General features: G+C 42.2%; 308 protein-coding genes, 6 tRNA genes, 3 rRNA genes and 1 pseudogene (2 of these 318 only partly in view). 198 read left to right on the forward strand and 120 right to left on the reverse strand.

Annotated elements, in window-relative coordinates; translation table 11 throughout:
* The 17 genes from NQ505_RS09230 to NQ505_RS09310 all read left to right on the forward strand — a co-directional run.
* Positions 1 to 1062 carry the 3' portion of a ComEC/Rec2 family competence protein gene (locus NQ505_RS09230; protein ID WP_009000106.1) on the forward strand. Its footprint begins 324 nt before the window's first position, so the window shows 1062 of its 1386 coding nt (coding positions 325-1386); the start codon falls outside the window, past its left edge; it ends in the stop codon at positions 1060 to 1062.
* Positions 1062 to 2336, forward strand: coding sequence for an FAD-dependent oxidoreductase (locus NQ505_RS09235; RefSeq protein WP_009000105.1), 1275 nt, complete (start codon positions 1062 to 1064; stop codon positions 2334 to 2336). The genes NQ505_RS09230 and NQ505_RS09235 overlap by 1 nt, the downstream gene beginning before the upstream one ends.
* A 40-nt stretch (positions 2337 to 2376) precedes the next feature.
* Complete coding sequence (locus NQ505_RS09240) at positions 2377 to 4614, forward strand: histidine phosphatase family protein (protein WP_032853739.1); 2238 nt, start codon at positions 2377 to 2379, stop codon at positions 4612 to 4614.
* Complete coding sequence (locus tag NQ505_RS09245) at positions 4601 to 5923, forward strand: mannitol dehydrogenase family protein (protein ID WP_009000103.1); 1323 nt, start codon at positions 4601 to 4603, stop codon at positions 5921 to 5923. Before NQ505_RS09240 ends, NQ505_RS09245 begins: the two co-directional genes overlap by 14 nt.
* A gap of 21 nt (positions 5924 to 5944) precedes the next feature.
* Complete coding sequence (locus NQ505_RS09250; RefSeq protein WP_009000102.1) at positions 5945 to 7030, forward strand: SGNH/GDSL hydrolase family protein; 1086 nt, start codon at positions 5945 to 5947, stop codon at positions 7028 to 7030.
* Positions 7027 to 8055: a zinc-dependent alcohol dehydrogenase gene (locus NQ505_RS09255; protein WP_009000101.1), complete on the forward strand. Its 1029-nt coding sequence runs from the start codon at positions 7027 to 7029 to the stop codon at positions 8053 to 8055. The genes NQ505_RS09250 and NQ505_RS09255 overlap by 4 nt, the downstream gene beginning before the upstream one ends.
* A gap of 4 nt (positions 8056 to 8059) precedes the next feature.
* Complete coding sequence (locus NQ505_RS09260) at positions 8060 to 8926, forward strand: carbohydrate kinase family protein (protein ID WP_009000100.1); 867 nt, start codon at positions 8060 to 8062, stop codon at positions 8924 to 8926.
* A gap of 289 nt (positions 8927 to 9215) precedes the next feature.
* Positions 9216 to 9806, forward strand: a complete 591-nt coding sequence (locus NQ505_RS09265; RefSeq protein WP_004307060.1) for an RNA polymerase sigma-70 factor — start codon at positions 9216 to 9218, stop codon at positions 9804 to 9806.
* A 71-nt stretch (positions 9807 to 9877) separates the two neighbouring features.
* Complete coding sequence (locus tag NQ505_RS09270; RefSeq protein WP_009000099.1) at positions 9878 to 10891, forward strand: FecR family protein; 1014 nt, start codon at positions 9878 to 9880, stop codon at positions 10889 to 10891.
* Positions 10892 to 11158: 267 nt separating this feature from the next.
* Positions 11159 to 14524, forward strand: a complete 3366-nt coding sequence (locus tag NQ505_RS09275; protein ID WP_009000098.1) for a SusC/RagA family TonB-linked outer membrane protein — start codon at positions 11159 to 11161, stop codon at positions 14522 to 14524.
* A 10-nt stretch (positions 14525 to 14534) separates the two neighbouring features.
* Positions 14535 to 16190, forward strand: a complete 1656-nt coding sequence (locus NQ505_RS09280) for a RagB/SusD family nutrient uptake outer membrane protein (RefSeq protein ID WP_009000097.1) — start codon at positions 14535 to 14537, stop codon at positions 16188 to 16190.
* A 31-nt stretch (positions 16191 to 16221) separates the two neighbouring features.
* On the forward strand, positions 16222 to 17220 hold the full coding sequence (locus NQ505_RS09285; RefSeq protein ID WP_009000096.1) for a family 43 glycosylhydrolase: 999 nt from the start codon (positions 16222 to 16224) through the stop codon (positions 17218 to 17220).
* A gap of 26 nt (positions 17221 to 17246) precedes the next feature.
* Complete coding sequence (locus tag NQ505_RS09290; RefSeq protein WP_009000095.1) at positions 17247 to 19295, forward strand: DUF5125 domain-containing protein; 2049 nt, start codon at positions 17247 to 17249, stop codon at positions 19293 to 19295.
* A gap of 135 nt (positions 19296 to 19430) precedes the next feature.
* A complete protein-coding gene (locus tag NQ505_RS09295; protein ID WP_009000094.1) occupies positions 19431 to 21542 on the forward strand; it encodes a beta-galactosidase in 2112 nt (703 codons plus the stop codon).
* Between the two features lie 16 nt (positions 21543 to 21558).
* Entirely contained in the window at positions 21559 to 23838 is a 2280-nt protein-coding gene (gene bglX / locus NQ505_RS09300; protein ID WP_259828270.1) for a beta-glucosidase BglX, read from the forward strand.
* A gap of 68 nt (positions 23839 to 23906) precedes the next feature.
* Positions 23907 to 25004: a cellulase family glycosylhydrolase gene (locus NQ505_RS09305; protein WP_009000092.1), complete on the forward strand. Its 1098-nt coding sequence runs from the start codon at positions 23907 to 23909 to the stop codon at positions 25002 to 25004.
* Positions 25005 to 25119: 115 nt separating this feature from the next.
* On the forward strand, positions 25120 to 27114 hold the full coding sequence (locus NQ505_RS09310) for a glycoside hydrolase family 97 protein (protein WP_032853737.1): 1995 nt from the start codon (positions 25120 to 25122) through the stop codon (positions 27112 to 27114).
* Between the two features lie 154 nt (positions 27115 to 27268).
* Here NQ505_RS09310 and NQ505_RS09315 read toward each other — a convergent pair whose 3' ends face one another.
* Positions 27269 to 28477, reverse strand: coding sequence for a hexokinase (locus NQ505_RS09315; protein ID WP_004307069.1), 1209 nt, complete (start codon positions 28475 to 28477; stop codon positions 27269 to 27271).
* A gap of 1384 nt (positions 28478 to 29861) precedes the next feature.
* Here NQ505_RS09315 and NQ505_RS09320 point away from each other — a divergent pair.
* From NQ505_RS09320 to der, 11 genes are all read left to right on the forward strand, one after another.
* On the forward strand, positions 29862 to 30209 hold the full coding sequence (locus NQ505_RS09320) for a hypothetical protein (protein ID WP_004296294.1): 348 nt from the start codon (positions 29862 to 29864) through the stop codon (positions 30207 to 30209).
* 865 nt (positions 30210 to 31074) lie between these two features.
* Positions 31075 to 32599 (forward strand): 16S ribosomal RNA (locus tag NQ505_RS09325).
* 184 nt (positions 32600 to 32783) lie between these two features.
* Positions 32784 to 32860, forward strand: a tRNA-Ile gene (locus NQ505_RS09330).
* 58 nt (positions 32861 to 32918) lie between these two features.
* A tRNA-Ala gene (locus NQ505_RS09335) sits at positions 32919 to 32995 on the forward strand.
* A 157-nt stretch (positions 32996 to 33152) separates the two neighbouring features.
* Positions 33153 to 36032, forward strand: a 23S ribosomal RNA gene (locus tag NQ505_RS09340).
* 77 nt (positions 36033 to 36109) lie between these two features.
* Positions 36110 to 36220, forward strand: a 5S ribosomal RNA gene (gene rrf, locus NQ505_RS09345).
* The 16S, 23S and 5S rRNA genes sit together here with 2 tRNA genes alongside, the layout of an rRNA operon.
* Positions 36221 to 36426: 206 nt before the next feature.
* Positions 36427 to 37005 carry a YceD family protein gene (locus NQ505_RS09350; protein WP_004297143.1) on the forward strand — a complete coding sequence of 193 codons (579 nt, stop codon included), beginning with the start codon at positions 36427 to 36429 and terminating at the stop codon, positions 37003 to 37005.
* Between the two features lie 12 nt (positions 37006 to 37017).
* The gene (gene rpmF, locus NQ505_RS09355; RefSeq protein WP_004296852.1) at positions 37018 to 37203 is read left to right on the forward strand and encodes a 50S ribosomal protein L32; all 186 of its coding nucleotides are present in this window, start codon (positions 37018 to 37020) and stop codon (positions 37201 to 37203) included.
* Positions 37204 to 37290: 87 nt separating this feature from the next.
* Positions 37291 to 38298: a beta-ketoacyl-ACP synthase III gene (locus NQ505_RS09360; protein WP_004323568.1), complete on the forward strand. Its 1008-nt coding sequence runs from the start codon at positions 37291 to 37293 to the stop codon at positions 38296 to 38298.
* Between the two features lie 86 nt (positions 38299 to 38384).
* Complete coding sequence (era, locus tag NQ505_RS09365) at positions 38385 to 39266, forward strand: GTPase Era (protein ID WP_004297147.1); 882 nt, start codon at positions 38385 to 38387, stop codon at positions 39264 to 39266.
* Positions 39267 to 39314: 48 nt separating this feature from the next.
* Positions 39315 to 40628 (forward strand): ribosome biogenesis GTPase Der, encoded by a 1314-nt coding sequence (gene der, locus NQ505_RS09370; protein WP_004297149.1) that lies wholly within the window; start codon positions 39315 to 39317, stop codon positions 40626 to 40628.
* 106 nt (positions 40629 to 40734) lie between these two features.
* Here the strand turns inward: der and lptB are convergent, their stop codons facing one another.
* Positions 40735 to 41496 carry an LPS export ABC transporter ATP-binding protein gene (gene lptB, locus NQ505_RS09375; protein WP_004297152.1) on the reverse strand — a complete coding sequence of 254 codons (762 nt, stop codon included), beginning with the start codon at positions 41494 to 41496 and terminating at the stop codon, positions 40735 to 40737.
* Positions 41497 to 41571: 75 nt separating this feature from the next.
* Between lptB and NQ505_RS09380 the strand changes: the two genes are divergently transcribed.
* Complete coding sequence (locus NQ505_RS09380; protein WP_004297154.1) at positions 41572 to 42315, forward strand: MlaE family ABC transporter permease; 744 nt, start codon at positions 41572 to 41574, stop codon at positions 42313 to 42315.
* Complete coding sequence (locus tag NQ505_RS09385) at positions 42312 to 43082, forward strand: ABC transporter ATP-binding protein (RefSeq protein ID WP_004324648.1); 771 nt, start codon at positions 42312 to 42314, stop codon at positions 43080 to 43082. The genes NQ505_RS09380 and NQ505_RS09385 overlap by 4 nt, the downstream gene beginning before the upstream one ends.
* Before the next feature lie 65 nt (positions 43083 to 43147).
* On the opposite strand, the gene NQ505_RS09390 is transcribed toward NQ505_RS09385, so the two are convergent.
* Positions 43148 to 43393: an RNA recognition motif domain-containing protein gene (locus NQ505_RS09390; protein WP_004297160.1), complete on the reverse strand. Its 246-nt coding sequence runs from the start codon at positions 43391 to 43393 to the stop codon at positions 43148 to 43150.
* 441 nt (positions 43394 to 43834) lie between these two features.
* On the opposite strand from NQ505_RS09390, the gene tig reads away from it, so the two are divergent.
* The 13 genes from tig (at position 43835) to NQ505_RS09455 (ending at position 63593) form a co-directional block, all read left to right on the forward strand.
* Positions 43835 to 45190 (forward strand): trigger factor, encoded by a 1356-nt coding sequence (gene tig, locus NQ505_RS09395; RefSeq protein WP_004297162.1) that lies wholly within the window; start codon positions 43835 to 43837, stop codon positions 45188 to 45190.
* A 143-nt stretch (positions 45191 to 45333) separates the two neighbouring features.
* Positions 45334 to 45996, forward strand: a complete 663-nt coding sequence (clpP, locus tag NQ505_RS09400; RefSeq protein WP_004297164.1) for an ATP-dependent Clp endopeptidase proteolytic subunit ClpP — start codon at positions 45334 to 45336, stop codon at positions 45994 to 45996.
* A 2-nt stretch (positions 45997 to 45998) separates the two neighbouring features.
* Positions 45999 to 47243, forward strand: coding sequence for an ATP-dependent Clp protease ATP-binding subunit ClpX (clpX, locus tag NQ505_RS09405; RefSeq protein ID WP_004297166.1), 1245 nt, complete (start codon positions 45999 to 46001; stop codon positions 47241 to 47243).
* Between the two features lie 168 nt (positions 47244 to 47411).
* Positions 47412 to 49592: a DNA helicase RecQ gene (gene recQ / locus NQ505_RS09410; protein ID WP_004324651.1), complete on the forward strand. Its 2181-nt coding sequence runs from the start codon at positions 47412 to 47414 to the stop codon at positions 49590 to 49592.
* A gap of 86 nt (positions 49593 to 49678) precedes the next feature.
* Positions 49679 to 51157, forward strand: coding sequence for an IMP dehydrogenase (guaB, locus tag NQ505_RS09415; RefSeq protein WP_009000238.1), 1479 nt, complete (start codon positions 49679 to 49681; stop codon positions 51155 to 51157).
* Between the two features lie 103 nt (positions 51158 to 51260).
* Positions 51261 to 52805: a peptidylprolyl isomerase gene (locus tag NQ505_RS09420; RefSeq protein WP_009000239.1), complete on the forward strand. Its 1545-nt coding sequence runs from the start codon at positions 51261 to 51263 to the stop codon at positions 52803 to 52805.
* A gap of 54 nt (positions 52806 to 52859) precedes the next feature.
* The gene (locus NQ505_RS09425; protein ID WP_032853778.1) at positions 52860 to 53705 is read left to right on the forward strand and encodes a hypothetical protein; all 846 of its coding nucleotides are present in this window, start codon (positions 52860 to 52862) and stop codon (positions 53703 to 53705) included.
* 9 nt (positions 53706 to 53714) lie between these two features.
* Positions 53715 to 55097: a peptidylprolyl isomerase gene (locus NQ505_RS09430; RefSeq protein ID WP_004297172.1), complete on the forward strand. Its 1383-nt coding sequence runs from the start codon at positions 53715 to 53717 to the stop codon at positions 55095 to 55097.
* A 22-nt stretch (positions 55098 to 55119) separates the two neighbouring features.
* The gene (locus tag NQ505_RS09435; RefSeq protein WP_004297173.1) at positions 55120 to 56883 is read left to right on the forward strand and encodes an OstA-like protein; all 1764 of its coding nucleotides are present in this window, start codon (positions 55120 to 55122) and stop codon (positions 56881 to 56883) included.
* Position 56884: 1 nt separating this feature from the next.
* Entirely contained in the window at positions 56885 to 57184 is a 300-nt protein-coding gene (locus NQ505_RS09440) for a hypothetical protein (protein ID WP_004297174.1), read from the forward strand.
* 17 nt (positions 57185 to 57201) lie between these two features.
* A complete protein-coding gene (gene mutL / locus NQ505_RS09445) occupies positions 57202 to 59103 on the forward strand; it encodes a DNA mismatch repair endonuclease MutL (protein ID WP_009000241.1) in 1902 nt (633 codons plus the stop codon).
* Between the two features lie 103 nt (positions 59104 to 59206).
* Complete coding sequence (locus tag NQ505_RS09450; RefSeq protein ID WP_004305595.1) at positions 59207 to 60394, forward strand: OmpA family protein; 1188 nt, start codon at positions 59207 to 59209, stop codon at positions 60392 to 60394.
* Between the two features lie 856 nt (positions 60395 to 61250).
* Entirely contained in the window at positions 61251 to 63593 is a 2343-nt protein-coding gene (locus NQ505_RS09455) for a DUF2339 domain-containing protein (RefSeq protein WP_009000242.1), read from the forward strand.
* 90 nt (positions 63594 to 63683) lie between these two features.
* Here the strand turns inward: NQ505_RS09455 and trpS are convergent, their stop codons facing one another.
* Entirely contained in the window at positions 63684 to 64778 is a 1095-nt protein-coding gene (gene trpS / locus NQ505_RS09460; RefSeq protein WP_004297181.1) for a tryptophan--tRNA ligase, read from the reverse strand.
* A 203-nt stretch (positions 64779 to 64981) separates the two neighbouring features.
* Here trpS and NQ505_RS09465 point away from each other — a divergent pair, with 203 nt between their 5' ends.
* Positions 64982 to 65569: a hypothetical protein gene (locus tag NQ505_RS09465; protein WP_009000243.1), complete on the forward strand. Its 588-nt coding sequence runs from the start codon at positions 64982 to 64984 to the stop codon at positions 65567 to 65569.
* A gap of 274 nt (positions 65570 to 65843) precedes the next feature.
* Positions 65844 to 69065 carry a carbamoyl-phosphate synthase (glutamine-hydrolyzing) large subunit gene (gene carB / locus NQ505_RS09470; protein WP_009000244.1) on the forward strand — a complete coding sequence of 1074 codons (3222 nt, stop codon included), beginning with the start codon at positions 65844 to 65846 and terminating at the stop codon, positions 69063 to 69065.
* A 101-nt stretch (positions 69066 to 69166) separates the two neighbouring features.
* On the opposite strand, the gene NQ505_RS09475 is transcribed toward carB, so the two are convergent.
* Positions 69167 to 71149, reverse strand: coding sequence for a family 20 glycosylhydrolase (locus NQ505_RS09475; RefSeq protein WP_009000245.1), 1983 nt, complete (start codon positions 71147 to 71149; stop codon positions 69167 to 69169).
* Between the two features lie 138 nt (positions 71150 to 71287).
* Between NQ505_RS09475 and yaaA the strand changes: the two genes are divergently transcribed.
* From yaaA to tsf, 21 genes are all read left to right on the forward strand, one after another.
* Positions 71288 to 72061, forward strand: coding sequence for a peroxide stress protein YaaA (yaaA, locus tag NQ505_RS09480; protein WP_009000246.1), 774 nt, complete (start codon positions 71288 to 71290; stop codon positions 72059 to 72061).
* Between the two features lie 3 nt (positions 72062 to 72064).
* Positions 72065 to 72610, forward strand: a complete 546-nt coding sequence (locus tag NQ505_RS09485) for a sugar O-acetyltransferase (RefSeq protein ID WP_009000247.1) — start codon at positions 72065 to 72067, stop codon at positions 72608 to 72610.
* Positions 72611 to 72796: 186 nt separating this feature from the next.
* Positions 72797 to 72871: transfer RNA gene (locus tag NQ505_RS09490), tRNA-Val, on the forward strand.
* 35 nt (positions 72872 to 72906) lie between these two features.
* Positions 72907 to 72981: transfer RNA gene (locus NQ505_RS09495), tRNA-Val, on the forward strand.
* Between the two features lie 142 nt (positions 72982 to 73123).
* Positions 73124 to 74470 (forward strand): adenylosuccinate lyase, encoded by a 1347-nt coding sequence (purB, locus tag NQ505_RS09500; protein ID WP_008650420.1) that lies wholly within the window; start codon positions 73124 to 73126, stop codon positions 74468 to 74470.
* A gap of 73 nt (positions 74471 to 74543) precedes the next feature.
* Positions 74544 to 75992 (forward strand): pseudouridine synthase, encoded by a 1449-nt coding sequence (locus tag NQ505_RS09505; protein ID WP_009000248.1) that lies wholly within the window; start codon positions 74544 to 74546, stop codon positions 75990 to 75992.
* Positions 75993 to 76096: 104 nt separating this feature from the next.
* Complete coding sequence (gene asnS, locus NQ505_RS09510) at positions 76097 to 77500, forward strand: asparagine--tRNA ligase (RefSeq protein ID WP_009000249.1); 1404 nt, start codon at positions 76097 to 76099, stop codon at positions 77498 to 77500.
* A 140-nt stretch (positions 77501 to 77640) separates the two neighbouring features.
* A complete protein-coding gene (locus NQ505_RS09515; protein WP_009000250.1) occupies positions 77641 to 78132 on the forward strand; it encodes a DUF4488 domain-containing protein in 492 nt (163 codons plus the stop codon).
* 257 nt (positions 78133 to 78389) lie between these two features.
* Positions 78390 to 79598 carry a glycoside hydrolase family 88 protein gene (locus NQ505_RS09520; protein ID WP_009000251.1) on the forward strand — a complete coding sequence of 403 codons (1209 nt, stop codon included), beginning with the start codon at positions 78390 to 78392 and terminating at the stop codon, positions 79596 to 79598.
* 197 nt (positions 79599 to 79795) lie between these two features.
* The gene (locus NQ505_RS09525; protein ID WP_009000252.1) at positions 79796 to 83893 is read left to right on the forward strand and encodes a hybrid sensor histidine kinase/response regulator transcription factor; all 4098 of its coding nucleotides are present in this window, start codon (positions 79796 to 79798) and stop codon (positions 83891 to 83893) included.
* An 800-nt stretch (positions 83894 to 84693) separates the two neighbouring features.
* Entirely contained in the window at positions 84694 to 87297 is a 2604-nt protein-coding gene (locus NQ505_RS09530) for a DUF4962 domain-containing protein (RefSeq protein ID WP_032853780.1), read from the forward strand.
* 26 nt (positions 87298 to 87323) lie between these two features.
* On the forward strand, positions 87324 to 88061 hold the full coding sequence (locus tag NQ505_RS09535; protein ID WP_009000254.1) for a DUF3575 domain-containing protein: 738 nt from the start codon (positions 87324 to 87326) through the stop codon (positions 88059 to 88061).
* Between the two features lie 37 nt (positions 88062 to 88098).
* Entirely contained in the window at positions 88099 to 89109 is a 1011-nt protein-coding gene (locus NQ505_RS09540; protein WP_009000255.1) for a DUF6562 domain-containing protein, read from the forward strand.
* A 48-nt stretch (positions 89110 to 89157) separates the two neighbouring features.
* Positions 89158 to 90708, forward strand: coding sequence for a hypothetical protein (locus tag NQ505_RS09545; RefSeq protein ID WP_009000256.1), 1551 nt, complete (start codon positions 89158 to 89160; stop codon positions 90706 to 90708).
* Positions 90709 to 90835: 127 nt separating this feature from the next.
* Positions 90836 to 93382 carry a DUF4962 domain-containing protein gene (locus tag NQ505_RS09550; RefSeq protein ID WP_009000257.1) on the forward strand — a complete coding sequence of 849 codons (2547 nt, stop codon included), beginning with the start codon at positions 90836 to 90838 and terminating at the stop codon, positions 93380 to 93382.
* A gap of 40 nt (positions 93383 to 93422) precedes the next feature.
* Entirely contained in the window at positions 93423 to 96638 is a 3216-nt protein-coding gene (locus tag NQ505_RS09555) for a SusC/RagA family TonB-linked outer membrane protein (RefSeq protein WP_009000258.1), read from the forward strand.
* Positions 96639 to 96659: 21 nt separating this feature from the next.
* On the forward strand, positions 96660 to 98354 hold the full coding sequence (locus NQ505_RS09560) for a RagB/SusD family nutrient uptake outer membrane protein (protein ID WP_259828307.1): 1695 nt from the start codon (positions 96660 to 96662) through the stop codon (positions 98352 to 98354).
* A gap of 203 nt (positions 98355 to 98557) precedes the next feature.
* Positions 98558 to 99019 carry a 50S ribosomal protein L13 gene (rplM, locus tag NQ505_RS09565; RefSeq protein ID WP_004297202.1) on the forward strand — a complete coding sequence of 154 codons (462 nt, stop codon included), beginning with the start codon at positions 98558 to 98560 and terminating at the stop codon, positions 99017 to 99019.
* A gap of 6 nt (positions 99020 to 99025) precedes the next feature.
* Positions 99026 to 99412 carry a 30S ribosomal protein S9 gene (gene rpsI, locus NQ505_RS09570; RefSeq protein WP_004297203.1) on the forward strand — a complete coding sequence of 129 codons (387 nt, stop codon included), beginning with the start codon at positions 99026 to 99028 and terminating at the stop codon, positions 99410 to 99412.
* Between the two features lie 121 nt (positions 99413 to 99533).
* Positions 99534 to 100370: a 30S ribosomal protein S2 gene (gene rpsB, locus NQ505_RS09575; protein ID WP_004305566.1), complete on the forward strand. Its 837-nt coding sequence runs from the start codon at positions 99534 to 99536 to the stop codon at positions 100368 to 100370.
* Between the two features lie 121 nt (positions 100371 to 100491).
* Entirely contained in the window at positions 100492 to 101484 is a 993-nt protein-coding gene (gene tsf, locus NQ505_RS09580; RefSeq protein ID WP_004305564.1) for a translation elongation factor Ts, read from the forward strand.
* Positions 101485 to 101605: 121 nt separating this feature from the next.
* Here the strand turns inward: tsf and NQ505_RS09585 are convergent, their stop codons facing one another.
* A complete protein-coding gene (locus NQ505_RS09585; RefSeq protein ID WP_009000259.1) occupies positions 101606 to 102115 on the reverse strand; it encodes a TlpA family protein disulfide reductase in 510 nt (169 codons plus the stop codon).
* A 17-nt stretch (positions 102116 to 102132) separates the two neighbouring features.
* Positions 102133 to 102483, reverse strand: a complete 351-nt coding sequence (locus NQ505_RS09590) for a translation initiation factor (protein WP_004305562.1) — start codon at positions 102481 to 102483, stop codon at positions 102133 to 102135.
* A 165-nt stretch (positions 102484 to 102648) separates the two neighbouring features.
* Between NQ505_RS09590 and NQ505_RS09595 the strand changes: the two genes are divergently transcribed.
* From NQ505_RS09595 to NQ505_RS09610, 4 genes are read left to right on the forward strand one after another with little or no spacing between them, the layout of a single operon-like run.
* On the forward strand, positions 102649 to 103299 hold the full coding sequence (locus NQ505_RS09595) for a redox-sensing transcriptional repressor Rex (RefSeq protein WP_008650453.1): 651 nt from the start codon (positions 102649 to 102651) through the stop codon (positions 103297 to 103299).
* Positions 103299 to 103913 (forward strand): fumarylacetoacetate hydrolase family protein, encoded by a 615-nt coding sequence (locus NQ505_RS09600; RefSeq protein WP_009000260.1) that lies wholly within the window; start codon positions 103299 to 103301, stop codon positions 103911 to 103913. The genes NQ505_RS09595 and NQ505_RS09600 overlap by 1 nt, the downstream gene beginning before the upstream one ends.
* Positions 103914 to 103951: 38 nt before the next feature.
* On the forward strand, positions 103952 to 104434 hold the full coding sequence (gene ispF / locus NQ505_RS09605) for a 2-C-methyl-D-erythritol 2,4-cyclodiphosphate synthase (protein WP_009000261.1): 483 nt from the start codon (positions 103952 to 103954) through the stop codon (positions 104432 to 104434).
* A 19-nt stretch (positions 104435 to 104453) separates the two neighbouring features.
* Positions 104454 to 105461, forward strand: coding sequence for a metallophosphoesterase family protein (locus NQ505_RS09610; protein WP_009000262.1), 1008 nt, complete (start codon positions 104454 to 104456; stop codon positions 105459 to 105461).
* Here NQ505_RS09610 and NQ505_RS09615 read toward each other — a convergent pair.
* Positions 105451 to 106314, reverse strand: coding sequence for a hypothetical protein (locus NQ505_RS09615; protein ID WP_009000263.1), 864 nt, complete (start codon positions 106312 to 106314; stop codon positions 105451 to 105453). The two genes, NQ505_RS09610 and NQ505_RS09615, sit on opposite strands and share 11 nt — an antisense overlap.
* A 110-nt stretch (positions 106315 to 106424) precedes the next feature.
* On the opposite strand from NQ505_RS09615, the gene mnmA reads away from it, so the two are divergent.
* The 8 genes from mnmA (at position 106425) to NQ505_RS09655 (ending at position 114272) form a co-directional block, all read left to right on the forward strand.
* Complete coding sequence (gene mnmA / locus NQ505_RS09620) at positions 106425 to 107510, forward strand: tRNA 2-thiouridine(34) synthase MnmA (protein WP_009000264.1); 1086 nt, start codon at positions 106425 to 106427, stop codon at positions 107508 to 107510.
* A 24-nt stretch (positions 107511 to 107534) separates the two neighbouring features.
* Positions 107535 to 108899: a S8 family peptidase gene (locus tag NQ505_RS09625; protein ID WP_009000265.1), complete on the forward strand. Its 1365-nt coding sequence runs from the start codon at positions 107535 to 107537 to the stop codon at positions 108897 to 108899.
* Positions 108900 to 108911: 12 nt separating this feature from the next.
* Positions 108912 to 110201, forward strand: a complete 1290-nt coding sequence (xseA, locus tag NQ505_RS09630) for an exodeoxyribonuclease VII large subunit (protein WP_009000266.1) — start codon at positions 108912 to 108914, stop codon at positions 110199 to 110201.
* Positions 110202 to 110261: 60 nt separating this feature from the next.
* Positions 110262 to 110471 carry an exodeoxyribonuclease VII small subunit gene (gene xseB, locus NQ505_RS09635; RefSeq protein WP_004297216.1) on the forward strand — a complete coding sequence of 70 codons (210 nt, stop codon included), beginning with the start codon at positions 110262 to 110264 and terminating at the stop codon, positions 110469 to 110471.
* 38 nt (positions 110472 to 110509) lie between these two features.
* On the forward strand, positions 110510 to 111541 hold the full coding sequence (locus NQ505_RS09640) for a branched-chain amino acid aminotransferase (protein ID WP_255299315.1): 1032 nt from the start codon (positions 110510 to 110512) through the stop codon (positions 111539 to 111541).
* 45 nt (positions 111542 to 111586) lie between these two features.
* On the forward strand, positions 111587 to 112210 hold the full coding sequence (locus tag NQ505_RS09645; RefSeq protein WP_009000267.1) for a DUF975 family protein: 624 nt from the start codon (positions 111587 to 111589) through the stop codon (positions 112208 to 112210).
* Positions 112211 to 112322: 112 nt separating this feature from the next.
* Complete coding sequence (gene trmB, locus NQ505_RS09650; RefSeq protein WP_009000268.1) at positions 112323 to 113081, forward strand: tRNA (guanosine(46)-N7)-methyltransferase TrmB; 759 nt, start codon at positions 112323 to 112325, stop codon at positions 113079 to 113081.
* A 90-nt stretch (positions 113082 to 113171) separates the two neighbouring features.
* Positions 113172 to 114272: an Mrp/NBP35 family ATP-binding protein gene (locus NQ505_RS09655; protein ID WP_004297220.1), complete on the forward strand. Its 1101-nt coding sequence runs from the start codon at positions 113172 to 113174 to the stop codon at positions 114270 to 114272.
* A gap of 117 nt (positions 114273 to 114389) precedes the next feature.
* On the opposite strand, the gene NQ505_RS09660 is transcribed toward NQ505_RS09655, so the two are convergent.
* From NQ505_RS09660 to NQ505_RS09670, 3 genes are all read right to left on the reverse strand, one after another.
* Positions 114390 to 116303, reverse strand: a complete 1914-nt coding sequence (locus tag NQ505_RS09660) for a TlpA family protein disulfide reductase (protein WP_009000269.1) — start codon at positions 116301 to 116303, stop codon at positions 114390 to 114392.
* Between the two features lie 189 nt (positions 116304 to 116492).
* Entirely contained in the window at positions 116493 to 118310 is a 1818-nt protein-coding gene (locus tag NQ505_RS09665; protein WP_009000270.1) for a M56 family metallopeptidase, read from the reverse strand.
* An 18-nt stretch (positions 118311 to 118328) separates the two neighbouring features.
* Positions 118329 to 118694 (reverse strand): BlaI/MecI/CopY family transcriptional regulator, encoded by a 366-nt coding sequence (locus NQ505_RS09670; protein ID WP_004305524.1) that lies wholly within the window; start codon positions 118692 to 118694, stop codon positions 118329 to 118331.
* A 398-nt stretch (positions 118695 to 119092) separates the two neighbouring features.
* Between NQ505_RS09670 and NQ505_RS09675 the strand changes: the two genes are divergently transcribed.
* Positions 119093 to 119680 (forward strand): porin family protein, encoded by a 588-nt coding sequence (locus NQ505_RS09675; protein WP_009000271.1) that lies wholly within the window; start codon positions 119093 to 119095, stop codon positions 119678 to 119680.
* A 154-nt stretch (positions 119681 to 119834) separates the two neighbouring features.
* On the opposite strand, the gene NQ505_RS09680 is transcribed toward NQ505_RS09675, so the two are convergent.
* The 5 genes from NQ505_RS09680 to mdh all read right to left on the reverse strand — a co-directional run bounded on the left by NQ505_RS09680 (position 119835) and on the right by mdh (position 126055).
* Entirely contained in the window at positions 119835 to 121094 is a 1260-nt protein-coding gene (locus tag NQ505_RS09680) for an ABC transporter permease (RefSeq protein WP_004297229.1), read from the reverse strand.
* Positions 121095 to 122276, reverse strand: coding sequence for an ABC transporter permease (locus NQ505_RS09685; protein WP_004297230.1), 1182 nt, complete (start codon positions 122274 to 122276; stop codon positions 121095 to 121097).
* 2 nt (positions 122277 to 122278) lie between these two features.
* Positions 122279 to 123271, reverse strand: coding sequence for an HlyD family secretion protein (locus NQ505_RS09690; protein ID WP_004297231.1), 993 nt, complete (start codon positions 123269 to 123271; stop codon positions 122279 to 122281).
* Between the two features lie 106 nt (positions 123272 to 123377).
* Entirely contained in the window at positions 123378 to 124841 is a 1464-nt protein-coding gene (locus NQ505_RS09695) for a TolC family protein (protein ID WP_004305509.1), read from the reverse strand.
* Between the two features lie 272 nt (positions 124842 to 125113).
* Complete coding sequence (gene mdh, locus NQ505_RS09700) at positions 125114 to 126055, reverse strand: malate dehydrogenase (RefSeq protein WP_004297234.1); 942 nt, start codon at positions 126053 to 126055, stop codon at positions 125114 to 125116.
* 634 nt (positions 126056 to 126689) lie between these two features.
* Here mdh and NQ505_RS09705 point away from each other — a divergent pair.
* From NQ505_RS09705 to NQ505_RS09745, 9 genes are all read left to right on the forward strand, one after another.
* Positions 126690 to 127280, forward strand: coding sequence for an RNA polymerase sigma factor (locus NQ505_RS09705; RefSeq protein WP_009000272.1), 591 nt, complete (start codon positions 126690 to 126692; stop codon positions 127278 to 127280).
* 144 nt (positions 127281 to 127424) lie between these two features.
* Positions 127425 to 128567 carry a FecR family protein gene (locus tag NQ505_RS09710; protein WP_009000273.1) on the forward strand — a complete coding sequence of 381 codons (1143 nt, stop codon included), beginning with the start codon at positions 127425 to 127427 and terminating at the stop codon, positions 128565 to 128567.
* A gap of 287 nt (positions 128568 to 128854) precedes the next feature.
* On the forward strand, positions 128855 to 132124 hold the full coding sequence (locus NQ505_RS09715; RefSeq protein WP_232293039.1) for a TonB-dependent receptor: 3270 nt from the start codon (positions 128855 to 128857) through the stop codon (positions 132122 to 132124).
* 6 nt (positions 132125 to 132130) lie between these two features.
* Positions 132131 to 133981: a RagB/SusD family nutrient uptake outer membrane protein gene (locus tag NQ505_RS09720; RefSeq protein ID WP_009000275.1), complete on the forward strand. Its 1851-nt coding sequence runs from the start codon at positions 132131 to 132133 to the stop codon at positions 133979 to 133981.
* A 20-nt stretch (positions 133982 to 134001) separates the two neighbouring features.
* On the forward strand, positions 134002 to 135462 hold the full coding sequence (locus NQ505_RS09725; protein WP_009000276.1) for a DUF3823 domain-containing protein: 1461 nt from the start codon (positions 134002 to 134004) through the stop codon (positions 135460 to 135462).
* Between the two features lie 103 nt (positions 135463 to 135565).
* Complete coding sequence (locus tag NQ505_RS09730; protein ID WP_032853783.1) at positions 135566 to 137779, forward strand: alpha-N-acetylglucosaminidase; 2214 nt, start codon at positions 135566 to 135568, stop codon at positions 137777 to 137779.
* A complete protein-coding gene (locus tag NQ505_RS09735; protein WP_009000278.1) occupies positions 137766 to 139634 on the forward strand; it encodes a hypothetical protein in 1869 nt (622 codons plus the stop codon). The genes NQ505_RS09730 and NQ505_RS09735 overlap by 14 nt, the downstream gene beginning before the upstream one ends.
* A 33-nt stretch (positions 139635 to 139667) precedes the next feature.
* Positions 139668 to 141362: a hypothetical protein gene (locus tag NQ505_RS09740; RefSeq protein WP_009000279.1), complete on the forward strand. Its 1695-nt coding sequence runs from the start codon at positions 139668 to 139670 to the stop codon at positions 141360 to 141362.
* 174 nt (positions 141363 to 141536) lie between these two features.
* Positions 141537 to 142409: a hypothetical protein gene (locus tag NQ505_RS09745; protein WP_009000280.1), complete on the forward strand. Its 873-nt coding sequence runs from the start codon at positions 141537 to 141539 to the stop codon at positions 142407 to 142409.
* Between the two features lie 632 nt (positions 142410 to 143041).
* Here NQ505_RS09745 and NQ505_RS09750 read toward each other — a convergent pair.
* Positions 143042 to 143911: an NAD kinase gene (locus NQ505_RS09750; protein WP_032853871.1), complete on the reverse strand. Its 870-nt coding sequence runs from the start codon at positions 143909 to 143911 to the stop codon at positions 143042 to 143044.
* A gap of 148 nt (positions 143912 to 144059) precedes the next feature.
* Between NQ505_RS09750 and NQ505_RS09755 the strand changes: the two genes are divergently transcribed.
* The 14 genes from NQ505_RS09755 to folE all read left to right on the forward strand — a co-directional run bounded on the left by NQ505_RS09755 (position 144060) and on the right by folE (position 155804).
* Positions 144060 to 144776, forward strand: a complete 717-nt coding sequence (locus NQ505_RS09755) for a pyridoxine 5'-phosphate synthase (RefSeq protein WP_004297247.1) — start codon at positions 144060 to 144062, stop codon at positions 144774 to 144776.
* On the forward strand, positions 144773 to 145489 hold the full coding sequence (locus NQ505_RS09760) for a MotA/TolQ/ExbB proton channel family protein (RefSeq protein WP_004297248.1): 717 nt from the start codon (positions 144773 to 144775) through the stop codon (positions 145487 to 145489). Before NQ505_RS09755 ends, NQ505_RS09760 begins: the two co-directional genes overlap by 4 nt.
* A gap of 7 nt (positions 145490 to 145496) precedes the next feature.
* Positions 145497 to 145913: an ExbD/TolR family protein gene (locus NQ505_RS09765; RefSeq protein WP_004305499.1), complete on the forward strand. Its 417-nt coding sequence runs from the start codon at positions 145497 to 145499 to the stop codon at positions 145911 to 145913.
* 6 nt (positions 145914 to 145919) lie between these two features.
* Complete coding sequence (locus NQ505_RS09770) at positions 145920 to 146795, forward strand: cell envelope integrity protein TolA (protein ID WP_009000282.1); 876 nt, start codon at positions 145920 to 145922, stop codon at positions 146793 to 146795.
* A 27-nt stretch (positions 146796 to 146822) separates the two neighbouring features.
* Entirely contained in the window at positions 146823 to 147374 is a 552-nt protein-coding gene (locus NQ505_RS09775; protein ID WP_004297251.1) for a DJ-1 family glyoxalase III, read from the forward strand.
* Positions 147375 to 147381: 7 nt separating this feature from the next.
* Positions 147382 to 148041 (forward strand): 2-C-methyl-D-erythritol 4-phosphate cytidylyltransferase, encoded by a 660-nt coding sequence (locus NQ505_RS09780; protein WP_009000283.1) that lies wholly within the window; start codon positions 147382 to 147384, stop codon positions 148039 to 148041.
* Positions 148042 to 150138 (forward strand): ATP-dependent DNA helicase RecG, encoded by a 2097-nt coding sequence (gene recG, locus NQ505_RS09785; protein ID WP_009000284.1) that lies wholly within the window; start codon positions 148042 to 148044, stop codon positions 150136 to 150138.
* 223 nt (positions 150139 to 150361) lie between these two features.
* Positions 150362 to 150826 (forward strand): nucleoside-diphosphate kinase, encoded by a 465-nt coding sequence (ndk, locus tag NQ505_RS09790; RefSeq protein WP_004305483.1) that lies wholly within the window; start codon positions 150362 to 150364, stop codon positions 150824 to 150826.
* A gap of 20 nt (positions 150827 to 150846) precedes the next feature.
* Positions 150847 to 151719 (forward strand): peptidoglycan DD-metalloendopeptidase family protein, encoded by an 873-nt coding sequence (locus tag NQ505_RS09795; protein WP_004297256.1) that lies wholly within the window; start codon positions 150847 to 150849, stop codon positions 151717 to 151719.
* Between the two features lie 122 nt (positions 151720 to 151841).
* Positions 151842 to 152384, forward strand: coding sequence for a DUF1599 domain-containing protein (locus NQ505_RS09800; protein ID WP_004297257.1), 543 nt, complete (start codon positions 151842 to 151844; stop codon positions 152382 to 152384).
* Positions 152374 to 153732, forward strand: coding sequence for a BT_3928 family protein (locus NQ505_RS09805; RefSeq protein WP_009000285.1), 1359 nt, complete (start codon positions 152374 to 152376; stop codon positions 153730 to 153732). The genes NQ505_RS09800 and NQ505_RS09805 overlap by 11 nt, the downstream gene beginning before the upstream one ends.
* 106 nt (positions 153733 to 153838) lie before the next feature.
* Entirely contained in the window at positions 153839 to 154594 is a 756-nt protein-coding gene (gene tpiA, locus NQ505_RS09810; protein ID WP_004297259.1) for a triose-phosphate isomerase, read from the forward strand.
* Between the two features lie 168 nt (positions 154595 to 154762).
* Positions 154763 to 155206, forward strand: a complete 444-nt coding sequence (locus NQ505_RS09815; RefSeq protein ID WP_004297260.1) for an SPOR domain-containing protein — start codon at positions 154763 to 154765, stop codon at positions 155204 to 155206.
* Positions 155207 to 155213: 7 nt separating this feature from the next.
* A complete protein-coding gene (gene folE, locus NQ505_RS09820; RefSeq protein ID WP_004297261.1) occupies positions 155214 to 155804 on the forward strand; it encodes a GTP cyclohydrolase I FolE in 591 nt (196 codons plus the stop codon).
* A 29-nt stretch (positions 155805 to 155833) separates the two neighbouring features.
* Here the strand turns inward: folE and dnaG are convergent, their stop codons facing one another.
* From dnaG to recJ, 8 genes are all read right to left on the reverse strand, one after another.
* A complete protein-coding gene (gene dnaG, locus NQ505_RS09825; protein WP_004305478.1) occupies positions 155834 to 157915 on the reverse strand; it encodes a DNA primase in 2082 nt (693 codons plus the stop codon).
* A 106-nt stretch (positions 157916 to 158021) separates the two neighbouring features.
* On the reverse strand, positions 158022 to 158795 hold the full coding sequence (locus tag NQ505_RS09830; RefSeq protein ID WP_004297263.1) for a prephenate dehydrogenase: 774 nt from the start codon (positions 158793 to 158795) through the stop codon (positions 158022 to 158024).
* Positions 158796 to 158950: 155 nt separating this feature from the next.
* Positions 158951 to 160012: a bifunctional 3-deoxy-7-phosphoheptulonate synthase/chorismate mutase type II gene (locus NQ505_RS09835; protein ID WP_004297264.1), complete on the reverse strand. Its 1062-nt coding sequence runs from the start codon at positions 160010 to 160012 to the stop codon at positions 158951 to 158953.
* A gap of 87 nt (positions 160013 to 160099) precedes the next feature.
* Complete coding sequence (locus tag NQ505_RS09840) at positions 160100 to 161278, reverse strand: pyridoxal phosphate-dependent aminotransferase (protein WP_004324712.1); 1179 nt, start codon at positions 161276 to 161278, stop codon at positions 160100 to 160102.
* A complete protein-coding gene (locus NQ505_RS09845) occupies positions 161253 to 162101 on the reverse strand; it encodes a prephenate dehydratase (RefSeq protein ID WP_004297266.1) in 849 nt (282 codons plus the stop codon). The genes NQ505_RS09840 and NQ505_RS09845 overlap by 26 nt, the downstream gene beginning before the upstream one ends.
* 300 nt (positions 162102 to 162401) lie before the next feature.
* On the reverse strand, positions 162402 to 163364 hold the full coding sequence (locus NQ505_RS09850) for a tetratricopeptide repeat protein (RefSeq protein WP_004297267.1): 963 nt from the start codon (positions 163362 to 163364) through the stop codon (positions 162402 to 162404).
* A gap of 40 nt (positions 163365 to 163404) precedes the next feature.
* Complete coding sequence (locus NQ505_RS09855) at positions 163405 to 165315, reverse strand: ATP-dependent DNA helicase RecQ (RefSeq protein ID WP_004324713.1); 1911 nt, start codon at positions 165313 to 165315, stop codon at positions 163405 to 163407.
* Positions 165308 to 167026, reverse strand: coding sequence for a single-stranded-DNA-specific exonuclease RecJ (gene recJ, locus NQ505_RS09860; protein WP_004305474.1), 1719 nt, complete (start codon positions 167024 to 167026; stop codon positions 165308 to 165310). The genes NQ505_RS09855 and recJ overlap by 8 nt, the downstream gene beginning before the upstream one ends.
* Positions 167027 to 167258: 232 nt before the next feature.
* Here recJ and NQ505_RS09865 point away from each other — a divergent pair, with 232 nt between their 5' ends.
* The 6 genes from NQ505_RS09865 (at position 167259) to NQ505_RS09890 (ending at position 177319) form a co-directional block, all read left to right on the forward strand.
* On the forward strand, positions 167259 to 167789 hold the full coding sequence (locus tag NQ505_RS09865; protein WP_009000286.1) for an RNA polymerase sigma-70 factor: 531 nt from the start codon (positions 167259 to 167261) through the stop codon (positions 167787 to 167789).
* A gap of 179 nt (positions 167790 to 167968) precedes the next feature.
* Positions 167969 to 168904, forward strand: coding sequence for a FecR family protein (locus tag NQ505_RS09870; protein ID WP_009000287.1), 936 nt, complete (start codon positions 167969 to 167971; stop codon positions 168902 to 168904).
* Positions 168905 to 169077: 173 nt separating this feature from the next.
* On the forward strand, positions 169078 to 172635 hold the full coding sequence (locus tag NQ505_RS09875) for a TonB-dependent receptor (protein ID WP_009000288.1): 3558 nt from the start codon (positions 169078 to 169080) through the stop codon (positions 172633 to 172635).
* 21 nt (positions 172636 to 172656) lie between these two features.
* The gene (locus tag NQ505_RS09880) at positions 172657 to 174405 is read left to right on the forward strand and encodes a RagB/SusD family nutrient uptake outer membrane protein (protein WP_004324718.1); all 1749 of its coding nucleotides are present in this window, start codon (positions 172657 to 172659) and stop codon (positions 174403 to 174405) included.
* 11 nt (positions 174406 to 174416) lie between these two features.
* On the forward strand, positions 174417 to 176417 hold the full coding sequence (locus tag NQ505_RS09885) for a phosphodiester glycosidase family protein (protein WP_009000289.1): 2001 nt from the start codon (positions 174417 to 174419) through the stop codon (positions 176415 to 176417).
* A gap of 41 nt (positions 176418 to 176458) precedes the next feature.
* Positions 176459 to 177319 (forward strand): phosphodiester glycosidase family protein, encoded by an 861-nt coding sequence (locus NQ505_RS09890; protein WP_009000290.1) that lies wholly within the window; start codon positions 176459 to 176461, stop codon positions 177317 to 177319.
* Positions 177320 to 177596: 277 nt separating this feature from the next.
* Here NQ505_RS09890 and NQ505_RS09895 read toward each other — a convergent pair whose 3' ends face one another.
* The 24 genes from NQ505_RS09895 to NQ505_RS10010 form a co-directional block, all read right to left on the reverse strand.
* Positions 177597 to 178337, reverse strand: a complete 741-nt coding sequence (locus tag NQ505_RS09895; protein ID WP_004323596.1) for a hypothetical protein — start codon at positions 178335 to 178337, stop codon at positions 177597 to 177599.
* Positions 178338 to 178354: 17 nt separating this feature from the next.
* Positions 178355 to 178924, reverse strand: coding sequence for a hypothetical protein (locus tag NQ505_RS09900; protein WP_009000291.1), 570 nt, complete (start codon positions 178922 to 178924; stop codon positions 178355 to 178357).
* Between the two features lie 56 nt (positions 178925 to 178980).
* Complete coding sequence (locus NQ505_RS09905; RefSeq protein WP_004311051.1) at positions 178981 to 180276, reverse strand: phenylacetate--CoA ligase family protein; 1296 nt, start codon at positions 180274 to 180276, stop codon at positions 178981 to 178983.
* Positions 180260 to 181957 (reverse strand): C45 family autoproteolytic acyltransferase/hydolase, encoded by a 1698-nt coding sequence (locus NQ505_RS09910; protein ID WP_009000292.1) that lies wholly within the window; start codon positions 181955 to 181957, stop codon positions 180260 to 180262. The genes NQ505_RS09905 and NQ505_RS09910 overlap by 17 nt, the downstream gene beginning before the upstream one ends.
* Positions 181950 to 183440: a phytoene desaturase family protein gene (locus NQ505_RS09915; RefSeq protein WP_009000293.1), complete on the reverse strand. Its 1491-nt coding sequence runs from the start codon at positions 183438 to 183440 to the stop codon at positions 181950 to 181952. Before NQ505_RS09915 ends, NQ505_RS09910 begins: the two co-directional genes overlap by 8 nt.
* A gap of 1 nt (position 183441) precedes the next feature.
* On the reverse strand, positions 183442 to 187299 hold the full coding sequence (locus NQ505_RS09920) for a trifunctional MMPL family transporter/lysophospholipid acyltransferase/class I SAM-dependent methyltransferase (RefSeq protein ID WP_009000294.1): 3858 nt from the start codon (positions 187297 to 187299) through the stop codon (positions 183442 to 183444).
* Positions 187296 to 188486 (reverse strand): DUF2062 domain-containing protein, encoded by a 1191-nt coding sequence (locus NQ505_RS09925; protein ID WP_032853787.1) that lies wholly within the window; start codon positions 188484 to 188486, stop codon positions 187296 to 187298. Before NQ505_RS09925 ends, NQ505_RS09920 begins: the two co-directional genes overlap by 4 nt.
* Positions 188483 to 188947, reverse strand: coding sequence for a 3-hydroxylacyl-ACP dehydratase (locus NQ505_RS09930; RefSeq protein WP_009000296.1), 465 nt, complete (start codon positions 188945 to 188947; stop codon positions 188483 to 188485). Before NQ505_RS09930 ends, NQ505_RS09925 begins: the two co-directional genes overlap by 4 nt.
* A 3-nt stretch (positions 188948 to 188950) precedes the next feature.
* Entirely contained in the window at positions 188951 to 189529 is a 579-nt protein-coding gene (locus NQ505_RS09935; RefSeq protein WP_009000297.1) for a hypothetical protein, read from the reverse strand.
* Positions 189504 to 190139: a LolA family protein gene (locus tag NQ505_RS09940; protein WP_009000298.1), complete on the reverse strand. Its 636-nt coding sequence runs from the start codon at positions 190137 to 190139 to the stop codon at positions 189504 to 189506. The genes NQ505_RS09935 and NQ505_RS09940 overlap by 26 nt, the downstream gene beginning before the upstream one ends.
* Before the next feature lie 12 nt (positions 190140 to 190151).
* A complete protein-coding gene (locus tag NQ505_RS09945) occupies positions 190152 to 190832 on the reverse strand; it encodes a polysaccharide deacetylase family protein (protein WP_009000299.1) in 681 nt (226 codons plus the stop codon).
* A complete protein-coding gene (locus NQ505_RS09950; RefSeq protein WP_009000300.1) occupies positions 190829 to 191827 on the reverse strand; it encodes a beta-ketoacyl synthase chain length factor in 999 nt (332 codons plus the stop codon). The genes NQ505_RS09945 and NQ505_RS09950 overlap by 4 nt, the downstream gene beginning before the upstream one ends.
* Positions 191828 to 191851: 24 nt before the next feature.
* A complete protein-coding gene (locus tag NQ505_RS09955; protein ID WP_009000301.1) occupies positions 191852 to 193042 on the reverse strand; it encodes a beta-ketoacyl-[acyl-carrier-protein] synthase family protein in 1191 nt (396 codons plus the stop codon).
* A 3-nt stretch (positions 193043 to 193045) separates the two neighbouring features.
* Entirely contained in the window at positions 193046 to 193327 is a 282-nt protein-coding gene (locus NQ505_RS09960; RefSeq protein WP_004305456.1) for a phosphopantetheine-binding protein, read from the reverse strand.
* Positions 193320 to 195092, reverse strand: a complete 1773-nt coding sequence (locus NQ505_RS09965; RefSeq protein WP_009000302.1) for a beta-ketoacyl synthase N-terminal-like domain-containing protein — start codon at positions 195090 to 195092, stop codon at positions 193320 to 193322. The genes NQ505_RS09960 and NQ505_RS09965 overlap by 8 nt, the downstream gene beginning before the upstream one ends.
* Positions 195077 to 195520 (reverse strand): acyl-CoA thioesterase, encoded by a 444-nt coding sequence (locus NQ505_RS09970; protein ID WP_009000303.1) that lies wholly within the window; start codon positions 195518 to 195520, stop codon positions 195077 to 195079. Before NQ505_RS09970 ends, NQ505_RS09965 begins: the two co-directional genes overlap by 16 nt.
* Positions 195517 to 195954, reverse strand: coding sequence for a hypothetical protein (locus NQ505_RS09975; RefSeq protein ID WP_004324734.1), 438 nt, complete (start codon positions 195952 to 195954; stop codon positions 195517 to 195519). The genes NQ505_RS09970 and NQ505_RS09975 overlap by 4 nt, the downstream gene beginning before the upstream one ends.
* The gene (locus NQ505_RS09980; protein WP_009000304.1) at positions 195951 to 197021 is read right to left on the reverse strand and encodes a class I SAM-dependent methyltransferase; all 1071 of its coding nucleotides are present in this window, start codon (positions 197019 to 197021) and stop codon (positions 195951 to 195953) included. The genes NQ505_RS09975 and NQ505_RS09980 overlap by 4 nt, the downstream gene beginning before the upstream one ends.
* A gap of 25 nt (positions 197022 to 197046) precedes the next feature.
* On the reverse strand, positions 197047 to 197958 hold the full coding sequence (locus tag NQ505_RS09985; RefSeq protein ID WP_009000305.1) for an acyltransferase: 912 nt from the start codon (positions 197956 to 197958) through the stop codon (positions 197047 to 197049).
* Positions 197959 to 197960: 2 nt separating this feature from the next.
* The gene (locus NQ505_RS09990) at positions 197961 to 198212 is read right to left on the reverse strand and encodes an acyl carrier protein (protein ID WP_009000306.1); all 252 of its coding nucleotides are present in this window, start codon (positions 198210 to 198212) and stop codon (positions 197961 to 197963) included.
* 21 nt (positions 198213 to 198233) lie between these two features.
* Positions 198234 to 199457 carry a beta-ketoacyl-[acyl-carrier-protein] synthase family protein gene (locus NQ505_RS09995; protein ID WP_009000307.1) on the reverse strand — a complete coding sequence of 408 codons (1224 nt, stop codon included), beginning with the start codon at positions 199455 to 199457 and terminating at the stop codon, positions 198234 to 198236.
* A gap of 26 nt (positions 199458 to 199483) precedes the next feature.
* Positions 199484 to 200212, reverse strand: coding sequence for a 3-oxoacyl-ACP reductase FabG (fabG, locus tag NQ505_RS10000; RefSeq protein WP_004324738.1), 729 nt, complete (start codon positions 200210 to 200212; stop codon positions 199484 to 199486).
* A gap of 1 nt (position 200213) precedes the next feature.
* Positions 200214 to 201737 carry a histidine ammonia-lyase gene (hutH, locus tag NQ505_RS10005; RefSeq protein WP_004324740.1) on the reverse strand — a complete coding sequence of 508 codons (1524 nt, stop codon included), beginning with the start codon at positions 201735 to 201737 and terminating at the stop codon, positions 200214 to 200216.
* A 184-nt stretch (positions 201738 to 201921) separates the two neighbouring features.
* Positions 201922 to 202353 (reverse strand): acyl-CoA thioesterase, encoded by a 432-nt coding sequence (locus NQ505_RS10010; protein ID WP_004324741.1) that lies wholly within the window; start codon positions 202351 to 202353, stop codon positions 201922 to 201924.
* A 489-nt stretch (positions 202354 to 202842) separates the two neighbouring features.
* On the opposite strand from NQ505_RS10010, the gene NQ505_RS10015 reads away from it, so the two are divergent.
* The 21 genes from NQ505_RS10015 to NQ505_RS10115 all read left to right on the forward strand — a co-directional run bounded on the left by NQ505_RS10015 (position 202843) and on the right by NQ505_RS10115 (position 241033).
* On the forward strand, positions 202843 to 205869 hold the full coding sequence (locus NQ505_RS10015) for a SusC/RagA family TonB-linked outer membrane protein (RefSeq protein ID WP_009000308.1): 3027 nt from the start codon (positions 202843 to 202845) through the stop codon (positions 205867 to 205869).
* Positions 205870 to 205893: 24 nt separating this feature from the next.
* Entirely contained in the window at positions 205894 to 207519 is a 1626-nt protein-coding gene (locus tag NQ505_RS10020) for a RagB/SusD family nutrient uptake outer membrane protein (protein WP_009000309.1), read from the forward strand.
* 202 nt (positions 207520 to 207721) lie between these two features.
* Positions 207722 to 208285 carry an L-threonylcarbamoyladenylate synthase gene (locus tag NQ505_RS10025; protein WP_004297304.1) on the forward strand — a complete coding sequence of 188 codons (564 nt, stop codon included), beginning with the start codon at positions 207722 to 207724 and terminating at the stop codon, positions 208283 to 208285.
* Positions 208286 to 210079 (forward strand): chloride channel protein, encoded by a 1794-nt coding sequence (locus NQ505_RS10030; protein WP_004324749.1) that lies wholly within the window; start codon positions 208286 to 208288, stop codon positions 210077 to 210079. It begins immediately after the preceding gene.
* A gap of 71 nt (positions 210080 to 210150) precedes the next feature.
* A complete protein-coding gene (gene fmt / locus NQ505_RS10035) occupies positions 210151 to 211122 on the forward strand; it encodes a methionyl-tRNA formyltransferase (RefSeq protein WP_032853872.1) in 972 nt (323 codons plus the stop codon).
* A 98-nt stretch (positions 211123 to 211220) separates the two neighbouring features.
* A complete protein-coding gene (gene rpe, locus NQ505_RS10040) occupies positions 211221 to 211871 on the forward strand; it encodes a ribulose-phosphate 3-epimerase (RefSeq protein WP_009000311.1) in 651 nt (216 codons plus the stop codon).
* 8 nt (positions 211872 to 211879) lie between these two features.
* Positions 211880 to 213973 (forward strand): ComEC/Rec2 family competence protein, encoded by a 2094-nt coding sequence (locus NQ505_RS10045; protein ID WP_009000312.1) that lies wholly within the window; start codon positions 211880 to 211882, stop codon positions 213971 to 213973.
* 46 nt (positions 213974 to 214019) lie between these two features.
* On the forward strand, positions 214020 to 215057 hold the full coding sequence (locus NQ505_RS10050) for a DHH family phosphoesterase (protein WP_004311034.1): 1038 nt from the start codon (positions 214020 to 214022) through the stop codon (positions 215055 to 215057).
* Positions 215058 to 215175: 118 nt separating this feature from the next.
* A complete protein-coding gene (locus NQ505_RS10055) occupies positions 215176 to 215871 on the forward strand; it encodes a DUF4827 domain-containing protein (protein WP_009000313.1) in 696 nt (231 codons plus the stop codon).
* Positions 215872 to 215913: 42 nt separating this feature from the next.
* Positions 215914 to 217302 carry a phosphoglucosamine mutase gene (gene glmM / locus NQ505_RS10060; protein WP_004305440.1) on the forward strand — a complete coding sequence of 463 codons (1389 nt, stop codon included), beginning with the start codon at positions 215914 to 215916 and terminating at the stop codon, positions 217300 to 217302.
* 974 nt (positions 217303 to 218276) lie between these two features.
* Positions 218277 to 222221, forward strand: a complete 3945-nt coding sequence (locus NQ505_RS10065) for an AraC family transcriptional regulator (RefSeq protein ID WP_009000314.1) — start codon at positions 218277 to 218279, stop codon at positions 222219 to 222221.
* A 240-nt stretch (positions 222222 to 222461) separates the two neighbouring features.
* On the forward strand, positions 222462 to 225614 hold the full coding sequence (locus NQ505_RS10070) for a SusC/RagA family TonB-linked outer membrane protein (RefSeq protein WP_009000315.1): 3153 nt from the start codon (positions 222462 to 222464) through the stop codon (positions 225612 to 225614).
* 22 nt (positions 225615 to 225636) lie between these two features.
* A complete protein-coding gene (locus tag NQ505_RS10075; protein WP_009000316.1) occupies positions 225637 to 227601 on the forward strand; it encodes a RagB/SusD family nutrient uptake outer membrane protein in 1965 nt (654 codons plus the stop codon).
* Between the two features lie 54 nt (positions 227602 to 227655).
* Complete coding sequence (locus NQ505_RS10080; RefSeq protein ID WP_009000317.1) at positions 227656 to 229182, forward strand: C2 family cysteine protease; 1527 nt, start codon at positions 227656 to 227658, stop codon at positions 229180 to 229182.
* A 25-nt stretch (positions 229183 to 229207) separates the two neighbouring features.
* Complete coding sequence (locus tag NQ505_RS10085; protein WP_009000318.1) at positions 229208 to 230446, forward strand: hypothetical protein; 1239 nt, start codon at positions 229208 to 229210, stop codon at positions 230444 to 230446.
* A gap of 186 nt (positions 230447 to 230632) precedes the next feature.
* A complete protein-coding gene (locus NQ505_RS10090) occupies positions 230633 to 232918 on the forward strand; it encodes a GH92 family glycosyl hydrolase (protein ID WP_009000319.1) in 2286 nt (761 codons plus the stop codon).
* A gap of 6 nt (positions 232919 to 232924) precedes the next feature.
* Positions 232925 to 235270: a GH92 family glycosyl hydrolase gene (locus NQ505_RS10095; RefSeq protein ID WP_009000320.1), complete on the forward strand. Its 2346-nt coding sequence runs from the start codon at positions 232925 to 232927 to the stop codon at positions 235268 to 235270.
* Positions 235271 to 235282: 12 nt separating this feature from the next.
* On the forward strand, positions 235283 to 236080 hold the full coding sequence (locus tag NQ505_RS10100; protein WP_009000321.1) for a basic secretory family protein: 798 nt from the start codon (positions 235283 to 235285) through the stop codon (positions 236078 to 236080).
* Positions 236081 to 236089: 9 nt separating this feature from the next.
* Positions 236090 to 238423 carry a GH92 family glycosyl hydrolase gene (locus tag NQ505_RS10105; RefSeq protein ID WP_032853792.1) on the forward strand — a complete coding sequence of 778 codons (2334 nt, stop codon included), beginning with the start codon at positions 236090 to 236092 and terminating at the stop codon, positions 238421 to 238423.
* 61 nt (positions 238424 to 238484) lie between these two features.
* Entirely contained in the window at positions 238485 to 240431 is a 1947-nt protein-coding gene (locus tag NQ505_RS10110; RefSeq protein ID WP_009000323.1) for a glycoside hydrolase family 97 protein, read from the forward strand.
* Between the two features lie 59 nt (positions 240432 to 240490).
* The gene (locus NQ505_RS10115; RefSeq protein WP_009000324.1) at positions 240491 to 241033 is read left to right on the forward strand and encodes a glutathione peroxidase; all 543 of its coding nucleotides are present in this window, start codon (positions 240491 to 240493) and stop codon (positions 241031 to 241033) included.
* Here the strand turns inward: NQ505_RS10115 and NQ505_RS10120 are convergent.
* From NQ505_RS10120 to NQ505_RS10130, 3 genes are all read right to left on the reverse strand, one after another.
* Positions 241011 to 241529 (reverse strand): NUDIX hydrolase, encoded by a 519-nt coding sequence (locus NQ505_RS10120; protein WP_009000325.1) that lies wholly within the window; start codon positions 241527 to 241529, stop codon positions 241011 to 241013. The two genes, NQ505_RS10115 and NQ505_RS10120, sit on opposite strands and share 23 nt — an antisense overlap.
* 46 nt (positions 241530 to 241575) lie before the next feature.
* The gene (locus tag NQ505_RS10125; RefSeq protein ID WP_032853874.1) at positions 241576 to 242796 is read right to left on the reverse strand and encodes an S-adenosylmethionine:tRNA ribosyltransferase-isomerase; all 1221 of its coding nucleotides are present in this window, start codon (positions 242794 to 242796) and stop codon (positions 241576 to 241578) included.
* A gap of 57 nt (positions 242797 to 242853) precedes the next feature.
* Positions 242854 to 242927 (reverse strand) — tRNA-Pro (locus NQ505_RS10130).
* A gap of 475 nt (positions 242928 to 243402) precedes the next feature.
* Here NQ505_RS10130 and NQ505_RS10135 point away from each other — a divergent pair.
* On the forward strand, positions 243403 to 244272 hold the full coding sequence (locus NQ505_RS10135) for a helix-turn-helix domain-containing protein (protein ID WP_009000327.1): 870 nt from the start codon (positions 243403 to 243405) through the stop codon (positions 244270 to 244272).
* Positions 244273 to 244378: 106 nt separating this feature from the next.
* Here the strand turns inward: NQ505_RS10135 and aroB are convergent, their stop codons facing one another.
* Positions 244379 to 245440 (reverse strand): 3-dehydroquinate synthase, encoded by a 1062-nt coding sequence (gene aroB / locus NQ505_RS10140; RefSeq protein ID WP_009000328.1) that lies wholly within the window; start codon positions 245438 to 245440, stop codon positions 244379 to 244381.
* 79 nt (positions 245441 to 245519) lie between these two features.
* Between aroB and NQ505_RS10145 the strand changes: the two genes are divergently transcribed.
* From NQ505_RS10145 to cls, 3 genes are all read left to right on the forward strand, one after another.
* Positions 245520 to 245924: a hypothetical protein gene (locus tag NQ505_RS10145; protein WP_009000329.1), complete on the forward strand. Its 405-nt coding sequence runs from the start codon at positions 245520 to 245522 to the stop codon at positions 245922 to 245924.
* An 83-nt stretch (positions 245925 to 246007) separates the two neighbouring features.
* Entirely contained in the window at positions 246008 to 248932 is a 2925-nt protein-coding gene (locus NQ505_RS10150; protein WP_009000330.1) for a TonB-dependent receptor, read from the forward strand.
* A 132-nt stretch (positions 248933 to 249064) separates the two neighbouring features.
* A complete protein-coding gene (gene cls, locus NQ505_RS10155) occupies positions 249065 to 250504 on the forward strand; it encodes a cardiolipin synthase (protein ID WP_009000331.1) in 1440 nt (479 codons plus the stop codon).
* Positions 250505 to 250528: 24 nt separating this feature from the next.
* On the opposite strand, the gene NQ505_RS10160 is transcribed toward cls, so the two are convergent.
* The 3 genes from NQ505_RS10160 to NQ505_RS10170 are packed head-to-tail and all read right to left on the reverse strand — an operon-like array spanning position 250529 to position 252509.
* Positions 250529 to 251062: an RsmD family RNA methyltransferase gene (locus tag NQ505_RS10160; protein WP_009000332.1), complete on the reverse strand. Its 534-nt coding sequence runs from the start codon at positions 251060 to 251062 to the stop codon at positions 250529 to 250531.
* Entirely contained in the window at positions 251053 to 251823 is a 771-nt protein-coding gene (locus NQ505_RS10165; protein ID WP_009000333.1) for a DUF3822 family protein, read from the reverse strand. Before NQ505_RS10165 ends, NQ505_RS10160 begins: the two co-directional genes overlap by 10 nt.
* Positions 251823 to 252509: a hypothetical protein gene (locus NQ505_RS10170; RefSeq protein WP_009000334.1), complete on the reverse strand. Its 687-nt coding sequence runs from the start codon at positions 252507 to 252509 to the stop codon at positions 251823 to 251825. Before NQ505_RS10170 ends, NQ505_RS10165 begins: the two co-directional genes overlap by 1 nt.
* A 95-nt stretch (positions 252510 to 252604) precedes the next feature.
* Between NQ505_RS10170 and NQ505_RS10175 the strand changes: the two genes are divergently transcribed.
* Positions 252605 to 254023 (forward strand): ATP-dependent RecD-like DNA helicase, encoded by a 1419-nt coding sequence (locus tag NQ505_RS10175; protein ID WP_009000335.1) that lies wholly within the window; start codon positions 252605 to 252607, stop codon positions 254021 to 254023.
* Between the two features lie 106 nt (positions 254024 to 254129).
* On the opposite strand, the gene NQ505_RS10180 is transcribed toward NQ505_RS10175, so the two are convergent.
* The 11 genes from NQ505_RS10180 to alaS all read right to left on the reverse strand — a co-directional run bounded on the left by NQ505_RS10180 (position 254130) and on the right by alaS (position 275449).
* Complete coding sequence (locus NQ505_RS10180) at positions 254130 to 256097, reverse strand: BT_3987 domain-containing protein (protein WP_009000336.1); 1968 nt, start codon at positions 256095 to 256097, stop codon at positions 254130 to 254132.
* Between the two features lie 31 nt (positions 256098 to 256128).
* Positions 256129 to 257295 carry a DUF1735 and LamG domain-containing protein gene (locus NQ505_RS10185; RefSeq protein ID WP_009000337.1) on the reverse strand — a complete coding sequence of 389 codons (1167 nt, stop codon included), beginning with the start codon at positions 257293 to 257295 and terminating at the stop codon, positions 256129 to 256131.
* Positions 257296 to 257303: 8 nt separating this feature from the next.
* A complete protein-coding gene (locus tag NQ505_RS10190) occupies positions 257304 to 258332 on the reverse strand; it encodes a glycoside hydrolase family 18 (protein ID WP_009000338.1) in 1029 nt (342 codons plus the stop codon).
* A gap of 29 nt (positions 258333 to 258361) precedes the next feature.
* Complete coding sequence (locus NQ505_RS10195; RefSeq protein WP_009000339.1) at positions 258362 to 259987, reverse strand: SusD/RagB family nutrient-binding outer membrane lipoprotein; 1626 nt, start codon at positions 259985 to 259987, stop codon at positions 258362 to 258364.
* An 11-nt stretch (positions 259988 to 259998) separates the two neighbouring features.
* Entirely contained in the window at positions 259999 to 263382 is a 3384-nt protein-coding gene (locus NQ505_RS10200; RefSeq protein WP_009000340.1) for a TonB-dependent receptor, read from the reverse strand.
* Positions 263383 to 264038: 656 nt separating this feature from the next.
* The gene (locus tag NQ505_RS10205) at positions 264039 to 266309 is read right to left on the reverse strand and encodes a GH92 family glycosyl hydrolase (RefSeq protein WP_009000341.1); all 2271 of its coding nucleotides are present in this window, start codon (positions 266307 to 266309) and stop codon (positions 264039 to 264041) included.
* Positions 266306 to 268585, reverse strand: coding sequence for a GH92 family glycosyl hydrolase (locus NQ505_RS10210; protein WP_009000342.1), 2280 nt, complete (start codon positions 268583 to 268585; stop codon positions 266306 to 266308). Before NQ505_RS10210 ends, NQ505_RS10205 begins: the two co-directional genes overlap by 4 nt.
* A gap of 44 nt (positions 268586 to 268629) precedes the next feature.
* Positions 268630 to 269637 (reverse strand): FecR family protein, encoded by a 1008-nt coding sequence (locus NQ505_RS10215; RefSeq protein WP_032853793.1) that lies wholly within the window; start codon positions 269635 to 269637, stop codon positions 268630 to 268632.
* Between the two features lie 37 nt (positions 269638 to 269674).
* A complete protein-coding gene (locus tag NQ505_RS10220; RefSeq protein ID WP_009000344.1) occupies positions 269675 to 270229 on the reverse strand; it encodes an RNA polymerase sigma-70 factor in 555 nt (184 codons plus the stop codon).
* A 25-nt stretch (positions 270230 to 270254) separates the two neighbouring features.
* Positions 270255 to 272492 (reverse strand): GH92 family glycosyl hydrolase, encoded by a 2238-nt coding sequence (locus tag NQ505_RS10225; protein ID WP_009000345.1) that lies wholly within the window; start codon positions 272490 to 272492, stop codon positions 270255 to 270257.
* A 338-nt stretch (positions 272493 to 272830) separates the two neighbouring features.
* Complete coding sequence (gene alaS / locus NQ505_RS10230; protein WP_009000346.1) at positions 272831 to 275449, reverse strand: alanine--tRNA ligase; 2619 nt, start codon at positions 275447 to 275449, stop codon at positions 272831 to 272833.
* A gap of 107 nt (positions 275450 to 275556) precedes the next feature.
* On the opposite strand from alaS, the gene NQ505_RS10235 reads away from it, so the two are divergent.
* Positions 275557 to 276525 (forward strand): M23 family metallopeptidase, encoded by a 969-nt coding sequence (locus NQ505_RS10235; RefSeq protein ID WP_009000347.1) that lies wholly within the window; start codon positions 275557 to 275559, stop codon positions 276523 to 276525.
* Positions 276526 to 276545: 20 nt separating this feature from the next.
* Complete coding sequence (locus tag NQ505_RS10240; protein WP_004301384.1) at positions 276546 to 276890, forward strand: MerR family transcriptional regulator; 345 nt, start codon at positions 276546 to 276548, stop codon at positions 276888 to 276890.
* 123 nt (positions 276891 to 277013) lie between these two features.
* On the opposite strand, the gene NQ505_RS10245 is transcribed toward NQ505_RS10240, so the two are convergent.
* The 5 genes from NQ505_RS10245 to NQ505_RS10265 all read right to left on the reverse strand — a co-directional run bounded on the left by NQ505_RS10245 (position 277014) and on the right by NQ505_RS10265 (position 283211).
* Complete coding sequence (locus tag NQ505_RS10245) at positions 277014 to 279254, reverse strand: RelA/SpoT family protein (RefSeq protein ID WP_008776780.1); 2241 nt, start codon at positions 279252 to 279254, stop codon at positions 277014 to 277016.
* A gap of 72 nt (positions 279255 to 279326) precedes the next feature.
* Positions 279327 to 280622, reverse strand: a complete 1296-nt coding sequence (locus NQ505_RS10250) for a lytic transglycosylase domain-containing protein (protein WP_009000350.1) — start codon at positions 280620 to 280622, stop codon at positions 279327 to 279329.
* A 34-nt stretch (positions 280623 to 280656) separates the two neighbouring features.
* Positions 280657 to 281544: a DUF5683 domain-containing protein gene (locus tag NQ505_RS10255; protein ID WP_009000351.1), complete on the reverse strand. Its 888-nt coding sequence runs from the start codon at positions 281542 to 281544 to the stop codon at positions 280657 to 280659.
* On the reverse strand, positions 281545 to 282435 hold the full coding sequence (locus tag NQ505_RS10260) for a ParB/RepB/Spo0J family partition protein (RefSeq protein ID WP_009000352.1): 891 nt from the start codon (positions 282433 to 282435) through the stop codon (positions 281545 to 281547).
* An 11-nt stretch (positions 282436 to 282446) separates the two neighbouring features.
* Positions 282447 to 283211, reverse strand: coding sequence for a ParA family protein (locus NQ505_RS10265; protein WP_009000353.1), 765 nt, complete (start codon positions 283209 to 283211; stop codon positions 282447 to 282449).
* Positions 283212 to 283567: 356 nt separating this feature from the next.
* On the opposite strand from NQ505_RS10265, the gene surE reads away from it, so the two are divergent.
* From surE to NQ505_RS10280, 3 genes are all read left to right on the forward strand, one after another.
* On the forward strand, positions 283568 to 284335 hold the full coding sequence (surE, locus tag NQ505_RS10270; RefSeq protein WP_009000354.1) for a 5'/3'-nucleotidase SurE: 768 nt from the start codon (positions 283568 to 283570) through the stop codon (positions 284333 to 284335).
* Between the two features lie 43 nt (positions 284336 to 284378).
* Positions 284379 to 285515, forward strand: a complete 1137-nt coding sequence (gene lpxB, locus NQ505_RS10275) for a lipid-A-disaccharide synthase (RefSeq protein WP_009000355.1) — start codon at positions 284379 to 284381, stop codon at positions 285513 to 285515.
* 93 nt (positions 285516 to 285608) lie between these two features.
* Positions 285609 to 286391 (forward strand): NigD-like protein, encoded by a 783-nt coding sequence (locus tag NQ505_RS10280; RefSeq protein ID WP_009000356.1) that lies wholly within the window; start codon positions 285609 to 285611, stop codon positions 286389 to 286391.
* 101 nt (positions 286392 to 286492) lie between these two features.
* Here the strand turns inward: NQ505_RS10280 and NQ505_RS10285 are convergent, their stop codons facing one another.
* The 3 genes from NQ505_RS10285 to rsfS are packed head-to-tail and all read right to left on the reverse strand — an operon-like array spanning position 286493 to position 289877.
* Complete coding sequence (locus tag NQ505_RS10285; RefSeq protein ID WP_009000357.1) at positions 286493 to 287341, reverse strand: phosphatidate cytidylyltransferase; 849 nt, start codon at positions 287339 to 287341, stop codon at positions 286493 to 286495.
* A 16-nt stretch (positions 287342 to 287357) separates the two neighbouring features.
* A complete protein-coding gene (gene ftsH / locus NQ505_RS10290; RefSeq protein WP_032853878.1) occupies positions 287358 to 289508 on the reverse strand; it encodes an ATP-dependent zinc metalloprotease FtsH in 2151 nt (716 codons plus the stop codon).
* Positions 289509 to 289517: 9 nt separating this feature from the next.
* Complete coding sequence (gene rsfS, locus NQ505_RS10295; RefSeq protein WP_004301405.1) at positions 289518 to 289877, reverse strand: ribosome silencing factor; 360 nt, start codon at positions 289875 to 289877, stop codon at positions 289518 to 289520.
* Between the two features lie 264 nt (positions 289878 to 290141).
* On the opposite strand from rsfS, the gene NQ505_RS10300 reads away from it, so the two are divergent.
* A tRNA-Gln gene (locus NQ505_RS10300) sits at positions 290142 to 290212 on the forward strand.
* Positions 290213 to 290457: 245 nt separating this feature from the next.
* Here NQ505_RS10300 and NQ505_RS10305 read toward each other — a convergent pair.
* The 3 genes from NQ505_RS10305 to rsmA form a co-directional block, all read right to left on the reverse strand.
* The gene (locus NQ505_RS10305) at positions 290458 to 292311 is read right to left on the reverse strand and encodes a DUF349 domain-containing protein (protein ID WP_009000359.1); all 1854 of its coding nucleotides are present in this window, start codon (positions 292309 to 292311) and stop codon (positions 290458 to 290460) included.
* A gap of 85 nt (positions 292312 to 292396) precedes the next feature.
* Positions 292397 to 293737, reverse strand: a complete 1341-nt coding sequence (mgtE, locus tag NQ505_RS10310; RefSeq protein ID WP_009000360.1) for a magnesium transporter — start codon at positions 293735 to 293737, stop codon at positions 292397 to 292399.
* Between the two features lie 65 nt (positions 293738 to 293802).
* Positions 293803 to 294603: a 16S rRNA (adenine(1518)-N(6)/adenine(1519)-N(6))-dimethyltransferase RsmA gene (gene rsmA / locus NQ505_RS10315; RefSeq protein WP_009000361.1), complete on the reverse strand. Its 801-nt coding sequence runs from the start codon at positions 294601 to 294603 to the stop codon at positions 293803 to 293805.
* A 70-nt stretch (positions 294604 to 294673) separates the two neighbouring features.
* Here rsmA and NQ505_RS10320 point away from each other — a divergent pair, with 70 nt between their 5' ends.
* The 6 genes from NQ505_RS10320 (at position 294674) to meaB (ending at position 307002) form a co-directional block, all read left to right on the forward strand.
* Positions 294674 to 295660, forward strand: coding sequence for a lysylphosphatidylglycerol synthase transmembrane domain-containing protein (locus tag NQ505_RS10320; RefSeq protein ID WP_004301414.1), 987 nt, complete (start codon positions 294674 to 294676; stop codon positions 295658 to 295660).
* A 121-nt stretch (positions 295661 to 295781) separates the two neighbouring features.
* Complete coding sequence (locus tag NQ505_RS10325) at positions 295782 to 297239, forward strand: aminoacyl-histidine dipeptidase (protein WP_009000363.1); 1458 nt, start codon at positions 295782 to 295784, stop codon at positions 297237 to 297239.
* An 883-nt stretch (positions 297240 to 298122) separates the two neighbouring features.
* Positions 298123 to 298293: a hypothetical protein gene (locus NQ505_RS10330; protein WP_004301421.1), complete on the forward strand. Its 171-nt coding sequence runs from the start codon at positions 298123 to 298125 to the stop codon at positions 298291 to 298293.
* 566 nt (positions 298294 to 298859) lie between these two features.
* Positions 298860 to 304595: an alpha-2-macroglobulin family protein gene (locus NQ505_RS10335; RefSeq protein ID WP_009000364.1), complete on the forward strand. Its 5736-nt coding sequence runs from the start codon at positions 298860 to 298862 to the stop codon at positions 304593 to 304595.
* A 236-nt stretch (positions 304596 to 304831) separates the two neighbouring features.
* Positions 304832 to 305899 carry a DUF1573 domain-containing protein gene (locus tag NQ505_RS10340; RefSeq protein ID WP_032853795.1) on the forward strand — a complete coding sequence of 356 codons (1068 nt, stop codon included), beginning with the start codon at positions 304832 to 304834 and terminating at the stop codon, positions 305897 to 305899.
* 11 nt (positions 305900 to 305910) lie between these two features.
* Positions 305911 to 307002 carry a methylmalonyl Co-A mutase-associated GTPase MeaB gene (meaB, locus tag NQ505_RS10345; protein WP_009000366.1) on the forward strand — a complete coding sequence of 364 codons (1092 nt, stop codon included), beginning with the start codon at positions 305911 to 305913 and terminating at the stop codon, positions 307000 to 307002.
* Between the two features lie 86 nt (positions 307003 to 307088).
* Here the strand turns inward: meaB and NQ505_RS10350 are convergent, their stop codons facing one another.
* Positions 307089 to 308009: a DMT family transporter gene (locus NQ505_RS10350; protein WP_009000367.1), complete on the reverse strand. Its 921-nt coding sequence runs from the start codon at positions 308007 to 308009 to the stop codon at positions 307089 to 307091.
* Positions 308010 to 308131: 122 nt separating this feature from the next.
* On the opposite strand from NQ505_RS10350, the gene NQ505_RS10355 reads away from it, so the two are divergent.
* The 7 genes from NQ505_RS10355 (at position 308132) to NQ505_RS10385 (ending at position 319601) form a co-directional block, all read left to right on the forward strand.
* On the forward strand, positions 308132 to 308986 hold the full coding sequence (locus NQ505_RS10355; RefSeq protein WP_009000368.1) for an AAA family ATPase: 855 nt from the start codon (positions 308132 to 308134) through the stop codon (positions 308984 to 308986).
* Entirely contained in the window at positions 308964 to 309980 is a 1017-nt protein-coding gene (locus tag NQ505_RS10360; protein ID WP_009000369.1) for a DUF4435 domain-containing protein, read from the forward strand. The genes NQ505_RS10355 and NQ505_RS10360 overlap by 23 nt, the downstream gene beginning before the upstream one ends.
* Before the next feature lie 37 nt (positions 309981 to 310017).
* The gene (locus tag NQ505_RS10365) at positions 310018 to 311358 is read left to right on the forward strand and encodes a mechanosensitive ion channel family protein (RefSeq protein WP_085938580.1); all 1341 of its coding nucleotides are present in this window, start codon (positions 310018 to 310020) and stop codon (positions 311356 to 311358) included.
* Positions 311359 to 311384: 26 nt separating this feature from the next.
* On the forward strand, positions 311385 to 312281 hold the full coding sequence (locus tag NQ505_RS10370; RefSeq protein ID WP_009000371.1) for an AraC family transcriptional regulator: 897 nt from the start codon (positions 311385 to 311387) through the stop codon (positions 312279 to 312281).
* Between the two features lie 350 nt (positions 312282 to 312631).
* Entirely contained in the window at positions 312632 to 315346 is a 2715-nt protein-coding gene (locus NQ505_RS10375; protein ID WP_009000372.1) for a TonB-dependent receptor, read from the forward strand.
* 43 nt (positions 315347 to 315389) lie between these two features.
* A complete protein-coding gene (locus NQ505_RS10380; RefSeq protein WP_009000373.1) occupies positions 315390 to 316598 on the forward strand; it encodes a hypothetical protein in 1209 nt (402 codons plus the stop codon).
* A gap of 192 nt (positions 316599 to 316790) precedes the next feature.
* Positions 316791 to 319601: an ATP-binding protein gene (locus NQ505_RS10385; RefSeq protein ID WP_032853796.1), complete on the forward strand. Its 2811-nt coding sequence runs from the start codon at positions 316791 to 316793 to the stop codon at positions 319599 to 319601.
* A 99-nt stretch (positions 319602 to 319700) separates the two neighbouring features.
* On the opposite strand, the gene NQ505_RS10390 is transcribed toward NQ505_RS10385, so the two are convergent.
* From NQ505_RS10390 to NQ505_RS10440, 11 genes are all read right to left on the reverse strand, one after another.
* On the reverse strand, positions 319701 to 321140 hold the full coding sequence (locus tag NQ505_RS10390) for an NADH-quinone oxidoreductase subunit N (RefSeq protein WP_009000375.1): 1440 nt from the start codon (positions 321138 to 321140) through the stop codon (positions 319701 to 319703).
* Positions 321141 to 321177: 37 nt separating this feature from the next.
* Entirely contained in the window at positions 321178 to 322662 is a 1485-nt protein-coding gene (locus tag NQ505_RS10395; protein ID WP_009000376.1) for a NuoM family protein, read from the reverse strand.
* 13 nt (positions 322663 to 322675) lie between these two features.
* Positions 322676 to 324607, reverse strand: a complete 1932-nt coding sequence (gene nuoL / locus NQ505_RS10400; protein WP_009000377.1) for an NADH-quinone oxidoreductase subunit L — start codon at positions 324605 to 324607, stop codon at positions 322676 to 322678.
* Between the two features lie 55 nt (positions 324608 to 324662).
* On the reverse strand, positions 324663 to 324971 hold the full coding sequence (gene nuoK / locus NQ505_RS10405; RefSeq protein WP_004301460.1) for an NADH-quinone oxidoreductase subunit NuoK: 309 nt from the start codon (positions 324969 to 324971) through the stop codon (positions 324663 to 324665).
* Positions 324972 to 325004: 33 nt separating this feature from the next.
* The gene (locus NQ505_RS10410) at positions 325005 to 325517 is read right to left on the reverse strand and encodes an NADH-quinone oxidoreductase subunit J (RefSeq protein ID WP_009000378.1); all 513 of its coding nucleotides are present in this window, start codon (positions 325515 to 325517) and stop codon (positions 325005 to 325007) included.
* A 2-nt stretch (positions 325518 to 325519) separates the two neighbouring features.
* Positions 325520 to 326008 carry a 4Fe-4S binding protein gene (locus NQ505_RS10415; RefSeq protein WP_009000379.1) on the reverse strand — a complete coding sequence of 163 codons (489 nt, stop codon included), beginning with the start codon at positions 326006 to 326008 and terminating at the stop codon, positions 325520 to 325522.
* 12 nt (positions 326009 to 326020) lie between these two features.
* A complete protein-coding gene (gene nuoH / locus NQ505_RS10420; RefSeq protein ID WP_004301463.1) occupies positions 326021 to 327097 on the reverse strand; it encodes an NADH-quinone oxidoreductase subunit NuoH in 1077 nt (358 codons plus the stop codon).
* Between the two features lie 22 nt (positions 327098 to 327119).
* The gene (locus NQ505_RS10425; RefSeq protein ID WP_009000380.1) at positions 327120 to 328712 is read right to left on the reverse strand and encodes an NADH-quinone oxidoreductase subunit D; all 1593 of its coding nucleotides are present in this window, start codon (positions 328710 to 328712) and stop codon (positions 327120 to 327122) included.
* A 27-nt stretch (positions 328713 to 328739) separates the two neighbouring features.
* Positions 328740 to 329342 carry an NADH-quinone oxidoreductase subunit B gene (locus NQ505_RS10430; RefSeq protein WP_004301465.1) on the reverse strand — a complete coding sequence of 201 codons (603 nt, stop codon included), beginning with the start codon at positions 329340 to 329342 and terminating at the stop codon, positions 328740 to 328742.
* Entirely contained in the window at positions 329333 to 329683 is a 351-nt protein-coding gene (locus tag NQ505_RS10435) for an NADH-quinone oxidoreductase subunit A (protein ID WP_004301466.1), read from the reverse strand. Before NQ505_RS10435 ends, NQ505_RS10430 begins: the two co-directional genes overlap by 10 nt.
* 118 nt (positions 329684 to 329801) lie before the next feature.
* Positions 329802 to 330179: a hypothetical protein gene (locus tag NQ505_RS10440; protein WP_009000381.1), complete on the reverse strand. Its 378-nt coding sequence runs from the start codon at positions 330177 to 330179 to the stop codon at positions 329802 to 329804.
* Positions 330180 to 330441: 262 nt separating this feature from the next.
* Between NQ505_RS10440 and NQ505_RS10445 the strand changes: the two genes are divergently transcribed.
* The 17 genes from NQ505_RS10445 to NQ505_RS10525 all read left to right on the forward strand — a co-directional run bounded on the left by NQ505_RS10445 (position 330442) and on the right by NQ505_RS10525 (position 358917).
* A complete protein-coding gene (locus tag NQ505_RS10445; protein WP_032853881.1) occupies positions 330442 to 332046 on the forward strand; it encodes a DUF6377 domain-containing protein in 1605 nt (534 codons plus the stop codon).
* Positions 332047 to 332237: 191 nt separating this feature from the next.
* Positions 332238 to 332762, forward strand: coding sequence for an RNA polymerase sigma-70 factor (locus NQ505_RS10450; protein WP_009000383.1), 525 nt, complete (start codon positions 332238 to 332240; stop codon positions 332760 to 332762).
* A 71-nt stretch (positions 332763 to 332833) separates the two neighbouring features.
* Positions 332834 to 333064 carry a hypothetical protein gene (locus NQ505_RS10455; protein ID WP_009000384.1) on the forward strand — a complete coding sequence of 77 codons (231 nt, stop codon included), beginning with the start codon at positions 332834 to 332836 and terminating at the stop codon, positions 333062 to 333064.
* 10 nt (positions 333065 to 333074) lie between these two features.
* Positions 333075 to 335612 carry a glycoside hydrolase family 38 C-terminal domain-containing protein gene (locus NQ505_RS10460; protein WP_009000385.1) on the forward strand — a complete coding sequence of 846 codons (2538 nt, stop codon included), beginning with the start codon at positions 333075 to 333077 and terminating at the stop codon, positions 335610 to 335612.
* 36 nt (positions 335613 to 335648) lie between these two features.
* Entirely contained in the window at positions 335649 to 337988 is a 2340-nt protein-coding gene (locus tag NQ505_RS10465) for a GH92 family glycosyl hydrolase (RefSeq protein ID WP_009000386.1), read from the forward strand.
* Between the two features lie 119 nt (positions 337989 to 338107).
* The gene (locus NQ505_RS10470) at positions 338108 to 341251 is read left to right on the forward strand and encodes a SusC/RagA family TonB-linked outer membrane protein (protein WP_009000387.1); all 3144 of its coding nucleotides are present in this window, start codon (positions 338108 to 338110) and stop codon (positions 341249 to 341251) included.
* Between the two features lie 15 nt (positions 341252 to 341266).
* Positions 341267 to 342778, forward strand: a complete 1512-nt coding sequence (locus NQ505_RS10475; protein WP_009000388.1) for a RagB/SusD family nutrient uptake outer membrane protein — start codon at positions 341267 to 341269, stop codon at positions 342776 to 342778.
* A 63-nt stretch (positions 342779 to 342841) separates the two neighbouring features.
* A complete protein-coding gene (locus NQ505_RS10480; RefSeq protein ID WP_232293041.1) occupies positions 342842 to 344194 on the forward strand; it encodes a DUF5005 domain-containing protein in 1353 nt (450 codons plus the stop codon).
* 80 nt (positions 344195 to 344274) lie between these two features.
* Positions 344275 to 344742: a hypothetical protein gene (locus NQ505_RS10485; RefSeq protein ID WP_009000391.1), complete on the forward strand. Its 468-nt coding sequence runs from the start codon at positions 344275 to 344277 to the stop codon at positions 344740 to 344742.
* 11 nt (positions 344743 to 344753) lie between these two features.
* Positions 344754 to 345770, forward strand: coding sequence for a DUF4961 domain-containing protein (locus tag NQ505_RS10490; protein WP_009000392.1), 1017 nt, complete (start codon positions 344754 to 344756; stop codon positions 345768 to 345770).
* Between the two features lie 166 nt (positions 345771 to 345936).
* A complete protein-coding gene (locus tag NQ505_RS10495) occupies positions 345937 to 347343 on the forward strand; it encodes an SGNH/GDSL hydrolase family protein (RefSeq protein WP_009000394.1) in 1407 nt (468 codons plus the stop codon).
* Positions 347344 to 347369: 26 nt separating this feature from the next.
* Complete coding sequence (locus NQ505_RS10500; protein WP_009000395.1) at positions 347370 to 350060, forward strand: family 78 glycoside hydrolase catalytic domain; 2691 nt, start codon at positions 347370 to 347372, stop codon at positions 350058 to 350060.
* 168 nt (positions 350061 to 350228) lie between these two features.
* Complete coding sequence (locus NQ505_RS10505; RefSeq protein WP_009000396.1) at positions 350229 to 352511, forward strand: GH92 family glycosyl hydrolase; 2283 nt, start codon at positions 350229 to 350231, stop codon at positions 352509 to 352511.
* Positions 352512 to 352584: 73 nt separating this feature from the next.
* Positions 352585 to 354693: a GH92 family glycosyl hydrolase gene (locus NQ505_RS10510; RefSeq protein WP_009000397.1), complete on the forward strand. Its 2109-nt coding sequence runs from the start codon at positions 352585 to 352587 to the stop codon at positions 354691 to 354693.
* Positions 354694 to 354734: 41 nt separating this feature from the next.
* Positions 354735 to 355868, forward strand: a complete 1134-nt coding sequence (locus NQ505_RS10515; protein ID WP_009000398.1) for a glycoside hydrolase family 130 protein — start codon at positions 354735 to 354737, stop codon at positions 355866 to 355868.
* Positions 355869 to 355879: 11 nt separating this feature from the next.
* Entirely contained in the window at positions 355880 to 357421 is a 1542-nt protein-coding gene (locus tag NQ505_RS10520) for a family 43 glycosylhydrolase (RefSeq protein ID WP_009000399.1), read from the forward strand.
* A 113-nt stretch (positions 357422 to 357534) separates the two neighbouring features.
* A complete protein-coding gene (locus NQ505_RS10525) occupies positions 357535 to 358917 on the forward strand; it encodes an SGNH/GDSL hydrolase family protein (protein WP_259828322.1) in 1383 nt (460 codons plus the stop codon).
* A gap of 370 nt (positions 358918 to 359287) precedes the next feature.
* On the opposite strand, the gene NQ505_RS10530 is transcribed toward NQ505_RS10525, so the two are convergent.
* The 3 genes from NQ505_RS10530 to dxs form a co-directional block, all read right to left on the reverse strand.
* On the reverse strand, positions 359288 to 360739 hold the full coding sequence (locus tag NQ505_RS10530) for a TrkH family potassium uptake protein (RefSeq protein ID WP_009000400.1): 1452 nt from the start codon (positions 360737 to 360739) through the stop codon (positions 359288 to 359290).
* A gap of 99 nt (positions 360740 to 360838) precedes the next feature.
* The gene (gene trkA / locus NQ505_RS10535) at positions 360839 to 362179 is read right to left on the reverse strand and encodes a Trk system potassium transporter TrkA (RefSeq protein WP_009000401.1); all 1341 of its coding nucleotides are present in this window, start codon (positions 362177 to 362179) and stop codon (positions 360839 to 360841) included.
* 1 nt (position 362180) lies between these two features.
* Positions 362181 to 364085, reverse strand: coding sequence for a 1-deoxy-D-xylulose-5-phosphate synthase (gene dxs / locus NQ505_RS10540; protein ID WP_009000402.1), 1905 nt, complete (start codon positions 364083 to 364085; stop codon positions 362181 to 362183).
* Between the two features lie 167 nt (positions 364086 to 364252).
* Between dxs and NQ505_RS10545 the strand changes: the two genes are divergently transcribed.
* On the forward strand, positions 364253 to 365272 hold the full coding sequence (locus NQ505_RS10545) for a GSCFA domain-containing protein (protein WP_083852338.1): 1020 nt from the start codon (positions 364253 to 364255) through the stop codon (positions 365270 to 365272).
* Positions 365248 to 367788, forward strand: a complete 2541-nt coding sequence (locus tag NQ505_RS10550) for a bifunctional UDP-N-acetylmuramoyl-tripeptide:D-alanyl-D-alanine ligase/alanine racemase (RefSeq protein ID WP_009000404.1) — start codon at positions 365248 to 365250, stop codon at positions 367786 to 367788. The genes NQ505_RS10545 and NQ505_RS10550 overlap by 25 nt, the downstream gene beginning before the upstream one ends.
* A 1-nt stretch (position 367789) precedes the next feature.
* On the opposite strand, the gene NQ505_RS10555 is transcribed toward NQ505_RS10550, so the two are convergent.
* From NQ505_RS10555 to NQ505_RS10565, 3 genes are read right to left on the reverse strand one after another with little or no spacing between them, the layout of a single operon-like run.
* Positions 367790 to 368485, reverse strand: coding sequence for a LytR/AlgR family response regulator transcription factor (locus tag NQ505_RS10555; RefSeq protein WP_009000405.1), 696 nt, complete (start codon positions 368483 to 368485; stop codon positions 367790 to 367792).
* Entirely contained in the window at positions 368482 to 369510 is a 1029-nt protein-coding gene (locus NQ505_RS10560) for a sensor histidine kinase (protein ID WP_009000406.1), read from the reverse strand. Before NQ505_RS10560 ends, NQ505_RS10555 begins: the two co-directional genes overlap by 4 nt.
* Before the next feature lie 18 nt (positions 369511 to 369528).
* Positions 369529 to 371694: an outer membrane beta-barrel family protein gene (locus NQ505_RS10565; protein ID WP_009000407.1), complete on the reverse strand. Its 2166-nt coding sequence runs from the start codon at positions 371692 to 371694 to the stop codon at positions 369529 to 369531.
* Positions 371695 to 371968: 274 nt separating this feature from the next.
* Here NQ505_RS10565 and tatA point away from each other — a divergent pair, with 274 nt between their 5' ends.
* From tatA to NQ505_RS10580, 3 genes are read left to right on the forward strand one after another with little or no spacing between them, the layout of a single operon-like run.
* The gene (gene tatA / locus NQ505_RS10570; protein ID WP_004301497.1) at positions 371969 to 372190 is read left to right on the forward strand and encodes a twin-arginine translocase TatA/TatE family subunit; all 222 of its coding nucleotides are present in this window, start codon (positions 371969 to 371971) and stop codon (positions 372188 to 372190) included.
* A gap of 17 nt (positions 372191 to 372207) precedes the next feature.
* Positions 372208 to 373056 carry a twin-arginine translocase subunit TatC gene (gene tatC, locus NQ505_RS10575; RefSeq protein ID WP_009000408.1) on the forward strand — a complete coding sequence of 283 codons (849 nt, stop codon included), beginning with the start codon at positions 372208 to 372210 and terminating at the stop codon, positions 373054 to 373056.
* Positions 373019 to 376477, forward strand: coding sequence for an AAA domain-containing protein (locus NQ505_RS10580; RefSeq protein WP_009000409.1), 3459 nt, complete (start codon positions 373019 to 373021; stop codon positions 376475 to 376477). The genes tatC and NQ505_RS10580 overlap by 38 nt, the downstream gene beginning before the upstream one ends.
* Positions 376478 to 376800: 323 nt before the next feature.
* On the opposite strand, the gene NQ505_RS10585 is transcribed toward NQ505_RS10580, so the two are convergent.
* From NQ505_RS10585 to NQ505_RS10595, 3 genes are all read right to left on the reverse strand, one after another.
* A complete protein-coding gene (locus NQ505_RS10585) occupies positions 376801 to 378318 on the reverse strand; it encodes an MFS transporter (protein WP_009000410.1) in 1518 nt (505 codons plus the stop codon).
* A 266-nt stretch (positions 378319 to 378584) separates the two neighbouring features.
* Positions 378585 to 379505 carry a 5-dehydro-4-deoxy-D-glucuronate isomerase gene (gene kduI / locus NQ505_RS10590; RefSeq protein ID WP_032853889.1) on the reverse strand — a complete coding sequence of 307 codons (921 nt, stop codon included), beginning with the start codon at positions 379503 to 379505 and terminating at the stop codon, positions 378585 to 378587.
* 24 nt (positions 379506 to 379529) lie between these two features.
* Positions 379530 to 380936, reverse strand: coding sequence for a PTS galactitol transporter subunit IIC (locus NQ505_RS10595; protein ID WP_009000412.1), 1407 nt, complete (start codon positions 380934 to 380936; stop codon positions 379530 to 379532).
* Positions 380937 to 381237: 301 nt separating this feature from the next.
* Here NQ505_RS10595 and NQ505_RS10600 point away from each other — a divergent pair, with 301 nt between their 5' ends.
* The 4 genes from NQ505_RS10600 (at position 381238) to NQ505_RS10615 (ending at position 389947) form a co-directional block, all read left to right on the forward strand.
* Positions 381238 to 382437, forward strand: coding sequence for a glycoside hydrolase family 88 protein (locus NQ505_RS10600; RefSeq protein ID WP_032853800.1), 1200 nt, complete (start codon positions 381238 to 381240; stop codon positions 382435 to 382437).
* 9 nt (positions 382438 to 382446) lie between these two features.
* Positions 382447 to 383418, forward strand: a complete 972-nt coding sequence (locus tag NQ505_RS10605) for a pectinesterase family protein (RefSeq protein ID WP_032853802.1) — start codon at positions 382447 to 382449, stop codon at positions 383416 to 383418.
* A gap of 88 nt (positions 383419 to 383506) precedes the next feature.
* Entirely contained in the window at positions 383507 to 385246 is a 1740-nt protein-coding gene (locus NQ505_RS10610) for a pectinesterase family protein (RefSeq protein ID WP_009000413.1), read from the forward strand.
* 165 nt (positions 385247 to 385411) lie between these two features.
* Positions 385412 to 389947, forward strand: a complete 4536-nt coding sequence (locus tag NQ505_RS10615; protein ID WP_009000414.1) for a two-component regulator propeller domain-containing protein — start codon at positions 385412 to 385414, stop codon at positions 389945 to 389947.
* A gap of 144 nt (positions 389948 to 390091) precedes the next feature.
* Here the strand turns inward: NQ505_RS10615 and NQ505_RS10620 are convergent, their stop codons facing one another.
* From NQ505_RS10620 to NQ505_RS10650, 7 genes are all read right to left on the reverse strand, one after another.
* Positions 390092 to 391588 carry a pectate lyase gene (locus tag NQ505_RS10620; protein WP_009000415.1) on the reverse strand — a complete coding sequence of 499 codons (1497 nt, stop codon included), beginning with the start codon at positions 391586 to 391588 and terminating at the stop codon, positions 390092 to 390094.
* A 35-nt stretch (positions 391589 to 391623) separates the two neighbouring features.
* Complete coding sequence (locus NQ505_RS10625; protein ID WP_009000416.1) at positions 391624 to 393285, reverse strand: pectate lyase; 1662 nt, start codon at positions 393283 to 393285, stop codon at positions 391624 to 391626.
* 31 nt (positions 393286 to 393316) lie between these two features.
* Positions 393317 to 394894 carry a pectate lyase gene (locus NQ505_RS10630; RefSeq protein ID WP_009000417.1) on the reverse strand — a complete coding sequence of 526 codons (1578 nt, stop codon included), beginning with the start codon at positions 394892 to 394894 and terminating at the stop codon, positions 393317 to 393319.
* Between the two features lie 93 nt (positions 394895 to 394987).
* Entirely contained in the window at positions 394988 to 396616 is a 1629-nt protein-coding gene (locus tag NQ505_RS10635) for a pectinesterase family protein (protein ID WP_004324882.1), read from the reverse strand.
* A gap of 84 nt (positions 396617 to 396700) precedes the next feature.
* The gene (locus NQ505_RS10640) at positions 396701 to 398578 is read right to left on the reverse strand and encodes a DUF5123 domain-containing protein (protein ID WP_032853804.1); all 1878 of its coding nucleotides are present in this window, start codon (positions 398576 to 398578) and stop codon (positions 396701 to 396703) included.
* A 15-nt stretch (positions 398579 to 398593) separates the two neighbouring features.
* Positions 398594 to 400501, reverse strand: coding sequence for a RagB/SusD family nutrient uptake outer membrane protein (locus NQ505_RS10645; protein WP_004301514.1), 1908 nt, complete (start codon positions 400499 to 400501; stop codon positions 398594 to 398596).
* A 25-nt stretch (positions 400502 to 400526) separates the two neighbouring features.
* Positions 400527 to 403784, reverse strand: coding sequence for a SusC/RagA family TonB-linked outer membrane protein (locus tag NQ505_RS10650; RefSeq protein WP_004301515.1), 3258 nt, complete (start codon positions 403782 to 403784; stop codon positions 400527 to 400529).
* Positions 403785 to 404130: 346 nt separating this feature from the next.
* On the opposite strand from NQ505_RS10650, the gene NQ505_RS10655 reads away from it, so the two are divergent.
* From NQ505_RS10655 to NQ505_RS10710, 12 genes are all read left to right on the forward strand, one after another.
* A complete protein-coding gene (locus NQ505_RS10655) occupies positions 404131 to 404925 on the forward strand; it encodes a LiaF transmembrane domain-containing protein (protein ID WP_004301517.1) in 795 nt (264 codons plus the stop codon).
* Positions 404926 to 404928: 3 nt separating this feature from the next.
* Positions 404929 to 405747 (forward strand): LytTR family DNA-binding domain-containing protein, encoded by an 819-nt coding sequence (locus NQ505_RS10660; RefSeq protein ID WP_004301518.1) that lies wholly within the window; start codon positions 404929 to 404931, stop codon positions 405745 to 405747.
* Between the two features lie 118 nt (positions 405748 to 405865).
* Entirely contained in the window at positions 405866 to 407395 is a 1530-nt protein-coding gene (locus NQ505_RS10665; RefSeq protein WP_009000419.1) for a pectate lyase, read from the forward strand.
* A gap of 395 nt (positions 407396 to 407790) precedes the next feature.
* A complete protein-coding gene (locus NQ505_RS10670) occupies positions 407791 to 408675 on the forward strand; it encodes a hypothetical protein (RefSeq protein ID WP_004305286.1) in 885 nt (294 codons plus the stop codon).
* A 12-nt stretch (positions 408676 to 408687) separates the two neighbouring features.
* Positions 408688 to 410493 carry a DUF5123 domain-containing protein gene (locus tag NQ505_RS10675; protein WP_008650719.1) on the forward strand — a complete coding sequence of 602 codons (1806 nt, stop codon included), beginning with the start codon at positions 408688 to 408690 and terminating at the stop codon, positions 410491 to 410493.
* Positions 410494 to 410527: 34 nt separating this feature from the next.
* A complete protein-coding gene (locus NQ505_RS10680; protein ID WP_009000420.1) occupies positions 410528 to 412915 on the forward strand; it encodes a BACON domain-containing protein in 2388 nt (795 codons plus the stop codon).
* 44 nt (positions 412916 to 412959) lie between these two features.
* A complete protein-coding gene (locus NQ505_RS10685; protein ID WP_004305284.1) occupies positions 412960 to 416172 on the forward strand; it encodes a SusC/RagA family TonB-linked outer membrane protein in 3213 nt (1070 codons plus the stop codon).
* Positions 416173 to 416197: 25 nt separating this feature from the next.
* Positions 416198 to 418099, forward strand: a complete 1902-nt coding sequence (locus tag NQ505_RS10690; protein WP_009000421.1) for a RagB/SusD family nutrient uptake outer membrane protein — start codon at positions 416198 to 416200, stop codon at positions 418097 to 418099.
* A gap of 20 nt (positions 418100 to 418119) precedes the next feature.
* Complete coding sequence (locus NQ505_RS10695) at positions 418120 to 419772, forward strand: DUF5123 domain-containing protein (protein ID WP_009000422.1); 1653 nt, start codon at positions 418120 to 418122, stop codon at positions 419770 to 419772.
* Between the two features lie 55 nt (positions 419773 to 419827).
* The gene (locus NQ505_RS10700) at positions 419828 to 421684 is read left to right on the forward strand and encodes a fimbrillin family protein (RefSeq protein ID WP_009000423.1); all 1857 of its coding nucleotides are present in this window, start codon (positions 419828 to 419830) and stop codon (positions 421682 to 421684) included.
* A 41-nt stretch (positions 421685 to 421725) separates the two neighbouring features.
* Positions 421726 to 424137 carry a pectinesterase family protein gene (locus NQ505_RS10705; RefSeq protein WP_009000424.1) on the forward strand — a complete coding sequence of 804 codons (2412 nt, stop codon included), beginning with the start codon at positions 421726 to 421728 and terminating at the stop codon, positions 424135 to 424137.
* A gap of 25 nt (positions 424138 to 424162) precedes the next feature.
* Positions 424163 to 425737, forward strand: coding sequence for a glycoside hydrolase family 28 protein (locus NQ505_RS10710; protein WP_009000425.1), 1575 nt, complete (start codon positions 424163 to 424165; stop codon positions 425735 to 425737).
* Positions 425738 to 426459: 722 nt separating this feature from the next.
* Here NQ505_RS10710 and xyl3A read toward each other — a convergent pair.
* Positions 426460 to 429051, reverse strand: coding sequence for a xylan 1,4-beta-xylosidase (gene xyl3A, locus NQ505_RS10715; protein WP_009000426.1), 2592 nt, complete (start codon positions 429049 to 429051; stop codon positions 426460 to 426462).
* Positions 429052 to 429388: 337 nt separating this feature from the next.
* Here xyl3A and NQ505_RS10720 point away from each other — a divergent pair, with 337 nt between their 5' ends.
* Both NQ505_RS10720 and NQ505_RS10725 read left to right on the forward strand, forming a co-directional pair.
* Positions 429389 to 431395: a family 43 glycosylhydrolase gene (locus NQ505_RS10720; protein ID WP_009000427.1), complete on the forward strand. Its 2007-nt coding sequence runs from the start codon at positions 429389 to 429391 to the stop codon at positions 431393 to 431395.
* A 223-nt stretch (positions 431396 to 431618) separates the two neighbouring features.
* Entirely contained in the window at positions 431619 to 432386 is a 768-nt protein-coding gene (locus NQ505_RS10725) for a class I SAM-dependent methyltransferase (RefSeq protein WP_009000428.1), read from the forward strand.
* A gap of 133 nt (positions 432387 to 432519) precedes the next feature.
* On the opposite strand, the gene NQ505_RS10730 is transcribed toward NQ505_RS10725, so the two are convergent.
* The gene (locus NQ505_RS10730) at positions 432520 to 436860 is read right to left on the reverse strand and encodes a hybrid sensor histidine kinase/response regulator transcription factor (RefSeq protein ID WP_009000429.1); all 4341 of its coding nucleotides are present in this window, start codon (positions 436858 to 436860) and stop codon (positions 432520 to 432522) included.
* A gap of 476 nt (positions 436861 to 437336) precedes the next feature.
* On the opposite strand from NQ505_RS10730, the gene NQ505_RS10735 reads away from it, so the two are divergent.
* The 3 genes from NQ505_RS10735 to nagB are packed head-to-tail and all read left to right on the forward strand — an operon-like array spanning position 437337 to position 440430.
* Entirely contained in the window at positions 437337 to 438314 is a 978-nt protein-coding gene (locus tag NQ505_RS10735) for a TIGR01212 family radical SAM protein (RefSeq protein WP_009000430.1), read from the forward strand.
* Between the two features lie 58 nt (positions 438315 to 438372).
* Complete coding sequence (locus tag NQ505_RS10740) at positions 438373 to 439569, forward strand: FprA family A-type flavoprotein (protein ID WP_004305272.1); 1197 nt, start codon at positions 438373 to 438375, stop codon at positions 439567 to 439569.
* A gap of 48 nt (positions 439570 to 439617) precedes the next feature.
* Positions 439618 to 440430 (forward strand): glucosamine-6-phosphate deaminase, encoded by an 813-nt coding sequence (gene nagB, locus NQ505_RS10745; RefSeq protein ID WP_004301540.1) that lies wholly within the window; start codon positions 439618 to 439620, stop codon positions 440428 to 440430.
* 102 nt (positions 440431 to 440532) lie between these two features.
* On the opposite strand, the gene NQ505_RS10750 is transcribed toward nagB, so the two are convergent.
* The 6 genes from NQ505_RS10750 to NQ505_RS10775 form a co-directional block, all read right to left on the reverse strand.
* Positions 440533 to 442659, reverse strand: coding sequence for a GDSL-type esterase/lipase family protein (locus tag NQ505_RS10750; RefSeq protein ID WP_009000431.1), 2127 nt, complete (start codon positions 442657 to 442659; stop codon positions 440533 to 440535).
* 145 nt (positions 442660 to 442804) lie between these two features.
* Positions 442805 to 443419 carry an L-threonylcarbamoyladenylate synthase gene (locus NQ505_RS10755; protein ID WP_009000432.1) on the reverse strand — a complete coding sequence of 205 codons (615 nt, stop codon included), beginning with the start codon at positions 443417 to 443419 and terminating at the stop codon, positions 442805 to 442807.
* A 19-nt stretch (positions 443420 to 443438) separates the two neighbouring features.
* Complete coding sequence (locus NQ505_RS10760) at positions 443439 to 445967, reverse strand: AsmA-like C-terminal region-containing protein (protein ID WP_009000433.1); 2529 nt, start codon at positions 445965 to 445967, stop codon at positions 443439 to 443441.
* 370 nt (positions 445968 to 446337) lie between these two features.
* The gene (locus tag NQ505_RS10765; protein WP_009000434.1) at positions 446338 to 448332 is read right to left on the reverse strand and encodes a tetratricopeptide repeat protein; all 1995 of its coding nucleotides are present in this window, start codon (positions 448330 to 448332) and stop codon (positions 446338 to 446340) included.
* Positions 448333 to 448334: 2 nt separating this feature from the next.
* The gene (locus NQ505_RS10770; RefSeq protein ID WP_004301545.1) at positions 448335 to 449120 is read right to left on the reverse strand and encodes a Cof-type HAD-IIB family hydrolase; all 786 of its coding nucleotides are present in this window, start codon (positions 449118 to 449120) and stop codon (positions 448335 to 448337) included.
* 200 nt (positions 449121 to 449320) lie between these two features.
* Positions 449321 to 449467 carry a hypothetical protein gene (locus NQ505_RS10775; RefSeq protein ID WP_004301546.1) on the reverse strand — a complete coding sequence of 49 codons (147 nt, stop codon included), beginning with the start codon at positions 449465 to 449467 and terminating at the stop codon, positions 449321 to 449323.
* 332 nt (positions 449468 to 449799) lie between these two features.
* Here NQ505_RS10775 and NQ505_RS10780 point away from each other — a divergent pair, with 332 nt between their 5' ends.
* Positions 449800 to 450789 (forward strand): hypothetical protein, encoded by a 990-nt coding sequence (locus tag NQ505_RS10780; protein ID WP_009000435.1) that lies wholly within the window; start codon positions 449800 to 449802, stop codon positions 450787 to 450789.
* Between the two features lie 185 nt (positions 450790 to 450974).
* Positions 450975 to 452147, forward strand: coding sequence for a MalY/PatB family protein (locus NQ505_RS10785; protein ID WP_009000436.1), 1173 nt, complete (start codon positions 450975 to 450977; stop codon positions 452145 to 452147).
* Positions 452148 to 452493: 346 nt separating this feature from the next.
* On the opposite strand, the gene NQ505_RS10790 is transcribed toward NQ505_RS10785, so the two are convergent.
* The 6 genes and pseudogenes from NQ505_RS10790 to NQ505_RS10815 all read right to left on the reverse strand — a co-directional run.
* Positions 452494 to 455259, reverse strand: a complete 2766-nt coding sequence (locus tag NQ505_RS10790) for a glycosyl hydrolase (protein ID WP_009000437.1) — start codon at positions 455257 to 455259, stop codon at positions 452494 to 452496.
* On the reverse strand, positions 455256 to 456659 hold the full coding sequence (locus tag NQ505_RS10795) for a glycoside hydrolase family 28 protein (RefSeq protein ID WP_009000438.1): 1404 nt from the start codon (positions 456657 to 456659) through the stop codon (positions 455256 to 455258). The genes NQ505_RS10790 and NQ505_RS10795 overlap by 4 nt, the downstream gene beginning before the upstream one ends.
* Entirely contained in the window at positions 456656 to 457258 is a 603-nt protein-coding gene (locus tag NQ505_RS10800) for a DUF4450 domain-containing protein (protein ID WP_004309133.1), read from the reverse strand. The genes NQ505_RS10795 and NQ505_RS10800 overlap by 4 nt, the downstream gene beginning before the upstream one ends.
* Positions 457209 to 458744: a glycoside hydrolase family 28 protein gene (locus tag NQ505_RS10805; protein ID WP_009000439.1), complete on the reverse strand. Its 1536-nt coding sequence runs from the start codon at positions 458742 to 458744 to the stop codon at positions 457209 to 457211. Before NQ505_RS10805 ends, NQ505_RS10800 begins: the two co-directional genes overlap by 50 nt.
* A gap of 48 nt (positions 458745 to 458792) precedes the next feature.
* Positions 458793 to 460021: pseudogene (locus NQ505_RS10810) on the reverse strand (rhamnogalacturonan acetylesterase).
* 128 nt (positions 460022 to 460149) lie between these two features.
* Positions 460150 to 461373: the final stretch of a sugar-binding domain-containing protein gene (locus NQ505_RS10815; protein ID WP_032853806.1), read on the reverse strand. It continues 1653 nt past the right edge of the window; the window shows 1224 of its 2877 coding nt (coding positions 1654-2877); the start codon falls outside the window, past its right edge; it ends in the stop codon at positions 460150 to 460152.

Below are 461373 nucleotides of genomic sequence, written 5' to 3' on the forward strand. Positions count from 1 at the left end.
CCAACCTTAACTTCTACCCGTGGCTCACAAATTATAGCTGATTACATTCGTAAGTGTATGGCATGGACAGGTAACAGTACGATAGATTATGCGGTACTTACCCACTTCCATAATGACCACTTCGGTGGTTATAATACATCCTTGCCGAAATCTTCCAATTCCGATACCTATTCGTTGATAGGTTATGCCGAGATCTTTGACAATTTTAAAATTGGCACGCTTCTCGATCGTGGTTACCCCGATTATAACTATCCGTTCGACATGGCGACAATGGCAGATAATGCTTCAAGTTGTAACAACTATATCAATGCGGTGAAATGGAATGTTGCTAATAAAAAGTTCGAGGCTGCGATATTTAAAGCAGGGGCAAATAATCAAATAGTTCAGAAGTACAATTCAGCGAAGTATCCTACTGCAAAGGTGCAAAATGTTGCTGTGAATGGAGAAATTTGGACAGGTTCGGGCACTGCCACAAAGAAGACATTCCCTGAACTCTCGGAGATTTCATACAAAAACAGCAAAGACATTACAGCCAGTGACAATTGTCCGCCGGAGAACATAACCAGTTGCGTGATGAAAGTCTCGTATGGCAACTTTGACTTCTTTGCCGGTGGTGATCTTCAGTATAACGGGCGCTCGAGTTATGCATGGAAAGATGCCGAATTGCCATGCGCAAAAGCCGTAGGCCAGGTAGAATTGATGAAAGCCGACCATCATGGTGTAACCAACACCAATCAGGCCGATGCTCTGAAAGCGCTCAATCCACAAACGATTGTTGTTAATTCATGGGTTGATTGTCATCCCCGCACCGATATATTGAATTCGATGGAGACAACACTCCCTGCGTGTGATATATTTATCACTAACTTCTGGCAGGGCGATCGTCCCAGTGGAGTAGACGACCGGGTAACGGCAGAAGAGGCTGCGAGAGTAAAGGGATATGATGGACATATTGTAGTTCGTGTGACCGATGGAGGAAACAAATATAGAGTAATGACAACCACAGATTCTGATGGGGCAATGACTGTTAAGGCTGTTTCCGGTCCATATACAAGCAGATAATGAATACAAAATATTATGATGTATTAGTAGCAGGTGCAGGGCCTGCCGGAATATGTGCGGCTGTAGCCGCTGCCCGGCAGGGGGCACATGTTGCTCTTATCGAAAGATATGGAGTCATTGGAGGTAATCTGACCGCTGGGTATGTCGGTCCTATTCTCGGTAGTGTAGGTAAGAACACTATGCGCGATGAGGTTTGTTCTATTCTTGGCGTCAAAGACAATGACTGGATTGGGGAGCATGGAAAAGCTCACGATTTTGAAGAGGCAAAACTTACATTGGCAGAATTTGTTGCGAAGGAAAAGAATATTGATGTCTTTTTGCAATGTTGTGTGTCGGATGTTATTCGTGACGGAAAGGTGATAAAAGGCATTGAGTGCGCAAGTAACGAGGGGACACTTTGTTTTGAGGCTGCAGTTACCATAGATTGCACTGGCGATGCAGTGGTGTCTTTTCTTGCCGGTGCAAAAATAGAAAAAGGGCGCGATGACGGACTTATGCAGCCTGTAACCCTTGAATATACTATTGACGGAGTAGATGAATCAAAGGGGCTTATTTGCATTGGAGATGTAGATGATGTTCAACTTAATGGCGAGCGTTTCCTTGATTGGTGCAAAAAGAAAGCTGACGACGGTAAACTTCCCCCAATTCTTGCTGCTGTACGTTTGCATCCATCAGTCAGACCGGGTTGCCGTCAAGTAAATACGACACAGGTCAATAGAGTGGATATAACTTCAGTAGGATCTATTTTCACCGCTGATCTTGAACTTAGACAACAGATACGTCTCCTGACTCAATTTTTGAGAGAAAATTTGCCGGGTTACGAGAACTGTAGAGTGATCGGAAGTGGTACAACAACTGGAGTGCGTGAAAGCCGCAGAGTGATGGGCGACTATGTGATTGATGCCGATGAGATGGCGGAAGGCTGCCGCTTTGCTGATGTGGTAGTACATAAAGCATTGTTCATTGTCGATATACATAATCCTGACGGAGCCGGACAGGCGGAACCGAGCATACAATATTGCAAACCATACGATTTGCCGTATCGTTGTTTTCTCCCGTTGGGCTTAGAAGGGCTTCTTGTGGCGGGACGGTGCATATCGGGTACTCACAGAGCCCACGCTTCATACCGTGTCATGAGTATTTGCATGGCAATGGGAGAGGCTGTTGGTATTGCTGCTGCCATGAGTGCATCGCAGAATTGTACTCCGCGTGCTCTCGATGTAGGAGAGTTGCAGCGACGGCTTGAATCGTTAGGCGTAGAGCTATTCGATTAACGTAGAACATAATCATACTTTAAATTTATAGAGCATACTTATGAAAAAAATATATTTGTCTGTCGTGTGCTTATTGGTCTCTATTCCCCTTATCGCCCAGTTGTATGTTGAGCCGGAGAAGGAAGTAGAGTGCTCTGTCTTCTTGGCAAAGGAAGGACGGGGGCGAGCACAGCAAGGACTTGAAATATGGGATGATTACATATTCTCGTGCGAGGATGGAGGGCATGTGAATATATATGATTTCAAAAGTGCAGATTCGAAACCCTTAGCAGGCTTTGAACTGGCTTCCTCCCATCCTGACAACCATGTAAATAATGTATGTTTTGGTGTTGAGACAAAACGAGGAGCATCATTTCCTTTACTATATATAACAAATGGCAAGGTAGGAAGTGAATTGGAATGGTTGTGTTTTGTAGAGAGTATAACTCGCCGTGGGAAACGTTTTAGCAGCGAAATCGTACAGACAATCGAACTAGATGGTTCGAAGTGGGCGGAGAAAGGGTATGTCTCTATCTTCGGAGCGCCGAGTTGGCTGGTCGATCGGGAACGTGGCTTTATATGGATATTTTCGGCACGTAAGCGTACGGTAGCGAAAGTGACAAAGAATGCATGGGAGAACCAGTATGTCGCCACCAAGTTCCGCATACCATCGTTAAGTGAGGGTGCAAAGGTGCGGCTTGACCAAAATGACATTCTTGATCAGGTGGTGTTTCCCTATGATGTATGGTTCACGCAAGCGGGCTGTATGCATGATGGTAAAATATACTATTGCTTCGGAGTTGGGAAGCAAGATGACAACCGTCCTTCCTGCATCCGGGTGTATGATACTGATACGCGGACAATTACTGCACGATACAATGTGCAGGAACAAGTCATTTACGAACCGGAAGATATTGTGATAAAAGATGGAGCCATGTATGTCAATACCAATACAAACGCAAAAAAGACATCCGACCTTCCTTGCATATTCAAACTCTCTCTTCCAAAAGAAAAGCGGATAGGGGAAAATCCTCTCGATGAGATACGCCAGGATCCGGAACGTGCAGGTGGCGTGTATTATGTGACCGATCTTTCACATACGGTTACGCCGACCCCTAAAGGGTATAAACCTTTCTATATAAATGGCTATTTCCGTCACGGAGCTCGTCAGATAGACGATACGGTAACTTACCCTGCCATATACGGCGTATTGGAGAAAGCTCATGATACGAACAACCTTACAGACTTCGGGAAGGCTCTATACGAACGCCTTGAACCGTTCAAGATGAATGTGTTCTATAAAGAAGGTGATCTGACGCAGATCGGTTATCGCCAGACGCGGGAAATAGGCCGAAGAATGGTACAAAACTATCCTGAAGTATTTGAAAACCATCCTTATTTGAAAACTAACGCGACAAATGTACTTCGAGTGGCAGCTACAATGCAATCGGTGAATTCGGGGATTTTGTCACTGAAACCCGAGCTTGAATGGGCAGAGATAGACAACTCTCGTTCGTTTCTTACCACACTGAATCCTTATGGCAATGTATGTCCCGATAGAAGTACGCTCGATAAGTATATACTTGGTAAGGAAAATAGTTGGTATAAAAAATATCGTTCGTACATAGATGAAAAGTTGGATGTTGATGTTTTTTTCACAAGGCTGTTTATAGACATTACACAAATAGAAAGCGAGTATGATAAATATGACCTTGTCCATCGCTTCTGGTTAATGGCGTCACTTATGCAATGTCTCGACCGGCAAGTGCCTATCTGGGATATCTTTACAGAAAAGGAAATATTGGCTTGGGCAGAAATCGAAAACTATAAGTATTTTGCGCAGAAGGGGCCTGAGCCTGTATCCCACGGGCGGAGTTGGGGGCTTGCATCGCGCACGTTACGCCATTTATTAGACGAATCTGCCGAAGATATTGCCCGTAAACGTCATGGTATAAATCTCAACTTCGGACACGATGGTGTTCTTATGGCCATCTTGACAAATCTACAGGTTGGGACGTGGGCACGTGAGGCAAGTAATTCCAAAGAAGCTTTGCAGAGCTGGAAGTATTGGGATATTCCGATGGGGGCGAATCTTCAGATGATATTTTATCAATCGGAAGATAATTCGGATATTCTAGTCAAGTTTATGCTGAATGAAAAAGATCTTCAGCTACCGCTTGAAGCGGTTGAAGCATCTTATTACAAATGGAACGAGGTTTATAAATTCTATATCGAACATTGCGACAAGGTTGAAAGATCACTTGCCGAAACACTGAAATTATCGTATGAAGACTTTTAATTACAATCGTGCCGAAATTAAGGCTGGAATAGTACATTTCGGCGTTGGGAACTTCCACCGTGCGCATCTCGAAGCTTATACAAATCTTTTGCTTGAAGATCCGTCGCAAAAATGCTGGGGTGTGTTTGGAGCAATGATTATGCCTACAGACGGGATACTGTTCAATGCTCTCAAAGAAGAAAATGGTATATATCAGTTAACGACCTGCAGCCCTTCCGGCGAACGGCATAATATGTTGATTGGCTCGCTTGTCGAACTTGCATGGGGAGAAATAGATAGTGAACCAATCATTGCTAAAATAGCATCGGAGGAGATAAAAATCATTACTTTGACCATAACTGAAGGGGGGTATAAGGCTGATTTAGATAAGCCGCGCACAGTATTCTGGTATGTAGCCGAAGGACTTAAACGTCGAATGGAGCAAGATTTGCCGATTACGATTCTTTCGTGCGATAACATGCAACAGAATGGCAATGCTGCAAAATGTGCGTTTATGTCATACTTCGAAGCGAAATATCCTGAGGTGGCAGCGTGGGCAGAAAAGAAAGTGACGTTCCCCAATTCGATGGTGGATAGAATCACTCCTGCAACAAAATCGGGGAAGATTACTAATGTGTGCTGTGAAGATTTCATACAATGTGTCGTTGAAGATAATTTCATTGCAGGCCGCCCTGCATGGGAGAAAGTGGGAGTTACATTCACGGACGATGTGACCCCGTATGAAATCATGAAATTAAGTCTTCTCAATGCATCGCATACACTTCTGTCTTATCCTGCCTATATGGAGGGATTTAGGAAGGTTGATACTGTATTGGCAGATGAGAGGTACCGCACAATGATAAAGTTGTTTATGAACAGGGACGTCACTCCTTATGTTCCGGTTCCCGAGGGTGTTGATCTTGAAGCGTATAAAGATTTGCTTATCAAACGATTCTCAAACAAGGCGATAAGCGATCAAGTATCGCGACTTTGCGGTGATGGCATCGCGAAGTTTGCAGTCTATGTAGTACCCATACTCAAACAGATGTTACGGGATGGAAAGGATATTTCGATAGAGGCTTTCCTGGTAGCTGTTTATTGCAAATATCTTATAGGTGCACACACGGAGTCTGGGGAGAATATAACTATTTTCGAACCTCACATTACTCCGGCGGACAAGATGCTGATTTCCGGAGGATCACCAGTTGAGTTCTTGAAAATATCGCCTTTTGTGTCATTGGAACTAGACAAATATCCTGTATTTATGGAAAAGTATGAGCTGTTTTATGGCATGAGCGTAGCAGAAGGATTAAAGGTCTTATTGCAGTAAACAACTAAAAACAACAAAACCATGAAGAAGTTTTTTATTCCGGTTGTTCTGTTACTGTTGTGTGTAGTATCGGTTTCGGCACAAAAACAGATTGAAGCATCTACACTTAACCTGATAGGTAAGCCGTTTGAATTGACCCCAAATCCATATCATAGAGTCGATACATTGGTTTATAAAGGTTTTAATCGGACGGAGAATCGGCAAGTTCGTTGCCCGGCTGGTATGGCTGTACTGTTTAAAACAAACACGCGTAATATACATATTACGACAAAGTGGGGGTATGTATATTCGAGTAACTCGACAATGCCAATCTCTTATAAGGGATACGATCTTTATATCAAAAATGCGGACGGACAATGGCAGTATGCGGCAAGTGGTTCATCGAAAGCGTATAAAAGCGAACGTATTGAGACGTTTGCACTTATAGAGAATATGGATGGTACAATGCACGAATGCATGATGTATATGCCGATGTATTCAGAGGTTATTTCTTGTAAGATAGGGATAGATGACGACGCTGTTATCGAGCCGTTGAAGTCGGACTTTCGTCATAAGATAGTGGTATATGGCTCTTCATTTACGCAAGGAGTAAGTACGGATCGGTCCGGCATGAGTTATCCTATGCAATTTATGCGCAATACGGGCTTTCAAATCGTGTCGCTTGCAACAAGCGGACGTTGTTTGATGCAACCTTACATGACCGATGTCCTTGTGGAAGTAAGAGCTGATGCTTTTATATTCGATACCTTTTCGAATCCTGATGCAGAATTGATTAGAGAGCGCTTGATACCGTTTATCAATCGGCTCATAGCAGCGCATCCGGGCACTCCGTTGATATTTCAGCGTACTATCTATCGTGAACGACGCACATTCGACACAGTTCTTGATGCGAAAGAACGGGCTAAAGCCGCAACTGTAGAAGAGTTGTTTGCAAAGATCCTTGTTGACCCGAAATACAAAGATGTTTATCTAATCACGCCTAATGCTTCCGATGCACACGAGACATCGGTTGATGGAACTCATCCTAATAGTTATGGATATACACTTTGGGCTAAGTCGATAGAGGCTCCGGTAATAGAAATCTTAAGTAAATATGGAATAAAATGAGACAAGCTGTATTGGTAGAACCGAAACATATAGAGTTTCGTGAGGTCGAGGCACCTAAAGCGTCAGACCTGAAAGAACATCAGGTTCTTCTGAATATAAAACGAATAGGTATTTGCGGAAGTGAAATACATTCTTATCATGGATGTCATCCGGCAACCTTCTACCCGGTAGTTCAGGGACATGAATATTCGGCAGTGGTAGTCGCTACAGGTCCGGCGGTCACAATATGTAAGGCAGGTGATATTGTCACTGCACGTCCGCAACTTGTGTGTGGGAAGTGTAAGCCTTGTAAAAGAGGAGAGTATCATATTTGTGAAGAACTGAAGGTACAAGCCTTTCAGGCAAATGGAGCCGCGCAAGACTTTTTTGTAGTAGATGATGACAGGATTGCGGTGTTACCTAAAGATATGTCACTTGACTATGGCGCTATGATAGAACCGGTGGCAGTTGGTGCGCATGCAACAATGCGTGGCGGTGACTTAAAAGGTAAAAATGTAGTTGTTTCGGGTGCTGGAACGATTGGAAATCTCGTGGCACAGTTCGCAAAAGCCAGGGGAGCTAAACAAGTTCTAATTACCGATGTGAGTGACTTCAGACTTGAAATGGCCCGTAAATGTGGCATAGAGGATACGCTTAATGTTGCTAAGACGCCATTTAAGGAAGGGATTAAGAGTGTTTTTGGTGATGAAGGTTTCCAAGCCGCATTCGAAGTCGCCGGGGTTGAGTCGAGTATTTGTTCGCTCATGGAATGTATTGAGAAAGGGAGTACCATCGTTGTGGTGGCGGTATTTGACAAAGATCCTTCGCTTAGTATGTTCTATTTGGGAGAACACGAATTAAAGCTGAATGGAACGATGATGTATCGCCATGAAGATTATCTTGCAGCTGTCGATATGGTAAGTTCGGGAGCTATCCATCTCGAACCGCTTATCTCGAATCGCTTCCTGTTTGAACAGTATGATGAGGCATACAAATTTATAGATGAGAATCGTTCGACATCCATGAAAATAATTATTAAATTATAAAACCATGAAAATAATAGGTATAGGAGAAGTTGTTTGGGACTGCTTCCCGGAAGGCAAAAGACTTGGCGGAGCACCTATCAATTTCTGTTTTTTTGCAAAAGAGTTGGGAGCAGATTCGTATCCTGTTACGGCAATAGGCGAAGATGAACTGGGTGATGAAACGATTGTGGTGCTTAAAAAGACCGGACTTGATTTAAGATATGTTTCTCGTAATTGTTTGCCGACGGGAAAAGTGCTAGTGTCGTTGAATGAGGCTGGCGTTCCGCAATATAACATTGTTGAGAATGTTGCTTGGGATGCAATCGAGTGTAGTCGTGCAACAATGGAACTTGTTAGCGATGCAGATGTGGTTTGTTGGGGCTCTTTGGCACAGCGAAGTGAAAAGTCGCGTACTGCAATCTTGAGGTTTATAGATGCAGTGCCGAATACCTCCTTGAAGGTATTCGATATTAATATCAGGCAACATTTTTATTCGACAGAGTTAATTGTGGAATCATTGCAAAAGGCCAATGTTCTCAAATTGAATGAAGACGAGTTACCGTTGCTGATTTCTCTTCTTTCTCTTTCGACAGATTTTGTTGAAGCTATCGCAGAGCTTATTTCTCGTTTCTCACTTAAGTACGTCATATTTACGCAAGGCGCAATGTGTAGTGGAATATACGATGTAAGTGGGGAAGTTTCATCCATTGACACGCCCAAGGTCGAGGTAGCCGATACTGTAGGTGCAGGCGATTCGTTTACCGCTACCTTTGTTGTTAACATACTTAGAGGTGAATCGGTGGCGGAATCGCATCGTAGAGCAGTTAATGTCTCGGCATATACTTGTACGCTACGAGGAGCTATCAATCCGTTGCCGGATAGTCAAAAGTAATAAGATAAAAAGAATGAGATAAGTGTAATTAAAGTACTTATCTCATTTTTTTACTTTAAACAGAAGTATGGTATTATAAAAAATATCAGTAGTTCTTTCATAATTTAATTTTCACGTTTTAGAAACAGCTCTTTTGAATTGGTCCTTATTTTTCGTTTTTTAGGGCTGAATATGATAGGGGATGTGCATTATAAATGCTCTGATTATTCTCTTGGAGATACTTATATAGATATTAGGTTAATTAGGACAAATTCTCTAAATTTGTGCCATTAACTTGACTAATACATCCATGGAGCATACTGAAACTTTAATAGTGGAGCAGTTGAAGACAGGCAATGAGGATGCCTATCAATACATCTATGACCGTCACTATGCCCTGTTGTGTCATGTCGCGAATGGCTATGTAAAAGATCAATTCCTCGCGGAAACTATCGTCGGAGATACTATTTTTCATTTATGGGAGATTCGTGAAACGCTGGAGATTTCCGTTTCCATCCGTAGCTATTTGTTGAGAGCCGTCCGTAATCGTTGTATCAACTATCTTAATTCAGAATGGGAAAAGCGCGAGATTGCGTTTTCATCTCTAATGCCCGATGAGATAACAGACGATAAAATGACGATATCCGATTCGCATCCGTTGGGGACATTGCTGGAGCGTGAACTGGAAGAGGAAATATATAAAGCCATTGATAAATTGCCGAACGAATGTCGTCGCGTGTTCGATAAAAGCCGTTTTGAAGGAAAATCATACGAAGAAATTTCTCAAGAGTTAGGCATCTCTGTCAATACGGTTAAGTATCATATAAAGAATGCATTAGCATCTTTACAAACGAATCTAAGTAAATATCTGATTACTCTACTTTTATTTTTTTTCGGGTAAAAACGAAAAAAAGTCATTTTTAGACTACCCTCAATTAAAAATCTACTGTCTCCTTTATAGAACGCAGAAAAATGGAAGAAGAAAAGAAACATATTGATGAATTGATTGCAACCTATCTGACCGAAGGTTTGGACAAAAATGCTTTAGCCGAACTAAAAGCATGGATAGCTGCATCACCTGAAAATGAGGATTATTTTATTCAGCGACGGGAAGTCTGGTTCTCTGCCGTGAGCCGTGAAGCCGCGTCGAAATACAATAAAGACAAGGCATTTGATACCTTTAAGAATCGTATCGGGAGCCGGAAGCAAGTGGAGAAAGCTCCTCGCCAGGAATTCCGTTTGTCGGCGTTGTGGCGTTATGCCGCGATTATCGCAGTCATACTTGCAGTAGGATGCTTCTCATATTGGCAGGGAGGAGTGAATGTAAAAGACACTTTTGCAGATATATCCGTAGAGGCTCCTTTAGGATCAAGAACGAAACTTTATTTGCCTGATGGTACATTGGTTTGGTTGAATGCCGGTTCACGAATGACCTACTCACAAGGCTTCGGAGTAGATAACCGTAAAGTAGAATTAGAAGGCGAGGGATATTTTGAAGTCCAACGGAATGAGAAACTCCCTTTCTTTGTAAAGACCAAAGATTTGCAATTGCAGGTATTGGGAACAAAATTTAATTTCCGCGATTATCCGGAAGATCATGAAGTAGTAGTATCCTTGTTGGAAGGGAAAGTAGAATTAAGTAATTTACTGAAAAAAGAGAAAGAAGCTTTCCTTGCACCTGACGAGAGAGCGATATTAAACAAAGCGAACGGATTGATGACCGTAGAAACTGTCACAGCTTCCAATGCCTCCCAATGGACGGATGGCTATCTGTTTTTTGATGAAGAACTTTTGCCGGACATCGTGAAAGAACTGGAACGTAGCTACAATGTGAATATCCATATAGCTAATGATTCATTAAATAAATTCCGGTTCTACGGAAACTTCGTCCGTCGGGAACAAAGTATTCAGGAAGTGTTGGATGCATTGGCATCTACAGAGAAAATACAATATAAAATTGAAGAGCGCAATATAACTATCTATTAACCGGTTACCAGAGATTATAATACTATGATTGTTTAACCTTATAATTGAAGAATATGAGTAAAGGAAATAATACTGAATAGTCTTTAGTGAATGATAAGGAGAGAAAAATAAAAACCGGAAGATCTCGAACATCTTCCGGCTCCTGAATCTCTTCTTTAACAACTTTCAAACGTGAGCATGTTTTCAAAAGAGATTATGCAAAGTTAGCAAAATACATCTCTTTTAAAACGAGTTATTCAAGTTTTAATTAAATAATTTGTTTATTTTATGAATTACAGGAAGAAGGCCATATTAATGGTCGTGGCTCTCTTTTGCCTTAACATAGCAATGCTAGCCCAGGCCGTTTCATTGAAAATGAATAATGTTTCAGTGAAAGAAGCAATGACGCAATTGAAGAATAAAAGCGGATATTCTTTCGTATATAAAGTGGGAGACCTGGATACCAGGAAGATTGTAAGTGTAAAGGCAAAACAATTGAATGAAGCTATCGATCAGATATTGTACGGGCAAGAAGTTGTTTATGAGGTAAAGGGCAAGAATATTATTGTCCAAAAAGGGCAAGCGCGGCAGAATACCTCTAAAGACACTAAAAAGCGTAAAGTCACAGGTACAGTGAACGATGCCAACGGTGAACCGATCATCGGTGCTACCATCAAGGAAAAAGGAACAACCAACGGAACCGCATCTGATTTGGATGCTAAGTTTTCCCTGGAAGTGTCACCGGGAGCTGTATTGGAAGTCTCCTATATCGGTTATCAGACACAGGAAGTAAAGGTGGGCGACCGGGTATCTTTATCTGTCACCTTGGCTGAAAATCAGCAAATATTGGACGAGGTGGTAGTGGTGGGGTATGGTACAACCTCCCGTAAAAACCTGACTACTTCTATCGCTACCGTAAAAACAGAAAAAATATCCAAAGCGGCTACTAGCAATATCTCCGGAATGTTGCTGGGACGTGCTGCCGGTTTGCAGGCAACCGTTGCCAGTCCCCAGCCGGGAGGAGGTATTAATATCTCCATTCGTGGAGGCGGTACACCAATTTATGTGGTGGATGGAGTAGTTATGCCTAGCGGCTCTTTTGAAGTCGGCACGGGAAGTACGTCACTTCCTTCTTCCGTCAATCGTGCCGGACTGGCCGGATTAAACCCCAATGATATTGAATCCATTGAAATCCTGAAGGATGCTTCTGCAGCAATTTATGGTATCGGAGCAGCGGATGGTGTTATTCTGGTGACTACCAAAAAAGGAAAAGAGGGAAAACCGACCATCGTGTATGAAGGAAGCTATTCCGTGCAAAAACATTATCCTTACCTGGATGTATTGAGCGGACCCGAACTGATGAACATGGTGAATGTATTCAGTAAAGAGAATTATTTATATGACAAAGGTCAGTATCCTTATGGAAACGCCGCTTATGACGATAAATGGACACCTATCTTTACACCGACACAAATAGCCAATGCCCCGACTACGGATTGGCTGGACAAGGTACTGAAAACAGGTGCAGTGACCAATCATAATCTGACGATTAGCGGTGGTTCGGAAAAGTTTAAATACTATCTGGGCGTTAACTACTATAAAGAAGACGCTACCGTTTATAATTCGGATATGGAGCGATACTCCCTGCGTACAAACATCACATCCCAGCTGACTAATTTCCTGAAACTGACAACCATTGTCAACTTGAATCAGAATAATTACACGAACTCTACTGTCGGCGGAGATGTCGGAAACTTAAGAGATCAGGGAGCCGGAGCACTTTTCGGGGCAATCTTCTATCCCTCTTATCTTCCCGTGTACGATGCCGAAGGACAATATAATGTATTCAGCCGGACGCCTAATCCCGTTTCCATGCAAGATATTAATGACAAATCCGAGCAAAATGGTTACTACATGAACTTCTCACTGGATGTCGATATTATCAAGAATATGCTTTCAGCCAAAGTATTGTATGGCTTGAACAAGGAAAATACCTCTCGTGATTCTTACATTCCTTCTGATATTTACTACGCATTGCAACGTAAATCCAGAGGAAACTTAGGATATGGAAAAAGGCAGCAAAGCACTCTCGAAGGTACATTAACATTCCAACATAAATTTGGAGAGTTATTGGATATGAATTTGATGGCCGGTATGGGACGTTATCTTGATAGTGGCGATGGTTCGGATATATCTTATGAAAATGCCAATGACCATATACAGGGAAGTAGCGTAGGTATGGCAGACGGTCCTTTCTATCCGACTTCCTATAAATATAAGAATGAAAAGAGATCACAGTTTGTCAGAGGAAGTTTCGACTTATTCGGACGCTATGTAGTATCCGCTTCATTGCGTCGTGACGGTACGGATAAATTCTTTCCCAGTAAGAAATACGCCCTCTTTCCATCTGTTTCTCTTGCATGGAAGATGAACGAAGAATCATTTATAAAGAATATCTCTTGGATTAATATGTTGAAATTAAGAGCCAGTTACGGTGAAACAGGTAGCGATAACCTGGGTACAACACTATACGGTATTGTAACGACAACCCGCGAGGATGTTCAATTCAATAATAATTCGGTAACTTACATTCCCTACATATTGTCCGGCGCTAACTATGAAGATGTCACCTGGCAAAAGACAGTCATGAAAAATATCGGATTGGATTTTTCTATTTTTAGAGATCGAATCTGGGGTAGTGTAGATGTATTCCGTAACGACGTAACCCATTTGTTGGGAACAGCGCCGACAGAATTATTGGGAATGCACGGAACACGTCCAATTAATGGAGGGCATTATAAACGTACCGGAGTAGATGTAAGTCTAAACTCATTGAATCTCCAGACACATGATTTTAAATGGACCTCTCAAATTACGATGTCCCATTACAATGCAGTATGGATCGAACGTATGCCTAACTATGATTATCAGAAATATCAGAAAAGGAAAAATGAACCGATGAATGCATTCTATTATTATAAAACGACCGGTATTATTGATGTGGATAAGAGTAATATGCCCGAATCGCAACGTTCATTGGGACCTGCCGCCTGTATGCCGGGTTATCCTATTGTCGAAGATAAAAACGGTGATGGAATCATTGACGTGAATGACTCTTACATGGATAACATGCTTCCTAAATTTTATTTTGGTTTTGGCAATACGTTTACATGGAAAAACTTTGATCTGGATATATTTATGTACGGACAACTAGGTGTAAAGAAATGGAATGACGCATATAGTTATAGTGCAGATGCCGGAAATCTCTCCAGGGGAGTGGATGCGCACAATGTGGGTATCTATTCTTATAACATCTGGAATACCCAGACAAACACGAACGGACATTTTCCGGGTATTGCAATCAGTAAATCAGTGGCTTTACCCGAAAATCTGGGCTTTGATTATACAAGAGAAAATGCCTCTTATATACGTGTGAGAAACATCACACTGGGATATAACCTGGGCCCCAAAGAATTATCCGTATTTAAAGGATATATTAGAGGAATACGTGTGTTTGTTGACTTTCAGAATCCTTTGACCTTTACCAAATACAAAGGATATGACCCTGAAATCAACACTTCCTCTTCGAATCTGACCGGAGGACAATATCCTCAAATGAGAGTTTATTCAATAGGTGCAAAATTAACCTTCTAAACTTCAAGCTATGAAATCTAACAAATTATGTCGTATGAAAAAGAAGTTCTTTTTACCGATGCTTGTTTCCTTGCAACTCTTATTCGGTAGTTGTGAGAATAATTTTGATCCTTATATTTACGGAGCTTTGTTGCAGGGAGAATATCCTTCCACAGAGCAGGAGTATGTTTCCTATATGATGGTTTGCTACCTGCCTTATACTACGGTTTGGACGTATGATATGGGTTCGGGTGGTTTGCAACATGGTATTCATATACAGTCTGGAGGAGCGGTGCGTATGTTTGATTCTGCTTCTGATATATGTGCGCCTGCTACCACAGTAGGTGCAGACTGGGAACGCCTTAGTAAAGGAGATTATAGTAATTGCTTTTATTACTGGCGCGGAAATGTAGACGACGGTGGTAACTTGAATCATTTCCCGAAAACAGCCCAGGTAACCCGTATGACTGAAGTGATTGGAACGTTGGAAAAAGCTCCCCTGACTGCTCTTACAGAAGAAAAGAAGAATAATTTACTTGGAGAAGCACGCTTGTGTCGTGGATTGATGATGTACTTCCTGTTGCATGTTTACGGTCCCGTACCGGTAATCCTGGATCCCGAAAAAGTAATTGATCCGGAAGCGTTGTCGAATACCGTGCGTCCTTCTTTGGATGAAATGACTCAATGGATTACGGATGATCTGGAATTTGCCGCAAAGAATGCTCCCGAAGTAGCCCCGGATTTGGGACGCTATACGCGTGACTATGCCCGTTTCTGCCTGATGAAACACTGTCTGAACGAGGGTGAACACATGGAAGGTTATTATCAGAGAGCGATTGATATGTATAATGAACTCAATACGGGCAAATATGATTTGTTTAAAACCGGAAGTACTCCGTACGTTGACCTGTTTAAGAATGCCAATAAATTCAATAAAGAAATGATTATGGCTGTCAGCTGTAGCCCGACTGCCGATGGTAACCCGAAACATGGAAATGCGAATCCTTTCCTGATGTGGGCTTTACCTTCTGATGTGGCAAAAGGGGATCCTTTTCCAATGGGAGGCGGATGGCTCCAGGCTTTCAGTATGGATAAAAAATACTACGATGCTTTCGAAAGCAACGACGGTCGTCTGAAGACCATTGTAACCAGTTATAAGGATAAGAATGGTGTCGTTATCAACAAAGATAATCTGGGAGTGAGATGGAACGGATATATTATAAATAAATTCCCGCAGGAGACGATGACTACTTTCCAGGGTACCGATATTCCTTTGGCAAGATGGGCCGATGTATTATTGATGTATGCAGAGGCAGAAGTGCGTAAAACAGGAACTGTACCTTCCGTAGCTGCTATAAATGCGGTGAATCAGGTGAGAAAAAGAGCCGGGCTGTCGGACTTGCCGAGTGTGACAACCAATACAAAAGACGCTTTTTTAAACGCTATTCTGATAGAGCGGGGACATGAATTTTTCTATGAAGGTAATCGAAAGATTGACTTGATCCGCTTTAATAAATACGCGCAAGAAATGTATAAGGCGAAAGGCATAATGCCGACGCATCAATACATGCCGATTCCTAACTATGCAGTCGAACAGGCCATTTCTTATGGAAAAGAGCTGAAGCAGACTTGGGAACGTCCGGGTTGGGCGGAGGATAAGAGCAAAGCGCAGCAAAGTATAAATTAAACCTATTAACTGAATAAAAGATATGAAACGTATGAGTTACTATATAATTGGTCTATTATTGTCTTTAATGAGTTGGTCGTGTTCGGATGATGCAGAAACAGGCAGAGAAGAAATTCCGGTGGAAACTGATGGCGGATATTTGTTCGCTCACATGACTAATGCGAATTATGGAAAGTTGTATTATGCTGTTTCCCGGGATGGCATCAATTGGGAAACGCTGAATAAAGGTCGGATCATCAATAGCGCTTACATTGGACATCCTGATATTTGTCAGGGACATGACGGAGCTTTCTATATGATTGCAGTCAATCCGTTGGCTTTGTGGCGTTCGGAAAATCTGGTGACATGGACATCTACCCAGTTGAATGAAATGATTTTTAATCGTAGCAATGCACAGGGATTCTATACTACCTATTATTGGGGAGCACCCAAAATGTTTTATGACAAGGATAGCGAACTGTACATTATAAGCTGGCATGCCTGCAACGACCCGGATAAGGACGATTGGGACAGTATGCGCACTCTCTATGTGTTGACAAAGGATTTCGAGACCTATACGGAACCACAGAAATTATTCAATTTTACCGGTACGGATGAGAATATGGCTATTATCGATGCTATTATCCGTAAAGTAAACGGTGTTTATTATGCGATTATGAAAGACGAACGCGATCCGGCTGTTGCCCCGGAAACAGGGAAAACAGTCCGTATTGCCACCTCTTCCAATCTGACTGGTCCCTACACTAATCCGGGAGCACCTGTCACTCCGAATGATATGATGCGTGAAGCACCTATTTTTATCGAACGGCCGAATCATAGCGGTTGGTTTATTTATGCGGAATCTTATGCAGCCAAACCTTATGGGTATCATTTGTTTCAGTCGACCTCTATGGACGGCCCATGGAAAGAGCGTACTTTCTCCGGACCTAATGTAAAGGATGGTACGGACAGGCCCGGCGCACGACACGGCTGCATTGTAAAGGTGAACGAAACAGTTTATCAGGCTCTGCTGAAAGCATATAAAAAATAAATGTATAATCTTAATATGACTGCATTATGAAATATTATATATATACGGTTCTTCTGTTGCTGTTAACGGCATCTTGCAGTGATGACGTACAGAAATGGGATCAATGGCCGGAATGGAAACTTGCCTCTCCTCTTTCTGTAGGAGGTCAAGTGTTGGATGAAGAGATTTACTCTAATTTTCAGGGAAAAAAGCTTCATCTGGAAAAAGGACAGGAAGTCGAGTTTTCGGGGGTTGACGAAATAGAATCCATTCTTTCACCGGATTACTTTGAATATGTGTCCGAAAATAAGGCCCGTTTCAAAGGAGAGACGGCTGATTATAGTGTGCTTTATGATCCTGCTAATGAGCTTTTGTACATAGAAAAAGCCGGGGCGACCTATCCGGACGGATTATGGCTCTGCGGAGCCAACTGGGGACATCCTCAAGCGAGGCTGGTTACCACAAGCGGCTGGAGTATGGACGGACCCAACAATGTGCTTTATTGCTATAAAAGTGCCGACAATGTTTTTCAACTGACTCTCTATCTGGCTAATAACTTCTCATTTAAGTTTTTCAAGCATAGAGGTTGGGGAGAAGGAGACAATGAGATCACTACTCTTCCCGAAGATAATATCACTCTAACTACCCCTTTCCTGGTTGCCGGAAAGACGGGAGGAGATTTTATTCCGGGACCTCTGTTCCAACCCGGAGTTTATCTTATCACGCTCGATTTGAACAATAACACTTGTGCTTTTGAAGCGAAAGATGAGAATATTCAAGAACAATCCTTCCTGGTTAACGGTCAGGAAATGGGTATATTAGAAGAGGCTTCATCTTTTCTGGGCATTGCTTTGGAACTTCATAAAGGTGATGAAGTGACTTTCAGCAATTTTGGTGATGTGAGAAAGATGCTTCAACCGGATTTCTTTGAAAATATAACAAAAGATAAAGCCACATTTATCGGAGTAGACGGAAACTATAAATTGTATTATGATCCGATAAACAAACTGACATATCTGGAAAACCGCTCGGTGAATTATCCGGATGGGTTATGGGTTTGCGGATCCAGTTTCGGACATCCTCAAGCCGGACGGGTGACTGTCGGTGCATGGACTTTCAACTTGCCGAGTGATGCATTCCAGTGTGTGAAGGTAGCAGACAATATTTTTGAAACCACTCTTTATCTGGTTAAAGATTTCCAGTTTAAATTCTACAAACAACGTCCTTGGGGAGGTGAACTGGCTAGTACTATTGTCAATACGCAACCTGTTAATTTATTGGGTAAGGGATGGTATTACAGTGATCCGGCAACAGGTGGCACTGGTGGCGGACATTTTACCGGTGATTTTGTAGCCGGACCGGATTTCACACCGGGAGTATATCGTGTCCGGATAGATTTGAATAAGAATATATGTATGTTTATTGATAAGGTGGATGAAGGACAACTTGGACCGGAATCTTATAAAATAAATGGTACGGAACTGACTCAATCTACTAATCCAAGCTATATCGCTGTAGAGTTAAACCTCACGAAAGGACAAGTGGTCGATTTCGAAGGATTTAGTTATCTGGACTATATGCTTCAACCGGAATACTTTACGAATGAAAATGGACAATATAAGTTTAACGCTCCGGACGGTAAGTATCGGATTTCATATAATAAGGATAGAGAACTTATATATGTAGAGAAAACGACCGATACGGAATTCCCGGAAACAGTATGGATAACTGGAGCTGCCTTCGGCCATCCTAGAATCAGCGGACTCCTTCCCGATGACATTGGAAATTGGGGATGGGATAATCCAAAAGACTTTATTTGTTGTGTGAAGACCGGAGATCGTGTATATGAAACTAACCTCCTTCTGAACAACGATTTCATGTTCAGATTTTATAAAAGAAAAGGTTGGAATAATGAAATTACTTCGTTTGATGTGACCATCGTATCTGAAGGTGATTTAATAGCCCGGGGCGGTTATTGGGATGGAGATCAATGGAAGGAAACAGAGAACTTCGGACCGGGAAATAATTTCAGAGCCGGTATATATCATGTCAAACTGGATATGAATACAAATACCTGTACGTTTACAAAGAGATAATAGTCTGACATAGGTATTAGTGTTACATAAGATAAAGAGGCCGGGTTTCACCGAAACACGACCTCTTTATACAAATAGCAATGTGGCTTTTTCTTTCAGAAATGTCTTATCATATAGATTCTAAAAATAATATCCATGAAGAATTTCCTATTTGTCTTAACTTTATTGTTTTCATTATCATCCTTTTCCCAGTCTCCGGTCGATAAGTCTTTTCCTCCGGAAGAGTTGTTTGCTTTGGGCTCTTACTATTATCCCGAGCAATGGGAGTCCTCCCAATGGGAGCGTGATTTGAAGAAAATGTCGGAAATGGGCATCAAATTCACCCATTTTGCAGAGTTTGCCTGGGCTATGATGGAACCGGAAGAGGGAGAATATCATTTTGAATGGCTGGATCGTGCAGTCTCTCTGGCGGAGAAGTATGGTCTGAAAGTAATCATGTGTACACCTACCCCCACGCCTCCCGTCTGGCTGTCGAAAAAATATCCCGACATACTGATTCAACGGGATAATGGAGTGACCATTCAACACGGACGACGTCAGCACGCTTCCTGGAGTAGCGATCGCTACCGTCATTATGTAGAAAATATAGTTTCCCGCCTGGCAATACATTATGGCAATAATCCAACTGTTATCGGCTGGCAGATTGACAATGAACCGGGACACTACGGGGTGGTAGATTACAGTGAAAATGCACAAGCCAAATTCCGTATCTGGTTACAGAAGAAATACGGCACTATTGACAAACTGAATGATACTTGGGGTGCCTCTTTCTGGAGTGAAACCTATCAGAACTTCGAGCAGGTTCGCCTTCCCAACCAGCAGGAAGTACCTGATAAGGCCAATCCTCACGCCATGCTCGATTTGAACCGCTTTATGGCGGACGAACTGGCAGGCTTTGTCAATATGCAGGCAGACATCCTTCGGCGGCATATCCACAAAGACCAATGGATCACTACCAACCTGATACCTATTTTCAATCCGGTCGATCCGGTACGGATCGATCATCCGGATTTCCTGACCTACACCCGCTATCTGGTGACCGGACATAATCAGGGAATAGGCAGCCAGGGTTTCCGGATGGGTATTCCGGAAGATCTCGGTTTCTCAAACGACCAGTTCCGTAATCGCGTAGGTAAAGCCTTTGGAGTTATGGAACTCCAACCCGGGCAGGTGAACTGGGGAATGTATAACCCCCAACCTTTACCCGGTGCCATCCGTATGTGGGTGTATCACGTCTTTGCAGGTGGTGGGAAATTCGTATGCAATTACCGTTTCCGTCAACCTCTGAAAGGCAGTGAGCAATATCATTACGGTATGATAATGACCGATGGAGTAACTCTTTCTCCGGGCGGTGAAGAATATGTACGCATTACGCAGGAGATGAAAAAACTGCGTGCCGCCTACGATAAGAAAAATCGTATGCCCGGTCAACTGGCCTCCCGGCGTATTGGTTTACTTTTCGATATGAGTAATTATTGGGAAATGGAGTTTCAGCGGCAGACGGATCAATGGCGGACGATGGCTCACGTGCATAAATATTACAATCTGCTAAAATCTTTTGCAGCTCCCGTAGACGTGATTTCGGAGAAAGAGGATTTTTCCGGTTATCCTTTCCTGATAGCTCCTGCCTATCAGTTGCTTGACAACAAGCTGGTGGAACGTTGGACTGAATATGTGAAGAAGGGAGGACATCTGATCCTGACTTGCCGTACCGGTCAGAAAGACCGTGACGCCAAACTGTGGGAGGCTCCTTTGGCTGCTCCGATCCATCAACTGGCCGGAATAAATAGCCTGTATTATGACCATCTGCCACACAATCTGTACGGAAAGATCGATTTCGAGGGTAAGGAATTTGCCTGGAATAATTGGGGAGACGTACTGACACCGGCTGCCGGAACAGATGTGTGGGCTGTCTATACAGACCAGTTTTATAAAGGAGCCGCTTCCGTGATACACCACAAACTGGGTAAGGGAACGGTTACTTATATCGGAACGGATACCGATGACGGCAAACTGGAAAAAGAGGTGGTACGTCGTGTATATACAGAAGCAGGCGTATCGACCGAAGATTTGCCGTACGGAGTAGTGAAAGAATGGCGTGACGGTTTTTACATCGCCTTGAATTATACGTCGGACATTCAGGAAATAGTCATTCCCGATGAGGCGGAGGTACTGATTGGCAGTGCACGCCTTGAACCTGCGGGAGTAGTGGTGTGGAAAGAAAAATCGGACAACAAGCATAAATAACCCAATAACAAGAAAAATGAAGATAAAAAATCTTATATCTTGTGCCCTTTGCGGGCTTACTCTCTTTGCCTGCTCACCGTCCGGGGGAGGGAAAGATGCGGAAATGGACTGTTTCATTACCGACTTAATGGAGCGGATGACTCTCCGTGAGAAACTCGGACAACTGAACCTGCCTTCGGGCGGTGATCTCGTGACAGGTTCGGTGATGAACGGTGAACTTAGCGATATGATTCGCAAACAGGAAATAGGCGGTTTCTTCAATGTCAAGGGTATTCAGAAAATCAATGCCCTGCAACACCTTGCGGTAGAAGAAAGCCGGTTGAAAATACCTCTACTTGTAGGTGCAGACGTTATCCACGGTTACGAAACTATTTTCCCGATCCCATTGGCGCTTTCTTGCAGTTGGGACACTCTGGCCGTCGAACGTATGGCACGCATCTCTGCCATTGAAGCCAGCGCAGATGGTATTAACTGGACATTCAGCCCGATGGTCGATATTTGTCGTGACGCCCGTTGGGGACGTATCGCAGAAGGGAGTGGAGAAGATCCTTACCTGGGTTCTTTAATGGCTAAAGCGTATGTGCGTGGTTATCAGGGAAACAATATGCAGGGCAACGATGAAATACTTGCCTGTGTGAAACATTTTGCACTTTATGGAGCGTCTGAATCAGGACGTGATTATAATGTGGTGGATATGAGCCGCCTGCGTATGTATAACGAATATCTGGCTCCTTATAAAGCTGCCGTTGATGCCGGTGTAGGTAGTGTCATGAGTTCTTTTAATATCGTTGACGGTATTCCTGCCACGGCCAATAAATGGTTACTGACCGATCTGCTTCGAGATGAATGGGGTTTCGGGGGACTATTGGTGACAGATTATAATTCGATAGCCGAAATGTCCTCCCACGGTGTCGCCCCTCTGAAAGAAGCTTCCATACGTGCTTTGCAGGCAGGGACAGATATGGATATGGTTTCCTGTGGTTTTCTGAACACACTGGAAGAATCCCTGAAAGAAGGAAAAGTGACGGAAGAACAGATAAATGCGGCCTGCCGTCGTGTCCTGGAAGCTAAATATAAATTGGGGTTATTCTCCGATCCGTATAAATATTGTGATACTCTGCGTACCCGGGAAAAACTTTATACGGCCGAACATCGTTCTTCCGCCCGTACGATTGCAACTGAAACTTTTGTTTTGTTGAAGAACGATCGTCATCTGCTTCCTTTGGACATAAAAGGAAAGATTGCCCTGATCGGTCCGATGGCAGATGCACGTAATAATATGTGTGGAATGTGGAGTATGACATGTACTCCTTCCCGGCACGGAACGTTACTGGAAGGAATCCGTTCGGCAGCGGGTGATAAGGCTGAAATACTGTACGCGAAAGGCAGTAACATATATTATGATGCAGAAACGGAAAAGGCTGCTACAGGTATTCGGCCGCTTGAATGTGGAGACAACCGGCAGTTATTGGATGAGGCTTTGCGTATAGCTGCCCGTGCTGATGTGATTGTAGCTGCTTTGGGTGAGTGTGCGGAAATGAGTGGTGAATCGGTTTCACGTACCAATCTGGAGATACCCGATGCTCAACAGGACTTATTAAAAGCTCTGGTGAAGACGGGCAAACCTGTCGTACTTCTTTTGTTCACGGGTCGTCCTTTGGTTTTGAACTGGGAGGCTACAAATGTACATTCCATCTTGAATGTCTGGTTTGGAGGTAGTGAAACGGGGGATGCGGTTGCTGACGTACTGTTCGGCAAGGTAGCTCCAAGCGGTAAACTGACAACGACTTTCCCGCGTTCGGTGGGACAGTTGCCATTATTCTACAATCATCTGAATACCGGTCGTCCTGATCCTGACAATCGTATATTTAATCGTTATGCCAGCAATTATCTGGATGAGAGTAATGAGCCTCTGTATCCGTTCGGATATGGTTTGAGTTATACAGACTTTGTTTATAGTGATCTTCAGATTAGCTCGGAAACTTTACCTAAAAACGGTGAGTTAACGGTTTCTGTGACTGTTACCAATAAAGGAAACTACGACGGTTACGAGACAGTGCAGCTATATCTTCGTGATATATATGCAGAGATTGCCCGTCCGGTAAAGGAGTTGAAAGGCTTTAAACGTATTTTCCTGAAGAGTGGTGAAAGTCGTGACATTAACTTCGTTATCACGGAAAATGATCTGAAATTCTATAATTCCGGTTTGGAATATATCTATGAACCAGGAGAATTTGATGTCATGGTAGGATCGAACTCCCGTGATGTACAAACCAAGCGGTTTAGAGCTGAATGATGGATACAGTATAACTCAAAGGTGAAAATTAAAATAAATAGACTTGTATATTAATCAATTGAAATAGCATGAAAAATAAATGGTGTGTTAGTGTTGCATTTTTATTCTTTTTAGTGGGGATATGTATAAATGCTTGTACGCAGGAGTGCAACTCCTCAAACAATGATCGTTGGTCAGAAGAGAAAATACAGAAATGGTATGACGACCAGGATTGGCTGATAGGTTGCAATTATATTCCGGCAACAGCAATCAATCAGATAGAAATGTGGAGTGCGGATACTTTCAATCCTAAACAAATAGATAAAGAACTGTCATGGGCACATGATCTGGGTTTTAATACCTTACGGGTTTTCTTAAGCAGTGTAGTGTGGAAAAACGATGCGAAAGGCATGAAAAAACGTATGGATGAATTTCTGAATATTTGTAAGAAGTACTCAATTCGTCCTATGTTTGTATTCTTTGATGACTGTTGGAATGCTGAATCTGCTTATGGCAAACAACCAGAACCGAAGCCGGGCGTTCATAATTCCGGATGGGTACAGGACCCTTCATGCAGCTTGCGCAAGGATACACTGACTTTGTATCCTTTTCTACAAGAGTATGTCAAAGATATTGTACGCACTTATGCTCATGATGACCGGATATTGATGTGGGATTTGTATAATGAACCCGGAAATAGTAAACACGAAGAAACCTCTTTGTCTTTATTGACTAATGTTTTTCGTTGGGTACGCGACTGTAAACCGTCACAACCGATTACTGCCGGTGTCTGGGACTATAATTCTCCCCGCAAGAATGTTCTGAATGCATTTATGCTGAATCATTCGGATATTATCTCTTATCATAATTACGATAATGAGACACAGCATGCCGAGTGCATCAAGTTTCTAAAGATGCTTAACCGTCCGTTGATCTGTACCGAATATATGGCCCGCCGCAATGACAGCCGTTTTTGCAATGTCCTTCCTCTGATGAAAAAAGAAAAGACCGGAGCTATTAATTGGGGATTTGTTGCAGGAAAGACAAATACTATTTTTGCTTGGGATGAAGTGATTCCGTCGGGAGAAGAGCCGGAGTTATGGTTCCATGATATTTATCGTTCTAACGGAGTACCTTTTCAGCAGGAAGAAGTCGATTGCATAAAATCTCTGACAGGAAAAAGATAGAATCTCGTATTCATTTTTCATTTCTGTTTTTTAGTTTTCATATAGGTTACTATAATATATTATTTTATTTTTGCATCATTCTTCTTATGATTTGATAACTACTATAATTAAAACCATGAAAAAACTGAAGATTTTATTATTTCTATGTGTTGTCGCATGTACGCTTACGGTACAAGCACAAAAACAATTTACCTTGAACTCTCCGGATGGGAAACTCCAAACAACTATTACCGTCGGTGATAAGTTGACTTATGACATCCATTGTGACGGACGTCAGATACTGGCTTCTTCTCCAATTTCAATGACATTGGATAATGGAGAAGTTTGGGGAGAGAAAGCAAAGTTGGCCGGCACTTCCGGGAAAAAAGTAGATCAGATGGTTCCTTCTCCTTTCTATCGCGCCAACGAACTAAGAGATTACTATAATGAACTGACTCTCCGGTTTAAGAAAGATTGGAACGTAGAGTTTCGTGCTTACAATGATGGTATTGCATATCGCTTTGTCAGCCGGTCGAAGAAACCTTTCAATGTAGTGGATGAAACTGTAGATTACCGTTTCCCATCCGATATGGTAGCCTCTGTTCCGTATGTAAAAGCGGGGAAAGACGGTGATTACGAATCCCAATATTTCAATTCTTTCGAGAACACTTATACTACTGATCGATTATCGAAACTGAATAAAAAACGTTTGATGTTTCTGCCGTTAGTAGTGGATGCTGGTGAAGGTGTCAAGATTTGTATCACAGAATCCGGTTTGGAGAATTATCCCGGTCTCTATTTATCTGCTGCTGAAGGGGAAAACCGGTTGACGGGTAAATTCGCTCCCTATCCCAAGAAGACGGTGCAGGGCGGACACAATCAACTTCAGATGTTGGTGAAAGAGCGTGAAGCTTACATTGCCAAAGTAGATAAACCCCGAAGTTTTCCATGGCGAATGAGCATTGTTACCACTTCCGATAAAGATTTGGCGGCAAGCAACTTGAGCTATTTGTTGGCTGCTCCTTCCCGTCTGACGGATATTTCATGGATCAAACCCGGTAAAGTGGCATGGGATTGGTGGAATAACTGGAACTTGGATGGCGTTGATTTTATCACCGGAGTAAATAATCCGACTTATAAAGCATATATTGATTTTGCTTCTGCAAACGGAATAGAATATGTAATCCTTGATGAAGGTTGGGCAGTCAACCTGCAGGCGGATTTGATGCAAGTAGTGAAAGATATTAATCTGAAAGAACTGGTAGATTATGCAGCTTCCAAAAATGTAGGTATCATTCTTTGGGCTGGTTATTATGCCTTCGATCGTGATATGGAGAACGTTTGCCGTTATTTTGCCGACATGGGAGTCAAAGGCTTTAAGGTCGATTTTATGGATCGTGACGATCAGTATATGACAGCATTCAATTATCGGGCTGCCGAAATGTGTGCTAAATATAAATTGATTCTCGATTTGCATGGAACGCATAAACCGGCCGGCTTGAATCGTACCTATCCGAATGTGTTGAACTTTGAAGGGGTTAATGGCTTGGAACAGATGAAATGGAGTCCGGCTTCGGTCGATCAGGTGAAGTATGACGTACTGTTGCCTTTCACCCGTCAGGTTTCCGGTCCGATGGATTACACCCAAGGCGCGATGCGTAATGCTTCGAAAGGTAACTATTATCCTTGTAACTCGGAACCTATGAGCCAGGGAACTCGCTGTCGCCAACTTGCTCTGTATGTGGTATTCGAGTCTCCTTTCAATATGCTGTGCGATGCGCCAAGCAACTATATGCGCGAACTGGAATCGACCGAATTTATTGCCAATATTCCGACCGTATGGGATGAAAGTATCGTGCTTGATGGCAAAATGGGAGAGTACATCGTAACGGCACGCCGGGCAGGAAATGTCTGGTATGTAGGTGGAATTACCGATTGGACGGCACGTGATATTGAAGTAGATTGTTCCTTCTTGGGCGACAAGACATACGATGCTACATTATTTAAGGATGGAGTGAATGCCCACCGGGTTGGACGTGATTATAAATGTGAATCTTTCCGGATAAAGAATGACAGTAAGTTGAAGATTCATTTGGCACCCGGAGGCGGTTTTGCACTGAAGATCAAATAATAGCTACTTTAGGTTCTATATTCTATCTAAATATTGAACCGGATTTAATAAGTCTGAAATAGGTTCGATGCTGTATCAGTAAATTTGATACAGCATCGAATTTTTATGAACAGGCCGATTGAGGACCTGCCGTGCAATGACAAATTAGAACGTGTCAGGATAATGCCGCAATACCTGTTCCTATCAGATTGGCATTATTCATACTTTTTATGTCGATCTCTACGTCTTCCAAACCAAATAAACTGAAAAGTTCCCGTAATTTCTCCATGACAATCATATTATAGTTTTTATCTTTTCTGTTCTTGCTCCAGAAAAGACTTCCTTCGGCAACCAGGCAAATTCTCCTTATCTCCTTATTGTATGACTTTAGCAACATGATAAGCCCTGTAAGTGAAGCTGCAACCAATTGCGCCGATCTGCCATATATCCACTGTGCTACCTGCACATACACTTCTTTATAAATATCGGGATAGTTCATGATAGAGGTAAGCTTTTGTGCATCGAATTTTTCTTCAAATTCTTCCAGAGGGAAAGTCGCTTTTAGAATGTCTCCCAAGTACATGCCGGATACAGCTTTCTCGAAACGTTGTCTTCCCGGATTGTCGGAGATTACATCTACCGTATTATCTACTGCGGTGAGGAATGGCGGATGGAAGTTCCCCGACTCCAGATTAACGGGAATCAATCCATCGACCTTATGTGACGGACTTAACTTCTTAATTTTGTCAGCCGGAATAAAAGTAGCCATATTGGTGCCTGTTCCCACAATCAGACCTATATATGCATCGTAACTGCTGTCGGTAAGTCCTGCAAATAAACTGGCTACGGTGTCATTAAGCACTTTTATATTCGTAAACTTGATTTTATTTCTTTCGTTTAGATAGTCCAGTAAAGGCTTCCCTACCACTTCTCCGATCATCTCTTTTATGTCAACTCCTTTTGTCCAGCGTAAGAGTTTGGCATCTCCGCTTGGCACAGACTCTGTCGGATAAGAAAAGCAATATCCGATTGGCATTTCTTTCTCCCGTTTTATTCCGGTAATCATGTCTGCCAATTCTTTGAATAACTCCTCGCGGGTATAGCCGGGAGATTTCATAACCGACATGTCTTTCTTCCAACCATTGTTGGGGTGAATGGTTGGAGGAACTTTACTGAAGTCAACGATTGCCACCCGATAATTGGTTCCTCCCAAATCAAGCACTAACGATTTACCATTAATACTACTTGCTTTCGGAGTGATAAAAGTTGGAATGCATTGTATCTCTGCATTTTCAGTGTTCAATCCCTCTTCTACTTTTGCTTTGAATGAACGGGCAATTTCTTTGAGTTGCTCATTATCTAACTGAAAAATATTCTTCTCCATGATATTGACTTTTATTGTGTATACTATGATATATATGAATAACAACTGAAAAGGAATTTTGCTCGGTCGGTCGGTATACGGTATATGGATTCGGCCGGATTCCTGATTTATCTCTTTCTTTTTTGCTCTTTCCTAAAAAATAACCTTTCGTTGAATTCAAGTTCTCCTGCAAATGATTTTTCATTTTCATTTCTCATGTTCTCATAAGTGGTATGGTATTTGTTTGTAAATCAATAATATAATGCTATGAGAAATAAACTGTAAAATGGTATTTCTCATAGTATTTCCATCATTTATCCTTAAAAAAGCTGCATTTCTCATCGGTTTCAACTCATTTCTCCTCTTATTCTCATACTCCTTTTATCTATTTTGCTCATTTCTCATGCATGATGGCTGTAGCTTTTTCCGGACTCTCGCCGGACTTACGATTATTCCTTTCCTTGTGTTGTTTATTAATCAACTTCCTATTGTTTACTGCTTTCCTGTGTATCATTCACCTTATATCTTACTGTTTTCCCTTACTCATTGCCATTTCTTCCTGCTACTATCTGTATCGTTCCACTCCAGTGAACAGGCTTGTGCACTAGAGTGAAAAGAACCGTCCACTCGAGTGGAACGATCTGTTCACTGGAGTGGAACGATACAGATGCAGGTAGGAAAATATACAAATGTCCGCTCTATATACTTTCAATAAGCACTGGTAATATATTGTAAAGCAGTGTATAGTCTGGTATTCTACTTGGTCTTTAGCTTAGAATCTGGCTTGATAATTTATAGGATAAATGGTTAAAATACTATGAGAAATACCTTGAAAAGGTATGAGAAATGCGTTGTTTTATGGACAAAATGCTGGTAATACTATGAGAAATGCTATTTTCTATTTTATTTCTCATAGTGTTATGTCTTTGATTTACAAGATATTATTATGTGCGTTATGAGAACATGAGAAATGAAAATGAAAAATCGTTTCTAGTAGAATGTCAGATACGTGTTTTTTTATATGATATAGACTAGATTAATTGATAAAGCATATTTTTTTCTGTCAAAATTGTTTGTTTAATAGATATTTATTTCTACTTTTGTGATAACTTACTTTCGAGCGAAGGAAGTAGTTTTTTAATAATTTTATTGAGAACGGTTATTTGTTACATTCATATATAAAATCCGCTAAATTTTAACTTTCGTGAATGGAATGAATGACAGGTCTCACGCACTATTGTCTGTATAACCTTGTTATATATCCAATTGGGCGTGGGGCTATCATTCATGTTCACGAAAGGGGTCTTAGCGGATACCTATATATGGCATGAATAGATAGTTTCCACGCTCTCTTTTTTTATAACCCTCGCACCACCGGGAACTGATGCGGTAATAAACGCAACCTATGTACGGAGACTTTAATCGAATTGTTGTTCAGCTGACTCAGCATCCTGTTATGTACAAACCTCTCTCGGATTTAACCTATACGGAATGTGAACTAGCCTATGCTTTGATACGGGAGTTGATTGATTTGTCAATCGAAGGGGATTATACTTTATTGGACTATATCCAAATGGCCCGGCTGGAATACTATCTGGGTGAACTGTCTTGTAAGATAAGCTGTAGTAGGGAGGAGACTGCCCTTCATTATGCGGGCGCCCTTCATCTGTTAGAAAAAGGCGGCTTTGATTTGGGCATAAAGAAGTGGGTTGAACTTGTCAGCCTGCGAATAGAGAACTCTAAAAAAGAATGACATTCTGATTTTATAGTTAGAATCTGATTAGTACCCACTCTGTATTTATCCGATCTATACCTATGGAATAGTCAACCGTTAGACCGCTTAGAAAAAGTATTCTGACGGTTGATTCTAAATCCTCTTGCTTTTTTTTAATATCTATTTTCTTGTAGTTTTCTTTTTCGTCTTTTTTTTTTTCATTCTCTTTTCACGCCTTTGCTCGCCCGCGTGTGATATAATAATGTGTATCCCTCTCGTCGTTTCCGCACACAATTCCCCCATACATAAAAAATATGTTCTACAACATCGTTATGCATCAGCACTTTAGCAAATGTATTCAAAAATAATTAGAAAAAATAGTTTGATATATTTGGAGTGTATACGAAAAGGGCGTACTTTTGCACCCGCTTTCCAAGAGAAGAAAGCCTTGAAAAATTGACTTAGTGAAAAAGTGGAATTATACTTAAAGAAAAGAACAAAAAACTTCCGAAAAAGTTTGGATTATAATAAATAAAGTTCTTATCTTTGCAGTCCGATTCGCAAAGAAAATAGGCAAGAGTTATTCTTTCATACATTCTTTCCCTTTCGCATAGAGAGCCAGAGAAATTGAGTAAAAAGAAAAACTAAAAAAAACTTCCGAAAAAGTTTGGTAGTTAAAAATAAAGCCCTTACCTTTGCACCCGCTTTTAAAACGAAAGCAACAAGTTCTTTGAAATATTGATAAACAATACAAGTAGTACAAGTAAAAAAATAGAACCGTCAATACTTGTCTTATTCAGTAGCGATACAGTTAAGACTAATAGGTATTTGAATAAGGTCAATAAATTTACGGCGTCCTGAACAGAGCAAAAAGTCATCTTAACGGATGATAAAAAATACTTTTACAATGAAGAGTTTGATCCTGGCTCAGGATGAACGCTAGCTACAGGCTTAACACATGCAAGTCGAGGGGCAGCATTTTTCTAGCAATAGAAGAGATGGCGACCGGCGCACGGGTGAGTAACACGTATCCAACCTACCGATAACTCCGGAATAGCCTTTCGAAAGAAAGATTAATACCGGATAGTATACGAATATCGCATGATATTTTTATTAAAGAATTTCGGTTATCGATGGGGATGCGTTCCATTAGTTTGTTGGCGGGGTAACGGCCCACCAAGACTACGATGGATAGGGGTTCTGAGAGGAAGGTCCCCCACATTGGAACTGAGACACGGTCCAAACTCCTACGGGAGGCAGCAGTGAGGAATATTGGTCAATGGGCGCAGGCCTGAACCAGCCAAGTAGCGTGAAGGATGAAGGCTCTATGGGTCGTAAACTTCTTTTATATGGGAATAAAGTTTTCCACGTGTGGAATTTTGTATGTACCATATGAATAAGGATCGGCTAACTCCGTGCCAGCAGCCGCGGTAATACGGAGGATCCGAGCGTTATCCGGATTTATTGGGTTTAAAGGGAGCGTAGGTGGATTGTTAAGTCAGTTGTGAAAGTTTGCGGCTCAACCGTAAAATTGCAGTTGAAACTGGCAGTCTTGAGTACAGTAGAGGTGGGCGGAATTCGTGGTGTAGCGGTGAAATGCTTAGATATCACGAAGAACTCCGATTGCGAAGGCAGCTCACTAGACTGTTACTGACACTGATGCTCGAAAGTGTGGGTATCAAACAGGATTAGATACCCTGGTAGTCCACACAGTAAACGATGAATACTCGCTGTTTGCGATATACAGTAAGCGGCCAAGCGAAAGCATTAAGTATTCCACCTGGGGAGTACGCCGGCAACGGTGAAACTCAAAGGAATTGACGGGGGCCCGCACAAGCGGAGGAACATGTGGTTTAATTCGATGATACGCGAGGAACCTTACCCGGGCTTAAATTGCAAATGAATATGTAGGAAACTATATAGCCGCAAGGCATTTGTGAAGGTGCTGCATGGTTGTCGTCAGCTCGTGCCGTGAGGTGTCGGCTTAAGTGCCATAACGAGCGCAACCCTTATCTTTAGTTACTAACAGGTTATGCTGAGGACTCTAGAGAGACTGCCGTCGTAAGATGTGAGGAAGGTGGGGATGACGTCAAATCAGCACGGCCCTTACGTCCGGGGCTACACACGTGTTACAATGGGGGGTACAGAAGGCAGCTACACGGCGACGTGATGCTAATCCCAAAAACCTCTCTCAGTTCGGATCGAAGTCTGCAACCCGACTTCGTGAAGCTGGATTCGCTAGTAATCGCGCATCAGCCATGGCGCGGTGAATACGTTCCCGGGCCTTGTACACACCGCCCGTCAAGCCATGAAAGCCGGGGGTACCTGAAGTACGTAACCGCAAGGAGCGTCCTAGGGTAAAACTGGTAATTGGGGCTAAGTCGTAACAAGGTAGCCGTACCGGAAGGTGCGGCTGGAACACCTCCTTTCTGGAGCGATGTCGTAACTGTCACAAACGTGGCAGCCACTTATAGACTTTAAAGGTTCTGTTTTTTGTACTACTGGTACTTGTTTATTTATAACATATAGATCAACCATCTATAGAAGTATAGATAGAGATAAACAAGAGAAAAAAGAAGCCGAGTCTAACATACAGGTAGACAAGGTTGAACTAGTCCTATAGCTCAGTTGGTTAGAGCGCTACACTGATAATGTAGAGGTCGGCAGTTCAACTCTGCCTGGGACTACCAAGCTCAAGAACGAAGGAATGACGCGTCAGCGGAATGCAGCAATTCTTGATAACCTCTTGGGGGATTAGCTCAGCTGGCTAGAGCATCTGCCTTGCACGCAGAGGGTCAACGGTTCGAATCCGTTATTCTCCACCATCTCTGAAAAAGAGAAACGATCTTTGACATGATGTACAAAAAGTAAAATTTTAGTAAGAGCTAAAAGTATATATCAAACCGTACGTGTTCGAGTACGCAATATTGATAGAAGGAAGCAATTCCCATACCAATACCAGTACACGAATAAAACGTTTGAAAGAAAGTAAGCAAGGGCGCATGGCGGATGCCTTGGCTCTCGGAGGCGATGAAGGACGTGATAAGCTGCGATAAGCTTCGGGAAGGTGCAAATAACCTTTGATCCGAAGATTTCCGAATGGGACAACCCGTCATTCTGAAGGAATGACATCTTGCATAGCAAGAGGCTAACACAGGGAACTGAAACATCTTAGTACCTGTAGGAAAAGAAAATAATAATGATTCCCCTAGTAGTGGCGAGCGAACGGGGATTAGCCCAAACCAATGTTGTTACGGCAATATTGGGGTTGTAGGACCACGATATCGCAAGAACTTTAGTGAGAAGAACCCTTTGGAAAATGGGACCATAGACGGTGATAGTCCGGTATTCGAAGCTAAACGAAGCGTAGTGGTATCCTGAGTAGCGCGGGACACGAGGAATCTTGCGTGAATCTGCCGGGACCATCCGGTAAGGCTAAATACTCCCGAGAGACCGATAGCGAACCAGTACTGTGAAGGAAAGGTGAAAAGCACTTCGAATAGAAGAGTGAAATAGTCCCTGAAACCGTGCGCCTACAAGCGGTCGGAGCAACTTCGGTTGTGACGGCGTGCCTTTTGCATAATGAACCTACGAGTTACTTTTTCCGGCAAGGTTAAGTGTCTTAAGACATGAAGCCGAAGCGAAAGCGAGTCTGAACAGGGCGATTAGTCGGAAGGAGTAGACGCGAAACCAAGTGATCTACCCTTGGTCAGGTTGAAGGTTAGGTAACACTAACTGGAGGACCGAACCGATAAGCGTTGAAAAGCTTCCGGATGAACTGAGGGTGGGGGTGAAAGGCTAATCAAACTTGGAGATAGCTCGTACTCCCCGAAATGCATTTAGGTGCAGCCTTGGGAATTACTACTGTGAGGTAGAGCGACTGATAAGATGCGAGGGCTTCACCGCCTATCAAGTCTTGATAAACTCCGAATGCGCAGTAGTTCGATCCCAGGAGTGAGGGCATGGGTGCTAAGGTCCATGTCCTAAAGGAGAAGAATCCAGACCATCAGCTAAGGTCCCCAAATAATTGCTAAGTTGAACTAACGAAGTCAGATTGCTAAGACAGCTAGGATGTTGGCTTGGAAGCAGCCATTCATTTAAAGAGTGCGTAACAGCTCACTAGTCGAGGAGTTTGGCGTGGATAATAATCGGGCATCAAGCAATTTACCGAAGCTATGGGATCCGTAAGGATCGGTAGGGGAGCATTCCACTCTGCGTCGAAGGTGAAGCGTGAGCTTTGCTGGAGCGTGTGGAAAAGCAAATGTAGGTATAAGTAACGATAAAGGGGGTGAGAAACCCCCTCGCCGAAAGACTAAGGTTTCCTGATCAACGCTAATCGGATCAGGGTTAGTCGGGTCCTAAGGCTCAGCCGAACGGTGAGGCCGATGGCAGAACAGGTTAATATTCCTGTACTACCTTAAAGAGTGACGTGGAGACGGAGGAGTGACAGCGCCGCGGACTGACGGAATAGTCCGTTGAAGGGTGTAGATGTTGATTATCCCAGGCAAATCCAGGATAAGAGTCGAACCTGATAGTATACCAAATTCCTCGGAATAAGGTAATAGTGCGTGTAAACATACTCCCAAGAAAATCCGCTAAACTTAATCTTTAAGGTACCCGTACCGTAAACGGACACACGTAGTCGGGTTGAATATACTAAGGCGCTTGAGTGATTCACGGTTAAGGAACTAGGCAAATTGACCCTGTAACTTCGGGATAAAGGGTCCCAACGAGAGTTGGGCGCAGAGAATAGGTCCAGGCAACTGTTTAACAAAAACACAGGGCTGTGCCAAATTGAAAGATTACGTATACAGCCTGACACCTGCCCGGTGCTGGAAGGTTAAGAGGAGATGTCATCGCAAGAGAAGCATTGAATTGAAGCCCCAGTAAACGGCGGCCGTAACTATAACGGTCCTAAGGTAGCGAAATTCCTTGTCGGGTAAGTTCCGACCTGCACGAATGGTGTAATGATCTGGACACTGTCTCAACCGTGAGCTCAGTGAAATTGTAGTATCGGTGAAGATGCCGATTACCCGCGATGGGACGAAAAGACCCCGTGAACCTTTACTATAGCTTAACATTGAATTTGGGTAATTGATGTGTAGGATAGGCCGGAGACTTTGAAGCAGGTACGCCAGTATTTGTGGAGTCGCTGTTGAAATACGGCCCTTTGATTATTTGAGTTCTAACTCGTAGAAACGAGGACACTGTTTGGTGGGTAGTTTGACTGGGGTGGTCGCCTCCAAAAGTGTAACGGAGGCTTCTAAAGGTGCCCTCAGGACGATTGGTAACCGTCCGTAGAGTGTAATGGCATAAGGGCGCTTGACTGGGAGACAGACAAGTCGATCAGGTAGGAAACTAGAGCATAGTGATCCGGTGTTTCCGTATGGAAGGGACATCGCTCAAAGGATAAAAGGTACTCCGGGGATAACAGGCTGATCCCTCCCAAGAGCTCATATCGACGGAGGGGTTTGGCACCTCGATGTCGGCTCGTCACATCCTGGGGCTGGAGAAGGTCCCAAGGGTTGGGCTGTTCGCCCATTAAAGTGGCACGCGAGCTGGGTTCAGAACGTCGTGAGACAGTTCGGTCTCTATCTATCGTGGGCGTATGAAATTTGCGTGGCTCTGACACTAGTACGAGAGGACCGTGTTGGACTGACCGCTGGTTTACCAGTTGTGCCGCCAGGTGCATTGCTGGGTATCTAAGTCGGGATTGGATAAGTGCTGAAAGCATCTAAGTACGAAGCCAGCCACAAGATTAGATTTCTTAGGGTCGTCAAAGACGATGACGTTGATAGGATGCAGGTGTAAAGGTGGTAACATCAAAGCCGAGCATTACTAATTGCCCGTTCACTTTCTTTCGAACATGTACCGGTTGGGTATATACGTTTAGCTTGCTAGATACTGAATTTTTACTTTTCATCATGTCATAACCTTATTCAGGTGGTTATAGCACGAGGGTTCCACCTCTTCCCATTCCGAACAGAGAAGTTAAGCCTCGTCACGCCGATGGTACTGCGTAACAGTGGGAGAGTAGGTAGCCGCCGTTTTTAAGAAGCCTCGCTTGTCTATTGGACGGGCGAGGCTTTCTGTTTTTTATTACTTTGGTATTTATATCGCCGTTTTTAACAGATACAAACCTCATAATACCTATTAAAAAAGTGAATATTTACTGATAATTTGTATGTTATGAGGATATTTATTTGTATCTTTGTCGCCCGAATTGTAAGCTAACGATTTAAAAAAGAGAGAAGCTTTGGGAAAGTTTGATAAATACAAAATTGACTTGAAAGGAATGCAAACAGACTCTGCTAAGTATGAGTTTGTATTGGATAACCTTTACTTCGCTCACATTGATGGTCCTGAAGTTCAGAAAGGAAAGGTGAATGTTACATTGACCGTGAAAAGAACCTCTCGTGCTTTCGAGCTGAGTTTTCAGACTGAGGGAATGGTATCAGTACCATGTGACCGTTGTCTGGATGATATGGAGCTACCTATCAGTTCTTCTGATAAACTGATGGTAAAGTTTGGACATGAATATGCAGAAGAAGGTGACAACCTGATTGTGATTCCCGAGGAAGAAGGGGAAATCAACGTTGCATGGTTCATGTATGAGTTTGTTGCGCTCTCTGTACCCATGAAGCATGTACATGCTCCCGGTAAGTGCAATAAAGCGATGACTGGTAAATTGAACAAGCATTTGAAAACAAATGCGAATGAGGATAGCGATGATACTTTCGACACAGGTGGAGATGACATCGTAATTGAGGAAGAAGTGGAGGAACAAATTGATCCCCGCTGGAATGAATTAAAAAAAATATTAGATAATAATTAAAGTTTTAAGAAAATGGCACATCCTAAGAGAAGACAATCAAGTACGAGACAAGCGAAGAGAAGAACTCATGATAAGGCAGTAGCTCCTACATTGGCTATTTGTCCGAATTGCGGTGAATGGCACGTTTACCACACTGTATGTGGTGCTTGTGGCTATTACAGAGGCAAGCTCGCTATTGAGAAAGAAGCAGCTGTATAATTAGTACAGTTATACTGAAAACAGCCTGGGGGTGAAACTCTCCGGCTGCTTTAAGTATTATAGTATTGCTAATTTAAAATAGGTTTGATGGAAAAAATAAATGCAGTAATCACAGGAGTCGGCGGGTACGTACCCGATTATATCTTGACTAACGACGAGATATCAAAAATGGTGGATACCAACGACGAATGGATTATGACTCGTATCGGAGTAAAGGAAAGACATATTCTGAATGAGGAGGGATTAGGTAGTTCATACATGGCACGCAAAGCTGCCAAACAGTTGATGAAGAAGACTGGTGCTAATCCTGATGATATCGATTTGGTTGTTGTTGCTACCACTACTCCTGACTATCACTTCCCTTCTACAGCTTCTATTCTTTGTGATAAACTCGGACTAAAGAATGCTTTTGCCTTCGACTTGCAGGCTGCTTGTAGCGGATTCCTGTATTTGATGGAGACAGCTGCTAATTTCATCCGTTCGGGAAGATATAAGAAAATTATCATTGTCGGTGCCGATAAGATGTCGTCAATGGTTAACTATACAGATCGTGCTACATGCCCTATTTTCGGTGACGGTGCTGCTGCCTTTATGGTGGAACCCACTACGGAAGATTACGGAATCATGGATTCGATACTGAGAACAGATGGCAAAGGTTTGCCTTTCCTCCACATGAAAGCTGGTGGTTCGGTTTGTCCTCCGTCTTATTTCACAGTAGACAATAAAATGCACTATTTGCACCAGGAAGGAAGAACAGTATTTAAATATGCTGTATCCAACATGTCGGATGTCTCTGCTGCAATCGCAGAAAAGAATGGTCTGACGAAAGATAGTATCAACTGGATTGTTCCGCATCAGGCGAATGTCCGTATTATCGAGGCTGTGGCTCACCGTATGGATGTGCCAATGGATAAAGTGTTGGTAAATATTGAGCATTACGGTAACACGAGTGCCGCTACACTTCCTCTGTGTATCTGGGATTATGAAGATAAACTCAAGAAAGGCGATAACATCATTTTCACTGCATTCGGTGCCGGATTTACTTGGGGCGCAGTATACGTGAAATGGGGTTATGATGGAAAGAAGGAATCGTAACGTAAGTTACTGAACTATAACACTCAAAAACGCATCCTATTTCGATTCGATGCGTTTTTTTGTCTCAACCAATAAAATAAAGAGAAATGCATAAAGCAGGTTTTGTAAACATCGTAGGAAATCCGAATGTCGGAAAGTCGACATTGATGAATGTCTTGGTGGGCGAACGTATTTCGATCGCTACCTTCAAAGCGCAGACTACTCGTCACCGGATTATGGGAATCTATAATACGGATGAGATGCAGATTGTTTTTTCTGATACTCCGGGTGTGTTGAAGCCCAATTATAAGCTACAGGAGTCTATGCTGAATTTTTCTACTTCGGCATTGACGGATGCGGATATCTTGCTTTATGTAACGGACGTGGTGGAGACGCCGGATAAGAATAATGAGTTTATGGAAAAGGTGCGTCAGATGACGGTGCCTGTTCTCTTGCTCATCAATAAGATAGATCTTACAGATCAGGAAAAACTGGTAAAGCTGGTGGAAGAATGGAAAGAGTTGCTTCCCCAAGCCGAAATTATTCCGATTTCTGCTACATCAAAGTTCAATGTAGACTATGTGATGAAGCGGATCAAAGAACTGCTGCCCGATTCTCCTCCTTATTTTGGAAAGGATCAGTGGACGGATAAGCCTGCCCGTTTCTTCGTGAATGAGATTATCCGGGAAAAGATTCTGCTCTACTACGATAAAGAGATCCCCTATTCGGTGGAGGTTGTTGTGGAAGAGTTTAAGGAAGAACCGAAGAAGATTCATATTCGGGCGGTGATTAACGTGGAACGTGATTCGCAGAAAGGAATCATTATCGGTAAACAGGGAAAGGCGTTGAAGAAGGTGGCTACCGAGGCTCGCCGTGAACTGGAACGTTTCTTTGGAAAGACTATTTTCCTCGAAACGTATGTGAAAGTGGATAAGGATTGGCGTAGTTCGGATAAGGAACTCCGCAATTTTGGTTATCAGTTAGATTAAGAGTATTCATGCGACTGTGATAGTCGTGAAAAAACAAGGTATTGAACTATGGGTAATTTAGTTGCAATTGTAGGACGCCCGAATGTGGGCAAGTCTACCTTATTTAACCGTCTGACGAAGACTCGTCAGGCTATTGTGAATGAAGAAGCGGGTACAACCCGCGACAGACAATATGGCAAGTCTGAGTGGCTGGGCCGTGAATTCTCTGTGGTTGACACCGGTGGATGGGTGGTCAACTCGGATGATGTCTTTGAAGAGGAAATCCGTAAGCAGGTATTATTGGCTGTGGAAGAAGCGGATGTCATTCTGTTTGTAGTGGATGTGATGAATGGAGTGACTGACTTGGATATGCAGGTAGCTGCTATTCTGCGTCGTGCTAATAGTCCGGTGATTATGGTTGCCAATAAAACGGATAACCACGATTTACAATATAACGCTCCCGAATTCTATAAACTGGGATTGGGCGATCCGTATTGCGTTTCTGCCATGACAGGAAGTGGTACGGGTGATTTGATGGACTTGATTGTCAGCAATTTCAAGAAAGAATCATCAGAAATCCTGGATGATGATATTCCCCGTTTTGCTGTGGTAGGACGTCCGAACGCCGGAAAGTCTTCCATTGTAAATGCATTTATTGGGGAAGAACGTAATATCGTAACAGAGATTGCCGGAACTACCCGCGACTCTATCTATACTCGTTACAATAAATTCGGATTTGATTTTTACCTGGTGGATACAGCGGGTATCCGTAAGAAAAACAAGGTAAATGAAGACTTGGAATATTATTCAGTCGTTCGTTCGATTCGTTCTATCGAAGGTTCGGATGTTTGTATTCTGATGTTGGATGCTACAAGAGGTGTTGAGGGGCAGGACTTGAATATCTTCTCTCTGATTCAGAAGAATCAGAAAGGTCTGGTAGTTGTTATAAATAAGTGGGATTTGGTGGAAGATAAATCTGTGAAAGTACAGAAAGCGTTTGAGGAAGCTGTTCGCTCGCGTTTTGCTCCGTTTGTCGATTTCCCGATCATCTTTGCTTCTGCACTGACTAAGCAACGTATTCTGAAAGTGCTTGAAGAAGCACGTAGTGTGTATGAGAACCGGACGACAAAAATCCCGACCGCACGTTTGAATGAAGAAATGCTTCCGTTGATCGAGGCTTATCCGCCTCCTTCAAATAAAGGTAAGTATATCAAAATTAAATATATCACACAGTTGCCGAATACACAGGTGCCTTCATTTGTATATTTCGCCAACTTACCGCAGTATGTGAAAGAGCCATACAAACGTTTCCTCGAAAATAAGATGCGTGAGAAATGGAATCTGACAGGTACTCCGGTTAATATTTATATTCGACAGAAGTAAATAAAAAAGATACGGATTGTCTCAATTATATAGAATATATATAGAGACAATCCGTGTCTTTTTATAAATATATCTCTGTGAGATCTTGTATTACTTTGTAGTAGACTTATTTTTCCAACTGGAAATCTTTTCGGCGTAACACGAAGCTGTTACTCAAGTATTTTTCACGTACAATCTGATTTTCCGATAATTCTTCCGGTGTTCCCTGGAAAAGGATCTTTCCTTCGAACAGCAGATAGGCGCGGTCTGTGATACTAAGCGTTTCCTGTACGTTGTGGTCGGTAATCAGGATTCCGATATTCTTGTCTTTCAGTTTCCATACAATTTGCTGGATATCTTCTACGGCAATCGGGTCGACACCGGCAAAAGGTTCGTCAAGCATGATGAATTTGGGGTCGATGGCAAGACAACGGGCAATCTCTGTACGGCGGCGCTCACCTCCCGACAACTGGTTACCTTTATTTTTGCGTACCTTTTGCAGACGGAACTCTGCAATCAGGCTTTCGAGTTTCTCTTTTTGATATTCTTTGGGCTTGTTGGTCATTTCCAGTACAGAGGCGATATTATCTTCCACGCTCATCTGGCGGAAAACGGATGCTTCCTGTGCAAGGTAGCCGATTCCCGTTTGTGCGCGTTTGTAAACCGGATATTTGGTAATTTCCAGGTCATCGAGGAAAATACGTCCTTCATTAGGAGTAATCAACCCTACAGTCATATAGAATGAAGTCGTCTTACCGGCACCGTTCGGTCCCAGCAAACCTACAATCTCACCTTGCTTCACATTGATGGAAACGTGGCTTACAACGGTTCGTTTACCGTACTTCTTAACCAGGTCTTCCGTGCGGAGCACCATCTTGCTTTCTTCCATATTCTAGTTATTTTGCGGCAAATGTAGTAAAAATAAGCTGAAATAATGTACATTTGCAGACAAATAGTGTGAGTTATGATAAAAGCATTGAGAACCGTCGGGAGATATTTCATGCTGATGGGACGGACTTTTTCCCGCCCCGAACGTATGCGTATGTTCTTCCGGCAATACCTTAACGAGTTGGAGCAGCTAGGTGTGAACTCCATCGGTATTGTGCTGTTGATTTCGTTTTTCATCGGCGCAGTGATTACCATCCAGATTAAGTTGAATATCGAAAGTCCATGGATGCCCCGCTGGACAGTGGGATATGTGACACGTGAAATTATGTTGCTGGAATTTTCTTCCTCCATCATGTGTTTGATTCTTGCCGGAAAAGTCGGGTCGAATATCGCTTCGGAATTAGGAACGATGCGGGTGACGCAACAGATTGATGCGCTCGAAATTATGGGTATCAATTCGGCGAACTACCTGATTTTGCCTAAGATTACGGCGATGGTGACTGTTATCCCTATTCTAGTGACATTTAGTATCTTTGCCGGAATCATCGGTGCCTTTTGCACGTGTTGGTTTGCCGGGGTTATGAATGCTGTCGATCTCGAATATGGTTTGCAGTATATGTTTAACGAATGGTTTATCTGGGCGGGTATCATCAAATCCCTCTTTTTTGCGTTTATCATTGCAAGTGTGTCCGCTTTCTTCGGATACACGGTAGAGGGAGGTTCGATTGCTGTAGGAAAGGCTTCTACGGATGCCGTAGTATCCAGCAGTGTATTGATTCTGTTTTCAGACTTGATATTAACTAAACTTTTGATGGGATGATTGAGATTAAAGGACTTTATAAATCATTTGATGACAAGACAGTATTGAGTGATATCAATGCTGACTTTGCAAATGGAAAGACAAACTTGATTATCGGTCAGAGTGGTTCCGGTAAGACGGTGTTGATGAAATGTATTGTAGGATTGCTAACTCCGGAGAAAGGGGAAGTCTTGTATGACGGGCGTAACCTTGTCCTGATGGGGAAGAAGGAGAAGAAGATGCTTCGCAAGGAAATGGGAATGATTTTCCAGAGTGCGGCTCTTTTTGACTCTATGACCGTATTTGATAATGTGATGTTTCCACTGAATATGTTTAGCAACGATATCTTGCGTGACCGGATCAAACGGGCGATGTTCTGTCTGGATCGTGTGAATCTGGGGGAAGCGAAAGATAAGTTTCCGGGAGAAATCAGTGGTGGTATGCAGAAGCGTGTGGCTATTGCGCGTGCGATTGCCTTGAATCCGCAATATCTGTTTTGCGATGAACCGAACTCGGGGCTGGACCCGAAAACGTCGTTGGTGATTGATGATCTGATCCACGATATTACGCAGGAATATAACATGACGACCATTATCAATACGCATGATATGAACTCTGTATTGGGAATCGGTGAGAAGGTGATTTATATTTATGAGGGACATAAAGAGTGGGAAGGTACGAAAGATGATATCTTTACTTCTACCAATGAACGACTGAATAACTTTATCTTTGCTTCCGACTTGCTCCGTAAGGTGAAGGACGTGGAAGTGCAGGGAATGGAAGGGTAATAAAAAAACTTCTGTCATCGGGTGACAGAAGTTTCTTTTTTTCTTAGCTATGTTAGCGTCGGCAATTAAGCTCTAGGTCTAGCTTCTTTAACTACCATTGTACGGCCCATGTATTCAGCTCCGTTCAATTCAGCAATAGCTTTTGCAGCTGCAGCGTCGTCTTCCATTTCGATGAAAGCGAATCCTTTGGATTTACCGGTTTCACGGTCCATAACAACTTTAACTGATGATACTGCTCCGTAATCTTCCATCACTTGTTGCAGATCTCCTTCCTTAACACGGTAGTTAAGGTTTCCAACATAAATGTTCATAATGAAAATGATAAAAAATAAATAAATGAATAAAACTCTCTGGATAGATGGTTACTAATAAAAAGATTAAAACGACAGAGAGTTTACAAATGCGTTTTGGTAACGGAAGTAAAAACCTTGTAATCAAATCGAGAAACTAATGGTCCATCAATCCGCAACAAAGAAAAGAATAATTTTTGGATTAACCATCTTTTTGGAAAGTTAATTTGCGGATTATCAGAAAAAAAGTAGGCCGGGGGAACCTGGCGGGGTGGGTGTTGATGGTGATTTTATCTTGTTTATAGATGGAATATCAGTGAAATATCGATAAAAGATGTGTGAAAGATGGGTGGCGTTGCTGAAATAAATCTGCAATGTCTTTTGAAATTTGAAAGATTAGCACTAATTTTGCACCCTCTTTGAGTATAGAACAAAGTATAAATCAAATAAATAATTGTCAGAATGAACGTTTCATTACAAAACATTGACAAAGTAAGCGCAGAGCTTACTGTAAAGCTTGAGAAAGCCGATTATCAGGAGAAAGTAGACAAAGAGTTGAAGTCACTCCGTCAGAAGGCACAGATTCCGGGATTCCGTAAAGGTATGGTTCCGACAAGTCTTATTAAAAAGATGTATGGTAAGTCGGTAATTGCAGAGGTTGTGAATAAGGCACTGCAAGAAGCTGTTTACAATTATATTAAAGAAAATAAGGTGAATATGTTGGGCGAGCCGTTGCCTAACGAAGAAAAGCAACAGAATATTGATTTCGATACAATGGAAGAATTCGATTTCGTATTCGACATCGCTTTGGCACCTGAATTTAAAGCAGAAGTAAGTGCTAAAGATAAAGTAGATTATTATACTATCGAAGTTTCTGACGAAATGATCGACAACCAGGTGAAGATGTATACTCAACGCACTGGCAAGTATGATAAGGTAGACGCTTACGAAGATAATGATATGCTGAAAGGTCTGCTGGCACAGTTGGACGAAGAAGGCAACACAAAAGAAGGTGGCATTCAGGTAGAAGCTGCTGTGTTGATGCCTGCTTACATGAAGAACGACGATCAGAAAGCTATTTTTGCTAATGCAAAAGTAAATGATGTATTGGTGTTCAATCCGAATGTGGCTTATGACGGACATGCTGCCGAACTGGGTTCTTTGTTGAAGATTGACAAGGAAATTGCAAAAGACGTGAAGTCTGATTTCAGCTTCCAGGTAGAAGAAATCACTCGTTTTGTTCCGGGTGAATTGACTCAGGAAGTATTCGACCAGGCATTCGGCGAAGGTGTTGTGAAGACTGAAGAAGAATTCCGCGCTAAGATTAAAGAAGAAATCGCAGCTAGATTTGTGGCTGACAGCGATTATAAATTCCTGATCGACATTCGCAAGGTGATGATGGAAAAAGTAGGTAAACTGGAATTCTCTGATGCCCTGCTGAAACGTATCATGTTGCTGAACAACGAAGAAAAGGGAGAAGAATATGTTGCTGAAAACTATGATAAGAGCATTGAAGAACTGACTTGGCACCTGATTAAGGAACAGTTGGTTGAAGCAAACGATATCAAAGTAGAACAGGAAGATGTTCTGAAGATGGCTAGAGAAACAACAAAGGCACAGTTTGCTCAATACGGTATGTTGTCTATTCCTGACGATGTGCTTGACAACTATGCACAGGAAATGTTGAAGAAGAAAGAAACTATCAATAATTTGGTAAGTCGTGTGGTAGAAGTGAAGCTTGCTGCTGCTCTGAAAGCGCAGGTTACTTTGGAAAACAAGAACGTTTCGATCGAAGAATTCAATAAAATGTTTGAGTAATCATTCGGTTGAATAAAATATAAAGTCACAGAAACACAGAGTTTTTATAAAATTATAACTCTGTGTTTTTTTGTGTCTCTGTATTCTTTTTCGTTTCTTTGTACTTACGTTTATTTTTAATTTATAAGAAAGGAACAATTAACATGGATGATTTTAGAAAATACGCAACCAAGCATTTAGGAATGAATGGCATGGTATTGGATGATGTGATTAAGTCGCAGGCCGGGTATTTGAATCCCTATATTCTGGAAGAAAGACAGTTGAACGTAACTCAACTCGACGTTTTCTCCCGTTTGATGATGGACCGCATCATTTTCCTTGGTACACAAGTTGATGACTATACAGCTAATACGCTCCAGGCACAGTTGTTGTATCTGGATTCTGTGGATCCGGGTAAGGATATCTCTATCTATATCAACTCTCCGGGCGGAAGTGTATATGCCGGACTGGGCATTTATGATACGATGCAGTTTATTTCAAGCGATGTTGCTACCATCTGTACAGGTATGGCAGCTTCAATGGCAGCCGTATTGCTGGTTGCCGGTGCTGAAGGCAAACGTTCTGCATTGCCTCACTCACGTGTGATGATTCATCAGCCGATGGGTGGTGCGCAGGGACAAGCATCGGACATTGAAATCACAGCTCGTGAGATTCAGAAATTGAAGAAAGAACTTTATACGATTATCGCCGATCATTCGCATACTGATTTCGATAAAGTATGGGCGGACTCTGACCGTGACTACTGGATGACAGCTCAGGAAGCGAAAGAGTACGGTATGATTGATGAGGTATTGATTAAGAAATAAAAATGGCTGATTCAAAAACAAAGAAAAGGTGTAGCTTCTGTGGACGGTCGGAGAATGAAGTCGGATTCCTGATTACGGGAATGAACGGTTACATCTGCGACAGCTGTGCTACCCAGGCTTATGAGATCACTCAGGAAGCATTGGGAGAAGGCAAGAAAAGTGCAGGAGCTACCAAGCTCAACTTAAAAGAACTGCCCAAACCGGTAGAAATCAAGAAATTCCTCGACCAGTATGTGATCGGGCAGGATGATGCGAAACGCTTCCTTTCCGTATCGGTCTATAACCATTATAAACGTTTGTTGCAAAAAGACAGCGGTGATGATGTGGAGATTGAAAAGTCGAACATTATTATGGTGGGTAGTACCGGAACCGGGAAAACGTTGCTCGCACGCACGATTGCTAAGTTACTGCACGTGCCGTTTACTATTGTAGACGCTACAGTGCTGACGGAGGCCGGTTATGTGGGCGAAGATATCGAAAGTATTTTAACCCGTTTGCTTCAGGTGGCAGATTATAATGTACCTGAAGCTGAACAGGGTATCGTTTTTATCGACGAGATCGACAAAATTGCCCGTAAAGGAGATAATCCTTCCATCACTCGCGACGTGAGCGGTGAAGGCGTACAGCAGGGATTACTGAAATTGCTCGAAGGTTCTGTGGTGAACGTACCTCCCCAGGGAGGCCGTAAACATCCGGACCAGAAGATGATTCCGGTAAATACCAAGAATATTCTCTTTATCTGCGGCGGTGCGTTCGACGGTATCGAGAAGAAGATCGCCCAACGGTTGAACACCCATGTCGTAGGTTATACGGCATCGCAGAAAACAGCGACGGTAGACAAGAATAACATGATGCAGTACATCGCTCCACAGGATTTGAAGTCATTCGGACTGATTCCCGAAATTATCGGACGTCTTCCGGTATTGACTTATTTGAATCCGCTGGACCGGGATGCGCTTCGTGCGATCCTTACCGAACCGAAAAACTCAATCATCAAACAGTACATCAAACTGTTTGAAATGGATGGTATCAAGCTGACATTTGAAGATGATGTCTTCGAATATATCGTCGACAAGGCGGTAGAATATAAGCTAGGTGCCCGCGGATTGCGCTCTATTGTGGAAACAATTATGATGGATGTCATGTTTGAAATCCCTTCAGAGAACAAAAAAGAGTATAAGGTGACGCTGGATTATGCAAAGATGCAACTGGAAAAAGCGAATATGGCACGACTACAAACCGCTTAAAATCAAAGAGTAAGGCTACAGAAAATGATCGTAACTGTATTTTCTTGAAAATATTAGTCGCATTTTGCTTGGTAATTACGAAGTTGTTTATAACTTTGTTTGGCTCTCTTGAAGAAGAGAACATACTTAAAGTTAAACCATGAACTGAATAAAACAACCTTAGTTAAGATGGCAGGGAAGATTAATTTAACAGATGAACTGAAAAAGTATTTCGGATTTAATAAGTTCAAGGGAAACCAGGAAGCGATCATTAATAACTTGCTCGATGGTAAAGATACCTTTGTACTGATGCCTACCGGTGGCGGGAAATCTTTATGCTATCAGCTACCTTCGGTCTTGATGGAAGGTACGGCAATCGTAATTTCTCCGCTCATTGCGTTGATGAAGAATCAAGTGGATGCAATGCGCAATTTCAGTGAAGAAGATGGCGTCGCCCATTTTATCAATTCTTCATTAAATAAAGGCGCGATAGACCAAGTGAGGTCGGACATCCTTGCCGGAAAGACAAAATTGCTATATGTAGCGCCGGAGTCGCTGACGAAAGAAGAAAACGTAGAGTTTTTGCGTTCGGTAAAGATTTCGTTCTATGCAGTGGATGAAGCTCACTGTATTTCTGAATGGGGCCATGACTTTCGACCGGAATACCGGCGGATTCGCCCTATTATCAATGAAATAGGTAAAGCTCCGTTGATTGCGCTTACCGCAACGGCGACACCGAAGGTGCAGCATGATATCCAGAAAAATCTGGGAATGGTAGATGCTCAAGTCTTCAAATCTTCGTTCAACCGTCCGAACCTTTATTATGAGGTACGTGCGAAGACCGCTAATATTGACAGGGATATTATCAAGTTTATCAAAAACAATCCGGAGAAATCGGGCATTATCTATTGCCTTAGCCGGAAAAAAGTGGAGGAACTTGCTGAAATCCTGCAGGCAAACGGTATCAATGCGCGTCCTTATCATGCTGGAATGGATTCGTTGACCAGGACCAAGAATCAGGATGATTTCCTGATGGAAAAAGTGGACGTTATTGTAGCAACTATCGCTTTCGGTATGGGAATTGACAAGCCGGATGTGAGGTTCGTGATTCACTACGATATTCCAAAGAGTCTGGAAGGGTATTACCAGGAGACCGGGCGCGCCGGTAGAGATGGCGGTGAAGGTCAGTGCATAACCTTTTATACAAACAAAGACCTGCAGAAACTGGAAAAGTTCATGCAAGGAAAACCTGTGGCAGAGCAGGAAATTGGCAAGCAGCTTCTGTTGGAAACCGCTGCTTATGCCGAATCTTCCGTATGCCGACGCAAGACGTTGCTGCATTATTTCGGTGAAGAATATACGGAAGAAAATTGTGGAAATTGTGACAACTGTTTAAACCCTAAAAAACAAGTGGAGGCTCAAGAGTTATTGTGTGCCGTGATTGAAGCGATTATCGCGGTGAAAGAAAATTTTAAGGCAGATTATATTATAGACATACTACAAGGTAAAGAAACTTCCGAAGTACAGGCGCATTTGCATGAAGACCTCGAAGTCTTCGGCTCCGGTATGGGTGAAGAGGATAAGACATGGAACGCAGTGATTCGTCAGGCGCTGATTGCAGGTTACTTGAGCAAAGATGTGGAGCATTACGGACTCCTGAAAGTGACGGAGGAAGGACATAAGTTCCTGAAGAGACCGAAGTCATTCAAGATTACCGAGGACAACGATTTCGAAGAGACGGAAGAAGAAGTTCCGGCACGCGGCGGTGGCTCCTGTGCAGTAGACCCGGCTCTTTATTCCATGTTGAAGGACTTGCGGAAGAAACTCTCGAAGAAACTGGAAGTACCGCCTTATGTGATCTTCCAGGACCCGTCTTTGGAAGCAATGGCTACCATTTATCCGGTGACATTGGACGAGTTGCAGAATATACCTGGCGTAGGTGCCGGAAAAGCAAAACGTTATGGTGAAGAGTTCTGTAAATTAATCAAACGCCACTGTGAAGAGAATGAGATAGAACGTCCGGAAGACCTGCGGGTACGTACGGTTGCCAATAAATCTAAGATGAAGGTAGCTATTATTCAGGCTATCGACCGTAAAGTGGCGTTAGATGATATCGCTCTTTCCAAAGGGATTGAATTTGGTGAACTGTTGGACGAGGTAGAAGCGATCGTTTATTCGGGAACCAAACTGAATATAGATTACTTCCTGGAAGAAATCATGGATGAAGATCATATGCTTGATATCTACGATTATTTCAAGGAATCTACCACTGATAAGATTGATGATGCGCTTGACGAATTAGGCGATGACTTCACGGAAGAGGAAGTTCGTTTGGTACGTATTAAGTTCATCTCTGAAATGGCTAATTAAAAAAGCGAAAAAAATAGGCGTGCAGGTATGCGGTTTTGAATAAAAACCGTATATTTGCACGCAATAATTTTTAAACGCATAGCCCTATGTCATTTATTGCTGATAAGATTGTAATGGATGGGTTGACTTACGACGACGTATTGTTGATCCCCGCTTATTCTGAAGTTTTACCGCGCACTGTCGATCTCTCGACTAAGTTTTCAAAAAACATTGAGTTAAAAATTCCTTTTGTGACGGCTGCCATGGATACGGTTACCGAAGCGAAAATGGCTATTGCCATTGCTCGTGAAGGTGGTATCGGTGTGATTCACAAAAATATGTCTATCGAAGAACAGGCAAGACAAGTTGCTATCGTAAAGCGTGCCGAAAATGGTATGATTTATGACCCTGTAACGATCAAAAGAGGTTCTACTGTTCAGGATGCACTGGACATCATGGCGGAATATAAAATCGGTGGTATCCCTGTGGTAGATGATGAAGGTTATTTGGTGGGTATTGTTACCAACAGAGATTTGCGTTTCGAAAGAGACATGGCAAAACATATTGATCTTGTCATGACTCCGAAAGAAAGATTGGTGACTACTAACCAGTCTACTGACTTGGAATCTGCTGCACAGATTCTTCAGAAACATAAGATTGAGAAACTTCCGATTGTCGGAATGGACGGAAAGTTGATCGGTCTTGTCACTTATAAAGATATTACAAAAGCAAAAGATAAACCGATGGCTTGCAAAGATGCCAAAGGTCGTCTGCGTGTAGCTGCCGGTGTAGGTGTTACTGCCGATACGCTGGATCGTATGCAGGCATTGGTGGATGCCGGTGCAGATGCAATCGTGATTGATACAGCTCACGGACACTCTAAGTTTGTGATTGAAAAACTGAAAGAAGCAAAGAAACGCTTCCCGAATATTGATATTGTGGTAGGTAACATTGCTACCGGAGAAGCTGCCAAAGCTTTGGTGGAAGCTGGTGCGGATGCTGTGAAAGTAGGTATCGGTCCGGGTTCTATCTGTACAACTCGTGTGGTTGCCGGTGTAGGTGTTCCACAGTTATCGGCTGTCTATGATGTAGCGAAAGCGTTGAAGGGTACAGGTATTCCTTTGATTGCCGATGGTGGTTTGCGTTATTCGGGCGACGTGGTGAAAGCATTGGCTGCCGGAGGATATTGCGTAATGATCGGATCATTGGTTGCCGGAACAGAAGAATCTCCGGGTGACACTATTATCTTCAATGGTCGTAAATTCAAATCCTATCGTGGTATGGGTTCATTGGAAGCAATGGAGAACGGTTCGAAAGACCGCTACTTCCAGAGTGGAACTGCTGATGTGAAGAAGCTTGTTCCCGAAGGAATCGCTGCCCGTGTTCCTTATAAAGGTACGCTTTTCGAAGTTGTGTATCAGCTGACTGGCGGTTTGCGTGCAGGTATGGGATACTGTGGCGCTGCTAACATTGAGAAACTTCATGACGCTAAGTTTACCCGCATTACCAATGCAGGTGTAATGGAAAGTCATCCGCACGACGTGACGATTACCAGTGAATCGCCTAACTATAGCCGTCCGGAATAATAGATAGATACGGTGAACTATTAACGGTGAACGGTGAACAGGCTGTATAATCAGCAGGGTGTTCACTGCTCACCGTTTGTTGTTTGAAAAATAAAAATTGATGATGAAAAGAAGCCTGTTGTTGGGATGTATTTCTCTCTTTGTAGTCGCGGTCTTTGCACAGGAAGATCCGGTATTGATGCGTGTTAACGGAAGAGAGATACTCCGTTCGGAATTTGAATATGCATACCGCCGTTATGCGGAACGTTCAAATGCCAGACTTTCGTCCAAAGAGTATGCGGCACTTTTCGCTCAATCGAAGTTGAAAGTGGAAGCAGCCAGGGCTGCCGGACTTGATACGACCTCTGTTTTTCGTAAACAACAGGAGAAATGCCGGACCGAGTTGGTGGAATCTTATCTGATAGACAGGCAAGTGATGGATAGTTGTGCCCGTGCTATCTATCAGAAGATGGGATTGAAAGCACGTAGCGGCAGGGTACAAGTGATGCAGATTTTCAAACGTTTGCCACAGACAATCACTTCCCGGCATTTAGAAGAAGAAAAAACGCGGATGGATTCTATATACCGGATGATACAGAATCAGCCGGATTTGAACTTTAACCGTTTGGTCGAAATATACTCGGATGATAAGCAAAGTAGATGGATCGAATGTCTGGAAACAACGAGCGAGTTTGAGAATGTTGCTTTCTCTCTGGCAAAAGGTATGGCATCGCAGCCCTTTTTCACTCCTGAAGGGATTCATATCTTGAAAGTGATGGATCGGGAGGAAACAGCTGCTTACGAAAATGTCAGTGCCAGGTTAATGGAACGGTTACGGCGCAAGGAGATTTTGGACAAAGGTGCAGGTGCGGTGCTCGAACGCTTGAAAAAAGCATGGCAGTATGCTCCCAATCAGGCGGCAATGGAAGAACTGCTGGCGAAAGGCCGTACAGAACAAACCCTGTTTACGATTGACGGACAAGCATACACCGGAACTATGTTCACGCATTTTGCCTCTTCTCATCCTCAAGCTGTTAAACGGCAGTTGGAAGGATTTATAGCTAAGTCATTGCTGGATTATGAAAGCCGGAATATCGATAAAAAGCATCCGGAAATTCCTTATGCCTTGCGGGAATCTGATGAAAACTATTTGGTGGAAGAGATAACACGTCAGAAAATAGATTTGCCCGCAGCTAATGACCGGGCGGGATTGGCTACTTATTTTAAATTTCATTCGTCGGATTATCGGTGGGAGAGCCCCCGGTATAGAGGAGTCGTGCTTCATTGCGTTGATAAAAAGACGGCAAAGCAAGCCAAAAAAATGCTGAAGAAAGTGCCGGAAAAAGAGTGGGCGGACAAGCTTCGGCAAACTTTTAATACATCCGGGGAGGAAAAGATACAAGTTGAACAAGGAATTTTTGCCGACGGAGACAATAAATATATAGATAAACTGGTTTTTAAGAAGGGTGATTTTGATCCTTTGATGTCTTATCCTTTTACTATTGTAGTAGGCGAAAAAATGAAAGGTCCGGATGATTATCGGGAAGTAATTGATCGGGTTCGAAAGGATTATCGAAGCTATCTTGACACGTGTTGGATGCGGGAATTGAGTGAGTCCGGTAAGGTTGAAATAAACCAAGAGGTTTTAAAAACAGTTAATAATAACTGATGTAACCGATTATTCACTATCTTCGTACCTTAAATAAGTAGATTTTAGTTGCCGATGCGAATATTAGTCCTCTTACTGATTACCCTTCTTGGTTGTGGAGCGTGCAAGGAACAGCACGACCACAAAGGAAAGACTCCTTTGGTAGAGGTGGACGGTAACTTTTTATATAAAGAAGATTTGATGTCCGTGCTTCCGGTCGGATTGTCAAAAGATGATAGCATTCTCTTCACCGAGCACTATATTCGTAGTTGGGCGGAAGAGATTTTATTGTATGAGAAAGCTGCGAACAATATCCCCGATAATGTGGATGTAGACAAGCTGGTGGAGAATTATCGGAAAGCGTTGATAATGCATACTTATCAGCAGGAGTTGATTAACCAGAAGTTGACGAATGATATTTCCGAACACGAGATAGCAGAGTATTACGGCAAAAACAAGGAATTGTTTAAACTGGAAAGTCCGTTGATTAAGGGATTGTTTATTAAAGTGCCGTTGACAGCTCCCCAGTTGAACAATGTGCGCAGATGGTATAAGTCGGAAAAACAGGATGCTATCGAGAGCCTGGAAAAATATAGTTTGCAGAATGCGGTGAAATATGAATATTTCTATGATAAATGGGTGTCCGTGACCGATGTCTTGGACATGATTCCGTTGAAAGTAGAGGCACCGGAAGAGTACGTAAACAAACACCGTCAGGTAGAATTGAAAGATACGGCTTATTATTATTTCCTGAATGTGAGCGATTTTCGCGGAGTTGGTGAGGAGAAACCGTATGAATTTGCCCGCTCGGAAGTGAAAGACTTACTGGTAAATCAGAAACGGGTGAGCTTTATGGAACAGGTAAAGAACGACTTGTATCAGCAGGCGGTAAGTAAGAAGAAGATTATATATAATTATTAAATACAAAGAATGAAGAAGTTTGTGAACTTTAGATTTGTTGTTACCCTTGTCCTGGCAATATTTGCTAATGTGGCAACCTATGCACAAGATAATGTGGTTGATGAAGTAGTTTGGGTAGTAGGTGACGAAGCTATTTTAAAATCAGATGTAGAAGAGGCCCGTATGGATGCCTTGTATAATGGACGCAGATTCGAAGGCGATCCTTATTGTGTAATTCCTGAAGAGATTGCCGTGCAGAAGTTATTCCTGCATCAGGCAAAGTTGGACAGTATCGAGGTTTCCGAAGCGGAAATCATCCAGCGTGTGGATATGATGACCAATATGTACATCCAGCAGATCGGTTCCAGAGAGAAAATGGAGGAGTATTTCAATAAAACATCCACCCAGATTCGTGAAACTTTGCGTGATAATGCACGTGACGGATTGACGGTTCAGAAGATGCAGCAGAAACTGGCAGGAGATATCAAAGTGACTCCGGCAGAAGTACGCCGTTACTTCAAAGACCTTCCACAGGATAGTATCCCTTACATTCCTACACAGGTGGAAGTGCAGATTATTACTTTGCAACCCAAAATACCCGTTTCGGAAATCGAGGATGTAAAGAGGACACTGCGTGATTATACGGATCGTGTGACAAAAGGAGAAATCGACTTCTCTACATTGGCCCGTTTGTATTCTGAAGATAAGGCTTCTGCCATTAAAGGTGGTGAATGTGGATTTATGGGACGTGGTATGATGGACCCCGCTTATGCGAATGTGGCATTCAGCTTGCAGGACCCGAAGAAAGTTTCCAAAATTGTAGAATCGGAATTTGGTTTCCATATTATCCAGTTGATTGAGAAGCGTGGTGACCGTGTTAATACCCGCCATATCCTGTTGCGTCCGAAAGTATCGGAAAAAGAACTGACCGAGGCTTGTGCCCGTCTGGATTCTATTGCAGATGATATTCGTGCTAACAAATTCACATTTGATGATGCCGCTGCCGTTATCTCACAAGATAAGGATACCCGCAACAATCACGGTATCATGGTGAACATCAATGAACATTCAGGTATCACTACTTCTAAGTTCCAGATGCAGGATCTTCCTCAAGACGTTGCTAAGGTAGTGGATAAGATGAATGTTGGCGAGATTTCCAAAGCTTTTACAATGATTAATGAGAAAGATGGAAAAGAAGTATGCGCTATCGTGAAATTGAAAACCAAAATCAATGGTCATAAAGCAACCATCGCGGAAGACTATCAGGATCTGAAAGAAATCGTAATGGATAAGCGTCGCGAAGAGGTGTTGCAGAAATGGATTCTGAATAAGCAAAAACACACTTATGTACGCATCAACGAAAACTGGCAGAAGTGTGACTTCAAGTATCCGGGTTGGGTCAAGAATGACTGATATAACCTTGCTTTGACTTTATATGCTGAAAAAGAATAAGAAAAATAAACAACAAGACAGGCATAGATGGCTCCTTATAGGCTTTCTATGCCTGTTTGGTGTATGTCTTGTGGCACAAGTGAGGCCGACGGGACAGAAACCCACGGCAGGGGCTTCGACAAAATCGACTGCGGATACGTCTAAGACGGCTCCCAAAACCAAAACGCCGGCGGGTAATAAGAAACAATCGGACAACAAGAAGCAACCGGAGAATAAAAAGACCAAAGTTTACTTGCTTCATGCTGACGAAGGACAGGCGGATAAGCTGGCACGTCCGGATGTGCAGGTGTTGATTGGTAACGTGAAGTTGCGTCATGACAGTATGTATATGTACTGTGACAGTGCACTGATTTTTGAGAAAACCAACTCCGTAGAAGCCTTCAGTAATGTGCGTATGGAACAGGGAGACACCTTGTTCATCTATGGTGATTATCTTTATTATGACGGAATGACGCAAATTGCACAACTTCGTGAAAATGTGAAGATGATTAACCGGAACACGACCCTGCTGACGGACAGCTTGAACTACGACCGTCTCTACGATCTCGGATATTATTTCGAGGGGGGAACTTTGATGGATGAAGAGAATGTACTGACCTCCGACTGGGGCGAATATAGCCCTGCAACGAAACAGTCGGTATTCAACCATGATGTGAAGTTGGTGAACCCTAAGTTTGTGTTGACCTCCGATACATTGAGGTATAATACCGAAAACAAAATAGCAGTGATTCTCGGACCTTCCAATATTGTCAGTGATAATAATCATATCTATTCGGAACGGGGATTCTATAACACATTGACCGAACAAGCGGAATTGTTGGACCGTTCGGTCCTGACCAATCAGGGGAAGAAACTTGTAGGCGACAGTCTGTTCTATGACCGGATAATCGGTTACGGAGAAGCATTCGATAATGTGAAGATGACAGACTCCATCAATAAGAATATGCTGACGGGCGATTATTGTTTCTATAATGAATTGACGGACTCCGCGTTTGCAACAAAACGTGCTGTTGCTATCGATTATTCACAGGGAGACAGTCTTTATATGCATGGGGATACTTTGCAGATGGTGTCCTATAATCTGAATACCGATTCTTTGTACCGGTTGATGAAGGCTTACCATAAAGTACGTATGTATCGTACAGATGTTCAGGGAGTATGTGACTCACTGGTCTATAATTCGAAAGATTCCTGTATGACCATGTATACTGACCCTATTCTTTGGAATGACGGACAGCAACTGCTTGGTGAGCAGATCAAGATTTATATGAATGACAGCACGATTGACTGGGCGCACATTATCAACCAGGCGTTGACAGTGGAGATGAAAGACTCTATTCACTATAATCAAGTGTCCGGCAAGGAGATGAAAGCCTATTTCGTTAATGGAGATATGCGCCATATTGAAGTGATCGGTAATGTGCTGACAGCTTTTTATCCTGAAGAGAAAGACAGTACGATGACCGGATTTAATTGTCTGGAAGGTAGTATGCTGCATCTTTATATGAAGGATAAGAGAATGGAAAAAGGACTTTTTATCGGTAAATCCAACGGAACGATGTATCCGATGGACCAGATACCGCCTGATAAACTGCGTCTTCCTACTTTTGCCTGGTTCGATTATGTCCGTCCGCTAAATAAGGACGATATTTTCAACTGGCGCAGCAAGCGTGCGGGAGAAACATTGAAGCCGACTACCGACCGGCGACCAAAGACAGAAAAGCGAAACTTAATAAATATGAAGTAGTATGGGAATGTTTAACTCAATGAGAAAGCCCCGGGGCTTTAATCATCAATACATTTATGTAGACGAGCGGAAAGAAAAGCTCGCTAAGATGGAGGAGAACGCCAAACGTGACTTGGGGATGCTGCCGGAGAAAGAATTTAATCCGGAAGATATTCGCGGTAAATTCGTCGAAGGTACTACACATTTGAAAAGAAGAAAAGCAAGTGGCCGCAAACCGGTTTCTTTCGGAATCATACTGATAATCATTGCCTTCCTTCTCTATCTGTGGCATTATTTAGCAACAGGAAGCTGGAGTTTTTAATTGTTAATTTACGAAGTATGAGCGATATCATTCATTTGTTACCTGATTCGGTAGCTAACCAGATTGCTGCCGGTGAAGTGATACAACGTCCGGCATCTGTTATCAAGGAGCTAGTGGAGAATGCGATTGATGCAGATGCGCAAAATATACATGTGTTAGTGACTGATGCGGGTAAAACCTGTATTCAGGTGATTGATGATGGAAAAGGAATGTCCGAAACGGATGCCCGTCTCTCTTTTGAGCGGCATGCTACTTCCAAGATACGGGAAGCTGCGGACTTGTTTGCTTTGCGTACCATGGGATTTCGTGGGGAAGCATTGGCATCCATCGCAGCAGTGGCGCAGGTAGAACTGAAGACGCGTCCGGAATCGGAAGAACTGGGAACGAAACTGGTGATTGCGGGTTCTCAAGTGGAGAGCCAGGAGGCTATATCCTGTTCTAAAGGAAGTAACTTCTCTGTAAAGAACCTGTTCTTTAATGTGCCTGCCCGTCGTAAATTTTTAAAGGCTAATTCCACTGAATTGAGCAACATCCTTGCCGAATTTGAGCGTATCGCTTTGGTGCATCCGGAAGTTGCCTTTTCGCTGTATAGTAATGATTCGGAGCTCTTCAATCTTCCGGTATCACAGTTACGTCAGCGTATTCTTGCTATTTTCGGTAAGAAGCTCAACCAGCAATTACTGAATATAGACGTGAACACTACCATGGTGAAAATCTCCGGATACGTAGCCAAACCGGAGACTGCCCGTAAGAAAGGAGCCCATCAGTATTTCTTTGTCAACGGACGTTATATGCGCCATCCTTATTTTCATAAGGCAGTCATGGAGGCTTATGAGCAGTTGATTCCCGCCGGTGAACAGATTTCCTATTTTATCTATTTTGATGTAGATCCGGCTAATATTGATGTGAATATTCACCCGACAAAGACCGAGATCAAGTTTGAGAATGAGCAGGCCATCTGGCAGATACTTTCAGCATCCGTTAAGGAATCGTTGGGTAAGTTCAGTGCTATCCCTTCCATTGATTTTGATACGGAGGATATGCCTGACATTCCGGCATTTGAGGAAAAGATATCTTCCGAACCTCCGAAGGTACATTATAATACAGATTATAATCCGTTTAAAGTCTCTGCCGGTGGCGGTGGTAGCGGATCGTATAGTCGTTCGAAGGTAGAATGGGAGGATTTGTACGGAGGGCTGACAAAAGCCAGTAAGATGAATAATCCGCAGCCGGAACCCGAAATGGATTGGGAGGATTCTTCTATTGGAGGCGAACCGGCCTTCGTGGAAGAAAAGATAGAGACGGTGACATCCGCCGCTTCTTCTACTTTGTATGCCAACGAACCGGTGATGGAAAAAGGAAATCAGCATTTGCAGTTTAAAGGGCGGTTTATTTTGACTTCAGTTAAATCGGGTCTGATGCTAATCGATCAACACCGGGCACACATACGGGTGCTTTTTGATCGCTATATGGTACAGATTCAACAGAAACAGGGAGTATCTCAGGGCGTTCTCTTCCCGGAAATATTACAATTACCGGCTTCAGAAGCTGCTGTTCTTCAAAGCATTATGGATGATTTGTCGGCAGTCGGCTTCGATTTGAGCAATCTGGGAGGCGGTAGCTATGCCATCAATGGCATCCCTTCGGGTATTGAAGGACTGAATCCGGTCGAACTGGTGCGTAATATGCTACATACAGCGATGGAAAAAGGGAATGACGTTAAGGAAGAAATCCAAAATATTCTGGCAATCACATTGGCGCGGGCAGCGGCTATTGTCTACGGACAGGTGTTGAGTAATGAAGAAATGGTAAGCCTTGTAGACAACCTTTTTGCCTGTCCCTCACCGAATTACACACCCGATGGGAAAACCGTTTTGACAACCATTAAGGAGGAGGACATCGAAAGATTATTCAAATAAAACAAATAAATTCATCTTTTCCTAAAACCTTTTAGTTCAGTTCGTGTTATTTAAATAGTTCAACAAAGAAAAAGATTTAAATAACCACTTAACTATTAGGTATATGAAAAAGATTCTGATGTTGCTGGCATTTGCCGGCGTTGCGTCTGTCGCTTCTGCGCAGCAGACAATGACTGTAACTGAATACGAAGTGATTCAGGTGCAAGATAAATATCAAGTAATAACTAATCCTTTCTGGAGTAACTGGTTCTTCTCTGTAGGAGGAGGTGCCCAGGTATTGTATGGAAACAATGACCATATCGGTAAGTTCAGAGATCGTGTTGCTCCCACATTTAACGTGTCTGTTGGTAAATGGGTAACTCCGGGATTCGGATTGCGTTTGCAGTACAGCGGATTACAAGCCAAAGGATTTACCACCAGCGAAAATGCTAATTATGTGGTTGGCGGTCCGAGAGAAGATGGTTCTTACAAACAAAGATGGGACTACATGAACTTGCATGGTGATTTGATGATTAACCTGAATGCACTTTTCGGTGGATACAATCCGAACCGTGTATATGAAATTATCCCTTATATTGGTGCCGGTTGGGCTCATGCTTATTCTCGTCCTCACACTAACTCCGCTACTTTCAATGCAGGTATTATCAACCGTTTCCGTTTGTCGAATGCTGTTGACTTGAATCTGGAATTGAGTGCAACAGGTCTGGAAGGCAAGTTTGACGGAGAGCACGCAGGTAAACCTGACTACGATGGTATCTTAGGTGCTACTATTGGTGTAACTTATTATTTCCCAACTCGCGGATTCCAACGTCCGGTTCCACAGATTATCTCTGAACTTGAATTGAACCAGATGCGTAACCAGATGAATGCAATGGCAGCAGCTAATATGCAATTACAACAGCAGTTGGCAAATGCACAACAACCGGTTGAAGTAGAAGATACTGAAGAAGTTGTTATAACAGATACTAACATTGCTCCACGTACTGTATTCTTCAAGATCGGTTCTGATAAATTGTCTCCGCAGGAAGAAATGAACTTGTCATATCTTGCCAGCAAGATAAAAGAATCTCCGAACGCTACATACACAATCAACGGATATGCAGACTCTGCAACAGGTACTCCGGCTTTCAACCAGAAGTTGAGTTTGGAACGTGCACAAGTTGTTAAAGACCTGCTCGTTAAGAAGTATGGCATCTCTGCCGATAGATTGAAAGTTGCAGCCGGTGGTGGTGTTGACAAATTCGGTCAACCGATTCTGAACCGTGTAGTATTGGTCGAATCAGCACAGTAATCATATAATTTCAGTATTCGGCGATTCTTTGTGATCGCCTGCTGAAAGAGAGAAGGCGGCTGAAAGCGAATCCTGAAATAAGGTATTTTCGCTTTCAGCTGCCTTTTTATTAGTTTGGTAGAGAATGTGAATGCGAGTTGTAATATGTGAAGTTTACAAACTTGTGAACTTTTGATTCTATACTTGATTGGTATATGAAAACGCTTCCGCTGATTATAAATATAGGTTGTTTTAGCTTGAAAAAGCATAGCTTTAGGGAATGGAAAGCATAGCTTTAGCCTACCTAAAGCTGTGCTTTAGAGCATTGATAAGGGTACTCTGCATTTCTTCTACAAAGAACTAATTTTTTCATCCCCTTCACCTTTCTTCTGAACTCTCGATGAATACACTGTTTGCGGGTGAAAGGAGTCCTTTTCATTACTGTGTTCATCACATTACATATCAAAAAAATATTATTATAGTGTTTTCTAAAATCATTGCATTAATTGCAGAAAACACTGCAATGTTTTTTTTAATCATCTCAATGAAAAAAATAATCTATTAGCATATTTGTTTTTGCTATTAGCATATTCCTGTTAGCTATAATGATATTCTGATTAGCTATAATGATATTGCATACAAAGCAAAGTGAAAGACTGGTGTAAGAGTCGCCATTCACCCATAAACTCTTTATTCATCGGGAGTTTGGGATAAAGGTGAAGGGCGATTCTATCTTCAGATTTTGAGATCTGTAGTCTGATTTGTGTAATTGATGTAAGCTTACATTATTGAGATAATCTAAATAATTTAATAACAATTGATTGAGGCTATTAATTATTATCTATATTTGTGATATCGAACTTAAATCTGGAATATTATGGACGATTTTAATACTGTATATGCGCTACTTGTTTTAGTTATGCTATTTGTGCTATGGAGTAGGTTGGATAATCGCTTCGGGAAAATAGAAAAGGAATTGAATGAGATAAAGAAACGAATGGACGATTATCTCAAGCTTCAGCAAAAGACTGCTACTGAAGAGCATAAACCTAAAGAGGAAATATTAGTAAAAGAAACAGAAGATGTTCCTTTGATGTCTCAAATGACAGAGCATGTTACGGTAGTCAAGGCTGCACAACAAGGGACAGTTGTTCAGGAAAAACAAGAATCGGTTATTGAAACAGTCCGTGAGGCACTGGAAGAAACACCTGAAAAGACGGCTGAAACAGAATTGGAAGATGTTTGTGTTGAGGCTGTTCCAAGACAAAAGAAACAAGTGAACTATGAGAAGTTTATCGGTGAGAATCTCTTCGGAAAGATCGGTATCCTTATATTCGTCATCGGTGTAGGCTTCTTTGTGAAGTATGCTATTGATAAGAATTGGATCAATGAGACTTTTCGTACCGTACTTGGTTTCCTGACGGGAGCTGTATTGCTGGCCGTTGCCGAACGGTTGCAAAAGAAATATCGCACATTTAGCTCGTTACTTGCGGGTGGCGCTTTTGCTGTATTCTATCTTACGGTTGCCATTGCATTCCATTATTATCATATCTTCTCGCAGACTATGGCGTTTATTATTCTGATAGGCGTCACTGTATTTATGTCTGTTCTGTCTGTGGTGTACAATCGGCGTGAACTGGCTATCATTTCACTTGTCGGAGGATTTCTTGCACCTTTCATCGTAAGCAGTGGAGAGGGAAGTTATCTGGTACTGTTCACTTATGTAAGTATCCTGAATCTCGGTATGTTTGGACTTTCCATTTATAAGAAGTGGGGTGAGCTTCCGATTATCTCATTTGTCTTTACCTGGCTGATAATGGGAATCTTTCTTTTATTTAGCTATACCTCCAGTTCTACAGTTATTTCGGGACACTTGTTTTTGTTTACCACTCTGTTTTATTTTATCTTTCTGCTTCCGGTGTTCTCTATTCTTCGTGGGGAAGATATGCGAACAATGAGTCGGGGACTGGTATTCGTCATTATAACGAATAACTTTATTTATCTGCTTTCGGGAGCTTTGTTCTTGCGGAATATGGGATGGCCTTTCAAAGCAAGCGGTTTGTTGAGCCTGTTCATTGCTCTTGTTAATTTAGGACTGGTGCTTTGGTTATGGAAGAGCCGGAAAGACTATAAATTCTTGGTGTATACCACTCTGGGGCTTGTGTTGACATTTGTCTCTATTACCGTTCCGATTCAGTTGGATGGAAATTATATAACATTAGTTTGGGCGTCAGAAATGGTGTTATTGTTATGGCTTTATATCAAGTCGAGAATCCGGGTATATGAATATGCGGCAAAGATACTGGTGGGACTCACCTTTATTTCTTACCTGATGGATATATATAATGTAGTAATGCATGAGCATCATGCTGTCAGCACTATTTTCCTGAACAGTTCATTTGCCACCTCTTTGTTTGTAGGGCTGGCTACGGGAGCATTTGCTCTGTTGATGGGGTATTATAGACCATTCTTCTCTACAGCCCGTCAACTGAAATATGGTTTCTGGAATCCTTTCATGCTTTTTGTCTCTGTAGCCATACTTTATTATACATTTATGATGGAATTCCATCTGCATTTTGAGGGAGCTACGAGGAGCGGAGCAATGTTCTTGTTTACTGCCATTGCCATTTCGAGTGTTTGCTATGCTTTTAGAAAACGATTCCCGATCACCCAATATCTGACTTTCTATATGTTAGCTATTGGGATAAATACGCTTGTATACATCATAAATATATGGGGAGATCAATGGGAGAACATGGCTCTTGTGCCTGTTGTACTGCGATGGTTCACGGCAGCATTTGTAATAGCGAATATATACTATGTGGCACGCCAATACTATCTATTAATCGGCATCAAGAGTCGTTTCACTATTTATCTCAATATTCTGGTCACTCTTCTTTGGGTGACAATGGTACGCTCTTTCCTCTGGCAGGTAGGAGTGGATGATTTCAGTGCCGGACTTTCGCTTTCATTAAGCATTGCCGGATTTGTTCAGATGGGGCTAGGGATGCGTTTGCATCAGAAAGTCATGCGCATGATAAGCCTTTCGACTTTCGGAATCGTTCTGCTTAAACTTGTATTTGATGATTTGTGGGCAATGCCTACTATCGGTAAGATCATTGTATTCATCATTCTCGGACTGATATTACTGATACTTTCATTCCTTTATCAGAAATTAAAGGATGTATTATTCAAGAATGATGAAGATGAAGTTAGCTAAATCTTAAATTATATATTATAATAAAGGCTGCCATTCTTTCTTAGAGTAGGCAGCCTTTACTTTATATGATACGTTTTTATGCAAACTTCCTTATTCCTGTGAGAAACGTTTTACCTGTTCCTCGATTAACTCCTTGTCATCGAAATAATTAATCTTCATTGCTTTTTTCACATCTGCCAAAGTCTCGGCAGCAGCAGCTCTGGCTACTTCGCATCCTTGCTGAAGCATGTCATAGATAGCCGGAATATCTTTGCTGAACTCTTTACGACGATTACGAATCGGTTCGAGTATTTCTTGCATAATAGAGTTCAGGAAACGTTTCACTTTTACGTCGCCCAGTCCGCCGCGTTGATAATGTGCTTTCAATTCTGCCAGATTCGGATAATCCGGTAAGTAGCGTTCGAAATGTTCGGGGAGGCAGAAAGCGTCAAGGTAAGTGAATACGGTGTTACCTTCAATCTTTCCCGGGTCTTGTACACGGAGATGTCCCGGATCGGTATACATACTCATAATCTTCTTCTGGATTTCTTCCGGTTCTTCCGAAAGGTAGATACAGTTTCCGAGTGATTTACTCATTTTAGCTTTACCGTCAGTTCCCGGAAGACGCAGGCAGGCTGCATTGTCCGGCAACAGGATTTCCGGTTCTACCAATGTCTCACCATATATATAGTTGAAACGGCGAACGATTTCACGAGCTTGTTCAAGCATTGGTTCCTGGTCTTCACCCACAGGGACAGTTGTTGCACGGAATGCTGTGATGTCCGCTGCCTGGCTGATAGGATAAGTGAAGAAACCTACGGGAATACTTGCTTCAAAGTTACGCATCTGGATTTCCGATTTCACAGTCGGGTTACGTTGCAGGCGGGATACGCTTACAAGGTCCATATAATAGAAACTAAGCTCGCATAATTCCGGAATTTGCGACTGTATGAAGATGGTAGCTTTAGACGGATCTATGCCACAAGCCAGATAGTCAAGGGCTACTTCAATTACATTCTGACGCACCTTTTCCGGATTGTCTATATTGTCTGTCAATGCCTGCGAATCGGCAATGAAGATAAACATCTTGCTATAATCACCTGCATTTTGCAGGTCAACTCTGCGTTTCAACGAGCCTACATAGTGACCGATATGAAGTCTTCCGGTAGGACGGTCTCCCGTCAATATGATTTTTTCTTTTCCCATATTTTATTACCTTATTATATAATGGCGACAAAGATAAGGATAAAAACTGAAAGATACATCAAAATGTAGTTACTTCATGATTAATGCTTACTACTGTTAGTCTTGAAAATGAGCTTTCTATTAGAAGAAACAATTATTAAAGAAAATATTCTGTTTACCGGATTAATTCAATATCTTTGTCGGTATCTAAAAACTTTTATATTATGAAAACAGGAAAACTACTAGGAATGTTGCTATTCGTTTTAGGTATATTCAGCCTGATGGGTTGTAATGATGAAATGACTGATGAGGAAGAAGGCTGGTATGATAGCATCCCGGATGGAAATTTCTTTTCGAGAGGAAATACGGTACGATTCTACTATATAGATGGGAATGGAAACAGTCTGATAAATCCGGAGGATAAAAATACACTCCCTGTGTCATGGCGTGAAGAATTAGTTAATCCGATAGAACGTACAGAAGACTATAATGCGGAGCATGGTAACTATAATGGTAATCATAACTGGGTTGTTTATGATGAGGAAGAGGGGTTGTATTATTGCACAGTGAGCGCTTATGGAGATGAAAGACAGAGCACTTATTCTTTTCCAATTTATGTAAATGGCGAAAAGGATGCAATGCAAATTACCTATAAATATACGGATAGAGACGTTATCGGCGGTAAATATTGGGCGAAAATGATATCCTGGAAATATAATGGCGTGCATGTTTACTCGGACGACGACGAACCATACAAGAAAGTATTCATTAAAAAAGCCAATGGAAAAACAACCGTTTCATTAACGCGGTAAACTATTTCGGTAAAAAAGTGAACGTTTCTTTTTGTCATGTGCAAAATATGTCGTTACTTTGCACAAATTTTGGAATCGACAATGAATCAACAGGAAATCAGAAGTAAGTATTATCTACATTCGGATGTTTTGCACCCGGAAACGGCAGACTTCTTCTCTTTTCTCCAAAAACGATATTTTAGTTCTTTGGTAATGCGTTAATCCTTTTTTGAGGGTAACGCATTTTTTTTATGGACGAACTTAGAAATAACAACTTATTATAACAACAAAAGAAATGGAAAAGGAAATCAAGAAAGTTCTCGTTTTGGGTTCTGGAGCACTCAAAATCGGACAAGCCGGAGAGTTCGACTACTCTGGTTCACAAGCACTGAAAGCTTTGAAAGAAGAAGGTATCAGCTCAGTATTGGTAAACCCGAACATCGCAACCATTCAGACTTCTGAAGGTATTGCCGATAAAGTGTATTTCCTTCCCGTAAATACTTATTTTGTAGAAGAAATTATCAAGAAAGAACGTCCTGATGGTATCTTGCTGGCATTCGGCGGACAAACTGCGTTGAACTGCGGTGCGGAACTCTACACACAGGGTATTCTTGATAAATACGGAGTAAAGGTGCTTGGTACATCGGTAGAAGCTATCATGTATACAGAAGACCGTGATTTGTTCGTGAAGAAACTGAACGAAATCGAGATGAAGACTCCGGTTAGCCAGGCAGTAGAAAACATGGAAGATGCCATTGCTGCTGCACGCAGAATCGGTTATCCTGTCATGGTGCGTTCTGCTTATGCATTGGGTGGTCTTGGTAGCGGTATCTGTGCCGACGAAGAAGAATTCCTGAAATTGGCTGAAAGTTCCTTTGCTTTCTCTAAACAAATTCTGGTAGAAGAATCTTTGAAAGGCTGGAAAGAAATCGAATTTGAAGTGATCCGTGACGCTAACGACCATTGCTTCACAGTAGCCAGCATGGAAAACTTTGACCCGCTGGGTATTCACACCGGTGAATCAATCGTAGTGGCTCCTACCTGTTCACTGGATGATAAAGAATTGACTCTGTTGAAGGAACTTTCTACTAAATGTATCCGTCACCTCGGTATCGTGGGTGAGTGTAACATTCAGTATGCTTTCAACTCTGATACGGACGACTACCGTGTGATTGAAGTAAATGCCCGTTTGAGCCGTTCTTCTGCATTGGCGTCTAAAGCTACCGGTTATCCGTTGGCATTCGTTGCTGCTAAAGTAGCACTCGGCTATACACTCGACCAGATCGGTGAAATGGGTACTCCGAATTCTGCATATTCAGCTCCTGAACTTGACTATTATATCTGTAAGATTCCTCGTTGGGACTTGACTAAGTTTGCCGGTGTATCTCGTGAAATCGGTTCAAGCATGAAGTCGGTAGGTGAAATCATGTCTATCGGCCGTTCTTTCGAAGAAATCATCCAGAAAGGTCTTCGTATGATTGGTCAGGGTATGCACGGTTTCGTAGGTAACGACGAACTGCACTTTGACGATTTGGATAAAGAACTTTCCCGCCCGACTGACTTACGTATCTTCTCTATCGCACAGGCCATGGAAGAAGGTTATACTATCGAACGTATCCACGACCTGACTAAGATCGATCCCTGGTTCCTTGGCAAACTGAAAAATATCGTAGACTACAAAGCTAAATTGTCTGCTTATAATAAGGTAGAAGATATTCCGGCTGACGTGATGCGTGAAGCGAAAGTATTAGGTTTCTCTGACTTCCAGATTGCTCGTTTCGTATTGAACCCGACTGGAAATATGGAGAAAGAAAATCTGGCTGTACGTGCTCATCGTAAGGCTCTGGGTATTCTTCCGGCTGTAAAACGTATCAATACCATCGCTTCCGAACATCCGGAACTGACTAACTACCTGTATATGACTTATGCAGTAGAAGGTTATGATGTAAACTATTATAAGAATGAAAAATCAGTAGTGGTACTGGGCTCGGGTGCTTACCGTATCGGTAGCTCGGTTGAATTTGACTGGTGTTCGGTAAATGCCGTTCAGACAGCCCGCAAATTGGGTTACAAATCTATCATGATTAACTACAACCCTGAAACAGTTTCTACTGACTATGATATGTGCGACCGTCTGTACTTCGACGAGCTTTCGTTCGAACGTGTACTCGACGTAATCGATCTGGAACAACCTCGCGGTGTGATTGTCTCTGTAGGTGGACAGATTCCGAACAACCTGGCTATGAAACTTTACCGCCAGTCGGTTCCTGTATTGGGTACTTCTCCGATCTCTATCGACCGTGCTGAAAACCGTAACAAGTTCTCTGCTATGCTTGACCAACTGGGTATCGACCAGCCGGCATGGATGGAACTTACCAGTCTCGAAGAGGTGAAAGGATTCGTAGAAAAAGTAGGCTATCCGGTATTGGTTCGTCCTTCTTACGTTCTTTCGGGAGCTGCTATGAATGTTTGCTACGATGACGAAGAATTGGAAAACTTCCTGAAGATGGCTGCCGAAGTTTCTAAAGAATACCCGGTAGTTGTTTCTCAATTCCTTGAAAATACAAAAGAAATTGAATTTGATGCTGTTGCCCAGAATGGTGAGGTGGTGGAATACGCTATTTCTGAACATGTGGAATTTGCCGGTGTTCACTCCGGTGACGCTACACTGGTATTCCCGGCACAGAAGATTTACTTTGCAACGGCACGCCGTATCAAGAAAATCAGCCGTCAGATTGCTAAAGAACTTAATATCTCCGGTCCGTTCAATATCCAGTTCCTGGCTCGTAACAACGAAGTGAAAGTAATCGAATGTAACTTGCGTGCTTCTCGTAGTTTCCCGTTTGTTTCTAAAGTACTGAAACGTAACTTCATCGAAACAGCTACCCGCATCATGTTGGATGCTCCGTACTCACGTCCGGATAAATCTGCATTTGATATCGACTGGATTGGTGTAAAAGCATCTCAGTTCTCTTTCTCTCGTCTGCACAAGGCTGACCCGGTATTGGGTGTGGATATGTCTTCTACAGGTGAAGTTGGATGTATCGGTGATGATTTCTCTGAAGCATTGCTGAATGCAATGATCGCTACCGGATTCAAGATTCCTGAAAGAGCAGTTATGTTCTCTTCCGGTGCTATGAAGTCGAAAGTGGATTTGCTGGATGCCAGCCGTATGCTGTTTGCTAAGGGATATCAGATTTATGCTACTGCCGGAACTGCTGCATTCCTGAATGCTCATGGAGTAGACGCGACTCCGGTTTACTGGCCGGATGAGAAACCAGGTGCAGAGAATAATGTAATGAAGATGATCGCTGACCATAAGTTTGACCTGATCGTAAACATTCCGAAGAATCACAGCAAACGTGAATTAACGAACGGCTATCGTATCCGTCGTGGTGCAATCGATCACAACATTCCATTGATTACAAATGCTCGTCTGGCAAGTGCCTTTATCGAAGCATTCTGCGAATTGAAATTGGGTGATATTCAGATCAAGAGCTGGCAGGAATATAAATAAACAGCTTTAGCTGTTTATCAAAATAGAAAGAACTCCCTCTTTGGAATGCCAAAGGGGGAGTTTTTTGTTTAAGTTGTCTTGTTGCGAATAGATGTTTTCTGTTATTTGCTTACACGATAATTGTGTACTTTCAGATTCTCTATTCGGCTATTGAAGTTTCCGGCTTTCTCGAGCGGGAAAACCAATGTGCGTATATAACTCATAGAATCTTTTCCTGCATTGAAATAACATTTCTGTATGTTCATTTCTTCAACAACCTTTCCGTTTACTCTGAGTGTGGTACTACGATGATCGCCTTCAATCTGAATGGTCGCTTTCTCTCCCGGATTCACTTTATATGGGAACGTATTCAAATAACCATCGCGTGCAAAACCCATCATCCCTCGAATTGGATCTGCTAGATAGAATACGGCATTGGGTGAACGGAACAATTCTGTTCCGCTTTTCTCTGGTGCTCCGGTAATGTCGAAGCTGACTGTATAATTATAGCCGATTTCCGGGTAAGTGGAAGTGCTGCCGGGAGCGACGGTAGAACGCTCATATACCAATGCCGGACTCTTGCCGATTCTTCCCAATTGATTGACTCCGGGGGCTTCACTGATAGCACTACGCTTTTCATTATACACTTCGAATGGCAGACTGGTTTCTTTCCCTGTCCATGTCTTTACTGCTAGAGTTTGTAACGCAGGGAATACACGGTGATGAATGTCTTTCACGGAAATTCCATTACCTGCATGGTCGTTCCAAATGGCAAACATGCCACCGAGAATAGCAGGGTGCTTTTCTTCGAATACGGCTTTCCCGATATGTGCCGGTGTCCATTCTTTATATAAAAATGCCTCGTTAAGATAATCCTGATAGTAACCGGCTAATGGAACAATATAAACCATTTCATCCGGGATACTGATTAGCTGGTAGCCGTCTTTTATCATGGTTGCTGGGTCGGCATATCCGTTATACCAGGCATTCATAATGATGTTTTCTGATTTGACAGGGGTGTCTCCTTTTGCATGAGTGAGAGCGCCCCATATCACGGCTTGTTTGCCAAAGCCTTCTACCAGCCGGATATAATGGTCGGTGAAAGCCCGGAATTTTTCTACTACCTCTTTCTTGGCATTCGAGTATTCGTCGGTACCGATATGCACACGCTTGCCCACGAATACAGGGTCGTCACCTTTCAGGTATTCTTTGAACAGATCGTCTGCAAATTGATAGGTTTCCGGTTTGAATAAGTCAAGATGATCCATTCCGTACTCCTTGCTCCCAATTTCCGGTTTGTAATGAGTGAATGCTAGTGAATGTGCCGGAATATCAATTTCCGGTATAATCTCTACAAAGTTGGTTGCAGCTTGTTTCTGAAAATCAATAAATTCTTTTTTAGAATAAGAACCGTCGCGGGCTGTCAGTCCCGGATAAGTTTCGGACTCCAGACGGAAAGCAGCGTAAGTCTTGTCCCAGTTGTTATCAAAATATTGCTTGAATCCATTATCATTCAGATGGACTTGCAGGGTATTCATCTTGTAATAAGCCATTATTTTTACCAGATCCTGAAGATAGCTCATCGGAATGAATTTACGACCGCAGTCTATCATGAATCCCCGGATGGAGTAGTCGGGATAGTCGCGGATTATTCCTTTGGGAAATGAGTGCTCCTGGCTTTGTTCTGCTATTTGCAAGAGGGTACGTGTGCTCCAGTAAAGCCCTGTCGGGGTGGGAGCAGAAGTCGTGATCCGATCGGTAATCTTGATTTCATAACCCTCTTCTCCCAGCTTTTTGTCAGCTGACAGTGATAGGATGAAGTCTCCGGGTGTGGCTTTGCCTTGAGTTACGCTTAATGTTTTTCCGAACATTTGCTGATAATCGTCGGCAAACATTTGGGCTATTCGCAGTAATTCTGGATTTGCAGAGGTGCATACTATCTTCGCATTTGTTTTCGGAGTGAAATTACCATCTTTTCCTGTCCATTGTTTGAGTTCGGGGACAACAAAAGGTTTAGAGTTTACGCTGGCATAGGATAAACTGCCATACAAACAGAAGATTGTCAATAAGCATAACACTTTCAGGGGGATTAGTGTGTGTGTCATAATGGGGGTGTTTTTGTTATTAATAAATGATTAAAGTTAATTATTGGCTGAATTTAGGGATAATCTGTCTATTAGCCAGCAAGAGAAGCGATTTATTTTTTATTTTTGTTTTTCGAAAAGATAAAATCAGATTTAACAATGTTAGTACTTCTATCTTGTGCCAAGACTATGAGTGAAACTTCAAAGGTGAAAATTCCTTTGAAGACGGTTCCGCGATTTCAAAAAGAGGCTTCCGGGATTGCTTTGCAGATGTCGCAGTTTTCGGTGGACGAACTGGAACGCCTGTTGCGTGTGAATGCTAAAATAGCTGTGGAAAATTACAAGCGTTATCAGGCTTTTCATGCGGAGGGTGCACCGGAACTGCCTGCTTTATTGGCTTATACCGGAATTGTGTTCAAACGGTTGAATGCAAAAGATTTCTCGAAAGAAGAATTTGAATATGCACAGGAGCACTTGCGGCTGACTTCTTTTTGTTATGGACTGTTGAGGCCTTTGGACGTTATTCGTTCCTATCGGTTGGAAGGAGATGTAGTGCTGCCTGAACTGGGTAATCAGACGATGTTTTCTTATTGGCAGTCCCGTTTGACGGATGTGTTCATTGAAGACATCAAGAAAGCCGGCGGCATACTTTGCAATTTGGCCAGTGACGAGATGAAAAGCTTGTTTGATTGGAGGCGGGTGGAAAAAGAGGTGCATGTCATCACTCCCGAATTTCAAGTATGGAAGAATGGAAAATTGGCTTCGATAGTGATATATATCAAAATGTCCCGTGGTGAAATGACACGGTTCATTCTGAAGAATCGAATTGAAAATCCGGAGGATCTGAAAAGCTTCTTTTGGGAAGGGTTTGAATTTAACGAATCTCTTTCGAACGAAAAGAAGTTTGTATTTACTAACGGCAAAGAAATATAAGGTATGACGGAAGTTGAGAAGATGCGTAGTAGCCAGTTGGCTGATATGTCTGCACCGGAATTGCAGGTACGTTTTGAACATGCCAAAAAACTATTGGCACGTATGCGGGGAATGAGTACGTACGATGAGGGTTATAGGGAATTATTGGATAAGTTGGTACCGGGGATTCCTGAAACTTCCATTATATGCCCGCCTTTCCATTGCGATCACGGAGACGGAATCAAGTTGGGTGGACATGTGTTTGTTAATGCCAATTGCACTTTTCTGGATGGAGGATATATCACAATTGGTGCTCATACACTGGTCGGTCCTTGTGTGCAGATTTATACGCCTCATCATCCGATGGATTATCAGGAAAGAAGAGGCTCTAAGGAATATGCTTATCCGGTGACGATTGGCGAAGACTGCTGGATTGGTGGCGGTGCTATTATCTGTCCCGGTGTGACGATTGGTAATCGTTGTGTGATAGGAGCGGGGAGTGTTGTGACGAAAGATATTCCCGACGACAGTGTTGCAGTCGGGAATCCGGCACGGGTGATTCGTAAATAAGTTGCTTTATCTGGTAGACGGACTGGACGAAGTGAAAGTTGCGAGAAAAAAACTTTTTTGTATTATTTGTTGATAATCAGAGCTTTTCTTTATTAGGCAAAAACTTTCTTGAAAAATAATGCATGAAATGTTTGCAGAATTCAAAAAATGCCGTACCTTTGCATCGCTTTTGAAACGGAAGTGTACGGGCGCTTAGCTCAGCTGGTTCAGAGCATCTGGTTTACACCCAGAGGGTCGGGGGTTCGAATCCCTCAGCGCCCACACTAAAAAAACGAAACACTTCCGGCTCTTTAAAAGGGCGCTTAGCTCAGCTGGTTCAGAGCATCTGGTTTACACCCAGAGGGTCGGGGGTTCGAATCCCTCAGCGCCCACACCAAAAAGGAAGTCTTACGAAGCAATTCGTGAGACTTTTTTTATTTCTTACCGCTTTTATACAAACTTTCTCTATCCTTTTGCTCTATAACTCAGGAAAAAGAGTTAATTTTGCAGTCTGATAATTATCTAAGAAAACGTATGGAACTTGATGTATTAACGGCCATATCTCCGATTGATGGTCGATATAGAGGCAAAACTAAAGCTTTGGCAGCTTATTTCTCTGAATTTGCACTGATTAAATACCGTGTACAGGTAGAGGTGGAATACTTTATTACCTTGTGCGAACTCCCTTTGCCGCAATTAAAAGGAATCGATAGCAATGTGTACGAAACTTTACGGAATATCTACCGTAACTTCTCTGAAGCAGACGCACAGCGCATTAAAGATATCGAAAGTGTAACTAACCACGACGTGAAGGCCGTAGAATACTTCCTGAAAGAAGAATTTGACAAGATGGGCGGAATGGATGACTACAAAGAGTTTATCCACTTCGGACTGACTTCTCAGGATATTAACAATACGTCTGTTCCTCTTTCTATCAAAGAAGCATTGGAACAGGTTTACTATCCGTTGATTGAAGAACTGATTGCACAGTTGAAAACTTATGCAACAGAATGGGCTAACATTCCGATGCTTGCCAAAACTCACGGTCAACCGGCTTCTCCTACTCGTTTAGGCAAGGAAGTGATGGTATTCGTTTACCGTCTCGAACGTCAACTGGCTATGTTGAAGGCATGTCCGATTACCGCTAAGTTTGGTGGTGCTACCGGAAATTACAATGCACATCATGTAGCTTATCCTCAATATGACTGGAAACAATTCGGTAATCGGTTTGTTGCAGAGAAACTGGGATTGGAGCGTGAAGAATATACTACACAGATTTCGAACTATGATAACCTTTCTGCTGTTTTTGATAGTATGAAGCGTATCAATACGATTATGGTCGATATGAATCGTGACTTCTGGCAGTACATCTCTATGGAGTATTTCAAGCAGAAGATTAAAGCCGGAGAAGTGGGATCGAGTGCCATGCCGCATAAAGTGAATCCGATTGACTTTGAAAATGCGGAAGGTAACCTGGGTATAGCAACGTCTATCCTGGAACATTTGGCGGTGAAACTTCCTGTTTCCCGTTTGCAGCGCGATTTGACAGACTCGACAGTGCTGCGTAATGTAGGTGTGCCTTTCGGTCATATCGTGATTGCCATTCAGAGTTCTTTGAAGGGATTGCGTAAACTGTTGCTGAACGAACCGGCTATCTATCGTGACTTGGATAACTGTTGGAGCGTAGTGGCAGAAGCTATTCAAACCATTCTGCGCCGTGAGGCTTATCCGCATCCGTATGAAGCTTTGAAAGCTTTAACCCGGACCAATCAGGCTATTACAGAAAGTTCTATTAAAGAGTTTATCGAAGAATTGAATGTAAGCGAAGATATTAAAAAAGAGTTAAGAGCAATCACTCCCCATACTTATACGGGGCTTTAATTGTTTACTTATATAATAAACGTGTTTTTAAATAGGCCGTGAGGCCAAAGTCTAATTTTATTCGAATAAAAAAATGAGCACAGAAAACGAAGAATGGCGCGAAAATTCTTTCAATGAAGAGAATACAGGTGCCGGCCGTGATGGTAACAGGTCTTACAACAGAGAAGGTGGAGAACGTCCGTATCGTCCTTCTTACAACCGTGAAGGCGGGGATCGCCCGTATCGCCCGCGATTTAATGCCAACAATGAAGGAGGCGAACGCCCACAGCGTTCGTATGGTGACCGCTCTTATGGCGATCGTCCTCAACGTCCTTCTTACAATCGTGAAGGTGGCGATCGTCCGTATCGTCCTCGCTTCAATAACAATAATGAAGGAGGCGAACGCCCGCAACGTCCTTACAACCGCGAAGGTGGTTCTTATGATCGTCCTCAACGTCCTTCCTACAACCGTGAAGGTGGTTCTTATGACCGTCCCCAACGTCCCCGTTTCAATAGCGGCGAAGGTGGCGACCGTCCTTACCGTCCCCGCTTTAATAACGGCGAAGGTGGCGACCGTCCTCAACGTCCTTCTTACAACCGTGAAGGTGGTGACCGTCCATATCGTCCCCGTTTCAATAACGGTGAAGGTGGTGGCGGCTATCGCAGCAACAACGGTGGTGGCGGTGGCGGCTATCGTCCGAGATACAACAATGACCGTTCACAAGGAGGCTATCGTCCTCGTCCGCGTACCGGCGATTATGATCCGAATGCTAAGTATAGCGTAAAGAAACAGATCGAGTACAAGGAACAGTTTGTTGATCCGAATGAACCGATCCGTCTGAATAAGTTCCTGGCTAATGCTGGTGTTTGTTCACGTCGCGAGGCTGATGAATTTATCACAGCAGGTGTGGTTTCTGTAAACGGTGAAGTAGTAACGGAATTGGGTACAAAGATCAAGCGTTCGGATGTGGTTAAGTTCCACGATGAACCGGTAAGCATCGAACGTAAGGTATATGTATTGTTGAATAAGCCGAAAGATACGGTTACTACATCGGATGATCCACAAGAACGCCGTACAGTAATGGATTTAGTGAAAGGCGCTTGCAACGAACGTATCTATCCCGTAGGACGTCTTGACCGTAACACGACTGGTGTACTCTTGCTGACGAATGACGGTGATCTGGCTTCCAAGCTGACACACCCGAAATTCCTGAAGAAGAAAATTTATCATGTTCATCTGGACAAGAACCTGACCAAAGCAGATATGGATCAGATTGCAGCTGGTATTCAGTTGGAAGACGGTGAAATCCATGCAGATGCGATCAGTTATACAGATGATTTCAAGAAAGACCAGGTAGGTATCGAAATTCACTCCGGAAAGAACCGTATCGTTCGCCGTATTTTCGAATCACTGGGTTATAAAGTAGTAAAACTCGACCGTGTGTTCTTCGCCGGACTGACCAAAAAAGGTCTGCGTCGCGGAGACTGGCGTTACCTGTCGGAAGCAGAAGTAAACTACCTCCGCATGGGATCGTTTGAATAATAAGTCAATAAATAACAACTTGACAGAGGACGAGGAAAGAGAGCGGGAAAAATGAATCCTGTAATTGAAACCTCGTCTTCTTGTATCTAAAAAGAAAAAGTTAAATGGAAAAGATTGGTAGAACAAAAATTGTTGATCTGTTGAAGCGCACAGATATTGGCGCGATGGTCAATGTGAAAGGATGGGTTCGCACCCGCAGAGGTAGCAAACAAGTAAACTTTATCGCACTGAATGACGGTTCTACAATAAATAATTTGCAGGTCGTAGTAGATTTGGCTAATTTCGATGAAGAGATGCTGAAACTGATTACTACCGGCGCTTGTATTAGCGTGAACGGAGAAATGGTAGAGTCAGTAGGTTCCGGTCAGAAAGTGGAAGTACAGGCTCGCGAAATCGAAGTGCTGGGTACTTGCGATAATACATATCCATTGCAGAAGAAAGGTCACTCCATGGAGTTTCTGCGCGAGATAGCTCACTTGCGTCCGCGTACGAATACGTTTGGTGCTGTGTTCCGCATCCGTCACAACATGGCGATTGCTATTCACAAGTTCTTTCATGAAAAGGGCTTCTTCTATTTCCATACGCCGATCATTACGGCTTCCGATTGTGAAGGTGCCGGACAAATGTTCCAAGTGACTACCATGAACCTGTATGACTTGAAGAAAGACGAGAGAGGTTCTATCTCTTATGAAGATGATTTCTTCGGTAAGCAGGCGAGTTTGACCGTTTCCGGTCAGTTGGAAGGTGAATTGGCTGCTACTGCTTTGGGAGCTATCTACACATTCGGTCCTACGTTCCGTGCCGAAAACTCCAACACTCCCCGCCACTTGGCAGAGTTCTGGATGATTGAGCCGGAAGTGGCTTTCAACGACATTACAGACAACATGGACTTGGCAGAAGAGTTCATCAAATATTGTGTGAAATGGGCGTTGGATAACTGTGCGGATGATGTGAAGTTCCTGAACGATATGTTCGACAAAGGCTTGATTGAACGTCTGCAAGGTGTATTGAAAGATGATTTCGTATGTTTGCCTTATACAGACGGTATCAAGATTCTTGAAGAAGCTGTTGCGAAAGGACATAAGTTCGAATTCCCGGTTTACTGGGGTGTGGACCTGGCTTCCGAACACGAACGTTTCTTAGTGGAAGAACACTTCAAACGTCCGGTGATTCTGACTGACTATCCGAAGGAAATCAAAGCCTTCTATATGAAGCAGAACGAAGACGGTAAGACTGTACGTGCCATGGACGTTCTTTTCCCGAAAATTGGTGAAATTATCGGTGGTTCCGAACGTGAAGCCGACTATAACAAGCTGATGACCCGTATTGAAGAAATGCACATCCCGATGAAGGATATGTGGTGGTATCTGGATACCCGTAAGTTCGGTACTTGTCCTCACTCCGGTTTCGGATTAGGGTTCGAACGTCTGTTATTGTTTGTAACAGGTATGGCGAATATCCGTGACGTGATACCGTTCCCACGTACGCCAAGAAATGCTGATTTCTAATATTTCGGTATATTTATGTAAAACTCGCATAATCTTCAGGTTATGCGAGTTTTTTTTATGCTCTGAATTGCTGTATTCTCAAAATAAATCTTTATATTTGGAAATACGCATTCGAGAGTGTTAACTAAAATAATACAACAATGAAAAAGCTCTATTTCTTTACCATGCTTTCAATAATGTTGTTAGCGGTAACAGGTGCGACGGCCCAGAAGAAAACCAAATTCAAAGCGGCCGATTTGAAAGGTATTTGGCAGCTCTGCCATTATGTCTCCGAATCTCCCGGTGTTCCGGGAGCGTTGAAACCCAGTAATACATTTAAAGTATTGAGTGATGACGGACAAATCGTTAACTTTACCATTATTCCCGGTGCGGATGCGATTATTACTGGATATGGTACTTATAAACAACTCACGGACGATTCTTATAAGGAAAGTATCGAGAAGAACATTCATCTCCCGATGCTGGACAATCAGGACAATATTTTGGAATTTGAGATTAAAGACAATGATTATCTCCATCTAAAATATTTTATCAAGAATGATTTGAATGGAAATGAGTTGAACACCTGGTATTATGAAACCTGGAAGAGGGTGGAAATGCCGGCTAAGTTTCCGGAAGATATTGTGAGATAAAAGAGCGTGTACTTTTTAGTGGAGGCACGGATTTTGCAAAAGGCTGCATAGTTGTTTGGTTATGCCTGACAACAGCTTATTTGGTAAAATCCGTGCCTGTTTTTCTATAAAAGATAAAAACAAAGCACTTTTGGACAAAATCAAAGTCCGTAGAAATAGAAACGAAAATGAAAAAATAGATTTGCAAAGGGGCTGTTCGCGACTTGCTCTAACTTTGTTGCCAGTAATAGAATACAGTAACAAAATAAAGTGGAACAATGAAAAACAAACTTTTACTGGCGGTAGGGAGTATGGCGCTCCTGACTGCTTGCGATGCTTCAAAAGGAAATGAGATGGGATGGTTCGACCATGCAGTGAAAACAGCGGGACATCAGTTGCTCTATATGGCAGAACAATTGAAGAATGAACCGGATACCGCCTGTTTTCCCCGTTCTATCAAAGAAGGAAAGTACAGACTGGAGCACCCCACAGATTGGACGAGTGGTTTCTATCCCGGTTCCATGTGGCTGGCATACGAGTTGACCGGTGATGAGGCTCTCGCAAAAGAGGCGCGTAAATATACGAACCGTCTGCAGGATATGCAATATTATACGGGTAATCACGATTTGGGTTTTATGATGTTTTGCAGTTATGGGCAGGGCATCCGTTTGAAACCGGAGCCAACGGACAGTTTGATTCTGATTCATTCTTCAGAAAGCTTGTGCTCCCGTTTTCGTCCGGAAGTCGGACTGATTCGTTCGTGGGATTTCGGTGATTGGAGCTATCCGGTGATTATTGATAATATGATGAACCTTGAAATGTTGTTCTGGGCTTCGGAGCAAACCAATAATCCGAAATATCGTGAAATAGCCATCTCTCATGCTAACAAAACGTTGAAGAATCACTTCCGGGAGGACATGACTTCCTATCATGTGGTAAGTTATCTGGCGGATAGCGGTGAAGTAGAGTCGAAAGGAACCTTTCAGGGATATGCCGATTCTTCCGCTTGGGCGCGTGGACAGGCTTGGGGAGTGTATGGATATACCATGTGTTATCGCTTCACCAAGCAACAGAACTATCTGGATGCCGCTCATAAAATAGCACGGTTCATTATCGATCACCGTCCGTCCGAATATGACTATGTACCTTATTGGGATTATGATGCTCCCAAGATTCCGAATGAACCGCGGGATGCTTCTGCGGCTGCCGTAACAGCTTCTGCATTGCTGGAGTTGAGTGGTTATGGCGACAAGAAACAAGGGGAAGAATATTTCCGTTATGCGGAGCATATCCTGAAACAGTTATCCTCTGATGATTATTTGGCCCAAGAAGGAGAAAATCATGGTTTCGTCCTGTTACATTCGGTTGGTAGTTTCCCGCACGACAGTGAAATTGATACTCCGCTCAATTATGCCGATTATTATTATCTGGAAGCCTTGAAACGTTATAAAGATCTGAAAGAAAAATCAGAAAATCCGTCTTACTAACTTGAAGAGAAACCGTAAAAAAAAATTAAAGTTCAGGGCAATTGCGTCTAAAATATGAATTCATAACTGTCGGACTTTGGCGCGGTTGTCCTGTTTTGAGCCGATACCGGTCCTTTATATGAGTTAAAAAACGGGATTCATTTATCAGATTGAATTGAAAATACTTATCTTTACGATAAATTCTTCAATATTAGCTCATGAAAGACCGGCATTTGCTATTTAAGTACCTATTCGGATTAACCGTTTGCATTTTATTTTTTCCTTTGGCGGTATCGGCCGCCGACAGCTTCATTCATTTTAAGCGATTATCCGTGGATGACGGGCTGTCGCAAAATACTGTGCTTGCTCTGACACAAGATCATAATAATAAGCTTTGGGTAGGCACCATAGACGGACTGAACTGGTATGAAGGTTCCCGTTTCGTTTCGTATTATAAAGCGCCGGATGATACGACCAGTCTGGCAAACAATCATGTCTATTCACTTCATACCGATTCGAAAGGTACGGTATGGGTAGGTACACAGGTCGGTTTATCCCGTTATAATATAGTAGGGAATAATTTCACCAATTATTCTTCACCGGACAATCAGCCGATGCAAGTATTGGCTATCGGAGAACCGGAGGAAGGCGACCGGCTTTTGCTTGCTACCAATATCGGTCTGGTGGTTTTTGATAAAAAGACCGGGCGGATGAAAGTGCTGCCGGAACTTGCCGGAAAAACGATCTATTCAGTTTGCCGGATGAATGACGGTTTCCTGTTGGGAACTTCGGAAGGTGTCTATTTCTATTATGTACGCAACGAAAACGTGACCCGGCTTCTTCTCCAATTGAAAGGAGAAACCATCTCCGATATGCTCTATGACGACAAAACTGGCAACTGTTGGCTGGCTTCATTGACAAACGGGGTGTATTGTGTGGATAACAACTTTCAAATAAAACATCATTATAACAAGCAAAATACTCCTGCTTATTTCCTTACGAACTCGGTCAGGACATTGTCCGGAGATGATAAAGGAAGGGTTTGGATAGGAACCATGGAAGGTTTGCTTATCCTTGAACCGGAGACGGGAACTTTTCGTATCTGCCGTTTTTCTCCTGAAGATCCGACTACTTTGGGGCATAATTCCATCCGCTCTATCTTGAAAGACAATCAAGGGGGAATGTGGATCGGTACATTTTATGGCGGGCTTAATTATTATCATCCCCTTGCTCCGGCATTCGGACGCTTGCAACATTCCGCCTGGCGGAATTCGTTAAGTGATAACACGGTGAGCTGTATTGCCGAAGACCCGGATAATGGCAATCTCTGGATCGGCACGAACGACGGCGGATTAAATTATTATAACCGGAAAACCGGAGTCTTTTCATATTACCGGACGGGTACTTCCGCCAACGCTTTAAAGTCGGACAATATAAAATGTATATGGACGGACAAGGATGGAAGTGTCTATATCGGCACTCATGGAGGGGGAATGAGCCGTCTGCGTCATCAGAGTGGCAGGATAGAAACATATTCCTTTCCCCATTCTACTTCCCTGACTAACAGTTGTTACTCCTTATTAGACGGAACAGATGGAACACTTTGGGTAGGCGGCATGAGCGGGCTTTACCTTTTCGACAAACAGACCAGCGAACTTTCGCAGCATCCGTTGGCTAAAAAGCATAAAAAGTTGGAGAATGTATTGATATATACGTTGTTCCGTGATTCCAAAGGAAGAATCTGGATCGGTACGGAAGAGAGCCTGTTTTTGTATGCCGGCGGGAAACTGGAAGAACTGCATCTTTCCTCTTCGGCTTATCTGCATGGGTTGATACAGGCTTTCTGTGTACAGGAGGATAGCCGTCATGAAATCTGGATTGGTTCTTCCACAGGATTATATTGCTATAAGGAAGGAGTACCGACTGCCTGGAAACACTATACGATGAAAGACGGTTTGCCAAACGACTTTATTTATAATATACTGGAAGATGAACGGGGGCGTTTATGGTTGACAACTAACAAGGGACTGGCTTGCTTCAATACGGAGGAGGGTACTTTCCTCAACTATTCAAAGCAGGACGGATTGCCTCACGATCAGTTTAACTATTTCGGAGCTTGCAAAGCGCACGATGGTACATTCTACCTGGGGTCTCTTGGGGGCGTTGCCTATTTCAAGCCATACGAATTGGGTGATAATCCATATTCCCCGGATGCGGTGGTAACAGGAGCCGTTGTCTTAAATCAGGTGATTACGGATATGAAAAGTGAACGGGTGCGTTATTATCAGGACGAGCAAGGGCGGATGCTGGGTATGTCGTTCCCTTCCGATCAGAAACTTTTTAATATCCGGTTTGCCGTTATCAACTATTTGGCTGGCAAGCGGAATCAGTTCGTTTACAAATTGGAAGGCTTTGAAACCGAGTGGAACTACTCCCGTCATGTTTCCTTTGCACGGGCGAGTTATTCTAATCTTCCGCCCGGTGAGTATGTGTTTAAGGTGAAGGCATGTAACAACAATGGAAAGTGGAGCGAGGCGACCACTGAATTTTTTGTGCATATCATTCCGATGTGGTATCAGACTTGGTGGGCAAAGACACTTTTCATTTTCTTTTCTTTAGGGCTTCTCGTCTTTGTGATCTATTTCTTTATTGCCCGTGCCAAAATGAAGATGCAAGTCCGGATCGAACAGATAGAACGAAACAAGATAGAAGAAATCAGTCAGGAGAAAGTACGTTTTTACATGAATATGTCTCATGAGTTGCGTACTCCGTTGAGTCTGATACTGGCTCCGTTGGAGGAACTCTTGGGGCAGAGCAATCTAAAAGGTACTCCGGTACAACAGAAACTAGATTACGTTTATAAGAACGGTCGTAAGTTGTTGCACATTGTCAACCAGTTACTGGATTTCCGTAAAGCTGAAGCAGGTGCAATGCCTATTCATGTTGCGCAGGTAAATGTGGAAGAACTGTTGCAAGATGCTTTTGCCCTGTTTAAAGAAAATGCGCAGAAACGTGCTATCAGCTTTCATATAAAATCCGATCTGGAAGGACGATTGTTTCCTGCGGACCGGACGTATGTAGAGACCATCTTGATGAACCTGCTGTCTAACGCCTTTAAGTTTACACCGGATGGCGGAAGTATTTCGCTTTCCTTATGGACAGAGGGAGATACCTATGGTTTCACGGTAAGAGATAGCGGAATCGGTATGTCTCCGGAACAGCTAACCCGCATTTTCGAACGTTTCTATCAGGTAGACGGTCAGCGAAAGGGGACGGGTATCGGATTGTCATTGGTGAAGATGCTGGTAGAAAAGCATCACGGCACTATTACGGTAGCAAGCGAACCTGCTCAATATACCGAATTTAAAGTCACGCTACCTGCTGATATGGCTGCCTTCACGGAGAAAGAACGTGAATTGCCGGCACATGAAGTCGAAACATCTGCTTCTCTCCGGGAGCTTCCGGTGGCTGATGAATATTTCTCTGGTGATGCGTCGGCTGTGGTTTCAGAAGAGAAATCGGACGACGATCAGATAGAAGTTGGCAGCGAGGAAGAACGGCCTACTATCTTGTTGGTAGATGACAATAAAGAGATGGTGGATTACCTGAAAGATAATTTCCGGCAGAACTATGTGACGCTTACCGCCGGAAACGGCGAAGAAGCATTGGCTATTATGAAAGAGCACCGTGTGGATATTGTTCTTTCCGACGTGATGATGCCGGGTATTGACGGTATCAAACTTTGCCAGCTTATTAAACGAAATCTGCAAACCTGCCATATTCCCGTCCTGCTGTTGTCTGCCAAAGGAAGTGTCGATGCACAGACGGAAGGCATTCAGGCTGGAGCGGATGATTACATTGCCAAACCGTTCTCGATTCATTTATTGAAAGGAAAAATTGCTAATCAACTGAAAGCACGCCAGCGGTTGAAACACTATTATTCGAATACGATTGATATAGATACTGCTAAAATGACTTCGAATAATCTGGATGAGGAATTCATGAGCAAAGCTATTCAGGTGGTAGAAGAAAATATCAGTAATGAAGACTTCACCTCTGATGAGTTGGCCAGCCAGCTTTGTATGAGCCGTTCGTCACTGTATCTCAAGATGAATTCCATATCCGGTGAACCGCCTGCCAACTTTATCCGGCGCATCCGTTTTAATAAAGCGTGTAAATTGTTGCTTGAAGGGCGCTACTCCATTTCGGAGATTAGCGGAATGGTAGGCTTCGGATCTTCTTCTTACTTCTCTACCAGTTTCAAGAAGTATGTCGGTTGTCTGCCATCGGAGTATGTGAAGCAGCATACTAAGTAATTGCTTTGCGGTTATGCATTTGTTCACCACAGAGGACGCGGAGGGCACAGAGGTGAATCTTGTTCATGCCTGCACCGAAATGAGCCAAAGACACTATCGCTGACAATAACTCGTCAACATACAGCTTTTATTTCTTTCAATTGCTTATATTATTCTTTCAATTGCCCAACAAGTTTTCGTTTGACAGTTGTTGAACGAACGCTTGACATATGTTGAACTATCGCTTGACAATTGTCAAACGCAAATTTGTTAGGCAATGAAATAGCTATCAATAGGTAAACGATTGCTTAAAAGTAACTAAGAAACTTATTAGTAACAATAAGTTCATAACCGTACGAAAATGAGCCAAATCTGTTATTATTGGTTATAACCAGTCACGGTGCAGCTTTTATTTCTTCCTATTACCTATATTATTGTTCTGATTGCCTAATAAGTTTTCGTTTGACTTAAGTTAAACGAAAACCTGCTAGGCAATGAACTATTTCCGAGTGGCATAAGAGTTACTTAAAACCTCGACAAAAGTTATAAATCATAGTGGCTCATTTCCGTGCAAAAAGGAACTAAACAAGAACTAATAACCTTCATCTTTTTATCAGTTTCAGTCATTCTGTTTTTAGGCTATTTTACCCTTTTACCCTCTTTGTAGCCTCCTGTAACGCTTGTTTTGGACGAATTTTAAGTTGAAATGAACGAAAACAAAGTCCTGTTAGACAGTATCAGAGAAGGAAGAAATGAATTGAAAGTTCCGTTTCGGACGGTTTATCTACATTTGCCTACAGAAAAACCAATCATTTGATATCATGAAAAAAGTATTATTGATTTCATTCGTAATCTTGTCTGTGACTGCACAGATGACACATGCGCAAAAACAAGCAGTCATTAAGCTGACGGAGAAGACATTGATGCACGAAATGCGTGCCACTCCTTATCCTCTTGATAAAGCGGTGGTTAATGACCGCGCGGTTTCTTTCCAATGGCCGCTCCGTTCGGACATGAACTCGCAGGACAGTCCGTTGGATGGATTCGAACACAAAGTAAAGAAGGTAGATAAAACGAAGGTTACCTATCGGTTACGTTATTCGCAGGATGCCGGATTGAAGTCGGGAGTTGTTCAAGTGGAAACTCGCTGGCCGTTCTATAATCCGGAACAACCGCTTGCACCGGGTGTGTGGTACTGGCAGTTCGGTTACGTAGAAAACGGACAAGTGACTTGGGGAAGCACACAGCAAGTCACCGTAGAAGATCGTCCGGGCAAATTCTGTCCGCCTTCATTGAAAACAGTGTTGGCAAAACTACCTGCCGACCATCCGCGTGTGTGGATCATGAAGAACGAATGGAAGGACTTTATAAATCACAGCAAACAAAAGGCAGAAAGACAATGGTATCTTGAGCGTGCAGATCAGGTAATTCAGACTCCAATGAAATCAGTGAAAGATATTAATGTCTCGCAGGTGAAGAATCTGAAGAACGAGATGCAGATAAATTCATACCTCACTCGTGAAAGCCGTCGCATCATCGATGCGGAAGAAGGCAACACCGAAGCATTGATACGGGCTTGGTTGCTGACGCAGGATACTAAATATGCTGACGAAGCCATCAAACGGGTATTTATCATGGCCGACTGGGATAAAGATAAGAATGTGAAAGGAGATTTTAATGCTTCTAGCTTATTGTCTCTCTGCTCTATGGCTTATGATTCTTTCTACGACCGGTTGAATACATCACAAAAGAAAGCATTGCTGGAAGCCATCAAAAATAAAGGTGGTGAAATGTATGAGAATTTTAATAACCGGATGGAAAATCACATCGCCGACAATCATGTGTGGCAGATGACACTTCGCATCCTTACAATGGCAGCATTCAGTGTATATGGCGATCTGCCCGAAGCCAACACATGGGTGGATTACTGTTATAACGTCTGGTTGGCACGTTTCCCCGGATTGAACAAAGATGGTGGCTGGCACAATGGCGATTCTTACTTTACGGTCAACACCCGTACATTAGTAGAAGTACCTTACTATTATAGCAAACTGACCGGTTACGACTTCTTTTCCGATCCTTGGTATCAGGGAAATATCATGTATACCATCTTCCAGCAACCTCCTTTCTCCAAATCCGGAGGAAACGGAAGCTCTCATCAGAATGTGGGACGTCCAAACAGTATCCGTATAGGATATTTGGATGCGCTGGCACGCCTTACCGGAAACACTTATGCCGCTGATTTCGTACGCCGCACATTGAAAGTGGAACCGGATTATATGAAGAAAGCCTTATTGAATAAGCCCGGTGATCTTGCCTGGTTCCGCCTGCAATGTGATAAACCTCTGCCGGAAGGTGAAGGATTGACTGCACTCCCTGCAGGATACGTCTTCCCCGCAACAGGACTTGCCTCTTTCCAGACGAACTGGGACAGAGTAGGTGGAAATGCGATGTGGAGTTTCCGGTCAAGTCCTTATGGTTCTACCTCTCATGCACTTGCCAATCAGAATGCTTTCAATACGTTCTATGGTGGAAAACCATTATTTTACAGTAGTGGACACCACATTGAGTTTACCGACGTACATAGTATGTTGTGCCATCGTGCCACACGTGCTCACAATACGATTCTGGTGAACGGTATGGGACAACGTATCGGTACGGAAGGATATGGATGGATTCCCCGTTATTATGCCAGCGAGAAGATCGGGTATGTGCTGGGTGATGCTTCCAATGCTTACGGAAAAGTGATTTCACCGCTTTGGCTGACACGCGGCGAACAGTCGGAGGTGCATTATACGCCCGAAAATGGCTGGGATGAGAATCATGTGAAAACTTTCCGCCGTCACATTGTCAATTTGGGAAAGACAGGACTCATCTTTATCTATGACGAACTCGTGGCAGACGAACCTGTAAACTGGAGTTATTTGCTGCATACCACAGAAAATCCCATGACAGTAGATAAATCGAATCATCGCTTCGTGCATATTCAAGCCACGAACCGCGGAGGAGCATCAGACGCTTATCTTTTCTCCACCGGAACACTGCAGACTGATACAACGAGCCGTTTTTTCTATCCGGCAGTCAACTGGCTACGTGCTGATGACAAAGGGGTATTCAAGAAGTATCCTAATCACTGGCATTTCACCGCTACATCGGAAAAGGCACAAGTATATCGTTTTGCCACTGTCATCAATACACATGCACTGAAATATCCTGCCAAAGATCCCGAAATCTTGTCCGACGGACGTATCAAAGTAGGCGGATGGCTGATTAGTGTAAACCTGAAATCCGACGGTGCTCCCTCGTTCTTTATCCGCAGCACTCAAGAGAAGGTGAATATCACTTATAAAGGTGAAGCTACTGTCATTAATGAGGATGGGTACGAAACGGTAATGAGGGATACGGTGCCCGAACTGGAAATCTAATCAATGAACATGAAAGATACGAATATATGAGACACTCTACTTTTAATATGAGAACTATATGTCTGTTGGCTGCATTATCGGGCATAACCGTCTTGTCGGCACAGACTCCCGGTAAACCCCGTGTACAGACTTCGGCAGCTCCGGAGGAAACTACGGTTTACAAGCCCGGCGGGAAAAAGCAGGAAACAGCAGTTGCGACTTCTTCAAAAAAGGAGGAGGATAAACGCCAATCCGGCAAAGAGAATACAGGAAAGAAAGCGGCTGCCTTTGATAGTCAACGCTATCTGGCACTGAAAACGAATGTAATATATGATGCTTGTGCTTTGTTAAACCTTGCCGTGGAAATGCAGGTACATAAAAAGATCACGGTAGAGTTGCCGTTGACTTGCAGTTTGTGGGACTTGGGAGATAAGCGCGGCGTGCGTACGGTAGCATTGCAACCTGAAGCCCGCTGGTGGATAGGAAATGAGACAGGACGGGGACACTTTGTCGGACTACACGCCCACGTGGCATGGTTTAACGTAAAGTGGAACGATGACCGTTATCAAGATACTGATCGTCCGCTGTTGGGAGCCGGAATAAGCTACGGTTACAAACTCCCCCTTTCCAAACACTGGGGAGCGGAATTTAATCTGGGAGTGGGATATGCCAACATGAAGTATAACACCTATTATAATGTAGACAACGGCGCACTGCTGGATACGCGTGTCCGTCATTACTGGGGGATAACCCGTGTGGGAGCATCGTTGGTCTACCGCTTCTAACCTTAGATAGGAACATACATATAAATAAGATAACAATATGAGAAGAAATTTATATATACTGGCGCAGTGCACTTTCCTGTTGTTCATCACCCTGCTGGTGAATGGATGCAGCCTGCACGAAGAACCGGAAATGACTCCCGAAGGAGAACTGGGAGTGGACCCGACAGCTGTAACACTCAACCTTAATCTGGCAATGAATCTAAGTTTGGCAGAAAGAGCACCGGTAACCATCACCCGTGCGTCGGAAACCAACTATCTGCGTCGTTTCATCGTAGAAGCCTATCTGGATAGACAGGTGGCGGCACGGCAAACGGTATATGAAGAGGATTTTAACCGTGCCAGTCTGTCTGTTAGTATGAAGCTGCACGCCCGTAATTACCGCATCCTGGTGTGGGCCGATTATGTGAATGCGGAGACACCGGAACAGGGACTTGTTTACGATGCCGGGAATCTGGCTTTTATCCTTCCTGCCGGAAAATATATAGGGAATAGCCGCTATAAAGATGTTTTTGCTGCTTCTACTATGGCAGACCTGACTTCTTTCCGCAATCATTGGGGAGCTGAAACAAGTCTTGACGTTGAACTGTATCGCCCCGTAGCACGCTATGAGCTGGTGGCTAAAGATGTGGCTACGTTTCTCAATAAACTATCCACAGGCGGACTGAAAGGTGAAAGTTTTACCGCTCGTGTGAAGTACAGTGATTATTTGCCTACCGGCTACAATTTGTGGGACGATGTACCCAAGAACTCGCTCATGTACATGGAATATAAAGTGGCCTTTGAACGCCCTGCCGATGGTACGAAAGAACTGATACTGGGATTCGACTATGTGTTGACCGATGCCGGAGAAACCGTTTCCATCCCTGTAGAGCTCGAAATCTTGAATGAGAAGAATGAAGTGCTGGCACATACAGCTTTCCGTATTCCTTGTGAACGGGGCAAAAACACAACGGTACGCGGTAACTTCCTGACTTCCGATGCCAATGGAGGAATAGGGATCGACCCCGATTATGACGGTGATCTGGAGGTAGACCTTGGAGAATTATAAAATAGACAAATCAATTAAGAATTGCTTAACCATAAAACAATTAAGATCATGAAAAAGAACTTATTTTATTCGCTAATGGCTTTGTTCGTAGTGCTTTTTGCATCCTGTGGACAAGAAGAAATCGTTTCGGACAACGGAACAGAAATCAATGCTCCTGTTACCATCTCTGTACAGGCTCCTGTAAATAACGTATTTAGCCGTGCGGTTACCATCCCTGACGGTTATACGATGCAATGTATCATGCAATTACTGAATGCTGATGGCGATAAGATAGGCGATCAGGTAACTAAACCGGTTACAGACGGTAAGGTATCTTTCACTATTTCCGTAGATGAACAAAAAGAAGTGTCGAAAGCATTGTTCTGGGCTGAATACGTACCGGAAAGTGGTGCCGCTAATAAAGTATATAACACTGCTGATTTGAGAGCAGTAGGATATAATACTGCATCATTCGATCTGACAAATGATGCGTTGATGGCAGCCAGCGACGCTTTCTGCGGAAAATTGGAAACGATTGGCAATGCCAGTGTGACATTGAAGCGGCCGTTTGCCAATGTGAGCGTAAAACCGAAGAATCCGGAAGTAGCTGCGGCAGCTAATAAGCTGGAAATAACATACAACGCTTTGAGCGGATATGATATTTTAGAGGGTAAATGTTCTGCTACGACTCCTGTGACTTATACAAATGCAAATTTTGCTTCTGCGGATGGTAATTGGTTCGCTAATTTCTTTTTTGCTCCTTCAAATGTAGGTAAATTTACGGAAGAAATAACCATGGCATTGAGTGGCGGATATAGTAAAGAGATTAAAATACCGGCAAATACATTACCTTTGGACGCTAATATGCAGATTATGGCTAAATTTGAAATCGGCGATGGCAACTTTGACATTGAAGTAGGAGTGGATCCGGATTATGAAGCGTTGGAAATGAAGGTTGGTAGTTATATCAATGCAGAAGGTAAAGTGGTACGTGATGCAGCGGATGCTGTCGGTATTGTTTTCAAGATGGAGGCTATTGGTGATGATGTGCCGGCTAATTATCCTGTAGCACTTCAGGGTAAGACAATAGCCGGATATGCAGTAGCGATTGAAAATGTGGCGACTGGTCGTCAAACTCTTAATACTGAATTATTGACTACTTTGACCGAAACAGCTGCAGGTATGACAAATGGAACACAGACTACGGACGTTTTATTAACAGGTCTTGGAGATGTTACGTTTAAAACAACTTATGAGAAATGGGTGGGAGAACATGCTTCTGCTAGTGAGAATTTGAGTGCATGGTATATTCCTACATTGTCGCAATTGAGTGCGTTTATGGGTACATTGTTTACAATGAAAGAGGTGCCTGCTACTGGTAGTGAGGACTTTAAAAATATTCCGGAGTTTGAATTTGTCAATGGCAAAATGTTTGATAGAGAAACGATTGCTACAGTGAATTATGCTTCTAGTACTATCAATAACCAAGGTAATGTTTCTGGTGTACGTATTAATGTAGCTGATGGTGTTGTTACTAATGCACAAGAGGCGGGTATCAGTGTTAAGACAGCTCTTAATCAACAAGCTCTTTGCCGTCCAATGATTACGATTTTTAAATAGTCACTATTCGACCTTACTCAATAGAAATTCAAGGAAAGTGGGATCCCCCCCATCCCGCTTTACCTTCTTCTTACATTGAAACTTTTGAAAATAGCCCTCTAATCTTATACCTAGAAAAGAAAATAATATGCACACCACATTTCGCCTATCGGTTTTTCTTTTGTTCATTGTACAGCTGTTCTGTAGCTGTACATCTGACTCGCTGCCCGAACCGGACAGTACGCAGCCAGAGACGCCTGCCGGAATTCCCGATGCCTATCAGGATAAGATACGGACACAACCTTATCCCAAAGCAGATAATGAATTGTATCTGAATCCTGCTCCTCTTATTGTTCCTCAAGCCATGAAGACGGGCGAAAGACTGCAATTTTCCCTTTCGCGCACTGAAGATTTCAGCAGTTCCGAAACGCTACTTTCCGAACCGCAGGAATGGTGTATGTATAATCTTCATCGTCGTTTGGAGGTCGGCACATGGTATTGGCGCTTTCGTTCCACCAACCTTAATGGAACTACGCCCGGTGAATGGAGTGCTATCTATCGTTTTGAAGTGAAGAATGATACACCGGAATTTGTAACACCTCCTTTTCAGACATTCTTAGCAAATGCTCCCCGTCTGCATCCTCGTATTTACTGTTTTTTAGACGACCGTATCGGAGAGGCTCGTAACCGTGTCACTTCGCACCCTGAATATACAGAATTACAAAGTCGTGCTTCTCAGGCATTGAAAGCCGAATACACCGGAATGACTGATTTATATAATCGTGCCGAAGAGCTCCGGCAACATGCCACTTATCTTTATCAGGCCTATCATCTAACCCAAAAAGAAATTTATGCCGAAAAGTTACGTCAGCTTCTCGAAGCGTTGATTGTCGCTCCCCCTGCTGATGGACAACTTTTTGCATCCAACTTTACTGCCAGCAACATCGCATGGTGTCTTGTTGCAGCCTACGATCTGCTTTATAATAACTTGTCTGCTTCCGATCGTACTGCTGCCGAAGAACTGATGATGCGTGTGGCACGTTACTATTACAAGGTAAATTGCGGTTTTCAGGAAAACCATCTCTTTGATAATCATTTTTGGCAGCAGAATATGCGCATCCTCTTTCAAGTGGCTTTGTCGCTTTACGACAAACCGGCCTATTCTTCCGAAGTGCTGCCCATGATGGAGTATTATTATGAATTGTGGACAGCTCGAGCTCCTGCCTCCGGCTTCAATCGTGACGGTATATGGCACAATGGCACAGGCTATTTCAGTGCCAATATATTGACTTTGGCGTATATGCCGTCTCTTCTTTCATTCATCAGTCAGTACGATTATCTATCGCATCCGTGGTATCAGAATGTCGGACGCTCGCTGGTTTATACTTGTCCGCCGGGATCGAAAAGCAATGGCTTTGGTGACAATAGTGAAAAGGGTAGTGAACCCAACCGTCTGGTTGCCGCCTTTGCTGACTATCTGGCGTGTGAAACGGGTGATCCCTATGCCGGATGGTATGCCGGAGAATGTCGGGAGCTGTTGCGCCGGGATTATGAATTGCGTCTTTACCGGATGTGCACTGAACAGGATTACAACACAGCTTTTCCTGCCGGGGCTGATAAAATGGTGTGGTATAAAGATGCCGGTGAAGTAGCCATGCACAGTGCACCGGAAGATGTAGAAAAAGATCTTGCACTCTCGTTCCGGTCCAGTACATTCGGATCCGGCAGTCACACTACTGCCAGCCAGAATGCTTTTAATCTGTTGTATAAGGGTGTCGATGTGTATCGCAGTACAGGCTATTATCAGAATTTCAGCGATGCTCACAATCTGATGTCCTATCGCCATACGAGGGCGCATAATTCACTGTTGGTAAACGGCATCGGGCAACCTTATTCTACCGAAGGTTATGGCAGTGTGATGCGTGCTATGGGCGGACAGCATATTAGTTACTGTTTGGGAGATGCTTCACATGCTTACAGAAGTATCAGCAATGACCCGATGTGGGTTGACTACTTCAAGCAGGCAGGTATTGAGCAGACGCCTGAAAATGGATTCGGTGCCACTCCGTTGACTAAATACCGTCGGCACGTGTTGATGCTTCATCCTCATACAGTAATAGTGTATGATGAATTGGAGGCATCGGAGGCTGTCCGCTGGGAGTGGCTGTTGCATAGTCCTACGGAATTTAAGATTGATGCGGTAAAGAAAACGTTGTCTACAGATAATAAGACCAAAGGATGGGTGGCTGTGACACAACTTTTTGGAGGACATGTTTTTACGCTGTCCCAAACGGATCGTTTTGTAGTGCCGCCCGCCATCACCGGAGCAGAGTATCCCAACCAGTGGCACTTGACTGCACGGGTTGACGGTTGTTCTGCCACCCGTTTCCTGGCTATTATTCAGGTAGGAGATGAGGCTGTTTCTATTATTAACCGTGACGGTGATACCTTTAACGTAGGCGACTGGACGATCAAAGCGGTTTTGGATGCTTCCAAGGCACCGGAACTGACAGTGAGTCATCGCACCGAACAAGCAGTATTTAGTTATGGAACAGACAATCCTGCGTTGAATGGCAATTTTTACTCTCGACAATATACGGGTTCCTCGTTGCTTTACGACGAGATAGACGGAGCTTATCAGGTGGTAGAAATGACCGACCGGAGTCCTATATCTACCCGGGTAGTAAATCAATGATAAACAATGAAATATAGTGAATATAAATAACAAACGGAATATGATGAAAAGTAGAATTATTTGCATTTTGTTGCTTCTTGTCGGTGTATCCGGCATTTATGCCCAGAGTTTGACCGTTACCGGTAAGGTGGTGGACAACGAAGGCTTGGAAGTGATTGGAGGAAATGTGACCGTGAAAGGAAAACAAAACACGGGTACCATTACCGATATCAATGGTAAATACACCATTACCGTTAGTGATCCGCAGAAAGATGTCTTGGTTTTCTCTTTTATCGGACTGGAAAATATGGAAGTAGCCGTGAAAGGAAGGAAACAGATTGATGTGACCATGAAGGCTGCGTCAGTATTGTTGGATGAGGTGGTAGCTATCGGTTATGCAACAGTAAAGCGTAAAGACCTGACCGGTTCCGTGGCTTCTGTGAGAAGCGACGATTTGCTCAAAGTTCCTTCGTCTGATGTAACCCAAGCTTTAGCGGGACGTATGGCAGGGGTACAGATTATACAGACAGACGGTCAGCCCGGTGCTACGATGTCAGTGCGTGTTCGTGGCGGTATATCAATTACGCAAAGCAACGAACCGCTTTATATTATCGACGGATTTCCGACGGAAGATGGTATGTCCAGCCTTGATCCTGCCGATATTGAAAGTATCGATGTGTTGAAAGATGCTTCGGCAACAGCCATCTACGGCGCCCGGGGAGCGAATGGCGTAGTGGTAATCACCACCAAAAGCGGTGCGAAAAGTGAAGGGAAAGCGACTCTTACTTTCGATTCTTATGTCGGTGTGCGTACGCTTGCCAAGCGGTTAGATGTATTAAGTGTAGAGGAATTTGTGTTGGCGGATTATGAAAGAACATTAGGAGATGCTACTGATCCCGAGGAAAGTATGCGGTCATGGCAGAATCGTTATGGTGGTTTTGTCGATCTTCATGAGAACTATGGCAATCGTAAAGGTATCGATTGGCTGGATCGTACGATGGGACGCACTACCGTTACGCAAAATTACCGGGTAGGCGTCAACGGTGGTAATGATAAGTTGAACTACAATATGTCTTATGGTTACTTCAAGGATGAAGGTGCGATGGTATATAGCGGCAGCGACAAACATAATATTGCGCTTAGCGTGAAAAGCGAAGTGAATAAGCGGCTCTCCGTTACAGGACGTATCAACTTCGATTATCTGAAAGTGTATGGAGCTGGTGTTGCCGGAAATGGAACGAATGAAGGCGGAAGCAATGTAGATGCAAAGTTTAATAAAATGGTTCAGATTTTGCAATACCGTCCTACTATTGGTATACGTGGTAGTGATTCGGATTTGTTGGCAGGAGAAGATCCTGTATTAAGCGATGCGGATGGAAACGTGATGCAGAATCCATTGATTGCCGCCGCTGAAGAAAAGGATAATAAGGAAACACGCACTTTGCAAGCCAATGGCGGACTGACTTTCAAAATCATCAAAGGATTGACCTTCCGCAACAATACGGGTATGCGTTATCAACTTTATCGCCGGGAGCTTTTCTATGGCGACCAATCTATAATGGGAAGACGCAACGGTATTTACGGCTCTATCAGGAATACGGAGACCGGAAGTTTTCAAACCTCTAACGTCCTGACTTATGACAAACGTTTTCAGAAAAAACATAAAGTAGTGGTACAATTGGGACAGGAATTTGTAAAACGCTGGACTCGTGTGCTCGAATCCGGTGTCAGTGGGTTGCCTACCGATGAGTTCATTTTGGGAGATATGAGTCTGGGTACTCCGTCCGTTGCTTCGTCCGATGAAAATTATGATGATAATCTGCTCTCTTTTTTTGCTCGTCTCAATTATGACTTTACGGATAAGTACTTGTTTTCCGCAACTTTCCGTGCGGATGGGTCTTCTAAATTCGGAAAGAATAATAAATGGGGATACTTTCCTGCTGTATCGGCAGCATGGCGTGTAGGTGAAGAGGATTTTATAAAGAAACTGAATGTTTTTTCCGACTTGAAATTCCGTATCGGATACGGTTTGGCGGGGAACAACAGAATTGGTAGCTATAACAGCCTTGCTTTGATGTCTTCTATCACCACAGCTATGGGAGATCAGCTTACTCCCGGTTATGCTTCCAAGCAGATACCGAATCCCGATCTGAAGTGGGAAGCGAACAAGACTTTTAATATGGGGGTCGATTTAGGATTTCTGAATCAACGCATTACCATTTCACCCGAATTCTATATAAATAGGAGTAGTAACTTGCTGCTTAACGCCCAGCTGCCTTATTCTTCCGGTTATCAGAGTATGTTGATTAATGCCGGAGAAACGAAGAATGTAGGTGTGGAACTGACTGTGAATACTGTGAATTTCTCTACAAAGAAGTTTAGTTGGAACACTACATTGACGCTGTCGCACAATAAAAATTCCGTGAAAGCATTGACCGGTGAGGCGGTGCAACTCTATGAAGCCAAGTTCGGCTTTAATCAAAATACCCATCGTATTGCTGTCGGAGAACCATTAGGACAGTTCTATGGTTACATCACCGAGGGGCTGTATCAGGTAGATGATTTCAATTATGATGCTTCTACGCAGGCCTATACCCTGAAAGATGGTATACCTTATCATGGTGATAAAGGTCAGATTCGTCCGGGCATGTGGAAGTTTAAGAACTTGACCGGAGATGATAATGTGATTGATGAAAATGATAAAACGGTCATTGGTAACGCTCAACCGAAATTTTATGGAGGCTTGAACAATTCTTTTACTTACAAAGGATTTGATTTAAGTATATTCCTGACTTTCAGCTATGGCAATGAAGTTCTGAATGCAACTAAGATGGTCGCTAGCAAGGTAGGTAGTCAGAACTACAATGCATTGGATGTGATGAGTAGTTCCAATCGTTGGATGACGATCAATTCCGAAGGACAGAAAGTAACTGATCCCGGAGAATTGGCAGCTTTGAATATTGGTAAAACCGTAGCCGCTTATTATGATGCTCAGCAAGGAGATAATTATATTCATTCATGGGCAGTAGAGGATGCTTCCTATTTGAAATTAAGTAATGTGACTTTGGGATATACATTCCCTAAAAATCTGATTGCAAGGGTGGGATTGAAAAACTTGCGTTTGTATGCCACTGGTAATAATCTGTTGACTTGGACCAAGTATTCAGGTTTCGATCCGGAAGTCTCTACGATGAAAAGCGGTTTGACACCGGGTGTTGACTTCGGAGCGTATCCGCTTAGCCGTTCTTTTATTTTTGGTCTCAACGTAGCATTTTAATTCTTCAAATACATAGTAATCATGAAAAAGATACATCTATTATATGCCGTATTCGCCTTGTTGGCAACAGGATTTTCCTCTTGCGAGGATTTGCTAACGGAAGAACCTAACTCAAAATATGACCGGGACCGCTATTTCGATTCGGAAGATAAAGCGGAAATGGCAGTGATGGGAATATATAGTTCATTGTCGGACTTTAATCATTACGGTTGGTACGAAATGGCTTCTCCCGCATCGGACGATACCTATTATACGGCTCGTACGCAGTCTGACAATCAGGTTCACGATATTGCACATTATCAGCTAAACTCCACGAACACATGGATTGAAAGTATCTGGAAACTGAAATATGAGGGAATCGACCGGGCTAACCTCACCATTGACGGAATCTGTGGCATGACAGGATACGCAGAAAATACCCGCCTGAAAGCATTGGAAGCAGAAGCTCGCTTTCTGCGTGCTTTCCTCGCATTTGATTTGGTGAGATATTGGGGAGATGTGCCTTTCAAAACATCTTATTCTTCATCCTACGAATCTGCTTTTGGTGAACGTGTGGACAGGGAAGTGATTTATGACGAGATTATATCTGACCTTACTTTCGCTAAGAACAATCTGGATTGGGCAACTGCTTCTTCCAGTCCCGAACGAGTGACGCAAGGAGCTGCCCGTGCATTGCTGATGCGTGTCTATTTGCAGCGTGCAGGATATAGCCTTCAGTCGAATGGACAGTTGAAACGTCCGGAGGACAGTAAGCGAATGGAATATTTCGATGCAGTGATAGAAGAGTGGGAGGCTTTTGAAAAGAAAGGGTACCATGATTTTTATGACAGTGGTTATGAGGCACTCTTTAAAAGCTACTCGCAGGGGGTACTGAATAATAAGGAGAGTCTTTGGGAGATTGCTTTCTATCATTCGCAAGGACGTCGTAATGGTGGAGCATGGGGGATTTATAACGGTCCGCAGGTGGCGGAACCTACCGGAGTTTCCGCATCCGAGGCAAATCAGTATATGGGACGTGCCAACGGCTTTTTTATAGTGGTTCCCGAATGGCGTAACTTTTTCGAAGCGAGCGATAAACGCCGTGATGTTGCTATTTGCACCTATCGTTATACCTGGAATGGTACTAAAAAAGAGCATGTAAAAGAAGAAAGAAGTGCAGGAAGCTGGTATGTGGGAAAATGGCGCCGGGAATGGATGCCGAAAGAGTCATGGAACAAGAATATCAATTATGCGGATGTGAACTATTGCCCTTTGCGTTATGCTGACGTGGTATTGATGGCTGCAGAGGCGTATAATGAAACAGGAGCAGACAGGCAAAAAGCATGGAGTTTGCTAAATAGCGTACGTACACGTGCTGAAGCAACTTCTATAACAGAAACAAATTATGTTGAAATGATGAGTGCACGCAAAAAGACACACAACTTGACTTTCATTGACGATTCTACACCAGAAGGAAAGTTTCGCACAGTTCTTTACTGGGAACGTGGCTTTGAACTGGCTTTTGAAGGACAACGCAAATATGATCTGATACGTTGGGGAGTGCTGGGCAAGGCTCTGAAACTATTTGGAGAGATCAGTTCCGTAAATCAAAAAGAGAACAAACCATATCCAGCCTACCGTAATTTTACGGAGGGCAAACATGAACTTTTCCCTATCCCTCTGAAAGAGATACAAAGTAATCCAAAACTCAATGGAATGAATAATAACGGGTATTAAGAAGACTCTCAATAGAATAGGCGGCTGGAAAAATATACAAAAATAGTTTGCCAATTCAAAGAAAAGCCGTACTTTTGCAAGCCGATTATTATCACAAAATGATAAGAGATTAATTCATAGCAAGTTAGTATTCCTTTGTCCGGGGAAGACTAATGAGTGGTGAAGAAAATTTTTAGTAGTAACATTTAAAAAACAAAATTAGAGTGGATACTTTAAGTTACAAGACCATTTCTGCAAACAAAGCGACTGTAACCAAAGAATGGGTTATCGTTGACGCTACAGACCAGACTTTAGGTCGTCTGGGAGCAAAAGTTGCAAAATTGCTGAGAGGAAAGTACAAACCAAACTTTACTCCTCACGTAGACTGCGGTGATAACGTTATCATCATCAATGCAGACAAAGTAAAACTGACTGGTAACAAATGGAATGACAGAGTTTATTTGTCATATACTGGTTATCCTGGTGGTCAGAGAGAAATGACTCCTGCCCGTTTGATTACAAAACCGAACGGTGAAGAGAGATTACTGAAAAAAGTAGTGAAGGGCATGCTTCCTAAGAATATCCTGGGAGCTAAATTGCTGAACAACTTGTATGTTTACGCTGGTAGCGAACACAAACAGGCTGCACAGAACCCGAAAATGATTGATATTAATTCATATAAATAAGATATAATGGAAGTAGTAAATGCATTAGGCAGACGTAAACGTGCTATTGCACGCATATTCGTAAGCGAAGGTACAGGAAAGATTACTATTAACAAGAGAGACCTTGCAGAGTACTTTCCATCAACTATTCTTCAGTATGTTGTAAAACAACCATTGAACAAGCTGGGTGCTGCTGAGAAGTATGACATCAAGGTGAACTTGTGTGGTGGTGGTTTCACTGGTCAGTCTCAGGCATTGCGTTTGGCAATCGCTCGTGCACTGGTTAAGATGAACGCTGAAGATAAAGCCGCTCTTCGTGCAGAAGGCTTCATGACTCGTGACCCTCGTTCTGTTGAACGTAAGAAACCGGGACAGCCGAAAGCTCGTAGAAGATTCCAGTTCAGCAAGCGTTAATGTGCTGCCTGATAGAGGAATATGTTTAGTATCTAAACTACTGGGACTCTGCTCATAGACTACCCAGCGGTTGGTTTAGAAAAAACAAAAAAGAAAGTAAACGATTTAAAGAAAAAACAAGATGTCAAGAACAAATTTTGATACATTATTGGAGGCTGGTTGCCACTTCGGACACCTTAAGAGAAAGTGGAACCCTGCAATGGCTCCTTATATTTTCATGGAACGCAATGGTATTCATATCATTGACCTCCACAAAACAGTTGCAAAAGTAGACGAAGCTGCTGAAGCTTTGAAACAGATTGCCAAATCTGGCAAGAAAGTTCTTTTTGTTGCTACTAAAAAACAAGCTAAACAAGTTGTAGCTGAGAAAGCTCAATCTGTTAATATGCCTTATGTAATCGAGCGTTGGCCGGGTGGTATGTTGACTAACTTCCCGACTATCCGTAAGGCTGTGAAGAAAATGGCTACTATCGATAAATTGACTAACGATGGTACATATTCTAACCTCTCTAAGAGAGAAGTTCTTCAAATTTCTCGTCAACGTGCAAAATTGGACAAGACTTTGGGATCTATCGCTGATCTGACTCGTCTGCCGTCTGCATTGTTCGTAATCGACGTAATGAAAGAAAATATCGCAGTTCGCGAAGCTAACCGTTTGGGTATCCCTGTATTTGGTATCGTTGATACTAACTCTGATCCTTCAAACGTGGATTTCGTAATTCCTGCTAATGATGACGCTACTAAATCAATAGAAGTTATCCTGGATGCTTGTTGCGCTGCAATGATCGAAGGTTTGGAAGAAAGAAAAGCTGAAAAGATCGACATGGAAGCAGCTGGTGAAGCTCCTGCTAACAAAGGCAAGAAGAAATCAGTAAAAGCTAGACTCGACAAGTCTGACGAAGAAGCTATCAACGCAGCTAAAGCTGCTGCTTTCATCAAGGAAGACGAAGAGGCTTAATATATAAAATGTGCCAATTTGCTAATGTGCAAGGGTATTGTTATACACTTGCATCTTGATTGGCAGATTGGCACATTTTTTGTTTCGAAAATTATTATTCATTTAAATAAAGGAAATTATTATGGCTGTAACTATGGCTGATATTACCAAGCTGCGCAAAATGACCGGAGCTGGTATGATGGATTGCAAGAATGCATTAACAGAGGCTGATGGCGATTACGACAAGGCAATGGAGATTATCCGTAAGAAAGGACAAGCTGTTGCTGCTAAGCGTTCTGAACGTGAGGCTTCTGAAGGTTGCGTTTTGGCTAAGACTACTGGTGACTATGCCGTTGTCATTGCTTTGAAGTGCGAAACTGACTTCGTAGCTCAGAATGCTGACTTTGTGAAACTGACTCAGGATATTCTTGATCTTGCTGTGGCTAACAAATGCAAGACATTGGACGAAGTAAAAGCATTGCCGATGGGTAACGGTACTGTACAGGATGCAGTGACTGACCGTAGCGGTATCACAGGTGAGAAAATGGAACTTGATGGTTACATGACTGTAGAAGGCGCAAGCACTGCTGTTTACAATCACATGAACAGAAATGGTCTTTGTACGATTGTTGCTTTTAACAAGAACGTTGACGAGCAGTTGGCTAAGCAAGTAGCTATGCAGATTGCTGCCATGAATCCGATTGCTATTGATGAGGATGGTGTTTCTGAAGAAGTGAAGCAAAAAGAAATCGAAGTAGCTATCGAAAAGACAAAGGCTGAACAGGTACAGAAGGCCGTAGAAGCTGCTCTGAAGAAAGCTAACATCAACCCGGCTCATGTAGACAGCGAAGATCACATGGAAAGCAATATGGCTAAAGGTTGGATTACAGCTGAAGATGTAGCGAAAGCAAAAGAAATCATTGCTACTGTTTCTGCTGAAAAGGCTGCACATCTGCCTGAACAAATGATTCAAAACATCGCTAAAGGTCGTCTGGCTAAGTTCTTGAAAGAAGTTTGCCTGCTGAACCAAGAAGATATTATGGACGCTAAGAAGACTGTAAGAGAAGTGTTGGCTGCTGCTGATCCTGAACTGAAGATTGTTGACTTCAAGCGTTTCACTTTGAAAGCTGAATAATCTGATTCAAATCTTGTTAAGTACTACTTACAAAGTCAGATTTATTATATGTAAAATTTGGGAAAAGAGTTCGGTGTTGCACCGGACTCTTTTTCTTTAAGGCATATCTTAGGGATAGGGACTATTTCAGTGCTTTATCTATTTGCTTTATCAGCGTATCTATGGCTCCATCTTCATAGCCGGTAGTGGCTGATATTACTTTTCCTTCTTTGTCTATTAAATAACTTCTGGGAATCATTTTGGTGGCAAATTTACCTGTAACTTCCCGTTTGGGATCCGGGTAGAGGGGAAATGTAAACCCTTTTCTTTTATTGTATTCCGCTAATTGGTCGTCTGTATGCTCGCGACCGATCACTAACATACAGAAATCCTTGTTGTTTTTATATTTAGGCCAGAGTATTTTCTGAACTTCAGCCAGTTCGCTTTGGCAAGGGCCGCACCAGGTAGCGAAAATATTGATTAATACAACTTTCCCTTTTAGATCTGTAGAGTTTACGGTGCCGTTTGCTGTTGAATGAAGGGTGAAAGCAGGCATATTGTCACCTACCTTTACAATATCCGCGTCACTTTCTTGTGCGAATGACAACAGTGAGAATAGTGTTGCCGCACAGAATAATATTACTTTTCTCATTTCTTGTATTATTTAATTTAACCTCCTATGCCTTTGGTTTTAGTATATCCTTCTTTGATGAGTAGATCTATGATCTTGGTCTTGAAATCTCCTTGTACCATTATCTCTCCGTCTTTAGCTGAACCGCCTACTCCACATTTGCTTTTCAGTAACTTGCCCAGCTCTTTCAAATCATTATCCGTACCCACAAATCCGGTAATTAATGTTACCACTTTACCACCCCGGTTCTTTTTGTCAATGGAAACCCGCAGGTTTTGCTTGTCTTTGTCGAGGGTAACCTGTTCTTCATCGTTATCCATTTCATAGCCGAAGTCCGGATTCGTGGAGTACACAACGTTCAATCTATCTTTCCAATCATTATTTTTCATACTTGTCATTTTTAATCCTTTTCAAAAGTATTAAACTTATCGAAAAGAGCAAAATTTGAGTCTCTTTTCATCGTTTTGTTTAATCTCTATTAAGGTTTTCTGTTATAGGGTTGTCAGTCTCAAAAAATAATGTACTTTTGCAAAATACCAAATTTTGTAAGAAGTATGAGCACTTATATACGAAAAGAGGCGGATAAAGTGCCGGAGCCTACCTTGCGCAGACTTCCCTGGTATCTGTCCAATATAAAACTAATGAAAGAAAAAGGGGAGCAGTATGTCTCTTCTACACAAATCTCTAAGGAAATAAATATTGACGCTTCTCAAATCGCCAAGGATTTGTCATACGTCAATATCTCGGGGCGTACGAGGGTGGGATACAATATTGATGCGCTGATTGAGGTGTTAGAGAGCTTTCTTGGATTTACCAATATGCACAAAGCCTTCTTGTTTGGTGTAGGTAGCCTGGGGGCTGCTTTGCTTCGGGATTCTGGTTTGCATCATTTCGGACTGGAGATTGTGGCTGCTTTTGATGTGAATCCGGAACTGGTGGGAAAAGACCTGAATGGCATTCCTATTTTTCATTCCGATGACTTTGAAGCAAAGATGAAAGAATACGATGTAAATATCGGTGTATTGACCGTACCTATTAATATTGCTCAGGAAATTACAGATAAGATGGTAGACGGAGGTATAAAAGCCGTATGGAACTTTACTCCTTTCCGAATCCGTGTACCCGAGAATATAGTGGTGCAGAATACGTCTCTATATGCTCATTTGGCTGTTATGTTTAACCGATTGAATTTTAACGAGAAATAATGAAGATTATTGCAGTAGGAATGAACTACGCCCAGCATAACAAAGAACTGGGACATACACAAGTAAATACGGAGCCGGTGATTTTTATGAAGCCTGATTCTGCTATTCTGAAGGATGGCAAACCGTTTTTCATTCCCGACTTTTCTAAAGAGATACATTATGAAACGGAACTGGTGGTCCGTATCAACCGATTGGGGAAAAATATAGCTCCCCGCTTTGCTAACCGTTATTATGATGCAGTGACTGTGGGTATCGACTTTACGGCTCGTGACCTTCAGCGAAAGTTCCGTGAACAGGGTAATCCCTGGGAGCTTTGCAAAGGTTTTGATTCGTCGGCTGCTATTGGAACTTTTGTTCCGGTGGAGCACTATAAGGATATTCAGAATCTTGACTTTCATTTGTTGATCGACGGTAAGGAAGTGCAGCGTGGCTGTACGGCAGATATGCTTTTCAAGATAGATGATATAATCGCTTATGTAAGCCAGTTTGTAACTTTGAAAATTGGTGACTTGCTCTTTACTGGGACTCTTGTAGGGGTAGGTCCTGTTAGTATCGGACAGCGTTTGCAAGGTTATCTGGAGGGAGAAAAACTGCTGGATTTCTATATTCGTTGATCTTTTTTATTCATTAGTACTCATTTGTTATATAAAATATGAAGATAAGAGTAGGCTTTGGTTTCGACGTGCATCAGTTGGTCGAAGGACGTGAGTTATGGCTGGGTGGCATTCTTTTGGAACACACAAAAGGATTGCTGGGGCATTCGGATGCTGATGTATTATTGCATGCTGTTTGCGATGCTCTGTTGGGGGCGGCGAATATGCGTGATATTGGCTATCATTTCCCCGATACGGCAGGAGAATTTAAAAATATAGATAGCAAGATACTGCTGAAAAAAACAGTGGAGTTGATTGCTACCAAAGGATATAAAGTGGGCAATATCGATGCAACTATTTGTGCCGAACGCCCGAAGTTAAAAGCGCACATTCCTTTGATGCAGGAGACGATGGCAACTGTTATGGGGATTGATATGGGTGATATTTCCATTAAGGCGACTACTACCGAGAAACTCGGTTTTACAGGTCGTGAAGAAGGTATATCGGCTTATGCTACTGTGCTGATAGAGAAGATTGCTTAACCCCCTAAAACAAATAATTATGATTCGTCTTTTAAAAATTTACTTAACATTTGCCTTTTTATTGGTAACGACTTTTTGTATGGCTCAGAAGAGTGAACTGAAATTTAGCAAAGATGGTAAATTCAAGATTGTGCAATTTACCGATGTGCATTTTAAATGTGGAAATCGGGCTTCAGATATAGCTCTGGAACGTATTAATCAGGTGCTTGATGATGAACGTCCGGATTTGGTGATATTTACCGGTGATGTTGTTTATTCTGCTCCGGCGGATTCCGGAATGTTGCAGGTACTGGAACCGGTAGTTAAACGTAAACTACCTTTTGTGGTCACTTTTGGTAACCATGACAATGAACAGGGAATGACACGGGAACAGTTATATGATATCATCCGTCAAGTTCCCGGCAATTTATTGCCTGATCGCGGAACGGTTTTGTCGCCGGATTATGTGTTGACAGTGAAATCGTCTTCCAATCTAAAGAAGGATGCTGCTTTGCTATATTGCATGGATTCTCATTCTTATTCTCCTTTAAAAGATGTGAAGGGGTATGCATGGCTTACATTCGACCAGATAAATTGGTATCGTCAACAGAGTGCGGCTTATAAAGTACAAAACGGCGGACAGCCTTTGCCGGCTCTTGCTTTTTTCCATATTCCTCTTCCTGAATACAATGAAGCTGCCCGTAGCGAAAATGCAATTCTTCGTGGAACTCGTATGGAGGAAGCCTGTGCGCCTAAATTGAATACAGGAATGTTTGCAGCGATGAAAGAAGCTGGTGATGTGATGGGTATGTTTGTAGGACACGACCATGATAATGATTATGCAGTGATGTGGAAAGATATCCTTCTGGCTTATGGACGCTTTACCGGTGGAAATACGGAATATAACCATTTGCCGAATGGTGCGCGTATCATCGTATTGGATGAGGGTACCCGTACATTCACATCCTGGATTCGTCAGAAAGACGGTGTGGTGGATAAAATCTCTTATCCCGCAAGTTTTGTCAAAGACGATTGGACTAAACGTTGAGACTTGCGAACTTCACGTGGCTAAGGCGCGTGTATTTTGAACCATAGCTTTCGTATCGGCGCGATACTTTCGCCGATGCAACGTAGATAATATCTCCCAGTCGGTATTCATGTTCTATCCCGGATAAAGTGCATGAAACCGCACTGGGATTTTTTGATGGAATACTCATGGTGACTAAGTTTCCACTGGCATCGGTCAAAGTCAGTACCTGCTTGACAAAAAACTGTGGGGTAGTGCCGTTCACTCTTGTTTTGTATGGATCATCTTCCAATCTTACCCGGGTGACTTTTAATTTAAAGTCTGTCAGCTTTTCTCCTAATTCTCCCAGATAACGGCTGGATGAACGCTTCTCCCTCGATTTTCTTATCATTATATCCAGGTGTATGGAATGATAAGCTTGTGCTATTTTGACGAAACGTTCCTGTTTCGGTATTTTGGGAATGAATTTGTATGCTACCCAACTTAGGTAGGCGGGATCTATCTTGAGGATTTCATGGAGAAAATGTCCCCGGTATTTTCCGAAGAAGATAAGGTCGTCACCATTACTCTGCATTCTTTTCTCATTGTAATCTACCAGGATGATGCAACGCTTCGAATAATAAAACATCGTGCTGGCCATCCGCATGGATTCGTTGATATCCGGTGACAGGTCATGTATATAAAGAATGGATTGCTTTTCGGGCAGAGGAGAGTACAGCCAAAGGGAATAGTTTGGTTTCCCCGTTCGGGGCAACACCACCAGGTAGACTCCTACCTCTTTAAAAGAGGCTCTGCCCCGGTTGTATTCATTCAATTTGGCATACAATAAGGCTTGCTCATTTTCGGAAATGCCCGGTAATCTAGGGTTAGCCATAATTGTTCTCGCTTTTGGTATATTTCAAATATAAGGATTTTCTTTCAGAAAAGCAACTTTTCTCTTTGAAATCTCGTACATTTGTATCCATGTAAATTTTCAAAATTCGAATGGAAGAACGAAATAAGAGAGTATTGGTAGGTATGAGTGGTGGCATAGACAGCACCGCTACTTGCTTGATGCTGCAAGAACAAGGATACGAGATTGTAGGAGTTACTATGCGTGTGTGGGGAGATGAACCGCAGGATGCCAGAGAGTTGGCTGTACGGATGGGGATTGAACATTATGTGGCAGATGAACGTATTCCTTTTAAAGAGACCATTGTAAAAAACTTCATAGACGAATATAAGCAGGGGCGTACGCCGAATCCGTGTGTGATGTGCAATCCGTTGTTTAAGTTCCGTGTTTTGACGGAGTGGGCGGATAAGCTGAATTGTGCATGGATTGCTACCGGACATTATTCACGGTTGGAAGAGAAAAACGGATACACGTATATAGTAGCTGGTGACGATGATAAGAAAGACCAGTCATATTTCCTTTGGAGATTGGGACAGGAGGTGCTGAAGCGTTGTATCTTTCCATTGGGAGATTATACGAAAGTGAAGGTTCGCGAGTACCTTGCGGAGAAAGGTTATGAAGCAAAGTCGAAAGAAGGGGAAAGTATGGAAGTCTGCTTTATTAAAGGAGATTACCGTGATTTTCTTCGTGAGCAGTGTCCTGAAATGGATAGTGAAATTGGGCCGGGATGGTTTGTCAATTCTGAAGGAGTGAAGTTGGGGCAACATAAAGGGGCGCCTTATTATACAATCGGTCAGCGTAAAGGATTGGAGATTGCTTTAGGAAAGCCCGCCTATGTATTGAAAATCAACCCGCAGAAAAATACGGTGATGCTTGGAGATGCCGACCAATTAAACACAGAGTACATGCTGGCGGAGCAGGATAAGATAGTGGATGAACAGGAACTGTTTGGATGTGAGAATCTGACAGTACGGATTCGTTATCGCAGTCGTCCAATCCCCTGCCGAGTGAAAAGATTGGAAGACGGGCGTCTGTTAGTACGTTTTCTCGAAACGGCTTCGGCCATTGCTCCGGGACAGTCTGCTGTGTTTTATGACGGAAGAAGAGTGCTGGGAGGAGCTTTCATTGCTTCTCAAAGAGGAATTGGGCTGGTGATTATAGAAAATGAAGGATTATGATTGATTAAAAAAGAAAGATAACTTATGAAGAAGTTTATAGTATTGATTCTCGCTTTAAATATGTATCTGGGTGTGTTTGCTCAGTTTACTCCGGAAGATACCTTAAAATATCGAATTAGCCTGAAAGACAAGGCAGCTACAGAGTATTCCTTACAGAAACCGGAAAAGTATTTGTCTATAAAATCTATAGAGCGCCGAAAAAAACAAGGATTACCCATTGATTCCACCGATTTACCGGTTTGTAAGAAATATGTAGATGCCATACGGAAGACGGGTGTCCATGTACTCGTGACTGGGAAATGGGATAATTTTGTCACTGTTTCTTGCAATGATAGTACTCTGGTTGACGAAATAGCAAAATTGCCTTTTGTACGTTCCACGGAAAGAGTGTGGAAAGGTATCACACAAAGAGCCTTTCAAAGAGATTCGTTAATAAATAAACCGGTGCGTACCGATAGCCTTTACGGTCCTGCAATCACACAGGTGGCAATGAGCCGTGTTGATCTTCTGCATGATGCGGGCTTTAAGGGACAGGGAATGACTATTGCCGTGATTGATGCCGGATTCCATAATGTAGATAAGATTGATGCAATGAAAAATATCCGTATTCTTGGGGTGCGTGACTTTGTGAATCCAGAAGCGGATATTTATGCTGAAAGTATTCATGGAATGTCTGTATTATCCTGTATGGCCATGAATCAGCCGAATGTGATGATTGGCACAGCTCCTGAAGCTTCTTATTGGTTGCTGCGTAGTGAGGACGAATATTCGGAGAATCTGGTAGAACAGGATTACTGGGCGGCAGCTATTGAGTTTGCCGATAGTGTAGGAGTGGATTTGGTGAATACATCGCTTGGATATTACTCTTTTGATGATCCTTCGAAGAATTATAGATATCGTGACTTGAATGGTCATTATGCATTGATGTCTCGTGAAGCTGCGAAGGCAGCCGATAAAGGAATGGTCGTTGTTTGCAGCGCTGGAAATTCGGGTGCAGGTTCGTGGAAGAAGATTACTCCTCCGGGAGACGCAGAGAATATAATAACGGTAGGAGCTGTCAATAAAAGGGGAGAACTGGCACCATTTTCTTCTGTTGGAAATACGGCTGACGGACGTGTGAAACCGGATGTAGTGGCTGTCGGTCTGAATTCGGATGTGATGGGAACGGATGGTAATCTTCGCCGTGCCAACGGAACCTCTTTTTCTTCTCCGATTATGTGCGGTATGGTAGCTTGTCTGTGGCAGGCTTGTCCGAAGCTGACAGCGAAGCAGATTATAGATTTGGTACGTCAATCGGGTGATAGAGCCGATTTCCCGGATAACATATATGGATATGGTATTCCCGATTTGTGGAAGGCTTATCAGTCCTTTTCCAAGGAAAAGAAATAAGGTAACTGTTGTATGATAAACGCTATAAACAAGTCGAAGCAATCTGGTTCCCTCTCTTTGGGAGAGGGTGGGGAGAGGCTTTCTCTTTTAGAGCTGAATGCACTCGTCCGCCGTAGTCTGGAGCAATGCCTGCCCGATGAATATTGGATACAGGCAGAGTTGAGCGATGTTCGTTCCAATACGACAGGGCATTGTTATCTGGAATTCGTGCAGAAAGATCCTCGCAGCAATAATCTCGTAGCCAAGGCACGCGGTATGATTTGGAATAATATCTACCGCTTGTTGAAACCTTATTTTGAGGAAACCACAGGGCAGCTATTTACTTCCGGCATTAAGGTGTTGGTGAAAGTAACAGTTCAGTTTCATGAGCTATACGGTTATAGTCTGACGGTACTTGATATTGATCCTGCTTATACGTTGGGAGATATGGCTCGTCGCCGTCGGGAAATATTATTGCAGTTGGAAGAGGAGGGAGTGTTGACGCTGAATAAAGAGCTTGAAATACCGGTTCTTCCCCAGCGTATTGCTGTCGTTTCTTCGGCTACTGCGGCCGGATATGGGGATTTCTGTCATCAGTTGCAGCACAATTCGGGCGGGTTCTTTTTTTATACGGAGCTTTTTCCGGCTTTAATGCAGGGAAATCAGGTGGAGGAATCTGTGTTGGCAGCTTTGGATCGTATTAATGCCCGTATCAATGAATTTGACGTAGTAGTCATCATTCGTGGTGGTGGAGCTACTTCCGATTTGTCCGGCTTTGATACTTATCTATTGGCAGCTGCATGTGCGCAATTTCCATTACCTATTATTACCGGTATTGGGCATGAACGCGATGATACAGTGCTTGATTCCGTGGCTCATACCCGGGTAAAAACTCCTACGGCTGCTGCCGAACTCCTGATTCACCGGGTAGCGGAAGTCGCGGAGCATCTGGAAGAATTATCTATACGGATTCAACAGGGAGCTTATATGCTTCTTGATCTGGAACGACGAAGGTTGGAAACTCTCCAAACCCGTATTCCCAATCTTGTTCATCGCAAACTTGCGGACGCCCGTTTTTCTTTGCTGGCAGCAAAGAAAGATTTGTCACAGGTGACGAAAGCATTGGTGGCCCGTCAATCTCACCGGTTGGAACTTTTGCAACAACGAATAGCGGACGCTTCTCCGGATAAACTCTTGAGTCGGGGATATAGTATTACGATAAAGGATGGGAAAGCGGTGACGGATGCTTCTTCACTGAAGCCGGGAGACCATTTGATAACCCGGCTATCGAAAGGAGAAGTTCGATCGGTGGTAGAAAAGTAACTATCCGCCAAACGTGTATTTGTAAAAACATTCATCATTAACCATTAAATATCAATCATCGTGGCAGCAAAAAAAGAAACATATTCCCAAGCGATGGAACGTCTTGAAAAGATCGTTCGCCAGATAGATAACAACGAACTGGATATCGACATTTTGAGTGAGAAAATAAAAGAAGCGAATGAAATTATTGCCTTTTGCAAGGATAAACTGACAAAAGCCGACCGGGAAGTCGAAAAATTATTGCAAGAAAAGAGGCAATCTGAAGAATAAAAGTTATTTTTGCGTTTCAATGCATAGAAAATAAACTAATACATAACAATATGAAAGAAATAGACTGGGCGAATCTGTCGTTCGGATATATGAAGACAGATTACAATGTGAGAATCAATTTCCGTAATGGTGCATGGGGAGAACTGGAGGTAAGCAGTGAAGAACACCTTAATTTGCACATGGCGGCAACCTGTTTACATTATGGTCAGGAAGCCTTTGAAGGGCTGAAAGCATTCCGTGGAAAAGATGGAAAAGTTCGTATTTTCCGTTTGGAAGAAAATGCTGCCCGTTTGCAATCTACTTGCCAGGGAATTCTGATGGCAGAACTTCCGACAGAACGGTTCAAAGAAGCAATCCTGAAAGTGGTGAAGCTGAATGAACGTTTTATTCCTCCTTATGAAACCGGTGCTTCTCTTTACATTCGTCCGTTGTTGATCGGAACAAGTGCCCAGGTAGGCGTGCATCCTGCAGAAGAGTATATGTTTGTGGTATTCGTAACTCCGGTAGGACCGTACTTCAAAGGTGGTTTCTCTACCAATCCGTACGTTATCATTCGTGAGTTTGACCGTGCTGCTCCTCATGGAACAGGTATTTATAAAGTGGGTGGTAACTATGCAGCCAGTCTCCGTGCTAACAAGAAAGCACACGATTTGGGCTATTCCTGTGAGTTCTATCTCGATGCGAAAGAAAAGAAATATATTGATGAATGTGGTGCTGCCAACTTCTTCGGTATTAAGGATAATACATATATCACTCCGAAATCATCTTCTATTTTGCCTTCTATTACCAATAAGAGCTTGATGCAGTTGGCAGAGGATATGGGTATCAAGGTAGAACGCCGTCCGATACCGGAAGAAGAACTGGAAACATTTGAGGAAGCAGGTGCTTGTGGTACTGCTGCAGTAATCAGCCCGATTCAACGTATTGATGATTTGGAAAATGGAAAATCTTATGTGATCTCTAAAGATGGTAAGCCGGGACCAATCTGTACAAAATTGTATAATAAGCTCCGTGGAATTCAGTATGGTGACGAACCGGATACGCATGGCTGGGTGACAATTGTGGAATAACTGTATATTATGAAATAACACATTTATCAATTAATATTATTCACTATGTTAAAACAAAATTCAGAACTACGTGCCCAGGCGCGTGAGGCACTTCGAGGCAAGTGGCCTATGGCAGCCGTTGCTGCACTTATTTATTCAGCAATTGTCGGTGGATTATCTGCTATCCCTATGATTGGAAGTTTATGTTCCTTGTTTGTCGGACTTCCGGTTGCATACGGTTTTACTATTGTAATGCTTGGTGTATGTAGAGGCAAAGAGATTGACTTTGGTGTTTTGTTCGAAGGTTTCCAGGATTATGGACGTATTTTTGTAACTATGTTGCTTCAGGCTGTCTATACAGCTTTGTGGTCACTGTTGCTGGTTATACCGGGTATCATTAAGTCTTATTCTTATGCAATGACATCCTTTATTTTGAAAGATGAACCGGAAATGAAAAACAATGCAGCTATTGAGAAAAGTATGGCTATGATGGAAGGAAACAAGATGAAATTGTTCATGCTTGATCTAAGCTTCATTGGCTGGGCTATCCTTTGTATTTTCACTTTGGGTATTGGACTTCTTTTCCTGCAACCGTATGTTGCTATTTCCCGTGCTGCTTTCTATGAAGATTTGAAAGCACAACAAGGTGGAAATGTAGAGGTAAACGTTGAAGTGAATGTTGAGATTTGATAAGACGAATCATTCAGTACTATAGAAGAATGGAGCATGGAGAAATCTGTGCTCCATTTCTTTTTGTCGGTTGCATCAAAATCAGTACCTTTGCGACCTAATCAGGATTGATATGGGAAAGAATAAATTAGAAAAGTTTGCCGATATGGCGAGTTATCCACACGTGTTCGAATATCCTTATTCGGCGGTAGATAACGTGCCTTTTGACATGAAAGGGAAATGGCATAAGGAGTTTTTTAAAAACGATCATCCGATTGTGCTCGAGCTGGGTTGCGGACGTGGTGAGTATACCGTCGGCCTGGGTAAGATGTTCCCCGAAAAGAACTTTATAGCAGTGGATATAAAAGGTGCCCGTATGTGGACAGGAGCAACGGAGTCATTACAGGACGGAATGAAGAATGTCGCTTTCCTGCGTACCAATATTGAAATCATCGAGCGTTTTTTTGCCGAAGGAGAAGTGAGTGAAATATGGCTAACCTTCTCTGATCCGCAAATGAAGAAAGCAACCAAGCGACTGACCTCTACCTATTTTATGGAAAGGTATCGCAAATTCTTGCAACCGAATGGTATTATCCACCTGAAAACGGACAGCAACTTTATGTTTACCTATACAAAATACATGATTGAGGCAAACAAACTTCCGGTTGAGTTTATGACTGAAGATCTATATCATTCTGATCTGGTAGATAATATTCTCGGTATTAAAACCTATTATGAACAACAATGGCTGGATCGTGGTTTAGATATTAAGTATATCAAATTTCGGCTTCCGCAGGAAGGTAAACTGCAAGAGCCGGATGTAGAAATAGAGCTTGATCCCTATCGTAGCTACAATCGCAGCAAGCGTAGCGGTCTAAGCACAAGCAAATAGCTTGCCGGGACAATCATCCTAAAGTGAACCGGCAGCCACCTGAACAGTGACTTTAAATTGTAAATTGTAAATCGTCAAATAGTAAATAAAATGACTCTCTATCCTAAATTGATATTGGATGCATTGGCAACGGTGCGTTATCCCGGTACGGGAAAGAATTTGGTGGAAGCGGAGATGGTTGCCGATAATCTCCGTATTGATGGTATGACTGTCAGCTTTTCATTGATCTTTGAGAAACCGACTGATCCGTTTATGAAATCAATGTTGAAAGCTGCGGAAACAGCTATTCATACGTATGTTTCTCCTGATGTGCAGGTAACAATCACAGCAGAGAGTAAGCAAGCCGCTCGTCCGGAAGTTGGCAAGCTCCTTCCACAAGTGAAGAATATAGTGGGTATATCTTCCGGTAAAGGTGGAGTTGGTAAGTCTACGGTGTCTGCGAACCTGGCAGTTGCTTTGGCTAAATTAGGCTATAAGGTTGGTTTGCTTGATGCTGATATATTCGGTCCTTCCATGCCTAAGATGTTTCAGGTGGAGGATGCACGTCCCTATGCTGAACGTATAGATGGTCGTGACATGATTATTCCGGTAGAGAAGTATGGAGTAAAATTATTGTCTATCGGTTTCTTTGTCGATCCGGATCAGGCAACTTTGTGGCGTGGCGGAATGGCAAGTAATGCGTTGAAACAGTTGATAGCTGATGCAGCCTGGGGAGATTTGGATTATTTCTTGATAGACCTTCCTCCCGGAACTAGTGACATTCATTTGACGGTTGTTCAAACATTGGCCATGACAGGAGCGATTGTTGTCAGCACTCCGCAAGCGGTTGCTTTGGCAGATGCCCGTAAGGGAATCAATATGTTCACCAACGATAAGGTAAATGTACCTATTCTCGGTTTGGTTGAGAATATGGCTTGGTTTACTCCCGCCGAACTTCCCGAAAATAAATACTATATCTTTGGTAAAGAAGGTGCCAAGAAACTGGCTGAAGAAATGAATGTTCCTTTGTTGGGACAGATTCCTATCGTGCAAAGCATCTGTGAAGGAGGAGATAATGGTACTCCCGTTGCGTTGGATGAAGACTCCGTGACCGGACGCGCTTTCTTATCTTTGGCTGCCAGTGTCGTTCGTCAGGTAGATCGCCGGAATGTAGAGATGGCTCCAACTCAAATTGTAGAAATGCATAAATAAAGATAACGGGTTGTTTGGAGGACTTTTGGCCTCCCCGCTCGTAGGATAAAAAAGAGCCTCCGCAGTCTTTGCAAAGACTATGGAGGCTCTTCTCTTTATTGATTTATTAGGTTTGAATTACTTATTCATAGCCTTCATTAACTGTTCTTTCATCGTGTCTACTCCCGGAAAACCTGTTTGCTTAAAGGTGATATTACCTTCCGGATCAACAACAAAGTAAGTAGGAACTCCCTGTATGTTGAAATTGGACATCAGAAAACTCCATTGTTCATTTGTCACACGGAAATGCTCACCATGAATATCGGTAATCATATTTTCCCAAGTACCTTTGGGAGAAGTCTCACCTGTGATGTAGAGGTAGATAATATCCATATCTTTTAATTCCTCTTTCATGGGAAGAATTGCTTTATTAGCCGTGCGACAAGGGCCACACCAAGTTGCCCAGAAATCAACTAACAATGTGTGTCCCCGGAATTTAGAGATAATGGAGGGGAATAAATCCTCATTGGAGACTTGTCCGGCTTCGTTCACTGTGAATCCTGTCTTTCTTTTGTTCAATTCAATTTTCTTTATGATTTCTTTGTTCGTTTGGGTAAGCATCTCAGCATAAACCGGAGAAGAAAAAGTTTTTAATTCGGCATTCTGCTCTGTTGTTAACGGGGTAAAATCCTTTATGGATTGATACAGCTTATTAAATTTAATGTTATCGAATAAGGGTCCCTGTCCCGTTCCCAGTGTCTCTTTAAGTATATCTAAAGAATTTGGCAGAAAACTTATCAAGTATATTGTTGATGCGTAATATTTACCGTATAGCGCTTTCAGGGTGTTGATAGAAGTGAACTCTTTCAATATGTCATAGTATCCTGCAGGAATATCAATGCGTGTATTGTAGAAATAGTCGTCAGTCTGTTCTTTATTCAGTTTATTAACAGCAATATGTGCTGATTTTAGTTCTCTCTCCGTCATAGCGATTTTGCCAGTCGCTGCCAGATCTACCTGGATATTTAATAGCTCTTTACATGCATTGCTGTATTGGGATTGCGCGATTTCTTTTCGAATAGATGGAAGGCGCTCAAGTACATAAGCTTTATATTCATCTGCACTTTTCCCGACAATGTCGTTGTACATATCCATGTAATAAACGCTTTTTAATACAATATCTATATCTACTGAAGCTAATTCTTGTTGTAGACTAGCCAGATAACCATTGAAGTATACAGGCTCTCCATACGTTTTATCTTTTCTTTGCAGATGTGCTTGTCTGCGGCAAAGTTCCTTTGTATTTATAATGAGTGATGTCTCTTCATTGGGAGCTATCAGACATTCAATCCAACCAAAAGGAAATTCCAATGCTACGCTTGTAACAGATACAACCTTTACTTCCGCCAGGAAAGTGCCGTCCTCCTTGATTTTTATGATATTCTGTTCATTGTGGATATTCAATGCAGGACTTTCTATGTGCATCTTCACTTGCTTTATCATCTCTTTTTGATAGTCCAGTATTTTTCCTTTAAGGGTAGCAGTACCATAGACTAACTTAGGAGTCGGCAATATCGCTTTTTTATTTATTTTGTGCACGACTGCTTCTTTGGGAAGTTTCTGTTTATAGAATGCGTCCTTATCCAGTTGTATGCCCCATATCTTATATGCTCCGTCAAAATCCCCTTCCGAGAAATCCAGACTGGTTACATTTTCGGGTATGGGAGGAAATTGTAATTGGAATTCCGCTTCTCCTGATTCCGGCATCCAGAACTCTTTATCTAATGTGATTCCAACTCCTCTTCGAATGGGATAAAGCATTCCATTGTTGTCTTTCAGGAAGCTGCCCGTAGCTATTTTTATCCAATATTTAGGATGATAAAAAGCCTTTATATACACTGTTGTCACTGTATCACTCATGACAATTTTATCGACCTCAATACTGTTGGAGCTCCATGCTAGAAAAGGAGGACGCTCAATCACTCTGTCTTTGGCTTGTATGGTGCAGGTTATGCAGAATATCAAACCGATAATCCATACGAATCTTTTCATGTGAATAATGTTTTATTACACGAACAAATATAAGGATCTTTTTATAACTATCCTTGTAAAAAACTAAAAAAGAAATGATTTTTTGGTACTGGAGAAAGATACGTCCGGTACCGGGGAGAAGGGTGTTTTCCCACCGATGAACGCCCCGGTCCTCACTGATGAGGAAGGGAGCGGCACCGGGGGGAGAAATTACTGTAACCTGAATACGATAGGAATGGTATACTTGACAGAAACAGGTTGTCCTTTTTGCATTCCTGGTTCCCATTTAGGCATATTACCCACTACGCGTACGGCCTCTGCATCCAGTGACGGAGATACACTGCGTAAGACTTTGATATTCGACAAACTTCCGTCTTTACTAATAACCATCTGTATGATGACTCTGCCTTGCTCCTTACTTTTTTGAGCGATGACGGGATATTTGATGCTTCTAGCCAGATATTGGAACAGACCGGCTTGTCCTCCCGGAAATTTAGGCATTGCTTCTACCATGGTGAATACTTCATCTTCATTTTCTCCTTTTACACTGCCTCCCTCTGGAGTTGGATCATCTTTTGCAGCATAGCCCACCACCACTACTTCATCCATATCGGACTGCTTTACTTCTTCTGCTTTGGGAAGTTCAGGACCGGATAGTCGGAAAGCAACAGGAACTGTAAATTTCACGTTCACTGCTTCCCCTCTTTGTTTACCGGGTTTCCATTTGGGCATGGCGGCAATTACACGCATGGCTTCCTTGTCGAGATACGGATTGACACTTCGCTCCACTTTCGTATCGGCTATACTTCCGTCCTTTTTAACAGTAAAGCTTACAATCACACGTCCTTGTGCACCGATTGCATGTGCTTCAGCCGGATATCTGACGTTCTTCGATAAGTAGTCCATCAGTGCCTGTACTCCTCCCGGAAAATCCGGCATTTCTTCTACAACCTGGAAGACAACGGAATCTGGTACACTTTTGATTTGAGTTTCCGCCATTTCCTTTTCTTGCTTATCCCGTGGAAGTGTAGTTCCTTGAATATCTTCTGTAGGAAGTTCCGGAATATCCGTAGTTTCAGCTTGCATGGCAACTTCTTCTGTTGCTTGTCCCATCATTTCTTTGGCAAATTTTTCAGTGGTACGTGCTACCATTTCGATGTTACTGACAATCATTAAGATAGCAGCCAAGGGAAGAAACATCAGATATTTTGTCCTTCCTATTTCTTTCGTTCTTCGTTTATTCATCATTTTAATACGATTTTTGAGTGGTAAAACATTGAAACTATTTGATAAATTTGCTGCAGCCTTGTGATGTGCCAGTCCCAACAAATGATACTGGTATGATTTACTATCATGCCCCGTCTCTAATACACGGTGATCTGCCATGTATTCGAGGTTTCCTCTGACTTCCCGTTTCATCAGCCAGATAAATGGATTGAACCAGCAAAAGATACACATTATCTCGCTGATAAGCACGTCTACCGAATGGTATTGACGGGCGTGGGTCTCTTCATGAGTAATAATTTCACTGATTTCAGATTCCGTATGTGATTGTGGGTGTATGAATATCCAGTGGAAGAAAGAAAAAGGGCCGGTTTCTTTCTTTAATAGATGTATGCGAACTCCTTGTATCTTGCTTTTTGAGCATTGGAAGTGTAACCGGATGATGCTGCCCAGTTGTACGAAGAAACGTGTGGCTAGTAATAACATTCCGCTCCAATAGATAACTTTCGCGAGCTGCATGATAAACTCTTGCCAGTTCATTACAGGCTCTTGTAAAGGAGTAACTACTTGCTCCGGAAGGATGATGGTTGCATAAAGATCTGCCATTGCCACCATTGGTTCGTGAGCTTTTATCCATCCCTGAATATTCAGTAAAGGATAAAGCATGGAGATGGCAAAGAAACATAGCAAAGCCATCCTACGCCAATGGAAGAAGGTGTCTTTATGGAAAAACAACCGATAGAATGCATAGAACAGAGCTATCGCTACATTTATCTTTAGAAAATAAGCTAGTTCCGGAGTCATGGTGATGAATGTTTTCTATTAATTTTCTTTTCCTTTTTCAATGAGTTCGATAATATCTTTGAGATCATCGGTCGAAATTTTCTGGTCTTTGGCAAAGAAAGAAACCATTTCTTTGTAAGAGTTCTCAAAGTAGTTACGAACTACGCCACTCATAAAATGGCGTTTATATTCATTTTCGCGAATGGCAGGAGTATATTGGTAGGTATTACCCACACGTTTCGGTGTGACATATCCTTTCCGCTCGAGGTTTTTTACGATAGATGCTACTGTGGTATAAGGAGGTGCCGGTTGCGTATACTTTGCAACAATGTCTTTTACGAAACAGCATTGTAACTCCCAAATGTAGATCATTACTTCTTCTTCTTGTATAGTTAACTTTTCCATGGAGATGTTGTTTAATTACGAATACTTCGCAAATCTACGAATATTTCGTAAACGAGCAATAGCTAGTCGGTTAATAATTGTAAATGTATAAATCTTGCAAGAATATTTTAATTGCATTGTTATTCGGAAATTATTTAAGCATAAAAAAAGACCGGATGAACATTATTTTTTTCTATATAGTCACTCTTTAATAACCTTTATGCAAAAAATAGACTATCAAGGATTTTTTTATATAAAATAAATGAAATATATTTGCGGCTACAAAACATACGTTAAATACGGAAGGGTGTGTTTCAATACTTTAATCGGTTGCGAATAATTCCCCACACTTCAAACAGAACTATTAACTAACAATGCCAACCAAAGGGAAGAGGAAGGCAAACTAAAAAATGAATGATATGAAAAAAGGTTTGATTTTTGTGCTATTTGCACTTGTTTCTATCGTTTCTTATTCTCAGATGTCTTGGAATGCCAAAGTAGGAATGAACATGAGTAACATCACTGATTCTGAAATGGATATGAAGATTGGTTTTCAAGCTGGGGTAGGAATGGAATATGCATTTTCTGATATGTGGTCTATTCGTCCATCATTGATGTTTACTACTAAAGGTGCTAAAGTTAGTGAAGAAGGTGTAGACGTAACATACAATCCGATGTATTTGGAATTGCCGATTATGGCTGCTGCTAGCTTTGCTATTGCTGATAATCAGAATATCGTAGTAAAAGCAGGTCCTTATTTTGCTTATGGAATTGCTGGTAAGGCAAAATTTTCTGCTGGTGGAGAGTCTGAAAAAGTCGATCTTTTCGGTGATGGAGAGGATCAAATGGGTATGAAGAGATTTGATGCAGGTATTGGCGTAGGCGTTGCTTATGAAATTAACAAATTTTTCGTTGACCTGACTGGTGAATTTGGTTTGGCTAAATTAGGTGATGAGGGTTCTTCGAAGAACATGAACTTCTCTATTGGCGTAGGTTACAAGTTCTAAACTTATTATACTCTCTTTATAATATCTCTAAAATCCCTCGTTCTATACTCTCTTGGAACGGGGGATTTTTTTATATCCTTATTAATAAAAAGAAAAACGGCATATCCCATTGAAAGGATACACCGTTAATTCTCTCTCTTGTAATTCTTACTCATTAATCACTTATCTGCTTGGATAAGTTTGCTTTCTCTTTTAATTCTTTGTATCTCTCTATTGCATGTTTGCGACTCATCAGTATTTGCCAGCGGTATACCCAACAAGTGGTTAGGAAATAAATACCAGCTTGTAGCCATAAAGCTTTATATTCAAAAGCTACTTCACTAAGAGTGGCTCCCATATTGTTGATTTTTACAAAGCCATTAATTCCAAACGTTGAGGGGAAGATGTAGGATACATACTTCCAAAACGGAGGAATAGCTGCTCCCGGCCAGGAAATTCCTGAAATAAATAACAGGGGGACTGATGTGAATACAAAAATCAGCATACACGTTTCCCGGTTACGAATGGCAATAGAAGCTGTCATCGCAAAGAAAATACAAGCCGCAAGATAGGGGACAACGAATAATATTAATGAACTGGGTTGCCCAATTTGGTTGAGGCTAAACAATCTTGGAACTACATAAAGTACGTAGAAAGCTACCAATATATAAACCAGGAAATAACTCAATCCTTTTCCTAATACGATTCGTAACGTTCCGTTGTAGTGACGGTTAATAGGTACAAGATCCTTAAACCTGTTGTTCTCACGAGCAGTTCCTGCAGCGAGACCGATGCCGAGCAATAATGTCTGTTGGATAATCAATACCAATACAGCAGGAATCAGGAAAGCGGCGAACCCGGCAGTGGGGTTGAAGATGGAGATTTCTTCATATTCTATCGGATAAGCAGTGATTTCATCCTGACGGTCGGTCGTGTTTCCGCTACGTGCAATTTTGATATCCCTGTTCATATCCAGAGAAACGGCAGTGTTGGCAAGAAGCATCGATTTATAGTATAACAATCCGCTCATGTCGCAATAGATACTGACTTGTGTCTGTTTTCCTTTGGCAATATTGTCGCTGAAATCCGAAGGGATATAAATGATACCATACGCACGCCGGTTCTTTAGCATTTGTTTGGCTTCTTCCATATCAGCACAGTAAGAGACGATTTGAATATCGGGTGTGGCATCTACCTTACGGAGATATTCACGACTAAGAGATGAATGTGAATCGTCTACAACAACGGCAGGAACTTCACGCACTACTTCGTTGTCATAAATGAAACTATACAACAACGGATAACCTAATGGGACGAGTATGAAAAATATCAGCACCCCCTGGTCGCGGAAAGTTGTCTGAAACTCCCGCTTCCAGATATAAAACAGGTCATTGATGCCTTGGGCTATCTTGTCTTTTAATTTTATATCTTTCATTTAGGGTATATATTTATAGTAAACCAATGCTTCCTTCAGGCGATGAACCACAAAGAAGGGGAGCATCATAAATATTAATAGTGCCATATAGTTGGTCCATGAGTAAGCCATACTATATCCGTTGAGTGCTTGATCGACGTAAATCAGGAAATAATGCCGCAACGGGAATAGATTACTCAAAGCCTGTAGAACAGGGTGCATAGCCATGACCGGGAATGAAAATCCGGAAATGGAGAACGATATGACTCCCCACAGGGAGGCAAAACTTAATCCGAGTCGTAGAGTCGGCAGAGTTCCTATCATAACAATACCACAACATTGAGATGCCAGTACGAGACACAGTGTGGCGAATATCATCGGGAATATGCCGCTGTTGCAAGGAAAATGCAGAAATCCATACAGGTATACATTATAAAATATACCCATAATGAAAAAGACTATTGTGTGGGGAAGCAGTTTTCCTGCCAATGCAATGTAAATGGAGTTGTTACTCATTCGTAGCCATTCGCGGGCAGTGCGATCCTTGATTTCCACACCGATTGAATAAACGGTAACCATAAATATTAATAGCATGAGTACTCCCGGTATCAGTGTATTACATAAGTATACCGAATAATTCAGCCACGGATTATTTAGTGGGTGTGTATCAATTACGATCGGTTGCAGATAAGCCATAGCCTGATCCTCTGTCGCACCTTTGGCATACAGCATCGTCCGGGCTGCAGCTCCGGAGGTGAGTTCTCCCATCATTTTCATATCCCTGAACAATAGAGAGCCTGCAATCAGGTATGAGTAATTGGTATAGAAAGAGATCGTTGGCTGCCGTTGGCTTTGTGCCTCTGCCGATAAACCCTTGGGGAGATAGAAGAAGCCGTAGATTTTTCCCTCCTGCATGGCAATACGTGCATCTGTTACATTGCTGTAATGAGCTACAACCCCTGTCTGCGAAAAAGCATCCAGATTGCGGACAATATTACGGGAAGTAGACGAATCATCCATGTCCACCACTCCCGCAGGAAGATCCTTGGGAAGCCCCGAATCCATTAAAGTGGTGAAGAATATATAACAAAACAGCGGGGCAATGACCATACAGAAGAGATAGAGCGGGCGTGATACCAATCGCCGGCACTCTCTTTGCATAACCTGCCACAAAGCTATATATTTCTTTTCTCTCTCTTTCATGGTTACTTGTCAATGATAACAGACATACCCGGACGGAGATTTTCCACTTTCTCTACCGGAGAAGCTTTCACCTCGAATGTTTTCAGATCAAATTGTCCGGTCGTTTTGGTTGCTTTCCAGGCAGCATAAGTGCCTAAGTCTTTCAGATAATATACTTTGAGCTGGATCTTTTTATTATCCAGAGCAGGAATGATAGCTTCGAACTCCGACCCCATCGTCAGGTTCTTGAGCAAATCTTCGCGTACATTGAATGTTACCCACATATCGTTGAGTTCAGCAATATTCATGATAGGAGCACCGGTACCAACCAATTCGCCTACCTTCGGGAATATTTCAGAAACTTCCCCGGCAGCCGGAGCAATGAGATAAGTCTCCTTAATATACGATTCAACTTCGGCAACAGCTCCTTTCGCCCGGTTTACCAAAGCTTCCGCAGCCATCTTATCTTCACGTTCCGCTCCATTCTTCGCCATGGTATATTGTGCTTTGGCAGCTTTCTCTGTTGCAATACTTGCGTCCCGTTGCGCAGTCACTTCATCCAGCTTCTGTGCAGGCATCACTCCCTGTTCGTAGAGATTCTTGATGCGTTGATATGATTTCTCGGCAATGGTAACGCCTGCCTGGGCTTTTTGCCACATTTCGTATGCCGCCTGGATTTGTTCCTCACGCGCGCCTTTGATTGCTTTTGCGTTTTGTGCCTGTGCGGCAGCTTCAGCAGCACGTGCCTGTTCCATTTTTGCTACCACGTCAGGAGCTTCCAAAATGGCCAGCGTATCCCCGGCATTGACACTTTGGCCTTCTTTCACGCGAAATTCCAGTATACGTCCCGGAACTTTACTTGAAACGCGATATTCGGTAACTTCAGCCTGTCCCTGTATAATTTCAGGACCCTTGCGGAGCATGAAGAAACCGACGACTGCAACGATTGCAATAACTCCCAACAGAGTAAGGAATGCAAGAAGCATATTGCTGTTTTGTGATTTTATAGGTGCCATATGATTTATGAATTATGATTTATGGATTGTGATTTATAGATTGTGAGTTGGTTAGAGATTGGGTTGTTTCTGATTGGGTTCTTAACTTTATTTTTCCGAATCTTATTTATTTCAGCGTTCCCAAAGACTTCTTCAGATAGATTTCCGTTAGCTTCACATCTATTTGCGCGTCAATCTTTTCTGAATGAGCAGACAACCATGCTGTTTGTGCTTCAAGAACATTGCTGGTGGCAATCACTCCTTCTTTAAAACCAAGTGTTGCATAGCGTAGATTTTCTTCCGCTTTTTCCATGTTTTTAGAAGACATTACCAGTTTCTTACCAGCTTCTTTTACCTTGAATGCAGCCTGATTGACCTGCAACTCTATTTTTTCACGAGCATCCTGAAGTTGGTACTGTGCAATACGAGCTTCGGCTTTTGCCGCTCTGGTTTTATAAATACCTTCTCCCCAGTGCCATATAGGTATCTGTACCATAACTCCCACATTCCACATACCTTTGAACTTGTTTTCAAAGCTGTTGAAAACTGAGGGATTGGTTACCATATAATTCCCCATCAATGCGATGGATGGAAGATGCTCCGCACGGGTTACATTTACTTTCTGTTTATAAATCTGCGTTGCCAATTCGAGGCTACGTATCTCCGGACGATTCTCATAAGCGGTGGATAGATCGAAATGAGGGTCCGTTGTCAGTAATGGAATGTCTTCCATATTTTCGTCTGCCAGTGTGATGGGAGAACTAAGATCAATACCACATAGTTGACACAGCAACATTCGCGCAAGACTCAATCCGTCTTCCACTTTAGTCAGTGTCATTTCGGCTTCATTTACCTTGACGCGTACAGACAAACCATCCGCTTTGGTGGCTACTCCTTCATTAATCATTTTCTCTACATCGCTGTCCAGCTGTTGCAGAAGCTTTAGATAACCTTCCGCCAACTTCTTCTTATTAACCAGTGAAATGACTTGCCAATAGGCTTGGTCCGTACTCATGATTACTTCCTGCATACCGCCGTGATGTTGTTCTTGAGCCAACTCTTCGGCATACTTTGTTATTTTGTTGTACGCCCGGATTTTCCCGCCCATGTATAAAGGTTGTGTCAATGTAATGGCACCTGCATAGACATTTCGGGTGTCTGTACGGAGTGCATCCACTAAAGAGTTTCCCGCTTGATCGAGGGCGGGCAGCACCGCTCCTAATTTTCCACTTAAGGAAGAAATAAGTGGTGCCAAGTCAGGATGTGCTGTTGCAATCTCGGTTGCAGCTTGTTGGATGGGGCCAGCCAGATTCGTTCCTAACCCTGAAAGCGCGGCTTTCTGGTCATTGTTTAATAATGAAAACTCTTTCTGGTTCCTCATGTAAGCTCCCGTTGCCGAGAAATTAGGCAAATAATTTGTAAATGCAGCTTTCCGTTGATAATGAGCCGCACTTATTTTTTCATTGCTTATCAACAAATCTTTGTTGTTGGCAAGAGCTAATGCGCGGCAACTATCCAGACTTAGAAAGCTCTGCGCTTTTACTGTAAAAGTGAAACTTAACAGAAATGTCAGAAGAAAAACTTTTTTCATCGCATCTTGCATATTAATAAGGTGGTACTTCTATTTTAAATAACCCTGTTCTTATGCAATTTGTTTATTAAAGTAGTCTGTTTTTTTGTACTTGTTTACTTAAATAATAATTGCATAAACAACGATGCAAATGTATGTGCTTTCTGTGAGAACTCAAAACGAATTAGCTTTTTTTAGAAATATAGTGGGGATGGATTCTGTTGAAAAGAAAGAAGGCTATTCCTCATGGCGAGGAACAGCCTTTCTTGATATATAAAGTAAGGGGATTTTAATTACAGAGCACCTACTTCTTTCAAAGCAGCGTTAGTTCCGTGAACAGCTTTTGCGCTAGCTGCGAACTTAGCTTTTTCGTCTTCGTTCAGGTTCAGTTCAACGATCTTTTCGATACCGTTCTTGCCAAGGATTACAGGAACACCGATGCAAAGATCTGATTCGCCGTATTCACCTTCCAATAATACAGAACAAGGAACCATCTTCTTTTGGTCGTGAAGGATAGATTCAACTACGAATGCTCCTGCTGCACCCGGTGCATACCATGCAGAAGTACCCAGCAATTTAGTCAGCGTAGCACCACCTACCATAGTAGCAGCAGCAACTTCTTCAAGCTTTTCTGCAGAGATGAAATTAGCTACAGGCATACCTTTGTAAGTAGCGAAACGAGTCAAAGGAATCATAGTAGTATCACCGTGACCACCGATAACCATACCTTCTACTTCGTTAGCGTTGCAACCGATAGCTTGAGACAAGAAATATTTGAAACGAGAGCTATCCAAAGCACCACCCATACCGATCACACGGTTTTTCGGCAAGCCCAAAGCTTTCAATGCCAAATAAGTCATTGTATCCATCGGGTTAGAGATAACAACGATGATAGCGTTAGGAGAATATTTCAACAGGTTTTCTGCTACCGATTTAACGATACCAGCGTTCACACCAATCAATTCTTCACGAGTCATACCCGGTTTACGAGGAATACCTGAAGTAATCACAACAACGTCAGAGTTAGCAGTTTGAGCATAGTCGTTCGTGCAGCCTACCAATGTAGTGTCGAAACCCAACAATTGAGCTGTCTGCATCATATCCATTGCTTTACCTTCTGAAACGCCTTCTTTAACGTCCAGCATTACTACTTCGTCTGCTACTTCATTAAAAGCAAGTACATTTGCACATGTAGCACCTACGTTACCTGCGCCTACTACGGTTACTTTTGACATAATACTATATATTTAAAAAGTTGATAATTTGTTTTATCTTTTAGCGCGACAAAATTACAACGATAATCCTAATTAAAGAAATTTTTCCGTAATAATTTTAGTTAAAGGTCGAAGTTCCCGATAATATATAGGTATGATAAAAAGTTTGAGTGGAAGAAGCTGTTTTTTGCATGGTTATATACAGAATGTAGCTGCGTAAGAATGTACTATTATGGCAAATGATTCATTCAGCTATTTTTTTATAATTGCTTGCCTATTCGGAGTTACTTCGTTAGTTACTGTTACTTCGTTCCACTATAGTGTTCCGCAAGAATAACTATAGTGTCCCTTACGGATAACTATAGTGGAACGCAAGAGTAACTATAGTAGAACGAAGTAATAATAAGCAATGAGATTAATAATATTAGGCAGAGAAAGAAATAACGATAGTATCTTGATGGAGAATTTTTGGCAATACCTTTCAACCGTATGCTTGATTCATTTTTGTGTGGAAAAATAAGATGCCAGTTAAAGTGACGGGAAACCTGGCAAGTTTTTTAAATAATGAACGAATAAAGTCCGAAAGCTTATTATCTTTGTGCCAATCTGTTAATTGAAAGTTTAATGAACTGCTGAAAATATCGAAAATATCAAAATGAAGTTCTGGGAATCAAATCATCAATCTGTTCAGGAAGGGGATATGCAATTTATTGCACTTTACAAATTCTACTATCAAGATTTGTATGCTTATGGAGTGAGTTTGGGGTTCAATACCGAAGATGTGAAAGATGCAATTCAAGAAGTATATCTAAAATTGTATTTCAATGAGCGCCTGTGTATTGATGAGAAGAAAATAAAATTTTATTTGTTGCGTTCGGTTAGGAATCAGCTGATTGATTGGGAGCGTACAAAGAAAGATACATCTTCTATAGAAGAAGAGGAAAGGAGTTTTAAATTATCCGTATCCGTTGAAGAAAGCTTTATTTCTGATGAAGAAGACTTATTACTGAAAAAAAGGGTGAATAGAATTCTTGATTTGCTGACAGATCATCAGCGGGAAATAGTCTATTTACATTTTATAGAGGAAATGCCTTATGAAGAGATTGCGGTAATGCTGGATATGAAAATTCAAACGGTGCGCGGACAAGTCTTTAAAGCGATGGAGAAATTAAGAAAACTGGATTCAAAAGATTATTTTCTGTTTTTTCTTATCTTATACCTGCATGGCGTTTCTGACTTTAAATAATTGAAAAAGAGTATTGTATACGGAAGGCGGGGAGCGTAAACCTATACCTCTCTGCTTTTTTATTTATTTTTTCCTTGAAAAAAGGAGATGAAAGGCATACGAATCTCGTATATATAGTAAACAGGTCTTTAATTGAAATAAATAATGAAAGAATATTCATCATATACTACAGCTGATTTTTTGAACGATGATTTATTTCTTTTCTGGTATTATTCCGGAGAAGGAGATTATTATCGAAAAATCATTGCCGATTGTCCCGATCGTGAGCCGTATTTAAAAGAAGCGATGGAGAGACTGGCGGCGTTAAAGTGGGAAAAGCCGGTTTTACCCCCAAAAGAAGTGGATAATGCTTGTTTGAAACTGGAACAAGCCATTCAAAATCGGAAAATGTCTCAACGTAAATATCGATTGTATAAGATGAGATGGTGGAGCGCTTCAGTTGCGGCAGCTATTCTTATCCTGTTTGTTTCGGTAGAGGTTATTTGGAAAAGTGCTCCGGCAATTGATTATCTAGCTTTGTTGCAAGTGAATGACTCTGTGTTTATGAGTGGTAAAACGCAGCTTTTTGTTGACGATCAGTTGAAAGAAACTTTTGAAGGTAATCTGGATTTGGCTTACGATCAAATGGCGACAGATGCTGGTGAAGGGGAATTTAATAAATTAGTTGTTTCGTATGGCAAACGTGCCCGTGTCACTCTTTGCGATGGTACGAAAATATGGGCGAATGCAGGAACGGTGCTTCTATATCCAACACATTTTGAGGATAAGAAGCGTGAAATATATGTAGATGGAGAAATATATATTGACGTGACTCCTAATCCGGAGAAACCTTTTATTATTAAGACGTCGGATATGGGAGTAAAAGTGTTGGGGACTTCTTTCAATGTTTCGGCTTATCGGGAAGATGTAGAGAAAAGTGTTGTGCTGGTTACAGGTAAAGTGGAGGTAACAGCATCTAATGGAGAATCTGTACGTATTTTACCCAATGACCGGTTCAGGCAATCCACTGATAAATATGTGGTAGATAAAGTGAATGTGGAGGATTATGTGTCGTGGAAGGAGGGACGATTATCGTTTAAAAACACAGAGCTTGGCGGAATACTCAAACAACTGTCCAGATACTATAACGTAAGAATTGATTATGATAAACAACAACAAATCACTTGTAGCGGAAAACTGAATTTGGACGATACGATCGAACAGATATTGAATACTATCACAGAAACGGCTCCTGTGGTAATAAGTAAGGAAAACAATGTTTATAAAGTAACAATAAAGAAAAAATAGCCTATGATTAATATGTGAAAAACCATACTCTAATTTATCCTTTTGAGAGGGAAAGGATACCAGCCAGTTTTATTCGTAATAGAATAGCCTTAAAATATTGAAGTATAATTTTAATTCTTAAACAGATGAATGAAAAACATCAAAAAAAGAATCACACTTGCCTAAGTGTGAGAAGGCCCTTTATATGCTTTTTTCTAGCATTGGGTGTGTTTCTGCTATCCGCTTTTCCTACTGAATTGTATGCCCAGAAGAAAACAATTACTTTGGACTATAAAGAGTTGGGACTAATGGAACTTTTTAAGAAGATAGAAGAAAAGAGTGATTATGTCTTTTTCTACTATGACGTATTGATAGATAAGGATGTGAAGGTTCCTGCACGTTTCAAAAACATGACAGTAGAGCAAATTCTGGATAAAGTTTTTGCTAACATGGAGCTTACCTATAGCATTAATAAAAAACAGATAACTATTAAAAAGAAAGTATTGCAGGAAAAAACGAAGAAAGAAGGTCAAAGCTCTATTGTAAAAGGAGTGGTATTCGACCAGTCTCGTGAACCGTTGCCCGGAGTTAGTATTGTAGTGCAAGGTACTAATATCGGGACCGTCAGTGATCTTAATGGAGCTTATTCCATTCATGTGCCTTCGGATGATTCGAAGATTATTTTCTCCTATATAGGTTTCGCTCCTGTGACTTATTCGGCAAAAGAAATGAATAAGCTGTCAGAAGTGGTGTTGGTTGAAGATACAAAAACAATTGATGAAGTGGTTGTGGTAGGATATACGACCCGTACACGTGAGAAATTAATCAGTTCCGTCTCGACTATAAACAATCAGGAACTAGTTAAGTCTACAGTCCCCAATCTGGAGAATGCGTTGACAGGGCGTGTGTCCGGAGTCTTTTCCCGTCAGACTAGTGCTGAACCGGGTTCAGATGGTGCCGATTTGAAAATTCGCGGTTTTGGTTCTGCTTTGGTGGTAGTAGATGGTATTCCGGGAAGAAATTACAGTGATATCGATCCTTCCGAAATTGAGTCCGTTTCCGTATTGAAAGATGCATCGGCTGCCGCTGTTTATGGGATGCAGGGAGCAAATGGAGTTATTCTTGTAACGACTAAAAGAGGAGGAAAAAACAAACCGACGACATTGGATATCAATACGCGCTTCGGATTGCAAATGCCTCATAACTATCCACAGCCTGCATCAACCCCGCTGTGGCAGACATTAGTTGGTGAATATTATGCTAATATGAAATTGATTAATGATAAGAACGCGGTAATTACTCCCGCTGATATGGCTACACGTGACTATGCTTATAATACCAATTGGTATGAGGAAATGATAAAGAACGCTCCCATCACCCAGTCCAATATCAATATTTCGGGAGGCACAGATAAAGTCAGTTATTTTATTTCAGCCGGCTATTTATATCAGGGAGGTATTTGGTCAACAAATTTTACTGATAAGAATCGTTTCAATTTCCGTAGTAATTTGGATGCGGATATACTGAAAAACTTGAAGTTATCTGTCGGAGTGGGAGCTGTCATTAACAGTCTGAATTATCCGAGATCCGCTTCGTATGAGATAGCCCGCAAAATGAAAGATATGGCTCCGAATATTCCGGTAAAGTGGCCGGGGCATGACGACTATTATGCTTTTGGTGGGGAAGGTACGGTGAATCCGATGGCATTGGCGGATAAAGAGGCATCCGGATATTCCAAGAAAATAGCCAAGAATCTGAATGTGGATTTTTCTTTAGAGTATAAGGTTCCCTTTGTAGAGGGGCTTTCTTTGAAGGCTACGATGGGATATACGCAATCTGATTCGTGGAATAAGAACTGGAATATGAATATCGTTTATATGGGCTATCGGGAGGATGCGCAGGAATATTATGAGAGTGCTTCCGCCTCTAATGCCAATAAAGCAAGTTTGAGTTTGGAAGATGGTTTTTCCTATAATATAACCGGACAAGGTTTTATCAATTATATCCGTTCGTTCGGGAATCATAATATAAACAGCGGACTGGTCTTTGAATTTTCGGATGCGGAAAACCGTTCTACTGTTACGTCTCGTGGAGAATTTCCTTCTACTGTGTTGGATATGATGGCGGGTGGAATTGCCAATAAACAAGTGACAAATAGTGAAGTTTTCCGTAAATACAGGACGGCTTCTTTCATCGGTCGTTTCTCTTATGATTACCGTTCCAAGTATTTTGTCGATTTCAACTTTCGATATGATGGTGCCCAGTATTTTGCCGATAAGTGGGGTTTCTTTCCCTCTGCCTCTGTAGGATGGATGCTGACAAACGAAGAGTTTATGAACCCGTTGAAGAAAGTCTTGAATGAGTTTAAAATTCGTGCCTCCTGGGGAGAATTGGGTGACTTGTCGGCTGCCAGTCAATATTATGCTAATAATGAGCAATACTATTTTCAAAGCGGCTATCAATATCCGGGTACTCCGATGAATTTTGGTGACCGCACCATTTATGGATTAAATCCCACCTTGAATCCTAATCCGGATTTTACATGGGCTACCTCGTCAATGATAAATGCGGGTGTTGATTTTAAGTTGTGGAATGGCTTGCTTAGCGGATCGGCAGATGTGTTCTATCGTCAGCGTAAGGGACTTCCGGCACAAAAGGCCAATGATAATGCAGGAGCATTGGCTACTTGGTATAACTTAGACCATGACAACACCCGCGGTTTTGAGTTCTCATTGAATCATCAATATAAAATAGGAGAAGTCAACTATTTTGTCGGAGGAAACATGTCGTGGTCCAGAACCCGGAAAGGGAACATTGAGCACGGAAGATTTACAAGCGGTTATGACGAATGGAAATGGAACACTGAAGGACATTGGAATAACGTACGTTGGGGATATAACTGTATTGGACGTTATCAGTCGTATGGAGAAATAGCCAATGCACCCATGCATAATAATTCGAATAATAACAGTGCCATATTGCCGGGTGACTTAAAGTATGAAGACTGGAATGGCGATGGCTATATTGACAATTATGATCAACGTCCTATCGGAAGAAATGCTTATCCGGAGTTGGTATATGGTATTAATCTGGGACTTTCCTGGAAGGGAGTTGATTTCTCCATGTTCTGGCAGGGAGGGGCATTGTCGGACTTCCAGATCGGTGCCTTCGATATGGATGCTTTCCAGGAAGGAGCTACTAACTTGAACACTTGGGAATATTTTGGCGATCGTTGGCATCGTGCCGATTATACTGATCCGAATTCTGAATGGATACCCGGGTATTTTCCTGCGGTCCGGGATTTTACATCAGTAACGATCAATCGTCTAAGTTCTAATTTTTGGATGTGGAATGGAAGTTACATCCGTCTGAAAAATGTGGAATTGGGATATACTTTGCCACAACGAATTACCCAGAAGGCTAATATCAAACAGTTGAGGATTTATGCGAATCTTTATAACTGCCTGACCTTCTCCTCACAGAAATTCTTTGATCCGGAACAGCTTGAAAGTCAGTATTCGTTTGCCAGCTATCCGCAAATCATGTCATTTAATGTAGGTATAAATCTTAAATTCTAACAGGTTATGAAAGTAAAATCTATCATATATATGGTATTGGCATTGAGCTTGTGCTGTGGATGTAGCGATTGGCTTACTGTCGATTCGAAAACCATTCTTAGTGAAGAGGACATTGCCAAATATCCCGAACTGGCAGAAGCACAGTTCTTATCCAATTATGCGGAATTACGTAAATCAATTCATTGTATCGGTGACGGAGCAATGTCGTATAGGCAACATCATCTGGATGCTTTTACCGATGATGGAGCGAGCAATATTACCTACGAGAATGGGGTCATGAGAAATAACACTCCGGGTACTGTTTTTGGAGGAGTCTTTTCTCAAAGCAAAGGTGAAATATTTGAGGCGGTATGGAATTATAAGACAATCAATATTGTTAATAAGTTTATCGCCACTTATAAGAATTCGGATAATGAAGGGGTGTTGAGTACAGTCGGTGAGGCTTATTTTATTCGTGCTTATCTGTATTTTGAGATGGTGAAACGATATGGGGGCGTGCCTTTGTATTCAAGTCCGTTGGATGATGTAAGCTCCATCAACAATCGTTCTACAGAGGAAAAATCCTGGGATTATATAAAAGATAACTTGGACTCGGCTCTTGTATTGCTTCCGAAAGTACAGCGTATTGCATCAGAAGATCGTGACCGTGCCAATCGGTATACAGCTTTGGCGTTGAAGTCGAGGGCTATGTTGTATGCGGGGACTATTGCTAAGTATGGAAAAGTTTCAAATAATAGTTTCCAGGGAATCCGCAAAGAAATGGCGAAAACATATTTATTGGAAGCGGCAAAAGCAGCAAAGGAAATCGTTGATGATGGTAAGTATGCGCTCTCTACTGAATTTGGCGATTTGTTTAATGGAAAAGATGAAAATAATAATGAGATAATTTTCCGTTTTGCTAACGTTGCCAAGACAGGAGTAGCTGTATATGAAGATTACTGGTACCAATCTTATCGTATCAAACGGTCTAGTTATTGTGCCTTTATGGTTCCTCCTTTAGATGTTGTCGAACAATTTGAAACATTAGACGGCAAGATTCAGCCATTGGATTATGCCGCTTCAAAGAATAATCCCGAAGATTTTTTTGCAAACCGTGATAAACGTCTGGATGCCACTGTTATTTATCCGGGAGGAGAGTTCTTGGGAGAACGTTTCTCTATTTACCGGAAAACACTCGTAAAAAGGACAGATGGAACTACTGAAGAATATTCTTATGAAAAATCTGAAGATTGGATGGGAGCGGGGAAAGTGCCCGGTCACGAAAAATACATGAAAAGTGGAGCAGATGGTATCTTCTTGAACCTTTCCGCCGCAGGAACTACTAACTGGGGATTTTTTCTGAAAAAAACACTGTATGGAGTGAAGAGGTTGGATGATTATCTTATACAAGAAAACGATCAGGATGCTGTCGTTATTCGGTATGGCGAGGTTATTTTAAATTTGGCTGAAGCTGCCGTTGAGCTTTCAACCTATGGAGTGAATGACTATTTAGCGGTTGCCCAAGTCGCTTTTGACCTATTGCGTAGTATACATGGAGGATTGCCTGCCAAAACGATGGACTTGGAGGTTGTACGGCATGAACGCCGGATAGACTTGATGTATGAAGGATTCCGTTATTGGGACTTGAAGCGTTGGCGCATTGGGGAAGAAAAGATGCACAATAAAACGTTGAAGGCTCTCTATCCCATTCTTCATATCGATGAAACAACTTCTCCTGCCTCCGTTTATTATACGTTGGAGAAAGTAGAAGCACCGGATTTGGCTACGAGAGTGAAATGGTTCGAGGAAAGAGACTATTATTGTCCGCTTCCTTTAAGCAAAAGCCCGGGTATCGTGCAGAATGACGGTTGGAATTGATAACCCTAAAAGAAAAGAATATGAATAGAGCTAGATTATATATAAATATCAAACTGTTACTTTTAGCAGTGTTAACACTGAATCTGTCAGGGTGTGAACTTGACGAACGTGTGGACGATTTGACCGGTGGCTACGAAGGCGCTTTTATTGACAGGCTGACCGGTGAAAAGGTGGCTACCGAATATTATGGAGCTAAATTAAAGTTACTTGATCTGGAGTATGGAAATGTAGCGGTTCCCTTGGAGTATAACACACTTCCTGAAGGAACATATCGCAATACCAAAGTATATCCTTCCCGCTATAAAGTATGGGCGAACGGACCGTTCTTTGAGTTGGATACCATTTATGGTGATATTCGTAGTTTTAAGAAAATGGACTTGATTGTTACCCCTAATGTAACATTGAAAATCAAGAAGGTGGAAGTGTTGTACGGCATTACAGCGAACGTCACTTTTACTTATCAGGTAAATGACGAACGCTCCAAGAATCAGGAAATAGGATTGGTATATGGCAAAGAGCAATATCCCGGACAACGTACGGCTATGAATGAAAGCGAAAGCGGTTCACATACTTACAAACGAATAAAGAAGAATTTGGCAGAATTGTCGGGAGAATTTACGGAGACTCTGTTCTTAAACCCTAACAGCACATATTATCTAAGAGCTTTGGGACGTACGGAATCAGCAGGAGATTACTGGAATTATTCAGAACAGACTGTGATTAATACGACAGATATTGATTTGTCTTCCTTACCGATTGAAGCCGCTGTCGGAGTAAGTAGTGCCACTTCTGCTGTTTTGCAGTGGGCATTTCCTCCCGTTGTTGACGAGATAAAGGTTTCTTATACGGATCGGGATGGTGAAGAGGTGATGGATAAATTTAAACCTACGGATTATTCATACGTTGCCAATTTACCTCATAATCAAAAGAGTACAATCAAAGTACAACTTCTGGCGAAAGGAGTTGCCGGTCCGGAACAAACGATTGAAGTACAGACTAAATCTTTGACGGATAAATATGTACCTGCCTCAAACACTCGTCCGGAAAATGTTCCTTTCTACAATGATTCGGAATTTAAAAAATCATTATCAGGTGAATGGGCATTGATATATGGTCCTACAATCGGCGAAGACTGGTCCACTACCGATTTACGTTTTGAATATTTCGATTGGTGGGACACATGGTTGATAGGATTTGCCGACCGTATGCCTGCTTGCCAGGATATAGAGAATTTTAAATCACTGACGATTCAGGGAGAAATACAAACGTTGGTTGATATTTTACCTTTTGTTAATCTGGAAACACTTTCTATCATAAAGGGTAAAGGCTTCTCGGTGGATAAAACGATTAATCCGAAAGTGGACCTGACAGTTCTGAAGAAACTGAAGAAACTTAACACTGTTATTATAGGACCGGATGTGCCGCTTACTAAAAAGAATTTTGATGATGCGGGACTTACACATCTGACGATTACCAACTAGGTCGGTAATCACACTACTCCCTTTGACAAGCGAATGTGTCTAGTGGGTAACATCGGATACATTCGTTTTTTAAAAGAAATATATAAATGAAAATATAAATAGTATGTGTAAGATTAAATGTTTATTTCTACTGATGTTGATCGTATGGTGTTCTTCCTGCAAAGAAAGTACAGAAGATGAAAAAGCGATGCAACAGATGGTGGAACGTTTATTTCCGGAGTATGCTTCCCAATTTAGTTTTGAACAATCAGAAAAGATTGATAAAGATTGGTATGAAATAGAAGCGCAAGGAGGAACAGTACGAATACGGGGAAATAACGCAAATTCGATGGCTGTAGGGCTGAACTATTATCTGAATCATTACTGTCTTACCTCTGTTTCCTGGTATGTGAACGATACGGTGGAGATGCCGGAAGTATTACCCATGCCACCGGCAAAAATAACTTCGACTGCCCGTTGCAAGAACCGATTCTTTCTTAATTACTGTACCTTCGGTTATACAATGCCATGGTGGACATGGAAGGATTGGGAACGGTTGATAGACTGGATGGCTTTAAATGGAATCAATATGCCTTTAGCAATCACCGGACAAGAATCTGTCTGGTATCGCGTATGGACGAAATTAGGATTGACGGATGAGGAAATACGGAACTATTTCACAGGGCCTGCTCACTTGCCTTGGCATCGTATGTCTAACCTGGATTATTGGCAGGGGCCTCTGCCTAAAGAATGGCTGGATACACAAGAAGCATTGCAGAAACAAATCGTAGCCCGTGAACGTCAATTTAATATGCGCCCCATACTTCCTGCATTTGCCGGACATGTACCGTCGGAACTTAAAAGAATCTATCCGGAAGCTAAGATTAGCCGGATGAGCTCTTGGGGAGGTTTCGAGGATAAATACAGAAGCCACTTTCTGGATCCGCTTGACCCATTGTTTGCAACCATACAGAAAGAGTTTCTGGAAGAACAAACTAAGTTGTTCGGAACAGACCATATTTATGGGGCAGATCCTTTTAATGAAGTAGCCCCTCCAAGTTGGGAACCGGAATTTTTAGCCAATTGCTCGAAGCATATTTATCAATCGATGACGCATGTCGATCCGGATGCTACTTGGTTACAAATGACATGGTTATTCTATATTGACCGACATTTATGGACAAACGAACGGGTAGAAGCTTTCTTGAAAGCAGTCCCTCAAGATAAACTGTTGCTACTGGACTATTATTGTGAGAATACTGAAGTCTGGAAGCAGACAGATCGGTATTTCGGGCAACCATATTTATGGTGCTATTTAGGAAATTTCGGAGGAAATACAATGCTTGCCGGAAACACCAAAGAAGTGGGGAAACGAATCGAAAATGTATATACCAATGGTGGAGAAAACTTTTCGGGACTGGGTTCTACTTTGGAGGGGTTTGATGTAAATCCTTTCATGTATGAATATGTTTTCAGTAAAGCATGGGATTGTAATCTGCCGGACTCTGTATGGATAGAACAACTGGCAGACAGGCGAATTGGCTTGAGAAACCAACAAATGCGTCGGGCATGGAAATTGCTTTATGACAGTATTTATACAGCACCAGCTGCTTTGGGACAGGGGACATTGATGAATGCGCGTCCTTGTTTAAAAGGAAATGGCAATTGGACGACTACGTCTACGGTAGCGTATTCCAATGAAACTTTGTTTGAGGTATGGGAGATGTTGTTGAAAGCCGGAGAACATCGACATTCTGCTTATGAATATGATGTTGTTAATATAGGAAGGCAAGTGCTGGGGAATTATTTCGGGAAGCTTCGCGATGAATTTGCGGAAGCTTATTCCCGGAAGCAATTACCGCTATTAAAACAAAAAGGAGCTGAAATGAAACAACTACTGCGTGATGTTGATACTTTATTAAGTACACAATCTTCTTTTTTACTGGGAAAATGGATTGAAGATGCCCGTTCATTAGGTACAGACGGAGCCTCTAAAAATTATTACGAAGAAAATGCCCGTACTATCGTTTCAACCTGGGGAGATAAAGATCAAAGTTTAAACGATTATGCAAATCGTACTTGGGGAGGTTTGGTATCGGGATATTATGCGCCTCGTTGGGAAATGTTTATAGATGAAGTTATTCGCTCTGTTTCTAACAAGCAGCCGTTTAATGCTGATGCTTTTCATCAAAGAGTGACGCAGTTTGAAATTGACTGGGTCAAGTCACATGAACGTTATCCTTCCGAACCGGTTGGTAATGCTGTTGAGATTGCTACTTTATTGATGAATAAATACAAGGATTCAATTTTAAAAGAAAAACACAATGAGAATAATTAGTTATATTTCAAGTATAATCATCACTTTTTCTGCATTGGCTATTATGAGCGGATGCAAAGATTCGGAAGTTGTTGATGACGGCTTTCGTACAACAATGGCTAAAGCCTCTGATGTGAAATTAAATAAAGTTGCCTATTGGCCGGGAGATCCTGTAAATTGCTCTTTTACCTTGAAAAATGAAACGAACTATCCGATGGATATTCGTGAAGTAAAAGTGGTGATTCAGAACTTGGATGATGGAGGGTGTGTATTGATAGAAAAGTCTGTTGCTTCCCATATTCAAATAGAACCGGGACAATCTGTTCCTGTGGATGCCGGGACACTGTATACCCTTCCAGCTGCATTAAAGCCTTCTTCCTTTTGTGCTGTCAAGTTCCTGTTAGATTTTGAAGATGGGATAACCACTACAATTGACGGAACATATTTCAGAGCTGTCAACGAGCAGTCGCTGTTGACTTACGATATTCAAAAGTTAGATTATCAGGGACTTCCTGTTTATCGTCAGATAGGAGATATGAGTGCCGGGTTCGGTGTATTAAAAACGATAGTTGCTTTCGATCAGGGAATAGCTGCCACCATGGAGGAGGCTCCGCAGGGTGGTACTTATCCGGTTGCGCCTACTCCGGAGTTTTTGCAACGTTCCGTTCGCAAAACTGTTGAGCTTTACAATTCGGAGATCGGAGCTGCCACAAAGATAAAGAGAGTGGTGGTTGGAACGGGGATCGCATCTGTTTCTTACTTTGCAACAATGATGGGGGCAGCCTATTTACCTATTCATTATCTGGTATCGGCTAATTCTGCTTCCGAAGTACAAGCTATACTCGATTATTCCAATCAAAATGGATATGCCTCTTATGCCACATTGGGTTATGACGGTTCTATGCCTGGAGTGGGAGTTGCCTGGATAAAATTATTGGATTTGCCGGAAGAATATAAGCAATTTATAAAAGACCATCAGGTGGAAGAAGTTTATATTTATGGAGTAGGTCAGGAAGGACATGGAGAGTCTTATTCCCGAAGGGTTTTGACGCAGAATACAATTACCGATGAATATGCGCCTGGTGCTTTATATATATTGTATACTAACTTTGGTTCGGATGCTGATATTGACGCACTGAAACATCGGTTGTATGACTATAATCAGTTAAAATTGGGTGAAGGACAGTATATCTCTGATTGGGAAAGTGGAATTGTCGATGATCAGATAGCCAATATATCCGGCTCTGCGCAAGCAATGACAAATGTGAAAGCTTATACGATTGAAACTGATGATATGATGGCTTTGTACAATATATCTTCTTTCCTGACGCTTCAATATATAAAAAAGAATCAGAGCAAGTTGCAGGCACCTTTTGTGAATGGAGTTATTTTTAACGAGTATCTTACTAATCACCCTCAATATGAAGCGTTTGTTGGATATGTACCTTTATTATATTGGCAATTTAATTCGGCGGCTTCTACAGTAGAACGTATTGATGGTTATCTGAAGCCAGCTATTGCCGGGTATTTTCCTGATGTTGTCGATCATCTGTATGAGGGATCTTTCTATCTGAATTCTAATATGAGACGCTATGAGTTTTATGACGAGCTGATAGCAAGAGGTGTCACTTCGGAGAATATTAGAATTAGGCAGAGTGTAGATAAATGGAATCCGGAAGATGATGGAGAAACGGAAGAGTATTTGGGACGCATTAATCATAAAATAGGTTCGGCTGAAGAATTTGCTTATGATATAATTGAACGTATTGGAGTGCAGAAGTATCGGAATACGGTTAAGTCGATGGAGTACCTGACATTGGAGGAGCTTCGTACTATTTGTGCACAGGTTGGAAATATGAGATTAGTAGAACATTGATATAACATCGGATTTAAGATTTAAACTAACGAAATGAATATAAAACAATTGATGGTAACTTTCTTCATTGCATTATTGGCAGGAGGAGAGATTGGAGCTCGTGTGCTGACGGATAAATTCGTTTATTCACAAGGGGAGAAGGTTGTGTTTACTTTTGATGGGAAGTCAGAAGGTAAAACGATTATACTGAAATATCTCTCCAAGAAAGGAGAACCGGTTCTTGCGGAGATTGGTGGAGAACCATTTGTTTGGGAAGTTCCTTCAGAATTTACGCCTGCAGCCGTAGGTGTTTATCAAAAAGAGGAGGGACAGTTGACATATTCTTCTTATTTTAGGGTGGTAACTCCCGGAATGTTGACTACCTATCAAATCGCTAAAGAGGAATATAAAGGTTTGAATGTGTTTATGCTCGATGGTGGGATGAGTGCGGAATATGCTGTCCAAAAATCTTTAGCTAATCTGACGGCAGGTGTGAGCCATACATGGCAGATTGGTCCGGGAGGAGGTCCCAAACCGGTATGGGGGACACCTGATTTCCTTCAACAATCCGTTCAGCATACAGTAGATTTATATAATGAGTATTTGGGTAAGTCGAAGAAACTTAAAACTGTGATAATAGCTACGGGAGTACCGACGGTACCTTATCTTTCTGCAGCTATGGAGGCTCCCGTATTGCCATTACATTTTTTGGTTTCTGTCAATTCTACCAAAGAAGTTTCTTCCATATTAGAATATTCCTCGCAAGCTGGAGTACCTTGTTATGCGACATTGGGATATGATGCTTCCATGGATGATGTCGGAGTTGCCTGGATAAAATTATTGGCTTTGCCTGATGAATATCGGAAGTTTATAATAGAACATGAAGTAGAAAATGTAATTATCGCAGGCATAGGGGAAGACGTGAAAAGTGAATCTTATTGTCGGAAACTTAGTAAAACCGGAGTGGATGGTCAGGAGTATGCAGACGGCTCTCTTTATATTTTATATACCCAATCCGGTTCAGAGCATGACATCAAAACGATATCAAGAAATGTCGTGGACTATGATACGTTATCTCTTGAAAAAGGTAAGGACTTGGCCGATTGGGAGAGCGGTGTTGTCAACAGGCAGATCGATAATATATCAAAAGGTATTTGTGAACATACTCCGGCACAAGTTTATTCTTTGATTGCTACTCATGATATGATGGATATGTATAATCTCGGTGCAAATATGGGTATGTATTTTATGTATAAGAATCGGGAGCAAACAAAGGTTTCCGTACAGGGGACTTATTTAAATGAATATTTAATATCACAACCTTTGTATGAGTTGACTCAAGGATATATTCCATTATTGTTTTGGCAGTTTGTCCCTCCTGTATCAACGATCGACAGGATAAAACGTGATATACAGAAAGTGGTGGATGTTTATGAAAAAGGTATTCTCCTAGAGAATAAAACCGTACATGTGAATGCACGTATCGGGAAAGAAGAGTTGGTGCAGGAACTAAAGAAAAGGGGATTTCGGTTTGTTACTAAGCGCAAAGATAATGTGGAAGAATTGTGGAACCTATCCGATGGAATAAATTCTCCTTGTGAAGAGGTTGTACAGAATATAGTGGAACAGATTGGGGTAAAACAATATCAGACTCAATGTAAGAATGCATTGTATTTAAATATGGGTGATCTTAAACTAGTAACGAATAATATTCCGGGACTTGTCTTTCATTCTTTTAAGAAAAAGTAGCAAGATGTTTATTAGTTACAGTAGTAACACCTGCTGAACTGAATAAGTTAGCAAGCAAATAAGTTAAAATTGTATGGATTAGCAGAGGGTTATCAAAAAACTCTCTGCTTTTCTGCTTGACTTCTGTTGCGAAATGATTACTTTTGCGCACGTTATCAATTCACAACTGAAACTATGAGTAAAAAAAGCCTTCTTATTGCGGCCGTGGCTATCTTGGTGATAGCTATTATTGGTATTACTTATTTATTGTTTACCGAAAAACAAGCTAACCGGGAGTTAGTGCAGGAATTCCAATTAGATAAGGAAGATCTGGAAAACGAATATACCCGTTTCGTACAACAATATGATGAGTTAAAGATGACGATTTCTAATGACTCTTTATCTCAATTACTGGAACAGGAACAATTGAAAACTCAACGTCTCTTGGAAGAACTTCGTACAGTGAAGAGCACGAATGCCACAGAGATCCGTCGTTTAAAGAATGAGTTGGCTACTTTGCGTAAGGTAATGGTTGGCTATATCAATCAGATCGACTCTCTGAATAAACTGACTGCACAGCAGAAGCAGGTCATAGCTGAAGTGACTCAAAAATATAATCAGGCTTCACAACAAATCAGTAACCTTTCCGAAGAAAAGAAAAATCTGGATAAGAAAGTGACGTTAGCCGCACAACTTGATGCAACTAATATTCGTATCGAACCACGCAATAAACGTGGCAAAGCTGCAAAGAAAGTGAAAGACGTGGTGAAACTGGCTATCAGTTTCACGGTCGTGAAGAATATAACTGCTGAAAACGGTGAACGTACCATTTATATACGTATTACCAAACCCGATAATGATGTACTGACCAAGAGTGCATCCAATACTTTCCCTTATGAAAACCGTACATTGGTTTATTCAATTAAGAAGTATATTGAATATAACGGAGAAGAACAGAATATCAATGTGTTTTGGGATGTAGAAGAATTCTTGTATGCCGGAAACTACCGTGTTGATATCTTCGAAGGTGGTAATCTGATTGGTTCGCAGACCTTTATGTTAGATTAATATCGGGGTATTCTTTTTCTCTACCGATATTCTATTTTCTTCTATATTAGCTAACCCGATGGTCTGTTTTTAATATTTCTTCGGGCAACAGTTGTTCTTTTATGGATGAACTGGGGAAAGAACTGCATAAATAATTGCAATAATATACAGAAAATAGGGCGAGCACAGCATGAATTTGCAGACAATATGCAGCTTTTTAATCATGGAAGCCTTCGTTGGATTAAAACCAACGAGATGTCCCTCACCGAGGAACTTATCCTTCCTCGGTGAGGGACATCTCATTTCTCGGCGAGGAACTCATATAGGAATGATTGGAAGCTATTTTTTTCTCTAGTTTGTATGTAAATAAAGGTAAGGAGAAACTGATAAAATGAATGACTGTTGTCTATAAAAGAATGATTTGCAAGTGTAATCAGTATATTTTAATCTTATTGAGTAAATATAGGGGAAAATAATGTTAATCTGATTTCTGAAGATTGTAAATCCCAACCCTTTTTGTCTTTAGTTGGAATCTATACCCAATTTGTTGCATTCCCACCAGTTTGAATATCCCTTTTTTTAGAAGTTCTATTTTTAAGTACCGTATAGTTGAATCGGGTGATGAGGAATAACGGTTGCATAATGTGAACTGCTTACCGTCTTCCGTCAGCTCCCCACATCATCTTGCTGCGGAGTGTATCGAAAAAAATGTGATTAAAACGTTTCACTACCTTTACGCTGTAATCTGCCCGGCGAATGGTTAGTTGAGTCGTTTCTTTGCAAGTTTCGCTCCTCCCGTCAATGGCGACGAGGAAGTTGTGACTTCTGCTTTCTACATCTAATGTAATCTCCCAGTCATCCCGAATAACGATAGGGCGGACGTTGAGACTATGTGGAGCCACCGGAGTGATGGCAATAGTGTTGGAATGAGGAACGATGATCGGGCCTCCTACACTCAAAGAGTAGGCTGTGGAACCTGTTGGAGTGGCAATTACTAACCCGTCAGCTTGATAAGTATTCAGATACGCGCCATTAATAGCTGTCCGGATACTGATCATTGAGGAGCTGTCCCGTTTGAGAATAGCTATTTCGTTGAGGGCATAAGGAGAATCTTGGAGATGTTTGTCCTTGCAGATTAACTGAAGTACGCTTCGTTCCTCCACACTATATCTGCCGTTTTGGATTTCATCAAATGTTTCCTCCATTTCTTCCGGTGAAATATCTGCCAGAAATCCTAAACGTCCTGTGTTAATTCCCAAAATAGGGATCCCTTTTCTTCCTACGCGGCGGGCAGCTTTCAGAAACGTTCCGTCGCCTCCGATGCTGATTACCATATCGGCAGTAAAATCATCACCATCAAATAATTGATCTGCTTCAATATCCATATTTTCAGAAACTAGGAATTGATAAAATTCCCTGCACATACCAATCTCTGCTCCTTGTTTCTTTAAAAGTTTAAACAAGGTGACAGCATGAGAAGACTTTTTAGCCTGATAAGTATTTCCAAAAATGGCAAATTTCATAAGCAACATCATTAGTTCAGGATGCAAATTTGGCATTTTTTCTTGGATTTCTACTTTAAATAACCAAAAAAGAGTAGAGAATGCGTTTCGTATTATTAGGCAACTAATAATAATATTTGTATTTTTGCGGCAAATATAACGTAGAACTATGACTAAATTAAGTGTAAACATAAACAAGATTGCTACACTAAGAAATGCTCGCGGGGGAAATGTGCCCGATGTAGTAAAGGTAGCGCTTGATTGTGAATCTTTTGGGGCTGATGGTATCACCGTTCATCCCCGTCCTGACGAGCGTCACATTCGTCGTTCTGATGTATATGACTTGCGTCCTCTGTTGCGGACTGAATTTAATATTGAAGGTTATCCGTCTCCGGAATTTATTGACTTGGTGTTGAAAGTAAAACCCCATCAGGTTACTTTAGTGCCCGATGATCCTTCACAGATCACCTCCAATTCCGGTTGGGATACGAAAGCAAATCAGGAATTCCTGACGGAAGTTCTCGATCAGTTTAACAGTGCCGGCATTCGTACTTCCGTTTTTGTGGCAGCCGATCCTGAAATGGTGGAATATGCGGCAAAAGCAGGGGCGGATCGCGTCGAACTGTATACTGAACCTTATGCGACGGACTATCCGAAGAATCCGGAAGCAGCTATCGCTCCTTTTATCGAAGCTGCAAAGACTGCCCGTAAACTGGGTATCGGATTGAACGCCGGTCATGATTTGAGTCTGGTGAATTTAAATTATTTCTATAAAAACATTCCTTGGGTGGATGAAGTGTCTATCGGACATGCGTTGATTAGCGATGCACTGTATCTGGGACTCGAACGTACCATTCAGGAATATAAAAACTGTTTACGCTCATGAATGCAATGATCTTGTTAGCCCAAGGGGCTATGAATATGGCCGACTCACTGGCTACTGCCAACCCCGTGCTGACGGAGGTAAACGCTCCGGAAATGAACATGCTTGATATGGCTGTCAAGGGTGGATGGATTATGATTGTATTGGGCGTACTGTCGGTTATCTGTTTCTATATCCTGTTTGAACGTAACTACATGATTCGCAAAGCAGGAAAAGAGGACCCCATGTTTATGGAACGGATTAAAGACTATATTCATAGTGGAGAGATCAAAGCGGCTATTAACTATTGCCGTACGATGAATACCCCTTCGGCACGTATGATAGAAAAAGGAATCAGCCGTCTGGGACGTCCTATTAACGATGTGCAGGTAGCTATTGAGAATGTGGGTAACATTGAAGTTGCAAAATTGGAAAAAGGACTGACTGTGATGGCAACTATTTCCGGAGGTGCTCCAATGCTCGGATTTCTCGGTACGGTGACCGGTATGGTACGCGCATTCTACGAAATGGCGAATGCCGGAAGTGGAAACATTGATATCACTTTGCTTTCGGGAGGTATCTATGAAGCTATGATTACAACGGTCGGTGGTCTGATTGTCGGTATCATCGCTATGTTTGCCTATAATTATCTGGTGATGCTGGTAGACCGTGTGGTAAATAAAATGGAATCTCGTACAATGGAGTTCATGGACCTGTTGAACGAGCCTGCAAAATAATTGGCAGATGGGATTAAAAAGAAGAAATAGAGTATCGCCCAATTTCAGCATGGCCTCCATGACGGACGTCATCTTCCTGTTGCTGATATTCTTTATGATAACCTCTACGGTGGTGTCGCCCAATGCCATAAAGGTATTGTTGCCTCAAGGCAAGCAGCAGACTTCGGCCAAGCCGCTGACAAGAGTGGTTATCGATAAGGACTTGAATTTCTATGCCGCTTTCGGCAATGAAAAAGAGCAGCCGGTGGCGCTGAACGATCTGACTTCATTTTTGCAGAGTTGTGCAGAGAAGGAACCGGAAATGTATGTGGCATTGTATGCAGATGAATCGGTACCTTATCGTGAGATTGTAAGGGTATTGAACATTGCAAACGAGAATCATTTTAAGATGGTGCTGGCTACCCGCCCGCCTGAAAATAAATAAGAAACAATGGACAGAAGAAAAAAGGGTGAATACATAGGAGCGCTCGGTGCACTGTTGGTGCATGTGGCAGTGATTGCTCTTTTGATTCTGGTGAGCTTTACTGTCCCCCAACCGGATGAAGATGCAGGCGGAGTGCCTGTGATGTTGGGGAATGTGGATACAGCGAGCGGCTTTGATGATCCTTCTCTGGTAGATGTGGATATTATGGATGAAGATGCGGCAGCACCGCCTGCGGAAACAGAACCGCAACTCCCTTCTGAACAGGATTTACTGACACAGACTGAAGAGGAAACGGTCACTTTGAAGCCTAAGACGGAAGAACCGAAAAAAGAGACGGTGAAACCTAAAGAGGTGGTCAAGCCGAAAGAACCGGTGAAGAAGCCGGAAAAAACGGAAGCGGAAAAAGCTGCAGAAGCGAAACGACTGGCAGAAGAAAAAGCGGAACGTGAACGTAAGGCTGCCGAAGAAGCTGCCAGAAAGAGGGTGTCCGGTGCGTTTGGAAAAGGAGCGCAAATGACAGGAAATAAAGGAACAGCGGCTAGTGGCACGGGAACCGAAGGTAGCAAGGAGGGTAACTCTTCTACCGGAGCGAAGACCGGAACCGGAGGTTATGGAACATTTGACCTTGGCGGACGTTCTTTAGGTACGGGCAGTTTGCCGAAGCCTGTATATAATGTGCAGGAAGAAGGACGTGTAGTGGTGAATATCACCGTGAATCCTGCAGGGCAAGTGATATCGACCAGCATTAGTCCTCAAACGAACACTGTAAATTCTGCTTTACGTAAGGCAGCGGAGGATGCAGCTAAGAAAGCCCGTTTTAATACGATCGATGGAGTGAATAACCAGACAGGGACAATCACCTATTATTTTAACTTGAGATAGTATCATTAACCAAATATATTAAGCATTATGGGAACTGTATACGCTTTTTTTGCAGATGGTTTTGAAGAAATTGAAGCCTTTACTGCTATTGACACGTTGAGACGTGCCGGACTGAATGTAGAAATCGTATCCGTTACACCGGATGAAATTGTAGTAGGAGCACATGATGTATCCGTTCTTTGCGATATCAATTTCGAGAATTGTGATTTCTTTGATGCTGAACTTTTGTTGTTGCCGGGAGGAATGCCGGGAGCTGCTACACTTGACAAGCACGAAGGATTGCGCAAATTGATCCTTGATTTTGCTGCAAAAGGTAAACCTATTGCTGCCATTTGTGCTGCTCCGATGGTGTTGGGTAAACTGGGACTGCTGAAAGGAAAGAAGGCTACCTGTTATCCGAGTTTCGAACAATATCTGGATGGTGCCGAATGTGTAAATGCACATGTCGTACGTGATGGAAACATCATTACGGGTATGGGACCGGGTGCTGCTATGGAATTTGCCTTGACAATCGTTGACCTGTTGGTAGGTAAGGAAAAAGTAGACGAACTGGTAGAAGCGATGTGCGTTAAACGCTAAACCGTCCATGAAGAAATATGTAATCATTGTCGCCGGTGGAAAGGGCTTGCGAATGGGAAGTGATCTTCCCAAACAATTCCTTCCCATGGGTGATAAACCTGTGTTGATGCATACCCTGGAAGTCTTCAGGAGATATGACGAGGCACTTCAAATCATATTGGTGCTTCCGCAGGAGCAACAAAGTTTCTGGAAGCAACTTTGCGATGAACATCATTTTACGGTGAAACATGTCCTTGCAGAAGGAGGTGAAACACGTTTCCATTCCGTAAAGAACGGGCTGGCACTGGTGCAAGAGCCGGGATTGGTGGGAGTGCATGATGGAGTACGCCCGTTTGTGTCAGTAGAAGTGATTCGCCGTTGTTATGAGTTGGCAGAGGTGCAAAAAGCAGTGATTCCTGTGGTGGATGTAGTAGAGACGCTTCGCCATTTGACAGATGCAGGAAGTGAAACAGTCAGCCGGATTGATTACAAACTGGTGCAAACGCCGCAAGTGTTTGATGTAGAGTTGCTGAAACAAGCCTATGCCCAGGAATTTACCCCCTTCTTTACAGATGATGCTTCCGTTGTGGAAGCGATGGGAATGCCCGTTTATCTGGCAGAAGGCAACCGTGAAAATATAAAAATAACAACACCTTTCGATTTAAAAGTAGGGAGTGCTCTTTTATAAATGTTCGATTTAGCCACACGCGACATAAAATTTATCTCCGGTGTAGGCCCTCAAAAAGCCGCTGTATTAAATAAGGAGTTGGAAATCTATTCCTTGCACGATTTAATTTATTATTTCCCTTATAAATATATTGACCGGAGCCGCATCTATTACATTCATGAAATAGATGGCAATATGCCGTATATCCAGTTGAAAGGAGAAATCCTCGGTTTCGAGACCATTGGTGAAGGACGGCAGCGCCGTTTGACAGCGCATTTTTCGGATGGTACAGGAGTCGTGGATTTGGTGTGGTTTCAAGGTATAAAGTATATCTTGGGAAAGTATAAACTTCACGAGGAATATATTATTTTCGGCAAACCTACTGTTTTCAACGGACGTATCAATGTGGCGCATCCTGATGTAGACAAACCGGATGATTTGAAACTTTCCTCGGTGGGGCTGCAGCCTTATTATAGTACGACGGAGAAGATGAAACGCAGTTTCCTCAACTCTCACGCGATTGAGAAGATGATGGCAACGGTGATTCAGCAGATACAGGAGCCTCTACCTGAAACACTTTCTCCCAAGTTACTGACGGAGCATCATTTGATGCCTTTGACGGAAGCGCTCCGGAATATCCACTTCCCAACCAATCCTGACGTCCTCCGTCGGGCACAATACCGTCTTAAATTTGAAGAACTGTTTTATGTTCAGTTAAACATTCTCCGATATGCCAAAGACAGGCAGAAAAGGTATCGTGGATACATCTTTGAAAAAGTGGGAGATGTGTTCAATACATTTTATACAAAGAATCTTCCTTTCCAACTGACGGGTGCGCAGAAACGGGTGTTGAAAGAGATACGGAACGATGTCGGCAGTGGCAGACAGATGAATCGCCTTTTGCAGGGAGATGTAGGAAGTGGAAAAACACTGGTTGCCTTGATGAGTATGTTGCTGGCATTGGATAATGGCTATCAGGCTTGTATGATGGCACCTACCGAAATCCTGGCAAACCAGCACTACGAAACCATTAAGGAACTGCTTTTTGGCATGGATATTCGTGTTGAGCTACTGACAGGTTCTATTAAAGGAAAAAGGAGAGAAGCAATTCTGTCCGGATTGCTGACAGGAGATGTGCAGATATTAATAGGAACACATGCTGTTATTGAAGATACTGTCAATTTCTCTTCTTTAGGCTTCGTTGTGATTGACGAACAACATCGTTTTGGCGTGGCTCAACGTGCCCGTCTTTGGAGTAAGAATGTTCAACCTCCGCATGTGCTTGTAATGACTGCCACTCCCATTCCCCGTACGTTGGCGATGACTTTGTACGGTGACTTGGACGTGTCTGTTATCGATGAACTTCCGCCCGGAAGAAAACCGATTACTACCATCCATCAATTCGACAATCGCCGGGAAAGCATGTATCGTTCGGTGCGTAAGCAGATCGACGAAGGACGCCAGGTTTATATTGTCTATCCGTTGATTAAAGAGAGCGAAAAGATTGATTTAAAGAATCTTGAAGAAGGGTACCAACATATTTTGGAAGAGTTTCCGAAATGCACGGTTTGTAAAGTGCATGGTAAAATGAAACCAGCCGAGAAGGATGAGCAAATGCAGCTTTTTGTTTCGGGTAAAGCGCAGATTATGGTGGCTACTACTGTCATTGAGGTGGGAGTGAACGTTCCGAATGCTTCGGTTATGATTATTGAAAATGCAGAACGTTTCGGGTTATCACAGTTACATCAGTTGCGCGGTCGGGTAGGGCGTGGAGCAGAACAGTCTTATTGTATCCTGGTGACGAATTACAAGTTGACGGAGGATACCCGGAAACGATTGGAAATCATGGTGCGCACTAATGATGGTTTTGAAATAGCGGAGGCCGATTTGAAACTGCGTGGTCCCGGTGATCTTGAAGGTACACAGCAAAGCGGTATCGCTTTCGATTTGAAGATCGCGGATATTGTCCGCGACGGTCAACTGTTGCAATACGTTCGTGCTATAGCTGAAAGTATTGTAGAACAAGACCCTGCAGCACAAAGTCCGGAGAACGAAATCTTATGGCGACAGCTTAAAGCCTTACGGAAAACGAATGTTAACTGGGCTGCCATAAGCTGAAAAACGGTTAAACATGCAGTTTATTTGCGTAAATGTGTTGCAAAACATATTTCGGCTCTATTCTCCCTATTTATAGGAGTTTAACGACCTGATTCCTCTTCCTTTTCGTTCTAAGCATCTGAAAAATAGTTAATAACTTCCTTGCCATTTCGTAGGAAAACACTATCTTTGGAAGAATTTTTTTAGTAAATGTATTGTTTAACCATTTGCAAAGTCGAGTATTATGCTTGAAAAAACGCTGGTCATTTTAAAACCGTGTACCCTTCAACGGGGATTGGTTGGTGAGATTACTCATCGCTTTGAGCGTAAAGGATTACGGTTGGCTGGCATGAAGATGATGCAACTGACTGATGAATTGTTGAGCGAACATTATGCCCACCTTAGCGGCAAATCCTTCTTTCAGCGTGTGAAAGATTCGATGATGACAGCTCCTGTCATTGTTTGTTGTTTCGAAGGTGTGGATGCTATTCAAACAGTCCGTACGTTGGCGGGACCAACTAATGGACGTCTGGCTGCCCCGGGTACCATTCGTGGGGATTACAGCATGAGCTTTCAGGAAAATATAGTTCATGCTTCTGATTCTCCGGAGACTGCGGCTATTGAATTAAAGAGATTTTTTAAACCGGAAGAAATATTCGATTACAAGCAGGCAACATTTAACTACCTGTATGCAAATGACGAATATTAAATAGAATTGATAAAAAAGGAATGAATTTCAATTGCATTATTAAAACAGGATTGGTCGCTGTTGCGGCTATGGTCAGCTTGAGCTCTTTCTCACAAGACCTGATTGCCCGCCAGGCACCGATAGACAAAAAATTAAAATCAGTAGATTCTTTGGCATTGCAGAAGCAAATCCGTGCCGAACAATCCGAATATCCCGCTTTAAGTCTTTATCCGAATTGGAATAATCAATATGCGCATTCTTATGGAAATGCGATTATTCCGGAAACATATACAATTGACCTGACGGGTTTTCGTATGCCGACTCCGAGTACAAAAATAACTTCGCCTTTTGGCCCGCGTTGGAGAAGAATGCATAATGGCCTTGATTTAAAAGTTAATATCGGTGATACGATTGTTTCTGCTTTTGATGGTAAGGTACGTATTGTGAAATATGAACGCAGAGGGTACGGTAAATATGTAGTCATTCGTCACGATAATGGATTGGAAACTATATATGGACACTTGTCTAAGCAGTTGGTTGAAGAAAATCAGTTGGTAAAAGCTGGTGAACCGATCGGGTTGGGTGGTAACACCGGACGTTCTACAGGTTCGCATCTTCATTTCGAAACCCGCTTCCTGGGAATTGCAATTAATCCGATTTATATGTTTGACTTTCCAAAACAGGATATCGTTGCCGATACTTATACGTTCCGCAAAACAAAAGGTGTGAAACGTGCAGGCTCTCATGATACCCAAGTGGCTGACGGTACTATCCGTTATCATAAGGTGAAGAGTGGCGATACATTGTCCCGCATTGCTAAATTGCGTGGCGTATCAGTCAGCACGCTTTGCAAACTGAATCGTATCAAACCGACCACTACTTTGCGTATCGGACAGGTTTTGCGTTGTTCATAAAAAATATAGCTTATAAAACAGTAATACAATATCTTTAGGAGAGGGCACTTTAATATAATTTAGAGTGCCCTCTTTCTGTTTTTACTTAATTATTGTTACCTTTGCGCACTATTTGGAAGAAGATGAAAGATACCAAGCAACAATTTGAACATGTCATCGCTTTGTGCCGTGACTTATTTTCCAAGAAGCTGCACGATTACGGGCCTGCATGGCGTATCCTGCGTCCGGCTTCGGTGACTGACCAGATTTTTATTAAAGCCAATCGGATTCGTAGTATTGAAACCAAAGGAGTGACCTTGATTGACGAGGGAATCCGTGCTGAATTTATTGCGATTGTCAATTATGGCATTGTCGGACTCATCCAGTTGGAACTGGGTTATGCCGAGTCTGCCGACATCAGCAATGAAGAAGCGATGGCTTTATACGATAAGTATGCAAAAGAGGCATTAGACCTGATGCTTGCCAAAAACCATGATTATGATGAAGCTTGGCGGAGCATGCGTGTCAGCTCTTACACAGACTTGATCTTGATGAAGATTTACCGTACCAAGCAGATTGAGAGCCTGGCCGGCAACACATTGGTGTCAGAGGGAATTGATGCCAATTATATGGATATGATTAATTACTCTGTTTTCGGACTGATTAAGATAGAATTTGAAGGATAAGAACTTACATATCATTCAGGAGGTAGTGGCGAATACGTGTCGCTTTCTTTTGGCGGCATCGTTCATCTTTTCCGGATTTGTAAAGGCAGTTGATCCACTGGGGTTCCAGTATAAGATACAGGATTATCTGACCGCATTCGGAATAGCTTCCTGGTTCCCTTCATTCTTCCCTTTATTGGGAGGCATCATCTTGTCAGCCGTTGAGTTTTTTATCGGTATCTCCTTATTCTTTGCTACCAGGAGAACGTTGGCTACTTCATTGGCTTTGATGCTGATGATTTTCATGACACCACTGACCTTGTATCTTGCCATCTTTGATCCGGTTTCGGACTGTGGTTGTTTTGGAGATGCCTGGGTGTTGACAAACTGGGAGACATTCGGCAAGAATATAATTCTGCTGTTTGCAGCAATGATGGCTTTCCGCCACAGGAGGATGCTGATCCGTTTTATCAGTGTGAAGATGGAATGGCTGGTTTCTCTCTATACGCTGTTCTTTGTATTTACTTTGTCGTTCTATTGTCTGGACCGTCTGCCAGTTTTAGACTTTCGTCCTTACAAGATCGGAAAGAATATTCTGGAAGGGATGACAATGCCCGAAGGAGCGAAACCGAGTGTATATGAAAGCATCTTTATCTTGGAAAAGAACGGAGAGAAGAAAGAATTTACGTTGGATAACTATCCGGATAGTACCTGGACATTTATCGACACACGGACAATTCTGAAGGAAAAAGGATATGAACCGGCTATTCACGATTTCTCTATGATTGATCTGAATACGGGTGAAGATATAACAGACGATGTATTGACGGATATAGGATACACCTTCCTGTTGGTTGCCCATCGGATTGAAGAGGCGGATGATAGTAACATTGATTTGATTAATGAGATATATGACTATTCGGTGGAGCATGGCTATAAATTTTACTGCCTCACTTCTTCACCGGAAGAACAGATCGAATTGTGGAAGGACAAGACGGGAGCCGAATATCCTTTCTGTCAGATGGATGATATTACATTAAAGACAATGGTTCGTTCCAATCCGGGATTGATACTGATTAAGAACGGAACAATCTTGAATAAATGGAGCGATGAGGATATACCGGATGAATATGTGCTGACGGACAAGCTGGAAAATCTGCCGTTAGGAAAACAGAAAGTGAGCAGTGACACTCATACGGTGGGATATGTATTCTTATGGTTTGTTATTCCGTTGTTGCTAGTGCTTGGGGTGGATGTTTTGGTCGTTCGCCGCAGAGAACGGAAAAACGCGAAGCGGAAGCAACAAGAGGAAGAGATGAAAAACAAAGAATTAAAAGCGGAGAATTCGAAAATAGAAGAACAAGAATAAAAAAATAAATGATAACGAGTGGCCTCTGTAACGGACGCTAATCCCGATCGTTCAATCGTCAATCGTGAAATCGTAAATTTATTAACCCTTTAAAATAAAAAACAAAATGAGAAAGAACATTGTTGCAGGAAACTGGAAAATGAACAAAACCCTTCAAGAGGGTATCGCTTTGGCTAAAGAATTGAACGAAGCATTGGCTAACGAAAAGCCTAACTGTGATGTAATCATCTGTACTCCGTTTATCCACCTGGCTTCTGTTACTCCGTTGGTAGACGCTGCAAAGATCGGTGTAGGTGCTGAAAACTGTGCAGACAAAGCTTCAGGTGCATATACAGGTGAAGTTTCAGCTGAAATGGTTGCTTCTACAGGTGCAAAATATGTAATTCTGGGACACTCTGAACGTCGTGCATACTACGGTGAAACAGTTGCTATCCTGGAAGAAAAAGTAAAATTGGCTTTGGCTAACGGTCTGACTCCGATTTTCTGTATCGGTGAAGTGTTGGAAGAACGCGAAGCTAACAAGCAGAACGAAGTGGTAGCTGCACAGATGGAATCTGTATTCTCTCTGTCTGCTGAAGACTTCTCTAAGATTGTATTGGCTTACGAACCGGTTTGGGCTATCGGTACAGGTAAAACTGCTTCTCCTGAACAAGCACAGGAAATCCATGCTTTCATCCGTTCTATCGTAGCTAACAAGTATGGTAAAGAAATCGCAGACAATACTTCTATCCTTTACGGTGGTAGTTGCAAACCTTCTAACGCTAAAGAACTGTTCGCTAACCCGGACGTTGATGGTGGTTTGATTGGTGGTGCTGCTTTGAAAGTATCTGATTTCAAAGGTATCATTGATGCCTTCAATTAAATGATGGTTGATAAATGATAGTTGATAAATGATAGTTGATAAATGATAGTTGATAGTTGCTATGTACTATAGCCTGCTATCGACTATCGTTTATCTTTTCAACTATCATTTTCCGACTGTCATTCTCTAACTGTCATTTATCATTTATCAACAATCAACTGTTTAATAATGAAAGTTTTACTTACCCTATTGTTTGTTTTGACAGCTACTTTTGCGCAAGCGCAAAGTATTATCAAGAGTCTGGAACGTAACATTCCGGGGCAAGGAAAGGTGACTATCCATCAAGATCCCCGCATCGAGGCTCTGATAGGTATGGAACGTCCTGCAACAGGTGAACAGAAAGTAATAAAGACTTCCGGATTCAGAATCCAGGCGTATGCCGGTAACAATACTCGTCAGGCGAAGAATGATGCTTATCATGTAGCATCGCGTGTGAAAGAGTATTTTCCTGAATTGACGGTATATACTTCGTTCAATCCGCCTCGTTGGCTTTGTCGTGTAGGTGATTTCCGTAGCATTGAAGAAGCGGACGCAATGATGCGTCGGTTGAAAGCTACCGGTGTGTTTAAAGAGGTTTCTATTGTAAGAGACCAGATCAATATTCCTTTATAATTGTATCATGTTAGAAAAAGAAGAAATTGTTTCTCCGAATCTGGAGGAGTTAAAGAGTCATTATCGTAGTATTATAACTTTGTTGGGTGAAGATGCCGAAAGGGAAGGGTTATTGAAAACTCCGGAACGGGTGGCTAAGGCGATGTTAAGCTTGACGAAAGGGTATCACATGGACCCTCACGAAGTGCTTCGCTCCGCTAAATTCCAGGAAGAATATAGCCAGATGGTGATTGTGAAAGATATCGATTTCTTCTCTCTTTGTGAACATCACATGTTGCCGTTCTACGGAAAGGCGCACGTGGCTTATATTCCTAATGGCTATATCACAGGGTTGAGTAAGATTGCCCGTGTAGTCGATATATTCTCTCATCGTCTGCAAGTGCAGGAACGCATGACACTGCAAATCAAAGAGTGCATTCAGGAAACGCTGAATCCACTGGGAGTAATGGTGGTGGTGGAAGCCAAACACATGTGTATGCAGATGCGTGGTGTAGAAAAACAAAACTCTATTACTACTACTTCTGACTTTACCGGAGCTTTCAATCAGGCAAAGACTCGTGAAGAGTTTATGAATCTGATTCAACACGGAAGAGTATAATCTATTTTCTGCTCACTAAACAAATAAGTTTATCGTAAAACGACGCGATCTCCCAACCGCTTTGCCATGATGCTTTGTACGGTTCTCAACTCATTATAGCGTTGCATAAGTGAGTCGCATTTCTCATTATCATGGGCAAGAGCAGGATCTTGGAGGGCATAAAGCATGTGCTTCAATTCCTCTGTTACGATTGCATACTTGAAGTTAATCATTAACATCGGAACCATTTCATAGAGCCGCTCTTCATCCGTCACAATCTTTTGGGACTTGGAGTGATACTTACTAAGCTGATAACGCACATTAATCAAGTCTACACTCAATTTACTGATTACCGGATCAGGATGTGCCAGGAAATAACGTTCGGCAATGAAGTTGGAATCGTGCATGTGTGCAGCAGCTTCCGATAACATTTGGCGGTGCAGCGGATTATGGAAGGCTAACTCGTCCTCTTTCAAATCATTAACCACATATTCTATGACGGTTACCGGAATTTCGTTTCCTTCTTCATCGGTCAGGTTACACATGATTTTCTCTCCATAACGAACTACCGCCTGTAATATCAGTCGCTCGAATTTGTAGAATTCCTGCCCTTCCTTTCCTTCCTGCGGAATAAAGGAAGCATAACTGTCTTCCTGCAGAGCAGGAGGAACATCTGTATATCCACCATCCACTTCAGGAGGTAACGGAATATCTCCATTAGGTATTGGAACATCTTCAGGAGGTGTGCTGCCCTGTGACATCATAGCCGTTCTTTCAGCCATCCGGCGTTCCCGTTCCGTTTGTTCAGCTCGCTTCTCTGCTTGAGTTTCCCGTCTTTTGGCAACTTCTGATACTAGCAGCTTATCTTCTACATGAAGTAGCTGCGCGCATTCTTTGATATAGACGTCTCTGACAATTGCTTCAGGGATGACAGAAATACTTTGCACCAGATTACCAATCAGTTCCGCACGCTTGATGGGATCTTTTCCTGCATCCTCCAGTAGCAAGTTCGTTTTGAAGCGGATAAAGTCCGTTTCATGTTCCGAGATAAAAGTCTGAAATTCCGTTGAGTTGTGCTTGCGGGCAAAAGAGTCTGGGTCGTCCCCATCGGGAAGAAGACAGACTTTGATATTCATACCTTCCTCCAATAACATGTCAATTCCCCGGATAGAAGCCTTGATACCTGCTGCGTCGCCGTCGTAAAGCACAGTCATGTTGTTGGTAAACCGGTGAATCATACGGATTTGTCCCGGTGTAAGGGCTGTTCCCGAGGAAGCAACCACATTCTCTATGCCGGATTGATGCATGGAGATTACGTCCGTGTAGCCTTCAACCAAAAAGCAACGGTCTTGTTTTACAATAGCCTGTTTGGCAAAATATATACCGTATAACTCGTTACTTTTGTGGTAGATTTCCGATTCGGGCGAATTGACATATTTGACTTTGACCCCTTTCGTAGCACTGGCAAGTACACGTCCGCCAAAAGCCACCACTTTGCCGGAAAGCGTATGTACAGGGAAAATAACACGTCCCCAAAAACGATCCCGTAACCGGTGGTCGTCCGTTTCGTAGCAAAGTCCTGTTTTTACCAAGTACTCTTTCTTATATCCTTTTTGGATTGCTTCTTTGGCGAATGCATCGTGGGCTTCAGTGCAGTAACCTAATTGGAATTTCTCAATGATGTCGTCGCGAAAGCCACGGTTGCGGAAATAGGCCATACCGATGCTACGCCCGTCTACATGATTTTTTAGTATATTCTGGAAATAGTCGCGTGCAAAGTTATTAACGATAAACAGACTTTCGCGTTCGCTTTGCACAAACTTCTCTTCATCGCTTAATTCCCGCTCCTTGATTTCAATATTATATTTCTTGGCAAGGTACTTCAATGCTTCCGGATAAGACATCTGCTCGTGTTCCATAATGAAATGCACGGCATTTCCACCTTTTCCACAAGCAAAACATTTGCATAATCCTTTAGCGGGAGAGACATAAAAAGAAGGGGTTTTATCACTGTGGAACGGACATAAACCGACATAATTGACACCACGTTTGCGCAGGGTGACAAAATCCGAAACGACATCCATAATTTGTGCCGCGTCCAATATCCGGTCTATGGTAATTTGATCTATCATTCTTTCTCCTGTGAATCCGTTTTTGCGGATACAAAGGTACACATAAAAAAATCCCCTGCAAAGAACTTTTTTGCAGGGGATCGTTAAATCTTGGCACCGGTATTGATTATTTAATCTTTTCCCGGATCTTCGTCAGATACTTTTTCATACCTTCCGCATCCTTGTTTTCGATTATTTCGAGAAGGTTTTTCAACTCTGTCCGGATATTAGTCACTTGTCCCGGAGTGCGTGGGTTGAACAGTATTTCCTGAAGCAGGTAATCATCTTCGCTTAGCAGCCCTTTGGCGATTGCCATGTGCTTTTTGAACGTAGTTCCCGGGGCTTCCTGATGTTTCATTACGGCAGCAAATACGAACGTCGATACGAACGGAATAGAAAGCGAGTAGGCTACTGTTTCGTCGTGCTCATCAAATGTATATTCGAAGATGTTCAACCGTAATGTCTGGTAGAGGTCTTTGAAGAATATTTTTCCCAGGTGGTCGCCTTCACTGATGATGATGGCATTTTCGCTGCTTAGATTGCTAAGACTTGCGAAAGTCGGGCCAAACATAGGGTGACTGGAAACGTAGCGGAAACCACTTTCTTCGTAGAACTTCTTCAATCCTGTTTTTACAGAGGCAATGTCACTAATGATACAGTCTTTCGGTAATACAGGCAGTATTTTGCGAAAGGCATCCAACGTGTACTTCACTGTAACAGCATTAATAACCAGTTCCGGTTCAAATTCCTTAATCTCCTCCAATGTAGTGAAACGATACGTGTTATAGACGAAACGCAACTGGTGCGGGTTGACGTCGAACACGGCCGTCTCGTGTTGAAAGCTCAAAATATCAGTAAAGAAGGAGCCCATTTTACCGGCTCCAAGGATTAATATTCTCATAATGTTTATTATTTAGTGAGAGTGTGTCAAAACACAAATTATCGCAGATTATTTCAACTATATTGATATATTAATCAACGACTTATAAAATTATTTCTGCGATAATTTGCGTTAATCTGCGTTTTATTATTCATTATGACACACCTTCACTCTAACTACTTATTAATAATTTCCATCTGTTGACGAACTGATTCTTCGTGGATGGCTTCGAAAATCTTCTTCATAAACTCGCTGTCCATACCGCATTGTTCGCCCTGCGCGCCACGTTTTTCCAGAATCTCATTGTAACGTCCGGCTTGAAGAACTGTGATTCCGTGCTCCTTTTTGTAAGTACCGATTTCACGGGCCACACGCATTCTTTTTGCTAATTCCTGAATGATATTGTCGTCACATTCATCAATCTGTTTACGGAGTTGTGCCAGACTTTCGGTAGACTGTGTTTCCGTACGGATTACCAACAGATTGAGGATATAGTCGAGTACGTCCGGAGTAACTTGTTGAGAAGCATCGCTCCATGCGCAATCCGGGTTGCAGTGGCTTTCTACAATCAGACCGTCGAAATTCAAGTCCATAGCCTGTTGGCAAAGCGGTGCAACCAACTCACGTTTTCCACCGATATGGCTCGGATCACAGAAAATCGGAAGATTAGGGATGCGGCGGCGCAGTTCGATAGGAATATGCCATTGGGGAAGATTCCGATAGATCTTTTTGTCATAACTGCTGAAACCTCGGTGGATAGCACCCAGACGCTTCAAACCAGCGTTGTTGATACGTTCCAGTGCTCCGATCCATAATTCGAGATCCGGGTTCACCGGGTTCTTAACCAATACAGGGATATCAACCCCTTTCAGTGCGTCAGCGATTTCCTGTACGGCGAAAGGATTGGCAGTGGTGCGTGCACCTACCCAAAGAATATCGATTCCCGCTTTCAGACATTCGTAAACGTGTTTGGCTGTTGCTACCTCCGTAGAAACATACATTCCAGTTTCTTTCTTCACCTCTTTCAACCAGGCAAGACCTTCTACACCGATACCTTCGAAACCTCCCGGTTTGGTACGCGGCTTCCAGATTCCGGCACGATATATTTTTTGTCCTTTAGCAGCCAGTTGTTTGGCTGTATCCATTACTTGTTCTTCCGTTTCTGCGCTACACGGGCCGGCAATGACAATCGGTCTTTTAGCTTCAACGCCCGGTAATAAAATTGATTCGAGTTCCATATTCTTATTTGTTTTTATTCTTTTAATAACTTGTTTTCATTGAAATTGTTCTGTCTCATTCTACTGTCGTTCTCTCTTTGGGAGAGGTTAGATTCTTTTAATTCTTTCCAGAGCTTCCGCCAGCTTATTGTCCTTGCAACAAAGTGAGATACGAATATACCTTGCTCCGTTACTGCCGAAGATAAATCCCGGAGTGATAAACACTCTTGCTTCATGCAGCACCTTTTCTGTCAGTTCCTCTACATCCTTGCAGGAAGCAGGAATCTTTCCCCAGAGGAACATGCCTACTTGTTTCTCATCGTAGGTGCATCCCAATGCTTTCATGATCTCACCGGCAAGGTGACGACGGTTGCGGTAATTCTCGTTATTGCCTTCATACCAGTCCGCTTCGGCTTCAAGAGCAGTTGCTGCAGCCAGTTGCATAGCACGGAACATACCGCTGTCGATATTGCTTTTCACTTTCAGTATCCATTGCACGAATTCCGCGTTTGACGCCAGCATGCCGATACGCCAGCCCGGCATATTGTGGCTCTTGCTCATAGAATTAAACTCGATGCAACAGTCTTTGGCTCCCGGTACACTTAGGATACTGATAGGTTTTTCGTTCAGAATGAAGCTGTATGGATTATCATTCACAATTACGATATTCTTGCGACGGGCAAAGTCAACGAGACGTTCATAGATTTCCGGAGTTGCATTGGCTCCCGTCGGCATGTTGGGATAGTTGGTCCACATCAGTTTTACGCGACTAAGATCCATTTTTTCCAGTGCCTCGAAGTCAGGCATCCAGCCATCTTCTTCTTTCAGGTCGTAGTTGATAACTTCCGCTCCGAGTATTTTACTCAAAGAAGTATAGGTAGGGTATCCCGGATTCGGGACTAGCACCTGCTCACCCGGATTGACGAATGCCAGCGTAACATGGAGAATTCCTTCTTTAGAGCCGATTAAAGGCTGTATCTCCGTATTCGGATTCAGTTCCACTCCATACCAGCGTTGATACCAGGCAGCGAAGCCTTTGCGCAGTTCAGGGATACCTACATACGGTTGGTAACCGTGTCCGTTGGGATCATGAGCATTGTTGCACAATGTTTCGATGGTTTCCCTTGAGGGAGGCATATCGGGGCTTCCGATACCGAGGCTGATAACATCCTTTCCCTCTGCATTCATCTGTGCTACCTCTTTTAGCTTCTTTGAGAAGTAGTATTCGCTAACACTTGCCAATCTGTCGGCAGGAGCGATTTTATACGTTTGACTTTCCTTCTGCATATTCGCCTAATAATTTAAGTTCTTTGGTTAATGGAGTGATTGCAGCAATAGACTGCTTGTATCTTAGATAATCGTTGAAAGCTACATCTACGTAAAACTGGTATTCCCATTCCCGTCCGATGATAGGCAACGATTGAATTTTTGTCAGATTGATATTATAGAACGATAGAATGGATAAAACCTGTGACAGGCTGCCTTCCGTATGTGGAAGAGTGAATACGATACTTGCCTTGTTGGTTGCATTGGCATGATGTTGACGGAGTTCGTCTACTTGCCAGGGATCGGCAACAACCAGAAAACGGGTGAAGTTGTGCTTGTTTGTTTCAATACCTTCCTGAAGGACTTTCATACCGTAACGTTCAGCTGCTGCTTTGGAGCAGATGGCAGCGTGTCCTTTCAGATTTTCATTCTTGATGATTTCTGCGCTGCGGGCCGTATCTTCACCTTCCACCACTTTCAACTGCGGATGTTGATTCAGAAATTCGCGACACTGCATCAGGGCGATAGGGTGGGAGTTGACTTCTGTCAGATCTTCCCAGTTCTCATCGGGGAGACAGACAAAACTGTGCGAGATGCGCAGTTTGTATTCACCGATAATCTGTGTGCCGCTTTGTCTCAACAATTCATTGTTGTGCAACAAACTTCCCGCAATCGTATTCTCGATGGCTAGCATTCCGATAACCTGGCTGTCTTTCCGTATCGAAGTAAACACATCTTCGAAGTTGGCACAACAGATTAACTCTATTTCTTCTCCCTCGAAGTACTTGTGTGCGGCGATATCATGATATGAGCCGAGTGTTCCTTGAATTGCTATCTTTTTCATTGTTCTAAATATATTATATAAAAAAATCCCGCGTCCATATTGGAGCGGGATTCATATGATTGATTTCTCTATTCAGTCCTTAAGCATCACTGTCACTTGATACATACAAACTCCCGCTCTACTTTGTTGCTAAAGTAAAAGTAAAAAAAGAAGTAATATGCATAAGTAAATGATTTCATTAGAATCTATCTTTTTTGCTTTGGTTTTTAATTCTGGGGCAAAAGTAATAATTTTCTGTTAGATGCAAACAAAAAACGATACTTTTTTTGTTTTCTTGCCTAAAATAGATGAAAAGGATACTTAAAAGATGCCGGGAAGTGCTTCAGGCTTTGGTCCCAGGTTCTTGAATTCTCCGTTCAGACCAGCTTCCTCTTTCGGATTCAATTCCAGAGATTTCTTCATGTCCTCTACCGAACCGTCCTTATCACCATTCAGTAATTTAGCACGTCCGCGTTCTTTGTAGGCTTCCGCAAAGTTCGGATTCAGCTCGATGGCTTCATCAAACAGGCCGATGGCTTCCGTCAGTTTTTTCTGGTTGATATAAAGTTGCCCTAAATAAAGGTATGCCTGTTCGTTGAACGGGTTTATTTCCGTCACCAGTTTGTAATCTTCTTCTGCCTCTTCGTCCTTGCCGTCTGCTTCTTTCACTTTTCCGCGCAGGAGCATGGCTGTCTCTTCTTCCGGATTCTGGGCGAGCACAGCATCTATATCTTCCATCATATCTTTATACTGTTTCAGGTTCATCAATGCTTCCGCGCGTAATAGGCGAGCTTCAATGAAATCATCTTTCAAAGTGATTGCTTTGGTGAGATGGGCAATAGTCATCAGGTCGTCATCCTGTCCCTTACGGGCTTTCCCTAATAGATAATGAGCCACGGCATTTCCTTCTTCGATGGCAATCGCTTTATTGGCAGCTTCTTCCATAGCCTGATAATCTTCCTGGATGAAGCATACATTGGCCAGTGTCAGGAAAGTGCTTGTGACGTCAGGTTCCATAGCAGCCATCTTTTCCAATAGCTCGCGGGCCTTTGCCGTTTCCCCCATCTGGATGTAGAGTTGGCTAAGATAGCCCATTGTTTCAAACTCTTCCTTGATGGCAAGAGCTTCGATAAAACATTTTACTGCATAATCCGGACGTCCCATGCGTTGCGCACGTAAACCGTCGTATTTGAAAATCTCGAAATTTTTCTGATCGTTTTTCTGTTTTTCACTTTCCGGAGTTTCCGACTTACCGGAGAAGAAAGATTTAAAAAAGTTCGGCATGGTGTGTTATTTTTGAGTTACTCTTTGCAAAGGTAGTAACTTATTTTGAAATATGTATCATTCCATCCTGCATCTTCCATTCACCTTCCTCCAATAAATATTGGATGACTTCGCTGATGCTCTCTTTTTCCGCTTCTATCTTATCGGCTATTTCTACTGGTGTCAGCGGTTTCTGGGTGAGTAATTCTGATATTTTCTTTTTCAGTTCCTCGAAATCGAAAGAATTCTCGGTCAGGGCATCGGTTGCACGGTGACTAAGACAAACATCGCATTGTCCGCAGTTGTGCTCGTTCTTCTCTCCGAAGTAACGGAGCAGCATCCGGCTCCGGCACACATTCTCCGAAGTGACATACTCTTCCATCGCTTTGATGCGGGCTTCATACCGGGCTTTGCGTTCTTCGTAGACGGAAGGAGGAATATGCACAAAACGAAGTTCCTGCCGTTCGCGGGTGTATATAATATAAGGTGTCTTTTTGTGCGGAATGTAATCCACGATACGACGTTTGGTAAGCGTGACCAGTATATTATAAATTTGTTCGCGGGTCAGTCCGGTACGTATGGACAGGGTTGCTTCGCTGATATAGGCATAGTCGGTGAATACTCCGGTGTAAGAGCGGAGAATCGTCTGTATCAGTGCTTCGGCTTCCGTTCCCATTTCTCGCAATTTGTATAGTTCGTCCCGGCGAATCGTGAAAAGAATACGAGAGGCATTATCCTGTTCGTCCGTATATTCCAGATAGCCGGCTTGAGTCAATATTTTCAGTGCACTGTCTACCGGAACCGGGAAGTATTTGAACTTCCGGCAAAACTCTTCCAGATTAAACTCGCGGACACATTGGAAACCGTCGCCCATTGCCATCTGATAGTAATACTGCAAATGTTCGTAGACATTGAGAATATACTCCTTGTCGGGGAAAGTATCCACAACGCGCCTGTGCAGCGTCGTTCTGTCCGTTTTGGTGTATAAGATTACAGCATACGCTTTTTCACCATCCCTTCCTGCACGACCGGCTTCTTGGAAGTAAGCTTCGAGAGAGTCGGGGAGATCGAGATGCAATACGATGCGCACGTCGGGTTTATCAATCCCCATTCCAAAGGCATTTGTCGCTACCATTACACGAACTTCTCCGCTTTGCCAGCGTTTTTGGCGGAGATCTTTTACGGCATTATCCAGTCCGGCGTGATAGAAGTCGGCGGTAATATCTTCGTTTACCAGTAACTCGGTGATTTCTTTGGTGCGTCGTCTGTTGCGGACATAGATAATGGCACTGCCGGGTATCTTTCGTAAGATATGCAACAGCTCTTGAGTTTTGTTATCCGTTTGTCGGACGATATACGCCAGGTTTTTCCGTTCGAAGCTCATGCGGAAAACATTCTCTTCACGGAAATCCAAGCGGGCTTGAATATCCTTCACTACTTCCGGAGTGGCGGTCGCCGTAAGTGCCAATACCGGAATTCCCGGTAGCAATGTCCGTATTTCGGCAATTTTCAGGTAAGCAGGACGGAAGTCATATCCCCATTGTGAGATACAGTGACTTTCGTCGACCGTAATCATGGAGACTTTCATTGATCGCAGTTTGGTACGGAATATGTCCGTGTCCAGACGTTCCGGAGAAATATAGAGGAATTTATAATTACCGAAGATGCAATTCTCAAGAGCAGTGAGAATCTCCTGCCGTGTCATGCCTGAATAGATGGCAAGCGCCTTGATGCCGCGTTTACGTAGGTTTTGCACCTGATCTTTCATCAGGGCGATGAGAGGAGTAATGACAATGCAAATCCCTTCCTGGGCGAGAGCAGGCACTTGAAAAGTGATGGACTTACCGCCTCCGGTCGGCATAAGTCCCAGTGTATCTTTGCCTTCGCCGATACTGGTGATGATCTCCTCCTGCAAGTCGCGGAAGGAGTCATATCCCCAATATTGCTTTAATATCTCCTGATACTTATTCAATCGGCTTTATATCCTCGATTTGAAGTTGTACTTCACCACGCTTGTGCGTGTTTTCTTCAATGGTGTAACAGATGTCGAACGAGCGTTTCGTTTTGATATAACGTACGTGTGAGCTCTGTCCGAACGCGATACCGTTCATTACATTATTCGATTTATTATCGACCAGTTCGAGTTTGATATGTTCCTGATCGCGTCCCACCACTTTACTTGTTCCGTAATCATAAACATGATGAGTGCAGAAAATAGGTTTCGTGTTATCAGGACCGAAAGGATTAAACTTTTTCAGGTCGCTGAAGAACTTGGATGAAATATCCCTGAAATCTATTTCAGCATCAATCTCGATAACGGCACTGGTTTGTTCCGGTAAGATATGCTGTGAAACGTATTCTTCGAATCGTTTGGTAAAGGCATTCACGTTTTCCACTTTCATCGACAGTCCGGCGGCGTATGTATGTCCCCCGAAGTTTTCCAGCAGGTCGCGGCAATGCTCGATTGCTTTATATACGTCAAAGCCGGAAACTGAACGTGCGGAACCTGTTGCCATATCATCCGTCCGGGTCAGTACCACGGCAGGGCGGTAGTACACTTCTGTCAGACGGGAAGCTACGATACCAATCACTCCTTTGTGCCATTCTTCGTTGTAGAGCACGATGGAGCGGCGATCGGCTAATCCTTCCAGATTGGCAACGATGTTGTTTGCCTCTTCCGTCATACTCTTGTCGAGGTCTTTCCGGGTTTCATTGTACTGGTTGATTTGTCCGGCTTTCTCAAGTGCTATCGAGAAATCTTTTTCCGTCAGCAGGTCTACGGCTTCTTTTCCGTTTTGAATACGTCCTGATGCATTGATGCGCGGTCCGATTTTAAACACAATATCGCTGACGGTGATTTCCTTTTCAGAAAGTCCGCATACGTCGATAATAGCCTTCATACCAATGCTCGGGTTACTGTTCAGTTGCTTCAGACCGTGGTAGGCGAGGATACGGTTTTCACCCATAATCGGAACGATGTCCGATGCAATACTCACGGCTACAATATCAAGCAAAGGAATCAGGTGGTGGAACTCGATACCATTACTGATAGCGAATGCCTGCATAAACTTGAAGCCGACTCCACAACCGGAAAGGTGAGTGTACGGATACGTATTGTCCAGGCGTTTGGCGTTCAGAATAGCTACGGCAGGCGGAAGCACATCATCCGGTACATGATGATCGCAGATGATGAAATCAATCCCTTTCTCTTTGGCATAAGTGATTTCCTCTACTGCTTTAATTCCACAATCGAGTACAATAATCAGTCCTACACCGGTTTCTGCGGCATAGTCCACTCCTTTTTTAGAAATGCCATACCCTTCATTGTATCGGTCGGGTATGTAATAATCAAGGTTCGAATAGAACTGTTGAATAAACTTGTAGACCAATGCTACGGCAGTAGTACCGTCTACGTCATAATCTCCATAAATTAGAATACGTTCTTTCTTTCCCATCGCCCTGTTCAGACGTTCTACTGCAATATCCATATCCTTCATCAGGAACGGATCATGCAGGTCGGGCAATTGCGGGCGGAAAAACTTCTTGGCATCTGCTGCCTTTGTAATTCCCCGCTGCACCAAAAGTTGTCCAAGTATCGGGCTAATCCCTAGTTCCTGGGCCAATGTCTGGCTTGTCTCTGCCTGTTCGGGTGTAATGGGTCGATAATTCCATTTGTGATTCATTTTATATATTGTTTTTTCTTTTTCTGTTCTCAAGGGTTGAAAAGGCACTTCTTTCCAACAAGGGGTAAAAGTACGAAAAAAAGCGGAAGTGTATAGTAGATAAGACGAAAATATTTCAAGACTGGCTTTTGGAAGATAACTTCTTTTAGCTATCTTTGCTTCGTTAACAAAAGTCTAAACAGGTGAGAAATACGCTAAAATGAGAAGACAAAACGGTGCCATAAGCTCTAATATGACATTTGATGATATCTATATTGAGTATTATCAACGTTGTTTCTTGTTTGCTAAATCCTATCTTCACGATGAGATGCAGTCGAAAGATATAGCCTCTGAGGCAATGATAACTTTATGGAGTACGATGAAGACTGAAGAGGTGAAAAATATCCGTGCTTTTTTGATGACTGTGGTAAAGAATCAGGCCTTAAACTACCTGCGAAATGAGCATCTGCGGATGGAGGCCAGGGAAAACATCCTGGATGATGAACTTTACGAACTTGATTTCCGTATCTCTTCTCTTGACTCTTCCGATCCTAACCAACTTTTCTCTGAAGAAATAATCGCCATTGTTAATCATACTTTAAATGAATTGCCGGAAAAAACAAGAAGGGCATTTATGATGAGTCGATATGAGAATAAATCGATGAAAGAAATCGCTGAATCATTAAATGTGACAGTGAAAGGGGTAGACTATCATATTGGCAAAGCGTTGCAAGCTTTAAGGAAGAACCTCAAAGATTACCTTTATACTCTACTTTTTTTCTAATAGAATACCTTACCGATAAAGTTCTCCTTCGGCATTGATGCATATCCTCCTCGGCATTGATGAACAAATGAAGGACCTCAAAGCACTTTTTTTATTTTTCTTCTAGTGAAGTTTGTAAGTAGCGTGTCTTATATATGTAAGCCCTCAAAAAGCTTATGTCTTAACCCCAAGGAAAAAGTATGGATACGAAACTATTAAATAAATATCTTGCAGGAGATGCTCTTCCCGAAGAAAAGAGAGAAGTCGTGCGCTGGATGAAAGAAAGTGAAGAACACCGTGAACAACTGATGCAAATGCGTCATATTTATGACGCTACTATCTGGAATGGTAATTTGCAAGAAAAAAAGGCGGAAAATAAGAAAATTATGATGCGTTATCTTTGGGCCTCTATGAAGATAGCGGCAGTCATTGCCATGATTGCTTTTATTATTCATAAGGAATATCAAGAGTATCGGTTTGAACACTCTACTGAAATGCAGATGATGACGGTTCCCGCAGGGCAAAGGGCTAGCCTGGTTTTGGCTGACGGGACAATTGTCTGGTTGAACTCCAACTCTACTTTAAAATATCCGGCTACCGGATTTCATGCCAAAGAGAGGAAAGTGATTTTGGAAGGAGAGGGGTATTTTGAAGTGGCTCATAACGAGAAACATCCTTTTATTGTTGAGACCGAGAAATATGATATCAGAGTATTGGGAACTACTTTCAATGTCTCGGCATATCCTAACTCCGGTTTATTTGAAGCTTCTTTGATAGAAGGTAAAGTCACCGTATACCATCCTGAAACGCAAAACGAAATAATCTTGAATCCACATGAAAAGGTGGAAGTTAGAGACGGGAAACTTTATAAAGAGACCTTTACTTCGGATCATGATTTCTTGTGGAGGATGGGTATTTATTCTTTTAAAGATGAACCGTTGGAAACTGTCTTTAAGAAATTAGAGCAATATTATGAAGTGAAGATCATTAATAAAAACATAGAAATAACTTCTCATCCGTGTACCGGTAAGTTCCGCCAGAAAGAAGGAATCGAACATGTGATGAGAGTATTGCAGAAATACATCAAATTTAATTATATACAGGACGACGAAAAGAATCAGATCATAATCTATTAACCCTAGTATTTAATCTAAAAAAACACTGAAAATGAGAGCAAGAGAACCTGCCCGTTTAAAACAGAAATATCGGTAAGTGTTGCAGCACTTACCGATATGTGAGAAGTCAATAAAAAAGACTCGTCATCTGTTACAAATCTTTATGTATTAACTTAATAACTCTAGGCAAAGATATGAAAAATAATCTTTGGTGTGGACGTATTGTCCATAGAAAAACACACTGTACTCAAATTTTAAGAATTATGAGGTTAACTGTCTTTTTCCTGTTATTCATTGTTTTTGAGACATATTCCTTGAATGTCCGTTCTCAAAATCAGAAAGTAACGATGAATAAAGGTACCGCAACACTATCTGACATTATCAGGCAGATTGAAAAACAAACAGACTATTTGTTTATCTATAATGAGCATGAGATTGCTTTAGACAAACGAATAGCAGTATCTACTCGGGAAACCACGGTTGCCGAAATTCTTAATAGAGTTTTGCAAGGAACAGGTTTCTCGTATACGATGGAAGGCAACCATATTATTCTGGTGAAAAGTATGGAGAAAATGAAAAACGTAACTCTCGGTCGGAAGATAACAGGAACTGTGAAAGATGATTTGGGAGAGGCTATTGTCGGTTGTAATGTAGCTGTTAAAGGTGAGAAAATAGGAGCCATCACCGATATGGATGGAAGATATACTATCGAGGTTCCGGACAATAGTATATTGGTTTTCTCATTTTTAGGTTATAAGAGCGTTGAATCTCCCGTCAAGAATAATTCGGTTATCAATATAACCATGCAAGAAGACTCCAGATCTTTGGAAGAAGTGGTGGTTGTAGGTTATGGAACACAGAAGAAAGTGAATTTGACAGGTGCTGTATCTGTGGTAGAAGGAGATCAATTGGCAGGGCGTTCTGCTTCGACTATGTCTCAATTACTGCAAGGAGCAGTTCCTAACATGACTGTCTCTTTTTCTTCAGGTCGTGCGGGAGATGGAGGTTCGTTTAATATCAGAGGTGTAAATTCCATTAGTGGTTCTGCCAAACCGTTGGTCCTTATTGATGGAGTGGAGGGAGATGTGAATCGTGTCAATCCGAATGATGTCGCCTCTGTTTCGGTCTTAAAAGATGCGTCGTCTGCGGCAATTTATGGAGCACGTGCCGCCTATGGAGTTATTCTGGTAACTACAAAGACGGGAGAAAAAGGCAAAGTCACTCTTAATTATAACGGACGATACAGCTTTAGTGATGTAACTACGTCGACAGATTATGAAACCCGTGGATATTATGCGGCCGGTATTAGTGATATGTTTTTCTCTACCTGGCAAGGGACACCATTGCTCACATATACGGAAAAGGATTATCATGAGTTGTGGATCAGGAGAAATGATAAGACGGAACAACCCGAACGGCCCTGGGTAGTAACTGAAAACGGACAGTATAAATACTATGGGAATTTTGATTGGTATAATTATTTATATGACCATAAACGTCCGACGCATGAACATAATGTAAGCATTTCCGGTGGAAGTGAACATTTGAAGTTCCGGCTTTCCGGAGGATATTATAATCAGAAAGGAGTTCTTAAAATACAACCGGATAAGTATGAACGCTATAACTTCAAATCAAGGCTGGAAGCCAAAGTGACTCCATGGTTATCCGTCAGTAATAATACCTCTTATTTCAAATCGAATTACTCCTATCCGGGACTTGGTGGAGTGAATACAATATTTAAGAATGCAAGCTATCGTGCCTTGCCCATATTAGTGCCTGTACATCCTGATGGTACACTGGTGTATGAAACTAATATAATGAACTATACTTTGGCGGGTACCACTGTTGCATTATCCAATAAGAAACATAATAATAAAGATGAGATAGACGAGTTTATGACCACATTTGAAGTAGTTATAAATCCGGTAAAACATGTTGAAATCATAGGGAATTACACATATTCGAAATATGACAAGAAATGTACCAATAGAAGTGTAGACATGCAATACTCCAAGGTACCGGGTGTTACGATTACCATGCCCGAGAGTACAAGCGGAGGGAATAAACTGACTGTGTTGAATACAAAAAATCTGTATTATGCATATAATGCTTACGGAACTTATGGTAACTTGTTTGCCGGCTCTCATAATGTGAAACTGACAGGCGGTATCAACTATGAGACAAAATCTTATGAAGATCTGACTGTGAGTAAAGATGGACTGTTATCTGATGAATTGAATGACTTTAATCTGGCTAAAGGAGAAAATACAGTAGTCACCGGAGGAAAGAATAAATATGCTTTATTTGGCGTCTTTTATAGGGCAAATTATGATTATAAAGGAAGATACCTGTTTGAGGCGAGTGGAAGATACGATGGCAGTTCCCGGTTTAAAAAAGGCCATCGGTACGGCTTCTTCCCATCGTTCTCCGCCGGATGGCGCATTAGCGAAGAGCCTTTTTATGGAGCATTGAAAAATACAGTAGATAACCTAAAGTTACGACTGTCTTATGGAACTTTGGGCAATCAGCAAGTTGGTTATTATGATTATCTGCAGCAAATAGAAACAGGAAAAGTTCTTAATTATTCGTTTGGTGATAAAGAAAAAGCCTCGTATGCCTATGAAACCGCTCCTAATGCTTCCGACTTGACATGGGAAACCGTAGTTACTAAAAATATTGGCCTTGATATCGGTATCTTCAATAATAGATTGAATATTTCGGCAGATGCTTATATAAGGGATACAAAAGACATGCTAATGCCCGGCAAAGCATTACCGTCTGTCTATGGCGCAAAATCTCCTAATATGAATGCTGCTGACTTAAGGACCAAAGGTTGGGAATTGGTTGTTGCCTGGAATGACCGTTTTAATGTGATGGACAAACCTTTTAACTATGGTGTTTCGTTTGGAATCGGGGATAATGTCTCCAAGATTACGAAATATGATAACCCTAATAAAGAAATCAGCTCTCCTTATGTCGGTCAGAGACTGGGAGATATATGGGGGTATATGGTTGATGGCTATTTTGCGACAGATGAAGAGGCAGCTAATTATGGAGTAGACCAGAGTGTCGTAAACTATATCATCAACAATGCCGTTGTCGATAGAGGACTGCATGCTGGAGACATGAAATATCTCGATCTTGATGGCAATAATAAGATCGAACAAACTGTCAGTGCTAATGATATTAAGGACCAACGGATTATAGGTAATTCTCTTCCGCGCTATACGTACAGTATCAGACTTAATGCAGAATGGAATGGCATTGACTTTTCCGTGTTCTTTCAGGGAGTGGGGAAACAAGACTGGTACCCATCCAGTGATGCATTTGCCTTTTGGGGACCGTATAGTTCACCAGCACCAAGTTTCATTCCGAAGGATTTTTTGGCAGACGTATGGAGCGTAGACAATCCTGATGCTTATTTCCCCCGCCCCAGAGGATATATCGCATGGACTGATGGCCGTTCCTTGTCATCGGTTAATAACAGATACTTGCAAAGTCTTGCCTATTGCCGACTGAAAAACCTGACTGTGGGATATACGCTACCTGTTAAATGGTTATCAAAGATACATGTGCAGAAAGCCCGTCTCTATTTCAGTGGTGAGAATCTGCTCACATTAGACAGGCTGGATACGGATTATATTGATCCGGAAGCGGCTGCTGCCGGAACAAATTGGAAAACAGGTAAGACTAATGCACTCTCTTATCCGTTCTCAAAGACCTATTCTTTTGGTATTGATATTACATTCTGATAATAACTAATATATCTATATATGAAAACCAAGTTTAGTATCATATTTATGTGGTTGTTTACCATTCTTTTTATATCGTGTGATAAACTGGACCTTTATCCTGAAGACAGTTTGTCTCCAACCACCTATTTCAAGAATGAAAACGAACTTCAACTGTATAGTAATCAGTTTTACTATAATATACTGCCTACGGCAGCAGATATTTATAAAGATAATGCAGATGTATTGATTGTCTCTCCGTTGGATGATGAGGTGACGGGGCAACGGATCATTCCATCGACGGGTGGAGGATGGAATTGGGAGGCATTGAGAAGTCTTAATTTCTTGTTAGAGAATTCTCATAATTGTGAAGATCAAGATGTACGTAATAAGTACGATGCAATCACCCGTTTTTTCAGGGCTTATTTTTACTTTAAGAAAGTACAGCGATTTGGAGATGTCCCCTGGTATGATAAAGTACTGGATTCGTCTGATGCTGAACTGTTGTATAAACCCCGGGATTCCAGAGAGTTTGTGATGCAGAAAATTATTGAAGATTTGGATTTTGCTATTACTACTTTATCCAAAGATAAAGAACTTTACAGAGTCAGTAAATGGGCTGCATTGGCACTGAAGTCAAGAGTTTGTTTGTTTGAAGGCACTTTCCGTAAGTATCATGGGATAGCAGACTACGAAAAATATTTGGATGCATGCATTACTGCTTCCGATGACTTTATGAAGAATAGTGGATATAGCTTGTATAAAACAGGCAGTACTCCTTATCAGACTCTTTTTTCTTCCTTGAATGCCATTCAGCAGGAAATTGTTTTGGCTAGAGACTATAATGGGACACTGAATATCCGCCACGACGTGCAAGGTTTTGAAAATACAGCTTCGAAAGGCAGACCCGGATTATCGAAAAAGATTGTAAATATGTATTTGAATAAGAACGGTTCCCGTTTTACGGACATGCAAGGATATGCCACTAAGGTATTTTTTGATGAATGTCAGAACAGGGATCCTCGTTTGGCACAGACCATCCGTACTCCCGGATATATACGTCCGGGAGAAACGAAACAGTCGGGGCCTAATTTCTCTTCGGCAATGACTGGGTATCATTTAATTAAATATTCGGGTGCCACTAAATATGATGTTGGTGACACGTCTGAAAATGATTTTCCTATTTTCAGGACGGCGGAGGTTTTTTTGAATTATGTGGAAGCCAAAGCGGAAAGGGGAACGCTGGAACAGAATGATATTGACAGGACGATTAAATTAATAAGGGATAGGGTAGGAATGCCGAACCTGAATATGAGTGACGCTAATACAGGCCCCGATCCTTATCTGCTGAATGTCTATCCTAATGTCTCTGAAACGAATAAAGGAGTCATACTGGAAATCCGTCGTGAAAGAGTCATAGAATTGTTAATGGAAGGCTTCCGTTATTATGATTTGATGCGTTGGAAAGCGGGAAGTTGTATGGATGATGAGTTTCTGGGAATGTATTTCCCCGGTCCGGGCAATTATGACCTGAATCATGACGGAACCATTGATGTCTGTTTGTATAAAGGAGCAAAACCAAGTGGAGTAAATGCATTGGAGTTTCTGGAGATTGGGGTTACGGTGGACTTGACGGAAGGGGAGTCTGGAAATGTGATTTGCTACAAAGACGTTCCTCGCCAGTGGAATGAAGAACGGGATTATCTATATCCGATTCCCAGACAGGATCGTATTTTGACAAATGGAGTCCTGACACAGAACCCGGGATGGAATGATGGTTTAAACTTTTAATTTGATTGAGCATGAAAGAATATAGAATAATGATATTGTTGGTTTCTACACTTTTTACAATAGCTATGAGTTGTTCCAGTCAACTGGACAATGAAGATTTTAGCGATATGATAGGAAAGGGACAGAATTATACTCCTCCTCCTGTTCCGGTTGAAGAACCGACATTGAAGGACAAAGAAGGCTGGAAAATTGATTCCATTGATGGAAAGAGCTTTATATGGTATTCTTATAATAAAAGTGCTTTTAATGCCCGGCAACAAGTAAATGTGCTTGAAATCGACCTGTCGAGTCCTGACTACGAATTAGAGTTTGTTTCGGCTCCTCAACTGGATTCTTTGTCAAGTGTTGCTCTGAAACATGATGCGGTAGCCGGAATTAATGGTACGTATGAACTTGAAGCCTCTTTCGTAAAAGTCAATGGCTCAATAATTTCACCGATCACTCTTCCCGAAGGGCATTTAAGATATTGGAAACATGAAGGGGCCATAGCTTATGACGGCTATAAGGTTGAAATTGGATATGGAACAAAGGAATCATATTCCTATAATTCAATGCCTAACATATTCTCGGGAGCACCGGTATTAATAGATGATTATCAACCGGTGGGTAAAACATTTATTGGAGATATAACCGGAATCAACCTGAATTCCCTGGATGGAGAGGATTACCGAAGACATCAGGGAGTACGTCATCCCCGTACCGCTGTGGCTTTGACAGAACAGAATAAACTTTTGTTGGTAACAGTGGACGGTCGTGCGGATTTGGCGGCAGGAATGACTGCCAAAGAGCTTACCTCCTTTATAAACCAGTATTTTAAACCACAGCATGCCTTGAACGTAGACGGAGGAGGGTCTACAACGATGTATATACGCGACAGTAATCTTTCAGCCACAGATGTAGTCAACTATCCGTGTGATAATAAAAAGTTCGATCATTACGGACAACGCAGTGTCAGGACTTTCATCTTGGTAAAGAAGCATAGCAACGGGCAGTTGTTTGACTCTGGTGACGGTTCGGAGGATAATCCTTATATTATAAAAACGGCGAGACATATGCAGGATATGCATAAGGTCAATTATTCTAAAGGAATGGTTTATTTCAGAATGGAGGCCGATGTGAATATGTCAGGGATTGATTGGCAGGCTTTGAATGTGAGTGAGCCTTATGACAGACTCGTCCATTTTGACGGAAACGGGCATGTTATAAAAGGCTTGAAATCGCAAGGTAACTATGCCAGCTTGTTCGGGGTGTTATGTGGAGTCTGCAAGAATTTGGGAATTGTGGATGCAGATATTGTGGCACAAAATGGAGGCGGAATATTAGCCGGCTATGTAGGGATAAAAATCCCGACTTCGGATGTACTTACCGGAAGTGTAGAAAATTGTTATACGAGCGGAAAGGTATCGGGATTTGATATAATTGGCGGTATTTCCGGTAATATCGGTAAACCGAGCGGATCTGTGTATTCGTCCATTAAGAATTGTTATTCTACTGCCACAGTTACAGCGAAGAATGAAACAGGAAATTCACGTGCCGGGGGAATAGTAGGTATTGTCTGGGCTGGTGGTATATTGGAGAATTGCTATGCGGCAGGTGAAGTTATTTCAATGAATTCCGGAGCAGCAGGTATCGGAGCTTATTTTGATACTGCACCTAAAAGATGCGTTGCTTTGAATAAATTAGTGGAAAACAAGAAAAATGGTGTAAATTTGGGGCGTATTGCCGCCTTCATGGGAGCAGCTAATATGACGGTTGTTGATTGTTGGGCAACAGACGATATGAAGATTTTGAATGCCGGAGTACCTAAAACCGAATTTTCCGGTGAATTAGTCGGTGTGAAGCAACCCCACGATGGGGAAACTAAGTCGAAGGAGTTCTTATCGAATATGCAGAACTACCTTGATGCAGGATGGGGAAACTCATGGTATTACAAGGTAAATGCGAAAGGATATCCTATTCTGTTATGGCAATATAATCGGGAAGATTATAATACGGATATTACTGGTCATTAAGACTAATATATATTATACTTAACACATTTATTCGTTAGTTTATGAAGAAAAACTTGTTAATCGTCGTTATCCTGGCTGTGTGCTCCATTGGAATAGTAAAAGGGCAGACAGTAGCGGATTCATTGGCAATTGTATCTGCTTGTTGGAAGATAGAAAATCCTCAAAAAGGAATTGTATATAAGTATGCTTCTATCCCTCAATTATATCAAGGTCCCCAATCTATCAGCCTGATAGAAATTGATCCTGTTGCAGGTTTGAAAGTCGGTGTTGCCGTTTCGGATAAAATGAAAGAAACAAGTAAGATTGCTTCTGAATATAACGCCATTGCAGCCATTAATGGCTCCTATTTTGACATGAAACGGGGAAACTCGGTCTGTTTCCTGAAGACGGATCGCCAAGTTATTGATACAACGCTGCAGAGTGAGTTTAAACAGCGTGTCACAGGAGCCATTAGTGTGCGCAAAAGGGGAATGAAATTAATTCCTTGGAACAAACAGATAGAAAAGAATTATAAAGGCAAAGCAGGTACGATACTAGCTTCCGGTCCGTTAATGTTGAAAGACGGACAGGTTTGTGATTGGAACTCGTGTGAACCGAATTTTATCCGGACGAAGCACCCTCGTAGTGCTGTTGCTACTACTAAGGATGGAAAAGTCCTGTTGATGACGGTAGACGGGCGTTTTCCTGAACAAGCAGGAGGAGTGAATATTCCGGAATTGGCACATCTGATCCGGGTTTTAGGAGGTGAGGATGCATTAAATTTGGATGGAGGTGGATCTACTACTCTTTGGTTGTCCGGTGCATCGGATAATGGAGTCGTTAATTATCCTTGTGACAATGGGCGGTTTGACCATGCCGGAGAACGGAAAGTTCCTAATATTCTTTATATAACGCATCAATAACGTTTCCATTATTCTTCATTGTATTTAAGGTCTTTCAGTGCATAGATTAAGACTTTTCAGTGCAGAAACTAGTGACTTTTTATGCAGTCGGGTGGTCGTCCTGTTGTAACGGGACAATGGGCACTTTATAAAAAGACGAATGTCACCTTATAGGGTGACATTTATCATTCTATAAGGTGACTAGCTATCCTCAAAAGGATGAAAATTACTAAAGATACAAAATTAATTAGTGAAAAGCAATAGTAGGGTAAGAAATTTATCTGTATTGCAAACAGGCTTAGAATTCAAATCCGAATCTAGCTCCTACTCCATGTAACTCCCATGTATCATTCCAACTATTATGATAATAATGCCCTCCATAGCTGTAACTATAATCCGTTGTGGCGTCATAATCTTGGAAGTTATACATCAAAGCTAAATTCAAGGCCTTTTTCCCTTTTAAAGAAAAACGTACTCCTACTCCTATTGAAGCATACGCTCCTTCTATGTCTCCTACAGCATATCCGGCTTTTACGTCGGCGAACGGAGTCACTTTTTTGTTGATGAAGTTAGCTCTGAAGTTAGCATAGATGGGGGCTGCATAAAGATCTGCATCGGTATAGTAGTTGAAAGCAACGCCACCACCTACAAAGAAATAATTGTTGAATTGATAACCATGTGTGGTTGATAATTCAATTTTAGAGGCATTGTAGTCGCTCACATCGCCAATATATGCAAAGTCTACGAAACCCTTATAGCCTTTTAATGTATTTCTTGCGGCTTTGCGGTCGTTGGTATCCTTACGATAATCTCTTGTGTACCGCTCTTCTTTTGTGATTTTAGTCACATCACTCATCTGACAGATGATGAGGCTGCCATCACCTGTTTTGATTTTTAAAGAGACATTGGGCACTTGTTCAATGATTACTCCTTTAATAATGCTGCCATTCTTTAAATACACTACTTCTGTGTAATTCTGTGCTGCGACATACGTACTGATACTTAATAATAAGGTCAGTACTAATAGTAGTTTTCTCATACTTGTATTTTTATTGTTTATAGTTTCTTGAGTGCGCTATAGATAGAGCCTGCCCAATAGTTGCGCAATCCGAAACCACGTGCCTTGCCGTCGGTAATCCATTCTTCAATGATTTCCTTTGTTTCGGTATTGAAGAATACGACTTCATACGTACCTCTATTGTTTGATTTGTCCAGGAACTGTGCGATAAACACCATACCTACTCCGGGTGTTTTCTGGATAGGCAATGCGTTGATGGCTGCTTTGATTTGCTCTTTACTAAGAGTATATTCTCTTTTAGCAGTCATTAGCTCGGTCAGGTCGATGTTTTCGTTCACCTGATTAACGGCATCCAGTGAAATCTCTGTCACTTCTTTTTTCAATTGTTTTCCTACGTTATACTTCTTAGCTTCTGTGATGAACAGCTCATTGATACGTCTGAAAGCATCTTTGAATTGTGCCGGTGATTCATCTGCACCGAAAACTTTTACTTGGGAGTAGTCTACCCCATAGAACTTAATAGACTGAATGTCTTTCAATGCACTCTTGCCTTGTCCGAAACAGAACAGGCTCGTGCTCAAGAATAAGAATAGAATAAGTTTTTTCATATACGTTAATGTTAAAGTGATATAGTTGGTTACTAACTTCCAAAAGTAGAAAATAATTATCGTAAATCAATGAATTTTATCGTTTTTCGACTCATCGGAGGCATTTGTATCTTGGCAATGTACTCTGCCGATTCAAAATTGATGCTTGGCGCCACTCTGACTTTCGAACGGAACAGATCTTTAATCTCTTTGGCAAAGGCTTCACTACGGTTCTCGCTTCCGATACGAATCAGAATCTCATCCGTTCCCAATTCATTGGTATAAACTTCAATGATATAGTTTTTTACCGAAGGTATATTATCCAGAATGTCGAATAATGCAGGCGGATACAACGTCGTTCCTTTGTATTTAATCATTTGTCCTTTCCGGCCGAGGATGGAGCTTAGGCGGATGGTATTTCTCCCGCAACCACAGGGATCGGTGTGGTGGTAACAAATATCACCTGTTTTGAAACGGAGCAACGGCATACCTTTGACTCCGAGCGTCGTGATCGTCACTTCCCCTGCTTCTCCCTCTTCCACAGGACGATTGTTATCATCCAGAAACTCTACAATGATAAGTTCCGGTTGCAAATGCCCTCCGTGGAATTCATTACACTCGGTAAAGGACGACTGCATTTCGGTGGAGGCATAAGTGGAATACAACTGCAAGGCAGGCCATTTATCGTGTATTTTCTGTCCGAGCGTATTCAACTGGAATTCCTGATTGCGCAATGCTTCTCCGATACAGATGCACTTCTGCATGGAACAGGTATTATGGTTGATATGATTCTTTTCGGCAAACTCTATCAGTTTGATAAGGAAAGAGGGGACTACCATTCCACAAGTCGGATGTATCCGTCGAATTGTGTCCCATTGCAGTTCCGGGATGCCGTTGCCTACACGGATCACTCCCATACCCAGTTCGCGGGCTCCCATATAATATGCCAAGCCTGCCATGAAACGGCGGTCGATGGTAGTCATCAATTGAAGAATATCTTGCTTGGTGCATCCGGTGGTGGTGAAAGATAAGTATTCGTTGTAAGAAAGACGGTCCAGGTCTTCAGAGGTGAGAACGAAAGTGACCGGATCTCCCAATGTGCCCGAAGTCGTCACATAGTCGATAATTTCCTCTTTGTCTACGCAGATGAAATCATCGTTATGGAGTTGCAGGTCCGTCTTGGTAGTGACGGGGATCTGTTGCAAGTCTTCAATCGTCTTTATTTGATTGATATCAATGTGATGTTCGGCAAACATCTGTTGATAGAACTTGGAATGTGCTTGCAGGTAGGCTAACACTTTGGCTAACTGTTCTTCCTGATAGCTTTTGATATCTTCCGGTGAGCGGAACTGAATTTCAGGATTCTTTTCCATCTTTGGATTGTTTTTGAATTTTCTGTTGGATACGTTCTTTCTCTTGCAACTTGGGAATGGATTTCTTCAATGCCTGTTGCCAGTATGCAATGGCCTGTTTAGATTGCTGCATGGCCTCGTAGTAATCTCCTATTACTTCATATACATAGTATAGGGAAGGATTGGAGGCTTGGTGTGTTTTTAAAACAGATTCCTCTATCTGTTCCTTTTTTCTGATTTTCTTCAATAAAAGCGGAGTCAGTTTCTTATACGTGAGAAGATGCTGGAACTCCGGTGTGTCGATGAATTTATCTTCCGGAATGGTCAGGTCGGAACTGTATATTTCGTGTTGCCAATCAATCGTGTCTTTGAATATCTTATTCAGGTCATAGGCTACGTATTTCCCACATTGCCAGGGAGAGGTCGATACCCACATCAGCCGTTTCTCCGGTTGGAAGATGACGGAATGATGGGCAATAAACTGATTGATGGCCATTTCGTTGGCCAGTCCCAGGTCTGTGTTTTGCAGGCCTTTGTGGTCACGCAGGATAGAGGCGGCTTTGGAGACATCGATCGGAAGATCCTCATTAATGAGTTCCGTTAATCGTGCAAAACGGTATGGGCTGTCGGAAGTGCGGATATTTTCCATGTTTCGTTCGTCCTTGCTGAATTCTTCCGATTGGTAATGGTTGGTGCAGATGAGCCGATTGGCTTCTTTTCCGGTGAAAAGCACAGTTTTCTCCGGAGATTTCTCGATAATCGCGGCTTTGCCATCTTTGGCAGAACCTATCAATATGGATTCGGAGACGAATGTTTCCCGTTTTTTGGCGATGGCAAAGGCTTCATCAATAGTGGCTGCATATTGCAGAATCTCTCTGGTCAGGATGGAAATGGGGGTGGCGGAACCTGTGGGGACAGCAGATTTGGCAGCATTAATTGTCACGGTAAGACCTGTCTCGTTCATGCCGGATAACACTCCTATCATACCGGGCCATCCGACGGAAGCAAACCTGTATCCTTGCTCCGGTACATAAAAAGCCACCTGCTTGTTCTCTGCGAAGGCATCTCCTACATAGAAATCGAAGTTACGTCCGATCAGCAGGGATGAATCTGCACTTTGTGTTCCCCAAGTGGCGAACGAACTGCATCCCACTAACATATAATCTTGCATGGCATGTCCCAGGTCGTGTGCCGAATGGTAATTCAACTGGCGTTCGTAAGGAGTGCCGATGAAGTCGTATTCATGCGTACATGATAGCGAGATTCCGTAGATCTCGTCGCGGTATTCTTCGAGGACGTTCTCACCCAGATTACGGTTGAATAATACAATGAAGAACCGGAGGAATTTCAGATAACTGTCTGAAGGAACAATCTCACGAATCTGATCCACGAACACTTTCTCTTGATGGTGGAGCAGGTCGGAAGACAGTTGCCCGATAGCTTCTCCTCTCTGGAAAGCATCCCCTTTCACAAACAATTCCCATAAGCCGCTGTCGCTGTGCCGGAGAAAGTTATCTCCATAATGCCGGAGGTGGAGACTGTCTATATCAATCACTTTGTCTGTGGTCATGCTTTGCTCATGTTTGGGCGTTTGCATATCCGCAGAAAAGTAGAGATAGCTGATTCCGGCTATCAATAGAACGATGAGCGACAGGAAAAGGAAGCCCGTGTATTGGAGTGTCTTTTTGACTATTCTATGCATTTCCTACTTTTTTAGCCAGATATTCTTGTCCTACAAACTCCGCACAAGTCAGCATGGCAGTTAGTGTTACCCCTAATGCACCATGCACATTCAGGTTTTGACCGGTGAGAAAGAGATTTCCCAAGCGGCTTCTTGTAGATACGAAACCAATTTGCGGACATTTATAATCTTTGATGATCCCATACGCGGAACCATCCACTGTTCCTGTATAGTCCCGATAGCTTAATGGAGTAGTGGTATACATCTCTTCTATGTTTTCTGAAAGGTCAATGCCATGTCCTCGGATGAAGCGGAGAATCTGTTCTGCTTTCTCCTTTTTGAAGGATTGGTAGTCTTCTCCCCGATGTTCGGGAGTCGTGCCCTTCCAGGCAGACAGTTCATCTATATACATAGGTGTCAGGATGGAAATGACACTGGCATATTGACTGTCCTCGGAAGACGCTTGCATGGAAATCATACAGTTGGTGGTCCGTCCCGGATAGAGCAGTTTATCATACCACACTTTATTGTTCGCATGCAGATACAGGTTGCGGTTCTGATAAGGAGTGTTTTTTTTCTTCATTACCAGGTAGAGCGTAAAGATGCCGTAGGTATTTTCCAACGAACGGATGCGGGAAATATAGGCATTCTTGATGCTACGGTTTTTATCCAGTATCTCCAATGTCCGTTGGGGATGCATATTGGAGATGACGAAGTCGCTTTCCAGTCGCTCTTCTCCATTGATGATAACCCCTTGTACCTTTTCGTTTTCAACGATGATGCGGGTGGCTTCACTGTTATTGAGCACGGTCCCTCCGTTTGCCCGGATTACATTGATTAGCTCCAGACTGACTTGCATACTTCCGTCTACAAAACGGTAGGCGCCTTCAATATAGGAGTGATTAATCATGGCATGCTGGTAGAAAGTGGAGACATCTTTCAAACCTCCGTAGAGTAAAGCTGAACCTGCCAGTACATTTCGTAAGGCGGGGTCCGGAGTGATATCCGCAATCAGATGGGCGGCAGAGGTACAAAAGTATTTCATACCCTCCAAAGCGAGTGTGCCTTGTTTCAGGTGGTCTACGCTAATCAGGTTTCCGACAGCTTGAAGCTGTTCGGCATAGCATTTCAAGTTTTCTTTCTCATGCGGGAAGGAACGGCAGATGGTTTCAATAAACTGCGGGTATCCCATTGCATAATCGTATGTTTTTCCTTTATAGTAGATCGTATCAAAAGCAGCATCGTCCAAGCGTTTTATTTTCAGCTTGTCCATGATACCGAAATAGCGGAAATACTGGTTCATCACTTGACCCTCATCCAGGCTTCCTACATAATGAATACCCGTATCCAACAGATGCCCTTTTCGTTGGTAAGTCTGGAAGCATCCGCCGAATTGCGCATTTTTTTCTACTACGCATACGTTGAATCCCTCTTTGCTAAGAATCGCTCCGCATTCCAGTCCGCCAAGGCCGCTGCCGATAATGATGATGTCATATTTGCTCATACTAGTTCGGTTTTCTAAATATGTAAATGGTGTTTGATGTATATTTGTCATTAGGAATGATTTCGACAGCCATTCCACAGGCGACTGCTATTTCCCGTAATTGGGTTTCAGTGGTGAAATACAGCTCTCCGGTCGTCCGGTTGAAGTTGAAAATACGGGTGGATAGTAATTCCGTGAACCGGGTTAACCGGTGCTTGGAAGCGTTGGCTGAATTTCCGTCGCGTATGATAATCATTCCTTGTGAACGTAAGCGACCGGCACATTTCAACAATAGGGTTTGTTGATGTTCGTAGCTCATATAGTGAAGCATGTCGTTCAGGATAAAGACATCACTTTCCGGCAGGGGATATTCCAATGCATTGCCATGCTTGAACTGGAGATGCTCGTTGCGTAACCATCCGTGCTGCGCCAGCGCTATCTTGTCTTCATCGTAATCAATACCCAGGATTTCCCGGTCCTCGGAAAGCAGAGACAGCATATAGCATAACGGGCCGAAGCCGCAACCGATGTCTGTGATTTGCCCTTGGACGGGAATCAACCGGTTGAATAGCCGGTAATTCTTTTCCATCTTTACTTTAATACGGATATACCATTCTACGACGGGACCTTTATAGATATAGTTCTGGATAAGAGCTTCGTAGAACGCCGGATTGTCCGTCGTGTTCTGTTCACGGCAGATACGGGCATAAACCTCTTTCATGTAAGCGGATATGCGTTTGGTACGCTCCTGATAAGTACTTCCGAAAGACAGATCGTCTAGTGGTATACGGGGAAGTATTTCTGTATAGATGATTCCTTTCCGGATATTGAAAGGCTGTGCTTTGGCAATGATTTTGTTATTACCGTAAAGCAGGATCGGCAGAATATCCAGTTTCAATGCTTCTGCCAGATAGAATGCTCCTTTGTGGAAACGTTTCATCTTTCCGTTATAGGTACGTGTGCCTTCCGGGAAAATGGCGATGGAGTAGCCCTCCTTCACTTTTTTCCGCATCCGTTCCATATATTGCTCGTATCCTTCGCCTATATAATAGAAGTCGACATAACGAATGATGGCTCCGAAGAAAGGAGAGTGCCATACCCAATGGTTGGTTACCATCAGGATTTTAGATGAAAGAGACAGCAATACCAGAATGTCGATGAACGACTGGTGGTTGGCAATGATAATTGCCGGATGCCGGAAGCGTTCGTTGGCTTTGTTGATATGTTCTTTTTTGACGGCGGTGGCCAGTAGCAAAATTCCTTTGCAGGTGATTTGTATCAGGCGGCACACCAAACGCTGCTTGCTGCTTTTGCGCACAGGCACCGGATAAAGCAGGATAATCAATATACGGAGGACGATGCAGCCGATAAAGAAAAGCAGGAAGAGCAACACGGTACGTATCAATCCGATAAGCGTATAAGGCGGTAATCCTTTGGAAGCGGGTCCTGCGATGAAGAACCGGAAAATGAGTGGCTGAATGGTATAGGCCACCAGTACTACTGCTATCATACCCAGAATGGAAATCAGGGAAATGGATTGCAAAGCCGGATGTTTGGCAAACACAAGTGCTCCCATACCGACCACTGTGGTGAAGGCGGAGAAGAAGATAGCCGTTTTATGGGAATTCAACACCTTCTGACCTGTACGGTATTTATTTTGTAGCCCGTCCATAATGAAGATACTGAAGTCATCTCCAATGCCAAAGATAAAGGTGGACAGGATGATGTTGATAATATTGAACTCAATCCCCAGAATTCCCATCAATCCCAAGATGATTACCCAGCTGATTAGCATCGGGAGAAAGCTCATCAGGGTAAGTTCGATACGTCCGTAAGAGAACCATAGTGCAAAGAATATGAGGAAAGAAGAGATGTACAGAATCAGGTAAAAGTCGTCATTGATGGCCGATACCCATTTGTTGGCAAAATAGGAACGGTCGAAGATGACTACATTCGGGTCTTTATTAAAGTTCTGGTACACAGCTTCCTTATTCGGTTCGCTGATCCGTATCTGGCTGATAAGCATGGTGATGGAATCGGCAGAGGTTTGCCATTCATTTAATAGCTTGCCGGATAAATCGTCTCCTTGCGCGGTGTAATGATATTCACCGAAAGGCTGGTTCATCCATTGATAAAAAGGTTCGAAGCTTCCCGGGCGGAAACGATATTCGGCGGCAGCTGTTTCCAGCTGTTCACGGACTTGTTGCTGTTTTTCATCCGTCCAGTAATCTTTCCATTTCTTCAGGCGTTTCTGCTGCTCTTGCGGAGAGATCAGAAACTGTGAGGCGGAGGCATATTCTTTGATGAGTCCCTGCTCTTTCAGTGCCGATAACTTCTGATTGGTCATTGCATAAGTTTCGGTAGCCTGATTCATGTCTTTGCCCACACTGACAAAAAGCACGGTCTTTTCGTCGTTGTCGAAGAGTTGCAGTAATTTTTCTTCTGATTGTTGGAGATGGCGGGGCTCATAGTTGAGACTCATCATATCGTTGTTGAAGCCTACCTTTTGCGAAGTAAACAAACAGATCACTGTAATGAGGAGGATGCCGCCTACCAGCCATTTATTCTTTTCGTAAGAATAAGCATTTATTTTCTCGATGATGCGTAGTATGCGTCCCTGTTTGACGTCTGCCTGTCCTTTCAGAAAATGAGGCAGGTAAATGAGACAGAAGAGGGTGGTGCCCACCAATGCCAGAGAGGCAAACAATCCGAAGTCGCGTAACAGATCGGAACTGGTGAATATCAATCCCAGAAATGCGCCGATGGTGGTGAAACTACCTACCGTAAGCGGATAGGCTATCTCTTTAATAAGTTGTTGCACGGTGGAAACATGGTTCTGATGTGCCAGCATGTGAATGGAGTAGCTTAGTGCAATACCCATCACTGCCGAACCGGCTCCCACTGCAATGGCGGAGATACTTCCTTTAATAAAGAAAATGAGAAACAGGGCAAATAATCCTCCGAACAGTACCGGAGTAATAATCAACGGTATCGATCTCTTTCGTTTAAAAACGAGTGAGATAAATACAATGATGATAAGCAGTGCCAGAGAGGAGGTCAGGATGGTATCTTTCTTAATCTGACGGGCGTTGTAGACTCCCACGGAGGGACCACCGAAATATTCAGCTCGAATGGTAGGAGATTCTCCCTGTACGTGCTTGAGCTCTTCTTCGAGTATCTTTATCAGTTCGTCGTTCTTTCCGGTGCTGCCTGTACTGAATACCGGGGTAATGAACATAAGTAAGGTGGAGCCGTCTTTGGAGAAGATATGTTCGTCATAAATCTCGTAGTTGGCTTCCAATTGGAAATCTTGCAAATGTTTCAGGGTTTCGCTTCCCAGTCCGAGCGGGTCCCGGAGAATATAGCTTCTTAATGCAATTCCGGCAGGAGAGAGGAGGTTGGTATAATTCTTCTGCATGACAGCCTGTATCCCTTTATCCGTCAGTAAGGAATCGAAGCGTTGATAGTCCGTATCTGTCAGGAAAAGCGGAAGATGTTCATAAACGAAGTCTGTGGCTCCTTGGATGAGGCTTTGGTCTACCTGTGCGAAAATTCCTTTAATCAGTTTTCCTCCGGCTTTTTCAGTCAGGGTTTGTTGCAGTTGTCCGGCTGCTTCTATCAGGGAGTTGGGTTCTACGCGGTGGCAGGTATCTGCCGAGGATAACATAATGATAATCTTATCCTTAATCTTGAGATTGTCGAATACTTTGATTGTGTTCTGGGAATCTTTAGTGTCGGGGAAAAATTGTGTGATGTTCTCTTCGAACCTTACTTGCAGGGCAAAGAATCCCATTAACAGGACACAACTGATGAGTGACAAATAGAACAGAATCTTGTGCCTCTCGAAATAATCATATAGTCCGATAAAAAACTGGGTCATATCTTTTTTTTCCTACACGCCGTGAGCAGAATGAACGCGATGGTTCCTGCCAGTATGCTGCATACGACTGCAAAGATAACACTTCCTATTAAATATTGCTCTATGACTGATTTTACATTTTCAAAAGAAAGTTCGTTTAAATGCAGATTGACAGGATCTCCCAGCACTTTGCAACCGGTTACGTAACTGCCGTACAGCAAAAATGGAATCATCGGAGGGATACTGATATTGGCTGCTACAATAGCTATGACTTTATTCAGTCTGAACAAATGTGCCAGAAATAACGTGATTAGCATTTGATATCCCCATACCGGAACGATACCCATGAATACGCCGAGTGTGATGGCAGCCGTGATCCGCAGATTAGATTCGGGGGAGTGGGTGACATGATCCGAGAAAAACTGCTTGCAGTTCTTCCAGGTCAGTTTACGGAAGAAGTTCCGGGGGATGATCCAAAGGAAAGTGACGAGCACCAGTACTGTGTTCAGGATACTGATACGGGTGAAATCGCGGAACGGTCGGAAATGAGAAACTCGCTCTTCCTGTGGCGGATAATAAACATGTACCGGAATGTTTTTAACGGTAATGCCTCCCCAGGCAGCAAAGACAAGTGCTTCCAACTCAAATTCGTATTTGGCGGTGTAATACCACTTGTCCACATTCATTCGTTGGATGGGGTACAGGCGGTAGCCGGATTGAGTATCTTGCAGTTTGATACCTGTTTCGAGGGTAAACCAGAAGTTGGAAAACTTATTGGCAAATGTATTCTTTCCCGGCATGTTGTCCGAGGCGAGGTTACGGGCACCTACCAATAATGTGTCCGGTTCCTTTTCTATGGCTTCGATCAATGCAGGGATATCCGAAGCGAAATGCTGTCCGTCAGAATCAATGGTGATAGCATACCGGAATCCTTGCTTTTTGGCAAAGGATAGTCCATGTCTCAAAGCTACTCCTTTTCCTTGATTGACAGGGTGGGTGATGGTATGTAAGTTAGATTCCCGGCTAAGTATTTCGGCAGTTTCATCTGTAGAACCGTCGTTGACAACAAGGATATCGGGGGCGTAGAAACGTACACTTTCTATGACGTCCGCCAGTGTCTTTCCATTGTTGTAACTTGGGATGATAACGATGATCCCTAATTGTTTCAACTTCTCGTGCCAATAGGCTGTACTTATTTGTTCCTTCATACTGTCGGGGTAAGTGCAGCTTTTAGTTTGATGAAACATTCGTTCTTTACGGTATTTTCTTCTACACTGTTCTCCTCTATAGTGTATTCCTTTACACTATTTTCCTTCACGATGTTTTCCTTTACAATTCCCTCTTTTACAGTACCCTCTGCCTGCAACTGAAGTATACCTTCTCCTGTCTCTTTAAAAGTCAGCGCAACCGATATGTACGGCGTTACTATAGGATTAATAGCCGAAAGAAATTTGCAGGAAGACACCTGCGCTACTTGCAGTTTTTGCTGACGAATGTCTTCTACACATTCCTTGATAAGTTGTAGCAGACAAACTCCGGGAACTACCGGATGTCCGGGAAAATGTCCCTGATAAACAGGATGCCCGGGATTCAACTCTATTTGGATAATCCAAGCAGTTGAGTCCGATAATTCGGAGGAAAGGATGGTATAGAAATTATCAAGTAGCATATCTTAAAATTCTTTAGATAGTTTATCCAGATTGGACAGTTTGTCCAGACGGATTGTCAACCGTATCCACGGATGTTTGATTTTTATTTGTGCGGGATCGCCCGGAGTGTTGCCTGTGGTGTAGACCACTGATTTTCCAAAGCCTTTCCCACTGGTTCTTTTTTCAGTAGCACTGTCTTTGCTCGCTTTCACACGAGTACCTTTCTCACTTAAGAACAGACGTTTGAAATCCATCTCCAGAAGTTTCAGCACCTTTTCCTTTTTCATGGGTTCAATGCAACTGTTGACAGTAAACTGATTGTTGCGAAGAGAAAAATCGAAAAGGCTTAGTCCGAAGTAAGTAGACGCTACGATCCGGATTTCGTTATCAGGCATACGGCGTACTATTAGCATACCGCTCATGTGATGTCTCATGAAATCCAGTTGGATATTGTATTTTTGCGAGCTTTCTCCTTGTGTTAGTTCGATAGCGGGGGGCACGGTACTGCCTTCCCCGCTCATCCGTGGAGAGCAGGAAGTCTGGATCTGTATCCATAAGAATAGCAGAGCCGTCAGACTAACGAATCGCAAACTTCGTCTCATTCTTCAGGGAGTTGAACTTTTTATTATAGAATTCGTATTCTGTATAGTTTGTGGCTGTTTCGGACAGACGGAGTTTGTGTACCGACATATCTTTCTTGTTCAGATAGATTTCTATACCGGCAATATAGGCTTGTACCGCTTTGTTGGTCGGTTTTATTTTAACCAGATAGTATCGTGCGTCTTCAAAATACTCCAGCAGGTAGTTGGACGATATTTTAGACAGGTCGCCTATCATACATGCGGTCAGCATATCCTGCATCTGTGCCATCATTTTGTTCGAACTAAGATTCATGATACTTTTCTTGCCATCCGAAACGATTTTGAGCTTACTGCCGTTTATCACGATGAGATAATCCATCGGGCGGAAATATTCCATACAGATTTTATGGGTCTTCTGGTAGTAGAACTTCCCTTTGGAAGTAACTTTCTCATCGAATACATCGAGATATTTCACTTGGGTGAAATCGCTTTCGATGGACTCTACGGTTTGCGCCTCCTTTGCCAGGCGGCTTTCAAACTCTGTCTTTTGCGCCATCTTTTTCATGCTCTGGGCATGGATAGAGGCTATTGACAAGAAGAAAAGCGATAAATATATTAATAAAGTTCTCATACCTTTTTTATTTTATGCCAATAGTTTGTCCGGATGGACAGCAGTATATCCTTGTTCTTTCAGCAAATCCAAGATTTGTTTCACTAGCTGGTCGCTGTCCGGCATCCGGTCGTGCAACAGAATAATGGCTCCCGGTTCAAGACGTTTCCGAATCCTGGCAAGGACTTTATCCGGTGCTGGTTGTTGTGTATCTAGTGTACGGATGCTCCATCCTATAGAGGTATATCCTAACTGTCGAACGGCTTTCGCAATCGTTGGATTAGTGACACCAAACGGCGGACGAAACAAACTAACCGGCTGCGAAGTTACTCGTTCTAGTTCACACTGACAAGTTTGCAAGTCTTTTTTCATCTTGGAGAGCCCGTATAGCGGGAATAAACCGGAATGGGTATGCGAATGATTTCCAATCAGATGACCTTCTGCCACCATTTTTTGCAAGATTGCTTCATTCCCTTTTACCTTTTGACCGATACAGAAGAAACAGGCGGTTACCTGATAATCTTTTAGTACCTGCAGAACTTTGGGAGTCTGTAGGGAGTCGGGGCCGTCATCAAAAGTCAGGGCGACAATCTTTTCCGCAGTATGCTTTTTGCAAAATGACCGGAGGTAAATTCCCGATTGAATGCTATAAGAGGCATAAACGAGAAAAGACAGGAGCAAGAGCAAGCAAAGAAGGAGGCAAACGATTATCATACGCTTTTCCGGATTAGAATCAATGAATGATTGATGGAGTGGTGATGATTATAAATCAATATATGGGTCGAGGTAGTGCAGTTGGCCGATTCGTTCACTGCTTTCCATACCGCATACGATGTTGCGGTAGGATATTCACCACATTCATTCTTAAAACTAAGATGAACACTTTCCGGGAAAAGGTTTGTTTCAAGCTCTTCATAAATAGAGTTGCCATTGTCAACAGTTTGCTCGTGAGAGTCATCTTGATTGTGTGGCTTCTTGTTTTTTCCGGTAACCAACCACTGAATATCCTGACATTCTAAACCATTTCGTTGCAAAAAACGGATGATTCGGGAGCTGATTTCTTCTGTAGTCTGTTTCCCTATGAAAGTTTCGATTCCCTGTATTTCAGCCAACGGATGCTCTCCGGCTTCCCGACTTAACAGGAAGAATTGAGCACCTTCTCCTGCTGCTATCCCTTTCAGCACTCCCAGCCGTTGCTGAATCGTGTAACTGGTTTCTGTCATTTCATTGATGGCTCCCACAAGTATATTCTCGCTTCCTTCTCCTATTTTCATCATAGCGTCCAATAAAGCACTTTCAAAACTAAGACCACGGTGGACATAAGTCATGTTGTAGGCATGTATTTGATGAATCAGAGCTATTTGTGCACCGATTGTATTGAATGTCGACTGGATGAAAGGAGTAGGATTCAGCATCCGCTCTTTATTATCCAATAAGTTGTTCAGGAATTTTTCCGTATCTGTCAAGCAGCCCAATCCTGTTGCTGTGATGATTCCTTGTATCTTTTCAGGAGATAGTTCACCCATACATTCCAATCCGCAGGCCACCCCCATTTTTACGATACGGCTCATGCGTCTGCGCAAGGTCGCATTGGTGATAATATCCTTATAATCGGGTTCGCAAGCCTGAAGATAAGGGCGATTATTTCCTGGTGAATGATCCTTTGGCGGATGAATGGAAGCGATGCGTTGAATATAAACTGGCTGCATAGGCTTAAATACTTAAAGGTGCGTTCATGCTGGAAAATTCGTTGCGGAAAAGAGGAGCGATGAATCGTTTCCTCCGAAACCGAAAGAGTTGGATAACACATGTCGGATGGGGATTCCTTCTTGAAAAGAGGTTTCCGGTATCAGTCCTGTTTCCGGCATCGCATCCGTAAAGTTCAGGTTGGGATAAATCAGACCTTTATCTATTGAAAGAACGGAGTAAACAGCTTCAATTCCTTCGGAAGCTCCTAAGGTATGTCCGATAAAAGCTTTTACCGAACTAAATGGCGGAACGTGTTCTCCAAAGATTCTTCGGAGCGCCATGCCTTCTGACGCATCATTGCCGGGAGTACCTGTTCCATGTACATTGATATAATCGATTTCTTTGGGAGAAATGCCACTGGAGGCGATAGCTTCACTCATTGACAGAAAGGCACCGTCCCCTTCAGGAGAACTTCCTGTTTGATGATAAGCCTCATTCGTATTGGCGTAACCGCTAAGTTCGCAATAAGGAGTTCTTTGGAGTGAACTTTCCGATTGAAGCACTAAGTAACCGGCACCTTCTCCCAGATTTAATCCGGTACGTGAGCGGTCAAAAGGACGGCAATGTGTTTTGTCCAAAATCATCAGGGAGTTGAATCCATTGAGCGTAAACCGGCAAAGTGCATCCGTACCTCCCACGATAGCAGCATCCAGTAGCCCGTGTTTAATCATTCTTGCTCCCAGCATGATGGCATTGGCTGCTGACGAGCAGGCTGTACTGATGGTGGTTATAAAATCATTGATACCCAAATACGAAGCAATCAATTCTGTACTGGCTCCGCAGTCGTGTGAAATTACTTCCCGTAACCGTCCCTGTCTCGGGTTTTTCTTGAAAGATTCATAGAAGTGCTCACTCAAATCCATGCCGCCAACGGAAGTGGCGGAAATAAAACCGATACGTAATGGTGGTGTGAGTCCCGCATCTTTCATTGCTTCTTCGGCTGCTATCATTCCCAACAAGGCTGTACGTGATACAGTGCGTTGCGGAGGTAAAGAGATCAGTTTCTTTAGTTCCTCATTGCTACGTTTCACTTCGGATACGGGCACATCGAGAGCAGTCGGAAAAAGAGTTACTTTTCCGATGCCATGCTTTCTTTGTCTCAACGCTTCTATATTTTCGGAAACTCCGATACCGATCCCCGAAACAACTCCCAATCCGGTGACGTATATCTTCATCGGTTAAGCTTTGCGATTAGCAATGATGTAGTCTGCCAGTGTACGTACCGAGTAGAAGATTTGTTTTCCTTCACTGGGGTTCTCTATCTTTATACCGTATTCGCGTTCCAGAATCAGGATGATTTCGAGTGCGTCAATGGAGTCAAGGCCAAGACCTTCGTCGCCAAACAGAGGGGCTTCATTGTCAATATCTTCCGGAGTGATTTCTTCAAGGTTCAACTCTTCGATTAGTTTCCCTTTCACTTCGTCCATCAGTTCTTTTTTGGTTTGATCTAAATTATCCATAAATCGTTGATATATTATTAAGTTGTTTAAATTCTGCTTGATAATGTCCGTCCAGTAGTTCGCACCAGCCTATGATACAGGTGCGTAACTTACTTTTCGCCATCACAATCCTTGCATAATCCTCTAATGAGGCAGCATCTGATTGCCGACGGACAAAGAATGTATTCTCTCCCTGAATCTTGTGCCGGATACAGATTTCTCCCAATACTACATTGGGGAGAGTGTAGACAAACACGGCAGGACTGGCTGCTTTGTCCCCTTCTTTACTGATGATTGCCTGATGTTTGCAGTCCGTATCCAGAGAGGAAGAAGCATTGGCAAGAATGATTCCAATCTCTTTCGGACGGTAGTTTGTATCTTTCAGTAAATATTCGGCAGCTACATATCCCAGCTTACAGAGGTTGTCCATCTTATAGAACTTCATATTGTTTTCTCCCAGATGCTTGTATGCTTCCCGGATGAATGGTGCAAAGTCTGTTTCCGAAGAGCTGAATACAGTTGTTCCTTTACTTTCTACTGCTCCCGGTCTGATTGTGACCATGTTGCCCGATTCCACCACTGCTTTGCAAACTGACGGAGCACTCGCTTTGTCGGTTGCCTGCGAGTTTGCTTTCTGTTTCAGATGAGCATCGGGGAGGGATAATACCAGTGCGGCATTACAGCCTCCGAAACCGGAAGCAGTTTTGATGCAGCATTTCATCGGTATCGGCTGATGAGTGGCATAGACAGTGATAGGCATGGGAACACCGAGTGTTTCATACCCTAAAGTTCCGTAGTATCTTCCTTCTTTTAGTTGCTCTATGCAAAGTATGGTTTCGATAATGCCCGAAGCTCCTAATGTATGACCGAAATAGGGCTTGAGGCTATTCACCGGAACTGCAGCTAATCCCGCCAGATGTATGGCTTTGGATTCCATTTCATCATTGTAAACCGTAGCTGTTCCGTGTGCATTGATAAAGCTAATGTCTTCGGGGAGTGCTCCGGCTTCTTCCATTGCCTGATTAATGGCTAGAGCTAAACCGTCCCCTGTTCGGGAAGGACCGGATATATGGTTGGCGTCATTGCTGATTGCTCCTCCGGAGAGAATAATATGATTCGCGTTTCCTTGAGTTTCTAAAAGAACAGCTCCACAGGCTTCGCCCAGACTTAATCCATCCCGTTGTATATCGTATGGTCGGCAGGGGTGTGCGCTGACAGATCGGAACGATAGAAAGCCGCTGGTAATGAAATGAGAAAGAATATCCCCACCTGCCACAATCACTCGTTTGTAACGTCCTGATTCTATCCATCTCTTAGCGACGATTAGTGCCGAGACTCCTGATATACAGGCATTGGAGATGACCTCTACCTGATTTGCCGCTCCAAAGAAATCTCCGATTCGTTCCGCCATTTTCCAAAGAAAAACCGGACTGTCAGCAGGTAATTCACTCAATAAATCAACATTTCCTTTAGTGGTAGATAATAACAAGGCACAATCCGGCTCCCGCAAGTCGGTTCCCGATTGAGAAATAACCTTTTGGATAGCCAGTATGAATAATTGCTCCATCCGGGTATAATCCGTAATCTGCATCAGCTTCGCCCGTTTTTCCAGTTCCACAGAATCAATCATTCCCGCCAATAGGGGATGATCGGAAATTAGGCCGGCTTCTTGCATACGGATTCCGCTTCGGTAGTTATGGATGGCCTCCAGATTTTCCGGGATGCCGAAACCTAACGAACTAATCAGCGTATGGGCTGTGATGTATATATTTAAAGGATATTCCATTTCTTTTTCCATTCCAGATAAAACGGAGGATTCATAAGCTCCAATTCTTTATTCAGGTTCAGGAACACTTGTATGGTGCTTCCGGTAGCTACTATACTTTGGTCGGTAGCCCGGTAGATAACGTATTCAAATTTTATCTTGGCTGCCTCACAGGCAATATAGCGCGTCTCGACAATCGCTTCTTCACCAAAAGATAGTGATTGTTTGAACTGACAGGTTAAATCCACGATAGGAACCATGTATCCCTCCCGGTAAATACTCATATAATCCAAACCATACTGTTTGCCAAAAGCTTCTCTTCCATCTTCAAAATAGCGCACATACTCACCATGCCATACAATCTGCATGGAGTCTATTTCGCTGAACCGCACTCTGAAGGTAGTCCGGTTGGTCAAAGTTGCAACCTGTTGATTCGTTTTCCGTTTCATTCTTTTTTTATAAATATTTTCATCCTGCATTCAGCTATCAGCTTGTCTTCCACTTTCACTTGTGCAGAAATCAATGTAATGTCGAATACCTCCTGTACAACGGTAATCTCCGTAAATAGTTTCATCCCGATCTTTGGCAAATCGTAGATTTTAAGTTTGTCTACCGAGCCGATAAATCCTAACGGTACTTTTTCACCCTGCCGGGTATAAAGAAATCCGATACGTGCTGCTGCCGATTGAGCGATATGTTCAATAATTCCCGCCTCTTGCAGTTTTCTGGTTTCGCAGAAAATATTATCAGCAGTAACAGTCAGTCCGGAATAAGAATGATTCTCTTCGATACCAAAGAAACTGTCCACCATCACGATGGGCGGACGCTGTGGAATCAAATTGAGTATTCCTTCTCCTTGTATGATAACTTCCCTGTTGTTCATTTCAATCTGCATTGTACAATGCTGTGTCCCATTCCTAAATGGTCATCTATCTTTTCGACTTCCAATCCCGCTGCTTTGATGCACCGTTCCATATCATCCGAATGATACATTTTGCTGTTACCATTTGCCATGGCTGTGAAATAAAGACTGATTTGTGTCAGGCAATAAGCGGCTGTGTCAAACTTTTGCCGGTTCCAGAAAGTTTCCATGATATAGAGGCGGCTCTCCCGGCTCATAGAGCGGGCTGCACGGGTCAGTATGCTGGTTACTTCTTCTTCCGAGAAACAATCAAGGAACTGGCTCATCCAGATAGCATCGAACCCTGTCGGGAAAGGAACTTCGGGATCGAGCAGATTGGCGCCATACCCGTGGATACGCATTGCTCCGGGCAGTTTTTTAGTTTGTTGACGCATCATCTCCAATTGTTGCGAAAGATCCATAATAGTAACTTCCACCGCGTCGTCATAGCTTACGCACTTGGTTGCCCATCGACCGGTATTACCTCCCACATCCAGTAAAGTCTTGGGATGACGGGCGAAAACAATCGCCAAAGCTTCGTCAAACGAGCAATCCGAGTAATAATGATCGAAACCGAACCAGCTCTTTTGTACTTGTGAGGGTAAGCTTGACAGTCCTTCATAGATGGTACTCCATTCGCCGAATACTTTCAGCCCTTCGGGACGTCCGTTGGTGAGAGCCTCTTCAAGATGGAACATTCCCAGATAGTTGACATCGTGGTTGAAATCCAGATTGACACGTACCATCTTGTCGTTGAGCAGGAACCATCCGGCTTTGGCAAGGCGGTAACGGTTTTCGTGCTGCAATACGGTACCGATGGTTAATGAGGCTTCCAACAAAACTTGTGTCGCATAAGAAGACAACCCACAAGCCTTGCTGATTTCTTCTTGTGTCATGCCAGCGCGTTCGTCGGCCAGTAACTGAAAAATACCGAATTTGAGCATAAGGCGTGATACCTGAAACACGATGGGCCCGAAAGCTATTTCTTGTGCCAGGCGTTGTGCCTCTACCGCGGTCAACGGTTCCTTATCATATTGATTCTGTTGCATCTTTATTTTGTTATATCTTTCTATTTCAATCCTTTGAGAGCGAACCGTCACTTGTGGTTTCCCAGAATGAGTAATAATTGAACCATTGTTCCGGATAGCGTTTCAGTATCTGGTCCAAAGCGGCCGTATATTGTTCGAGCAGAGCTGTCTCTGCTTTCTTTTCTTTGGTTCGTATGACTGGTTCCGTCCTTATAAAATGAAAACGGTAGGTTCTGCCCGGCTCTCTCATGGCAAAGTAGAATACCACTGGAACTTTCATTCGCGAACCAAGCAGGAAAGGACCGGCAGGGAAAGGAGCTTTCTGTCCCAAGAGTGTTCCTGTCAGCAGTTTCTCTTTATTCAGATAACGGTCGCCCTGGAAGCATACATATTCTTTCTTGTTTAATGCCTCGGTAATACGGAAAACGTGTGTCAGGTTATCTTCGTTGACGGGGATAATCTTAAAATCCTTGTCCTGACCATTTTTCTCCAATATCTCTTTGATTCTACGATGTTCGGCATCATACATCACGATATTGATTTTCTTTCCGTAATCATCGAAGAAAGGAACGCCTATTTCCCAGTTTCCCACATGGGCGCCAATCATAATCACTCCCTGTTCGCTGTTCAGCAATTGCAGAAATTCCGGATACCGTTCGAACTCGAACCGGTATTGATCGACTTTTCCGTTGCCAATAGCTACTTTGTCAATCAGGATTTGCCCTAACCGGTAATAGTTGCGTAGCAACATACCCAAAGAGCGTATTCGGTTGTGTTTCAGAATGTGGCGGGCATAAAACCAGGTGCTTTTGGTGGCTTTCGGAGCAAACGGTATGAAGTACAATACTACCAGACTTAGAAATATATAAGCGGCAGTAATGCCCAGATACTTAATCAGGTAAATAAAGAATAAGTATCCGAATGTTCCTCCCCGGGTTTTGCCTTTCCACGTCGACATATTTACTTGGCTTCCTGCATACGGGTGATAACGAGATCGTAGAAGTCCTGGAAGGTTCTGATACCCGCAAAATCTTGTCCGGTTACGTTGAAACCGAAGTTTTTTTCTACCAGTACCACCATATCGACCAAGTCCAGGCTGTCCAGTTCAAGAGTTTCCATTAACGGTGCATCCGGCTGGATAACGTCGATGTCTACTTCAAACTCTTCTGCCAGAGTGGTTCTTATTTTCTCGATGATTTCTTCGTTTGTCATATATCTGTTTTCTTTAGTAAATTATGGATTGATTTTGCGTATGATTAGCGTGGAATTGGTTCCTCCGAATCCGAATGAGTTGGAAAGGAACGTATCAAATTCCAGGTTTACCCGTTGGGTAGGTATATTTAATTGTGCAGAGGCCTCGTCCGGTTCCTCGAAATTGAGGTTGGGAGCGATGAAACCGTTGTTCATCATGAGGGTGGAATAAATCACTTCACTGGCACCGGCCATCCACATTTCATGTCCTGTCATAGACTTCGTGGAAGTCACATACGGGTGATGCCCTTCAAATATTTCTGCAATGGCTTTCGCCTCGTTCAAGTCACCTACCGGAGTTGAGGTGGCGTGTGCATTGATATAACTGATCTGTTCGAGTGCAATCCCTGCATCTTTGATAGCCATTTGAAGAGAACGTTTCGGGCCGTCCACATTAGGCACGGAGATGTGATCTCCATTGGATGAAAAACCGTAACCGATGACTTCGGCCAGAATGGGAGCTCCCCTTTTTACAGCCGATTCATAACTCTCTAATACCAGACTAGCGGCTCCTCCACTTGGAATCAGCCCGTCACGTCGTTTATCAAAAGGTTTCGAGGCTTTCTCGGGGACTGCTTCCTGGGTGGAAAATGCGCTTAGTCCGTCGAAACTTCCTACTGCATAAGGATTGACTTCTTGTGCGCCACCGCAAAGAATACAATCCTGCAATCCCGATTTTATAAGCAGGTAACCCATGCCAATAGCGTGAGAACCGCTTGCACAGGCTCCGGCAATGGTGAAGTTGACTCCTCTAAGTTTGAAAATAACCGACAGGTTCATTGTCACGGTGGAATTCATCGACTGGAAAATAGAACCGGAACCCACCAGTGCTGTGTTTTTCTTTTCACGAATGATGTCCACTGCATTAATAACAGGAGCGGCACTACTATCATTGCCATACAAGATACCCACTTCATTGGCTTCGAGAAAATCCTCATTAATACCGGCATTACGGAAAGCTTCTAATGTAGCGAGATAAGCATATTCTCCCTGCTCCGGTAGACAGAGACGTTTACGGCGGTCCAACAACTTCTTCAAGTCGGGACGTTCCAATATCCCCGTTAATGCAGAAAAATAGCCCAATTCTTTCCGTACCGGGTCTATGCCAATTCCCGATTTCCCATTATATAGTGAGTCTTTTACTTCATCCAGATTCTTGCCGATGCAAGAGTAAATCCCCATTCCCGTGATAACAACTCTTTTCATTATTTTGTCTATTCTATGCTTTTATTTTAAGTATATAGTCCTCCGTTGATGGAAATCACTTCTCCTGTGATGTAGGATGAGGCTGGAGATGCCAGGAAACCGACCAGGTCGGCAACCTCTTCCGGAGTGCCGAAACGTCCCGCGGGAATATGTTTCTTCCATTCGTTCTCATCAATTCCTTCCGTCATATCCGTACGGATGAATCCCGGAGCTACTGCATTGACTGTTACTTTCTTCTTGGCAACTTCCTGTGCCAGTGCTTTGGTAGCGGCTATTACGCCACCTTTGGCTGCGGAGTAATTGGTTTGGCCGGGCATTCCCTGAATGCCCGACAATGACACGATATTTACGATACGTCCATAACGTTTGACCAGCATATTCTTCAATAAAGGCTGTGTCACGTTGAAGAATCCGTTCAGGCTGATATCGAGCACTTTGCTCCATTCTTCTCCTGTCATCCAGAGCATCAGGTTGTCTTTGCGGATACCTGCATTGTTTATCAGTACCTCGATATATTCGTCAGGGTGTTGGGAAGCCCAGTTGCCCAAAGCAAGGGTGATAGCGGCAGGGTCGGTCACATCGAACTTCATCAACTCGCCATTACTTCCTTTTTCCTGTACTAACTGCAACGTTTTCTCCGCTTCTGCGTCATTATTCTGATAATTTATCAGTATAAAGTAGCCCATTTCCGCCAGTTTACAACTGACAGCACGGCCGATACCTCGGCTTCCTCCGGTTACTAATGCATATTTCATTTTATTTATCTTCTTTTTTGAGATAGTCTATCATCATTTCTATCTCTTTATATTTAGGCGTGTCATTCGTAAATACAGGGAAGAAACTGCGTATTTCTTCATAAACCTGCCGGCTTTTGGAACTTAGGCGATCTTGTATTTTCAGGTAGTCGATAGCTTGTGCCATTCCCATAAACTGGATAGCCATTACCTGATAAGAATTCTCAATGACTGTTTTTGCTAATAGAGCCGAGTTGGTTCCCATGCTGACAATATCCTGATTATCATTGTTGTTGGGGATACTGTGTACATACATCGGATTTGATAATGTCTGACACTCCGCTGTGGTGGAGGTTGCAGTGAATTGCGAAGCCTGTAAACCATAGTTCAATCCAAGCACTCCCAAATTTACAAACGGAGGCAGGATGCCATTGATACGGTCGTGGAACAGATAGTTAATCTGTCTTTCGCAAAGCATAGTCAGCTTGGTCACGGCAATTTTCAACTTGTCCATTTCGAAAGAAATGTAATCTCCATGGAAGTTGCCGCCATGATAAATATTTTGTGTATCCGGATCGACAATCGGATTGTCACAGGCGGAATTTATTTCGTTTATTAATACTTCTTCCGCATTCTCCAGTTCATCGTAAATAGGACCGAGTATTTGCGGAACACATCGCAAGGAATAATAGGGCTGTACTTTGTGTTCGAAGATTTTCTCTTTATGCACCTGGTTGTATAGCTCGTTCTCTCTTTGAAGCACGCATTTACTGCCTGCCACCCATTCTCTCATCATAGCAGCTATCTCTTGTTGACCTTTATGATGCTTGGCCTCGTTTAATGCCTGTGCCATAAAATCATCATAAGAGGCGGCAATCTCATTCATCATTACAGAGGCAGCCACCGACCAACGGAGTAGTTTTTTTGCATAAATCAGATTGACAATACCGATGCCTGTCATTACAGAAGTACCGTTTGTAACGGATAAACCTTCACGAATACGCATGGAAAAAGGTTTCAGACCGTTTTCCTGAAGCACCGTAGCTGCGTTACACAATTTACCCTGATAAAAAACTTCCCCTTCCCCTATTAACGTCAGGGCGATATGGGCCAGTTGTACGAGATCACCGCTGGCACCTACACTTCCGTGTTCGGGTATGAACGGATAAATTCCGCGGTTGATAAATTCACAGAGGAGAGAAACCAGTTCCAGATGCACTCCTGACTTCCCTTGTAGAAAAGTGTACAAACGGGCAATCATAGCTGCTTTTACATAAAGTTCGGGAAGCGGTTTGCCGGCACCGGTGGAATGGCTTCGGATGATATTATACTGAAGGTCGATCAATGATTGATCTTCTATTCTGTATTGTGCCATTGGGCCGAACCCCGTATTGATACCATAAATAATCTTATCGCTGGAAAAGGATTGCAGAAAATCGAAGCTTTCCTCTACTTTTCGAATACATTCTTCAGAGAGTTCCAGCTTCTCATTATCAAACAATACTTTATGAAGGGTATCTAAATTTATACTTTTGTCAGCTATCATTTTCTGTACTAGATATTTTATGCCTTAATAATAAGGTGCAAAAATAGGCAATTTCTGTTATATAGCGGACATGAATCAGGATAAAACTTTTTCTAAGGAATTGGTTTTGCTTGTTTTGTTTCTTATTCGTGGGAGATTTGTTCCCCGGTGCCGGAGGGTGTCTTCATCGGTGGGGGGAATCAATCTATGCTTTTTGCAAATCCCGTCCTTCATACTTGCAGATCGCTTCTATCCATTCCTTGGTCAGTGGCATGGACTCATGTCTTTCAAGATCGAAAGTAACCATGATGGACTTGCAAACACATTTCACCTCATTGGTTTTCGTGTCAATGACTTGTTGAACCAGATGAAAGCTTTTGGTACCTATCTTAGAGACGGCGGTTTGTACAGCGATGTGGTCCGATGCGAAAATTTGCTTAACGAAATTCGCTTCAATATGAACAACGACAATGCCAATCTTTTCCCAATCTACTCCCGGGCATACTGAACCGAAGTATTCAGTCTTTCCCAAGTCGTAAAAGGAGAAGTAAACCGTGTTGTTGACGTGACCAAATTTGTCTACATCATTGAATCGCAATTGGATAGGTAATGTGTGATGAAATACGATTTCTTCCATTGTTTTCTCTTAAACGTTTTAAATTCGACACAAAAATAGCACTTTTGCTTTCTTGCTTGAAATTGGGACAAAGATAGATATTTCTGCTGATTCTGTTCTCGGAGACGGGGGAGAAATTAGTTAATAATCGTTTAAACTGGAGTTTTGGAACGTTTATTCTGACTTCTGATATGTGGAAACAATCAGAAGGATGGAAAGGAACTTTTAAATACGGATTATTCTTAACTTATTATCTTGTGGAATATGTCCACATTTCTGTGGAATTTTTGCACAGGATCGTGCTTGAAACTTAATCTGGCTATTAATGCTTTTTTTCTTTATTGTAAATTGTTTATATATTTGAAAATGAGTGATATAATCTCTTTGGTTAAACTTGGCAAGTCTCGTTGTATCAGTCTTTTGTTATGCTTTTGGCACATAAATTGCCTAATATTGATGGTAATCTATCCTAATAACTATTCTAATTTTAGAACAATAATGGAAGTAATAATGAAAAACAAATGGCTATTATGCATTCTTTTAATGCTGTTTCTGCCTTTCGGATTATTCGCGCAGGTTGCTCCTCCTCTTGAAAAACAGAAGACAGAAACACAGGAAGCCCCGGAAAATAACAATGAAGTTACGACAAACAGCGATACTACTACCGACGGGGATGCTGGAAAGACAATCAAAGGAGTGATTAACGACGAACAGGGAGAGACAATCATTGGTGCTTCCGTCATTATCAAAGGTGAAGATACCGGAACTACCAGTGATATGGATGGTAGGTTTACTCTCGAAGCTCCGGAAGGAGCGATTTTAGTGATCTCTTACATCGGCTATCATACGCAGGAAGTGAAAGTCAGAAAGAGATCTCTTCTTCGTGTTGTGTTGAAAGAAGACAATCAGTTATTAGATGAAGTGGTAGTGGTAGGATACGGAACCGTCAAAAAGAGTGACCTTACGGGTGCTGTGTCCGGTGTATCTAACAGACAATACAAAAATCAACCTGTACAACGGGTTGAAAATATACTCCAGGGTCGTACTCCCGGTGTAGAAGTCACTGCTACGAGTGGTATGCCCGGAGCAAGTATGAAGGTGCGCGTTCGTGGAACTACCTCTATTAATAAAAGCAGTGATCCTTTATATGTGATTGACGGTATCATCTCTTCCAGTGGCTTGGACGGTATTAACCCTTCTGATATCCAGTCGATGGAAATACTGAAAGACGCTTCCTCTACTGCCATTTACGGTTCCCGTGGTTCGAATGGCGTTATCCTGATAACCACCAAACAGGGTAGTGAGGGAAAAGCACAGGTAACGTTCGATGCATCGGTAGGGCTTTCGACTGTCAGAAAACAGTATGACCTGCTGAACGCTTACGAATATGCAACTGCACTGAATGACATTCGCGGATCGTCTACTATCTCTGCCGAAGATCTTGAGGCTTATAAAAATGGAACGAAAGGAATTAACTGGACTGATCTTCTGACTCGTACAGGTATCACCCAGGATTATCGGCTCGCCATATCCGGAGGAAATGAAAAAGTGAAATACCTTATTTCGGGAAATGTGCTCGATCAGGAAGCCATCACCATCATGTCCGATTATAAACGCTATGGAATTCGGGCAAACATCGACTCGGAAGTGAAACCCTGGTTGACAATCTCTGCAAAATTAAACGCATCCAGTCTTCACAAGCACAATGAAGGTGGGGTGAACTGGTTGCATGTCACTAACTTTTCGCCTACCATGGAACTGAAAGATCCCGAAACCGGCGTGTACAATACAGACCCGTATAATATGATCGGTTCCAGCCCTTACGGTGAAATGATAGTGAACAATAGCGATAGCTATAGCTATAATTTAAACGCCAACCTGACATTGCTGTTCAAGATCATGAAAGGACTGACGCTTTCCGTTCAGGGAGGTTATGACTACGATAATAGTCCTTCTTATTCTTTCCGGTCGAAACTGGACTCACCGGGTGCTATCAATAGCGCAAGCAATACCAACGCATTGCATAACTATTGGCAGAACACTAACAATCTGACCTGGCAAAAGCAATTCGGAGATCATAGTTTCACTGCCATGGGCGTATGGGAAATAAGTCGTTCGTGGGACTCACAACTAAAGGGAACCGGTTCCAATCTGAACAATGAAAGTGTTGGGTACTGGAATCTTGGCAATGCTGCTATCAGAGATGCGAGCAATTCATACACGGAATTTTCTTTGGCTTCCGGTATCGTGCGTGCTAATTACGATTATAAGAAACGATATTTTATTACCGCTGCATTAAGAGCTGACGGTTCTTCTAAATTTCAGGGAGACAACAAATGGGGATATTTCCCTTCCGCAGCTGTGGCTTGGGATATTGCACAAGAATCTTTCATGAGCAACCAGCACGTTCTCGATCAGTTGAAACTGCGTGCCAGCTTTGGTGTCACCGGAAATCAGGATATTGCTGCTTACAGCACATTAGGTATGTTATCGGGGGCATCTTACGGCTGGGGAACTTCCACTTCCTCTACGGGATATTGGGGATATCAGTTTGCTACACCCGGCATTACCTGGGAAAAGACTTACCAATATGATTTGGGATTGGATATGAGTATCGGAGGCTTTAATATTACAGTGGACTGGTTCAAGAAACAAACGAAAGATCTGCTCTTTCAGAAACAGGTGCCTAAATATAACGGAGGTGGTACTTATTGGGTGAATCAAGGAAAACTGAACAATACCGGAGTCGAATTATCCCTTACCACTTTCCCTGTAAAGGGGGCTGTGACGTGGGAAACCAGCCTGAATGCTTCTTATGTGAAGAATGAAGTAGCAGACCTCGCAGGAGATGACTTTGTACTCACTGCTAACTATAGCGATTTGGGAGGTCCTATGCAGATTATGAAGCCCGGTTATCCTATGGGATCTTTCTATGTCTATCAATGGAAAGGATTTGATGATAAAGGCGCCAATCTTTATCAGAAAGCAGATGGTAGTCTGACAACGAATCCGACTTCCGATGATCTGGTTGTGAAAGGACAGGCAAGTCCCAAATGGACAGTAGGTTGGAACAACACTGTTACTTGGAAAAACTGGACGCTGAATGTCTTTTTCAATGCTGCTACCGGATATGACCGGTTGAATATCAGCCGTTTTATGGCGGCATCCATGACTGGCGTCTCTCGTTTCGTAACCTTGCGTGATGCTTACTTCAAAGGATGGGATCATGTTGCCAACAAAGCGGACGCTCTTTATCCGAGCCTTACCAATACTGACAACAAGAGTTATGCTAATTCGGATTTCTGGCTTGAAGATGCTTCTTTTATCAAGTTGAAGAATATCAGCCTCTCGTACCGCATTCCTCGCCGTGTACTGAAGTTTGCAAGTGTACAACTGTCTGTCAGCGCACAGGATCTCTTTACAATCACCCGCTACAAAGGAATGGATCCTGAAGTGTACACCAGTTATGACGGACTGGATTACGGTGCTTATCCGATTCCTCGGACAATCACCTTTGGAGCCAAATTCAGATTTTAAACCGTGTATTAAGACAATAACCGTATGAAAACAGCATATACCTTTATAATGAAAGCCTTGCCTGTGCTTCTGACAGCTTTGTGTTGGACTTCGTGTAGTGATTTTCTGGAAGAAGATCCGAAAGGACAGTTACCTTCGGATACCTATTTCAGTAACAAAGAAGATCTGGACGCTTCGCTGACGGCTCTCTATTCCGTGATCGCAAGTTCACAGGCTAGTAATAATCTTTGTGGAACGAACTTCCTGGTGGGAGATGATATCTCCACTCATCCTTCCAGTAATAAACAACCTCTTCGTGAACACGATCAGTTTGATGTGAAAGACAATAACTCGTGGTTGTCCAGTATGTGGGAGCAGCGTTTCAAAGTCATCAAGGCTGCCAATTTTATCATAAATAATGCGGAGCGTACGCCGGAGGTATCAAAAGACGATATAAAAGTGGCTATTGCACAAGCACATTATTGGAGGGCCTACTCTTATTTTTATCTGGTGACTACTTGGGGACGGGTTCCCATCATGCTGAAAGAAGAAATAGATTATAATGCTCCGTTGAAGACGGAAGAAGAAGTGTACGAATTGATTCTGTCTGATCTGAAAATAGCAGAAACCGATTGTCCCGCATTGTACACGAAGGAACCGTATGGCAGAAATGGAATGAACATTGCTGTAAGTGAGGGAGCCGTAAAAGCAACGATGGCTTATGTCTATATGTGTATGGCAGGATGGCCGCTTAATAAAGGAGTAGAATATTACAAGCTGGCTGCCGCCAAAGCCAAAGAAGTGATAGACGGTGCAGATGGTGGTAGCTACTATAATAAACTGCTGCCGGAATATAGCCAGGTATATTCATGGGAATACAATAATAAGAATACGGAACTTCTGTTGGGTATCTATTATAATAGGGATGCAGCAGGACAATCCGCTCCCTTGACCGATTTCCTGCAAGATATGAAACAGGCCGGTTGGGGAGATACGAATGGAGAAATTAATTTCTGGATGAACTTCCCCGAAGGCCCTCGTAAAGATGCTACGTATTTCCCGAAAATCATGCTTAGCGACGGGAAACTATATGATTGGTGGTATGATACCGATCCTGCTTCCCGCGAGGTAGTGGCACCTGTCTTTATGAAGACCGTGGAAGGTGCTGTACGCGGAACAGAATTTGATTATACAAATCCTGCCGTAGTCAATGCATCGGGGGAGAAAACATTCCAGTTATTACGTCTTTCGCAAGTATATTGCTGGTATGCCGAAGCAACAGGTCGTGCGGGAGAAATCAATGAACAGGCGGTTAAGGTGTTGAACGAAGTGCGCAACAGGGCAGACGGTGAAAAAACAAATAGATATACGACGGATATGTCTCCTGATGAACTGGCGGAAGCAGCCTACAATGAACATGGTTGGGAAATGGCCGGTTATTATTGGGGCGGTATTGCGAGCAGAGCCAGGGATATGTTCAGAATGTACCGGTATAAGGATCATTTTGAATTCCGTAAGAAAAATGAGCCTATTGAAGTGGCGCCCGGAGTTTTCAGGAAAGAAGCAGTAGCAGTCACCGGAACTTGGGATGACAGTAAGATGTATGTTCCTTATCCCTATGAAGATGTGATTTTGAACCCGAATCTGGACAATAGTTGGAAGAACAGATAGCGTTAGGGGTTGATTTTTTGAATGATCTGTTTTTTATAGAACGATGTAGGTTATCTCTTAATTTACATCGTTCTTTCTTTTTTGTATGGTTTGTTGTGTCAATCTATATTTTTGAGGGACTTAAAAACGTCGGGATAGATTTCACTAAATGGAATAAAAGTGTTATTTTTGCGTCTTGTTCTTAACGGAAATTAATCAAGAAATGATAGAAGATATTAAAAAAGCCTGTCAGGTGATGAATGAAGGAGGAGTGATCCTTTATCCCACCGATACCGTATGGGGTATAGGCTGTGATGCGACTAATGAAGAGGCTGTACGCCGCGTGTATGAGATTAAGAAACGCGCTGACAGCAAGGCTATGCTGGTCTTGGTAGACTCTCCGGTTAAAGTAGATTTTTATGTACAGGATGTGCCTGATGTTGCATGGGATTTGATTGAAGTTGCCGACAAGCCGTTGACGATTATTTATTCCGGAGCACGTAATTTAGCATCGAATTTGCTGGCCGAGGATGGCAGTGTAGGGATTCGGGTGACGAATGAAGACTTTTCCAGACGACTCTGTCAGCAGTTCCGTAAAGCAATCGTTTCTACTTCGGCTAATGTCAGCGGGCAGCCGGGTGCGGCTAATTTTAGTGAAATCAGTGATGAAATCAAATCGGCGGTAGATTATATCGTTGGCTTTCGCCAGGACGATATGAGCCGGCCGAGACCCTCAAGTATTATTAAGTTGGAAAAAGGTGGAGTGATAAAGATAATTCGCGAATAAATGAAGGGAGAAAAACTTAGTTTATTACAGCGTTGCATCAAATGGCGGGAAGCGAATATAAAGGAGAAGCAATTTATCCTGATATTAAGTTTCCTGGTCGGAATTTTCACTGCGTTTGCCGCATTAATATTGAAATTCTTTATCCATCAGATACAGAATTTCCTAACTGATAATTTTAATGCAACGGAAGCTAACTACTTGTATTTGGTATATCCGGTAGTCGGGATTTTTCTTGCAGGTTGGTTTGTTCGTAATATTGTTAAGGATGACATCAGCCATGGAGTCACCAAAATTCTATATGCTATTTCCCGTAGACAGGGACGTATTAAGCGACATAATATCTGGTCCTCTACGATTGCCAGTGCCATCACCATCGGTTTTGGTGGGTCGGTCGGCGCAGAGGCGCCGATTGTACTGACAGGTTCGGCAATCGGTTCCAATTTAGGGAGTGTATTCAAGATGGAGCATCGCACGCTGATGTTGCTCGTCGGCTGTGGTGCGGCAGGTGCGATTGCCGGCATTTTTAAAGCTCCGATTGCGGGATTGGTATTTACATTGGAAGTCTTGATGATCGACCTGACCATGTCCTCTTTACTTCCCCTGCTGATTTCTGCCGTGACAGCGGCAACCGTTTCATATATAATCACCGGTACGGAGGCTATGTTTAAGTTTCATCTGGATCAGGCATTCGAACTGGAGCGTATTCCTTTTGTTATCTTACTGGGAATCTTTTGCGGACTGATTTCATTGTACTTTACACGTGCCATGAATTCGGTGGAAGGTGTCTTTGGTAAACTCAACAACCCTTATAAGAAGCTGGCTTTCGGTGGTGTGATGTTGAGTATATTGATCTTTCTTTTCCCGCCTCTTTACGGTGAAGGATATGATACCATTAATCTTTTGCTGAATGGAACGTCTGCGGCAGAGTGGGATACGGTCATGAACAATTCTATGTTTTATGGCTATGGCAATTTGCTGCTGGTTTATCTGATGCTGATTATTCTGCTGAAGGTCTTTGCTTCCAGTGCAACGAATGGTGGCGGTGGTTGTGGTGGTATCTTTGCACCTTCACTTTATCTGGGATGTATCGCCGGGTTTGTCTTCTCTCATTTTAGCAATGACTTTGCTTTCTCCGCTTATTTGCCGGAGAAGAATTTTGCATTGATGGGGATGGCGGGAGTGATGAGTGGCGTTATGCATGCTCCGTTGACAGGGGTGTTCCTGATCGCCGAATTGACAGGGGGATATGATTTATTCCTTCCGTTGATGATTGTATCCGTAAGTTCATATCTGACCATTATAGCTTTCGAACCTCATAGTATCTATTCGATGCGTTTAGCCAAGAAGGGACAGCTGCTTACACACCATAAGGATAAAGCCGTGTTGACGTTGATGAAAATGGAAAATGTGGTGGAGAAAGATTTCGTTGTCGTACATCCGGAAATGGATTTGGGCGAATTAGTGAAAGCAATAGCTGCTTCTCATCGAAATGTGTTCCCGGTGACAGATAAGAAAACGGGTGGATTGTTGGGAATTGTACTTCTCGACGACATTCGTAACATCATGTTCCGGCAAGAACTTTATCACCGTTTCACTGTTAATAAATTAATGACATCTGCCCCTGCCAAGATATTCGATACGGATGGAATGGAACAGGTGATGCAGACGTTTGATGATACGAAAGCCTGGAATCTTCCGGTAGTGGATGAAGAAGGGCGATATCAGGGATTTGTTTCTAAATCGAAGATATTTAATTCATACCGGCAAGTATTGGTACATTTCTCTGAAGACTAACCGACAATCGGCAAGATGCCGGAGCCGGGCTTATGCAGATAACAGGTTTCTATGCAGATTATAAGACGATTATGGAAAAAGAAGATTTAAGAATAGTATATATGGGGACTCCCGATTTTGCGGTAGAGGCCCTGCGTCAATTAGTTGAAGGCGGTTATAATGTAGTGGGTGTGATTACAATGCCCGATAAGCCTGCCGGACGCGGACATAAGATTCAGTATTCTCCTGTAAAGCAATATGCGCTTGAACAAAATTTGCCGTTACTTCAACCGGAAAGGTTGAAAGATGAGGCTTTTGTAGAAGCATTGCGTGAATGGAAGGCGGACTTGCAGATTGTAGTTGCTTTTCGTATGTTGCCGGAAGTGGTATGGAATATGCCACGACTGGGTACGTTCAATCTTCATGCTTCTTTGCTTCCTCAATACCGTGGAGCTGCCCCCATTAATTGGGCAGTAATCAATGGTGATACGGAAACCGGAATTACTACTTTCTTTTTGAAACACGAGATAGACACCGGAGAAGTCATTCAGCAAGTGCGTGTGCCTATTGCAGATACGGATAATGTGGAAGTGGTACATGATAAGTTGATGGTGCTGGGAGGAAAACTGGTTCTTGAAACGGTAGACGCTATATTGAATGGAACGGTAAAACCGATTCCTCAAGAAGAAATGGCAGTTGTCGGTGAACTTCGTCCTGCTCCGAAGATCTTTAAAGAAACCTGCCGGATTGACTGGAATCAGTCGGTGAAGAAGATATACGATTTTATCCGTGGATTATCACCTTATCCTGCTGCCTGGAGTGAACTGGTTACTTCTGAAGAAGGAGCAGCAGTGGTCGTGAAGATATTTGAAAGCGAGAAGATTTATGAATCACATCAATTAGCTACAGGAACAATCGTGACCGATGGAAAGAAATTCATGAAAGTAGCTGTACCGGATGGATTTGTATCTATTCTTTCTTTACAACTTCCCGGTAAAAAACGTCTGAAAATAGATGAATTGCTTCGTGGATATCACCTGGAAGATGGTTGTCTGATGAAGTAATTAATCGGATGAGCAGATTAAAACGAGTAAGCCATTAGATTATAAATAGAATAAAACGTCCCGAATAAGAGACGGCTAGAACCTAAAATAAAAGAATTATGAAACCGATTATCGCTCCTTCCATTCTTTCTGCCGATTTTGGATATTTGGCAAAGGATATTGAAATGGTAAACCGCAGTGAAGCGGAGTGGGTACATATTGATATTATGGACGGAGTATTTGTTCCGAACATTTCATTTGGCTTTCCGGTACTGAAATATGTGGCGAAGTTAAGCCAGAAACCGCTGGATGTGCATTTGATGATTGTGAATCCGGAAAAGTTTATTCCGGAGGTAAAAGCGTTGGGCGCCCATACGATGAATGTGCATTATGAAGCTTGCCCGCATCTGCATCGGGTGATTCAACAAATCAGAGAAGCCGGGATGCAGCCTGCTGTAACTATCAATCCGGCCACTCCTGTAGCTCTTTTACAAGATATTATCCGGGATGTATATATGGTGCTTATCATGAGCGTGAATCCGGGATTTGGCGGACAGAAGTTTATCGAACATTCAGTAGAAAAAGTTCGTGAACTGCGTGCCCTGATTGAACGGACAGGTTCGAAAGCGCTGATTGAAGTAGACGGTGGGGTGAATCTGGAAACAGGTGCCCGTTTGGTTGAGGCGGGAGCCGATGTGTTAGTGGCTGGTAATGCTGTCTTTGCGGCACCGGATCCGGAAGCGATGATTCGTCAGTTGCACGAACTGTAACTCTTCTGTTGAGTACTTTTTACATCCATCGATATCCCTATATACGCCTGATTATCCCTTGGATAACAGGCGTTTTTTGTGGAGATCATTTTTTTGACCGTTCACGAGAACCTTTTTGGAGTATTCTAACCCTTGGACTTTGTATTGCTTTATTGTTTGTTCTTTATTTCCTGAAACGCCATTCTTTGCGATGGTGTTTTGGATTAGCAGTCTCTATCCTTTGTTTTATAGGAGGATGGCTTGGAATAACTTGGCAATTACAACACGCTGTCTACTCTTTTCCGGAAGAAGAAACAGTGTATCGGGTTTTAATAACGGATGCACCTCAAGCGAAAGAATATACTTACCTCTGTCAGACATTATTAAAGGAACGGCGTGATACTACCGGCACATATCCGATAGAACGTGCTGCAATCCTTTATCTACAGCAAGATTCGGCCGTCACCCGGTTGAAAAGTGGAGATGAACTGCTGATTTCTGCCCGTATTTCTCCCCCTCTCAACAATCGCAACTTTGATGAATTTGATTATGCCCGCTTCCTGATGCGGAAAGGAATCAGTGGAACAGGATATGTTGCATCCGGGAAATGGACAAAACAGGACGGAATGAATAACCTTGATCTCAAAAGTATAGCCAGCTCTTGCCGAAGAAAGATGATTTCACTTTATCAGAAACTAGGGTTTTTCGGCGATGAACTGGCTGTACTTTCAGCACTGACCATAGGAGACAAAACGGAATTAAGTGATTCGGTTCGTGAGAGTTATTCGGTGGCCGGTGCAAGTCATATTCTAGCTCTATCCGGTTTGCATATCGGGCTTTTATATACATTGCTCTTTTTCATACTGAAACCTATTGCCCGAAGAGGAAATATAGGTAGAGTTATACGTTCTGTTCTTCTTCTTATCCTATTATGGGCTTTTGCCTTTTTCACAGGACTTTCTCCTTCGGTAGTACGCTCGGTCAGTATGTTTTCGATTTTAGCAATGGCAGATATGGTTGGTCGCCAACCGCTATCTTTAAATACATTGGCGGCAGCTGCATGGTTGATGTTATTCTGCAATCCGGCATGGTTGTTTGATGTTGGTTTCCAGCTCTCTTTCCTTGCTGTTGCTTCCATCCTATTGATTCAAAAGCCAATCTATCATCTGATTACGGTGAAAGGTAGAATAGGAAAATATATTTGGGGACTGATAAGTGTGTCTGTTGCTGCACAAATAGGAACGGCTCCGCTTGTCATGTTTTATTTCTCCCGGTTCCCTGTACATTTTCTATTGACGAACTTGGTTGTTATCCCTTTCATTACGATTATCCTGTATGCTGCTGTCATTATGCTTCTTCTGACTCCTCTTTCGTGGCTTCAGATCGTAGTGGCCGAAGGTGTTAAGAAACTATTGGAAGGACTTAATTTCTTCGTCCGATGGGTGGAACAGCTTCCTTACGCTTCTATAGATGGAATCTGGCTTTATCAGTCAGAAATATTGGGTATCTATATCGTTGGCTCTTTGTTAACCTATTATTTCCTGAACCGTCGATACCGGAATTTATTGATTTGTCTTTTTTCTATCTTATTACTAGGGACTTATCATGCAACATTATATTGGCTAGATCGTCCCCGGACAAGTCTGGTCTTTTATAACGTGCGCGGTTGCCCTGCAGTACATTGCATTGAGAGCGATGGACGTTCCTGGATAAACTATGTAGATACTATCCCCAATGAAAAACGTCTGAAACGCATGACTGCTAACTATTGGAAGCATCATCACCTTCTGCCTCCCAGAGAAATAACTGGCGATTGCCGGTATATGGAACTTAACCGTCAGCAGCAGATTATATCCTATCATGGCTGTCATATTTGTGTAATAAATGATAACCATTGGCGGAACAAAACCACTGTTTCTCCGTTATATATTCAGTATCTTTACTTATGCAAAGGGTATGACGGACATCTGGAAGAGCTCACCCGAATCTTTTCTTTCTCTTACGTCATATTGGACGCATCTCTCTCGGAATACCGCAGACACCTCCTTGAAAGCGAATGCAAGCAATCCGGTCTGCGGTTTATCTCGCTATCCGACGAAGGTTCTGTCCGCTTTTTGCTCTAAGTACAAAGATTTATCGTACATTTGCACCTTGATAAAGTATAAGAGTATGTTGACGAAAGTAATTGAACAAGCCAAAATAGACCATTTCACCAAATGGTTTGAACGAGCTGACAAAATAGTAATTGTATCTCATGTTTCTCCTGACGGCGATGCTATCGGTTCTTCACTGGGATTATATCATTTTTTAGATTCACAAGAGAAAACAGTAAATGTAATTGTGCCGAATGCTTTTCCCGATTTTCTGCGGTGGATGCCGGGCAGTAAGGATATCCTGTTGTATGACCGTTACAAAGACTTTGCAGATAAATTGATCGCTGAAGCAGACGTCATCTGTTGCCTCGATTTCAATGCACTGAAGCGTATCGACGATATGGCAGATGCTGTGGCCGCTTCTCCGGCACGTAAAATAATGATCGATCATCATTTATATCCTGAAGATTTCTGTAAGATAGTAATGTCCTATCCCAAAATATCTTCTACTTCCGAACTGATATTCCGTCTTATCTGCCGTATGGGATATTTCAGTGATATCTCTAAGGAAGGTGCAGAATGTATTTACACAGGGATGATGACAGATACCGGTGGGTTCACCTATAACTCGAACAACCGGGAGATTTACTTTATCATTAGCGAACTCCTTTCTAAAGGAATCGATAAAGATGATATTTATCGTAAGGTGTACAACACCTATTCGGAGAGTCGTTTACGTTTGATGGGATATGTATTATCGAACATGACTGTGTATTCGGATTATAATTCGGCTTTAATCACCCTGACAAAGGCAGAGCAAAGTAAATTCAACTATATAAAAGGCGATAGCGAAGGCTTTGTTAATATTCCCCTTTCCATTAAAAATGTCTGTTTCTCTTGCTTCTTGAGGGAAGATACCGAGAAACCGATGATTAAAATATCCCTTCGTTCAGTAGGAACATTCCCATGCAATCAGTTAGCTGCCGAATTCTTCCATGGAGGAGGCCACTTGAATGCTTCGGGCGGTGAATTTTTCGGAACGATGGAAGAGGCAAAAGCGGTCTTTGAGAAAGCGCTTGAGAAATATAAACCTTTACTAACAGCGAAAAGCTAAAGATGGAAGGTTAAAAGTGAATATGGAAAGGTTAAAAGATACGAACTTTCAACTTCCCCCTTTCAACTTTTAATGATTTTGAGATACATTTGTGCGGAATATAGCTAAATAACAGATAATGAAGAAACTTGTATTTTTATTTCTCTCTTTGTTAACCGCCGGAAGTCTGTTCCAGGCATGCGACAATTCGAAGACTTATGCAGAAATGCTGGAAGACGAGAAAAATGCGGTGAATAAGTTCATCAAAGATAATGATATCCGTGTCATTTCACTGGAAGAGTTTGAACGGGATACTATTACAGCTTCTAAAGAAGCGGGGAATGGATATGACGAATACGTTGCTTTCTCCAATGGCGTATATATGCAGATCGTAGATCGGGGAGGAAAAGAGGATAAGGATGGAGTTGAAGTTATTAATGAGGTAGATACTTTTGCTAACAATAATGTCATTTGCACCCGCTATGTAGAACAGGATATGATGACAGGAGATACTACATGTTTCAATGTTCCTTTGGAAAAATGGATGGATATCTCTGAATATTATAAGTCTCCATTAACATTCCGTTATGTGCAAAACACATCTACTGTTTATGGAATCGTTTTATCTGGTGATTTTGATTATGACTATTTGTGGACAGTTGCTAATGGTTATGGAACTGCAATTCCATCTGGATGGCTGATTGCCTTACCTTATTTGCGTAATAATGCACATGTACGCCTGATTGTACCTTCTAAGATGGGACATACAACTGCACAACAATATGTCAATCCTTATTTCTATGATATCCGGAAGTTTGAGAAAGCAAAAAGCTAGACCACTAACATTAAATAAATCAAATCTTTAAGTAAAGAACCTATGACTCTAATCAAATCTATCTCTGGAATCCGCGGAACTATCGGCGGAGGAGCGGGAGAAGGACTAAACCCGCTTGACATTGTAAAATTTACCTCGGCTTATGCTACTTTGATTCGTAGAACCTGCAAGGCAAAGAGTAATAAGATTGTTGTGGGACGTGATGCCCGCATTTCCGGTGAAATGGTAAAAAACGTAGTAGTCGGCACATTGATGGGAATGGGCTGGGATGTAGTAGACATTGATCTTGCTTCTACCCCGACCACAGAACTTGCTGTAACAATGGAAGGCGCCTGTGGCGGTATTATCCTGACAGCTTCTCATAACCCGAAACAGTGGAATGCACTGAAATTGCTGAATGAACATGGTGAATTTCTGAATGCAGCCGAAGGTAACGAAGTACTTCGTATTGCTGAAGCTGAAGAATTTGACTATGCCGATGTTGACCATCTGGGATCTTACCGCAAAGACCTGACTTATAATCAGAAACATATCGACAGTGTATTGGCTCTCGACTTGGTAGATGTAGAAGCTATCAAGAAAGCCAATTTCCGTGTAGCGATTGACTGTGTGAACTCTGTAGGCGGTATCATTCTCCCTGAACTTCTTGAACGTTTGGGTGTGAAACATGTAGAAAAACTCTATTGTGAACCTACCGGAAACTTCCAACACAACCCTGAACCGCTTGAAAAGAACCTCGGTGACATCATGAACCTGATGAAAGGGGGCAAAGCAGATGTAGCATTCGTTGTAGACCCGGACGTTGACCGTTTGGCAATGATCTGCGAAAATGGTGTAATGTACGGTGAGGAATATACACTGGTTACTGTGGCTGACTATGTGCTGAAACATACTCCGGGTAATACAGTTTCCAATTTGAGCTCTACCCGTGCCCTGCGTGACGTAACCCGTAAATATGGTATGGAATACAGTGCTTCTGCAGTAGGCGAAGTAAACGTTGTAACGAAGATGAAAGCAACCAATGCCGTTATCGGTGGTGAAGGAAATGGTGGAGTGATCTATCCTGCCAGCCACTATGGTCGTGATGCATTGGTAGGTATTGCTTTATTCCTTAGCCATCTGGCTCATGAAGGAAAGAAAGTTAGCGAGCTTCGTGCCACTTATCCTCCTTACTTCATAGCTAAGAACCGTGTCGACCTGACTCCGGAGATCGATGTAGATGCTATCCTTGCAAAAGTAAAGGAAATCTATAAGAATGAAGAAATCAACGATATCGATGGTGTGAAGATTGACTTTGCCGACAAATGGGTACATTTGCGTAAAAGTAATACAGAGCCAATCATCCGCGTATATAGCGAAGCGTCTACCATGGAAGCTGCCGAAGAAATCGGTCAGAAAATTATGGATGTAATTAACGAATTAGCAAAATAATATCCTGTAGAATAGGATCTTGTTTATAACATTGGAGTCTCGTATATCATAAAGATAGCTGAATGAGCTGTCTCACATGATATACGAGACCTTTTTTATTAGGATGATATCCAACTGAATAATAGTTATTCTCCTCCTTGAGTATTAACAATAAAGTTTCTTTTGATTAAGTCTAAACTTCCTTTCGTCTAATAGTAAACTTCTCTTTTATTATTTACAAACTTAAAATGCAAGCTTCATTTTTATAAATGCAAGCTTTGTTTTTAAAAACGGAACCTTTGTTTTTATAAATGAAGGTTGCATTTATAGATTGGAACGGATAAAAAGCAACTTTACTGTTAATAAAAAGAAAGTTTGGACTTAATCAAGAGCAACTTTTCTATTAATAGATTGTATGAGAAGTAAGCGGTATTGAGAAGAAGTAATCAATATAGCTTACTTCTCTGCTTCGTTAGAATAGATATGACACAAGAATATCGATTGATATACAAAGTTTTATAGGTCTTATATCAATGAAAAACAAACGGCTTGGATATGTAGATTTGATATATGAAAAGCACAATTAAAGAAAAATTGTAGTATATTTGTACTGTCCTTTAGGACGTCTTTATTATAAGGAAGCGTTTAGTGCTTTTTCTCAAGTGCGAATCTGGACAATTCGAGCTGTGTTGAGGAAATAAACAAAACGTTCTCCCTTTGGTTTGTATGCTGCACTTAGGTGCTGATATACAGTCAAGGGCGTGAGCTGTTTTTGCTTATATTCAACACAGAGGTAGTCCAGAACCTGCACTTGGATATAAGTTTAGCGGTCTCACGCTTCTTTTGTATGTACACTTCTGTTGAGACTAGGAAGGAACTAACAAATCAAAGAGCATGCAAACAGTACAAGTATTACTAGTAATGTTGCTAATGTCCGTAACAGTATCAGCAAGAGACCTAACAGGTTTTGAACAGCTTATTGATAAACGTACGACATGAAAATAAAGCTGATTGCATTATTTATAATGATGAGTTCATTGGCTGCTGTAGCTGATAATGATACTTATTTCTTCTCGAAAGTAGACTATCAGCAGGGGCTATCCAATAGTGCAGTACTTTGTCTTTTTCAAGATAATGTAGGACTGATGTGGTTTGGCACGTATGATGGGGTGAACTGTTGGGATGGAAAGACGATGGAGGTGTTTCGTTCTGATTTTTCTGAAAGCAAAACGTTAAGTAACAACGTAATCCATTCTATTTCGCAGGCTGATAGCAGCTGTTTATGGATTTCTACTCATTTAGGAGTAAATCGCTTTTCACAAAAGACAAGACAGGTGGTAGGTAACTACGATTTTTCAGGTGATTATTATGTCCATTCCAATAATCAGGGAAATACATGGATTCTTGCCGGCGATGGGATTTACTATTATAATACGAAGCATCAAAGTTTTATCCGGGCACAGACTTCAGCTCTACCTATGGATAATATGGAACAGCGTGCATTTGTGACTGATGATGGAGTTCTTTGGCTGTTTCCTCTTCATACAGGACAGATTCAGAATTATTCTTTGAATGCTTTTGATGCGGATAGCCTATCAGTAAAGTTGTCTGTCTCAACAAACAAGTTTCATTCGAAAGCCATTGAAGATATATTCTATCAGAACGGTATTTTTTGCTTTATAGATTGCGACAAGGATTTGTATATGTATGATATCTCCCGTAAGTCTAAAATCTATATCCGTAACCTTTCATCGCTAGTGCAAAAATATGGGGTGATAAAGGGAATCGTTCCCTTTTATGAAGATATTGTTATTGGATTTCGTGCCAATGGACTGATTCGGTTGCGTACCTCCAAGAAGTATGAAGAAGAGGTGGTTAATCGTAATATCCGTATCTATGGGATTTACCGGGAACCGCACCAAGGACTACTTTGGATTGCGTCGGACGGACAAGGGGCGGTGATGTATGCTAAGAAATATTCGATAGCTACGAATTTGATGCTCAATCGCATGTCGGCCAATTTGAGCAGGCAGGTACGTTCGGTAATGACTGATAAATACGGAGGACTATGGTTCGGAACAAAAGGAGATGGGCTTTTGCATGTGCCTGATTACCATCAGGCAACGAGAAACACTCCTCTGGGAGCTACAGTTTATTCCCCCGGCAAAAAGCAGGTGGTATCATCATATATAAAATGGAATCAAGAGTTTCATGCCTATAAGTTGGTTCAGAGTCGTTATATGGATGGTTTCTGGATTGGGGCGGGAGATCCGGGCTTGTTCTATTATTCGTTCAGGGATGATGCTGTGCATCCGGTGGAATGTTCTTCGGGTGGCCAACCTGCTATTGAAATACATGATATTTATGAAGAAAGTGATAGCGTATTATATGTTGTAACTGCAGGAGTCGGTTTCTATAAGATGGTGCTTGAGAAAAAAGCAGGGCAGATTAGTATTCGTCGACAGAAACGATATCGTTTTTTTCATGAACAACAGGAAATCACGATGTTTTATCCCATGTTGGCGGAAGGTGATTCTATCTTATGGTTGGGAAGCCGTGAAAAAGGACTTGTGCGTTTTGATAAGCGAACGGAAGAATATCAGGTTATTTCTCTGAAAGAGATGCTCCGCAAGTCAGTGGATGATATATTGAGTTTGTATCGTACCCAAGACGGTAGAATGTACGTAGGAACTACTTCCGGTTTAGTCTGCCTCACCTTTCATGAGAAGAAGATAGAAGCTGCTTATATCGGTAGGGAACAAGGGCTGCTTAATGATATGATACACGGTGTATTGGAGGATGGTAATGGTTTTCTATGGTTAGGAACTAATCGTGGGCTTATCAAATATAATCCTCAAAATGGCTCGTCACATGATTATTATTACAGTGCGGGTGTACAGATAGGGGAGTTCAGTGATGATGCTTATTACCAATGTCCATATACGGGTAGTCTTTTCTTGGGAGGAGTTGATGGATTGTTGTATTTAGACCGTAAGGTGGCAGCTGCTCCGGAATTCAATCCGGATATTCTGCTACGTCGATTATGGATTGGACGAACGGCAGTAAATTTAGGGGATTATTATGCAGCCGATGGAAAAAGCTTGCAACTGGAAGGGGCAGTAGTCTCTTTCTCTCTTTCTTTTGCCGTCCCTGATTATTTGACTGGAGAAGAGGTAGAGTATTCTTTTATCCTGGAAGGGTATGATAAACAGTGGACTTCGTTTAGTAGTCTCAATGAGGCATCCTATACCGGGGTACCTTCAGGGGATTACATTTTTAAAGTTCGCTATAAAAAAGATGTGTTTGATACGGAATATAAATTCTTTTCCATTCCTATACATATTCTTCCACCCTGGTATCAGTCGATGTGGGCTTATGTCTTTTATATTTTGTTGGGGCTGCTCTTTGTGATTTATTTGCTTCATTTACTTCGCAAGTATATTCTTCACGAGCAAATACTAAAACGGCTACTTACTACAGAAAGTAATAAAGAGGTATCGGAAAGTGGTAGTTATAATCGTGATTTATTAGATCGCTTCACTCTCATTTATCATGCTTGCGATCAGTTGCGTGCAGAAAATGTTTCTTATAATCAACGTTGTGAACAGGTAGAATTAATACGTGAGACTGCGATGAATGCTCTTTTCCGTCCAGAGACTCTCTATTCTGAAAAACTGAAGCATTTTTATCCTATCACTTTTGTTTTGTCTGCTCGTATGTGTATGCAAGAGCTGTCTGTAGAAGTACTTCGTGCATTGAAAGCAGAAGGTGTAAATACTACTCCGGTACTATCCTCTATTCCCGAAAGCTTTATTTTCCCCGTTTATAAAAATGCTTTGCGTTGCATCCTTTATTATTGTTACCAGTTTGTTTGTCAAAGAACCTCTTCTGAAGTCGTGGTGAGTGCACAAGAAGAAGATAACAAGATGCTGCTGGTTATGTCCGGTGAGGAGGATATGCTTAAAGAGTTACGGGATCAACTGATCGGAACTTCCTGTCTTGTATATGATAAAAAAGATGTCGACGAGTCTTTTGGTATTCAATTAATGCTGTGCTTTGTGCAATCAGCCTTAGAACAACTTCATACAGCTATCCATTATGTAGAATCTGAAGGACATCGCCTGATGCTTACCTTTAAACCTGCTATATTAATTGAAGGCCAGTCGAATGATAAAAAGACCATTCTTCTATTGGAAGATCGTGAAGAGATGGTCTGGTTAATAACGGGATTACTTTCTGAAGAATATTCGATACGTTCGGTGAAAAGTGTACAGGTCGCATTTGATGAAATTCGCAATTCGGCTCCTGCTGTTTTTTTAGTCGATATGGCTATGTATACAAAAGAGGAGAGTACATTTATGGAGTATGTGGGTAAGAATCGTTCTGTACTGTCGAAGACCGCCTTTATTCCTTTGTTGACATGGAAGGCGAGTTCATCTATTCAACGTGAACTGATTAAATGGTCTGATTCCTATATCGTGCTGCCCTATGATATTCTATTCTTGAAGGAAGATGTTCATAAAGCTATCTATGGTAAGCGGGAAGCCAAACAGATTTATTTGGAAGATCTGGGTGAACTGGCGGGACAAATCGTTTGTACCACAACAGAGCAGGTGGATTTTATTCGTAAGTTGTTGCAAGTGATTGAACAGAATCTTGCAGAGGAAGAATTGGGATCGACATTGATAGCCGATCGCATGGCAATGAGTCCACGCCAGTTTTATCGAAAATTTAAAGAAATCTCTTCCATTGCTCCCGGCGATTTGATTAAAAACTATCGAATGGAGAAAGCTGCACGTCTTTTGAGAGAGGAAGATATTTCTATTCAAGACGTAATTGCTGATGTAGGGATCGCTAGCCGTTCTTATTTTTATAAAGAGTTTGCCCGGAAATACGGTATGACACCAAAGGATTATCGTGAACAACGGAAAAATATATAATTCTTACTTGTACTTTGTGTTGTGCTCTTGTTGTATTGTTTGTATGTGAACTCATTGATTTATAGTGCTGTATAATGTGCTCTCATTGTACTTGTTGTGTCCTTGTCTGCCAACTGATTTTTGCCTGTTTTTTGTCACTACAGAGGATTAATAATAACCGGAAACGGGTTTAATTTGCTTCCGTTAACAAGAAATTAAACATGTTTGATAACCTTATTATTAATCAAAAAAACAAGTAACATGAATTTGTTTGGAATGGAAAAACATCACACGAAGTCGTTGTGGCTATTGGCAATCTTAATAGCGTTTAGTACAACGGTGTGTGCACAGGGCACTTCGGTTACAGGACGTGTCTCTGACGAAAAAGGAGAGTTGCTCATAGGAGTGAGTGTTCAGGAAAAAGGTACTACCAATGGTACTATTACTGATACTAATGGGCAGTATAATCTCAAGTTATCTTCTAAAAATCCTATTCTGGTGGTTTCTTATATAGGATATAAGCCTCAGGAAGTAAAGGTTGCTAAGCAGAAAGTGCTTGATGTAATTTTAGTAGAAGATGTGTCTTCTTTAGATGAGGTAGTAGTAGTGGCTTATGGACATCAGCGTAAGGTATCGGTAGTTGGAGCACAGTCTTCAATGAAGATAGAGGATATAAAGATGCCGACCGCCAATTTATCTTCTGCCATTGCCGGCCGTTTGCCGGGTGTAGTGGCTGTACAACGTACAGGAGAGCCGGGACACGATGATTCGGATCTCTGGATTCGCGGTATTTCTACACTGGCCGGCCAGAACTCTAAACCATTGGTATTGGTGGATGGTGTGGAGCGTAGTTTTAACAATATCGATCCTGAAGACATCGAATCATTCACAGTATTAAAAGATGCTTCCGCTACAGCTGTGTATGGAGTGCGCGGTGCTAATGGTGTGATTTTGATTAAGACTAAACCGGGAAAAGTAGGTAAGCCTCAGTTTTCTGTCGACTACTATGAAGGTTTTGTGACATTGACCAAGAAACCGGAAATGGCAGATGCTTTTACCTATATGGATGCTGCCAACGAAGCTTATATGGATACTAAAGGTAGCATGCTATATTCTCCACAATACATTGAGGCAACAAAGAAGGCTCACGGCTTACTACCAAATGACAACCCGCTGATGTTCAATCCTTATCTGTATCCGAATGTAAACTGGATGGATGAACTGTTTAATGACTGGGGACATAACCGCCGTGTAAATGTCAGTGTACGTGGTGGTGTTCCTAATGCCACTTACTATGTTTCATTAAGCTATTATAATGAAAAAGGGCTGACCCGTACTGCTGAAATGGAAAATTATGATGCTAATATACGTTACGACCGCTACAATTATACAGCTAACTTGAATTTGAAGCCGACGGAAACAACTACTATTGACTTGGGGTTCAACGGCTTCCTTTCAATGGGTAACTATCCTCAACAGTCTACCGGTGACTTGTTTGCGTCAGCTATGGAAATCAATCCGGTGTATTTGCCGTTGATGATGCCTGATGGTTCTGTGCCGGGCATCTCTACCAATGGTGATCTTCGTAATCCGTATGCTGATTTGATTCGTCGGGGATACAAAAATGAGGCAAGAAATCAGCTGAACTCCAACATTCGTTTGACACAAGATCTTGGTTTCTGGAAATGGAGTAAAGGTTTTTCTGTTTCTGCAATGTTAGCTTTCGACGTACATAACAGTCGTGACTTGAAATACAACAAGCGTGAAGATACATATAACTTTGCCGGAACCAAAGATGAAAACGGTTTATGGAATGACGATGTGTTTGATGAAAACGGTGACTATCGTTATGCGTTGACATATACGGGGCATAAAGATTTGGCCTTCGACCAAAGTGCATCTGATTCCAGAAGTACCTATTTTGAGGCTTCTTTAAATTATGACCGTTCTTTTGGTTTACATCGTATAGGCGGCCTCTTGCTATATAATCAGAAAATTTATCGTTCAAGTTCCGATAATTTGGTAGGCTCTTTGCCTTATAAACAACAAGGTTTAGCTGCCCGTGTCACTTATTCTTGGAATGACCGCTACTTCTTCGAAGCAAATGCCGGATACAATGGTTCCGAGAATTTCAGCCCCGACAAACGTTTCGGTTTCTTCCCTGCATTCGGTATTGGTTGGGCTGTTTCCAACGAATCTTGGTGGACACCTTTGCAAGATGTTATTTCTTACTTTAAGGTACGCTATACGGATGGTTTGGTTGGTACGGATGCTGTAACAGGACGTCGTTTTATGTACCTCGATCAGATGGCTAGTGTAGATGGTTATCGTTTTGGCGATCAGAATAATAGTGTTGGTGGTTGGGGATTCAGTAAATATGGAGCCAATGTAGGTTGGTCTACTTCCCGTAAACAAGATTTGGGTGTTGATTTAAAATTCTTCAAAGACAATCTTTCATTGACATTTGATGTCTTTAAAGAGCATCGTAAGGACATCTTTATTACCCGGCGTGTTATTCCTGATTATTCAGGATTTGTAGAAATGCCTTATGCCAATCTGGGTGTAGTAGACAATAAAGGATTTGAAGCTACATTAGAATATACCCAACAACTCGGCAAACAATGTTTCTTGACTGTTCGCGGAAATTTCTCATGGAATGAAGATAAAATCATTGAGAACGACGATCCTCGTGTACAGTATCCATGGATGGAAAAGAGAGGAACGAACGTAAATGGACGTTGGGGATGGATTGCTGAAGGATTGTTTACCAGCGAAGAAGAAATTATGGATCATGCCAAGCAGTTTGGCGAAGGACATCCGGGACAGATTTCGAAAGTGGGTGATATTAAATATAAAGATTTAAACGGTGATGGAGTGATTGACGATTACGACCAATGTTTGATAGGACAAGGGGATGTGCCTAAGATTTATTATGGCTTTGGTGCAGACTTGCAACTGGGCGATTTCTCTATTGGTGCACTCTTTGCCGGAAATGCCAAGGTGGATCGTTGTTTGAGCGGCAATGCCATTTATCCTTTTAACGATGGTTCGGGTATTACTAACTTGTTTGCAAACATTACCGACAGATGGTCTGCTGACGATCCGACCAATCAAGATGTGTTTTATCCGCGTCTGCATCATGGAAACAATGCTAATCAGAATAATATGAAAACTAGCACATGGTGGCAGAAAGATGTCAGCTTTCTGCGTCTGAAACAGTTGACAATTGCTTACCAACTTCCAAAGAAATTGATTAACAGGTCATTCTTGAAGAGTGCGCGTATTTATTTGATGGGAACTAATTTGCTGACATTCTCTAAGTTTAAGATGTGGGATCCGGAATTGAATACCAATAATGGTACATCTTATCCGAATGTACGCACATATTCAGTGGGTGTGAATGTGAGTTTTTAAATAATAATTAGTTAGCAAGGATATGAAAAATATATTTAAGATAGGAACTTTGGCACTGTCTTTGGCAGTCGGACTTAGTTCGTGCAATGACTTTTTTGATGCAATCCCCGGTCAGCAATATGATTTGGAGGATACGTTTACCAATCGCTCGAAAACGGAACAGTTTTTGAACAATGTATATAACTATGTGCCCGACGAAACACTTGAACGTAATGCAAAAAATACCATGTCGGGAATTTGGACGACCGGTTCGTTAGAATGTAAACTTTCATGGGATGGAAACAATGGTAGCGAGTGGGCTTCAGGAGCTACCTATGCAGGTTCTTCATGGATTAACTTCTGGTACATCGAGTACTATAAAGGTATTTCTCGCGCCAGTACGTTTATAATGAACGTAGATCGTTGTCTGGAAGCTTCGGCTGCACAACGCAAACAATGGAAGGCGCAAGCCAGAGCGTTGCGTGCTTTCTATTATTTCATGATTTTCCGCTCTTATGGTCCGTTTGTGATTTTGGGAGAAGAGCCTATACCATTGGATATTTCAACAAGTGAACTGTTGAAGGAACGTAATTCGGTAGACGAGTGTGTAGATTTCATGGTAAAGGAATTTGATGATGCAGCAAATGATCTTCCTGACAGATATGATGGTTCTAATTTGGGACGTATAGATAGAGCTGCTTGTAAAGCTTTTAAAGCAAAAATGTTGTTATATGCAGCAAGTCCGTTGTTTAATTGCAATACAGACTATGCCGGTATCGTTAACCCGGAAAGTGGCAAACAGCTTTTCCCGCAAGATAAATCACAGGAAAAGGTGAAGTGGGAGACAGCACGTGACGCTTATAAGGCATTTTTCGATGAATATGGAAGTACTTTCTCTTTGTATACGGAAAAAACATCAGATGGAAAGACAGATTTCTATGAATCTTATAGAAAGGCAACATCGGGGGTACTTTATGGTGCTGAGAATAAGGAACAGATCTTTATACGGTTGGCCGACCATGATTATCGTGCTTACGAAACTACACCTTATCATAAGGGCTATGATGATAACAATGGTGCTTTGAGAGGTGGTTTGGGATTTGGTGTACCTCAAGAGATGGTGGACTTGTACTTTATGAAAGATGGTCGTAGAATTGTAGAGGACCAGAATTATGAAGAGTATGAAGGGGTGCCTTCCAGTGGGTATCTGGGGTGGTCTACGGACTACAAAGATGCTGTAGTTAATTCCAGAACTTATTTCAAAGCCAATTCAAATAAAACATTAAAACAATGGGCTGATCGTGAGCCGCGTTTCTATGCAAATATCACGTTTAACGGTTCTACTTGGTTGAAGACAGATACTCCACGTGGAGAGGTGACAACGGAGCTAACTTTTAACGGTAATTCTGGTTATGCAAATGCTAACTGGGATGCTCCTTATACAGGTTATGGTATGCGTAAAATGGCACCGAAAGAAGGACGTAATGGAGCTAACAGACATTGTGCTACTTTACTTCGTTTGGCCGATATGTATTTGGGATATGCTGAAACATTGAGTGCATGTGACCAACGTGGTGAAGCCATTAAATATGTGAATAAGATACGTGCTCGTGCCGGTATCCCGGGGTATGGTGTGGCAGGTACGACAGATGATAATGGATTTGCATGTATTCCTTATGAAGACACACGTGATGAAGTGGATAAACGTATCCGTCGTGAACGTTTGATTGAGCTGATGTTTGAATGGAATCATTTCTTTGATGTACGTCGTTGGAAAGTCGCCAATATGGCTGTAGGTGATGACTGGATTTATCCTAATTATCACAGAGGAGGAGAAGGTGGAGCAATTCATGGTATGGCATTCCGTTCAGATGCTCCTGCATTCTTCGAGAAAGTAGTGGTGGAAACACGTACGTTCTTACCTAAACATTACCTCTTCCCGATTCCGGACGAAGACGTGCGTCGTAATCCGAAAATGGTACAAAATCTAGGATGGACAACGGAGTAATATACTCCGTTAGCCAATCTATGAATAATTTTAGAATTTAATGAGAAGAAAACAATGAAGATACCTCAAATAAGATTTAACGATACGAACCTAGTGAAGAGATTCTTTTTTCTCTTTGTCTTATTTATTCCTGTTTATTTTGCAGGCTGTTCATCTGACGACGATGAAGGAGGCAATGGAGGAGAAGATCCGAACGGAAGTGCCCCGGCTTCTTATGTGCTTGGTTCGGGAAATACGAATATGCCATCTAGTGGTACAATTATTGCCGAATATGCGGATGCTCCTGCCGGTTCGGAGATTAAGAGCCTGGTAGATGATAATGCTGATACGAAGTATGTCACTTATCACAGCAGTTTCCATATCACTTGGAACGGAAACAGTAGCAAGGCCGTGACTGCGTATTCCCTGACATCTGCTGCCGACACCCCTGAAATGGATCCGAAAACATGGACTCTTTACGGATCGAATGACAATGCGACGTGGACGAAATTAGATGTACAGACTAACCAAATTTTTGCAGCGAGAAAAGAAGAAAAAAACTATGAGGTAGATAATGCAACTGCCTATCGTTATTACCAACTTTCTGTTGAAGCAAACAATGGTGGTACTGCCACGCAAATAGCCGAATGGAAACTGGTGGCTATGCGTTCATATACAGAAAATATCAACGACTTGATTTCTAGCAAAGGATCCAGTTCATTTAGTGCTATCACTCCAATGGGTAAACAACATGAAGATGATTTGGAGGCTACGGTAGCAGACTTGAAATGGCTTGCTGATCCTGCAGAAGAGCCGGAACCATTTGGAGACAATGGGACGAAGATGGCTTGGAATACATTCAACGTTGTATCGCTTTATCCGAATGGAAGTCCCGCTTTGTCTGATGTAAATCAACGTTGGGTAGGTGACTGTTGCGCATGTGCAGTATTTGCTTCGATGGCTTATCTCTATCCCCGCTTCATTAAGCATATTATTAAGGATAATAAGGATAAAACATACACGGTTACTATGTATGATCCGACAGGGAAGCAAATACCTGTGAGTGTAGGTGGAGATTATTTTATCGGTAACAGTGGTGATTTAGGAGCATTAGGCGGTAGAAATAAGGAGGTTACTTGGGCTACAATCCTTGAGAAGGCGATGATGAAGTGGCGTCAGGTTTATCTGGGTAGTTCTAATGTCGGAGGTATCGGTACGGAATATGTATCTGCCATCTTTACCGGCGATGGAGAAAGTGTCGGTTTTGGTGCAGGTGCATTAATTGCTGAAGACTTGCAACGTGCTGTAGAAGTGTCACTTAAACAAGGTCGATTGGTTATTGGTGGTTTTACAAGAAGTGGTGAACAAGTGGATGAAAACTGGCAGACGACTAGTGGACATGCGTTTACCTTTATTTTACCGGACGATGACTCTCATCTATTCAAGATGCGTAATCCTTGGGGAGGCACTACTGACGGTGTGATGAAAGTGAAAAATGACAACCGGATTCCGCCGATGATTGACTTGCGTATTTGTGCCCCGGGAGCAGCCAAAAACTATGGGGTGGGACCGGACTTGGGAGGATATATCCCTAATTTTTAATTTCAAATCTTAAAAGAAGAATATCATGAAGAAATTGACTTATATAATGTTGTCGTTGTGCTGCTTTGCTCTTTATAGTTGCGGCATGACGGAACCTTGGAAAGACTGGGAGAATGAAGGTAATATGAGTGGAGACCGCCTGCGTCCTTCGGAAGTGAAAGATTTGTTATGTACAGCAGGAGGATGGAAAATGACTTATGAAGGAGTTACTTTCTATTTCCAATTTAGTGAGGACGGAGCAGTGACTTCGGATTCAGATGAAAGTTTGCTGAAGAATGCAGTTGAAACTGATTATTCTTTGGATTTTGAAGGTGAAAAGGTTGTTTTACTTACGTTGCAGAATGGAGGTATGTTGCAATATTTAGGAGAAAATCAGGAAAACACATTTGTCATTACGGGATATTCTGATTATCAGATTACTGCAACGGGACAAGCGAATGGTAAAACGATGATTCTGAATTCGGTAACTACTGCGGATCTGCAACAAGCCAAGGAGAGAAAACGGTTGGCTATTATTGCTTACAATAAAGCTCAATCCATGGAAATACTTAAGACGGATTTGAGTAATGGATTACTTCGTAATGCGTCAACCAATCAGTTTGCAGCACATTATGCGATGTCTTGTGATGAAAATGACAATTGGAAGATTAAAATCTCATTGCTGAATGGCAAAATATTGAAGCATACAGAATATGCTATGACAATTAATACTACCAATGATGAGAAAGCTACATTAAGTATTGATGGTTTGACTGTGAATGGTGTGGCTGTTGGAGCACTTTATTATAAATATGATACAGGAGATTTGAGCACGGATAATCCAGCCTTTAAGGTGGACTTGAATAAAAGCTCTGATATGCTGAAAACATATACAAGTTCTTGGAAAACACATATTGTCGATAGAAATAATATTTGTGATAAATTGACTGGATTGCTTACGCAAATAGAGTTTGACGACCGCTCTCCAAGGAATATTATAGTTTGCCCGGGTGAGACAGGTGCTGGTAAATGGCATTATGTAGGTTTTGTGATAAATGCTACAGCCAATGATGCAACCGGTTGTGTTTATCTTGAAAATACGGGAATTAATTATATTCTTGGAAGTTATGGTGATGATGCAGGAGTTGTACGATCAATCCCGATCTATAGTGCTTTCTTGGATTTCTGTTTTTCGGATAAGGGTGTTTGGATGTATGAAGATTCTGATTCATATTTTTATGTAATTAGTCCGGTTTCTGATGAATGGTTTAGAATGAAGATATAAAGTGAAATAACTATTTTTTGAATCAAGCAAGAAAGTAAGAAGTACAACTTTTCTTTCTTGCTTGTGCTTTCTGTTCTCGACAAATCATTTTATCATGATAATTTTGGCTAAAGAATACCTAACTTTGCAGGCAGAAACGACGAAATAAATATATTCAACTAATTATAATAGCTTAATTCGCAAACCATGAATAAAAAGAACCTATTGTCTCTTGGAACTGCCCTATTACTGGGCACTTCTCTTCTTTTTGCCCAAAAAGAACCTGTTGACTACGTCAATCCCTTGATGGGTACTGACTCTAAAATCTCGTTGTCCAATGGAAATACCTACCCCGCCATCGCCTTGCCGTGGGGTATGAATTTCTGGATGCCTCAGACCGGCAAGATGGGTGATGGCTGGGCCTATACCTACGCTTCGGATAAAATCCGTGGCTTCAAGCAAACCCACCAGCCCAGTCCCTGGATCAATGATTACGGCCAGTTTTCAATTATGCCGATGACCGGGCAATTAAAAATAGACCAGGAACAGCGCGCCTCCTGGTTTTCTCATAAGGCAGAGAAGGCAACTCCTTATTATTACAGTGTTTATCTGTCAGAATATAATCTGACAACGGAAATTGCTCCGACCGAACGTTGTGCCTATTTCCGTTTTACTTTTCCCGAAACGAAAGATGCCTATGTGGTCATAGATGCTTTTGATCGTGGTTCCTATGTCAAAGTGATTCCCGAAGAAAATAAGATCATCGGATATACAACACGCAACAGTGGAGGGGTACCCCAAAACTTTAGGAACTATTTTGTGATAGAGTTCGACAAACCTTTCACCTTCAATAAAGTATGGGCAGATTACCATCTGGTAGAAAAACACCTGGAATTACAATCCAATCATGTAGGAGCGGCTATCGGTTTTGCAACGAAGAAGGGCGAACAGGTACATGCCAGAGTAGCTTCTTCTTTTATAAGCCCGGAACAGGCGGAACTCAACCTGAAAGAGATCGGTAAAAAGACATTTGAACAGACTAAAGAAGTGGGGCGTAAGGCTTGGAACGACGTACTGGGACGTATCAGGATAGAGGATAATGATGAGAACCGTATGCGTACATTCTATTCCTGCCTGTATCGCTCCGTACTTTTCCCCCGTATGTTCCATGAGGTAAATGCCAAGGGAGAAACGGTTCATTACAGCCCTTACAATGGCGAAGTCCGTCCGGGCTATATGTTTACTGATACCGGATTCTGGGATACTTTCCGTTGCCTGTTCCCATTTGTCAATCTGGTATATCCTTCGATGGGCGAAAAGATGCAGGAAGGTTTGTTGAATACCTATCTTGAAAGCGGATTCTTCCCGGAATGGGCAAGTCCCGGACATCGCGGCTGCATGGTTGGAAACAATTCCGCTTCTGTAGTGGCAGATGCTTTTATGAAAAACGTGACTAAAGCGGATGCGGAGAAAATGTACGAAGGTCTGCTGAAAGGAGCTAACAGTGTGCATCCTAGAGTTTCGACTACCGGGCGTCGCGGATATGAGTATTACAATAAACTGGGATATGTGCCTTATGATGTGAAAATTAATGAGAGTGCCGCCCGCACATTGGAGTATGCATACGATGACTGGTGCATCTACCGTATGGGTGAGAAGTTGGGACGCCCCGCAGAAGAACTGGAACTCTATAAGAAGAGAAGCCAGAACTATCGGAACTTGTTTGACCCGGAAACGAAACTGATGCGCGGCAAAAATTCCGACGGAACTTTCCAGACACCTTTCAATCCGTTTAAGTGGGGAGACGCCTTTACCGAAGGAAACAGTTGGCATTATACCTGGTCTGTCTTCCACGATCCGCAGGGACTTATTGATCTGATGGGCGGTAAGAAAATATTTGTGAGCATGCTCGATTCGGTATTCAATCTTCCTCCGGTATTTGATGATAGTTATTACGGTGGAGTGATCCATGAAATCCGGGAGATGGAAATAGCTAACATGGGCAATTATGCACATGGCAATCAACCGATCCAGCACATGATTTACCTGTATAATTATGCCGGCGAACCCTGGAAAGCACAATACTGGCTGCGTGAGGTAATGACGCGGTTGTACTTTGCCACTCCGGATGGATATTGTGGTGACGAGGATAACGGGCAGACTTCCGCCTGGTATGTATTTACGGCCTTGGGTTTCTATCCGGTATGTCCGGGTAGCAATGAATATGTGATGGGAGCTCCTTATTTCAAGAAAGCAACCATTACCCTGGAGAATGGCAGGAAGCTTGAAATTTCTGCTCCTAAGAATAGTGATGAGAACCGTTATATCCGTTCATTGAACTATAATGGAAAGAACTATACGAAGAATTATCTGAATCATTTTGATTTATTGAAAGGCAGGCGCCTGTTGTTCGAAATGGATAATAAACCCAATACGGGAAGAGGTGTGAATGAATCTGATTATCCATACTCTTTCTCTCTCGACAAAAAGTAAATAGATATGTACGGTATAAAGAAGAAAATAGGGATAATAGCTGTGGCGGCGATTGCAATGTCGTCCGCCATGGCTCAACAGCCGGTAGATTATGTGAATCCGATCATCGGCACGAATGGTATGGGACATACTTTTCCTGGTGCCTGCACACCTTTCGGGTGGGTGCAACTAAGTCCGGACACAGACACAATTCCACATAACATAAATGGGGCTTATCAGAAGAACGCTTATGAATATTGCGCCGGTTATCAGTATCGGGACAAGACGATTGTCGGCTTCAGCCATACGCATCTTAGCGGAACGGGTCATTCGGATTTAGGCGATATCCTGTTGATGCCTGCCGTAGGAGACTTGAAGCTCAATTGTGGCAGGGCGGATCATCCGGATGAAGGCTACCGTTCCCGTTTCAGCCATGCTACGGAAAAGTCTACTCCCGGATATTATGAAGTGATGCTCGATGATTATGGCATAAAGGCACAGTTGACTGCAACGCAACGGGTAGGAGTCCATAAATACACTTTCCCTAAAGGCAAAGACGGTCATCTTATCCTTGACCTGGTTCATGGTATATACAACTATGACGGCAAAGTGCTCTGGGCCAACTTGCGGGTAGAGAATGATACGTTATTGACAGGCTATCGCATCACAAACGGATGGGCGAGAACCAACTATACTTATTTCGCTATTTCTTTGTCGCAACCTATCAGGGACTATGGCTATAAGGATAAAGAAAAGGTGCTTTACAATGGCTTCTGGCGTCGCTTCAATATGGACAAGAACTTCCCGGAGATTACGGGCCGTAAGATTGTAGCCTATTTCAATTTCAATACAGCCCAAGAACCGGAACTGGTGGTGAAAGTAGCACTCTCTGCTGTCAGCACCGAGGGAGCTGTTAAGAATCTGCGCGCCGAAGCTTCCGGAAAGAGCTTTGAACAGCTGGCTGAAGCAGCCCGTACAGACTGGAATAATGAACTGGATCATTTTGAAGTAGAAGGAACTGCCGATCAGAAAGCAATGCTTTACACTTCACTTTATCATACGATGATTAATCCGTCTGTCTATATGGATGTGGATGGAGCTTATCGCGGTCTGGATCATAATATTCATCAGGCGAAAGGCTTCACCAATTATACCATATTCTCGCTCTGGGATACATACCGTGCAGAACATCCGTTTCTGAATCTGGTAAAACCAGAACGAAATTCGGACATGGTGGAGTCAATGATAAAGCATGAGCAGCAGAGTGTGCACGGAATGCTGCCTGTCTGGAGTATGATGGGGAATGAGAACTGGTGTATGAGCGGATATCATGCCGTATCCGTATTGGCGGATGCCATTACTAAAGGAGTCTTTTCCAATGTTGATGAGGCTTTGGCTGCCATGGTAAGCACTTCTACCGTACCTTATTATGAAGGAGTAGCAGATTACATGAAGCTGGGTTATATCCCATTGGATAAGAGCGGTACAGCCGCTTCCTCCACGTTGGAATATGCCTACGATGACTGGACCATCTATCAGACTGCCTTGAAATCCGGTAAAAAGGATATTGCGGAAACCTATCGGAAGCGTGCCTTGAATTACCGTAATATTTATGATACTACGATTGGCTTTGCCCGTCCCCGTTATAGCGACGGTTCATTCAAGAAAGATTTCGATGTATTGCAGACCTATGGCGAGGGCTTTATTGAGGGAAATTCCTGGAACTTCTCTTTCCACGTGCCGCATGATGTGTTTGGAATGATGGACTTGATGGGAGGAGAAAGGGTCTTTGTCGATAAACTGGATAAACTGTTCTCCATGCATTTGCCGGAGAAATATTACGAGCATAATGAGGATATCACGGCAGAATGTCTGGTTGGCGGGTATGTACATGGCAATGAACCGAGTCATCATGTCCCTTATCTCTATGCCTGGACCTCCGAACCGTGGAAGACCCAGTACTGGCTGCGTGAAATCCTGAATAAAATGTATAAGAACGATATCAACGGCTTGGGTGGTAATGACGATTGCGGACAGATGTCTGCGTGGTATCTTTTCTCGGTGATGGGTTTCTATCCGGTTTGCCCCGGAACGGATCAATATGTATTGGGAGCACCGTATCTGCCTTATCTGAAGTTGAAGCTTCCCAATGGGAATACGTTGGAGATTAAGGCTCCCGGTGTCAGTGATAAGAGACGTTATGTACAGTCGCTGAAACTGAATGGAAAAATCTATGATAAGATGTACCTCACGCATGAAGATATACTGAAAGGCGGGGTACTTGAGTTTAAGATGTCTGCATCACCGAATAAACGCCGTGGTTTATCGGCAGAAGATAAACCATATTCACTAACTAATGGAATTAATAAATAATAGAGTAAAGATATGAAAAAGAGACATTTGATCTATGTAGCCTGCCTGTTGGTAGCTATGGGGGCTTGTTCAGCAACCTCAAAAGAACGCGTTAAAATAACGCCTGATGCATGGGGTAAATATAATGTAGGAACCATTTTATTTGAGGATAAAGCACCGGAAACGAAGGGTTCGGATATTTATCACCGGATTATCCCTGATGCGGAATCGTATATCAAAGCCCAGGCGCGTGAAGTATTGGCTACGCTTTACCATTCTCCGGAAGATAGTATTCCTACGGTAAATAAAATACATTATACGTTGGAAGATATTGAAGGTGTTTCTGCCAAAGGTGGTGGTAATGGAGATGTTACAATTTTCTATAGCACACGGCATATTGAGAAGTCATTTGCTGCCAATGATACGGCAAAATTGTTTTTTGAGACTCGCGGAGTACTCTTGCATGAGTTGACACATGCTTATCAGTTGGAACCGCAAGGGGTTGGCTCATACGGTACTAATCGGGTGTTCTGGGCGTTTATTGAGGGTATGGCAGATGCGGTGCGTGTGGCAAATGGTGGTTTTGACGGTCCTAACGCACGTCCGAAAGGCGGGAACTATATGGACGGGTATCGTACAGCGGGTTATTTTTTCGTTTGGTTGCGTGATAATAAAGACCCGGAGTTCTTGCGTAAATTCAATCGTAGTACGTTAGAGGTGATTCCCTGGTCGTTTGACGGAGCTATCAAGCATATTTTAGGGAATGAATATAACATTGATGAACTGTGGCACGAGTATCAGGTAGCTGTGGGAGATATACAAGCACAATAAAGAATAAATATGATCTGTAGATTTGGTAAAAAGAGATTGTTTTTGGTTTGGTCGTGTCTGGTGAGTGTCTTGCCGGGCATGGCTCAAACCGAGAAACTGATTGATTATGTGAATCCGTTTGTTGGGACAGATGGTTATGGGAATGTTTATCCGGGTGCACAAATTCCTTTCGGAGGAATTCAGATGAGCCCGGACACAGATAGTAAATACTATGACGCAGCCTCCGGTTACAAATATAATCATTCTACTCTGCTGGGATTCAGTCTGACTCACTTAAGTGGGACGGGCATACCTGATTTAGGAGACTTTCTGTTCATTCCTGGAATTGGAGAAATGAAACTGGACCCGGGTACTCGTGAGGAGCCGGAGAAAGGATATCGTTCTCGCTATTCACATGAGAAGGAATGGGCTTCTCCCAATTATTATGCTGTGGAATTGACGGATTGTGGAGTGAAAGCTGAAATGACGTCAGGAGTGCGCAGTGGGATGTTTCGTTTTACTTATCCACAGTCGGAGAAAGCATTTATCATGATTGATATGAACCATACTTTGTGGCAATCTTGTGAATGGGCGAATCTACGGATGGAAAATGATTCCACTATTACCGGTTATAAATTGGTGAAAGGTTGGGGACCTGAACGACATGTCTATTTTACGGCTACTTTCTCAAAGAAGTTAACCGGACTGCGTTTTATGCAGGATAAGAAACCGGTGATTTACAACACTTCCCGGTTCCGTAGTAGTTATGAGACTTGGGGAAAGAATCTAATGGCTTGTATTTCTTTCGAAACGAAAGCCGGAGAGGAAGTGATTGTGAAAACGGCTATTTCGTCAGTCAGTACCAATGGAGCAAAGAATAATATGAATGAGCTCGCCGGACTGACTTTTAATGACTTGAAAGCGAGAGGGGAAGCTCTTTGGGAAAAGGAATTGGGAAAATATACGCTTACCGCTGATCGTAAAACGAAAAGAACTTTTTATACGTCAGCTTATCATGCTGCTTTGCACCCGTTTATCTTTCAGGATGCGGACGGTCAGTTTCGTGGCTTGGATAAGAATATAGAGAAAGCAGAGGGCTTTACCAATTATACGGTTTTCTCTCTTTGGGATACGTATCGTGCTTTGCATCCCTGGTTCAATTTGGTTCAGCAGGATGTTAATGCGAATATTGCCAATTCAATGCTGGCACATTATGACAAGAGTGTGGAGAAAATGCTTCCTATCTGGTCTTTCTATGGAAATGAAACCTGGTGTATGATTGGTTATCATGCTGTTTCCGTACTGGCAGACATGATTGTGAAAGGAGTGAAAGGCTTCGATTACGAACGTGCGTATGAAGCCATGAAGACCACAGCGATGAATTCGAATTATGACTGTCTGCCGGAGTATCGCACCATGGGATATGTCCCTTTTGATAAAGAGGCGGAATCGGTGTCGAAAACATTGGAATATGCTTATGATGATTATTGCATAGCACAGGCTGCTAAGGCTCTAGGTAAAGAAGATGATTATCGTTATTTCCTGAATCGTGCACTCTCTTATCAGACTCTGATTGACCCGGAAACGAAGTACATGCGTGGTAAGGACAGTAAGGGAAACTGGCGTACACCATTCACTCCGGTGGCTTATCAAGGACCTGGTTCTGTGAATGGATGGGGAGATATAACAGAAGGTTTTACTGTTCAGTATACGTGGTACGTTCCTCAAGATGTACAAGGTTATATTAATGAAGCTGGTGAAGCTTGGTTCCGTAATCGACTGGATGAATTGTTCACTGTAGAATTGCCGGATGATATTCCGGGTGCACATGATATACAGGGACGCATCGGTGCTTATTGGCATGGCAATGAACCTTGCCATCATGTAGCGTATCTTTATAATTATCTGAAAGAACCTTGGAAGTGTCAGAAATGGGTTCGTACTATTGTTGACCGTTTCTATGGAGATACGCCGGATGCGTTAAGCGGAAATGATGATTGCGGACAGATGTCGGCTTGGTATATGTTCAACTGTATCGGTTTTTATCCGGTTACTCCATCGAGTAATGTGTATAATGTCGGTTCTCCTTGTGTGGAAGCGATAACGGTTCGGATGAGTAATGGAAAATCTATTGAAATGGTAGCGGATAATTGGTCACCGAAGAATGTGTATGTGAAGGAATTGTATGTCAATGGTAAGAAGTATGATAAATCTTATTTGAGATATGAAGATATACGTGATGGCGTGAAGTTACGTTTTGTGATGAGCGGTAAACCGAATTATAAACGTGCGGTATCGGATGAGGCGGTGGCTCCATCGTTATCTTTTCCAGGAAAAACAATGAGGTTTCAATACGGACTTTAAACATAATCTTTATCTTTGTATAAAGGCTTTCAGATAATATGGTATAACATAAAATAAAAAAATGAGAAAGTATTTATTGCTATCAATGTTCCTGTGTTTGGTATCGCTACTTCATGCCCAGAACAAGTTTGAGTTAGTTTCTCCTAATGGAGAAATAAAAGTGTCATTCAATCTCTCGGATAAAATCTATTATAATATAGATTATAATGGAGAAGTATTGTTGAAAGACAACTTTCTTCAGTTGATTCTGAAGAATCAAGTGTTGGGGCAGAATCCTAAGTTGCGTCGTCAGAAGCGTACGAGTATCGACGAACAATTGACTCCTGTGGTACCTTTGAAATATTCGAAAGTCAATAATCGTTATAATCAATTGCTACTGACTTTCAAAGACTATTCAGTAGAGTTCCGTGCCTTTGATGATGGAATTGCTTATCGGTTCATAACTTCGCAAAAAGGGGACGTTGAAGTGATGGGTGAGGAATTTGCAATCAACTTCCCATCGGATTATCTGCTTCATTTGCAACAACCGGGAGGTTTCAAAACTTCTTGTGAAGAACCTTATACACATATTCAGAGTAATACGTGGAAGCCGGAAGATAAAATGGCTATTTTACCGGCTTTGATCGATACAAAAAAAGACTACAAGATATTAATCAGTGAATCGGACCTAACCGATTATCCATGTATGTTTCTCAAAGGAACAGGTGCGAATGGAATAGTTTCTACTTTCCCTAAAACTCCGCTTGCTTTTGCGGAAGATGGAGACCGCAGTCTGAAAATCACTGAAGAAGCAGATTATATTGCCAAGACAAAAGGAACGAGAAATTATCCTTGGCGCTACTTTGTGATAAGTAAGAATGATAAGCAGTTGATTGAAAACACAATGACTTATCGGCTTGCTGAAAAGAATCAACTTCAGGACGTTTCATGGATAAAACCGGGGCAGGTAAGCTGGGAATGGTGGAACGATGCCTCTCCTTACGGACCCGATGTGAATTTTGTTTCCGGCTATAATCTGGAAACTTACAAGTATTATATCGACTTTGCTTCCAAATTCGGCATTCCTTATATTATTATGGACGAAGGTTGGGCCAAAAGTACTCGTGACCCTTACACACCGAACCCCAAAGTTAATTTGCATGAACTAATTCGTTATGGCAAAGAAAAGAATGTAGGGATTGTGCTCTGGCTGACATGGTTGACTGTGGAAAACAATTTTGACCTGTTCAAGACTTTCAATGAATGGGGAGTGAAAGGACTTAAAATTGATTTTATGGATAGAAGTGACCAGTGGATGGTCAACTATTACGAACGGGTAGCCCGAGAAGCGGCTAAACATAATTTATTTGTCGATTTTCATGGTTCTTTCAAACCGGCCGGATTAGAATATAAATATCCGAATGTGCTCTCTTACGAAGGAGTGCGAGGTATGGAAAATATGGGAGGTTGCTATCCGGATAACAGTCTGTATTTACCGTTTATGCGTAATGCTGTTGGACCGATGGATTATACTCCCGGAGCAATGATTAGTATGCAACCTAATGTGTATAGATCAGAACGTCCGAATTCTGCCAGTATCGGAACACGGGCTTATCAGCTGGCATTATTTGTGGTTTTCGAAAGCGGTCTACAGATGTTGGCGGATAATCCGACTCTTTATTATCGTAATGAAGATTGTACCCGCTTCATCACACAAGTTCCTGTAACTTGGGATGAGACAGTGGCATTGGAAGCTAAAGCGGGTGAATATGTAATTGTGGCGAAACGCAAAGGTGATAAGTGGTTCATAGGAGGAATGACCAACAATGGTGAAAGGGAACGTGAATTTACTATCAAACTGGATTTTCTGAATAAAGATCGTTCTTATCAGATGACATCTTTTGAAGATGGTATCAATGCAGGACGTCAGGCGATGGATTATCGTTGTAAGTCGTCGCAGGTGAAAGCCGGAGAACAGTTGACCGTGAAGATGGTCAGAAACGGAGGTTTTGCAGCTATCATAGAATAACAGAACATTTCTTCACATTGGTTCGTTTATTATAGAAACAAACTAAATGTATATTCACCATGAAAACATTCGTCTTGATGATGGTAAGTCTGTTGTTTGCTGTTTCTTTGGAAGCGCAGAACAAGTCTTTTTATGATTTTACAGTGAAAACGATTGATGGCAAAGACTTTCCTCTTTCTTCATTGAAAGGTAAGAAAGTGCTTGTGGTCAACGTGGCTTCTAAGTGCGGACTGACGCCACAGTATGCTCAACTGGAGAAACTGTATGAGAAATATAAAGATAAAGACTTTGTAATAATCGGTTTCCCGGCAAATAACTTTATGGGGCAGGAGCCTGGAAGTAATGAGGAAATAGCTCAATTCTGTTCTTTGAATTACGATGTGACTTTCCCGATGATGGCTAAGATTTCCGTCAAAGGGAAAGAAATTGCTCCCCTTTATCAATGGCTGACAGAGAAGAAACTGAATGGTAAAGAAGATGCGTCGGTTCAGTGGAATTTCCAGAAATTCATGATTGATGAGAACGGAAACTGGGTGGGCTTTGCCTCTCCCAAAGAAAGTCCGTTCTCTGAAAAGATCGTTACTTGGATAGAGAAGGAATAAGAGAGACTTTCTGCAATTCGCTTTCGAAATTGGGAGTGAAGATCCCCTTTCCTAAGTTTTCTTTTATTTCTTCAATGGTCCAGAATCGTCCTCCATCCAGTTCTTCACTGGGATGGATTTCTCCATCGTAAACAGTCTTGTGAACAAAGACAAGTTCTTTTTCACGTTCGGACTCGAAAATATAATTAGTAAGTAGTTCAGGAATAAAGTCCGTGATGCCTAATTCTTCACGGACTTCTCTCTTTAGAGCGATTTCTACGCTTTCGCCCAAGTCGATATGTCCGCCTACGGCTGTATCCCATTTCCCCGGTTGGATGTCTTTCCATTCAGGACGTTTTTGCAGATACAACTCTCCACGGGTATTGAAAATATGAAGATGGACTACCGGGTGAAGTAGTTTGCTGCCACTATGACATTCTCCACGAGTGGCCGCTCCGGTGATATTCCCCTGCTCATCTACGACGGGGAACATTTCTTGGTTATTATCGCTTAGCATGGTACTTTTTTATTTGGTGAACTGAATTCCTTTGGATGCAGAATATTTATGGCATTAATAAGGAAGAATCTCCATAACTTAAGAATCGGAAATCATGTGCTAAAGCATAATCATAAATCGCACGCCAGTTTCCTTTAACAAAAGCTGAAACTAATAATAATAGGGTACTTTGTGGCTGATGAAAGTTAGTAACCATCGCTTTTACTATCTTGTACTGATATCCAGGAGCTATGATAATTTGTGTGCTGGTATGGAGAGCTTCGAGCCCATTTCTATCGAGATAACCCAATATCTTTTGGAGAGCAACTACCGGAGGAATTTGATCGTATTTCTCATAGGGCTGCCACTGTTTGACGTGCAGTTCTTCTTCCGTAGCATCCGGATGATCTGCTAAAATAACTCCAATGTGATACAAGCTTTCGAGAGTGCGTACAGAGGTGGTTCCTACAGCAATGGCACAGCCATCATGATCGATTAGTTTCTTAATCGTGCTCCGGTTGACCGATATATATTCTGTGTGCATCTCATGACCTTCGATCTCTTCACTTTTTACAGGTTTGAATGTTCCGGCTCCTACATGTAATGTTAACTCTTCAAGATCGATACCTTTTTCTTGCAGTGCATCTAATACTCGCGGAGTGAAATGTAAACCGGCCGTAGGTGCAGCTACCGAACCTTTAATCTTAGAGTAAACGGTCTGATAAGTTTCCTTATCACTTTCTTCTGTATCCCGGTTTAAGTAAGGAGGAATAGGAAGTTCTCCGAATACTTCAAGAATATCGGCAAATGTCACTTCCGGATTATCCCATGAGAAATCTACCCAATGACTGGTTCCTTTACATTCTCCTCTGACGGCAGTCAATGTGATCGGAAATCCTTTGACGGTCATTTCGCGCTTTAACTCTCCGTCTTTCCATTTTTTCAGGTTGCCGATCATACAAAGCCAAGCGGCATGTTCTGTCTGTTGGAAGTTCAATGCATAATCATTTGGCTGAATCGGTTCAAGGCAGAATACTTCAATCAGTGCCCCTGTTTCTTTCCGGAAATGAAGACGTGCCTGAATGACTTTCGTATTATTGAATATCATTAGACTACCTTGTGGAAGATACTCCGGTAAGGAGGTGAATATGTCTTCACTGACTTCTCCACGGCGATATATTAGGAGTTTGGACTGGTCGCGGGTAGGCAACGGGAATTTAGCAATACGTTCATCCGGAAGAGGATAATTGTACTCACTGATACGAATATGTCTAGGATCTTCTTTCATTGTTTTATAAAATAAAGAGAGGTTAGAACCCATTCGGCTTCTAACCTCTTTTACCAGTCGGGGCAACAAGATTCGAACTTGCGACCACACGCCCCCCAGACGCGTACTCTACCGGGCTGAGCTATACCCCGAATTGCGGATGCAAAAGTACATATTAATTTTTAAATAGCAAATAATCCGCTGAATTTTCTAGTATGATTTATGCTGATTTATGGCTATGATTCTGATTATTAGCCTTTCTTTACGCTATACAAATCATTTTCTCAATAGGTTTGTGGATTATTGGGGCATCTTTTGATTGCTTCTTTTGTGATATTAGGGGGAGATATTTAAAATTTTGCTTGAATTAGAAAACAATCTGCTTATTTTTCATTTGACGACATTAACCCTTTTTTTTGTATTAAAAGACAATAAAAAGCAGCTAAGTCCATAATAAAACTAAATAGGAAAATGACAAATGAACTAACAATCAGTGAGTTTGTTTATGAATTAATGCAAATAAAAGGTGTTTGACTTCCCTAGTATGATACTGTATTTCCATTTTTGGTGCGTGGTAAATTAGGAAGTTATACATTTGTAAAAAGACTTAGTTTAGAAAGGTGTTAAATGTTAGACATTAAAAATAGAGAGACATTAGAGATATACGTCCTGGGTGACGATTTTAAGTTTTATCAAAATCTGAAGTATCTTCCTCTGACTTCTTATCCTTCAAATAATCAGTCAGGTTTGATTATATATTGTTTAAGTGGAAGGGCTAAAATTACAGTTCATGAAGATGTGCACTGGATACAGCCGGAGGAATTGATTATATTATTACCCGGACAATTTGTCTCATTTTGTGAGCCAAGTGAAGATTTCTCGACCATTACGATGGTGATATCTACTTCACTGTTTAGTGATGCGTTAAGTGGTGTACCCAGATTTTCTCCGCATTTCTTTTTCTATATGCGGAGTCATTATTGGTATCCACAGTCGGAACGCGATATTCCCCGGATGTATAATTATCTGGGTATGATAAAAGATAAAGTTACGTCTCAAGATATATATAGGCGTGAGCTGATTATTCATTTGTTGAGGTATCTTTATCTGGAACTGTTCAATGCTTATCAGAAGGAAGCGACCTTGATGACTGCTCGTAGGGATACCCGTAAAGAAGAATTGGCTAATAAATTCTTTGGACTTATCATGAAGCATTTTAAGGAGAATAAGGATGTAGCTTTTTATGCAGATAAATTGTGTATTACTTCCAAATACCTGACTATGGTAATCAAGGAAACAAGTGGGAAATCTGCTAAAGACTGGATTGTTGAATACATCATATTAGAGATCAAGGCTTTATTGAAGAATACAAGCCTGAATATTCAGGAGATAGCCATAAAAACCAACTTTGCGAATCAATCGTCGCTTGGACGTTTTTTTAGAAAGCATACAGGTATGTCGCTTTCACAGTATCGAATGAGTAACTTAGAACAATAGCGCGGGCAATTGTCGCACAATTGCCAATTATTTATAGGGATTGGGAAGAGAAAGGGAATGAAGTTTACTTCATTCCCTTTTATTATGTAATCTCTCCGGTGTCGGATTAAATTCCCATACATTCGCGATAGAAATCGAGCATCTCGAAAATAGTGTCCTTATCGGCAGTTTGATTGATGCAAATATCTCCGATATCCTTCAGTAGAGTGAAATTAATTGTACCTGAAGTATTCTTTTTGTCATGCGTCATGAATGCATATAGTTGGTCGTATTTTTTGCAATCGAAAGTAAATACACCATAATTGTCCTTGATAAATTGGATCGTTTGTCTCATTTTCTCTTTCGGGAAATCTACTTTGAGATGAGAAAGATACAGTTCGCATACGATTCCCCAAGCTACTGCATATCCATGCAATACAGGGCGGTCCTCTGCCAGTGCCATGCTTTCGAATGCATGTCCCACAGTGTGTCCCAGGTTTAATGCCTTGCGGATTCCATGCTCAAAGGGATCCTGTTCTACGATATCTTCTTTCACTTGTACCGATTGGCCTACTAATTGTTTGAGAGCTGTATAGTCAATATTAGAAGTATTGAAATTGAGTAATTCCACCCAATGTGCCGTATTGCTAATCAAACCATGCTTCAGCATTTCAGCATATCCGGAGAAAAAATTGTGTGCATCCAGTGTACGCAGGAATTCTGTTTCAATCAGTACACTGTTTGCCGGAGCAAAGGCACCGATTTCATTTTTCAGACCGTTGAAGTTGATTCCTGTTTTACCACCCACTGATGCATCTACCATAGCCAGCAGAGTGGTCGGTATATTGATATAGGAAATTCCACGTTTGAATGTGGCTGCGGCAAAACCTCCGAGATCCGTCACCATCCCTCCTCCAAGATTGATAAGCAAAGAGTGGCGGGTAGCTCCTTGAGTACTTAATGCCATCCAGACGGAGGCAAGCGTTTCCAGAGTTTTATGTACGTCTTCGGCTCCGATACAGATTTCTACAGCATCTTTCAGTAGACCTGATGCCTTTAAGGAAGGAAGGCAAAGACGCTGGGTATGCTCGTCTGTGAGGACGAATAATTTGTCATGCGGGCATAACTCAATGGCACGACCGAGGCTCGTTTCCAAGCTTTCGCAGAGAATAACTTCTTGTTTACTCATGATTCTTTTGCTTTTTTACTCTGCAAATGTATATAAAATATTTTTTTTACTTACTTTTGTCTCATTAAAACGTTCAATCATGAAAGCATTATTACCTGTGTATTGTCGTCCTTTAGGATATGTGGTCTTGTTGGTAGCTCTGTTCATCCCTTTTATTCTAGTGATGCGGGGAGTGGTGACCGATCATAACTTGCTGTTTTATAAAGAATGCACAAAGTTGCTGATGATGGCAGGATGCTTGTTGATAATCTTTGCATTTAGTAAAAATGAGAGCCGTGAAACGGAGCAGATTCGTAATTCAGCTGTTCGTAATGCTATCTTTTTAACATTTTTGTTTGTCTTTGGTGGCATGTTGTGGCGTGTAATGCAAGGAGATGTGATTAATGTTGATACTTCTTCTTTCCTGACCTTTTTGGTTTTTAATGTGCTTTGTTTGGAATTTGGTCTTAAAAAAGCGCTTGTTGATCGATTCTTTAAAAGATAATTTTCTTTTCAATTAAACCTTTTGCGATTCTATTTGTCAAAAAGACATTGTTATTGCTACTAATATAATCGTAAATAAGGTAAATGAAAAGATTTTCAGCAGGGTTGGTGCTGATGTTGCTATGCACCTTCTCAATTTTTGCACAGAATAAGGTAATTACCGTTTCGGGACGTGTGGTGGAAGCCGACACAAAAGAGCCTGCAGCGCAGGCTACAGTTCAATTATTATCATTGCCCGATAGCGCTTATGCCGCTGGTATAGCCAGTAGTAACCAGGGATGGTTCACTCTCCCCAAAGTAAAAGCCGGGAAATATGTATTGAAAGTTTCCTATATCGGGTTTCGTACCAAACTCGTACCAATACAATTATCTGCTAATGCCACCGATAAAAAGATGGGAACCATTGCATTAGACCCGGATGCTGTTATGCTGAAAGAAGCTGTGATTACTGCCGAAGCTCCGCAGGTGACCGTAAAAGAAGATACTCTGGAATATAATTCGGCTGCTTATCGTACTCCGGAAGGAGCGATGCTCGAAGAGTTGGTAAAGAAACTTCCGGGAGCAGAGATTGATGATGACGGTAATGTCAAAATCAATGGTAAAGAAGTAAAGAAGATTATGGTAGATGGTAAAGAGTTCTTTGGGGGTGATGTGAAAACCGGATTGAAGAACTTGCCGGTCAACATGATCGATAAACTGAAAACATACGATAAAAAATCAGACTTGGCGCGTGTTACCGGAATAGATGATGGGGAAGAAGAAACTGTTCTCGATCTGAAAGTGAAGAAAGGAATGAATCAAGGCTGGTTTGGTAACGCAAGTGTTGCCGGTGGTACAGAAGACCGTTACGGAAGTAACTTGATGTTGAACCGTTTTGTCGATAATAGCCAATTTTCTTTAATCGGTTCGGCCAATAATGTGAACGATCAGGGATTCTCTGGTGGAGGTGGTGGGCCTCGTTTCCGGAATAGCAATGGTTTGACTGCTACCAAGATGCTTGGAGCTAATTTTGCTACTCAGACTGATAAGCTGGAACTGGGAGGTAGTGCCCGTTATAATTTCAGTGACCGGGATGCAACATCTACAAACTACTCGGAACGTTTTCTGCAAAATGGAAATTCGTACTCTAACTCAAACAGTAAAGGCCGTAATAAGAATACAAACTTCAATGCCGACTTTCGTTTGGAATGGAAACCGGATACATTGACTAATATTATTTTCCGTCCGAACGTTTCTTATGGAAAATCTAATGGCTATTCCATTTCCGAATCGGGTACTTTTAATGGAGATCCATTTAATCTGGTGTCCAATCCCAATGATTACCTGAACAAGGTTTTGTGGGGAAGCGCAGATGATCCATTGGATGAAATTCGTGTCAATGCCAGCAATAGTGAGTCCCAATCTGAAGGTCAGGATCTTTCTGCAAATGCTTCTTTGCAAGTGAACCGAAGATTGAATAATCAGGGACGAAATATAACTTTCCGTGGTACATTTAGTTATGGAGATAATGACAGTGAACAGTTTAGTGAATCATTAACGCGTTATTTTGATAAGGCAGCAAACAAAGCGGATGATGAACGTAAACAGTATATCACTTCTCCCACCAAGAGTTACGATTATACAGCTGAACTGACTTATAGCGAGCCGATCGCAAAAGCTACTTTTTTGCAATTCCGTTATAAGTTTCAGTATAAATATAGTGAAAGCGATAGAAGTACATACAGTTTGATTCCTGATGCAGATAAAGGACAGGATTGGTTTTGGAATTTTGGTGATGGTCTACCTGAAGGGTATGAAGAGAATAAGGATAGAGATTTGAGTAAATATGCTCAATATAAATATTATAACCATGATATTAATGCAGGGTTGAATATTATCCGCGAGAAATATCGATTGAACTTTGGAGTGTCTCTGCAACCGCAGAATACTAGATTAGATTATAAGAAAGCTGAAGTAGATACTGTAGTAAAAAGAAATGTGTTCAATTTTGCTCCTAATGTTGATTTTCGTTACAGATTCTCTAAAGTCAGCCAGTTACGTTTTACTTATCGGGGACGTGCAAGTCAGCCGAGTATGGAAAATTTGCTGGATGTAACCGATGATTCTAATCCGTTGAACATTCGTAAGGGTAATCCGGGATTGAAGCCTTCTTTCTCTCATTCTATGCGTTTATTTTATAATACTTATAATGCAGATAGCCAACGTGGCATAATGGCTCATGCAAACTTGAATATGACTCAAAACAACATTACCAATGCCACTACTTACAATCAGAGTACCGGTGGAGTAACAGTTAAACCGGAGAATATCAACGGAAACTGGAATGCGATGGGGATGTTTGGATTCAATACGGCATTGAAAGATAAGCGTTTCACTATAAACTCTTTCTCTCGTGCCAACTATACCAATGCGGTTTCTTACCTTTTCAATGACGATACCAAGATAAATGACAAGAACACCAGTACAACATTGACTTTAGGAGAGAATCTGAATGGAACTTTCCGTAACGACTGGTTTGAATTTACCTTGAATGGTTCAATCAACTATAACTTTGAACGAAACAAACTGCGTCCGGAAAATAACCAGGAACCTTATACATTTGGTTATGGTGCAAGCACTAATATCTCTTTACCTTGGAGTATGACGTTGTCAACCAATATAACTAATAACGCACGCCGTGGTTATCGTGATGCCAGTATGAATAAGAATGAACTTATCTGGAATGCGCAGATTGCTCAGAATTTCCTGAAAGGCAATGCTGCAACCATCAGTTTTGAAGTATATGATATTTTGCGGCAGCAATCCAATATCAGCCGTTCGTTGACAGCCGATATGCGTTCTGTTTCCGAATATAATGGAATTAACAGTTATTGTATGCTCCGTTTTTCTTATCGCCTGAATATTTTTGGAAATAAAGAAGCCCGTGGCAATATGCGTCATGGTGGCTTTGATGGCGGTGGTCCGCGTGGGCCACGTGGTGGAGGCTATGGAGGTGGCAGACCATTCTAAAGTAGCGTAATAGATTCAAATAAAATGAAGAAAGTCCCGGCGCAACATTCAATGTTGTCACCGGGACTTCTTTGTTAATCCGATAATTTACTCTATATTTGTTGTTCAGTATCTGTATGAAAGGAGATTCCTATGATTGATTGGAACTATATGCTTAGCCAGATAGCAACAGTAGCTTTTGATATTCTTTATTTTGGAGCCATTATCGGTACGATTGTCATTATCATTCTTGACAACCGGAATCCGGTTAAAACTATGGCATGGATACTCATATTACTTTTCTTACCTATTGTCGGGCTTGTCTTTTATTTTTTCTTTGGCCGGAGCCAACGTCGTGAACGCATCATCGGGCAAAAAAGCTATGACCGCCTATTAAAGAAACCAATGGCCGAATATCTGGCACAGGATTGTTCTGATGTTCCTTATGAATACTCCCGTCTTATTCAACTTTTCCAGCAAACGAATCAGGCATTTCCATTTGAGGGAAATCGTGTGGCAATCTATACGGAAGGATATACCAAACTCCAATCATTATTGCGTGAGCTACAAAAAGCGAAGCAGCATATCCACATGGAATATTACATCTTTGAGGATGATGCTATTGGGCGTCTGGTCAGAGACGTACTGATCGAAAAGGCTTCTCAAGGAGTTGAAGTACGGGTGATCTATGATGATGTAGGTTGCTGGCATGTGCCTAACCGCTTTTTCGAAGAAATGCGTAATGCCGGCATTGAGGTCAGAAGCTTTTTAAAGGTACGTTTTCCCTTATTTACCAGTAGAGTGAATTACCGGAACCATAGAAAGATTGTTGTCATTGACGGGCGTGTGGGGTTCGTTGGGGGAATGAATCTGGCAGAACGCTATATGCGTGGTTTCTCCTGGGGAATTTGGCGTGATACGCATATCATGCTGGAAGGTAAGGCTGTGCACGGTTTGCAAACGGCTTTCCTGCTCGATTGGTATTTTGTAGATCGCACCCTGATAACTGCTTCCCGTTATTTTCCAAAGATTGATTCTTGTGGAAACTCTTTAGCGCAAATTGTCACGAGTGAACCTATCGGACCATGGAAAGAAATCATGCAGGGCTTGACGGTTGCCATTACCAGTGCAAAGAAATATTTCTATATGCAAACCCCTTATTTCTTACCTACAGAGCAAATATTAGCTGCTATGCAAACAGCTGCATTGTCTGGGGTAGATGTGCGCTTAATGCTGCCGGAACGTGCTGATAATTGGATTACTCATCTTGGATCGCGTTCCTATTTGGCGGATGTGATGCAGGCAGGTGTTAAAGTCTATTTTTATAAGAAGGGCTTTTTGCATTCTAAACTTATGGTTTCAGATGATATGCTTTCCACAGTAGGATCTACCAATGTCGACTTTCGTAGCTTTGAGCATAACTTTGAAGTGAATGCCTTTATGTATGACGTAGAAACAGCCCTTGAAATGAAAGAAATATTTCTTCAAGACCAACGAGAAAGTACACAAATCTTTTTAAAGAATTGGATCAGACGTTCGTGGAGACAAAAAGCTGCGGAGTCTATCGTGCGTTTATTGGCTCCGTTACTTTAATAGTGATAAGATTGATTGGAGAACTTATCTGAACAGTGAGAAGTTTACACTTCCATACACTCTTCTCTCTATGAAATGTGGATTTTCCTCGAAGTTATTATCTTTTCCGTGCTCCAGTACCAATAACCCTCCTTCTTTGAGAAGATCGTTCTGGAAGATTAATTCGGGTATTGTTTCCAATTCTTTTAATGCATAAGGAGGATCGGCAAAGATGAAGTCAAACTGTTCGCGACCATTCTTGATAAATTTAAATACATCTCCGCGTATTGGTAGACACTTATCTGTTTGCACCTCTTTCATGATTTTGCAGATGAACGAGTGATGCGCAGGCTCTTTCTCAACGCTAATAACCCGATCACATCCGCGGGATACCAGTTCGATACTAATACTTCCGGTTCCGGCAAACAAGTCAAGAGCCGTGACTCCTTCTTCAAAATCGATGTAGTTATTGAGTACATTGAACAGATTTTCTTTGGCGAAATCTGTTGTAGGACGTGCTTTAAATGTTCGGGGCACGTCGAATCTTCTTCGTTTGTAAATACCGCTGATTACTCGCATGTTAATAAGGCTTGCATGTCAATATTAGTTGCAGGATTCATGATGAATACCTGTAGGATAAACTTTTTTAGTTCGCTCATTAAAACTTCTTTCTCGGAAAGCGTTCCAGTTAGGTGTAGCTCATCCCGTTCCTGATCAAATTCCAGTTGCTTCCAAGCGTACAACAAATAGTAAATACGGTCTTCTGTATGCGTGCATTCAAAAGAATTGGCCAGAAGTAGATGACCTCGTTCAAAGCAATAAATGTCAATACCGTCTTTGCGTACAGAAGCATACATCTTCTTACTGTTTCCTAATCTGCTTTTTACAGAAAAATAATCGATAAACGGAGTAGATTGAGAATAAAAGCGAGCTTCGGGATATTGTTCATTCAAAAAGATCTGTGCACTTTTGTCTATACCGAAAATGACAGCTACATTATTCTTTCTTAGAATATTGTAGAGTACCGTTTCGTTTTCTCTTTTCTGATGATTGTGATAAAATAGAAGTTCCGCCTGTTCCTCTTCAAACAAGTCTAATGGCACGATTGTAAAACGTTTGCTTGCCATCATAATGTTTACCCGTTTGTAAGGATGATTGAGGAAGTCCGATTCGTGGAAGACTGCCTTTAGATTTGCTGTTAGGGATAGAGATGCATCTATCTCTTTCTCTATGATTGAAAGCGAATCGTCATGAATCGGGTTATAGATAGAAAAAGAAAATCCATCCGTACTAAGACGGATGGATAAAGTATATTGTTTTGATTTAGTAAAATCAATCATTATTCCCAGTTACCAGCACCATTGTTCGGAGTATCGATAGAACCTACCATCAAACCGCAGTATCTACCCAATTTGCTCTGAACATCTTTTAAATTAATAATCTCTTGTTTGTCAAGTCCGCTCAAATAAGTATCATACGGAGCTTTTACTTCAAATAAGAATACAGGAGCACCGGATTTAGCAGTATCGTTTCTTACATTCATTTCGAATTGAGCACCACCTCCGTAAGGGATGTATTTCATAGAATCCGGGTTGAATCCTTTCGGGAAAATAGTATCCATAACAGCTACCCACATAGTGTCACGTTTGAAGTTTTCAAGTCCCCATTTCTTAACTTCATCATATTTGCCTGTCTTCTTTGCTTTTTCGATGATAGCCATAGCTTTCTTTTCAGTCAGTCCGTCTTCCAATTGTTTGTCGGTCAACATTCCCATCTTCATAACGAACGGCAATTTTTGATTTTTAACGAAGTCGATCAATGTGTCAAATTTGTCTGTATACATTCCGCGGTGCAGCGTACGGTATTCCTGCTGTGCCTTACGGATGTCGATCAAACGGGCAATGACTGCTTTTTCTCTGTCTTTTTTAGCGTTTTCAAAATTGATAGGACCCATAATGCTGGTGTAGCAGATGTAAATCAGTGCAGCAGCACAAAGCACCAATACAATATTAAATACTGTTTTCATGATAAATTATGTTTTTAGTTGTTATATTCGCATCGCAAAAATAGAATAAATAAATTTAAATACGATAGTTCCTCGAACTTTTTTCTCGTACAAAAATGATAAATAACTATTTAGAAAGGCAAATTAAGGAAAATTTTCCTTATCAGCCAACTTTAGAGCAGGAAATTGCTGTAAAATCTCTTTCAGAGTTTCTGCTGTCCACACTGGCGGATGAAGTCTTTATCTTAAGAGGTTATGCTGGTACCGGTAAAACGTCATTGGTAGGGGCATTGGTGAAAACCATGGATCAGTTGCAGCAGAAATCTGTATTGTTGGCTCCTACAGGACGTGCGGCAAAGGTCTTTTCAGCGTATGCAGGACATCCGGCTTTCACTATTCATAAAAAAATATATAGGCAACAGTCTTTTTCGAATGAGCTTAGTAATTTTTCAATTAATGACAATCTGGCTACAAATACTTTATTCATCGTTGATGAGGCTTCCATGATTTCAAACGAAGGACTGTCGGGGAGTGTGTTTGGAACTGGTCGTTTATTGGATGATTTGGTACAATTTGTTTATTCAGGACAGGGGTGTCGTCTCTTGTTAATGGGGGATACCGCGCAGCTTCCTCCAGTAGGAGAGGAGTTAAGCCCGGCACTTTTTTCCGATGCATTGAAGGGGTATGGACTTGAAGTACGTGAGATTGATCTTACTCAAGTAGTTCGTCAGGTGCAAGAATCCGGGATATTATGGAATGCCACACAGTTGAGGCAATTGATAGCAGCGGATGATTGTTATTCTTTGCCTAAGATAAAAATAGCAGGCTTTCCTGATATTAAACTGGTGCCGGGAACTGAACTGATAGAGGAACTGACTAATTGTTACGATCATGATGGTATGGATGAGACGATTGTTGTCTGTCGTTCCAATAAACGTGCAAACCTATATAACAATGGAATACGTGCTCAAATTCTTTGGCGTGAAGATGAATTGAATACAGGAGATATGTTGATGATAGCCAAAAATAATTACTATTGGACGGAGAAATATAAGGAGATGGATTTTATAGCGAATGGCGAAATTGCAATTGTCCGGCGTGTTCGTCGAACTCGTGACATATATGGCTTTCGTTTTGCGGAAGTTACTCTCCGTTTTCCTGACCAGAATGATTTTGAATTGGATGCAAATCTATTATTGGATACTCTACATTCGGATTCACCTGCATTGCCAAAAGAGGATAATGACCGATTATTTTATACAGTACTTGAGGACTATATAGATATTCCAATTAAAAGAGATCGGATGAAAAAGATGAAAGCCGATCCGCATTATAATGCATTGCAAGTGAAATATGCATACGCAATAACTTGTCATAAAGCGCAAGGTGGGCAGTGGCAGAATGTGTTTTTAGATCAGGGGTATATGACGGATGAGTATTTGACTCCGGATTATTTCCGATGGTTGTATACAGCGTTTACTCGTGCGACAAAAACATTGTATTTGGTGAATTATCCGAAAGAGCAGGTGGAATGATTTAAGTGTTTTTGCAGTAATAAAGTCTGGTACCGATGAGGAAGAACCTCGGCTAATATAAAAAAATAATGAGAGTGTCTATTATAGGCACTCTCATTATTTTTTATTATCTGGAAAGTATATACCAGCCGGCTAAACGTTCATTTTCTGCTTTTATTGCAGCTTGATATGTAGTACCATCCTTTTTAAATAAACTGAATGCATATTTATTTGCGTTTTTACTAGCAGTCATTGATGAATAATCCAATAACATTAAAGTACCATTAGGTGCCATTTCACCATTAAATGCATTGTCTCTTGATGTAGTAGTTGCGTTCCAATTAGCTTTGGTACTGCCACTGGCAAATGACATGACCCATTCATTCCCATCATCTGTATCTGGAGTATGAATAGTTTGCTGTGATGCAATTTTTATCATACCATTATCATAAGTTAATTCAAAAGGATATTTTTGAGTTTCTTCTCTGCCATCCCAACCATATACATTGTATGATTTACCATTTTCTTTTTCTATGATGTTGATGATAAATGATTCATTGTCTCCCTGCGCCCAAGATGAGCCATTCCAATATAATGATTTGCTGGCTGTAACAGTCCATGTACCTAAATAATCTTCATAGTTGGTGCTTTTACCTGTTTTTGCTACAAATTCAGTTCTTTCATAATATTTACCGTTCCATTCAACAGGTTGCCCATAAATAATATTAGACATCTCATTGAATACCCTTGTCACGCTTCTACTATTATTTAGATTGTAGAATGCAAACATTCCATAACCATTGTTTTTTACATTATTCAAATAAGTTGAGTTGGATCTAATTCCAATTGGGCTTCCATCGCTTGTGCTAGCTCCTGCTAGTGTAATAGCATATGGGGCTTGTATCTTATTGGAAAAGCCGGATAATGCTCTAAATGAACCGTATGAACCAAACACTGTATAATCTACCATATCTGCTGCAGATACTCCATTGATATCTCCTTTTGGGTAATCAGAAGTTCTATACCAATAGATACCAAATGAAATATTACTTTCTTTCGGCATAAGTTGGCGATATTCATATATTAGGTTGGCATAACGTTCTTGAGTACATTGGCTTGCGTTATTAACAACTGCCTTTGAACTCCCTTGATAAGCACCTTTGTCATAAGAAGAATATTCGTCATCGAAGTCAAAACCATCTAATCCATAAATATCAGCATAAGCTTTTAGCTCTTTTGCAAAAACTTTCGCACCTTCATCGGACAAACTTCTCATTCCGGCATCATCATGGTTTCCTAAGATAGATAAGTGAACTTTTATTCCCTTTTCTTGTAGCGGACGGATTATTCTATCTGCATTATGAAGCACAAAAGTCGTTTGCTCATTACAAGATATATAAGGGCTTCCTTCTTTATCCAAGTTGATGTTAGCTGCAAAAATGCTTACAATGTCAAAGAAAGGAGCTTTTTCGTCACCAATAGTATATTCACCTGCATTTAGTGGATTCTCATTGTTCACCTCAACATATACTATGTTTTTAATGTCTCTGGGTGTATATGACGGGATTTGGATAGACTTTATCAAATAAACGTATGAGGCATTGTTGGATGCTATAGTTGTGCCATTATCAGCTGTAGCTGTGATGGCAACAGCATAATTGTTACCCGTTTTTCCTGCTGGGACATTTACAGCCAGTAGCTCTGATTTCCTTTTCCCTGCTGTAATTGTCGTCTTACCTTCGTTTTCCAATGTTACATTTGGATACATTTCATAGCTAGTGCCATTTGCAGCATTGTATGTACTTAATGCACTGTTGTCTATTTTGAAAGTAACTTTAGTATCTTGATCTGATACTTTACTCAATTCAAAATAAACGTATCCTGTAGCATCCTCATTGTTTCTTAGAGTCAGAGTTGTTCCCATTTTTGCCCCGGCAGCTGAGCGAACGCTACCAAATGTACCGTCTAGTTCTCCCCAAGGATTGGAAGTGCTATTCGTTATTTCAATATCATCTTCACAGGCTGTGAAGGTAGCTCCCGCAAAAGCGAGAGCTACGGCCATTGAAGCCAGTCGTATATTAAATAGATGTTTCATAATAAATCACTAATTATTTTTAAGGTGTTCATTAGTTATTTGCAGGAAGAGATGCTTCAACCCATTCCATTGCTTTATAAGCTTTACCATTATTTCCATTGGAAGTGGCGTCTTTGATTTCGTCACTTCTTTCATCTAGCTTCCAGTAAACGACCAAACCGTCTGATGCAGGATCTACTTGATAGAAATGGTTAGGCTCTTGTATTTCTGTTTCATCCAATTCTCTGTTCCAAATACGGATTTCGGCAATATCAGCATCTAACCAACGTCCATTGTCATATGAATGTCCAACCCAGAAACTACGTGGTTTACCATCATTGTCATTAGAGAATTCAGGGCTCCAGTCTACTGGGCCTTGTCCAACATTGGTGAAATTACCTACTTGCTGACCATCATAATAAACTTTAATTGTGCCTTCATCACTATTAAAAGTAACGGCTACATGTACCCATTCACCTACTTTGATTGGGGTTGGAACTCGCTTGTTATTTGCACATGCGATTTCTAAAGTCGTCGGATCAAGGTTTGCATCACCAAAACGAAGAAGGAAATGTCCTTCAATTCCCATAAGTGTATTGACGGTATTAGTCAAACTATGTATGCAGATTAGTGCTTCGGCTGTTAACGTATGCATGTTTTTTAGTAGGTCAGGAGTTGCCCATTTGTCAATGCAAATAGCATTTTCCTTAATATTAGCAGCTAAGTTCACTAAATGTCCTTCTTTGAATACATAGTAATATGTATTGGCGGATGCAAGAATTCCAATATTGGAATTACCTATAGTAAGTGGCAATACATATACTTTCTTCACATCCAAACCTTTGATATCTTTGAACTTAACAGTTATAGGATCAGAATTCAAACTTCCAGCAAGAATCTTCCCATTAGCATCAGCTAATTCGTAATGCGCTTCGGGAAGCATTTCAACATTGCTGGTATAATTTTGTAATTCGTATACAGAAACCAACTCTGGAGCTACGCGCATCGTGAAAGTGACATCCTGTGATTCTGGTTTAGCTATCGACAAAGTAAAGCTTCTTTCTTCATCAGGTGAGGTAGACATAACCAATACACTTTCGGGAGTTTTGGCTGTCATAAAGAGTTGATTATCAAAATTCTCAATGTCATCAGCACAGCTGGAAATTAAATTTCCTGCGAGCAGAGCAAAAGAAACAAGATAAATATTTTTTAGTTTCATAATTCTATTTATTTAATAGGCGATGGATTCATAATGTTAATAGCTTCTCTTACATAAGTATGAGTACCACCAGTAGCATAATAATCATTCTGTACATTGTAAATAGCGATACCTGCTTTAGTATATGCATGAGTATCGTCAATAGTTACCCAATATGCTACTTCACTCAGTGCACGTAAAGCCGTGTCTCCTGTTCCCCAATAACCTGTTTCCTTATTTGAAGTATCAGCAGCGGTAGTTGATACTGCAAATATTAGATTATTTGATGGCACATTTTCTACTAATGCTTTTGTTACTGACAAACGAAGTTGATTGGTATCATTTACGCCTTCAGTGTCAAGAATGATGTTTTTACAGTCAGTTAAAATAGTACGGGTAATCAAATTCTGTGGTTTCCCCATCCAGACAAGCATCTTTTCTTTGTTAGCATCTTTCCATGATTTGATAGTGGTTAAGAATACATCTTGATATTTCTTATATTCGGCTTTGACATCATCTGCCATGAACTCTGGGTTTTGGCCTATATATTTGGCGATTAAACCATCATAAGATGAAGCGTGAGTCAGCAACTTTTCAATTTCACTTTTCAGATAAATATCGAAAGCCTCCAAAGTTGATGTTCCACCATTTTCTTCCTCTGCTGTTTGCAATTCGTCATAAGCTGCTTTGATGTCATCGTAGCTAATAGTGTAAACTACTTTTGTCCCTTTTTGGTGGACTGTCTCGATGTCTGTTTTCTCAAAATCAGCTAGTGTGGGAGTTAACATTGAAATAACATCTACACTATCAGGTATATTTGTAATATGGTGTGCCGGGCTAGCAGGCGTTTTAGTACTGTTGTCAAACCAAGCATATACTACTTTATGTTCGGTACTTTTATATTCGCGTAGATTGCTCAAATATTTAGCATAGGCTTCGGGATTCTGTTCTTGTGCAGTAGGACGAGTGATATCCAAACTTTCTACATCAGTGCATGAAACGCAAGCCAGACTACTTAAAATGAATAAACCGATAATAGGTCTTATTATATTTTTCATAAGTTGTCAATACTTTAAATGTTAGTTAATTAGTTTGCTTTGGATTTACAGTCCCACCAAATGCGAGTAGCATAAGTATTGGCACCTTTCAGAAGATTAGCAACTGCATATTCCACATTTTCCTTATTACTGATAAATTCGTCCGTCGGATATGGCATACGGCGTGCACCAGCTTCTAAGTTCGAAATGACACCACCACTTTTATTTCCAGATTCTGTAGCTGGCATTAAGTATGGATAGCCGGTACGACGGAAATCAGCCCATGCTTCATTACCCAACATCCAGTTAGCAATCCATTTTTGAGTGATAATGCGTTGTTGCATTTGTTCTTTGGAAGCACTTGCATCCCATTTTGCAGCGATAGCTATAAATTTATCTGTTTGTCCGTAGCTATTGGCACCTGAAGGGTCAGTGTAAGAAAGTTTTTTATCTTGATTGTTAGAAGTAAAATAACCATCAGCGCTACCTGCACCCCATTGTTCAAATGAGAGAGCAACTCCTTTTTCGTAGAGTGTCTTTGCATCGCTACCGACGTTTGTGAAGCCAAATACTCCCACAGCTTCAGCACGAAGGAAAGCCACTTCAGCTGCATTCATCCAATAAATAGGATCACTTTGTGCTACTTTGACTCCTGAATATTTACGAGCAATATTGGAAATTGTAGATAAGTCAATTCCACGACGGATACCCACATATTCATTGTCGCCGCCCCATTCAGATTTTACAAAATATGCTTTCAGACGTGGGTCGCTATAAGCATTCATATAACAGATAATATCAGCAGCAGCATGTGTGTCACCACCGGTTTCTGTGTCGGCTGCGGCATTGTAACGGGTTGCTGTATAAAGCGGGTTGGTTACGGTTCCAAAATAGTTCCACTGTGCATTGTCTGCGTTGGCTTCAATTACGCCTCCATTATCAGCTTTTACAGCATCCTCTGCCCATTGTCGTGCTTTTGTTTCATTAGCATAAACAATACGCATAGCTAAACGAAGTTTCAGTGAGTTAGCAAACTTAATCCATTTTGTAAGATTACCGCTATATACATAGTCAGCGGTAGCTGTTAGCGAAGCTTCAGGGTTAGCCTGCAAAGTTTTTACGGCTTCACTTAGTTCTTGGAAGAAAGCATCGTAAACAACCTCTTGAGAATCATAAGGTGTGGTAACCGAACCGTCTTTTCCAATCTGTGAATATGGAATAGGACCATAAGTGTCAGTCACACGACTCATTGCAGCTACTTTGATGATTTTAGCTATAGCCAGAGGTACTTCATTTCCTGAATTACGCGCTATCGTTTCCACTGCTGTTAAATTAGTGAATAGAATGGGGATAATGCGGTCGGACTTCAAGAATACATTAGTCCAATTATCCGTTGCATTATAGTTGGCTATTGTATTATTCCATGAAGAGTTGCTATCTGCAAAATATCCTCCCATTGGTCCTCCCAGCAAACAGTCAGTGAACTGTGCGGTATTTACATCCGATGATACTACACAACTAGCCAGGTTGTTCATGGCAGAACCTAATGCATAGTCATCAGCACTTAAGTCGCCCGGTTGATATGGATTAGAGTTTATATCCATATAGTTGCCAGTACAAGATACACTGGCTACTGTTAACGTGCCTAATATAAATTTATTAATTATACTTCTCATAGCGTTTACGTTTAAAATTTGAGGGTTACACTGCAACCAATGTTACGAGTAGAAGGCATCATAAAGTAGTCGATACCCTGATAGAAGTTATTAGTAGAAGCTACACTTTCCGGATCGAATGGAGCTTTGCTATAAAGCATCCACAAGTTACGTCCGACCAGAGAGACTGTCAAATCACACACGTTGCCTAACATTTTGCGTGAAAATGTGTATCCGATAGAAGCTTCTTGCAAGCGTATGTTAGTTGCTGAATAAGTATAGTATTGAGCAACTGCATCACCACTACCGATGGTGCGATACCAATTTTCTGGATTGATCTTGTCACCTCCGTTAATCTGAATGTATCCACGATCGCGTGCTTCAGCAGTAGCTTCTGATACACCAAATTCATCGAGCATTGCTTGAGTACGAGAGAATACGATGCCACCAAGACGTGCAGAGATCATGAATCCAAAACGGAAGTTGTTCCATGAGAAATCATTACGCCATGCCATGTTAGCTTTAGGAAGCACACTGCCTAGTTTGATATAGTCATCCATGTTAGAGATCGTTTCAGTTGATAACTGACCATTAGCGTCTACATAAATGTTACCGTTTGCATCACGTTTCAGGTCACGGTTGGAGTATACATCACCCATTGAACCGCCTTCTTTCAGTAAGAAACGTGCAGAACCCAATCCACCCATATTCAGAGTATTGATAGAGAATGATTCTCCTGTTGCTGGGTTAATTGCATTGTCAGCAAGTTCCAGTATCTTATTCTGGTTAGTAGAGAATGTAAAGTTGCTGTTCCAGTTGAACTTATTCCACGTCTTATCATATCCCAAAGACAACTCAACACCTTGATTGCGCACAGCACCAGTCTGAATATACAAAGCAGAATAACCGGATACTCCTAATTGAGGATTGAAAGTCTGGTTCTTTGTAATCGTGTTGTAGTAAGTCACATCCAGATTGAAGTTATTCAGGAAGCGCATTGTTAAACCTACTTCCCATGATTGGGTACGTTCTGGTTTCAGGTTATATACAGGATATTGAGTCGTATTACTCCACTGTCCTGTACTTGAGTTCCATTCGTAGCGTGGATTGGCAATATATCTTTCAAATGCAGTACCAACTGATGCAAAAGATGCACGTAGTTTCATGTATGAAAGATAATTACGATTCAAGTTAGGCATTAATTCCGATAGAACAACAGATGCACCAACTGAAGGATAGAAGAACGATTTACTTTTAGAATTAGGACCTGCCAATTGTGAAGGCCAGTCGTTACGTCCGGTAAGAGTCAGATAATAAGTACTCTTATAGCCCAATTCGGCAGAAGCAAAGAGTGACTGTGTCTGTTCGCGCCATCCGGTCTGCATTCGTGAAGTTTTCTTTGCACTTAAGTTCTGGATATTAAATTCGTTAGCCAATCCCGGAGTTTCTCCTTCGAACGCAGCAGAACCATCGGCAATAGGACCACGGATTTCCATTACGTCAGAACGCATATCTGTAAATGAACCACCGATATTTGCCTGCAAGCTCCAAAGTTCACCAAATGTCTTGTTGATATTAACCAGGAAGTCTGCGTATAATTGCTTGTCTTTAGAAGTAGCGTTGGTATACAAACCGCGGTTTGACTGTTCTGTCATCTGCGTATTGGTACCGGCATAATATTTTTCAGTGTAGGTATTCATGGAGTTGTCTAGACGTACACGTCCGCTTAAGCTTAACCAATCCAGAATCTTATAGTTCAGGCTGGCATTTAGCATATAACGATCTTTGTCATTATTGCGTAACTGACGATAATTGATCCAGTAAGGATTCTGCATTACAATACCTGCGTCACCGACTGGCCAATATTGAGTATTCAATTTACGAGTCTGATCATAACGTTCATACATCTTTATTTCTTCCCAGTCGTTTCCGCGTGGGTATAAGTAAGCGCCTACAACCGGGTTGTTATAAGTACCCTGGTTAATCATGTTCTGGTCTTTCTGAAGAACATAAGTAGCACCTACATCCAAAGTCATTTTATCATCTAAGAATGTTGTAGTATTACGGAAGGTAAAGTTGTAACGTGCATATTTATTGTTGGGCACAATACCTTTCGAATTAACGGCAGCGGCAGAAGCATAGGTCTGATTCTTATCAGTTCCGGTAGAGAAAGAGATACTTTCTGTTCCTGTAATACCCGTCTGGAAGTAATCACTGACAGGATCAAACCCATAAGAATTGGCGCTGTTCAGTAATTTTCCCCAGCTATGTATCTGGTCATTGGAAGATAATGAACTACCTGTACCATAACGGTTCTGAAAGCTTGGAGTGACAAATGTATTTGAGAACTCTGTGTTGCTATTAACAGTGATACTCATACGTCCTTCTTTTCCTTTCTTAGTTGTGATGATGATAGCACCATTGGCCGCATCTGAACCGTAAAGAGCTGCTGCAGCCGCACCAGTCAGGACTGACATAGATTCGATATCTTCAGGATTGACATCCGCAATTGGTTCGGTAGCACCTTTTGAACTGAATTCTGTTCCACCCTGATTGGTTCCTGCATACATAGGAACACCATCGATGACATAAAGTGCATTGGAAGATTGCATGATAGATTTTGTACCACGCATCACAACTTTTGAAACACCACCCACACCTGACGAAGATGCATTGATGTTTACACCAGCTACCTTACCACTTAATGAGTTTACGAAGTTTACGTCTTTGTTTCTTGTAATATCATCAGCATTAACCTGCTGTACATTATAAGACAAAGCTTTTTCAGAACGTTTAATACCTAAAGCTGTTACGACAACTTCATCGATGACTTGAGTATCTTCTTGCAAAGTAATGTTGATACTAGTTTGTCCTTTGACAGAAACCTCTTGAGTCTTATAACCAATATAGGAGAACACAATAACTGGGTTAACCTCATTAGTCGTTACTTTGTAATTACCGTCGAAATCAGTAATGCCACCACTTGTGGTTCCTTTAATCAAAACACTTACACCAATAAGAGGTTCTCCTTTTGAGTCCACAACATTTCCACTGATGGTGCGTTCTTTACCCACCTGTTGTTGAGCTGCTTGAGCACTTTCCCGGTCAGAGAGATAAACAATGTTGTCTTCTACTTTGTATGAGATGTTTTTTCCTTTCAATAGAGCACTCAATACATTTTCCAAAGAGGCATCTTTTACTTGCAATGCATCTACAGCAATAGAAGATAGCTTGTCGCTATAGAAGAATTGGTACTTGGATTGGGACTGAATTTGTTTGATGACTGTTCCTAATGTTGTGCGCGGAGTTGATAAAGTCAACTGTGCTACAGTCCATTGTACAGGAACTACCATAAACAAAAGAATCAATAAAGCTCGAACGAATTTCGTTCTTCGAATTAAATGATTGCTTTCCATACATTTAATTTAATGGTTATACAATTTGTTTATATTAAAGACGGTTATCTATTTCCCGCCTTTGATAATAAAACAACGTTAATTTAATAAACACTTAGTCTAAATTCTATTTTTTGAAAAATAATTTGAAAAAAATATGATTCTGATTTTTAGATGCTAGTTTACTCTTTTATTGGACAGTTCTATTATATATAGAGCGTCTGTATTGTAAAGTTAAACAGAATCTTCTCTCCTTTATTTCGCTATTTACAGACGAGGGAAATATGGTGAGAATAGTCTTTGCCTTTTACAACGCCCTGTTTATCGGTGTTAGCGGGTGTAGACCTTTTCTTTACCTATCTTTCATTGGGTAGCTAACTTGATGTTTTTTCATTTTGATATTGCCTTCTTTGGCTTTTCCCACATATTATGGGAGATATTTCCTCATATTATGGGGATAATGGAACTGTGTATGATTTGGGTGAAAGTGCTACATATACTAAGGAGGAAAAAGCATATATTACACAGAAACTAGGGTCAAGGATGGGCTAAAACATCCCTTCACCCTCTAACACTAATGAACAAAGTGAAGGGTGAAGGGATAAATGACATATAATAAATGAGTGATATGTTTTTAAAGATTCTGTATCATAATGGTAGCATTATGTGTCTCCAGATTATTTTTCCTTAGAGAAAGAATAAGGCATATCCTCTTCTTTTATACCCCGATCTTGATTGGGCTTGTTGCTCATGTCTACTTTAATAGTACCTCCCTTGAATAAATCTTCGTGGCGAAGATAATTCTTGGTATAATCGGTTCCATTGAAATTCATGGAATTGATATAGAAATTCTTCTTGCTGTTATTCGGAGCATCAATTATTAAACTGTTGCCATTCTCAAAATGAAGAGTTGCTTTCTTGAACAATGGGGCACCTACAATATATTCATCTGTTCCCGGGCATACAGGGTAGAAGCCTAAGGCAGAGAATACATACCAGGCGGAAGTTTGTCCGTTGTCTTCGTCACCACAATAACCATCAGGCCCCGGAGTGTACATCCTGTCCATTACCTGGCGTAACCAGTATTGGGCTTTCCATGGTTGGCCAGCATAGTCGTACAGATAAATCATGTGCTGGATGGGTTGGTTACCATGTGCATAGTTGCCCATATTCATTACCGTCATTTCACGAATCTCATGAATTACTTGTCCGTAGTAGCTGTCGTCAAAAATAGGAGGCACGGCAAAGACAGAATCCATCATAGTGATAAATTCATCCTTTCCACCCATCAGGTCGATAAGTCCTTGAGGATCATGGAAAACAGACCAGGTGTAGTGCCAGCTATTTCCTTCAGTGAAGGCATCACCCCATTTCAGGGGAGAGAATGGAGATTGGAATGTACCGTCTTCGTTGCGGCCACGCATCAATTTAGATTCTTTGTCAAAAAGATTCTTGTAGTTCATGGCACGTTTGGCGAAGAGGTTGATTTCCTTTTTCGGACGTTTCAGTTCTTTGGCCAGTTTATAGATACACCAGTCGTCGTATGCATATTCCAGTGTCCGGGCGGCGTTCTCGTTGATTTTCACATCATAAGGAACATAGCCCAATTTGTTGTAGTATTCGTGTCCCAGGCGTCCTGTGGAAGAGACTTCTGGATGCACATTTTCTGTGCCGTGAAGCAAGCCTTCATACAAAATCTTTATATCGTCTACTTTTACACCTTTCATATAGGCATCTACTAAGACAGAGGCAGAATTGTTACCAACCATACATCCTCTGTGTCCGGGACTTGCCCATTCGGGGAAGAAACCACTTTCCTTGTAAGTATTGATAAGTCCTTCCTGCATTTCTTTGTTGACAGAAGGATACATCAGGTTCAATAATGGGAAGAGACAACGGAATGTGTCCCAAAAACCAGTGTCGGTGTACATATATCCCGGCAGGACTTGACCGTTGTACGGGCTGTAATGAATCGGTTCTCCGTTGGCATCCAGTTCATAGAACTTGCGCGGGAAAAGCAATGAACGATACAAACAAGAATAGAATGTGCGGTATTGGTCAAGATTGCCACCTTCTACTTCTATTTTACCTAAAACTTGATTCCAGGCTTCTTTCCCTTTCTTGGCTACCTGCTCGATATTATCTTTACCCAGTTCTTTCATATTTGCGGCAGCCTGTTCGAAGCTGATGAAAGAAGAAGCGATTCTGGCATGTACTTGTTCGCCTTTCTGCGTCTGGAAACCAATAATAGCTCCGGCATGATCAGTAGTCTGTTCGGCTATGTTTTCTTGCAGATTACCATTGGCTACTGTAGCTTTATAAGTGAAAGGTTTGTCGAATTCAATGATAAAATAATTCTTGAAGTTTTCGGGAACTCCGCCGCTGTTGCGAGTGGTATAACCGATAATTTTGTTTTCTTCAGGGATTATTTTGATGTAGGAACCTTTATCAAAGGCATCTACAACAACATAAGAATGATCGTTTTCAGGAAAAGTGAAACGGAAGAGAACAGCACGTTCTGTCGGTGCCATTTCAGTGACTACATCATGTTCTGCAAGATATACTTTATAATAATAAGGAGTGGCAATCTCTCCTTTGTGCGCAAACCAACTGGCACGCTTTTCTTCATCAAACACTGGTTTGCCAACTATTGGCATGATAGAGAACTGTCCGTAGTCATTAATCCATGGACTGGGTTGATGCGTCTGCTTGAAACCACGAATCTTATTAGCAGTATAGGTATATTGCCATCCGTCACCCATTTTCCCTGTTTGGGGAGTCCAGAAGTTCATTCCCCAGGGGCGGGCAATGGCCGGATAAGTATTACCTGTTGATAACTCGAAGGTAGACTGTGAACCCATTAGTGGGTTGACATACTGTGTCCAGTCTTTGGCTTTGGCAAAGAGTGTGCAACCAAGCACACAAGCTATTAGTAATATTCTTTTCATGGTATATGTGTTTTATAATTAGGCTTGTCAGTCATCCTGATTTCCATTGTTCCACCGTTTACAATATCCTGATGGTTGAAGAATGGAGTTTCCAAAGACTTGCCGTTCAGTGATATACTTTCAATGTATTTATTCTTTTTGGAGTTGTTCTTTGCTATAATACTGAATGTCTTACCTCCGGGCAGATTGATCACTGCTTTATCGAATGCAGGACGCCCGATAGAATATACTGGCTTTCCAGGACATACCTGATAGAATCCCATAGAGTTGAGTATGTACCATGCAGACATCTGACCGCAATCCTCATTACCGGATAGCCCGTCTACACTGTTGGCATACTGACTACGATAAACACTATCCACTAATTCTTGGGTTCTCCATGGACGATTTACGTAATTGTACAGGTGGATCACATGGTGGCTCGGTTCGTTGCCGTGTGCATATTGACCGATAAGTCCGCTGATATCTGACGATGTTGTTTCGCCTTCGAGTGATGAATCAACCGTAAACAGTGAATCGAGTTTCTGAACGAATGCATCCTCGCCACCCATCAGGTTGACCAGTCCTTCTACATCGTGAGGTACAAACCAGGTCCATTGCCAAGCTGTTCCCTCACAATAATCATCGTTGCGATGAGTCGATGCACGTGGATTGAACGGGGTGCGCCATTCTCCTTTTGAGTCAAGTCCACGCATGAAGCGGGTTGATTTGTCGAAATAGAATTCATATGCTTTGGCAAAACGTTCGTATTTGGCTTTGGACTCAAAATCGTTCATAGCTTCTGCGAAAATAGAAATACACCAGTCGTCATACGCATATTCCAGGGCTTTTGCAACGGATTCATTTTCACGGTCGCAGGGAATGTAACCAATAGCATTCTTATAATATTTCGCTTTCGGCATGAGATGAGGCAGTACCAGATCCGGACATTTGATACCAGTGGTATCATATTCGGCTGCACGCAGACAGGCTTTATAAGCTTCTTTTGCATCAAAGTTACGGTATCCTTTCATGTAAGCATCCACTATGACGGGGACAGCATGGTAACCAATCATGGTACCAGTATAGTTGGAAGCTAAATCCCACATCGGGTATATTCCGCCTTCCTGGTGCTTCTTTATCAGCGAATTGATAAATTGATTATTCAAATCGGGATCGATAATCGTCATTAACGGATGTAATGCACGGAAAGTGTCCCACAATGAGAATACTGTATACACAGGATTGACAGTATCTCCCTGATGCACTTCGAGATCCATCCCTAAATAACGTCCGTCTGCATCGCTAAACAGATTCGGGCTGATTCCCGTATGGTAAAGAGCGGAGTAGAAGATGGTTTTATCTTCCTTGTCGGAAGTTGTAATATCTATTTTCGACAGATATTGATTCCATGCCTGACGTGCGTCTTTGCGTACTTTATCGAAATCCCATCCGGGAATTTCTGATTCTACATTCTTGCGTGCGCCTGCTATATCGACAGCAGAAACGCCTACTTTCACAAGTACTTGTTCGTTCTTCTTCGTATCGAAATGTAATAGTGCTTTGCAGACAGGAAGTCGTTTGCCGTCGTCCATGGTAATAGAATCCGTAATCAATGTATAAGAGAACGGTTTAGAGAATTTGGCATAGAAATTAATATATTGGTCGAAAGCCCAATAAGTTGTTTTCTTATGTCCGCAGATTTCCGTATCACTGATTACTTCGATTTCCATTTCCGAATTAGTCTGTCGTTGCAGGCTGTAATCTAAATCGATGATAAAACCGGATTCCAAATTTTCGGGGAAAGTATAGCGGTGGATAGCACCACGTTTAGTTGCTGATATTTCAGCTTTTACCTGATAAGTATCCAAAAAAACGGAATAATATCCAGGTTCTGCTACCTCATTCTCGTGAGAGAAAGAAGAAGCATAGACCAATGTCTGGCTTTGGGGATCGGTAGTTAGATATTGCTGTTTTCCAACGGTAGGCATCAACAGCACATCCCCGTAGTCGCAACAGCCTGTGCCGCTGACGTGTGTATGTGAGAAACCGTTGATCGTGGAATCTGCGTAATAATAACCTGAACAGGCATCCCAACCGTCAATCCGGGTGTCCGGACTGGGCTGAATCATGCCGTGGGGAACTATCGCTCCGGGGAACGTATGTCCATGCCCACCGGTACCGATGAAAGGGTTGACATAAGCACTATAGTCTTTTACATTAGTGGGGGCTGTACAGGAGCTAAGTGTGAATAAACCTCCTAAACATCCTACTGTTAGGAATGTTCTTAGTTTCATGGTATTAATTGCTTTTAAGTTTTATCAGGTTTGTCTTTAATTTCTTATTGCGGAGAAATAAAGATGTTATTTCCGACAATTTTATAATCAATAGGTATGGAATTTTGCAATGACTTCAACACTGATTCGATGTTTGACTTTCTCTTCAATACACCGGAATATGTTTTGTCTGCCTGAATATCGGGAGACAAAATAATCTTCACGTCATAGAAACGCTCCAAAGCCTTACTGATTGTAAAGATATCCGCTTGTTGAAATGGAATCAGATTATCATGCCAAACTGCATCCAGTTTTGCATTCACTTGCTTCACGGTCAGGCGGCCATTGTTTTTGTTTAATTCGGCGCGTTGACCGGGAGCGAGAATAATTTGTCCTTCTTCTTTGTTGCCTTTTACTTCAATTTCACCTTCAATCAATGTCGCTTCTGCTATTCGGCAATTCTTATCAGATTTGAAGTTAAATGTCGTTCCTAATACACGTACTCGCATCGCATCACTCTGTACGGTGAATGGCTTATGCCGGTTTTTGGTCACCTCGAAGTAAGCTTCTCCATCCAAATAAACGTTACGCTCTTTTTCGGAAAATTCGCGCGGATACTTTAAAGTTGCCGAATTATTCAGCCAGACTTTGGTTCCATCCGGTAAAATGACTTCTTTAACGATGCCTTCATTGGCCACTGCAACCATCATTTGTTGGTTGTTTCCATTTTGATAAAGCCAATATCCGGCCCCGCCGCCAATTACTAATATTACAGCAATCATTGCAGCGTATTTCATCCAACGCTGCATGTTTAGTGCTATTTTCTGTTTACTTTTTTCCTCGTCCAGCTTTTTATAAAGCTGTTTTTCTGCACGAAGTATTCGCTGCTCATTAGCATACTGGTCGAATTTACCGAGATGATAAATTTCTTCCATGCGAAAGAGCTGACGAGCATTTTCTTCCGATTCCTTCATCCAGGCATTCACCTCGATAAGCTCTTCTTCAGAACATTGTCCTGTCAGATATCTGTTTATTATTTCTTCACTCAGATTACTCATTTTCTTTTCCTTCATATTAGTAATACAATTCAAAACACAAAAACACTTACCGTTATCTCCATAAAAATAAGAAAAGAATCGTCCAAAGAGGATTGAGGCGGCCTCGTAAGTACTTTAAAGCCTTGTACATATGAGCTTCTACGGTACGGAGTGAAACACCGAGAATATCGGCTATCTCTTTGTTTTTCATATCGTGCAGATAGCTTAGTTTGAAAACTTCTTTGCATTTGTCTGGAAGTTCATTAATCGCATCGTGGATTTCTTTGCGGAGTTCCCTGTCTTCAATCCTCCGGATTACCTCATTATTGTCCGGTTGATAAAATTCGGTACGCCTTTGGTTGATTTCTTCCATGGCGGCACAGTAGCCGTCTTCCACATTGCGGTGTTTTAAGACATTTAGGGCGCGGGTATAGACTGCACGATAGAGAAAGGCTTGAATTTGTTCGCCTATCTCTATATTGTCTTTCCGTTTCCACAATTCCACAAATACATCTTGTACCACGTCTTCAGCCTCTTCTTCTCCTACCAGGCGGGTTGCATAGAAGATCAGATTAGGGTAGTATCTGCGAAATAAACTTTTGTAGGTTACATCGAAGTTCTCATTCATTCTCTCTGATTAGTTTAGGTGGATTTTAAGGATTTCTCTCTTTGAAAGTGCCTCCGGATATTTTAGGGGTCTTACTCATTTCAAATTCGACAGTCGCTCCACTCATTATTTGCTCATGGGTGATATATGTTTTGTCATACAACTGTCCATTAACTTTAATAGATTGGATATATATATTCTCTTTATTGACTTTGGGAGCGAGTACGGTAAAGGTCTTTCCATTAGCCAGATGCAGCTGCATTTCAGGGAACAACGGAGTTCCTATTTCATATTTACCGCTGACAGGATTTACGGGATAGAATCCCATAGCGCTGAATACATACCATGCTGACATTTGTCCGCAGTCTTCGTTGCCGCAGAGACCGGCTGGTTCATTCTTGTAAAGCTCGTTCATAACTTTGGCTACATATTCTTGTGTGCGATTTTCCTGTCCTATGGCGTTGAATAGATAAATAACGTGATGACTTGGTTCATTACCATGTGCATATTGCCCTATCATACCTGTACTGAAAATGGGTAGCTCATCATCTGCTGCCGGATGGTAGGTAAACATGCTATCCAGTTTTTCGGCAAAGCGGTTTTTACCTCCTACAAGGTCGATCAGCCCGTCAATATCATGCTGTACAGACCAGAAATATTGCCATCCGTTGCTTTCGCAGATGTGCGGTGTATAGTCATCGGCTTTGAAATCCTTGATAAAGACGCCTTTGTCGTCACGTGGCTGCATGAAAGAAGTGGCGGGATTATAGACATTCTTGTAGTTTTGAGAACGTTTGTAAAATTCGTCAGCGATGTCTTGATTACCCATCTTCTTTGCCGTTTCGGCAATACAGTAATCATCGAAAGCATATTCCAGAGTTTTGGATAACGACCAGTTTTCTGCGTTGTAGTGGTCTGTTACATTGTAAGGTATGTATCCTAGTTCTTTGTAGAGTCCGATACCGCGATAATTATCCAGATTGGCTGTTGCTATGCAAGCATCGAGGGCTTTCTTAGCATCAAAGTTACCGATTCCTTTCAGATAGGCATCTACAATGACAGGGACAGCATGATAACCGATCATCATATCTGTTTCACTTCCATAGAAGTTCCATACAGGCAGACGTCCGTTCTGCTCGTAAAAAGCAATGAAAGATTTCACCATGTCGTTAACACGTTCCGGCTCGGTGTAGGTAAAGAGGGGATGGGCGGCACGGTACGTATCCCATAAGGAGAAAGTACTGTAATTTACCCAACCGTCGGCCTGGTGCACTTTCTTATCGGGGCCGTAGTAAGCTCCGTCTACATCACTGTAAATAGTAGGAGCAATCATTGAGTGATAGAGAGCAGTGTAGAAATTAACTTTATCATTCTCGTTATCCCCTTTTATTTCAATCTTTCCGAGTTGATGGTTCCAGTTTGCTTTCGTTTCGGCCAGGTATTTGTCGAAGTCGTTTTCGGGGACTTCTGCTTGCAGGTTCTTCGCTGCGCCTTCCATACTGACACCGGAAATAGCGGTGTTTACTAGTATCTGTTCATCCTTTTGAGTGTTGAAATAGAAACGGGCGATCACCGCAGTGCCGATGCGTTTATTATCTTTGATGATAGCGGTAGTGTCCAACTCCATTTTCTCAAAAGGTTTGGAGAAGCGGGTGCGGAAATAGATATGCTGGTCGCGCGCCCAGCCGTCAGAGAAACGGTAACCTTGAATAGTGACGGAGTCTACGACTTCGATATGAGAATCGTTGGTGAAATCCCAGTTCATGGCTTTCTTCAGGTTTAAGAAGATGGCAGATTGGGCTTCCGGGAATGTATAACGTTGGATACCACAACGCTCGGTGGCGGTCAGTTCAACGTTGATGTTGTAATCAGTCAGACGTACTTGATAGTAACCGGCATGGGCACTTTCATCTTTATGGGAGAATTTAGAGTGGATGCCAAGTGGAGCTTCCGCTTCCTTGTAGGGAAGGATGACAGGCATGAAAGAAATGTCATACAAATCTCCAGCTCCGGTGCCGGAGAGATGCGTGTGGCTAAAGCCGGCAATTGTACTATCCGGATAGAAATAACCGGAGATACGATCCCATCCGGGAAGTCCGTTATCCGGACTAAGTTGTACCATGCCAAAAGGAGCTTGGGCACCAGGATAGGTATTTCCGGTGAAGTCGGTTCCGATAAATGGATTTACATAAGATGTGTAATCTATTTTGTGTTTTTCTTGCGTAGGGGTACAAGAAATGAGCATGCAGGTTAACAGCAGGCATAGATAAGCAGGTGTTCTCATTGCTTTTTAGGTATTAGTGATTACTTATTTTATTTATTTGAAGGATAAGAAAAATAAGTAATCAGGTCACAAAGGTAGAAAAAAACTGTGACAAGCCTAAATTATAGGCTTAATATTTTTTAAGAGAGACAAATAGACTTCTACATCCGGTCGATATTCCTCGGTGCTGGACAGTGCTCATCGGTGCCGCGATTAGTATAATATTTAGGCGCGGATTTCGCAGATTACACGGTTTTAAGAATAAAAAATCCGTGTAATTCGCGTAATCTGCGCCTAATTTTAAATCTTTATGTAAAGCGAGCTTATTATCTTTTTATTAGACTCCTTTTCATTTACTTTTAGATTCCTGCTAGCTCCAGTACTTTTTCAACAGCTGCCGGTAGTCCGTCAGTGTTTTTACCTCCTGCGGTTGCGAAGTGAGGTTGGCCACCGCCACCACCTTGAATCAACTTGGCAGCTTCTTTCACCAGATTGCCAGCTTTCAGACCACCCGCAACCAGATTGTCGCTAAGCATGACTGTCAGCATCGGTTTTCCGTTGTCTATACTTCCGGCAACGAAGAACAAGTTTTCTGTAATCTCACCGCGAAGTTGGAAAGCGATATTCTTCACTACTTCTGCCGGTAGCGGAGCACAGAACTTAACCACTTTGATGCCGTGAATTTCCTGTATATTCTTCAACAGTCTTTCTTTCAGAGCTGCTTCTTTTTCTTTCATGAAGTCTTCTACCTGCTTCTTCAATCCTGCATTTTCATCCAGATATTTGCGGATTGCAATACCCAAATCAGGAGCATTGTTGAAAAGAGCTTTCAAATCACTAAGTGTATCCTGCACTGTATCCAGCAATTCTTCTACACGCGCTCCGGTGTAAGCTTCAATACGACGAACACCGGCAGCAACTGAACTTTCCGACATGATTTTCACCATACCGATATTCCCGGTTGCAGCTACGTGTGTACCTCCACAGAATTCAATAGAAGAACCGAATTGGATCACACGTACTTTGTCACCATACTTTTCACCAAAGAGAGCGATAGCTCCCAGCTCTTTAGCTTCTTCGATAGGAATGTTGCGGTATTCTTTCAAAGGAATATTGGCACGAACTCTTGCATTGACGATATGCTCTACTTTACGGATTTCCTCATCGGTCACTTTCTGGAAGTGAGAGAAGTCAAAACGTAATGAATCCGGTGTAACCAATGAACCTTTCTGTTCGATGTGTTCACCCAGCACTTCACGTAAAGCAGCATCCAACAAGTGAGTCGCCGAGTGATTGGCTGCGCAGGCAGCACGTTTGTCAGTGTCTACACAAGCCATCATCGGAGCTTCCGGATGTTCGGGCAACTTTTTGGTAATATGTATTGGAAGATTATTTTCTTTCTTGGTATCGATCACTTCAATCGTTTCGAATTCGCTTACCAATACACCGGTATCACCGACCTGACCACCACTTTCTGCATAGAATGGAGTATAGTCAAGTACAATCTGATACAATGTTTGGTTCTTTTGTTTGATCTGACGATAACGAAGGATAGAAGCTTCGTATTCAGTGTAATCGTAACCAACGAATTCGGTCGTTCCTTCTTTCAGTATAATCCAGTCACCAGTCTCGATAGCGGCAGCATTACGTGCACGCTGTTTCTGTTGCTGCATTTCTTCATTGAACTCGTCGATGTTGACAGTCATTTCGTTTTCACGGAGAATCAGTTCTGTCAAGTCGAGTGGGAAACCGAATGTATCATATAAAGTAAAAGCATCCTTACCACTGATTTCTGTTTTTCCGCTGGCTTTGGTATCTTCCATGGTCTTATCCAGTAAGCGGATACCTGTTTCCAGTGTGCGGAGGAATGATTCTTCTTCTTCCTTGATTACTTTTTCAATCAGTGTTTTTTGTGCAACCAGTTCAGGATAAGCTTCTCCCATGTTATCAATCAATACAGGAAGCAACTTATACATAAATGCCTGTTTTTGTCCAAGGAAAGTATATCCGTAACGAACAGCACGGCGAAGGATACGGCGGATCACATAACCAGCTTTCGCGTTAGAAGGCAACTGACCGTCTGTGATAGAGAATGCAATAGTACGGATATGGTCGGCAATTACGCGCATGGCGATGTCCTGCTGCTTATCTTTTCCGTATTCTGTACCCGACATAGCTGCAATAGCTTTCAGCATTGGCTGGAATACGTCTGTATCGTAGTTGGATGTTTTTCCTTGTAAAGCCATACAAAGACGTTCGAATCCCATACCGGTGTCAATAACCTTTGCAGGAAGCGGCTCAAGGCTGCCATCTGCTTTGCGGTTGTATTGCATGAATACGAGATTCCAGATTTCAATTACCTGCGGATGATCGTGGTTCACGAGGTCGCGACCGGAGATCTTGGCACGTTCTTCAGCAGGACGAAGGTCAATATGGATTTCGGAACAAGGTCCGCAAGGTCCTGTATCCCCCATTTCCCAGAAGTTATCGTGTTTGTTACCGTTGATGATGTGATCCTTTGGCAAGAACTGTTCCCAATAAGAAGCAGCTTCGTCGTCACGGCTCAATCCTTCTTCGGGACTTCCTTCAAATACGGTTGCATAGAGATATTCCGGATTCAGTTTCAAGACTTCTACCAGATATTCCCACGCCCAGTTGATTGCTTCTTTCTTGAAGTAATCGCCAAACGACCAGTTACCAAGCATTTCAAACATGGTGTGGTGGTATGTGTCGTGTCCCACTTCTTCCAAGTCATTATGCTTTCCGCTAACGCGCAAACATTTCTGCGAGTCCGCGACTCTTTGGTATTTCGCCGGGTGGTTACCCAAAATAATATCTTTAAACTGGTTCATACCCGCGTTCGTAAACATCAGGGTAGGGTCATCTTTAATCACCATCGGAGCCGAGGGGACGATGTGGTGTCCTTTCGACTCAAAGAAATTCTTGAATGAATCTCTGATCTCTTTTGCAGTCAACATATTCTTCTATATATCTATCGTTGAGGTTAATATTCTCAAAAAACTGTGCAAAGATAGCTTGTTTTTATTACTTTTGCCGTATTAACAAGCGAAATATTTCCAAAAAGATGCGCAAAGTATACTACATCTATAATTCACAGACCCAGACTTATGATCGAATTTACCCTACCGTACGGCAGCGTGCGCTTAGTATCCTGCGCCGGCTTTTCTATGGAATGGGGCTGGGAGCAGGTTGTTTTATTGTATTGCTTCTGATTTTTGGCTCTCCATCGGAGAAAGAATTAAGAATCGAAAACAGCCGTCTTTTGGCACAGTATAATGTACTTTCCCGTCGCCTGGATGATGCTATGGGAGTACTTCAGGATATCCAGCAGCGTGATGATAATTTGTATCGGGTGATTTTGCAGGCCGATCCTGTTTCTCCGGCTATCCGCCAGGCCGGTTATGGCGGGACGAACCGTTACGAAGAACTGATGGATTTGGCGAATTCCAAATTGGTAGTGAATACGACTCAAAAACTGGACGTGCTCTCCAAAAGACTGTATATTCAGTCGAAATCTTTCGACGATGTGATTGATATATGTAAGAACCACGATGAGATGTTGAAGTGTATTCCGGCTATCCAGCCTATTTCGAATAAAGATCTTCGTCAGACAGCATCCGGTTATGGTACACGTATTGACCCTATTTACGGTACGACAAAGTTCCATGCAGGTATGGACTTCTCTGCTCATCCGGGAACAGATGTATATGCTACCGGAAATGGAACTGTAGTAAAAGTAGGATGGGAGACCGGATATGGGAATACCATCGAAATCGATCATGGTTTCGGATATCTCACGCGATATGCTCACTTGCAAGGATTTAATACGAAAGTCGGAAAGAAAGTAGTACGTGGTGAGATTATAGGAAAAGTGGGTAGTACAGGAAAGAGTACCGGTCCGCATTTGCATTACGAAGTGCATGTGAAAGGACAGGTCGTGAATCCGGTCAATTATTATTTCATGGACTTGAGTGCCGAAGATTATGAAAAGATGATTCAGCTGGCAGCCAATCATGGTAAAGTATTCGATTAAAATCTTTAAACAGGAGTGCTATGCTTAATACAGATAAAGAATTGAAGCTATATTATTCAATAGGAGAGGTTGCCGACATGTTCGGAGTCAATCCGTCGTTACTCCGCTTTTGGGAAAAGGAATTTCCACAAATCTCGCCTAAGACAGCAGGTAGAGGAATACGTCAGTATCGTAAGGAAGACGTAGAAACAATCGGACTTATCTATCATTTGGTCAAAGAGAAAGGGATGACACTTCCCGGTGCCCGGCAACGTTTGAAGGATAATAAAGAAGCTACAGTTCGTAATTATGAGATCGTTAATAAGCTGAAAGCGATCAAAGAAGAGCTTTTGGCCATTAAACGCGAACTGGATGGGCGGGAATAAATAAATGCTAATCGATCATGGATTCGATAGGCAAGAAACCTCATAACAAAATGAACGGTGAACAATTTGCATGATACTGCAACTTATTCACCGTTCATCGTTTTCTTATTTACCGTTTGAAAGCTATTCTTCTACACGGCTCACCTGTTTGATATTCTGTATTTTCTTCAGATTGTTGCAGATGGTTTTTACATCATCCACATCATGTACCCACAATTGAATTTTTCCTTCAAAGATACCATCTTCGGTTTCGATGGTTAGCTTACGGATATTAACATTGAGCTGTCTGGAGATAACCTGGGTGACTTCATTCAAAAGTCCCATATTGTCTATACCTTTTATATATATATATACCAGGAAAGAAAGTTCTTTATGTGTATCCCATTCGGTTGCTAATATGCGGTTGCCATAGCTGCTCTTCAATTTGGCGGCAACAGGGCATTGGCGCTTGTGAATAATGATCCGGTCGTTTTCATCCACATACCCCAGTACATCGTCACCGGGAATAGGATGGCAACATTCGGCCATGATATATTTCTTCTGCAAACTTTCTTCCGTCAGTTTGAGCACCTCTTTCGGGTTGATTTTTTCTTTTTCCTGCGGTTCTTTCTCTTCCTGCTTCTCTTTGCTATTGCCGAAAGAGAAAGTCAGATATTTCTTCCAGTTACTGGTTTGCTTTTCTTTCAGTTCATTCTTGTCCGCTTCTCCCAGAACGATTGCTTTACTACCAATGGCAGCCAGCAGTTCTTCCTCATTCTTGGCATTATGCAGTTTGCGTAGCTTCTCGATAACAGCTTCTTCCGGACGGACTTCCTCCTTTTTCAGAAACTCACTAAGGATTTCTTCTCCTATCTTCTGATTTGCTTTACGCTCTTTGCGGAGAATGGCTGCTATCTTGGCGCGGGCACGGGCAGTGGTTGCAAAAACTTCCCATTGCGGTTGTACGCGTTGAGATTTTGAAGTCAGGATTTCAACTTGGTCACCACTTTGCAATTTATGGCTCAATGGCACTAATTTATGATTGACTTTGGCGCCAATACAATGGCTACCAATATCCGTGTGAAGAGAAAATGCGAAGTCGAGAGCCGTAGAGTTCTGCGGCATAGTCTTCAGTTCGCCTTTAGGAGTGAACACGAATATTTCAGAAGCAAATAAATTTAGCTTAATGGTATCTAGAAAGTCGATGGCATCCGGTTGCGGATCATCTAATATCTCCTTAATCGTTCTCAACCATTTTTCCAATTCGCCTTCATCCTCGCTGCCTCCTCCTTCTTTGTATTTCCAGTGGGCTGCGAAACCTTGTTCGGCAACATCATTCATTCGTTCACTACGAATCTGAACTTCAATCCATTGCCCATTGTTGCCCATCAGAGTGACGTGCAATGCCTGATAACCATTAGCTTTAGGATGGCTAACCCAGTCGCGCAAACGGTCCGGGTGGGGTTTGTATATCTTGGAGATAGAAACGTAGATATCGAAACAGTCGTTGAGTTCTTCTTCCTCATTGCGTGGTTCGAAGATGATTCGAACAGCCAGTAAATCGTATATTTCTTCGAAAGGAACATGCTTGGTCTGCATCTTGTTCCAGATGGAATAGATTGATTTTACACGGGCAAGTATCCGGTATTTCAATCCCATCTTATCCAGTTGGGTACGAATCGGGGCTGTGAAGTCGTTGAAAACCTTGTCACGTTCAGCAGCAGTGGCATTCAACTTCTCTTCTATTTCCGCATATTCTTCGGGATGTTCATATTTGAAGCTTAGATTCTCAAGCTCCGTTTTTATCTTATAGAGCCCCAAACGGTTGGCAAGTGGAGCATAGATGTAAAGCGTTTCGCCTGCAATCTTATATTGCTTGTTGGGTAACATGGAACCAAGGGTACGCATGTTGTGCAAACGGTCTGCTATCTTGATAAGAATGACCCGGATGTCGTTCGACATGGTGAGCAGCAACTTCTTGAAGTTCTCTGCCTGTGCCGAAGCGCGATCGCCGAAGATTCCGCCGGATATTTTAGTCAGTCCGTCCACAATTTGGGCAATCTTCGGACCAAAGATATTCTCGATGTCTTCCACTGTGTAATCAGTGTCCTCTACCACATCATGCAGCAAGGCTGCACAAATAGAAGTGGAACCGAGACCTATTTCATTGCATACAATGCTGGCAACGGCAATCGGGTGCATAATATAAGGTTCGCCCGAACGGCGTTTGATACCTTTATGCGCCTGATTGGCAAAGTTGAAAGCCTTCGTAATGATTTCAACTTTTTTGCGATGCTTAGTATTGAGATAATCATTCAGTAGTTCGTGGAACGCCTGATTAATCATCTCTTCGTCAGCTATTTCTTTGGGGGCCAGATTATCCATAATTGTTATCCTTTCACTTGCTTAGTTCTGCAAAAATAAGCAAATTTCCGAACGATGCAAGCAGGAAGTTATTTATTTGTATATTTTCAATCGTTTTCCTGCTGCAATTTTAGTACTAGACATTCCATTCCACCTTTGTATATCCTTAATTGTGACGCCATACTTTCCGGCAATAGTGGATAAAGTGTCTCCACTTTTTATTGTATGATAGGTCAGATTTCCCTTACCGGCAACTGCTGATGTCGTTTTGCGGGTTGCAGGTGTAATATCCTTTACAGCAACGGTTTTCCGGTTGCGGAACAACTCATCGGCACGATGCGCATAAATCGTATCTTGCTTATCGATAAAAGTACTGATCGCGTCAATAGGCAGTCTTAACGTATAAGGTTTGCTGTCACCCGGAATCATTTGCTTCTTATATTGCGGATTCAGACTCTTGATCTGATCTAGAGGTACATTACAAAGGTCAGCGATTTGTTCGAAGTGCAGATTTTGGTTTACTTGCACTGTGTCAGTACTTGCCGGAATATTGGTTTCCATCGGGCAGATATTGTGGTCGCAGTAGTAAGTCATCACGTAGTTGGCGGCGATAAAGGCAGGCACATAGCCACGTGTTTCTTTAGGCAGATAATTGTAGATTTTCCAATAATCAGTTTCACCATTGGCACGGCGGATTGCCTTATTGATTGTACCGGGGCCACAGTTATAAGCAGCAATTACCAGGTTCCAGTCTCCATAGATATCATACATTTCTTTGAGATAACGAGCGGCAGCCCAAGTTGCTTTAATCGGGTCACGGCGTTCATCTACCAGGCTGTTTGATTCCAAACCATAGATCTTACCTGTACCAATCATAAATTGCCACAGACCGGAAGCACCTGCACGTGATACGGCTGATGGGTTCAACGCAGATTCGATAATCGGCAGATATCTTAGTTCCAGTGGAAGTCCGTATGCATCCAGTGCTTCTTCAAAGATCGGCATATAGAAGTTGCAGGCACTTAGCATGAAAGAAACCTGATTGCGCAAGCGTCCTGCATACATATCGATGAATTTGCGGATAATATCATTATAAGGCATTTCCATGATGGCCGGGATGCGTGACAAGCGGTCGATATAGACAGAGTCACTGAATAAAGGATTGATTTCAGCCGTACTGCAATCCTTGCCTAAATCAATATAATTTTTAGCTTTCCAGTCATTCAACAGACTGTCAAGTGGATAAGTCATACTTTTAGGCAGGTCGATGCTTTCTTTGCGTTCAGTTCCATTTTCACGAATCACTACATCTACACTTTGCGCTTTTACCTGCGACGTGGCCACTAGTAAAAGAAAAATAATCGAACAATAGTTAACTAATTTCTTCATGCTTCAATAATAAGATCAATCTAAATTGTGTTTTTTAAAATCGTAATACGCATTGCAGACCAACCGACTTGTTTTTAAAACTGTTGGAGCGGAACTGGTTGTTATTATCAATAACGGCCGGCTCTACTTTCATACTCAAGTCGGGGGTTATATCGAAGTTGGACAACTCCGCATCTACATAAGCGTCGATGATAGAGATCAGGTAAACTCCGATAAATGCAAATATACTAAGGTCCCGATAACGACGGAACATATCTTTTCTTCTTTTTAAGGTGTTTTTCAGCTGCTCCTCATTATAAGTGGAGTTCGGGGGTAACAAATCCTCGTAACTTTTGGTGTTCGGATTGCTGTCCATGATGTCCAGATAGGCTTGCGAATAGTCTTTGTACATCTTGCCGTTCCAGCTTAAAGCGTAGGCACAACCTGCAAACCCTCCATATATAATAGGTAGTTTCCAGTATTTACGATTGTAAATCTGTCCTCCACCGGGGAATACGACTGCCAGCCAGGTAGCTTTGGTCGGATTCGGGATAAATATCTTCTTGTTAATATCTTGAGTCGTTGGCGGTACACTGTCGGTCTTTACAACAATCGATGCCGGCTGCTCTATCTTTTTCAGCTCTTTTTTGTTGGCTGCGTCCAGGCTGTCTGCTATCTGTATCTTGGCAGCCGACAAACTGTCGATGGCCGGAAGTTCTTTGGAGGGTATAATCCGGATAGAATCCTGTCTTGTAGAATCCTGTGCAATCGGCTCACGATGTCTTCGTGCACGGGCTTTCGGCGCTTCACGCTGTATGATTGTTGTATCTTTCCGTACCGGAGTAACAGTGGACTGTGCATACACATCAATCCCTGCCACCTGTAAAAAACAGAGAAGCAGGGCGCTGACTAGTAACTGATATTTCTTACTTTTTCTTGTCATTTACTTCTTTAGCGTATCGAAGATTTCCATGATACGTTCCAGTTCCTCCTCGTTACCGAAAGGAATACTGATCTTTCCCTTTCCCTTTTCAGAGCAAGTGAGTTGTACCTTGGTGTTGAAAAAGCCAGAGAGTTGTTGCTTCAATAAGTTGAACTCTTCGGGAAGTTTGGCACGTTTCGGTGTTATTTTCCGTGTGCCGCTTTTCACCGCTTCTCCTTCGCTTAATGATTTAACAATTTCTTCTACTTTGCGGACTGAATATCCGTGCTCTTGTATTTCTTCGAATATTTTAACTTGTAGTTTAGGGTCGCCTAATGAAATCAGCGCACGGGCATGTCCCATGTCCAGCTGCTTGTTTTGCAGGGCCATCTGTATTGGAGCCGGCAATTTTAGTAAGCGCAGGTAGTTGGCGATCGTCGTTCTTTTTTTTCCGATACGTTCGCTAAGACGTTCCTGTGTCAATTCATACTGATCGAGCAGATGCTGGTAGGCAAGTGCGATTTCTACGGCATTCAGGTCTTCACGCTGGATATTTTCAATCAGCGCCATTTCCATCATGTTTTCGTCGTCGGCAGTGCGTATATAAGCAGGGATTGTTTTCAAGCCTGCTCTTTGTGAAGCGCGATAACGACGTTCTCCCGCGATGATCTGATATTCATCGTCCGAGAGTTTGCGTAAAGTAATAGGTTGGATGATACCGATTTCCGCAATGGAATCAGCCAGTTCCTGCAATGCTGTTTCGTCAAACTCACGGCGGGGCTGGTTAGGATTGACAGTAATCTTTGCCAGCTCTATTTCATTAATGGAAGAAGACCCTTCGGTTTTCACATCATCCATTGAGAGCAAGGCGTCTAAACCGCGTCCTAATGCATTTCTTTTTTGTGTTGCCATATCTTCTTCTTTTATTTATTTCGGTTGATAATCTCTTTAGCAAGAGCCAAGTGGTTCTTGGCACCGGTAGATTCCGCATCGTAAAGGATGGTCGGAACACCGTAGCTGGGAGCCTCGCTCAATTTCACATTTCGTTGAACAACGGTATTGAACACCAGTTCCTGGAAATGCCGTTTCACTTCGTCATAGATCTGATTAGCCTGACGCAGACGAGAATCATACATCGTCAGCAGGAAACCTTCGATCTCTAAAGCCGGATTCAGTTTCGACTTGATGATTTTGATGGTATTCAACAGTTTGCTGATACCTTCAAGAGCGAAATATTCGGCTTGAACGGGAATAATCACCGAATCCGCTGCCGTTAGGGCGTTGATCGTGATTAGTCCTAATGAAGGAGAACAGTCTATCAGAATATAGTCATATTCTTTCTTCAAAGGAGTGAGCACTTCTTTTAGTATCTTTTCTCGGTTTGGGAGGTTCAGCATTTCAATCTCTGCCCCTACAAGATTGATGTGCGAAGAGATCACTTTCAAAGAATCAATCTCCGTGTCAAGGATAGCGTCCTGTACGTTGGCTCTGTCAATAATACACTCATAGATAGTGCATTCCGACTGCTTGATGTCTACTCCCAGACCGGAAGAGGCATTAGCTTGCGGGTCGGCATCTACCACGAGAACCTTTTTTTCCAGTGTAGCAAGTGAAGCTGCGAGGTTAATCGTAGTCGTTGTTTTTCCTACACCACCCTTTTGATTGGCCAAAGCAATAATTTTTCCCATATTCTCTAAATTTATTGGCAGCGAAATAAGTGATAAATCCTTAGAGCGCCTACGAAAAAAGAGAAACTTTGCAATTTCTGTTGATAAGTCGCCTGTTTTGTTAATAACTGTCGGACGAAACGGTTATAAAACTTCAACAGGTTCATCATCTTCTTTTCTCTTTAACGAGCTTGCAAATATACATATTTATATTGGATATCTATTTCTTTTTTTGCTCGCTTGCAGAAGATTAAGATTTGTAAACGGGTAGGAGTGGGGTGGAAAGAGACTTTTCGATCTGATGTAGGGAGGTGTTTGGCGGTACGGCTTCTTTTTGTTACTTTTGTGCGAATATAAAAAAGGAAAGGATTGAAGATATGGAAAATGAAAAGCCGTTGATACTTGTTTCTAATGACGATGGCGTGATGGCTAAAGGGATTAATGAACTGGTGAAGTTTCTTCGCCCTTTGGGAGATATTGTGGTAATGGCACCTGATGCTCCGCGCTCGGGCAGTGGTTGTGCGCTGACGGTGACGCAACCTGTTCATTATCAGTTAGTAAAGAAAGAAGTAGGTTTAACTGTTTATAAATGTTCGGGAACACCGACCGATTGCATCAAATTGGCACGGAACACAGTGCTCGACCGGACACCGGACTTGGTAGTCGGTGGTATCAATCATGGAGATAACTCCGCCACTAACGTACACTATTCTGGCACAATGGGAGTGGTATTCGAAGGTTGTTTGAATGGAATCCCTTCTATTGGCTTCTCTTTGTGCAATCATGCACCCGATGCCGATTTTGAAGCTGCCAGACCTTATATTCGCAGTATTGCCACCATGGTACTGGAAAAAGGACTTCCTCCTTTAACCTGCCTGAACGTAAATTTCCCGGATACAACCGATATCAAAGGAATCAAAATCTGTGAACAGGCAAAAGGCCGTTGGACGAACGAATGGGCTGCCTGTCCCCGTCTGAACGATCCGAATTATTTCTGGTTGACCGGTGAATTTACCGATCACGAACATGAAAATGAGAAGAACGATCATTGGGCTTTGGCAAATGGCTATGTTGCTATCACTCCGACCACGGTTGATGTGACAGCTTATCACTTTATGGATGAACTTAACAACTGGTTTAATTAGTTGATATTACCTATCATTTATCAACTATCAACTATCAACTATTATGAAGTATTATCTGATTGTCGGCGAAGCTTCCGGCGACTTGCACGCTTCTCATCTGATGGCTGCCTTAAAGGCAAAAGATCCGCAGGCTGATTTCCGGTTTTTCGGAGGTGATTTGATGGCTGCCGTCGGAGGAACGATGGTGAAACATTATAAAGAACTGGCATACATGGGTTTTATTCCCGTGTTGCTCCATCTGCGCACTATCTTTGCAAATATGAAGCGTTGTAAAGAAGACATTGTTTCCTGGCAACCGGATGTTGTTATTCTCGTGGACTATCCGGGATTCAATCTGGATATAGCCAAGTTTGTTCATGCAAAGACACAGATTCCGGTTTATTATTATATTTCTCCGAAGATATGGGCGTGGAAAGAGTATCGTATCAAGAATATAAAACGAAATGTAGACGAACTTTTCTCCATTCTTCCTTTTGAAGTAGAGTTCTTCGAAGGAAAGCATCAATACCCCATCCACTATGTTGGTAATCCTACCGTGGATGAGGTGGCGGCTTATCAGGAAGCTCATCCGAAAAATAAGGATCAGTTTATTGCGGAGAATCAACTGGAAGATAAACCGGTAATAGCTCTTCTTGCAGGTAGCCGGAAACAGGAAATCAAAGATAATCTGCCGGATATGTTGAAGGCTGCTTCTGCTTTTCCCGATTATCAGCTTGTTCTGGCGGGTGCTCCTGCCATTGCTCCCGACTATTATAAAAAATATGTAGGAGAAGCGAAAGTGAAAATCATTTTCGATCAAACCTATCGTTTGTTGCAGCACGCAGATGTGGCTTTGGTCACTTCAGGCACGGCTACTCTTGAGACGGCATTGTTTCGTGTTCCCCAAGTCGTTTGTTATTACACTCCGATAGGGAAAGTGGTTTCCTTCTTGCGGCGTCATATCTTGACCGTGAAATTTATTTCGTTAGTTAATCTGATTGCCGACCGTGAAGTGGTAAAAGAGTTGGTGGCGGATACGATGACCGTGAAGAATATGCAAAGTGAATTGAAAAATATCATTGAAAATGAAGCATATAGAAATGAAATGCTTTTGGGATATGAATATGTGGCCGAACGGTTGGGGCCTGCCGGTGCTCCCCGTCATGCAGCTCGTGAAATGCTGCGCTTGTTGAAAAAATAACTTTCTTTTTCTGAATAAACGTAAAGCCGATGCAGTAATTGCACGGCTTTTTTATTTATTAAGCAGAAGACTAAAAAAAGAAAGGAAAAAGATATGAAAAAATTTAAGTGGCTTTTAGGAATGTTGTTATTGGCATTAGTGCCAATGTTGCAATCATGTGATGATGATGGTTATTCTATCGGAGATTTCAGTTGGGACTGGGCGACCGTTCGGGCAACCGGTGGAGGAGGTTATTATTTGGAAGGTGATCGTTGGGGATTGATTGATCCGGTTGCTACTTCCATACCTTGGTTTAAACCGGTGGACGGTGAACGTGTAGTGGCCTTTTTCAATCCTTTGTATGACATGGAAGGAGGAAAAGGAGTTCAGGTAAAGATGGAAGGAGTACAGGAATTGTTGACAAAGGAAGTGGAAGATATGACCACAGAGGAAGAAGCGGTGGAATTCGGCAATGATCCTATCCTGATTTATCAGGGTGACATGTGGTTGGGAGGAAAATTCCTGAATGTTATTTTCCGTCAGGAGCTGCCTCGCTCGGAGAAACATCGTATCAGCCTTGTGCAAAATAAGATAGAAACGGGAGAACCATCAGAACCGGGAACATTGAATGTAGCTGAAGATGGTTACGTACATTTGGAACTGCGTTATAATACGTATGAGGATGTGACTGACTATTGGGGATGGGGACGAGTTTCTTATAATCTGGAAAAGTTCTTCCCAACGGAAAAAGATGCCGAATCAACAATGAAAGGTTTTAAAGTGACTATAAATTCAAGAGAACATGGAGAAGGAAGAGTGATCGTTCTTGATCTGGATCATCCGGTAGGTGTGCCGGAAGCTGCGAAGGATGTACACTCCACTTCTTCGATCCGATAACCTAACTATGATTTACTGTGTGTGAAAAAGGTCGGGATACTTCTATCGAAGTTCCCGACCTTTTTATTGTGTGCAATTCTAATCGATGAGAAAAACTCCTGTTAGAACCACGTTAATGCATATAGGTAAACGACTGCTGCCGGTATGGCCATCAAAGAACTGTCAAACCGATCGAGCATCCCTCCATGTCCCGGAAGAATATTTCCCGAATCCTTTACGTGCAATTGGCGTTTTAGCAATGACTCCGTCAGGTCGCCCCATGTACCGAATATAACCACTACCAATGCCAGTCCTGCCCATTCCATCATTGACATAAATGGGAAGTAGTGAGCAAGTATAAAAGACACTCCGATTGCTACAACTCCGCCGCCGATAGAACCTTCCCATGATTTCTTGGGAGAGATGCGTTCAAAGAGTCGGTGTTTGCCTATCAGTGAACCGATGCAATAAGCACCCGTATCATTCAGCCAAAGGAAAATAAAGATGGATAACGGTAGAATCGGATTATAGCTTATGCTACTGAATTCCGATGCCGGATCATTATGGAAAGCCAATACATTCAGCAAAGCAAAAGGCAGACCGATATAAAGTTGGCTAAGCATCGAATAAGCCCAGTTAAGTACCGGGTTCTCCTTTTTCAGATACAACTCGCTAATCATCATGTAAAGTAATAAAAGCACATACGGGATGAATATTTTCGAATCGGCTGCATCAATGCAGAATCCCATGATTGCGAGGAATAAATAAGCCCCGCCGAGCATATTAATGGTCTTGTTTATCTTGACTCCTTCTGCGCGCATATTTACCAGCTGTGCAAACTCATAAATAGTCAGTGCACTGATAGCGGTGAACAGAATGCCAAAACTGAATGCGTCATAAAGGATGCACCCTACCAAGATGGCAACGAAGAGTACACCCGTAATAGCTCGTTTTATGAAATTGTTAATCAAAATCTATTCGTTTTAATTAGTTGGACCCGTTAGCTTGTTCTTCTCCATTGGACTTACCCTCTACGGTAACTTTGCCTTCCACTGTAACCTTGTTACCTGCTGCGGCAACTTTGGTGTCGATGGGTGCTTGTTCCTCTGCAGTATTTTCAGCTTCCTCTTCTTTGATCTCTTTTTCTTCTTCTTTCAACTTTTGGGCAAGTTTCCTTTCAGCTCTTGCGGCATCCTGGCTTTCTTTAGCAGCCATGATTTCTTCCGAACGCGAAGCCCAGGGGCGTTTGCCGAAGATACGTTCAACGTCTTCCGCAAAGATTACCTCTTTGTCAATCAGTAATTGCGTCAGTTCGTTGTGACCTTCTTTGTGCTCTGACAGAATTCTCTTGGCGCGGTCATACTGCTCGTTCACCATTCTCTTGACTTCTTCGTCAATTAGTTCGGCTGTCTTTTCGCTGTATGGACGGTTGAAAGAATATTCATCGTTGTTGTAATAACATAAATTCGGCAGCTTGTCGCTCATACCTAAATAAGCAATCATACCGTATGCCTGTTTAGTCACTCTTTCCAAGTCGTTCATGGCACCAGTTGAAATGCGGCCGAGGAATAAATCTTCAGCGGCGCGTCCTCCTAAAGTAGCACACATTTCATCCAACATCTGCTCCTTAGTAGTAATCTGACGTTCTTCCGGCAGATACCAGGCAGCTCCTAATGCACGTCCGCGGGGAACGATAGTTACCTTAATCAACGGATTGGCATATTCCAATAACCAGGAGATAGAGGCGTGTCCTGCTTCATGCAAAGCGATGGAACGTCTTTCAGCTTCCGTAGTAATCTTGGTTTTCTTTTCCAGACCACCGATGATGCGGTCTACCGCATCCAGAAAGTCTTGCTTGCCTACAAATTTCTTTCCGTGGCGGGCAGCGATCAGTGCAGCTTCATTGCAGACATTGGCGATATCCGCACCCGAGAATCCCGGAGTTTGGCGAGCCAGCAAGTCTACATCAACACTATCGTCTATTTTGATCGGGCGCAAATGCACACCAAATACTTCTTTACGTTCATTCAAGTCGGGCAGATCCACATGTATCTGACGGTCAAAACGTCCTGCACGGAGCAATGCTTTATCAAGTACGTCTACACGGTTAGTAGCAGCAAGGATAATTACACCGCTGTTGGAACCGAAACCGTCCATCTCTGTCAATAACTGGTTCAAGGTGTTTTCGCGTTCGTCATTTCCTCCCATTGCAGGATTTTTGCCACGAGCACGTCCTACGGCATCAATCTCATCAATAAAGACGATACAAGGAGCTTTCTCTTTGGCCTGTTTAAACAAGTCGCGAACACGGGATGCACCTACACCCACAAACATTTCCACGAAATCAGAACCTGCCAGTGAGAAGAAAGGAACATTAGCTTCACCCGCCACAGCTTTGGCAAGCAAAGTTTTACCGGTTCCCGGAGGGCCTACCAGCAATGCTCCTTTGGGTATTTTACCTCCCAAATCCGTATATTTCTGCGGTTCCTTCAAGAACTCTACAATTTCCTCTACCTCTTGTTTCGCTTCTGCCAAACCCGCTACATCCTTAAATGTAATCTTGATGGCTCCACCTTTTTCAAAAAGCTGAGCTTTTGATTTTCCTACGTTAAATACACCGCCGGGGCCACCACTGCCACCTCCGCTCATACGGCGCATGAAGAAGATCCATAACGCTACAAGCAAGACAAGCGGGAGTATCTGAATCAGGATTGCGGGAAAAATATCCGATTTGGGCGGATAGTCGGAAGAACCGTCAAAATGACCGGCTTCCTTTTCTGCCTGCAAAAACTCTTCCAATTTATCGGTAGATGGCGTTCTACTTGTAATGATAGGGTTACGTCCCACTTTGGTAGAGTCCGCTCCAAAAACAGCCCCTACAGCAGTCGGTTTAAGAAAAGCTTCTATTGACTTATCTTCATAACCCAATACTTTGCTTACATAGCCCTTTTTTACGTAGTCCTGAAACTCACTGTAAGTTACAGCTTTGCTTCCAGCTCCCTTTGAATCACTGCCCCACCAGAGGCCGAGAAGCATAAGGGCAATAATCATATACATCCAGTTCAGGTTGAACTTAGGCATATTAACCTTATTGTTAGGTTTATTGCTATTGTTATTATTGCTATTATTATTGTCCATAATCATTAATTAGTCTAGATCGGGGATTTGAGTAAGTTTGGCATCTGCCCAAAGGTGTTCAAGATTATAAAAATCTCTTGTCTCCGGTAAAAAGACGTGTACCAGTACATCGGCATAGTCCATTGCCACCCATTCAGCATTCCGGAGTCCATCGATTGCATAAGGTTTGCTATCCGCACCTTTGCGTGTAAATTCCTTGATTGAATCTACAATGGCACTCACTTGACTGGGAGAATTTCCCTGACAGATAACGAAATATTTACAGATGGTATCTTCTATGCTGGTTAAATCGGCAACGATTATCTTTTTACCTTTTTTCTCTTGAATTCCTTCTTTTATTTTTTCAATTAATACTTTAGTATCGTTCATTCCTGTAATTGAGATTAATAATTCATGTTCTCTATTTGTTTATAACAAAAAAAGGCAACCCTTTGTTTCTGATTATAAACGTGATATTTTTGACAAATATACGCTGATTTATTGGATACAAGAAAGTTATCCCTCAATTTTTGTGTTTTTTAGTGGAGATACTTTTGTTTAGAAAGCTTATTTGGACATTTTTGCAAAAAAAATATCAGAATTGTTTTGAATTCCCAAAATATTTGTATCTTTGCACCCGCAATCGCAAATCATTGGGCTATGGTGTAATGGTAACACATCAGATTCTGGTCCTGACGTTCCTGGTTCGAGCCCAGGTAGCCCAACAGAATCAACGTCAATTTAGATAGAACCCTGCTAAGAATTAATTCTTGCAGGGTTTTATTGTTTTCGGACATTCATAGTCAGAAGAAACATGAATCTACTGTGAAAAGAAGCCATGAAGTTGATGCCTAAGAAATAAATCCTTAAACAGGCTGTGTAATCTTGTTTAGTAGAAAAGAAAAACAGGTTTTATTGCTCAAGCGAGCATAAAACCTGTTTCTTTTATTTCTCTAAATCGGGCAGAGGATTATTCTTCTGCTTTGATTGATTCGTCGATTACTTTAATTTTTTGTAATACCAGTTCCAAGTCTGCTTTCAATTTGTCTACCTTGCGGTTCAGTTCAGTCAACAGACTGCTGCCTTTCTTGGAAGTAGAAGTCAGGAAGCCCAGATTGTTCTCATAAGTCTGAAGTTCATTCTTCATATTCTCATAAGTACGTACCAGTTTCTCGCGTTCTCTATATAAGGATTGAGTACCACCTCCCTGAATATTACTAATGTTCGAACGGAAGTTGCTTAACTTCTTGTTGGAAGCATTGATGTTGAAACGGTCGAACAACTGATCGATCAATCCGTGATATTGCTTGTATAGCTTATCTTTTTCTTTGAACGGCACATGACCGATAGAATTCCATTCCTTCATCAAATCCCGAACCAGATTGCTTGCTTCTTCGGTATCCATGTTCTCATCGATAGCGGATAACTTTTCAATCAATGCTTTCTTCTTTTCCATATTCTCTGTTTCGACAGAGCGTTGTGAAGAAGTGGCCTTGTTCTTTTGCTCAAAGAAGTAGTCGCAAGCAGTGATGAAACGTTTCCAGATAGCATCCGAATGCTTCTTGGCTACCGGTCCGATGGTCTTCCATTCTTTTTGAAGTTTGGTCAGCGCATCCGCAGTTACTTTCCAGTCCGTGCTGTCTTTCAAAGCTTCCGCTTTTTCGCAGAGTGCTTTCTTCTTTTCCAGATTCTCGTTCATACCTTCTTTCAAGCTCTTGAAGAATTCTCCTTTCTTCTTGAAGAAATCATCGCAGGCATGACGGAAACGTTCGAAGATCTTCACATTCATCTTTTGAGGTGCAAAACCGATGGTTTTCCATTTGTTTTGCAGGGCAATCACTTCCTGGGTCTTATTTTCCCAGGCAGAGAATGTTTTCAATTCATCATACTCAATCGCTTCAACGATTTCGCAGATTACCGTCTTTTGATCCAAATTATGCTGCTCGGCCTCTTTCAGCGACTCGAAGTGCTGCTGATGACGGCGGTTGACAGCGGTAGAAGCGGCTTTGAACCGATTCCAGATCTCATCACGCAGTTCTTTAGCTACCGGACCTGTATCGCGGAATTCCTGATGCAACTTCTGTAGTTGGTGGAAAGCGGAAACTACATCCTCCTCGTCAGCCAGCTTTTCAGCAGCTTCGCAGAGGCGCGTCTTGATTTCCAGGTTCTTTTTGAAGTCGTATTCACGGAATTCATTGTTCAGTTTCAATAAATCGTAGAACTTCTCTACATATAATTGATAGTTTTTCCAAAGTTCATTCACTTTGCCTTGCGGTACCAATTTCGTGTCATTCCATTGCTGTTGCAGCTTCTTGAATTCTGTATAAGATTTGTTGGCATCATCTCCGGATTCCACCAATTCTTTCAGTTCTTCGATAATGGAAAGTTTCACTTGCAGGTTTTCTTCCTTCTGGCGTTCCAGCTCGGCAACCTGCTTGCCACGTTTTTCCTTGATAACCCCCATCAAACGTTTGAATTCTTCCTCTGTCGGGTCCTCTTGGGCAACAAAATCTTCAATGTTTCCACCGTTGTCTGTAAACTGTACCTTAGCAGCTTCCAACTCGGCATTATGTAACTTGTAGAATGATTGTTTCAGATTGTCAATTTCCTGCTTGTTCGCATTTTCAGCATCTTGCGCAAGCTCTTTCAGCTGGTTTAGTACATCTTCCTTAGTGGCAGGTTTAGGGGCTGCTTCAGGTTGAACTTCGGCAGTAACTTCTTCAGTCGGAGTCTCTGTAATAGCTTCAGAAACCTCGACTGTTTTCTTTTCTTCTTCTAATTCCCCTTGGTTCAAGGGTTGATTAGTGTCATGAGCGTCCATCATTGTATATTAGTTTTGGGTCACAAATTAATGAAATAAAACGATTACTTCATACTATTTTGCTTATTTTTTTTTGTTTATCGCGTTTTTATGACAATAAAACGGTAATTCCCATGTACAACATCATTCCGATGATGTCATTTGTAATAGCTATAAACGGACCTGTTGCAATAGCGGGATCAATCTTTAGCTTTTCCAGTGTCATCGGTACCAGTGTTCCGAAAATGGAGGCGAACATAACTACGGCAAACAGGCTGATGGATACGGAATAAGTCACCGTAGCCGTTGCACCGAACCGGATAAAGTTGTAGGTGTATACCAGTAAGGAGATAATCGTGGCATTGATTAATGCTACTACTGCTTCCTTAGTGACTTGCTTGAATGTATTTTTGGCGTCCAGCGAACTATTAGCCAAGCCTTGTACAATGATTGCCGAAGATTGTGTTCCGACATTTCCTCCTGTACCACCGATCAGCGGGATATAGAGTGCCATTTCGGGATGAGCGGCAAAAGTTGCATCGAAATTTCCCAATATCATAGAGTTGCCGATTCCGCCAATCATACCGATTAATAACCAGGGGAGGCGGGCAGTGGTCTGTTTCAATACATTATCGTCCGTTTCTACGTCCTGCGAAAGACCGGATGCCAACTGATAGTCACGTTCCGATTGTTCACGAACTTCATCCATGACGTCGTCGACGGTGATTTGTCCCACAAGCCGACCGATACTGTCGATAACGGGGATGGCCACCAAGTCATACTTTTCAATCGCCTGTACCACCTCGTCGATAGGAGTATCTACATGCACGGAAATCGGATCTTTCTGCATCACGTGTTTCACTTTGGATACAGAAGGAGACGTAATCATCTTTTTGAGCGGGAAGATACCTCGCAGACGTTCGTCGTCGTCAATGACATATACATAATAGATTTCGTCCAGCTCTTCCGCCTGTTGACGCATCTCTTTCAGACATTCGGGCATACTCCAGTTCTCGTTGACGAGTACCATTTCCGTACCCATCAAACCGCCGGCGGTATTTTCGTCGTATTTCAACAAGTCGACAATGTCACCTGCCTGTTCAATGTCCTCGATGTGCGAAAGAACCTCTTCCTGCTTATCTTCATCGAGTTCACGCATCAGGTCTACGGCATCGTCCGTATCCATGTAGTCAACGAAGCGTTTGGCGATGGTCTCCGAAGGAAGCATTTCGAGCAGCTCCTTACGAGCATCCTCGTCCATTTCGACAAGCACGTCGGCGGCAATTTCGTTATCGAGCAGGCGATAGACGAATTTGGCCTCTTCCGGATTCAGGTCATTGCACAATTCGGCGATGTCGGCCGGATGGAGGTCGATGAGAAGCCCTTTTACCGTATCGGCGTCTTTTTGCTCAATAAGGTGTTTAACGTTGTCAATGTATTCCTCGTTCATCGTTGTCAATTACAAATTACGAATTACAAAATCCAGTTCTCTGCTCACTGCTGCCCGTCAGTCGGTTATTGGTTGTTGCCTGCTGTCTTTAATGCTTCTTCCACCTTATTGGTCAGGTCGATAAATTCTGCTACCGATAGTTGTTCCGGGCGTTTATTAAATAAAATGTCCTCCGTGAGTGGACAATCTTTGCCTAAAATAGGTTTGATAGAATTGCGCAATGTTTTGCGTCGTTGGTTGAAAGTCGTTTTCACTACCTGTTTGAACAGTTTCTCGTCACATCCCAACTCTTTAGTCTCGTTGCGCGTCATGCGGATAACAGCGCTTTTCACTTTGGGAGGCGGGTTGAACACGTGCTCGCTCACAGTGAATAAGTATTCCACTTTGTACCAGGCCTGAATCAATACGCTAAGGATACCGTAAGTCTTGCTGCCCGGTCCGGCTGCAATACGTTCGGCTACCTCTTTTTGAATCATTCCCGTACAGCAGGGGACGATATCTTTGTTATCCAGCATCTTGAAAAAGATCTGGCTAGAAATGTTATACGGATAATTACCGGTCAGTACGAAAGGTTTGCCGTCGAATAGCCGGTGAAGGTTCATCTTCAGAAAGTCATCTTCGATGATGTGGTCCTCCAACGACGGATAAGCTTCGCGAAGATAGGCAACCGACTCATAGTCAACTTCTACGACCTTTATCAACCGGTCTTTTTTCACCAGAAACTGGGTCAATACTCCCATGCCCGGTCCCACCTCCAAAATAGGCAGTTCGGGGAAAGTGTCGACAGTATCGGCAATATCTTGCGCAACTTTCAGATCTTTCAGAAAGTGCTGTCCGAGAAACTTTTTAGGCTTTACTAATTTCATTTACCAACTAAATAATTACTTTTGCAGCCGACAAAGGTAATTCTTTTAAATGAAGAATGAAGAATTAAGGATGAAGAAACTATTAAAAAAGACGCTGAAACTGATATTACCGGTTGTTTTAGGCGGCTTTATCTTATTCTGGGTGTATCGCGACTTTGATTTTACAAAAGCGGGCGATGTGTTATTACACGGTACAAATTGGTGGTGGATGCTCTTCTCATTAGTGTTCGGGGTGTTCGCGCAAGTCTTTCGTGGATGGCGGTGGAGGCAGACACTGGAACCGTTGGACGCTTTCCCGAAAAAGAGCGATTGCGTGAATGCTATCTTCATTTCTTATGCCGCCAGTCTGGTAGTTCCCCGGATCGGGGAAGTGAGCCGCTGCGGGGTCTTGGCGAAATATGATAACGTCTCGTTTGCCAAGTCGTTGGGAACAGTCGTTACGGAGCGATTGGTCGATACATTGACGATTCTTCTCATCACAGGCATCACAGTCTTGCTTCAATTACCGATATTCGTCACCTTTCTTCAACAGACCGGAACAAAAATCCCTTCTCTTGTTCATCTCCTGACTTCGGTATGGTTTTATATCATCCTGTTTTGTTTTATCGGTGTGGCGATCCTTCTTTATTATTTAAGAAAAACGCTGTTCTTCTATGAACGGGTGAAAGGCTTTGTACTTAATATATGGGAGGGGATCATGTCTTTAAAGGGAGTACGCAACATTCCTCTCTTTATTTTTTATACACTGGCCATTTGGGCGTGTTATTTTCTCCATTTCTATTTCACATTCTATTGCTTCGCCTTTACGGCACATTTAGGAATTCTGGCAGCATTGGTCATGTTTGTAGGCGGTACGTTTGCCGTGATTGTGCCTACTCCCAACGGGGCGGGACCGTGGCATTTCGCTATCATTTCTATGATGATGCTTTATGGGGTAAATGTGACGGATGCCGGAATCTTTGCCCTGATTGTGCATGGTATTCAAACCTTTCTGGTTGTTCTGTTGGGTATCTATGGCTTTGCTGCCCTGTCGTTCACTAACAGACATCGAGGGTGAAATTTTAGCTAAAAGTGTGTATTCTTAAATGTTTTTGCTGACGTCCTTTGCCATCTGAAAACTTTTCCATAACTTGGCACTGTTTAATTATTAGATTTAAAATCGTTTTAAAATATTTATTATGAGTACCATTCTTTCTTTAGCTCCACAAAATGTGTGGAAGCATTTTTATTCGTTGACACAGATTCCTCGTCCGTCAGGACACATGGAAAAAATAACAGAATTTCTTCTAGGTTTCGGAAAAGGTTTGGGGCTGGAGTCTTTTGTAGACGAAGCAGGTAATGTAATTATCCGTAAACCGGCGACTCCGGGTATGGAAAACCGGAAAGGTGTAATTCTTCAGGCGCACATGGATATGGTTCCGCAGAAGAACAACGATACTGTACACGATTTTGAAAAAGATCCGATTGAAACTTATATAGATGGTGACTGGGTAAAGGCAAAAGGTACTACTTTGGGTGCGGACAACGGACTGGGAGTAGCTGCCATCATGGCCGTGCTGGAAGCAAAAGACCTGAAACACGGCCCTCTGGAAGCTCTTATCACTAAAGACGAAGAAACTGGCATGTACGGTGCATTTGGCTTGAAGCCGGGCACCCTGAACGGTGAAATCCTTTTGAATCTGGATTCCGAAGATGAAGGTGAATTGTATATCGGTTGTGCCGGAGGTATGGACGTAACTGCTACCCTGGAATATAAAGAAGTAGCTCCCGAAGCAGGAGATATCGCAGTGAAAGTTACTTTGAAAGGATTACGCGGCGGACATTCGGGATTGGAAATCAATGAAGGACGTGCCAATGCCAATAAGTTGTTGGTTCGTTTCGTTCGTGAAGCGGTTGCCAGCTATGAAGCCCGTTTGGCTAGCTGGGAAGGTGGTAATATGCGTAATGCTATCCCACGTGAAGCACATGCGGTTATTACCATTCCGGCTGAAAATGAAGAAGAACTGCTGGGCTTGGTGAAATACTGCGAAAACCTGTTTAACGAAGAATATTCGGCTATTGAAACTCCGATCAGCTTTACGGCTGAACGTGTAGAACTTCCTGCCGGTGAAGTACCTGAAGAAATTCAAGACAATCTGATTGATGCAATATTTGCTTGTCAGAACGGTGTGACACGTATGATCCCTACTGTTCCGGATACGGTAGAAACTTCTTCCAACCTTGCTATTATAACGATTGGTGAAGGAAAGGCAGCCATTAAGATTCTGGCTCGCAGTTCAAGCGATAGCATGAAAGAATATCTGACTACCAGCCTGGAGTCTTGTTTCTCTATGGCAGGGATGAAGGTAGAGATGACAGGCGGATATTCCGGTTGGCAACCTGATGTAAATTCTCCGATTTTACATGCGATGAAGGCATCCTATAAACAACAGTTTGGCGTAGAACCTGCAGTGAAAGTGATTCACGCTGGCTTGGAATGTGGTATTATCGGTGCTATTATTCCGGGATTGGACATGATTTCTTTTGGTCCGACTTTGCGTTCACCGCATTCACCGGACGAAAGAGCGTTGATTCCTACTGTACAGAAGTTCTATGACTTCCTGGTGGCAACTTTGGAGCAAACTCCAATGAAATAACGTATTTCTCTTTATATAAATATTCTCCTATTATATAATAGGTAACCATAGTGAAGGCACGGATGATATCTCATCTGTGCCTTTTTGTCATTTTTATTGCAGCGTATATTACAATTCCGCTTTATAACAAATAAATTAATTGATGCAAATCAAGAAATATGCTATAAAACATAAAATTCTCTCTTTTTTAGATCAATGTATAAACAAAGGCTGTATTTTTGTGTTGTAAAACATGTAATTAGGAGGATAACAAAATGAAAAGTTTAAAAAGATTGTTTAGAAAGATCGGCGAAGCCGATGTACATGTTTGGGGATATTCAACAATTAATACCAAACCAAACAAGTAAGTTTTATTTTTTAGTTTTCAGGAATTAGTAATTTTAAAGGTTTAAAGATTATGGCAAAGAAAATGGGTTCTTTAGTTAGAAAAATCCTTAGTGAAGTAGGTCGTAATGAAATGCTTTCATGGGGGTACAGAATTGAGAAATGAGAACAAGTACATTAACTAAGTTTAGAGTGGGGATACGTTATTAAATACGATATCCCCATTTTTTATATCTAAAATTTTATATAGAGTTGTTTTAGCTAACAACTGTGGCGGGGGATCTGTTTCAGTGTCAGTTCCTCCTTTAATTTCTGTGTTTGGGTACACTGTCTTTTGCCACTTGGGCTGGAATGTATCACATGCGAGTTTGGTTGGTTTTACTATCACACCCTCACCAAATCACTTGAAAGCCTTTGTTCATTGGTGTTACAAAGGGTGAGGGTAACTGTGATTGTAGGGTGAGGGTAATTTTTACTCTCACCCTACAATTATAGCTGTAATAAGTGCTTAATGGTTGATTCCTAGTAAGCTATATGCTGATTTGTCTGGTACTAATACATGAAAGATGATGTATTTGTGTCTGATAACTGGCGTAATATTATCTGGAATAACAGGCTGAACGAGATAATAGATACGGATGAATTAATTGTATTCCGTAAAGTTTCGATTGGCTTCTCCATAGGGGAAAATCAGTTTCAAGCTTGTGAACAGTTTGTTTCATACGCTTGAAACACTTAGTTTCTCGTAATTAAACACTTAGTTTTCCGGTGTGAAACTGGTCGTTTCATTACTTGAAACTGTTGGTTTCAAGGCATAAAACAGCTTGTTCACCGGCATGAACAAGCCATTTTATGTAGAGGTGCTGCAAATTTTTGAGTGTCTTCTATGAATATGCCCGGATTCTTATAAACGAGACAGTGTGTAAGATACCTCTATCTTGCATGCATCTGCAACGGTATCTTGCACTGCTTCAAATGCTTGTATATCAGTTAACTATCGCTGGTTTAGTGTAAGGTGCAAGATACTTTTGCATTTATGAACTTGTAAGAGATAGGTGAATCTTATTGCAGAAGATAAACTTTTCAATTAAATAATAAACCGAGTGGCAGTTTTGGGACTTTTTATTTTATTCCAGAGCGAGTTGATTAATAGGCTAATGTTTATACAATATGGTATGGGGCTGATAGCTTGATAAAAGCTTTTTTTAAGCTAAAAAGTACAAATCTTTAAACTTTATTTCCTTACTTTGTTATTTATAAGAGTGAGACTTATAGCAAACTTAAACTAGAAAGATTATGAAAGTAAAGCAAATTTGTATGATGGTGCTGCTATGGTTGGGAGTGATTCCGGCGGTACAGGCACAAACTTTCGACAAATTATGGAAAGAAGTGGAGCAAGCGGAGAAAAAGAGCTTGCCTAAGACTGTGATAAAACTGACTGATGAGATTTATCAGAAAGGGGAAAAAGAGAAAAACTCTCCACAAATGCTCAAAGCATATACGTGGCGGATGAAATATCGGGAAATGTTGAATCCCGACAGTCTTTACGCTGATTTGAAAGGACTGGAACAATGGGTGAAACAGACTGACCAACCAATGGATCGCGCCATCCTACACTCTTTGATAGCGGGAATCTATGCAGATTATGCAGCCAGCAATCAGTGGCAACTCCGCCAACGGACAGAAATCGTAGACCAGACACCTGCTACCGATATGCGTGAATGGACAGCCAATATGTTCATCGAAAAAGTGCGGACAAATATAAAGGAGGCATTGGCCGATTCTGTATTGCTGCTCAAAACGTCCTCACGCGGCTATATTCCTTTTGTAGAACTGGGGGAAACGAGCGAATACTATCACCATGATATGTATCATTTATTGGCTTCCCGTAGCATTGAAGCACTGCAACGGGTGGAAGAATTGAGTAACAGGATTACTAATGACGGTACTGTGAATCCGGTCAAACAAGATATAATAGCTATTTATGGGAATATGATTCCCGCTTATAAAGCAACCGGATTAAAAGAAGGTTATGTGTTGACAGCACTTAACTACCTGGAATGGAGATGGAATGCTGATCGGAATATTCGACCTCTGCAGGCTAAGGGCGAACTTCCGGTACTGACGGAAGATACTTATCTGAAAGCTTTGAACACATTGAAAAGCAAGTATGCTTCCGAACCGATCTGTGCCGAAGTCTATTTGGCAGAAGCCCGGTATACTATTGGAAAACAACAGCAGCTCAATGCATTGCAGCTTTGCGATGGGGCAATCCGCCTTTATCCAGGCTATCGCAGAATCAATGCTTTGAAGAATCTTCGGGAAGAGATATTGGCTCCTTATTTGAATGTTAATGCATCCGATTTGGCTTTTCCGAACGAAGAGATAGAATTAAGGGTCTCACACAAAAATCTGGATGGTTTCACTGTCCGTCTTTATCAGGCGAAGAAACTGATAAAGGAACAACATTACGCTGTGCTTCGTCCGAAAGATTATCGGACGCAGGACACTGTGTTTACATTCAAAGCTCCTGAACTTGGATCTTACGTGATGCGTATCATACCGGATATTCGTGCGAAGAGAGATAGTGAAAGCAAGTTTGATGTAACACGTTTCAAAGTGCTGACGTGCCGTCTGCCGGACAAACAGTATCAAGTGGTGACGCTGGATGGACAGACAGGGCATCCCATTCCCCATGCGAAAGTGACGATGTACAGTAATGACGAAAAAGTGTTGCAGGAGTTTACGACAAACGAAGAGGGTAAGGTCGTATTTCCCTGGAAATCCGAATACCGCTATCTGAAAGCTTCCAAGGGGACGGATACGGCAATGCCGAAACAAGGCATTTATGCAGGAAGTTACGGATATTACGGCGACGAAGATAAAGTGACTGAAAATATGACTTTATTGACCGACCGTTCTTTGTATCGTCCCGGACAGACTGTGTATGTGAAGGGAATTGCTTATTCTCAACAATCGGATACGGCGAATGTACTTCCGAACAAGGAATATACGGTGACTTTATTGGATGTAAACAATCAGGAAGTAGGGCAGAAGTCGGTACGTACCAATGAGTTCGGTTCGTTTACCACCGATTTCGCATTGCCTTCGGCCTGCCTGAACGGAATGTTCTCTTTGAAAGCGGGAAGAGGCCGTACGAGCATCCGGGTGGAAGACTATAAACGTCCGACATTTGATATCACTTTTGAAAAGCAACAAGGAAGTTACAAACTGGGTGATGAGGTACAGGTGAAGGGTAAGGTACAATCTTATAGTGGTGTGCTGCTTCAGGATCTTCCGGTGAAATATACGGTAAAACGTTCTGCATACAGCCTTTGGCGGTTTGCGGAATCTGTGCAGATTGCTTCCGGTGAGGTGATGGCCAATGAAAATGGAGAATTTACGATACCGGTTCGTTTGCAGGAAAGTGACTCTTATAAGAATAATGATAAGGTATATTATCGTTATTCCATTGAGGCCACTGTTACCAACGTGGCAGGTGAAACACAATCTTCTACGGACGTGATTTCGGCAGGAAACCGTTCGTTGGTTTTGCAGGTGGAATTGCAAGATAAGACTTGCAAGGATCAACCGTTCGAAACAATATTTAAAGTACAGAACCTGAATGAACAACCTGTGGAGGTGAAGGGGAATTATTACTTGTACCCTGCCAAAGACAAGGACTTTAAGCAGCTGGAAGAGAAACCGGTTGCAACGGGAACCTTTACTTCTAATGAAGACATGATGCTCGACTGGAAGAATCTTCCATCGGGACCTTATGTGCTGAAAGCATCAGTGAAAGATAATCAGGGCAAGGAAGTGACTGCTGACACCAACACGATTCTTTTCTCTGTTGAGGACAAACGTCCGCCCATAGAAACGACGATGTGGTTCTATGGTGCAAATACGGAATTTGATGCTGCCCATCCGGCCGTGTTCTGTTTCGGTACGTCGAAAAAAGATGCTTATGTGATGATGAACGTATTTTCCGGTGATAAATTGCTGGAGAGCAAGACGTTGAATTTGTCAGATACGATTGTCCGTTTCGAGTATCCATATCGGGAAAGCTATGGGGATGGTGTCTTTGTGAATCTCTGTATGGTGAGGGACGGACAGGTTTATCAGGAACAGGTGCGGCTGACCAAACGGATTCCTGACAAGACACTGACTATGAAGTGGGAAGTGTTCCGTGATAAATTGCGTCCGGGACAAAAGGAAGAATGGAAACTGACGATTAAAACGCCGCAAGGACAGGCTGCCAATGCGGAAATGCTGGCAACGATGTATGATGCCTCCTTGGATAAAATATGGAATCGGCAACAGAATTTCCAAATCTATTATAACCAGATTGTCCCATATTCTAACTGGATGAGTGGATATTCCGGCAATAATTCATTCAACTACTGGTGGAATACGAAGAGTCTCAAAGTGCCATCACTGGAGTATGACCATTTTGTGATGCTATCGGACTATTATAATAATGGAAGAGATTTGGGTGAAGTAATAGTGAGAGGATATGGCTCGACGAGAAAGTTGACGGTGACAGGTAGCGTTTCGACATTGGACGTTGCAACTTTAAGGAGTAATGCGCCAAAGATGAAATCGGCTATGGCTGCTGATGCCATGACTAATGTTGAATTTCAATCGGAAATGATACCCACGGGAGAAAAAGCGGATGAGGCATCTGACAACGAAATGCTTCCCGAAGCATCTGCTGACTTGCGTACCAATTTAGCAGAAACAGCATTCTTCTATCCTCAACTTCGCACCAATGAACAGGGAGAGATCTCTTTCTCTTTCACGATGCCCGAAAGTCTGACGCGTTGGAACTTCCGTGGATATTCTCATACAAAGGGAATGTTGACGGGAACATTGGATGGCGAAGCTACCACAAGCAAAGAATTTATGCTGACTCCTAATCTCCCTCGTTTTGTGCGTGTGGGTGATAAGACTTCTCTGGCAGCTTCTATCTCTAATATGACTGGTAAGCCGCAAGCCGGAACGGTCAGTCTGGTCCTTTTTGACCCGATGACAGAGAAGATTATCAGTACACAAAAACAGAAATTCAGCCTTGCTGCCGGGAAGACAATGGGTGTGGACTTCCAGTTTACCGTTAGTGATAAATACGAAATAGTGGGATGCCGGATGATTGCCGACAGTGGTACTTTCAGCGATGGAGAACAACAGTTGCTTCCGGTTCTTAGCAATAAAGAGCATTTGGTGGAGACACTTCCAATGCCAGTGCGTGGAGAAGAAACCCGTACTTTCTCACTCGATCATCTGTTCAATCAACAAAGTAAAACAGCCACAGATCGTAAACTAACTGTTGAGTTTACAGGAAACCCGGCTTGGTATGCCGTTCAGGCATTGCCTTCATTGAGTCTTCCGACAAGTAATAACGCTATTTCCTGGGCTACTGCCTACTATGCCAATACATTGGCTTCGTTTATCATGAACAGTCAGCCGAAGATCAAAGCGGTATTTGAAAGTTGGAAACTGCAAGGAGGTACGAAAGAAACGTTCTTGAGCAATCTGCAAAAGAATCAGGAAGTGAAGAATATCATTTTGTCCGAGTCTCCCTGGGTGCTCGAAGCACAGACGGAAGAGCAACAGAAAGAGCGCATCGCCACCTTGTTTGATTTGAATAACATTCGTAGTAATAATATCGCAGCTTTGACTCGATTGCAGGAGTTACAAAACTCAAACGGGGCATGGTCTTGGTATAAAGGAATGAACGGCAGTCGATCTGTAACTACCTATATCGCCGAACTGAATGCCCGTCTGGCTATGCTGACAGGTGAGAAATTAAGCAGATCGGCTCTTTCCTTGCAACAGAAGGCTTTCGCTTACCTTCATCAATCAGCTTTGGATGAGTATAAGGAAATCCTGAAAGCACAGAAAGACGGTGTGAAGTTTACTGGCGTTTCGGGTAGTATTCTGCAATATTTGTATCTCATCGCTATTTCGGGAGAGCAGGTACCCGCAGTCAATAAAGCAGCTTATACCTATTATCTTTCTAAGGTAGGAGAATTGCTTACCTCCCCTTCAATGAATACAAAAGCGATTGCCGCCATTGTGCTTGATAAAGCCGGACGCAAGAAGGAAGCGCAGGAGTTTGTTGCTTCTCTGAAAGAACATCTGACGAAGACAGATGAACAGGGAATGTTCTTTGCTTTCAACGAGAATCCGTATACATGGGGCGGAATGCAGATGCAGGCTCATGTAGATGTGATGGAAGCGCTGGAACAGACAGGCGGCAATAACGATACAGTGGAAGAAATGAAACTTTGGTTGTTGAAGCAAAAGCAGACACAACAGTGGAATTCTCCGGTAGCTACTGCCGATGCAGTATTTGCATTGCTGATGAAGGGTGCTAATTTACTCGACAATCAGGGAGATGTACGGATTGTGATAGCTAATGAAGTGCTGGAAACTGTTAGTCCAAGTAAAACGACTGTTCCTGGATTGGGATATATCAAACGTTCTTTCACACAGAAGAATGTGGTGGATGCCCGCAAGATTGAAGTGGAAAAGAGAAATCCGGGTATTGCCTGGGGAGCTGTGTATGCAGAATTTGAATCTCCTGTGAGTGACGTGAAACAACAGGGCGGTGAATTGAATGTTGAGAAACAGTTGTATGTGGAGCGTACGGTGAATAACGTGCCTCAATTGCAGCCTATTACTTCCAAAACGGTTCTTCAGGTAGGTGATAAAGTCGTTTCCCGTTTGACCATCCGCGTAGACCGTCCGATGGACTTTGTACAGTTGAAAGATCAGCGGGGAGCTTGTTTCGAACCGATCGGCAGTATCTCCGGTTATCGTTGGAACAATGGGCTTGGCTATTACGTAGACATCAAAGATGCATCGACTAATTTCTTCTTTGATCATTTAGGAAAAGGTGTATATGTGTTGGAATATAGTTACCGTGTCAGTCGTGCAGGAACTTACGAAACAGGTTTGGCAACTATGCAGTGTGCTTATGCGCCGGAATACGCTTCGCATTCTGCTTCGATGACAATTATTATTAAATAGTTCCGGCAGGGGATTTTTATTCTCACCGACGAGCGAGGCGTTCCTCACCGATGAAAAGGGGGTTCCTCACCGAGGAAGGCATCCTTCGTCGGTGAGGAACTTTGTTCTTATAAACAGGGGCTTATAAGGACTGCTATTAAGTAAAGTCTTTTCCCAATCTGTGTTAATCTGTGTAATCTGTGGTGAAAAACTCATCTAAAACCCCTACATTTGTGCACCAAAATAAAAAATATCGCATGAAACGTAGTTTACTATCTATATTAACTTTGCTTACTGTCGCTTTGGCAGCCGTTGCCCAACCGCGTATCTCTTCAAATAAAGAGACACATAACTTCGGACAAATAGAATGGAAACGTCCGGTGACTGTGGAATATACCATCACTAACACGGGAAACCAACCGTTGGTGCTGACCAACGTCACGACCTCTTGTGCCTGTGCCGTGGCCGACTGGACGAAAGAACCGATTGCTCCCGGAGGAAAAGGAACAGTAAAGGCTACTTTTGATGCAAAGGCATTAGGGCATTTTGAGAAGTCGGTAGGCATCTATAGCAATGCCAGTCCGAGTCTGGTTTATTTGAAGTTTACCGGCGAAGTAGTACAAGAAATTAAAGATTATACCAAGCTGCTTCCTCATGTCATTGGAAATATTCGTTTAGATCGTGATGAGTTTGCTTTTCCTGATGTCTATCGCGGACAACAACCTTCATTGACTTTTAGCATCGCCAATCTTTCCGATCGTCCTTACGAACCGGTGTTGATGCACCTGCCTCCTTATCTGAAAATGGAAGCGGAACCTAAAGTGCTGTTGAAAGGTAAGAAAGGAACTGTTAAACTGACACTGGATGCAAGCCAGTTGAAAGATTATGGATTGACACAAACATCCGTTTATCTTTCCCGTTTTTCCGGTGATAAGGTGAGCGAAGACAATGAAATTCCGGTTTCGGCTATTCTTCTTCCCGACTTCTCACGTATGACAGAAAAAGATTCTCTGAACGCTCCTGCTATGCATATTTCGGAAACGAATATTGATCTTAGTATCCCGTTAATAAAGAAGAATAAGGTAAGCCATGATATATTGATTGCCAATTCCGGAAAAACTCCGTTAGTTATCAGTAAGTTGCAGGTATTCAATTCATCGGTAGGAGTGAGCTTGAAGAAGACTGTCCTTCCCCCGGATGGAATGACGAAACTTAAAGTGACCATTCGTAAGCGTGACGTAGGTAATAAGAAACATCATTTACGTATCTTGATGATAACGAATGATCCGTTACGCCCGAAAGTTGAAATCAATATCAAACGCTAAATCCTATTGTTATGGAACATCCTGAAAATAGTGAAGAATATAAGGGACTTGTTGTCAATAAAGGCATTGAGCAACCCTCATCTGTGAATCCCTACTTAAAGCGGAAACCTAAGAAACGCCAACTTTCAGTAGCAGAGTTTGTAGAAGGTATCGTAAAGGGTGATGTCACTATATTGAGTCAGGCTGTGACATTGGTGGAAAGCGTAAAGCCTGAACATCAGGCTGTCTCGCAGGAAATCATCGAGAAATGTCTGCCATTTTCCGGCAATTCGGTTCGGATTGGTATCAGTGGTGTTCCCGGTGCGGGAAAGAGTACGTCGATAGATGTATTCGGTCTGCATGTACTCGAAAAAGGGGGCAAACTGGCAGTATTGGCTATCGACCCCAGTAGTGAACGCAGTAAAGGCAGTATCCTGGGAGATAAAACGCGTATGGAACAGCTTTCCGTACATCCTAAATCGTTCATCCGCCCTAGTCCGTCAGCCGGTTCATTGGGAGGAGTGGCACGTAAAACACGTGAGACGATTATTCTTTGTGAAGCTGCCGGATTCGATAAGATTTTTGTGGAGACCGTAGGAGTGGGACAGAGTGAAACGGCTGTTCACTCGATGGTCGATTTCTTCCTGTTGATTCAGTTGTCCGGTACGGGAGATGAATTGCAAGGGATTAAGCGTGGTATTATGGAAATGGCGGACGGTATCGTTATCAATAAGGCTGATGGAGATAATTTGGAACGTGCCAAGTTGGCAGCCACTCAATTCCGTAATGCATTGCATCTGTTTCCTGCGCCTGAATCCGGGTGGACTCCCAAAGTATTAACTTACTCCGGCTTTTATAACCTGGGAGTGAAGGAGGTCTGGGACATGATTTACGAATACATTGACTTCGTGAAAGGAAACGGCTATTTTGAATATCGCCGCAACGAACAAAGTAAATACTGGATGTATGAAAGCATTAATGAACAACTTCGTGACAGCTTTTATCATAATCCGAAGATTGAAGCAATGCTCTTAGAAAAAGAACAGCAGGTATTGAAAGGTAACCTGACTTCGTTTATAGCTGCAAGAAGTCTGCTCGATACTTATTTTGAGGATTTGAAATAGCTTTAATTATAATGAGATTCTAATCTATTAAAGAATACATTTTGTATAAAAGGGTAGAAAGACTAGGTGTCTTCTACCCTTTTATACTATGAATGAAGTTTTTCCGCTTTTTCAAGATCAGCCCTTGATTTACTCTGTGTTACGATATACACTCCCAGGAATACGAGCGCGATAGCGATTCCTTTCTCCCAGCCGAAACTTCCGATTCCCATAGTAATTGCTGCAATTGTAGCCACAATCGGTTGCATATAGTTGTACATACTGACTACTGTCGGACGGAGAAGTTTCTGTGCAGTCATGATACAGAGATAAGCGAGGAAACTGCCTCCTAATACAACATAAAGTACCTGTAGAATGGCAACTGTGGAAATTGAAGCCCATTGAATAGTAGAAATATCGTAATATGAAAACGGTATATAACATATTGAAGCGTATATAAACATCCACTTATTAATTGTTACTGCCGAATATCGTTGAGACAATCCTTTGAATACAGTCAGGTATATAGAGAAGCTGATTTGTGCAACGAGACAAAGTAAGTCACCAATCAGGCTTCCGTTTCCGTTATTTCCCGCCTGACTGCTCACAATGAGAATGAGTGCTCCCATAGCCCCTACAAAAATTCCCAGTACTTTCTTATTTGTCACCGGCTCTTTTAAATAGATAGCTGCTACAACCATGGTCACAATCGGTAGAGTGGTGGTCACGATAGAAGCATCAATAGGTGAGGTCATAGAAAGCCCGAAGATAAATACTCCTTGGTTGAATACTAACGCAAACAATGAAGCGAAGAAAATCTTCAGCATATCACGATGATCCACATGTTCCTGTTTGCAAAATATAGAGAGCAGCCAGAAAGCTGCTGCTGCTCCCACCATACGGAACGTGGTAACTGAAATAGCGGAAAACTCTTGAAGAGCCGACTTACCGATGGGAGACATCAATCCCCACATGACGTTTGCTGTAAGTGCAAACAGATGACCATGCAGATTCTTACTTTTGTCCATGTTGATGCTATTTATTTTACATTATTTCTGATATCATTAACAAACAAGTAGAGAAAACGGTTGCAAAGGTAGCTTTTTATCGTATGATTTGTTTATATTTGCCTTGATTAAACTTGAATATTATGGAACAACAGGCCAATTATATCCGTCGTATCGAAATACACGGACTATGGGAACGCTTTAATATAGGATGGGATTTGCGTCCCGATGTGAATATCCTCTCCGGCATTAACGGAGTGGGGAAGACTACCATTCTGAACCGTTCGGTGGGATATCTCGAGGAACTTTCCGGTGAAATGAAAAGTGACGAGAAAAACGGAGTGCGGCTTTTCTTCGACAATCCCCAGGCAACCTATATCCCCTATGATGTGATCCGGAGCTACGACCGTCCCTTGATTATGGGAGACTTCACAGCCCGTATGGCAGACAAGAATGTAAAGTCTGAACTGGATTGGCAACTCTACCTGCTGCAACGCCGCTATCTTGATTATCAGGTGAACATAGGCAATAAGATGATCGAAATGCTTTCCAGCGACAATGAAGAGGAACGTCGCAAGGCAACCACATTGTCTGTAGCTAAGCGCCGCTTTCAGGATATGATTGATGAACTATTCAGCTATACACGTAAAAAGATAGACCGGAAGCGGAATGATATTGCTTTCTATCAGGATGGCGAACTATTGTTTCCCTATAAACTATCGTCCGGCGAAAAGCAAATGCTGGTTATTCTGCTGACCGTACTTGTGCAGGACAACAGCCACTGCGTACTGTTTATGGATGAGCCGGAAGCATCCCTTCACATAGAATGGCAGCAAAAACTGATTGCCATGATACGTGAACTGAATCCGAATGTGCAGATCATCCTGACCACTCATTCACCTGCCGTCATTATGGAAGGTTGGCTGGATGCCGTGACAGAAGTAAGCGATATATCTACCAATATAAATCAAACAAATGGCAACTTCACTACGAGATAATCTGACTTCTTCCTATTTCAATGCCGCCCATAAGCTTTATCCGAAGAAAGCCCGCCGACGTATCATCGCTTATGTAGAAAGCTATGATGACATTGCTTTCTGGCGCACATTGCTTGAAGAATTTGAAGATGATGAACACTATTTCCAAGTGATGCTTCCTTCGGCCACCTCCCTGGCAAAAGGAAAAAAGATGGTGCTCATGAACACGCTGAATACAGCCGAATTGGGGAGAAGCCTGATTGCATGTGTAGACAGCGACTATGATTTCCTGTTGCAGGGAGCTACTAATACCTCCCGTAAAATCAACCGGAACAGATATATTTTTCAGACTTATACCTACGCCATTGAAAATTATCATTGTTTTGCCGAAAGCCTTCACGAGGTATGCGTGCAGGCCACATTGAACGACCGTTCCATCCTGGATTTCAATTCCTACCTGAAGCGGTACTCCGAAATTGTATATCCACTTTTTCTCTGGAACGTCTGGTTCTATCGCCAACGGGATACTTACACCTTCCCGATGTACGATTTCCATACCTATACTTCTTTGCGTGAGATTAATCTCCGGTATCCGGAAAAGAGCCTGGAATCACTCCAACAACGGGTTAACCAGAAGTTGGCAGAGTTGAAAAAGAAATTTCCTCATAACATTAATCAAGTAAACGGACTGCAGGCTGAATTTAAAGAACTGGGTTTGGTGCCGGAAACTACCTACTTGTATATGCAGGGACACCATGTGATGGATAATGTGGTAATGAAACTCTTGATTCCGGTCTGCACCGTATTACGCCGTGAACGGGAACAGGAAATCAAACGACTGGCCGAACACAATGAACAATTCAGAAACGAACTGACTTGTTATCAGAACAGTCAGGTAAATGTGGAAATCATGCTCAAGAAGAATGTAGCCTATAAAAGGCTCTTCCATTACGATTGGCTGCGGCAGGATATCAGTGAATATTTAGAAGAAGGAAAAAATAAACAGAAATCATAAATAAAAGAAAAACTAAAAAAGAGAGAGAAGATTGCTTATGAAAGAAGTAAAGGAAGTAGTTGACACTGTGAGTGTAGCATTGGCAAATGGACAGCCGGAAGAAGCAGGTAATGTAATGATGCAAGAAGTAAACCATGCTTTGCTTTCGATGGGAGTAGATGAAGTCTGGGCGGATAAGATTGATAACTTTATCATCTTATTGTGCATAATTGGAATCGCTTTACTAGCCAATCTGATTTGTCGCAAGATTATTCTGCGTACTGTAGCCAAATTGGTGAAACAGACGAAAGCAACTTGGGATGATATTGTATTTAATGATAAAGTGATGCTGAATATCAGCAGATTGGTAGCACCTATTTTGATTTATATATCTATTCCTATCGCATTTCCCGAACATGCGGACTCCGGTTTGCTGGACTTCCTTCGCAGACTTTGCATGATTTATATCCTGGCAGTCTTTCTTCGCTTTGTCAGTGCGCTGTTCACAGCCGTTTACCTCGTATATAGCGCACGTGAACAATATAAGGACAAACCTTTGAAGGGACTTTTGCAGACAGCACAAGTCGTTCTCTTCTTTATAGGAGCCATTATTATTATCAGTATCCTGATAAAGCAAAGTCCGGTGGTATTGCTGACCGGACTGGGAGCTTCCGCTGCCGTTTTGATGTTAGTATTCAAGGACAGTATCATGGGATTTGTCTCCGGCATCCAGCTTTCCGCCAACAATATGCTGAAAGTGGGTGATTGGATCACGATGCCGAAATACGGTGCGGACGGTACGGTAATAGAGGTAACGTTGAATACCGTAAAAGTGCGTAACTTTGATAACACCATCACTACCATTCCCCCTTACCTGTTGATTAGTGACTCTTTCCAGAACTGGCAGGGAATGCAGGAATCCGGCGGACGCCGTGTGAAACGTTCCATTAATATAGACATGACCAGCGTGCACTTCTGTACACCGGAAATGTTGGCAAAATACCGGAAGATACAACTTTTGACGAACTATGTGGATGAAACGGAAAAGGTAGTAGAAGAATATAATAAGGAGCATCACATCGACAACTCCGTATTAGTGAATGGACGCCGGCAAACAAACCTGGGAGTTTTCCGCGCCTATCTGACTAATTATCTGAAAAACCTGCCTACCGTCAATCAGGATCTGACCTGCATGGTACGCCAGCTCCAACCTACCGAAACCGGTATTCCGTTGGAACTTTACTTCTTTTCTGCCAATAAAGTATGGGTTGCCTACGAAGGTATACAGGCAGATGTTTTCGATCATGTGCTTGCCATTATTCCCGAATTCGATCTGCGTGTCTTCCAGAATCCGTCAGGAGCAGACCTCCATCGGATAGGGGTAAAGATAGAAAACTAATCAAACGCTTATAAATTACTATTGCTATGACTACACCGTTATCCAACCAGATTATCCGTGAAATCACTCCTTTATCAGATAAGGATTGCTTTTACATTGCGGAGCGTTATAAAACGGAATTCACTTATCCTATTCACAATCACTCCGAATTTGAATTGAACTTCACCGAAAAGGCTGCCGGAGTGAGGCGGATTGTAGGAGATTCTTCCGAAGTGATCGGTGACTATGATCTGGTGTTGATAACGGGAAAAGACCTGGAACACGTCTGGGAACAGAACGACTGTCGTTCTAAAGAGATACGGGAGATTACCATCCAGTTTTCTTCCGATCTTTTCTTCAAGAGCTTTATCAATAAGAATCAATTCGACTCTATCCGCCGGATGTTGGATAAGGCACAAAAAGGACTTTGTTTTCCCATGTCTGCCATACTGAAAATTTATCCGTTGCTGGATACACTTGCTTCCGAGAAACAGGGGTTCTATGCAGTCATCAAGTTTATGACGATACTGTATGAGCTTTCTCTCTTTGAAGAAGAAGCCCGTACATTGTCCAGTTCGTCTTTTGCCAAGATAGATATTCATTCGGACAGCCGCCGTGTGCAAAAAGTGCAGGAATATATCAATGAACATTATCAGGAGGAAATACGTCTGGGACAATTGGCTGATATGGTGGGAATGACGGATGTGTCGTTCAGCCGGTTCTTCAAACTGCGTACCGGAAAGAATTTATCTGATTATATCATTGATATTCGTTTGGGTTTTGCTTCCCGGTTGCTGGTAGATTCTACCATGTCTATTGCCGAGATTTGTTATGAGTGCGGTTTCAATAACCTTTCCAATTTCAACCGTATCTTTAAAAAGAAAAAGAGTTGTTCGCCCAAAGAGTTTCGTGAGAACTACCGGAAGAAAAAGAAATTAATTTAGTGATTGGCGAGGGGATAGAGACCGGTTGACGCTAGTCCCCCTCCGGACTCCGTTTTTTCTGCAAAGGAAGCCTCTGAAGATGCTCTGGACGAGGGCTTGTGCCAGCGGCTTGTCACAGTTGTGCCACTACGTTGTCACTGTTGTGCCATTGCGATGGCACAGTTGTGCCAGCGGGTTGGCATTGCCTGTCATAAGCAGGAAAGGAAATAAAGATAGCAATGAAAGGAAATTCCATGTAGAAGCAATGAGATTGCAATGCTTATTTCAATAGATTGTATTTTCTTCGTATTATCATCGTAACATTTACGCTCTACCTTTGCCGATGTAATTTAAACGTAGAGTAAAGTTCGATGAAAAAGCCATTTCTATTAAGATTCTCTGTTGCAGTCTTCTTCAGTATCGTATGTGTACTTTCCGCATTGGCTGCTAATATAAAGGTGAAAGGAGCTGTGAAAGACAAACTTTCCAAAGAACCTCTGATCGGAGCTACTATCCGGCTGATAGGCACTCAAGCCGGAGCCGTTACCGATATGGATGGTAATTTCGAGTTGAATGTTGCCGGTGTTTTGGAAGGTATGTATGACGTCGAGATCAAATATGTAGGCTACAAGACAGAAGTGCGCCGTAAAGTACGTGTGGAAAATGGAAAGCTGGTGATTTTGAATCTGGAACTGGAAACAGATGCACAAGAACTTTCCGACGTGGTGGTAGTAGCCAAAAAGAACCGGGAAAATGAGAATATGCTGTTGCTCGAACAGCAGAAAGCAGTGATTGCCGTGCAATCCGTCGGCGTCAGGGAACTCTCCCGCAAGGGTGTTTCGGATGCAGAAGGTGCCGTGACTAAAGTTGCCGGAGTATCTAAACAAGACGGGGTGAAGAATGTCTTTGTCCGTGGATTGGGAGACCGTTACAATGCAACTACGTTCAATGGATTCGCTCTTCCTTCCGAAGATCCGGAATATAAGAATATCTCTCTTGATTTTTTCGGTACGGATATAATCCAGTCTGTAGGCGTAAATAAAGCATTCAACGCAGGAGGCAGCAGTGATGTTGGAGGGGCAACCATAGATATTGTATCCAAAGAACTGATAGGTAGCGGTCATCTGGGATTCGGCATTTCCGGTGGCTTGAACACACAGACTGTAGCGGCCGATTTTCTGAAACAGGATGGAGTGAACTTTATAGGCTTTGCCAATCGTACCGAACCTGTGGATGAAAACTCATGGAACTTCAAAAATAAGTTAGACCCTTCCGGTCAACATCTCCAGATCAACCGGAGTTATAGCATTTCCGGTGGCAAACGATTCTATGTCGGCGAAGACAAAAATCCGCTTTCTTTCTTCCTGACTGCCGGACATACGACGGACTATCAGTATACGGATGAAATCATACGTAATACAACTACCAGCGGTACGATATACAAAGATATGAATGGCAAGAAGTATACGGAGAATATCAGTCAGCTGGCACTTGCCAATGTTGATTTCGATATGCAGAACCGTCATCATATCAGTTATAATTTTATGATGATTCATGCTAATACTCAATCAGTGGGCGATTACAATGGTAAGAACTCTATTTTTAGTGACGACTATGAAAACCTCGGATTCACCCGTCGTCAACAGGCGAATGACAATATGTTGATCGTTAATCAGCTGATGACTAACTGGGGATTAACCAAATCGTTAAGTCTGGATGCAGGTGCTTCCTATAACATGGTGAAAGGTTATGAACCGGACCGTCGTATCAACAACCTGACCAAAGCCGAAAATGGATATACATTGCTTAGAGGAAACTCGCAACAGCGCTATTTCTCAACTTTAGACGAAAACGATCTGAATGTAAAAGCAGGCTTGGTCTATCGTCTGAAAGATGATATGGAAGAGATATCAAATGTCCGTTTCGGATATGCAGGCAGATTCGTTGATGATAACTTCAAAGCTACGGAGTATAACCTGACGGTAGGGCATGTTTCTACCATTCCTTCTTTGGATGGCTTCTCGCTTGACGATTATTATAATCAGGAAAACTTTTCTTCCGACTGGTTTAAGATACAGAAGAATATAGATGAATATACAGTAAAAAAGAATATTCATTCCGCTTATGCCGAAGCTACCTACCAGTTTACTTCCCGTTGGATTGTGAATCTGGGATTGAAATATGACAAGGTGGATATTGAAGTGGATTATAATGTAAATCGTGGAGGCTCTAAAGGAAACAATACCATTCAGAAAGATTATTTCCTGCCCAGCTTGAATCTCAAATACAATCTGAATGAGAAAAATTCGCTTCGTCTGGGAGCCAGCAAAACGTATACGCTGCCGCAGGCAAAGGAAATATCTCCTTACCGTTATGTCGGTGTGAACTTCAACAGCCAGGGTAACCCCAATCTGAAACCTTCGGATAATTATAACCTTGATCTGAAATGGGACTTTAATCCCACTCCGACCGAATTGATTTCTCTTACGGCTTTTTATAAACTTATCAAGAATCCAATATCCCGCATAGAAGTGGCAAGTGCCGGAGGTTATCTTTCTTATGAGAATATAGCAGACAAAGCAACCGTAGCCGGAGTAGAAGTGGAAATACGTAAGAATCTGTTTGTCCGTCCGGTGGGTAATGCCGCAAATGGAATAAATAAACTCTCTTTAGGATTGAACGGCTCTTATATCTATACGAATGCAAAAATGCCTTTGGCAACCGTCACTACCGGTTCGCAACTGGAAGGAGCTGCACCGTGGATTGTCAATTTCGATCTCTCACATAACTTCACGAAGGGTAAGCGTAGCTTTGTCAATACATTGGTACTTAATTATGTGAGTGATAAGATATATACCATTGGTACACAAGGTTATCAGGATATGATGGAGCAGGGAATCCTGACACTGGATTTTGTGTCTCAAGCTAAACTCAATAAACATCTCTCACTCAACCTGAAAGCTCGTAATCTGCTGAATCCCTCGTATAAGTTAAGTCGCAAAGCGAACGAAAACGGGGAGAAAGTGATACTGAATGATTATAAGAAAGGAATAAATATAAGCCTGGGTGTGTCGTGTACATTCTAAGCCGGGTGATGAAATAAGATTATTAACTAATAATGAAAGCAAAATGAAAAGATTGTTTGTGAACTTTATGACATTTGCCGTTATGGCAACAGCACTTACATTGACTGCATGTAGCAGTGATAGTGACGGAGACGGCGATGGTAACGGAAATGGTGGAAACAATGGCGGAACAGGTAGCTCTATCGTTGTGGGTGAAAATATCCTGTCCGGAACGCTGACCGGAGAGCAAACGTTGGAAGCTAAGGAATATATTCTGAACGGAACAGTCGTGATTGAAGACGGAGGACGTCTGAATATCCCTGCCGGAACAACGATTAAAGCTCGTGAAGGTTTCAGCAGTTATCTGCTGGTAGCACAGGGTGGTAAACTTTATGCTGACGGTACCGCTGCCAAGCCAATCGTTTTCACGGCCAACTCAACAAGTCCTACATCGGGTTATTGGGGAGGAGTCATTATCAACGGTAAAGCTCCGATCTCCGGTTCGAATGCAAATAAGAGTGATACTGGCTTGACGGAAATCGACAATAACTATAAATATGGTGGTAGTGTCGATAATGATAATTCCGGTTCATTGACTTATGTGAAAATCTGCTATGCCGGTGCCCGCTCTACAGCAGATATCGAACACAACGGATTGACGCTGAACGGTGTTGGAAACGGTACCAGGATTGAGAATATCTATATTCTTGAAAGTGCGGATGATGCCATCGAATTCTTTGGCGGTACAGTGAATGTAACGAACCTGTTGGCTGTAAACCCGGATGATGATATGTTCGACTTTACTCAAGGATATTCCGGTACATTGAAGAACTGCTATGGTGTTTGGGAAAGCGGTTATACCAGTACAGAAGCAGATCCGCGCGGTATTGAAGCAGACGGTAACCTGGACGGTATCTATCCCGATCATCTGCGTCAATCGGACTTTACGGTTGAGAACATGACGATTGTAAATAATGCTGCAAATACAACGGACAATGTAGACCGTATGCAGGATGTGATAAAAATTCGTCGTAAGGCAAAAGCTACTATTACGAATGCTCTCGTTAAAGGTTCAGGTGGTACAATTGATCTGATTGATATGAATGACGGGAAAGACGACGGAAATGCGGCGTCCACTATCAGCATAACGAATACCCTGCAATATAGAACCAAATTGAATGGTACATTGAATACATTTACCGAGCCAACTACTAACACAGGTGCAGATGCATCCCTGTTCACTTGGACCGGATATAATTTCTCCTCATTATAATTAAGATATAGATTAGCGAGGTTTATTTTTTTTAATAGGAGGTATGGGAGAATTTGTAACAAACAGATTCTCCCATATTCGATTTGTTTGTTTTCGTAATCTTTTTTTTGGTTTTTTATTTGCTCCTTTATGGTATGAATGATTGCCTTTTTCGTATATTTGTCAACCTATTATCTTACAATGATACAAAATATGCAAACAGACAACGAGCGATACAAAAAGATGGCTTCTCTTGCACAGATTGGCTGGTGGGAAGCGGATTTAACAGCAGGATATTATTTATGTTCCGATTATCTTTGTGATCTTTTGGGGTTGGATGGTAATACTATCTCTGCTTCGGATTTTTTGAATCTGATACGTGAGGATTACCGCAAACAGATTGCCAGGGAATTCCAGGCAAATACTTCTATCCATAAGGACTTTTACGAACAAACTTTCCCTATTCATTCAAAATATGGCGAGGTCTGGTTACATACCCGTCTGGCTTTTCGTGAGAAAGGTACAGGAGCTAATGGAGGTGATAAGTCCTTCGGAGTAATCCAGTGTGTTGAGGCTCCTATGGAAGAAGATCAAAGGGATGCATTGAGACGTGTGAATGACTTGCTTCGTCGTCAGAATTTTGTTTCACAGTCGCTGCTTCGTTTTCTCCGTGATGAAGAGGTTGATTCCTGTATAGCAGATATTTTAAAGGAAATTCTAAATCTATATAATAGAGAAGGCCGTGTTTATATTTTTGAATATGATGAATGTCATACTCATCATAGTTGTACTTATGAGGTGGTTTCTGAAGGAGTATCAGCGGAGAAAGAGACTCTTCAAAATATACCTATCAGTCAATCGAAATGGTGGAGTGAACAGATATTAGCTGGTAAACCTATTGTTCTGGATACCTTGGAACAGCTTCCTGAAGAAGCAGCCGATGAGTATCAGATACTTGCTGTCCAAGGAATTCGATCTTTGATGGTTACTCCTTTGATGGCAGGTGACTATGTTTGGGGATATATGGGTATTGATTTGGTGAAAAATTACCATGACTGGACTAATGAGGATTTTCAATGGTTCTCTTCATTGGGAAATATTATAAGCATTTGTATTGAGTTGCGTAAGGCTAAAGACAAGGTAGCTCGTGAACAGACTTTCCTGAATAACCTGTTTCATTTTATGCCGATGGGATATATACGTATGTCCATTATCCGTGACGAGAATAATGAACCTTGTGATTATCGGGTGACGGACGCGAATGAGGTCAGTTCAACCTTCTTTGGTCATCCTTTAGAATCCTACATTGGTTCATTGGCATCTGAAAAGCATTCTGATTATCTCCAAAAAGTTGATTTCCTGAAAGAAATTTTGGGGAGTAACTCTTATAGGGAGAAAGATGAGTATTTTGCTAGGACGGAACGATATACGCATTGGGTTATTTATTCTCCCGGAAAGGATGAAATAGTCGGTTTGTTCCTTGATTCTACGGGATCGGTGCAGGCTAACCGGGCATTGGACCGTAGCGAAAAGCTCTTTAAGAATATCTTTGCTAATATTCCGGCAGGGGTAGAAATCTACGATAAGGACGGCTATTTGATGGATCTGAATAATAAAGATCTGGAGATATTCGGTGTAGTGAATAAATCAGATGTGATAGGGATTAATTTTTTTGAGAATCCGAATGTTCCGCAGAGCATTCGTGATCGTGTGCGAAATGAAGATTTGGTGGACTTCAGGCTTAATTATTCTTTTGAACAAATAGGAGGATATTATAAAACAAGCCGTTCTAATGTAATAGAACTATATTCAAAGGTTAGTAAGTTGTATGATAATGAGGGCAACTTCAGCGGATATATTTTAATAAGCATTGACAATACGGAACGAATTGATGCAATGAATCGTATCCGTGATTTTGAGAATTTCTTCCTGATGATATCCGACTATGCCAAGGTAGGTTATGCTAAACTGAATCTTTTGAACCGGAAAGGATATGCCATTAAACAGTGGTATAAGAATTTGGGTGAGGAAGAAGATATTCCTTTGAGCGAGGTTGTGGGAGTTTATGGCAAAATGCATCCGGAAGACCGTAAACGTTTCTTTGATTTCTATGACGAAGTCAAGAAGGGAAAAAGGAGGCATTTTCAAGGAGAAGTGCGTATTCGTCGTCCCGGAACAAAGAATGAATGGAATTGGGTGAATAGTAATGTAATGGTCACTAACTATAAACCGGAAGAAAACGAAATAGAAATCATTGGTATCAATTATGACATCACAGAACTGAAAGAGACCGAAGCCGAACTGATTCAGGCACGCGATAAAGCGGAGATGATGGATCGTTTGAAAAGTGCTTTCCTTGCAAACATGAGTCATGAAATCCGTACGCCGTTGAATGCTATTGTTGGTTTCTCCGATTTGTTGGTGGAAACTGAAGACGTGGCAGAACGTCAGGAGTATATTAAGATTGTACGTGAGAATAATGATCTATTACTGCAACTTATTTCGGATATACTCGACCTCTCGAAGATTGAGGCTGGTACGTTTGAATTTACTAATGGAGATGTAGATGTAAATCTGTTGTGTGAGGATATTGTCCGCTCGATGCGTATGAAAGCGAAAGAAGACGTGGAACTGGTGCTCGATAATCCTCTTCCGGTCTGTCATGTCATTAGTGATCGCAATCGCATACATCAGGTGATCTCTAACTTTGTTAATAATGCAATGAAGTTTACCTCCGAAGGGAGTATTCATGTCGGATATGAACTAAAAGAAGGAGAGTTGGAGTTTTATGTCAAAGATACAGGAATCGGTATTGAGAAAGAGCAGTTACCGCATATTTTTGAACGTTTTGTAAAGCTTAATTCTTTTGTGCACGGTACAGGATTGGGACTTTCTATCTGTCAAAGTATCGTAGAACAACTGGGTGGACGTATTGGCGTTGACTCTGAAAAAGGAAAAGGATCACGGTTCTGGTTTACTATTCCCGGAGTAATTGTGACGGAAGAGATGAGTTGTGCCCAGTAAAGGGGCAATTTAATATATAAAAGAAACGGTCTTGGTTTTTATGTCGATTGATGCTGACATGAAACCAAGACCGTTTCTTATGTTATAGAGGTAGTTCGTTTATATTCCGAACGACAATTTATCGATAGACTGATATACGATGCTTGCGATGCCCAGTCCGATGATACCCAGTGTGCAGAGTGCTAGTCCCCATTTCGTGCAGCGGTCGCTGCGGAAAGTAGGAATCGGGCTATCGGAAGGAGTGATATACATTGCTTTTACAATCAACAAATAATAGTATAATGAAATCACTGTATTTATCAATGCAATGAATACCAGCAAGTGGAAACCTGCATCGAAAGCAGCCATGAAGATAAAGAACTTCGAGAAGAATCCGGCAAACGGAGGGATACCTGCCAATGAGAACAGAGACAGAGTCATCAGGAAAGCAATTTTGGGATTCGTTTTATAAAGTCCTGCGTAATCTTCGAGCGTGAATTTCTGACTGCGTAATGCCACGATAGTAATCACGGCAAATACTCCGAGGTTGGCAGCAGCGTACACTAATACGTAATATACCAAAGCTGTCATGCCTTGTGCCGTACCTCCGATAACGCCCAACATAATGTATCCCGCTTGTGAAATACTGGAGAACGCCATCAAACGTTTCAGGTTCTGCTGACGGACAGCAAATATATTGGCAATCGTGATAGAAGCGATGGTTACCCAATAAAGTACTTCCTGCCAGTCATTAATCATTGGAGCGAATACTTTGATAAGTACAGCCAATAAAACAAATGCAGCCGATCCTTTGGATATAACGCTCAAATAAGCGGTAACTGCACTCGGAGCACCTTCGTAAACGTCTGCTGTCCATAAGTGGAACGGAACCAATGATAATTTGAATGCCATTCCTGCAAAGAAGAATACAAATGCCATGATCTGCAACGGATTTCCGTCAATATGGGCAGGAAGGTCATCGAAATAAAGAGTACCGGCAGAACCGTAGATCATTGACAGGCCGAACAACAGTAATGCACTGGAGAAAAGAGCTGTCAGAATGTATTTGGCTCCTGCTTCGGCAGAGTTATGACGGTATTTGTCAAAGGCAATCAGCGCTGCCATCGGGATAGAAGCAGTTTCCAGTCCGATGAAGAACATCAGGAAGTGTCCGGCAGAAATCATGAGGTACATACCAAACAAGGTAGAGAGTGTTAGTACATAGAATTCTCCTTGCTTGAATGAAGTATCTTCTCTTTTCATCCATTCGTGTGCCATCAGGAAAACAATCAGTGTGCCGACGTTCAGGATGGATTTAACCACTGTGTGCATCGGTACATAATGATACATACCGCCGAATGCATCGGCAGCAGTCCCCGGAATTAAGTTGATAGCTGTATGGATAGCCATCAGAATAACGGGTAACATTGTGTTCAGGCGTGCTTTCCCACCATTTTTGTGTGCATCCGGACTCATGAAGAGGTCAGCTAGAAATAGCAGCACCAGGACAGCTATGAGCGACAGCTCTTCTCGCATATATAGAAATTGTGAATAATCCATATTTACAAATTAATAATTAAAGATTAAAAATTAAAGGTTATGGAATCAGTTGTGAGACTACGGGGAGTACACTTTCACCAATCATGTGGCTAACCCAGAAAGGAGCCATACCTAGTCCGGCTACACAAACGATGAGGCAGATAACGGCTACACGTTCGTCCCAAGTCGCATCAGTCAGTTCGAGATGATGCTTGTTGGTACAGGTTCCGTATAGAATTTTACCTACCAGACGCAGAATGTAGACTGCAGTAATCACAATCGAAGAACAAGCGATGATAGTCAGTACACGGTGAAATTGGTCGTTGTTCTGGAAAGAGCCGACGAAAATAGTCATTTCAGCAATAAAACCACTTAATCCCGGCAGACCGAGGTTGGCAAGACCGGCAATTACATAACATACGCTAAGGAACGGCATAATTTTCATTAAGCCGGCAAGCTCGCGAACGTCACGTGTGTGTGTACGTCCATAAATCATACCGATAAGAGCAAAGAACAAGGCTGTCATCAATCCGTGTGAAAGCATCTGAAGGATAGCTCCTGTTGCTGCTGTCTGATTCAGCATCAGAATAGCGAAAAGAACCAGTCCGCAGTGAGATACGGATGAATACGCATTGATATATTTCAAGTCGGTCTGTACGCAAGCGGAGAATGCACCGTAAACTACAGAGATACCTGTCAATATCAGGAAGATCCATGAAAGTTCGTTAGCAGCTTCCGGCATCAGATACATGGCGATACGGAAACATCCGTAACCTCCCAGTTTCATCAATACTCCGGCATGGAGCATAGATACGGCAGTCGGGGCGGAAGCGTGACCGTCAGGACTCCATGTGTGGAACGGGAAAAGGGCACCTAATACACCGAAACCAAGGAAAGTCAGCGGGAACCAGATGCATTGCTGTGCAAAAGGTATGTTGTGCAACTGTGCGATTTCAAGAAGATTCATGGTCGTTGCTCCCGAACCGAAATAGATTCCGAGAATACCGATCAGCAGGAAGGCAGAACCACCCATCAACATGAGGGTCAGCTTCATGGCTGCATATTCTTTACGTCCCGATCCCCATACACCAATCAACAGGTACATCGGTATCAATGCGATTTCGTAGAACATGAACATGGTGAATAAATCAACGGATATAAAGAATCCGAATACTCCCATAGACAATAGGGTGAACCAGAGGAAATATTCTTTTGTCAGCGGTTGCAGACGCCAGGAAGCAAATGTACCGGTGAACACAATGACAGCGGACAATAACAACATGGCTACCGAAATTCCGTCAACACCTACTGAATAGGATATGTGAAGCGGGGCATACCAAAGCGTATCTGCACGGAAAAGCATTTCTGCCGTGTTTCCGGCACTACGCTCTCCCAGATACAGGAATGTAAGTACGACGGAGGCAATCAGAAGTGCCGATGCGCCAGTAACCATAACCCCCCGGATGGCTTTGATTCCTCGTGCTGCCCAGAGTCCGGCCAGCATCAATAAGGGGATAAGTACGAATATTGATAAGAAATTCATATCGTTCTGTGCTTTATAAAATTAATAGTAGGATAAGTGCCAGTGCACCGCAAAGGAACACGTACGCATATTGTTGTACCTGACCGCTCTGCAAACCACGGATCTCGTCGCTTGTGGTGTTGGTTGCCCATGCCAGGAAATCAAAGAATCCATCCACTACATGACGGTCGAACCATGCGATAGGAGTAGAGATGCAGCGGAAGATAATCTTATGCGTGATAAACTGGTATATATCGTCAATATAGAAGCGGTTATAAGCAGCCTTGTGCAGACCTTTGAACTGTTTTTCCAATGAATCGGCAACTGGTTGTTTGGCATTCTTGTACATCCATGTAGCGATTGCAATCGAAATAATTGCAATGACAACACTCGTAATAGCCACCGACGGATCGAGATGGATAGAATAAGATTCACCATTCGAACTGATGAAGTGTCCGAAAGGAATAAATCCGGCTCCACAAGTTACTACTGCCAGAAACATTAACGGGAAAGTCATAGCCAGCGGACTTTCATGTGGGCGGCAAGGTGCCGCTTCCAAGTTTCCCTTCGGCGTGTTATGTTCCGAATGGGAACCTGCCCGGAGCGGCTCGCTCCCCCAGAAAATACCGTAGTACAAACGGAACATATAGAAAGCAGTCATCGCAGCAATTACTGTCATTACCCATCCCATTACAGGGCTATATTGGAAGCAAGCAGCCAGAATTTCATCTTTCGAGAAGAAACCCGAGAATGGAGGAATACCGGCAATAGCAAGACAAGCAATCAGGAATGTCCAGTGAGTGATCGGCATATATTTGCGTAAACCTCCCATCGCGGACATTTCGTTAGAATGTACAGCATGAATGATACTACCTGCACCGAGGAAGAGCAATGCCTTAAACATAGCATGTGTGAAGAGGTGGAACATGGAAGCCATGTAGCCTAAGCCTCCTTCGTGAGGATCCATGGAAGTACAGACACCCAGAGCTACCATCATGAAACCAATCTGTGAAATGGTAGAGAAAGCCAGTACGCGTTTAATATCTGATTGTACGCAAGCCACACTTGCTGCATAGAATGCGGTGAATGCACCTACCCAGGCAACCATGTGAAGCGTATTCGGTGCATAGGCAATGAAAAGCGGGAACATACGTGCCACCAAATATACACCGGCAACGACCATTGTAGCCGCATGAATCAATGCACTGACCGGAGTAGGACCTTCCATTGCATCCGGCAACCAGATATGCAACGGGAACATGGCACTTTTACCGGCACCACCGACAAACATCAATCCGAGAGCTAATGGAAGCATAGAAGCTCCACCGCTTATCAAGGATACCGTGTCTGGGGTAAATCCGAATGTACCACCATAATATCCGTAAATCAGGATACCGATCAAGAAGCCCAAGTCGGCAAAGCGAGTGACAATAAACGCTTTCTTGGAAGCGGCAATCGCAGCAGGTTTTGTATAGTAGAAACCGATTAGCAGATAAGAGCTTACACCCACCAATTCCCAAAAAAGGTACATCTGGAAGATGTTGGTCGCAACGACCAATCCCAGCATAGACATCGTAAACAGGGATAAGAAAGCATAATAACGTTGAAAACCTACCTCACCTTTCATGTAACTGAAAGAGTAGATATGTACCATCAGTGACACGGTAGAGATAACAATCAACATCATTACTGATATAGGATCGAGCAGGATGCCCAAATCAAAGTGTAAGGTCTCTGTAAAAGGAAGCCACGTGAAGTTGTAAGGTATCAGTGTGGCGAATGTTCCGTCTTCCAGTCGTGGAGCCGAGAAGTATTGGATAGCTGTAACGTAGGATAGTATCGCTACTGCTCCCAGTATCAGCGTACCAATTGTGCCCGCTGTCCGGTGGGACATCCATTTACCTCCGATTCCCAGTATGAGAAAGGAGAAGAAAGGAAGAAGGAGTATTAGAATTGTTAGTTCCATACAGTTTTATTTTTATTACTTGATTTATTATTATTTGTTCTTGGTGAGAAACAAATCACCACTTCAGCTCGTCCAAGTTGCGCACCTGGATGCTTCGGAGATTACGATAAATGTTAATCATGATGGCAATGGCTACTGCAGTTTCCGCAGCCGAGATGGCGATGGAAAAGAGTGCAAAGAAATAGCCTTCCATTCCCTCTGGAAAGAGAAAACGGTTGAACACGGCAAAGTTGATGTCCGTGGCATTCAGCATTAACTCTACAGAAATCAGGATAGCCAGTGTGTTCCGGCGGGTAAAGAATCCATAGATTCCTGCAAACATCATGATGGTAGAAACTACCAGATAATATTCCATGTGTATCATATACTTAATACTTAATAGTTAATACTTGATTTTCTATCTCTTACGTGCAATTATGATACCACCGATGATACAAGCCAGCAACAGGATACTAACAGCTTCGAAAGGTAATATATAACCGTATTTGTCGCTACTAAGCAAAGCGTTCCCGATAGCATGAATGTCAATCTCCTGCGGGGCAAGATTAGCCGTCTGCATGAAATTATGCTTCAATGTGATGGTCAGGATAATTGCTAAACCGGCAATCATGGTAATGAGCCCGGCCAGGAGCTTACTTCGTTTCACTTTCTCGGCGCGATCACCTTCTCCGCTGGTCAACAGGATGGAGAATACATAAAGAACGACGATACCACCGGCATAAACCATTATCTGAACAGAGCCCAGGAAGGTGTAACCCAGCAAAAAATAGATGCCGGCCGTGCCGAAGAGCACGAAGAGCAGGTAGGTAGCCGAGCGTACGATACGTTGGGTAGTCACCGTCATGATGGACATAGCAATAATAAATGCTGCCAAAAAGTAGAATACTACTGTTTCAAGTGTTGATCCCATATCTAAACTTCTTTTTTCTTTTCTATTACTTTACTACCGTCGTGATTCAGTTTCAGGACGAGTTTCGTCCGGTCGAATACTGCATGTTCGAAGTTCTGGTCGAACGTAATCGCATCATGCGGACAAGCATTGACACAGAGTTGGCAGAACATACAGGCACCCAAGTCATATTCATAGGTTGCCAGGATTTTCTTTTTCTTGCCATCTTCTGTTTCGACGGTTTCGCTGATCACTTTGATTGTATCGTTCGGACAAGCCGTCTGGCACAATCCACAGGCTATACAGCGATGTTCATTATTCTCATTGTGGGGCATATTCAGCGTACCACGGAAACGGTCGAACATTTTCAGCTCTTTCCGGTTTTCGGGATATTGCTCGGTCACTTTCTTACGGAAGTATACCTTGATGCTGGTTTTCATACCCGTTGCCAGTGTGCTGATGCCGTGCACCAGACCACCTAAGTACGTATATTTTTTATCTTTATATTCCATAATTTTCATTTATCAAAAGTGGAAGCCGAAAGCTACGCAGCATGCCATTAATAATAGGTTTACCATAGAAATTGGAACCAGATATTTCCATTCCAGATTCAGAATCTGGTCGATACGTAAACGTGGGAACGTCCATTTGATCCACATCAGAAGGAACACCACGAAGAATGCTTTAGCGAAGAACCAGATAAAGCCCGGAATATAATCCATTACAGCGTTGAATCCATCCAGCCCGACGATGTGTAACGGCATCCATCCTCCCAGGAAGATAGTGGCGGCAACACTGGCCACGATAAACAGATTCAGGTATTCTGCCAGATAGAAGAAACCGAAACCCATACCGGAGTATTCTGTGTGGTATCCGGCAGTCAGCTCACTTTCCGCTTCGGGAAGGTCGAACGGGCCACGGTTACATTCTGCATTTCCGGCAATCAGGTAAATGATAAAAGCAATGACTGCAGGGATATGTCCCTTGAAGATGAACCAGCCGTCAGCCTGTCCTTCTACGATTTCAGAAAATTGCATGGTTCCCATCAGTACTACCATAGTCATGATACTCATACCAACAGAAAGTTCGTAACTGATAATCTGTGCACCGCTTCGCATGGCACCGATCAAAGAGAATTTGTTGTTACTACCCCAACCGGCCAGCAAGATGCCGACAACTCCAATGCTGGAAGCAGCCAACAGGAAGAACACGCCCACGTTAAAGTCGAGAATCGCTGCACCTTTATTAAAAGGAATACAAGCGAAAGTCAGGAATGAGGCGATAATCACCATGAATGGAGCGAGATTGTAAAGGAAATGGTCGGCACCCTTCGGCATGAAGATTTCTTTGGTCATCATTTTGAGTACGTCGCAGACCACTTGAATAGAACCCCATTTACCAACACGGTTCGGACCAAGACGACACTGGAAGAAACCGCAAACTTTACGCTCCATGTAGATCAATATGATAGCCAGGATGGCATATAGTGCTACGAGGCACACGCCGACAGCTACACATTCTATAAAGATGGCTAATCCCTCCGGCATAATGGAGAGTAGTAGCTCATGTATCCAGTTTGTTACTATACTAAAGTCGAACATATATTCTTAATAATTAAGTATTTTATCTATCAATATCCGGAACGACATAATCTATTGTTCCGCCAATAGCAATTAAATCGGCAATCTTTGCTCCCCGGCAGATGGTGTCGATTGCGGCAACAAGCGGTAATCCCGTAGCACGGTAGTGCAGGCGGTAAGGCATTTTGTCACCCTGGCTTTCAAGGAAGACACCAAATTCACCACGACTTCCTTCTACTGCAGCATAATAACTGCCTTCCGGAACACGGATAATAGGCTTCATCTTCTCCTGATAAGGTCCTTCGGGAATATTGTCTATTAATTGTTCGATGATGTTCAGACTTTCCATGATTTCATCCATACGCACCAGGTAACGGGCAAAGCAGTCACCTTCCGTATAAACAATTTCTTTGAAATCTACTTTGTCGTACACACCGTATGGCATTCGTTTACGTACGTCACACGCCCATCCTGAAGCACGGCCTGTACCTCCGGTACAACCGAAAGAGATGGCATCTTCACGGCTTAACACACCGACGCCTTTCATACGGCTTTGTGCGATGATGTTGCCCGTAAATATATCATGATATTCGTGGATGATTCCTCTCATATAAGGAATGAACTCTTTTACTCGTTTGACGAAGTTAGGATGAAGATCAGCCTGTACACCGCCAATTGTATTGTAGTTCATAATCAGACGTCCGCCACAAGTCTCTTCAAAGATGTCGAGAATCTTCTCACGGTCACGGAATCCATAGAAAAATGCCGTCAACGCTCCCAAGTCCATCGTCAGTGCAGAGTAGAACAACAAGTGAGAGTCGATACGTTGCAATTCATCCATAATAGTACGGATATACTTCACACGTTCGCTAACCTCAATACCCATAGCCTTTTCAATACACATACACAGTGCATGACGGTTCTGGTGTGCACCCAGATAGTCAAGACGATCTGTCAAGGCTAATGTTTGAGGGTAGGTAAGGCTTTCATTCATTTTCTCGATGCCCCGGTGGATATAACCGCAGTTCGCATCAATCTTACGAATGATTTCACCTTCCAGAGAAACACGGAAGCGCATTACACCATGAGTAGCAGGGTGTTGCGGACCGATGTTAACTACATATTCTTCTTCACCGAACAACTTCATCTCTTTATTTTTGATGGTTCCGTCCGGGTTCAGTTCTATTTCTTGAGTCGTATCAAACGTCTCTTCATTGGTCATACACAATGGGTTATCCTTTTCCGGATCATTATCTTTGCGCATTGGATAACCTATCCAATCGTTACGCAGATAAAGCCGGCGCATGTCAGGATGACCGATAAAAGTGATACCGTAATAATCGAAAACTTCACGTTCGTAGAAGTCGGCTATCTTCCAAATGTCGCTGACAGATGGAATTTCAGGTAGCTCGCGGTTGGTTGTCGCTGTTTTTAGTGCTATCCGTTCGCCTGTAATGGTAGATTCCAGATGGTAGACTACGCCTAAACCGCGGAGTTTTTCCGGAGCGTCTTTCTCATCGGCTACTCCCCAGTCCATACCGGTGAGGCTTTCGAGAAAGTCCATCTGTTTTTCATTTCGCAAGCGCAGCATCTCGTCGTGTAACGCTGCAGGAGCTATAAATTGTATTTCTTGCATAAATCCTTTAAATTACAGAATGTAGAATCATTCTTCATTTTTTAAATAATCCGGTTTCTTCTCTTTTCTGTTTACTCCACCAAAGAACTTTTCTATTTTCACTTTGCGTTGCAATTGCATCATGCCATAATAGAAAGCTTCAGGACGTGGCGGGCATCCGGGAATATATACATCTACCGGAAGAATCTTGTCCACTCCGTTTACCACATGATAGGACTTTTTGAAAGGACCTCCGCTGACAGCGCATCCGCCTACGGCAACCACATACTTCGGATCGGGCATCTGGTCATAGAGTCGTTTCAGTACCGGAGCCATTTTATTGGTGATTGTTCCGCATACCATAATCATATCAGCCTGGCGCGGACTGGCACGTGCTACTTCAAACCCAAAGCGGGCCATGTCATAACGCGCGGCACCCAGTGCCATAAATTCGATACCGCAGCAACTGGTTGCAAAGGTAAGCGGCCACAGTGAGTTACTGCGTCCCCAGTTGATAAAGTCGTCAAGAACTCCGAGAGCAACGTTTGCTCCTCCTGCATTAAGTTCCTTGACCAACTTTTCCAATGATTCATTGTCGATAAACTCATCATACGGAATAGATTTTATTTTTGGCTTTTTGGTTATTTCCATTCCAAAGCTCCTTTCCTCCAGGCATAAGCAAGACCCAGAACTAAAATGATAAAGAAGAAGAGAACACTAATAAGTCCCTGTGGTCCCATGTCGTGCATAACTACTGCCCATGGGAACAGTAAAGCAGTTTCGACATCGAACATAAGAAATAGGATGGCAAACAGGTAGTAGCCTACGCGAAACTGCATCCATGATTTACCACGTGTCGGTATACCACATTCATAAGCCTCAAACTTTTGCAGATTGTATGAACGGGGAGAAATAGCACGCGAAAGAGCTACTACTACACCGACAAAAGCAAGCGCTGTCAGTAGAACAACAACTAAAAATGTAAAATTCATAATTCAATAGCTGTTTAGATTGAATATTATATAGAAATAAACAATTAGTCTATTCGCCCTATGGAGAATAAAACCAACTGTAATAAATGACGAGTAAAAGAGTCTACTGTACTGTAGGCTAAATGACTATCTTTCTTAACCCATATATATAATAGGAGATAGGATCATAATAGCACGTTGGGGGATGAGAAGATGAAGAGTGATACGGTCTTTGAGAATTGTGATGTTCTCCGGAAAAAGCAACTGGCAACAGTACGCTTTTATTTGCCGGGACATGTGTGACGTCCGTATGACTCATATCACAAGATTGGGTAGCGTAAAGGTTGTAAAGACGTTCTAAAGCATTTTGTATCGGACGATCTTGCGACACATAGCATTTCTCCTGCCGATAAGTCGGGGAGGAAACTTTGCACATATCTTCCATTGCTCCGTTAGTTGCACAATGGATGAGCAAAGCCAATACTAAAAGTAGTCCGAATTTTAAGCTTTGTTTCATCTTTCTCCTTTAACGGCTGCAAATATAGAACTAATATTTATACTTTTTGCAAAGTCCGAGTGGCAAAAAAGCTTTTTTTAACTCCGCTTCTTTGCGATTCGTTTTTGGGTCGGTACGGTTTCATGAAAAATTATTTTTGAATGAGACAAATCTTTCTCTTGTATTTGTTAAAAGATGCAATAAAAAGAACGATTTACTTCCTTTTTTACGAATTACACAAATAAAATACATTTTTTTGCAGACTAAGAAAGAATACATGATTATGAAACGCACACTTTGGTTTATATTTTTCCTTCTAAACTCTTTGTTTTACCTCTATGCAGATAGTGAGAATGATTCTTTGTTGAAGGTGTTGGACAAAGTGATTTCTGAACGTTTGATATATACCCAGAAGAAAGAAGCTACCATAAAAGAATTAAAGAAAAAGAAGGTTGGCCTTAATTCGTTGGAGGATATATATAATTTAAATAAAGAGATTATTCATCAATATGAGACTTTTGTCTGTGACTCGGCAGAACAATACATTCATGAGAATATTGATATAGCAAAAACAATCGGTAATAAAGAATATCTTTTGGAAGAGCAGCTCCGGTTGGCTTTTGTCTATTCTTTATCCGGTTTGTTTATTCAAGCAAATGATATTTTTAAGTCGATTAAGTGTGCGGATTTACCCGATCATTTGAAAGCATCATATTGTTGGAATCGTATACGTTATTATGAGAACCTTATAAAATATACGGATGATATTCGATTTTCCAATGAGTATATAACAGAGAAAGAAGCTTATCGGGATACTGTGATGGGCGTTTTGGTTGAAGAATCGGAAGAGTATAAAAAAGAAAAAGCTGTGAAACTTCAGGATAAGGGTAGTATAAAGGAAGCTCTTCAGATATTAACGAAGATATATAATAAGCAGGAACTGACATCTCATGGATATGCAATGATGGCTATGGGGCTCGCAAGAGTTTATCGTTTGATTGGAAATGATGCGTTGGAAGAAAAGTATTTGATTTTGGCTGCTATGACAGATATAAAATTGGCTGTAAAAGAGAATGAAGCATTGTTGACATTAGCTGTCAATTTATATCAAAAGGGAGATATAGATAGAGCTTATAATTATATAAAAGTGGCGTTGGATGATGCCATCTTTTATAATTCTCGTTTTAAGAATACAGTAATCGCTCGTATCCATCCGATTATTGAAAATACGTATTTAATCCGGTTGGAAAAACAAAAACAGAACCTTCGTTTCTATATATTTCTAACTAGCTTATTTGTAGTAACTCTTGCTATCACCTTATATTTTACATATAAACAAACAAAAGTTGTATCCCGAGCTAAGCGACATCTTAAAGCTATGAATGAAGAACTGGTTGGACTGAATAAGAATCTCGACGAAGCTAATCTGATTAAGGAAAAATATGTGGGGTATTTTATGAATCAATGTGCCGTTTATATTAATAAACTCGATGAGTATAGGAAAAATGTGAACAGGAAAATCAAGACTGGACAGATTGATGATTTATATAAATCATCTTCCCGTCCTTTTGAAAAGGAACTTGAAGAACTCTATCATAATTTTGATAAAGCATTTCTTAAATTATATCCTAATTTTGTGGAAGAGTTTAATTCTCTATTGAAACCAGAGGAACATTATAGTTTGGAAAAAGACCAACTGAATACAGAACTACGCATATTTGCATTAATACGATTAGGGATTATCGATGTCGGACAAATTGCTGTATTTTTGCATTATTCTGTGCAGACAATTTATAATTATAAGAGTAAAGTGAAGAGAATGTCCACTCTTGATAGTAATATCTTCGAGGAGGAGGTAAAAAAACTTGGTTCTTTGTCTCAAAAATGATTCTATTCGGTTTACCAAAACTATAAAATGAATATTGTTTAATGTGTTGATTACTAAATTTATATATCGATATTAATCTTTAAAATATTTACTTTCCTGCCTACTTCCATTAAGAAGTAGGCTTTTTTCATCTCTATATTTGCATCACAGGATTTTGATAACTGAATACTAATCTAAAGAAACACACAACTATGAATTTTTCTGAATTATATCTTATTTATTATCCCAAACTTGTTCGGTTCGCAAAAGAATTTGTGATGTTGGAGGAGGATGCTGAAAATATAACGCAAGATGTGTTTACAGACCTGTGGGAAAAAAGAGAGGCTATGGACCATATTGAAAATATGAATGCCTATCTTTTTAGACTTGTAAGGAACAAATGTCTGGATTATCTGAAGCATAAGGTTTTCGAGCAAAAATATGTTGAGAACATACGAATGGCTTTTGAAATAGAATTGAACCTAAAGTTTCAGTCTTTAGATCGTTTTGATGTATCAGCTATATCAGAAGAAAATGAAACGAAAAAACTTGTTCAGGCTGCTATCAACAGTTTACCTAAAAAATGTCGTGATATATTCTTGTTAAGCCGTATGGAAGGATTGAAATACAGGGAGATTTCTGAACGGTTGGGTATTTCTGTTAATACAGTAGAATGCCAGATGGGAATAGCACTAAAGAAACTGAGAATGAAACTCAATACCTATTTGGCTGCATAGTTTTTACTATTTAATAGATATTTTTTAGGGGTATTTCTTTATCTAATCGTTCTTTATAGAAAAAGCGAGGAATGGAGGATAATCTAAATAGATATTTTGCAGATGAATTTAATTCTGAAGAAAAAATAGAATTTTTGATGATGGTGGAAAATAACGAAGAACTGAAAGAAGAATTTATCGAAAAACAGAATTTACTGGCACTCATTGATTGGGTATCTTCAGAATACGAGAATAAGCAAGAGTATGTTCAACAAAAGCTTCGTGAGTTTATGTATAAAATGAATGAAACAAAAAATAAATAAGCAGAATCCCATGACTAGAATTTATATCATATTATTAGCAATTTTCTTTTGTAGTAATGTTCGTTCACAGCAAGCTTATTTTGTTGATGGATATCATGGCGGAATATATGGCCATTATCCAGTAAGCTGGAAAACACAGTTTATAGTAGATCAACTGTCTATGCATCCTGATTGGCGGATCTGTTTGGAGATAGAACCGGAAACATGGGATACAGTGCGTGTGCAGACTCCTGAAGCTTATCAGCGTTTTAAGAATGTGGTGGCAGGTAAGCAGGTCGAGTTTACAAATCCTGCTTATGCCCAACCTTATTGTTATAATATATCAGGTGAGAGTATTATTCGACAATTTCAATATGGTATAGCTAAAATAAATAAACATTTTCCAAAGGTAGATTTTGTTACTTATTCTGTGGAGGAGCCTTGTTTTACAAGTTGTCTACCACAGATTCTTAAACTATTTGGTTTTAAATATGCTGTGTTAAAATGCCCCAATACATGTTGGGGAGGATATACAGCAGCTTATGGTGGTGAGTTGGTTAATTGGATTGGATCTGACGGTACTTCTATTTTAACCGTTCCTCGATATGCTTGTGAAGAACTGGAACAGAAATCTACTTGGCAGACGACTGCTTGGGGAAATTCAGATACATATTTGAAAGCTTGCCGTGATGCAGGTATCAAACATCCGATTGGCATGTGCTTTCAGGATGCCGGGTGGAAAAATGGTCCGTGGATAGGAAGCGGGAAGAATACAAAAAACAGTTCTATATATATGAGATGGAGAGATTACATTAAGAATGTCTCTATTGGGAAAACGGATGATAATTGGTATTTCTCACAAGAAGATATGCATGTGAATCTTATGTGGGGAAGTCAGGTTTTACAAAAGATTGCACAAGAAGTGCGCGTTTCTGAAAATAAGATTGTGATGGCGGAAAAAATGTCTGTAATGGCTTATCTGATGAATGGCTATAGCTGTGCGCGGGCAGATGTGGATGAAGCATGGCGTACTTTAATGTTAGCGCAACATCATGATTCATGGATTGTTCCTTATAATAGATTGAACAAACAGGGAACGTGGGCAGATGCGATTAAAAGGTGGACAGATCAGACAAATGTAATTGCTGATAAAATTACTGAATTATCTATGCAGAGCTTTGATAAAGGCAATGGTGTTGTTGACAAACAGCAAAAATATATACGTGTCTACAATACACTGGGAAGTGAAAGGACTGAAATTGTGAATGTTTTACTTCCTTATGAGTTTGTAGATATGGATTGGGAAGTCTATGATTGGAGAAAGAAAAAGGTAGGTTGTTCTGTAGAAAGAGAAGGAAAACAAATAAGATTATTATTTGAAGCAAAAGTTCCTCCCTTCGGTTATTCTACATATTGCATCAAAAGAAAAGGCTTGGGTAAAAAGATAGTTTCAAGAAGTGTGAAAGTGAATGATAACGAATGGACAGTCGAGAATGATATGTATAAGATTATTTTTGACTTATCGAAGGGAGGGATTATTAAAAGCTTGGTAGCAAAAAAAGAAGGAAATAAAGAATTTGCTAAACAATCAGGTGAATATGCTTTAGGTGAATTGAGAGGATATTTTTACGAAGAGGATAAGTTTCATTCTTCTACAGAAACTCCTGCACGGATGATTATTTTGCAGGATAATGAATATGGGAAGAAAGTAAGGATAGAAGGTGAAATAGCTTCACATCCGTTTACGCAGACTGTGACTCTTCTTCAAGGAGATAAGTGTATTGATTTTAATCTGACTATTGATTGGAAAAAGAATGTAGGTATTGGAGAGTATAAAGAAAAGTCTTGGCGTAATAATCGCAGGGCATATTGTGACGATCGATTTAAGTTAAGTGTATTGTTTCCGGTAGATCTTTGTTCTCCTCGTATTTATAAAAACGCTCCGTTTGATGTATGTGAGAGCAAATTGGATAATACTTTTTTCAATACTTGGGATCAGATAAAACATAATATCATTCTTCACTGGGTAGACTTGGCGGAACAAGAAGGAGATTATGCATTGGCTTTATTGTCAGATCACACTACTTCTTATTCTCATGGACAGGATTACCCATTGGGACTGACTGTACAGTATTCTGGTCCTGGACTTTGGGGACCTGACTATAAAATTACAGGTCCACTGACTATAAAATATGCTATTATTCCTCATCGTGGAAAATGGGATAAAGCTTCAATAGCTACTAGTAGTGATCGCTGGAATGAGCCGTTACTATATTCTTATCACTCATCGGCAAAACTTGAATCCATGTCTTTTGTTGACTTGCAGGATACCGGATATCAAGTAAGTGCTGCTTATTTACAGGATGGAAAGATTGTGTTACGTCTATTTAATACTGAAGGAGATCAAACACAACGTAAAATTACTTTTGGCATGCCCTTATCCAGTGTAGAGGAAATAGATTTAAACGGAAACAGTATTGAAAGAAAGAAGATAGAGATACATACCGGAAAAACAGAAATGGTTATTTCTATGCCTCGTTTTGGTATCAAGACCTTTGTTCTTAAATAATTAAAACATATTCTATTAATAGTAAACTGATTTTTTATGTATAAAGCGACTGCTAATCTTTTAATTGCGTGCTCTTTCTTATGGATGATTGCTTGTTCATCACCAAATGCAGCTACAGCAGACTTGATTCCGACAGATTATGTAAATCCGTTTATTGGTGCCAGTACGAGTGTAGGTGCTGCTGGCGTTTATCATGGACTCGGTAAGACCTTTCCTGGAGCAACGACTCCTTATGGTATGGTGCAAGTGAGTCCGAATACAATAACGGGTGGTGATAATGGCTCTGGATATAGTGATGAACATAAAACAATTGAAGGATTTGCTTTTACTCAGATGAGTGGAGTGGGATGGTTTGGAGATTTGGGAAACTTTCTGGTGATGCCTACAACTGGTAAACTGCTTAAAGTGGCAGGTAAAGAGAATAATGATAGTATAGAGGGATATCGTTCTGCTTATAACAAAGTAACTGAAACTGCTAAAGCTGGATATTATTCAGTAGAACTGACCGATTATAAGATTAAGGTGGAGACTAGTGCGACCCCACATTGTGGAATACTACGTTTTACTTATCCTTCTAACAATCAATCCCGTATCCAAATAGACTTGGCGCGCAGAGTAGGAGGAACGTCTACCTCTCAGTATGTTAAAGTTATAGATGATTATACAATTCAAGGTTGGATGAAATGTACGCCTGATGGTGGTGGATGGGGTAATGGTGAAGGAAAAGCCGATTATACAGTTTATTATTATGCGCAATTTAGTAAACCTTTGATTGATTATGGTTTTTGGAGTGCCGATATTCCTGACCATTGGATTCGGAAACGTGATGAAGTGGTTAGTATTCCTTATTTGACACGTGTTTCTCAGGCTCCGGTAATAACGGGCAAAAAGGAATTGGAAGGTAAACATTTGGGCTTTTTTACGGAATTTCCGACAAAGGAAGGAGAAGACGTTGAAATGAAAGTTGGTATTTCCTTTGTTGATATGGAGGGGGCAGCTAATAACTTTAAACAGGAGATTGCCTCTAAAAACTTCGATCAGGTGAAAAAAGAAGCAAATGAGTTGTGGAATAAAGAACTTAGCCGCATACAAATATCTGGAGGTACAGACGATGAAAAAACGATCTTCTATACAGCTCTATATCATACAATGATTGATCCTCGTATTTATACAGATGTAGATGGACGTTATATAGGTGGTGATTATAAAGTACATACAAGTGATAGTACATTTACAAAACATACTATTTTTAGCGGATGGGATGTATTTCGCAGTCAGTTCCCTTTACAGACGATCATTAATCCGGGCTTGGTGAGTGATGAATTGAACTCTTTGATTTCCATGGCTGATCAAAGTGGACGTGAATATTATGAACGATGGGAATTTTTGAATTCTTACTCCGGTTGTATGCTGGGAAATCCTGCTTTATCTGTATTAGCGGATGCTTATGTGAAAGGAATTCGTACTTATGATGCGGGGAAAGCATATAAGTATGCTGTCAATACCTCTTGCCGTTTTGGTAATGATTCGTTAGGTTATACTCCAGGGGTGTTGAGCATCTCACATACATTGGAATATGCTTATGCTGACTGGTGTATATCTCAATTGGCCAAAGCTTTGGGAAAAGAAGATGATGCAAAACGTTTTTTTGAAAAAGGGCAGGCTTATCATAATATTTTTGATAAAGAGAAAGGATGGTTTCGACCTCGTAATGTAGATGGTACCTGGCAAGCGTGGCCGGAGAATGCACGTCTGATAGAATGGTATGGTTGTATAGAGGCAAATGCCTATCAACAAGGGTGGTTTGTTCCACACGATGTTTTAGGAATGGTAAATTTGATGGGAGGTAAAGAGAAAGTGATCGCAGATTTAGTAGACTTTTTTAATAAAACTCCTTCTAGTCTATTATGGAATGAATATTATAATCATGCGAATGAACCGGTACACTTTGTTCCTTTCTTGTTTAACCAGCTTGCTGTACCTTGGTATACGCAAAAGTGGACTCGTTATATCTGTGAGAAAGCCTATGCGAATGAAGTAGAAGGAATTGTTGGAAATGAGGATGTAGGGCAGATGTCAGCGTGGTATATTTTGGCTTCTTCTGGTCTTCATCCTTCTTGCCCAGGCAATACACGAATGGAAATAACAAGTCCTGTTTTTGATAAGGTGGAATTCCGTCTTGATCCCAAATATTATTCTGGTACAAAGTTTACCGTAATTGCCCACAATAACAACATCGACAATTTGTATATACAGAAAGCCTTACTGAACGGTAGGGAATATCATAAATGCTATTTGGAGTTTGAAGATATTGCAGCAGGTGGTGTTTTGGAACTTTATATGGGCAATACACCAAATAAAAAGTGGGGTGAATAAATGGTGAGCGATTTGAAATACATAATGTTCAATATAGAATGACTTGAAAAGTTTGGATGATTTTAAGTTGTTCTATAAATAATATAAGATAATTTGTTAATTAAATTTTATTTACTATTATGAAAAGAAGACAAAGAGCGGATGCATTTAGTGCATTTCCTGGAATTGTAAAAATGATGTTGTTCTTGACTTTGCTGTTATGGAGTGGAATCCAAGCAAAGGCCTCTTCGGACAACATTTTGCAGCAAGCGGAAAAAACAATTTCTGGTTTAGTGACAGATGAAAGTGGCGAGCCCTTGATAGGGGTAACAGTGATGGTTAAAGGTACAAGAATAGGTACTACTACTAATCTTGACGGGGTATTTACATTAAAGATACCGACAAATGCAGGAACATTGCAATTTTCTTATATGGGAATGAAAACCATGGAATTGCCTATCGGTAATAAGTCGCAGTTTAAGGTAGCGATGGAATCAGATGCTGTATTGATTGATGATGTAGTGGTTATCGGGTATGGTACTCGTTCGAAAAAAGACATGTCGATTTCAGTTAGTTCTGTGAAGGGTGATGAACTGAACAACAGACCCTCGGCCTTTAACATTATGCAAAGTGTAGCAGGAAAGGTAGCCGGTGTACAAAACATTTCAATGTCTGGTAGACCAGGTGGATCATCATCCTTACGTGTTCGTGGTATGGGTTCCATCAATGCTGGAAAGGATCCGATTTATGTACTGGATGGTGTAATCGGAGTGGATCCGGATATAATAAATTCCGCTAACGTGGAATCCATTGATATTCTTAAAGATGCTGCTGCAACAGCCATGTACGGTGCACAGGGTTCAAATGGAGTTGTTCTTATAACTACCAAAAAAGGTAAAAAAGGGAAAGGTACAATCACTTATGATGGTAAGGTAGGGTTTGGTTTTATGAACCGTAAACTTGATATGCTGAACGCAGATGAGTATATGGAAGTTCAAAAACGTGCATATGCATATAGTGGGCAAACCATGCCTCATTTGACAACACCTTATGAAAACCTATTCTATTACGCCAAAGATGATGCGGGTAATTATCAGTACGACGATAAGGGACTTTTAATTGCTTCTCCGAAGTATAACACGGATTGGCAAAAGGCAGTAACTCAAACAGCTATAACTAATGACCATATTCTTTCTTTTTCATCAGGAAATGAAGATACAAGTATATATGCCAGTATTGGATATCAAAATCAGGAAGGGTTGATAAAAGAGAGTGAATATGAACGTTATTCGGCTACATTGAATGTAAGAACTAAAATAAAAGATTGGTTCCGCATCCAGCTTGTAGGGACTGTAGGAAGTCAAAAAGGTAATAATAACGATATGGAAGGTTCCTTTAATCAGGGAGCTATCAGAAACATGATCGAGATGCCACCTATTGTTCCTATAAAATATGATGATGGAACGTGGGGGCGTAAGCATGATTATCCTTTGTCAGAAACAGCGGAGAACCCTCTGTTATTACTTCAGGACAGAAAGAATGAATGGAAATCCAACTTTTCTTTGTTCAGTTTGAATGCTACATTTGATATCACTAAGAAGTTGACATTTACAACTCAGGGAGACTATCAGGTGTCAAACAGGAAAGAAATGAGTTATGCCAAAGCTGGTCTTTTTGATGTAAGTGAAAACAATGGCGGATATGCTGACATTAAAAATATGGATACTCAAAAACTTACTACTGAAAATTATTTTACTTATACTGATACATTTTTTGATGGAAAGCTTAGTTCAAATTTTGTTTTGGGAGCTAGCTGGTATTATAACCATGCAGAAGAATCTTCTTCGGGTTCCGAACAATACTTTGATGATTCATTTGATTACCATAATTTATCAGCAGGTACAACATGGCATGAACCGAAGTCTGGTATGAATCAGAATACTATGAATTCATATTATTTTAGAATGAACCATAGTTTTCTTGATAGATATTTACTCGGTTTTACATTCAGAGCCGATGGTGCTTCGAATTTTGGTACCAATAATAAATATGGATATTTTCCATCTGTATCAGCAGGATGGCGTATTTCCGAAGAAAAATTCTTCTCTCCTGTAAAAGATGTCCTTAGCCAAATGAAATTGAGAGCTAGTTATGGTATCGTAGGGAATGCTTCTATACCAAATTACAGAACTATATCACAATATAGTAATGGTTCTACTGTATTTAATAAATCACTTAATTCGTATGTAGTTCTTAGCAATTTGGGTAATAAAGACTTGAAATGGGAATCATCACGTCAATTCAATATTGGGGTTGATATGAGTTTCTGGGATAATCGCTTAGAGGTGATTATGGATTATTATCACAAATCCACGAAAGATTTATTATTCGAAAAGCAAGTTCCTTTTACAACCGGCTATACAACAACATGGACTAATCTTGGAGAAATTGTGAACAAGGGTTTTGAGGCAACCGTTACTTCACGTAATATTCATACTCGTGATTTCATGTGGGTAACAGATTTAGTGTTTTCTACGAATAAACTAGTAGTTGCAGATATCAATGGAGAAACGATTGATACAGGAAATAACACTATAGCTAGAGAGGGAGAAAAGTGGGCATCGTATTATGTGTATAAAAGATTAGGGACCTGGGGATTAGCAGAAGTAGCTGAAGCAGCTAAATATGGTAAGAAACCAGGGGACATTAAATACGAAGATGTGAATGGAGACTATAAAATAGATGAAGAAGACCGTCAGATTATGGGAAGCGGTACACCTAAAGGAAGTTTGACAATGGTAAACACTTTCACTTATAAAGGTTTCTCTTTGATGGTTGACTTGAACTATACCTATGGTTTTAAAATTATGGATATAACAAACTCAATGCTAGAAAACAGACCATTATATAGTAATAATGTTAAATCTATACTTAACGCTTGGACTCCAGAGAACCAAAATACAATGATTGCCGCATTACGGCTTCCTTCAGATAATTATTTTGGAGAAAATGAAAAGGATTCATATATGCTTCATAAAGGTGATTTTTTGCGACTTCGCAATATCTCATTATCATATACTTTCACTCCTAAAGTAATAAAAGCACTTAAAATATTCGATAGTTTATCTGTAGGGGTTTCTGCTGAAAACTTATTAGTGATCACAAAATATCCTGGATATGATCCAGAGGTTGGGGCATTTAATGCAGATAGTGGACAAAGTATTGACTTCTATGCTTATCCTCGTCCAACTACTATAACTGGTAATATAAAGGTTGTGTTTTAAAAAAAATAGACGATTATGAAAAAAATATATTCAATTTTATGTGGGTTGATTACCCTAGTGGTGATTGCAACATCGTGCGATGCATTTCTTGAGGAGAAACCTAAAACATTTCTTACTCCTGAATTATACTTTCAGAATGAAGGACAAGTAGTTGCAGCAGTTAATGGGCTATATACATTCTTGGATGACATTTTTGATGGAGATATAGAGCCCGGTTCACAAACATTTATTTTTGTAGAATATTTGTCTGGATATGGTGAACGACTTCGTGGATCTGGTACTCAAGATTTGGCACAAGCCAATAATCTAAATGTTGCAGATAATAATGGATATGTTCAGAAATTTTGGGAAACAGGATATAAAGCCATAGAAAACAGTAATAGCATTATTGAAGGTATTGAATCTATGGAACAGGGAATTTTAAGTGAAGATAAAAAGGATGAGTTGCTGGGTGAAGTTTATTTTATGCGCGCATATTATTATTTCAATTTGGTGAGGCTTTACGGCCCTGTGCCATTGAAATTGATCAGCACATCAGATTTGTCAAATGTGGAAATAAAATTGACATCTATTGAAGGTGTATATGACCAGATAGATAAAGATCTGACGAAGGCTGGTGAACTTATGGAAAAAAGTGCTTGGACAAATGCTAATGGAAGAGTGTCTAAAGGGGCTGTGAAATCATTGCATGCCAAAGTTTATCTGACAATGGCTGGATACCCACTGCAAAAAGGTACGGAATATTACCAGAAGGCATATGCAAAAGCCAACGAAGTGTATAAAAGCAAAGCGTTTAGATTGTTCGATACGTATGAAGAGTTGAGAACCACTGAAAATACTGGTGAGCATATATGGTCTATCCAGAGAGAAGCTGATAATGCAGGCTCTCCTGTTCATGGTAATATGTTGCCTTATCCTGCACCTGCAAAGGCAATTTCAGCGAATGCAGTATATGGTGGTGCGTTAGTTCCAACTATGTTATTTTATAATTCATATCCTGCTGGAGATAAACGTAAGGATGAACAGGCATTTTATTACACAGAACATGAAGCTCTTGATAAGTCTGCAATAGTTCAGTTGGGAAGACCATACATATATAAATATTGGGATGATGAGGCAGCATCTACAGGAAAATCGGGTGCAAACTATACGTTATTGCGATACGCTGATGTATTGTTGATGATGGCTGAAGCAAAAGCACAGGCAGACGGAGGTACGACAACTGATGCCGATGCGGTTGATGCATATTATGCCGTGAGAAAAAGAGCATTACCTGCGGAAGTAAAACCAACATCAGTAAAGACGAATGATATCTTGAAAGAAAGATTTTGGGAAATTTGCTTTGAAGGACAAACATGGTATGATATGTTGAGAACTCGTAAGGCTTTGCATGCTGTTACAGGTCAAATAGTAGATATGATTGGTTATCAGACTCCTGGACACGGAGCTGCATTTAAGGAAGCAGATCTTCTATTACCATATCCTATTCGGGAAAAACGTTTGAATCCTAACTTGAAAAGGGACTAAAATATACCGTTGAAAAAGATCTTGAAAATAAATAGCTTGATAATGAAGTGTAACTCCAAATATATGGTATTCATAGCATTTTGTTTGTGCTTTTTCTTTTCTTGTTCAGATGATGAGGGCACAAAAGAGAATCCTTTTGGGAATGGGGAAAGTGATACTTTTATAAAGGTTACTAACTCCTCGAATGCTGATACATTGTACTTGTCGTGGGAACTTACCGATACTAAAGTAAGTTTTGATAATTATAGGTTTGAATTAGAAAAACCGAAAACAATTAAAACTGTAGGGAAGGATGAAACGAAATTCTATTTCACTCATGTACCGTATAATGAACCTGTATCTATATCTATATCATTAATCAAAAAAGATGAGGTTATAAAAAACTTCTCAACCAAAGTAAAGATTGATGGTCTTGATAAAAAGATATCCGGAATTATTATTCCGGACCAAGGTAGTGTTACAGGGGGAGATGGTATGTATTCGATCCCGTTACCCGATGGTAGAAGTATATTTCTAATGGGTGATTCATATATCGGAACTGTTACTAATGGACAACGCTCTGCTTCGGACCATATGTATAGGAATACATATATTGTGTATAATAAAGGAAAAGTCAATGCTATTTATGGAGCTAATAGCAATAAGAACGCTTCGGCAGCCGTTCCTCCCGAATTTCTGGATGAGAAGAAATGGTATTGGCCTGGACATGGATTTGTAGATGACAACAAGCTATACATTTTTCAAACATTGATGTATCAAGGAGGAGATGATATGTGGGGCTTCAGATATGAAACCACCCATGTCCTAGAGTATAATTTGCCAGACTTTGAGTTGGTGAAAACGACTCCTATACCTTTCAAGGGTTCAGAGGATATTCATTATGGGATGGCGGTGCTGAAAGAAAGTGATTATGTTTATATCTATGCTCAGGTGGATGTAAGTAACGATATGGACCCTATATCTGAAGTGTTGGTTGCAAGATCTACTATGAATAGTTTATATACAGGTTGGGAATATTATACAGATTCCGGCTGGAGTACAAATGCTTCGGCAGCAGTTAAGTTGAAAGGCTTGACAAGTGTACCTGTTTCTTCACAGTTTAATGTATTTAAATTGTGTGATAAATATGTTTTGCTAACACAAAAGAAAACATTTAATTCAGGGGAAATATATACATTCATAGCAGATACTCCATATGGTCCATGGCGTAATAAACAACTTATTTTCAAGACATATGAACAAGATATTCCACATTTATTCACTTATAATGCGATGGGCCATCCTCAATTCGAAAAAGACGGGATGATACTAGTGAGTTACAATGTCAATACTGAAGTTTTTGCAGAACAATTTAGTGATGTAACTACCTATCGTCCTCGGTTCTTTTGGGTTGAAATAGATAAGATATTAAAATAAATGAGAAGTTAGGATGTGTTGTTACAGAAGTAAATTATACAATATATCTATAGCTCAAAACAATAAAAGTAAAACAGAATATGAAAAAGAATACATTAATTTTTGCAATAGTTTCATTGCTATTCTCTCTTTCAGGTTGTAATACTGACGACCGGGTAAAGATGAGTGATAATTATCCTGTTGATGGTGATATAAATTATGGTATCAGACAGGTTATGCAGTACGATGAAGTAAATATAAATGGTATAGATGTTGCTTCAAAGTTTCCGTTTTTTGAAACACTTAGGCTGACCATACACTATACGGACAGTAAAATAAGTGGAGTTACTTTTTCGAATGGAGAAGTACCTTTCTCTCCTTATAATTTTGAGGTCCCGTCAGGGAAAGTAGACTGTTATTTGGATACCGATGCTCTTCCCAATGAATTACGTATAACCGGGACAGATCATGTTATCGCTTATTATCAGAATGGAGAATTCAGTGTTCCTTTTAAGTTGGATTGTCCGTCACTGGATTATAAATATACCTTTAAAAGTATTAATCAATAAATTGAATACATATGAAACTCATGAAAAAAAGCAAACACTTGTTGCTACTTTTGGTTGCATCATTCCTTGTTGCCACTTGTATGACTATAGAGGATATTATTCATCCTGACAATGCGCAGGTAGATAGTGATATTAATATCTCTGTAAAAATAAAGATTGCTGCTGAAACAGATGGAAATAGTAAATTAGCATTTGGTATATTGGTACCCAAAAGTTGGAATGTAGCTAACAATGCTACTCTGACACTTACGACTGCAGCAGGTTTTGCAGGTAATGTCGTTACTAATGAACCCATGGTACTTGTGGGAGCTGGAGAGAAAAACCCATCGGATGCTTTGCCTTGGGCAGCTTCGTTTCAAAGTAAAATAGGTGTGCTGGAGAATACAGGACCGGTTGAGTGGGTCGTATTTAAATCTGCTACTACATTTCAGATCAATGATAAGGTTGCAGAGCAAAAAGAAGTAAGTGGTACAGTGAATATAAAACTCCATACAGGAGGAAGAGCTATAAAGTTCTTTATGGGATACACATTCTGTGGCGAAGCATTTGGATTTAACAGCGAGAAATATCCGGATGATTATGTTAAAGCCTCTAAAGTGCTTGAAGTAACAGGGGGAGACGAACCTATGATGGATTTCACCGCCGATCCTGCGATTTCCTTTGTTCCAGCAACTTTTGGTTTTGGTGATATATTCTCAATTAAGTACAATGAACCCCATTATGTGACAGAAGGAGGTCTTAAGGGTGGAGAAGTTTATCTTATGGGGAAAGTCACATACGAAGAAAATGGAGTAGAAAAAGAAAAAACTGTAGATGAAACAAGTAGTAAGACACTGATGGATGAATTAGGTGATATGGGGCAGGTAACTTCATGGCAGAAATATATTTACCCGAAAGAGTTTTTTGGATTGTCAAAAGAGTCTGTCATTTTAAATATCAAGGTTCATTTTACAAATAAGGATAAAAGCATTGTTATTTTGGATAACGAAACAAATAGTGATTTTGTAGTAGAAGAAACATGCGAATAACGAATAAAGTGGGGATCTTAGTTTATAGGATCTCCACTTTTGTCTTTTTTGATAGCAATAAGATAGATAATTTTAGTTCTCATATGTAAGTGGTGATATTTCTCCAATTTTATATAAGCTATACAGAGAGCTGGGTAACACTTTGCCATAGAACGTTTTATGACTAATGAACATTAAAATAAATAAGCGATTCTTGCTGATATGCCTGTTTTATATGAGTAGTGGTTGTTTGCAGGCACAATCAGTCATACCTCCTTTTAAAAAGGGGGAACGTGTGGTATTTACTGGGAATAGTATTACTCATGGTGGTCATTATCATTCTTTTATTTGGTTGTATTATATGACCCGTTTTCCTGATAAACCTATTACTATTATGAATGCAGGTATTGGTGGAGAGAGTACGTGGGATATGAAGGCCCGGTTGGATGATGATGTTTTCGACAGAAAGCCAACCTACGTGACTCTTACGTTTGGCATGAATGATACAGGTTATGATATTTATATGAAAGATAATGCGAATGAACTGTCAGAACAACGGATTGTCAAGTCATTGGATAGTTTTAGGGAAATAGAGGGACGGTTATTGGCTAAAAATAAAATAACCAAAGTATTGATCGGTGGTTCTCCTTATGATGAAACTTCGAAGTTTAATAATTTCATTTTGCATCAGAAGAATAATGCTATTCTGAAAATAATAGATGCTCAGCGTGTATCGGCAAAGAAGAATGGTTGGGGCTTTGTTGATTTTAATGAACCGATGCGTAAAATCAGTTTGGAAGAACAAAAAAGAGATTCCACATTTACTTTTTGCAGAGTAGACCGTATTCATCCTGATAATGATGGGCAGATGGTGATGGCTTATTTGTTTCTGAAAGCTCAGGGATTGGCAGGATATGAAGTTTCGGAATTTTCAATCGATGCTCAACATTTGGATGTAATAGTTCATAAGAACTGTAAAATATCGAAGTTGAAGAGGGGAAAGAAGAATTTGACTTTTGATTATTTGGCTTATGCTCTTCCTTATCCTTTGGATTCCATTCCACGACATGGCTGGGGAAATATGAAATCACAGCGTGATGCAATGCAGCTAGTTCCATTTATGAAGGAATTTAATCAAGAACGTTTTCAAGTACATAACTTGGAAAAAGGAATTTACCAGCTAACTATAGATGACCAATATATAGATAATCTTTCATCTGGGCAATTAATGAAAGGGATTAATTTGGCAGATTACCCGACTACCCCCCAATATCAGCAAGCGATGAAGATTATGTACCTGAATGAAGAACGATTTGAAATAGAGAAACGATTCAGAGAATATTTGTGGACAGAATATTCTTTTTTGAGGAAGGAAGGGCTTCTTTTTGTTGATAATCAGAAAGCTATTGATAAATTACAAGAATACTTACCTAAAGATTTATTTCTTCGAGCGAGCTATGGCTGGTATATCAAAGCAATGCATCCTGAAATACGTAAGGTATGGAAGAACTATATGAATTCTATTATTGAAGCTATTTATAAAATAAACAAACCGGTAACTCATCGGGTGAAACTAATTAGAATGGAACAATGATTTGATTATATTAAAATATATAACTGATGTTTATGAGGAATATACGAATTTTATTATATGTAGGGTTAATTGGTTGTTTTTTTTGTCAATCAATCTTTGTTTATAGCAAAGCAAAAAAGTATTCTTTCAAACTGATTGATTTGAAGTGTGAGGGACTTGTAAATCCTTTGGGTATTGATAGTAGGATTCCTCATTTCAGTTGGAAATTAAAGGGTGACGGTTTGAAAGAAGGGCAAGCTTATTATGAGATACAGGTTTCTTCAGATAGTCTTTTACTAATGCAGGATAAAGCCGATTTGTGGAATTCCGGAAAAATAAAGTCAGGTGCTTCGGTGATGGTACCTTATCAAGGCAGACCTCTGTCTTCCCGTTCATTATGTTATTGGAGAGTTCGCATATGGGACTTTAAAAAACAAGTTTCGGAATGGAGCCCGGTAGCTCGTTTTTCTATCGGTCTTTTGAACAAATCACAAGTGCACGGTGAATATATAGGGGCATCTATTGAAGGAGGACAGATCTGCGCGCCTATTCTTCGTAAAAAAATAAATATAGAGACAGTAGAAACGGCTTTTTTACATGTGAACACATTGGGGTATCACGAGATCTATCTTAATGGAAAAAAAATTAGCGAAGCTGTTCTGACACCTGCTGTGTCTCATTTGACTAAACGTTCATTGATTGTTACTTATGATGTTACCCCTTATCTGAAAAAAGGGGAAAACGATTTGTTGATTTGGCTTGGGCAAGGTTGGTATAAAAATACTACTTATGGAGCAGTTTATGATGGTCCATTAGTAAAAGCAGAATTGAATGTATTACGCAATGGCAAATGGAAAGTACTAACTAAAACTGATAATTCATGGTTTGGGCGTGAGAGTGGGTATTCAGATAGAGGTACTTGGCGTGCATTGCAATTTGTCGGTGAAAAAGTGGACGGAAGAATATTGCCAACAGATCTTTCAACACAGGCTTTGAACCAAATGGAATGGGCTCCGGTAGTAACGGTGGAAGTTCCTGAACATATTGTTTCACCTCAAATGTGTGAAGTGAATAAAATCCATAGAATACTATCACCTGTTTCTATAAAGAAATTAGCTAAAAGCACTTGGCTGATAGATATGGGACAAGTACAGACCGGATGGTTTGAAATGCGTATGCCTGTATTGCCTATTGGACATGAAGTTATAATGGAATATAGTGATAATCTGACTAAGGAGGGAGAATTTGATAGACAGGGTGAAAGTGATATTTATATATCTGGTGGTCGGGAAGGCGAGTGTTTTAGAAATAAATTTAATCACCATGCCTATCGTTATGTGCGCATCTCTAATCTTCCTGTAAAACCGGAAGGGGAATGGATGAAATCTCTTCAAATTTGCGGTGATTATCAGCAAACTGCTACTTTTGAATGTTCGGATTCTGATTTGAATGCTATTCATAACATGATTCAGTACACGATGAAGTGTCTCACCTTTAGTGGGTATATGGTAGATTGTCCACACTTGGAACGTGCCGGATATGGTGGTGACGGGAATTCTTCAACTATGTCTTTACAAACGATGTATGATGTAGCTCCAACGTTTGAGAATTGGGTACAGACCTGGAGTGACTCAATGCGCGAAGGAGGAAGTTTACCGCACGTAGGACCCAATCCCGGTGCTGGTGGCGGTGGTCCTTATTGGTGCGGATTTTTTGTGATGGCTCCTTGGAGGACTTATGTTAACTATAATGATTCGAGGCTGATTGAGAAATACTATTCTCAAATGAAAGAATGGTTTAAATATGTTGATAAATATACTGTTGATGGTTTATTGAAACGCTGGCCTGATACGAAATACCGTGATTGGTATCTTGGTGACTGGTTGGCACCGGTGGGAGTGGATGCTGGCATTCAATCCTCCGTTGATTTGGTAAACAATTGTTTTATTAGTGAATGTTTGGGCGTAATGAGTAAAATAGCCTTTACATTGGGTAAAAAAGAAGAAGCAGAAGAGTATGCTACCCGTAAAGAAAAACTCAATAAACTGATACATCAGACTTTCTATCAGCCTAATGAAGGTATTTATTCTACAGGTTCACAGTTAGATATGTGTTATCCTATGTTGGTCGGTGTCGTTCCTGATGATTTGTATAATACAGTGAAAGAGAAGATGATGGTTGTAACTGAACAAAAATATAAAGGTCATATCGCGGTTGGATTGGTGGGAGTACCAATTTTGACGGAATGGGTGATTCGGAATAAAAAGGTGGATTTTTTCTATCAGATGTTGAAGAAACGTGATTATCCCGGTTATCTGTACATGATTGATAACGGAGCAACAGCAACTTGGGAATATTGGAGTGGTGAGCGTAGTCGGGTACATAACTGCTATAATGGTATTGGAAGTTGGTTTTATCAGGCTATAGGAGGAATACGTCCTGATGAAGCTGCACCTGGGTATCGTCATGTTTATATCGATCCTCAAGTTCCAAATGGACTAACTTGGGCTAGGGTTACAAAAGAATCGCCTTATGGCACTATTGTCGTTAATTGGGAGTTGAAAGATAACCTAATGCATCTTCAACTTTCGGTTCCTGCAGGAACAACTGCTATTGTATGTGTTCCTGATACTGCTGTTTCATGTAAAATGAACAATAAAAAAGTTAATATTGGAAAGAAAATAGTTCCAGTAGAAAAAGGAGACTATGATTTCGTATTTAGCTTGAAGATACAGTAGTTTATATTAGAACTGTATTTGGGTTCTTCAATAAAATAATTGTTATGTCAAAAGAGGGTGATGTAGTGTGCTATACGTCATTCTCTTTTTTGTTTTTTGAGAGAGAGTTTAGTGGTAATTATACTTTTATTCGTCTTAATAAAGTAAATCATCATAATATACATATAAATGATAACTATAAAAAAACTATTAGTTGGGATTATAGCAGTTTTTTTTCCTTCAGGGATGCAAGCTCAAGCGAAAGACTTGGTGCAATACGTCAATACGTTGCAGGGCACTGATTCTCATTTCGGATTAAGTTATGGAAATACATATCCTACTACCGGTATGCCTTATGCCATGCATACCTGGTCTGCACAAACCGGGAAGAATGGAGAGGGCTGGAAGTATCAGTATGCGGTAGATGCCATCAGAGGATTCTGCCAGTCACATCAATGCAGCCCGTGGATGAGTGATTATGCCGTATATTCCTTTATGCCGATGGTGGGAGAACTAGTCGTTAATCAGGATAAACGGGCGACGAAATTTAGTCATGACAATGAAATTGCCAAGCCGCATTATTATAAAGTAACACTGAATAATGGCATTACCACCGAAATGGCACCGACTACCCGCGGCGTGCATTTGCGTTTTTCCTATCCTTCTACCGGAGATGCCTATCTGGTGATCGACGGATATACAGATATGAGTGAAATCAAAATAGATCCCGCCAAGAGACAAATATCCGGTTGGGTGAATAACCAGCGTTTTGTAAATAATTCCAAGACATTCCGCAGTTATTTCGTTGTGCAATTCGATAAAGCATTTGAAGATTACGGCGTATGGGAAAATCAGAAAGATGAAATCTTCTCTAAAAAACAGGAGGGAGCAGGCAAAGGTTATGGTGCTTATATCAAGTTTAAAAAAGGCTCGAAAGTACAAGCTAAGGCAGCCTCTTCCTATATCAGTGCAGAACAGGCTGTGATTACTTTGAACAATGAACTGGGTAAAGACTCCAATCTGGAAACCACTAAAGTCCGTGGACAAAAAACATGGAATGAACTGCTGAACAGAATTCAGGTAGAGGGTGGAACAGAAGAACAAATGAAGACTTTTTATTCATGTCTGTTCCGTGCTAATCTCTTCTCACGTAAATTCTACGAACGTAAAGCGAACGGAGAACCTTATTATTACAGCCCTTACGATGGCAAAGTATATGACGGATATATGTATACCGATAATGGATTCTGGGATACTTTCCGTTCACAGTTCCCACTGACCAATATTCTTCATCCCACCATGCAGGGACGTTATATGAATGCTTTGCTTGCCGCACAGGAACAATGCGGTTGGCTGCCATCCTGGTCGGCTCCCGGAGAAACGGGAGGAATGTTGGGTAATCACTCCATCTCATTATTGGCAGACGCATGGGCAAAAGGCATCCGTACCTTCGACCCGGAAAAAGCATTGAAAGCATACGCACACGAAGCGATGAACAAAGGTCCTTGGGGAGGAGCCAACGGACGCGGCTTCTGGAAAGAATATTTTGAACTGGGATATGTTCCTTATCCGGAATCAATGGGATCAAGTGCCCAGACCATGGAATATGCTTATGATGACTTCTGTGGTTACCAGCTGGCAAAAATGGTCGGAAATAAACACTATCAGGAAGTTTTTGCCCGTCAGATGTACAACTATAAGAATGTATTCGATCCATCCATCGGCTTTATGCGTGGAAAAGGAGTCGATGGCAAATGGCAGGAACCGTTTGATCCGCTGGAATGGGGCGGACCTTTCTGTGAGGGCAATGCTTGGCATTATACCTGGTCGGTATTCCATGATACCGAAGGATTAATCAACTTGTTCGGAAGCGATGAGAAGTTTACTACCAAAATAGATTCAGTGTTTACCCTGCCCAGCACTATCAAGCCGGGAACATACGGAGGAGTGATCCATGAAATGAAAGAAATGGAAATCGCAGGGATGGGACAGTATGCGCATGGCAATCAGCCGATTCAGCACATGCCTTACCTGTATAGCTATGCCGGACAGCCATGGAAAACACAGTATTGGGTACGTCAGATTGTTGAAAGACTCTATAATTCAACAGAAAGAGGATATCCGGGTGACGAAGACCAAGGCGGTATGTCATCCTGGTATATATTAAGCTCATTAGGCATTTATGCCGTTTGTCCGGGTACGGATGAATATGTGATTGGCAGTCCATTATTTAAAAAGGCTACCATAACGCTAGAAAACGGAAATAAGTTTGTGATCGAAGCAAATAACAACAATAAAGAGAGTGTCTATATCCAGTCTGCTACTTTGAATGGACGTGTATTGGATAAGAATTTTATTAAATATGACGATATAGCAGACGGTGGTACGCTCCGTTTTGAAATGGGAGGGCAACCGAATAAAGAGAGATGTACGTCAAAATATGCCGCTCCTTTCTCTCTGTCGAAAGAATAAGAAAAGAAACAACGAAATACAGTATGAAAAATAAAGTTTTAACAGGTTTATTATTATTGGTATTGATTGGAGGGTGGGGAGCCTCCTGGCACAGAATGCCGGGAGCAATTATGCCCGTCAGGTGAATACACTGATAGGTACAAAAGGCGTTGGTCTGACTTCGGGATATCTTTATCCCGGAGCCACCTATCCTTATGGAATGGTGCAGTTCACCCCTTCTTACTTTTCCAAACGTTCCGGATTCGTTATCAACCAATTGAGTGGCGGCGGTTGCGAACACATGGGCAACTTCCCTACTTTTCCGGTAAAAGGCAAACTGAAGATGTCTCCGGACAACATTCTCAATTATCGTATCAATATCTCTGAAGAAAAAGGACATGCCGGCTATTATGAGGCAATGGTGCAGGAAGATATCAAAGCCAAACTGACTGTGACCGAAAGAACCGGTATGGCGAATTATGAATATCCGGCAGATCAACAATATGGTACGGTCATTATCGGTGGAGGTATTTCCGCCACTCCGATCGATCAGGCAGCCATCGTAATCACTGCACCGAATAAGTGTGAAGGTTATGCAGAGGGTGGCAATTTCTGCGGTCTGCGTACACCGTATAAAGTCTATTTCGTTGCAGAATTTGATGCCGATGCCTTGGAATCGGGAACCTGGAAAAGAGATGAACTGAAACCGAACACCACTTTTGCCGAGGGAGAATATTCCGGAGTCTATTTTACTTTTGATGTAAGCAAGAAGAAAAATATCCAGTATAAGATTGGTGTTTCTTATGTTTCCGTAGAAAATGCACGTGAGAATCTGAAAGCAGAGAATACCGGATGGGACTTCTTACAGATTCAAAACCAGGCAGAATCCAAATGGAATGACTACTTGGGTAAAATCGAAGTAGAGGGCACTAATCCGGACCGGACCACTCAATTTTATACCCATCTGTATCGTTCGTTCATTCACCCGAATGTATGCAGTGATGTGAACGGAGAGTATATGGGAGCTGATTTCAAGGTGCATAAGTCCCGTTCTAAACACTACACCTCTTTCAGCAACTGGGATACCTATCGCACACAGATTCAATTATTGTCGATGCTCGATCCCGAAGTAGCTTCTGATATTGTGATTTCTCACCAACTGTTTGCTGAAGAAGCTGGCGGCGCTTATCCACGTTGGGTCATGGCGAATATTGAAACCGGAGTGATGCAAGGAGATCCGACTCCTATCCTGATCTCTAATGCCTATGCTTTTGGTGCCCGTAATTATGATCCGAAGCCGATTTTCAAAATAATGAGAAAGGGAGCCGAAGAACCGGGAGCAATGTCGCAGAATGTGGAGGCGCGTCCGGGATTGAAACAGTATTTGGATAAAGGATATTATAATGCTTCCATTCAATTGGAATATACTTCTGCGGATTTTGCCATCGGACAGTTTGCATTGCACGCCGTAGGAGATGAATTTGCAAGTTGGCGTTATTTTCATTTTGCACGTTCATGGAAGAATCTGTACAATCCGGAAACCGGCTGGTTGCAATCACGTAATCCGGATGGTTCGTGGAAACCTCTGACTGAAGACTTCCGTGAATCGACCTATAAGAATTATTTCTGGATGGTGCCTTACGATATTGCCGGTCTGATTGAAATAATCGGTGGAAAAGCCGCGGCAGAGAAACGTTTGGACGAATTCTTCACCCGTCTGGATGCCGGCTACAATGATGCCTGGTTTGCTTCCGGCAATGAACCGAGTTTCCATATCCCCTGGATATACAACTGGGTGGGAACTCCCTACAAAGCACAGGAAATTATCAACCGTGTATTGAATGAACAGTATTCAAGTAAAATTGACGGTCTGCCGGGTAATGATGATTTAGGTACGATGGGTGCCTGGTATGTGTTTGCCTGTATCGGTCTTTATCCCGAAATACCGGGAATAGGAGGCTTTACTGTAAATACACCAATCTTTTCATCGGTGAAAGTTCATCTGAAGAAAGGAGATATAGTGATAAAAGGCGGTTCGGAAAAGAATATCTATATCAAATCCATGAAGTTGAATGGCAAACCGTATGATAGTACATGGATAGACTGGGATCAACTTAATAATGGTGGGACTATTGATTTTGCTACCTCGGCCAAACCCGATGTAAAATGGGGAACTAAAGTGGTGCCTCCCTCTTTCCCTTAAAAAGAAAGTAAGTCGGTTAATAACTAATATCAAACGTAAGAATGAAAAGAAAACTACAGAACATAGCTTATCTACTGATGGCTGCCGCATTCGTTACTTCATGCGGCGAGAAGAAACAAACATCCGAATTTCCGGATTGGGCGTGGGCGGACTTCCAGCGTCCGGAAGGTGTTAATCCAATTATCTCACCTGATACTACTACTATTTTCTATTGTCCGATGAGGCAGGATTCAGTGGCATGGGAGGCGAGCGATACATTCAATCCGGCTGCCACCGTTTATGATGGAAAAGTAGTAGTGCTCTATCGGGCTGAAGATAATTCGGCAACCGGTATCGGTTCACGTACTTCCCGTTTAGGATACGCTTCTTCCAACGACGGAATCCATTTCCAACGAATGACTGTTCCCATATTTTATCCGGCAGACGATAGCCAGAAAGAACTCGAGAATCCGGGTGGTTGCGAAGACCCGCGCGTTGCCGTAACAGAAGACGGACTCTATGTAATGCATTACACACAATGGAACCGTAAACAGGCACGTTTGGCAGTGGCCACCTCACGTGACCTCCAAACTTGGGAAAAACACGGACCTGCTTTTGCCAAAGCCTATAATGGAAGATTTCTGGATGAATTCTCAAAGTCTGCCTCTATCCTGACTAAATTAGTTGACGGCAAACAAGTGATCGCTCAAATAGATGGGAAATACTGGATGTATTGGGGAGAAAAGTTTGTCAATGTAGCTACCTCCACAGACCTCGTCAACTGGGAACCAATGTTGGATGAAAACGGCGAATTCCTGAAAGTCATGATACCCCGTCCGGGTAAATTCGACAGTGATCTGACCGAGTGTGGTCCTCCTGCTATCCTGACAGATAAAGGAATCCTGTTGTTTTATAACGGTAAAAATAAATCGGGTGCAGAGGGAGATACGCTTTATATAGCGAATTCTTATTGTGCCGGACAAGCCCTGTTTGATAGTAAAGACCCTACCAAACTGATCGATCGTCTGGATAAACCGTTCTATACTCCCGAATCAGACTTTGAGAAAAGCGGACAATATCCTGCCGGAACGGTATTTATCGAGGGACTTGTATTCCACAACCAGAAGTGGTTCCTCTATTATGGCTGTGCTGATTCTCGCGTGGCAGTTGCCGTATACGACCCTCTCAAAAAATAAAGAAAATGTTCATGAAGAAGATCATAATCTTTCTGTTTGGTATTTGTCTTGCGCCACAACTTGTGGCGCAAGAACAACAGTACTTTATGAATCCGGTTATCCGGGGCGACATGCCCGATCCGTCCATGATCCGGATAGATGATACGTATTATGCCACAGGAACATCATCCGAGTGGGCTCCTTTCTACCCGGTATTCACATCCAAAGACATGGTCAACTGGAAACAGGTGGGGCATATCTTCTCCAAACAACCCTCCTGGACTTCAAACTCATTCTGGGCACCGGAGCTATATTATCACAATAATAAAGTCTATTGCTACTACACTGCCCGTCAGAAAAGTACCGGAATTTCTTATATCGGAGTAGCCACCTCGGATTCTCCTTTGCATGAATTTACCGATCATGGTCCGATCATAACGTATGGAACAGAGGCCATTGATGCATTTATCTATGATGACAATGGGCAATTGTATATTAGCTGGAAAGCGTATGGATTGGACAAACGTCCGATAGAACTGCTGGGAAGTAAACTCTCTGCCGACGGATTACGTTTGGAGGGCGAACCTTTTTCTCTGTTGGTAGATGAGGAAGAGATAGGCATGGAGGGGCAGTATCATTTCAAACAAGGCGATTATTATTACATCGTCTATTCGGCTCACGGTTGCTGTGGTCCCTCTAGTAACTACGACGTATATGTGGCACGTTCCAAAAACTTCTGTGGACCGTATGAAAAATATGCCGGAAATCCCATTTTGCATGGAGGTGAGGGTGATTATATTTCATGTGGTCATGGCACAGCGGTAAAAACTCCCGATGGAAGAATGTTTTATTTGTGTCATGCCTATTTAAAGGGAGAAAACTTCTATGACGGACGCCAACCTGTTCTACAGGAAATGGAGGTGGCAGCAGATCATTGGGTGCGTTTTAAAACGGGTAATATTGCCGTCGCCAAGCAACCCATGCCTTTTAAAACAACCCGGCAGAAACCTCTTACAGACTTTGAAGATCGCTTTCAAGATAGTAAATTGAAAATTGACTGGACTTGGAATTATCCTTATTCGGATGTAAATATTGCATTAAAGAAAGAAAAACTTTCTCTGTCCGGCACTCCGAAAAAAGACAATAAACAGGGTACTGCATTATGCTTACGTCCACAATCTTCGCACTATAGTTGTGAAACCAAAGTGATTCGTGCGAATGAAAGTTTGCAGGGATTAACCTTGTATGGTGATGATAAGAATTTGGTAACTTGGGGAGTCAAAGGGAATAAATTGCAGTTGAAAATGCTGAAAGACAATTCAGAATCAATACTCCATGAATCCAGTCTCACTACTGATAAAGACATTTATCTGAAGATAGAGGTAGAACAGGGTTGTATTTTCAACTTCTACGAAAGTAAGGATGGAAAGACATGGAAATCTGTATTGGATACTTCCTTAAAAGGAGCCTTTTTGACTCGTTGGGACAGAGTGCAACGTCCGGGATTACTTCACTGCGGTGCTGAAGATGTGCCAGCGGAATTTGCTTATTTCAAAATGAGAAACTTGAAATAAACAAACAGAACAATGAATAAATGAACTGGATGATAAATAAGCGAATTAATCGGATAAAGACAGATAAAACAATGTATATCAACTTATAGTATTTGTAAAAAAGATATTAAGACATGAAAAAGATTTTTGTATTGATTGCGGCAGTTTGTATGACATATACTACTGCTTTTGCTCAAACAGTGAAGCCTTTTAAAGAGGGTGAAAGAGCAGTATTTTTAGGAAATAGTATCACGGATGGCGGTCATTACCATTCGTATATCTGGTTGTATTATATGACTCGTTTTCCGAATATGCCTCTCCGCATATTGAATGGTGGTATTGGCGGAGATACGGCATACGATATGAACAAACGCTTGGATGGAGATATTTTCCCTATGAAACCCTCTGTATTGATGGTTACTTTTGGTATGAATGACTCCGGATATTTTGAATATAACGGGGATAATCCCAAAGAATTCGGTGAACAGAAATATCAGGAAAGTATCAAGAACTACCAGCAAATGGAGAAGCGTTTCAAAGATCTTCCTGATACCCGTATTGTGATGGTCGGAACTTCCCCTTATGATGAAACCGTGCAATTGAAAGAGAATGTACCGTTCAAAACAAAGAACGAAACTATCAAACGTATCGTTGAATATCAGAAAGAATCTGCAGCTAAGAACAATTGGGAATTTACGGATTTGAACGCTCCTATGGTTGCTTTGAATCAACAAAACCAACAGAAAGATCCGGCATTTACTCTTTGTGGCAGCGACCGTATTCATCCGGATAATGACGGACACATGGTGATGGCTTACCTTTTCCTGAAAGCACAAGGATTTGTGGGTAAAGAAGTAGCAGAGGTGGAGATAAATGCTAATAAGAAACAGGCAGTTAAAGCAGAGAATTGTACAATCTCAAATATCAAGAAGAACGGAAAAGATTTGAGCTTTGATTATCTGGCAGAAGCTCTTCCTTATCCTTTGGATACTATCGCTCGTGGATGGGGACAAAAAAAAGGTCAGGCAGAAGCTACGAAAGTCATTCCTTTTATGGATGAAATGAATCGTGAAGTTCTGAAAGTAACAGGTCTGAAAGGTGATTATAAATTGTTGATCGATGAGGAAGAAATCGGAACATGGAGTGGAGATGACTTGGCAAAGGGTATTAATCTGGCTGCCGAATCCAAGACTCCTCAATATCAACAGGCATTAGCTGTGATGCATCTGAATGAATATAGATGGGAGATTGAGAGAAGTTTCAGAGATTATGCATGGACTCAATTTGGTTTCTTTCAACAAAAAGGATTGCTTTTTGCCAATGACAGACAAGCTATCAAGGTTATGGATGAAAATCTTGAGAAGAATGGATGGCTGAAAGGACATCGGGATGGTTATACCAGAATGATGTCTGATGCTGTACGTGAGGCTCGTGAACAGGAAATGGATGTTCTTATCAATAAGATTTATGAGGTTAATAAACCTGTAGTAAGAAAGATTCTGCTAAGAAAGATTTAAAACAAAAGCAATGATGCTAATGACTGTAATCATTATCAGGGAACAGCAATTATCATCAGGTTATTCGGATAACCATTAGCAGGGAAGTACACAGGGAAGTATATGCTCATCATAATGAGAAATTATTCTCATTATGATGAGTATTTTTTCTCATACCTTTGAGAAAAAGTTCTCATAGCGATGAGAAAAAATTCTCAAAGGCATGAGAATAGTTGAGAAATATAAGTTGATAAGTTGTTGTTAGGTAATGGCTTATAATAAGGTAATGCCTTTTAATAGTTTGATAATACTCATATCTTCTCTTTCTTATCTCCGGATGCAGCTAGTTATCTTCCTATTTTCTAACGAAAGCTGCCTCTCTTCCTCTTCTTTAACTCTTCTTCCAGAAATCGGAAGTGAAAAGCAATAATACTGTAAACAATTCCAAGCGTCCCAAGAGCATTAAAAAAGAAAGCAGCCATTTGGCAGCATCGGGCAATGCACTCCATGAGAAAGCCGGACCACATGTGCCGAGGCCTGGTCCCATATTACCTATGCTTGAGATTACGGTTCCTATTGATTCCAGAAAACCGACTCCTAAGCCCATCATGACAAGCACGCTGATGATAACAATAACTACATACAAAAAGGTGAAAGCCAATACAGTAGACTGAATGGAAGGGGAAATAACTTGCTTATTTACCCGCACCGGGAGTATGGCGTTAGGGTGAAGAATATGTTTGAATTCATTTTTCACTACTTGAAACAGAATAACCATACGAATACACTTGATACCTCCTGTTGTACTGCCGGCACAAGCTCCGATAATCATCACAATGATGAGGCAGCCCCAGAGGATAGAAGGCCAGAGCATATAGTCAGCTGTGACGAATCCCGTAGAAGTTTGCAATGAAATCACTTGGAAAAGCGATTTCCGGAATGCCTCCTCTACTCCCATAGAAGAAGTCTGATGGAGCCAGATAGCAATGAATAGAGTGAAGAATGAAACACAAATAAAGTAGAACTTCAGTTCCGCATCATGTAGGAACTTCTTAATTTTCCCATTAAACATCAACAGTAGCAATGTGAAGTTAATTCCTGAAAGGAACATGAAAATGGAAATTACATAGTCTATATAAGGTGAATGGTAATATTCAATACTGGCCTGTTTAGTAGAGAACCCACCGGTACTGGTCGTTGCAAAAGCATGACATATACTATCGAATATACTCATGCCACCACCTATTAATAAAATAATCAGTGTTCCCGTCATTCCGGCATAAATACCCCAAATCCATTTAGCAGTGATGCCAATGCGGGGATGCACTTTATCATGAGTAGGTCCGCTGGCTTCTGCTGCGAACACCTGAATTCCGCCCACACCAAAAATCGGCAGAACAGCAATGGTGAAGAATACAATACCCAAACCACCTATCCATTGCGTCATAGCCCGCCAGAAAAGTATTCCGTGGGGCATCGACTCTATATTATTCAGAATAGTGGCACCTGTACTGCTAAATCCGGACATCGTTTCAAAAAATGCATCCGCAACATTGGGAATATATCCTCCTATATAATAAGGTAACATTCCGAAAAGGGAAAAGGTAACCCATGCTGCGCTGACGATGACATATCCATCGCGGCGATTCAGGGATTTCACTGCGTCTTTCCCGATGGCAAGCAGCAGAAAGCTAATACAGGCTGTGACAGCAGATGAAATCAGGAAACTCTGCAAGTCATTCTCTTTATAAAAAAGAGAGACCGCTCCACAACATAACAGCATCGCTGTTTCTATCAGAAGCAGAAAGCCCAGAATCCGGAATATCATCTTTGAATTAATCATAAACTAGTATTAAGTATTAGGTATTAAGTATCAGGTATTAAGTATTAGTCGGTGAAAATGGGTTGCTACGGTTAATACTTAATACCTGATACTTAATACTTAATTAAAGAACTTCTCAATCTTTTTAATCATCATACTCAGACAGAATACGACTACATGGTCGCCGGGACGGATTTGTGTATCACCTGTCACCAAGATACCTTCTCCGTTGCGGATCATTCCTCCGATGGTAGTACCCTTTGGGAGTCCCAGGTCTTTAATCAGGTGTTTGGTGATTTTAGCACCTTCCGGTACAGTGAATTCAGCAACGTCCGCATTGGCAAAAGTAAGACATTTCACATTAGACACGTCGGCATCCAACATCATTTGGTAGATATGGCTGGCAGCGATCATTTTTTTATTGATAACAGTACCGATGTCAAGACTTTCCGCCATACCGATATAGTCGATATTCTCCACTTCTGCCACTGTCTTTTCCACTCCCATACGTTTAGCGGCGAGACAGGCTAGAATATTTGTTTCCGAGTTACCGGTCAGAGCAACAAATGCTTCGGTATTCTTTAGCCCCTCTTCGATGAGCAAATCCATGTCTCGGCCATCTCCGTTGATAATCATTGTCTTATCATCCAGTAACTCTGTCAGGCGGTTACAACGGTTCAGGTCATTATCAACTATTTTCACCTGCATATAGTCCGGCACATATTGTGCGGTACGGACTGCGATACGGCTTCCCCCCATAATCATCACATTGCGTACGTCGGCATAATCTTCCTTGCCGGCTATCTTACGAATATAAGGAATATACTTGCGGGTAGTGGTGAAATAAACAATATCATGCAATTTAACGACATCGTCTCCGCGGGGAATAATCGTCTCCGTTCCGCGTTTGATGGCTACTACGTGATAAGGTATGTTAGGACCGCCTAGCTGATGCAGCGGTATATTCAGGATTTCAGCCTTTTCGCGCATCTTCGTACCAATCAGAACCAGAGAACCTCCACAAAACTCCCACCATTGGCGTACCCAGCTCATACGCATGGAAGATACGATTTCTTTGGCAGCCAGCATTTCCGGGTAAATCAGAGAATCTACTCCCAGCTTCTGGAAAAACTCTTTATTTTTGGGCAGAAGATATTCGTAATTGTCGATACGTGCCACTGTCTTTTTAGCTCCCAGATTGGTAGCCAGCATACAGGCAGTCATGTTACGGCTTTCGTCCGGTGTGACTGCGATAAACAGGTCGGCTTCTTTGACGCCCACTTCTTTCAATCCGGAGATGGAAGAAGGAGAAGCGGCAACAGTCAGCAAGTCAAAATTGGCACTAAGAGCACTTAGTTTCTCTTCGTCATCATCCATCAAGATGATATCTTGCTTCTCGCGCGATAACAGCTTGGCCAAATGGGTGCCTACGTTGCCGGCACCGGCAATAATAATCTTCATGTCAATTGATAAATTCTTTTATTTTAGTCAGAATCCCTTCTTCATCCATGCCGCACAGTTGATACAGTTCGGCAACTGATCCATGCTCTACAAATAGGTTGGGGATACCGATACGCTTCACGGTTGGTTTGTATTCGTTGTCTGCCATAAATTCAAGGATAGCACTACCCATCCCGCCTTTGATAATCCCGTCTTCGATAGTCAGGACACGTTGGAATTTGCGTCCTACCTCATGTAACAGCTCTTCGTCCAGCGGTTTCAGGAAACGCAAATCGTAATGGGCGATCGACAGACCGAAATCAGCTTCTGCCCGGGTGATGGCACGGGCAGCTATGTTTCCTATCGGTCCGATAGTGATAACTGCAAGGTCGTTGCCCTCTTTCAGTTTTCGTCCTTTTCCCACCGGAATCTCTTCCAATGGACACTTCCAGTCTACTAATACACCTCGTCCGCGAGGATAACGGATTACGAACGGACCCTTGTCCGGCAATTGTGCCGTATACATCAGGCGACGTAATTCATGTTCGTCCATGGGCGAACTGATTGTCAGATTGGGGATTGGACGCAAACATGCCATATCAAAAGCTCCGTGATGAGTGGGACCGTCTTCGCCAACCAAGCCGGCACGGTCGAGGCACAAAACAACAGGGAGATTCTGAATCGCTACGTCATGAATGATATTATCATGTGCGCGTTGCATAAAAGAAGAATAGATATTGCAGAATGGTTGCAGTCCGTCTTTTGCCATCCCACCGGAGAAAGTAACCGCATGTCCTTCGGCAATGCCTACATCAAACGCGCGTTTGGGCATTTTCTCCATCAGTATATTCATCGAACAACCACTAGGCATGGCGGGAGTGACACCGACAATCTTCGGATTGGCTTCGGCAAGCTCTACCAATGTATTTCCGAATACATCTTGGAAAAGCGGAGGCATTCCTTCAGTGTTAGCAATGAAACGTTCGCCAGTGACCGGATCGAATTTGCCGGGAGCATGCCATTCGGTAGCGTGCTTCTCTGCCGGTCCGAATCCTTTTCCTTTGATAGTATGCAGATGCAGGATTTTAGGTCCTTGCATATCTTTGATGTCGCGCAATACTCTTGCCAGATTCTTTACGTCGTGTCCGTCTATCGGACCGAAGTAACGGATATTCATCCCTTCGAAAATATTCTGTTGCTGTGCAGCCATTGATTTCAGGCTGTTCCCGAAACGTATGAGCGCTTTGCGGCGTTCTTCGTTTAGGATGCCGAGCTTGAACAACATGCGCGAGAGCTTGAAACGTAGCTGATTATAGCGGTTGGAAGTTGTCAGGTTGACGAGATACTGCTTCATACCTCCTACACTCCGGTCAATGGCCATGTCATTGTCATTCAGGATAATGAGCAGGTTGTTCGACGTGGCAGATGCATTGTTCAGTCCTTCAAAAGCCAGTCCGCCACTCATGGAACCGTCGCCGATGATAGCTACTACATGGCGTTTGGCATCTCCTTTTCTGGCGGCTGCGACAGCCATACCGAGAGCTGCAGAAATAGAATTGGAAGCGTGTCCACACGTGAAAGTATCATATTCGCTTTCTTCCGGAGACGGGAAAGGACGGATTCCTCCGAGTTTCCTGTTCGTAGAAAAGGCTTCACGGCGTCCTGTCAGTATTTTGTGACCGTATGCCTGATGTCCCACGTCCCATACAATACGGTCATAAGGTGTATTGTAGACGTAGTGTAAAGCTACGGTCAGCTCCACTGTTCCCAGACTGGCAGCAAAATGCCCCGGGTTGCAGCAGAGTTCTTTAATAATGTCTTGCCTTAATTCACTACATACCTCCGGCAGTTGCTCTACGTCTAGTCTTCGCAGGTCGTCAGGATAATTGATAGTGTTTAGCAAGTTATATATCGGTTCATTCTTCATGATTCGAGGAAATTTAGTGCAAAAATACGAAAAGAAAGTATATTCGCCCCCCTTTTTTTTATAAAATCTTATTCGGCATAGGGACGTATCTGTTTTTCCATACTCCCTAAGATTATTGAATCGTGAGGAAAAAGAGGTAGGAAATTGTTTTTTGATTACTTTTGCACATGAAACGTAATGAAATGATGGAAAATCGTATGAACTTTCAAACATCTGTAGAATTGCCTGCCGGGATGCCACCTGTCAGTCATGCAGATCGTATTCTTCTGATGGGCTCCTGTTTTGCAGAAAATATCGGGAGACAATTAATGGACGCTGGGTTTCAGCTGGATCTGAATCCTTTTGGTATCCTTTATAATCCTTTGTCCGTCTCATCCGCTTTGAGAGAGATTATGGGAAATAAAGAATATACCAGCCAGGATTTGTTTGCCTACAAAGACTTATGGCATAGTCCGATGCATCACGGCTCTTTTTCAGCTTTTACGCCCGAAGAAACGTTGCATGCCATAAATGCCCGTCTTCATCACGCCCATCAAAGACTGCCGGAGTTGAACTGGCTAATGGTAACTTTGGGCACCGCTTATGTTTATAAACAAAAAGAGAGTGGGCAAGTGGTAGCCAACTGCCATCAACTGCCGGAAAACCATTTCTTACGTTACCGGCTTACTGTTGAAGAAATTGTAGAAGATTATACAGCGCTCATCACCGGAATGGCAGCCTGCAATCCGGAATTAAAATGGCTGTTTACAGTCAGCCCGATCCGTCATATACGCGACGGAATGCACGCCAATCAATTAAGTAAATCTACGTTGTTACTGGCCATCGACCGGTTGCAGCAATTGTTCCCGGAACGAGTGTTCTACTTCCCCTCTTATGAAATCATATTAGACGAATTGCGTGATTATCGCTTCTATGCTGACGATATGCTGCATCCGTCTCCTCTGGCGATTCGTTACCTGTGGGAACGCTTCTCCGAAACCTTCTTTTCCGCTGAAACAAAGCAGGTTATCATGGCAGTGCAGGACATCCGCCGGGACTTGGCACATAAACCCTTTCACCCCGAGTCAGAGGCGTATCAACGCTTTTTAGGACAAATAGTGTTAAAAATAGAACGACTTATCGGAAAATACCCGTACTTAGATTTTCAAAAAGAAACAGAACTATGTCATATGCGATTGAATCCATAGCCAAAAGTATCGGTGCCCGCCGTATGGGCAAACATAAAGCGACTATTGATTGGCTGTTAACAGACAGCCGCTCTTTGAGTTTTCCGGAAGAAACTCTCTTTTTTGCTTTAACTACCAAACGAAATAGCGGAGTCCGTTATATCCCCGAATTATACGACCGGGGCGTACGCAATTTTGTAATAACAGAAGAAGACTTTAAATTAATTGAGAATGGAGAATTGAAAATGGAGAAATCTGGGCAAGATGATGATGCGCAGCCAATTCTCAATTCTCAACTCTCAACTCTCAATTTCCTTATCGTTCCCAATCCTCTGAAGGCTTTGCAGAAGCTTGCCGAAGCGCATCGTGATAAATTTAAAATCCCTGTGATCGGTATCACCGGAAGCAATGGAAAAACCATTGTGAAAGAGTGGTTGCACCAGTTACTTAGTCCGGATCGTTGTATCGTCCGTTCTCCGCGTAGCTATAATTCGCAGATCGGAGTTCCTCTTTCTGTATGGCAACTTTCAGAAGAAGCAGAACTGGGCATTTTCGAAGCCGGCATCTCCGAAATGGGAGAGATGGGAGCCTTGAAACGAATGATAAAGCCTACCATTGGTATTCTGACCAATATCGGCGGTGCCCATCAGGAAAACTTCTTCTCATTGCAAGAGAAATGCATGGAGAAGCTGACGCTTTTCAAAGACTGCGATGTAGTGATTTACAACGGCGATAACGAATTAATCAGTAATTGTGTCGCAAAATCAATGCTGACTGCACGTGAAATAGCCTGGAGCCGTAGGGATATTGAACGTCCGTTGTATATCAGCCGTGTAATCAAGAAAGAAGATCATACCGTTATATCTTATCGTTATCTGGAAATGGATAATACATTCTGTATTCCTTTCATCGATGACGCTTCTATTGAAAATGTGCTGAATTGCCTGGCAGCTTGTCTTTACCTGATGACACCTGCCGACCAGATCACCGAACGGATGGCCCGTCTCGAACCGATTGCCATGCGTCTGGAAGTGAAAGAAGGAAAGAATAACTGCGTATTGATTAATGATAGTTATAATTCAGACCTGGCATCATTGGATATTGCACTCGACTTTCTGGTACGTCGTTCGGAAAAGAAAGGCTTGAAGCGGACACTGATCCTGTCGGATATACTGGAAACCGGACAAAGTACCGCTACGCTTTATCGGCGTGTAGCCCAGTTGGTGCAGAGTAAAGGAATAAATAAACTGATTGGTGTAGGGCAGGAAATATCCTCCTGTTCCGCTCGTTTTGATGACGATCTCGAACGCTACTTCTTTCCTAACACAGAAGCACTTCTTACATCCGGCATACTCAAATCACTTCATTCGGAAGTAATTCTGGTAAAAGGTTCGCGCGTGTTCAACTTTGATTTGGTATCCGAAGAACTTGAATTGAAGGTGCATGAAACCATCCTTGAAGTAAACCTCGGAGCGATGGTCGCCAATCTGAACCATTACCGTTCCATGCTTCGCCATTCGGAAACAAAGGTGATCTGTATGGTGAAAGCATCCGCTTACGGAGCCGGTTCGTACGAAATAGCCAAGAGCTTGCAGGAACACCATGTCGATTATCTGGCTGTGGCCGTGGCTGACGAAGGTTCCGAACTTCGCAAAGCAGGTATTACCGCCTCTATTATAATTATGGATCCGGAGCTTACGGCATTTAAAACCATGTTCGATTATAAGCTGGAACCGGAAGTCTATAATTTCCATCTGCTCGATGCGCTCATCAAAGCGGCAGAAAAAGAAGGAATCACCAACTTCCCGATTCATGTGAAACTGGATACAGGTATGCACCGTCTGGGCTTTGCGGTAGAAGATATACCATTGCTCATTCGTCGTCTGAAGAATCAGAGTGCGGTGATCCCCCGTTCGGTATTCTCTCATTTTGTAGGAAGTGATTCGCCGCAGTTCGACGCTTTCACTCGTGAACAGATTGAATTGTTCGAGAAAGGTTCGCAGGAATTGCAGGCCGCTTTCTCTCACAAGATTCTCCGTCATATCTGCAATACGGCAGGAATCGAACGTTTCCCTGATGCACAATTTGATATGGTGCGCTTGGGAATCGGACTTTATGGAGTTAGCCCGATAGACAATTCGATTATACATAATGTAAGTACGTTGAAGACTACCATTCTTCAGATACGGGATGTTCCCCAAGAAGATACGGTAGGATATAGCCGGATGGGGCATTTGGCACGTCCTTCACGCATTGCGGCCATTCCTATCGGCTATGCGGATGGATTGAACCGCCATTTGGGACGTGGCAACGCCTATTGCCTGGTGAACGGAAAGAAAGCTCCTTATGTAGGGAATATCTGTATGGACGTCTGCATGATCGATGTAACGGATATTGATTGTCGGGAAGGCGATCAGGCTATCATCTTTGGTGATGATCTTCCGATTACGGTGTTGTCCGATAAGCTGGATACGATCCCTTATGAAGTGTTGACAAGTATATCGACACGGGTGAAGCGGGTATATTATCAGGATTAATTTATAACGTATTCCTCAAGACCCGCTTGAAGACTTCTTCCCGGTAATTCCGGGCAATTGGGACTTGGAATGTGCCGATCCGTAGCATATTGCCCTCCAGCAGATCGATCAGGTCGATATTGACGATGTAGGATTTATGCGTTTGCAGGAAATTTCCTTCCGGCAGCGACTCCCCGATTCGTTTCAGCGTAGAATGAGTCAGTATTTTACCAGAAGTGGTATAAATACTGACATAATTCTCCAATGCTTCCACGAACAGGATATCTTTCAGGAAAACCTTGCGCATCTGTTTATCGCTTTTTATGAACAAGAAGTCTTCTTGGATGGGCAAGGATTCTTTTTGCAGCAAATTGTGTACTTTATTCACTGCCTTTAGGAAACGTTCGAAAGAGATCGGTTTCAGGAGATAGTCTGCGACATCCAACTCGTAGCCTTTCAAGGCATACCGCTCATAAGCGGAGGTGACAATCACTTTGGGGGGATTGTTGAGGGTACCCAACAAATCCAGGCCGGAAAGGTAGGGCATCTCGATATCTAGTAGGAGTAAGTCCGGTCGCTGGGTTTTCAACAGGGTGTTGAGTTGCATGGCATCTTCGCAAACTCCTGTCAGGGAAAGGAAATCCACCTTCTCCACATACGATTGTAGTCCTTTCCTAGCTATCGGCTCATCGTCTGTTATCACACAGGTTATTATCATGACTCGTTTATTTTCAGTATTAATTGTGCGGTATATTCATTATCTAAGAGAGAGGTTTCTAACACATACTTGCCCGGATATAACAGAGCAAGACGTCTTCTTAAATTCTCCAGGCCGATCCCCTTTTTGACCGGATCTATCGAAATGGGAATATCCGGCACCGAATTCCGAATATGGAAGCTGATCTTATCTGGTTCCCAAGTCATACGAATGCCCAGCCGGTAAGCACCTCCCACATACTTGAAGGCATTCTCGATAAGCGGAAGGAATAAGAGAGGGTATATGGTAGTATATTCCAAGCCGGACGGTAGTTCAACATATAGTTGTAAACGTTCACTCATTCGCATCTTCTGTAAGTCGATATAGGTACGTATATAATCTATCTCTTCCTGAACACTGACCATTTGGTTTCCTCCGTATAACTGGTAACGCAATAGATCGGAAATCATCTCCAAGGTGCGCCGGGGCAACAGGTTCTTCTCGTCGATCTGGAAATAAACAGTATTCAAGGTGTTAAACAAGAAATGAGGATGATATTGGGATTTGAGGAATTTTAGTTCCATTTCCAGTTGTTCCGATCTTACTTTTTCCAATTGCAAGGTCTGGTGGTTGTAGTCTGCCTCTATCTGGTTACTACGAAGTATGATGTAGTAAATTAAGAAAAAAGGAACACAAATCACATTTACAACCACATAATCCGTAAGGAGATTGCCCAAATAGAGAAGCTCTGTCCGCTGACCTACAAACAAAACCAAATTCAGGACAACCAGTACTTTCAATATCATAAGCGCATATTCCGTTACGGCAGATAGTTGCAATTGGGGCTTTATCCGGAAAAGAAAGTATCGATTCTCGAAATCAAAAACGTAACACATCGTGATTGTAACCAACAAAGCGGATAGATGGTATCTCATCGAACCTGGCCAGAGCGTTCCGTCCCGTAACAGATCTGTTGTCAATCGAATACAATTGAACATTACGATTCCGAGAATCATCGGAGAGAAAAGGCGATAGAGAAGTTTCATTCGTTATACTGTTTTCTGTTACAAATTTATTCGTTTACTTTCATTTATGCTATTTTTTCGGTGAGATTCTTTCACCTCCAATCCCCGGTTCAAGCGATAAGAGACACTTATCCCGATCACGGCATTGTCTTGCCACTCCTTGATATGCCCCAGAAGGTTAGGAGCTTGGATACTTATCTTGGAAACGTTTGAGTGGAAGACATCGCGGGCAAATAGCTGAATCGTTCCTTTTCCATTCCATATCTTTTTCTGGATTCCGGCGTTGACTTGCCACAAAGGGGAGATTATGGCTTGCCCCATCGCCATCTTCCCGTTGTAAAAGCCGGAAAGTTCAACGCTCCAGTTCTTGCTCAAGCTGAATTGGTTGGAAAGATTGGTAGAAGCGGTTAGCCGCTTGTTTACGTCCGTCTGGTAATTATCCGGCAAACGATAGCGGTTATAAGTGAAAGAGGCACTCAGGTTCAAGTCCCAAAACGAGGTGATGGATAATTGGGAGGTACTGATCTGGGTCCCCACGCTTAAATGGGAAGAAAGGTTTTCTGGGGTAACATAAACCCGATAGGAACCTTTGTCTAGATAACTTTTGATGATTGCATCCCGTGTATAGCTGAATTGTAGGCCGACACGGAACAGATCTTTATGGATATAAGCCAATTCCACGTTATCGGTTAGCTCTGGTTGTAGCATTGTATTGCCTTGTTCGTAAGTATAATCATCAAAAATATAGATAAAGGGATTCAGATCCCGGTAATTCGGGCGGATGATTCGCTTGCCATAGGTAAGGACAAAGCTGTTTCCGTTTCTTAGTCTATATTGCAGGGACAGGGTCGGGAACAAATGAAGATACTGATTCTTGAACGTAGAATCTCGTTGGGAGGAACTACCGGATTGCATGCCCTCTATCTGGGTGTTTTCCATGCGAAGTCCCGCTTCTATCTGGAAGGATGCGAGGTTTACGTCCAGTTGGGTGTATGCGGCATTGATATTTTCGTCATACTTGAAATCGTTGCTGATTTCCCGAGCGGGATTCCAAAGGGAACCTTGTAAGCGATTGTTATCCGCCCCGTTGCCAATGGAGACAAAAGTAGTCTTTACTCCTGTACGTAGCGTAAAGGTTTTCGAGAAAGGCCATACCAGATTCGCTTGTCCGGAATAGAGATGGATACTCCCGTTCATAATTCCCCGTAGAGTATCTTTGCTGTGTAAGAGCTGGTCTTCCCGGAAACGGTAACGCAGGCAATCGGCAGAGGCGTCTAAGGTTCCACCGTCCGGATTGAAGGTGTGGGTCAAACTCAAAACAGCTGTGAAATTATTCCGGGAACGGTGCGTGTTATTCAAAGTGCGGAGGGGAGACTTCCACTCTGTTTTTGGGGAAGCGACAAGACTGGACACATCTCCCAATTCCAAATCATTCCAAAGATTTCCGTTGGTAGAAAATCCGATAATCGTCTTGTCCGAGATTTGATAGTCGACTCCTACCCGATAGTAATTAGAACAGTTTCGGCGGAAACGGTAAGAGTCTTGTTCGATCCGGATCGCCTCCTGTTCCTGCCATGAGGGGGGGAAGATATTCCGGTTAGCGATAAACTTATGCCGGGTGCGACTTTGGAAATACGAATAGGATAAATAGAAATTGAACTTGTTTGTACGCATATTCAAAGAAGCTGTGCCGAAGCCTGTCCCATATCTCCACTGCTCATAACTGCCGTTCAAGGAGAGATTCATTCCCTTACGCATGATCTTTTTAGTACGGATATCGATAATCCCAGCGTTTCCGCTTGCATCATAACGTGTGGAAGGATAGGAGATCAGATCAATCTTATCGATCATACCGGCAGGGGTAGCTTTCAAAAAGCTCACTAAGTCATGACCGGAAAGGTAGGTCAGCTTGCTGTCCATCATGATATTCGCTCCTGTCTTGCCGTTCAAGTAAACGGAACCATCGCTTTGCAGGATTACCCCCGGAAGAGAGGATAACACGTCGAACAACGATCCCTGGCTTTGGGTGATCGTAGCATCCACATGGTAAGTCATTTTTCCCGGTTTCATCTCTACAGGTGGAAGTTTGGCAATTACCACTACTTCTTGTATCTTTTGATCGGCGATCGTATCTGTTTGTCCCAGCACACTACCGGAGAAATTTGTGAGCCATAACAATAGCATCCATCCATAACACTTTTCCATACTTTTTGTTTTTGTCCAAAACTACGACGGATCGGCTCTTGCGACAAATTTTTGTGACGTAAGGATAAGATTCATTGACAAGCGGTAAAAATAGATCTCGGCAAACAAATCTGCCAGGTTAAATTCCTAATTTTCTTCGCATAGTTGAATGTACGCTGAAAATTGGCTTTTACTACTTCTAATTTCAGAATTGCCTGTATGCCGAAGTAGTAAATCTCAATTTTATTTCCTATATTTGCAGCAACTATTAAAAACCTCTTTATCAAATAAACTTATGACAAACTTATTATTGTTAGGCTTTTTGCCTAGTGGTTCCGAATGGATTATTATCGCTTTGGTTATCCTTCTTCTTTTTGGTGGAAAGAAAATACCTGAACTGATGCGTGGATTAGGCAAAGGCGTGAAGAGCTTCAAAGACGGTGTGAACGAAGCGAAAGATGAAATAAACAAGGCAAAAGACGAGTTGGACAAACCTGTAGATCCTTCTAAGAACTAAAAGAGCACAACATACGGATGGCAGAAATGACCTTTTGGGATCATTTGGACGAACTGCGTAAGGTGCTTTTTCGGGTAGTTGGAGTTTGGTTTGTATTGGCGATAGGCTATTTTATTGCTATGCCCTACCTCTTCGACCATGTGATACTTGCGCCTTGCCACAATGATTTCATATTCTACGATTTATTACGGCATATCGGTAAAACATTTGATTTGACCGATGACTTCTTCACACAACAATTTTATGTGAAGCTGGTCAATATCAACTTGGCTGCTCCTTTCTTTATTCACATGTCGACAGCATTTTGGATGTCGGTGGTGACGGCTATGCCTTATATCTTTTTTGAAATATGGCGTTTCATCAATCCCGCCCTTTATCCGAATGAGAGAAAGGGCGTGCGTAAAGCATTGACTATCGGAACGGTGATGTTTTTCATCGGCGTACTGCTGGGTTACTTTATGGTTTATCCGCTGACTCTCCGTTTCCTGTCTACCTATCAGTTGAGTTCGGAAGTGGAGAATATCTTGTCTCTTAATTCCTATATAGATAATTTTATGATGCTGGTTCTCTGCATGGGATTGGCTTTTGAACTTCCGTTGGTTACATGGCTGCTTTCTTTGCTGGGAGTGGTGAACAAGTCTTTCTTGCGGAGATACCGCCGTCATGCGGTGGTTGTCATCGTGATAGCAGCTGCTATTATTACTCCGACGGGCGACCCCTTCACATTGAGTGTCGTAGCTATTCCACTTTATCTGTTGTACGAGATGAGTATTTTGATGATAAAAGACAAGAAGAAAACCGAAGAGGAAGTAGAAGATGAAGCTGGAGATGAAGCTGGAGATGAAGTTGCCTTGTCCGAAGAGTGAAGCGATAGAATCTTATGAAATCCTTTTAGCAGTTTGCCGGGCAGAAGATGCCTATCTTGCCGTAGGATATAAGCAAATGCGCGACTTGCTGGAACGCATTTGTCGCGGGCAAATGCAAAACGAAAGTTTACAGATGACCGATCTTTCTGCACGAATTAGTTTTGTGTCAGCTAAGGTGGGGCTTTCTGTTACAGAGCAGAACCGGCTGCATACTTTCCGGTTAACTTCAAATGCTATCCTGAACCGTCAACAAGAGCCCAACCGGGAACAACTCTTGCGGGATGCGAAAACCCTGGCTTTCTTTATCCGTAAACTCTTGGATGAAGATATTCCTCTGGAACTATATCGACTACTTCCGCGTGCGGATGCCACCTATTTGGTTGCGCCTCCCGCCCGCGAGCGGGTACAGCGGATGCGTGTCTGTTTCCAGTATGCCGACGAACAATATCTGTATGTGACTCCCTTGGATGAAGTTTCGGAGCAACCATACCTTGTCCGTTATAATGTTCCTCAAATCAATGAAGAGTTTGCAGAAACGTGCAAGCTGCTTTGGCGGCATGCGCAAGTCAATCTATTGGATGTAGCCATTGATGAAGCAGGAATCCTGACCCCTTCTTTTATCGTACTCGAACCGGATTACTTGCTCGACATCAGTTCCCTTGCCGAGTGTTTCCGTGACTACGGACACCATCCGGCCAACTATTTTCTTTCCCGTCTTCAACCGATCGAAAATGCCCGTCCTTTATTACTGGGAAATATAGCCAACCTTTTTCTGGACGAATGGATTCATGCAAAGAGTGAAGAGATAGACTATCGTACCTGTATGCAGAAAGCCTTCCGGCGTTATCCTATTGAACTGGCCGCCTGCTCTGATTTGCGAGACAAGGAGAAAGAACGCCAATTCTTTGAAGACTGCAAATTGCACTTCGATCATATTCGTGAAACAGTAAATGACACCTTTCATGCAGCCGGCTATGAGCTTGACAAGACAGATGCCGTGCTCGAACCATCTTATATTTGCGAAGCACTCGGACTTCAGGGACGTCTTGACTATATGCAGCGGGATATGTCTTCTTTTATCGAAATGAAATCCGGTAAAGCGGACGAGTATGCTATCCGGGGCAAGGTAGAACCGAAAGAGAATAATAAGGTACAGATGTTGCTTTATCAGGCGGTATTGCAATATTCGATGGGAATGGATCACCGGAAAGTGAAAGCCTATTTGCTTTATACCCGCTATCCGCTTCTTTACCCTTCTCGTCCTTCGTGGGCGATGGTGCGCCGGGTGATTGATTTGCGTAATCGGATTGTAGCCGATGAATATGGCATCCAATTACGAAACAGCCTGGAGTATACGTCACAAAAACTGGAAGAAATCAATGCTTCCACCTTGAATGAACGAGGATTGAAAGGGCGTTTCTGGGAAACATACCTGCGTCCTTCTATTGATAACTTTCAATCGAAGCTGAAAGCTCTTTCCGCATTGGAAAAGAATTACTTCTATGCGGTGTACAACTTTATAACAAAGGAACTTTATACCTCAAAATCCGGTGACGTGGATTATGAGGGACGTACAGGGGCAGCTTCTTTGTGGCTCTCTACATTGGCGGAGAAATGTGAGGCTGGAGAAATCATTTATGATCTGAAAATAAAGGAGAACCATGCCGCCGATGAATATAAAGCCGGACTTACTCTTACCGCTGGAAGTGAGATGCTTCATGCTGAAACTTTCCTTCCTAATTTCCGTCAAGGCGACGCCATTATCCTTTATGAACGAAACTGTGATACAGATAATGTCACCAATAAAATGGTTTTCAAAGGCAATATCGAGTATCTGACAGAAAACGAAATAGGTATCCGCTTGCGTGCTACCCAGCAGAATCCATCCGTACTTCCGGCCGAAAGCCTTTATGCCATAGAGCATGATACAATGGATACGACATTCCGCTCGATGTACCAGGGCTTATATGCTTATCTTTCTGCAAGAAAAGAACGTCGTGACTTGTTGTTGTCACAACGTCCTCCGAGGTTTGATAAATCATTGGATTCCATGATTTTCTGTTCGGAAGACGATTTTACGCGAGTCGCCCTGAAGGCAAAAGCCGCACAGGATTATTTCCTTCTTATCGGACCTCCGGGAACAGGCAAGACTTCATGTGCCTTGAAGAAAATGGTAGAGACTTTCCATGCAGACAAGGATGCGCAGATTCTTTTGCTTTCCTATACCAACCGGGCGGTTGATGAGATATGCAAGTCGTTGGCTTCCATTGCTCCGGCAGTTGACTTTATCCGGGTAGGAAGTGAATTGTCATGTGATGAAGCCTACCGCGGGCATCTGATTGAAAATGAATTATCCTCTTGCAACCGTCGTTCGGAAGTTTACGAGCGTATTCGGAATTGTCGGATTATTGTGGGAACGGTAGCGGCTATTTCCGGTAAGCCGGAACTGTTTCGCTTGAAACATTTTGATGTAGCTATTATTGATGAGGCTACCCAAATCCTGGAACCGCAGTTGTTAGGAATCCTTTGTGCACGTGGAGAAGATGAAAAAGATGCAATAGATAAGTTTGTATTGATCGGAGATCATAAGCAACTGCCTGCTGTTGTGCAGCAAAACGTGGAACAGGCGGCAATCTATGATGAATCATTACTGTCTATCGGATTGAGCAATCTGAAAGATTCTTTGTTCGAACGTCTTTATCGGAACTGTACGGCAGCCTGTTCATCGTCTGCTATTCATCGTTCCTATGATATGCTTTGTCGTCAGGGACGCATGCATCCGGAAGTTGCCTTATTTGCCAATCGTGCTTTTTACGGGGGGCGACTGATTCCTGTCGGACTACCTCACCAAATAGAAGACTCGGACACGATCTGCCGTTTAGCCTTTTATCCGTCTGTGCCGGAGAAAGCAGGCGCATCTGCCAAAATCAACTATTCGGAAGCACGTATCGTTGCAGATTTAGCCGTTCGCATTTATGAACACCATCAGTCGGATTTTGACGAATCCCGTACTTTAGGAATCATTACTCCTTACCGAAGTCAGATAGCATTGATTAAAAAAGAAATAGAATCAGTTGGTATTCCGGCTCTGAATCGCATTCTGGTTGACACCGTGGAACGGTTCCAGGGAAGCGAGCGTGATGTAATAATCTATTCCTTCTGTGTCAACTACCCTTATCAATTAAAATTTCTATCCAATCTGACGGAAGAAGAGGGTGTTTTGATTGACCGGAAACTGAATGTTGCCTTGACCCGTGCAAGGAAACAGATGTTCATCACAGGAGTTCCCGAACTCCTGGAACGTAATCCACTCTACAAAAGTTTATTAAAATTAATAGAAGGCTCCTGGAAAATTGCATCATTTTTGCAGATGTTAGTTTTTATTCTCTCTTTATGCAATTCATTAACACCTCTATATTGAACAAACGCCTATATTTGCAACACGTTTTTTTCATAGAGATTTAGATTTAAGGTTAGAAGAATTGTGGAAGTCGTGAGACTTCCCTTTTTTTCATCTTAACGTTTACTATACTTCATTATAGGAATGCAAAAACACTGTTTTAAGTGTTACGTTTAAATATTTTGCAGGAGGATGATGCAGGATAAGTAAACCTAAAAAGCCTTCTTCGTGAGAAGAGGCTTTTTTATTTTTTCATTTTTTTGAATAATTGGTTAAAAAACAAAAGAGTAATCCGGCGACGGATTACTCTTTTGTTTTTATTGATAGTATCTATTGAAATGGAATTAATCCAATACGATAGGTTTGTATTTCGGAACTAATGCTTTCATGATGATCCAGCCAATCAGATAAGCTACTGCACATACGCAGAAGATAATGAAATATCCGGCCGGTTTACCCTCAAAGCCCATGAATGTCATAGCAGGGTGTACAAATTGCGCTCCCTGTTCCAGCAACTCTTTCGTCATTTCCACTTCTTTGCCGTCAACCATCGTTGTTCCGGAAGCATATACGAATAAGTTACCTGCCACTTTCTGAAGAATCATGGAACCGAAACCACCTGCCATACCACCGATACCCGTGATACTTGCGATAGCTGTTCTTGGGAACATATCACCTACGGTAGAGAAGATGTTAGCCGACCAGGACTGGTGAGCAGCACCACCGATACCGATCAAAATAACCGGGAACCATGGAGAAACCGTACCTAATGGCTGTGCCAACAATACAACCAATGGGAAGAAGGCGAAGATCAACATCGCTTTCATACGGGCTGCATACGGATTCATACCCGTTCTGTTGATAAAGATAGTAGGCAGTTTACCACCGTAGATAGATAACATCGTTACTGCATAAAGCGTAAAGATCAATGCCATACCCAGCGGATCGGAAGTTTTGATACCGAATTGAGTATTCAGGTAAGACGGAGTCCAGAAAAGGAAGAACCACCATACACCGTCAGTGGTGAACTTACCAAAGATGAAAGCCCATGTCTGCTTGTAGCTGAAACATTGCCAGAATTTCATTCTCTTTTCATCCTTCTCGTCTGCCATCGGAGCACTACCTGCTTCGCGCTGGTCTTGTTCGATATAGTCAAGCTCTGCCTGGTTAACGTGTTTGCTTTTCGACGGAGCATCGTACATGAATACCCAGAATCCCATCCAGATGAAACCAAGTCCACCAATTACGATAAATGCCATTTCCCAACCGAACATTTTTGCCAGGATAGGAATGGTAAGAGGAGCGATCAATGCACCGATAGAAGCACCGGCGTTGAAGATAGAAGTGGCGTAAGCACGGTCCTTTTTAGGGAAATACTCTGCAGTTACTTTAATTGCAGCGGGGAAGTTACCGGCTTCTCCTAAAGCGAGGATACAGCGGGCAGCGAGGAAGCAGTACATACTGACAGTAGCAATGGTCACTACCACATCTCCTGTGGCACCTGCCAGTTCTGCTGCGCTATGCAGACCTACCTGTGCTTCTGTGATAACACCACAAACGGCATGCAGACAGGCACCTGCCGACCATACACCGATGGCCCATAAAAATCCTTTTTTGGTTCCCATCCAATCGACAAAGCGACCGGCAAACAGCATACATATAGCGTATACAATCGAGAAAACAGAAGTAATAGTACCGTAGTGAGATTCGTCCCAGTGGAATTCCGGTTTGATAAATTCATCCCACGTCAATGAGAGAACCTGACGGTCGAGATAGTTAACTGTAGTAGCAAAAAATAGCATAGCACAGATGGTCCATCTGTAGTTTGTCATCTTTTCGCCTGTTTTTTGAAATGCATTCATGATAATGGATTTAAATAGATTTTGTTTCGTTGACAAAGGTCGGTATTTCGACTGAATTTTATTTGTAAAAATTGGTCAAAATCATGTATTATTCGTTGCATTATATATGGATTTTGTTACATCTTATATATAATAGGTAACGAGGTGTTTGTTCTTTGGGGGAAGAATATGTAAAATCCGGAAAACTTCATCCCTTTCTCCCGTAAGAGAAAAGAATGAAGTTTTTCGGATCATTGATTATATATATGAGTAGGAATACGCAACGGTTAGCGCATTTCTGTATATTTGATCTTGTCCATGTCTCCGTAGTCGAGGTTTTCACCTGCCATACCCCAGATAAACATGTAGTTGCTTGTTCCGGCAGCAGCGTGGATAGACCATTCCGGTGCCATGATAGCCTGTTCGTTCTGCATCCATACGATACGTTCTTCCTGAGGTTCGCCCATGAAGTGGCAGATCGAATTGCCTGTCGGTACATTGAAGTAGAAGTATGCTTCTACACGGCGAGTGTGAGTGTGTGCAGGCATGGTATTCCATACGCTACCCGGTTTCAACTCTGTCAATCCCATCTGTAATTGGCAAGGACCTTCTTCAAGTACATTGTTTACAATCAACTGGTTGATAACGCGGTCGTTGCTTTCTTCCATCTTTCCGGCAGGGAATGAGTTAGCTTTCAGCGAGCCTTTGCGTCCGTCGATAGTAATCAATTGAGTTTTGTATTCTTTGTGAGCAGTAGCCGAGTTGATGTAGAACTTGGCAGGATTGCTGGAATCTTTGCTCTTGAAAGTCACTTTCTGCTTGCCTCTACCTACATACAAAGCATCTTTGAATTTCAGCACGTATTCTTTACCGTCTACGGTTACGATACCTTCGCCACCCACATTGATGACACCCAGTTCGCGACGTTCGAGGAAGAATTTAGCTTTCAGCGGGTCGATTGTTTCAAGTACCAGTTCTTTAGTTGCAGGTACTGCGCCACCGAAGATCAGACGGTCGTACATTGAATAAGTGACGTTGATTTCGTTTGGAACCATCACTTTTTCCATCAGGAAGCTACTACGCAAGCGGTTAGTATCATACGTTTTCACGTCTTGCGGATTGCAAGCCACTTGCATCTTGTAATTCACCTGGGCAGAAGCAGACATCGCTGCGATACCCAACATCATTGCAATTGCTAATTTTTTCATCATCTTTTCTTTATAGTATTTATATTATTCTTTATTATTCATTGCTGCATTTTTTGCGTCATTCCGGGTCATGCGGATACGGTTGTAGATAGCCATTCCGAGTGCCAGTGCCACAAGGATGGCAGGACCGATAATTTTCAGACTGTAAGTCAGGTGGAAGATACCCCAGCAGAAGAGGCTGGAAGCGAAGTCGAGTGCTCCACCTTCAAAACCGGCGGGGATATTTACTGTCGGGTCGCCTGTTGCAGCATATACATCTTTAGCAGCCATTGTGAAGAAGCCTGCCAGTTCGGTTACGAAATACAGACCTACGATCAAAGCTACCAGACCGATAATGAATGATTTCACTACATTACCTTTTGTAATAGGCAGAATCATCGGGAACAGATAGAACATACCTGCCAGAGAGGCCAAAGGTAAGAAACGGTTGCCCGGAAGGATAACAGCCAGGAAGATCGTTACAGGAATCAAAAGCAGGGATACCACCAAAGTAGTCGGGTGACCGATAACCAGTGCAGGGCTCATACCGATGCTCAAACCGGTGTTATTCTTATATTTTTTAGCGATCAACTCACGGGTAGCGTCAGAAATCGGTTTCAAACCTTCGATGAAAAGGCTGGTGATGCGTGGAATCAATTCCATCACCGCACCCATCTTGATACCTAATCCTAAAATGCCCGGAATACCATCCAATACTTCTTTCCAGCTGGCACAACCCAATGCTCCGATACCGCAACCAATGACGATACCCAGGAACAACGGTTCACCCATCAGTCCGAATTTCTTTTTCATACCTTCGGAGTCGATATTCAGTTTGTCGAATCCCGGAATTTTATCAAGTAGTTTATTGATTACAATAGCAAACGGAACAAAACTTTGGCAGAAGGGTTGTGGAATAGAGATACCCTCCATTTTATCATAGAACTTTTGAAAAGCGGGAGCAGTCATATCCGCCATTACCAATGTAATGATGTAGCAGATGATTGCTGCGAAGAATCCCCAGAAGATATTGTCGGAAGCAAAATAAACGATCGCTCCGATAAAGGCGAAATGCCAGTAGTTCCAAAGGTCGATGTTGACAGTGCGGGTTGTTTTGGTAAGCAACATCAGCAAGTTAACGCCCAGACAAACCGGGATAATAAAAGCACCGACAGAGGTGTTGTAGGCAACTGCTGCTGCAGAAGGCCATCCCATGTCGAAAATTCCCAGTTCCAATCCGTAGATTTCTACCATTTTACTTAATGCAGGGCCCAGGCTGCTGGTAAGCAACGCTGTCACTACCGATAAACCAACGAAACCGACACCTACCAATAAACCGCTTTTCAGCGCTTTAGAGAATTTAATACCGATACATACTCCTAAGATTGTGAAAATGACCGGCATCATCACTGCCGCTCCAAGACCGATAATGTACTTGAATACTTCTTCCATTCTGTTCTATTTTTTCTCTGTTTTAATGATAAATTTCCAGTGTTTCCCCAGAGGGTATTAGTTGTAAACCGTGCCAAAAGTAAGACCTTTTTTGCTTTCTTCCAAAACGAAACTCTTAATTTATTAGATATTGCATCAAAAATGGACATTTTTGACGTTTGCGTGCACAAAATTAGTCGTTTCCGTGCACGAAAAACAAAAAATGCACCTACTTGACTAAAATTTCCTACCGGGTTTGGAGGAAAAGCACTACTTTCGTAGCGTGAAAAAAGACTATGTTGAATCCTTAAAATAACAAACCATGAGACAAACTCCTTTTTATAATTTTTTTATATTGGCTTTATTGGTTACAATGACCGTTTCGGTATCAGCGCAGCAGGTCGACAGTAAGTTGCCCTGGTCTGTACGATTGACTGAATCGGAAATGATCCGTTACCCGCAATCCTGGCAGCTTGATTTTCAACCGAAATTGAAGTGGGACTATTGCCATGGACTTGAATTGGGAGCCATGCTCGATGTTTATGATACTTATGGCGACAAGAAAATTCGCGATTACGCCATCGCATACGCAGATACAATGGTGCACGACGACGGAAGCATTACAGCTTATAAACTAACTGATTATAGTCTCGACCGTATCAACTCCGGAAAAATTCTTTTCCGTATCTATGAGCAAACGAAGAATCCTAAATATAAAAAAGCGCTCGATCTGCTTTATAGCCAGTTTGAAGGACAACCGCGCAATGAAGACGGTGGTTTCTGGCACAAAAAGATTTATCCTCATCAGATGTGGCTGGACGGGATTTACATGGGAGCTCCTTTCTATGCTGAATATGCTTTCCGTAATAATCTTCCGCAGGATTATGCAGATGTAATCAACCAATTTATCACCTGTGCGCGCCATACGTATGACCCTAAGAACGGTCTTTATCGCCATGCGTGTGATGTAAGTCGTACCGAACGTTGGGCAGATCCGGTGACCGGACAGTCGAAACATACTTGGGGACGTGCTATGGGATGGTATGCGATGGCATTGGTAGATGCACTTGAATTTATTCCGCTGCATGAAGCCGGAAGAGATTCCCTGCTGGATATCCTGAATAATGTGGCTGTGCAGGTGAAGAAACTTCAAGACCCGAAGACAGGAGGATGGTATCAGGTAATGGATAGGAGTGGGGACAAGGGAAATTATGTGGAATCTTCCTGCTCTGCTATGTTTATTTATTCGCTCTTTAAGGCAGTCCGTCTGGGATATATTGATAAATCTTATTTGGATGTAGCGCTGAAAGGTTATAAGGGATTTCTCGATAATTTTATCGAAGTGGACAAAAACGGATTGGTAACTATCACCAAAGCTTGTGCAGTGGCAGGATTGGGAGGAAAGGTGTACCGTTCCGGTGATTATGATTATTATATAAATGAAACTATCCGCAATAATGATCCTAAAGCCGTAGGACCTTTTATTATGGCTAGCTTGGAATATGAACGTTTACAAAAGTAATTTCCAGCGATGAAAAGGACTATTTTGAAAGGAATGATGTGTTTGCTTCTGCTTGGCGTGGGAGCAACATCTGTTTATTCACAGCAACAGCAACGCAAAGACACAATCATTGTGACACGTGACGGGACGGGAGACTATCGTAATATTCAGGAAGCAGTGGAAGCTGTCCGCGCTTTTATGGATTATACGGTAACTATATTTATCAAGAATGGTGTCTATAAAGAAAAACTGGTCATCCCTTCTTGGGTAAAGAATGTTCAACTGGTGGGCGAAAGTGCAGAGAAAACGATTATCACTTATGACGATCATGCCAACATCAATAAGATGGGGACATTTCGTACCTATACAGTAAAAGTAGAGGGAAATGACATTACTTTTAAGGATCTGACGATTGAGAATAATGCGGCTCCATTGGGACAGGCGGTAGCCCTTCATACCGAAGGTGACAGGCTCATGTTTGTCAACTGCCGTTTCCTGGGAAATCAGGATACTATTTATACGGGTTCTGAAGGAACACGGCTCTTATTTACCAATTGTTATATCGAGGGGACTACTGATTTTATTTTTGGTCCCTCAACTGCTCTATTCGAGTATTGTGAGCTTCATAGCAAACGTGATTCATATATCACGGCCGCTTCAACCCCACAAAGTGAAGAATTCGGATATGTCTTCAAGAACTGCAAGTTGACAGCTGCTCCGGACGTGAAAAAAGTATATCTGGGTCGTCCGTGGCGTCCTTATGCCGCAACAGTCTTTATTAATTGTGAGTTTGGCAATCACATCCGCCCCGAAGGATGGCACAACTGGAAGAATCCGGAGAACGAAAAAACGGCTCGTTATGCCGAATTTGGAAATACCGGTGCAGGTGCTGATACGACAGGACGTGTAACGTGGGCCAAACAACTGACGAAGAAGGAAGTAGCGAAGTATACTCCGGAAAACATCTTTAAAGAAAGTAGTAACTGGTATCCTTATAAATGAGAGAAGCAAGGCGAATGATTGCCAGCCCGCTTGTGATTATCAGTTTCAAGCCTTGAAACTATTAGTTGTATTATAATTATAGATAAATATGAAGACACAAAGACATAAAATGTGGGGGCTGCTGGCAGCAGTTTTCATTCTTTTTTCTGCATTTCGTGCGGACAAACCGGTTATCACTATCTTCATGATAGGCGATTCGACCATGGCTAACAAGAAAATAGATGGAGGAAACCCCGAACGTGGTTGGGGAATGGTGCTTCCCGGATTCTTTTCTGAAGATGTACGGATAGACAACCATGCTGCTAACGGACGCAGTTCCAAGAGCTTTATCAGTGAGGGACGTTGGGAAAAAGTGATTTCCAAAGTGAAAAAAGGAGATTATGTCTTTATTCAGTTCGGCCATAACGATGAGAAAGCAGACTCTACCCGTCACACTGATCCGGGGACCACTTTTGATGAGATTCTTCGCCGCTATGTGAATGAAACCCGTGCCAAAGGTGGAATACCGGTATTGTTTAACTCTATCGTCCGTCGTAACTTTGTACAACCAAAGGATGACGTCATTGCAAAAGATGTTCGTCGTACACCGGGAGAAAAGGAACAACCGAAAGAGGGAACCGTTTTATTCGATACACATGGTGCTTATCTGGATGCTCCCCGCAATGTGGCAAAAGAATTGGGAGTGACTTTCATTGATATGAATAAAATCACTCACGACCTGGTGCAAGGACTTGGACCCATAGAATCTAAGAAATTATTTATGTTTGTCGAGCCCAATCAGGTGCCTGCCTTCCCGAAAGGCCGTGAAGACAATACTCACTTGAATGTATACGGAGCACGAACCATTGCCGGATTGGCGGTGGATGCCATTGGCAAGGAAATTCCGGAACTGGCGAAATATATCCGTCATAACGATTATGTAGTGGCTCAAGATGGTAGCGGTGATTTCTTTACTGTGCAGGAAGCAATCAATGCAGTTCCTGATTTCCGCAAAGAAGTGCGTACCACGATTCTGGTTCGTAAGGGTACCTATAAAGAAAAACTGATTATCCCTGAATCCAAAATCAATATTTCTCTGATTGGAGAAGAAGGTGTGGTATTGACTTATGATGGTTTTGCCAACAAGAAAAATGTATTCGGTGAGAACATGGGAACTTCCGGTTCGTCCAGCTGTTACATCTACGCTCCCGATTTTTATGCAGAAAACATCACCTTCGAGAATTCATCAGGTCCCGTAGGACAGGCAGTTGCCTGCTTTGTATCTGCCGACCGTGCCTTTTTTAAGAACTGCCGTTTCCTCGGCTTCCAGGATACTCTCTATACATACGGGAAGCAAAGCCGCCAATATTACGAAGATTGTTACATTGAAGGAACAGTCGATTTTATTTTCGGATGGTCTACCGCTGTTTTCAATCGCTGCCACATTCATAGCAAGCGCGACGGTTATGTCACTGCTCCTTCTACCGATAAAGGGAAAAAGTACGGCTATGTCTTCTACGATTGCCGGTTGACGGCTGATGCGGAAGCTACAAAGGTCTATTTGTCACGTCCCTGGCGTCCGTATGCACAGGCTGTATTTATTCGCTGCGAACTGGGGAAACATATTCTTCCTGTTGGCTGGAATAATTGGGGTAAGAAAGAAAACGAAAAGACAGTCTTCTATGCCGAATATGAGAGCTGGGGCGAAGGAGCCAATCCGAAAGCGCGTGCCGCTTTCTCCCAACAACTGAAAAACCTGCAAGGATACGAGATTACGACTGTACTGGCAGGCGAAGATGGATGGAATCCGGTAGCGGACGGAAACAAACTGATAACAGTGAAACGTTGACTTGACGAATTTGTAAAGAAATGAATTACTAAGCAAAAAACAATGGATATATAAAAGACAATAGATCACTTGTCCTATAGAATGGCTCGATTCTGTTAAATAGCCGCTAAAGATTGCATAAAAGTACAACTATTTTTCTATCTTTACGGCACAGAACCGAGTTATATGATGAAGAAAACCTTAATTTCAGTAATTCTTTTGCTAGCTATTGTGTTCTCGACACATGCGCAGCAGCACTGTTTTTTCACCCACTATTCTACTGAAGATGGATTGTCCCAAAATACGGTGATGAACATCTTGCAAGATCACAAAGACAACCTTTGGTTTGCCACTTGGGATGGAATCAACCGTTTCAACGGTTATACCTTCAAAACATATAAGGCCCGTCAGGGAAACTACATCAGTCTGACCAATAATCGCGTAGACCGTATCTATGAAGACCGTTACGGTTTTTTGTGGCTACTGACTTATGATAATCGTGTTCATCGTTTCGACCCGAAGACGGAAACTTTCGAACAAGTACCTGCTGCCGGAGAGGAGGGGAGTGCTTTTAATGTACATACCATTGAGGTGATGCCGAACGGAACCGTCTGGCTGCTGACAGAAAATGACGGAGCCATCCGCATCCTAACTCATCCGAATGAGAATAATCGTCTGACATGGGATATTTATTCCAGTAAGACGGAACTGTTTCCCTCTTTGCATGTATTCAAAGTACATCAGGATAAAGCAGGCAATGACTGGCTGTTGACGGATAACGGCCTCGGCATGATCCGCCCCGGAAAGAAAGAACCGGATTCCTATTTTACGGAGACAAAAGGGAAGTTTGGCGGCATGAACCAAGCCTTCTATGCAGTACAGGAGCGGGATAAGGACATTTGCTTTGCTTCGGATCATGGACGTATCTGGTCTTATCAGAAAGATAGCGGAGAATTTACGTTGATCGAACTTCCTACAAAAGGGCAGATCACTTCCATTCACCCCGTTGCACCGGACGTTTCTGTAATTACTACCGATTCGGATGGTTTCTTTACTTATAACCTGCGGACCAAAACAAATGTGCATTATTCATTTTTGACTTGTAAGGCTTTACCCGCAAAACCAATCCTTTCTGCTTATGTAGACCGTTCTTCGGAAGTGTGGTTCGAGCAGGAAGAACCGGGTGTTGTAGCCCATTTTAATCCCTCGACCGGAGTGGTGACCCGTGAACAGATTCTTATTGAATACAGTAATCCCGAACGTTCCCGTCCGGCCTTCCATATCCATGAAGATGTAAACGGGTATCTTTGGGTACACCCTTACGGAGGAGGTTTCTCTTACTTCGATCCTCAAAAAAAACGGTTGGTTCCTTTCTATAACGGACTGGGTAGCCGTGACTGGCGCTTCTCCAATAAGATTCATTCGGCTTTCTCCGACAAACAAGGTAATTTATGGCTTTGCACCCACTCCAAGGGATTGGAGAAGGTGACTTATCGGAATGTACCTTTTGCGATGATGACTCCCATGCCGCATGAACATGAATCATTGCATAATGAGGTGCGTGCCCTGTGCGAAGACAAACTGGGTAATCTGTGGGTTGGCTTAAAAGATGGCATGCTTCGTATGTATGATGCCGATAAAACTTATAAAGGATACCTGACCGAAAGCGGTATCGTTTCTACTACTGGTACTCCCATGTTGGGAACTGTTTATTTTGTTATTCAGGATTCGAAAGGAATCATCTGGATTGCAACAAAAGGAGACGGACTTGTCCGTGCCGAGCCGACTTCTTCCAACGGAATGTCTTATAAACTGACCCGTTATCTTCATCGTGAAGAGGATATGTACAGTTTGAGCGATAATAATGTGTATTGTATCTATGAAGATCATTATGGTCGTATTTGGGTAGCTACTTTTGCCGGAGGTATCAATTATATCACGCAGAATGAAGCAGGAAAGACATTGTTTATCAATCACCGGAATAATCTGAAAGGGTATCCGATTGATCCTTGCTACAAAGCGCGTTTCATTACTTCCGATAATAATGGACTCCTGTGGGTAGGTACAACTACGGGAGCTGTTGCTTTTGATGAGAACTTTAAGAAACCGGAGGATGTGCAGTTTTATCATTTCTCCCGTATGCCGAACGATACGCAAAGTCTGAGTAATAATGATGTCCATTGGATTATTTCCACTAAGAAAAAGGAACTGTATCTGGCTACTTTCGGTGGGGGACTCAACAAACTGATATCTATCAGTAAGGACGGCCACGGAGAGTTCAAATCATATTCCGTACTGGACGGTCTTCCTTCCGACGTCTTGCTTTCTGCCCGCGAAGATAGTAAGGAGAATTTATGGATTAGTACGGAGAATGGAATTTGTAAATTTATCCCGTCTGAAGAACGTTTTGAAAGTTACGACGAACGTAGTATTACTTTCCCAGTGCGCTTTAGTGAAGCGGCTTCCACATTGACGGCTAAAGGAAGTATGCTTTTCGGTGCCAGTGGGGGAGTCTTTATATTTAATCCCGACTCTATTCGTAAGAGTAGCTATATCCCACCTATCGTATTCTCCAAACTGATGGTGACTAATGAGGATATTACGCCCGGAGATAACTCCTTGTTGAAGGTGGATATTGACGATACCGACCCATTGGTGCTCTCACACAAAGAGAATATTTTCTCCGTTCACTTCGCTGCACTCGATTATACCAATCCGCAGAATATACAGTATGCTTATATTCTCGACGGATTTGAGAAACAGTGGACTTTTGCCGACAAGCAGCGTAGTGTGACTTATACGAATCTTCCGAAAGGAGAGTATGTGCTCCGTGTTCGTTCAACGAATAGTGATGGTGTGTGGGTGGATAATGAACGTATACTGAACATTGTTATTCTGCCTTCTTTCTGGGAGACGCCGGTAGCTTATGTGCTTTATGTTCTTTTTATTCTGATTATTATTCTCGTAGCCGTTTATATCCTGTTTACTATTTATCGGTTGAAGCATGAAGTTTCGGTCGAACAGCAGATTTCAGATATAAAACTGCGTTTCTTTACTAACATATCGCATGAGTTGCGTACTCCGCTTACGTTGATAGCCGGTCCGGTGGAGCAGGTCTTGAAGAATGATAAATTGCCGGCTGATGCTCGCGAACAGTTAGTGGTGGTTGAACGGAACACCAATCGGATGCTCCGTCTTGTCAATCAGATTCTGGACTTCCGCAAGATTCAGAATAAGAAGATGAAGATGCAGGTGCAGCGGGTGGATATTGTACCTTTCGTCCGTAAGGTGATGGAAAATTTTGAAGCTGTGGCCGAGGAACATCGGATTGATTTCCTGTTCCAGACCGAAAAGGAACATCTTTATCTTTGGGTGGATGCCGATAAGCTGGAAAAGATTGTATTCAATTTGCTTTCCAATGCATTTAAATATACGCCGAATGGCAAGATGATTACGATGTTTATCCGGGAAGATGAAAAGATGGTTTCTATCGGTGTGCAAGATCAGGGTATCGGTATCGCGGAAAACAAAAAGAAGTCACTGTTTGTCCGTTTTGAGAATCTGGTAGATAAGAATCTTTTCAATCAGGCTAGTACGGGTATCGGACTTTCATTGGTGAAAGAGTTGGTGGAAATGCATAAAGCGACTATTTCCGTTGATAGTCATTTGGGAGAAGGGAGTTGCTTCAAAGTCGATTTCCTCAAGGGAAAAGAACATTACGATAAGGAAGCCGAGTTTATTCTGGAAGATGCGGATGCTCCGGCAAGAATGGGACAGGTAGTGGATATTGCCAATTCTTCCATTCAGTCTGAAACGTTGGTAAGCGATGATTCGGAGAAGATTGATGATGTGTATGGGGAAGAATTTGCGAAAGAAGAGAACTCCAAAGAATTGATGCTGTTAGTCGAAGATAATCAGGAGTTACGTGAATTCTTGCGCAGTATATTTTCTCCGATGTACCGGGTGGTGGAAGCTGCTGACGGTAAGGAGGGGGCAAGCAAGGCTTTGAAGTACCTGCCGGATATTATCATCAGTGACGTGATGATGCCTGAAAAAGACGGTATCGAAATGACGCGTGAACTGCGTGCGGATATGACGACCAGCCATATACCTATCATTTTGCTTACTGCCAAAACTACGATTGAAAGCAAACTGGAGGGATTGGAATATGGTGCGGATGATTATATAACGAAGCCTTTCAGTGCTACCTATCTGCAAGCACGTGTGGAAAATCTGTTGATGCAGCGTAAGAAACTGCAAAGTTTCTACCGGGATAGTCTGATGCATATCAATATTTCTACCGGTCAGGAGGAAGTGCCTGTGGCTACGGATATGCCGTCTGCTGAAGAAGATGTGTCCGAAACTCCACCTACAACTCTCGAAATGTCTCCCAACGACCGTAAGTTTATGGATAAATTGGTTGAATTGATGGAGCAGAACATGGATAATGGAGAACTGGTGGTAGATGATTTGGTTCGGGAACTGGCTGTCAGCCGTTCTGTCTTCTTCAAGAAGCTGAAAACACTTACCGGATTGGCTCCGATTGAATTTATCAAAGAAATGCGTATCAAGCGGGCTACACAATTAATAGAAACCGGAGAATTTAATATGACCCAGATTTCGTATATGGTCGGCATTAATGATCCGCGTTATTTCAGTAAATGCTTTAAAGCACAGGTTGGAATGACGCCTACAGAGTATCGGGATAGAGTGGGGAGATAATAATAGGAAAGGAAAGAAATAGAAAGGGGGATGTTCAAAGCTCCCCTTTTATCGAAATCACCCTCACTACAACTATCTGTGGCGAGGGTGATTTTTTGTTTATGAGAGTTCCGATACATTTACCCTCATCTTGGTTATCCGAAATTATTTTTTAGGGTATAGATGATTCACAAGGCTGTTCATATACATTTCCAGGTTTGTATATTCCGGGCTTAATGTATATTTGGCTCCGTCTGAAGGATCATTGGGATTAAGGTTGTGTTTCTTTTCCCATTCATCGGGAATACCATCACCATCTGTATCAACAAGTGCTGTTTCTGATTTATATTCCGGCCATCCTCCTACATCAGACGGTTGGTCAATCATTCCATTCGTGCTTCCGTGAGAACCTTCGTAAGTATAAGTGCCTTTGAGAGTTTCATCTACGATGCGTTGGTCTATGGCGTCACGGCGATATGAAGCACCGGCAAACTCGAGAACATCTTTGTAGGCTTTCTTGGCAGGTTGCAAAGAAGTATGTTCGGCTATGTCAAATGCTTTTTTAGACAGTACTTCCTTTTCTGTGGCAAAGTCCTTTTTGATAACCAGTCCGTAAGAGTTATCCATATTCACTTTATAAAGAGCCTCTTTCTGCTTATCGGTCAGTTTGGGACAGGTAGGATCCATATAGTTACCTTTGAAATAGAATACACCATGAACACCTGCTTTATTGTTGTTTTTGCCATCATCGGCATACGCTGTAAACAAGCGTTTGAAAGAACCTTTTGTCGCACTGAAAGGTCCCGGTTTATAGTAGTTATTAATAAAGTTGTAGGAACCTCCTTCACCAGCATAAGCACCGTCACTGCCATAATTATAAATCACATTATTGAATAATTCCACTTTTTCATCTTCCGGACGACCCGTATAACGGCTTCCGCAAAGACGGGGTGTGCGGTTAGTGTGATGGGCGAGTAAGTTATGGTGAAAAGTAGCAGGCTGTCCACCCCAGATACCTCCATAACCATGCGCTCCCTTTTCGTGGATAGAATTGGCGAGACTTTCACTGATGATGCACCATTGAAGAGTGAAATTACGGTTATCATAGAATGTGGCACATTCGTCCGTACACCAGCTCATGGAGCAGTGGTCTATGATAATGTTTTGGTGCGCTTTTGTACCATTCATTGCGTCGTCACCTTTTTGTTTGATGTCGACTCCCATACGGGAACGGATGAAACGGATGATTACATTGTCTGCCTGAATAGAGAATGTATAGTTTTTCAGGCAAATGCCATCACCCGGAGCTGTCTGTCCTGCAATGGTCACATCACCATTGCTGAGTTTTAATGCTTTTTGTAATTCAATAATTCCGCTAACCGCAAAGACAATGGTGCGGGGACCTTTCTTGCTGATAGCCCAGCGAAGTGTTCCTTCCGAACCGTCGTCTGCCAGGGAAGTAACAGTGTATACAGCACCTCCGGCACCACCGGTGGTATATTTTCCTGCTCCGTCGGCACCGGGGAAGGCGAGAACTTTGGAACGATCCGGGGTAGGATAGTCCTTTGATGTTTTTTCAACCGAAATGGCAGGTTGCATGGCTTGTCCCACTAGAGGAAAAGCCAATATCAAACTACAGATTGCTAATATATTCTTTTTCATTACTAATTTATCATTTGGGTTCGAATTTACTAAAATTATTCTATAACACTGCCACCTGTCGCACCATTTACCATGATTTCGTGCACCAGACTATTGAGATACATTTCCAGATTAGTGTACTTTCCATTTTTGTCAATAGTCGTTTCTTTTCCATCAGCAGATTTCTTGGGATTCAAACCATATTCTTCTTCCCAGTAGTCGGGAATACCGTCACCGTCCGTATCTTTCACGTTTGCATTGGTTACAGATTTCAGAACATCGTAGGGATCATTTACGCCTAAGGCTGTGCAGACATCTTTCGGGTCGTTGATATATCCACTTTTGTTTTGTGAGTAGCCGGAAAGACCTTCCCATTTGCTGGCATCTCCCGTGCAACTTGCTTTTCTGTTTTTAACGTCACTAATTATCAACTCGTCAACTTTATCACGATAGTTGCTGGCTCCTGCATAGCTCATCACACGTTCATAAGCCTCATCCGGCGTATGAGTTCTTACATTTCCTGCCTTAACTACCGGTGAATTTGACTTTATCTGGGTATGTTGGTTCCAAAGCTCCGTAGTTGCACAGTTTTTTTCATCCATTTGTTCAAATACGCCTTTTGTCCAGTTATCATTGCTAACAGTCGTATTGCCTACCACTTTATTTCCGTCGATATAAAACTTTCCCCAAGTTTGAAGCCATTTTTTGTAGGCTTCGCCAGAGTAATTTTCCGGATATACATCTGGCTTCGCGATACGGTATGCGCGGTCTGCTTTACCACTTTCATCGGTTCCGGGGCCTGGCTTGTAGTAGTTGTTAACGATATTCACGTGTTGCGCTTCACCACCGTAGCAGCCTTCGCCTCCCCAATTGTAGTAAACATTGTTGCGCATATCCACTCGCTCTCCATCGTTGTTGTTCAGTGCTAATGTAGTATATCGGGGACCAAGGCGTGGAACACGGCTTTCGCAATGGGCTATCAGGTTATGGTGGTAAGAGGCATAGTTTCCTCCCCAGTTACCGCCATATCCGTGAGAAGCGAATTTGCCTGTGGCAGCATTGATCTTTACATCAGTCACACGTAAGGCTTGATAAGCTAAACACCATTGTACGGTAGAATTTTGCATACCATAGACAGAAAGGCATTCATCGCTTCCCCAGCTTACTGAACAATGGTCGATGATTACATTTTGTTTGTCACAACCTCCTAATCCGTCGCAGTCTACGTTAGAGTTTCCGGGGCGGAAACGGATGAAACGAATGATGATATTGCTGGAATTAATCGTAAATGGATAATTGGCGATACAGATACCGCCCGGTGATGTTTGTCCGGCAATGGTCAGATCATCTTTCTGGGTTTTTAATTCCGATTTCAAATAGATGGTACCCGACACATCAAATACAATCGTTTTAGGACCGTCTTGTTTCATAGCCCAGCGCAGACTTCCGCTGATACTTCCACTGGCGTCGTCTTCGAGGCTAGTCACATGATAAACTTTTCCCCCACGTCCTCCGGTGGTATTGCGACCGTGACCTTCGGCGTATGGGAAAGCAAGAAGTTCTCCATAATCCAGTTGCTTGACATCAGAAGATGTCCCACCTGGATTATTTGTTCCTCCACCTGTATCATCTACAGGATCGTCGGAAGAGCATGAAGTACATAATCCTGCGATGCTGAATGCAATAGCTACATAAAATAGAGATATTTTCTGCTTCATTATCTTTTAACTGTTTGGGGATATAGACGATTTATTTGTTGAGATACAACGTTTCTACCAGACTGTTGAGGTAAACCTCCAGATTGGTATACGTTTTACTTAGAGTATATTTGGCACCATCGGCCTTACTTTTGGGGTTCAAACCGTTGGCAGTTTCCCATTCATCAGGGATGCCGTCGCCGTCGGTGTCTTTCGGACCGGTTTCCTTTTTATATTCCGGCCAGCCACCTACATCGCTGGCTTTATCAATAAGTCCCTTTTCACTGCCATTACTGCCGTCTGCCGTATAATCTCCGTTGCGAACGTTGGCTATGATGCGTTTATCGACATCATCATATTTTAAGGAAGCACCGGCATACTTTAATACTGATTCATAAGCTTCTTTTGCCGATTGAGTGAATTCGGATGCATCTTCGGAAATGGTAAATTCGTTACTTGACTGAAGTGCTTTTTCTCCTCCATCGGGTAAAGGAACGGCTTCTGTTGCATTGGGGTGTAACCCTTGCCAGTTGTCATTGTTTACAGAAGTAAGCAGAGATTGATATTCGGCTTTCAATTCAGGACATGTGCCATCAAAATAGTTTCCTTTCAGATAAAAAGTACCCCATATACCTTTGGTGTTTTTATTTGTACCGTCATCACCGTTAGGTTGGAAGATACGGTTTACAATATTTTTCTTGGTATTGGTAACTGGTCCGGGCTTGTAGTAGTTGTTCACGAAATTATAGCTTCCTCCTTCTCCTGCATAGCCACCATTGGTCGGTCCCCAGTTATAGAAAACATTATTTCGTAAATCGACTTTTTCATTTTCCGGTTTCCCTGTATAGCGGCTACCGCATAAACGTGGTGTACGGCTACTGTGGTGGGCTAATAAATTGTGGTGGAATGTAGCGGGTGATCCTCCCCATATTCCTCCGTAACCGTGATTACCTTTGGTGTGTACCGAACGATTCAAACTTTCGCTGATGATACACCATTGCATGGTAAAGTTAGTGTTATCGTAGAAAGAAGCACATTCATCAGTGCTCCAACTCATCGAACAATGGTCAATGATAATATTTTTATGTTGCTTTCCCCACAATGCATCACCACTGTCGGCTTCTGCTTCTGTTGTAAAGTTGTCCGATCCCATGCGGAAACGCATGAAACGGATGATTACGTTGTCCGCCTGTACGGATACGGGATGTCCTTTCAGGCAAATACCGTCACCCGGTGCACTCTGGCCGGCAATCGTTACATCTCCGTTGGTTATCTTCAAGGGGCTTTTCAGTTCTATCAATCCACTTACTGCAAATACGATCGTGCGCTTTCCCGTGCGATTTAATGCGTAGCGTAGTGTCCCTTGTGTTGTGTTATCTTCAAGCGAAGTTACTGTATACACTTCTCCGCCTGCTCCGCCGGTAGTATAACGACCTGCACCGTAAGCACTCGGAAAGGCATAACGCGTTTCGGCAGGTGTCTCTTCTTCACCACCTTCGTTCTCATTACCACCGTTACCGGTATTCTGTCCCGGTGTTTCATCAGTGATACTTGGGTCTTCGCTGCTGCAAGCAACCGATAGGTTGATTACACAGAAGCACAATAATCCCATTTTAATAGATTTGAGCATACAAATTATCTTTTAAAAAAATAGAGTTCTTTGTCTCATACATTATATTTGCTGATGATGTGACAAAGAACTCTTTATTAAATCTTATAGGTTTTATTCGCTTACTGTACCGTACTGGCTTACAGTTTTCACTGTATAAATATTGCTTTCGTCAGTGTTGGTCAGTGTAACGGTAGTGTCTGTAGTTTGCCCTGCATAGTTACCATTCATAAAGATGAGGTAACCGGCAGCACCGGATACTGCATCCCATGTCAGAGTGTTTCCCGACAGATTGACATTGGTAGGTGCTGCAAGGGGAGTTTCCATATACTCTTTCGGGTTCCAGCTGTCAATAGTTATTATATTCTCATATGTATATTTAGCAGCTTCGGATGCTGTTAGCACTGAACTCGTGAAGGAAACGTTTCCGGAGGTGATTGTTTTACTTTCTGCAATCATATTTCCATTCTTGTCGATAGTGTTATATTCAGCATATAGTGTAGGTATTTGTCCACCATATCCCCAGTGTGAATCTATAATATCCATTTTCAACTTGGTGTTGATCCAGACAGTTTTCGTGGTTGTTGCTTGGGAACGTCCGAATGAGAATTTTGTATCATCACCGTTTACCGTACAATCTTTTATAACATATCCGTATTTATCGCTTTCACTGGTACGCGAAGCAGTTATAACGCTACCACCGTCATTGCCTGTATTATAGAATGTACTGTTTTCGATAAGTACATCGCCACTTCCCCAGATATAATCTGTATGGCCTTCAATCCATGAGTTATAAACGTATGCACGATGAGGGGTTGTATTGTTCCAATAACGGGTCCACCATGTATCCTGGTAGGAGACAAGCAAACAATTATTCAAAGCAAAGCGGTCTTCACGGTTTATCAAGGCTTCTGCCTGTCCGTTTTTACCTAAACCACCAGTGTGACGATTTGAGAATGCACCATAAAGATTGATGATTGAAATGTTTTCAGCATAAAAATCTGTGGCTTCAATCAACACTACTGTGTTTTGCTCTTCACTATATCCGGCTTTGCGGGCTGGTGAGTTTTCGTTGAAAATAGAATAAGGCCATGAGGTAGCATTACTTGAATCATCTACACGGTTTACTGCAAACTGGATTTTAACACCATCGCGGCTCTCACCGATTAAATGAACAAATGGTTTATTCTTATTGATTCGGACACATTCATTATAAGTTCCGTTGGCAATGAAGATTTTATAAGGACTGGTCGGTGGGGTAGTGATGGCGTTGATTGCAGCCTGGAGAGTAGTGTAATCACCATTCCCTTTTGAATCAACAATTGCATCGAATACTTTTCCACCACCCGAAATTTCAGATTTGGCAGTAAAGCTTAAAAAGAAGTCTTCGTCGTAAGCTCTTCCCTGCATATCCGTTAATGCTCCGGCAGGAACTTCGAAAGTACATTCTTTGTTTTCCATACCAGAGAAGGTATAACGTACTTTTTCGTAGTTGATGGATACACGCACTACTCCTCCGTTGAAATAGATTTCTGTATCCGGAGCTTGACGCATGGCTTTGCTGAAAGTCAGTTCTACATATCCGCTCGGACCTACTACATCACCATCATTGATATTCTGTGAAATCAGAACAGGGATGCTTGTATCTTCTGCATCATCGTTGTCATTACAGGAAGCACCTGTAAGAATCAACAAGAACAGAAGTAAGTATTTACTTATTGTATTGATTGAATTTGTATTCATAATATCTGTTGCTTTTTAGAGAAGATTCTCCGTCAAGTAAATGCAAATTCCAGACTTGACGGAAAACCTTGTAGTTTTATTTAGTTATTTGTTCCAACGTTGGTCACCGACTCTGTATTCTTCAGGAACATCTGCTCCAAAAGTCAAATCTTCACTTGAGCCATTAGGGAACAGCTGATCGGAAGTCAGAGGAAGACTAGTATAGTCTTTTCCCCAGTCGGTAGCACCAAATGCAAAGTCAGAAGCCTTATACAAGCCGTTTACGTTTAGAGTTGTAGCTACGGAACTTGTGTTGTAGAAAGGTTTAACTCCACCTTTGGCAAACAGGGTGTTTGATATAGTCATTGTCATGTCTTTTGTATCTCTGCAGAAAGCATCACTTGCTGACATATCATAGAATGTACAATCCTTGATTGTTATTGTACCGGTTTGTCCTGACTTGTGTCTTATGAATTGAGACGCAGAAGCTCCCTTGGATACAATAATAGAAGTGTTGGAAACCACTAAATTGAGAGTTGTTAATGTTACCTTGTCAGAAAGAAGTAATCCATAATGATTGGATGTTGCTGCTCTTCCCAATCCTTTGATGATACAGTCGTCAATAGTAACAGACATAGCATTACTTGTACTTGCATTCATACGAACGATACCACGGATATTGGTAATTGTACACGAGGTAACTTCTATTTCTTTGATGCAACCTGAAGCACCGTTTTGATAAATAAGGGTTGTATTTCCTTCATCGGTAATATTCAGATTATGGAATTCTACTTTATCACATATTCCGCTGGCACCTACGCCCTTTTTAATAGTCATATTAACCTGTCCGTCTTGACTGTCACCCCAGAAAATAAGGTGAGTCACGCCAGCAGCAATGCTTTCTTTTTCTTGTGCAAATCCTTCTGTTCCGGAAACATTGATTAATACTTTTCCTGAAAGATTATCCCAGTTGGCAAGGGCATCTTCCCATGTCATTTCAGTATAACCCGTCGGTTTACCTTTCTTAGTTGTAAAGGTGATACGAGAACATATAGAGCCGTTTGCGAAAGCATAAGCCGTATATTCCGTACTGGAAGCCAAACCTGTGATTGTTACCTTATGTGCAGCAATATCTGCTGGTGATAATTGGGTTCCTGATTCAGGTACTCCTTCGGTAGAAAGAACACAAGCATATTCATCTACATCCACCGTTTCTTCCCATGAGAATACAGCTGAATTTGCTGTTATATCACTGATGGTAGATTCGATTTCCAAACCAGGGATGGTAACAGTCTGTGAACCACGCGGATTATTTCCATTATAAATAGTAATCGTGTATTCAGTGAACGACTTCAAATTTTCAACCCATGCTTCACCTGCGGCAGCTTCTGTTGACGAAATAACACGTGAAGTTGCTTCTGTGGCACCCGTTTCCATGATTTCGAAATGATCGACTGCTAATCCGGCTTCCCATGACATGCGTACTTTTCCTTGACCTTCAGGTAAGTCTTCAGTAGTTGGAATATTCAGGATAGCTTCTTCCTTAACTGAAGCAAAAGTCTTTTTATAATTTACCCAACGAGATTCCTTCTCTCCGGAAATAGACTTGATACGCATATAATAAGTCGTATTTACCGCCAGATTATCCATTGTGTAAGGTGACTGCTTGATCCGGTTGGCAGGATCATTTCCATAAACGATATTTCCATTTTCTTCTGATCCCATTGGAGTCTCGTCAGTCATCTCGTTAGGACTAATCTCGATAATGTAATAGTCGGTATTGGATGTTGAGCTCCAAGTTACTACCGCTCTGGCTATTTTACTGTCTGTTTCTACACTGATTCCGTTTTCATCAGTTCCGAAAGGACGGCTATAGGAAGAGTCAATATCCCAATCACTTTTCTCTGTACACGAAGATACAGCCAAAGAGGCCAGGAGCATGAAAGCTCCCATTCCCAATATATTTTTTATATTCTTCATCATTTTACGATTTTAAGATTAATCCGAATAACCATAAGAGTTATGTAATTTACCGTTTGAGGTAGAGATGGTTGTAGAAGCTATCGGCAATAAATAACGATTCTTCACAGCCTTGTTCAATCCGCCAGAAATACTAGGCAAGTTTACTTTCAGATTCTTTTGCTCCTTGTCACTGGTTTCAGCACCGAAGAAGCTCTTGTTTTCATATTCTCCACCTACTTTAGCTCCAAATACGAGAGAAGTCATATCGATATACATCGGATTGTCCGTGCGATATTTATAGTTCACATACTGTGGATATGTACCATTATACACTGCATTTGTATATTCGTTTTTGAACTCGTCTATTTTTTCGCTCAACAGGTTCCAACGGATTAGATCGAACTTACGAACACCTTCTCCTGCCAGTTCCCATGCATTTTCGTCAACAATTGCATCGAAGAAGTCTTTTCCCATTAGAGCAGTCCATGCAGCATCACGTTTGGTTGCATCGGTGAAAGCACGGTCGTGTACTTCTTTCAGGGCTGCTGTGGCTGTTAATGTACAACCTTCGGCTGTTGCACCCTTACCATAAAGTTCGTTCACAACTTCGGCATACATCAGCAATACTTGCGGATAACGCATTTTCACTACGTTGATACCGGAACAAACTTTCTGATCGCTGGCCAATACAGCTGCGTACCATTCAGAGTTTTCCATCATCTTACGATAATCCCATTTTCCACAATAAAGACCGAAAGGAGCATTTCCTAACATATATTCTTTAAATACTTTGGTGTTTTTGTCTGTAGAAAGTTGTGAAATAGCACAAGTCAGATCGCGGCGGATATCTCCTTCGCCAAATGACAGATAATAAGGAGCAGTCAGTTTCAACTTACCGGATGAGTTACCTTTCGGACCGAATAGGGAACTGGCACCGTTTATACGATATCCGATAGTATATCCTAGCTCACCACTTTTGTTCAGTCCCATTGGAATCTCGAACAGGTTTTCTTGATAAGTCTGATCTAGTTGTCCGATATTTATTAAACGCCAGTATTCTTCTACAGAAGGATTCAGTTTATGTTTTCCTGAACTGACAACAGCTGCCAGATGTTTTTCGGCCAATTCGAATAGTTCTCTACGTTTGGTATCGCTGCAACGTTGAGTAGGATAAGTAGCGTCACTGTTATCTCCGGTGATATATCCGTCTTTAGCTTGTTCGCGGATAGCATATCCGGCACGTGTCATTGCAATGTTAGCCAAGAGAGCGTGAGCATAGCCTTTGCTTACATGTTCGGTTGTATAACCGTCTTCACCAGCCCAAGGTAAATATCCGATAGCTTCCTCGAGTTCGATTATCAATTCATCCATGATATCGTCACGGTCTGCCTTTCCAATGTAAACATTAGATAGGTCGCTGTTGGAAGATTCTGTTTTGAAAGGAATATCACCGAACAAGCGGATCAGATCGAAATAAATCATCGCACGCAATGTCATCGCTTCTGCACGGAATCTCATCATGCTGGTACGGGTTGCTCCTGCTTGTTGTATCAGTTGGCTATTGTTTATACCATCTACTACCAGATTCGCATTCTCAATTACTCCGTACATGGCATCCCATACTTTGGAAAGTTGTGACCATCCCGGATTAGCGTTGTAGTTCATATTACCACGTTCGCTGGACGTGTTGCTTGCATCCGTACCCAAACCGTCAATCAGTTCACAGTCGGTATTGGTTCCGGCAATGATAGGCAGGAAGTTAGAATAAGTCTGGTCTTGCGTCAGGCTGCCGTAAACTTTATTAAGTGCCAATTCTGTATAATAGGCATTATTAAAAGTTGATTCATTATCCAATTCAGACGGTGAGGTCTGATTCAGGAAGTCCGAACAGGAAGACAGGGCAATTAACCCCAGCCCCAGGAATAATGTCTTATATATTTTCATACGATCAATCTGTTTAATGTTTTAATTAGAATGTAACGTTAATACCACCCACAAATGTGCGGCTCTTAGGATAAGCGGCGTAATCTATACCTGGAGTCATCGCATTTTTCTTACTGCTTGTATCGACTTCAGGGTCTGCTCCGCTGTAGTTAGTCCAACAGAACAGGTTATATCCTGTCAGATAGATTCTCACATTCTGCATAAACGCTCTCCTTACAATTGTTTTCGGAAGAGAGTATCCGATAGTGATGTTATTCAAACGCAGGAATGAGGCTTTTTCTACTGCATAATCAGTCAGCTGCATGGTAGTAGCGCTGGCCGGATTGTACATATTGGCGTTAGCGTTTATTTCATTCAGACGTAATCCTGCTGTTGTCATGTCTCCATAGGTATTGAGGACATCTGTAGAGCTGGACGACAGGTTCAAACCAGTTTCCGGATCAATCCATGTGTAACGGTTAGACAGTCTGAAATCATTGTTTAAGTTATAACCGGTTCTTGAACCTGAACGGAAAGAAGCTGCCAGTTTTGTTCCATTGACAATTACATTTCCGAGAGAGTAGTTGAAGAATACATTGAAGTCGAAATTACCTACGCGACCATCGAATCCAAAACCACCGGTTGTAGGAGCGATAGTGTTACCCAAACGTTGTTTGAGAGGGTTACCATCTTTATCACATTCCAGTTTCAAACCACCCGGATAGTATTTACCACCGGTGATAGTAGGACTGTTATCTTGCATTCCGTCTTTTAATCCCCATTCGCTACCTGCCCAAACCAGTTCGCCGGTAGGGTTGGTGACAGGATCATATACGGTATAATAACCGTTTGTCTTATATCCCCAAACTTCACCCAAACGTCCGCCTTTCTCTACGCGGAAGTCTTCGTATTTGGCCATTGTACTACCTGACCAGTTACTACTTTGCCAGGGAGAGTCTGTATTCAGTTTATCAATGCGGTTGCGGTTGTAAGCAATGTTGGCATTGAAGTTCAAAGAGAAATTCTTTTTATCAAATAAAACAGCACTAACAGACAATTCTACACCTTTATTGGATGTCTGTCCGAAGTTCTTGTACTGATAGTTATATCCAGAGAGAGAAGGAATTTCAGTACGCATCAATAAGTCTCTGGTTGTATTCCAGTAAAAGTCGATAGCACCGGAGATACGATTGTTCCAGAATCCATAGTCAATACCGATGTTACGGGTAACTGTTGTTTCCCACTTCAAATCGGGGTTGTATAAGTTCGTTCCATGTTCCAACATGGTAGTGCTTTCTCCGTTGAAGAAAGGATTGCGTGCATCATTACCTCCCAAAGAGTAAGTGGTGGAAAGCAAACCGGAATTGATACGGTTGTTACCGGCAGTACCGAAGCTTAAACGTAGTTTCAAAGCTGACAGCCAGTCTTGAGTGTTACTCATGAAAGCCTCGTCAGAGATACGCCATGCCAAAGCTGCTGACGGGAAAACACCCCAACGATTTCCGGAACCGAACTTGCTCGAACCGTCTGCACGTACTGTAACAGCAAGCAAGTATTTATCCATCATAGTATAGTTCACACGACCAAAGAATGATAATATGTTTTCTTTTGCAGCAATGGTAGATTGGTTGGCTAAAGCTTTGCCCGAACCCATATTTGCTTTCATATCATCGAAATTCATAGTAACAGGGAAAGCTACAGATACATTTTCTATTGATTTCCTTTGGCTGCTGCTTACTTCATGTCCGATCAATACATTGAGTTTATCACGACCTTTGAACAGTTTTTTGTTATCATAGGTCAATGTGTTGGCATTACGCCAGCTCATCGTCTTTTCTCTCAATAGGTAGGCTTGTGGCTGACCGTTATATCCATATTTAGAATTAGATACTGCATCTACTCCCCAATACTGTTCTGTATCGTCAAACTTCCATCCATATCCGAATTCGGAACGGAATGTCCAGTTCTTGAATGGTTTCCAGTTTAAACCTACATTGTAGTTCTGGTTGAAAGTATTGCGGGTTTTATCTGTTGCAAGCAGACGTTCCAATGGAGATTTCTGTTGTGCCGAACTGTTTTCTTCGTCGTCATCACTGTATTTAAGTGAATCAACCGGACGGAATACGGTAGCATTAGCCACAGTTGAATTGGCAGCATTGGATTCATTGGTATCAGCACCACCACCTAAACCGTCAATGGTAGAGTAACTTAACCGGGCGTTAAAGTCCAGTGTCATCCATTTATTCAGTTCTGATTTAATTTTTGCATTTACATTGTCTTTTTTGAAGCCGGAATTAAGCATGATACTTTTTTCTTCATTATGGGCATAGCTGACACTATAAGTCATTTGCTTGGTTCCGCCACTTACATTAATGTTATATTGTTGCTGGTTTCCAGTACGTCCGAACATCTCGTCTTGGTAATCGGTACCATCAATAGAACGCCAGATATCCATATCGGCAAAGTTTCCATAATCCAGAGAACCGATTTCACGCTGATAAGCAACGAAATCGTAAGGACTCAAGACTTCAGTCAGTTTGGTTACCTGTTTAAAACCGAAAGAAGCACCGAAGTCTACTTGCGTTTTACCTTCTTTTCCGCTCTTGGTAGTAATGATGATTACACCATTTGCACCACGGGCACCATAAATGGCTGTGGAAGAAGCATCTTTCAATACGTCGATGCTTTGAATTTCCGAGGGAGCGATATCACTAATGCTTGAAACAGGGAAACCATCTACAATATATAAAGGAGAGTTATCCTGTGATAGTGAACCACCACCGCGAACACGGATCTTTATATCTGCATCGGGAGAACCTTCAGTAGTAGTAACACTAACTCCGGCAAGTTTACCGGTAAGGGCTTCAGATGCACTTGCTACTGGTATAGCAGCTAAGTCTTTGGCACTAACAGAGGCTACAGAACCGGTTAAATCTCTTTTATTGACCGTACCGTAACCAATTACTACGACTTCGTCCAAAGCTTTCGAGTCGTCGACCATTTGTACATTAATTGTTTTTCTACCTTGAACGGCTACTTCTTGAGTTTTCATACCTATGTATGAAATAACCAATGTTTTTTTGCCATCAACTTTAATAGAAAAATTACCATCTAAATCTGTAATCGTACCATTGGTAGTATTACCTTTTTCTACAACAGAGGCCCCAATAACAGGCTCTCCGCTGGTGTCTTTCACGTTACCTTTTACGGTAATCGTTTGCGCAGATACGCTAAGCGATATTGCTGAAAATAGTATTAGCAATAAGGAGCGCATGTTTTTCACTTTGTTAGACATTCTTTGCATGTTTATTAATTAATGGTTGTTGTTTGATATTTCATAAAAATCCCGATGAGAGTTCATTCATCGCTACAAAAGTATGAGAATGAAGATATAGTGATGTGCAATATTTGTTTTTCACCTCGTATTTTTTGTTTTTTAGTTTGTTGCGAGGTGTAGTTATTAGCTTTGAAGGGTGTTATTTGTGTTCTAAAGGCCGGCAAATATACGAATCAGAGATTTATAAATTGATTTTTTCACCGGTTTTTATCCGGCATTCATCGGAATTTATACCGTAAATCAACTGAAAAGCCTGTGGAAGCATAGGGAAATGATATATCTTTGAACCATTAATCAATTAATAATAGAAACAATGGAAGAGAAACAAAATTTTCCCCGTGCTACAGGCTTTTCCGGTAAAATACTGATAGCTTTGCTTTTTATCCTTTCCGGGATTCTACTGTTTGCCCGTAATATGGGATGGATAACTTCAGAAGTATTTGATTTGATCGTATCCTGGCATTCACTCCTTATATTATTAGGTATATATGCAATGATTCGCCGCCATTTCATCGGTGGAATCATCCTTTTTCTGGCGGGTGTCTATTTTCTGATAGGAGGACTTTCCTGGTTGCCGGAAAATTCACAGGCAATGGTGTGGCCCCTCGCTCTGATAATAGCAGGTGTTTTATTTATCTTCAAACCCGGCAGAAATAAGAGGGCGCAATGGGCTCGTCAGCATACAATGGAACATCGTCGGCAATGGATGAAGATGCATCAGGGTAGACCCGGCATGAACTTTGAGAGTGAGCAACAACAATCGGAATCAGTAGATGGCTTTTTGCGTTCGGAGAATGTCTGGGGAGCTGCACGTCACGTAGTACTTGATGAGTTGTTTAAAGGAGCCATGATTCGTACCTCTTTCGGGGGGACGACTATTGATCTTCGCCATACCCATATTGCACCGGGAGAAACCTATATTGATTTGGATTGCAGTTGGGGAGGAGTCGAGATTTATGTCCCGTCGGATTGGACAGTCGTCTTCAAATGCAATGCTTTCTTTGGAGGATGTGATGACAAACGCTGGCAAAATGGGAATGTAAACAAGGAGAATATATTGGTCATTCGTGGAACGCTTTCTTTCGGAGGCTTGGAAGTTAAAGACTAGCGTATGAAACCACATCCGATAATAGATTATCCATTCCGCTGGATTCCGATGCTGGTGCTGGCGTTTATTCTGGTTGCGACACAGGTGGCTTTAGTCTGTGGATATACCGGAAACGACTATCTTCCTGCTCTGGTAGATGGAGTGGCAACAATTGGTTGGCTGGCAGCCATAGCCTATTTGGCCTGGTTTGTGGTCGGTCTTGTTTCGTTGTTCCAGACGGATATAATCATGATAATCGTTGGAAGCCTATTATGGCTGGCGGGTAGTTTTATGATCTGTGATATCATGGTGAGGATTGTAGGCATATCCTATATTCCTTTTGTGCAGACCATACCTTTCCGGTTATTGTTCGGGCTGCCAACCTTGATTGCCATTACTTTATGGTATCGCCTGATCGTAACTAAAGAAGAAGTACAGAATCAGGAACTGGATAAAGAATTGGCTGCACATCAGCTAACTGTGACCGAACAACAAGGAGAACCACAGACAGAATTAATAGATCGCATTACGGTGAAAGACGGTTCCCGCATTCATCTGGTAAAGACAGACGAACTGATCTACATACAAGCCTGTGGAGATTATGTAATGTTGATAACCCCTACCGGAGAATATCTGAAAGAACAAACTATGAAATATTTTGAGACCCATCTGTCTCCTGATACTTTTGTGCGTGTGCATCGTTCTACGATTGTCAACGTAACACAAATTTCGCGGGTCGAGCTTTTCGGAAAAGAAACTTATCAGTTGTTATTGAAGACTGGCGTGAAACTTAAAGTAAGTCTTTCCGGTTACCGGTTATTAAAAGAGCGGCTGGGGATCTAAAATTTGTTCAATCTTATCATAAAAACTGATTTTTCCCCCATATCGGTCAAAAAATGAATGTCAGAATGAAAAGCTTCCACTACTTTTGTTTCCATCATCTAATAATGTGAATAAGGAAATGAAAAGAAAATTAGTTTATGTTTGTCTGCTGGCAATGGTTGCGGGAGGAATGATGTCCTTTTCCTATGACATACCCGAAAAACAGGAGACAGGCGGCCGGGAAGATCGAGTGATCTCTTTTCCCGGAGCTGAAGGACACGGTAGATACACGACAGGCGGCCGTGGTGGTAAAGTGTATCATGTGATTTCTTTGGAAGACGATGGTTCGCAGGGGACTTTACGTTGGGCTTTGAAACAAAATGGACCTAAAACGATTGTCTTTGATGTGGCAGGTACGATTCATCTGAAATCGGAATTACGAACAGGGAAAGATCATCTCACCATTGCAGGACAGACTTCTCCCGGAGGAATCTGTCTGGCTGATTATGGCTTTTCTATTAATTCTAATAATGTAATTATCCGTTTTCTTCGTTTCCGCCCCGGAGAAGCCAGTGGGAAAGAACCCGATGGGTTGGGCGGCTGTGATAAGAAAGATATTATGGTAGACCATTGCTCTGTCAGTTGGAGTGTAGATGAATGTCTTTCCGTTTATGGTATGGAAAACTCTACGGTACAATGGTGTATTGGCTCTGAAGCATTAAGAAAAGCGACTCATGTAAAAGGGGCACATGGATATGGAGGCAATTGGGGAGGACATAAAGCTTCTTATCACCATAACCTGATCGCTCACTGTGAGAGTCGCGTGCCTCGTCTGGGCCCTCGTCCTTCTACATTAGCTCTTGGCGAATGTGTTGATATCCGGAATAATGTTTTCTACAACTGGGCTGGAAACGGCTGCTATGGCGGGGAAGATCAGCATGTCAATATCGTCAATAACTATTATAAACCGGGACCGGCAACAAAACAGGCTTCCAAACAGGTGCAATATCGTATTGCCAAAGTCGGAGTTTATCCGCAAGCTTATGTTTACGTTGATGGAGAACCCAAAAAGAACTTAGCTTTTCAACCTTACCTGCAGAAATGGGGAACTTTCTATATTGATGGAAATAAGATAGAAGGTAACAACAAAGTTACTGCCGATAACTGGACGGACGGAGTCTATGCCCAGTTGAAGAATGATGAAAAAGTAGATTTCCTCTGGACAGAAGATGCCAAAGAATCTATCCGTCTGAAAGAACCTCTTGATTTTGGAGTAATCACTACTTATTCGGCTGACAAGGCTTATGAACAGGTGATGAACTATGCAGGTTGCTGTAATTATCGTGATGAAGTAGACAAACGTATCATCTCCGACACCCGGAAAGGAACGGCAACTTTCACCGGAGAAGGAAATAAACCCGGATTTATCAATAGCCCCAAAGACACAGGCGATTCTCCCTGGCCGGAATTATCAATAGCAGGTCTTTCGGCACCGGTAGATTCGGACGGTGATGGCATACCTGATGAGTGGGAAATAAAAAACGGACTTGATCCGAATAATCCCGTAGATGGAAATACAAAAACGAAAGATCCGAATGGACAATATACGAATCTTGAGGTATATTTGAATAGTTTGGTGCAACATATAGTCGATGCACAGAACAAATAGGTAATCAGCAATTCCCCGTTCAATGCGGAGAATTTAGATGATATGCCCTTCAGGTGTTTTATGATAACATTTGAAGGGCATATCTTTTTTGTGCATGGCTATACCAGAGGGGCACTTTTTTACCCCAGTCCGTTTTTTACTCCTTTTCTACTAAATCTTACTCTATCTTCTCTTGCTTAATCCTCAATTTTGCACTGGTGAAAGAACAAAAAAATCACTCTAGCGAAAAACATCATTAATGTACAATGAAAATCTAAACAAATGAGAAACATGAAGCCAGCACTTATAATAGCCAATCCTCCTTAGGCTTGAATCCGCCTTTTAAAGAAAAAGGGCATAGAATTTTTATTCTTTTAATAATTGTATATCTTTAAATTATATATAAACTAATATTTATGAAACATCTAGCAAGTTTATTTCTTCTGTCATTTCTGCTTTGCTGTTCTTGTTCACAGCAAATGGATGATGAATGGAAACCGAATGAACAACTTCCCAATGTGCCCGAAACCCACCCGGTTGGCGTTTCTTTCAGTAGGGCTAGTCTTGAAACTTTTGCTGAACATGGAATTACAGAGGTCGGTGTTTATGTCTACCTGCAAGATTCCATGGTATATGGAAAAAATCTCCCTTTAAATAATGGAGATTTAAAAGTCGACCTTCCTTTAGGAGAAAATCTGCAAACCTTCATCGTGGCAAATGCCGATCATCTGGTGGATACAGATAGTCTTTCCAAAGTGGTAGTTTATCAGGATGCTCATATTCAAAAGCCGGTTTATATTTCGGATGTCGTAGGCTTTACTTCAGATAACTCGGTCAGTTCGCTCAACGTAGAATTGAAACGTTTAGTCGGGCAAGCAGTGTTCCAGCCGAAAGAGACGGAGGAGGAATTGAGTGCTATCACTCGTTTTGACCAGTTGAATGTCACTTTTACAAATGTGGCAATAGGCTATAAAGTAAAGAGTAAAGAATGTATTACAGAAAATGTGACCATCTCCACTAATCTTTCTACCGGCTTTGGAGCTTCGGTTTATTCATTTCCCACAGTGAATGGAGATTCCAGAACATCTATAGATGTGGTATATCTGAAAGGAGGCGAGGAGGTGAATCGCATCATCAGCCCTCTTGATACCGGTATAGGCTTTGAGTCTTCCAAGCGTTCTACCGTACATATGAAAATTACGGATGAGAATTACTTGGACGAGCCGTGGCCTTCGGTACGCACAGTCATGTATAAGAGTACATCCACTCAACCGTTTACAATAGAAGTTTCAGAATTTTAAAACAGGAGTTATATGAGAAATATATTCTATTCACTGACGGGAATAATGCTCCTGTTGGGAATAACAGCTTGTTCGGAAGAAGAACGATATGCCACTTCGGTAGTAAAAGAGATACAACTGTTTCTGGATGACGAACCGTGGGCGGTGAACACAGGTGCCTCTAACAAACCCCTGTTTATCTATACAGCCGATGGTGAGTATGTAGCCAACTATTCGTCGCTTTATCGCTTTCAGTTGCCCAATGGGAGTTATAACATTATTTCTACCACACAATCCGATTCTATTCCCAGTCCGAAGAATCTGAATGATATTGTGATACATCAGGATCCGACGGCTAAAACAAAATATGCCATTTCGGCACCGGTGACGTATAAATCCCCGTTCGACGAACCGCTTAGTGTGCGTATGTACAATCGTACAGGTGTGCTTCGTCTGAAGTCTACCGATCGTAAATCGGATAAAAGCTACTCGAAATTACGCGCAGTCGTTTCTTCACCAATATCAGGATATAAACTATCGGATGCTACTTTTGTAAAAGCTCCGACAGATGTGCAACGCGAGAAAGAGACAACAACCGGTGGAGTGAACTACACCGATGACTTTGTATTGTTTCAAACGCAAAGCGAAGGCGGAACAGTATCCGTGCGTATCGACTATCTGGATAAGAATAATACGGTAGTCCAATCTAAAGCTATCGATGGCACATTCCCTATCTTGCCTGATGATACGGTACAAGTGGCATTTGCACTGAACAACGTAGATGAACCGATCATACAAGATTACACTGTAACAATTGCTTCGGAAGGATGGAACGAAGAAGATATCAATCCGGAAGCTCCGATGAGAATTCCTGACGGATACAGATATGTAAGTCCGGAAGAGAACCTTGAATCAATCTGTAAATCAATGCTGGCGGATGCTTCTGTAAATGAGGTGAAACTTTTCCTGAAAGCAGGTGCTACCTATAAATTAGGTACACAGACCGAAATACCGAAAGCTCTCTACATCATGGGACAGGCACCGGGTGATGGTGAAGAATTGGCATTTATGGAAATGGGCAACATGAGTATCAACTGTCCTGATGCCATTATTGAAGCCTTCCACTTCGAGAATCTGAAAATAAAGGTGACAACTTCCGATTTCTTTAAGTTTAAAAACCAAGCTTTCCATGTATCTACTATCTCTTGGAAGAACTGTGAAATCAGCGATTTGGTACGTACAATGTGGTATCAGGAAGTAGATGCTGCACAGAAACAGATTGCCGATCATATTGTGATTGAGAATTGTCGTTTCTTAGGTTTGAATTCCGGTGGAAGTGGCCTGTTCGGTCTTTCTACCAAGCAGGACGCGCCGGTACACAACTTTGTGTTCAAGAACTCTACGTTCCATGCCAACAATCTGACAAGAGCTTTGATAACCGGTTTGGGCAGTATGACAGGCGAATTGAATGTGACAATAGAGAATTGTACATTTGTGAGTATGGCTCCTGCTGCAATGACCTTCTTCGACTTAAATCCGAAGAATACCTCTTCATTCCACTTAGTTGTCCGTAATAATCTCTTTAGTGGTGTTTGTGAAGTCGGACAGGGAACTTGGTTCACTACAAGAAACGTCACAAGCAAGACTTTCGAGAATAACTATCGCACCAATGGCTTTGTAGTGGCTAACTGGGGAGTTGATACTGCTGAAATACCGGTAGAAACAGCTCTCCCTATGGAAACACTCTTCAAAGATGTGGCTGGTAGAGATTTCACTATTACCGATAAAAACTCCGAAGTATATACAAATGGAATTGGTGATCCGCATTGGATTAAATAATCAATAGAGTATTAACAATATAAAGATATAAAACATGAGATATTTTCTATTCATATTATTGGTAGGATTGTTGAGCGCATGTAGTTCGGACGACGAATCTAATGCGGGTGCAACAGCTGCCAAACTGGAAGTGTCGAAGAATGAGGTGAAGTTGAGTAACGTAGACGGTTCGTTTACAATCAACGTAACGGCTACCTCTACATGGACTGCCGAAGTGACCTCGACAGGCGACTGGTTGACTATATCAAAAAGCTCCGGAGAGGGGAATGGTGATCTCCGTTTGTTTTTTACCGAGAATACAGACGGTCCCAAGCGCACCGGAACAGTAAAAGTATCAATGTCGGGTGCAGGCTCGACATTGGAACAAGAGATTAGCGTAGAGCAACTGGGGGCCGATCCCGATATTTTGTTTGATTATTCATCAGACCCTTTGTCATTCCGGGGAGGTACATTCACCTGCAAAGTAGTGGCAAATGTGGAATGGGAACTGGAGATAGCAGCAGAGTACGACTGGATCAAGTTGAAGGAAGCAACTCCCAGAACCCGCAGTTTTGTGACGGATGAAGTAACATTTGCCGTAGATGCAAATGCAAACAAAACCAGAACAGCCGTCCTGATATTCAAATCCGTAGGAGATTATACATTGCAGCGTGTCCTGAAAGTGACACAAGACGGTGTAAGCGGTGAGGTGACGATAGAACAGGATGAGTATATCATTCCTTATAAATGTCCTAAACTGGTTATCTCGGCTCCGCAAGGAGAAAACCCGGTAGATTACGATGCTGTAATATCCGAGAGTTGGATTACGCAGGATAAGAAAAACTCTACTGCCAATGAAGTCGTATTGAATATCGAAAATAATGAAACAGTCTTCCCACGTACAGCAACGGTAGAGATGTTGGATAAAGTAATTACCATCTTCCAATATGGTAAACCCGATACAAGCATCGGTGACGATCATTCTACTTCTATACTCGCTTTCCCGGGTGCCGAAGGTGGCGGTCGTTTTACTACCGGTGGTCGTGGCGGCGAAATCTATCGTGTGACTACGCTGGCAGATTATAACAAAAACGAAACCCCTATTGAGGGCAGTTTACGCTACGGAATTGAGAAATCCAACCAACCACGCACCATCATTTTTGATGTATCCGGTATCATCGAACTGAAAAGAGGGCTGTATCTGAATGAATATCCTAATTTGAGTATCATTGGTCAGACCGCACCGGGCGACGGTATCACATTGAAGAATTACAACTTCACCTTTAACCTGTCGAAAGATCCGGCTATTGGTGCAGGTGGCAGTCTGAATGCTATTGTTCGTTTCTTGCGTTGCCGTCCGGGCGATCAGTTTGCCGATTATGGAGAAGATGCGATTGGCGGACGCTATTTCAAAGATGCCATTATCGACCATATTACAGCCGGATGGAGTGTGGATGAAACACTGACTTTCTATGGCGTACAGAACTTCACGGCACAATGGTGTATCGCTTCTGAAAGTATGAACCTGTCTAACCATGCCAAGGGTGCTCATGGTTATGGTGCTATGTTTAGTGGAGATAATGCTTCTTTCCACCACATACTGTTAGCACACCACGGTAGCCGCTGCCCGCGTATCTCCGATTTGTCTGCTCCCGGTACACAAGAATCTTATGACTTTACCGGATATTTCGATGTGAGGAATAATGTCTACTACAACTGGAGTGGAAGAGGACAAGGCAGTTACGGCGGAAAGTATGCTGCTTTCAACCTGACCAACTGCTATTATAAACCGGGACCAGCTACCGGAACAAACAACCGTTCTTACCGTATCCTGTCAAGTGATCCTACTGCCAGAGCTTATATCAATGGCAATTATGTGTTAGGTAACACAGGTGTCACGGCTGATAACTGGACAGAGGGTGTTTGGGGACAATTTGACTCCTCATTGGGTACGGTTCCTGAAGCGGAAAAGCAAGCTATGAAGATGGCAGATTACCAACCTTATAGCAAACTGACCAATCATACGGCTGAACAGGCTTACGATAGAGTGCTCGAATATGCCGGAGCTTCTTTGCGCAGAGATGTGATAGACCAGCGTGTGGTTCGTGAAGTGAGGAATGGTACTTACACCTATATAGGTTCCAAGCCCGAAGAAGATGGTAAAGCCAAACAACCGGGTATCATTGATACGGTATCAGATACTGAAGGTTACATTGATGTGAAATCATTGAAACCCTGGCCAGATACGGATGGTGACGGTATTCCTGATATTTGGGAAGAAGCTTACGGGCTGGACCCTAACGATCCGAGTGATGCACAAAAGATCAGTTCGTCAGTTGATCCTAACGGACGCTATCCGAACATCGAAGTTTATTTTCACAACCTGGTTCAGCATATCATTTACTATCAGAACCAAGGCGGAATAGTGATGGAAAAGAAATAATGGTGTGGAGCAAATAAATCTATTTACAATAAAAGCATAGAATGATGAATAAAATAATCATAAACATATTTATCCTGCTGTGGGTAGCGGTGGGTGCTATGGCACAGACTGCTACTGTGACCGGTACGGTGACCGACGACATGGGACCGGTGATTGGTGCCACAGTAACGGTGCAAGGCACTTCGATCGGTGCCACGACCGATTTGGACGGTAAATTTACATTGACTGGCGTGTCCAATGTAGCCAAGGCCGTGTTGATAGTTCGCTATGTAGGTATGGAAGAAGCAAAAGAACCGTTGAAAGGACGTACCTCGAACATTAATATCCACATGAAAGAAGCTGTCGGAATGTTGGACGATGTAGTCGTAATCGGCTATGGAACGCAGAAAAGAGGTAACCTGACCGGTTCTATCGCCAGCGTATCCGGCAAGATATTGGAAAAAGTACAGACCACTTCTGCTGCTGAAGCCATCGTCGGTAAGCTGCCGGGCGTACAGGTGACGGCTGTAGACGGCTCGCCGGATGCAGAAATCAAGATTTTGGTGCGTGGTGGCGGTTCTATTACACAAGATAACAGTCCGCTTATCATATTGGACGGATTTGAAGTGGGCAGCCTGAACGATGTTCCTCCTACCGATATTGAATCTATCGAGGTGTTGAAAGATGCGGCCTCTACGGCCATCTATGGTGCACGCGGTGCGAACGGTGTTATTTTGGTGACAACCAAACGTCCTGTTGAAGGACGGGTTGTCATTAGTCTGAACACTTATGTGCAGACCAAAGAACTTTCTAACAAGCTGGATGTGATGGACCCTTACGAATTTGTATTGATGCAATATGAAAATGCTCGTCAGAAAAGTTCTAACCCAACAGCTTTCAATAATAAGTATGGACATGCTTACGAACACTATATCTATCAAGGGAATGCCGGAAAAGACTGGCAGGACGAGGTGTTCGGTTCCAATCCGGTGGCTAAATATGTAGACCTTAGTGTGAATGGTGGTACGGAAAAAGCCAAATATAAACTATCCTTTATCCATCAGGACCAACCGAGTGTGATGGTAGGTAACGGACTGAAACAAAATAATATGAATGCTTCTTTCAACTTCAAGCCTTTTAAATTCCTGACGTTGGAATACCGCACGCGTTTGTTACATAAGGAAGTGGATGGATCCGGTACGGAAGGCGTTAGTTTGTTGACTGCTTTGCGCCAAAAACCTACTAAGGGTCTGGATGAATATATGAAACTTCCTGAAGACGATACGTATTTCGATCCCGATCAACTGGAAGAGGAAACTCTTTTTGATCCCAAAGAAGAATCGAAAAGAAATTATAAAAAGAGAATTAATAAGTCTCTCAATACGATGGGAGCTGTGACTTGGGATATTATGAAAGGTATGACTTTCCGTAGTGAATTTGGTTTCGAAAATAACTCTGAAGAACAACGCCGTTTCTGGGGTATGGAGACTAGTAAAGCTCGTAGCAACAATAACCAGCCGGTGGCGGAATGGAGCATGAAACAAGGTACTAAGTGGCAGCTTACCAACGTGTGGAACTACAACTTTATGCTAAAAGATGTACATGATATCCGTCTGATGTTGGGACAGGAAATCAAGCATAACCAGACTACTACCAAAACTTACTCTACCCGTTTTTTTCCGGAAAATATCACGGCAGAAAAGGTCTTTGATAATTTGTCGCTAGGTACTCCTTACGAGAACTCCTCGTCAGCGGCCTCTCCCTCGCGTATTTCTTCATTCTTTGGTCGTATCAACTATGGCTATAATGATAAATACCTTGCTACAGTAACGTTGCGTGCCGATGGCTCTTCCAAGTTTGCCAAAGGTAACCGTTGGGGATTCTTCCCGGCAGGAGCGTTGGCATGGCGTATCTCTAATGAAGACTTTTTGAAAGATAATCAGGTCGTTTCCAACTTAAAGTTGAGAGTCAGTTACGGTACTTCCGGTAATGACCGTATTGATGCCGACCTTTATCAGAAATTGTATGGTGTAAGCAGTTCCCGTCCTGCCGGCTGGGGAGAAAACAGTCACTATTACTACAATTTTTATAACTCTAAATATGTCTACAATCCCGATGTGAGATGGGAAACTACCATCACACGTAACATTGGTTTTGACTTCGGCTTCTTCAAAGAACGCATTAGCGGTACTGTTGATGTTTATTGGAATACAGTGAAAGATTTGTTGGTGCCTTCGGATATTCCCGGTTATACAGGTTACACTAAGCTGATGACCAATGTGGGACAAACGTCAAATCGTGGTATAGAACTTCAACTGAATGCCTGGCTGGTAGAGACGAAAGACTTTTCACTGAACGCTACCTTTAATATCGGTCATAATAAAAACAAGATTGACAAACTGGCAAGTGGTGAAAAAGAATGGATTCTCACTTCGGGTTGGAGAAATGATGTGGTGAACTCGGATGATTACCGTGCCTATGTGGGTGGTACCAGTGGTTTGATTTACGGTTATGTCAATGACGGATTCTATACCGTAGCCGATTTTGAATCCTTCGACTCCAAATCCAGAACATGGAAACTGAAAGAAGGAGTGGTAGATTCAAGCCCATTGTCCGACACTCCGCGTCCCGGTAATGCCAAGTTCAAGAAACTCACTCCGGTAGATCCTAACAGCACCAATCCTTATCAGTTGACAGAAGCCGACCGTACTGTTATTGGTAACACCACTCCGAAATTCTCGGGAGGTTTTGGCTTGAATGCTACTTATAAAGGGTTCGACATGAGTATGTTCTTCAACTTTATGTATGATTTTGATGTACTGAATGCCAACAAAATCATGCTGACCACGTGGGCGGACAATAAAGAGAACAACTTCCTGATGGACATTGCTTCGGATAAACGCTGGCGTAACTTCGATGACATGGGGAATGAGATCCGTTATAGTCCGGAAGTACTGGCAGAATTCAATAAGAATGCTACCATGTGGAATCCCACTTCCATCGGGCGCCCCATCTGTATGTCGTATGCCGTGGAAGACGGTTCGTTCCTGCGTCTTAATTCAGCTACCCTCGGTTACACCTTACCAAGTGTCTGGACGAAGAAAGTAGGTTTGAGTAAAGTACGTTTCTACGTATCGGGCAATAATCTGTTTACTCTCACCGGATATAGTGGTTATGATCCGGAGGTGAACATCGCTACCGGTTTGACACCCAATATTGATTATGACCGTTATCCGCGTAGCCGCACCTATACATTTGGCGCACAGTTGACTTTTTAATTGAAATCTATAAAATGAAAGAACAATGAATAAGAAACTAATATACTCACTCATTGCCGGAACTCTGTTCACTTTGACGTCTTGCGATGATTTTCTTGATGTGCAGCCCGGCTCCGGTTTTACTCCCGAGTACATATTTTCCAGCGAATCGGAGATGAAAGCGTTGATGACCCGCATCTACTCTTCCATGACGGAAGACGGGTTGTACGGAAGTAACCTTGCCAGCGGTTTGAATACGAATACCGATGTGGAGATGAGTTCGTTCAAGAACAACACTGTCAGTACCAATGGCTCGGATATCGGCTGTTTTGATTCCCGTCCCACTTGGTCGGTGTTGAATTCAACTTGGAATAATCTCTATTATGCTATCAACTATGCCAACGACTTTTTGCAGGCTGTGCAGGAGTCACCGTTGTTTTCCGATAAAGTAACAGGTGATACTCCCTCCGAGACACAACAGATGTATGGAGAAGTGAAAACGCTTCGTGCCATGCTCTATCTGGACTTGATTCGTACATGGGGAGATGTTGTGTTTGTTACCAAACCAACGGAAGCGACCGATGATTTCTTCAGCCTGGGTACTACCGACCGCAATGTCATTCTGGAATATCTGATCGACGACTTGATAGCTGTAGAACCGATGATGAAATATGCAGTCGATTTGGATTATGGCGTAGAACGTGCTTCACGCGAATATTGCCAAGCGCTTATCGGACAGTTGGCTCTCTATCGGGGTGGTTGGACTCTTCGTGCCGACAAAGAAGATGTGACTCACGTAGGTTACATGGAACGTGGCGATAACTTTGAACATTATTATGAAATTGCCGTCACTTATCTGGGAAAAGTGATCAAAGAAAGCAAACATGACCTTACTCAAAGTTTTGAAAACTTGTGGGTAAATGAATGTAACTGGAAGACTGCCAACAACGATGATGTCATGTTCGCTGTTCCGATGCTGAAAAGTGTCACCAGTCGTTATGGCTATAATATCGGTGTTACTATTGCAGAAGGTAAGCACTCTTATGGCAGCGCCCGCAACTATGTAACTTTCTGCGGTACGTATGTTTATTCGTTTGATAAGGATGATTTGCGTCGTGATATGACTTGTGTACCTTATAAATATGATAAAGACCTGAATCAGGAGATTGATATGGGAGTGACTGGTATGGGTGTTGGTAAATGGTCCAAACTCTATATGCAGTCTCCGCTGGGTGCTTCCAGTGGTTCTAATACAGGTATCAACAGTGTACGTATGCGTTTTGCAGATGTTTTGCTGATGTATGCTGAAGCAGTCAATGAACTTTACGGACCGCGTGACGATGCCAAAGAAGCACTGAAGCGTGTTCGCCGCCGTGCTTTCGATGCGGCTCAATGGACGGATAAAGTAGAAAGTTATGTAGAGAGCCTGACTAATGAAGCAGATTTCTTCCAAGCAGTCATGGATGAGCGTAAATGGGAGTTTGGTGGTGAAGGTATTCGTAAATACGATCTTGCGCGTTGGAATAAATATGGTGAAGTTATCTACAATCTTTATAACGAGATGACTAATTGGGGATTGGTAGCTAACGGAGCTTACGTACCAGGCATTGAGAAAGTACCGTCTAATATCTATTACAAGCAAGTGACGGACCCTGAACATTCTGATAGAAAGGTATTAGACATTGTAGGTATTGACGAATATGGTCCCGGTGTAGGTCGCCCTGCCGGTTACACAGTATTGGAGTATGCGTTGGGATGGAGAGTGTTGAACAAAGAAACACAGCTTTATGAAACGTTGGATGCTATTTCATGGAGTTTCCGTGGATTTATCAACAAAAACAACGATCAATTAGTGAAACCTACCGATCCTGTGAGATACCTGTGTCCTTATCCTGCAAAGGTTATAACAGACCATCGCGGATTGATTCGGAACTATTATGGATACTAATCAGTAAAAAGACAAACGTTATGATAAAGTTATTACGAAAACTTGCAACGGCTATGCTGCCCGCACTCCTTTGCGGCACCCTGTTCATAGGCTGCGAGGCAGATGATAAATATACGAAAGTAGACGACCTGTTCCAGCCCCGGTTTGTATTGGAGAAACCGGAGGTGAAAGCAAACTCTGTGACATTGGTATGGTATAAAGTGAACGATGCTACCTCTTATACGGTACAACTACATCAGGATCAATATTACACCAGCTTGTTTATGGAGATAGAAACCACTGATCCTTATGTGTTTATTGATGATATTCCTTACGGGACAACTTTCTATATTCGTGTACGCAGCAATGCTGCTAAAACAATCAACAATTCGCAATGGAGCTACGTCAGTGCTTCTACTGAAGCTCGTCCGGAGTATGCCAAGCTGGTGGAAGATGTATCTAAAACCGAGATTACGGAATCATCTGCTATCATTCGCTGGAAGAAAGACAACAAACAAAATCCGGTGGATAGCATAAGCATTATGCCTATGATGGATACGACTCTGCCGGGCGTTAGCCGCTATCTGACCATTGAAGAGATGATGCAAGGATATGCTGAAGTGGACGGATTGACGAAGAATACATTATACGCAGTCAACCTGTATGATACCAGTAAACCTCGTAAATATGACAAACCTTACAATCAGGTAACGTTCCGCACGGCTGGTCCGTCGGCCATGTCTATACAAGTTGGCTTGGAAGATGATTTATCTGCCATGTTATTGGACAACGATGTCGATCCTGAAGTGCCCGAAGGTACGGAATACTACTTGCCGGCAGGTTCTTCCTACCGTGTCACTCCGTTCTCTTTGATGAAGGGTTTCCGTTTGGCGGGCAGTCGTGACGGTGTTAAACCTGTTGTTGTCCTCGAAGGCAGTTGGAGCATTGCAGAAGGTTCTTATCTTTCCAGCTTAGAGTTCGATAATATCGAATTCCGTCATGAAGCAAACAATAATTACTTTATGAATACCAGCAAGGCATACACAATAGAGAATGTCAGCTTTGTAAATTGCGACTTTATAAGTCTTCGTCGTGGTTTCTGGCGTCATCAATCAGCTAATGCCAAGTACATTATGAATCTGGAAATGGAAGGATGCCGTTTCGAAGGTTGTGGATGGCAAACAAGTGCGTATGGTACATTTAATCTTCAGTCTTTCGATAAAGATAACGGAGTGTCTTATGATCAGGTAGACCGTGCCATCTTCCGCAACTGTACGTTTAGCAACGACAATGATGGAACCAATGGCTATGGCTGGGGTAACCTTTTCTATGCGCCTTATATGGATAAACCGATCGAACTGGAATATAAGAATGTGACTATCTACAATTACAGCCGTAACCAACGTCTGATTAACATTGAATCTGCCGTAGGTTCCAAATTGGTAATGCAGGGCATCCTGTTGGCATCTCCTTGCGGTGATTTGTATGCTATCGGTGCTAATACTACCACTACTTTCTCTGATAACTATACCACAGCGGATTATGCATTGGGCGGTAGCAAAATGAATGCGACAGATCTCGAGATTACAGCGGACAAACTGTTTGCCGATCCGGTTAATGGAGACTTGACGATTAAAGATACTTCTTCCCCGATAGTAAACAGTCGTGCCGGTGATACTCGTTGGTTGCCTTAAATTTAAATTGAGAATATGAACTTATATGATTAAGAATAAATTAAAAGATAATATTATGAATCTGAAACATCTATTTTTCTTAGCGGTTGCCGGAACGTTGGCAGTAGCTTGTAGTGAAGTTAATGAAAATTCTCTTACTGATGGCGATGGTCAAAGAATGCTTCGCACTATCAGTTCGGGCAACGATCGTTTCACTACACGATTGAATAGCGAAACCAGTGAATGGGAGAACGGTGATGCTATCGGTATATATATGTTCGATACAGAAGATAAGAATGTATTGAACGATGCCCTTAACGTGAAATATACGACGATTGGCGAGGGGCTTACGGCGAACTTCTCGTCCGATCCCGGAATAGCAATCTATGATATGCCTACGAATTTCGTAGCCTATTATCCGCATACTACATCTGCAGATGTTATTGATGCTACGGCAGCACTTTATAAAGTAGATGTTAGCGATCAGTCTAACGGTATCTCTGCCCACGATTTAATGTGGGCAAAGTCTGCCAACCAGTCTACAGAATCATTGTTGGCAGGTGGATTATCATTCACTTTCCATCATCAGTTAGTGCTTCTACGTGTCAAGATTACGAATGAAAACGTATCAAATGTAACAAGTATAACAGTAGGGGGGATGAACACCACAGCTATTTTTAGCCTGATAGACGGTAAATTGACTAACATGTATACACAGAAGTCTATTTCCCTGCAAAAAACAGGAGATAAATCTTTTATTGGTATCATGTTGCCTACTGAAGAGTTGATAAATAAAATGTCGCTCACTATCATGGCAGACGGTGGTAAGTATCAGTACACAGTGCCTGAAGGCAGCAAGATAGACAAGTTTGTTGCGGGCAATGAGTATACCTTCAATATCAATGTAGGAAAAGAGACTAGTGGGGAAATAGGCGGTGGCTCCGGCAGTAACACACCTTGGGGTGATGGTGGCAGCGAAGACGGCGACGGTGATAAAGTTTCAGAGAATGAAGCAATCCCTGCTGATTATGCTCAAAAAGCGATTAATGCAGAAACAAACCTGTCGACAATATTGTCCGGTGCTTCCGGTAAAGTTGCGTTAGTATTTGCTGCCAATGCAGAAGCTTATACCTTTAGCGATGCAATAGTAGTGCCCGAAGCTGTAACAGAGTTGTTGCTGATTGGTGATACAGAAAAACAAGTGAAGATGAATCTGAAACAGATACAATATACCAGTCTTCAAAAGATAGCATTGAATAACCTGGATATTACAGGTGATAACTCAACCGCTCTGCTGACTAACAATGAAACTGCCCAACTTGCTACTGATGCTGTAGTAGACTTTAAGAAGTGTAACTTTAGTAATATGAAGACTGTTTGTGACTGGCCAACCAGAAATGACGGAGTACAAAACTTACTTTCTGCCGTACTCATCGACAATTGTCTATTTGAAAACATGGAAAGTATTTTCAATTATTACGGCTCTAAAGCAATTACTATAACCAACTCTACACTTTATAAAATGACAGAACGTGCCGTTTATGTAAAAGATGCCAATGGTGTGGTTATCACTGTAGAAAATTGTACATTAGCAGATTTGGGCAAGACTCCTTTTGAAAGTCAATATGGTAACGGCAATCTCTACTATAAGAATAATATTTCAGCCTGCTTCGTTACAAGTAACCCTAACATAGGCTATAAAATGGATGTACGGGAATTCTCCGGTAACTATGCAGCGGCAGCTACCGAAGCCGGACAGCTGCCTGTATTGAATGTACATGGAAAAGCAATTGATGCCAATACTTTCCCTAATGCCTGGATAGATACGTCCAAAACAGTTACCGAACTGTTTGAAGATGCAGGAAACGGCAACTTCAAACTGAAAATTGATGCTCAAGTAGGTGACCCGCGTTGGTATAAGAATGTAAAATAACCATTGAATTACTCTTGTAATACTGATTAAACATTACAGTTATGAAATTATTTCATTCATTATTATATCCCTTGTTAGGTGGTTTGTTTTGCCTCTCTTGTTCGGATGATGAGCAAGATACAGGTACAAAACAACCTACTACTGCGGGAGAGGTTACCTTCGGTGTAGACCTCACAGGTTTCTCAACCCGTGTCACCCAAGACGGATCGTCATGGAATGACGGAGATAAGATCGGAACATACGTATTGGATATGAAGACTCTTGAACCTGTCACAGAAGCAGCGAATGTACCTTATGTCTGCTCGGAAGAGGGTGCGTCGGTTTCTTTCACTTCCACTACACCGCTGAAAGTGCAAAATGATGGAACACCGGTGAAGTTTGTGGCATACTATCCGTATAATGCCGATGTACGTAATTTTAATTATCCCGTGCAACTGGCCGCTCAAGAAAGAGGAAGTACGGCGTGCGACTTACTATATGCTGCCACGAAAGAAGAATACACCTACTCTCCGGAGAACGAACCCCATATCTCATTAAACTTTACCCATCGTCTGGCAAAAGTGATTCTGAAGTTTGTGAATATGGAAAAAGAACCGTTGGAAGTAAGTGATGTACGGATTGAGGGGATGCAAACTGCCGCTTCATTCAATATACAAACAGATGTACTGACGGTTGACGAAAGCTCTGTTGCTACAATCAACCCTTATCACAATGCTACAACAGGATTCTACGAAGCTATCATTCTTCCATCGGCATTGACAGACAGCTATAAAGTGTCTTTCGTATTGGACGATAGAGAGAAAGAGTGGATATTTACTAATTTGGACATTGCTTTGCCGCAATTCCACAAAGGTTATAGCTACACATTCGCACTCTACATAGACGACAGCGGCTTTGTAGAGATGGGACGTCTTGAAAATGTAGATGGTGGAAACTCATCTGCTCCCTGGGAAGACGGAAGCAGTGAGGATGGAACGGCCGAAGGTGACAAGACTCCTGTATCAGGATATGCCTTCACACCTGCCGACGGCACGCAGCAAGCACTAGCAGATACCGAACTGAAAATCGCCTTTGAAGGCACTGCACCCGAACTTGGTACGAGTGGTTGTATCCGCATCTATCGTATGAGCGACCATAAACAGGTAGATGAAATCAATATGGCAGAACGCAGACAGTCTATCGTAAACGGTCAGACCCAACTGAATACGTGGATGGATATTATCGGCGTTACGCCTACCGGTTCTTCCGTCAGTCGTCGTATCGTCAATTATTATCCGGCACGGGTGGAAGGTAAGAGTTTCATTATCAAGCCTCATCAACAGCGCTTACAACCCGACACCGAATATTATGTAACCATCGAACAGGCAGCAGTGAAACAAACAGACTTCAAGGGAGTATATGGCCGTGCATGGACGTTCAAGACGAAGCCGGCACCAACATTGACCGGACCGAACTATGAGGTGAAAATTAGTCACACCGACCCCAATGCTGACTTCTATACTTTGCAAGGTGCTATTGACTTCTGTGCCACACATGTCGATTTGAATGCTGCCAAGACATTCCGGATGGATGACGGTATCTATCAGGAGATTATCTACTTGCGCGATCAAAGCAACATCACAGTAAAAGGAAATGCTAGTGATAATACGGCTGTCAATATTCAATATGATAACAGCAATGATATTAACGGTGGTATAGGCGGCGGAACCAATATCGATCAGTTTGCCCCTACCGGCACTATTGTGCCCTCTTCCGGAGGTCGTTCGGTGGTGATACTCGATGGTAACAGTGATAAAATCCGCTTTGAAAATGTGACGATAGAGAATGCGTATGGCTGGACACTAGGCAAGAATGGTCAGGCCGAGGCACTTTATATTAACAACAAATCGGCTGCTTTTATCAATTGCTGTGTCTTGAGTTTCCAGGATACTTTGCTTCCCGGTGGAGGTTACAACTGGTTCAAAGATTGTTTCATAGCCGGAGCTACCGATTTCATCTGGGGGTCGGGTAAGGTGGTACTGTTTGAAGATTGTCAGATCCATGCACCTAGCGGTACACGTGCTGTAATGCAAGCGCGTGTCAGTGCGGGTTACTTGGGTTATGTATTCTTGAACAGCCGTTTCACGGTAGGCGAAGGCGTTACTAACTCTACTTTGATTTATCAGTTTGAGCCGGACAATCTGACCTTCTTAAACTGTACGTTTGCCGATGTGTACGGTCCTAACTTTGTAGGAGAGAATAAACCGCTGACACCGGCTGTACCTACTGTTGCCACCGGCTGCAAACTTTACAACTGCAAGACTGAATCGGGTTCTGATATTTATCAATCTATTCCGGCAACGGTGCGCAATACAGTGCTGCAACTTAGTAAGGAACAATACGATCAATACTTCGGTACACGTGAAACCATCATGAGTTGGGATGGCTATACCGATGCGGCTTGGTTCAAATAATAAAATGTTTAGGTAAAAAGATACGATGAATAGATTGAATCGAATGACTGGCTTGGTACCGGTCATCATAGGACTATTTTGTGCTTGTCAGGGTACTGCCAAGCAGGTGGATGTGGAGACAGATTTGAAGGCAATGTATGCAGACCTTCCTTTCTCCATGCCCGCCATAGAGCGTCCCGTTTTTCCCGATTATCAGGTAAATATCTGTGATTTCGGAGCAAAAAGCGATGGGGTGACGCTGAACACGGAGGCTATTAATAAGGCTATCAAAGTAGTGCACGACAAAGGAGGGGGTAAAGTAATCATTCCGGAAGGTTTGTGGCTCACAGGCCCCATTGTTTTGCAAAGTAACGTCAATTTGCATGCAGAAAAGAATGCTTTGATTGTGTTTAGCGGTGACACCTCGTTGTATCCGATTATTACGACTTCATTTGAAGGACTGGATACACGGCGCTGCCAGTCGCCTATCTCGGCAATGAATGTAGAAAACATAGCTATTACCGGTTATGGCGTTTTTGATGGAGCGGGAGACAGATGGCGTCCTGTGAAGAAGGATAAAATGACGGACAGACAGTGGAAGAATCTGGTGAACTCCGGTGGTAATGTGGATGAGAACGGCAAGGTGTGGTATCCTAATGAAGGGGCATTGAAAGCATCCGTTCTCATGTCTGGCCAGGGGAATCAACAGGCTGAAATCACGAGTGAAGAATGGGAGGAGATGAAAAGTTGGCTGCGTCCTGTACTGCTAAGTATTGTGAAGAGTAAAAAGGTGCTTCTGGAAGGCGTGACTTTCAAAAACTCTCCGAGCTGGTGTCTTCATCCGCTTTCGTGCGAATCTTTGATATTGAATGATGTAAAGGTGTTCAATCCCTGGTATTCGCAGAACGGAGACGCGCTCGATGTGGAATCATGCAAGAATGTGCTGATTGCTAACTGTTTCTTTGATGCGGGAGATGATGCAATCTGCCTGAAGTCTGGTAAAGACGAAGATGGCCGTCGCAGAGGTGAACCTTGTGAGAATGTGATTGTGAGAAACAATACCGTTTTGCATGGTCATGGCGGATTCGTAATTGGTAGTGAGATGTCCGGAGGAGTGAAGAATGTATATGTGTCCGAATGTTCTTTTATCGGCACGGATGTCGGGTTGCGGTTTAAAAGTGCCCGTGGACGTGGTGGCGTCGTGGAGAATATTTACATCAATAATATAAATATGATTGATATTCCTAATGATGCTTTGATTGCCGATTTATATTATGCGGCCAAAAGTGCTCCCGGTGAACCGATTCCGAGTGTGAGTGAAGAGACTCCTGCTTTTAGGAACATCTATATCTCGGATGTGTTTTGCAGGGGAGCAGGACGGGCGGCGTATCTGAACGGACTTCCCGAAATGCCGATTGAGAATATTTCCATCAAGAATATGGTGGTTACTGGTGCTAAAGAGGGTATTGTAGTGAATCAAGTGGCAAAGCTCAACATCGAGAATGTTGAAATTGACACTCCTGACCAATCTATGATACAGATCGAAAATACAACGGATATCACCATTAACGGAAAAGATCTGGGAACGATTTCAGAGAAACGGTTACTGACCAAGAACTAACTGTACTATCTGTTTTATACTGTTTTTATTGTCAATCTGTCAGGACGGTAGTTAAAGAAGTGAATTACAGTATAATACATGCTGACAATAGAAGCTGACAATAGGCTGACAATAAGAATTAAGAGTTCTATTGTCAGCCTGTTTTTTTATTGTATAGTTATGCTGACATCTTGGAATTGTTGTTTTAAGGTTCTGATATAGTTGCATTCGTATGCCTGTACAGTTGAGTAAGTATGTCTGTATAGTTGAGTAAGTATACCTGTATAGTTTGATTAGTGTGCCGGTATAGTTGGGCAAAGGTGCCGCTATCTTTACCTTCCCACGGCCGTGGTAGCTTCTTCTCACGGCCGTGGTGAGATACTACCACAGCCGTGGAAAGATCTCGTCACGGCCGTGAAGAACTAACAAGATCGATACTTTAGCAGAACGATAACGGCACCTTAGTTGAACAATAACGGTGTCTTTGCGGAATAATGCAGGCTTGGTAAGTAAGGGATAATAGCTGCATAGTGCAGTTTTAAACAATAATAGGCTGACAATAAAAGACGAAAATCTTTATTGTCAGCCTATTGTCAGCTTCTATTGTCAGTGGGTAATAGCTTGAAAACAATCACTTTATGAAGCCATAACTCTTGGCCTGACAATAAAAACCATTTTTTTATAAATTCTCAATGTAGCCTAAGTTCATTAACCCGGCCTCAAATTGTATGTAATAGCATTGCCTATTGAATCTGAATACTGCACGTTTGCAAGTCTTTTTCATTTGAACTGTTTCCGTAAAGTATCTTATATGTTCCGTTTAAAGGACGTATGGTATTGGTCGCTGCATCAAACCATTCGAAAGAATCGTACGGAAGCTCTATCTGGACGTTCTGTGTCTTACCTTTAGCAATGCTAACCCGTTGGAAACCACGAAGAGTTTTTTGCGGACCTTCTTTGTCGTCAGGACGGCAGATGTATACCTGAACCACTTCTTCACCGTCTCTCTGTCCGACGTTACTTACCGGGATAGTGAGGATTGCTTTTTCGCCTTTGGTCAGCTTCGATTGGTTCAGGGTAGCTTTTCCATAAGAAAAACGGGTATAACTTAAACCGTAGCCGAATGGATAAAGAGGTGTTTCCGTCATGAAACGGTAGGTACGTCCTTTCATCGAATAATCTTCATAATCCGGTAATTGTTGCATGCTTTTATAGAAAGTGATAGGCAGACGTCCGGCAGGATTGTAATCTCCGAAAAGAACATCGGCAACGGCTGTTCCACCTGCCTGTCCGGGATACCATGCTTGCAGGATAGCATCGCAATTCTGCGTTTCAGGCACGATGGCCATTGCCGAACCGGAGAAGTTGACGAATACTGTTTTCTTTCCATTCTTCTTTAGAAGAGCAAGAACTTCGCGCTGGATGGCGGGCAATTCGATTTCTGTACGGTCGCCGCCTTTGAATCCGGGGTCGGATACCCGCATGGATTCTCCTTCCAATAGGGGGGAGATGCCTCCGGCAAAGATAACTACATCTGCGCTTTGCAACTTGTTCAGGATTTCACGGGCATCCATTGGAGTTTGTTTTGCCAAGTCGAAGTTCAGTGCAGGGTTATCTTTAACCTGAATAAAACGCAACTCGATGTCGTAACTCTTTCCTGCTTCGTAGTTGAAAGAATACAGATTGGTATGATTCTTGATGTTGGTGGCTTCTGCTATTTGCTTGCCGTTGAGGAATAAAGTAACTCCTCCGTTAGTCATCACGCGGAAAGTGGCGGCACCGGAATCTGTTGGGCGGAAAGTGGAACGATAGATGGCGGTGAAGTTTTTCAATCCTACGCCGGGAGCAAATACGGTAGAACCTTCTGCACTGAAATGGAAAGGAGTGGTCAGACGGTCGGTTGCGGCAATTTTGCCTTTATATTCGCGGTTATTCCAGTAGGTGGCGTTGAATCCGGCTTCTCCGTCGATGCTGCACTGATTGAATAGGCTATGCAGGGTGGTGTCGTTTGTATATCCGCATACAGGTTCGTAGATGATTTGTGCGTCAGGTAGTTTGGCGCGTATTCCTTCCAGTAGAGTAACGGTATGTGAAGGGAAGCCGTTGTAGTTACCCCATTGCATTACCGAATCGTTGGCGTTGGGGCCGATGACTGCGACTTTCATCTGACGATTTAATGGAAGGATGTTGTTATTGTTTTGGAGTAATACCAGACTTTCATGTGCCATTTTCAGTGCCAGTTCTTTGTGTTTGGGACAGTCGATAACAGAAAATGGAATGTTACTCCAGGGATGAGTCGAATTCATTTCTCCCAGTTCAAAGCGGGCTTTCAGTAGTCTTTTGACTGATGTATTGATTTTCTCTTCCGAAATCAGGCCTTTTTTCACAGCATCGGTGATGCTTTTGAAGTTACCGCCACATTCGAGATCTGTTCCGCTTAAAACAGCGTCGGCAGAGGCATGGGCGGCATCGGGATGCGTTTCATGTTTCTTGCGTTGGAAAAAGTCTCCGATTGCTCCGCAGTCGGTGACTACGATTCCTTTGAATCCCCAGTCGTTGCGGAGAATTTGGGTTAACAGACGGTTGCTACCGCAGCAGGGATCGCCTTCGAAACGGTTGTAAGCGCACATCACTTCTTTGACTCCTGCTTTTTGTACCAGTTCCTTGAAAGCAGGAAGGTAGGTTTCCCATAAGTCTCTGGGTGCAATGTTTTCTGCGTTGAAGCTGTGACGGTTCCATTCGGGACCCGAGTGTACGGCAAAGTGTTTGGCGCAGGCATGAAGTTTGTCATATTCGGCATCTTCCGGTCCTTGCAGACCTCTGACTGCCGCCATTCCCATACGTCCGCTTAAATAAGGGTCTTCGCCGTATGTTTCCTGTCCTCGTCCCCAGCGGGGGTCGCGGAAGATATTGACGTTGGGAGTCCACATGGTCAGTCCCTGATAACGTTTATATTGTCCTTTTTCATTGAATTGGCGGTTTTTGGCACGTGCTTCGTCGGATACGGCATCAAAGACTTCGTATAATAGTTCGTCGTTGAAAGAAGCGGCCATACCTATGGCTTGCGGAAAGACAGTAGCCAGTCCGGCGCGGGCAACGCCATGAAGAGCTTCGTTCCACCATTCATACGGCTTAATGCCAAGCCGGGGAATAGCCGGTGAGTTGTTTTGCATCAACGCCACTTTTTCTTCTAATGTGAGACGTTGAAGTAAATCATCCGCCCGTTGTTCCACAGTCAGCTTCGTGTCCTGATAGGGATACTTGCTGGGTTGTTGTGCCTGTACATTTACCCCTTGAATTCCGATAAGACAGGCAATGATCCATTGCTTTTTCATTTTCTAGTTTTTTTGGTTTTTAGATTTGAGACTGCAATAGTACGCGCTTTTCATTATTTTTGTGGGGAATATCCGGTAGAAAAGGAGGATTTCCTATGCAAGGCTTATTTGGAGCCGATAAATCCATAGACCTGTTCAAAGATAAAACATTTTAGCTGAATAGAACGTGAACTTTATAATGTAAATAGAAAGATACTGAAATGTTTGTTTGAAAGGGTATGTATGATTGTCCTCCTTTTGTACTGATTATTACTCTGGCAGGATGGAGGAAATGCTTAATATTGCATGTTAATTAAGCTCATCCGGGCGTTTATTCATTGATTAAAATGCGAATACTATGATGTATCATTCAACTTCTTCTTTTAAGTGTTTACCTTATCTTTTGATTCTGGGGTGCATATTGACGTTCCTGCAAGCTTGTGCACCAGTTCAGAGACATGTCCTGTTTTCCTCCGATAATGGTGACGGAACCTATACCAATCCGGTGATTAATGCCGATTATCCTGATCCGGATATTATCCGTGTAGGGGAGGATTATTACATGGTTAGTTCGTCCTTTGTGGCAATGCCGGGAATTCCGGTCTGTCATTCGAAAGATTTGATTAATTGGCAAATTATCGGTCATGCTTATGACAGTATCACTTTCCAGCCTCAATATCGGATGGAAAATGAGAAAACGGCTTACAGCCGTTTGTGCTGGGCACCTACCATCAGATATGATGAGGGTATTTATTATATAGGAGTCAATATTGCGGATGATGGCTTCGTCATGTTTAAGAGTACGAGGCCGGAAGGTCCTTATACGATGCATAAGTTTGAAAAGCGGTTGTATGATCCCGGCTTTTTTATTGATGATGACGGTAAAAAGTATGTCACTCACGGAAAAGGGAAAATCTATCTGACGCGGTTGAAAGATGATGCTACGGGAGTGCTCGACCCTCAAGATAAGGGAACGCTTATTATAACAGCTCCCGAAGGTTACGGCCATTTGTTTGAGGGATGTCACACTTATAAAAGAAACGGATGGTATTATGTCTTTAATCCGGCGTTGGGGTATGATGGGGTGCAGATGATAAGTCGTTCACGAAACCTTTACGGACCTTATGAAACGAAAGTTCTGATAGATGATGATATTAATTATGCTGGTGCAGGTGTTCATCAGGGTGGGTATATAGAAACGGCTGAAGGAGAATCCTGGGCATACACTTTTCAAGATCGCGATTATATGGGGAGATGTCTTATGTTGTATCCTATGAAATGGGAGAATGAATGGCCGGTTGTCGGACCGGAAGGCAGACCGGGGAAAGGAGTGGTTACTTATCGGAAACCGGCAGTCAAAGGTAAACATAAGATGAATTATCCTCATCATTCCGATTCTTTTGACAAACCGGAATTGGCTCCGGTTTGGGAATTTAATCATGTTCCGTATAAAGAGAAGTGGAGCTTGACGGACAGGCCGGGTTATTTTAGAATATATGCTCAACATGCCAAAGGTTTTTATTGGGCGAGGAACTCGTTAACTCAAAAGGTGACAGGACCGTATAGCACGGGCACGGTATTATTAGACTTGTCCGGTTTAAAGGAAGGTGACTTTGCCGGAAATGGGATTATGGGAAGAATGATGTATCAATTTGGAGTCAGAAAGAAAGACAATCGCTTTTGGCTTGAAATGAGAGAAGGGAACCGGGATGCGGCAGAGATGATTGTGGATAGTCTTGAATTGAAAGATGTTCAGAGAATCTATCTGCGCACAGAAACAACGAAAGAAGGGGCTACCCGTTTTCATTATAGTTTGGATAATCGCCAATATCATCGTTTCGGTCCTGAAGGTGTTTCTAATTTCTGGGGATTTCTAGGGATACGGCATGCACTCTGTTGTTATAATGTAATGAAAGGAAATCCTTGCGGATATGCTGACTTTGACTCTTTTGAACTGGAAAGTGCGCATCGCGGCAATCATTATGATGCATTTACGGAGATAGACTTCTCTCGTTATGACGACCGGGAAGGGATGACATTGGTTCGTCCTGTCGGCAAGCGTCCGATGCAATTTCTAACGGATATAAAGGACGGTGATTGGCTTGTGTTTAATAACTTGACATTTAAGAAAAGACCCGGAAAGATAACATTCGAACTGCAGGCTTTGAATCCGGGAGGAGTTCTTGAGATGAGAAGAGGCTCTTTACAAGGGGAACTGTTGGCTTCTTGCACTATTCAATCTACTAACGGGGAGTGGACGAAGCAGAGTTTTGAAGTGAAGAAATTACGAAAGAAAGAGAAAGTCTATTTTGTGTTCGGAGGTTCAAATAAGAGCTTATCTATTAAGAATTTCATATTTGAGTAGAATATCCAGCAAGGTCATATATCGAACCTTTATCGAAATAGAAAATCACTAAAGTAAAGGTTTTAGAGGATAATCATAGCTGGCTTATAGATATTTACTACATTTGCGAACGACCGGTAATACTTCTGGTTATTTATAGAATATCCTTTGGGTACATTGTACGTTGGGGATATTCTTGTTTGTATAAGAAATAATAGTAAATAATGGATATTGGAGGAGGCAAATGAATAGTGATTATAAAGTTGGCGATTTAATTTATGATGCAAATATTTATGATGGAATGAATACCGGCATGGATGATTTGCATTTTTATAAGCGGTGGTTACCTAAAAACAAGGATGCCCGAATACTTGAGCTTTGCTGTGGAACTGGCAGACTTACTCTTCCTATTGCAAAGGATGGATATGATATAAGTGGGGTTGATTACACTGCTTCAATGCTCCATCAGGCTAAGATGAAAGCTGCCGAGGCTGGACTAAGAATCAATTTCATTCAGGCGGATATCAGGACTCTGGATTTACAGGAGGAGTACGACCTTATTTTTATTCCATTTAATTCGATCCATCATTTATATGAGAATGAAGATTTATTTAAGGTACTTCATGTTGTTAAAAATCACCTCAAAGACGGAGGCTTGTTTCTGTTGGATTGTTTTAATCCGAATATTCGGTATATAGTTGAAGGTGAGAAAGAACAGCAGGAAATAGCCACGTATACAACTGGCGATGGAAGAGAAGTCTCGATAAAGCAGACAATGCGATATGAAAATAGAACCCAGATTAATCGGATCGAATGGCATTATTTTATCAATGGTGAATTCAATTCTATTCAAAATCTGGATATGAGAATGTTTTTCCCTCAAGAGTTGGATTCATATTTGGAATGGAATGGTTTTAGTATTATTCATAAATATGGAGGATTTGAAGAAGAAGTATTTAATGATGATTCGGAAAAACAGGTGTTTGTTTGTCAATGTAAGTTTGGATATTGATGTGTTGTTGACAGGCAAATCTCTTCATCTTGTATGAAAAGTCCCTTTATATCAGTTTACTCTATCGAATTTTGATTGATCGAATAATGAGACAACCGGGTATAAAGGGACTTTTTATATTCTTATCAAAGAGTTATTTTTTTCTCTCTTTGTATTCTGACGGGGTAATTCCTATCACTTTCTTGAAGCACTTGCTGAAATATTTCGGATCGTTGAATCCCGTCATATACGCTACCTGGGAGAAGTTATATTCATCGCTGTCAATCAGTTGTACGGCACGTTTGATACGTATTTCCCGTATAAAGTCAACAGGTGTCAGTCCGACGATTGATTTTAATTTCCGGTAGAAGATTGTACGGCTAAGCATCAACTGTTCTGCAAATTCGTCAATCGTTAGTTCGGCATTGTCCATCTGTTCTTCCATGTATGCCATTACTTTTTCCATAAATTGCTCGTCGTATGGAGTAATCTGTGGTTGTGAAGGAGTCAGAGGATCGGGAGTAGAGGTATTCTTTCCTTCCATCAGTCTATTCATATAGAGCTCCTGCAATGCTTTGCGTTGTCGTAACAAGGAGGCTACACGGGTCTTTAGATAAGTAGCACTGAAAGGTTTGGTGATATAATCGTCAATGCCTTGTTCCAGTCCGGCGATACGGTCGTCCAGAGAGGCTTTGGCTGATAATACGATGATGGGGATATGGCAAATATTGTTGTTCTCTTTGATTTGTCTAATCATTTCTAAACCGTCCATCACCGGCATCATAACATCGCTGATAATAAGATCGGGCAGATCGTCAACAGCATGTTGCAATCCTTCTTCACCATTGGAAGCTGTGATTACCGTATAATTTTCCGACAAAATACTTTTCAGAAAAGCCTTTAACTCTTCATTATCTTCTACCACCAATATGGAGAAACCATCCGAATTAGTCTCAAGGTCTTCTTTTTCTTCCACCTCTTCCGGTGCTTTCATGCTATCGACGGGATGAGGCGCTGAACTCTGACTATCATTCAGGATAAATTCGACCTGTACATCCTCTTCGAAAATTTCCCGTTGTAAAGGCAAGCTTACTGTAAAACGGCTGCCTACTCCGGGTTGACTATTTACTGTAATAGTGCCATGATGCATTTCCACCATCTCTTTCACGAGAGACAGTCCGATGCCGGAAGATGGTTGCAGAATATTCTGTTTTACCAATGACTCGAAACGTTGGAACAAGGAATGTTGCTTTTCTACTGCAATTCCGATTCCTTCGTCTGCAACCTCTATCTCTACCGTCTTCTCTTTCGTTGTGATATTGACTGTAATCGACTTGTCGGCAGGTGTATATTTGAATGCATTGGAAAGCAGATTGAAGAATATCTTTTCAAACTTGTCTCTATCTACCCAGCTATATACCGACTGGATGGTAGAAGTCAGCTGATAGTTTATGTTCTTTTCTTCAGCTATCAGTTTGAAGCTACTCATCACCTTTTGCAAAAGTGGAATCAAATCGGTCTCTTCAATCAATAGTTTCATTTTCTGATTCTGAATCTTGCGGAAATCCAAAATCTGATTCATCAGTCGGAGCATGCGCTCTGTGTTCTGATGTACCAAAGTCAAATGCTCACGGGCGGAAGGAGAAAGCGGCTCATTCTCTAATACCTCTGTCACAGGGCTACTGATTAAAGTTAGCGGAGTACGTAACTCATGAGATATGTCAGTAAAGAATCGCAGTTTGATATTTGCTAATTGTTGTTCCATATCCACTCTGTGACGTAACCGGTAGATGTAAAATAATACATATACGATGCTTGCCGTAAAGAGTATGAATAGAATGAAATAGAGCAGCCATGCCCAGTAGGTTTCCCAAAAGGTGGGGAGTACATGTATAGATAGAGTCCGTACATTGTCCACCCAGACCCCGTCACTGTTTGTTGACTTTATCTGCAACTGATATTTGCCTGCAGGTAAGTTGATGTAGCTAGCAGAACGGTTATTATCTGCTTCATTCCATTCTTCTTCTAGTCCTTGCAGGCGATAGGCATATAAAATCCCTTTTGGATTGACATAATCAAGTGCAGCAAACTGGAAAGTTACATTCCTTTGAGACGGCTCCAGTTCCAATTCTTCCAGATTGTCAATAGAGTGATCGGTAAGGTGTCCTTGAATCTTGAGTCCTGTAAACACAATAGGAGGAACATAGCTACTCTTCCGCATTTTCTCCGGAGAAACTTCCAGAAAGCCTTTATCAGTTCCTAAGATAATCTGGTTGCGGGCATTAATAATAGGAAGAGCTTCGGAGAAATTGAACTCCTGATAGATGGAACTTAATTCATAGTTCTCAAAAGTTTCTTTGGCAGGATCGAATTTGGAGAGTGCAATCTCCGAAACAACCCATAGTTGGTTCTGTGTATCTTCAATCATTGATAGTGCCAGATCGGAAGCCAGCCCGTTGTTCTTGTCGTAGTTTTTGAATTGGATATTCTCGTTCAGCAGATTGGGAGATATCACTTTATTTACGCCTCCGGTGAAACTGATGATATAAGTGATTTTATTCTTGTCTGTATAGATATGCATGATATCGTTGGCACTAAGACTGTTTTTATCTCCCGGTCTACGGATATTCCGGTAGAATTTAATCTCTTCCAGGCGTTCGAAGTTGTTCGAGAATGTCAGCAGTCCGTTAGTCGTTCCCACTAAAATCACTCCTCCCGGAGCTTCTGCAATATTGCGTACTTTCATACCGTAAGCTATGGGATAGTTTCTTAACTCATTATTACTATGAATAAATGAAACTTTTCCATCTTTAGCTTGTGCCAGCAGATTTAATCCACCCCCATAACATCCTATCCAAATATTATTACGACTGTCCTGAAAGATAGCATAAATGCTATTACTGCTTAAACTATAAGGATCATTTGTCTGGTGTTCAAAATGGTGAATAGAGTAATGATTTGCTCCTGTCTTTTTAAGTTGGAAAAGTCCGATTTCTTTAGTCCCCAACCATATATTTCCATCTTTGTCTTCCAGAATCGAATATACCCCATTATAGAACGATTGTTTTTCCTTAATGATATTTCCTTGTTTGGATAAGTACCCCACCAGGTTACCATCCGGTGCGAATATCTGGATATAATTAGATTTCGATGCTGTCCATAGACGTTTATTGCTGTCTTGCAGGAATGCACGTGTTTCTGCCTCGTAATCAGTCAGGTTAAATTGATAGCTCTGTGGAAAGAAGCATAGTTTCTCTACACCACGTGCCGTTGCAAACCAACAGTTTCCCTGATTATCCAATGTATAAGACCTGACTAACGGACTGAAAATAGACTTGGGATTATTGATATCCGTAAGAAGCGGTTTGAGAGTTCTTTCTTTCCGGTCATAGTAGCAAAAGTTTCCTTCCGTGGGGAGTAGCCATAGGTTTTTCGCATTGTCTTCAAAAATAAGTTTACGACTTTTACGCCCATGCTTGATAATCTCATCTTTGGGGGTGAACAGATGTTCTTTTTCATTGGTCGCGAGGTTAAGATGAACAATGCCCGGATCTTTTGAAAAAATCCAGATATCTCCCAAGTGGTCTTGATAGACAGATTCTACATCGTTGGAAGTTTGGGTAGCTGTACGGATGTCTATTTGCTGGAAACTGTTCTTCGGGATAGAATACAAAATCACTCCATTATCCGTTCCCAATGCCAGCATATCTTTTCCTATGGTAGTGACATTGTTTATTTTATGATGCGGATAAGGAATATCTACGAATTTCAGTTTTTTAGTGTGGAAGTCATATCTGGCTAACTTGTCATTTTCTGCAATCAGATAGATCGTTTCCTTTATTTGGGTGATGAACTGGAAAGGAAAGTCAGTATCCAGTGTTTTCTTTCCTATGATGGAAACACCTTTGTCTGTCAATATCCATTCATCTTCTTCAGAGTCTTGATAAATGTTAAATATTTGATTTCCTTTCAGGTTGTGGTTGGAAGCTGAATAAAGTGTGATGCCTTCTCCTTTTTTGCATAATTGTTCGTCCACTCTGAATGCATATCCGCTTTCACAGAGAATCCAGGCAATCCCTTTCTCCAGCGAATAAATGCGTGTAACATTGTTAGTTTGTTTCGTGGAAAGCTCAATCGGTTGGAGAACATCAATAAACTTCTCGGTTTCCACATCAAAAAGGCAGGCTTGTCCATCGTAAGTGGGGCACCATATATCTCCGTATTTACTTTCTGAAATAGTTCCCATGCGATTGCTGCCGAATGCATATTTACTCTCTTGCGAAGTTTTATATGTCTTAAAAGTGTATCCGTCAAACTTGTTAAGCCCGTTCCAGGTACTAAACCAAACAAGCCCTTTCTGATCCTGTAAAATGCTCATGACATTACCTTGAGCGAGACCGTCACTCACGGAGAAATGTTTAACTTGGCAGATAGGTTGAGCAGCTATATCGATCGCTATTGTTAGAAGAAGAAATAAAGTATGGAGCCGTTTCATAGTAGTTACTTTAATGTTTATAGCAAAAATAAACAAAACAATGCAGAATGGAAAGTCTGATAAGTGGTTTGAACGAATAATACTCGTTTTTTCCTATTTTTTCCTCTTCATCCTATACAGCATTGATCTCTATGTTGTGTTTTGAACAAAAATAAGAGAGTAATATTAGTTAAAAAAATCCTCTTTATAATCTTATTCAGATTATAAAGAGGATAATTTTATTGACAAGAGTTGCATGGGGTATGGTGAGATGAAATCATAATTGGGGAATAAATTGCACAAGACTTTCACAAGTATCCTCCTGCCAATGCCTAAAATCATAGCAAAGCTAATTAAATAGTTTTTCGAATTGCAATATTTATTAATTTATCTTATGGTATTTATGAAATTTTTAATATATTGAAGATATTTTGTGCCAACTTTCCGTAACTCGTTGATTTTGCTTATGTTTGTAGGTAAAATAAAGAATGAAGTGAATGAATATGTCTACACAGCTATTATATAATGATTTCCCTACTTTTTTGCGGAAATATTTTCCTTACAAAGTACAAAAGATTTCATTGAATGCAGGTTTCACTTGCCCCAATCGTGATGGTACAAAAGGGTGGGGGGGATGTACCTATTGCAATAACCAGACATTTAATCCGGATTATTGCCGGACAGAGAAATCTATTGCTATTCAATTGGAAGAAGGTAAATGCTTTTTTGCCCATAAATATCCGGAAATGAAATATTTGGCCTATTTTCAGGCCTATACCAATACATATGCGGAGTTGGAAGGCTTGAAGCGTAAGTATGAGGAAGCATTGGCGGTGGATGGGGTAGTCGGGCTGGTGATTGGTACGCGTCCCGATTGTATGCCGGAAAGTTTGTTGCATTATCTGGAAGATTTGAACAAACATACGTTTCTCATGGTAGAATATGGGATCGAAAGCACTTGTGATGAAACCTTAAAACGCATCAATCGGGGGCATACTTATGCAGATACAGTAGAAGCTGTGTGTCAGACAGCGGCCTGTGGTATCCTGACAGGTGGACATATCATCCTCGGACTTCCGGGAGAAACACATGATACAATGGTGGCACAAGCGGAAATTCTTTCCTATCTGCCTTTAGCTACACTTAAAATCCATCAGTTACAGTTGATCCGTGGTACGCGGATGGCACATGAGTATGATGTAACTCCTGCTGGCTTTCATTTGTTTAACGAGGTTGAGGAATATATTGATCTGGTGATTGATTATGTAGAACATCTCCGTCCCGATATGGTTGTGGAACGTTTTGTTTCCCAATCTCCTAAAGATTTATTAATAGCTCCGGACTGGGGATTGAAAAATTATGAATTTGTAGCTCGTTTACAAAAAAGAATGAAAGAAAGAGGTGCTTATCAAGGTAAGAAGTATAGGGATTCGGAAAAAAGGATTATTTTTGCAAACGATAAACTTACCACTTAATAAATAGCTGTTTTGCGGAGTATAGAATAGTGGAAGAAATATTTAATGGATTTGAAAGATGGAAAGTAAAACAAGAATTAAAGGAAATGTCCACTATGTGGGAGTAAATGACCGTAACAAGCACAGATTTGAAGCGATGTGGCCATTGCCCTATGGAGTTTCATATAACTCTTATCTGATTGATGATGAAATGGTGGCATTGGTAGATACGGTAGATATCTGTTATTTTGAAGTCTACTTGCGTAAAATCAAGCAAGTGATTGGAGAACGTCCCATTAATTATTTGATTATAAATCACATGGAACCGGATCATTCGGGATCTATCCGATTGATTAAACAACATTATCCGGAAATTATTATCGTGGGTAATAAGCAAACATTCGGCATGATTGAAGGTTTCTATGGGGTAACCGGTGAACAATATCTGGTAAAGGATGGTGATTTCCTCGCTTTAGGACGTCACAAACTGCGTTTTTATATGACTCCAATGGTGCATTGGCCGGAAACGATGATGACTTTTGATGAAACGGATGGAGTTCTTTTCTCCGGTGACGGATTCGGATGTTTTGGTACTGTAGATGGCGGATTCCTGGATACCCGGATCAATGTCGATAAGTACTGGGGAGAAATGGTTCGTTATTACTCTAATATCGTTGGTAAATACGGAAGTCCCGTGCAAAAGGCTTTGCAGAAATTAGGTGGACTTCCCATTTCTGCCATTTGTTCTACTCACGGACCTGTATGGACAGAGAATATTGCAAAGGTGATCGGTATATATGATCGTTTGAGTCGTTATGATGCGGATGAAGGTGTTGTTATTGCCTACGGAAGCATGTATGGAAATACGGAGCAGATGGCGGAAGCTATTGCTGAAGAGCTTTCTGCACAGGGAGTTAAGAATATCGTTATGCATAACGTGACAAAGAGTCATCCTTCTTATATCATAGCGGATATTTTCCGTTATAAGGGATTGATTATCGGTTCTCCTACATATAGTAATCAGATATTTCCGGAGGTGGAAGCGCTGCTTTCAAAGATTCTGCTGCGTGAGGTGAAGGGACGCTATTTGGGCTACTTCGGTTCTTTTGCATGGGCAGGTGCTGCGGTGAAACGTCTGGCGGAGTTTGCTGAAAAGAGTAAATTCGAATTGATCGGTGATCCGGTGGAGATGAAGCAGGCTATGAAAGACCTGACTTATACCCAGTGCGAAAATCTGGCACGTGCCATGGCGGACCGTTTGAAGAAAGATCGTTAAAACAGTGAATGAGATAATTTATTAACTAACCTATAAAATAATCGACTTATGAGACTTATTATTCAGCCGGACTACCAGTCCGTATCTCTGTGGGCTGCACATTATGTTGCCGCTAAAATAAAAGCTGCCAATCCAACCCCCGAAAAACCATTTGTATTGGGCTGTCCCACCGGATCATCTCCTCTGGGCATGTATAAAGCTTTGATCGACCTGAATAAGAAAGGAATCGTTTCCTTCCAGAATGTGGTAACATTCAACATGGACGAATATGTAGGATTGCCGAAAGAACATCCGGAAAGCTATTATTCTTTCATGTGGAATAACTTTTTCGGTCATATCGACATTAAACCCGAGAATACTAATATTCTGAATGGTAACGCTCCGGATCTGGATGCAGAATGTGCACGTTACGAAGAAAAGATCAAGTCATACGGTGGCATCGACCTGTTCATGGGTGGTATTGGTCCTGACGGACATATTGCATTCAACGAACCGGGATCTTCATTGACTTCACGCACTCGTCAGAAAACGTTAACAATGGATACCATCATTGCTAACTCCCGTTTCTTTGATAATGACATCAACAAAGTTCCTAAGACTTCTTTGACAGTGGGAGTGGGTACTGTGCTTTCTGCAAAAGAAGTGATGATTATTGTAAATGGTCATAACAAAGCTCGTGCTTTGTATCATGCGGTAGAAGGTGCTATCACACAGATGTGGACAATCAGTGCATTGCAAATGCATGAAAAGGGTATTATCGTTTGTGATGATGCTGCTACAGCTGAATTGAAAGTGGGTACTTACCGTTACTTCAAAGATATCGAATCTGCTCATTTGGATCCGGAATCATTGATTAAGTAATTTGTGATGAAATAATAGAAATAAGGGCTGCGCACTGAAAATGTGACGCAGCCCTTATTATTTCTGATACTATTATGTGAAGATTAGATTTTGGAGGATTATCTAACGAGCAAGTATTCTGGCTATTTCTGTTACTGCTACTTTATATCCTTCACCAGTGAAATGAATGTAATCATTTCCATAAAGTCCGTCTTTCATAGTTCCGTCCGCTTCGGTGAACCATTTGGTGGGATTGATATATTCAACTTTCTCGAATCGGTGATGTTGTAATATGTCATGAATCTTATCACATTGTGTGCGCACTTTACTCTGTTGTTCCTTACCGGATGGAAACAGACCTAAAAGAATGATACGTGATTCGGGGAATTGCTTCCGTACTTCATTGGCTACTGCGATAATTCCTTCAGCCGTGTTTTCGGGACTGTCTTTTCCACTTATCAGATTATTAATTCCAATGGCAATCACAATGTTTTCAGGGTGGCAACTATTGTAGTTATCATAACGGACACGCCAAAGCAGGTTTTGCGTGCGGTCGCCGGATATGCCGGCACTTTCCCAATTATCCTTTCCTATGGCATTGTCCATAGCCTCTTTGCCGGGCTTGTAAGTCACTTCTTTTCTGTTACCTCCCCAACCTTGTGTGATGGAATTCCCCAATAACAACAGTTTTAAATGTTTCCCATTGAGAGTGGCGGTTATGTCTTTTGCTACGCTGTTCCAGTCCGAGTTTTGGGTCCATCCGGCTGCCGAACGGAATTCATTTCCCGGTACAGGATGCACACACATATTTTCCGCCCTGTTCGTAGCTTTGAGGATGAACTGCACAATAGGCTCGGGATTGTTGAGGGAGTGCGGGTGATGATCCACTCCAGGCTTATGAATAATAGTAATTGGTGCATGCAATTCCTCCATACGTTGTTCGAAAATGGCTGTGTTTTCAACAACCGGCACCACTTGGTCAGCATCACCTACCACGTGCAGGATGGGGATTCCGGCTTTTGCCATTGTCGGTGCACAGTCTATCGGATTCTTTTTCCAGTTCAACGCTTCAGCTTCGTTTTTAAAACCGTAAGCATTGAGAAGTTGTTTCGTATCCATGGTGGAACCGGCAGATTTACCTTGTCCCATAGGCCAACTTTTGAGGTCCATTACGGGGGCATCTGCATAAATACATGCCACTTTTTCCGGGTTTTGTGCCGCCCAGTTATAGACAATCAGCCCACCACGACTCATCCCTTCAAGTGCCACTTTCTTGTTGAATCCGGCTTTCACCATTCGCTTGTAAAAACTATTCCAGCGTTGAACAGCTTTATCCGAGCCATATAAGTCGGCTACATCACAGTAAACAATATGAAAGCCATGTTCCAATAATGCTATGTCAGTCTGTGGTTCATGCCCCCAAAAGCGTGCACGAATCATCCAGGGTTTTCCTATGGCTTCTTTTGCGGGCTCTACTACAAGGCATTTTACTCCCTCATTCTCAAATTCATACCCTTGGTGTCCATGGAAGTTGAATCGTTTGGCATCTTGTATTCCCAGTGATGTCTGCAGCTTTGTTGGAGAAGCTGTTGTTTTTACAGCGAGATATTCATACATCTTTTGGGCCATGACTCCTGCTCCGATAGAAGAGGGGTGCAGTTTGTCCGGTAGCATAACCGAATCCCACTGGTCGCCGAAGAGATTAAACAGATTGATAATTTCCAGTTGATTTTTCCAAGCCAATTCTTCCACCGTGGGGCGTACCTCGTTTTCTATCAGTTGTGCATTGATTTCCGAACCCTCCGGCAGGAAACAACGGATAGGAGTCAGGAGAATAATACGTGGATGTGATTTCAGATTCCGGTATGTGTCAATTAATGTCTGGTAATTGTCTTTGAATTCGTCTTTGTATTTCCAGTTTTGTGGTTTGGTATCGTTAGTACCTAATTTGATTAATACAATATCGGGCTGATATTCCAGAGATGCTTTGTAGATATCTGTTTCGGAATATGGGTAATCTCCTTTAGACAATATAGTTCGACCAGAGGCTCCGAAGTTTTTGACCTCATACCCATCTCCCAGATAAGCTTGAAGTTGTGCCGGATAGCAGTTCATTTCCCGGTTGGGGATGAATGCTCCATAAGTAATACTGTTTCCTATGCACGCTACCCGTATGGGTTCACTTGCAAATGATTGGATAGTAATGAATAGACATACAAGAAAGATGCCGATGTGATTTAATTTTTTCATGATGAATATGATGATTTTGGTTTGTTGGGGGGATAACCAATCGTTGTTTTGCTGTGTATAAACGAACTGGCATGCTACTAATAATAAAACTTATTTGTTCACGTTCCTATCATATAGCATACCAGTTCGATTCATTTTTCGGCTTTTATACCTCTTCCAGCCAGCCTTTCCCTTGCCGGATGATTTCCAGTTCGTCGTCGGTACATTTCACTACGGTGGAAGGTTCTATACCTCCGATACCTCCGTCAATGACCAGATCGACAATGTCACCGAACTTCTCATCTATCAGTTCGGGATCTGTCATATATTCCAAGTCCTCATGCTCTTCGTAGGGCAGAGTGGTCGTCATAATGGGAGCATCCAGCAGGCGTGCGATTTCGCGGATGATATTATTATCCGGCATACGGATACCCACTTCTTTTCGGTTGCGGAAGATTTTGGGTAACCGGTTGGTTCCATTCAAAATAAAGGTGAATGGCCCCGGAAGATTATGCTTCATCAGCTTGAATACATTATTGTCTACTTTCGCATATTCGCTGATGTTACTCAAGTCATAACAGATGATAGACAGATTGTTCTTTCTAGGGTCTATCTCTTTGATCCGGCATATCCGTTCTATAGCACGTTCCTTCAAACCGTGACAGCCGATGGCGTACATCGTATCAGTGGGGTAGATAATCAGTCCGCCGTCATTCAGGATGTCGATGATTCGTTGTAAATCCTGCGGGTTATTATTTTTGTCATATAGCTTCAGAAGCATAATTCATTCTCCTTCTCTCTTATTTGAGTTTCTTTTTTAAGAAATCCAGTGCCTTTTCTGCTGCTTTCTCTGTCACCTTTTGTTTGATTGAATCCTTATTGGCGGTAGCGGCAGAGTCCAGTCCCAGTTTCTGTCCGAGTTTGCTGATAGCTTCATCGGCTACAGCCTCGACAGCTTGATTGGCCATGCTTTTAGTATCGACGCTGACTTTCGGAGAGGTAAATGAACCTCCGATCTTCAAGTCAAGAGTCATTAGTTTAGAGATATTGCCTACAGATGCCGGCAACTTCACTTTTCCGGAGTAGTCGATGGTTTGATCGAGGCCTGTGCTACCGGAAAGATTCAATGTGTAGTCTCCCATCTTGATATCGAACGGTTTGGTTTCTACGCGTCCGTCTTTGATGGTGAAATCCAGTGTCATATCTTTCACCTTCATGTCTTTCAGACTTGGCTGTTTAACGGCATCGGCTATTTCGTCGATTGCTTTCACTCCGCTCAAACTAAGATCACGGGTGGAAAGGCTGCCATCACCTTGCATTGTATTCAGTACAGGGCTCATGGTTGCATCCAAATCTGTCAGTATATTAATACTTCCGGAGAAATTACCTTTCAGGTTTTCGAAGATAGGAGCCATCTTCTGCACCATGTCCAATTCTTTGTAAGCTTGTGCGAAACCGATATTGGAGAGTTTGAATCCGGCTTTCATTTCCGGCTTCTTTACGTTGGCAGTGGAGTAGTAGCCGTTCATGACCACGTTGCCACCCATGGTGTTCATGGAGAGGTTTTTCATATCCACTTTGCCATCTTTTACCACAAGCTTGCCGTTCATATTATTGAAAGACATCTTATCGAATAACACCTGTTTCAGGTTAGCGTCCATTTGGAAGTCGATGTTGCGGGGAACTTCCATAATACCCGTGGCAGCTGTAGCTACGGAGTCGGTAGACGCAGTTTCTGATGCAGTCGCTTCATCCGCAGAAGCGGCCATGAAGTCGTTCAGATTGAAATAGTTGGAACGAATATTCAGGTTTCCTTTCAATGTAGTACCTTTCAATACGTAACCGATATAGTTTTCAAACCGACTGTCGGCTGTGATATCATTCTTTCCGATGTTGACGGTTGTCTCGCTCAACTGGAGGTATTTCGGGGTGAAAGTGAAGAGAGACTTCTTGATTTCTACGTCCGGCATATCTTTCATTTTGAGTTTCATACCCGTCAGTCCGATAGTACCTGAAGCTTGCATACGTTCGTATTCCTCTTTTTCGATATAGGAAAGGCGTCCTGACATTTGCATATCGGCGTCAATGGTACCGTTCAACTCCATATCTCCAAGTGGATAGACTTGTTTTATCATACCTAAATTGAGAATCCCTTTAGCTTCAGCTTTAAAGTCCGGATCGCTGATCGGTGTTTTTACATTAGCCGTCAGGCTAAACGGATTTCCGGCAAGACGGAAACTGAAAGGATTGATATTGACCGTCGTCAGGTCGATATTTCCTCCCGGGTTCTGGACGTTGGCACTGATATTGATTTGATCCACTCCTGCCGGTAAAGCCGGATAGCGGAACATGGCATTCTTGACTTGCATATCAATGTTGAATGCAGGAACGGTGTCGCCTTGCAAGATACCTTTGGCCGTTGCAGTAAGCGTAGCGGTTCCGTCTGTTTTCAGACTGGAGAATTCCGTTGCATAAATGGCTGGAATCAGTGACAAGATTTCCTTAAACCCGATATCGTTCGTGTTAAGTTTCAAGTCCATGTCGATAGCCGGATCTTTCAAGGCTACCCAACCGTCGATACCTGCCTGAATGGCGTTGAGGCGGATGGTGTTGTCTTTTAATGTGTATTTGTTATTGGCAAGGTCGGCATCCACATCCATTGTTGCGGAGATATTGGCATTGGCCAGGAAAGGGATTCCATTCATCTTGTAAGTAAGTGATTTGGTTTCCGCTTCCAACTTCAGAGTAGTGCGGTCACTTCCTAAGTCTCCGGCGCAGACTGCGTTAAAGTCGCGGATATCAGCATACATCTTCCCTTGTTGATCGTCATAAATCAGGTTCATGTTTTTGATAACAAAGCGTTGTAGCTTCACTTTGAAAGGAGAAGATGCTTCTTCTTCTGAAACAGGAGCTTCGGCTGTTGCTGTTGTATCCGGTTTCATAATATCCCAGTTGGCACGTCCGTCCGGCAATACAATGGCATGTAAACGTGTATCTTCAATAAATATTTTAGAAATATCGTAACCGCTATCTCCGAAAAGAGAGAATAAGTTGACTGCGGCAGTAACTTCTCCGGCCTGTACAAGGGTGTCGTTGGCAAATTCACCAGTACCTTTTAACCAGAAATCCTCGAGAGTGACAGAAGCCTGTGGAAAGTTACGGAACAGGCTAATGTTAAGGTTCTTAAAGTCAAATTGTGCATTAAGCATCTTGTTGCCTTCTGTTTTTACAATGTCGGCTATCTTTCCCTGGAAGGCGAAAGGAAGAAGGAACATCAGAATGATGATGACTCCTACTGTGATAGCTGCGATTTTCAAACCTTTTTTCATTTGCTTCTATTTTAAGAGTTTGAGATATTACAAAGAGCAAAACTAATAAAAGTTTTTGATATAGAGGGAGAATCAGTTCTTTTTCTTTCGTCTTGATACGAAAGAAAAGGAACCAAAAAGAAAGAATCAAGGCTGCGTTTTTCCGACTACTCCGGTGTTTTCTCCGGCGTTAAAAAGGGCAGACTGTTTGAGCGTAGCGAGTGTCTGCCCTTTTTAACGCCGGAGGAAACACCTGCACTTGACGTCGGAAAAACGAGGCCGGGAGGCCATGCGGGGGGCACTGTTTGATGGAGATATTGTGTGTAGGATGATTTTTATGTAAGTGTGTAGATGACAAAGATGGATAGGTGCGGAGGTCGGGAAGAATAGGCTATTTTTTCTTTCTAAGTTCTTCTGCAATTCTCCATTGTAAGGCGGCTTCTCCTTCTTTCCCGACTTTCAACAGAGCGTCTCCGAAGAGTTCGTGTGCACCGGCATGTTCCGGTTTCAGGCTAGTGGCCTTGTCCAGGTCGGCAATGGCACCTTCTGTGTTTTCTGTTTTTAGCCGGAGCTTTCCGCGGTTATAGACAGCTTTAAAGTTTGCCGGATAGAGGGTGACTGCAGTGTTGAAGCAGTTTTCAGCATCGAAATACTCTTTGTTGTTGAAGAGAGTGATTCCTTTGCGTATCCAGGCATCCACATAATTAGGGTCGAGACTAAGTGCCTTGTCGTAGTTGGCGAGGGCGGCACGTGAGTCGTGTGCCTGGGTGATACATTCGTTACCCATTAATAGATATTCGTGAGCATATTGGCGGAGGCGTTCCTGCTGTTCGCGCATTTGCTCTTTGAGTTTCTTATTCTGCTCTTTCAAGGTGTTTATGACACCAAGTTTACGTCGGATAAAACGGCGGGGAACAGATTTCTCAATATCATAGCGGGAATGAATGGCGCGGAAAAACTGTTCCAGACATTCCTCCATGTCTCCTTTGTCGAAAGCGCGTGAAGCAGCAGCGTATTGCACGTCGGCCTGCGCTTGTTTCAGAGCTTTGTCGATAGCCTGCCGGTCGTTGAAACGTCCGGCAAAGTTTACGATTTCGGGGCGGACGAAGACGTCAGCACGGTTAATAGGCTTTTTGAGCTGAATACCGTCCAGTGAGGTACAGCGGCTTAGTGCCACGTATGCTTGTCCACCTGCAAATACACCACCTGTGAAGTCGATGACTACACGGCTGAAAGTCAGTCCCTGACTCTTATGGACAGTGATGGCCCAAGCTAACCGAATGGGATATTGTGTGAAGCTACCTAAGACTTCTTCTTCTATTTCTTTTGTCTTTTCGTTGTAGCGATAACGGATATTGCGCCATGATTCACGCTTTACGTCACATTCTTTTCCATCGTCGGTGATAACGTAGATGGTTTCTTCTTCCTCATCAATTCCGGCAATGACACCAATGGTACCGTTTACCCACCTGCGGTCGAAATCATTTTTAATAAAGATGATTTGTGCACCGGGTTTCAGTACGAGCTCTTGTGAGGTGGGTAGACTGCTTTCGGGGAAATCTCCTTCGATGACTCCTTCAAAAGTAATTGGGTCTCCGGGAAGTTCCGCCAGTTTCTTTTCGTTGATAGAGTCTACCGTGTCTCTACGGGTGGCCAGAGTGATATACATATCAGCTTCCGATTCTTCTATCTGGCTTCCATAACGGGTGTTCAGTAGTTGCAGATCAGCCGCTCCGGCTGTATTGTTCCGGATATGGTCGAGGACGCCGACAAAAACGGGGTCTGTTTGGCGGTATACCTTTTGAAGTTCGATGGATACCAGGTCTATCTGGCCGAATACTCTGGCAGAGAAAAAATAGGGTGTAGGATAGAAGCGGTTCAATATTTCCCGTTCGTCGTTTTTTACGACGGGCTCCAGTTGGAATACGTCGCCTACCAATAACAGTTGTTTTCCTCCGAAAGGTTCGCGCAGATTATGAGAGTATACACGTAGGATTCGGTCGATGGCATCAATGATATCCGCCCTTACCATTGAAATCTCGTCGATGATGACCAGTTCTATTTGTTCCAACAGCTTCCGGTGAGGCTTGGTGTATTTGAAAAATTCATGGATACGACCACGCTGGAGACTCAAGTTCGGGTCATCCGGCAGCAGCGGATAGAAAGGGAGTTTGAAGAAACTATGCATCGTACTTCCTCCGGCATTGATAGCAGCGATGCCTGTCGGGGCGAGTACAACGTGTTTCTTTTTGGTATTTTCGCAGACGTAACGCAGGAATGTAGATTTCCCTGTACCCGCTTTCCCGGTCAGGAAAACCGATTGACGCGTATATTGAATCAGGTTCAGGGCGTCTTGAAACGCTGCGTTATTGGTGTCTACGCTCATAATCAGATAATACCAAAATGCTTCATTGCCTTGCTGATGCCATCCTCGTCGATGGGAGCTGTCACATAATCGGCAGCGGCTTTCACATCCTCTTTGGCTTGTCCCATGGCTACTCCGATGGCTGCATGGCGGAGCATGCTGATGTCATTTCCTCCGTCTCCGAAAGCCATGGTATCTTCGAGTTTAATATCAAAATAGCGGATTATTTCATCAATGCCCTTTTGCTTGGTGTCTCCTTTGGCGGTCACATCGGCAAATGCAGGATACCATCGGCCTATCTCGCAGGTAGGAATAGACGGACGGATTTCTTTTTCTTCCTCTTCCGTGATAAAGGGTGTCATTTGGATGACTTCCTTACTGGTTGCCTCCTCGAAAGATACAGTCGGAATCACATTCACGTGCAGGAAATCATAGAATATCTTTTTCACCATGTCATTGGGCTGGCAAACGGAAATGTTGTGTTCCTCTACAAAGATACAGGGAACGCCTTTTTTCTCGCAGAAATCTCCCATCGCTTTTACTTCGTCCTGGGGGATGGCACTTTTATAGATTACCTGTTCCCCGACAAAGCAGTAAGCCCCGTTCATGGTGATATATCCATCAATCAGATTCCGGTCTTGCAATTCGGAGAGGTTGTTGATAATGGCTTTCGGACGTCCCGTAGCGATAAATATCTTCAGTCCTTTTGCACGGGCGGCTTCCAGTGCCTCAATGGTAGACGACGGGATGCGGTGAGTTTCAAAACTGACCAATGTTCCGTCTATATCAAAAAATAATGCTTTCGTCATAAATTCTTTTTTGAATGGAGTACAAAAGTACTATTTTTCTATGTAAATAGCAATTAGGAGATTTCTCTTATGCTTTTTTTAAGTCTCTACTCTTATCGATAGGAACACAATTATTTAAAAGTGCCTAATAAAATGATTAATTATAATAGGTTCCTTTATTCTTTTGACTAAAAAAGTTTCCCAAGCATGGCATCAAGTCTTTATTCTTCTAACGAATTCTCCTTATACTTCTCTCCATAGAGTTGCTGGTACTCCTTTTGGAAACGGTCATAAACACTTTGTGCATACGCTTTTTGTCCAAGTTTCTTGAGTGCTTTTATTTTGAAAGTCAATGCCGTTTCGCTCATTCCGTCAAACGAGAAAAGCACGTCGGACAATACGATAACCTTTCTGGGTTCATTATTCGCTTCTACGATAGGAAGCAGTTTCTCGATGATCCGGATGAAAAGTTCGTCATGGTTAATTTTGATATTGCCAAACCATTCGTAATGTACAAAAGTAGGCAGTAAGGTGCCTCGTTGCAGCAGGCCGATAAATCAGAATCCTAATTATTAATGGGATGGCAATTATGCTTCTTTCTGTTTTAATAAGACGGGATATTGCAGAACTTGATAAAACTAACAGTCTGTCCGGATATTCCCTTGGGGAGATTTAATCGGGCTTTAAAAATCTTGAATCAATGAAACAAATAAAATATTTATCCTTTATCCCTTTTCTAGCTCTTCTCTGCTTGATGACGGGATGTGAAAATGACAAAGATGTGTATTACCCTTATGTCAATGTTCCGCTTACTACGCACAATCCGGTGCTCGTTGAGGGAGAAGTCCTGCATATCGGTATTGGTTTGGACGGTGTGAATTATCGTGTAGAGAGTGATAATGAGGATGTGGTGACTGCCGAGGTGGTTGGCAACGAGATACTGTTGACAGGCAGTGACATAGGTAGCACCATCGTTCGTCTTTCGGATGATAGCTACAATCGTGCTCTCATGACGGTTGAAGTACGTAAACTTCAGGAACTGACACTCGAATCGCTCCCGGAGGGAGTGGAAGTATTGCGTCTGGATAATGACGGTGTTATTCTTCGTGAAATGAAAATACTGACCGGTAATGGCGGTTATACCGTTAAATCTCTGAATGAAGGGGTAGCTACTGTGGCAATCTCCGGCACTACAGTAACTGTTACTGTGGTAGGTGACGGTGGTACAACTATTACTGTGACCGACCAGGAAAAGGAAAGCCGTTCCATAGATTTATGGGTACCGCTCAATCTTGACGACCCGACGCCACGTATTTATTGGGATGGTTATCGTGCCGATATTAACACGGTCGGAGTTTCCAGTACCGGATCTTATGCAACGCCAAAAGATATGTACTGGTATCAACAAAACGGTGAAGTGAAAGATACATATTATGTCTACTTTAACGGTGGTTGGGCAAACAATTTAAATTGTGTGAATGCTGCCAACCGTAATCCGAAGTTTGAAACGACTATCAATGACACTAATACTTCGTATACAGACAAAGCAGCCTCTGCCGTTAAACTGACCGAGTTTATTTTGGAAAAACGTATCGGTACAGGTCCGACGAGCCATCCGCATATCTATTTCATCTCTTTAAAAACAGAAGATGGTAAGCGTGGATTTATAGTGCATCGTTGGAATGAATAATAAAGACAAATAGGTTCTTAGTTTTTTTTTCAGGGTATGAATATGAGGGTCGGATGCTGTATTGCTCCGGCCCTCTATGTTTTGATAGAGCATACAAAATTAGAGGCTGCCTTTCGGTAATACCACGAAAACAACTATCTTTGCTAACTGTTTATTATACACATAACCTAACAATATTATGCAGTATGAACTATAATTTTGATGAAATAATAAACCGTCATGGTACAGATTCCGTAAAATGGGATGCAGTAGAGAATCGTTGGGGACGCAATGACCTGATTCCAATGTGGGTAGCTGATATGGATTTCCGCACAGCTCCTTTTGTCATAGAGGCTTTGAAAAAACGCCTGGAGCATGAAGTACTCGGATATACATTTGCTTGCAAAGAATGGTCGGAGTCTATTATTAACTGGGTGAAGGAGCGCCATGGTTGGGCGATTCGTGAAGAGATGTTGACTTTCACTCCCGGTATTGTTCGCGGCTTGGCTTTTGTGATCCACTGCTTTACGCAAAAAGGAGATAAGATAATGGTAATGCCCCCTGTTTATCATCCTTTCTTTTTAGTCACTCAAAAGAATGAACGTGAAGTGGTATTCAGCCCGTTAGTCCTGAAAGATGAACAATATTATATTGATTTCAACCGCTTCCGTCAAGATATTCAAGGATGCAAATTGCTTATTCTAAGCAACCCTCATAACCCGGGTGGACGTGTATGGACCAAAGAGGAACTGTCTCAGATAGCCGACATCTGCTATGAAAGCGGCACATTGGTTATCTCTGACGAGATTCATGCTGACTTAACCCTGCCTCCATACAAACATCCTACCTTTGCTTTGATTTCAGAGAAGGCACGGATGAACTCTCTTGTCTTTATGTCTCCCAGCAAGGCATTCAACATGCCGGGATTGGCTAGTTCTTATGCAATTATTGAGAAAGACGAACTTCGTCACCGTTTCCAGACATATATGGAAGCAAGCGAGTTTAGCGAAGGACATCTCTTTGCTTATTTAAGTGTAGCAGCTGCTTACAGTCATGGTACAGAATGGCTGGACCAAGTGGTAGCATATATTAAAGGAAATGTGGATTTCACTGAAACGTATTTGAAAGAACATATTCCTGCTATCAAGATGATCCGTCCGCAAGCCTCTTACTTGATCTTTCTGGATTGCCGCGCATTGGGACTCAATCAGGAAGAACTGAACCGTCTTTTTGTAGAAGATGCTCATCTGGCGCTGAATGATGGAACAACATTCGGTAAGGAAGGCGAGGGATTTATGCGGTTGAACGTTGCTTGTCCACGTGCTACGCTGGAAAAAGCATTGAAACAGTTGGAGCAGGCTGTAATGGATTTAAAATAGTCTTTTAAGTCCATTCCCCGGTTCGGAAATAAAATCAATCCGTTCAGGGGATGAAGCTATATTTCCTGTCTCACTCTTGCTTTTTACTATTTAATTTTGTATCTTTAGTGCTTCTCATCTTCCCAAAGACAGGTAATCATATTACAAAGTGACCAATATCATCTTATAAGGTGATATTGGTCACTTTGCAATGTGCCTATTGTCCCATTGTAACGGGACGACTTACCGACTGCATAAAAAACTACTAATCTCTGTACTGAAAACCCTTAATCTTTGCACTGAAAAGTCTTAAGTACAAGATTGAAAAAGTAGTTTGTTGCGGTATGATGATATGACAATGTCTCAACTATGGCATCACATTTACCGGAATCAGCCGTACCTCACTATTCAAGCCGGAGGGTAATGGACTCCAATGTCCATAATTGGCCGGACGATAGTTCAAATCAACAATATTGATTTCTTTGAATTTGCGCCACTGCACTCCCTGCCTGTCTAATTCTGCAATTCGATTCGCAGGGAGATTCGTGACTTCTATCTCGATGTGGTTTTTTCCGGGTTTTAAGAACTGGCCCACCTTTAGTTGATAAGGCACTGCCCATGCGCATCCCGCTTCCTGTCCGTTGATGCGGACACGGGCACTTTCGCGTACATCTCCCAAATCAAGAATCCAGTCGTCGGCCTGCAAAGTCGGCAATTCGATGTCTAAGGAATAAACACCGGTTCCCATGTTCGTTTGGGCTGCCGGATGATCGATATGGGTCCATGAACAGGGGCGATCTATATCAAATGTCCCTTGAATTTCCGGTTTGCTTTCGGCGAAGTGTAACTTCCAACCATGATCCAGACGAAGACTGAAAGGTTGCTCTTTGACATACTTCCACGGTTTGGATGCCTGCAAAGGTTGTTGATATGTTTGCAGAATGATCGATTCACCGGATTTTAATTGCAGATAGACTTGTGTTTTTCCGTTTGCCTGTCTTACCTTAGCTTCACCACATTCTCCGGTCATGGGATTGAAGAGAGCGGCTGCGGCTGCATTCGTTCCCAATGTGATCCAACCGTCCACTCCTTTATTTTGCAAGGAAGAGATGAAATAGTGGTGTCCCGTATCATTCACTCTTCGGATCGCTTGTAGTCCGAATTTGGTTTTCATTTCTTCGGGAGAGATATTGCAGCTGGCCAATGTACGTGCATAATCCGTTCCTGTGATAATCTTCCCCTTTCCGATTGAAGTAACGGTTGTTTCCGAGAAAGAAACAGCCGGAAGTTGCCGGAGCGTACGCTGGTAACTTTGGCGTTTTTGTTCCAACTGACCGTATCCCGGTACATCTGTCGGATAATTTTCGAGGAATACGATAGTAGCTCCCTGTTTGGCAAGTTCATAAAGATGTGCCAATACATCACTCGGCATTAGGTGTGCAGCAGGCACTACTAATGCTTTGTAGCCCGTTCCGCCCGAAGTAACCAACTGTCCGTCTTTGAAACGTGTACTGCGAATAAAGTTATCGGAAATATAATCCCCGTCATACCCGCTGTTGTTGATGCGATGGATAGCGTCGATAAACTTAGGAGCCAGTTTATCCATGTGGTGTATCGTGAATAATAACAATCGTCCCGGTTGCTCATTCCACATATCATATACCGGAAGATAAATCAGGAAATCATTATCCGGCCGTCCCATTTGCAGAAAGCTCTGGCAACGGGTGATATAGTTAAAGAACGAAGGGGCATCACGCCAAATACTGTTTGTCGGACTCATATTGATAGAAGCGTAGAACAACCATCCGGGCCATTCGGCTTCTTTCGGAGAATACGGAGTGCCGTGGAAAAACATGTGATTGACTCCGGAAACAAACATCAAATCCATATCCGGTTTACATTGCGACAGGGAAGTACGGAAATGCTCCGTCAGCCATGTAAATGTCTCGGAAGAAGTATACGTTTTTCCTGCAATATGAGCTGCCGAGGAGGCATATTTCAGCATAGACAGGTCCGAATCATTCTTTTTGGTCAATGAGTCCTGACGCAATCCTTCGATGTGGAACTGCGACAGTCCGAAACCTTCACATTCCGGAATATCCACGGAAGCATAGATATCAATCAGATTACCGGGCGAACCATGTGCCTGATTACGGGTGATACTACCGTTTTTGTGTGCCCAGTCTGTCCATTGATGACTGAAGTTCTCCAATAAGAGGTCGGAAATGGTTTCCCGGTAATCCGACACGATACGTCTGCTAACTTCCGGACGGTTTTTATCCAGGAATTCGGGGAAATGTTCTTCCAGTTTATACCCCCGTCTACGAGCGAACTGTTCCAGGAAATCATCCGTCCAGTCAGCTTGATAAACTTCGTATGAATCGTTGAAGAAAGTATGTGGATAACTTGTCTTGCTACTTTTGAAAGCACGGTCAAAGCGGGAAAGATAATTTTTTACCGCCTTTTTTGAGAGATGATTCATCACATAGCCTTCTCCTCCCGGAGCTGCCCGTTTCACTTTCTGCCTTGTTTTTCCGATGTAAAGAGCGATCACTTTCCATTTGCCGGCAGGCGCTTTCCATTGCAGTTTGTCTTTTTTGACGTGAGCAGTCAGGTTGATACATTTGCCTTTCTCATCATATGCCATCACCCGGCTTAGTACAGAAAATGGTTGTTGCTTGGGATCGGTCACATTAATATCCTGTTCAATCTCTTTGCCGCCCTCTATTTCGTATGTCTGGAAGATAGCCTTGGTAGCCGCATCTTCTATACTAACTTCAGGTCCGCCAAAAGGCCATCCGGTTCCGGTATTCATATCAATCTCAATACCCGTACGTTTTCCTTCCGCTTGTGTATGCTTAAGCATTTCCATCCAGCGGGGAGAAAGGAACTGAATTTCATTCGCGTCATTGCCTTGCACCCCATAGATAGGAGTAATTTCTACTGCTCCCATTCCGGTACGTGCGTATTCTTCCAGATTATACGTCAGATTCTTTTCGTCTACGGCACTTCCCAGCCACCACCATCTGGCGCCGGGACGTGCTTCCACCGGAGTGTCCGGCCATTGTTGTGCTTGCATTACTCCACCTGCGGCGAGCAGGCAAAGAACTATCAATTCTCTTTTATTCATCATTCTTTCGGTGTGTTATAGTATTCTATATTTTCTGCGTCATCAGTTACAAAAAGCGGTCGTCCGTCCGGCTGTTCAAAGTGGAAGCGGATGCCGTCGAAGGTAATGTTCCGTGCGTGGCGGATATAAAACCCTTTGGCGGGAATAGTGCCGAACATCCAGGGTTCGGGGTATACTTTCTCCTGTTCGGGCGGAATACGTTTGCCATCCTCTTCGCTATATCCTCCTTTATAATAGAGGTGAATATTCCGAAAAGTTACGTCCTCAATACATGCACCCGGCACTCCGTTGATGATAGAAGCATACCGGCTGTCGGCATTCCATACATTGATATCGCTGATAAGAATACGTTTCATGGTGCCTACAGGAGTACCTTCAGGACTGCGCATACGTGCGCCCAACCGAAGGAAAATAGGCGCGTTGACTATATTTCTCATTGTGATGTTACTGATTACAATATCTTCCAGATGTCCTCCGTCTACCGTTTCCAATGCCAATCCACGGCAATGTTCAAAGATACAGTTCGTAATCGCAATATTGCGGAAACCTCCACTACTTTCTGTGCCGAGTTTGATGCGTCCCGTACGGAAACCATGATCGGGAGCCTGCGGTTCGTCCAACTGCCAAGTGCCGTCCATTACACTGCCTTTGTCAAAGCCGCTGACATAACAATCACTGATCGTCACATTTTCCGTATCTTGGAAGCGTCCTAATCCATAAGAGGCTTTCAATACAATGGCATCATCCCAGGGGGAGTTCACCGTGCATTGGCTGATACGTACGTTCCGGCAGCAATCAATATCAAAGCCATCCCGGTTGGTGTCTACTTTCAGATTCATAATCGTCAGATGATCCACTCCGGTAGCCAACAGGGCGAAATGCCCGCAATGCAGCATGGATAAATCTTTCAGGGTCACATTTCTGCAATCTTTCAGGCTGATAGCCTTATTGCCTACCCCCGGTAGGCGACTCTCTTCACGGGTCAAGCCTTTGCCATAGATTAAGCCGGGACCACTGATCGTAATATTCTCCAGTCCGATTCCCCAAATTAAAGAGTTTTTCCAATGGCTGTGACCGAAATCCTGATACTTATTATGTTCATTCGGTTCGGCGGTATCATATCCTTCCTCTTTTCCGGGAAAGGCGGCAATGATACGGGTGCCCTGTTCCAAATAGATATGAATGTTGCTTTTTAACCGGATGGAATAACACGCATATTCTCCCGCAGGTAGATATACTGTGCCTCCTCCGGCCTGTGCGGCCGCTTCAATTGCACGATTGATGACAGGCGAATCAATCGTTTTCCCATCCGCTTTGGCTCCGAAGTCCATTACATTATAAATGGCTGCATGTAGATAGATGCAACCTATTAACAGACTGAATAATAAATAGATCCTTTTCATTTTTTGTCGATTTTGGCAAAAATATCCGGTAACATATAGTAGTTGTAATCCGCTTTTTCATTCTGTTCGTAGAAACAGAAGTAAAGCCGGAAAGGCTTGCTTCCTTCGTTTCGCGAAGAAGCCGGGGAGAGACTGCAACGTCCGGCCAGTACAGGGCGGTCGGTTCGTTTGCCTGATTCGTAAAGCATCAGGGGAGTTGCATCCTTATGTCCGTCACTCAAGCGAATATCATCGGTAGGAGTGACAGCCTGCAGCGTCCGTAATTGCATACTTTCTCCGTAGTAGCAAGTGAAGGCTTGTCCCTCCACGCTGAATACATTGATGTCCGAATCCGGTTGGCAATCGCCGAAACTCCAAAATAGGGCATCGGCTTCCGGAGCAGAGGCGACTTCTACTTCCAGAATAAATCCACGACTATCGGGCAGTGCTTTCCATTGGAAGGATACTCCCTGTATCTTTTCTTTAGGTTTTAGCCAGTGGCTTTCATTTCCTTTTGATATGCCCAACCGGAAAGTGCCGGCAGGTGGCGTCAGTGCTTGTGCTTGCGCATCAATGAGCAAGATTCCCAGCAGTACGATGGTCAGGAGATGTCTTAACATAGTTGAAGTTGATATTACTTTGTTCATTCTCTTTTAGTTCAATGACATTCTTTTCTTCTGTCTTTAATGTAATTTCAGACAAGTTGAAATTCTTCGTATAGCAGATTTTGCCCGGTTTGTCGGTCTGCGCTTCGATGGCATAAAGATAGAAATTTTCCAGACGTAACGAGTCATTCCATCCCGAAGCGGAGATAAATTCGTCCACATTTTCCGCTTTTACCTTTGATACGTAGACATTGCGGAAACGCGGATAACCTTTTTCGGGAGGCGTTACCGGAGTCAGCATGATTCTCCAGTGTTCCGGGATTTCTTTCCCTTCATACTCTTTGGGTAAAGTGCTGTAACTGTAACTGGGGTTCCAGTTCAAGTCTGCCGCCAGCACGTGACGGACGTTTTCCGCTTTTACTTCGGTCATATAAATGTTTTCGATTGTCCCTCCACGGTTCATGGCGCTTTTCAACCGCAGCACGGCGGAGGTGCCGATTGCTTCCAGATTATATCCCAATACATTCCGTATGCTACCGGAAGTTTCGCTTCCGCAGGTGATAAGTCCGGCACCTTTGCGGGCGATGCAATTGCGTATGACCACATTTTCCGTAGGAAGGTTCACCCGCAGTCCGTCTGCATCCCGTCCCGATTTGATACAGATATTATCATCGTTACAGTCTACATCGCAGTTTTCGACCAAGATATTGCAGGAAGAATCAATGTCGATACCGTCCGTGCTCGGACCGTGTCCACCTATATTGTTGTTGATGGTCAATCCGTCTATCGTGCAATAATCGGAGTAAAGAATCTGACATCCCCAAAAACCGGTACGCATCAGGGTAAATCCTTTCAATGTAATGTCCGAGCTACGTTCTATGAGGATGCCCCGTACCCGTTTGCAGTCATAATCCACAATCCAGCGCAATCCTTTTGCTTCGTATTCTTTCCGCATTTCCCAATATTTATCCCAAAATACTTTTCCCCGGCAGTCCAGCGTTCCTTCTCCGCTGACGGAAGCGTTCTTTTCATTGACAATGTTGATAACTGCCGCGGGCCATGTCATCTCGATTCCTGCAATCCGTGAGCGGAATTCGGGATAATGATGAATGTAAGGGCTGGCCAGTAAAGTCACCCCTTTGTCCAGTTGCAGGTTGACACCGCTTTTTATGAACAGTGCGCCAGTCTGATAATATCCCGGCTGAAGAACTACCGTTCCTCCACCGATGACGGCACAACTGTCAATTGCTTTCTGGATAGCTTCCGTGCTAAGCACCGTGCTGTCTGCTACTGCGCCAAAAGAATTAGCGGATAAAATTACATGGTTTCCGGGCATTTGCCGGCTGCCTACACTATCGGCCCATGACAAATCCGGTTGTTGCGGTACTTGCCCCCATTCGAAGCTGTTGTTTCCTGCCTGTTTAGCCGTTGGGGTGGCGCAAGCTGCTGTCAAAAGTGTGCCTGCCAATAGGAACAGGGGAAAGATGCTTTTGGTTTTCATATTTATCTAATGCCTGATTCTTAATACTTAATACCTACTACTTATCTCTTAATTTCCGTCCGGTTTTTCAATTTCCGTGAATGGTGATTCGTTCCAGTGGAAACCATTTACATCGTCCGGCTGTGCCGGATTATAGGACGGGTCTATTTTCAGGTGTTTAGCCAGTTCCGGTACGGCTTTCTTCATTCCTTCAATCACACATTGGGCTATTTGATAGGCTCCGTATGGATTGAAGTGGGTGTTATCCTCAAAAGCTTTGGTCTGTCCCGGATAAGTGCCTGCCGGATAGTGTACGAAAGCACGTTTCGACGTTTCTGTTCCCAAAGCTTCATAAAGCGTACGGGTCATCTCGTTGAGGTCGATCAACGGAACATTTTCTTTAGCTGCCAGCCAGCGCATGGCTTCCGGATAATCTTCGTGTGTGTCACGGATATGTCCGGTTGCGTCGAAACTCCGGCGTTGGGTGGGAGTGACCAGTACGGGGTATGCTCCCCGTGCACGAGCTTCATCAATAAATGTTTTCAGGCTGGTCATAAAAGAGTAATAAGCTCCTTTGCCCGGTCCTTTTTGCTTTTGGTCGTTATGCCCGAATTCCATGAAAAGATAATCTCCTTTCTTTATCTGGCTCAATGCTTTTTTCAAACGTCCTGCGGCAATAAACGTATTGGCTGATTCGCCCGATTCCGCATAATTGGCGATACAAACGTCCGTACCGAAAAAATGAGGTATCATTTGTCCCCAGCTTGCCCATGGTTCGTTGTCCTGGTCGACTACGGTACTGTTACCGCATAGAAAAACGGTAATCACCGACGGATCGGCAGGCTCGATGCTGATACTCTGGCATACGGGTGCATCGCCGTTAAATTCCAGCGTCAGTTTATCGTCCCAGTTCAGTTTGGCTTTTTCGCGGGGTTTGATACGTACGGATTCTTTTTCGGAAATGCGGGGGTTGCGTTTGTTGATGATAAATGTTTCATCTACGAATTGTCCCTTTTTAGTAGCGAGGTTATCAATGAACAGTCGGCGTGATTCGCCTCTTACTGTTGTCACCCCTGCCTGTCTCTTGCTTCCCAGGCGAACGGTTACTTGATAGTTACCGTCCGGCACGCGAAGAAGGGTGCCTTGCTGCCTTTTTCGGGAGTAGCGACGAGATCATATCCATATCCCGTCTCCTCACTGTAGCGGGGAGCATCTGCCAACTGGTATGTTTGGGCTTTCTCCTGTGCATTGACACTTGCCGTAGCTAAGAGTAGCAAGCCTATGATCGTAGTTTTCATGTAAAATGATATTTAATGTATATTGTTTATGGAATTTAGGCACGGATTACACGGATTTCACGGTTTTAGAATTACGCTTTTATAAAGCAACAGCGTAATCCGTGTAATTCGTGCCTGATAATTCCCATTTAGTTAATTTTCGGTTTGAGCTCGTCAGGAGAATCTTTGGTATAAGATTTCACATCTCCCGCCACTTTGGTGAATAATGCTTGTATCAGCTCCGGAGCTATCTTGTCTGCCGGACGAAAAGCATCCGAATTCATATAATTCAGGATTGCTTTGTGCATCTGGCGGGCAACGATTCGTTTTTCCGGTTGGGAAGTAATGTCCATACTGGTCATCATCAATTTACCGTTCAATACCTTTGCTTCGAACAACATGCCGATTTTCCGGCTGATAAACCAGGTATCAATACTTTGAACCGTTGGTTGGAATGTTGCCGGGAAGTCGGTGAATTGCATCACCTGCGCTTTGTTCAGCAGTTCCCACCATTGCAGGTTGCTATGATACTCGGTAGGGAATTCGCGGAAAAGAGGGTGATATTCATTCAGGAAAATACCGGTTGTGTGCGGCGGACGCATCTTGAACCAGGAAGTATTCCAGAATACGGGAGTGAAGTATTGTTTGACTTCTTTGCCGTATTGTATCTTTCCGGCAGCTGTAATCAGCACATTTCCTCCGTCCTGCAACACAGCCAATGCCTTGGCATCCAAGGTGTCGGTGGTATATACTGTTCCTTGTACCAGTTCCACTTGTGCCGGATATACCCAGAAATCCCAGTCGTTTACGGCATCACTGCCTTCGATACGTACTTCCAGATTTAGTTTCTGCGGTGTATCGATTCCTTCCAGAGTCATATCTACACTACCCAAAGAATAAAGATTTCCGATGGGAATGTGACGGGTGCCGACAGTTCCATGAGCATATACTTTTCCGAATTTATCCTTAATGGTATATACTGTTTTTGCACTTTCTAAGGGAGCAGCTCCGAAATGAGATACTTCAATGTCGGCATGGAATGTTTCATTGTTGGCATATACAAATTTAGGAATACGTGCCAAAGGTACGGTCGGACTGCAAAAGCGTCTGAACTGTTCTGCGTTGATATATCCTTTTTCTTCAAAGAACACGTCCAGTACACCGACTAATGCAGTTCCCTGGCCGGAATAATCATTGAGAGCCAGCAACTGGAATCCCGCATAGTCCGGAGTACGCAAGGTCTTTTCAATCTCATGTTTGTAGCAGAGTGCCTGCAATTTGCCCGAAGCCATCATAAAGTCGTGACTCTGGCTTCCCATTTGGTTATCGTTCAGAATATCCCGGAAGATTTCAAAGTTCTTCGCTTTGTTGAC

This window comes from Bacteroides sp. D2 (genome assembly GCF_025147085.1).
In the GTDB taxonomy this organism is placed as follows: domain Bacteria; phylum Bacteroidota; class Bacteroidia; order Bacteroidales; family Bacteroidaceae; genus Bacteroides.

Bases quoted from the DNA above. Each gene is read 5' to 3' on its own strand.
- NQ505_RS09235 (WP_009000105.1), top strand. From the start codon at position 1,062: ATGAATACAAAATATTATGATGTATTAGTAGCAGGTGCAGGGCCTGCC.
- NQ505_RS09240 (WP_032853739.1), top strand. From the start codon at position 2,377: ATGAAAAAAATATATTTGTCTGTCGTGTGCTTATTGGTCTCTATTCCC.
- NQ505_RS09245 (WP_009000103.1), top strand. From the start codon at position 4,601: ATGAAGACTTTTAATTACAATCGTGCCGAAATTAAGGCTGGAATAGTA.
- NQ505_RS09250 (WP_009000102.1), top strand. From the start codon at position 5,945: ATGAAGAAGTTTTTTATTCCGGTTGTTCTGTTACTGTTGTGTGTAGTA.
- NQ505_RS09255 (WP_009000101.1), top strand. From the start codon at position 7,027: ATGAGACAAGCTGTATTGGTAGAACCGAAACATATAGAGTTTCGTGAG.
- NQ505_RS09260 (WP_009000100.1), top strand. From the start codon at position 8,060: ATGAAAATAATAGGTATAGGAGAAGTTGTTTGGGACTGCTTCCCGGAA.
- NQ505_RS09265 (WP_004307060.1), top strand. From the start codon at position 9,216: ATGGAGCATACTGAAACTTTAATAGTGGAGCAGTTGAAGACAGGCAAT.
- NQ505_RS09270 (WP_009000099.1), top strand. From the start codon at position 9,878: ATGGAAGAAGAAAAGAAACATATTGATGAATTGATTGCAACCTATCTG.
- NQ505_RS09275 (WP_009000098.1), top strand. From the start codon at position 11,159: ATGAATTACAGGAAGAAGGCCATATTAATGGTCGTGGCTCTCTTTTGC.
- NQ505_RS09280 (WP_009000097.1), top strand. From the start codon at position 14,535: ATGAAATCTAACAAATTATGTCGTATGAAAAAGAAGTTCTTTTTACCG.
- NQ505_RS09285 (WP_009000096.1), top strand. From the start codon at position 16,222: ATGAGTTACTATATAATTGGTCTATTATTGTCTTTAATGAGTTGGTCG.
- NQ505_RS09290 (WP_009000095.1), top strand. From the start codon at position 17,247: ATGAAATATTATATATATACGGTTCTTCTGTTGCTGTTAACGGCATCT.
- NQ505_RS09295 (WP_009000094.1), top strand. From the start codon at position 19,431: ATGAAGAATTTCCTATTTGTCTTAACTTTATTGTTTTCATTATCATCC.
- bglX (WP_259828270.1), top strand. From the start codon at position 21,559: ATGAAGATAAAAAATCTTATATCTTGTGCCCTTTGCGGGCTTACTCTC.
- NQ505_RS09305 (WP_009000092.1), top strand. From the start codon at position 23,907: ATGAAAAATAAATGGTGTGTTAGTGTTGCATTTTTATTCTTTTTAGTG.
- NQ505_RS09310 (WP_032853737.1), top strand. From the start codon at position 25,120: ATGAAAAAACTGAAGATTTTATTATTTCTATGTGTTGTCGCATGTACG.
- NQ505_RS09315 (WP_004307069.1), bottom strand. From the start codon at position 28,477: ATGGAGAAGAATATTTTTCAGTTAGATAATGAGCAACTCAAAGAAATT.
- NQ505_RS09320 (WP_004296294.1), top strand. From the start codon at position 29,862: ATGTACGGAGACTTTAATCGAATTGTTGTTCAGCTGACTCAGCATCCT.
- rpmF (WP_004296852.1), top strand. From the start codon at position 37,018: ATGGCACATCCTAAGAGAAGACAATCAAGTACGAGACAAGCGAAGAGA.
- NQ505_RS09360 (WP_004323568.1), top strand. From the start codon at position 37,291: ATGGAAAAAATAAATGCAGTAATCACAGGAGTCGGCGGGTACGTACCC.
- era (WP_004297147.1), top strand. From the start codon at position 38,385: ATGCATAAAGCAGGTTTTGTAAACATCGTAGGAAATCCGAATGTCGGA.
- der (WP_004297149.1), top strand. From the start codon at position 39,315: ATGGGTAATTTAGTTGCAATTGTAGGACGCCCGAATGTGGGCAAGTCT.
- lptB (WP_004297152.1), bottom strand. From the start codon at position 41,496: ATGGAAGAAAGCAAGATGGTGCTCCGCACGGAAGACCTGGTTAAGAAG.
- NQ505_RS09380 (WP_004297154.1), top strand. From the start codon at position 41,572: ATGATAAAAGCATTGAGAACCGTCGGGAGATATTTCATGCTGATGGGA.
- NQ505_RS09385 (WP_004324648.1), top strand. From the start codon at position 42,312: ATGATTGAGATTAAAGGACTTTATAAATCATTTGATGACAAGACAGTA.
- NQ505_RS09390 (WP_004297160.1), bottom strand. From the start codon at position 43,393: ATGAACATTTATGTTGGAAACCTTAACTACCGTGTTAAGGAAGGAGAT.
- tig (WP_004297162.1), top strand. From the start codon at position 43,835: ATGAACGTTTCATTACAAAACATTGACAAAGTAAGCGCAGAGCTTACT.
- clpP (WP_004297164.1), top strand. From the start codon at position 45,334: ATGGATGATTTTAGAAAATACGCAACCAAGCATTTAGGAATGAATGGC.
- clpX (WP_004297166.1), top strand. From the start codon at position 45,999: ATGGCTGATTCAAAAACAAAGAAAAGGTGTAGCTTCTGTGGACGGTCG.
- recQ (WP_004324651.1), top strand. From the start codon at position 47,412: ATGGCAGGGAAGATTAATTTAACAGATGAACTGAAAAAGTATTTCGGA.
- guaB (WP_009000238.1), top strand. From the start codon at position 49,679: ATGTCATTTATTGCTGATAAGATTGTAATGGATGGGTTGACTTACGAC.
- NQ505_RS09420 (WP_009000239.1), top strand. From the start codon at position 51,261: ATGAAAAGAAGCCTGTTGTTGGGATGTATTTCTCTCTTTGTAGTCGCG.
- NQ505_RS09425 (WP_032853778.1), top strand. From the start codon at position 52,860: ATGCGAATATTAGTCCTCTTACTGATTACCCTTCTTGGTTGTGGAGCG.
- NQ505_RS09430 (WP_004297172.1), top strand. From the start codon at position 53,715: ATGAAGAAGTTTGTGAACTTTAGATTTGTTGTTACCCTTGTCCTGGCA.
- NQ505_RS09435 (WP_004297173.1), top strand. From the start codon at position 55,120: ATGCTGAAAAAGAATAAGAAAAATAAACAACAAGACAGGCATAGATGG.
- NQ505_RS09440 (WP_004297174.1), top strand. From the start codon at position 56,885: ATGGGAATGTTTAACTCAATGAGAAAGCCCCGGGGCTTTAATCATCAA.
- mutL (WP_009000241.1), top strand. From the start codon at position 57,202: ATGAGCGATATCATTCATTTGTTACCTGATTCGGTAGCTAACCAGATT.
- NQ505_RS09450 (WP_004305595.1), top strand. From the start codon at position 59,207: ATGAAAAAGATTCTGATGTTGCTGGCATTTGCCGGCGTTGCGTCTGTC.
- NQ505_RS09455 (WP_009000242.1), top strand. From the start codon at position 61,251: ATGGACGATTTTAATACTGTATATGCGCTACTTGTTTTAGTTATGCTA.
- trpS (WP_004297181.1), bottom strand. From the start codon at position 64,778: ATGGGAAAAGAAAAAATCATATTGACGGGAGACCGTCCTACCGGAAGA.
- NQ505_RS09465 (WP_009000243.1), top strand. From the start codon at position 64,982: ATGAAAACAGGAAAACTACTAGGAATGTTGCTATTCGTTTTAGGTATA.
- carB (WP_009000244.1), top strand. From the start codon at position 65,844: ATGGAAAAGGAAATCAAGAAAGTTCTCGTTTTGGGTTCTGGAGCACTC.
- NQ505_RS09475 (WP_009000245.1), bottom strand. From the start codon at position 71,149: ATGACACACACACTAATCCCCCTGAAAGTGTTATGCTTATTGACAATC.
- yaaA (WP_009000246.1), top strand. From the start codon at position 71,288: ATGTTAGTACTTCTATCTTGTGCCAAGACTATGAGTGAAACTTCAAAG.
- NQ505_RS09485 (WP_009000247.1), top strand. From the start codon at position 72,065: ATGACGGAAGTTGAGAAGATGCGTAGTAGCCAGTTGGCTGATATGTCT.
- purB (WP_008650420.1), top strand. From the start codon at position 73,124: ATGGAACTTGATGTATTAACGGCCATATCTCCGATTGATGGTCGATAT.
- NQ505_RS09505 (WP_009000248.1), top strand. From the start codon at position 74,544: ATGAGCACAGAAAACGAAGAATGGCGCGAAAATTCTTTCAATGAAGAG.
- asnS (WP_009000249.1), top strand. From the start codon at position 76,097: ATGGAAAAGATTGGTAGAACAAAAATTGTTGATCTGTTGAAGCGCACA.
- NQ505_RS09515 (WP_009000250.1), top strand. From the start codon at position 77,641: ATGAAAAAGCTCTATTTCTTTACCATGCTTTCAATAATGTTGTTAGCG.
- NQ505_RS09520 (WP_009000251.1), top strand. From the start codon at position 78,390: ATGAAAAACAAACTTTTACTGGCGGTAGGGAGTATGGCGCTCCTGACT.
- NQ505_RS09525 (WP_009000252.1), top strand. From the start codon at position 79,796: ATGAAAGACCGGCATTTGCTATTTAAGTACCTATTCGGATTAACCGTT.
- NQ505_RS09530 (WP_032853780.1), top strand. From the start codon at position 84,694: ATGAAAAAAGTATTATTGATTTCATTCGTAATCTTGTCTGTGACTGCA.
- NQ505_RS09535 (WP_009000254.1), top strand. From the start codon at position 87,324: ATGAGACACTCTACTTTTAATATGAGAACTATATGTCTGTTGGCTGCA.
- NQ505_RS09540 (WP_009000255.1), top strand. From the start codon at position 88,099: ATGAGAAGAAATTTATATATACTGGCGCAGTGCACTTTCCTGTTGTTC.
- NQ505_RS09545 (WP_009000256.1), top strand. From the start codon at position 89,158: ATGAAAAAGAACTTATTTTATTCGCTAATGGCTTTGTTCGTAGTGCTT.
- NQ505_RS09550 (WP_009000257.1), top strand. From the start codon at position 90,836: ATGCACACCACATTTCGCCTATCGGTTTTTCTTTTGTTCATTGTACAG.
- NQ505_RS09555 (WP_009000258.1), top strand. From the start codon at position 93,423: ATGATGAAAAGTAGAATTATTTGCATTTTGTTGCTTCTTGTCGGTGTA.
- NQ505_RS09560 (WP_259828307.1), top strand. From the start codon at position 96,660: ATGAAAAAGATACATCTATTATATGCCGTATTCGCCTTGTTGGCAACA.
- rpsI (WP_004297203.1), top strand. From the start codon at position 99,026: ATGGAAGTAGTAAATGCATTAGGCAGACGTAAACGTGCTATTGCACGC.
- rpsB (WP_004305566.1), top strand. From the start codon at position 99,534: ATGTCAAGAACAAATTTTGATACATTATTGGAGGCTGGTTGCCACTTC.
- tsf (WP_004305564.1), top strand. From the start codon at position 100,492: ATGGCTGTAACTATGGCTGATATTACCAAGCTGCGCAAAATGACCGGA.
- NQ505_RS09585 (WP_009000259.1), bottom strand. From the start codon at position 102,115: ATGAGAAAAGTAATATTATTCTGTGCGGCAACACTATTCTCACTGTTG.
- NQ505_RS09590 (WP_004305562.1), bottom strand. From the start codon at position 102,483: ATGAAAAATAATGATTGGAAAGATAGATTGAACGTTGTGTACTCCACG.
- NQ505_RS09595 (WP_008650453.1), top strand. From the start codon at position 102,649: ATGAGCACTTATATACGAAAAGAGGCGGATAAAGTGCCGGAGCCTACC.
- NQ505_RS09600 (WP_009000260.1), top strand. From the start codon at position 103,299: ATGAAGATTATTGCAGTAGGAATGAACTACGCCCAGCATAACAAAGAA.
- ispF (WP_009000261.1), top strand. From the start codon at position 103,952: ATGAAGATAAGAGTAGGCTTTGGTTTCGACGTGCATCAGTTGGTCGAA.
- NQ505_RS09610 (WP_009000262.1), top strand. From the start codon at position 104,454: ATGATTCGTCTTTTAAAAATTTACTTAACATTTGCCTTTTTATTGGTA.
- NQ505_RS09615 (WP_009000263.1), bottom strand. From the start codon at position 106,314: ATGGCTAACCCTAGATTACCGGGCATTTCCGAAAATGAGCAAGCCTTA.
- mnmA (WP_009000264.1), top strand. From the start codon at position 106,425: ATGGAAGAACGAAATAAGAGAGTATTGGTAGGTATGAGTGGTGGCATA.
- NQ505_RS09625 (WP_009000265.1), top strand. From the start codon at position 107,535: ATGAAGAAGTTTATAGTATTGATTCTCGCTTTAAATATGTATCTGGGT.
- xseA (WP_009000266.1), top strand. From the start codon at position 108,912: ATGATAAACGCTATAAACAAGTCGAAGCAATCTGGTTCCCTCTCTTTG.
- NQ505_RS09645 (WP_009000267.1), top strand. From the start codon at position 111,587: ATGTTAAAACAAAATTCAGAACTACGTGCCCAGGCGCGTGAGGCACTT.
- trmB (WP_009000268.1), top strand. From the start codon at position 112,323: ATGGGAAAGAATAAATTAGAAAAGTTTGCCGATATGGCGAGTTATCCA.
- NQ505_RS09655 (WP_004297220.1), top strand. From the start codon at position 113,172: ATGACTCTCTATCCTAAATTGATATTGGATGCATTGGCAACGGTGCGT.
- NQ505_RS09660 (WP_009000269.1), bottom strand. From the start codon at position 116,303: ATGAAAAGATTCGTATGGATTATCGGTTTGATATTCTGCATAACCTGC.
- NQ505_RS09665 (WP_009000270.1), bottom strand. From the start codon at position 118,310: ATGACTCCGGAACTAGCTTATTTTCTAAAGATAAATGTAGCGATAGCT.
- NQ505_RS09670 (WP_004305524.1), bottom strand. From the start codon at position 118,694: ATGGAAAAGTTAACTATACAAGAAGAAGAAGTAATGATCTACATTTGG.
- NQ505_RS09675 (WP_009000271.1), top strand. From the start codon at position 119,093: ATGAAAAAAGGTTTGATTTTTGTGCTATTTGCACTTGTTTCTATCGTT.
- NQ505_RS09680 (WP_004297229.1), bottom strand. From the start codon at position 121,094: ATGAAAGATATAAAATTAAAAGACAAGATAGCCCAAGGCATCAATGAC.
- NQ505_RS09685 (WP_004297230.1), bottom strand. From the start codon at position 122,276: ATGAAAGAGAGAGAAAAGAAATATATAGCTTTGTGGCAGGTTATGCAA.
- NQ505_RS09690 (WP_004297231.1), bottom strand. From the start codon at position 123,271: ATGGCACCTATAAAATCACAAAACAGCAATATGCTTCTTGCATTCCTT.
- NQ505_RS09695 (WP_004305509.1), bottom strand. From the start codon at position 124,841: ATGAAAAAAGTTTTTCTTCTGACATTTCTGTTAAGTTTCACTTTTACA.
- mdh (WP_004297234.1), bottom strand. From the start codon at position 126,055: ATGTCAAAAGTAACCGTAGTAGGCGCAGGTAACGTAGGTGCTACATGT.
- NQ505_RS09705 (WP_009000272.1), top strand. From the start codon at position 126,690: ATGAAGTTCTGGGAATCAAATCATCAATCTGTTCAGGAAGGGGATATG.
- NQ505_RS09710 (WP_009000273.1), top strand. From the start codon at position 127,425: ATGAAAGAATATTCATCATATACTACAGCTGATTTTTTGAACGATGAT.
- NQ505_RS09715 (WP_232293039.1), top strand. From the start codon at position 128,855: ATGGAACTTTTTAAGAAGATAGAAGAAAAGAGTGATTATGTCTTTTTC.
- NQ505_RS09720 (WP_009000275.1), top strand. From the start codon at position 132,131: ATGAAAGTAAAATCTATCATATATATGGTATTGGCATTGAGCTTGTGC.
- NQ505_RS09725 (WP_009000276.1), top strand. From the start codon at position 134,002: ATGAATAGAGCTAGATTATATATAAATATCAAACTGTTACTTTTAGCA.
- NQ505_RS09730 (WP_032853783.1), top strand. From the start codon at position 135,566: ATGTGTAAGATTAAATGTTTATTTCTACTGATGTTGATCGTATGGTGT.
- NQ505_RS09735 (WP_009000278.1), top strand. From the start codon at position 137,766: ATGAGAATAATTAGTTATATTTCAAGTATAATCATCACTTTTTCTGCA.
- NQ505_RS09740 (WP_009000279.1), top strand. From the start codon at position 139,668: ATGAATATAAAACAATTGATGGTAACTTTCTTCATTGCATTATTGGCA.
- NQ505_RS09745 (WP_009000280.1), top strand. From the start codon at position 141,537: ATGAGTAAAAAAAGCCTTCTTATTGCGGCCGTGGCTATCTTGGTGATA.
- NQ505_RS09750 (WP_032853871.1), bottom strand. From the start codon at position 143,911: ATGAAATTTGCCATTTTTGGAAATACTTATCAGGCTAAAAAGTCTTCT.
- NQ505_RS09755 (WP_004297247.1), top strand. From the start codon at position 144,060: ATGACTAAATTAAGTGTAAACATAAACAAGATTGCTACACTAAGAAAT.
- NQ505_RS09760 (WP_004297248.1), top strand. From the start codon at position 144,773: ATGAATGCAATGATCTTGTTAGCCCAAGGGGCTATGAATATGGCCGAC.
- NQ505_RS09765 (WP_004305499.1), top strand. From the start codon at position 145,497: ATGGGATTAAAAAGAAGAAATAGAGTATCGCCCAATTTCAGCATGGCC.
- NQ505_RS09770 (WP_009000282.1), top strand. From the start codon at position 145,920: ATGGACAGAAGAAAAAAGGGTGAATACATAGGAGCGCTCGGTGCACTG.
- NQ505_RS09775 (WP_004297251.1), top strand. From the start codon at position 146,823: ATGGGAACTGTATACGCTTTTTTTGCAGATGGTTTTGAAGAAATTGAA.
- NQ505_RS09780 (WP_009000283.1), top strand. From the start codon at position 147,382: ATGAAGAAATATGTAATCATTGTCGCCGGTGGAAAGGGCTTGCGAATG.
- recG (WP_009000284.1), top strand. From the start codon at position 148,042: ATGTTCGATTTAGCCACACGCGACATAAAATTTATCTCCGGTGTAGGC.
- ndk (WP_004305483.1), top strand. From the start codon at position 150,362: ATGCTTGAAAAAACGCTGGTCATTTTAAAACCGTGTACCCTTCAACGG.
- NQ505_RS09795 (WP_004297256.1), top strand. From the start codon at position 150,847: ATGAATTTCAATTGCATTATTAAAACAGGATTGGTCGCTGTTGCGGCT.
- NQ505_RS09800 (WP_004297257.1), top strand. From the start codon at position 151,842: ATGAAAGATACCAAGCAACAATTTGAACATGTCATCGCTTTGTGCCGT.
- tpiA (WP_004297259.1), top strand. From the start codon at position 153,839: ATGAGAAAGAACATTGTTGCAGGAAACTGGAAAATGAACAAAACCCTT.
- NQ505_RS09815 (WP_004297260.1), top strand. From the start codon at position 154,763: ATGAAAGTTTTACTTACCCTATTGTTTGTTTTGACAGCTACTTTTGCG.
- folE (WP_004297261.1), top strand. From the start codon at position 155,214: ATGTTAGAAAAAGAAGAAATTGTTTCTCCGAATCTGGAGGAGTTAAAG.
- dnaG (WP_004305478.1), bottom strand. From the start codon at position 157,915: ATGATAGATCAAATTACCATAGACCGGATATTGGACGCGGCACAAATT.
- NQ505_RS09830 (WP_004297263.1), bottom strand. From the start codon at position 158,795: ATGAGAATATTAATCCTTGGAGCCGGTAAAATGGGCTCCTTCTTTACT.
- NQ505_RS09835 (WP_004297264.1), bottom strand. From the start codon at position 160,012: ATGGAACTCGAATCAATTTTATTACCGGGCGTTGAAGCTAAAAGACCG.
- NQ505_RS09840 (WP_004324712.1), bottom strand. From the start codon at position 161,278: ATGCAGAAGGAAAGTCAAACGTATAAAATCGCTCCTGCCGACAGATTG.
- NQ505_RS09845 (WP_004297266.1), bottom strand. From the start codon at position 162,101: ATGAAAAAGATAGCAATTCAAGGAACACTCGGCTCATATCATGATATC.
- NQ505_RS09850 (WP_004297267.1), bottom strand. From the start codon at position 163,364: ATGCCGAACTTTTTTAAATCTTTCTTCTCCGGTAAGTCGGAAACTCCG.
- recJ (WP_004305474.1), bottom strand. From the start codon at position 167,026: ATGAATCACAAATGGAATTATCGACCCATTACACCCGAACAGGCAGAG.
- NQ505_RS09865 (WP_009000286.1), top strand. From the start codon at position 167,259: ATGACATTTGATGATATCTATATTGAGTATTATCAACGTTGTTTCTTG.
- NQ505_RS09870 (WP_009000287.1), top strand. From the start codon at position 167,969: ATGGATACGAAACTATTAAATAAATATCTTGCAGGAGATGCTCTTCCC.
- NQ505_RS09875 (WP_009000288.1), top strand. From the start codon at position 169,078: ATGAAAAATAATCTTTGGTGTGGACGTATTGTCCATAGAAAAACACAC.
- NQ505_RS09880 (WP_004324718.1), top strand. From the start codon at position 172,657: ATGAAAACCAAGTTTAGTATCATATTTATGTGGTTGTTTACCATTCTT.
- NQ505_RS09885 (WP_009000289.1), top strand. From the start codon at position 174,417: ATGAAAGAATATAGAATAATGATATTGTTGGTTTCTACACTTTTTACA.
- NQ505_RS09890 (WP_009000290.1), top strand. From the start codon at position 176,459: ATGAAGAAAAACTTGTTAATCGTCGTTATCCTGGCTGTGTGCTCCATT.
- NQ505_RS09895 (WP_004323596.1), bottom strand. From the start codon at position 178,337: ATGAGAAAACTACTATTAGTACTGACCTTATTATTAAGTATCAGTACG.
- NQ505_RS09900 (WP_009000291.1), bottom strand. From the start codon at position 178,924: ATGAAAAAACTTATTCTATTCTTATTCTTGAGCACGAGCCTGTTCTGT.
- NQ505_RS09905 (WP_004311051.1), bottom strand. From the start codon at position 180,276: ATGGAAAAGAATCCTGAAATTCAGTTCCGCTCACCGGAAGATATCAAA.
- NQ505_RS09910 (WP_009000292.1), bottom strand. From the start codon at position 181,957: ATGCATAGAATAGTCAAAAAGACACTCCAATACACGGGCTTCCTTTTC.
- NQ505_RS09915 (WP_009000293.1), bottom strand. From the start codon at position 183,440: ATGAGCAAATATGACATCATCATTATCGGCAGCGGCCTTGGCGGACTG.
- NQ505_RS09920 (WP_009000294.1), bottom strand. From the start codon at position 187,299: ATGACCCAGTTTTTTATCGGACTATATGATTATTTCGAGAGGCACAAG.
- NQ505_RS09925 (WP_032853787.1), bottom strand. From the start codon at position 188,486: ATGAAGGAACAAATAAGTACAGCCTATTGGCACGAGAAGTTGAAACAA.
- NQ505_RS09930 (WP_009000296.1), bottom strand. From the start codon at position 188,947: ATGCTACTTGATAATTTCTATACCATCCTTTCCTCCGAATTATCGGAC.
- NQ505_RS09935 (WP_009000297.1), bottom strand. From the start codon at position 189,529: ATGAGACGAAGTTTGCGATTCGTTAGTCTGACGGCTCTGCTATTCTTA.
- NQ505_RS09940 (WP_009000298.1), bottom strand. From the start codon at position 190,139: ATGAGAACTTTATTAATATATTTATCGCTTTTCTTCTTGTCAATAGCC.
- NQ505_RS09945 (WP_009000299.1), bottom strand. From the start codon at position 190,832: ATGATAATCGTTTGCCTCCTTCTTTGCTTGCTCTTGCTCCTGTCTTTT.
- NQ505_RS09950 (WP_009000300.1), bottom strand. From the start codon at position 191,827: ATGCAGCCAGTTTATATTCAACGCATCGCTTCCATTCATCCGCCAAAG.
- NQ505_RS09955 (WP_009000301.1), bottom strand. From the start codon at position 193,042: ATGAAGATATACGTCACCGGATTGGGAGTTGTTTCGGGGATCGGTATC.
- NQ505_RS09960 (WP_004305456.1), bottom strand. From the start codon at position 193,327: ATGGATAATTTAGATCAAACCAAAAAAGAACTGATGGACGAAGTGAAA.
- NQ505_RS09965 (WP_009000302.1), bottom strand. From the start codon at position 195,092: ATGGAATATCCTTTAAATATATACATCACAGCCCATACGCTGATTAGT.
- NQ505_RS09970 (WP_009000303.1), bottom strand. From the start codon at position 195,520: ATGAAACGGAAAACGAATCAACAGGTTGCAACTTTGACCAACCGGACT.
- NQ505_RS09975 (WP_004324734.1), bottom strand. From the start codon at position 195,954: ATGAACAACAGGGAAGTTATCATACAAGGAGAAGGAATACTCAATTTG.
- NQ505_RS09980 (WP_009000304.1), bottom strand. From the start codon at position 197,021: ATGCAACAGAATCAATATGATAAGGAACCGTTGACCGCGGTAGAGGCA.
- NQ505_RS09985 (WP_009000305.1), bottom strand. From the start codon at position 197,958: ATGTCGACGTGGAAAGGCAAAACCCGGGGAGGAACATTCGGATACTTA.
- NQ505_RS09990 (WP_009000306.1), bottom strand. From the start codon at position 198,212: ATGACAAACGAAGAAATCATCGAGAAAATAAGAACCACTCTGGCAGAA.
- NQ505_RS09995 (WP_009000307.1), bottom strand. From the start codon at position 199,457: ATGAAAAGAGTTGTTATCACGGGAATGGGGATTTACTCTTGCATCGGC.
- fabG (WP_004324738.1), bottom strand. From the start codon at position 200,212: ATGAAATATGCATTAGTAACCGGAGGAAGCCGAGGTATCGGCCGTGCT.
- hutH (WP_004324740.1), bottom strand. From the start codon at position 201,737: ATGATAGCTGACAAAAGTATAAATTTAGATACCCTTCATAAAGTATTG.
- NQ505_RS10010 (WP_004324741.1), bottom strand. From the start codon at position 202,353: ATGGAAGAAATCGTATTTCATCACACATTACCTATCCAATTGCGATTC.
- NQ505_RS10015 (WP_009000308.1), top strand. From the start codon at position 202,843: ATGAAAAACAAATGGCTATTATGCATTCTTTTAATGCTGTTTCTGCCT.
- NQ505_RS10020 (WP_009000309.1), top strand. From the start codon at position 205,894: ATGAAAACAGCATATACCTTTATAATGAAAGCCTTGCCTGTGCTTCTG.
- NQ505_RS10025 (WP_004297304.1), top strand. From the start codon at position 207,722: ATGATAGAAGATATTAAAAAAGCCTGTCAGGTGATGAATGAAGGAGGA.
- NQ505_RS10030 (WP_004324749.1), top strand. From the start codon at position 208,286: ATGAAGGGAGAAAAACTTAGTTTATTACAGCGTTGCATCAAATGGCGG.
- fmt (WP_032853872.1), top strand. From the start codon at position 210,151: ATGGAAAAAGAAGATTTAAGAATAGTATATATGGGGACTCCCGATTTT.
- rpe (WP_009000311.1), top strand. From the start codon at position 211,221: ATGAAACCGATTATCGCTCCTTCCATTCTTTCTGCCGATTTTGGATAT.
- NQ505_RS10050 (WP_004311034.1), top strand. From the start codon at position 214,020: ATGTTGACGAAAGTAATTGAACAAGCCAAAATAGACCATTTCACCAAA.
- NQ505_RS10055 (WP_009000313.1), top strand. From the start codon at position 215,176: ATGAAGAAACTTGTATTTTTATTTCTCTCTTTGTTAACCGCCGGAAGT.
- glmM (WP_004305440.1), top strand. From the start codon at position 215,914: ATGACTCTAATCAAATCTATCTCTGGAATCCGCGGAACTATCGGCGGA.
- NQ505_RS10065 (WP_009000314.1), top strand. From the start codon at position 218,277: ATGAAAATAAAGCTGATTGCATTATTTATAATGATGAGTTCATTGGCT.
- NQ505_RS10070 (WP_009000315.1), top strand. From the start codon at position 222,462: ATGAATTTGTTTGGAATGGAAAAACATCACACGAAGTCGTTGTGGCTA.
- NQ505_RS10075 (WP_009000316.1), top strand. From the start codon at position 225,637: ATGAAAAATATATTTAAGATAGGAACTTTGGCACTGTCTTTGGCAGTC.
- NQ505_RS10080 (WP_009000317.1), top strand. From the start codon at position 227,656: ATGAAGATACCTCAAATAAGATTTAACGATACGAACCTAGTGAAGAGA.
- NQ505_RS10085 (WP_009000318.1), top strand. From the start codon at position 229,208: ATGAAGAAATTGACTTATATAATGTTGTCGTTGTGCTGCTTTGCTCTT.
- NQ505_RS10090 (WP_009000319.1), top strand. From the start codon at position 230,633: ATGAATAAAAAGAACCTATTGTCTCTTGGAACTGCCCTATTACTGGGC.
- NQ505_RS10095 (WP_009000320.1), top strand. From the start codon at position 232,925: ATGTACGGTATAAAGAAGAAAATAGGGATAATAGCTGTGGCGGCGATT.
- NQ505_RS10100 (WP_009000321.1), top strand. From the start codon at position 235,283: ATGAAAAAGAGACATTTGATCTATGTAGCCTGCCTGTTGGTAGCTATG.
- NQ505_RS10105 (WP_032853792.1), top strand. From the start codon at position 236,090: ATGATCTGTAGATTTGGTAAAAAGAGATTGTTTTTGGTTTGGTCGTGT.
- NQ505_RS10110 (WP_009000323.1), top strand. From the start codon at position 238,485: ATGAGAAAGTATTTATTGCTATCAATGTTCCTGTGTTTGGTATCGCTA.
- NQ505_RS10115 (WP_009000324.1), top strand. From the start codon at position 240,491: ATGAAAACATTCGTCTTGATGATGGTAAGTCTGTTGTTTGCTGTTTCT.
- NQ505_RS10120 (WP_009000325.1), bottom strand. From the start codon at position 241,529: ATGCTAAGCGATAATAACCAAGAAATGTTCCCCGTCGTAGATGAGCAG.
- NQ505_RS10125 (WP_032853874.1), bottom strand. From the start codon at position 242,796: ATGAAAGAAGATCCTAGACATATTCGTATCAGTGAGTACAATTATCCT.
- NQ505_RS10135 (WP_009000327.1), top strand. From the start codon at position 243,403: ATGTTAGACATTAAAAATAGAGAGACATTAGAGATATACGTCCTGGGT.
- aroB (WP_009000328.1), bottom strand. From the start codon at position 245,440: ATGAGTAAACAAGAAGTTATTCTCTGCGAAAGCTTGGAAACGAGCCTC.
- NQ505_RS10145 (WP_009000329.1), top strand. From the start codon at position 245,520: ATGAAAGCATTATTACCTGTGTATTGTCGTCCTTTAGGATATGTGGTC.
- NQ505_RS10150 (WP_009000330.1), top strand. From the start codon at position 246,008: ATGAAAAGATTTTCAGCAGGGTTGGTGCTGATGTTGCTATGCACCTTC.
- cls (WP_009000331.1), top strand. From the start codon at position 249,065: ATGATTGATTGGAACTATATGCTTAGCCAGATAGCAACAGTAGCTTTT.
- NQ505_RS10160 (WP_009000332.1), bottom strand. From the start codon at position 251,062: ATGCGAGTAATCAGCGGTATTTACAAACGAAGAAGATTCGACGTGCCC.
- NQ505_RS10165 (WP_009000333.1), bottom strand. From the start codon at position 251,823: ATGATTGATTTTACTAAATCAAAACAATATACTTTATCCATCCGTCTT.
- NQ505_RS10170 (WP_009000334.1), bottom strand. From the start codon at position 252,509: ATGAAAACAGTATTTAATATTGTATTGGTGCTTTGTGCTGCTGCACTG.
- NQ505_RS10175 (WP_009000335.1), top strand. From the start codon at position 252,605: ATGATAAATAACTATTTAGAAAGGCAAATTAAGGAAAATTTTCCTTAT.
- NQ505_RS10180 (WP_009000336.1), bottom strand. From the start codon at position 256,097: ATGAAACATCTATTTAATATACGACTGGCTTCAATGGCCGTAGCTCTC.
- NQ505_RS10185 (WP_009000337.1), bottom strand. From the start codon at position 257,295: ATGAAACTAAAAAATATTTATCTTGTTTCTTTTGCTCTGCTCGCAGGA.
- NQ505_RS10190 (WP_009000338.1), bottom strand. From the start codon at position 258,332: ATGAAAAATATAATAAGACCTATTATCGGTTTATTCATTTTAAGTAGT.
- NQ505_RS10195 (WP_009000339.1), bottom strand. From the start codon at position 259,987: ATGAGAAGTATAATTAATAAATTTATATTAGGCACGTTAACAGTAGCC.
- NQ505_RS10200 (WP_009000340.1), bottom strand. From the start codon at position 263,382: ATGGAAAGCAATCATTTAATTCGAAGAACGAAATTCGTTCGAGCTTTA.
- NQ505_RS10205 (WP_009000341.1), bottom strand. From the start codon at position 266,309: ATGAAAAGAATATTACTAATAGCTTGTGTGCTTGGTTGCACACTCTTT.
- NQ505_RS10210 (WP_009000342.1), bottom strand. From the start codon at position 268,585: ATGAAACTAAGAACATTCCTAACAGTAGGATGTTTAGGAGGTTTATTC.
- NQ505_RS10215 (WP_032853793.1), bottom strand. From the start codon at position 269,637: ATGAAGGAAAAGAAAATGAGTAATCTGAGTGAAGAAATAATAAACAGA.
- NQ505_RS10220 (WP_009000344.1), bottom strand. From the start codon at position 270,229: ATGAATGAGAACTTCGATGTAACCTACAAAAGTTTATTTCGCAGATAC.
- NQ505_RS10225 (WP_009000345.1), bottom strand. From the start codon at position 272,492: ATGAGAACACCTGCTTATCTATGCCTGCTGTTAACCTGCATGCTCATT.
- alaS (WP_009000346.1), bottom strand. From the start codon at position 275,449: ATGTTGACTGCAAAAGAGATCAGAGATTCATTCAAGAATTTCTTTGAG.
- NQ505_RS10235 (WP_009000347.1), top strand. From the start codon at position 275,557: ATGCGCAAAGTATACTACATCTATAATTCACAGACCCAGACTTATGAT.
- NQ505_RS10240 (WP_004301384.1), top strand. From the start codon at position 276,546: ATGCTTAATACAGATAAAGAATTGAAGCTATATTATTCAATAGGAGAG.
- NQ505_RS10245 (WP_008776780.1), bottom strand. From the start codon at position 279,254: ATGGATAATCTGGCCCCCAAAGAAATAGCTGACGAAGAGATGATTAAT.
- NQ505_RS10250 (WP_009000350.1), bottom strand. From the start codon at position 280,622: ATGAAGAAATTAGTTAACTATTGTTCGATTATTTTTCTTTTACTAGTG.
- NQ505_RS10255 (WP_009000351.1), bottom strand. From the start codon at position 281,544: ATGACAAGAAAAAGTAAGAAATATCAGTTACTAGTCAGCGCCCTGCTT.
- NQ505_RS10260 (WP_009000352.1), bottom strand. From the start codon at position 282,435: ATGGCAACACAAAAAAGAAATGCATTAGGACGCGGTTTAGACGCCTTG.
- NQ505_RS10265 (WP_009000353.1), bottom strand. From the start codon at position 283,211: ATGGGAAAAATTATTGCTTTGGCCAATCAAAAGGGTGGTGTAGGAAAA.
- surE (WP_009000354.1), top strand. From the start codon at position 283,568: ATGGAAAATGAAAAGCCGTTGATACTTGTTTCTAATGACGATGGCGTG.
- lpxB (WP_009000355.1), top strand. From the start codon at position 284,379: ATGAAGTATTATCTGATTGTCGGCGAAGCTTCCGGCGACTTGCACGCT.
- NQ505_RS10280 (WP_009000356.1), top strand. From the start codon at position 285,609: ATGAAAAAATTTAAGTGGCTTTTAGGAATGTTGTTATTGGCATTAGTG.
- ftsH (WP_032853878.1), bottom strand. From the start codon at position 289,508: ATGGACAATAATAATAGCAATAATAACAATAGCAATAAACCTAACAAT.
- rsfS (WP_004301405.1), bottom strand. From the start codon at position 289,877: ATGAACGATACTAAAGTATTAATTGAAAAAATAAAAGAAGGAATTCAA.
- NQ505_RS10305 (WP_009000359.1), bottom strand. From the start codon at position 292,311: ATGATGGACGCTCATGACACTAATCAACCCTTGAACCAAGGGGAATTA.
- mgtE (WP_009000360.1), bottom strand. From the start codon at position 293,737: ATGAACGAGGAATACATTGACAACGTTAAACACCTTATTGAGCAAAAA.
- rsmA (WP_009000361.1), bottom strand. From the start codon at position 294,603: ATGAAATTAGTAAAGCCTAAAAAGTTTCTCGGACAGCACTTTCTGAAA.
- NQ505_RS10320 (WP_004301414.1), top strand. From the start codon at position 294,674: ATGAAGAAACTATTAAAAAAGACGCTGAAACTGATATTACCGGTTGTT.
- NQ505_RS10325 (WP_009000363.1), top strand. From the start codon at position 295,782: ATGAGTACCATTCTTTCTTTAGCTCCACAAAATGTGTGGAAGCATTTT.
- NQ505_RS10330 (WP_004301421.1), top strand. From the start codon at position 298,123: ATGAAAGATGATGTATTTGTGTCTGATAACTGGCGTAATATTATCTGG.
- NQ505_RS10335 (WP_009000364.1), top strand. From the start codon at position 298,860: ATGAAAGTAAAGCAAATTTGTATGATGGTGCTGCTATGGTTGGGAGTG.
- NQ505_RS10340 (WP_032853795.1), top strand. From the start codon at position 304,832: ATGAAACGTAGTTTACTATCTATATTAACTTTGCTTACTGTCGCTTTG.
- meaB (WP_009000366.1), top strand. From the start codon at position 305,911: ATGGAACATCCTGAAAATAGTGAAGAATATAAGGGACTTGTTGTCAAT.
- NQ505_RS10350 (WP_009000367.1), bottom strand. From the start codon at position 308,009: ATGGACAAAAGTAAGAATCTGCATGGTCATCTGTTTGCACTTACAGCA.
- NQ505_RS10355 (WP_009000368.1), top strand. From the start codon at position 308,132: ATGGAACAACAGGCCAATTATATCCGTCGTATCGAAATACACGGACTA.
- NQ505_RS10360 (WP_009000369.1), top strand. From the start codon at position 308,964: ATGGCAACTTCACTACGAGATAATCTGACTTCTTCCTATTTCAATGCC.
- NQ505_RS10365 (WP_085938580.1), top strand. From the start codon at position 310,018: ATGAAAGAAGTAAAGGAAGTAGTTGACACTGTGAGTGTAGCATTGGCA.
- NQ505_RS10370 (WP_009000371.1), top strand. From the start codon at position 311,385: ATGACTACACCGTTATCCAACCAGATTATCCGTGAAATCACTCCTTTA.
- NQ505_RS10375 (WP_009000372.1), top strand. From the start codon at position 312,632: ATGAAAAAGCCATTTCTATTAAGATTCTCTGTTGCAGTCTTCTTCAGT.
- NQ505_RS10380 (WP_009000373.1), top strand. From the start codon at position 315,390: ATGAAAAGATTGTTTGTGAACTTTATGACATTTGCCGTTATGGCAACA.
- NQ505_RS10385 (WP_032853796.1), top strand. From the start codon at position 316,791: ATGCAAACAGACAACGAGCGATACAAAAAGATGGCTTCTCTTGCACAG.
- NQ505_RS10390 (WP_009000375.1), bottom strand. From the start codon at position 321,140: ATGGATTATTCACAATTTCTATATATGCGAGAAGAGCTGTCGCTCATA.
- NQ505_RS10395 (WP_009000376.1), bottom strand. From the start codon at position 322,662: ATGAATTTCTTATCAATATTCGTACTTATCCCCTTATTGATGCTGGCC.
- nuoL (WP_009000377.1), bottom strand. From the start codon at position 324,607: ATGGAACTAACAATTCTAATACTCCTTCTTCCTTTCTTCTCCTTTCTC.
- nuoK (WP_004301460.1), bottom strand. From the start codon at position 324,971: ATGATACACATGGAATATTATCTGGTAGTTTCTACCATCATGATGTTT.
- NQ505_RS10410 (WP_009000378.1), bottom strand. From the start codon at position 325,517: ATGGGATCAACACTTGAAACAGTAGTATTCTACTTTTTGGCAGCATTT.
- NQ505_RS10415 (WP_009000379.1), bottom strand. From the start codon at position 326,008: ATGGAATATAAAGATAAAAAATATACGTACTTAGGTGGTCTGGTGCAC.
- nuoH (WP_004301463.1), bottom strand. From the start codon at position 327,097: ATGTTCGACTTTAGTATAGTAACAAACTGGATACATGAGCTACTACTC.
- NQ505_RS10425 (WP_009000380.1), bottom strand. From the start codon at position 328,712: ATGCAAGAAATACAATTTATAGCTCCTGCAGCGTTACACGACGAGATG.
- NQ505_RS10430 (WP_004301465.1), bottom strand. From the start codon at position 329,342: ATGGAAATAACCAAAAAGCCAAAAATAAAATCTATTCCGTATGATGAG.
- NQ505_RS10435 (WP_004301466.1), bottom strand. From the start codon at position 329,683: ATGAATTTTACATTTTTAGTTGTTGTTCTACTGACAGCGCTTGCTTTT.
- NQ505_RS10440 (WP_009000381.1), bottom strand. From the start codon at position 330,179: ATGAAACAAAGCTTAAAATTCGGACTACTTTTAGTATTGGCTTTGCTC.
- NQ505_RS10445 (WP_032853881.1), top strand. From the start codon at position 330,442: ATGAAACGCACACTTTGGTTTATATTTTTCCTTCTAAACTCTTTGTTT.
- NQ505_RS10450 (WP_009000383.1), top strand. From the start codon at position 332,238: ATGAATTTTTCTGAATTATATCTTATTTATTATCCCAAACTTGTTCGG.
- NQ505_RS10455 (WP_009000384.1), top strand. From the start codon at position 332,834: ATGGAGGATAATCTAAATAGATATTTTGCAGATGAATTTAATTCTGAA.
- NQ505_RS10460 (WP_009000385.1), top strand. From the start codon at position 333,075: ATGACTAGAATTTATATCATATTATTAGCAATTTTCTTTTGTAGTAAT.
- NQ505_RS10465 (WP_009000386.1), top strand. From the start codon at position 335,649: ATGTATAAAGCGACTGCTAATCTTTTAATTGCGTGCTCTTTCTTATGG.
- NQ505_RS10470 (WP_009000387.1), top strand. From the start codon at position 338,108: ATGAAAAGAAGACAAAGAGCGGATGCATTTAGTGCATTTCCTGGAATT.
- NQ505_RS10475 (WP_009000388.1), top strand. From the start codon at position 341,267: ATGAAAAAAATATATTCAATTTTATGTGGGTTGATTACCCTAGTGGTG.
- NQ505_RS10480 (WP_232293041.1), top strand. From the start codon at position 342,842: ATGGTATTCATAGCATTTTGTTTGTGCTTTTTCTTTTCTTGTTCAGAT.
- NQ505_RS10485 (WP_009000391.1), top strand. From the start codon at position 344,275: ATGAAAAAGAATACATTAATTTTTGCAATAGTTTCATTGCTATTCTCT.
- NQ505_RS10490 (WP_009000392.1), top strand. From the start codon at position 344,754: ATGAAACTCATGAAAAAAAGCAAACACTTGTTGCTACTTTTGGTTGCA.
- NQ505_RS10495 (WP_009000394.1), top strand. From the start codon at position 345,937: ATGAACATTAAAATAAATAAGCGATTCTTGCTGATATGCCTGTTTTAT.
- NQ505_RS10500 (WP_009000395.1), top strand. From the start codon at position 347,370: ATGTTTATGAGGAATATACGAATTTTATTATATGTAGGGTTAATTGGT.
- NQ505_RS10505 (WP_009000396.1), top strand. From the start codon at position 350,229: ATGATAACTATAAAAAAACTATTAGTTGGGATTATAGCAGTTTTTTTT.
- NQ505_RS10515 (WP_009000398.1), top strand. From the start codon at position 354,735: ATGAAAAGAAAACTACAGAACATAGCTTATCTACTGATGGCTGCCGCA.
- NQ505_RS10520 (WP_009000399.1), top strand. From the start codon at position 355,880: ATGAAGAAGATCATAATCTTTCTGTTTGGTATTTGTCTTGCGCCACAA.
- NQ505_RS10525 (WP_259828322.1), top strand. From the start codon at position 357,535: ATGAAAAAGATTTTTGTATTGATTGCGGCAGTTTGTATGACATATACT.
- NQ505_RS10530 (WP_009000400.1), bottom strand. From the start codon at position 360,739: ATGATTAATTCAAAGATGATATTCCGGATTCTGGGCTTTCTGCTTCTG.
- trkA (WP_009000401.1), bottom strand. From the start codon at position 362,179: ATGAAGATTATTATTGCCGGTGCCGGCAACGTAGGCACCCATTTGGCC.
- dxs (WP_009000402.1), bottom strand. From the start codon at position 364,085: ATGAAGAATGAACCGATATATAACTTGCTAAACACTATCAATTATCCT.
- NQ505_RS10545 (WP_083852338.1), top strand. From the start codon at position 364,253: ATGAAACGTAATGAAATGATGGAAAATCGTATGAACTTTCAAACATCT.
- NQ505_RS10550 (WP_009000404.1), top strand. From the start codon at position 365,248: ATGTCATATGCGATTGAATCCATAGCCAAAAGTATCGGTGCCCGCCGT.
- NQ505_RS10555 (WP_009000405.1), bottom strand. From the start codon at position 368,485: ATGATAATAACCTGTGTGATAACAGACGATGAGCCGATAGCTAGGAAA.
- NQ505_RS10560 (WP_009000406.1), bottom strand. From the start codon at position 369,510: ATGAAACTTCTCTATCGCCTTTTCTCTCCGATGATTCTCGGAATCGTA.
- NQ505_RS10565 (WP_009000407.1), bottom strand. From the start codon at position 371,694: ATGGAAAAGTGTTATGGATGGATGCTATTGTTATGGCTCACAAATTTC.
- tatA (WP_004301497.1), top strand. From the start codon at position 371,969: ATGACAAACTTATTATTGTTAGGCTTTTTGCCTAGTGGTTCCGAATGG.
- tatC (WP_009000408.1), top strand. From the start codon at position 372,208: ATGGCAGAAATGACCTTTTGGGATCATTTGGACGAACTGCGTAAGGTG.
- NQ505_RS10580 (WP_009000409.1), top strand. From the start codon at position 373,019: ATGAAGCTGGAGATGAAGTTGCCTTGTCCGAAGAGTGAAGCGATAGAA.
- NQ505_RS10585 (WP_009000410.1), bottom strand. From the start codon at position 378,318: ATGAATGCATTTCAAAAAACAGGCGAAAAGATGACAAACTACAGATGG.
- kduI (WP_032853889.1), bottom strand. From the start codon at position 379,505: ATGAAAAAATTAGCAATTGCAATGATGTTGGGTATCGCAGCGATGTCT.
- NQ505_RS10595 (WP_009000412.1), bottom strand. From the start codon at position 380,936: ATGGAAGAAGTATTCAAGTACATTATCGGTCTTGGAGCGGCAGTGATG.
- NQ505_RS10600 (WP_032853800.1), top strand. From the start codon at position 381,238: ATGAGACAAACTCCTTTTTATAATTTTTTTATATTGGCTTTATTGGTT.
- NQ505_RS10605 (WP_032853802.1), top strand. From the start codon at position 382,447: ATGAAAAGGACTATTTTGAAAGGAATGATGTGTTTGCTTCTGCTTGGC.
- NQ505_RS10610 (WP_009000413.1), top strand. From the start codon at position 383,507: ATGAAGACACAAAGACATAAAATGTGGGGGCTGCTGGCAGCAGTTTTC.
- NQ505_RS10615 (WP_009000414.1), top strand. From the start codon at position 385,412: ATGATGAAGAAAACCTTAATTTCAGTAATTCTTTTGCTAGCTATTGTG.
- NQ505_RS10620 (WP_009000415.1), bottom strand. From the start codon at position 391,588: ATGAAAAAGAATATATTAGCAATCTGTAGTTTGATATTGGCTTTTCCT.
- NQ505_RS10625 (WP_009000416.1), bottom strand. From the start codon at position 393,285: ATGAAGCAGAAAATATCTCTATTTTATGTAGCTATTGCATTCAGCATC.
- NQ505_RS10630 (WP_009000417.1), bottom strand. From the start codon at position 394,894: ATGCTCAAATCTATTAAAATGGGATTATTGTGCTTCTGTGTAATCAAC.
- NQ505_RS10635 (WP_004324882.1), bottom strand. From the start codon at position 396,616: ATGAATACAAATTCAATCAATACAATAAGTAAATACTTACTTCTGTTC.
- NQ505_RS10640 (WP_032853804.1), bottom strand. From the start codon at position 398,578: ATGATGAAGAATATAAAAAATATATTGGGAATGGGAGCTTTCATGCTC.
- NQ505_RS10645 (WP_004301514.1), bottom strand. From the start codon at position 400,501: ATGAAAATATATAAGACATTATTCCTGGGGCTGGGGTTAATTGCCCTG.
- NQ505_RS10650 (WP_004301515.1), bottom strand. From the start codon at position 403,784: ATGCAAAGAATGTCTAACAAAGTGAAAAACATGCGCTCCTTATTGCTA.
- NQ505_RS10655 (WP_004301517.1), top strand. From the start codon at position 404,131: ATGGAAGAGAAACAAAATTTTCCCCGTGCTACAGGCTTTTCCGGTAAA.
- NQ505_RS10660 (WP_004301518.1), top strand. From the start codon at position 404,929: ATGAAACCACATCCGATAATAGATTATCCATTCCGCTGGATTCCGATG.
- NQ505_RS10665 (WP_009000419.1), top strand. From the start codon at position 405,866: ATGAAAAGAAAATTAGTTTATGTTTGTCTGCTGGCAATGGTTGCGGGA.
- NQ505_RS10670 (WP_004305286.1), top strand. From the start codon at position 407,791: ATGAAACATCTAGCAAGTTTATTTCTTCTGTCATTTCTGCTTTGCTGT.
- NQ505_RS10675 (WP_008650719.1), top strand. From the start codon at position 408,688: ATGAGAAATATATTCTATTCACTGACGGGAATAATGCTCCTGTTGGGA.
- NQ505_RS10680 (WP_009000420.1), top strand. From the start codon at position 410,528: ATGAGATATTTTCTATTCATATTATTGGTAGGATTGTTGAGCGCATGT.
- NQ505_RS10685 (WP_004305284.1), top strand. From the start codon at position 412,960: ATGAATAAAATAATCATAAACATATTTATCCTGCTGTGGGTAGCGGTG.
- NQ505_RS10690 (WP_009000421.1), top strand. From the start codon at position 416,198: ATGAATAAGAAACTAATATACTCACTCATTGCCGGAACTCTGTTCACT.
- NQ505_RS10695 (WP_009000422.1), top strand. From the start codon at position 418,120: ATGATAAAGTTATTACGAAAACTTGCAACGGCTATGCTGCCCGCACTC.
- NQ505_RS10700 (WP_009000423.1), top strand. From the start codon at position 419,828: ATGAATCTGAAACATCTATTTTTCTTAGCGGTTGCCGGAACGTTGGCA.
- NQ505_RS10705 (WP_009000424.1), top strand. From the start codon at position 421,726: ATGAAATTATTTCATTCATTATTATATCCCTTGTTAGGTGGTTTGTTT.
- NQ505_RS10710 (WP_009000425.1), top strand. From the start codon at position 424,163: ATGAATAGATTGAATCGAATGACTGGCTTGGTACCGGTCATCATAGGA.
- xyl3A (WP_009000426.1), bottom strand. From the start codon at position 429,051: ATGAAAAAGCAATGGATCATTGCCTGTCTTATCGGAATTCAAGGGGTA.
- NQ505_RS10720 (WP_009000427.1), top strand. From the start codon at position 429,389: ATGATGTATCATTCAACTTCTTCTTTTAAGTGTTTACCTTATCTTTTG.
- NQ505_RS10725 (WP_009000428.1), top strand. From the start codon at position 431,619: ATGAATAGTGATTATAAAGTTGGCGATTTAATTTATGATGCAAATATT.
- NQ505_RS10730 (WP_009000429.1), bottom strand. From the start codon at position 436,860: ATGAAACGGCTCCATACTTTATTTCTTCTTCTAACAATAGCGATCGAT.
- NQ505_RS10735 (WP_009000430.1), top strand. From the start codon at position 437,337: ATGAATATGTCTACACAGCTATTATATAATGATTTCCCTACTTTTTTG.
- NQ505_RS10740 (WP_004305272.1), top strand. From the start codon at position 438,373: ATGGAAAGTAAAACAAGAATTAAAGGAAATGTCCACTATGTGGGAGTA.
- nagB (WP_004301540.1), top strand. From the start codon at position 439,618: ATGAGACTTATTATTCAGCCGGACTACCAGTCCGTATCTCTGTGGGCT.
- NQ505_RS10750 (WP_009000431.1), bottom strand. From the start codon at position 442,659: ATGAAAAAATTAAATCACATCGGCATCTTTCTTGTATGTCTATTCATT.
- NQ505_RS10755 (WP_009000432.1), bottom strand. From the start codon at position 443,419: ATGCTTCTGAAGCTATATGACAAAAATAATAACCCGCAGGATTTACAA.
- NQ505_RS10760 (WP_009000433.1), bottom strand. From the start codon at position 445,967: ATGAAAAAAGGTTTGAAAATCGCAGCTATCACAGTAGGAGTCATCATC.
- NQ505_RS10765 (WP_009000434.1), bottom strand. From the start codon at position 448,332: ATGAGCGTAGACACCAATAACGCAGCGTTTCAAGACGCCCTGAACCTG.
- NQ505_RS10770 (WP_004301545.1), bottom strand. From the start codon at position 449,120: ATGACGAAAGCATTATTTTTTGATATAGACGGAACATTGGTCAGTTTT.
- NQ505_RS10775 (WP_004301546.1), bottom strand. From the start codon at position 449,467: ATGAGCGAAACGGCATTGACTTTCAAAATAAAAGCACTCAAGAAACTT.
- NQ505_RS10780 (WP_009000435.1), top strand. From the start codon at position 449,800: ATGAAACAAATAAAATATTTATCCTTTATCCCTTTTCTAGCTCTTCTC.
- NQ505_RS10785 (WP_009000436.1), top strand. From the start codon at position 450,975: ATGAACTATAATTTTGATGAAATAATAAACCGTCATGGTACAGATTCC.
- NQ505_RS10790 (WP_009000437.1), bottom strand. From the start codon at position 455,259: ATGATGAATAAAAGAGAATTGATAGTTCTTTGCCTGCTCGCCGCAGGT.
- NQ505_RS10795 (WP_009000438.1), bottom strand. From the start codon at position 456,659: ATGAAAAGGATCTATTTATTATTCAGTCTGTTAATAGGTTGCATCTAT.
- NQ505_RS10800 (WP_004309133.1), bottom strand. From the start codon at position 457,258: ATGTTAAGACATCTCCTGACCATCGTACTGCTGGGAATCTTGCTCATT.
- NQ505_RS10805 (WP_009000439.1), bottom strand. From the start codon at position 458,744: ATGAAAACCAAAAGCATCTTTCCCCTGTTCCTATTGGCAGGCACACTT.